Genomic DNA, 441,388 nt, shown 5'->3' with positions numbered 1-441,388 from the left:
GACGTTGGCGCCGGGGCGAAGGTCGGCCGAACGGGCCACGGGGTGCCAGAGGGGCACGTCGTGAGGAGGAGCGTCAGTGATCATGGGGTGTGGATTTCACAAGGCCGCGGGGCGACCATAATTGTCGTCTCCGCCTCGACCAGACCCTCATTCATCATGAAGAAAATCCTCGTCCTCAACGGCCCCAACCTCAACCTGCTCGGCACGCGCGAGCCCGAGCAATATGGACGCGACACGCTGGCCGATGTCGAGCGCCTGTGCAAGGACACGGGCGCCAAGCTCGGCGTGGAGATCGAATGCCGCCAGTCGAACCACGAGGGCGTGCTGGTCGACTGGATCCAGGAAGCCGGGCGCGAAGTGGCCGCCGGCAACATGCTCGGCGTGGTGATGAACCCGGGGGCCTACACCCACACCTCGATCGCGCTGCACGATGCCATCAAGGGCGCGAGCGTGCCGTTGATCGAACTGCACATCTCGAACGTGCATGCGCGGGAGGAGTTCCGCCACAAGTCGTACATCTCGCCCGCGGCGAAAGGGATCATCGTCGGGCTGGGCGTGAAGGGCTACGCGCTGGCGATTGCCGCGCTGGTGCCCTAGATTGCAGTTCGGGGTGGTGCGCAGGGCATCGGGCATCGGGCACTCCCCTCCGCGAATGTCCCCCGGGCTTCGCCCTCCTCCTTTATTTCGCTGCGGGGAGCACCCGACGCCCTGCGCACCTGGACACGCTCTGGGTGAACCGCTGATCAACAGCCGCTCTGAAGCGCTCACGCTGATGGTGGGCTCTGTTTCGCGAAATAAAGGAGGAGGCGAAGCCGGGGGACATTCGCGAAACAGAGCCCACCGTCGGCGTGAGTGCCACCCCGAACCAGCAGTGTCAGTACATCTGCTTGGGCGCCGTGGCCTTCCAGCTGCGGCTGATGCGCCCGGCGCTGTCGATGCTCTCCAGGTGCACATCGAAACCCCAGAGCCGCGCGACGTGCTTGAGCACTTCTTCCGCCCCGTCGTGCAGCGGCAGGTTGTTGCGCTGCGTGTGCCGCAGCGTCAATGAGCGGTCGCCGCGCGTGGCCACGTTCCACACCTGGATGTCGGGTTCGCGGCTGCTGATGTCGTACTGGCGTGACAGCGATTCGCGCAGCGACTGGTAGCCGCTGTCGTCGTGGATGGCAGAGACCTCGAGCTCGGATTCGCTCTGGAAATCGCGGATCGAGAAGAGCCGGAAATCGCGCATCGTCTTGGGGCTCAGGAACTGGCCGATGAAGCTCTCGTCCTTGAAGTTGCGCATCGCGTAGTCCAGCGTCTTGACCCAGTCGGTGCCGGCGAAGTCGGGAAACCAGCGGCGGTCTTCCTCGGTGGGCTTCTCGCAGATGCGGCGCAGCTCGGTGAACATCGCGAAACCCAGCGCATAGGGATTGATGCCGCTGTAGGCGCGGTGGCCCACCGGCGGCTGGAAGATCACGCCCGTGTGCGAGCTGAGCCATTCCATCATGAAGCCGTCGGCCAGCTGGCCACGCTCGTACATCGTGTTGAGCAGCGTGTAGTGCCAGAAGGTGGCCCAGCCTTCGTTCATCACCTGCGTTTGCCGCTGCGGATAGAAGTACTGCGCGATCTTGCGCACGATGCGCACCACCTCGCGCTGCCAGGGTTCCAGGAGCGCCGCGTTCTTCTCGATGAAATAGAGCAGGTTCTCCTGCGGCTCCGAGGGAAAGCGGCGCGTGGCGTCGGACTCGGCCGCCTGCTCGGCGCGCTTGGGCAGCGTGCGCCAGAGGTCGTTCACCTGCTGCTGCATGTGGCGCTCGCGGTCCGCGCGCTGCACGCTCTCTTGCGCGAGCGAACGCTTCTGCGGACGGCGATAGCGGTCGACGCCGTAGTTCATCAGCGCATGGCAGGAGTCGAGCAGTTCCTCGACCGCATCCAGGCCGTGCCGCTCCTCGCACTCGGCGATGTAGTGGCGCGCGTAGACCAGGTAGTCGATGATGGACGACGCATCGGTCCACATCCGGAAGAGGTAGTTGCCCTTGAAGAAGCTGTTGTGGCCGTAGGCCGCATGCGCGATCACCAGGGCCTGCATGGCCATGGTGTTTTCTTCCATGAGGTAGGCGATGCACGGGTCGGAGTTGATCACGATCTCGTAGGCCAGCCCCATGTGCCCGCGCTTGTAGTTCTTCTCGGTCGCGATGAACTGTTTGCCGTACGACCAGTGGCGGTAGATCATCGGCATGCCCACGCTGGCGTAGGCATCCATCATCTGCTCGGCGGTGATCACCTCCAGCTGGTTGGGGTAGGTGTCCAGGCCGAAGCCCTTGGCCGTCTTGGCGATCTCTGCGTGATAGGTCGCGATCAGCTCGAAGGTCCAGTCCGAAGGGCTGGGCAGGCGCTCCAGCTTCGGGCCCGGGGCGGGGCGGTCGGTGGTGGTGGCGGAGGTGTTCATGCGGTGACCCCTTCCTTCTTGAACAGGTCGCGGAACACGGGATAGATGTCTTGTGCGTCGGAGACCTTGCGCATCGCGAAGTTGGGCTGCACGCCTTCGAGCTGCGCGTATTCCTGCCACAGGTTCTGCTCGGTCTCGGCCACCTGCACGTAGGCGTAGTAGCGCACCACGGGCAGGATGTCGTTGACCAGCAGCTCGCGGCAGCGGCCGCTGTCCTGGTGCCAGTTGTCGCCGTCGCTGGCCTGCGCGCCGTAGACGTTCCACTCGCCGCTGGGATAGCGCGCCTTGATGATCTCGTCCATCAGCACCAGCGCGCTGGAGACCACGGTGCCGCCGGTCTCGGTGGCGTGGAAGAACTCTTCTTCCGTCACTTCCTGCGCCTGCGTGTGATGGCGAAGGAACACGAGGTCGATGGTCTCGTAGTGCCGCGTGAGGAACATGTAGAGCAGCATGAAGAAGCGCTTGGCCATGTCCTTGCGCGCCTCGTCCATCGAGCCCGACACGTCCATGAGGCAGAACATCACGGCCTTGGCGCTGGGCACCGGGGTCTTCACGCGGTTGCGGTAGCGCAGGTCGATCGGGTCGATATAGGGCACGTGCCGCATGGTGCGGCGCAGCTCGGCAATGAGCTCTTCGGTCTCGCGGATCTCTTTCTGGATGAGCGCCGTCGTGGCCTGCGGGTGCGCCTTCAGGTGCACGAGATGCGCTTCGAGGCGCTTGAGCTCCTTGCGCGGTTCGCCGCCCAGCGCGATGCGGCGCGCCAGCGCCCCGCGCATCGAGCGCACCACGTGCAGGTTGTTGGGCGAGCCGTCGCTCGTGAAGCCGGCGCGGTGGCTCTTCCACTCGGGCACGTCGGCGATCTGGGTGCGGATGAGATGCGGCAGTGCGAGGTCGTCGAAGAAGACGCGCATGAATTCCTCGCGCGTGAGGCGAAAGACGAAGTCGTCCTCGCCTTCGCCGCCGTCGCCTGCTTCACCACTTCCAGAGCCGCCACCGGCCTGGCCTTCGGGGCGGGCGATGCGGTCGCCTTTCAGGTACTCCTGGTTGCCCGGATGCACGTACTCGCGGTCGCCGCCGCGCGCATGCCCGAACACCGGTTCGGACACATCGTGGCGCGGCAGGGTCACGTCTTCGCCTTGCTCCAGTTCGCGGATGTTGCGGCCGCTGACGGCGCGCCGCACCGCCTCCTGGATCTGCCCCTTGTAGCGCCGGAGAAAGCGCTCGCGGTTGCCAATGGACTTGTTCTTGCCCGATAGCCGGCGGTCGATGATCTGCTGCAGGATGGCCACGATGGTGTCAAAGCTCCTTGCAAAGAAGAGGACGATTCAAGTGCCGTCGTTATGAACTCTTGCGCACGCGCAGGTACCACTCGCAGAGCAGGCGGACCTGCTTGGCGGTGTAGCCCTTCTCGACCATGCGGGTGACGAAGTCTTCATGCTTCTTCTGTTCGTCGGCGCTGCTCTTGGTGTTGAAGCTGATCACCGGCAGTAGCTCCTCGGTGTTGGAGAACATCTTCTTCTCGATCACCGCGCGCAGCTTTTCGTAGCTGGTCCATGCCGGGTTGCGTCCCGCGTTGCCGGCCCGTGCGCGCAGCACGAAGTTGACGATCTCGTTGCGGAAGTCCTTCGGGTTGCCGATGCCCGCCGGCCGCTCGATCTTCTCGAGCTCGCCATTGAGCGAGGCCCGGTCGAACACTTCGCCGGTGTCCACGTCGCGGAACTCCTGGTCCTGGATCCAGTAGTCCGCGTAGGTGACGTAGCGGTCGAAGATGTTCTGGCCGTACTCGCTGTAGCTCTCCAGGTACGCGGTCTGGATTTCCTTGCCGATGAACTCGGCATAGCGCGGCGCCAGGAGTTCCTTGATGTAGCTGATGTACTTCTGCTCGACCTCGGGCGCGAACTGCTCGCGCTCGATCTGTTGCTCGAGCACGTACATCAGGTGCACCGGGTTCGCGGCGACTTCGGAGCTGTCGAAGTTGAAGACCTTGGAGATGATCTTGAAGGCGAAGCGCGTGGAAACGCCGCTCATGCCTTCGTCCACGCCCGCGTAGTCGCGGTACTCCTGGATCGACTTGGCCTTCGGGTCTGTGTCCTTCAGGCTCTCGCCGTCGTACACCTGCATCTTGCTGAAGGTGCTCGAGTTCTCGGGCTCCTTCAGGCGCGTGAGCACCGAGAGCTGCGCCATCATGCGCAAGGTGCCGGGTGCGCAGGGCGCCTGGGCGAGCGAGGAATTGCGAACCAGCTTCTCGTAGATCTTGATTTCTTCCGAGGCGCGCAGGCAGTAGGGCACCTTGACGATGTAGATCCGGTCCAGGAACGCCTCGTTGTTCTTGTTGTTGCGAAAGGCCTTCCACTCGCTCTCGTTGCTGTGGGCGAGCACGATGCCGTCGAAGGGGATGGCGCCGAAGCCTTCCGTGCCCTTGAAGTTGCTCTCCTGCGTGGCCGTGAGCAGCGGATGCAGCACCTTGATGGGCGCCTTGAACATTTCCACGAACTCCAGGAGGCCCTGGTTGGCCAGGCACAGGCCCCCGGAGTAAGCGTAGGCGTCGGGGTCGTCCTGGGCATAGGTCTCCAGCTTGCGGATGTCGACCTTGCCGACCAGCGAGGAGATGTCCTGGTTGTTCTCGTCGCCGGGCTCGGTCTTGGCGACCGCGATCTGCCTGAGCACCGAGGGGAAGCGCTTGACCACCTTGAACTGGCGGATGTCGCCGCCGTATTCCTCCAGGCGCTTGACGGCCCAGGGAGAGAGAATTCGATTCAGGTAACGGCGCGGGATGCCGTATTCCTTTTCAAGGATCTCGCCGTCTTCCAGGGTGTCGAAGAGCCCGAGGGGCGATTCGTTCACCGGCGAGCCGTGGATCGCATAGAAGGGCACGTGCTCCATGAGCTGCTTCAGGCGCTCCGCAATCGAGCTCTTGCCGCCGCCGACCGGCCCCAAGAGGTAAAGGATTTGCTTCTTTTCTTCCAGGCCCTGGGCGGCATGGCGGAAATAGGACACCACCTGTTCGATGGCGTCCTCCATGCCGTAGAACTCCTTGAACGCCGGATAGATCTTGATGACCTTGTTGGCGAAGATGCGCGAAAGCCGGGGGTCGTTGCGCGTATCGACCAGTTCGGGCTCGCCAATGGCCTTGAGCATCCGCTCGGAGGCGGTGGCGTAGGCGGTGGGATCGCGCTTGCAGATATCCAGGTATTCCTGCAGGGAGATCACCTCCTCGCGGGTGCGCTCGTAACGGGCGGCAAAGTTGCTGATCACATCCATGGTCACGCCTCCATCAGGTCGGTGGGGCTTTTGGCCCCGAGGCCTGCAGCAAAGGCAATGCGCGCCATTTAAAAGGTGCCCGCCCCGCTGCATGCGGTGGAAAACTCCCCTACAACATTCTGCTAACAATCAGGATAAAGCAAACATTGAACCTGGCAAATCTTTTATTTATTGCGAACCCTGCCGGTACGTAAAGTTCCTGAAAAAAGCCGGAACTAGTTTTCAAATTTCAGTTAAATTAAAAGGCTCGCCTCGCGTAATTCTCTCCGGGTGAAATACCTATATCGAACGGTATTGGTGTTTTCCCGAGAACACAACGCCTATTGAGCATCGCAGCTCAATAAAAACATACGCTCCCCTGCAATAACGCGCGATCTGTCGTTTGGTTTATTGCACATCCAAAAATTATCTAAAAGCAATCCTCACGCCACGTTGAGATCGGCGTCTGGCGCATGTACGCGTGGGAAAGCAGCGCGGATGCCGGTCGGCGCGTGCCGCAACGGTGCAGGGCGCACCGACTGGGTGATCCGCAGCGGTTTCTCGGCTCCGGATGCACCAGTGCGAAGAGCCAGGCGTCCAAGCGCAGCGCCGATCGTCGTCGGCCGGGCGGAGGAGGGCCGCTTGTTACAGGCGAAGAAAAGCCCCGAGGCCCTGCTGCATCCGATGCACGCAGAGGCTCGGGGCCTCGAACATTCCCGCACGCCTTTGGTGCCCGGCGGGAGGGCCTCTCAGCTCAGCTGAAAAATTCCTTGGCCTTGTCGAACCAGCCCTTGTCGGTCGGGCTGTGCTTGTCGCCGCCCTTCTTGAGCGACTCGTCCAGTTCCTTGAGCAGCTTGCGCTGGTGCTCGGTGAGCTTGACCGGCGTCTCGACGCGCACGTGGCAGTACAGGTCGCCCGGATAGCTCGAACGCACGCCCTTGATGCCCTTGCCGCGGAGGCGAAACTGCTTGCCGCTTTGCGTGCCATCGGGAATGTCGATCGCCGCCGCGCCCTTGAGCGTGGGCACGTTGATCTCGCCGCCGAGCGCCGCCGTGGTCACGCTGACCGGCACCACGCAGTGCAGGTCGTCGCCGTCGCGCTCGAAGAGTTCGTGCTTCTTGAGGCGAATCTCGATGTAGAGATCGCCCGGAGGCCCGCCGTTGGTGCCCGGCTCGCCATTGCCGGTGCTGCGGATGCGCATGCCGTCGTCGATGCCGGCAGGGATCTTCACCTCGAGCGTCTTGTTGTTCTTGATCTTGCCCTGGCCATGGCACACCGTGCAGGGCTCGGGAATGATCTTGCCGCTGCCGTGGCAGGTGGGGCAGGTCTGCTGCACGCTGAAGAAGCCCTGGCGCATCTGCACCGCGCCCGCGCCGTGGCAGGTGGTGCAGGTGATCGGCTTGGTGCCGGGCTTGGCGCCCGAGCCCTTGCAGGTGTCGCAGTTGTCCCAGCTGGGAATGCGGATCTGGGCTTCCTTGCCTTCGGCCGCTTCCTCGAGCGTGACTTCCATCGCATAGCTCAGGTCGCTGCCGCGGAACACCTGGCGCCCGCCGCCCTGGCGGCCGCCGCGCGCACCGCCGAACACGTCGCCGAAGATGTCGCCGAAGGCTTCCGCGAAGCCGCCGAAGCCTTCCGCACCCGGGCCGCCGCGCATGTTGGGGTCGACGCCGGCGTGGCCGTACTGGTCGTAGGCCGCGCGCTTCTGGCCGTCCGACAGCATCTCGTAGGCCTCCTTCACCTCCTTGAACTTGGCCTCGGCGTCCTTGCTGGTGTCGCCGTGGTTGCGGTCGGGGTGGTGCTTCATCGCAAGCTTGCGATAAGACTTCTTGATTTCTTCCTCGCTCGCGTTCTTGGGGACGCCGAGGGTTTCGTAGTAGTCGCGTTTGGTGGCCATGGCAGGTCGATCAGGGGGCTCGGGAGACGGCGGGAATTCGGGTGACTTGAAGCGAGAAAGGCTGGAGCACCCCGCAGGGTGATCCAGCCTTGGTCAAGCGACTGTGGATCAGCCCTTCTTGACTTCCTTGACTTCGGCGTCGACCACGTTGTCGTCGGCCTGCGCGTGCGCAGCAGCTTCCGCGCCAGCCGGGCCGCTGGCTGCCGAGGCACCTGCCGCGGCTTGCGATTCCGCGTACATCTTCTCGCCCAGCTTCTGGCTTGCCGTCATCAGCGTGTTGGTCTTTTCCTCGATCACGGCCTTGTCTTCACCCTTGAGGGCTTCCTCGACGTCCTTGATCGCGGCTTCGATCGCATCCTTCTCGGCGGCTTCCAGGCTCGCACCATGTTCGCCCAGCGACTTCTTCACGCTGTGCACCATGGCTTCGCCCTGGTTGCGGGCCTGCACGATTTCGAGCTTCTTCTTGTCGTCTTCGGCGTTGAGCTCGGCGTCCTTCACCATCTTCTGGATCTCGTCCTCGGAAAGGCCCGAGTTCGCCTTGATGGTGATCTTGTTTTCCTTGCCGGTGCCCTTGTCCTTCGCGCCGACGTGCAGGATGCCGTTGGCGTCGATGTCGAAGCTCACCTCGATCTGCGGCGTGCCGCGCGATGCTGGCGGAATGCCTTCCAGGTTGAATTCGCCGAGCGCCTTGTTGCCCGAAGCGATTTCACGCTCGCCCTGGAACACCTTGATGGTCACGGCCGGCTGGTTGTCCTCGGCCGTCGAGAAGGTCTGTGCGAACTTCGTCGGGATCGTGGTGTTCTTCGTGATCATCTTGGTCATCACGCCGCCCATGGTCTCGATGCCGAGCGACAGCGGGGTCACGTCCAGCAGCAGCACGTCCTTGCGGTCGCCCGAGAGCACCTGGCCTTGAATGGCGGCGCCGACAGCCACGGCTTCGTCGGGGTTCACGTCCTTGCGCGGTTCCTTGCCGAAGAAGGCCTTCACCTTTTCCTGCACCTTGGGCATGCGGGTCATGCCGCCGACCAGGATCACGTCGTTGATGTCGCTCACGCTGATGCCGGCGTCCTTGATGGCCAGGCGGCAGGGCGCGATGGTGCGCTCGACCAGCTCGTCCACCAGGCTCTCCAGCTTGGCGCGGGTGAGCTTGATGTTCAGGTGCTTCGGACCCGAGGCATCGGCCGTGATGTAGGGCAGGTTGATGTCGGTCTGTGCGCTGTTCGACAGTTCGATCTTGGCCTTTTCAGCCGCTTCCTTCAGGCGTTGCAGGGCGAGCACGTCCTTGCTCAGGTCGACGCCCTGGTCCTTTTTGAACTCGCCGATGATGTAGTCGATGATGCGCTGGTCGAAGTCTTCGCCACCGAGGAACGTGTCGCCGTTGGTCGACAGCACTTCGAACTGCTTTTCGCCGTCGACGTCCGCGATTTCGATGATCGACACGTCGAAGGTGCCGCCGCCCAGGTCATACACGGCGATCTTGCGGTCGGCCTTGTCCTGCTTGTCCAGGCCGAAGGCGAGGGCCGCAGCGGTGGGCTCGTTGATGATGCGCTTGACGTCCAGGCCCGCGATGCGGCCGGCGTCCTTGGTGGCCTGGCGCTGGGCGTCGTTGAAGTAGGCCGGCACCGTGATCACGGCTTCGGTGATGGTTTCGCCCAGGTAGTCTTCGGCGGTCTTCTTCATCTTGCGCAGGATGTCGGCGCTGACTTGCTGGGGCGCCATCTTCTTGCCGCGCACTTCGACCCATGCGTCGCCGTTGTCGGCCTTGGCGATGGTGTAGGGCATCAGGTCGATGTCCTTCTGCACTTCCTTTTCCTCGAACTTGCGGCCGATCAAACGCTTGATCGCGTACAGCGTGTTCTTGGGGTTGGTCACGGCCTGGCGCTTGGCCGAGGCACCGACCAGCACTTCACCGTCTTCCTGGTACGCGACGATCGACGGCGTGGTGCGCGCACCTTCCGAGTTCTCGATCACACGCGTGGTGTTGCCTTCCATGATCGACACGCACGAGTTGGTGGTGCCGAGGTCGATGCCGATGATCTTTGCCATGTTCTGTACTCCTGAAAGCCTGAAAAATATGTTGTTATGAACTTGTGGATAACCCGGCGTGATTCAAGGGAAGACGCGGGGATTTCCTGTGGGAATCTTGTGTGCCGATGGACCGGTTATTTCGGCGCGCTGACCGTGACCAGCGCCGGGCGCAGCACGCGCTCGTTGATGGTGTAGCCCTTCTGGAGCACGCTCACCACGGTGTTGGGTTCCTGCCCGGGCGCGGGCACCACCGAGATGGCCTGGTGCTGGTGCGGATCGAACTTCGTGCCGGCGGCCGGGGCCACTTCGATCACCTTGTTGCGTTCGAGCGCGCTCTTCAACTGCCGCAGCGTGGCTTCGGCGCCTTCGCGGATCTGCTCCGGCGTGGCGTCCTTGATGGCCAGGCCTGCTTCCAGGCTGTCGGTCACCGGCAGCAGGCTCTCTGCAAAGGCCTCGACCGCGAATTTGCGGGCCTTGGTGATTTCGTCGTCGGCGCGGCGGCGGGCGTTTTGAACGTCGGCCTGGGCGCGCAGGTATTGATCGGCCAATTCGGCATTCTTGGCCTGCAGGGCAACAAGCTCGCCTTGGGCGGCAGCCAATGCATCTGCTTCATTGGCGGCCTGCGCGGCCTCCAGTTCTTCGGGACTGGGCTCGCCTTGCAGCATTTGCGAATTCTGTGCGGATTGTTGCGGGTCAGACATTTTTCAAAGAACGGCGTGCGCCGAGAAAACAAACGATAGCCAGCCACTTGGGGCTGGCCAGAGGCATTTCAAGCGAAAAAATGCGGCCAAATGGGCCGCTGCATGGGGTTTTGAGGCTGTTTTTTCGCGAAACACCGCGGAACCGGCTTTGCCGGGCCGCCGGTGTTGCCCCCGGCAGGGGGTTGGCGAAGCGACACGCAGTGCGCGCAGCCTGGGGGCGAGCCTTGGATCAGTGCGCGTCGAGCAGTTCGACGTCGAACTTCAGCGTGGCGTTCGGGGGGATCACGCCGCCGGCGCCGCGGGCGCCATAGCCCAGCGATGCGGGAATGACCAGCGTGCGCTTGCCGCCGATCTTCATGCCGGCGACGCCTTCGTCCCAGCCCTTGATGACCTGGCCCGCGCCCAGCGAGAACGCGAACGGGTCGTTGCGGTCGCGGCTCGAATCGAACTTGGCGCCTTGCACGCCGTCGTTGTAGAGCCAGCCGGTGTAGTGCACATGCACGTGCTGGCCAGCCTTGGCTTCGGCACCGGTGCCGACTTCGGTGTCTTCGTATTGGAGGCCGGAGGGGGTGGTAGGCATGGGAAAACGCTCCTTGCGTCGATGAATGGTGAATTGGATCGAAGGCGCGAAGTTTACCGATGCCGGCTGGCGGCGCGCTCAGCTCGTCGTATCGGCGGGCGGCGCGGGGGGCGGAGGAGGTGGCGAGGAGGGGGCCGGAGGCGCAACGGGCGCGGCTGGCGCAGTGGCCGCGGGTGCAGCCGGCACGGCCGCCTTCTTGAGTTGGCCCAGTTGCCATTTGCCGGCAAAGGCCTGCAGGTCGGAAAGCCGCTTGAGCAGGTCCTGCCCGCTCAAGGTGAGGCAGTAACCGTCGCTGCCGTGGCTCACGAGGCCGGCCTCGCGCAGCTCCTTGATGCGGGTGTTCAGGGTGTTGGGAGTGATGCCGCCCACGCTGTCCTGCAGCAGGCGGAAGGTCTGGGCATGGCCGTCGCGAAGGGCCCAGAGCACGCGCAGCGCATAGCGGGCTTCGAGCAGTGCGAGCAACTGGCTGACGGCTGCGTTTTCCTTGGTACTCATCGACATCATCTCCTCGAAGCTGGGCGGGCTGCGGGCCTGTGGGTGGCCGATGCCGCGCGCTCTTGTTTGTGATTGGTTATGGACCGTCCTGCGGGCCGGCGACTATAGCGCAAACGATGTGGATGCTACTAGTTTTATAGCTGTAAGGGCACGCTGCATGCGGGCTGTGAGACAAAGCCTCACAAATTCGTGTAGTCGGCCATGGCTTCGCCCAGACGGATCGCGCGGGTGGGCGACCAGTCGGGGTTGAACGCCAGCGCGGGCGCCGGGAACAGCATGACGACGGTGGAGCCGAGCAAGAAACGGCCCATCTCGTCGCCCTTCTTGATGTCGATCTGCTGGTCGTTGTAGTTCCACTCGCGCAACTCGCCCACGCGCGGCGGATTGACCACGCCGTGCCACACGGTGGCCATGCTGCCGACGATGGTGGCGCCCACGAGCACCAGCACGAAGGGCCCGCGCGCCGATTCGAAGACGCACACCACGCGCTCGTTGCGCGCAAAGAGCCCCGGCACGCCGCGCGCGGTGGTGGGGTTCACCGAGAACAGGTCGCCGGGCACGTGGATCATGCGCACGAGGCGCCCGTCGCAGGGCATGTGGATGCGGTGGTAGTCCTTCGGGCTCAGGTAGAGCGTCGCGAAGCTGCCGTGCGCGAATTTCGCGGCCAGCGCTGCGTCGCCGCCGACCAGCGCGGTGGTCGTGTAGTTGTGGCCCTTGGCCTGGAAGATCTGGTCGCCCTCGATCGCGCCGAACTGGCTGATCGCGCCGTCCACGGGGCACACCAGGTCGGCCTGCGCGAGCGGGCGCATGCCGGGCTTGAGCGCGCGCGTGAAGAACTGGTTAAAGCTTTTGTAGTGCTCGATGTCCGACTCGAGCGCCTCGCCCATGTCCACGCCGTACTTGGCGACGAAGCGGCGAATGATCCATGTCGTGACGGCACCGCGTTCCTTCCCCGCGACCCAGCCGGCGAAATTGGTCAGGGCCTGCTTGGGGAACAGGTATTGGGGCAGAACTGCGGAGCGGTCGGACACGTTGGGGGAAGCCTCGAATGCGGATCGGAGGGGCATTCTATAAAGCGCCTCCCTCGCAGGGCGTAGGAGGCTTCCCTCGGTTTTGCGTTGGCGAGCGCCGGTCGGCGAACTACTCCGCCTTGATCCCCGCAGCCTTGATCACCTGCGCCCACTTCTCCACTTCGGCCTTCTGGAACGCCGCGATCTGCGCGGTCGACAGGTCGGTGGGCTCCATGCCGAAGCCCTTGAGCTTGTCCTGCATCTCGGGCGTCGCGAGGATCTTGCGGATCTCGGTGTGCAGACGATCGACAACCGGCGCCGGCGTGCCCGCGGGCACGAAGATCGCCTGCCACGACACCACCTCGAAATCCTTCAGCCCCTGCACGCCCGACTCGGCCACCGTCGGCACGTCGGGCATCGAGGCCAGGCGCTGGGCCGAGGTGACGGCGATGGCGCGCAGCTTGCCGCTCTGGATGTGCGGGCCCGCCACCACCGTGGTGTCGAACATCATGTCGACCTGGCCGCCGATCGCGTCCTGGATCGCCGGGCCGCTGCCCTTGTACGGGATGTGCGTGAACTTCACGCCCGACTTGAAGGCCAGCAACTCCAGCGCCAGGTGCTGCGAGGTGCCCGTGCCGGCCGAGGCCGACGAGAGCCCGCCCGGCTTGGCCTTGCTCGCATCGAGCACGTCCTTCAACGTCTTGTACGGGCTCGCCTGGTTCACCACCAGCACCACCGGGTTGGTGCCGATCAGCGTGACCGGCGCGAACGATTTCTGCGGGTCGTAGCCGATCTTGGGATACAGGCTCACGTTGATCGCATGCGAGCTGATCGTGCCGCCCACCAGCGTGAAGCCATCGGGCGCCGCGCGCGCGCCGACCTCCGAGCCCACGCTGCCGCCGGCGCCGCCCTTGTTGTCGATGATCACGCTGGTGCCCAGCACGGTGCCCAGCTTCTGGCCGATCAGCCGGCCCAGCACGTCGGTGGTGCCGCCCGCGGGAAAGGGCACGAGGTAGGTGATGGCCTTGCCCGTCGGCCAGGTGTTGCTGCTCTGCGCGAACGCGGGCAGGGCCGTTGCAAGCGAGGAGGCGATCGAGGTGGCGAGGGCGCCTCGGATCAGTGTGCGGCGTTGCATGTCTCTGGTCTCCGAGGGCCGGGTCATGGCTTGATGTTGAGCTTGGTGATCAGCTGCTTGAAGTACACGTTGTCCTTGGCCAGCGTCTCCTTGAACACGGCGCCGTCGGTGTAGACGTAGCCCAGGTTCTGCTTGTCCATCACCTCGTGCATGAGCGGCTCGGCGGCCGTCTTGGCGGTGATCTCGCGCAGCTTGGCCATCACTTCGGGCGGCGTGTTCTTCGGCGCGCCGATGCCGCGCCAGGTGCCGATCGACAGGTCGATGCCGCGCTCCTTGGCGGTGGGCACCTTCTCGAAGCCCTTCACGCGCTTGTCGGCCATCACCATCAGCACCTTGAGCTTGCCGCCCTGCACGTGCGTCGTCACTTCGGCCGGGCTCACCGCCACGGCTTCGATGTGGCCGCCCAGGAGCGCGAGCACCGCGGGCGCCGCGCCCTGGAACGGGATGTGGCCGAACTTGGTGCCGGTCTTGTCTTCCAGCGCGGCGGCCGCAAGGTGCCAGATCGAGCCGTTGCCCGAGTTGCCCACGCGGATGCCTTCGGGCGATTTCTTCGCGGCGGCAAGGAACTCCTCGATGGTGTTCCACGGCGCATCGGCCTTCACGGTGATCGCGGCCGGGTCGGCGTTGAGCTGCGCGATCGGCTGGAAGTCGTCGTAGTTGAACTTGGCCAGGCCCAGGTGCGGCAGCGTGAGCAGCTCGACCGTGAGCACCGCGAGCTTGTAGCCGTCGGGCTTGGCGTTGATCACCTCGGTCCAGCCGATGGCGCCGCCCGCGCCGGGGCGGTTGACGATCACGATGCTCTGCGAGATGTGCTTGCGGCTGGCTTCCGAGAAAGCGCGCGCGAGGCCGTCGGTGCCGCCGCCCGGCTGGTAGGGCACCAGCAGCTCGATCGAGCGGTTCGGGAAGTCGTTGGCCGCCTGCGCCGCGGCCGTCGAGGCGAGGCCGAGCGAGAGGGTGGCCGTGGCCGAGAGGGCCGCGAGGCCGCGAATGAGTGTGCTTCTTTTCATGATGTCTCTTGTCTCCGTTGTTGATCCGATCCACGAACGACCCCGCAGCGAGGGCCGTCTCTCCAAAAAAATGTCAGGGCATGTACTGCCCGCCATTCACCTCGATGACCTGGCCCGTCACATAGCCCGAGAGCTGCTCCGACGCCAGGTAAAGAAACGCACCGACGCATTCCTCGGGCTCGCCGATGCGCCCCATCGGAATGCTCGCCCTGAAGTTCTCCAGCATCGCGGGCGTCGAGAAGCGGTCCTGGAAGGGCGTCTGGATCACGCCCGGCGCCACCGCGTTGACGCGGATGCGGTCGCCCACCAGTTCCTTGGCGAGGCCGTGCGTGGCCGTGCTCACGAAGCCCTTGGAGCCCGCGTACAGGTACGCGGCCGGCCCGCCGCCGGTGCGCGCCGCGACCGAGGTCACGTTGATGATGTTGCCCCCGCCCTGCGTGCGCATCAGGGGAACCACCTCCCGGCAGAACGCGAGCACCGAGCGCGCGTTGATGTGCATCACCTCGTCGAACAGCGCGTCGTCGAACTCGGCAATGGGCACGCGCTTGACCAGGCTGCCCGCGTTGTTCACCAGCACGTCGATGCGGCCGAACTCCGCCTGGGTCTGCTTCACGCAGTCGCGGATCGCGCCGGTGTCGCGCACGTCGGCCTTCACCGCGAACGCGGTGCCGCCGGCGGCGCGGATCGTCGCGACGACCTGGCTGGCCGCGTCGGCCGAGCTGTTGTAGTGCACCGCCACGCGCATGCCGCGCGCGGCGAAGGCGATGGCCACCGCCGCACCGATGCCGGTGCTGGCACCGGTGACGAGCGCGGTCTTGTCCTTGAGGTCTTCCATGAGGGGTTCCGTTGATGAAATCGAAAGAAGGTCAGCGCGGTGCGATGGACGCCACGCTGGGCGAGCGGTACTTCAGCACCCACTTGATGGTGAGCGGCGTGCTGAAGCTGAAGGCCGGCGCGCTGCAGCGGATGCTGGTCTTGAGCGCGCCGGTGGGCGTGTTGTAGTCCGCGTTGGCGCTCACGTCGACCGGTGCGCAGTCCTGCAGGCCTTCGACCTCGAAGCCCTGCACGTCGCCGTTGGCGTAGCTGAATTTGTTGTTGCCCAGCGCGGTCACGCCGTCCGAATACGAGCCGAATTCCATCTCGACCTTGCCGATGTCCAGCGTGCCCGCGGGCGTGTAGGTATCGACGCGGGTGATCCGGCCCGGCTCGAAGGTGTAGGCCGTCGAGGAGGTGATGCGCGCGTCCTTGAACGGATTGCCGCCGCTGCCGGTGCCGGCCACGCGGTCCATCGCGTCCTGTTCGTAGTTCACCACCAGCACCTGGCCCGCGTCGAGCACCTTCAGGTTCTTCTGGTAGGACGCCGGAATCAGCACCTGCGGCGTGCCCGCATTCACGAAAGTGAATTGCGGCTGCAGCTGCGGCCAGCGCGTATCGGCCACGCCCGAGAGCATGTTGTACGAGTAGGGCACCGCGAAGTACGGGTTGGTGCGGTGGTAGGTGGCCGCGCCGTTCACCACCGGCAGGCTGATCACGCGCAGGCCGTCGCGGTAGGTGACCAGGCCCCGGTCGTAGGTGGCGGGCTGGCCGTCGAAGCCGGCGAATTTGGTGAGCGTCGCGCGCGGCAGCTTGTCCAGGTAGGCCAGGAAGGTCTGCGTCGACACCGGCGGCTTCTGCGCATAGCCCGCGCTCTTCCAGAGGTTGTTGGTGTAGATGAGCTGGTGCGACAGGCTCAGGTTCTCGCCCAGGATGCGCGCGATGCCGCGGTAGCTGTCCACGCGCCGGCCCTTGTTCCACATGTTGAGCGAACCGGCCTCGGCGTCGTACCAGAACTCCACGTACTTGGCCGTGATGCGCGTGGCGAAGGCGTAGGCGATGTCTTTCTCTTCGGCGGTGAGCACGTTCTCGTGCTCGGCCGCCGAGAGCACTTCGGCGAAGGCCGTGTCCGCGTAGCCCGCGAGGCTGCGGCCGAAGTCCACGCCGTTGCCGGCCGGGTTGAGCCTGGCCTTGATCACGTCCACCGACTGGCGCAGCCACCCCTTGAGCGAGGCTTCGTCCTCGGGCGAGACCGTCATGCCCGTCTCGATCAGGCGCTGCATGATCTCGCCGATCAAGAGGATGCTGTAGCGGTCGAAGCGCCCGCTGCCATCGGTCTCGTCGGAGAAGCCGAAGGCCGAGAAGGTCTTGTAGTGGTTGATCATCTTCTGCAGCAGCGCCTCGCTGGCCTCGGGGCCTTCCCAGCCCATGAGGTAGCGCAGGCGCGCGATGCTGAAGGCCACGCCGTAGTAGTTGGTGGGCAGGTTGATCAGCGAATAGTCGGCCGGGTTGACGAAGGCGCGCCAGTCCAGCCTGGTCTTGAGCTTGTCCAGCGTGCCCGCGCTGATCGCGGGGCTCGCGCCGTCCAGGAGGCCCGCCTTCTTGAGCTTCCACAGGGCCGACATGTAGTAGTAGATGCCCCAGCTGTCGTTGGTCGAATCGATGGTGATGTCCGCGATCTCGCGGTAGCCGTCCAGGTAGGTCTGGTACTTCGGGTCCGAGGGCGGGGTGTTCAGCAGCAGGTACGAGAAACCGATGGCGACCTTGCCCGGAAGAAACTTGTCGCCGCTCGTGGGCGCGAACACTTCCTGTCCCTGGATCACGGTCTTGATGCCCTGCGCGCGCACCTGCTCGAACAAGCGGTCGATGGTGGGCAGCAGGTTGTCTCGCACGATGTCGTCCATCGGCTTGTTCGACAGCTTGGGCTGGGCGGCGAGCACTTCGGGGTCCACGGGCGTCTCGGCCGGGGGCGCCGGCGGCGGAGCCGGTGGATTGACCGCGATCGGCGGAAAGAACGTGCCACCGTTGTCGCTCCCACCGCCGCATGCGGTGAGCAGGGCGGCGCCCGCGATCAGGCTCAATACCAGCTTGGGTTTCTGCATCCTCTATCTCCTTCTGTTGTAGAAAAAAACCAGGCCCGGCTCCTCCGCCGTGCCATCCGGATCAGGTTGCCGCCGTCACCCCCTCCTCAGGTCACGGGTGCGGGGTTGAAGAGCACGAGCGCGTTGTGCAGCTTCCAGTGCTCCGCCCAGGTCTTCTTCCTGCCGCTGGCCACCTCGAGCATCAGCCGGAACAGCTCCCAGCCCACGTCCTCGATGGTGGCGTCGCCATCGGCGATGCAGCCCGCGTTCACGTCCATCAGGTCGTGCCAGCGGCGCGCGAGGTCGCTGCGCGTGGCGACCTTGATGACCGGCACTTCGGCCAGGCCGTAGGGCGTGCCGCGGCCGGTCGTGAAGATGTGCAGGTTGATGCCGGCGGCCAGCTGCAGCGTGCCGCAGATGAAATCGCTGGCCGGCGTGGCGGCGTAGATCAGGCCCTTCTGTTTCGCCTTTTCGCCCGGCGAGAGCACGCCAGAGATCGGCGCCGAGCCCGACTTCACGATCGAGCCCATCGCCTTCTCCACGATGTTCGAGAGCCCGCCCTTCTTGTTGCCCGGCGTGGTGTTGGCGCTGCGGTCCACGCGCCCCTTCTGCAGGTAGGCGTCGTACCAGGCCATCTCGCGGATCATGGCCTCGGCCACCTCGGGCGAGGACGCGCGCGAGGTGAGCTGGTCGATGCCGTCGCGCACCTCGGTGGTTTCCGAGAACATCACGGTGGCGCCCGCGCGCACCAGGAGGTCGGTGGCAAAGCCCACCGCCGGGTTCGCGGTGACGCCGGAAAAAGCATCGCTGCCGCCGCACTGCACGCCCACCACCAGTTCGCTCGCGGGCACGGTCTCGCGCCGGCGTGCGTTCAGCCGCGCGAGGTGCACCTCGGCCTGGCGCATGACCGAATCGATCATCGACATGAAGCCGACATGCGCGTCGTCCTGCAGGCACACCACGTCGAGCGCCGCATCGGCCGCACCGGATGCGGCGCCTTCGCCGCGCTGGTCCGCAATCGGAATGGTGCCGGGCGGCAGCAGGCGCTCGGGCTGCAGCTTCTCGCAGCCCAGGCTCACCACCATCACCTCGCCGCCGAAGTTGGGGTTCAGGCTGATGTTGCGCAGCGTGCGGATCGGGATGATCGCGTCGGGCGCGTCGATGGCGACGCCGCAGCCGTAGCTGTGCGCCAGCGCCACCACGTCGTCGACGTTCGGAAATTTCGGCAGCAGTTCTGCCTTGATGCGCTGCACCGCGAATTCGGTGACGCCGGCCACGCACTGCACGGTCTGCGTGATGGCCAGGATGTTGCGCGAGCCCACCGAGCCGTCCGCGTTGCGGTAGCCCTCGAAGGTGTAGCCCTCCAGCGGCGGCATGGCCGGCGGCTTCACGGTCGCGAGGGGCAGGCCTTCCAGCTCGGGTGCCGTGGGCATGCGCATCACGCGCTCGTGCACCCAGCTGCCGCGCGCGAGTGCCTTCTGCGCGTAGCCGATCACCACGTTGTAGCGAACGATGGCATCGCCCTCGGCCAGGTCGACGAGCGCGACCTTGTGGCCTTGCGGCACGTTGTCCACCAGCACGAGGCCGTCGGCGAACGTGGCGCCCGTCTTCAGGCCGCCATCGTTCGCGACGATGGCGACGTTGTCGGCCGCGTGGATGCGGATGCAGAGCGGGGGGCGGGTGTTCGTCTCGGCCATCGTGGGGCCCTTTCCTTTTTGCTTCTTGCTTCTTTGCTTACTTCACGACCATGAAGAGGCCGGGCAGCCAGGTCGAGAACGCGGGCACGAAGGTGACCACGCCGAGCGCGAAGATCAACGCGCCGTAGAACGGCCAGATCGTCTTCATCACCGTGCCCACCGAGACGCCGCCGATCGCGCAGCCCACGAATTGCGTGGTGCCCACCGGCGGCGTGTTCAGGCCGAGCGCGCAGTTGATCAGCATCACCACGCCGAACTGCACCGAGCTCATGCCGTAGTGCTGCGCGATCGGCAGGAAGATCGGCGTGCACAGGAGGATCGTCGCGGCCATGTCCAGGAAGGTGCCCAGAACGAACAGGATGATGTTGATGAGCAGGAAGATCATCCACGGCGTGGTGGTCACCTGCGACAGCATCTGGCCCGTGAGTTCGGCCACGCCGTAGAGGCTGATGAGGTAGCCGAAGGTGCTGGAGATGCCGATCAAAAGCAGGATCACCCCGGTGGTGCGCACCGCCTTCGATGCGGCCTTGATGAAGTGCTCCCACTTCAGCGTGCGGTACACGAAGATCGTGAGCCCCAGCGCATAGAGCACAGCCACCGCCGCCGATTCGGTCGCCGTGAAGATGCCCGACAGGATGCCGCCGAGGATCAGCACCACGATGAAGAGGCCCGGCAGCGCCGCCGCGAACGAACGCGCCACGATGTCCCAGCCCGGGAACTTGCCGGCCGGGTAGCCGCGCTTCACGGCCACCAGGTAGGCGGCCGCGAGGTTGCTGAGGGTGAGCACGGCCGCCGGCAGCAGCGCCGCCAGGATGAGCGCCGCGATCGACACCTTGCCGCCTGCCGCGAGCGAATAGATGATCAGGTTGTGGCTGGTCGGCATCAGCGCGCCGACCAGTGCCGCGTGGGTCGTCACGTTGACCGCGTAGTCGGCGTGATAGCCCTCCTTCTTCATCATCGGGATCATCACGGCGCCCATGGCCGAGACGTCCGCCACGGGCGAGCCCGAGACGCCGCCAAAGAGCGTGCAGGCCACCACGTTCGACATGCCCAGGCCCCCGCGCACATGGCCCACCAGGTTGCGCGCGAAGTTGACGATGCGGTCGGCGATGCCGCCGTAGAGCATCAGCTCGCCGGCGAAGATGAAGAACGGAATCGCCAGGAACGAGAAGATGCCCATGCCCGAGGTCATCTGCTGGAAGCCCACCGCGAGCGGCAGGCCTTCATACAGCAGCGTGGCCAGGGCCGACAGGCCGATCGAGAAAGCGACCGGCACGCCCAGCAGCAGGAAGGCCGTGAACGAGAGGCAAAGAATGAGGAGAGGGATCGTCATGGTGGCTCAGGCCCAGGCAGGTTCGACTTCGCGGCCTTGTGCCAGCGCGATGATGTGTTCGATGGAGAACATCACGATGAGGACGCCGGCCACCGAGGCGGGCACGTATTTCCAGCCCTCGGAAATCCAGAGCGTGGGCAGGCGGTAGTCCCACACCGATTCGGCGAGCGAGGCGCAGTTCCAGGCCATGGCCAGGCCGAACAGCAGGATGAGCGCGTGGATCAGGTATTCCATCTTCAGGCGCAGCCAGTCGGGCGCGAGCACGAGGAACGATTCCAGGCCGATGTGGCCCGCATCGCGCACGCCGACCGCCACGCCGAACATCGTGACGTAGATCACCAGCAGCAGGGCGAGGCTTTCAGCCCAGGTCGGCGTGTTGTTGAGCACGTAGCGGCCGAACACCTGCCAGCTCACGGCGCAGATCACTGCGACGAGACCGAGGATGCCCAACCACATGCAGGCACGGGCGAGGGTGCGGCAAAGTTTGGTGTACATGAGAGTTCTTCTTTGTCTTTCTCCCTCCCCTTCCGGGGGAGGGCAGGGGTGGGGGCAAGCGGCGTCTCTGTGCCAGCGCCGTCGTGCCCCCATCCCGACCTTCCCCCAGCGGGGGAAGGAGCCAATTCAACCGACCGACTTGCTTACTTCGTGTCCTGCACGCGCTTGACCAGGTCTTTCAGCTTCGCGTCGGTGATGAACTTGTCGTACACCGGCTTCATCGCGGCCTGGAACGGGGCCTTGTCGACTTCGATGATCTCGGCGCCGCCGGCCTTCACGATGGCGAGCGACTTGATCTCGCGCTCTTCCCATTGCTTGCGCATGTAGGGCACCGACTCCTTGGCGGCCTGGCGGATCCAGCCTTGTTCCTCGGTGGAGAGCTTGTCCCACGCGCGCTTGGAGAACAGCAGCATCTCGGGCGCCATCGAGTGCTCGGTCTTGCTGTAGTACTTGGCCACTTCGAAGGCGCGGGCGCTTTCATACGTGGGGTAGTTGTTCTCGGCGGCGTCGATCAGGCCGGTCTTCAGGCCCGTGTAGACCTCGCCCATGGGCATCGGCGTGGCGTTGGCGCCCATGGCCTCGAGCATCGACACCCACAGGTCGGACTGCTGCACGCGGACCTTCAGGCCCTTCATGTCGGCGAACGTGCGCACCGGCTTCTTGGCCGTGAACATCGAGCGCGCGCCGCTGTCGTAGTAGGCCAGGCCGATGAAGCCCTGCTTCTCGCACGACTTGAGGATCTCCTCGCCGATCGGGCCGTCCAGCACCTTGTGCAGGTGATCGACCGAACGGAACAGGAAGGGCATGGTCGGCACCTGCGTCTCGGCGCAGATGTTGTTCATGGGCGCGATGTTCACGCGCACCATCTGCAGCGCGCCGATCTTGGTCTGCTCGATGGTGTCCTTCTCGCTGCCCAGCGAGCTGTTGTTGAACACCTTGATGGTGTGCTTGCCACCCGACAGCGCCTTGAGCCGTTCGCTCATGAACTTGACTGCCGTCACGGTCGGGTAGTCGTCGGGGTGGATGTCGGCCGAGCGGAACTCGGTGGCACTGGCAGCCAGGGTGGACAGCGCGGCTGCGGCGCCGACGGCCAGTGTGATCAGGGTCTTGTGGAATTTCATTTGTCTCTTCCTCTGCTTGGTGGTTGTCGAAAACTTGAAAAGAAAAGCTCAGCCGCCGAAGACCGGCTCGGGCATGCCCGCCACGTCGGGCCACAGCGCAAACACGCCACCGGCCAGCGGCTGGTCCGAGAGATCGATGCCGCCGGGGCGGATCGAGGTGACGAACAGCATGTCGAGCCCTGCGCCGCCGAAGGCGCACATCGCGGGCTTCTTCACCGGCACTTCGAGCGAGCGGTCCAGGCGGCCGTCGGGCGTGAAGCGGTGCACCAGGCCCGCGTCGTTGCCGCAGATCCAGTAGCAGCCATCGACGTCGATCGCCGCGCCGTCGGGGCGGCCGGGCAGGGGCTTCATGTCCACGAACAGGCGCCGGTTGCTGGGCGTGCCGGTGTCGGTGTCGTAGTCGAAGGCCCAGATCGCCTGCACGCTCGGGTGCGAATCCGAGAGGTACATCGTGCGGCCGTCGGGGCTGAAGGCCAGGCCGTTGGGCACGATGAGATCGTCGAGTTGCAGGGTGGCGGTGTCGCTGTCTTTGCCGTAGCTGTACAGGCGGCCCACGCGCGCGCCCGCGGCCATGTCCAGCAGCATCGTTCCGGCCCAGAAGCGGCCCTGGCGGTCGCAGCGGCCGTCGTTGAAGCGCATGGCCGGTGCCGCGTGCTCGACGTGCGCGAGCGACGTGGCCGCCAGCGTGCCGTCGGCCTGCGGTTGCAGCGAGAAGAGGCCGCTCTCCATGCCCGCGATCCAGGCGCCGGGCGCATCGGCGCGCGGCGCGATGCAGGCGATCATTTCATCCGCATGCCACTGCGCGTGGCCTTCGCTCGCATGCCAGCGGTTCAGCGCGCGCGCGGGAATGTCCACCCAGTACAGCGCCTGCTCCGCGGCATGCCACACCGGGCTTTCGCCGGTGCCGTTGCGTGCGTCGAGAACGAGCTCAGCCTGCATCGCCGAAAGGTCCTTGCGCGGTGAACGCGCCGCCCTGGTAGATGGCGTTGGGGTCGGTCGGCGCAACGGGCGGCTGCGCCTCGACCTTGTCGCGGAACACCTCCGAGCTGTCCTGCGGCGCGAAGCCCAGGTGTGCGGCGGCGCTGTTGTCCCACCACACGTCGCGGTTGTCCGACATGCCGTAGACGATGGTGTGCTTCACGTCGGGCGTGAAGAGCGACTTCTCGATCAGCGTGGTCAGGTCGCGGTAGCTCAGCCACGTGCTCATCATCCGGCGGTTGAGCGGCTCGGGGAACGACGAGCCGATGCGGATGCTCACCGTCTCGATGCCCCAGCGGTCGAAGTAGAACTGCGCCATGTCCTCGCCGAAGGACTTCGAGAGGCCGTAGTACCCGTCGGGCCGGCGTGCCGCGTGCGCATCGATGTGCTCGGTCTGCTTGTAGAAGCCGATCACGTGGTTGGAGCTGGCGAACACCACGCGCTTGATACCGTGGCGGCGCGCCGCTTCGTAGACGTTGAAGATGCCCTTGATGTTGGCTTCGAGAATCTCCTCGAACGGCCGCTCGACCGACACGCCGCCCAGGTGCACGATCGCGTCGCAGCCTTCCAGCAGCGCATGCACCGCGGCCTTGTCCGACAGGTCGCAAGGCACCACCTCTTCGCTCGCATCGGCGGCCGGGGCCAGCGATGCGATGTCCGAGAGGCGCAGCACGTTCGCACAGGGCTTGAGCCGCTCGCGCAGCACCTTGCCCAGGCCCCCGGCCGCGCCGGTCAAGAGCAGCCGGTTGAGTTTCTTGTTCGAAGCTTCCATCGTCACTCGTCCATTCACAGTTTGGTGATGCGTTCCGGCAGGTCGCGGCCGTGGTATTTCTTGTAGATGGCGTTCAACTTGCCGTTCTTCTGGTTCGTCACGACCCAGGCGTTGACCCATTCCTTGAGCTTGGGCTGTTCCTTGTTGAAGGCGATGCCCAGGTCGAAGTCCTTCTGCGAGAACTTCAGCTCCAGGTTCTTCGCGGGCGCCTGCTTGATCATTTCGCTCAGGTTCGAGGGCGTGCTGGAGAACAGGTCGATCTGGCCCGTGACCATCGAGGTGATGAGCGTGGCATCGTCTTCGTAGCGCACGATCTCGGCGCCCTTGGCCTGCTGCGTGGTGAGCGTGTCGTTCACGGTGGCGCGCGTCAGGCCGATGCGCTTGCCGTTCAGGTCGGCGTAGTCGGCCACCTTGATGCTCTTGGGGCCGCCCACGATGATGCTGATGACGGCGTAGGGCGTGGAGAAGTCCACCACCTTTTCGCGCTCGGGCGTGATCGACAGGTCGGCAATCACCAGGTCGGCGCGTTGCGCCTGCAGCGTGGGCACGCGGGCGGCGTTGGTGATCGAGACGATCTCCAGCTTCACGCCCAGGTCCTTGGCCAGCTGCGTGGCGGTGTCCACGTCGGAGCCGGTGGGCTGCAGGTTGGCGTCGGCAAAGCTGAAGAGCGGCGTGCCCATCGCGATGGCCACGCGCACCTTGCCGGCCTTCTTGATGTCGTCCAGCTGGTCGGCGAGGGCGGCCTGCGCAACGCCGGCCACGAGGGCCAGCGCGATGCATGTGCGGGTGAAGGTGGTGCCGAGTTTCATGGATATCTCCTGGTGTAAGTTGGTATGGGAGTAACGAGAAAAGACCCGGGCTGCCTGCTTACAGCCCGTTGTTCAGGAAGGCATGCAGCTCCGGCGTCTTGGGCGCGTCGAGCATTTCGCCGGGGCCGGTTTCCCACACGGTGCCCTGGTGCATGTAGATGATCCGGTCGGCCACGCGCTTGGCGAAGGCCATCTCGTGCGTCACCAGCAGCATGGTCATGCCGCCGGCCGCGAGGTCTTCCATCACGCGCAGCACTTCGCCGGTCAATTGCGGGTCGAGCGCGGAGGTGACCTCGTCGAACAGCATGACCTTGGGCGACATCGCGAGCGAGCGCGCAATGGCCACGCGCTGCTGCTGGCCGCCGGAGAGTTGCTCGGGGTAGGCGTCGGCCTTGGCCTTGAGGCCCACCTGGTCGAGCACGCGGATCGCCACGTCGGCCGCTTCGCCGCGCGACTGCTTCTTCACGTGGCGCAGCGCCAGCATGATGTTCTCCTGCACCGTGAGGTGGGGGAACAGGTTGTAGCTCTGGAACACGATGCCCACTTCGAGCCGCAGTTGCTTCAGGTCGACGTTGGGGCTGTCCACGCGGATGCCGCAGACCTCGATGGTGCCCTTGTCGATCACTTCGAGCCGGTCGATGCAGCGCAGCGCGGTGCTCTTGCCCGAGCCGCTGGCGCCGATGATCGCGATCATCTCGCCCTTGGCGACTTCGAAGGACACGCCCTTCAGGACCTGGTTGGCTCCGAAGCTTTTGTAGACGTGATCGAGCTTAACGATTGGCGACATTGAGTTTCTTCTCCATCGCTTCGCTCCAACGCGACAGCGGATAGCACAAGGCGAAATAGAAAGCACCGACCAGGAAGAAGACCAGGAAGGGCTGGAAGATAGTGTTGTTGATGATCTGGCCGGCGCGCGTGAGCTCCACGAAGCCGATCACCGAAGCGAGCGAAGTCATCTTGATGATTTGCACCAGGAAGCCGACCGTGGGCGGCAGCGACAGGCGCACGGCCTGCGGAATGATCACCAGGCGCAGCGTCTGCCAGCGCGAGAACGCCAGGCACTCGGAGGCTTCCCACTGCGGCTTGGGCATCGCCTCGATGCAGCCTCGCCAGATGTCGCCGAGGTAGGCGCTCACGTAGATCATCATCGCCAGGCCGGCCGCCACCAGCGAGGGCAGCGAGAGGCCGTACACCGAGAGCCCGAAGTACACGATGAACAGCAGGATCAGCAGCGGAATGCCCTGGATGCATTCGATGTAGATCACCGCGAACCAACGCAGCCAGGCGCGCGGCGAGATGCGCGCGAGCATCAGCCCGAAGCCGCCGATGGCGCCCAGCACGAAGGCCAGGGCCGAGAGCAGCAGCGTCCAGCCGATCGACTGCACCAGGTACATGAGGTGCGTGAAGGTGAAGTGGCCAAGGCTCATGCCGCGCCCCCGTGGATCGCGACGGCGGCTGCCGACGCTGCGGGCTGCACCTTGCCTGCCTGCGCGGCCGCGCGGCGCACCACGCGGCGGCGGCGGAACAGGTATTCGCCGAGCGCCCAGGTCACCAGCTTGATGAACAGCGACAGCACCAGGTACAGCGCCGCGACCACGATGTAGGTCTCCAGCGAGCGGAAGGTGTCCGACTGCACGGTGTTGGCAATGGCCGTGAGCTCTTCGGCCGAGATCTGCGAGGCCATCGCCGAGGCCTGCATCATCAACAGGAACTGGCTCGTGAGGGCGGGGTACACCTTCTCGATGGACGGCTGCAGCATCACGTGCCAGCCGATGCGCCACTTCGACAGGCCCAGGCATTCGGCCGCCTCGATCTGCCCCTTGGGCACCGACTCGAGGCCGGCGCGGATGATCTCCGCGGCGTAGGCCGCGATGTTGATCACCATCGCCAGCACCGCGGCAGCGAAGGTCGGCATGCGCACGCCGAAGCTCGCCAGGCCGAAGTACAGGAGGAAGATCTGCACCAGGAAGGGCGTGTTGCGCACGATCTCGATGTAGACCGTGCAGGCACGGGCCAGGGGCTTGATCTTGCTGCGCTTGGCGAACGCGACCAGTGTTCCGACGCAAACGCCAACAACGACCGCCAAAGCGGTCATCTTGAGCGTGAGCCATGCGCCGTTGATGAAAACGGGCCAGTACGATGCCAGCGGGGCGAAGTCGAGGGAATACTTCATGTGAGTGCCGAAGAGACCGCAAATGCCCTCAAGAGGCTTGCGAAGCGGCTTCAGGAGATGTCAGAGTGATAAGTTATCGGTTGTCGTACAACTAATTGGAGATTATCATCGTGGCCATGGTTCAGACGACTGCGGGTAATCCCTTGGAAGTAGATGCGCCGGCAGAAACGGCTTCTGCCGGAGGCCCCGCGGCCTTCGTGGGGCGGCCGCGCCAGCGTTCCCGCGGCCTGGCGCACGGGCTGGTCGAAGACCTGGGCGAGAAGATCCGCAGCCAGTCGCTGCGCCCGGGCGACAAGCTCCCCACCGAGTCGGCCATCATGCAGGCCTACGGCGTGAGCCGCACGGTGGTGCGCGAGGCGCTCTCCAAGCTGCAGGCCGGCGGGCTGGTCGAGACGCTGCACGGCGTGGGCACCTTCGTGCTGCAGCCGCGGGCGGGTGGGGTGTTTCGCCTCGATCCCGGCGAAATCGCCGCCTCGGTCGACGTGCTCGCGGTGCTGGAGCTGCGCATCAGCCTGGAGACCGAATCCGCGGGCCTGGCCGCAAGCCGCCGCACCGAAGAGCAGCTGGTTGCGATGCGCCAGGCGCTGGACGACTTCGAGCACAACGTGACGATCGCCGGCGACACCGTGGCGCCCGATTTCCGCTTTCACCTGCAGATCGCGCAGTCGACCGGCAACCCGTATTTCGCCGACATCATGCGGCATCTGGGCACCACGATCATTCCGCGCACGCGCATCAGCGCCATCCGCATCCAGGACGGCGGCGCTTACCTCAGCCGCGTCAACCGCGAGCACGAAGAGATCTATGCGGCCATCGCGCGCCGCGATCCCGAATCGGCGCGCGCCGCCATGCGCATCCACCTGACCAACAGCCGCGAGCGCCTGCGGATGGCGCAGGAAGCCGCGCAGAAGGCGAAGGCCGATGCAGCAGGCGCGCCGGGCAAGACGGCCGCCGCCGCTTCGTCCGACAACTCCCCCTCGCGCTGAATTTTTTGGGTCCAAGTCTGGACAAGTTGTTTTTCTAGTTGTACGATGACTGATAACTCGCTCGGGCAGCCGGGCGAAGCCATGAGGCACATCGAATAACTGGAGGCATCCGCATGACCATCAACCGACGCGGCGCACTCGGCGCCGCCCTGGCCACGACCCTGGCCGCCAGCTTGCCGGTACGCGCATTCGCGCAAAGCGGTGGCGCAAACTGGCCGTCCAAGCCGATCAAGATCATCGTTCCGTACCCGCCGGGCGGCTCGTCCGACATCATTGCGCGCTCCATCAGCCAGCCGCTGTCCGAAGCGCTGGGGCAGTCGGTCATCATCGACAACCGCGCGGGCGCCAACGGCAACCTGGGCGCCGATCTCCTGGCCAAGGCGCCGGCCGACGGCTACACGCTGATGCTGTGCGACCTGGGCGCGCTGGCCATCAGCCCGTCGCTGTACCCCAAGCTGCCGTTCGATCCGTCCAAGGACCTGCGCAGCGTGGGCATGCTGGCCTACTCGCCCCACCTCCTGGTGGTGCACCCCTCGGTGCAGGCGAGCACGCTCAAGGAACTGGTCGAGCTCTCGAAGAAAAGCGATCTCAACTTCGCCGTCACCGCCAGCGGCAGCACCGCGCACCTGGCCGGCATCGAGCTGCAGCGCAAGGTCGGCGCCAAGTGGGAATACGTGCCCTACAAGGGCGGCGTGCAGGCCGTGCTGGACACCGTCTCGGGCCAGACCCAGGTGCTGATGAACGGCATGCTGGCCACCTACCCGCAGGTGCAGGCCGGCAAGCTCAAGCTGATCGCCGTGTCCAAGGCCACGCGCATGCCGCTGATCGGCAGCGTGCCGACCATCGCGGAGCAGGGCGCGCCCGGCTACGAGTCGGGCACCTGGCAGGGCGTGGTCGCCGGACGCGGCGTGCCCGATGCGGTGATCGCGCGCCTGAACCGCGAACTGACCCGAATCATCCGCACCCCCGACATCCGCGCGCGCCTGGCAGGCCAGGGCGCCGAGGTCGTGACCATGACCGCGCCCGAGCAGGACCAATTCTTCGCCAAGGAGCGCGCGCGCTGGGCGCAAGTGATCAAAGAGGCCAGCGTCAAGCTCGACTAGTCATGTTCGCCCCCCGGCTTTTCACTCGCTTCGCTCCGTGTAGTTCGCCACCCCCCAAGGGGGAGGCGCGGCTCGCCTTGGGGCGGCCCGGCGGCGGCCGCCTTCCCGCTCTCTGAATTCTTTTCCCCTTATCTATTTCTTGGAATTCCCGATGAACCCGCAAGAACTCAAGACCATCATGGGCTCCGGCCTGCTCTCGTTCCCGTTGACCGACTTCGACAGCAACGGCGACTTCAACAAGAAGGGCTACATCGAGCGTCTCGAATGGCTGGCGCCCTACGGCGCGAGCGCGCTGTTCGCCGCGGGCGGCACCGGCGAGTTCTTCTCGCTGACCGGCGACGAGTACCCCGGCATCATCCAGACCGCCGTGGACACCTGCCGCGGCAAGGTGCCCATCATTGCCGGCGCCGGCGGCCCGACGCGCTTTGCCATCCAGTGCGCGCAAGCCGCCGAGAAGGCCGGCGCGCACGGCATCCTGCTGCTGCCGCACTACCTCACCGAGGCCGGCCAGGAAGGCCTGGCCGCGCACGTGGAAGCCGTGTGCAAGAGCGTGAAGTTCGGCGTGATCGTCTACAACCGCGCGTCGAGCCGCCTGAAGCCCGACACGCTCGCCGGCCTGGCCGAACGCAACCCGAACCTGGTCGGCTTCAAGGACGGCGTGGGCGACATCGAGGCGATGGTCGCGATCTACCAGAAGATGGGCGACCGCTTCGCGTATCTCGGCGGCCTGCCGACCGCCGAGGTCTACGCCGCGGCCTACAAGGCCATGGGCACGCCGGTGTATTCGTCGGCCGTCTTCAACTTCATCCCCAAGACGGCGATGGACTTCTATCACGCGGTGGCCAACGACGACCTCGCCACGCAGCACCGCCTGCTGAAGAACTTCTTCATGCCCTACCTGGACCTGCGCAACCGCACGCCGGGCTACGCCGTGAGCATCGTGAAGGCCGGCGCCAAGATCGTCGGCCACGACGCGGGCCCGGTGCGCGCACCGCTCACCGACCTCAAGCCTGCCGAAATGGAAGAGCTCAGGGCGCTGATCGCCACGCTCGGCCCGCAGTAAGCGCCGCGCCTTTTCTCGCAGTCGACAAGCATCAACATAACAACGGAGTCAACGACATGCTCATCAAGAAACTCTTCCTCATCGCCGCTTCGGCCGCCGTGTTCTCGGGCTGTGCGATGGTGCCCGCCGGCGGCGGCGCGTCGGACCAGCCCGCGGTGGCCGCGGCCGCCGAGCGCCTGCGCATCGCGATGATCGACCCGACGGCCGCTGCCCTGGGCGCCCTCGTGGCCGACGACCTGAGCTACGGCCACTCGGGCGGCAAGGTCGACACCAAGGCCAGCTTCATCAGCGACCTGCTCGATGGCAAGTCGGACTTCGTGACCCTCACGATCACCGAGCAGACCATCAAGGTGGTCGATGCCAACACCGCCATCGTGCGCCACTCGCTCGCGGCCGACACCAACGATTCGGGCAAGCCCGGCAAGGTCGCGCTGAAGATCCTGGGCGTCTGGCAGAAGCAGGGCGGCAACTGGAAGCTGCTCGCGCGCCAGGCCGTTCGCGTCAACCCCTGATCTGGAGCACGGATGCACAGACGAGCGCTTCTTGCGGCGGGCCTCGTGCTCGCCGCCTCCGCGATGCTGCCTTTGCACGCCTGGGCGCAAGCCGACGCATGGCCGCAGCAGAAACCCGTGACCATCATCGTGCCGTTTCCCGCCGGCGGTTCCACCGACATGGTGGCGCGCGCACTGGCGCTGCAACTGCAGACCAAGCTGGGCGGCAGCTTCGTCGTGGACAACCGCCCCGGCGCCACGGGCACCATCGGCACCGGCTTCGTCAAGCGTGCGGCGCCTGACGGCTACACGCTGCTGGTGTCGTCGCTCGGGGCCTTCGTCGTCACGCCGCACCTGCAGAAGAGCGTGCCCTACGACGCCACCAAGGACTTCGACTACATCAGCGTGCCCGTGCAGGCGCCCAACGTGCTCGTCGCCAATGTCGCGCGCCCCGAGCACACGGTGGCCGACGTGCTCGCGCTCTTGCGCAAGACGCCGGGCAAGGTCTCGTTCGCGAGCTCGGGCAACGGCTCTTCGGACCATCTGTCGGCCGAACTCTTCTGGCAGCAGACCAAGACCGAAGGCGTGCATGTGCCCTACAAGGGCGGTGCGCCCGCGGTGAACGACCTGCTGGGCAACCAGGTCGACTTCTCGTTCCAGAACGTGAACGCCGTGCTGCCGCACATCCGCGCGGGCAAGCTGCGCGCGATTGCCGTCAGCGGCGACAAGCGCTCGCCCGTGCTGCCCGACGTGCCCACGCTGGCCGAGGCCGGCGTGAAGGGGGCCGAGGTCTATTCGTGGCAAGGCGTGGCCGCGCCGAAGGGCCTGCCGCCTGCCCTGAAGAAGAAGCTGAGCGACGCGGTGATCGCGGCGATGCAGGACCCCGAGACGAAGAAGCGCATGCTCGACCAGGGCCTGGAAATCGTCGCCAGCACGCCCGAAGACTTCACCGCCTTCCAGTTGCGCGAATGGACGCGATGGAAGACATTGATCGACACCCGCCACATCACCGCAGACTGAATGGTCCTCCCCCAGGCTTCGCGCACTTCGTGTCGCAACGCCACCCCCCTCGCCGGGGGCGACACCAGCGGCCCGGCAAAGCCGGTTCCGCGGTGTTCCCCGAAGGGACCGGCGCAGTTTTGGATTGATTAGAGAGATGACACTTCCAGATTCCACTTCTCCCATCTCCGGCGCGCCCGTCGTCACCGGGATGCGCGTGGTGCCCGTCGCGGGCCACGACAGCATGCTCATGAACCTGAGCGGCGCGCACGGCCCGTTCTTCACGCGCAACCTCTTGATCCTGACCGACAGCGCCGGCCACACCGGCGTGGGCGAAGTGCCGGGCGGCGAGAAGATCCGCCAGACGCTCGAAGACGCGCGCGACCTCATCGTGGGCCAGCCCATCGGCCGCCACAACGCGGTGCTCAACAGCCTGCGCAGCGCCTTCGCCGGCCGCGACAGCGGCGGGCGCGGCCAGCAGACCTTCGACCTGCGCGTGACCATCCATGCGGTCACGGCCGTGGAGGCCGCGCTGCTCGACCTGCTGGGCCAGTTCCTCGAAGTGCCCGTGGCCGCATTGCTGGGCGAAGGCCAGCAGCGCGATGCGGTGCAGATGCTCGGGTACCTCTTCTACGTGGGCGACCGCAAGAAGACCGACCTGGCCTACGAGACCGACCCCGGCGCCGACAACGACTGGTTTCGCCTGCGCCACGAAGAGGCGATGACCCCCGAAGCCATCGTGCGCCTGGCCGAGGCCACGCATGCGCGCTACGGCTTCACCGACTTCAAGTTGAAGGGCGGCGTGCTGCGCGGCGAGGAAGAAGTCGAGGCGATCCGCGCGCTGCACGAGCGCTTTCCGAAGGCGCGCGTCACGCTCGACCCCAACGGCGGCTGGCTGCTGGCCGATGCGATCCGCCTGTGCCGCGACCTGCACGGCGTGATGGCCTATGCCGAAGACCCGTGCGGCGCCGAAGGCGTGTTCTCGGGCCGCGAGGTGATGGCTGAATTTCGCCGCGCCACGGGCCTGCCCACCGCCACCAACATGGTCGCCACCGACTGGCGCGAGATGGTGCACAGCCTCTCGCTGCAGTCGGTCGACATTCCGCTGGCCGATCCGCACTTCTGGACCATGCAGGGCTCGGTGCGCGTCGCGCAGCTGTGCCAGGCGTGGGGTCTCACCTGGGGCTCGCATTCGAACAATCACTTCGACGTGTCGCTCGCGATGTTCACGCACGTGGCCGCTGCCGCACCCGGCAAGGTCACGGCCATCGACACGCACTGGATCTGGCAGGACGGCCAGCGCCTGACGAAGGCGCCGCTGCAGATCGAAGAGGGCTTCGTGAAGGTGCCGGCGCGCGGCGGCCTGGGCATCGAGCTCGACATGGCCGAGGTCGAGAAGGCGCACCAGCTGTACCTGAAGCACGGCCTGGGCGCGCGCAACGACGCGCAGGCGATGCAATACCTGATCCCCAACTGGACCTTCGACAACAAGCGGCCCTGCATGGTCCGCTGAGCGCCCGGCGCCCTTGTGCGCCAACGGTTGAGACACCCAAGGAGACTGCATGATGAACAACACCATGGATCGCCGCCGCCTGCTCCAGGCGGCTGCCGGCTCGGCACTCGGCGCAGTGGCCGCAGCTGCCGGCGCGCAATCGTTCCCCTACAAGCCGCAGCAGCGCTACCCCGACCCGGCAGTGCTGATCCTCGACCCGAGCTTCGCCAAGTACCGCCTCTACAGCAGCACGCTGGAGCAGGTCGGCACGGGCATGCGCTGGGCCGAAGGCCCGGTGTACCTGCCGCGCGAGGGCTACCTGGTGTGCAGCGACATCCCGAACAACCGGTTGATGCGCTACGAGGAAAAGACCGGTGAGTTCAAGGTCCACAAGTCGAACGTGAACCACTGCAACGGCAACACGCGCGACCGCCAGGGGCGCCTGGTGAGCTGCGAGCATTCGCTGACGCGGCGCGTGGTGCGCACCGAGCACGACGGGCGCATGACCGTGCTGGCCGACCGCTTCCAGGGCAAGCGGCTGAATTCGCCGAACGATGTGGTGGTGAAGTCGGACGACACCGTCTGGTTCACCGATCCGCTCTTCGGCATCTCGGGCACCTGGGAGGGTGAGCGGGCCGCGCCCGAGCAGGCGACGACCAACGTGTACCGCCTCACGCCCGACGGCCAGCTTTCGGCGGTGATCACCGACCTGGTCAACCCCAATGGCCTGGCCTTCTCGCCGGACGAGAAGAAGCTCTACGTCATCGAATGGAAGGGCACGCCCAACCGCAGCCTCTGGAGCTACGACGTGGCGGCCGACGGCAGCGTGTCGAACAAGGCCAAGCTGATCGACGGCGCCGGCGCGGCCGCGCTCGACGGCTTTCGCGTCGACCGCGACGGCAACCTCTGGATGGGCTGGGGCTGGAACGGCGCGCTGGCCTCAGAGCCCACCGATGCCGGCAACGGCATGAAGGTCTATCAGCCGCAGGCGAAGTCCGAAGACCTGGATGGCGTCAAGATCTTCAACGCGCTGGGCAAACCCATCGGTTTCATCCGCCTGCCCGAACGCTGCGCCAACCTCACGTTCGGCGGCCCCAAGAACAATCGCCTCTACATGGCGGCCAGCCATTCGCTGTACGCCCTCTACGTGGAGTCCGAAGGCGCCACCTAGCCTTTGGGCTTTTCAAACCTCATCACTGCAACAGGCAAACGAAGGACATCGACGATGACTGAATTCAACAACCTCATCAATGGCGAATGGCTGGCCGGCAAGAGCTACAGCCCCAACGTCAACCCCAGCAACCTGGCCGACGTGCTGGGCCAGTACACGCAGGGCGACGCGGCGCATGTCGATGCGGCCGTGGCCGCCGCCACCGCAGCCTTCCCGGCCTGGGCCACGGGCAGCATCCAGGCGCGCTCCGATGCGCTGGACAAGATCGGCACCGAGATCCTCGCGCGCAAGGAAGAGCTGGGCACGCTGCTCGCACGCGAAGAGGGCAAGACCCGCGCCGAAGGCATCGGCGAGGCCACGCGCGCGGGCCAGATCTTCAAGTTCTTCGCGGGTGAATGCCTCCGCCTGTCGGGCGAGTTGCTGCCTTCGGTGCGCCCCAACATCGGCGTGGAGATCACGCGCGAGCCGGTCGGCGTGGTCGGCCTCATCACGCCGTGGAACTTTCCCATCGCCATTCCCGCCTGGAAGATCGCGCCCGCGCTGGCCTTCGGCAACTGCGTGGTGCTCAAGCCCGCGGACCTCGTGCCGGGCAGCGCCTGGGCGCTCTCCGAAATCATCAGCCGCTCGGGCATTCCGGCGGGCGTGTTCAACCTCGTGATGGGCCGCGGCAGCGTCATCGGCGAGGCGCTGGTCAACCACCCCGGCATCCATGCGATCAGCTTCACCGGCTCGGTGGGCGTGGGCCGCAACATCGCGATCCAGTGCGTCACCAACCACAAGAAGGTGCAGCTGGAGATGGGCGGCAAGAACCCGCAAGTCGTCCTGGATGACGCCGACCTCGCGCAGGCCGTGGAGCTCAGCGTGCAGAGCGCGTTCTACTCGACCGGCCAGCGCTGCACCGCATCGAGCCGCCTGATCGTCACCGAAGGCATCTACCCGAAGTTCATCGAGGCGATGAAGGTGCGCATGGCCAGGATCAAGGTCGGCGACGCGCTCGCGCAGGGCACGGACGTGGGCCCGGTCTCCTCGAAGTCGCAGCTCAACCAGGACATGGAATACATCGCCATCGGCAAGGGCGAGGGCGCCACGCTGGCGGCTGGTGGCGAGTTGCTGAAGCTGGAGACCGACGGCTACTACATGTCGCCCGCGCTGTTCAGTGAGTCGGCCGCGACGATGCGCATCAACAAGGAAGAAATCTTCGGCCCGGTCGCCAGCGTGATCCGCGTGAAGAACTACGAAGAGGCGCTGGCCACGGCCAACGACACCGAGTTCGGTCTCTCGGCCGGCATCGCCACGACTTCGCTCAAGTACGCGACGCACTTCAAGCGCCACAGCCAGGCCGGCATGGTGATGGTCAACCTGCCGACCGCGGGTGTGGACTACCACGTGCCGTTCGGCGGCCGCAAGGGTTCGAGCTACGGCCCGCGCGAGCAGGGCAAGTACGCGCAGGAGTTCTTCACCACGGTGAAGACGGCCTACACGTTGGCTTGACTGCTGGCCTGATCTTCCTCAGGCTGGCGGCAGCGAGCTGGGTGGCGCACGGCGGCGACGGCGCATCGCCCACTCGATCAGCTCGAAGATCCCTTCGCTGATCAGCGCCATCGCCGCGGCCGGCAGTGCGCCGGCCAGCAGCAGCTCGCGGTCGTTCAGCGCCAGGCCAGTCACGATGCGTTCGCCGAATCCGCCCGCGCCGATGAATGCGGCAATCGTCGCCGTGCCGATGGCAATGGCAGTCGCCGTGCGCACGCCCGCCAGCAAAGTGGGCAGCGCCAGCGGCAGCAGCACGAGCTGAAGGCTCTGCGGCGGCGTCATGCCGAGCGCGGTGCCGGCCAGTCGCAGCCCGTTCGGCACTTCGGCCAGGCCGGTCACCGTGTTGCGCATGATCGGCAGCAGCGAGTAGAGCGTGAGCGCGATCAGCGCGGGCAGCGCACCGATCGCGCCGAGCATCGAGATCAGCACCGCCAGCAGCGCGAGCGAGGGCACGGTCTGCATCAGGCTCGCGATGCCCAGCACCACGGCGCGCAGCCGCACATGCGAGAACACGAGGATCGCGATCGGCACGCCGATCAGGATGGCGATGCCGACCGACAGCGCCACCAGCAGCAGGTGCTGTCGCGCCAGCGTCCAGAGGTCGGGGCCGAAGAGCTTGGCGGTGAAGCCGCGCCGCGCTTCCTGCGGTTGCGCCTTGCCACCGCCGGCATTGGAAAGAAAGTCGCGCGCGATGACATCGAAAGGCACGCTCTGCAGTTCGGCGCGCGCATTCATCGCGATCATCGCGTGCTCGTCGACCTTGCCTTCGAGCGTCTGCAGCGCGGCCCAGGCCTTGGGCAGGCGCGCCGGCAGGTCCAGCTTGTAGAGCACCACCGCGTCGTAGCGCGGAAAGAACTTCCTGTCGTCCTCGAGCACGCGCAGGCCCAGGTGGTCGATCTTCGCGTCGGTGGTGTAGATGTCGATCGCATCGATCTGCCTGGCCGCCATGGCCTCGTAGGCCAGGCCATGGTCCAGGCCGGTGGGCGTCTGCGTGAAGCCGTAGCGCGCGGCCAGGCCCTTCCAGCCGTCGGCGCGGCCGAGGAATTCGTTCGAGAGGCCCAGCTTGAGTTCGGGGTGCTTCGCCAGATCGCTCAGCGTGCGCAGTCCGAGCCGTTCTGCGTCGGCGGCGCGCACCGCCAGCGCATAGCCGTCGTTGAAGCCCAGCGGAATGGCTACGCCCAGGCCCATCGGCGCGAGCGCCGCGTTCATCGCCTCGCGCGTGTCCGCGGGCGAGCCCTTGAGAATTTCGAGTGCGATGGTGCCGGTGTACTCGGCGTAGAGATCGATGGCCCCCGAGCGCAGCGCCTCGTAGACGATGGCCGTGTTGCCCAGGCCCTGCCGCACGACGGGCGGCGATGCAGTGTGCGGCGCTGCCGTCTGCGCGAGCAACTCGGCCAGGATGTACGACTCGGTGAAGCGCTTGGAGCCGACGCGCAGCGCGTCGTCCGCGGCCTCTGCAGGGGCGGCGGCAAGCCAGGCCATCGAGACCAACAGGGCGGCGCGCCAGAAGCTGCGGAGCAGGTGCATCGGGGGCAGTGTATAGACACCGCCGGGGTTGGCGTACCCGCCAATCTCCTACACGGCGTGGTGCGCGGAGCCGATGCAAGCGGGCGGCGGCGGGGCTCATAGTCGATCGCCATGAAGTCCAAGCCCTCGAAGAAGAAATCCTCTCCCGCCCTCAAGAATGGGTTGCCCGGCCCCGAGGTCCATGGCCTGCGTGAACTCCCCGGCCTGCAGGTCGACGGCTACAGCCTGCAGCTGCGCGACAAGGACGGCTTCGTCGGCGACCAGGCCAGCCAGACCGCCTTCCGGGAACTGCTCGAACGCTGGCGCAAGCGCCGTCGCAAGGAAGGCCGCGACCCGCTGGGCCTTTCGCATTCGCGCAATCTCAGCAAGAAAGAACTCGACCACGCGCTGCAGGCGAAGAGGGCGTCCGAAGCCGCCGACGTGATGCATGGCGCCATCGAGGAATTCGCCGAGGAACTGGCCTTCGTCATCCAGCGCTTCACCCGCCAGCCTTCATGGCAGCAGGTGCAACGCATCGTCATCGGCGGCGGCTTTCCCGAAAGCGACGTGGGCGAGCGCGCGATCCTGCAGGCTGGCGCCATCCTCGAGGAGATGGGCGTGCATGTGCAGCTGGGCCGGCTCTCGCACAACGTGGACGACGGTGGCCTGATCGGCTGGGTGCACCTCGCGCCGCCGGCCATGCTCAAGGGGCACGACGCCATTCTTGCGGTGGACATCGGCGGCACGAACATCCGCTGCGGCATCGTCAAGACGCGCCATCGCAAGGCGCGCGATTTCTCGCGCGCGAAGGTGGTGCGGCGGGTGAAGTGGCGCCATGCCGACGACGGACCGAACCGCGGCAGCATCGTCGAGCACATCGCCCAGATGCTGGAGGACATGGTGCTCTACAGCGAGCGCAAGAAGATCCGGCTCGCGCCCTTCATCGGCATCGGCTGCCCGGGGCTGATCCGCCAGGACGGATCGATCTCGCGCGGCGCGCAGAACCTGCCGGGCGACTGGGAGAGCCATGCCTTCCACCTGCCCAGCGAGGTGTGGCGCCGCATGCCGATGATCGGCTCGGGGCCCACGCTGGTGCTGATGCACAACGATGCCGTGGTGCAGGGCCTGAGCGAACTGCCCTTCATGCGCGAAGTGAAGCACTGGGGCGTGCTGACCATCGGCACGGGACTGGGCAATGCGAGCTTCACGAACCTGGCTTGATAGGCCGGGCTACAGGTCTTCGGGCCGCAAGCCTTCGATGCCCACATGGGCCGAGGCGCTGGCGACATTGCCCGCCGCATCGGCAGCACGCACCTCGATGTTCGCGGCACCGGTCTTGGCGGGCGTCCATGCGCAGACGTAGGGCGTGGCGCGCAGCGTGCACGCGGTCTTGCCGTCGATGATGAATTTCAGCTCCGAGACGCCGACGTTGTCGGATGCCGTGGCCGTGAGCCGCATCGGCATGCCGGTCGCGGCGGAAGCCGGCGCGGCCAACGCAACGGCCGGTGCCGTGGTGTCGGCCGGCGGATTGACGATCACGTTCGCGAAGGCAACCGCCGAGTTGCCGGCCGCGTCCAGCGCGATCACGCGGATCGTCTGCATGCCCTGCGCGGTCGGCGTCCAGGTGCAGGTGTACGGCGCTTCGGTGAACGTGCAGATCGGCAGGCTGTTGGCACCGACCACCTTGAGGCCGAAGACGCCCACGTTGTCCACCGCCACCGGCGCAAGGGTCGTCGGCTGGCCCACCGTGGCCATGGCCGGTGCGGCCAGCGAGACGGTCGGCCTGTAGGCATCGGGCATGCCCAGCGGCAGGTCGATGGTGAAGGCCGCCTTTCCCTGCACCGCCTTCTGCTCGAACGCATCGAAGATGGTGAACCACGTCGCGCCCGGTGCGCGGCCCGGCACCTCCGCCTTCACGAGCAGGTTGGCCTTGCCCACCGCAAAGCAGCTGAAGCCGCAGCGCCAGTCGAATGCGAAGAGCCCGTTGGCATCGGCCACGCCTTGCGCGAGCGGCTCCAGCGGCTTCTGCGCGCCGGGGTCGCGCCACACCGAGACCTGCGCGCCCGCGAGTGCGGCACCGGTTTCGCGATCGGCGACGCGCACCTGGGTGGCGGTGGTCGCGGCCATGTACCTGGAGCTGCCCAGCTTGGGCCAGTCGCTCCAGTCGGTGTTGATGTTGGCCTTGGTGCCTTCGGTGAAGCGGATCATCTCCAGCGTGGCGACACGGTTGGCGGCGGGGTCGAAGCGCTCTTCGAACACGGTCCCCAGCAGCGGATCGAGGCGCCATTGCTGGCGCTGCCACCAGTAGCGGTCGGTGAGCTTGGCCAGGTCGAGGTCGGCCTTGGGCGCCACCTCGGTGGTGTCGGTCACGGCGATGGCGTTGTAGTACTCGCCGGAGCCCGCGCCGAACACGTGCTCCAGCTCGTGCAGCAGCGTCTTCAACTGGCGGCCGAGATAGTCTTTCTCGGTGGATTCGGAGGCGGCCGGTGCGATCGTGCGCGAGAGGCGCAGCGGGTCGTGGATCGCGATCCAGTTGAGGTTCCAGGTCACGCCCTTGGGCGGGAAGGTGGTGCTCGTGGTGAGCCCGCCGTGGCTGTAGCCGCGTTGCGACTTCGAGATGCACAGCACGATCTCGCGCTCGGCCACGCCGTTGAAGCCGCACTGCGGCGCCGACGCGGGCGAGACGATCTGCAGGTCCCTGGCCGGATCGAACGCGAAGCTGCGCACGGTCTCGCGCATGAACACGGTGTTGATGTCGGCCACGTACTGCGCGAGCCGGCGGCCTGCTTCGGGCGCGCCGATGCCGGCGGCCAGTTGCGGATCGACGAAGAGCTTCAGGCGATGAACGCTCGGCGTTGCGCGGCCGACCTCGTCCATCGTGGCCCAGGTCGCGGAACTGAAAGAAAGCAGCAGCCCTGCAAAAGCAAAAGGCATGGCTGCGCCCAGCCGGCGCACGGGCGCCAGCAGCGAATAAACGGATCGCATCGATTTTTTCCCCCTTGCACAGGGGAGCCCAACAGTGATCAAAGGGGAACTGCTTCAGGCGACCCGACGGACCCGAACTGCAAGAAGCGCCATCTCCCCGCCCGTGACCACCTTTGCCGGTCACGCTCCTGCGTCACATCGAGTTCGCCGAGGGCGATACGCCCTGATGGGCGCCGATGCTTCTGGAGTGCGGGGACTGGTTGCGAATTTACGAAGGCAAGAGCGGACCGCTCATTCCCGAGAACGAAACTGCGATAACCAGGAAGGCCTCGATTTTAAATTTCGACCCCGTAGGAAGGGGTCTTTCCCGCGCGCAGTCGGTGCCTATTATTTGGGCACTAAATCACGGGGCGGAGGACGGATTGCGCTGCGCCATCACATCGCTGGGTGGCGTGCCGCCGGCGAGTGCCTTGTAGACCGTGACCAAGTTCACGGACAGGCGGCTCGTGCTCTGCGCGTGGTCGCGGCGGGCCTGCAACAGCGCACGGCGCGCGTCGAGTTCGACGCCGAAATCGGTGAGCCCATTGGCATAGCGTGCATGCGCGAGCGTGAGCGCATCGCGGCTCTGGCGCTCGCGTTCGACGAGTTCGGCATGGCGCTGGCGCTCGGCGCTGTAGGCGTTGAGCGCGGCGTCGATCTCGTGCCAGGCCTTGAGCACCGTCTGCTGGAAGGCCACGGCGGCCTCCTGTTGCTGCAACTCGCGCAGGTCGATCGTGCTGCGGCGGCGGCCGTTGTCGAACACCGGCAGGCTGAGCGACGGGCCGACATGCCATTGCCGGCTGCCCCAATCGCCGAAGCGCTCGCTGCCGACCGATTCGTAGCCGAAGCCCGCGCCCAGCGTGATGCGTGGATAGAGATCGGCCACGGCCACGCCGACGCGCGCGGTGGCGGCGCGCAGTTGCGCCTCTGCCGCGGCGATGTCCGGGCGGCGCCGGGCGAGCTCCGAAGGCAGGCCGAGCGCGAGGTCGGGCAGCGGTGGTGCGTCGCCCGTGCTGTCGGCCGCCTCCGCAAGCTCGGTGTTCAGCGCGCCGGGCGGCGCGCCGATCAGCAGCGTGATGCGGTTCATCGCATCGGCCTCCTGCTGCAGCAGCGAAGGAATGCGCGCGCGCAGTTCGGCCAGCAGCGTGCGCTGTCGCACCGGGTCGAGGTCGGTGACGAGTCCGCCATCGGCGCGCGCCTGCACGAGCTCGAGCGATTCGGCGGCGGCCGCGATGTCGGCGCGCGCAATGCGCAGTTCGCGCTGCGTGCCGCGCAGCTCGAAGTAGCTGCGCGCGAGTTCGGCCTGCACGCTGAGCTCGGCCTGCCGAAGCATCGCGGCCGAGGCGGCCGCATCGGCGTCGGCCGCTTCCACCGCACGCCGCACACGGCCCCAGAGATCGATTTCCCACGAGGCGTCGAAGCCGGCCTGGTAGAGGTCGTAGGGCTCGCTGAGCGTGCGGATCAGCTGTTCCTTGTTGGCGACGGAAGAGCCCAGCGCATCGATCATCCGCGTGGCCGCGCCGCTCTCGCTTTGCCGCTGCCGCGTGACGCCCGCGCTGGCATTGACCTGCGGACCGCGCTGGGCGGCCGCGGTGGCGCGCTGCACGCGGCTCTGCGCGAAGCGCAGCGCGGCGGTCTGCAGGTCGGGGTTGGCAGCGAGCACCATCGCCTGCAGCCGGTCGAGCACGGGGTCGTTGAATGCCTTCCAGTCGCCGGGCGCGATGGAGGCCGTGGCCGGCCCGGCGCTGCGTTCCGCGCCGAGCAACGCGGGCGAGCCGCCGTGCCAGGCCGACCAATCGGTGGGCGCGCGCAGTTCCGAAGGCTGGTGGTCGGGCCCCACGGCGCAACCGCCGATGAGGAGCGCCAGCGCGGCGGCGGCCACCGCGTTGCATGTGAAATGGAGAGTGAGAGGCATGAAGGGCTCCCGTATCAGACAAGACGATTGCGAAAGAGCCAGGCCGCCAGCGGCAGCGTGACGACCGCGATGATCGAGAGTGGGATCAGGTTGTGCCACACCGTGGCGAGCCCCACGCCCTCCAGGTACACGCGCTGCACCAGGTCGATGGCGAAGCGCAGCGGATTGGCCATGGTGATCACCTGCAGCAAGTGCGGCATGTTGCGCACCGGCGTGGTCAGGCCCGACAGCAGCATCATCGGCATCAGCAGCACGAAGGTGTAGAGCATGGCCTGCTGCATGTTGGCCGACACCGCAGAGATCGACAGGCCGATGCCCACGCTCGCGACCGTGAAGAAGACGAGCCCGGTGTAGAGCGTCACCAGCGAGCCCGCCATCGGAATGCCGAACCAGAACATCGCCACCACGAGGATCAGCGACGACTGCGCGAGGCCCACCAGCACGGGCGGCAGCGCCTTGCCGATCATGATTTCGAGCGGCGACATCGGCGTCACCAGCAACTGGTCGAAGGTGCCTTGCTCGCGCTCGCGCGCCACCGAGAGCGCGGTGAGCAGCAGCGTCTGCAGCATGCTGAGCGCGGCGATCATGCCGGGCAGGAGGTTCCAGCGCGTCTCCAGGTTCGGGTTGAACCAGGCGCGCGATTCGATGACCAGCGGCGCGGGCGGTGCGCCCGCGCGCGTGCGCAACTCGGCGTTGTAGCGCTCGACCACCGCGCCCACGTAGCCGGCTGCCGAGCCCGCCGTGTTGGAGTTGCGCGCATCCAGGATCAGCTGGATGGCCGCGGGCTGCCCCGCGCCGAGCTGCCGCTCGAAGTCGGGCGCGATCTGGATCACGAGCAGGGCCTTCTCGGTGTCGATCACCTCGCGGATGTCGGCCTGCGTGCGCAGCGTGGCCACGCGGTGGAACACGCCCGTGCTGTCCAGGTGCGCGATGAGCTCGGTCGCCGCGCCGGTGCGGCTCTGGTCGAGCAGCGCATAGGGCACGTTCGCCAGGTCGTAGGTGGCGCCGTAGCCGAAGACCAGGCTCTGCAGCAGCGCGGGCGCGAACAGGATGGCGCGCGTGGCCGGGTCCTTCAGGATCGCGAGCAGTTCCTTCTTGCAGAGGTTGGCGATGCGCAGCAGGAAATCGATCATGTTCCGTTTCCCTTGCGTCTCAATCGAGGCTCTTGCGCGTGACGGCGCGCGCGAGCAGCAGCAGGCCGATGGCGTAGCACAGCAGGATGGCGCAGTTGCGCCAGATGAGCGGCCAGACGTCGCCCGCGAGGAACAGCGTCTTGATGAGGTCCATGAAGTAGGTGGCCGGCAGCACATGGCCGATGACGCGCACGGCCGTGGGCACGTTGCGCAGGTCGAACAGGAAGCCCGACAGCATCATCGAGGGCATGAAGGTCGCGATCAGCGCGATCTGGCTCGCGAGGAACTGGTTGCGCGTGACCGAGGAGATCACCAGGCCCAGGCTCACCGCCACGATGAGGTAGAGCATCGAGCTGAACACCACCACGAACAGCGAGCCGTACATCGGCACCGCGAACAGGAAGCGCGCGGCCAGGAGGCAGAGCGCCAGGCCCAGCATGCCGACGCCGAAATACGGAATGATCTTGGCCAGCAATATCTCCACCGGACGCACCGGCGTGACGAACAGCGCCTCGAGCGTGCCGCGCTCCCATTCGCGCGCCATCACCAGCGCGGTGAGGAAGGCGCCGACCAGCGTCATGATGAGCACGATCAGCCCCGGCACGAGGTACCAGGTGCTGGTGTTCGCGGCGTTGAACCACATGCGCTGCTCGACGGTGACGCGACCCACGGGCGGTGCATCCGCCCCCGAGGTGCTGCCCAGGCGATCGGCCTGCCGCACGGCCGCCTGGCCGAGGGCGCCGCTCACGTAGGCCTGGATGATGGTCGCGCGGCCCGCATCCGCGCCATGCACGATCAGCTGCACGCGCGCGTTGCCCGCGGCCAGCGCGCGCGAGAAATCGCTCGGAATGCGCACGATGCCGTCGACCTTGCGCTCGCGCATGAGTTCCTCGGCGTCGTGCATGGAGCCCAGCAGCACCGGCGCGATGGTGGGCGAGAGCTGCAGGCCCGCGATGGCTTCGTGCGCGGTCGGCGAGGCGTCCTCCATCACCACGGCCACGGGCGCGTTCTTCACGTCGAGCGACATGCCGTAGCCGAAGATCAGGATCAGCACCATCGGCAGCAGGATGCCGATCGCGAGGTTGCTGCGGTCGCGCAGCAACTGGCGAAATTCCTTGCGCGTGAGGGAGACGAGGCGTGACCAGAAGCCGCTCATCGGAAAATCTCCGCGCTGCGCGCTGCGGTGCGCGCTTGCCTGGGGCGGCCCGGCGCGGCGCTCATGCCGTCGCTCCTTCGGGTTGCGTCGCCGCAGCTTCCTTGCCCTTGCGCCGTGCCTTCTCGACGATGCCGATGAAGGCCTGCTCCATGTCGATGCGCTGGCCCCCGTCTTCTTCGCCCTCGAGTGCCTGCGTGCGCACTTCCTGCGGCGTGCCGATGGCGAGCACCTTGCCTGCGTCCTGGATCACGATGCGGTCGCAGTACTCGGCCTCTTCCATGAAGTGCGTGGTGATGACGACGGTGGTGCCGCCCTCGGCCAGCGCGGTGATGCGGCGCCAGAATTCGCGGCGCGCGAGCGGGTCGGCGCCGCTCGTGGGCTCGTCCAGGAACAGGATCTCGGGCTCGTGCAAGAGGCCGGTCGCCATGGCCAGGCGCTGCCGGTAGCCGCCGGGCAACTGGCCGCTGGGCGTGTCGATCTCGCGTTCCAGGTCGAACTGGCGCAGCACCGTGTCCATGCGGTCGCGCAGCCGCTGCCCGCGCAGACCGTAGGCACCGCCGAAGAACGAGAGGTTCTCGCGCACCGAGAGGTTGCCGTAGAGCGCGAACTTCTGCGAGACGTAGCCGATGCGCCGGCGGGCCTGCGCGCGCGCATGGCGCAGGTCCACGCCGGCCACGCGCAACTGGCCGCCGCTCGCGGGCAGGAGGCCGCAGAGCATGCGAAAGGTGGTGGTCTTGCCTGCGCCGTTGGGGCCGAGGAGGCCGAAGATCTCGCCGCGCCGCACCGAGAAGCTGGTGCTGGCCACGGCGACGAAATCGCCGAAGCGGCGCACGAGGTCCTTCACTTCGATGACGACTTCGCCGGGGTCGCCCTTGGCGGGGGTGGCCGTTGCGACCGACGCGCTGCTCGGCGCCGATGTCTGCTGCGTGCGCAGCAGCGTCATGAAGCCGTCTTCGAGCCGGGGCGGCACCGGCTCTGCGTGTGCGCCGGCCAGCAGCGTGGCAAGCGCCGCATCGTCCGTGTCCGGGCGACGGATGAAGTGCACCTGGCCGCCTTGCGGCACGGCATCGACGATGTCCTGCTGCGCATCGAGCAGGCGGGCCTGCATCAGGCGCGGCGGCTCGCCTTGCGGCGGCGCGGCGATGAAGCACAGGCCCTCTGCATGGTCGCGGATCTCGGCCGGCGTGCCTTCCGCCAGCAGCTTGCCCTCGCGCAGCACGAACACGTGGCTGCAGCGTTCGGCTTCGTCCAGGTAGGCGGTGCTGACGATCACCGAGAGCTTCTCGTCGTCCACCAGCTGCTGCACGATCTGCCAGAGCTCGCGCCGCGAGAGCGGATCGACGCCCACGGTCGGCTCGTCCAGCAGCAGCAGGTCGGGCGAGCGCACCAGCGTGCAGGCCAGGCCCAGCTTCTGCTTCATGCCGCCCGAGAGCTTGCCCGCGGGGCGGTCGGTGAAGCGGCCGAGGTCGGTCATCTCCATCAGCCGGGCGTAGCGCTCGCGGCGCTTGTCCTTCGACACGCCGTGCAGGTCGGCGTAGAGGTCCAGGTTCTCCTGCACGCTCAGGTCGTCGTAGAGGCCGAAGCGCTGCGGCATGTAGCTGATGCGGTCCTGCACGGCCTGCGGGTCGGCCGACACGTCGATGCCGAGCACGCGCAGTTCGCCTTCGTCGGCGCGCATGAGGCCGGCCATCAACCTGAGCAGCGTGGTCTTGCCGGCGCCATCGGGGCCGACCAGTGCGGTGAGCGTGCCGGCGGGCACCGACAGCGATACGCCGGCCAGCGCATGCACGGGTTGCCTCGACGACTTGAGCGTGAAGCGCTTGTGCAGGGAGCGTCCGGCCACCGCCGGCCCGGTGCTGGACATCAGGGCTTGCCGGTGGGGGAGACGAGTTGCAGCCGCACGGTGGCCGGCATGCCCAGGCGGAGGCGGTCCTCTTTGTCGTCGACCATCACGCGGATCTCGTAGAGGAGGCTGCTGCGCAACTCCTCGGTCTGCACGGTCTTGGGCGTGAACTCGGCCACCGACGCGATGTAGCCGACCTTGCCGGCGATGGCCTCGCCGGGCTGGCTGTCGGTGGTCACGCTGGCGGCCTGGCCGGGCTTCACGCGGCCGAGGTCGGCCTCGGCCACATAGGCGCGCACCCACTTGGGATCGGTGATCGCGAGCGTGAAGGCCGGGCGCTGCGGCGAGGCCATGTCGCCGGGTTCGAGCAGGCGGGCGCGCACCACGGCATCGATGGGCGCCTTCAGCTCGGCTTCGGTGAGCTGGTGGTTCATGAGCGCGAGATCGGCGCGCGCCGATTCGAGCTGGGCCTGCGACTGCGCGATGTCTTCCTTGCGCGGGCCGGTGACGACGAGCTGCTGCGCCTTGCGCGCGTTGTCGAGTTGCGCGAGCGCGACCTTGCGCCTGGCCTGCGCGCTGTCCAGGTCCTGCTGGCTCACCGCGCGGCCGGCGGTCGTCTGGCTGATGCCCTGCAGGCGCGCGAGCTGCTGCTGGGCGAGGTCGGCATCGGCCTGCGCGGCGGCCACCTGCGCGCCGGCCTGGGCCACTTCTTCAGGGCGGCTGCCGGTCTTCAAGCGCAGCAGGGCCTGCTCCTGCACGCCGATGCGCGCCTGCGACTGCGCCACGCGCAGCACGAGCGTGCGGGTGTCCAGCTTGCCGAGCAGTTGCCCGGCCCGGACGTGGTCGCCTTCGCGCACCGCAAGTTCGGCCACGCGGTCGTTGGCGTTGAAGGCCAGCGAGACCTGGCGCACGTCGACGTTGCCGTAGAGCACGAGCTGGTCGGAGGGCGTGGCCGAGCGGTTGAAGTACCACCAGCCGCCGGCCGCGGCGACCAGGGCGATGACGGCGACGGCGACGAGAGGTTTCTTGTTCATGGTCGAGCTTCCTGCCGGTTCCCGGATGGGCATGCGGCCGGATGTTATCAAATTGAAATTTGAATTTGAAGTATTTTTTCGATTCGATTAACCTCGGCCCATGGCCACCCGCTCTTCCAGTCCTCCTGCGCGCGCGCAGCGCACCGACGGCAACACCACCCGCCTGCACATCCTCGAAACCGCGGGCCAGCTGTTCGCCGAACGCGGCTTCGCCGAAGCCACGAGCAAGGAAATCTGCACGCGCGCCGGCACCAACATGGCCGCGATCAACTACCACTTCAACGGCCGCGACGGGCTCTACGAGGCCGTGCTGATCGAGGCGCACCGCCAGTTGGTGAGCGTCGACGAACTGGTCAGCCTGGCCAGCGTGCCGACCGATCCGCGCCTGAAGCTGCGCGCCTTTCTCACGCACCTGGTCGAACTGGGCAGCCAGCCCAAGGCGCCGTGGGGCTTTCGCGTGGTGCTGCGCGAAGCCCTGTCGCCGTCGCCGGCGATGCCCGTGATGATCAAGCGGGCGGTGCTGCCCAAGGCCAAGCTGCTGCGCGGGCTGATCGGCGGGATCATGGCGTTGCCCGACGACCATCCCTCGGTGCAGCGCGCGCTGCTGTTCACGGTGCTGCCATGCATCGTGATGATGGTCGCGCCCAAGGACCTGGGCAACAAGGTGCTGCCGGCGCTGAAGGACACGAAGGCGCTGGCCGATGACCTGATGCGCTACGTGCTCGCCGGCGTCGATGCCGTGGCGAAGGAAGCGAAGGCGGCCGCGCCGCCGGCTACAGCTGGAAAGCGACGGTAAGCAGCAGTCCCTCGGCCACGTCGCGCACGAGGCCCGGGCGCCGCGCGCGATAGGGCTCGCCGGCCGACGCCGTGGTGTCGATCCACTCGGCGAGCCAGTCGATCTCGTGCGGGCCGTAGAACACCACGGCCGCCTCGTGGTTCAGCAGCAGGCTGCGCAGGTCCAGGTTGATCGAGCCGCACATCGCAAGCTCGTGGTCGAGCACCACCGCCTTGGCGTGCGCCATGAAGGGCAGCATGCGAAAGCTCACGCCCGCGCGCGCCAGGTCGCGCATGGCGCGGGCGCGCACGAAGTCGGCCAGGCGGTGGTTCGATTGCGCGGGCATCGCGATCGTCACCTGCACGCCGCGGCGCGCTGCGAGCCGCAGCGCATCGCGCAGGCCGTCGCCGGGCACGAAGTAGGGCGTGATCGCGAGGATGCGGTGCTCGGCGCGAAAGCACGCATCGATGAGGAGGGCGTGCGCGGTGTCCTCGGTCTGGTCGGGGCCGCTCGGCAGGAACTGGGCCATCGCGGTGCCGGGGCCTTCGAGCACGTCGTCGCAGGTGATGGCGCGCGCCTTGCGCGAGCGCACCGAGCTCCAGTCGTGGTCGAACTGGCGGGCCGCGGCGGCGGCCACATTGCCGCGCAGGTCGAACGAGAGATCGCGCCACGCCTCGGGGTGCTTGGCGTTGCCCGTGAAGTACTCGCCCGCGAGGTTGCGTCCGCCCGACCAGAGCCAGCCGTCGTCGGCGATGGTGAACTTGCGGTGGTTGCGCAGGTTGCGCGGCCCGGTGCGGCGCAGGCTGAAGAAGGGGCGGAACACCGCCACCTCGCCGCCCGCCGCGCGCAACAGGTCGAAGTGGTGGCGCGGCAGCGACAGTGCGCCGAAGCCGTCGAGCAGCACGCGCACCTTGATGCCCTCGCGCGAGCGCTGCGCGAGCCGCGCGATCACCGCATGGCCGAGCGCGTCGTCGCCGATGATGAAGGTGCACACGTCGATGCGTTCGCGCGCGCCGTCGATCACCTGCCACAGCGCCTCGCGCGCGGCCTCGCCGTCGGCATGCAGGCGCACCGCGCAGCGCCCGGGCGGCGCGAGGCCGAAGCTCTCGATCAGGTCGGCGGCCCAGTGCCCCGGCGGCACCGAGCGCGGCGGCCGCGGCGAGCCGGCCGGGCGCAGCTTGCGCTGGCCGAACAGGAGGTACATCGGAAGGATCAGGTAGGGCATCAGCACCAGCCCCATCACCCAGGCGATGGCGGTGGTGGGGGCGCGCTGCTCGCGGCGCGCGCGCGTGCTCAATACGTAGACAAGCAGCGCAAAAGTGACGACGAGGAAATGCTGCGAGGCAGAGGGCAGCCAGTCGAACCCTGTATTCGGCATGGGGGCAATGATGCCTCAGCGCGCCCGCACCCGATCAGCGTTGCAGGAAGGCGGGCACGCCGCGGCCCTCGGAGGCGAGGAACTTCATCATCGGATCGACGACCGCATGCACCGCGGGCCGGTCGCGAACGCGGTCCCGCCAGGCCACCAGACGCGGCGTGGCATCGGTCATGCCGGCGCCCTTGCGGTCGGCGAAGACGTGGGCCATGTAGAAGGCGATGTCCGCGAAGGAGTACGGGCCCGCAAGGTACTCGCGCGTGGCCAGCAGGCCTTCCATTTCTTCATAGAAGCGCGCGCAGCCGGCGCACGCGGCGACGGCCGGGGCGCTCTGCATGTCGTGCTGCAGGCCGAAGAGCTTGATGACGTTCGGAAAGAACACCTCGTCGGCCTTCTGCTCCAGCTGCCGCGCCCGGGCCCGGTCGGCAATGCCTTCGGGCCACAGGGCAGGGGCGGGGTAGCGGTCTTCGAGGTACTCGAAGATCTGCGTCGAGTCGAACAGCCCGACCTCGCCGTCGATCAGCACCGGCACCTGCTGCTTGACGGGGTTGATGCGCAGCACGTCGGGGTGCTTGGGCTCGTAGGCGTCGTCCTTGGTGAACGGCACCATCGTGAGCTCGAATGGAATGCCTTTTTCAAGCGCGGCGATCTGCACCTTCGCGCCGAACATGCTGAGGGGGCCGGAGAGGATCTTTGTCGTGGTCGTCATGCCCCCGACTTCACCAGAAATGGCGCGTCAGGTCGAGCCCCAGACCTCCTGCGCGGTCTCGACCACCAGGCGCAGCTTGTTGCGCTGCGCTTCCACCGCGATGTTGTTGCCGTGCACGGTGCTGGAGAAGCCGCACTGCGGCGAGAGCGCCAGCTGCTCGAGCGGCGCGTACTTGGCGGCCTCCTCGATGCGGCGCTTGAGCTCGTCCTTGTCTTCCATCTGGCCGAACTTGGTGGTCACGAGGCCCAGCACCACCGTCTTGCCCTTGGGCAGGTAGCGCAGCGGCTTGAAGTCGCCCGAGCGGGCGTCGTCGTATTCCATGAAGTAGGCGTCCAGGTCCATCTCCTTCAGGAGCGCCTCGGCCACCGGCTCGTAGTTGCCGGCCGCGGCGTGCGTGCTCTTGAAGTTGCCGCGGCACAGGTGCATCGCGAGCAGCATGCCCGGCGGCTTTTGCGCGACCACCTTGTTGATGAAGGCCGCGTAGCGATGCGGCAGCTCGTTCGGGTCGTCGCCGCGCTTGCGGGCGGCTTCGCGCATGTGCTCGTCGCACAGGTAGGCCAGGTTGGTGTCGTCCATCTGCACGTAGGTGCAGCCGGCCGCGGCCAGCGAGCGCAGTTCGTCGCCGTAGGCCTTGGCCACGTCGTCGTAGAACACCGGGTCGAGCTCGGGGTACGCGTCCTTGCTGATGCCGGCGCGGCCGCCGCGAAAGTGCAGCATCGTCGGCGAGGGGATGGTCACCTTGGGCGTGCGGCCCGCGGAGACCTGGCTCTTGAGGTACTGGAAATCGGCGAGCTGGATGTCCTTGATGTGGCGCACCTTGTCGATCACGCGCATCGCGGGCGGCGCCAGTTCCTCGGTGCCGTCGGGCTTGCGGATGGTGACCGGAATGTCGGTCTTCACGCCGCCGAGCTGGTCCAGGAAGTCGATGTGAAAGTAGGTGCGGCGGAACTCGCCGTCGGTGATGCTTTTCAGGCCGATGTCTTCCTGGAAGCGGACGATCTCGGTGATGGCCTTGTCTTCGACCGTGCGCAATTGCTCGGGCGTGATCTCGCCCTGGGCCTTCTGCTCGCGCGCTTCGAGCAGGTACTTGGGGCGCAGGAAACTGCCGACGTGGTCGTAGCGGGCGGGCAGGGCGGCGTGCTGGGACATGGGGTGAACTCCGTCGTGGCTGATAACGAACGGAGCATCCTAGCGCCTTGAACGATGGCTTGTTTGTATACGCAATGATCGGTGTTTACCCTCGAACAAGGCGCTTTGAACTGGATATTTCCTGATTTCTGTATACATTGGGTATTCATGAAAACGCCCACGACCTCCTTTCCACTGAACGCCTGGTATGCCGCCGCCTACGACGTCGAAGTGCGTCACGCGCTGCTGCCGCGCACCATCTGCAACCAGAAGCTGGTGATGTTCCGCCGCACCGACGGCCAGGTCGCCGCGCTCGAAGACGCCTGCTGGCACCGGCTGATGCCGCTCTCGCTCGGCCGCCTCGAAGGCGACGAGCTGGTCTGCGGCTATCACGGCCTGGTCTACAACAGCCAGGGCCGCTGCACCCACATGCCGAGCCAGGAAACGCTCAACCCCTCGGCGTGCGTGCGCAACTTTCCGGTGGTCGAGAAGCACCGCTTCGTCTGGATCTGGCCCGGCGACCCGGCCAAGGCCGACCCCGCGCTCGTGCCCGACATGCACTGGAACGACGACCCCGCCTGGGCCGGCGACGGCAAGATGATCCGGGTCAATTGCGACTACCGGCTCGTGGTCGACAACCTCATGGACCTGACGCACGAGACCTTCGTGCACGGCTCTTCCATCGGCAACCGCGAGGTGGCCGAGGCGCCGTTCGTCGCCACGCACGGCGACCGCTCGGCCACCGTCACGCGCTGGATGGAAGACATCGACGCACCGCCGTTCTGGGGCGGCCAGATCCGCCACGCACGCGGCTACACGGGCAAGGTCGACCGCTGGCAGATCATTCGTTTCGAAGGCCCGTGCACGGTGAACATCGACGTGGGCGTGGCCGAGGCGGGCAGCGGCGCGGTGCCGAACGGCGACAACGCCGGCGACCGCAGCAAGGGCGTCAACGGCTACGTGCTCAACACCATCACGCCCGAGACCGACAAGACGTGCCTGTACTTCTGGGCCTTCGCACGCAACTACTGCATCGGCGAACAGCGCCTCACGCACGAGCTGCGCGAGGGCGTGGCCGGCATCTTCCGCGAAGACGAACTCGTGCTCGAAGCGCAGCAGAAGGCGATGGACGAACACCCCGACCACCAGTTCTACAACCTCAACATCGACGCCGGTTCGATGTGGGCGCGCCGGCTGATCGATCGCATGGTCGAGAAGGAAAAGCCCGCGCGCGCCGCGATCCCGATCCGTCCCGTCGAAGAGAAGCAGGCCGCATGAAGGCCACGGTGGTTTCCCCCATCGAGCCCGGCGACACCGGCAGCTCGCAGGCCGTGAAAGCGCAGTTGCGACTGCGCGAAATGATCCTCGCGGGCGAACTGCCTGGCGGCGCGCGCATTGCCGAAGTCGCCATCTCCGAACAGCTCGGCGTCTCGCGCACCCCGGTGCGCAGCGCGCTGATGCGGCTCGAACAGGAAGGCCTGCTCGAAGCCCTGCCCAATGGCGGCTACGCGGTGCGTACTTTTTCCGAGCGCGACGTGGCCGACGCCATCGAGCTGCGCGGCACGCTCGAAGGGCTGGTCGCCCGGCTCGCGGCCGAACGCGGCGCGGCGCCGGTCGTGCTGCGCGAAGCCCGCGCGTGTCTCGCGCGCATCGACGAATTGCTGCGCGAGCCCGCACTCGACGACGCGGCGTTCTCGCGCTACGTGACGCACAACGAGAAATTCCATGCGCTGCTGTGCGAGATGGCCGGCAGCCCGGTCATCGCGCAGCAGCTCGAACGCGTGGTCAACCTGCCGTTCGCCTCGCCCTCGGGCTTCGTCATCGTGCAGGCCAATTCGCCGGCCGCGCGCGACATGCTCGTGATCGCGCAGGACCAGCACCTGCAGGTGCTCGACGCCATCGAATCCGGCGAGGGCTCGCGCGCCGAGGCGCTGATGCGCGAGCACAGCCGCATCGCGCGGCGCAACCTGCGCGAGGCGCTGCACGGCACGCCGACCGCCGAGCAGCGCGCGCTCCCCGGCGTGCAGCTGATCCGCCGCCGCGGCTGATCGACTTCTCTTTTTTCTTGTTGGTGTTCCCCGATGAAAAGCGATCTTCAATGGATGCAGGCGCAGGTGGTTGCGCTGCGCGACGTGACCCCCACGGTGCGCGAGTTCGAGCTCCGGCCCGAGTCGGGCTTTGCCGCGCCGCATGAACCCGGCGCCCACCTGCAGGTGCAGGTGATGACGGCGCAGGGCAGGCTGCAGACGCGTTCGTACTCGCTGGTCGGCGAGGGCGATGGCCAGTGCTGGCGCATCGCGGTCAAGCGCCTGGACGACGGCCGGGGCGGCTCGCTGGCCATGTGGCAACTGGCACCCGGCGACCGCCTGCAGGTGAGCGCGCCGCAGAACCACTTTCCGCTCGACCTCTCCGCGCCCGGCTATCTGCTGGTGGCAGGCGGCATCGGCATCACGCCGCTGGTGTTGATGGCGCAGCGCCTGGGCGCGCATGCGCAGCGCAGCGGTGTGCCGGTGAAGATGCTCTATGGCGCGCGCCACGCCGGCGAGTTCGGTTACCTCGCGCACCTGCAAGAAGCGCTGGGCGAAGGCGTCGTCGCGCATGAAGGCGCGGCCCCCATCGACTTCGCCGCCGCCATCGCCGAACTGCCGCCCGGCGGCCAGCTCTACACCTGCGGCCCGGTGCCCATGCTCGAAGCCGTCAAGCGCGCCTGGGAAGCGGCCGGCCGCGCCCCGGCCGACCTGCGCTTCGAAACCTTCGGCAGCAGCGGCCGGCTGGCGACGCAGGCCTTCACGGTGCGCATTCCCCGGCACGACCTGGCGATCACTGTGCCGGCCGACTGCACCCTGCTCGAAGCGCTCGACGCGGCCGGCGTGCAGACCCTCTGGGACTGCAAGCGCGGCGAGTGCGGCCTGTGCGTCATGGACGTGCTCGCGGTCGAGGGCGAAGTCGATCACCGCGACGTGTTCCTGAGCGCGCACGAAAAGCAATCGGCCACCCGCATCTGCGCCTGCGTGTCACGCGCCGTGGGTACGCTCACGCTCGATTCCGCCTACCGCGCCGACAGCTGAAGCGCCTTGCGCGATCATCGCGCAGTTCATTTGTTGATCGCGCAACAAAGGCCCGCCGGAGGGGCCGGCTAGGTGATTGCCTGCTCCGCCGAATGTTGCAAAGTGTTGAAAATAGCCCGGTTTCGCATTCCGTCCCTCCAAGGAAAACCTCATGCAAAGACGTCATCTCATCCAGACCGCGAGCCTCTCGGCAATTGCGCTCTCCGCCGCACTCGCGGCGCCCTTCGCCAGCGCCCAGGACAACAACAAGTTCAAGATCGGCCTGATCCTCCCGATGACGGGCCAGTCGGCCTCCACCGGCCGCCAGATCGAAGCCGCTGCGCGCCTGTACATGGCGCAGAACGGCGACACCGTGGCCGGCAAGAAGGTCGAGCTGATCGTCAAGGACGACACCGGCCTGCCCGACGTGACCAAGCGCCTCGCGCAGGAGCTGGTGGTGAACGACAAGGTCAACGTGCTGGCAGGCTTCGGCCTGACGCCGCTGGCGCTGGCCGTGGCGCCGATCGCCACCCAGTCGAAGACGCCTGAAGTGGTGATGGCCGCGGCCACCTCCAGCATCACCGAAGCTTCGCCCTACATCATCCGTTCGAGCTTCACGCTGCCGCAGGTGTCGGTCGCCATGGGTGACTGGGCGCCGAAGAACGGCGTGAAGTCGGTGGTCACGCTGGTGGCCGACTACGGCCCCGGCAACGACGCCGAGAAGTTCTTCAGCGAGCGCTTCCAGCTCAACGGCGGCAAGGTGATCGAAAAACTCCGCGTGCCGCTGCGCAACCCCGACTTCGCGCCGTTCCTGCAGAAGGTGCGCGATGCCAAGCCCGATGCGCTGTTCGTCTTCGTGCCCTCGGGCGCGGGCGCGGCGGTGATGAAGCAGTTCCTGGAACGCGGCATGGACAAGGCCGGCATCCGCATGATCGCCACCGGCGACGTGACCGATGACGACCAGCTGAACGACATGGGCGACGGCGCGCTGGGCGTGGTCACCTCGCACCACTACTCGGCCGCGCACCCTTCGGCCGCGAACAAGAAGTTCGTCGAGGCCTTCCAGAAGGCCAACCCGAAGATGCGCCCCAACTTCATGGCCGTCGGCGGCTATGACGGCATGCGCGTGATCTACGAAGCGCTCAAGACCACCAAGGGCCAGGGCGGCGGCGAGGCGCTGCTGGCGGCCATGAAGGGCCAGGTCTTCGAGAGCCCGCGCGGCCAGGTGCTGATCGATGCGCAAACGCGCGACATCGTGCAGGACGTGTACCTGCGCAAGGTCGAGAAGAAGGACGGGCAGCTCTACAACGTCGAGTTCGATGTCATCAAGGGCGTGAAGGACCCCGGTAAAGCCAAGTAAGGCTCCAGGCCGTTCGGACAACCCCGTCCGTTCGGCCTGAGCTTGTCGGAGGCTCAGCTCGAACGGCTGTCAGAAATCTCATGCTCACCATTCTTTTCGACGGCATCGCCTACGGCATGCTGCTCTTCGTTCTCGCCGTCGGGCTGGCCGTGACGCTCGGGTTGATGAATTTCATCAACCTCGCGCACGGCGCCTTCGCCATGGCGGGGGGCTACCTCACCGTGTTCGCGATGCAGAAGCTCGGCATGCCGTTCCTGGCCTGCCTGCCGTTCGCGTTCATCGTCGTTGCACTCGCCGGGGCATTGCTCGAACGCACGCTCTACCGGCCGATGTACGGCAAGCCGCACCTGGACCAAGTGCTCTTTTCCATCGGCCTCGCGTTCATGGCGGTGGCCGCCATCGACTACTTCGTGGGCTCGTCGCAGCAGAACGTGCAACTGCCCGAGTGGCTGCGCGGCCGCACCGAGATCGGCGACGGCGCGCTGCTGCTGGGCATGGGGCACTACCGGCTCTTCATCATCGGCGTGTGCGCGGTGCTCACCGTCGTGCTGCAGCTCATCCTCTCGAAGACGCGCTTCGGCAGCCGGCTGCGCGCCGCGGTCGACGACCCGCGCGTGGCCGCGGGCCTGGGCATCAACGTGAACATCGTGTTCCTGCTGACCTTCGCCGTCGGCTCTGGCCTCGCGGGGCTGGGCGGCGCGCTGGGTGCGGAGATCCTCGGGCTCGATCCGACCTTTCCGCTCAAGTACATGATCTATTTCCTGATCGTGGTGTCGGTCGGCGGCACCTCGTCGATCACCGGGCCGCTCGCGGCCGCGCTGCTGCTGGGCATTGCCGACGTGGCGGGCAAGTACTTCATTCCGAAGATGGGCGCGTTCACCGTCTACCTGCTGATGATCATGATCCTGATGTGGCGGCCGCAAGGGCTGTTCACGCGCAAGGGAGGGCGTTGAGATGAGCGCGCCTTCTTCTTCTCCATTGACCTATGAATCAGCCCTGCTGCGCACCGCGCGCTGGCGGCCCTGGGAGTTCGTGGTCTGGGCCGTGGCCTTCGCGCTGCCGCTGGTGGTGCCCTCGCATTCGCTGCTGGTCAACGAGATCGCCATCGTCGCGCTGTTCGCGATGTCGCTCGACCTGATCCTCGGCTACGCCGGCATCGTCTCGCTGGGCCATGCCGCCTTCTTCGGCTTCGGCGCGTATGCGGCGGCGCTGTTCGCCAAGCTCGTGATGCCGGACCCGACCGTCGGGCTGGTGTTCGCGACCGTGCTCTCGGCGCTGCTCGGCCTCGTGGCCAGCGTGACGATCCTGCGCGGCAGCGACCTCACTCGGCTGATGGTCACGCTCGGCACCGCGCTCCTCTTGCTCGAACTGGCCAACAAGCTCGACTGGCTCACCGGCGGCGCCGACGGCCTGCAGGGCGTGGTGATGGGACCGGTGCTGGGCCTCTTCGAGTTCGACCTGTACGGCCGCACGGCCGCCTGGTATTCGCTCGCGGTGATGCTGGTGCTGTTCCTGGTGATGCGCCGGCTGGTGCATTCGCCGTTCGGCGCGACGTTGAAGGCAATCCGCGACAACCGGCTGCGCGCGATGGCCATCGGCATTCCGGTGGTGTCGCGGCTCGCGGTCATCTACACCGTGGCGGCCGGCATCGCCGGTGCGGCAGGCGCGCTGCTCGCGCAGACCACCGGCTTCGCCTCGCTCGACGTGCTGGCCTTCGACCGCTCGGCCGACGTGCTGCTGATGCTGGTGATCGGCGGCGTGGGCTGGCTCTATGGCGGCGTCGCGGGCGCCATCGTCTTCAAGCTGCTGCAGAACTGGCTCTCGGCCGTGACGCCGCAGTACTGGATGTTCTGGATCGGCCTCATCCTCGTGCTGCTGGTGCTCGTGGGGCGCGACCGCCTGCTCAAGCCGTGGACGTGGTTCGGCATGGGCAAGAAGAAAGGCGGTGCGGCATGACCACCACCACCGCCGAGACCGTGCTTTCGACGCAAGGACTGGTGATGCGCTTCGGCGGCATCACGGCCACCAACAACGTCACGATGGAATTGAAGCGCGGCGCGCGCCATGCGCTGATCGGCCCGAACGGCGCGGGCAAGACCACGCTGATCAACCTGCTGACGGGCGTGCTCACGCCGACCGAAGGCCGCATCGCGCTGCTGGGCGAAGACATCACCACGCTCGCGCCGCACAAGCGCGTGGCGCGCGGGCTGGTGCGCACCTTCCAGATCAACCAGCTGTTCGACTCGATGACGCCGCTGGAGACGCTGGCGCTCGTGGTGTCGCAGCAAAAGGGCATCGCCGCGCAATGGTGGCGGCCGCTCGGCGGCACCAAGGGCATCGCGGAGCGGGCAGGGCAACTGCTGGAGCAGTTCCACCTGGCGGACGTTGCAAAGCAGCAGACGAAATTCATGGCCTACGGCAAGCGCCGCCTGCTGGAGATCGCCATCGCGCTCGCCTGCGAGCCGCGCGTGCTGCTGCTCGACGAGCCCGTGGCGGGCGTACCTGCCGGCGAGCGCGAAGAGCTGCTGCAGACCGTGGCCGCGCTGCCGGCCGATGTGTCGGTGCTGCTGATCGAGCACGACATGGACCTGGTGTTCAGCTTTGCCGACCGCATGACGGTGCTGGTCAACGGCACGCTCCTGACCGAGGGCGACCCCGAGACCATCGCCAACGATCCGAAGGTCAAGGAGGTCTATCTGGGTCATGGCACTGGAACGGAGAACGCCCATGTCTGAGCTGCTGCGCATCGACAACCTGAGCGCTGGCTACGGCGAGGCCGTGGTACTGCACGACGTGGCGTTCGCGCTCGGCGAAGGCCAGACGCTCGCGCTGCTGGGCCGCAACGGCACGGGCAAGACGACGCTGATCAACACGCTGGCAGGGGCCACGCGCCAGCACGGCGGCACCATCGCGCTCGGTGGGCAGGCCCTGCACAAGCTCGCGCCGCACCAGCGCGCGGCGGCCGGCATCGGCTGGGTGCCGCAGGAGCGCAACATCTTCAAGTCGCTCACGGTGCACGAGAACCTCACCGCGGTGGAGCGGCCGGGCAGGCTCGGAGGGACTTCCAATCCCTGGAACCCGCAGCGCGTGTACGAGATGTTCCCGCGCCTTGCGGAGCGCAAGACGAATCTGGGCACGCAGCTCTCGGGCGGCGAGCAGCAGATGCTGGCCGTGGGCCGCGCGCTGGTGCTGAACCCCAAGCTGCTGCTGCTGGACGAGCCGCTCGAAGGCCTCGCGCCGATCATCGTGGAAGAGCTCTTGCGCGCCATCCGCCGCATCACGCAGGACGAAGGGCTGGCCGCGATCATCGTGGAGCAGCACCCGCAGGCGATCCTCGCGATCTCCGACCACGCGGTGGTGCTCGACCACGGCACCATCGTGCACACCGACAGCGCGGCGGCACTGCGCAGCCAGCCGCAGGTGCTCGAGAGGCTGCTGGGCGTGGCGCGGTAGCGGTAGCGGCACGGCGAACAACAAGGAGACAGACAGATGGCGACCCCGAAGACAGTGTTTTGCGGGGGCGCCATGCTGGCGGCCGCCGCGTTGCTCGCCGCGTGCGGCACCCCCACCGGGCCGCGGAGCCTTACGCTCGGCGGAGACCCGGCCACATCGTGCGCGGCCCTCGTTGCGCCGATCGCCTCCGCTGCGATCGGCCTGCCGAGCGGCGCCGCGACCATCGACTCGGCGACCCTCGTGGCCGCATCCCCGCTGGCGGTCGCCGAGCGCGGGCCCAGCCCCGCGGCGCGCATCACGCCGGTGACGCCCGCGCACTGCAGGGTGCTGGGCCGCATCGCGCCGCTCGACGCGAGCGCGCCGCCGATCCTGTTCCAGGTCAACCTCCCGCTCGCATGGAACGGGCGCAGCGTGCAGTACGGCGGCGGTGGCTTCAATGGCGTGCTGATCACCGGCTTGTCGCTGGTGCCCGCCGGCCGCTTCGACCAGCCGACGCCGCTCGCACAGGGCTACGTGACCTACGGCACCGACTCCGGCCACCAGAACGTGCAGGGCCAGCCGCCGCAGGCGTTTGCGCTCAACGACGAGGCGCTTGCGAACTTTGCGCACGCGTCGTACAAGAAGGTACGCGACGCGGCCGTGGCACTGATGCAGCGCGCCTACGGCCAGGCGCCGCAGAAGCTGTACTTCATGGGCAGCTCCGAAGGCGGGCGCGAGGCGCTCACGATGGCGCAGCGCTATCCGCAGGATTTCGACGGCATCTTCAGCCGCGTGCCGGTGATCAACTGGACCGGGCTGCAGCACGCGGGCACGCGCAACGGCATCGCCACCTTCGGCGAGGGGTGGCTGCGGCCCGCGCAGGTGCAGCTGGTGCACAACGCGGTGCTCGCGTCATGCGATGCCGCGGACGGCGTGGCGGACCGCATCGTGTCGAACCCGGTGGCGTGCCTGCAGCGCTTCGATCCGGCCAGCCTGCGCTGCGCGGCGGGCACGAGCGGCGACAACTGCCTGAACGATGCACAGGTGCAGGCGGTGCGCATGCTGCGCTCGCCGTGGCGTGCGCCCGTGCCCTTGGCCAACGGCGTGACCGAGTACCCGGGCTGGGGCATCGGCGGCGAGGGCACGCCGGCGTTCGCCTCGATGGGCGGCTGGAACGCATGGTGGACAGGCACCGCCGCGCCGACGGTGCCGCCGCAGCCGAGCAACGGCATCGCGTGGTTCTACGGCAGCGGGGCGCTGCAGTATTTCTATGCGCGCAATCCATCGCTCGATGTGCGCAGCTACCGCGCGGAAGATTTCGCGGCGCGCATCGCGACCGTGTCGCAGCTGATGGATTCGACCAACCCCGACCTCGCCGCCTTCAACGCGCGCGGCGGCAAGCTCTTGATGCTGGAGCACATGGCCGACTACGCGCAGAGCCCGTTCGCCGGCATCCGCTACCACGAGTCGGTGGTGGCGCGCATGGGGCGCGACAACGTGGACCGCTTCATGCGTCTCTACACTGCGCCCGGCGTGGACCATGTGGGCAGCGGCGCGCCCGCGAATGTCGACATGCTCGGCGCGCTGGCCGACTGGGTCGAGCGCGGCCGTGCGCCGGCTGGTCTGCAACTCGCCGAGCAGGAGGTGCAGCCGCCGTTCAAGACCATCCGCGCACGTCCGCTGTGCGAGTGGCCGCTGTGGCCGCGCTACGTGAGCGGCGATGCGTCGCAGGCGGCGAGCTTCCAGTGCGCCAGGTAGCGCGAGCCTAGATCGCGCAGCCGTCGGGGCCGCACGCGGCGGGCGTTGCTGCGGATTGCGGCGGCGCGGCCAGCGTGGCGAGTTGTGCCTTCCATTCGTCCGCGCGACCGAGCCAGGGACCGATGTCGATGCGGCCTGCGAGGCCGTCGGGTTGCGTCAGCACGAAGGTCGGGAAACCCTGGCCGCCCGAGCGCTGCAGCAACTGGCGGCTTGCGGCGATGTGCTGCGAGGTCGCGTCGCCGGACAGGCGCGCGACGGCCGATGCGAAAGCCTCGGCATCGAAGCCAAGTTCGACAGCCACTGCGGCGAGCACATCCGCATCGGCGATGCGCCGGCCTTCGACGTAGTGGGCGCGCTGCAGGCGATGGACCATGTCGAGCCCTCCGCCTTCGCGCAGCACCTCGGCCGCGAGCACCGCGGTGGTCGGCGGTTCGGAGTCCATCACCGCGCCCGTATCCCGCAGCAGTCCCTCGAAGTAGGCCTCGCCGAACGGCTGGCCCGTGAGTTCGGCGATGCGCCGGTCATGCGGCATCACGTACTCGCGCCACTGCGGCGAGATCGCGCGGCGGTTGGCGCCGGTCATCATGCCGCCGCCGTGGAATTCGACCTTCAGGCCCGGCACACCGCGCGCCGCATCGATCAGCGGCGCGGCGGCGTAGCACCAGCCGCACAGCGGATCGAAGACGTAGTGCAGTGTGGCGGTGCCGCCATCGTTCACTGCGGCCATTTCATTTCTCCCTTGATGACCTTGGCACCGAGTTCCAGCAACGAGGTGCCTTCCAGCTTCGGGTAGTGCTTCTTCATCGCGGCGATGAGCGCGGTGGAGTCCTTGGCTTTCGCGGCTTCGGTCTCGAAGGCCTGCAGGTAGCTGCGCGTGAACTTCACCGAAGCCGGCGAGTGGGGCGCGCTGCCATCGGCATTCGGCAAGTAGTGGCCCGGCACCACGGTCTTGGGATGCAGCGCTTCGATGCGGCCCAGCGTCCTCGCCCAGTCGCGGCGCGAGGCGGGCGTTTGTGTATCGGCGGTCCACACGTGGCTGTTGGCCCACACCGGGATGCCGCCGACCACGGCCTTCAGCGACGGAATCCACGCGACGGTGTGGTCGGGCGTGGGGCCGTCGAGCCCGACGATCTGGATCTTGCGGCCTTCGAGCGTGAGGCTGTCGCCCACCAGCGGCTCGGGCACGACCACCGCCTTGGGCGCGTTGTCCTTCAGGATCGGGCCCCAGTGCGCGAGCTTGCCGTCCTTGGAGGCCTGGATCGCGGCCACGGTCTGCGGCGTGGCGACGATCTTCGCGTCGGGGAAGGCCGCCTGGATCACGTCGAGGCCGAAGTAGAAGTCGGGGTCGCTGTGGCTGATGTAGACGGTGGTGAGCTTCTTGCCGCTGGCCTTGATCTTCTGCACCAGCGCCTGCGCGTCGTTGCGCTGGAACTGGGCGTCGATCAGCACCGCATCGGTCTGGCCGGTGATGAGTTCGGACGACACCGGGAACATCGATTGGGCGCCGGGGTTGTAGACGTCCAGCTTGAGCGGCTGCGCGGCGTGGGCGGCCAGCGGTGCGAGGGCCAGTGTGGCGGAAAGGGCTGCGGCGGAAATAAGGACTCTGCGGAACATGGCGATGGCTTTCGGTCGGTGGAGTGATGCGTGACAGCGTGAACAGACCGAATGTTAGGTTGCAGGAAACGAAACAAAAACCACCGCCACGGCAATGGATCGTTTCTGTTATCGGACGAATCAGGTGTCTTCTGCGCGGTCGGTGGCGCACCTTTCGAGGTGCGCGACCAGCAGCTGCGCCGACGCCGACAGCGCCGCTTCCCCGCGAAAGCAGATCGCGAACCGCCGGCGCGCCCAGGCGTCCGTGAGCGGCATCAGGCGCAGGCCGAAGGCATCGGCAAAAGGCCGCGCGACTTCCGCCGGCACCACGCTGATCGCGAGCCCGGCGCGCACCACGCGCAGCGCCGCGTCGAAGTTGGTCACCAGCACGCGGTACACGAGCGGCTTTCCCGCGACGGCCGCCTCGCGCGCCAGCATCAGCTGCACGGCGCTCAGCGCGGGCATGCCGACGAACTCGTGGCCGAGCACTTGCTCGAAGCGCACTTGCGCGTGGCGGGCCACGGGGTGCGTCGGGTGCGCGACGATGGCCAGGTGGTCCGAGCGGTAGTCGCGCCGCTCCAGCCCTTGCAGGTCGGCGGCGTCCCAGCACAGGCCGATGGAGGCGCTGCCCTCGCGGATGCCGCGCACGATCTCGGGGCTCACGCGCTCTTCCATGTCCACGCGGATGTCGCGGTGCGCGGGGTTCTTCAGGAAATTGGCCACGTCCTCGGCCAGCGACTCGGCCATGACGGAGGCCGAGGCCAGGATGCGCACATGCCCGCGCGCGCCACCGGCGTAGGAGGCCATGTCGCGCTCGATGCGGTTCGCACTGCCGAGCATGGCGCGCGCATGTTCCAGCAAGGTCTCGCCGGCCGGGGTCGGCACCACGCCACGGCGCTTGCGCAGCAGGAGCGGCGTGCCGACGGTGTCCTCCAGCTGTGCGAGGCGCTTGCTGATCGCCGAGCCGACGATGCTGGCCTGCTCGCCGGCGCGCGCGATGCTGCGGGTTTCGCAGACGGCGACGAACAGGCGCAGCGTGGTGAGGTCGAGATCTCTCATGGTGTTGTGATGTTCCGTTTTGGAATCAGATGGCTTCCAAAATATACCTTCTGGACCGAATCGGAACTTCTAACATCGACGCCTTACCCCCAACGACAGAGACAACGACTTGATTCACGCCTTCCTGCCGCCCCGCGCGGTCGTCCGCGAAGTGGGGCTGCGCGACGGGCTCCAGAGCATCGCCCGCGTCCTGCCCACCGCACGCAAGCTCGAATGGATCCGCGACGCGCACGCGGCCGGTCAGCGCGAGATCGAGGTCGGCTCCTTCGTGCCGGCGCACCTCTTGCCGCAGCTGGCCGACACGGCCGAACTGCTGGCCTACGCGAAGACGCTGCCGGGGCTTTTTGCCTCGGTGCTCGTGCCCAACCTCAGGGGCGCGGAGCGCGCCATCGCGGGCGAGGCCGACCTGATGATGGTGCCGCTGTCGGCGAGCCACGCGCACAGCCTCGCCAACCTGCGCAAGACGCCCGACGAGGTGGTGGCCGAGGTCGGCCGCATGCGCGCCGCGCGCGATGCAGCGGGCTCCAGGACGCTGATCGACGGCGGCGTGGGGACCGCGTTCGGCTGCACGATCCAGGGCCATGTCGCGCCCGACGAAGTGCTGCGCCTGATGCAGGCGCTGCTCGATGCGGGCGCCGACCGCGTGAGCTTGGCCGATACGGTGGGCTACGCCGATCCGGCGATGGTGCGCAGCCTGTTCGAGCGCGCGTTGCGCATCGCCGGCGACCGGCTCTGGTGCGGCCATTTCCACGACACGCGCGGCCTCGGGCTCGCGAATGCATATGCGGCGCTGGAGGTCGGCATCACGCGATTCGATGCGTGCCTCGCGGGCATCGGCGGCTGCCCGCATGCGCCGGGCGCCAGTGGCAATGTCGACACCGAAGACCTGGTCTTCATGCTGGAGAGCATGGGTGTCTCGACCGGCGTCGATCTTCCGAAATTGCTGGACCTGCGCCAGCGCGTGGCCAACTGGCTCGATGGCGAGACGCTGCAGGGCACGGTGTGGCGCGCGGGCTTTCCGAAGACCTTCGTGCCGGCCGCTGCGGCCGAAGAGGTGGCCGCATGAACGCTGCAGCAACCGAGCCAAAGCGCCTGCCGCTCGCGGGCATCCGCGTGGTCGAGTTCACGCACATGGTCATGGGGCCGACCTGCGGCATGGTGCTGGCCGACCTGGGCGCGGAAGTCATCAAGGTCGAGCCGATCGAGGGCGACCGCACGCGGCACCTGCTGGGCGCGGGCGCGGGCTTTTTCCCCATGTTCAACCGCAACAAGAAGAGCATCGCGCTCGACCTGCGCCATCCGCAGGGGCTGGAGGCGGCGCTGCGCCTGTGCGCCACCGCCGACGTGGTGGCGCAGAACTTCCGGCCCGGCACGATGGACAAGTACGGCCTGGGCTACGCCGCGCTCGGCAAGCTCAATCCGCGCCTGGTGTATGTGAACCACACGGGCTTCCTGCCCGGCCCGTACGAGCACCGCACAGCGCTCGACGAGGTGGTGCAGATGATGGGCGGGCTGGCCTACATGACCGGCCGCCCGGGCGATCCGCTGCGCGCGGGCACGAGCGTGAACGACATCATGGGCGGCATGTTCGGCGCCATCGGCGCCATCGCCGCGCTGATGCAGCGCGCAGAAACCGGCAAGGGGCAGGAGGTGCAGTCGGCCCTCTTCGAGAACAACGTGTTCCTGGTCGGCCAGCACATGCTGCAGTACGCGATCACGGGGCAGGCGGCCGCGCCGATGCCCGAGCGCATCTCGGCCTGGGCGCTGTACGACGTGTTCACCGTGAAGGACGGCGAGCAGATCTTCCTGGCCGCGGTGAGCGACGCGCAGTGGACGGTGTTCTGCGACGCGCTGGGCTTCGGCGACCTGAAGGCCGACCCGGCCCTGCGAACCAACAACGACCGCGTACGCCTGCGCCCCACGCTGCTGGCGGACCTGCGCGTGCGCCTGGCCGACCGTTCGGCGGCCGAACTCTCTGCGATCTTCGAGGCGCGGGGCCTGCCGTTCGCGCCGATCACGCGGCCCGAGGACCTGTACGCCGATCCGCACCTGAAGGCCACCGGGGGCCTGGCGGACATCCGCCTGCCGGACGGCGAGCGCGCAGGGCAGATGGCGCAGACGACGCTGTTCCCGATCACGCTCGGCGGCGAGCGCCTTGGCGTGCGCCTGCATCCGCCGACGCTCGGCGAGCACACGCGCGAACTGCTGGCCGAACTGGGCTACGACGACGCGCAGGTGGATGCGATGCATGCCGACGCGGCCGTGAGCTGAGGCCGGCGATTCTTCAAAACATAAAGAGAGACAAGACCATGACCACGAACATTCTTCCGATGACGCGCCGCGCGATGCTGGGCTTGGGCGCTGGCGCCGCTGCGCTGGCGGCCTGTCCGGCATTGGCGCAGGGCTCCGACAAACCGATCCGCTTCATCCTGCCGATCAGCGCGGGCTCCGGCGTGGACAACATCGTGCGTGCCGCCTCGATGGCGCTGGGCAAGGCCTTCGGCCAGCCCGTGGTGATCGAGAACATGCCGGGCGCGGGCGGCATCACCGGCACCGCGGCCATCGTCAAGGCGGCGCCCGACGGGCTCACGCTGGGCATGGTGTCCAACAACCACGTCATCAACCCGAGCGTGTTCAAGAAGATGCCGTTCGACGCGATCGCCGACGTCACGCCCATCAGCGTGGTCGGCGCGACGCCGCTGGTGCTGATGGTGAACCCGAAGCTGCCCGCCAGGAACGTGAAGGAGCTGGTGGCGCTCTTGCGCGCGAAGCCCGAGGGCTACAACTACGCCTCGTCGGGCAACGGCACCATCATTCACCTCGCGGGCGAGATGTTCATGGACGAGGCCGGCGTGAAGGCGCGGCACATTCCATATAAAGGCACCGGCCCGATGGTGACCGACATGATGGCGGGGCAGGTGGAGATCGGCGTGGTCGCGCTGCCCGCCGTGCAGCAACACATCAAGAGCGGCGCGCTGCGCGCCATCGGCATCTGCGGACCGGCGCGCTCGCCGGCCGCGCCGGACATTCCGACCATCGCGGAGCAGGGCCTGCCGAACTACGCGGTCGAAGGCTGGTTCGCGGTGATCGGCCCGCCGAAGATGCAGGCGGCCGACATCAAGCGCGTGCACGATGCGGTGGTGGCCGCCTACACCAGCGCCGAGGTGCACGAGGCGATGGACAGGCAGGGCAACGTCATCAAGCCCACCTCGGCCGAAGAGGCCGCGAGCTACTTCCGCACCGAGGCCGCGCGCTATGCGGCGCTCGTGAAGAAGGCGAACGTGGTGCTGGAGTGATGGGCCCGGCTGAGGTCAGGCCGGGCTCGTGAGCTTGAGCCCCAGGATGCCCGCCACGATCAGCCCCACGCAGGCCAGCCGCGCCGCGTTGGCCGGCTCGTGGAACAGCACGATGCCCAGGATCACCGTGCCCACGGCGCCGATGCCGGTCCACACCGCGTAGGCCGTGCCCACGGGCAGCGAGCGCATCGCCCAGCCCAGCAGCACGACGCTCAGCACCATCGAGATGGCGGTGCCGACCGAGGGCCATAACTTCGTGAATCCTTCGGTGTACTTGAGGCCGATGGCCCATCCCACTTCAAGCAGACCAGCCACCAGCAATACGACCCAGGCCATGCGCGCTCCTCGATGAAAAGAAAAAAGGGTTTCAGTTCTCCGGCCGCACGGCGCGGTAGAGGGCGCGTACGAAATCGGACTGGGTGATCATGCCGGTGAGGCGCTTTTCACCATCGATGATGGGGATATGGTGGTGGCCGCCTTCGGAAAAAAGCGGCACGAGATCGACCACGGGCCGCTCGGCGCTGGCCACGCGCACCTGGCGCGTCATGATCTGGCCGACCACCTCGGGCTTGTTCGAGACCACGGTGCGCGTGGCGCGGATCAGGTCGCGCAGCCGCCCCGCGATGCCTTCGTGGTGCTGCAGGTCGAGCTGGCGAAAGAAATCGGCCTGCGTGACGATGCCCACCACGCGGCGCGTGCGGTCGGTCACCGGCAGCGCCTTGATGCGCTTGTCGTGCATCAGCGCCCAGGCCTCCTGCAGGGGCGTGCCGAACTCCACGGACACCGGGTCGGGCGACATGATGTCGCCGCAGTCGAGCGTGCCCAGGCGCCGCTTGTACGACTCGAGCTCGGTCTGCTGGATCAGCGATTCGAGGTCGTCGCGGCTGATGTCCAGCACCTGGTTGTAGCGGGCGAGCACCGCGTCGATGTCGGCCTGGCTGAAGCGGGCGTCCGCGCGCGGCGGCTGTGCCACTTGCACATGCGGATAGCGCCGACCGGTGAGCGAGTTGTAGACCACGCCGGCCAGCACCAGCAGCAGCGAGTTGGTGAAGAACGGAAAGAGCGCCGACGAGAAATGCGTGGTGTGCGTGAGCACCGCGAGCAGCGCCGCCGCGCCGCCCGGTGGATGCAGGCAGCGCGCGAAGAACATCACGCCGATGGCGCCGGCCACCGCGATGGCGGCGGCGAGGGCGGGATCGGGAATGAAGCTCACGCTCGCGATGCCGACCACGGCCGACAACGTGTTGCCACCGATCACCGACCAGGGCTGCGCGAGCGGGCTCGCGGGCACCGCGAACACCAGCACGGCGCTCGCGCCCAGCGGCGCGATCAGCCAGACGGCGCTGCCCAACACGCCGGCAAGTGGGCCGGCCAGCCAGCGGCACAGCACCGCGGTGACGAAGAGACCGATGGCGGCGCCGCACACGGCGCGCAGGCGCTCGCGCATGTCGACGGTGGTGCGGCCCGGCAACCAGGCGCGCGCATGGGCGAGGACCGCGGAGAGCCGCATCGCGCCGTTCCTTTCAGGTTTCGTGGGCGAGGCTGCGCCCGATCTCGGGCCAGCGGCCGTGCAGCCAGACCCAGGCGACCAGGCCGATGCCCAGCATCAGCGTGGAGGTGAGGGCGAGCGCCAGCGTGGAGTGCATCACCAGCGGCGCGATCGCGCCGGCAACGACGCCATTGGCCGTCGAGCCGATCACCGCCTGCAGCGAGGAGGCCATGCCGCGGCGCTCGGGGTGCAGGTCGAGCACCAGCAGCGTGACCACCGGCACCATCAGCGCCCAGCCGAAGGCGAACACCGCCAGCGGCCACAGCGCCCAGGCCACGTGCGCGTCGAAGAAGAAATTGGCCACCACGTTGACCACCGAAGTCACCAGCATGATGAGGAAGCCGTCGCGGATCTGCCGCTTGGGCGTCACCTTGCCGGCCATGCGGCCGCTGGCGCGCGCGCCGAGCATGATGCCGCCGATGGTCAGAAGGAAGAACCAGAAGAACTGCTGCGGCTGCAGCGCGAGGTGGTCGCCCAGGAAGGCGGGCGCGGCCAGCACGTAGAGGAACATGCCGTTGAAGGGCACGCCGCTTGCGAGCGCAAGCAGCAGGAAGCGCGGGTCCGAGCACAGGTCCCAGTAGCCGCGCAGGAGGTGCCGCACGTGGAACGACTGGCGGTGCGAGGGATGCAGCGTCTCGGGCAGCAGCTTGTAGTTGGCCACGAACAGCACCACGCCCACCGCCACCAGGAACCAGAACACCGCGTGCCAGCCCGCATGCACGAACAGGAAGCCGCCGATGATCGGCGCGATGGCCGGCGCCACGCCGAAATAGATCGTGACCTGGCTCATCACCCGCTGCGCCTCGGCGGGCGGGAACATGTCGCGGATCACCGCGCGCGAGACCACGATGCCCGCACCGGTCGACAGGCCCTGCAGCCCGCGGAACAGCACCAGCTGCGTGATGTTCTGCGACAGCGCGCAGCCCAGCGAGGCGATGGTGAATACGGCAAGGCCCCACAGCACCACGGGCCGGCGGCCGAAGCTGTCCGACAGCGCGCCGTGGAACAGGTTCATGAACGCGAAGCCGAAGAGGTAGGCCGAGAGCGTCTGCTGCATCTCGGCGGGCGTGGCGCCGATGGATTGCGCGATGCCCGAGAAAGCCGGGATGTAGGTGTCGATGGAGAACGGCCCGAGCATGCCGAGCACCGCCAGCAGGACGGCCAGCGCCCAACGCGGGGCCTGCCAGAGTTTGTCGGCGTCGGGATTCATGGCTTGGATGGGGGAAGAAGAGCGGCAAGAACGGCACACGAGGGGCGCGCACCGAAAGTGTGCGAGCGTAGCAGACACCCGGGCGGTTGCCGAGGCTGTCCGCCCACTAAACTGCGCGCCTGCATGCACTGAAGAAGAAGGGACGAGGAATGGCTCAGGAGTTTCTGTCGATCACCCGTGGAGAGCTGTGGCTGCGCGGCGGCGAAGGCGCGCCGGTGCAGATCGAATCGCCGTTCGCGCGCGAACTGATCCAGCGCGAGGCCAACAGCCGCCGCACCACCTCCTGGAAGCACGCCGAGCGCGAAGAGTCCAAGGGCATGCTCTCGGGCGCGGCGCTCTGGGGCCGTGGCGGGCCGGGCGGCGCGATGGCGCCGGCGCGCTTCCAGCACGTCTGCCGCGGCGGGCCGCGCACCATCTATTACGTGCTGAGCGTGGGGCGCAGCATCGGCCTGTTCCGCTACGAGTTGGATGAGAAGCGCGAGATCCGGCTCTTCCACCGCCAGCACACGCCGATCCTGGGCATGGCCTACGTGCCCGAGACCCGCCACCTGGTACTGGCCGTGGGACAACCTGACGGCACCGCGCAGCTGGAGGTGTTCGACGAAGAGGGCAACGCCAAGGGCGCGATCACCGGCGGCGACAGCCTGGACGCCGCGCCGGCCGCGATGCCGGGCTCGGCCTCGACGCTGGTCTACCAGTCGTGCGGCGTGGCGCGGCATCCCGAGAGCGGCGTCGTCGTCGCGATGGCGCATTCGACGGTGAACTGGCTCGACTACAAGAGCGCCGAGATGGACAGCCTGCTCGACGACCCCGAATGGGACTACATCGTCCCGCGCATCGCGGCCGACGGCACGCTCTACGCGATCCGCCGGCCGGTGGAAAAGCCGGCGCACGAGCGCGCCGGCGGCGCAATCAAGGACACGCTGATGATGCCGCTGCGCCTGGGCAAGGCGGTCTTCGGCTATCTCAATTTCTTCTCGATGATCTACGGCAAGGAGCCGCTGCGCTCGGCCGGCGGCCCGCGCACGCCCGAGCTCGACCAGGACCTGGGCAAGCTGTGGCTGCACGGCCGGATGATCGAGCTGTCGAAGGTGCGCGACGACCCGCAGTACGCGGGCAACCTGGTGCCCGGCTCGTGGCAGCTGATCGCGCAGGAAGGCCGCCGCGCGAGCCCGCGCGTGGTCGCCTCGCATGTGGCGCACTTCGATCTCGCACCCGACGGCGCGGTGCTCTACAGCAACGGCTACGACATCTTCTCGTGGTCGCGCGGCGAGCAGCGCAAGCTGGACCGAGAAGCGCTGGTGGAGGGGCTCGCGGCGCTCTGAAACGGCGCATTGGCCAAAGAAAAAGGCCCGGAACCGCGAGTGCGGTTCCGGGCCTTTTTCGAGCCTGTCCGGCACCGGTGCCGGACGGAGCCCCTGGCTCAGAGCGTGTCGATGAAGCTGCGCAGCTTGTCCGAACGCGACGGGTGCTTGAGCTTGCGCAGCGCCTTGGCTTCGATCTGGCGGATGCGCTCACGGGTCACGTCGAACTGCTTGCCGACTTCTTCCAGCGTGTGGTCCGTCGACATCTCGATGCCGAAGCGCATGCGCAGCACCTTGGCTTCGCGCGGCGTGAGCGAGTCGAGGATGTCCTTGACCACGTCGCGAAGACCCGCCTGCATCGCGGCCTCGATGGGCGCCGTGTTGCTGCTGTCCTCGATGAAGTCGCCCAGGTGCGAATCGTCGTCGTCGCCGATGGGGGTTTCCATCGAGATCGGCTCTTTCGCGATCTTCATGATCTTGCGGATCTTGTCTTCCGGGATCTCCATCTTGGCGGCCAGGATGCCGGCGTCGGGCTCGAAGCCGAACTCCTGCAGATGCTGGCGCGAGATGCGGTTCATCTTGTTGATCGTCTCGATCATGTGCACCGGGATGCGGATGGTGCGCGCCTGGTCGGCGATCGAGCGGGTGATCGCCTGGCGAATCCACCACGTCGCATACGTCGAGAATTTGTAGCCGCGACGGTATTCGAACTTGTCCACCGCCTTCATCAGGCCGATGTTGCCTTCCTGGATCAAGTCGAGGAACTGCAGGCCGCGGTTGGTGTACTTCTTGGCGATGGAGATCACGAGACGCAGGTTGGCCTCGATCATTTCCTTCTTGGCATCGCGCGAAGACGATTCGCCTTCGTTCATGCGCTTGTTGATGTCCTTCAGCTGCGTGAGCGGCACCACCACGCGCGACTGGATGTCGGTCAGGCGCTGCTGCAGTTCCTGCACCGGCGGAATGTTGCGCGCGAGCACGGCGCTCCAGGGCTTGCCGGCAGCGGCCTGCTTCTCGACCCACTTCAGGTTCAAGAGGTTCGAGGCGATGCGGTTGCCGTTCTTGTCGTAGCCGCTGAAGTCGCGGATGAACTCGTCCTGCGGGAAGCCGCACTTGTCCACGATGATGCGGCGCAGTTCGCGTTCCTTCTTGCGAACGTCGTCCACCTGCGTGCGCACCAGGTCGCACAGCTTCTCGATGGTCTTGGCCGTGAAGCGGATGGTCATCAGCTCTTCGGACAGGGACTCCTGGGCCTTGACGTACGCGGGCGTGCCGTAGCCTTCCTTGTCGTAGATCTTGTGGACCTTCTCGAACATGCCGGCGATGCGGTCGAAACGCTCGAGCGCGTCGCGCTTGAGTTCCTCCAGCTTCTTGGTGAGGGCCTTGGAGCCGCCCTTGCCGTCGTCGTCGTCTTCCTCGTCGAATTCGTCGAAGTCTTCCTCGGCCACGTAGTCGTCGGCCTCGTTGGGGTTCGAGAAGCCGTCCACGATGGTGGAGATGACGACCTTGCCTTCGCGGATTTCAGCGGCCAGGCGCAGGATCTCGGCGATGGTGGCGGGGGAGGCCGAGATGGCCTCCATCATGGCCATCAGGCCGCCTTCGATGCGCTTGGCGATTTCGATTTCGCCTTCGCGCGTCAGCAGCTCGACCGTGCCCATTTCGCGCATGTACATGCGGACCGGGTCGGTGGTGCGGCCGAATTCGCTGTCCACCGTGGAGAGCGCAGCTTCGGCTTCTTCCTCGGCTTCTTCCACCGTGGTGGCGGTGGGCGCGGTGTTGTTCAAGAGCAGGGTTTCGGCGTCGGGCGTCTGCTCGTACACCGCCACGCCCATGTCGTTCAACATGGTGACCACGACTTCCATGGTCTCGGCGTCGACCAGCTTGTCGGGCAAGTGGTCGGAGATTTCGCCGTGCGTGAGGTAGCCGCGGGTCTTGCCCAGCGTGATCAGGGTCTTCAGGCGCGAGCGGCGCTTGGCCAGATCTTCTTCGGAGAGCACGGTCTCGTCCAGGCCGAACTCCTTCATCAAGGCGCGTTCCTTCGCCTTGCTGATCTTCATGCGCAGCGGCTTGACCTTTTCTTCGGTGGTCGTGGCGACCGCCGGCTCGTCGCCGGCCAAGTCTTCCTCGATGTCCGACAGGTCGACGTCGCTCTCGGGGGCGTCGTTGCCGGCCTTGGGCTTGCGGCCGCGCTTGGCGCCGGTGGCAGGTGCGGCAGCACCGGCGGCCTTGGGCGGGCGGCCGACTTTCTTGGCAGCGGGAGCGGCGACTTTCTTGGGATCGTCGAGGGTGGTCGTTTTCGTGGGCACGGTTTTCACTTTCGTTGCGGGCGCCGATTTGGACGCGGCGGCACCCGTCTTAGATGCCGGCGTCTTGCCGGCTTTCAACGGTTTCTCTGCGACAGGCTTTTTGGCGACGCTTTTAGCGAGTGAAATAGCAGGCTTCTTTGAACTGGGCATACGACCTCGTTACGACAAGAATGGACAAGCGGAAATCACAGGCGCACTGCCATTCAGGCAGCGCCACCACGGCCCGCGCACAGGCACGGACATAAAACAATTGGGAAAGAGGAATTAATTCCTCAGCAGACAAGATGTCGGGCGAACATTTGGTGTGCAGTCCTTGCGGTTATTGACCCTTTCCGCCGGAATTTACCGTTGGAGTGCGTTGCGCTAGGGGTCGGCCCGGAGGTGCTGCTGTCGCTCTTGTCTGATTTCGCCAGTTGCGAAGCCCTACATTATAGCGTACTGCACAAATTTCAAGCAGTTTCTGAGCCGCGCGGACTCAGGCGGTTGCGCAATTCCAACCGCCGCGCCTCGAGCGCCTTGTAGCGCTCCAGGGCTTTCGGGTCTTTTCCGACCGCGGCGATGGCCTCGCTCTGCTGGGCCTTGAGGCGGTCGTCCAGCATGAAGTCGAGCACACTGGAAAGCTCCTTGGCGGCGTCGGAAAGATGCTGTTCTTCCTCGCCCTCGGGGACCTGGGCAGCGTCGGCGATGTTCATGAGGCGCTCGGCCAGCGCCTCGAAATCCAGCCCCCGCATGCCTTCGCGCAGCGCCGCCCAGGGTTGCACGCCGTGCTCGTGCAACTGGCTGTCGAGCCAGGTGAAGAGCGCTCCGTGCGTGCCGGGCAGGTCGCACAGCATGAGATGGAGTTCGTGCGAAAGCGCATCCCACTGCGCCATGTTCGAGAGCAGCAGCCGCACCGCCACGTCGGGCCGGCTCGGGGGCTTGCCGCGTCCGCGCAAGGGCTCGATGGGCTCTTCGAACTTGCCGCCCCAGCGCTTGCCCTTGACGAATTTGCGCGGCTTGCTATCGGTTTCATAGCGCGGCGCTTCGTATTCCATGGGCGGCGGCATGTCCGGATAGTCCCCGCCGTCGCCGCTGGATTCGCTGTAGCGCGGTGAAGGCGGGGCGGCCACTTTGCGCGGACCGGGCGTGGAGGCCCAGAGGTCCGAAAGGGCCGCTGCATCGAGCTGCACCAGCGTGGCGATCTCGCTCAGCAGTTGCCGCTTGAGGGCGCCATCGGGCATCGCGCTCCAGAGCGGGCGCACGTTGCTGGTCATGTGGGCGCGGCCTTCGGCGGTGGTCAGGTCGCAGCCTTCGCGGGCGGCCTCGAGCATGAAGCGCGACAGCGGCGTGGCCTCGGTCACGAAGCGGGCGAAGGCCTCGGCGCCGTGTTCGCGGATGAAGCTGTCGGGGTCGTGCTCGGCCGGCAGGAACAGGAATTTGATGCTGCGCACATCGGTGGCATAGGGCAGGGCGCCGTCCAGGGCCTTGCGCGCGGCGCGGCGGCCGGCGGCGTCGCCGTCGAAGCTGAAGACCACCGATTCGGTGAAGCGGAAGAGCTTCTGCACATGCTCCGTCGTGCAGGCGGTGCCGAGCGTGGCCACCGCGTTCGGAAAGCCGAGCTGGGCGAGGGCGACCACGTCCATGTAGCCCTCGGTGACCAGCGCATAGCCGCGGTCGCGGAAGGCGGCGCGCGCCTCGTAGAGGCCGTAGAGCTCGCGGCCCTTGCTGAACACGGGCGTTTCGGGCGAGTTCAGGTACTTGGGCTTTTCGTCGCCGAGCACGCGCCCGCCGAAGCCGATGCACTCGCCCTTGACGTTGCGGATGGGGAACATCACGCGGTCGCGGAAGCGGTCGTAGCGCTTGGCTTCGCTCGCCTCGAGCTGGCCGTCCTCGGTGTTGACGATCACCAGGCCGCTCTCGGCGAGCAGCGGATCGTCGTAATCGGGGAACACGCTGGCCAGCGCGCGCCAGCCCGCGGGCGCATAGCCGATGCCGAACTGCTTGGCCACTTCGCCGGAGACGCCCCGGCCCTTGAGGTATTCGATGGCGCCGGGCGCCTGCCGCAGCGACTTGCGGTACGAATCGCCGGCCTTCTCGAGCACGTCGGTCAGCGTGGCCTGCTTCTGGCGCTGGCTGGCGGCGCGGGCGCGCTCGGCGGGGGAGGCGTCGTCCTCGGGCACCTGCAGGCCGTATTGGCCGGCCAGGTCGTGCACCGCTTCGACGAAGCCCATGCCCGCGTGCTCCATGAGAAAGCCGATGGCGTTGCCATGCATCCCGCAGCCGAAGCAGTGATAGAACTGCTTGGTCGGGCTGACGGAAAAAGAGGGGGATTTCTCACCGTGGAAGGGGCACAGCCCCATGAAATTGGCGCCGGCCTTCTTGAGTTGCACATAGCGGCCGACGATCTCGACCACATCGGCGCGCGCGATGAGTTCCTGGATGAATGAAGCGGGGATGGTCATGTAGGCGAAGAGCGGCAAATCATACGCAAGCGGCCGGCCTCCGGTGGCGGGACGGCATACTGAATGCGATCCCGGATTCCCAACGCATGACGACGCCCAACCCATTGCAACACGCCGCGCCGCTGCTGCGGCACCCGCTCCGATTCATCTGGGACGCGCTGAAGGCCTTTCGCGCCAACCAGGGGCTGCTGCTCGCGGGGGCGGTGGCGTACTACGCGCTGCTGTCCATCGTGCCGCTCCTGATCGTGAGCGTGATCGCGATCTCGCATTTCATCGACCAGGCGGAGCTGCTGCGCACCATCGGCCGGTATCTCGAATGGCTGCTGCCGGGGCAATCGAAGGCGATCGTGGCCGAGCTGTCGAGCTTTCTCGACCACCGCGACGTGATGGGGCCGGTGCTGCTGGTGACGATGATCTTCTTCAGCTCGCTGGCCTTCAGCATCCTGGAGAGCGCGATGGCGGTGATCTTTCACCACCGCAAGGCCGACCACAAGCGCCATTTCCTGGTCTCGGTGGCCATGCCGTACGTCTACATCCTGTGCCTGTGCGTGGGGTTGCTGCTGGTCACGCTGGTGTCGGGCGCCTTGCAGCTGGTGGGGCAGGAAAGCGTCGACCTCCTGGGGCGCAGCTGGTCGCTTTCGGGCATTTCGGGCCTGTTGCTCTACCTGCTGGGGCTGGGTGGGGAGATCTTCATGCTGACCTCGCTCTACCTCGTGATGCCGGCCGGCCGGATGTCGCTGCGCCACGCGCTGCTGGGCGGCGTGACCGCCGCGCTGCTGTGGGAGGCGACGCGCCGGGTGCTGATCTGGTACTTCTCGACGCTGTCGCAGGTCAACGTGGTCTACGGCTCGCTCACCACGGCGATCGTGGTGCTGCTGAGCCTGGAGATCGCCGCCACGCTCGTGCTGCTGGGCGCGCAGGTGATCGCCCAGTACGAGCGGCTGGACCGCACCGGCAGCACGGCGATGCCGCCTGCCGAGTCCGGTGCGACAGGTGTCAGCGCGGGGGGAGTCGAATCGCTCCGTCCAGACGAATCACCTCGCCGTTGAGCATGTCGTTCTCGATGATGTGCTTGGCAAGCTTGGCGTAGTCCTCGGGCGTACCCAGGCGGGACGGGAAGGGAACGCTGGCGGCCAGCGCGTCCTGCACCTCCTGCGGCATGCCGAAGAGCATGGGCGTGCCGAAGATGCCGGGGGCGATGGTCATGTTGCGGATGCCGTTGCGCGCCAGGTCGCGGGCGATGGGCAGGGTCATGCCGACCACGCCGCCCTTGGAGGCACTGTAGGCGGCCTGGCCGATCTGGCCGTCGTAGGCCGCGACCGAGGCGGTGGAGATCAGCACGCCGCGTTCGCCGGTGGCTTCGGGCTCGTTCTTGCTCATCGCGTCGGCCGCGAGGCGAATCATGTTGAAGCTGCCGATCAGGTTGACCGTGACGGTCTTGCTGAACACGGCCAGCGCGTGCGGGCCGTTCTTGCCCACGGTCTTCTCGGCCGGCGCGATGCCTGCGCAGTTGACCAGGCCGACCAGCTTGCCGAGCTTGGTTGCTGCGGCAACGACCGCCTGGCCGTCGGCTTCCTGGCTCACGTCGCACTTGACGAACACGCCGCCGATTTCCTTGGCGACGGCCTCGCCCTTTTCAGCCTGCATGTCGGCGATCACCACCTTGCCGCCGTTGGCGGCCAGCATGCGCGCCGCGCCTTCGCCGAGGCCCGAAGCGCCCCCCGTCACGATAAAAACCTTGCCGTCGATCTGCATGGAGAGTCTCCTGAAATGAGACCGGCATTATCGAAGACGCCTGGCAGGCCAAAAAAAAGGCCTCATCCGAAGATGAGGCCCCTGAATTGGATCCGTGAGGACCCAAGGAGACAACTGGTGGTGGTCGGTGCTTAGCGCTTGCGCGAAGCGGTGGCCGTCTTGGCGGCGGCGACGGCTTGCGTCGACACGGCGTTGAAATTGGCTTCGGCGACGTCGGAGGCTTGCTTGACAGCCTTCTGGACCGATTCGAATGCGTTGTTGGCGGCAGCCACTGCGCTCTTGAGCACGGCAACGGCGGTTTCCGAACCGGCGGGTGCGTTCTTGGAAGCGCTGTCGACCAGGCCGACGAAGGTTTGCTGGGCTTCAGCAGCCTTGGCTTCGAAAGCCTTGGAGAATTCGGCGCCGGTGCCTTGGGCGATGTCGTACAGGTGACGGCTGTAGGCGGCGGTCTTTTCGGCCAGGGGCTGGAACAGGCTGGCTTGCAGCGTCAGCAGTTCTTGCGCGTCCTTGACGTTCAGGGCGGCTTGGGCGGTGCCGGCGGCTTCGGCCAGGGCAGCCTTCGAAGCGGTCACGTTCAGTTCGACGAGCTTCTCGACGCCTTCGAAAGCCTTGGTGGTCAGGCCGAACAGAGTTTCGAGGTTTGCTTTTTGGGCGGCGAGGATTTGGTCAGCGGTCAGGGCCATTTGGGATCTCCAGAAGGATGGTGGTCGATTCACGTTGCGCTGCGCCTCGTCGTCTTTGTTGCGGTGCAGCATGGCCTCAAGTATAGGCAGCTGAGTTTTGCGATCAAGGGGTTTTTGCTGCTGTGCAGCAATCTAGAGGCCGCTTTCTAAAACGGGCCCGCATCGCAGAATGCCGGACATGCGCGCCTTCTATTCCGGCCAGTTCGTGTTGCCCCTGCCGCCGGGGCATCGCTTTCCCATGTCGCGCTACGCCTTGCTGCGCGACCGCCTCGAGGAGCACCTGCCCGCCGTCGAGATGGACCAGGCTCCCCGCGCCAGCGATGGCGAACTCGCACTGGCCCACACCCCGCAGTGGATCGCCGCCATCAGCGACGGCAGCGTGAGCCCGCAGGCGATGCGCGAGATCGGTTTCCCCTGGAGCGAGGCGATGGTCGAGCGCTCGCGCCGCTCCACCGGCGCGACCATCGCGGCCTGTCGCGCTGCATTCGCCGGCGGCATCGCGGCGAACATGGCCGGCGGCACGCACCACGCGTATGCCGACAAGGGCGGCGGATTCTGCGTCTTCAACGACGCGGCCGTGGCTGCCCGGCTGATGCAGGCGGAGCACGGCCGCAGCGGCCGGCAACTCAAGGTCGCGGTGGTCGACCTCGACGTGCACCAGGGCAATGGCACTGCCAGCATCTTTCGCAACGACCCGAGCGTCTTCACGCTTTCCCTGCACGGCCAGAAGAATTTTCCGTTCCGCAAGGAGGCCAGTGACCTGGACGTCGAGCTGCCCGACGGCTGCGGCGACGCCGACTACCTCACCGCGCTGGAACACGCCCTGGATGAACTCGATCGCCGCTTCTCCCCCGGCCTCGTGATCTACCTTGCCGGAGCCGACCCCTTCGAGCGCGACCGCCTCGGCCGCCTGAAACTCAGCTTCGACGGCCTGGAGGCGCGAGACCGCCGCGTGTTCGACTGGACCTGGCAGCGTCGCATCCCCGTGGCCTTCGCCATGGCCGGCGGCTACGCCAGCGACATCGCGGAGACCGTGCAGGTGCAACTGGGCACCTTCCGCGTGGCCTTCGACTACTGGCGCCGCTGGCAGAATGCCGCGCGATGAGCTCCTCCGCCGCCAAACCCACGCCGAATTCCCGCAGCAGTTATCGCGCGTTCCGCAGCATCCCGACGCGCTGGGCCGACAACGACATGTACGGCCACGTCAACAACGTCGTCTACTACAGCTGGTTCGATACGGCGGTGAATGCTCTCCTCATCGAACGCGGCGCGCTCGACATCCACCAGGGCCGGACCATCGGCTTCGTGGTCGAGACCCAGTGCAACTACTTCGCGCCGATCGCGTTCCCCCAGACGGTCGAGGCAGGCATCCGCGTCGCCCAGGCAGGGCGCTCCAGCGTGCGCTATGAAATCGCGCTGTTCGCCGAAGGCGTCGACACCGCGGCCGCGCAAGGCCACTTCGTGCACGTCTACGTGGACCGCGAGACGCAGCGGCCGGTGCCCTTGCCCGACGCGCTCCAGCGCGTGGTCGACGAACTGAAGGCCTGATTCACGAAAGCCGCAAAAAAACGGCGCCCGAGGGCGCCGTTGTCTTTTGTCGTACGGCCGATCGACCGACCGGGCCGCAGTGCCTTACATGGCCTTCTTCATGGCCTTGACTTCGGCCTTGCCCTGGGCTTCGTCAGCCTTGGCCTGCTTCTGGCAGGCATCCTTGGCGGCGCCGTTCTGGTCGTCGCACTTTTCCTTCGCGACTTCATAGGTGGCCTTCACCTTTTCCTCGGCAACCTTGCGTGCGTTGCTGTCGCTGGGCTTGTACTGCTGCTCCAGTTCGGCCTTGGCCACGTCTTCCTTGCCCTTGGCTTCCTTCTGGCAGACGTCCTTGGCGTTGTCCTTCATCGTGTCGCACTGGGTCTTGGCGACCTTGTAATCGGCCTCGATCTTTTCCTTCGCGACCTTGTGTTCGTCACCGGTCATCGCGCTGGCTTGCGTGGCGACGAAACAGGTGGAAGCGAGAGCGAGCATGAGCAGGTGTTTTTTCATTGGAGTTTTCCTTCGAGGTTGTTGAAATGCTGATAGGAGGTGAGCGGGTGTCCAGGCGATCGGCCCGGGTCAGTACTTTTCGAACCAGAGCGCATCCGGCGAACGGCCGTCGCGCGATTCCCAGTCCTTGACCTGTTTCTCGGCTTCATCGCGGCTGATGCCGTGGCGTTCCTGGATGCGGCCGAGCAGTTGGTCGCGCTTGCCGGCGATGACGTCGAAGTCGTCGTCGGTCAACTTGCCCCATTGCTCCTTGGCCTTGCCCTTGAGCTGTTTCCAGTTGCCTTCGATGGTGTCCTTGTTCATTGCGAATCTCCTTGAGAGGTTGATTCGGCGGGCCGTATCGCCGCCGTGAAATCAATGTCCCGTGATGGATTCGCCCTGCCGGTAGGACGTGCTGGGCAGCCCCCGTAGGCAGAGGCCGACGCTGCCCGTGATAATCGAGCGGACGCCGAAAAGTTTGAGACACCGCGCACCGACGACGACCATGATCATCCACAGCCTGCTCGACACCGACCTCTACAAGTTCACGATGATGCAGGTCGTCCTGCATCACTTCCCGGGCGCCCGGGTCGAGTACCGCTTCAAGTGCCGCAACCCCGGCGTCGACCTGGCGCAGTTCGCGGGCCAGATCCGAGACGAGGTGCGCAGCCTCTGTTCGCTGCAGTTCCGCGATGCCGAGCTGGCCTACCTGCGGTCCATGCGCTTCATCAAGAGCGACTTCGTCGACTTCCTCGGGCTCTTCAGGCTCAACGAGAAGTACATCAACATCATTCCCCAGCCCTCGGGCGAGCTCGAGATCCGCATCCAGGGGCCGTGGCTGCACACCATCCTGTTCGAGATCCCGGTGCTGGCCATCGTCAACGAGGTCTACTTCCGCAACACGCAGAAGAAGCCCGACATCGAGGAAGGCCGCCGCCGCCTGGAGACCAAGATCGCCCAGCTGCAGGACGCCGGCCTCGCGGACCTGAAGATCGCCGACTACGGCACGCGCCGCCGCTTCTCCAAGGACTGGCACGAAGAGGTGCTGCGCACCCTGAACTCGCGCCTGGGTGCCGTCACGCCGCCGCCGATGCAAGCCAAGCCCGGCGCGCGGCTGCCGCAACTGGCGGGCACCAGCAACGTGCTGTACGCCATGAAACTGGGCCTGATCCCGCTGGGCACCATGGCGCACGAATACCTGCAGGCCTGCCAGGCGCTCGGCCCGCGGCTGCGCGACAGCCAGATCTTCGGCTTCGAGAGCTGGGCGCGCGAATACCGCGGCGACCTGGGCATCGCGCTGTCCGACGTGTATGGCATGAGCGCGTTCCTTCGCGACTTCGACCTGTATTTCTGCAAGCTCTTCGACGGCGCCCGCCACGACAGCGGCGATCCGTTCCAGTGGGGCGAGCGCATGCTGGCGCACTACCTGGCGAACCGGGTCGATCCGCTCACCAAGACGCTGATCTTCAGCGACGGCCTCACGGTGCCGCGCACCATCGAGCTCTACCAGCAGTTCCGCGGCCGCTGCCAACTGGCCTTCGGCATCGGCACCAACCTCACCAACGACCTGGGCTACGAGCCGCTGCAGATCGTCATCAAGATGATCCACTGCAACGGACAGCCGGTGGCCAAGCTGTCGGACACGCCCTCCAAGAACATGTGCGAGGACGAAAAATACCTGGCCTACCTGCGCCAGGTGTTCGAGATCGAGCAGCCGGCCGCCTGACCTCGGTCTGGTACGGTACGGCACCCATGAAAAAGACACTCCGACTGACCGCAACGGCAGCGCTGCCCATGCTCTTTCCAGCCCTGGCCCGCGCCGCCGATTTCGACGGCGCCGTGCTCTCCCCGCTCTGGGGCGTGCCGTTCGCCGGCATCCTGCTGTCGATCGCGCTCTTGCCGCTGCTCGCGCCGGCCTTCTGGCACCACCACTACGGCAAGATTTCCGCCGCCTGGGCGCTGGCCTTCCTGCTGCCCTTTGCCGCCACCTACGGCGCGGGGCTCGCGGGCACGCAGCTGGTGCATGCGCTGGTGGCCGAGTACATCCCGTTCATCATCCTGCTCACGGCGCTCTTCACCGTGGCGGGGGGCATCCACATCCGCGGTAACTTGCATGGGGCGCCGGGGCTCAACACCGCGATCCTGGCGATCGGTGCGGTGCTCGCGAGCGTCATGGGCACCACGGGGGCCTCGATGCTGCTGATCCGCCCGCTGATCCGGGCGAACGACAACCGCGTGCACAAGGTGCATGTGATCGTGTTCTTCATCTTCATCGTCTCCAACGCGGGCGGCTCGCTCACGCCATTGGGCGATCCGCCGCTGTTTCTGGGCTTCCTCAAGGGCGTGAGCTTCTTCTGGACGATGCAGAACATCCTGCCCGACACACTGTTCATCGTGGGTGTGCTGCTGGCGCTGTTCTATGCCATCGACCGCCACTACTACCGCAAGGAAGGCGTGCTGCCGGTCGACCCGACCCCCGACACGCCGCGCATCGGCTTCGACGGCGCCGCCAACTTCTGGCTGCTGGGCGGCGTGGTCGCGCTGGTGCTGCTCAGCGGCTTCTGGAAATCGCCGGTGAAGTTCGACGTGTTCGGCACCGAGGTCGGCCTGCCGGGGCTCGTGCGCGACGTGGGGCTGCTGCTGATCGCACTGGTCTCCTACAAGCTCACCGCGCCCAAGGTGCACGCCGACAACCAGTTCGAATGGGAGCCGATGGCCGAGGTGGCCAAGCTCTTCGCGGGCATCTTCCTCACCATCATCCCGGTGATCGCGATGCTCAAGGCCGGCACGCAAGGCCCGTTCGGCGCCATCGTCTCGGCCGTGACGCGCGCCGACGGCCAGCCCGACCCCGCGATGTACTTCTGGGCCACCGGCGTGCTGAGCTCGTTCCTGGACAACGCGCCGACCTACCTCGTGTTCTTCAACACCGCGGGCGGCGATCCGGTGGCGCTCATGACCACCTACGCGAGCACGCTCGCCGCCATCTCGGCCGGCGCCGTCTTCATGGGCGCCAACACCTACATCGGCAACGCGCCGAACCTCATGGTCAAGGCCATCGCCGAGAGCCGCGGCGTGCGCATGCCCAGCTTCTTCGGCTACATGGCGTGGTCCGTGGCCATCCTGGTTCCGCTGTTCGTCATTTCCACCTTCATCTTTTTCCGCTGAGTGCACACATCATGAGCAAGCCCAAGATCCTGGTCGCGCGCGCGATTTTTCCCGAGACCATCGAACGCCTGTCGCAGCATTTCGAGGTCGAGTCGAACCAGTCCGACGAGAGCTGGAGCAAGGACCAGCTGATCGCCAGGCTCAAGGGCAAGCAGGGCGCCTTCACCACCGGCAGCGAGCGCATCGATGCGGCCGTGCTCGACGCGAATCCCGACCTGAAGATCTGCGCCAACATGGCCGTGGGCTACAACAACTTCGATGTCGATGCGATGGCCGCGCACGGCGTGCTCGGCACCAACGCGCCCGACGTGCTGACCGAGACCACCGCCGACTTCGGCTTCGCGCTGCTCATGGCGACCGCGCGCCGCATCACCGAGAGCGAGCATTTCCTGCGGGCCGGCAAGTGGGAGAAGTGGAGCTACGACATGTTCGCGGGCTCCGACATCCACGGCGCCACGCTCGGCATCATCGGCATGGGCCGCATCGGGCAGGGCATTGCCAGGCGCGGCGCGCACGGCTTCGGCATGAAGGTGATCTATCACAACCGCTCGCGCCTCGACGCAACGCTCGAAGCCGACTGCAAGGCCAGCTACGTGAGCAAGGAAGAGCTGCTCAAGACCGCCGATCACGTCGTGCTGGTCGTGCCTTACTCGCCCGCTTCGCACCACACCATCGGCGCCGCGGAGATCGCGCTGATGAAGCCGACCGCCACGCTGGTGAACATCGCGCGCGGCGGCATCGTGGACGACGCGGCGCTGGCCGTGGCGCTGCGCGAGAAGCGCATCGCGGCGGCGGGCCTCGATGTGTTCGAGGGCGAGCCCAAGGTCCACCCCGACCTCTTGACCGTGCCCAACGTGGTGCTCACGCCGCACATCGCGAGCGCCACCGTGCCCACGCGCCGCGCGATGGCCGATCTCGCGGCCGACAACCTCATCGCGTACTTCAGCGGCAAGGGGCCGCTCTCGCCCGTCACGCCCGTTCCACCGGCCGGCAAATAAGCCAACGACGAGCGGCGAGGCAGCGACCCCACTTTGGAACCCACTGAATTGATTCTTCTCGCGCTGGCGGCGCTCGCGGTCGTCCAGCTCGTGCTGGTGATCTGGCTGCTCGCGCGGCGGCAACCCAAGCCCGACCAGGGCGAAGTGCTGGGCCTGCTGGCTGCCATGGGCTCGGCCAACGAGCGCACCGAACGCGAACTGCGCAACGACATCGGCGAAAGCGCGCGTGGCACGCGGCAGGAAACCGCGCAGGCCTTCGCCACCTTCCAGCAGTCGCTGGTGCAGCAGGGCGCCGAAGCCACGCGCACGCAGAACGCGCAGCTCGACGCTTTCTCGCTGCAGCTCGCATCGCTGCAGAAATCGCTGGCCGACACGCTCAACACCCAGCTGCAGGGCTTGAGCGAATCGAATGCCCGGCGCCTGGCCGAAGTGCGCGCGACGATGGAAACGCAGCTCGCACAGCTGCAGCAGAGCAACGCCGCCAAGCTCGACGAAATGCGCAAGACCGTCGACGAGAAGCTGCAGAGCACGCTCGAGGCACGCCTGGGCGAGAGCTTCAAGCAGGTGGCCGACCGGCTCGAGCAGGTGCACAAGGGCCTGGGCGAGATGCAGACGCTCGCAGTCGGCGTCGGGAGCCTGCAGCGCGTGCTGACCAACGTGAAGACGCGCGGCGTGTTCGGCGAAGTGCAGCTGGAGGCGCTGCTCGAGCAGGTGCTCACGCCCGAGCAGTACGCCAAGCAGATCGAGACCAAGCCGCGCAGCGGCCAGCGCGTCGATTTCGCGATCCGCTTTCCGGGGCGTGGCGACGACGGTGCGCCGGTCTGGCTGCCCATCGATGCCAAGTTCCCGCGCGACGACTACGAGCGCCTGATCGACGCGCACGAGCGCGCCGACGCGCCCGCCGCGGAACTCGCGGCCAAGGCGCTCGAAGCACGCATCCGCCTGGAGGCCCGCTCGATCGCCGAGAACTACCTCGCCGCGCCGCACACCACCGATTTCGCGATCTTGTTCCTGCCGGTCGAGAGCCTCTACGCCGAGGTGCTGCGCCGTCCCGGCCTGATGGACGCCATCCAGCGCCAGCACCGCGTGACGCTGGCCGGCCCGACCACCTTGCTCGCCATGCTCAACAGCCTGCACATGGGCTTTCGCACGCTCGCGCTGGAGCAGCAGGCCTCCGAGGTGTGGAAGGTGCTGGGCGCGGTCAAGACCGAATTCGAGCGCTACGGCGAGTGGGTCGCGCGCATCAAGGAGCAGGTGGCCAAGGCCTCCGACACCCTCGACAAGGCCGACACCCGCGCCAGGCAGATGCGCCTGGCGCTGCGCAAGGTCGAGGCGCTGCCCGAGGCACAGGCGCAGGTGCTGCTGCCCCCCAGCGCCGACAGCGAGGACGAAGGCACGCCGTGAAAGGTTCTGAACTGCTGCGCGTGATCGGGGCCCAGGTGTGCCTGCACGCCACCATGGCCGGCATGCGGCTCGCGACGCCGCTGCTGGCGCTTCAACAGGGCTACAGCGCGGCGGCGGTCGGCGTGCTGATCGCGCTGTTCGCGCTGACCCAGGTGTTCCTGGCGCTGCCTGCCGGGCGCTTTGCCGACCGGCACGGCTTCAAGCGGCCGCTCTGGCTGTCGGTGATCGCGGCCTCGGGCGGCGCGGCACTGGTGCTGGTCTTTCCGACCTTTCCGGCGATGTGCGTCGCGGCGCTGCTGACCGGCGGCGCCACCGGTGCCACGGTCATCGCCTTGCAGCGGCACGTCGGCCGCTCGGCCACCAACGCGACGCAGCTCAAGCGGGTGTTCAGCTGGCTGGCCATCGCGCCCGCGGTGGCCAATTTCGTCGGGCCCTTCCTGGCCGGCATGCTGATCGATCACGCGGGCCGCGCGCCCGCGGACATGCTGGCGTTTCGCGTCTGTTTCGCGGCGATGGCCTTCCTGCCCGTCCTCTGCTGGATGCTTGCGCGCGGCGCGCACGAGCCGCCGCGTGCCGCACCGATACCCGGCGCCGTGCCGACGCGCGCCTGGGACCTGCTGCGGGAACCCATGTTCCGCCGCCTGCTGTTCGTCAACTGGCTGCAGTCGTCCAGCTGGGACGTGCATGCCTTCGTGCTGCCCGTGCTGGGCCACGACCGCGGCATCAGCGCCTCGGTGATCGGCTCGATCCTCGGCGCCTTCGCCATCGCGGCCGCCGCGATCCGCGTGGTGCTGCCGCTCATCGCCTCGCGCGCCTCGGAGCGCAGCGTGATCCTGAGCTCCACCATCGTCACTGCGGCGATGTTCGCGGTCTACCCGCTGCTGGATTCGGCCCTGACCATGGGCATGTGCTCCGTGGTGCTCGGCTTCGCGCTCGGCGCGGTGCAGCCGATGGTGATGAGCATGCTGCACCAGATCACGCCGCACGCGCGGCACGGCGAGGCGCTGGGGCTGCGGCTGATGACCATCAATGCCTCGAGCGTGGCGATGCCGATGCTGTTCGGCTCTCTGGGCGCGTTGATCGGCATCGCGGGGGTGTTCTGGGTCGTGGGCGGCGTGCTGGCGCTGGGCGCGCGGGCGACCTGGGGCCTGAAGCTCTGAGCCGCTTTCAGGCTAATCCATGTTCCAGATAAGAGTAATTCTCATCTGATTGACTTTTAACTGACTCGAAGTCAGTATCGGCGCCTTCTTCAACGACCTCGAAGGCGTCCATGGACTCCCCGCATCCGGCCCGGACCGATCCGCGCCGCCGCATCGCGCTCGTGGCGGCGGTGTATCTCGGCAGCTTCATTGCCACGCTCGACGTGAGCATCGTCAACGTCGCGTTGCCCACGCTGCAGCGCGCGCTCGCCACCGACCTGGCGGGCCTGCAATGGGTGATCGACATCTATGCGCTGTGCCTCTCGGCCTTCATCCTGTCGGCGGGCCCGGTCGGCGACCGCTACGGCCGCAAGCGCGCCTGGCTCGCCGGTGTGGTCGTGTTCACGCTGGGCTCGGCGATGTGCGCGATGGCCGGCAATCTTTCCACGCTGCTGGCGGGGCGCGCGGTGCAGGGCGTGGCCGGCGCGCTGATGATTCCCGGCGCGTTGTCGCTGCTGGCGCACGCGTTTCCGGAGCCCGCCAGCCGGGCGCGGGTGATCGGCGGCTGGTCGTCGTTCACGGCGCTGTCGCTGATCCTCGGGCCGATGCTGGGCGGGCTGCTGGTGGACCATGCGGGCTGGCAGAGCATCTTCCTCATCAACCTGCCGATCGGGCTGCTGACCGCGGGACTCGGGCTCTGGGGCATCCGCGAGAGCTCGCATCCCGAGCACGCGGCGCTCGATCCGCTCGGGCAGGTGCTCAGCGTGCTGTGGCTCGGCGCGCTGACCTATGGGCTGATCGCGGCCGGCGAATACGGCTGGGGTTCCGGCCGCGCCGCGGCTGCGCTGGTCGCCGCAGCCATCGGTCTTGCGCTGTTCCTGATCGTGGAGGCGCGCGTGGCGCGGCCGCTGCTGCCGCTCGCGCTGTTTCGCGATGCGCGCTTCTCGGCCACCAATTTCGCTTCGTTCGTGCTCGGCTTCTCGTCGTATGCGAGCCTGTTCTTCTTCTCGCTCTTCCTGCAACAGGTGCAGGGCTGGTCGCCCAGCGACACCGGCTGGCGGCTGGTGCCCCAGTTCGTTGCAACGGGCCTCATCGCCTCGCAGTTCGGCCGGTTGGCGCGGCGCTTCGATGTGCACACGCTGATGGTCGCGGGCTACGCGCTCATCGGCGCCTCGATGCTGCTGCTGGCGCTGTTCTCGGCCGACACGCCCTATGTGCTGCTGGCGCTGCTGTTCGTGTTCCTCGGCGCGGGGACGGGCCTGGCGGTGCCGTCCACGAGCATGGCGGTGATGGCCTCCGTGCCCGCGCAGCGCTCGGGCATGGCCTCGGCCACGATGAACGCGCTGCGCCAGGCCGGCATGCTGATCGGCATCGCGCTCCTCGGCACGCTGATGAGCACGCGGGCGACCGCGCTGCTGGCCACCGCGCTCGAACAGGCAGGGCTTCGCGATGCGCAACAGGCGGCCGTCGCGGCCGTTTCGCGGCATGACCTTGCCGCGCTGGCCCCGCTCGATGCGGGCACGGCGCACACCCTCGTGGCCGGCGCGCTCGCGGGCGGCTTCCATGCCGCCATGGTCTGCGCCGGTGTGGCCGGGTTGCTGGCGGCGGGGCTGCTGGTGCGCGTCAGGCCGCGCACCGCCGCGTTGCCGGCGCGCGCCTGAGGCTGCGCATCGCCATGCCCGCCGCACCCGTGCCCATGCGCTCCCGCGCGCGGCTTCGATCGATACTCACCAAGGAGCTTTCCATGATCCGACACGAACTCAGCCAGTGGCCGCTGGTCATCAGCATCTCATCCGGCCTGCAGACGCTGGAGAGCATGGACGCCTTCACCGAGGACTGGAACCGCTGGCTCGATCGCGGCGAGCCCTTCGTCTCGCTGCGCGTGTTCGCCGATGCGGACGCGCTGGTCCATCCCGAAGGCAGCGCCCAGCGCGCGAAACAGTGGCTGCAGGCGCGGGGCGAAGACATCCGCCGCCACATGATGGGCATGGCGAGCGTGGTGCCCGCCGCGCAATACGAGAAAATCAGCAAGATGAATGTCCAGAAGCTCTTCGGCGTGCCGGCCAGCACCTTCGTCGCCACCGACGACGCGTTGACCTGGCTCGGCGAAAGCGTGCTGGCCCCGCGCGGCCTGCGGCTCGATGCGGCGGCCGTCCGTGCGGCCATCGGCGCCGTGCGCGCCACCCCCTCTCTTTCCTGACTGAACTTTCCGAGTTCCTCGAGATTTGCCATGACACGAAGCGACCCGGCCATCGATCCCACCCCGGCAGGCGAGGCCGAACCGGCCACGCCGGTCGCAGCGCGCCGCCGCACCAAGGCGCCCGAGACGCGTGCCGTCGCGCTGATGGACGCCGCCGAGCGCCTCTTCATCTCCAAGGGCATCGCCACCACCAGCATCGACGACATCGCGGCCGGCGCGCAGGTGGCCAAGGGCACGTTCTACCTGTACTTTCCATCGAAGGAGGCGATGCTGGGCGCGCTGCAGCAGCGCTTCGTCGATACCTTCTGCGAGCGCCTGCAGAACGCCATGGACCGCCATCGCCCCGACGACCATCACGCGCGCCTGAAGGCCTGGGTGGAGACGGGCCTGGAAATCTACCTGGACAACGTCGCCCTGCACGACGTGGTGTTCCACGAGTACCGGCCCGAAGACCGGCGCATGCGCAACGACAACGCGGTCATCACGCAGCTGGTCGGCCTGTTGAAGCGGGGCGATGCGGCGGGGGTGTGGGAGGTCGAGGATGCGACGCTCACGGGCGTGATCCTCTTCAATGCGCTGCACGGCGTGGCCGACGACGCGGTGGCCGTGGGCCCGGCCGGCGACCCCGTGGCTGCTCTTGCCGACCGCCACCGCCGCGCCCGCGCGCTCACACGGTTCTTCGAGCAGGCGCTGCACCCGGACGTCGTCGATCCCGACATCTGAAGGATGTTGACCATGTTCCTTCGTGGAACACCGGGGAACCGGCTTTGCCGGGCCTCAGGCGCCGCGCCCCGCAGGGGGAGGCAGAAGCTACACGAGGTGCGCGCAGCCTGGGGGCGGGCTACAACTTGTAGAAGCGCTTGATGTAGTCCCACGCGTCTTCGGGCGCGTCGACGTATTCGAAGAGCTTCACGTCGCCCGGCGAGATGACGCCTTCGTCGACCAGGAAGTCGAAGTCGATCATCCGCTTCCAGTAGTCCGAGCCGAACAGCACGATCGGCACCGGCTTGGACTTCTTGGTCTGCACCAGCGTGATGACTTCGAACAGTTCGTCGAGCGTGCCGAAGCCGCCCGGGAACGCCACCAGCGCCTTCGCACGCATCATGAAATGCATCTTGCGGATCGCGAAGTAGTGGAACTTGAAGCTCAGCGCGGGCGTGACGTAGGGGTTGGCTTCTTCTTCCATCGGCAGCGCGATCGCCAGGCCCACCGAGATGCCGCCGCCCTCGTGCGCGCCGCGGTTGGCCGCCTGCATGATGCCGGGGCCGCCGCCGGTGCAGACGAAGAGCTTGTCCTCGGGCTCCTTGCCGTTGCTGTACTGCGCAACCAGCTTGCCGAAGGCGCGGGCCTTCTCGTAGTAATGCGAGTTGCGCGCCAGGCGCCGCCAGCGCTCGGCGGCCACCGCATCGCCCGCGGAATCGGCCTGCGCGATCATTGCGGCGGAGTCTTCCTCGCTGCGAAAGCGGGCGCTGCCGAAGACCACCACCGTGTTCTCGATGCCATGCGCGCGCTGCTCGATGTCGGGCTTCATCAGCTCCAGCTGCATGCGGATGCCGCGCGTCTCGCGGCGCAGCAGGAATTCGGGGTCGGCGAAGGCGATGCGCGAGGGATCGGGGTCCAGCGGGAGGCCCTTGTCGGAATGCGCGCGGAGCGTGGCCCAGGCATCGGCCAGGCGTTTGTCGTGAAGATCGTGCGTGTTGTTCATGAAGGACTCGGACAGGAAGACCCGATGGATTGTGCAGCGTTGCAATCGCCGTGCCCAAGAAACGAAAAAGGCCCCTTGCGGAGCCTTTCTTCGGGGAGGGTTGCCGACCGGAAGGCCGGGAACACTCAAACGCGCTTACGGTATTCGCCGGTGCGGGTGTCGATTTCGATCTTGTCGCCTTGCGAGACGAAGAGCGGAACCGGCACTTCGAAGCCGGTGGCGATCTTGGCGGGCTTCAGGACCTTGCCCGAGGTGTCGCCCTTGACGGCCGGCTCGGTCCAGGTGATTTCGCGCTCCACGCTGGTGGGCAGTTCGACCGAGATGGCCTTGCCGTCGTAGAACACCACTTCGACGGCCATGCCGTCTTCCAGGTAGTTCAGTGCGTCGCCCATGTTCTCGGCTTCGACTTCGTACTGGTTGTAGTCGGCGTCCATGCAGACGTACATCGGGTCGGCGAAGTAGGAGTAGGTGCAATCCTTCTTCTCGAGCACGATCTGGTCGATCTTGTCGTCGGCCTTGAAGACCACTTCGGTGTTGAAGTTGGCGATCAGGCTCTTCATCTTCATGCGCACGGTGGCGGAATTGCGGCCGCCGCGGCTGTATTCGGTCTTGAGGACGACCATCGGGTCCTTGCCGTGCATGATGACGTTGCCGGCGCGGATTTCTTGAGCGATTTTCATAACAGGTTCTCTGGATGTTGGCCGCTCGGTGCACGGGGCCTTCTCTTGACATCCGGCGACGTTCGAAACGCGCTTGCCGGTGTGTCGGGCCCCGCGGTACATGTCCCGCGGCAGGTTTGGCGGAGAGCATCTCGGGTCCTGACGACCCGGGCCGAAATCCGCAAAGCCCGCTATTTTAGCTTTTTTGGGCGATCAGATGCCGCAGTTGGGTGACCAGATCGTCCTGGGCGCGCAGCGTTTCGCGCGCCGCCCGCACGGTTTCGCGCCACGGGCCCTGCGTTTCCAGGGGGGGCAGGGGGCTCGCGTCGAACCCGTTCCAGACGTGGTGAAAACGCCTCAGCGAGGCCGGGGCGCCGAGCCGGTCGAGCCAGGCATTGAGCTTGGCGTGGTGGGCGTCGTCGTCCTGCGGGTAGATCTGCCAGATGAGCGGCGCGCCGGCCCAGAGCGCGCGCACGAGCGAATCCTCGCCCCGCACGAAATTCAGGTCGCAGGCCCAGAGCAGGTGGTCGAAATCAGCCTGCGTGAGATAGGGGAGGTACGAAATCGATAGCGCGCCGTGCCCATGGGCGGCGCGGTTCCGGGCGCCTTCGGTCGCAAGATGTGCTTTCACCGCATGCGTGGCGCGGCCCGCGGTCACCAGCAATCGCGTGGGTTCCGGGCCGTCGGCCAGTTGGGTCAACAGATCCGCCAGCGCAGGGGGTTCATAGCAGAAGAGGGAGACAAGGCGCTCGCCTTCCGTCCATGGAATCTGCTGCGCCGCCAGCCATTGCACGCGGTCGAAACGTGCTTGCCGTTCCAGCAGATCGGGTTCCCGCAGCAGCCCGCCGGTCGCGGTCGTGAAGCCCGGATAGAAAAAGCGCTTGGTCAACCCGGCACCCGGCCCCTTGAACACCGGCGAGGGCAGGCCGTGCAGGCGCTCGACGTACGGTTCGGCCGACAGGTATTCGAGGTTGATCCAGGATCGGGGACTGCCGGTTTCCGGTGCCCCGGCGAACCGTGCGATCAGGTCCGGCGCGGGCTCGCAGCCGAAGGCCTCGACCAGCACATCCGGCGCCGGCCCGGCCGCGGCCTGCTGCACCGCGGCCTGGTCGAGCCAGTCGATCACCTGCACGCCGTCGCAGCCCGCGGGCGCCATCCAGTGCAGCGCCGTCGCATCGTCGATCCACAGCCGCACGCGTTCGCCGAGCGCCGCCAGTTGAGAGGCCAGCCGCCAGCACACGCCCAGGTCGCCGTGGTTGTCGATGACCTTGCAGAAGATGTCCCATTGCATGCGCGTGCCCATGGCCGCGAGTGTGCCCGTCTTCAGCGTCTGTTCGGCGCCTGGCTTGCTATGCTGGCCGCCACAACAACCGCTGGAGAGAGAAAGACCATGAGGATGCAGACCCGTTCGCAGTTTCCCCATCGTTGCGCGAAGACCGTGCTCGCCCTGTCGCTGGCCCTGTGCGGCATCGCCGGCACGACCGGTGCGTCGGCCCAGACGAGCACCGCGCCGGCTTCGCTCACGCCGCAGCAGCAGCGCTTCCACGACATCTACAAGGAGTTGATCGAGATCAACACCACCCACTCGACGGGTGACAACACGCTGGCGGCGCGCGCCATGGAAAAGCGCCTGGTCGAAGCGGGCTTCGCGCCCGGCGACATCCAGATCTTCGAACCCTTCCCGAAGAAGGGCAACCTGGTGCTGCGCTTCAAGGGCAACGGCAGCAAGAAGCCGCTGCTGCTGCTGGCCCACATCGACGTGGTCGAGGCCCGGCGCGAAGACTGGAAGACCGACCCCTTCAAGCTGCAGGAAACCGGCGGCTACTTCACCGCGCGCGGCTCCATCGACGACAAGGCCATGGCCTCGGCGCTGGTGTCGGTGCTCGGGCAACTCAAGCAGGAAGGCTTCAAGCCCAGCCGCGACATCATCCTGGCGCTCACCGCCGACGAGGAGCGCGGCGATGCGCTGAGCAACGGCGCCTTCTGGCTCATCAGCAACAAGCCCGAGCTGCTGCAGGCCGAGTTCGGCATCAACGAGGGCGGCGGCGGCGAACTGCGCGGCGGCAAGCCGAACCTGCACCGCATGCAGGTGGCCGAGAAGATGTACACGACCTACATGCTGGAGGCGCGCGACGTGGGCGGCCACAGCTCGGTGCCGACGAAGAACAACCCGATCTACGCGCTCTCCGCGGGGCTGGAGCGGCTGGGCAGCTACGCCTTCCCGATCAAGCTCGCCGATGTCACCAGGACCTACTTCGCGCGCAGCGCACCCTTCGCCACCGGGCAACTGGCCGACGACATGCGCGCCATCGGCAGCGGCAACCCCGATGCGGGCGTGCTCGAGCGCATGACGGCCAACCCGGCCTACAACGCCCAGCTGCGCACCACCTGCGTGGCGACGATGGTGCAGGCCGGCCATGCCGAGAACGCGCTGCCGCAATCGGCCAAGGCCACGGTCAACTGCCGCATCCTGCCGCACGACGACCCCGATGAGGTCGAGCGCCTGCTGACCCAGGCCGTGGGCAACGACAAGATCGTGGTGCGCAACATGGGCAAGCCGCTGCGCAGTCCGGCCTCGCCGCTGAACGGCGACCTGGTGAAGACGGTGGAATCGCTCACCCAGCAGATGTGGCCCGGCGTGCCCGTGGTGCCCGCGATGAGCACCGGCGCCACCGACAGCCGGTTCATGCGCAATGCCGGCATTCCGATGTACGGCGTGACCGGCATGTTCCTGGAGCCGGCCGATGCGCGCGCGCACGGGCTGGACGAACGCATCGAGATCCAGCGCCTGTACGACGGGCGCGAGTTCCTGTACCGGCTGGTGTCGGAAGTCGCGAAGTAATCAGGCAGGGGGCAAGCGAAGGGCAGGCATTGCGCCTGCCCCTGTGCTCCCGCTCAGGGCGTGAAGGTATCGCCCAGCACGATGCCTTCGCGCCGCGGGTCCGCACCACCGGTGAGCACCGACTTGCCGCCGACGTTCGTGCGGATGATGGTGCTGATGCCGCTGGACTGCGGCCCGAAGGCGACCTCGTGGCCGAGTGCGCGCAGGCCGGTGATCAACGGATCGTTGTTGCCTGAGTTCGAGGTGTCGATGGCCGGGTGCTCGCCGCCCACGTTGGTGAACGAGTTTTTGGAGCCGGATTTCGTCGGGGAGTTGGAGGCGCCGAAGTCGACCAGCGACGTGGCCTGCTGGGCATCCAGGCCCCAGTCCAGCGCACCGACCAGCGTTTTCACCACGTACTGGATGATCGTGCTGCCGCCTGGCGAGCCAGTGCCCATCACGAACTCGCCCATGCTGCCGTCGCCGTTCTTCCTGAACACCATCGTGGGCGCCATCGTGCTGCGCGGGCGCTTGCCTGGGGCGACGCGATTGGCGACCTTGATGCTCGGGTCCACGGTGTCGTTCGGGTTGGCCGAGAAGTCGGTCAGCTGGTTGTTCAGCATGAAGCCCTGCGTCATGTGGAACGAGCCGAGCGTGCTTTCGACCGTGGTCGTCATCGTCACGACGTTGCCCTCCTTGTCGACCACCGTGAAGTGCGTGGTGCCGCGCTCCTCGGTCTTGTCGATGCCCAGCGGCACGCTGCCCAGGTCGCCCGCCGTTGCCAGGCCCATGCTCTTGGAGGGGCTGATGAGGTCGTAGCGCTTGCGCAGGTAGGACTTGTTGAGCATGGTGTCGGCCGAGCCGCTCGGCAGCGGGACGAAGTCGGTGTCGGCCACGTACCTGTCGCGGTCGGCGTAGGCCAGGCGCTCGGCCTCGCTCACCATGTGCACGCCCAGTGCCGTCGGCTTGCCGCCCTCGATGTCGATGGCAGTAGGCTTTTGCTGGCCCATGTCGAAGTTCTCCAGGATGCCCAGCGTCTGCAGCACCGCGATGCCGCCCGAGGACGGCGGCGACATGCTGCAGACGTAGTAGTCGCGGTAGGTGCCGCAGACCGGGTCGCGGCGCTTGGCCACGTAGTTGGTCATGTCGGCCATGGTCGTCTTGCCCGGGGTGATGGCAGAGCCATCGACGGCTGCCGTGACGGCGATCTTGTCGACGATGGCCTGCGCGATCGGGCCGGTGTAGAAGGCGTTGGCGCCCTCCGTGGCGAGGGTGGTCAGCGTCTTGGCATAGGCTGGGTTCTTGAGCTTCGTGCCCAGCGCCTTGGGCGTGCCGTCGGCGTTGAAGAAATAGGCCGTGGCCTCGGCGTCGCGCTTCAGCTCGGCGTCCGAGATGGAGATCGCGGCGGCCATGCGGCCACCGATCGAGAAGCCGTCCGATGCCAGCGTGATGCCATAGCTGAACAGGTCCTTCCACGGCAGCTTGCCGTGGTCCTTGTAGGCGATGTCGAGCATGCGAACCGCACCCGGCGTGCCGATGGAGCGACCGCTCGCGCGCAGCGGCGAGGGCTTGGGTGTGGTCTTGTCGCTGACGTCGTCGATGTAGCGCAGGTAGTTCTCGGTCGCCGCGGCCGGCGCCATCTCGCGCCCGTCGTAGGCCTGTACCTTCTTCGTCTTCGCGTCGTAGTGAAGCATGAATGCCCCGCCGCCCAGGCCGCTCGATTGCGGCTCGACCAGCCCGAGAACGGCTTGCACCGCCACCGCCGCGTCGACCGCGCTGCCGCCGGCCTTGAGCACGTCGCAACCCGCGCGCGTGGCCAGCGGATGGTTGGCCACCACCATGTAACTCTTCGCGTAGACCAGCTTGTGGCCGAGCACGTAGCCTGAGGCCGGTTCGGGCGCGGCGGGGTCGCCCGGATTGCCGGAGCCCACCACGACAGGCGTGCCGCTGCCGCCAATCAGGCAGCCCTTGGCGGCTTCGGCTTCGGCCGCGGCGCTGTTGGCCGCGTTGATGGCGGCGATTGCCGCGATCAGCGCAGCGTCGTTGTTCTGCCCACCACCACCGCCGCCGCAGCCGGCCACGGTGAATGCAAGCGCCAGGGGCGGGAGCGCCCGCCAGGCGCGCGCATGGATCTTCTTCGTCATGGAAATCTTCCCGAGTAGTTTTGGTGAAATGACACGGGCGCTCCTCGCGCCCGTCTTCATCATCAGCACATTTCATTCCAGGCACCTCGGGGTTTGCGCGCAGGCCTGCGACGCGGGTTCCGCGTGCACGCCACAATAGCCGCCATGTCAGACGTGCATTCCGATCAACTGCTCAGCGAGGTCGCGGCGCTGCCGCAACTGCCGGGCGTGTACCGCTACTTCGACGCCGCCGGCGCGGTGCTCTACGTGGGCAAGGCGCGCAACCTCAAGAAGCGGGTCGCCAACTACTTCCAGAAGAGCCACGGCGGCACCCGCATCGGCCACATGATCTCGAAGATCGTGCGCATGGAGACCACCGTGGTGCGCTCCGAGGCCGAGGCGCTGCTGCTCGAGAACAACCTCATCAAGACGCTCAAGCCGCGCTACAACATCCTGTTTCGCGACGACAAGAGCTATCCCTACCTGAAGATCGCGTCGCACGCGTTTCCGCGGCTGGCCTACTACCGCGGGTCGGTCGACAAGAAGCACCGCTACTTCGGGCCGTACCCGAGCGCCTGGGCGGTGAAGGAGTCGATCCAGCTGCTGCAGAAGGTGTTCAAGCTGCGCACCTGCGAGGACACCGTGTATGCCAACCGCACGCGGCCTTGCCTCCTGTACCAGATCAAGCGCTGCACCGGTCCCTGCGTGGACTACATCACGCCCGAGGCCTATGCGCAGGACGTGGCCAGCGCCGAGGCCTTCCTGATGGGCGACACGCAGCTCGTGCTCTCCAGGCTCGAGACGCGCATGACCACGCACGCCGAGAAGCTCGAGTTCGAGCAGGCGGCCGAGCTGCGCAACCAGATGTCGGCGATCTCGCGCGTGCTGCACCAGCAGTCGATCGAGATCGCCTCGGACAAGGACGTGGACATCCTCGCGGTCAAGGTGCAGGGCGGCAAGGCCTGCGTCAACCTCGCGATGGTGCGCGGCGGCCGCCACCTGGGCGACCGGCCCTACTTCCCCGTGCACGTGGAAGACGCGGCGCAGATCCACCACGGCGAGATGGACGATGTGGAAGAGGGCGCCGCGCCGGTGGCGGCCGACCCCATCGAAGTGCAGGTGCTCGAAGCCTTCATCGCCCAGCACTACATCGACGTGCCGGTGCCGGCCACGCTGGTGCTGAGCCACCTGGTGAGCCGCGAGCTGATCGAGGCGGTCTCGCTGCAGGCCGGCGGGCGTGTGACTGCAGTGTTCCAGCCGCGCGAGCAGCGCCGCCACTGGCTGGAGATGGCCGAGACGAATGCCGGGCTGCAGCTGGCCCGACTGCTGGCCGAAGAAGGCTCGCAGCAGGCGCGCACCCGCGCGCTGGTCGAGGCGCTGGAGCTCGCGTGCGACGACCTGGACAACTTCCGCGTCGAGTGCTTCGACATCTCGCACACCGCGGGCGAGGCCACGCAGGCCTCGTGCGTGGTGTTCGAGCACCACACGATGCAGAACAAGGAATACCGCCGCTACAACATCGAGGGCATCACCCCCGGCGACGACTACGCCGCGATGCGCCAGGTGCTGCATCGCCGCTACGGCAAGCTGGCCGAGGCGATGGCGGCCGAGACCCAGGCGCTGCCGCCCGGCGACGCCGAAAGTGAAAACGTCGAGGGCGTCGAGAGCAGCGAAGCAGCGCCCAAGACTCGCACTGCACGCATGCCCGAGCTGGTGCTGGTCGACGGCGGCAAAGGGCAGGTGTCGATGGCGCGCGAGGTGTTCAGCGAACTGGGCCTGCCGCTCTCGCTGATCGTCGGCGTCGAGAAGGGCGAGGGCCGCAAGGTGGGCCTTGAAGAGCTCGTGTTCGCCGACGGACGCGAGAAGGTCTACCTCGGCAAGGATTCCGCGGCGCTGATGCTGGTGGCGCAGATCCGCGACGAGGCGCACCGCTTCGCCATCACCGGCATGCGGGCCAAGCGCGCGAAGGTGCGGGTGGGTGGCAGCCAGCTGGAAGACATTCCGGGCATCGGCCCGAAGCGCCGGGCGCGCCTGCTGCAGCGCTTCGGCGGCATCCGCGGCGTGGCGGCGGCGAGCATGGAGGACATCGCCTCGGTCGAGGGCATCGCCGCCGAACTGGCCGAGGAGATCTACAAGGCGCTGCACTGAGGCAAACACCGAGAGACGAAGCAGCCTGCGGGGTCATCCCGCCATGACACAATCAAGCGATGTTCTGGACCCTACCGACCATCATGACCTGGACGCGCATCGTCGCGATCCCCTTGATCGTCGGGGTGTTCTATCTGCCGATCGCCGAGCCGATGCGCAACCTGATCGCCACGGTCATGTTCATCGTCTTCGCCGCCACCGACTGGCTCGACGGCTACCTGGCGCGCAAGCTCAACCAGACCTCGGCCTTCGGCGCCTTCCTCGATCCGGTGGCCGACAAGTTCCTCGTGTGCGCCGCGCTGCTGGTGCTGGTGCACCTGCAGCGCGCCGATGTGTTCGTGGCGCTCATCATCATCGGGCGCGAGATCGCCATCTCGGCGCTGCGCGAATGGATGGCGCGCATCGGCGCCGGCAAGAGCGTCGCGGTCCACATGATCGGCAAGGTCAAGACGACCGTGCAGATGGTCGCGATTCCCTTCCTGCTGTATGACGGGCACCTCTTCAAGGTGATCGACACCGGCCTCTGGGGCCAGTGGCTGATCTGGATCTCGGCGGTGCTCACCGTCTGGTCGATGGTGTATTACCTGCAGAAGGCCATTCCGGAGATCCGGGCCCACTCCAAATGACGGTGGCGGCCACCGTACCTGGCCCGGGCGGCTCGGGATGGCTGCGGGCCATGCCGGCGGTCTTCGTGCTGATCTGGAGCACGGGCTTCATCGTTGCGCGCTACGGCATGCCGTATGCGCCGCCCCTCAAGTTCCTCGCTGTGCGCTATGCACTGTCGCTCGTGTGCTTCGGCGTGTGGGTCGCGCTCGCGAAGGTCGCGTGGCCGAAGGGGCGCGCGCAGTGGGGGCACCTCGCAATCACGGGCGTCTTGATGCAGGCGGGCTATCTGGGCGGTGTCTGGGCCGCGGTGCATGCGGGGATGGGCGCGGGGCTCGTAGCGCTGCTCGTCGGCGTCCAGCCGGTGCTCACCGCGATCTGGCTTTCGTTGAACGGCGGGCGCATTTCGAAGCGGCAGTGGGCCGGCCTCGTGCTGGGCTTCGCGGGCCTCGTGCTCGTGGTCTCGCGCAAGTTCGGGCAGGGCGCCGAGGTCAACGCGTTGACGATGGCGCTCGCGGTCTTCGCGCTGCTTTCGATCACGGCGGGCACGCTGTACCAGAAGCGCTTCGTCGCGCCCTGCGACGTGCGCAGCGCGAGCGCCGTGCAGATGGCCGCGGCGCTGCTGGTGACCTTGCCCTTCGCGGCCATGGAGTCGCAGGGCATCGAGTGGAATGCGCACTCCACCGGCGCGATGGCCTGGTCGGTGCTGGCGCTGTCGCTGGGCGGCAGCTCGCTGCTCTACATGCTGATCCAGCGCGGCACGGCCACGGCCGTCACGAGCCTGCTTTACCTGGTGCCGCCTTGCACGGCGGTGATGGCGTGGCTGCTGTTCGCCGAGCCGATCACGCTGGTGACGCTGCTGGGCATCGGGCTCACCGCGATCGGTGTGAGCCTGGTGGTGCGCAGCGAGCGCTGAGCTTCAGCGCGCCCCCGTCTTCGCCGGCTTCCACGGCTCGCCGCGAAACTGCTCGGCCAGGTGATCGAGCAGGAGGCGCACACGGCGCGGCGTCTTCGGCCGCCAGGGCGCGACCCAGTGGATGTCGGCATCGGGCATCACGTACTGCGGAAGCACCCGCACCAGCTCGCCGGTGGCCAGCTGCGGGGCAATGTCCCAGAGGCTGCGCAGCATGATGCCGTGGCCCGCCATGCACCAGTCGCGCACCATCTCCCCTGAATTGCTTGCGAGCGGCCCTTGCACGCGAACGCGCGCGGTGCTGCTGTCGCGCGCATGGCGCAGCGTCCAGAGCGCAAACTGGCGCTGGTTGACTTCGCCGTTCTCGCGCGCGACGAGGCACGCGTGCGAGGTCAGCGCATCGACCGTGGCCGGCATGCCGTGCTGCGCGATGTACGAGGGCGCGGCGGCCAGCACGCGCTGGTTGCGCGCGATGCGGCGCGTGACCCAGTCGGCCGCGCGGTGCTGCTGCACGGCCCACAGCCAGAGCGCGCCGTCGTAGCCTTCGGCGCCGAGATCGGGCAGTTGCTCGGTCAGCAGCAGCTCGATCTGCAGGGCAGGGTGCCGGGCCTGGAAGGCCGCCAGCGTCGGCCCGAGCCAGCGCCTGCCGAAACCGAAGGTGGCGGCAAGGCGGATCGTGCCGACCAGTTCGTTCTGCCGTTCGCCAAGCTCGCTTTCGAGTGCCGCAAAACCTTCGAGCAGCGCACGGGCATGCAGGCACACCGCCTCACCCTCGGCCGTGACGCTGAGCCGGCGCGTGGTGCGGTCGAACAGCCGCTGCCCGAGCCGCCCTTCGAGCGCACCGAGCCGCTTGGTGATGACGGAGGGCACGACATCGAGCGTGGCGGCCGCGCCGGCGAGGCTGCCCTGGTCGCGAATCGCCAGCACCAGTTCGAGATCGCTGCGTTCCAGCGAGGATGGATTCATGCCAAGATGGAAAGTATGAATTGGCTGATTGTTGCTTGATGATCGCGAAGGCGCAACGCACAATTGTTCCGTGACTGCCTCCTTCCTCACCTTTCCCACCTTCGACATCGAGCGCAACGGCGTGCGCATCCATGGCCGCATCGGCGGCAAGGGCGCACCGCTGCTGCTGCTGCACGGCCATCCGCAGACGCATGCGATCTGGCATCGCGTGGCGCCGCAACTGGCCGAGCAGTTCACCGTGGTCGCGGTGGACCTGCGCGGCTACGGCGACTCGGGCCGGCCGGCGGCCGATGCCGATCACAGGGCCTACAGCAAGCGCGAGATGGCGCTCGATGCGCTCGCCGCCATGCGGCACCACGGCTTCGAGCGCTTCGGCGTGCTGGCGCACGACCGCGGTGCGCGTGTGGCGCACAGGCTCGCGGCGGACCATCCCGCGGCGGTCGAGCGCATGCTGCTGCTGGACATCGCGCCCACGCTCGCGATGTACGAGAACACCTCGGAGGCCTTCGCCAAAGCCTACTGGCACTGGTTCTTTTTGATCCAGCCGCCGCCGTTGCCCGAGGCGCTGATTGCATCCGACCCTGTGCGCTACGTGCGCAGCGTGATGGGTGGGCGGCACGCGGGGCTCGCGCCATTCGCGCCCGAGGTGCTGGCCGAGTACGAGCGTTGCGCCGGCATCCCGGGCACGGCCGAATCCATCTGCGAGGACTATCGCGCCTCTGCCACCATCGATCTCGTGCACGACCGGGCCGACCTTGCCGCCGGACCCAAGCTCGCGCATCCGCTGCGCGTGCTGTGGGGCGAGCATGGCGCGGTGGGCAAATGCTTCGACGTGCTCGCGCTGTGGCGCGCGTGCGCCGATGACGTGTCGGGCCGCGCGCTGCCGTGCGGCCACTATGTTCCCGAAGAGGCCCCGGCCGAATTGCTCGCCGAGGCGCTCGCATTCTTTTCATCTCTCCAACCATCTCTCCCGCAGACAGGAGCCACCCCATGAGCACCCACAGAATCGCAGTCATCGCCGGCGACGGCATCGGCAAGGAAACCATGCCCGAGGGCCTGCGCGTCGTCGATGCGGCGGCGCGCAAGTTCGGCATCGACCTGAAGTTCGACCACTTCGATTTCTCCAGCTGGGACTACTGCGAGAAGCACGGCAAGATGCTGCCCGACAACTGGAAGGACCAGATCGGCGGCCACGATGCGATCTTTTTCGGTGCGGTCGGCTGGCCCGAGAAGATTCCCGATCACATCTCGCTCTGGGGCTCGCTGCTCCTGTTTCGCCGCGAGTTCGACCAGTACATCAACCTGCGTCCCGCGCGCCTCATGCCCGGCATCGTCGCGCCCGTGGTGCGCCGCGACGGCACGCCGCGCGAGCCCGGCGAGATCGACATGTACATCGTGCGCGAGAACACCGAAGGCGAGTACTCCAGCATCGGCGGGCGCATGTACGAAGGCACGCCGCGCGAGATCGTGGTGCAGGAAACCGTGATGTCCCGCATCGGCGTGGACCGCGTGCTCAAGTTCGCGTTCGAGCTCGCGCAGTCGCGGCCGAAGAAGCACCTGACGAGTGCCACCAAGTCGAACGGCATCTCGATCACCATGCCCTACTGGGACGAGCGCGTGGCCGAGATGGCGAAGAACTACGCGGGCGTGAAGCTGGACAAGTTCCACATCGACATCCTCACCGCGCACTTCGTGCAGCGCCCCGATTTCTTCGACGTGGTGGTGGCGAGCAATCTCTTCGGCGACATCCTCTCGGACCTCGGCCCGGCCTGCACCGGCACCATCGGCATCGCGCCGAGCGCCAACCTGAACCCCGAGCGCACCACGCCGTCGCTGTTCGAACCGGTGCACGGTTCGGCGCCCGACATCGCCGGCAAAGGCATCGCGAACCCGATCGGGCAGATCTGGTGCGGCGCGATGATGCTCGAATTCCTGGGCCACAAGAATGCGCACGACGCGATCCTCTCGACCATCGAGAAGGTGCTCGCGCCCCAAAGCGGAGCACCGCGCACGCCGGATATCGGTGGCACGGCAAGTACCAGCGACCTCGGAAAGGCGATCGCAGAAGCGCTTTGAAAAGTACTTCACGAAACGTCCCGGAAAGTGCGCAACGAAACGCCCCTAAAATCGCGCGCTCCGCTGTTCTGCATGGCCTCGTGTCTTATTGACACCCTGCAGGGCAGTGGTTGTAATCCTCGCTGGCAGTGCGCTGCCGAGGCGTCAGGCCTGCCAAGCTCTTGAGTCGCACCCACCCGCGGCCAGGTCGCAGCTGACGAAAGCCGACCAACTTTTTCTCTACAAGGGGCCCTTGTGAACAAGACCGAACTGATTGAGCACATCGCAAAGAACGCCGATATTTCCAAAGCAGCCGCCACCCGTGCGCTCGAATCCACCATCGGCGCCATTCGTACCACGCTCAAAAAGGGCGGCTCCGTCTCGCTCGTCGGTTTCGGCACTTTCGCAGTAGGCAAACGGGCCGCCCGCACCGGCCGGAATCCCCGCACCGGCGACGCGATTAAAATCAAGGCAGCCAAGATTCCGAAGTTCCGTCCGGGCAAGGCGCTGAAAGACGCGCTCAACTAGGACGTAGACTCGGAGAGTATTCCGGTGGGGTGCTTAGCTCAGTTGGTAGAGCGGCGCCCTTACAAGGCGTAGGTCGGGGGTTCGAGCCCCTCAGCACCCACCACCACCCAGATGCAAAGGCGAACACCAGTTCGCCTTTTTTATTGCCGTCCGACATCCGTCGAAAAAGAGTGTTCAAGCATGTTTGATTTCTTCCGCAAGTACAACAAGATCGTCATGATTTTCTTGTTCTTGCTGATCATTCCCTCGTTCGTGCTCTTCGGTGTGGAGCGTTACCAGGGCTCCGGCCGCGACGAGAAGGTTGCCCACATCGAAGGCGGCGACATCACCAAGCCCGAGTGGGATGCGCAGCACCGTGTCGAGACGGACCGCATTCGCCAGCAGTCGCCGAACGTCGATCCGACGGTGCTCGACTCGGACGCCTTGCGCTATGCCACGCTGGAGCGCATGGTGCGCGACCGCGTGCTGGCTGCAGCCGCCGCCAAGGCGAACATGACCGTCTCCGAAGACCGCCTCGCGCGGATCTTTGCGCAGGACCCGGGCCTTGCGTCCTTCCGCACGCCCGACGGCAAGTTCGACCGCGAGACCTTCCTGCGCGTGACGGGCCGCACGCCCGAACAGTACGAAGCCTCGGTGCGCGCCGACATGTCCACCCAGCAGGTGCTGCTCGGCGTATCGGGCACGGCCCTCACGCCGCCCGCACTGGTGGCGGCCACGGTCAATGCCTTCTATGACCGCCGCGAAATCCAGGTGGCACGTTTCGCGCCCGAGAACTTCGCCTCGAAGGTGACCGTGAGCGACGCCGACATCGAGGCCTATTACAAGGACCACACCTCGCAGTTCCAGGCGCCCGAGCAGGCCAGCATCGAATACCTCGTGCTCGATCTGGACGCGGCCAAGAAGAACATCGCCGTGAGCGAGGCCGATCTCAAGACCTACTACGAACAGAACGCTGCGCGCTTCGGCACGAAGGAAGAGCGCCGTGCGAGCCACATCCTGATCACCGCGCCGGCCAGCATGTCGGCTGGCGATCGCGAAAAGGCCAAGGCCAAGGCCGAGCAACTGCTCGCCGACGTGAAGAAGGCGCCGAACACCTTCGCCGACGTGGCGCGCAAGAACTCGCAGGACCCGGGCTCGGCCGAGAAGGGCGGAGACCTCGACTTCGTCACCAAGGGCGCGATGGTCAAGCCGTTCGAAGACGCGATGTTCGCGCTCAAGAAGGGCGAGATCAGCGGCCTCGTCGAAACCGAGTTCGGCTATCACATCATTCTCCTGACCGACATCAAGCCGGCCGTGGTGCCGCCCTTCGAGCAGGTGCGTGCCACCATCGAGAACGAAGTGCGCGCCGCACAGGCCACGCAGGAATTCGCGAAGGCCGCCGAGACCTTCACCGATGCCGTGTACCAGCAACCCGACAGCCTCAAGCCGGCCGCGGAAAAGCTCAAGCTCACGATCCAGACCGCGACCAATGTCCCGCGCATCCCCGCGCCGGGTGCCAAGGGCCCGCTGGCCAGCCGCAACTTCCTGAGCGCGCTGTACGCCAGCGACTCGCTCGAGCGCAAGCAGAACACCGAGGCGATCGAGGTCGGCTCCAGCCAGCTCGCCTCGGGCCGCGTGACGCAGTACACGCCCGCGCATCCGATTCCGCTGGCCGAGGTCAAGGACAAGATCCGCGCACAACTCATCACCGAGCGTGCCGCGGTGCTGGCCAGGACCGAAGGCGAAGCCAAGCTCGCGGCCTGGACCACCAAGGCGGACGGCGCGACCTTCGCTGCTCCCGTCACGGTCTCGCGCATCGATGCGCAGTCGCAGCCCGTTCCGGTGATCGATGCCGCGCTGCGGGCCGACGCCGCCAAGCTGCCTTCGCTGGTGGGCGTGGACCTGGGCACGCAGGGCTATGCGGTGGTTCGCGTGACCAAGGTGGTCCCGCGCACGCCGCCGCCGCCCGAGCAGGCACAGCAGGAAAGCGCGCAGGTCGGCCAGTCGGTGACCGCGGCCGAAGCCGCGGCCTACTACAACCTGCTGAAGGAACGCTTCAAGGCCGAGATCCTCGTGCCGAAGCCGGCGGACACGCTGCCTGTTGCATCGGCGCGCTGACAAGGCGCCCTGCAGGACAGCAGCCGGGGTCGATGACCCGGGCTTTTTTTGGTCGCCCGTGGGACAAGCGCCGCTCCCGCTTCTTGCCAGAATCCGGCGCATGGGAACCCTCTACCTCGTGCGCCACGGGCAAGCCAGTTTTGGCGCTGCCGACTATGACAACCTGAGCGAACTCGGGCACCGGCAGTCCGTGCGCCTGGGCGAGTACTGGCGCGAGCGTGGCATGAAGTTCGATGCCGTCATCACCGGCACCTTGAAGCGGCATCGCCAGACCTGGGAAGGCATTGCCAAGGGCCTGGGACTGGAACGCGACGACGTGCTGCCGTGGCCCGGGCTCAACGAGTACGACAGCGAGGCGGTCATCGCCACGATCCACGAAGGCAAGCTCGAGAAGCCCGACTCGCCCGAGATGTACCGCCATCACTTCCGTCTGTTGCGCGAAGGCCTGGGCGCCTGGATGCAGGGCAAGACGGCGCCGGTCGGCATGCCGAGCTATGTCGACTTTCTTGCCGGCGTGACGACGGCGCTCGACCATGTGCGCGACAGGCACCATGGCGCGAAGGTGCTGGTGGTCTCGAGCGGCGGGCCGATCAGCACGGCGGTCGGCCACGTGCTGGGCACGAGCGCGGAGACGACCATCGAGCTCAACCTGCGCATCCGCAACACCTCGGTGACGGAGTTCGCATTCACGCCGAAGCGCCACATGCTGGTGACGTACAACACGCTGCCGCATCTGGACGGTCCGGCGTACGAGGACTGGGTCACCTACTCCTGAGATTCCTGATTCGCACTGCGCCGCGTCAGGCCTGCCAGACGCCGTAGCCGGCCTTGCGCAATGCGATGCCGAGGTCGACCTCCATCAGGCGCGCATCGTCATAGGGCATCGGGTTGTAGCGCTCGTAGAGCGCCGGCAGCAGGCGCAAGCCGAACGCCTGCACGAAGCTGTTGGCCTGGATGCCGGCCTTGTGCTTGTCGAAGCGGATGTCGGGGTCCAGCCCGGTCATGCCCACATAGACGAAGGGCTTGCCGAGCTGGTAGTCGGGGTTGGCGCGCCTGAAGCGGCTGCTGTTCCACACGCGATCGTCGAGTTCGACCACATAGACGTGGTGCTTGGCGCGTGGCTTGCGGGGCATGGGGTTCGCGGCCTGGCCGCTGCGCGGCTTCGGCAAGGCCGCGCGGGTATCAGCTCTTGCGCTTGATCAGGCCGTAGAGGATCAGCAGCACGATCGCGCCCAGCACGGAGGCGATGAAACCGGCGCCCTGGCCCGCGGTGTACCAGCCCATGGCCTGGCCGACGTAGGTGACGATCAGCGAACCTGCAATGCCGATCAGCGTGGTGACGATGAAGCCGGCGGAATCGTCTCCCGGCTTGACGGCGCGTGCCACCAGACCCACGACGAACCCGATCAGAATAGTCCAGACGATGCTCATGAAGAAATTCCTTTGGTGGTGAAGTGGAAGTGGCGAAAAGCCGCGCCCGTCTGCGCGGGCCGCGTCGATGATAGCGGAGCCATGTGAGCGGTCGCACCGGCTGTTCGCATCGGTGCGGACGAACGAGGATTTTTGCCGCAACGGCGGCGGCGAGGGCGCTGCGGCGTCCTACAGCGCGGGGTGGCATGCGGGGCTATACCGGATGCATGCTTGAAAAACTACCCGAAGCCGTCGGCCGCGCATTGCACGGCGTGCGCGCCGGCCTGGACAACATCGTCTTCAACACGCTCGGCCTGCGCGAAGGCATGGCGTCGGTGGCGCTCACCAGCGTGGCCTTCGCCGACCATGCACCGATGCCGCCGCGCTACACGGCCGATGGAGAGGGTGTCTCGCCGCCCTTGCAATGGACGGGGCTGCCTTCGGGCGTCGCATCGCTGGTGCTGATCGTCGAAGATGCCGACTCGCCCACGCCGAATCCGCTGGTGCATGCCATCGTGGTGGGCCTGGGGCCCGAAGACGACAGGTTGGTGGAGGCCGCCATTCCCAGCGGCGACCAGGAGGGCGCCGGCTTGCACGTCGGGCGCAATTCCAGCCTGCAGGCGACCTGGCTGCCGCCGGACCCGCCGCCCGGCCACGGCGTGCATCGCTACGCCTTCCAGCTGTTCGCGCTCGACAGTGTTCCCGTGTTTTCCGAAGAGCCGGGTCGCGACGAGGTATTCGGCGAATTGCGCGACCACGCCGTGGCCAGCGGTCTTCTGATCGGCACGTGCGAGCGATCCGATGGCTCGATCAAGACAGAGGAGAACGTCGGGGCTTCTGGCCCTCTGGCGGCAGGCTGAATGTGAATTTCAAACCACGTCGCAGCCTGTTGAAGCCGAAAGGGCGATTTTTGACGCTACAATTGCGGGCTCTGCGGTGGCTGTAGCTCAGCTGGTAGAGTCCCAGATTGTGATTCTGGTCGTCGTGGGTTCGAGTCCCATCAGCCACCCCAAAAAATATCTCCCTGCCGCTATTGCGCAATAGCATTCAGGGATTCCAACGCCGGGTTTACCCGGCGTTGTCATTTCCGGCGCACTGCTCGCTGCAAGCAGTTGTCCGCTGACTTTCCTCCCCTGTTCTCCCTCGATATACACCGCCAAAGCGATGCGTTTTGCGTTGCGCGCTGTTGCATTGATCCATTGGGCATCCATTTTTTCTGCAGCCGATGCACTTGTGGCAAATGCAAATTGAATTAAAATCCACCCGTTTTCAATTTTCAGGAGTCCAACAATGGCTTCGACACTCGCCGATATCAATTCCCAGATCAAGAAGCACGACGAGCAGATTGCGCAATTGCGCAAGCAGGCCGAAGACCTGCGCAACCAGGAACGCTCGGGCGTGATCGAGGAGTTGCGCAAGAAGATTGCGGAATTCGGTTTGACCGCTTCCGACCTGAAACTGGGCGGCCGCGGTCCGGCTGCCAAGCGCGCCGCAGGTGCTGCAGCACCCAAGGCAGCCGCCAAATACCGTGGCCCGACGGGCGAAACCTGGTCGGGTGGCCGTGGCCGCAAGCCGCGCTGGGTCACCGAAGCATTGGCTGCCGGCAAGTCGCTTTCCGATTACGAGATCAAGTAAGCGCTGCGAATCGCCGAACTTTTATCAATAAAAAAGCCCGCGCATGCGGGCTTTTTTATTGGGCGCCGAAGCGCGCCTCGCTCAGTTCACCATCACGAGTTTTCCTTTGACGCCGCGCGAGCCCATGTGCGCATAGGCGGCCTTCAATTCGGCCATCGGCATCGTGCTGTCGATCACCGGCTTGATCTTTCCCTGGCCGTACCACTGCGCCAATTCGGCCATCATCTGCGCATTGGCCTTGGGTTCGCGCCTGGCGAAATCGCCCCAGAACACACCCACGAGCGAAGCGCCTTTCAACAGGGTCAGATTCAATGGCAGCGATGGAATGGGACCCGACGCAAAACCCACCACCAAATAGCGGCCGCGCCAGCCAATGGAACGAAAAGCGGGCTCTGCAAAATCGCCACCCACGGGGTCGTAAATGACATCCGGGCCCTTGCCGTCGGTTGCGGCCTTCACGGCATCGCGAAAGCCGTTGGGCAATGCGTGCGTCGTGTAGTTGATCGTGGCGTCGGCGCCAATGGAACGGCAGAGTTCGCATTTCTCGTCGGTGGAGGCGGCTGCAATCACCTTCGCTCCGGCGGCTTTTGCAATCTGGATGGCTGCGGTTCCCACGCCGCCAGCTGCGCCCAGCACCAGCACGGTTTCGCCGGCCTTGAGCTGCGCGCGGTCCATCAGCGCGTGCCACGAGGTGGCGTAGATCATGATGAACGCGGCCGCGTCGACATGGCCGAAGCCCTCGGGCAGCGGCATGCACAGCGCCGCGGGGGCCAGCGTGTGCGTTCCGAAGCCACCGGTGCCCGAGAGGCACGCCACGTTCTGGCCCACCTTCAGGTGCGTCACGCCTTCGCCGACGGCCTGGATGACGCCCGCGTATTCCGAGCCGGGAACGAAGGGCAGGGGCGGCTTCATCTGGTACTTGTTCTGCACGATCAGCAGGTCGGGGAAATTCAGGCTCGCCGCCTTGATCTCGATCAGCACCTGCCCCGGGCCCGGCGTGGGTGTCGGCAGTTCTTTCCAGGTGAGTGCGTCGACGCCAACGGGGTTTTCGCAAAGCCATGCGTGCATGCTCGGGTCTCCTTCGGATGGGTAATGTTGAGGCAATGACTGCGGGCATGATAGGTGTCGCGGCGGGGCGCCCTTGTCCCTGCTGCGACGCACCCGACGCCTACAATCCGGTGCATCGAAAAGCACCATGAAGATACTTATTTCCAATGACGATGGCTTCCAGGCGCCGGGCATCGTCGCACTGCACGACGCGCTCAAGGACATTGCCGAAGTCGAGGTGGTCGCACCCGAACACAACAACAGCGCCAAGTCGAACGCACTGACCCTGGCCGCCCCGCTCTACGTGCACAAGGCGCACAACGGTTTCCGCTATGTGACGGGCACGCCGGCCGATTGCGTGCACATCGCGCTCAAGGGCCTGCTGGACTACCGGCCCGACCTTGTGGTCTCGGGCATCAACAACGGCGCCAACATGGGCGACGACACCATCTATTCAGGCACCGTCGGCGCGGCCATGGAGGCTTACCTCTTCGGCATCCCGGCCATTGCTTTCTCGCAGATCGAAAAGGGCTGGGCCCACGTGGATGCGGCCGCGCAGGTGGCACGGCGACTGGTGCAGCAGATCGAGCGCGAGAAGATGTTCGGCGGCCCCGCCTTCCTGCTCAATGTGAACGTGCCGAACCGCCCCTTCGACGAGCTGAAGCCGGTGAAGGTCTGCCGGCTCGGCCGCCGCCATGCGGCGGAGAAAGTGATCACGCAGGACAGTCCGCGCGGCGAGACGATGTACTGGATCGCCGGCGCCGGCGGCGCCAAGGACAGCGGCGAGGGCACCGACTTCCACGCCACCGCTGCCGGCCACATCGCGCTCACGCCGCTGCAGATCGACCTGACCGACCACGCCAACCTGGGCCAATGGCGCGAGACGGTGGCCCGTCTCGGCAATTGACATGGCCACGCAACGGCCCAGTTTTCCGGTTCGACTGACACCCACCGCTTCGGCCGCCACGCGCGGGCGCTTGCCCGCCGTGCCGGCCAAGCCCATGGTTCCGTCCACGCCCTCGATGGCTTCCGATGCCGTGCGCAACCGCATGGTGCAAAAGCTCGCGGCGCAGGGCGTCTCCGATCCGCGCGTGCTGCGTGCGATGGGGGCCGTCGAGCGGCATCGTTTCGTCGACAGTGCGCTGGTCAACCAGGCGTACGAAGACACGAGCCTGCCGATCGGCCTCGGGCAGACCATCTCCAAGCCCAGCGTCGTGGCCCGCATGATCGAACTGCTGCTCGCAGCGCCCGCATTGGCCGGCAAGCCGCAGGAGCGCCTGGGCCGCGTGCTGGAGATCGGCACCGGCTGCGGCTACCAGGCCGCAGTGCTGAACCACGTGGCGACCGAGGTCTACAGCATCGAGCGCCTGCGCGGCCTGCACGAGCGTGCGCGGGCCAATCTGCGGCACTTCCGGCTGGCCACGGTGCACTTGATGCTGGGCGACGGAATGGTCGGCTATGCCAAGGGCGCGCCCTACGCAGGCATCATCGCGGCCGCCGGCGGCGAAGCCGTTCCAGAGGCCTGGATCGAACAACTCGCGGTCGGCGGACGCATCGTCGCGCCGACCCATTCGGCCAGGGGCGGACAGGCCCTCGTCGTCATCGACAAGACCGCCCGTGGACTGGAGCGCCTCATTCTTGAGGCGGTTCACTTTGTCCCCCTAAAATCGGGCATCGCTTGAAGGAATAACAAATGCAGGGTTTTGGCAATCGGAGTTTGTTCGCGGGCATCACGTTGGCCGTTGTGCTCGTGATCGCGGGCTGCTCCGCACCGCGCGGGCCGGCGCCCGTCGAGGACCGCGGCACCATGACGCGGGCGCCTGGTGCCACGCCAGGTGGTTCTCCCATCACCGTCGATGCCAACGGCAAGCCGCTTGCGGGCATCGAGAACTACGGCAAGCCGGGCTACTACGCGGTGCGCCCCGGCGACACCATCCGCCGCATCGGCAGCGAGACCGGACAGCGCTGGCAGGACATCGCCCGCTGGAACAACCTGGACAACCCCGACCTGATCGAAGTGGGCCAGGTGCTGCGCGTGATCCCGCCATCGGGTTCGGGCACGGCCGTTGCAATCGCTCCCGCAGCTTCGGGTTCGGAAGGCGCAGTCGCCAAGCCGGTGACGCCGCCTTCGGTGGTGGCGCCGGTTCCGGCGAGCGGTGCGAGCGCACCGGTCAAGCCGGCGGCGCCCGTCACGGCGTCTCCCGCAAGTCCCGGCAGCGGGAGCTCGGGCGACGAAGATCTCGGCTGGATCTGGCCCGCGAGCGGCTCGCTGATCGCCGGCTTCGACGAAGCCAAGAACAAGGGCTACGACATCAGCGGCAAGGCGGGCGACCCCGTGCTGGCCGCGGCCGACGGGCGCGTGGTGTATGCCGGCGCAGGCCTGCGCGGCTACGGCAACCTGATCATCCTGAAGCACAACAACACCTACCTCACGGCGTATGCGCACAACCAGACGCTGCTCGTGAAGGAAGACCAGTCGGTTCAGAAGGGCCAGAAGATCGCCGAAATGGGCAACAGCGACGCCGATCGCGTGAAGCTGCATTTCGAGATCCGCCGCCAGGGCAAGCCCGTCGACCCGTCGCGCTACCTGCCCGGCCGGTGATGCCATGGCTGCCTCCCGCCCCCGTCGCACGCTGCCCGTGCGCGGGCTGGCGGGCCGAGGCGGCCGGTCTGCTGGCGACAAGGACATCTCGCCCGACGAGGCGGTCCCCGCCGACCCCCTAGCGCTCAACGCGGCGCTGCCGCGCGGCCCCATGGCCGATCTGATCGGCGGCGAAGGCGCAGACGCGCTGACCATCTACCTGCGTCAGGTCCGGCGCACCGAACTGTTCACCCCCGACGAGGAATTCCAGACGGCGTGCGCCGCGCGGTCCGGCGATTTCGCGGCTCGGCAATCGATGATCGAGCACAACCTCCGGCTCGTGGTCAACATCGCCAAAGGCTACCTGGGCCGAGGCGTGCCGCTGTCGGATCTCATCGAAGAGGGCAATCTCGGGCTGATGCATGCCATCACCAAGTTCGAGCCCGAGCGCGGCTTTCGTTTCTCCACGTATGCAACCTGGTGGATCCGCCAGTCGGTCGAACGCGCGGTCATGACGCAGGCGCGCGCCATTCGCCTGCCGGTGCACGTGGTGCGCGAACTGCAGCAGGTGCTGCGGGCCCGTCGCACGCTCGAAGGGGATGCGGAGTTTGTTGCGCGCCGTCCCGACGGCGTGCGCGTGGAAGACATCGCCGCGCTGCTCGGCCGCGACGTGCAGGAGGTGGCCGACCTGCTGGCGCTTTCCGAAGCGCCGCGCTCGCTCGATGCCGGCGATGCACGCGGGGACGAGGGCTTCACGCTCGCCGACACGGTGGCGTCCGACGACGAGCAGGGCAATCCGAGCGGCGTGACGCAGGCGCACGAGGTGGAGCGCCTGCTCGACCAGTGGGTCCACGCGCTCGATGCGCGCGAGCGCGAGGTGCTGGAAGGCCGCTACGGCCTGCATGACCGCGAGCCTGAGACGCTCGAGGTGCTGAGCGTGCGCCTGGGCCTCACGCGGGAGCGCGTCAGGCAGATCCAGAACGAGGCGCTCGCCAAGATGCGGCGGCAGCTGGCCCGCTCTGGCATCGGGCGGGACGCGCTGTTCTAGCGGGGCGAAAAAGCGGGGCGGCCGCACTGAGACAATCGGGGGATGACGGAATCCATCGAAGAAAAGAAAGTCCCCACGAATCCCGGCGAAGAATGGCTGAAGGTCGAGTCGCTCGACCTCGACGCGCAGGGCGTTTCCCACAAGGCCGACGGCATGGTCGTGTTCATCGAAGGCGCATTGCCTTTCGAGGAAGTGCAGTTCAACGTCCATCGCCGCAAGAACAACTGGGAGCAGGGCACGGTCACCACCATCCGGCGCGAATCGTCGCAGCGGGTGCGCCCGGGCTGCCCGCATTTCGGCCTGCACACCGGCGCGTGCGGCGGCTGCAAGATGCAGCACCTGGACGCCGCCGCGCAAGTGGCCGTGAAGCAGCGCGCGATGGAGGACAACCTGTGGCACCTGGGCAAGGTGCGCCCCGACAACGTGCTGCGCCCGCTCGAAGGGCCGGCATGGCACTACCGCTACCGCGCGCGCCTGTCGGTGCGCCATGTGGTCAAGAAGGGCACGGTGCTGATCGGCTTTCACGAGCGCAAGAGCCGCTACCTGGCCGACATGCAGGTGTGCCCCGTGCTGCCCAGGCAGGTCAGCGACATGCTGATGCCCCTGCGCGCGTTGATCGGCTCGATGGACGCCCGCGAGACCTGCCCGCAGATCGAACTGGCCTGCGGCGACGCGCCGGGCTCCACGGCGCTCGGTGCCATTGCCTTGGTGCTGCGGCATCTGCAGCCCCTGTCGGGCGCCGATATCGACCGGCTGAAGGCGTTTGCTGCAAAGAACGAAGGCGTGCAATGGTGGCTGCAGGCCAAGGGGCCGGAGACGGTGAAGCTGCTGGAAGAAGGCGGCACGCCGCTGGCGTACCGCCTGCCCGAATTCGGCGTGACGATGCCGTTCAAGCCGACCGACTTCACGCAGGTCAATCCGCACATCAACCGCGCGCTGGTGGGCAAGGCGCTTCGCCTGCTCGACGTGCAGTCCGACGAGCGTGTCATCGACTGGTTCTGCGGGCTGGGCAATTTCACCCTGCCGCTGGCGAGCCGGGCGCGCGAGGTGCTGGGCATCGAAGGCAGCGACACGCTGGTGGCGCGCGCGACCGACAACTTCAAGAAGAACCAGCCTGCGACGAGTGCGCGTCGAGCGCTTTCGGCGACGCAATTCGTGGCACGCAATCTGTTCGAGATGACGCCGGCCATGCTGGTGGCCGATGGCAGTGCCGACAAGTGGCTGGTCGATCCGCCGCGCGAAGGCGCTTTCGCGCTGGCCAAGGCGATGGCTGATCTTCATCAGCAACCTGAACTGCGCACCGACGGCTGGACGCAGCCCAAGCGCATCGTCTACGTGAGTTGCAACCCGTCGACGCTGGCGCGCGATGCAGGTCTGCTGGTGCATCAGGCGGGGTACCGATGCACGTTCGCGGGAGTGGTCAACATGTTCCCGCACACGGCGCACGTCGAGTCGATCGCCGTCTTCGACCTGGAATGAAAAAGGGCCCCTCGGGGCCCCTTTGTTTTCGAGCGCTGTTTTCGCTCGCTCAGTCGCGTTCGCCGCCGAAGATGCCCAAGAGCGCCAGCAGGCTCTGGAACACATTGAACAGGTCCAGGTACAGGGCCAGCGTGGCGGTGATGTAGTTGGTTTCGCCGCCGTCCATGATCTGCTTGAGGTCATAGAGCATGTAGGCCGAGAAGATGCCGATGGCCGCCACCGAGATGACCAGCATGCCCGTGGTCGAGCCGACGAACACGTTGATGATCGCGCCGAACATCAGCACCATCGCGCCGACGAACAGGAACTTGCCCATGCCCGACAGGTCTCGCTTGATGAAGGTGGCCAGAGAGGCCATCACGAAGAACACGCCGGCCGTGCCACCGAAGGCCGTCATGACGAGTTCGGAGCCGTTCTTGAAGCCGAGCACCATCGCGATCAGGCGCGAGAGCATGAGGCCCATGAAGAAGGTGAAGGCCAGCAGCACCGGTACGCCGGCAGCCGAGTTCTTGGTCTTCTCGATGGCGAACATGAAACCGAATGCGCCGCCGAGGAAGACGATCAGGCCGAGTCCGCCGGTGAGCGAGCGCGTGAGGCCGGTGCTCACGCCGAGCCAGGCGCCCAGCACGGTGGGCAGCATGCTCAGTGCCAACAGCCAGTAGGTGTTGCGCAGGACGCGTTGGCGCTCCGCCTGCGGCAACGTCTGGCCGTAGCCAGTGGAAGTGTCGAGGGTGGTGACGCGGTCGTTCATGGCCGAAGCTCCTGTGGTTGCTGCTACGCAGTTGGGCGCATTCTAGGTGTCTGCAAGAGGAGGGCTCCTGAAAGACCGTATCGGGGTTGTTCTTAAGCGGCCCGGGCGTTTCGAGGCGAGTGGCCGTTATGCTGTCGGGTTTTTACGCAACCTGAGCTCAACATGAAGACCAAATCATTCCTCGAACTCGCCGACGTCAAGGTCATCGCCGCAGCGGCCGAAGCCGAGGCCCTCAAGAACAACTGGGCCGTGACCATCGCGATCTCGGACGATGCCGGCAACCTGCTCTGGCTTCAACGCCTTGACGGCGCTGCGGCCGTGTCCTCGCACATCGCCCCCGCTAAGGCACACACGGCGGCCCTGGGCCGGCGCGAGAGCAAGGTCTATGAAGACATCATCAATGGCGGCCGCACGGCGTTCCTGACGGCGCCTGCGTTCAAGGGCCTGCTCGAAGGCGGCGTGCCGATCGTGAAGGATGGCCAAGTCATCGGCGCGGTCGGCGTGAGCGGCGTGAAATCGAACGAAGACGCGCAGATTGCCAAGGCTGGCATCGCTGCGATCGGCCTCTGAGTCTTCCTCTCTCTGCACAAAGCAAAACGCCGACTTCGAGGTCGGCGTTTTCTTTGGAGCGTTCAGCGTGAAAAAAAGCTTGGCTAGTCGGCGAACCGTTGGCTAGCAAAAAACGACCCTTCGGAGATGAATCTCCTTGAGTCGCCCCACGATGAAACTTGCGCGAAGGGCGGGCTGGGTGACTTATTTGGTCAGGATCAGCTTGCCGAGTTTGGTGGCTTGAAGCCGGTAGAGCGAACCGTTGTGCATGATGCCCACGGTCTTGCTTCCCTTGAGAAGCTCCGTGCTTTCGACCATCGGCACCGGACGCGATGCCTGGATCGACGCATGACCGCCACCCGATTGGTCGAGCGAAGGATGGTTCAGAACAGTGAAGGCGTTCGGTGTGGCTGGCATTTGGAGTTCCCGTATCGAAGCGATGAGTGAATGATAATGATTCTCAACAAGAAGTCAATCGCGAAGATTGATTTTTTTCACACGCTTCGAATTCAGATCACTTCGCGTCGGGTTCTGTGATGAAACCGATCTTGCGCACGCCCGCTTCCCGCGCTTCCGACATGGCCTTGGCCACACGCTCATAGCGCACGGCCTTGTCGCCGCGGATATGCAACTCGGGTTGCGGCTCCTTGGCTGCTTCGGCGGCGAGGCGGTTGGGCAATTCGCTATCGTCGATCTTCGTTTCGTTCCAGTAGTAGCTTCCATCGGCCGTGACGCTGAACAGGATGTTCTGCGGCTTGGGCTGCTCGGGCTCGCTGCTGGCGCGAGGAAGGTCGATGTTGACCGCGTGCTTCATCACCGGCACGGTGATGATGAAGATGATCAGGAGCACCAGCATGACGTCGACCAGCGGCGTCATGTTGATCTCGTTCATCACCTCATCGGGTTCGTCTTGTGTTCCGAAGGCCATGGTGCTCAGCCCTTCTTGAGCGGAACCACGATGGCATCGCCGCTACCGCTTTGCACGCGGGCGCCGGTGACAAAGTAGGCGTGCAGATCGTGGGCAAAGCTGTTGAGCTTGGTCAGCACGAACTTGTTGCCGCGAACCAATGCGTTGTAGCCGAGCACGGCGGGAATCGCCACTGCCAGGCCCAACGCCGTCATGATCAGCGCCTCGCCGATCGGGCCTGCCACCTTGTCGATGGTGGCCTGGCCGGCCGAGCCGATGCTCATCAGCGCGTGATAGATGCCCCACACCGTGCCGAACAGGCCGATGAAAGGTGCCGTGGAACCCACCGACGCCAGGATGGCGAGGCCGGTTTGAAGGCGAGCGGTGAACGCGTCGATGCCATTGCGCAGCGCGCGCGTGATCCAGTCGCTCACGTCGAGCGCATCGTGCAGGTGAGCCTTGGTGTTGCGGTGGTGTGCCGCCGCTTCGCGGCCTTCGAGCGCCAGCGCGCGGAAGGGGTTGCTGTCGTCCTTGCCGAGCTTGTTCAACGCGGTGGCGAAGTCTTCGCTGTGCCAGAAGTCCTGCGAATGCTTTGCAAGGCGCTTGTACTTGATGACGTCGAGCGCCTTGACGACGATCACGATCCACGATGCCAGCGACATGCCGATCAATAGCACCGCGACGGCCTTGGTGACGAAATCGCCCTGATTCCAGACGTTCATCAAGCCGAATTGGGAGTCCATAGAAGTGCCTTCTTGTTACTTGGGTTGATCAAAAATAATGGACGCTGGAAGCATGAAAAGCGTGTCTTCGCTCGCGTTGGGGTGTTGCGACACGGTCAGTGAGGACAGTGCGACAGCATCACGGGCTGCCTTGTCCAGCCGGTCGTAGCCGCTGGATTTCTGGATCTCGGTGCGTCTCACGGTGCCATTTCGAGTGAAATAGACCGCGATGACCACGGTGCCGTATTCGCCGAGCCGGTCGCTCAGGGTAGGGCGTCGAGGGGCGGGTTTACGCAGCCACTGCGCTTGCGCGGCGGTGATCTCGACGACCTTGGGCGCAGCGGGTGGTGCGGGCGGCGGCGAGGGTGGTGCCGGAGGGGCGGGTTCTGGTGCCGGAGGAGCGGGCGGTGGCGGTGGTTCCGTGGTTCCGATCGGAGCGGAGGGCGCGGGTGTCGGCTTGGGCTCGCGAATGGCCTGCGGCCGCGGAGGAGGCGGCGACTTGGTCGCCTTCGGCGGTGGGGGCGGCGGGGGTGGCGGGTCCACCTTGGGCTTCGGTGGCTCGACGAACTGGCTCATTATTTCAATCGGAATCACCACTTCGGCGGCCCGCCGCAGCAGGCCGCTTTGCAAGGCCCAGAGCGCCGCCGCGTGAAACAGGACAACACCGCTCGCAATGACGACGTTGCGCGAGAGGCCAAAAACCGAGGGAGGGGGGGCAAAGCGGTCAGACACGATCAACCATTCGAGTGCGGGGACGGCAAAACGTGCCCCGATTGCAGCAAAACCGCTACGACGTTACTTGCGAAAAATCCACCAGACCGAGCCTGCAACCAGGATCAGGCTGCCGCCGAGTGCCGAGACGAGTTCCATGCCTTGCTTTCCGTGATGGAGCTGGCAAGCTGGATCGCCCTCGGACCCGATTCGCGATTCAGTGCGGCGACCGGGTGCGAAGCGCTGCACTGCGCGACGATATCGCGCGCACAACCTTCACATTGGCCACACTGGGTGGCCACGCCCAGCTCGAATTGGACTTCGTCGAATGTCATGCCGGCTCGCACATGACGTGCGATTTCACGGTCGGAAACTCGGCGGCAGACGCAAACGATCATGGCTGTGAAAGCGGCAGTTGGCTGGCTGTTGGTCGCCTCATTATAAATAAGAATCCGTCGCATTTGCAATAACTATGGTGTTACTGGGCTTTGCGAGGATTTCGGCAAGCCGCTACACCTCCGACCAGAGCCGCAAAAGGTTGTGATAGTGGCCCGTGAGCGCCACCGTCTCTTCGCATTCGCCGAGCCGGGCGCGCAATTTATGGATGTTCTGGTCGAGTTCGAACAGCATGCTGCGTTGCTGGTCGTTGCGCACCATGCTCTGAAGCCAGAAGAACGAGCAAACACGCGCCCCGCGCGTCACGGGGTGAACGCGATGCAGGCTGCTCGCCGGATAAAGAATGAGATCGCCAGCCGGCAGCTTGACCTCGTGCGACCCGTAGGTATCGATCACCTCGAGTTCCCCGCCGTCGTAGTCCTCCGGGTCGCACAGGAACAGCGTGCATGACAGGTCCGTGCGCAGTTGCTGACCGCTTCCTGGCAGCGCGCGGACCGCACCGTCGACGTGAACGCCATAGTGCTCGCCCCCCTCGTAGCGGTTGAAGAGCGGCGGGACGAAGCGCGAGGGCAGCGCTGCTGAAAAGAAAAGCGAATGACGCGCCAGCGCAGCCAGTACCGTGTTGGCGAGTTCGCGGCCGACGGGCGACGACTCCGGCAATTGCCGATTGCGTTTGACCTGCGCGCCCTGTTCGCCCACGGTTTCGCGGCCATCGATCCAGTTCGTGGCATCCAGCGCCACGCGCATTTCGCGCACCTGGTCGGGACTCAGAACGTCGGGCACATGCAGCATCATTTTTCAGGCACTCCGCAAAGAGAAAAGCCCCGGCGAGAGGCCGGGGCTCGAGTTTCGCACCGTGCCGGGAGAGCCCGGCAGCAAGGATCAGAACGCGAAGTTCGCGGTGATCTTTGCCGAACGGGGCGTCCCCGGCGTGTAGCGGTAGCCGCTCTTGTTGATGGCTGCTGCGTACTGCTTGTCGAACAGGTTGGAGATGTTCAGCTGGACATCGACGTTCTTGTTGATGCGGTAGGACGCCATGGCGTCGAACACCCAATACGAGTCGATGTACAGCGGCGTGCCCACCGCGCCGTCGGTACCGCGATGCAGCTTGCCGTTGTAGCGCGCGCCGCCGCCGATGGTCAGGCCGAACGGAAACTGGTAGGTGGTCCAGGCCGTGAAGGCGTTCTTCGGGGTGTAGACCAGCACGTTCGTGCCGTCGGCCGTGACGTTCGGGCCGTTCTGGACCTTCGTGTCCATCGTCGTGAACCCGGCCGTCACGCCCCAGCGCTCGGTGATGCTGCCCGCCAGGCCCAACTCGATGCCCTGAACGCGCTTCTTGCCGCTCTGGTAGAAGGCCGCCGTGTTGGTCGGGTCCTGCACCACTTCGTTGCTCACGTCCGTGCGATAGATCGCGCCGGTCAGCGACAGCTTGTCGTTCATCACGTCCCACTTCGTGCCGACTTCGAAGGTCTTGGCCTTCTGCGGCAGGAAGTCGGTGCGCGCGGCGCTGTTGCCCGAGCCGGCGGCCGACAGCGAGAAGTTCGCGCCGCCCGGCGGTTGGGCCGACGTGCCATAGGCCGCGTAGATGCTGCCGTTCTTCGCGGGCTTGTAGACCACGCCGATCTTGCCGGTGAACAGGTTGTCCGAGAGCTTGAGCGACGAAGGCACGAGCGTGCCGACCGGCAGGCCCGGATTGGTCGTCGCGGTCGACAGCGTCGAGCCCTGGAACGAGGTGTTGTAGTGGTCGAAGCGCAGGCCGCCCGTGATCTGCCACTGCTCGTTGAGCTTGACCGTGTCGAAGGCATAGAGGCCGACGGTGTTGGTCACGCCCTTGCTGTCGGCGCCGCTCTGGATGCGGCTGTAGCCGTTGACATAGGGGTTGGGCGCGTAGAGGTTCGCGGCCGGCCAGGCGCCGTTCTGCACGACCTTGCCGTTGAACGTGGCGCCGGGAGCGAAGTAGCCCAGGTTCGTCTGCTCTTCCCGAATGAGTTCGACGCCCGCGCTGAGCGAGTGGCTCACGCCGCCGGTGTCGAACTTGGCGGTCACGTTCGTCTGGTTGACGAAGATCGTGTTTTCCTGGTTCTTGTTGGTCGGCGAGTTGCGTGTGACCGACCAGGTGGAGGGCAGGCCGGGAACCGGCGTATCGAGGAACGCCGTGCCAGTCGCTGGCCGCGCACCGGTGGCCGTGAGGCCGCCGAGCATGAACGACGTCAGCATGTAGTCCTGCTTCGTCTTGGCGTAGCGCGTGGTGTTGCGCAGCGTGACGTCGGGCGTGAAGTCGTGCTCGACGCGCGCGGTGAACATGTCCGCCGTCACCTTGTTGAAGTCGTAGGCCGTGCCGTAGAAATTCTTGGGATCGACCGGCGCGGCGTAGTTCAGGAAGCTGCGGCGACGTGCGCCGAGTGCCGTCGGATCGGGGTTCGAGTAGCTGGGCAGGCCGATGGTCGGCACGCCGCCGTCGGGGACGTTGTCCTGGTCCACGTGCAGGTAGTCGAAGTAGAAGCGCGTGGGCGAATTCAGGCCAAGCGCGATGGACGGTGCGATGGCCGTGTGCTTGTTCTTGACGAAGTCGCGGCCCACAACGCCCGCGTCTTCCACCACGGCGTTCAGGCGGAATGCGGCGCCGATGCCGTTGTCGCTGCTGAGGGACTTGTTCCAGTCGATGCTGCCGCGCTTGTAGTCGGCGCTGCCGAAACCGATCGAGCCCACGAAGCTGTCTTCGAGCTTCGGCTTCTTGGTGACGAGGTTGATGTAGCCGGTGGGCGAGGTGCGGCCCACGTCGGTGCCCGACGGGCCCTTCACGACTTCGACCTGCTCGATGTTGAACACGTCGCGCGAGATCGAGCCGAGGTCGCGAATACCGTCGACGAAAATGCTGCTCGAACTGTCGAAGCCGCGCATGAAGACGGCGTCGCCGGTGTTCGTGTTGCCGTTCTCCCCGAGGAAGAAGGTGCCCACGCCGGGCGTGTTGCGCAGCGCTTCGGTCAGCGTCGTAGCGCCCTGTTCGCGGATGACCTGTTCCTTGATCACCTGGACGGTTTGCGGCGTGTTCAGCAGCGGCGCGGTGAATTTGGGATTGGCCGAGGTGTCGGCCTTGTAGTCGGCTGCAGGAGTGTCCTGCACGCGGATTTCAGGCAGCGAGGCGCCGGCTTGGGCGAATGCGGCGGGGGCCGCAATGGCCATCAGCGTGGCGGCAGCAGCGCCGGAGAGGCGGGGAACGGCGCGCGCGACGGCGTGTTTGCGGCTTTTGATATAGGCCATGTAGTTATCTCCGAAAGGGGCGGCAGGGAGAACTCGACTGGCGATGTCCGGGTGCTCTAGCGACGCAGGCGGACTGGCTGGGTGAGTTGATTTGCAGCGGATGCAAAGCGGTGCGAATGATAGTGTTTCGCAATAACTTTGGACTCACTGCCATGGCGTTTAACTTAAAAGTTCGCAGTTTTGTTGTTCCCGAGCAACTGCAGGAACCGTCCCGGCGGCCTGGAAAACGGCCTCAGTAGACGTCGCGGCGATAGCGTCCCGACGCCAACAGGTCGCTCCAAAGCGATTCACCGGCAATCTGCCGCAGTGCCGCGTCCACCCCCGACGCCATGCCTTGGAGGCTCCCGCACACGTAGACCGCCGCGCCGTTGTGCAGCCACGCGCGCAACGCATCGGCCGATTGCAGCAGCCGATGCTGCACGTAGAGACGTTCGGGTTGGTCGCGCGAAAACACCATGTCGAGCCGCCCCAGCACTCCGCTGGCCTGCCAGGCTTCGATCTCCTCGCGGCACAGGAAGTCGTGGGCCGCCTGCCGCTCGCCGAACACCAGCCAGTTGTCGCACCGACCTGCCGCCGCGCGGGCGCGCAGATGGGCGCGCAGGCCAGCCAGCCCGGTGCCGTTGCCGATGAGGATGAGCGGCCGTGTCTCGTTGCCGTCGAGGCGGAAGGTGCGATGTGCTTGCAGGCGCAGTGCGACGGTGTCGCCGACCGCGAGCGTCGAGGTGAGCAGGCCCGACGCGGTGCCAAGGGTGCCGTCGGGATGCTGCTCCTGCCGCACCAGCAACTGCAATTGGCCGTCAGTAGGCAGCGAAGCGATCGAGTAGTCGCGCGGCCGTGCCGGATCGCTCGCAACGGCGATCTGCACCAGGTCGCCGGAAGCCCATGGGGGTATCGCACCCGCTTGCGGCACCAGGCCCAACTGGAAGACTGGCGCACCGGCACTGCCGGCGTTGAGCAGCTCACGCCTGGCAAGCCGCCATGGCGCGAATGCGCCGGCCGGATCTTCATGGTCGATGGCAGCGTCGCCCCACCGGACCTGCCAGGCGGCCAGCGCGACCGGATCGCTGTTGTCGACCTCCATGCATTCGAAGTCGCGGCTCGCGCCCGCCGCATGCAGCCACGCGTCGAGCGCGCGGCCGAAGCCGCAAAAGTTCTTGTACTGGCGGTCGCCCAGTGCCAGCACGGCATAGCGAAGCGAAGGCAGGGTGACAGGCGAGCCCATCACGCGTTCGGCGAACACGCTGGCGCTGTCGGGCGCATCGCCTTCACCGTACGTGCTGGCCACGAAGAGCGCCCGGCTCGCGGAACCGAGCGTGGCGGCGTCCAGGGCGTTGAGCTCCATCACGCGCACCGACGTGCCCGCCGCACGCAGCTGCCGCGCCGTCTGCCAGGCGATCGTCTCTGCCTGGCCGGTCTGGCTTGCGAACAGCACAAGGGTGGGGGCGGTGTCGCCGTTGGCCGAGAGCGACGCCGCCTCGCGGACGGCCGCCGTGCGCCGCCGCCGCTGGCGCGCATAGACGGCAAGACAGAGCGCCGTGTAGGCCGCCGCCGTGGCACCCGCACCCAGGGCGCGCAACATCGCCTCGCTCATGCGCTGGCCTGCGCGAGCCAGGCGCGCGTGGCGCGTGGAGTGCGCAGCCCTGGCGACGCATCGTCGTGGCTGACGAACAGGGCCGCCACGTCGTGCTGCTCCGCGAAGGACACGCCATCGTCCGGTCCCAACACGGTCAGCACGGTGGCCAGCGCGTCGGCCTGCATGCATTGCGCGTGCAGCACCGTGACGCTCGCCAACGCGTGCGCGACCGGTTCGCCGCTGCGCGGATCGATGGTGTGCGACCAGCGGCGTCCCTCGTGCTCACGGCGATGCCAGCGGTCGCCCGACGTGGCGATGGCCATGTCGGCCAATGCAATGCGCTGCGCGGCGGGCGATTCGCCGTCGATCAGCACCTGCCACGGTTGGCTGTCGGGGCGACGACCGATGCCGCGCAGTTCTCCGCCGATTTCGAGCAGCAGGTCGGTGAGGCCGAGTCCGCGCAAAGCCTCGATCCCGTGGTCGACGGCGAAGCCCTTGGCGATGCCCGAGAGGTCGAGCGCGATGCCGCCCGTCTGCAGCAGGGCGCCACATGCCTCATCGAATTCCAGCCGCTGCCAGCCGGTACGCGCGCGCGCCGCGGCAAGAACTTCGGGTGCGGGCAGGCCGCTCGGATCTGCATCAGGACCGAATCCCCAGCAAGCGACCAGCGGACCGACAGTCGGATCGATCGCGCCTGCGCTGGCGCGCGCCCAGTGAAAGGCGCAGGCCATCACTTCGGTGAACTCCTTGGGCAACACATGACGCGAGCCCGCGGGCGCGCGGTTGAAACGGCTGATGTCCGACGCCGGCTCCCAGTGGCTCATCTGCGCGACGACCCGCGCAAGCGCAGCTTCTACCGCTTCGCGCACCTGCTCCAGCGGAAGCATCCGCGGGTTGTCGAAGCGCAGCGACCAGGTCGTGCCCATCGTCTGCCCGCCCAACTGCTGCAGGGTGGCCGGGTCGGCGCGGCGCGGTACGGCCGCGTTGGCGTAGCCGCCTGCGCGCCAGGTGCTGAAGGAAATTCCCAAGGGTGCGCGCTGGTGTCAGGGCATCACTTCAAGGGTGGCCGCATAGCTCAGGCGGCGTTCCTTGGCTTGCGGCACGGTGGTCTTGTTGTCCTTGGTGCTGGCGTCGAGCCAGTACATGCCGGCGGTCGGCCAGGTCACGCTGAACTGGCCCTTGTCGTCAGTCTTGAGCTTGATCTCCTCGAGCTTGTCGCGGTACTGCGTGTTGCCGGCGGTCACGGTCACTTCGAGGTTCTTCGCGGGCTGACCGTCCAGGTTCAGCGTGAAGCTGGCTTTCTCGCCCTTGACCAGGTCGGTCGGGCTGCCGGCCACGACGAGCTCCAACCCCTGGCCGATCGGCTTGAGCGCCGAGGGCTTGCCGACCGTCACGAAGGTCTCGATGCGGCCCGACGACTGGGTGATGGTGACGTCCTGCGCATCGGCCGGAATTTCCTTTCCGATCGTCTCGGCCGTGCCGCGTGCGCGCTTGTTCTGGCCGGTGGCCTTGTCCTTCCAGCTCGCGAAAGCGCCCGCGTTGACCACGGCGATGCGGTACGTGCCCGGCTGCGCGACGCTCACGTCGAACACGTTGCGCAGCTTGAGCTTGGCTTCGCTCTCGGGCTTGACGGCGCTGCCGTCGGGCGCGGTGATCTGCAGGCCGTCGAGCCGCAGCGGCGCGTGGTTCGCAACGAACAGGTCGTTCGAGACGGCGGCATCGACGGACACCGTGTCGGCCTTGGAGAAGACGGTGGAGGAGGGCAGCAGCCAGGCGTTGTGCGCCATGGACACGGAAGCGATGGCCGACAGGGCGATGGCCAGGCTGGTGGCGCGCAGGGTGGAGCGGGTCATGAGAGGTCCTTGATGGATGAAGCTTGTGAAGAGAGGCGGTCCGTCGTCGATCAGGGCTTGAGTTCGAGCTTGATCTCGCCGAGCTCTTCCTTGCCGGTCGCGGCGGGCTGCGCTGCAGCGGTGGGCGGCCACTGGAACGGAATGCTCACGACCTCGCGGCCGCCGACTTCACGGGCCGCTTCGACCACCAGCTTGTAGGCGCCGGGTGCGAGCTTGGGCATCGGCGCCGATCCCTCGGTGAAGCTCAGCTGGTGCTTGCCGACGGGCTTGGTGGCGCCGGTCACGCCATCGACAGGCACCGCGAGTTCGCGGCCGCCGCGGCGCCACCACTGGCGCATGTCCTTGAGCCACTTCGTGCCTTCGCCTTCGGGGTTGTTCGTCTTGGTGCGCACGTCGTACCAGACGGCCAGCGTGCCCGCGACCGTGTTGTCGGCACGCTCGATCCAGGTCGCCACGTAGGGGCGGTGGTACTCCGAAGCGTTCAACCGCGGGATCTCGATGTTGACGGCCAGACTCGCCGCGAAGGCCGGGGTTGCGAGCAACGCCGACATGGCGATCGGCGCGAGTGAATAGCGAACGTGCACGGGAAACCTCTTTTCCTGAATCAATCGGTCAATCAATGAATGAACAACAGCGCGAGCAGCACCGGCACGACCAGCCCCATGCCCACCATCGGCCAAGTGAACGGCCGGTTGCCCGCGTGCATCTTGAGAATGAACAGCCCGGTGACCGAGAAGACCAGCGCGGCGCCCGCGAAGATGTCGATGAACCAGCTCCAGGCGGCGCCGGTGTTGCGGCCCTTGTGCAGGTCGTTGAGGTAGGAGAGCCAGCCGCGGTCGGTGCGCTCGTATTCGATCTCGCCGTCGGCCAGGCTCAGGCGCAGCCAGGCGTCGCCGCCGGGGCGGGGGAGCGAGAGATAGATTTCGTCGTCGGACCATTCGGCATCGCGGCCGGAGGTGTCGACATCCCAGTTCTTCCGGACCCAGCCTTGCAGCCCGGAGGGCAGGGGGGCCTTGCCTTTTTGCGCCTTGGCGGCGGGCAGTTGTTGTTCGAGTCGGGCGCGCAACGGCTCATCGATCGTGCCGTTCAACTTCGTGATCGCCGGCTTGGCCTCGATCTGCCCCGCGTGATTGAGGGTGAAGCCGGTGACGCTGAACAGGATCATGCCGATGAGGCAGATCGCAGAGCTCACCCAATGCCATTCGTGCAGGGTCTTGAGCCAGTAGGAACGGCGGCGGTTGTCGGGGCGGGTGGCAGTCATCGAAGGCGCGGATTCTATCTGCGCAGATGAGAATGACTGTTATTTGATGGCCGTTAAGTTACGTAAAGCAATAAAAAACGGGACCGAAGTCCCGTTGTTTGAAGCCGAAAGGCCGCGCTTATTCGAGTTCGCCCATTTGCGATTGCAGGTAGTTCTGCAGGCCGACGCGGTCGATCAGGTCGATCTGGGTTTCCAGGAAGTCGATGTGCTCTTCCGTGTCGTCCAGGATTTCCTGCAGCAGATCGCGCGAGACATAGTCGCGCACCGATTCGCAATGCGCGATGCCGTCCTTGATGGTGGCTTGCGCGCCGGTTTCGGCGCCGAGGTCGCAGCGCAGCAGCTCGGGCACGTCTTCGCCGATGTTCAGCTTGCCGAGGTCCTGCAGGTTGGGCAGGCCGTCGAGCATGAAGATGCGGTCCATCAGCTTGTCGGCGTGCTTCATTTCGCCGATCGATTCTTCGTATTCCTTCTTGGCCAGCTTGTCCAGACCCCAGTGCTTGAGCATGCGGTAGTGCAGGAAGTACTGGTTGATTGCGGTGAGCTCGTTCTTGAGCTGCGCCTGCAGATGTTCGATGACCTTGGGGTCGCCCTTCATGGTTTTTCCTTGTTCTGAAAGCGTGATTGTCGGAGGGGCGGATGCGTGCTTGCAAGCAATCCCATGCTGCGCCGGTCTGCATGCGTGTGATGGTGATACACGTTCGTATTGAAGCGCGGAAAAACCCATCGTCACCTCATCGCAAACATAGCGAGCTTCGATACTTTTAATAGTCCATGACTATTGATAATATAAGATTGGTAGCTATACTCATGGTTCGCCTTTTTCATCAGCCACCTAGGAATCACCAATGTCCCTGATCAACACCCAAGTCCAACCGTTCAAGACCCAGGCCTACCTCAACGGCAAATTCATCGACGTGTCCGACGAGACGCTCAAGGGCAAGTGGTCCGTGCTGATCTTCATGCCGGCGGCCTTCACTTTCAACTGCCCGACCGAAGTTGAAGACGCGGCCGACAACTACCCCGAGTTCCAGAAGCTGGGTGCCGAGGTCTACATCGTGACCACCGACACTCACTTCTCGCACAAGGTCTGGCACGACACGTCGCCAGCGGTCGGCAAGGCCAAGTTCCCCCTGGTAGGCGATCCGACCCACACGCTGACCAACGCTTTCGGCGTGCACATCCCTGAAGAAGGCCTGGCACTGCGCGGCACCTTCGTGATCAACCCCGAGGGCATCATCAAGACCGCCGAAGTGCACTCCAACGAAATCGCCCGCGATGTCAAGGAGACCCTGCGTAAGCTCAAGGCAGCGGTCTATACCGCCGCCCACCCGAACGAAGTCTGCCCGGCCAAGTGGAACGAAGGCGACAAGACCATCGCACCGTCGTTTGACCTCGTCGGCAAGATCTAAGCGCTCCCGTGCGAAAGCCCGGGCGCTCACGAAGCCCCGGGCTTTTTTGTTTCCCGTTGATAGTTTTCAGATATCGAAAGTGAGTCCGTCATGCTCGACGCCAGCACCAAAGCCCAATTGAAGAGTTACCTCGAACGCGCCACGCAACCGATCGAAATCGTTGCCTCGCTCGACGACAGCAAGGCCTCGGGCGAGATGTTGTCGCTGCTGAAGGACGTCGCGGAGTCCTCGCCGCTGGTCAAGCTGACCGAAAGCCGCGACGACAGCCACCGCAAGCCCTCTTTCTCGGTCAACCGCCCGAGCGAGAACCACGGCCCGCGCTTCGCCGGCCTGCCGATGGGCCATGAATTCACCTCGCTCATCCTTGCGCTGCTGCAGATCGGCGGCTACCCGCCCAAGGTCGAGCAGGCCGTGCTCGACCAGATCAAGGCACTCGACGGCGACTTCGAGTTCGAGATCTACGTCTCGCTCACCTGCCACAACTGCCCCGACGTGGTCCAGGCACTGAACCTGATGGCGGTGCAGAACCCGCGCATCCGCACCACGATGATCGAAGGCGGCACCTTCCAGGATGAGGTCAAGGAGCGCCAGATCATGGCCGTGCCGACCGTGTTCCTCAACGGCACCGAGTTCGGCCAGGGCCGCATGAGCCTGGAAGAAATCCTCGCCAAGATCGACACCAGCGGCGTCGAGCGCGAAGCAAAGAAGATCGCCGCCAAGGACCCGTTCGACGTGCTGATCGTCGGTGGCGGCCCCGCTGGCGCGGCAGCCGCCGTGTACGCCGCGCGCAAGGGCATCCGCACCGGCGTGGCATCGGAGCGCTTCGGCGGCCAGGTGCTCGACACGCTGGGCATCGAGAACTTCATCTCGATCAAGGAAACCGAAGGTCCGAAGTTCGCCCATGCGCTCGAAGAGCACGTGCGCGACTACGACGTCGACATCATGAATCTGCAGCGTGCCAAGGCGCTGGTGCCGGGCACCGGCCTCATCGAGGTGCAACTCGAAAGCGGCGCCTCGCTCAAGAGCAAGTCGATCATCATTTCGACCGGCGCGCGCTGGCGCAACATCAACGTGCCCGGCGAGCACGAGTTCAAGAACAAGGGCGTGGCCTACTGCCCGCACTGCGACGGCCCGCTGTTCAAGGGCAAGCGCGTTGCGGTGATCGGCGGCGGCAACTCGGGCGTCGAAGCGGCAATCGACCTGGCCGGCATCGTCGGCCATGTCACGCTGATCGAGTTCGACACGGCTCTCCGCGCCGACGCCGTGCTGCAACGCAAGCTGCACAGCCTGAAGAACGTCGACGTGTTCACCAACGCGCAGACCACCGAGATCACCGGCGACCAGAAGGTCAACGGCCTGGTCTACAAGGACCGCGCGTCGGGCGAGCTGAAGAAGGTGGAGCTCGAGGGCGTGTTCATCCAGATCGGCCTCGTGCCCAACACCGACTGGCTCAAGGGCGTGGTCGAGCTCACGAAGCACGGCGAGATCGTCGTCGATGCCCGCGGCCAGACCTCGGTGCCGGGCGTGTTCGCTGCGGGCGACGTGACGACCGTGCCGTTCAAGCAGATCATCATCGCGGCCGGCGACGGTGCGAAAGCGGCGCTCGGTGCGTTCGACCACCTGATCCGGACCTCGGCGCCGACCGAGGAGGCCGCGGCAGAGAAGGCGACCCTCACGGCCTGATCGTAGACAAAGCGGGCTCCGTGCCCGCTGGTCTGCACAAAGGGGCTATCAGATTGATGGCCCCTTTTTTGTGCTCAGTAGTTCAACCGCTCAGGCCGCAGCTCCTGCAGGATCGTGGTCGCGATTTCCTCGATCGACTTGGTGGTGGTCGAGAGCCAGCGGATGCCGGCGCGCCGCATCATGGCCTCGGCCTCGCTCACCTCGTGGCGGCAGTTCTCCAGGCTCGCGTAGCGCGAATCGGGCCGGCGCTCATTGCGAATCTCGCTCAGGCGCTCGGGCTGGATCGTCAGGCCGAAGATCTTCTTGCGATGCGGCATCAGCGCCGGCGGCAGCTGGCGGCGGTCGAAATCCTCGGGAATCAGCGGGTAGTTGGCCGCCTTCAGGCCGTGCTGCATCGCCAGGTAGAGCGAGGTGGGCGTCTTGCCGCTGCGGCTCACGCCGACCAGGATGACGTCGGCGCCCTGCAGGTCGCGATTGCTCTGGCCATCGTCGTGCGCCAGGCTGAAATCGATGGCCGCGATGCGGGCGTTGTATTCCTTGCTCTTGCTCACGTCGCTGAAGCGGCCGATGCGGTGGTTCGACTTCACCGCCAGCTCGATTTCCAGCGGCCGCACGAAGGTGCCGAACATGTCCAGCAGCATGCCCTTGCAGCCGGTTTCGATCACTTCCAGCACGTCCATGTTGGCCAGCGTGGTGAAGACGATGGGCCGCACGCCTTCGAGTTCGGCCGTGTGGTTGATCTGCCGCACCGCCTGGTGCGCCTTGTCGACCGTGTCGGTGAAAGGGAGCCGCACGTGGCGCGGCTTCATCTCGAACTGGGCCAGCACGGCGTTGCCGAAAGTCTCGGCGGTGATGCCGGTGCCGTCGGAAATGAAGAAAACAGTGCGTGTATGCATGGTGTTGCTCTTGCGGCCTTGTCCTGCGGCGCGGGCAACCTTGCCACGCCTACAATCCGGTCCATTATCGGGAATCCGCTTTCCCAACCCCCCATTCTTTCCATGCACGCCGCGCCCGCACCCAAAGCAACGACAACGATCGTGCCGTGCCGCCTGCATGCAGCACCGGTTTCAACTTCTGGAGCTTTCCCATGTCTGCACTTTTCGACGCGACCGCCTTGGTCGTACCGTTTGAAAACCTGAGAATGACCGACGTCGAGGCGGTTGGCGGCAAGAACGCCAGCCTCGGCGAGATGATCTCGCAGCTGCCTCAGGGCGTGCGGGTGCCCACCGGTTTCGCGACCACGGCCCACGCATTTCGCCAGTTCCTGGCCCACGACGGCCTGGCCGACAAGATCAGCAAGCGGCTGGCCGCGCTGGACACCGAAGACGTGCGCGCGCTGGCCACGGCCGGCGCCGAGATCCGCGCCATGGTCGAATCCCAGCCTTTCCCGGCCGACCTGCAGAAAGCCATCGGCGAGGCCTTCGCCACGCTGAGCGCCGGCAACCCTGAAGCTTCGTTCGCCGTGCGTTCCTCGGCCACGGCCGAAGATTTGCCCGATGCTTCCTTCGCGGGCCAGCAGGAAACCTTCCTGAACGTGGTCGGCATCGAGGACGTGCTGCACAAGATGAAGGAGGTGTTCGCCTCCCTCTACAACGACCGCGCCATCAGCTACCGCGTGCACAAGGGCTTCGAGCACGACGTGGTCGCGCTCTCGGCCGGCGTGCAGCGCATGGTGCGCTCCGACCTCGGCGCCGCCGGCGTGATGTTCACCATCGATACCGAATCGGGCTTCGACCAGGTCGTTTTCATCACCTCGAGCTACGGCCTGGGCGAGACGGTGGTGCAGGGCGCCGTGAACCCCGACGAGTTCTACGTGCACAAGCCGACGCTGCGCGCCGGCAAGCGCGCCGTGATCCGCCGCAACCTCGGCTCCAAGCTGATCCAGATGGAGTTCGCGACGCCCGAAGAGAAAAAGGCCAGCGGCAAGCTGGTGAAGACCACCGACGTGAAGGCCGAGCAGCGCAACCGCTACTCGCTGAGCGATGCCGACGTCGAGCAGCTGGCCAAGTACGCGCTGGTGATCGAAGAGCACTACGGCCGCCCGATGGACATCGAGTGGGGCAAGGACGGCACCGACGGCCTTCTCTACATCCTGCAGGCGCGTCCCGAAACGGTGAAGAGCCAGCAGCAGGGCAAGGCCGAGCAGCGCTATAAGCTGCTGGGCAAGGGCGCCGTGCTGGCCGAAGGCCGTGCCATCGGCCAGAAGATCGGTACCGGCCCCGTGCGCCTGGTGCACAACATCAGCGAGATGGACAAGGTCCAGGCGGGCGACGTGCTCGTCACCGACATGACCGATCCCAACTGGGAACCGGTGATGAAGCGCGCCGCCGCCATCGTCACCAACCGCGGCGGGCGTACCTGCCACGCGGCCATCATCGCGCGCGAACTGGGCATTCCGGCCGTGGTGGGCTGCGGCGACGCGACCGACCTTCTCAAGGACGGCACGCTGGTCACCGTGAGCTGCGCCGAGGGCGACACCGGCTTCATCTACGACGGCCTGCTCGAAACCGAAGTGACAGAAGTGCAGCGCGGCGTGATGCCCGAGATCGACATCAAGCTGATGATGAACGTCGGCAACCCGCAGTTGGCCTTCGACTTCGCGCAACTGCCGAACCACGGCGTGGGCCTGGCGCGCCTCGAGTTCATCATCAACAACAACATCGGCGTGCACCCGAAGGCGATCCTCGACTATCCGAACGTCGACAACGACCTGAAGAAGGCCGTCGAATCGGTGGCTCGCGGCCACGCCTCGCCCCGTGCGTTCTACGTCGACAAGGTGGCCGAAGGCATCGCGACCATCGCGGCCGCGTTCTGGCCCAAGCAGGTGATCGTGCGCCTGTCGGACTTCAAGTCGAACGAGTACCGCAAGCTGATCGGCGGCAGCCGCTACGAGCCGGAAGAAGAGAACCCGATGCTGGGCTTCCGCGGCGCGGCGCGCTACCTGAGCGCCGATTTCGGCGAAGCCTTCGCCATGGAATGCGAGGCGCTCAAGCGCGTGCGCAACGACATGGGCCTGGTCAACGTGCAGATCATGGTGCCCTTCGTGCGCACCCTGGGCCAGGCCGAGCGCGTGACCACGCTGCTGGGCGAGCAGGGCCTGAAGCGCGGCGAGAACGATCTGAAGCTGATCATGATGTGCGAGGTGCCGAGCAACGCGATCCTGCCGGAAGAGTTCCTGAAGTTCTTCGACGGCTTCTCGATCGGCTCGAACGACCTGACCCAGCTCACGCTGGGCCTGGACCGCGATTCGGGGCTCGAGCTGTTGGCCGCCGACTTCGACGAGCGCGACCCGGCCATCAAGGCGCTCCTGAGCCGCGTCATCAAGGCCTGCAAGGCCGAAGGCAAGTACGTCGGCATCTGCGGCCAGGGGCCCAGCGACCATCCGGACTTCGCGCTCTGGCTGGCGGAAGAGGGGATCGAGTCGATCTCGCTCAACCCCGACAGCGTGATCGACACCTGGCAGCAACTGGCCAAGCGCTGAAGTCGCAGGCGACGGATTGCGGAAATCCCCATGGGGGGATTCCCGCGAGCCGTAGGTGTTCTGGAAACAAATTGCGTATTTGATGCCAGACTTGCAAGATTCACGGGCGCATCCCGGAAGGGAAGACCAGCATGATTCTTGTGAAGACGCCAATGGGCCAGCAGGCCCTGAAGGACCGCTCGGTCCCGCTGACGCCGCGCCAGCGCTCGGCGTTCATCCTGTTCGACGGCAAGCGTTCGGTCGACGAGGTGCTGGCCAACGGCATGGGCATCGTCCGGGAGGACATCGACCACATGGTCGCACTGGGTCTTCTTGAGCCGGTGGCGGGCAGTGCGCCGCCGCCTGCAGAGGCTCCGAAGCCGGCCGCGCCGGCCGCTCCTTCGGCTGGGGCGAGTTCTTCTTCGGGCGCTCCGGGCGCTTCCGGCCGCAGCAAGCAGCAGCGCTACAAGGACGCCTACCCCATCGCCACCCAGCTCACCGGCAGCCTGGGGCTGATGGGGTTCCGGCTCAACCTGCAGGTCGAGGGCACGACGAGCTACGAAGACCTGCTGGCCCTTGCGCCCAAGATCCGCGCCGCGGTCGGCCCCGAGAAGGCCGCCGCCCTGGACAAGGCCCTCAACGACTGAAGTGCCTTGCCGGATTGCCGATTCCAGGGCTATAATCGCCGGCTTTGCCTTGCCACACTGCGCCCGACGCTGCAGGTGGCTTTTCCTCTTCCTCGGAAGAATCCACAAGGAGTGCCATGCGTCACTACGAAATCATTTTGCTGATCCACCCGGATCAGAGCGAGCAAGTTCCAGCCATGCTGGAGCGCTACAAGGGCCTGATCGCGGCCGGCGGTGGCAAGGTCCATCGCGTTGAAGACTGGGGCCGCCGCCAACTGGCTTACCAGATCAACAAGCTCAACAAGGCGCACTACCTGTGTGTCAACATCGAAGCCGAGCAAACCGTGATGGGTGAACTGGAACACGCGTTCAAGTTCAACGATGCCGTGCTGCGCCACCTCACCGTTCAGAAGAAGAAGGCCGACACCGGTCCTTCGTCGATGATGAAGACGGTCGAGCGCGAAGAAGCCCGCAAGGCCCAGCAGGCCGAATACGCCGCCAACAACAACTGATGGCGTGACTGCTGCCGCTCTGGCAACCGGTGTCAATCAGCTGCTGCTGACCGCCTCGGTTGCCGAACTCGGAGCCTTGCGATACACGCCCGCCGGCCTGCCCGCCATCGACCTCAGACTCGAACACGAGTCCACGCTCGATGAAGCAGGCAAACCCCGGCAGGTGAAGACGGCCCTCAAGGCCGTTGCCTTCGGCGCCATCGCCGAACGGCTCGCAAGACAGTCGATGGGAAGTCTCTGGCGTTTTCAGGGTTTTCTCGCGACACCGGGCAATGGCAAGCATCCGGTCCTGCACATCCAGGATTTTCAGCAAGATTAATTTTCGACAAGAGGTCCCCAAATGGCCACGTTCAAGAAATTCAACAAAGACAAGCGCCCGAAGCGCAACACCCAGTCGCTGCTGTTCAAGCGCAAGCGCTTCTGCCGTTTCACCGTCGCTGGCGTCGAGGAAATCGACTACAAGGACATCGACACGCTGCGTGACTTCATCAGCGAAAACGGCAAGATCATTCCCGCACGCCTGACCGGCACGCGCGCGATCTACCAACGCCAGCTCAACACCGCCATCAAGCGCGCCCGCTTCCTGGCCATGGTCCCGTACAGCGACCAACACCGCGTCTAAGGAGCCGACACCATGCAAGTCATTCTTCTGGACAAGGTCGTCAACCTCGGCACCCTCGGCGAAATCGTCAAGGTCAAGGACGGTTACGCACGCAATTTCCTGATTCCGTCGGGCCGCGCCCGCCGCGCCACCGCTGCCAACAAGGCCGAATTCGAAGCCAAGCGCGTCGAACTCGAAAAGGCTGCGGCCGCCAAGCTGGCCGAGATGCAAGCCCAAGGCGAAAAGCTCGGCGGCACGACCGTCAAGCTGACGCAAAAGGCCGGCGTCGACGGCCGCCTGTTCGGCTCGGTCACCAACGGCGACATCGCCGAAGAACTGGGCAAGCAAGGCTACAAGGTTGCCAAGGCGCAAGTGCGCCTGCCCAACGGTCCGATCAAGGTCGTTGGCGACAGCACCGTGAGCGTTGCGCTGCACACCGACGTGGTCGTCGAGATCACCGTGACGGTCTACGGCGAAACCGCCTGATCGTTCGCGGCGCCTCGTGCGCTGCCGCAAAAGCCGCCTTCGGGCGGCTTTTGTTTTTGTGCCGTCGAGTTTTCCAATGCGCTGCACTGGAAGATCACTGTTTATTCACAACCTTGTCCACAGGCGCAGCGCCGTGCGCGGCTTAGCATGCAGGGTTGCAAGGGAAGTCCATGTCCGCCGTTTTCTCCTACACCGACGGTAATTCGTCGGCCGACCGCCAGATCGCCCAACTGCGCGTTCCGCCGCACTCCATCGAGGCCGAATCGAGCGTGCTCGGTGGCCTGCTGCTCGACAACGGCGCCTGGGACCGCATGGGCGACCTGCTGGTCGACGGCGACTTCTACCGCCACGAGCACAAGCTGATCTATGCCGCCGTCGGCGGCCTGATCAATGCCAGCAAGCCGGCCGACGTCATCACCGTCTTCGAGCGGCTGCAGAGCCTGGGCAAGGCCGACGAGATCGGCGGGCTGGTCTACCTGAACTCGCTCGCGCAGTACGTGCCCAGCGCGAGCAACATCCGGCGCTATGCGGAGATCGTGCGCGAGCGCTCGATCCTGCGAAAGCTCGTCTCGGCCAGCGACGAGATCGCGACCAACGCCTTCAATCCGCAGGGCAAGCCGGTCGACAAGATCCTGGACGAGGCCGAGCAGAAGATCTTCAACATCGGCGAAGAAGGCTCGCGGATGAAGCAGGGTTTCCAGAGCATGGATGCCCTGGTGGTCGAACTGCTCGACCGTGTGACCGAGATGGCCGAGAACCCGAACGACATCACGGGTGTGCGCACGGGCTTCCATGACTTCGACAAGATGACCTCGGGCCTGCAGCCGGGCGACATGATCGTGCTGGCCGCGCGCCCCTCGATGGGCAAGACCTCGCTGGCGATCAACATCGCCGAGCACGTGGCGCTCAACGAAGGATTGCCCGTTGCCGTGTTCTCGATGGAAATGGGCGCCTCCCAGCTGGCGGTGCGTATCGTCGGCTCGATCGGCCGCATCGACCAGGGGCACCTGCGCACCGGCAAGCTCAGCGACGAAGAGTGGCCGCGCCTGACCGAGGCCATCGAGAAGCTGCGCACCGTGTCGCTGCACATCGACGAGACGCCGGGCCTCTCGACCAGCGAACTGCGCGCCAATGCACGCCGGCTCGCGCGCCAGTACGGGCGCCTGGGCCTGATCGTGGTCGACTACCTGCAGCTCATGTCGACCAGCACGAGCGGTGACGAGAACCGCGCAACGGCCGTGGGCGAAATCTCCCGGGGCCTGAAGATGCTCGCCAAGGAACTCAAGTGTCCGGTGATCGCGCTTTCGCAGCTCAGCCGCGGTGTGGAAAGCCGCACCGACAAGCGTCCCATGATGAGCGACTTGCGCGAATCCGGCGCCATCGAGCAGGACGCGGACATCATCATGTTCATCTACCGCGACGATTACTACGACAAGAACAGCAAGGAGCCGGGCGTGGCGGAGGTGATCATCAGCAAGCACCGGAATGGGCCGACGGGCACCATCAAGCTGGCCTTCCTGAAGCCGATCACCAAGTTCGAGAACCTGGAAGGCTACAGCCACAGCGACCAGTACTGAGGCGGGGCGAACCGGGCGAGGTCAAAGGGCCGAAGGACCCTGGGCCTTCGACGGCCATTGCTGCGGTTCCGGCGGCGCCGTCTCCACCTGCCGGGCCTTCACCTGGCGCAGCAGGTCGGCCAGCGTCTTGCCCGGTTCGTCGCGAAAGCGCTCGGGCAGCACCTGGACCGCGTCCATGCGATCGACGCGAAACCCGCGGAAGTCGTTGCGCAACTCGCACCAGGTCGAGAGCGTCCAGACCTTCCCCCAGTAGAAACAGCCGAGCGGCCGCACCGTGCGCTCGCTGGCGTCTCCCGACACGTCGCGATAGTTCAGGCGCAGCTTCTGGCGCGCCTGCACGGCCTCGCGCAGGGCCTGCAGCCGGGCGCCCATGACGTCGTCCAACCCCAGCGCGGGCGCATAGAGCGCCAGCGCCTCCGCCGAAACGCGTGCGGCCGGCGGCAGCACCGAGAGGATCTTGCCCAGCCCCGCTTCGATGTCGCGCGCCAGCGCCGGGTCGACCCAGCTCTGCGCGAGCCGCGCCGCGGCCACGAGCGCCGAGGCCTCGTCCTGCGTGAACATCAGCGGCGGCAGCTCGAAGCCCACGCCCAGCCGGTAGCCCACGCCGGCTTCGCCTTCGATCGGCACGCCCTGGTGCTGCAGGTCGGCCACGTCGCGGTACACCGTGCGCTCCGACACCTCCAGGCGCTGCGCGAGAAACGCGGCCGTGGTGAGCCGGCGCCCGCGGATGAGCTGCACGAGCTGGAAGAGGCGGTCGGCGCGGCGCATCAGTGCGTTCCGGAGAGCTTCTTGGCGAAGTCCTCGACGAAGTAGCGCTTGCCGCGCTGCACGACCGTGTGGCCCTCGGCTTCGAGCCTGGCCATTTGCGCCTCGATGCCGCCGGGGTACTTGGGGTTGAGTTCGCCGCCGATCTTGAGGGTGCGCCAGTAGGGCGTCCGGTCTTCCACCGGCAACGACTCCTCGGTGGCGTGCGCAACCATGTGCGCAAAGATCGCCGTGGTCACGGTGCAACCGATGGTGGCGCGGTGGCGCACCGCGATGTCCTCGCCGATGCCCAGCACCGTGGCGAGCCGGCCTTCGGGCACGCCGCGCATCGCCTCCTGGACCTCGCGCGGGGAGGGCGTGGCGATGGTGCCCTCGCCGTGGCGCTTGCGCATGGGCGCAGGGATCTCCTTGACGTTCGGCAGGTGAGGGTAGCTGGCCAGCCTGTCGCGCCAGCTTTTCTTCATGCTCATGCAACTCCGATGTGGATCGCCACCTTGTCCGGCCCCTCGTAGGCTTCGAAATCGCTGCGGTAGCGGCGCGCGATTTCCGGGTGCGCCTCGAAATACTGCCAGATGCGCTGCCAGGTGGCGATCACCATCTGCGGCATTGCGCCCTGGCCGGTGAAGACCAGGTAGTCGCCTGCTTCGACGGCCACGCTGTCTGCACCGTCCGAGACGGCCACGCCGACGGTGATGTCGAACGGGCCATGGGCGTCGGCCTCGTAGGTGGAATAGACGCCGAAGATGCGCATGTCGCCCGCGCGGTGGGGCGTCGATTCGTAGGTCTGCTCGCCGAAGAAGCGGCCCCACAGCGCGCCGATGCGGGCCGTAGCGGGATCGTTTTCTTCGCGGTTGGTGGTGCGGACCGTGAGGCCGGCGACCTGGAAGGCGTCGTGGTGTTGGCGGGCGGGTTCCATGGGTTCTTCTCCTGCGTCTGCGATGTTCGGATGGCTGCTCAAAGGGCGAGCGTTTTCAGGTCTGCCTTCATGGTCCGGGCGATCAATGCCATGTCCGCGTCGGTGACATCGAACATGCCGAAGCGGAACTTGTAGCCCCACTGCTTCGGGGTCTCGATGAAGGCAAGGCGCTCGATCAGCGGCGCGATCGGCGCTTCGTGCGATGCCGCATAGCTCACGTCGCGCCGCCAAGGCACGAAGCCGCCGCCCATGTCGAATTCATACGGTTCGCCGGGCAGCACGATGCCGATCGATACGAAGCTCTGCAGCTTGTCCGTGCCGCTGAACACCGTGGCCGGCGAATAGTAGGCCACGCGGTCGCCCGCAGCGACCCGCTTGAGCGGACCCAGCTTGCCGTGGCCGACCTGCATGAAGCCGAGCGGCTTGTGGTCGCGGCCGCGCCGCGCATGGTCGGCGCTCGCGACGGCGATCCAGTTGCGCTGTGCCATGGTGCTTCAGGCGAGGGCGTGCAGGCCGACTTCGTTGCCTTCGGTGTCGCGCAGGTGGGCGATGAAACCCATGCCCGGCGGCAGCGCGGACTTGGGCGCCACGATCTGTCCACCGGCGGCTTCGACGCGCGACAGCACGGCATCGATGCTGGGCATGCAATCGAGGTAGATGCGGGTGCTGCTGCCTGCGCGGGCAGCGGCACTTGCGCCGGCCTGCAAGGCGCCGCCGACGCCCGGGGCGTCATACGGAAAAATAGCCAGCGCCTCGCCGCCGAGACTTTCGCGGCGCAGCTTGCGCGCGAGCACGGTTTCATAGAAGACCTGGGCACGGTCCAGGTCGCTGACCGGAATCTCGAACCAGGTGATTGCGTTCTGCATGGGAGCTCTCTTTCGTTGGGTTGGAAGGAGCCTCGATGGTGCGAGCCGCCTCCTGACAACGTCTTGTCAGGAGCCTGTCATCGCGGGCGAAAAAAAGCCCGCGATGCCCCTGGGAGCATGCGCGGGCTCGATGCCAGCGATCCGGCTTTTAGAGCACGTCGCTCGCGAAGTCGGCCAGGCGCGAGCGTTCGCCGCGCGCCAGCGTGATGTGGCCACCGTGCGGCCAGCCCTTGAACTTGTCGACCGCGAAGGTGAGGCCCGAGGAGCCTTCCGTGAGGTACGGCGTGTCGATCTGCGCCAGGTTGCCCATGCAGATGATCTTGGTGCCCGGGCCGGCCCGGGTGATCAGCGTCTTCATCTGCTTGGGCGTCAGGTTCTGCGCCTCGTCGATGATCACGTACTTGTTCAGGAAGGTGCGTCCGCGCATGAAGTTCATGCTCTTGACCTTGATGCGGCTGCGGATCAGCTCGTTGGTGGCCGCGCGGCCCCACTCGCCCGCACCGCCGCCGTCGCCCTTGGCCAGGAACTCGAGGTTGTCGTCCAGCGCGCCCATCCAGGGGCCCATCTTTTCTTCCTCGGTGCCGGGCAGGAAGCCGATGTCCTCGCCCACGCTCACGGTCGCGCGGGTCATGATGATCTCGGTGTAGCGGCGGTCGTCCAGCACCTGCGTGAGGCCCGAGGCCAGCGCCATCAGGGTCTTGCCGGTGCCGGCGGTGCCGGTCAGCGTGACGAAGTCGATCTCGGGGTCCATCAGCAGGTTCATCGCGAAGTTCTGCTCGCGGTTGCGCGTGTTCACACCCCACACCGCGTTCTTGCCCGAGCTGTAGTCCTTGAGCGTCTTGAGCACCGCGGTCTTGTCGCGGATCTCGGTGACGCGCGCGTACATGCTCGGCTCGCCGGGCGCCTCGAAGAAGACGAACTGGTTGATGTAGAGGTTCGGCACGATCGGACCGCTGATCCGGTAGAACGTGTTGCTGCCGCTCTGCCAGCTCTCGACTGTCTTGCTCTGGCGGGTCCAGAAGTCGGGCGGGAGCGCCAGCGAACCTGCGTAGAGCAGGTCGCCGTCTTCCAGCGTCTTGTCGTTCTGGTAGTCGTCGGCGGCCAGGCCCAGCGCGCGCGCCTTGACGCGCATGTTGATGTCCTTGGACACCAGCACCACTTCCTGCTTCGGCTTGCCCGGGCGGTCCTTGGCGTACTCGTCGCGCAGCGCATGCACGACGCCCAGGATCTGGTTGTCGGCCTTGCCCTGGGGCAGGCTGATCGGCAGCGAGTAGTCCAGCGGCGCGGTCTGGAAGAAGAGGCGTCCGCCGGCCTCACGATGGCCGGTGGTGTCCAGCTTCAGGCCCTTGTCGATGTCCGCGTCCTGCGCGCCGGCCAGGGCGTCGAGCGTGCGGCTGGTCTGGCGGCCGTTGCGGGCGACTTCGGTGGTGCCCTTCTTGTGGCCGTCGAGCTCTTCCAGCACGATCATCGGCAGGAAGATGTCGTGCTCCTCGAAGCGGAACAGGCACATCGGGTCGTGCAGCAGCACGTTCGTGTCGAGCACGAACAGCTTGGCCGGACCGGTGGATTTGCTGCGCTTGGGGCGCGCCGGGACTTGCGGCGCCGTCGCTGCGGGAGCGGGGGCATAGGCCGGAGCGGGGGGCGTGGGGACCCGGGTCTCGACCTGGATGGCGGCAGGCTGCTGCTGGGGGGCGGGCGCTGGCGCAGGCCGGGTCTTGGCCCGGCGCGACGGGCGCGCGGTTTCGCCGCCGCCTGCCGCCTCGGAGCCCAGGTTGTCGAACAACTCCAGCGGCTGCGGCCCGTTCGGGGCCGTTTCGTCAGCGCGCTGGTCGCCGGAGCGGCGCGACCCCCTGTGCGAGGACCGGGCGGGCGCATCGATTGCGTCCGGCGAGAGCAATGCGGCGCGTTTCGTGGGGGCGGGGGGCAATGGCATGTGGGAGGTCGCTCGCAGGAAAGTGGAAACCAGAAAACGAAAAAGCCGCCTGAAGACCAAGGCGGCTTTGTTCGGGGGATGCGGTCGTGGAGCTCAACGGCATGAGGCCATTATGCACACCGCAGATGACGCGCCAGAGGCTCTTTGCTGCTTTTACGTGTCACGTTGGGCATTCCCCACGTGATGGCGCAAAAGCGAACCCCTGGGGATCGCGTCCTGCAGCGTCAGGCGGCCTTCTTGAGCGCCTTGACTGCTTTGAGCACGTCGTCGACGTGACCCGGAACCTTGAGCCCGCGCCATTCGGCCTTCAGGATGCCGTCGGCGCCGATCAGGAAGGTGCTGCGTTCGATGCCCTTGACCTTCTTGCCGTACATGATCTTGTTCTTGACCACGCCGAACATGTGGCACATTTTTTCTTCGGTGTCGGCGATCAGTTCGAAGGGCAATTCGAGCTTGGCCTTGAACTCGTCGTGCGACTTCATGTTGTCACGCGAAACGCCGAAAACGGTGGCACCGGCTTTTTCGAAGTCCTTGTAGCGGTCGCGAAACTGCATGGCTTCGGTGGTGCAACCCGGGGTGTTATCTTTCGGGTAAAAATACATGACCAGCACGTGGCCGAGATGCGAGGTATTCGAGACCTTGAGGCCGCCCGTGGCGTTGGCGTCGAATTCAGGAATGGGTTTGTTGACAACGATCGCCATGAAACTTGTTTTCTCCGTTAGATTCCGTGGATCGAGTTCTTCGGGGCAGACTCGACGCGCGGAGGATTGGTCGTTGCTAACTTTGGGGTAGCTGGCCTGTTCGCAACCCGCTATTTTACCCCGAAAATACCCCTCTCAGTCAGACGACGGGCTCTCCACCAGCAGGGCGGCGATCACATGCCGGCCTTCGCCGGCCAGGATGTTGTAGGTCCGGCAGGCCGCCGGGGTGTCCATGGTCTCGACGCCGGTGCGCTGCGCCATCAGGGGCTGGAGCCATGCGGGCTGCGGGAATCGGATGCGGGTTCCGCTGCCGAAAATGATCAATTCGGCCCCCAACGACGCGAGTTGCGCGAAGTGTTCCGGCCCCAATTCGTCGAAACGGGTGCAATTCCACTCGAAACGCTCCCCGCGGGAGCCGACCACCACGCTGCCCTGGACCTTTTCGTTGTTGATCGCGACCCAGCCGGGGCCATGCGCGGTGAGGGATTGGGCGTCGGATTTGTCGGGTTGGAGCTTCATCGGTGCACTGGGAACTGTGGTCAAATTATAGGTTTTCCCCAGTGGCACGAGGCCTGTCAGGGCCTTTTGACCTTCGAGTAAACCCGCCCGGGAGGGCCCTTTGAAGCAGCTCAAGAAATCGGCCAAGCTGGCCAACGTTCTCTACGACATCCGCGGCCCGATCATGGACGCCGCCAAGCAGATGGAAGAGGACGGCCAGAAGATCATCAAGCTCAATATCGGCAACCTCGCCGTGTTCGGCTTCGATGCGCCCGAGGAAATCCAGCAGGACATGATCCGCAACCTGCCCAATTCGGCGGGCTACTCGGACAGCAAGGGCGTCTTCGCCGCGCGCAAGGCGGTGATGCACGAGACCCAGAAGCAGGGCATTGCCGGCGTCACGCTGGACGACATCTACCTGGGCAACGGCGCCAGCGAGCTGATCGCCATGTCCACGAACGCGCTCCTGGACGACGGCGACGAACTGCTGCTGCCGGCCCCCGACTACCCGCTGTGGACCGCCTCCACGAGCCTGTCGGGCGGCACCCCGGTGCATTACCTGTGCGACGAGGCCAACGGCTGGATGCCCAACCTGGACGACATCCGCGCCAAGATCACGTCCCGCACCAAGGGCATCGTGGTCATCAACCCGAACAACCCCACCGGCGCGCTCTATTCCGACGAACTGCTCAAGAGCATCGTGGCCATCGCGCGCGAACACGGCCTGGTGATCTTCGCCGACGAGGTCTACGACAAGGTGCTGTACGACGGCGTCAAGCACACCGCCATCGCCAGCTTGTCGACCGACGTGCTCACGCTCACCTTCAATTCGCTCTCCAAGAGCTACCGCTCGTGCGGCTACCGCGCCGGCTGGGTCGTGGTCTCGGGCGACAAGCGCGCCGCGCAGGACTACATCGAGGGCCTGAACATGCTCTCGAACATGCGCCTTTGCGCCAACGTGCCGGGCCAGTGGGCCATCCAGACGGCCCTGGGCGGCTACCAGAGCATCAACGACCTGGTCTGCGACGGCGGGCGCCTGCGCCGCCAGCGCGACCTGGCCTACGAGCTGATCACCGCCATTCCGGGCGTGACCTGCGTCAAGCCGAGCGCCGCGCTCTACATGTTCCCCAGGCTCGACCCGGAGGTCTATCCGATCGCGGACGACCGCCAGTTCTTCCTCGAGCTGCTCAAGGAAACCCGCGTGATGCTGGTGCAGGGCACCGGCTTCAACTGGGCCACGCCGGACCATTTCCGCATCGTGTTCCTGCCCCACGAAGACGACCTGCGCGAGGCCATCAACCGCATCGCGAAGTTCCTGGAGCAGTACCGCCTGCGCCGCAAGACGACGTCATGAAAACCGCTGGCCACGGCGCGCGCCGTGGCCGCGCCGGCGATGACTGAAGCCCGCCCCATTCAAACCATCCACGCCATGAGCGCGACTCTCCCAATGAAACCCATCCAAGTAGGCCTGCTCGGCGCAGGCACGGTCGGCAGCGGCACCTTCAAGGTGCTGCAGCGCAACCAGGAAGAAATCAAGCGCCGCGCCGGCCGCGGCATCGAGATCACCATGGTGGCCGACCTGGACACTGCCCGCGCCCGCAGCGTGATTGGCGAAGGGGCCGGCGAAGGCGTCAAGGTGGTGGCCGATGCGCGCGAGATCATCGCCAACCCCGAGATCGACATCGTCATCGAGCTGATCGGCGGCTACGGCGTCGCCAGGCAACTGGTGCTCGAAGCGATCGCCGCCGGCAAGCACGTGGTCACGGCCAACAAGGCGCTGCTCGCGGTGCACGGCACCGAGATCTTCGCGGCCGCGCATGCCAAGGGCGTGATGGTGGCCTTCGAGGCGGCCGTCGCCGGCGGCATCCCGATCATCAAGGCGCTGCGCGAGGGCCTCACGGCCAACAGCATCCAGTGGCTGGCCGGCATCATCAACGGCACCACGAATTTCATCCTCTCCGAGATGCGCGACAAGGGCCTCGATTTCGCCACCGTGCTGAAGGAAGCCCAGCGCCTGGGCTACGCCGAAGCCGACCCGACCTTCGACATCGAGGGCGTCGACGCCGGCCACAAGGTCACGCTGATGAGCGCCATCGCGTTCGGCATCCCCGTTCAGTTCGACAAGGCCCACATCGAGGGCATCACCAAGCTCGCCGCGCAGGACATCAGGTACGCCGAGCAGCTGGGCTACCGCATCAAGCTCCTGGGCATCACCAAGCGCACGGCCAAGGGCATCGAGCTGCGCGTGCATCCATCGCTCGTGCCGTCCAAGCGCCTGCTGGCCAACGTCGAAGGCGCGATGAACGCGGTGGTCGTGCACGGCGACGCCGTGGGCACCACGCTCTACTACGGCAAGGGCGCCGGCAGCGAGCCGACCGCCAGCGCGGTGATCGCCGACCTGGTCGACATCACCCGCCTGCACACTGCCGACGCCGCGCACCGCGTGCCGCACCTGGCCTTCCACCCCGATGCGATGAGCGACCTGAAGGTGCTGCCGATGGCCGAGGTCGTCACCAGCTATTACCTGCGCCTGCGCGTGGCCGACCAGGCCGGCGTGCTCGCCAAGGTGACGGGCCTGCTGGCCACCGCCGGCATCAGCATCGACGCCGTGCTGCAGCGCGAAGCCGACGAAGTGGGCGGCGAGGGCTCCACGCAGACCGACCTCATCATCCTCACGCACGACGCGCGCGAAGGCACCGTCAACGACGTGCTGGCCGAGCTGCAGGCACTGCCGACCGTGCTGGAGCCGATCGTGCGCATCCGCAAGGAAGAGCTGTCCTGATCGTCATGGAACGCCGGTGTGCCCACGCTGATCGCCACCTTCGCGCTGGTCGGGCTGCTCCGCTTCGCGCATGTGGAGCTTCCGCGCTGGCACCTTGCGTTCTGGTTCGCGGTGCTGGTCACGCTGGCGCTGTTCGCCAGCCTCGGCTGGTGGCAGCTCGCGCTCAACGCGGCGGGCAGCTTCCTGGCGGCCTGGGCGTACTTCGGCGCGCTCGATGCGACGGACAATGTCGAGTACCGGGCATTGCACTACGTCGTTCTTTTCTTCGGCATGCTGGCGTTGATCGGCTCTCGCTTCTGGCTTGACATCCGCCACTATGGAATCGGTCTCTAGGAATATCCTGTGAACTACTTGAGCACCCGCGGTCACCCCGACCGCAAGCGCTTCTGCGAAATCCTCCTCGAGGGGCTCGCGCCCGATGGCGGCCTGTATCTGCCGGAAACCTACCCGCAGATCGACACCGCCACGCTCGCCAAGTGGCGCGAGCTGCCCTACGCCGAACTGGCCTTCGAGATCCTCTCGCTCTACATCGACGACATCGCGCCGGCCGACCTGAAGGCGATCTGCGCGAAGACCTACACCGCCGAGGTGTTCGGCACCGACGAGATCGTGCCGCTGCGCGAGCTCGAAGACGGCGTGTACATCGAAGCCCTGTCCAACGGCCCCACGCTGGCCTTCAAGGACATGGCGATGCAGCTGCTGGGCAACCTGTTCGAGTACGAACTGACCCGCCGCGGCGCCGAGCTCAACATCCTGGGCGCCACCAGCGGCGACACCGGGAGTGCCGCCGAATACGCCATGCGCGGCAAGAAGGGCGTGCGCGTGTTCATGACCTCGCCGGACGGCCGCATGAGCCCGTTCCAGCAGGCGCAGATGTTCAGCCTGCAGGACGAGAACATCCACAACATCGCCATCACCGGCGTGTTCGACGATTGCCAGGACATCGTGAAGGCGGTGTCCAACGACCTGGGCTTCAAGCGCAAGTACCGCATCGGCACAGTCAACTCGATCAACTGGGCGCGGCTGCTGGCGCAGGTCGTCTATTACTTCGCCGGCTACTTCCAGGCCACGGCCAGCAACGACAAGCCGGTGAGCTTCGCCGTGCCCTCGGGCAACTTCGGCAATGTCTGCGCCGGCCATGTGGCGCGCATGATGGGCCTGCCGATCCAGACACTGGTGGTCGCCACCAACGAGAACGACGTGCTCGATGAGTTCTTCCGCACCGGCATCTACCGCGTGCGCGGCGCGGCCGACACGCACGAGACCTCCAGTCCCTCGATGGACATCAGCAAGGCCAGCAACTTCGAGCGCTTCGTGTTCGACCTGGTGGGCCGCGACGCCGGCAAGCTGCGCAAGCTGTTCGTCGAAGACCTGGGCCTGGAAGGCCGCTTCGACCTGAGCGCCGACCCTGCTTTCAAGCAGGCCGCCGAACGCTTCGGCTTCCAGAGCAGCCGCAGCACGCATGCCGATCGCCTCGCCACCATCCGCGACACCGAGAAGCGCTTCGCCACGCTGGTCGATCCGCACACGGCCGATGGCCTGAAGGCCGCGCGCGAATTCCTCGTGCCCGGCGTGCCGATGGTGGTGCTCGAGACGGCGCTGCCGATCAAGTTCGCCGCCACGATCGTCGAGGCCCTGGGCCACGAGCCCGACCGGCCCGCGAAGTTCGAAGGCATCGAGGCGCTGCCCAAGCGCGTGGTCAAGCTGCCGGCGGACGCCGAGGCCGTGAAGGCCTACATCGCCCAGAACTGTGACTGATCGCAGCGGGGCCTGGGCATGAAGGTCGTCGGTTTCGCCGGCTATTCGGGCGCGGGCAAGACCACGCTCCTGGAGCGGCTGATCCCGGCGCTCAAGCGGCTCGAAAAGCGCGTCTCGGTGGTCAAGCACGCGCACCACAAGTTCGACATCGACCATCCCGGCAAGGACACTTACCGCCACCGCGAGGCCGGCGCCTTCGAGGTGGTCGTCGCTTCCGACAAGCGACTGGCGGTGATGCGCGAATTCGAGATCCCGGTCGAACTGGACGTGCACCAGCTGCTGGCCGAGGTGCACCCGGCCGCCGACTGGGTGCTGGTCGAGGGCTTCCGGCACAGCGACGTGCTGAAGATCGAAATCTGGCGCCGACCCGAGGGCGGCGAGCCATCGCGGCCGGTGCTCTACATCGACGATCCCTTCGTCACCGCCGTCGCCACGGACGACCCGGCCAGCCTGCCTTCGGCGACCGAGCGGCCGGTCTTCGACCTCAACGACGCCGAGGCCATCGCGCAGTGGCTCATCGCCAATGGCGAGCGCTTCGAGTACAACCCGGAACACCATGGCTGACACACCCGTTCCGTTCTCCGCGTCCAACGCGCGGCCTCCGCTGATGCCCCTGGACGAGGCCGTCGCGCAATTGCTGGCCAAGGCCGTGCCGAGGCTTCCCGACGAGAGCGTCGTCACTTTCGATGCCGATGGTCGCGTGCTCGCGCAGGACGTCGTCTCCGGCCTCACCGTGCCGCCGCGCGACAACAGCGCGATGGACGGCTATGCGGTGCGCGCAGCCGACTGCGCCACGCCCGGCGCCGTGCTCCAGGTGACGCAGCGCATTCCCGCGGGCACCGTCGGCACGCCGCTGGCGGCCGGCACCGCGGCGCGCATCTTCACCGGCGCGCAGATTCCCGAGGGCGCCGATGCCGTCGTGATGCAGGAAGACACCAGCGCCACGCCGCAGGAAGGCGGCCTGGGCTCGGTGCGCATCGCGATCGTTCCGGCGGCCGGCCAATGGGTCCGCCGCGCGGGCGAGGACGTGGCCTCGGGCGACATCGTGCTGAAGAAGGGCGAACGCCTCACGCCCGCCGCACTGGGCCTTGCGGCCAGCGTCGGCTTCCACAAGCTGCAGGTCGCCCGCAAGCCGCGCGTGGCGATGCTCTCCACCGGCGACGAACTGGTGATGCCCGGCGAGGTCGCACCCGATGCGATGAAGCCCGGCGCGATCTACAACTCCAACCGCTTCTTCATGCGCGCCCTGCTGCACCGGCTGGGCTGCGAGGTGAACGACCTGGGCATCGTGCCCGACAACCGCGAGACCACCATCGCGGCACTGCGCGACGCGGCCGAGGCGAGCGACCTGATCATCACGACCGGCGGTGTCTCCGTCGGGGAAGAAGACCACATCCGCGCCGCGCTGCAGACGCTCGGCGAGCTGCAGCTGTGGTCGCTGTCGATGAAGCCCGGCAAGCCCTTCGCCTACGGCTCCATCGCGCGCAGCAGCGGGCAGGGCGTGTGCCACGTGACGGGGCTGCCCGGCAATCCGGTGTCGAGCTTCCTCACCTTCCTGATGCTCGTGCGGCCTTTCCTGCTGACGCTGCAGGGCGCCGACCGCGTGACGCCCGAGGCCGTGCAGATGCGCGCCGATTTCGACTGGCCGCGTGCCGACAAGCGCCGCGAGTTCCTGCGCGCACGGCGCAACGCCGCGGGCGGGCTCGACCTGTTCGCCAACCAGAGTTCAGGCGTGCTGACCTCGATGGTCTGGGGCGACGGCGTGGTCGACAACCCCTCGGGCCAGACGATCAAGTCGGGCGACACCGTGAACTTCATTCCCTTCGCCTCGCTGCTCGCCTGACATACCCATGAAGGTCCAGATCCGTTACTTCGCCTCGGTGCGCGAGGCGCTTTCCAGCAGCAACGAAACCGTCGACACCCGCGCCGAAACGCTCGCCGCGCTGCGCGACGAACTGATCGCGCGCGGCGGAGCGCACGCCACGGCCCTTGCGCGCGGCAGGGCGGTGCGCATGGCGCTCGACCAGGTCATGAGCGACGAGGCCGCAGCCCTGCACGAAGGCTGCGAGGTCGCGTTCTTCCCGCCGGTTACGGGCGGCTGAGCCGCGCGTCCAGCGCCACCAGGCGCTCGCGCAGGTCCTCGGAGGCGCGCGTCATCGGCGAGCGCAACTCGTCGCGCATCGCGCCGCCATGGGCCAGCAGCGCCTTCAAGGGGCCGGGGTTCGATTCGGCGAACAGCATCTCGATCAGCGGCTGAAGCGGCTGCCATTCGGCGCGCGCTTCGGCCACGCGGTTGTCGGCCAGGAGGCGCAGCACCTGCACGAAGCGCTTCGTCTGCACATGCCCGCTCGCTGCGATGGCGCCCACGCCGCCTTCGGCCACCGTCGAGAAGATCTGGTGGTCTTCGCCCGACAGCACCTGCAGCCGGCCGTCGGCGATCAGGGCGCGCGTCTTGGCCATGTCGCCGCCGCAGTCCTTGATGCCCTGGATGCGCGGGTGCGCGGCGAGTGCGAGCAGCGTCTCGCGCGAGAGGGTGGCACCGGTGCGGTAGGGGATGTCGTAGATCAGCACCGGCACCGCGCTGGCATCGGCGATCGCGCGGAACCATTCGAGGAGGCCCGCCTGCGACGGGCGGATGTAGTGCGGCGCGGGCACCAGCAGGCCCGCGAGCGGCCGTTCCGAGAGCTTGCGCACCCAGGCCGTCGTCTTGCCCAGGTGATAGCCCGAGAGGCCCATGACGACCGGCAGGCCACCGGCAGCAGCCAGTACCGTGTCCAGCGATGCCAGCTGCTCCGCCTCGTCGAGCGCGGCGGCTTCGCCGGTCGAGCCGCAGACCACGAAGCCGGCCACGCCGTCGGCGGCAAGGCGCCGGGTCAGCGCGGTGAGGGCGGCATGGTCGAGCGCGCCGTCGCGGAACGGGGTGACGAGTGGAATCCAGAGGCCCGAGAAATCGGGGGTGGGGGAGGAGGGCTGTTGTTGTGGCACGCAGGTTTCCTTTCAGGAATCAACCGATGGAAAGAACCACCGTCCGATGCGCGCACAACCATGCAGGGTCAAAGCCTTGGGCAGGTTCCGTCGCTCATCCGACGACGGAACCGCAGCTCCGGTCAGACGAGCTTTGGTTTTTTGGCTTTGCTGCCCTGGCGCGCGCAACGGCTCTCGGGGTGCGAAAGCACCGTGGAGAGCGTGGCGAGGCAAGGCATCGTCGCAGTCTAGCGCGATGCCACAATCCGGACATGAGCGTTGCGCGTGTTTCGATCCAGACGGGTGATTTCGACTTAAGCCACGAGGTCGCCACGTTGCGCGCCGGCGACAAGCGCGTGGGCGCCGTCTGCAGCTTCATCGGCACCGTGAGGGACCGCAACGACGGCAGCACCGTCGCCTCGATGGAGCTGGAGCACTACCCGGGCATGACCGAGAAGGCCATCGAAGCCATGATCGACGAGGCCCACAGGCGCTTCGACATCCTGGGCGCTCGCGTGATCCACCGCGTCGGTCTTCTGCAGCCGCTCGACCAGATCATGATGGTGGCGGTGGTCTCGGCCCACCGCGGCCAGAGCTTCGAGGCCTGCGAGTTCCTGATGGATTACCTGAAGACCCAGGCCCCGTTCTGGAAAAAAGAACAGACGCCCGAAGGCGCCCGCTGGGTCGATGCGCGCGTCAGCGACGACGCGGCCTTGGCGCGCTGGGGCATCAGCGCCCCGAACGCTTAAAGCGGCTTGAAGCCGCTGGCCTGGATGATCCGTTCCCAGGTCTGCGTGTACGTGCGCACGCGGCCCGCGAACTGGCCCTGCGACTCGTAGCCGACCGTCAGCCCCATCGTCGTGAGCTTCTGCTTCACGTCGGGCATCGCCAGCACTTTCTGCAGCGCATCGCCGTACTTGTCGATGATCGGCTGCGGCGTGCCCACCGGCGCGAAGATGCCGTAGTAGGGCAGGTCTTCCAGGTTCGCGAAGCCCAGCTCGGTGAAGGTCGGCACGTTCGGAATCACCGCCTGGCGCTTGGCGCCGATGGAGGCCACGATGCGCACCTTGCCTGCCTTGTGGTTCTCGATGAAGTCCGGCACCGACGCGATGCCCGCGGTGATCTGGTTGCCCAGCATGTCGGCCGTCATCGGGGCGCTGCCGCGGTAGGGCGCGGGCTGCACGTCGATCTTGTACTTGTCCGAGATCATCTTCACGAGGAATTCAGGAATCGACGCAGGCGCGGGGATGCCGATGGTCTCCTTGCCGCCCTTGGCCGTGCGAACCCATTTCACGTACTCGTCGATGCTCTTGGCGGGCGTGCCGCCCGAGACGGCCAGCACGTTGGCGAAGGTGGCGAAGCCGGCCACGGGCACGAAGTCGGTGGCGGGGTTGAAGCCCGGGTTCTTCACCACCTGCGGCAGGATCGAGATGGTGTGGTCGTGCGAGAGGAACAGCGTGTGGCCGTCGGCGGGCGACGATTTCAGCACCGTCGCGGCGATCTGCCCGCCCGCGCCGGCGCGGTTCTCGACCACCACCGGCACGCCCAGCACGTCCTTGAGCTTTTCGCCCAGGGTGCGCGCGATGGCGTCGGTGCCTGCGCCGGCGGGAAAGCCGACCAGGATGCGGATCGGCGTGCCGCTCTGGGCCTGCGCGAGGCCGGACAGGCCCATGGCGGCCGCAAAGAGACCCACGCTGAGCGCGCGGCGCACCGGCTGGACGCGCTGCATTGAAAAAACCATGATCGACTCCATTCGAGAGAAAGAGAGAAATGCCTACGGCAAGAAGGTGCAGGGCACCGTGCAATACCCGTGCCCACGGCGCGGGCCCGATCTACAACCTTGAATCGTGCCCGAACGGCCCTATTTTGGATGCAGGAATACCACCATGCGACAAGACAAACTCACCACCAAATTTCAGGAAGCGCTGAGCGACGCGCAGACGCTGGCGCTCGGCAACGACAACGCCTACATCGAGCCGGCGCACCTGCTGGTCGCGATGCTGCGCCAGGACGACGGCCCGCGCGCCCTGCTGGAGCGTGCCGGCGTCAATGTGCCGGGTCTCGTGCAGGCGGCCGACGCCGCCATCAAGAAGCTGCCGCAGGTGCAGGGCCACGACATCGTGCAGGTCGGCCCCGACCTGGGCAAGCTGCTGCAGGCCACCGAGAAGGAGGCCATCAAGCGCAATGACCAGTTCATTGCCGGCGAACTCTTCCTCCTGGCCGTGGCCGACAGCAAGTCCGACATCGGCAGGATCGCCAAGGAAAACGGCCTGAGCCGCAAGTCGCTCGAATCGGCCATCGACGCCGTGCGCGGCGGGCAGGGCGTGAACAGCGCCGATGCCGAAGGCCAGCGCGAGGCGCTGAAGAAATACACCATGGACCTGACCGAGCGCGCGCGCCTGGGCAAGCTCGACCCCGTCATCGGCCGCGACGAGGAAATCCGCCGTGCCATCCAGGTGCTGCAGCGCCGTACCAAGAACAACCCCGTGCTCATCGGCGAACCCGGCGTGGGCAAGACCGCCATCGTCGAGGGCCTCGCGCAGCGCATCGTCGCGGGCGAGGTGCCCGATTCGCTCAAGGGCAAGCGCGTGCTGTCGCTCGACATGGCCTCGCTGCTGGCCGGCGCCAAGTTCCGCGGTGAATTCGAAGAACGCCTGAAGACCGTGCTCAACGAACTCGCGAAGGACGAAGGCCAGACCATCGTCTTCATCGACGAGCTGCACACCATGGTCGGCGCCGGCAAGGCCGAGGGCGCGATGGACGCGGGCAACATGCTCAAGCCCGCGCTCGCGCGCGGCGAGCTGCACTGCGTGGGCGCCACCACGCTGGACGAGTACCGCAAGTACATCGAGAAGGACGCCGCGCTGGAGCGCCGCTTCCAGAAGATCATCGTGGGCGAGCCCAGCGTCGAGGCCACCATCGCCATCCTGCGCGGCCTGCAGGAAAAGTACGAAGTGCACCACGGCGTGCAGATCACCGACCCGGCCATCGTGGCCGCGGCCGAGCTCTCCGACCGCTACATCACCGACCGCTTCCTGCCCGACAAGGCCATCGACCTGATCGACGAGGCCGCGGCCAAGATCAAGATCGAGATGGACTCCAAGCCCGAGGTCATGGACCGCCTGGACCGCCGCCTCATCCAGCTGCAGATCGAGCGCGAAGCCGTGCGCCGCGAGAAGGACGAGGCCTCGCAGAAGCGCTTCAACCTCATCGAGGACGAGATCGCCAAGCTGCAGAAGGAAATCGCCGACTACGACGAGATCTGGCAGGCCGAGAAGGCCCAGGCCCAGGGCAGCGCGCACATCCGCGAAGAAATCGAGAAGCTCAAGACCGAGATCAAGGAGTGGGAGCGCAAGGGCGACTTCAACAAGCTCGCCGAGCTCCAGTACGGCCAGCTGCCCGCGCTCGAGAAGCGCCTGAAGGAGGCCGAGGCCAGCGAGGCGAGCAAGGGCAAGTCCAGCGCGCCCACGCTGCTGCGCACGCAGGTCGGCGCGGAAGAAATCGCCGAGGTCGTGGCGCGCGCCACCGGCATCCCGGTCGCCAAGCTCATGCAGGGCGAGCGCGACAAGCTGCTCGTGATGGAAGACAAGCTGCACGAGCGCGTGGTCGGCCAGGACGAGGCCATCGGTGCGGTCGCCAATGCGATCCGCCGCTCGCGCTCGGGCCTGTCCGATCCGAACCGCCCCACGGGCTCGTTCCTGTTCCTCGGCCCCACGGGCGTGGGCAAGACCGAGCTGTGCAAGGCGCTCGCGGGCTTCCTGTTCGACAGCGAAGACCACCTGATCCGCATCGACATGAGCGAGTTCATGGAGAAGCATTCGGTCGCGCGCCTGATCGGCGCGCCGCCGGGCTACGTGGGCTACGAAGAGGGCGGCTATCTCACCGAGGCCGTGCGCCGCAAGCCCTACAGCGTGGTGCTGCTGGACGAGGTCGAGAAGGCGCACCCCGACGTCTTCAACGTGCTGCTGCAGGTGCTGGACGATGGGCGCCTGACCGACGGCCAGGGCCGCACCGTGGACTTCAAGAACACCGTGATCGTGATGACGAGCAACATCGGCTCGCCCATCATCCAGGCCATGGTGGGCAAGCCATCCGAAGAGATCAAGGAAGCGGTGTGGGACGAGCTGAAGAACTACTTCCGCCCCGAGTTCCTGAACCGCATCGATGAGACCGTCGTGTTCCACGCCCTGGACGCGAAGAACATCGAATCGATCGCCGCGATCCAGCTGAAGGTGCTGAAAGCCCGTCTGGCGAAGATGGACCTGGGCCTGGAGGTGTCGCCCGCGGCGCTGGCCGAGATCGCCAAGGTCGGCTTCGACCCGGTGTTCGGTGCACGTCCGTTGAAGCGTGCGATCCAGCAGCGCATCGAGAACCCGCTCTCTCGACTGCTGCTGGACGGCAGCTTCGGGCCGAAGGACACGATCGAGGTCGCGACCGACCCGATCCAGTCGCCCGGCCAGTTCTCGTTCCGAAAGGGCGGGGAACCAACGGTGGCGGCTTCGGCCTAAAGTCGGATGATGAACTTCATTCTTCGCGTCATTCTTCTGCTCCTGGGGCTGGTGTTCGCGGCCAGCCTGGCTGTCGCGGTCATGCTGCTGGCGGCTGTGTGGGGTGTGCGCTACGCCTGGGGCCGTCTCACGGGCAAGCCCGTGACGCCATGGATGGCTTCGATGGGCGGGCGCTTCAACCCCCGCTCGGGCTTCGACCGGTTTCGCAATGCGGCAAATCCGGCCGAACCCACCGCCGCCGATGTCACCAACGCGCGTGCGCGCGGTGAATCGGTGGTGCGCCCCGAGCGCATCCGCGGCAACGCCAGCGACGTGACCGACGTTGCGCCGAAGCCGGTCTCGCGCGGCTGACCCTTCGCCGTCGTCGCACGCGTTTGAAGGCACACTCGCCTTCATGCTCCGCCCACCCCTCCTGATCGATCCCGACGAAGTCGAGATCAGCGCCATCCGGGCGCAGGGCGCGGGCGGACAGAACGTCAACAAGGTCTCGAGCGCGATCCACCTGCGCTACGACATTCCCGCAAGCTCATTGCCCGCCGACGTGAAGGAGCGGCTGCTCGCGCTGCGCGACAGCCGCATCACGCAGGAGGGCGTCTTCGTGCTCAAGGCGCAGCAGCACCGCACGCAGGAGATGAACCGCGCCGACGCGCTCGCGCGCCTGCAGGCGGTGATCGACACCGTGGCCACGCCGCCGCGCGTGCGGCGCGCCACCAAGCCGACCTATGGTTCCAAGCAGCGCCGGCTCGAAGGCAAGAGCCAGCGCGCGCAGATCAAGAACTTGCGGGGACCTGTGCGGGACTGACCGGGCTGCCGCCGCGCAGCCGCCTGATCTGCAGCGCCACGCCCGCGATGTACAGCACGAACAGCACGCCGGTGATCGCCTTCAGCTCGGGCGCCTCGGCATCCGCCAGCAGCGGCGCGCCCAGCGGAAGCCGCGTCAGCGTCTCGGTGAAGGCCGGGATCCAGTGAAAGAGAAAGCTGGCCGAATAGGCGACGGCCTCGATGTAGCGCGAGTTCTTCCCGAGGCGGCCCCGGCCGGCCAGCGCACCCGCGGCGAGCGCGAGCAGCGTCACGATGCCCAGCACATGCGGCTTGCCGAAGCCGCCGTGCTGGAAGATGCCGAAGCCGGTCAGGCAGGTGAGGACGGTGGTCCAGACGAAGACCTGGCCCCATCCGGTGCGCAGGGTGATTTCCTTGTAGCGCAGCAGGGCGACGATCCCCGCGAAGACGGCGATCAGGCTGATCGCGGTGTGAACACTGCCCAGGGACGTGAGTCCCAGCCATCCTGTCGCTGCCATGCGGATCTCCTCGTTGTCGTGGTGCGGCATTCTGGCGCGTGGTCATCCATTTGTGTGAATTGCGACGAATTGAGTGCCAAAGGCCCTGCTTTACGGGAATGAAACATGTCCCAAGCAAAATCGTGGTCATGAGAAGGTTCATCTCGCGCATCCTGCTGCCCGCATTTCTCCTGGTTCCGGCCGCTGCGCTGCTGGCCGGCTGCGGCCCCGAGGCCGGTGCCACGAGCGCGAGCGCGGCCGCGGCCCCCGAACTCAAGTGGGACGAACTCATCCCCAAGAGCTGGGACCCGACCAAGCGCTACCGCAACATCAGCCTGGAGGCGCTGCGCGACAACGACCCGCGCGCAATCCAGATGCTCGACGAGATGCGCGCCGTCTGGGACAACGCGCCGGTCAACGTGGCGCTCGACGGTACGGCCGTCAAGCTTTCGGGCTTTGTAGTGCCGCTGGACAACACGCAGAACGGCATCCAGGAATTTCTGTTGGTGCCGTATTTCGGCGCCTGCATCCACACCCCGCCGCCCCCCGCCAACCAGATCGTGCACGTGATCGCAACGCAGGCCTTCAAGGGCCTGCACGCGATGGACACGGTCAAGGTCAGCGGCGTCCTGAAGGCCGCGCGCTATGCCTCGGCGGACATGGGCGTGAGCGGGTACGAGATCAAGTCGGCGGCGGTGGAGCGCTTCGTGGCGACGCAGCCGAACTGAGCGCTTTCGCTCAAGTCATGCGCTGCGTCAGGAAATCCAGAAACGAAGTGATCCGCGCCGACAGCTGCGTGTTGCGGTAGTACACCGCGTTCACCGGCTGGCGCACGTCCACCGTTTCCTTGGCCAGCACCTGCACCAGCGCGCCGCTTGCGCGGTCGGCGGCGGTCATGAAATCGGCGAGGCACACGATGCCCGCGCCGGCCAGCGCGAGCTGGCGCAGCGTCTCGCCGCTCGACGCGGCGAGCGTGGGCGCGATGGGCCATTCGTCGCCGTGCACCCCACGCAGCGGCCAGCGGTTGAGCGACTCGGGTTGCGTGAAGCCCAGCAGCGCGTGATCGGTCAGCTCGGCGGCGGTGCGCGGCTTGCCGTGCGCCTCGAGATACGCCGGGCTCGCGAGCACGCGCAGCCGGTGCGTGCCGAGCGGCCGCGCGTGCAGCGTGGAATCGCGCAGCGGCCCGATGCGGATCGCGATGTCGGTGCGGCGCTCCAGCAGGTCGATGGGCAGGTCGTCGGTGTCCAGCTCCAGGCTGATCTGCGGGTAGAGCCTGCGGAATTCGGGCACCAGCGGCACGATGGCGTGCAGCATGAAGGGCGAGGCCGCGTTCACGCGCAGCCGCCCGGCCGGTTGCTCGCGGCGCGCGGCCATCTGCTCTTCGGCGTCGTCAATGGCATCGAGGATCGCGCGGGTGCGCTGCAAAAAGGCCGCGCCTTCCTCGGTGAGTTCCAGGCGCCGCGTGGTGCGGCGCATGAGCGTGGTGTCCAGCTTCTGCTCGAGCCGGCTGAGCGCGCGGCTGATGCCCGAGACCGTGTGCCCGAGTTGCTCGGCCGCGGCGGTGATCGAGCCGGTGTCCACCACCGTGCGGAACGCGACGAGTTCTTCGATGGTGGTTTTCATGGGGCCGCTGCGCGTGTCTTCAGCCTGCGGTTTCGGCCTCTGCGGGCACGTCGATGCGCGGCATCAGCGCGGCGAGCGCCTCGCCGTCGGTGCGGTAGCTGAAGAGCATCGGCCCCGGCGCAAGAAGGCCCGCGCGTTCGAGCACCTGCATGGCCGGCAGCTTCATGCCGCTCAGGTGCAGGCGCACGCCCTTGGATTCCATCATCCGCCGGATCGAGCCGAACACCTCGGCGCCGGTGATGTCGATGCGGTTGATGGGCTGCGCGAACAGGCACACGTCGGTGAGTTCGGGGCGCTCGGCCAGCGCCACGGTGAGCGCGCGTTCCAGCGTGGAGGCCGAGGCGAAGTCCAGTTCGGCGTCCATGCGCAGCGCATAGAGCTGCGGCGCGAGCGGCGGCAGCTTCCAGAGGTTGCGGTCGCGCAGGCTCCCGTCGGGGTGCAGGCCCACCTCGATGATGCGCGGATGCAGGTGGCGGTACATGTAGTGCGCCATGCTCGCGAGCAGGCCGCCGAGCACGCCCCAGTAGATGCTGGGCGCGGTCGCGATGGTCAGCACGAAGGTGCCGAAGGCGATGCCCGCCTCGATGCGCGAGATGCGCCACAGCGCCGTGAAACTCGCGGGCTTCACGAGGCCCAGGATGGCCGTGACCACCACGGCCGCGAGCACCGCCTGCGGCACGTGGTAGAGCAGCGGCATCAGCCACAGCAGCGCACCGGCCACCACCACCACGCTGAAGAGCGTGGCCCACCCGGTCTGCGCGCCCGCATAGAGCGTGATGGCCGAGCGCGAGAATGACGAGCTGGTCGGAAACGCGCCCGAGAAACCCGAGGCCAGCTTGGCCAGGCCCTGGCCGATCAGGTCCTGGTTTTCGTTCCACAGCGTGCCGGCGCGCGCGTTGTCGACCTTGGCGCTGGAGGCGGTCTCCAGGAAGCTCACCAGCGTGATCATCAATGCGGGCAGCACCAGCGCGCTGAACGTACCCAGGGGGAGCAGGCCGGGCCAGTAGAACGAGGGCAGTCCCGAGGGCAGGCTACCGACCACGGCGCCGCCACGCAGCGCGTAGTCGATGCCCCAGCTGATCGCCGCAGCGCCCGCCACCAGTGCCATCGTCGTCGGAAAGCGCGGCACGAACCGCTTGCCCAGCCACAGCACCGCGACGCTGCCGAGACCAAAGGCGATGGCCACGAGATCGGGCAGCGGCCCGCCCTGCAGCACCTGCGGAATCGTGCGCCCGGTGAAGCCCAGCAGCGAAGGCAATTGCGAGATCGCGATCAGCACCGCCGCGCCCTGCGTGAAGCCGATCAGCACCGGCGAATTGACCAGCCGCAGCAGCCAGCCGAAGCGCCCCGCGCCCAGCACGATCTGGATGGCGCCGGACATCAGCGTGAGCCACACCGCCATCGCCACCCATTCGTCGCTGCCCGCCACCGCGAGCGGCGCGAGCGAGGCGCCGACCAGGAGGCTGGTGAGCGCCGTGGGCCCGACCGACAGCCGCTGCGACGAGCTGAACATCACCGCGATCAGCGCGGGAAACAGCGCCGCGTACACGCCGGTCACCAGCGGCATGCCCGCGAGCGCGGCATACGCCACGCCTTGCGGAATGACCATCAGCGCCACGGTGATGCCGGCCATCGCCTCGCTTCGCAGCAGCGCCCCGGAAGGGCGCGGCCATGCAAGACAGGGAACCCAGCGCGCGAGGCGCTGGCGCAGGGACGAGGGGGGGGCAGCCGGGGTCATGGAGTCGTTACGCGCGCACGGGGAGAAACAGGCAAGCACATGCGCGGTGCGCCGCGCGGAGGCCATGCGGGGGCGCTGTCAGGTCAGATCAGCGATGTGGCGTTCTTCAGGACGTAGTCGCAGGCCTTTTCCTTCACCTTCGACGACAGGATCTTCATGTTGAGCGTCTTGCCGTCGCCGCCCTTCAGCAAACCCTTCGCGCCGCTTTCGAAGTTTTTTTCCTGCTGCTTCTGGCCGGTGATCTTGGCCAGCAGCTTGTCTTTCACCGAGGCCGCATCGCCGCCGAGGTAGTTGTTCTTCACGCAGTACTGCAGCACGCCGGCGGCACTGCCGATGGTGCTGGAGCCGATCGAGGGCATCTTGAAGCCGAGGTTGCCGAGGGCGGAACCGGAGGAGCTGCCGCCTTGCGAGCTGGCGGCCGCGCCGGCCTTTTCCTTCAGTTGGTCGAGCAGGTCGTTGGCCTGTGCCGAGGCGCCTGCGGCGAGCAGGGCGAGGGCAATGAGCGTGGAGCGGGCATGCATGGTGGTCTCCTTGGAAAGCATGGGGGAGCACGAGGGAGAAGCGCCCACCAGCATACCGGAGAGGCCCCGTCATTTCCGGGGACATGGCCCCCGAAGCTCCCCCTAGTTCTTGCGCGGCGCGCGTTTCTCCAGCAACGGTGCGCTCGTGCCCTGCACGCCCACCAGCCCCAGCACCGTGACCAGCGAGTTCTGCGCGCCCTTCCATCCGTCGGTCACGTCGATCCACTCCGACAGCGCATGGAAGCCCCCGGTCTTGCCGCCGGCGCCGACGATGATGGCCGGGATGCCCAGCGACATCGGCACGTTGGCGTCGGTGCTCGCGCCCGTCAGCAGGGTCTTGTGGCCGAAGGCGCTGTTGGCGCGCGTGGCGGCCTCCACGATCACCGTGTCCGACTGCGTGCGGCCGCCCGGACGGTCGCCGATCAGCTTGCGGCTCGCGCTCAGGGTCGTCACGTTCCACCGCTTGTTTTCTTCCTCGACCGCTTCGTCGATGGCCGCGAGGATCTTCTTCTCGGTCTCCAGCAGCGGCGCCATTTCGTCCGAGCGGATGTCGATCGCCATGCGCGCATCCGGCGCGATGGTGTTGACCGACGTGCCGCCGCCCACGGTGCCGACGGTGAACGTGGTTTTCGGGAACGTCGGCGTGCGGACTTCGGCGATCTTGGCGATCGCGCGGCCCATGCCGTGGATGGCGCTGGGCACCTGCCCGAAGGCGCCGAAGCTGTGGCCGCCGGGGCCCTTGAAGGTGACCTCGTAGCGGTGGCTGCCCGTGCCCAGCATCAGCACCGTGCCGTCGGGTGCCGGCTCGAGGCCGACCATGCCGTCGATGTCCAGGTTGTCGCGAAAGACCGCCTTGATGCCGCGCAGGTTGCCCAGTTCTTCCTCGCCGACGTTGCCGACGATCAGGAGGTCGCCCACGGTCTGGATCTTGTTGTCGTTGAGCACCTTGAGCCACGACAGCAAGACGGCGAGGCCGCGCGTGTCGTCCGAGATGCCGGGCGCGTAGAGCTTGCCGTCGCGCTCCTTCACCTTCACGTCGGTGCCGGCGGGGAACACGGTGTCCAGGTGCGCGGAGATCAGCAACTTGGGGCCATTGCCCGTGCCTTTGCGCAGGCCCACGACGTTGCCTTCGGCGTCGATCTTCGCGTCCGCGAGGCCCAGGGCCTTCATGCGCGCGAGGAAGGCTTCTGCGCGCTTCTGTTCCTTGAACGGGGGCGCTTCGATCTCGGTCAGCATCTTCAGATCCTCGACCGAACGCTCGTGGTCGGCCTTGACCGCATCGAGCAGCTTCTGGATCGCGGGTGCTGCCATCAGCTGCGTGTAGGCCTTGTCGATCTCGGGCCGCACCTGCGCGGGCGTGGCCGCGACGGCGGCGTTCTGGGCCTGGGCGAGCCCGGCGGTGCAGGCCAGGGCGAGGGCGATCGGGGCAAGGCGGAATGACGCGGAGCGAGGCATGGCGGTGGGTTGTCCTTGAAGGTGAAGAGGGCGCAGCCGGCGCGGCGCCGTCAGCAATTCTTGGGGGCAAGTCAGGCGCCTGCTCTGGTTTAATCTTTGGCCTTGTCAGTTTTTCTTACGAACACGCCCATGCGCCGCCATATTCCGAGCACCCGAGCGCTGCTGATCTTCGATGCGGTGGCCCGCCATCACGGCGTGGGCAAGGCGGCCGAGGAGCTGTGCCTCACGCACAGCGCCGTGAGCCAGCAGCTGCGGCTCCTGGAATCGCAGATCGGCGTGCGGCTGGTGCAACGCACCGCGCGCGGCACCGAGCTCACCGATGCCGGGCGCCGCTACCACGGCCAGATCGCGGGCGACCTGATGCGGCTGCAGAACCACACGCTCGAAGCGATGGCGCAGCGCGTCGACGGCCTGCGCCTCATCGTCGGCGCGGTGCCCGTGCTCGCCGAGGGCTGGCTCACGCCGCTGCTGCCGCAGTTCATCGCGCTGCATCCGGGCTGCAGCCTGCACCTGCAGGTTTTTCCGACCGATCTCTACATGGCCGACATGCCCTTCGACGTGGGCGTGCAGTACGACGACGCGGTGTGGCCCGGCGCCGGTGCGCGGCCGCTGATGGGCGAGTTCTGCGTGGCGGTGTGCGCCCCGCGCGCGAAGGGACGGGCCGCGATGGCGCGCGGCGATTTTCGCGCCGCGCCCCTGCTCCAGCTGCGCACGCGCATGGGCGCGTGGGAGGAATGGTTCGCGCAGACGCCGCACGCGCGGCCGCCCGAGAACCTCGTGGCGGGGCATCGCTTCGATCTCTTTTCTTCGCTGGTCGCGGCGGTGCGCGCCGACCTCGGCGTGGGGCTGGTGCCGGCGTACTACGTCGAGCGTGAACTGCGTTCGGGCGAACTGTTGCTCGCCTGCGCGCATCGCGCGCCATCGAGCCGCGGCTACAGCGTGTTCATGGCGCCGAACCGCACGGCCGATCCGTTGGCGGAGGCTTTCGTCGAGTGGCTTTGCGCGGCGGGTGCATCGTCGCAGCTGCCGGCGACCTAGTGTGCTGTCCCGCAAACAGCGGCGTACGAAGTCGCGCCTTTCACGCCAGGGCGGCGTTGCAGATCCTCGCGATACCTGCAGGCATCGCTGCATTTGCGCCTTGCCCTGACGCGAAACGCATCGATTTCGTCTGCGCAGCTGTTTGCCCGACGACAGACTAGGCGCGGCGAAAGAGCAGTACCGAGTTCGTGCCGCCGAAGGCGAAGGAATTGCTCATCGCCGCTTCGAGCGCCGGTGCGGCGCTGTCGCCCTGCATCACCAGGTTCATGCGGCAGGCCGGATCGATCTCGCCGCAGTTCGCATTGGGCGGCAGCTGCCGCCGATGCAGCGCGAGCACCGTGATGAGCGCCTCGATGGCGCCCGCCGCGCCCAGCATGTGGCCGTGCAGCGCCTTGGTGGAGCTCACGCGCAGGCTCTCGAAATCGTCGCCCCACACCTGGGCCAGCGCATTGCGCTCGACCACGTCGCCGATGCGCGTGGCCGTGCCGTGCGCGTTGCAGTAGCCCACCTCGCGCGGCTGCAGGCCGGCTTGCCGCAGCGCCTGGCGCAACGCGCGCGCCTGGCCGGGGGCATCGGGCTTGGTGAGATGGGTGGCATCGCTGGAGAGGCCCCAGCCGGCCAGCGTGGCGTAGCTGCGCGCGCCGCGGCGGCGCGCGCGCTCGGCGGATTCGAGCACCAGGAAGGCCGCGCCTTCGCCGAGCGCGAAGCCGCTGCGGTCGCTCGCGAACGGCCGCACCGCGCCGGCCGCTTCGCCGGGCTGGAAGGTGGCCAGCGTCTGCATCGCCTGCCAGGCCAGCACCACGCCCGGCACGATCAGCGCTTCGCTGCCGCCGGCAATGGCGATGTCGACCTCGCCGCGCTGGATGGCCTTGGCGGCTTCGGCGATGGCCACGGACGACGACGCGCAGGCCACGGAATAGGTGAGCACCGGGCCGAGCACGCCGTTGCGCATCGCCACGTGGGCCGCGGGCGCGTTGGGCATGAAGGCCGGAATGGTGAGCGGCGACACGCGCCCGTTGCCGCGGTAGGCCGCTTCGAGCGCCGCGGCGCCGCCCATGCCGCAGCCGGCGTACACGCCCACGCGTTCGGGGTCGGCATCGGCGATGGAAAGGCTCGCGTCGCGCCACGCGAGGTCGGCCGCGGCCACCGCGAGCTGGCTCACGCGGTCGACGCCGGCCAGTTGGAGCTTGGTGAACCAGCGGGTCTCGTCGAAGGCCACCGTGGCGGCGGCGGCCGGCTTGGGCAATTCGGGAAAGACGGGGTGGATGGCCGATCGGGCCTGCAGCAGCGCCTCGAACAGCGCGCCGGGCTCGTCGCCGTGGGGCGCCATGACGCCCAGCCCGGTGACGGCAACCTCGTGGTGGCTCACGCGACCTTCGCGGCCCGGACCTTGTCGACCAGCTGCGCGAGCTCGGCCAGGGTGTCGATGCTCGCGTCCTCGTCGGGCATGGTGATGCCGAAGTGGTCTTCAATGGCAAAGAGGAATTCGGCCAGCGCCAGCGAATCGAGACCGCCGGTTTCGCGCATCGAGGCGTTGGGGTCGAGCTTGGACGGTTCGATGCCGTACTTCTCGTGAATCAGGTCCTGCAATTCCTTCAGCGAACTCATCGTGCGATGCCTGTTGTCTTGTGCCGCCGTTGATCGATTGCAGCCCTTGCGGGGTGCGCCATTGGATCGATCCCTTCCTCGCTCGGCCTGTGTTGGTCAGTGATGGCCAATGATATCCGCTCCTACCGGAGGGGAATCCCCTCGCAAACGCTTGTTCGGCCGCCAGCGCAGCGAGGGCCACGCGAACGCCATGCCCAGCAGCGCGCCCGCCACCACGTCCAGCACCACGTGCTGCTTCACGGCCAGCGTCGAGTAGGCGATGGCCAGGAACCAGGCCCCGTTGACGATGCGCAGCACGGCGGGCGTGCCCGCCTGCCGCAGCAGGTGCTCGATCCAGAGGGCGGTGAAGATCGCGACGGCCACGTGCATCGAGGGGCAGGCGTTGCCCGCCGCGTCCACGCCCTGCAGCATCGCGAAACCGGGGTAGCCGGAGACATCGATGGGAAGCGGCGGTATCTGCGTCGGCCAGAAGTAGAAGAGTGCCAGCCCGGTGAGGCACAGCGCGCCGATCCACAACCCGTAGACCACCAGCTCGCGGAAGGTGAGCTGCAGCCCGGGCGCGATGCCCACGTAGACCCAGAGCGAGAGGTACGCGCCCAGCGTGTAGGGCTGGAACGGGATGAGGTGGTCCAGCGCCGTGAGCGGCATCACCGCGACCGGGAAGGCGGGGTTCCTCAGCAGGTGGAAGTAGCCGATGAAGAACAGCCAGGTGAAGACCGTGGTCCCGACCGCCTTCAGCAGGAAATGGCGGCGAATGCGCAGGCCGATGTCGGCGGTCCAGGTCTGCGGTCGGGGAGGCGATGCCATGGGCAGGTCGGTGAAGGGTCCGTGGTTTTTCGGGCCCGCCGATCTTGCCAGAGCGTCGTGAAGGCCTCGCGCGCCGAAGGGTTCGGGCGGCCGTCCAGGCAGGTCAGGCCGGTCAGGCAGGGACAGCCGATCGCTTCTTGTGCTGGAACGACGTCGGCGAGCGTCCCGTGGCCGCCTTGAACATCGCGCAGAAGGCGCTGTCGGTGGCATAGCCGCTGGCCGCCGCCACCTGGCTCACCGCCATGCCGCGCGCGAGCAGCGGCAGCGCATGCGCCATCACCGCCTGCTGGCGCCACTGCAGCCAGCTCATGCCCAGCTGGTCCCGAAAAAGCCGCGCCACCGTGCGCTCGCTGGCGCCGATGGTGGCCGCGCGCTCGGCCAGCGTGGAGCGGTCGGCCGGGTTGCGCAGCAGCGCCTCGCACAGCTGGCGCAGGCGCTTGTCGGTGGGCAGCGGCACGTCGATGCGGATCTGCGTGGCGCGCTCGATCTCGTCCACCAGGAGCGGCGCGATCATGCGTTCGCGCTGCGGCGCCTGCGGATCGGTGGGCGGCAGGCCGTCGGGCGTGGTGTCGAGAGCGAGCATCAGGGCGCGCATCAGCGGGCTGATCTCGAGCACCTCGCATTTCTCCCAGGCCGGCGCGAGCCAGGCGTGCAGGTAGATGGTGCGCAGCTCGGCATCCTCGATGAGCATGATGCTGTGCGGCATGTTGGCCGGCACCCAGAGCGCGCGCGAGGGCGGCACGATGTAGCTGCCGTCCTGGGTGCTCAGGCGGATCACGCCGCGCGTGGAGAAGGTCAGCTGCGGCCACGGATGCTGGTGCAGCTCCACGAAGGTGTCGGCGCTCAGGAAATGCTCCTTGGCACGCAGCGGGCGCACCGCGTCGGGCGCGTAGAGGTGCGGCGTGAGCGAGGCGACGCTGGTGACCGGGGAGGGATGGAAAACGGAGGAAGAGGCGCGTGGCATGGTTTCGACAAATGTTGTCGCTGTATCGCCATTCTGCCGCGCCCCGGGGGCATAGCATCGGAGCCTGCCCCGGTTTTTTGTAGCAATCCATGTCTTCCCACGTGACCACCCCACCCCTCTCGTCCCCGGCCAACTCATTGCGTTCCGACGCGAAGCTCATCGGCCTCGTCGGCCTGGCCCACGCGATCAGCCACTTCAGCCAGCTCATCCTGGCGCCCCTGTTCCCGTGGCTCAAGGACGCGTTCGACGTGAGCTACACCGAGCTGGGCGCGGTGCTCACGGTGTTCTTCGTGGTCTCGTGCATCGTGCAGGCCGCCTCCGGCTTCATCGTGGACAAGCTGGGCCCGCGTCCGGTGCTGTTCGTGGGCCTCGGCGCGCTCGGGCTGGCCGCCTTCGGCTACGCGATGGCGCAAAGCTACTGGATGCTCCTCGCGTGCGCGGTGGTCGGCGGCATCGGCAACGGCGTGTTCCACCCGGTCGACTACACCCTCTTCAACCGCAAGGTCGCGCCCACGCGCCTGGGCCACGCCTACAGCGTGCACGGCATCACCGGGAGCCTCGGCTGGGCGCTCGCGCCGGCCTTCGTGGTGCCGATCGCCATCGCGTTCTCGTGGCGCGTGGCGCTGGCTTCGGCCGGCGTGCTGGCCATCGTGGTGCTGCTGGTGCTGTGGATCTACCGCAGCGTGCTGTCGCTCGACGTGGCGGCCGTGCACAAGGCCACGGGGCAGGGCGAGCCCGCGCCGATCGGCGGCGAGTTCGACTTCCTGCGCATCCCGGCCGTGTGGATGTGCTTCGGGTTCTTCTTCTTCTATGCCGCGGTGATCAGCGTGGTGCAGACCTTCGCGCCGGTGGCCGCGGGCCATCTGCACGCGGTGCCCGTGGCGCTGGTGGCGGTGTGCCTCACGGTCTACATGGTGGCGAGCGCGGCCGGCATGGTGGTGGGCGGTTTCCTCGCCTCGGACCCGTCGCGCTGCGAGCGCATCGTGGGCGCGGGCTTCGGCATCGCGGCCGCGCTGGCGCTGGTGCTGGCCTTTGCGCAGTTCCCGCCGGTGCTCGTGCCGGTGCTGTTCGGCGCGATGGGTTTCGTCTCCGGCGTGGCCGGGCCGTCGCGCGACCTGCTGGTCAAGCGCTCGACGCCGCCGAACGCCACCGGCCGCGTCTACGGCGTGGTGTACGCGGGCCTCGATATCGGCCAGGCGCTCGCGCCGCTGGTCTTCGGCCGCCTGATGGACCATGGCCAGTACACGAGCGTGATCGTCGGCCTGGCGCTGGTGCAGGGCGTGCTGATCGCGAGCGCCTTCAACGTCACGCGGGTGCGCCGCACGGCGCTGGTGCCGGCCTCGGCCTGATCCCTCTCGAACGCCGTCTGCCGAGGCGGGCGGGCGCGCTGCAGCGGCTCCTATCATCGGCCGCATGCAAGCTTTGTATGTCCATGTGATCGTCGGCGCCGTGCTGGCGGGTTTCGTGCAGGGCCTGTCGGGCTTTGCCTTCGGACTGGTCGCGATGTCGGTCTGGGCCTGGACCCTGGAGCCGCAACTGGCCGCGGTGCTTGCGCTGTTCGGCGCGCTGACGGGGCAGGTGATAGCGGCCGTCACGGTGCGCCGCGCATTCGACAAATCCTTGCTCTGGCCCTTCGTGCTCGGCGGCCTCGTCGGCGTGCCGTTCGGGGTCTGGCTGCTGCCGCATCTGGACCTCGTGGTCTTCAAGGTGTGCCTGGGCGTGCTGCTGGTGCTGTGGTGCCCGGCGATGCTGATGTCGCAACACCTGCCGAAGATCACTTTCGGCGGCCGCGTGGCCGATGGCATCGTCGGCGCCATCGGCGGGGCGATGGCGGGCATCGGCGGCTTCTCGGGGACGATCCCCACGCTCTGGTGCACGTTGCGCGGCTTCCCGCGCGACACGCAACGCGCGGTAATCCAGAACTTCAATCTCTCGATGCTGATGGTGGCGTTTGCGATCCACCTGTTCAGCGGGGGCGTCGCGGCGTCGATGGCGCCGCTCCTGGGGCTCGTGGCGCTGGCTGTCGCGGTGCCGGTGCTGCTGGGGGCGCGGCTTTATATCGGGATCAGCGAAGCGGCGTTTCGCAAGCTCGTGCTGGGGTTGTTGACGTTGTCGGGGGTGGCGATGTTGGGGTCGGCGGTGCCGGCGTTGTTGCAGCGGGGTTGAAGCAACAAAACGCGCCGCATGAAATATTGTCGATGTTGAAGAAAAATGAATGCTTCAATATGGCGAAAAGACCTTTTGCAAAGCTTTGCCTATTTGAATCAGGGTGCTCGTGTAATGGGAGGTAAAAGAATGCAGAATGCATCTTCAATGTCATGGATTGTCGGTGTTGAATCCTTCAATGCCAATGGGTAGGCTTTAATGGTTTTTCTGTTTGCTATGAAGTTCATCATATGTGGAGCATTGTTGTTGGAGTAGACCATGACACCATCCAACCCGTCTCGAACCCCATCTTCGGGGCTTCTGAAGGATTTCAGCAAATAGTTCAGGCGTTGAAGCGAAGCCTCTTTTCTTTGAATGAATACTTCGCGAATTAAATCATTTGTAATTTGACGAGGGCGCTTTTTCATGTACAAAATTGAACCTCCATCTCTCCAGTGGACGCCGCATTCTGTATCGACACGCCTAGAATTTATGAAATTCGCAATGACTTTGCTCACGTTGAGATGATCGGAGGCCTCCTCCAGATTGATCCAGACGACGAGTCGATCCTCTCTGTATCCAGCAAACGAGTTCAATGCATATCCGTAAAGCAGGCAATGTGCGGCAAGAAGCAAAACAATTTTCTTGATGGATGGGCGAGTCGGTGCAAAAGATATGCTCATAAAATATCCCTGTTGGAATGACCTTTATTTTTCTTTGGTTTGTCGGGGGGTATGCCGAGTTCGAGATTTAGCGCGACAAAGTCCATCTGCTCCAACCCTGGATCGATCAGGTCTTTCTTTGCCTGTTCATAATACGCGACGGGAATGAAGTACTTCAGATAATCCGGGCTGCCTTCGTTTTTGACGACCATCTCGCCATTTTTCCCCTTGATTTTTACCGGAGGTCTGAAGATCTTCGAGAAAGGGGAAAATCTGATCTGGTCGTGCTGATTTCCTCCCAGGAGAATCAAATTGTCGTTTCCGCTTTTTGCGTAAACAAAACCGACATGATGTCCATGCCCCGTCTTGCTTGTGACCATGGCAATGGCACCATATATTGGTGTATCCAGTTCGATGTACAGAGGGTTTCGAATGGTTGGGGCAACGGGGTCGGATTTTTTCTCTTTTGGACCGCTTACCTCATAAAAACCGTGCGCGCGTCCCGTGGCGGCTTTGTGGTCATAAAAATTCGTGTTGTCGATCGGATAATTGGCTTGCGACAATACCCAGTTCGCAAAGGCCGCGCACCATGCCGTATCGGCCATGGATCTGGAGCCATCTCCGATTTCGGTGTGGTAATTGATTTCTCTTTGAATAGCGCCTTCTTCCTTCCCGTGTCTGAGCTTGGCCTCTGCGACGGCAATAGGCATCCAAGGCGCCCGACCTGGCAAAGGGTTGATCAGCGCTAAAACCTTCCCCGTTCCCTCTTTGGATCGCTCGGAATCCGATGACTGGGTGCCGGAAAAAACAGGGAGTACAGGAGCAGCGGAAGGGCGTGATCGTCTTTTCGGGATCGCTGTGGGCGAATTGGTCGGGGCCGCCTCCGGCATCGCGGTTGCTGGAACCGTAGGCGCGTCGTTTGATTTTTTCTTTCCAGGGCCGGTGATCAACAGCACTTCGCCAGGATAAATGTTGTCACTCCCCAAGCTATTTTCGACTTTTATGGCAGTGACGCTCGTGCGATACAGATTTGCAATTTTTCCCAGATTGTCTCCGGGTTGAACCACGTGGTGTGTCGACTTTTTCTTTCCCGGCATGGAGCTATTCATTTTCTCTGAACCGGTGACCCCTTTCCATTTCGCGAATTTCGCCAGAAGATTGAAATCCTTGCCAACGCTTCCTTGAATTTCCCCGACTTTTTCAATCTTCTTGGTTTTCAAATTCATCACCTTGACCTGTACGGCTGTCTTATCCGCAGGATGAATCACTGGCGGGAAACGCCCCGTCGCATCGGATTTGACCTTCTCTTCTTTGTTTCCCGTTTGTAGAATGATTTCTGTATCAGGCAAAGGCTGACTGCCGTTGGTGGCGTTGATTGTGCTTACTACCGTCCACGTTTCCTTGCGGGTTTCAGCGCTCGCGTGATACCCCTCGATTTCCGAAATGCTGTCAATGATTTTTTCAATTTCGGCATCGCTGCATTCGTTGATTTTTTTATCGGCTGGTACTCCGCTCGTCCTGAGCAGGTCAGCGATATATTTTTCTGTGTCGTTCTCGTGACTGGGCGCGTAGCTCGGGATGGCTCCAGGAATGGTTTTTTGTCCGTGCCTGCGTTTCAAGTTGGCTTTCAACTCTGCACGCCCCGCGTCTTCGTCTGGAAAAATAAGAAACGTTCTCCCCGATCTGGTGCTGGCAAAGCCGATATAGCCTTTGGCTTTCTTCGGGGCAGGCGCTCCATCTACCAGCAGGGCCGTCAAATCTCCGGGGTTGTTGATTCGCCATGGCAGTGTTCCCCCGTGCCGGAGCAGATGCCGCCCGTCGTCGCAGATAAATTCTGCGACTTCGATGTTGGGATGGTAGGTTGCAGATATCAGTTTTGGCATGCTCGAATTTCGCGGTCAAATCAGCCCGTTAAGATAGTTTTCCACCGAGGATTCCAAAAGAAAATGATTTGCGCCGAATTCAATCGCTGATCGGGCGTATTTCGAGTCCTCGACGCCCGTCGCGCTATCGTCCTGAGTCTCGTCGTCCATTTCTTCGATTCCTGTTGCGGGAGCATCGAGATAACGATGGGTTTCTCGGATGGTCGGCGCGGAATGCCAGGCCCAGGCCTCCTCGCCTACGATCAGCGTTGCTTCATCGGGCGTTTCGAACGTAATTCTTGGAAGCCGCCCGTTGTCCGGAATAACGCCCTCGGCCTTGACGGCCTGCCGCTCGTCCAGAATCTTGTAGGGCAGCCCCGTCATTCCCAAGCGCTTGAAGACGTCGTCGCTGCCAAGCGGCGCGAAGCGCACGCTGTATTTGTCGTCATGGCTGACGCCCTTCATCCGAAGCAGCTTGTCCATGTTCATCGGCCCAACCAGCGAATGCGAAGCCGCATGCTCCCGCCACACCCCGCTGGTCCCATGCTCGATCCCCGCTGCATTCCACCGCGTGTAGCTGCTCCCCCCGTTGACGACGATCTCCTCCTTCGCGGTGATGCTGATCCTGTGGGCCTCCAGCTTGATGTCCAGCTTGGCCATCAGCTGGATGCTGTCCTGCAGCGCGACGATGTCGATCCCCGCGGTTGCAGCCGTGAGGCGGATGGCCTTGTAGGCGAAGAGGCGCACGGCGTCCTTGACGCTCACCAGCAAGCTCTTGCCAGCGCCGATGCTGGTGTGCCCGCCGCTGCTGAGCGCGTTGTGCGCGATGCTCGCGATGTGCGTGGAGGCCGCGGCCGTGCTGTGAATGCCCGCCGCGCTGGCGAGCACCAGGTGCGGCTCCTGGAGTTCGGGAAAGGCACCGTCTTGCCCGGTGCCTGTCTTGCCTTTGATGGCGTCGTTCTGCGCCTTGAGATCCAGCGTGACGGCATCCTGGTCGCCCGCTTCGTGCGCCTTCGCCGCCTGTGCGGTCTGGCTCAGCCGTTCGTGCAGGTCGCGCGCGGCCGTCAGGCGCGCGGCGGTCTCTCCCAGGTCGGTGATGTGCGCCTGCGCGTTGGGTCTTGCCTCGGTGGTGACCAGCAGGCCCCTGGCGGCGCGGACGGCCCCGTGCCCGTCGGTGCGCAGCTCCACGCCCTGGCCCCGGTCATCCTTGCGGCCCGCGGTGTCCTCGATGCGCCCGATGTGCCCGAGGCTCAGGCTGCTGCTCAGGTGGTCGCTCTTGAGCTGCGCCTGGATCTTGCCGGGATGGTCGTCCAGTTCGAGGTGGTTGCCACGTGCACCGGGACTGCTGCCATCCGCACTCAGCTCGCGGCTGCGAAAGCCCGACAGGTTCTTCTGCCCGGGCAGTTGCCTGGGCGGCATGTTCAGCCGGTTGTAGACGCGGCCGGTGACGATCGGCCGGTCGGGGTCGCCGCTCTCGAAGTCGACGATCACCTCCTGCCCGATGCGTGGCACGTGCATGCCACCGAACTGCGTGCCGGCCCAGGGGGAGGCCACGCGGATCCAGCAGGAGGCGTTTTCGTCCTTCGTGCAGCAGCGGTTCCAGTGGAAGCTGACCTTGATGCGGCCGTATTCGTCGGTCCAGATTTCCTGGCCCTCCGGACCGGTGACGATCGCCGTCTGCGGGCCCGTGGTGCGGGGCTTGGGTTGCGTCTGCGGCGAGCGAAAGATCTTGCTGGCGGGCTGGACCTCGAAGTCGGTATGGCAGACGTAGTCTTCCTCGGCGCCGGCCGGCGCGCTCGCCTGGCCGCTTTCGTGCAAGCGCAGCGTGCTGGCGACGACGAGGTAGTCGAGGTTCGCCGCGTCCTGCGGGTAGTTGACCAGCGAGAAGGTGCAGCCCGTCACCACCGCGCGCAGGTTGCCGCTTCCCCGGCCCCGGCTGCCGGGCGCGCCGGCGGCTTCCATGCGGGTGCGCGCCAGGTCGCGGCCTTCGTCGGGGTCGCTGTAGTCGCCCGGCCACTTGTACATTTCCTGCGCGTTGTTGCCCGTGTTGCGCGGCATGCTGGACGTCTGTCGGAGCCTGGCGCGAGGCTTCGTGAAGTCGAAATCGTCGGTGACCCATCGGCCCGATTCCAGGTTCTCGATGCTCTGGAAATGGCTGCAGTGCTCCTCGTCGATCCTGTGGCCCGGCGGGTAATAGCCGATGGCGTGGTACGCCTGGCTCTGGAACGCCTGGTGAGCCCCCGCGTCGTCCACCAGCACCAGCCGGTGCGCACCCTCCCTGTGCTCGAAGAAGTAGTAGATGCCGAACTCCTGCATCAGCCGCGTGATGAATTCGAAATCGGTCTCGCCGTACTGGACCTGGAACACCCGCTGGGGGTAGCGGTGGGTGACGCGCTTTTCCGTCGGAAAGCCGTAGTCGGCGAGCACTTCTTCGACGATCTCCAGCGGTGTCCTGTTCTGGAAGATCCTGTGGTCGCTGGTGAGGGTCGCCAGGATCAGCCAGGGCCGCAGGACGATTTCGTAGATGCCCCGGCGGTTCTCGTGCTGCACGAAGCGCGCGCTGGTGACCAGGCCGTTGATCTCGCGGGTGCCGGCGCCCGTGCGCGCCGTGGGGCCGGAGCCCTTGCCGTCCAGCGCGATGCGGATGCCGAACTCCTTGCCCACGAGCTGCTTGACCGGCACGTTGGCCGTGACGTAGCCGGTGAGCATCGGGCTGTCGGGGGTCTGCAGGCGGACGGTGTATTCGAAGAGCTCGCCCAGCGCCTCGGTGCCGTCCAGCGATTTGAATTCCAGCGCGGGACTGCCCAGCAGGCTCGGCATGGCGGGGCTGCCGACGGAGATGGTTCGGGAGGCAATGAAGAGGGAAGAAGACACGCAGTGGACCTTGGCGAGTGAGCGTCCAAAAAGTCTGAGGCCTGCGGGTCCAGCACCATTGCAAACAATGGTCGCCCGGTGTCCATCGACGGACAAACCCGGGCGGAGTGCGAAGTAATTTGCAGAGCGAGGCGGGCGCCCCGCGCGCTACCGCGGCAACGCCAGCGCGAACGGCAGGCTCGCCACCCCCAGCACCGTCGACAACGTCACCAGCCCCGCCACATACGGCCCGTTGTAGCCCATGCGGGCCGCGAGCACGTAGGCGCTCGACGCCGTGGGCACGGCAGAAAAGGCCATCAGCACCGACGCCTGCACGCCATCCAGGCGCAGCGCGCGCGCCAGCCCCCATGCGACCAGCGGAAGGACCAGGTGCCGTATCGCCAGCACCGACACCGCCAGCACCTTGCCCCGCCCGAGCGTTGCGAACTGCATGCCCGCGCCCGCGGCCAGGAGGCCCAGCGCGAGCGAGGCCGCGCCGATGCGCGTGAGCGTCGGCGTGAGCCAATTGGGCACCGTGAAGCCCAGCACGTTCGCCAGCAGTCCCGCGACCGTGGCCACGATCAGCGGGTTGCGCACCAGTTGCCGCACGAACCCGGTCTGCGCATGGCGCGTCATCGGCCACACGGCCGCGATGTTGAACATCGGCACGCACACGCCGATCAGCACCGCGATGAGCAAGAGGCCCTCGGGCCCCGCGAGCCGCTCGGCCAGTGCGAGGCAGATGAAGGAGTTGAAGCGGAACGCGACCTGCGCGCTCGCGGCATGGTCGCGCCGGTCGATGTGCGGGCCGATGCCCGGCACGAAGGGCAGGGCGTAGGCCAGCGCGATGCCGCACAGGCCGATGCCCACGCCCGCCGTCAGCAGGCTCGATGTCGCACCAAAATCGAGCGGGCTGCGCACGATCGAATGGAACAGCAGCACCGGAAATAGAAAGTAGTAGACGAGGCTCTCGACCTGGTCCCACACGCGGCGGTCCAGGGCGGTGTAGCGGCACAGGAGCCAGCCGATGGCGATGAGGGAAAAGTCGGGGAAGAGCAGCTGAGCGTAGTTCACCGTTTCGAGCATAAACCGCACGGACCATGGGTAATCCAGAGCATGGGGTGGACCCTGGAGCCGCTAGCATCCGGGCTTCGCTTTTTTTCGACATCCGTTAGGCGGAGTCAATCAAATCAAGGAGTTATTCGATGCAACGTCGTCAATGGAGCGCCCTGATGGGGGCAGTCGCGCTGGCCGCAGTCGCGGGCCAGAGCTTTGCACAGGGCTATCCCACCAAGCCGGTCGAACTGAGCGTTCCGTTCGCACCCGGCGGCACGACGGACATCGTGGCGCGCGTGATCTCCGATCCGCTGGGCAAGATCCTGGGCCAGCCGGTGGTGGTGATCAACCGCGCCGGTGGCGGCGGCATCGTGGGCGCGGCTGAAACCGCGCGCGCCACGCCCGACGGCTACAAGCTGGGCGTGGCCACCGTATCGAGCACGGCGGCCAACCCGGCCATCAACCCGAAGACGCCGTACGACCCGATCAACGACTTCACGCCGATCACCAACATCGCGGCCACGCCGAACATCATCGCGGTGAACCCGAGCTTCCCGGCCAAGAACTACGCCGAGTTCGTCGCCGAGCTGAAGAAGAACCCCGGCAAGTACTCGTACGCCTCGTCGGGCACGGGCGGCATCGGCCACCTGCTGATGGAGCTCTACAAGAGCCTCACCAACACCTTCGTCACGCACATCCCCTACCGCGGCGCGGGCCCGGCGCTGAACGACGTGGTGGCCGGCCAGGTGCCGATCATGTTCGACAACATTCCCTCGGCCATGCCCTTCATCACCAGCGGCCGGCTGATCCCGATCGTGGTGTCGGCACCGCAGCGCCTTGCCGCGCTGCCCAACGTGCCGACCTTCAAGGAAGTGGGCCTGGAGCCGGTCAACCGCATGGCGTACTACGGCATCCTCGGCCCCAAGGGCCTGCCCAAGGAAGTGGTCGACAAGGTCGCCGCCGGCGTGAAGAAGGCGGTGGAAGATCCGGCCGTGAAAAAGCGCATCGAGGACACGGGCTCGCTGATCGTGGCCAACACGCCCGAGCAGTTCGCAGCGCAGATCAAGGCCGAGTACGAGGTCTACAAGCAGGTCGTGAAGAAGCAGAATCTGAAGCTCGACTGATCCGCTTCTTCTCCGCAAAAGCCGTCCGCACCCCGGGCGGCTTTTTCTTTTTGTTATCTTGCACCGCATGACCGAGGCCGCCGCCGCACCCACCCCCGAAATCGACGAGTTCATCGATGCCCTCTGGCTCGAAGACGGCCTCTCGAAGAACACGCTGGCCGCCTACCGCCGCGACCTCGCGCTGTTCTCGCAGTGGCTCGGGAAACAGCGCAGCGGCGTCGCGCTGAACAGCGCCCAGGAGTCCGACGTGCAGGCCTACATGGGCGTGCGCCTCTCGACCAAGGGCAAGGCCACTTCGGCCAACCGGCGGCTCACGGTGTTCAAGCGCTACTACCGATGGGCGCTGCGCGAGCGCCGCATCACGGCGGACCCGACGATCCGGCTCGCGCCTGCGCGGCAGATGCCGCGGGCCATCAAGACGCTGTCGGAAAAACAGGTCGACGACCTCCTGGCCGCGCCCGACGTCGAATCGCCGCTGGGCCTTCGCGATCGCGCGATGCTCGAGATGATGTATGCCAGTGGCCTTCGCGTGAGCGAGCTGGTCGCGCTCAAGGTCATCGACATGAGCCTGAACGACGGCGTGCTGCGCGTGCTCGGCAAGGGCAACAAGGAGCGCCTCGTGCCCTTCGGCGGCGAGGCGCGGCGCTGGATCGAGCGCTACCTGGACGAGTCGCGCCCCGCCATCCTCGACGGCCAGCAGACGCCCGACCTCTTCGTGACCGCGCGCGGCGCGGGCATGACGCGCGTGATGTTCTGGATCATCGTGAAGAAGCAGGCCACGGCCGCCGGCATCCATGTGCCGTTGTCGCCGCACACGCTGCGGCATGCCTTCGCCACGCATCTCTTGAACCACGGGGTGGACCTGCGCGCGGTCCAGTTGCTGCTGGGCCATGCCGACATTTCGACGACCACCATCTACACGCACGTGGCGCGCGAGCGCCTGAAGCAATTGCACGCGGCGCACCATCCGCGCGGCTGAATCCGCGACCGAACCCGCGGCCGAACCCGCGGCCGTTCAGGCCTTGCGCTTGCGTGCCTCGATGGCCGGCACCAGCGTGTCGAAGAAGGCGCTGACCATGCGCATCTCGCGCCGCTCGGCCAGGCACAGCACGTGCGCGTAGGTGAAGATCTCGGTGTCGCTGAAGCCGACCATGCGCAGATCCGGGCTCGGCACGAACTCCACGCTCGACACCGCCGCGATGCCCAGGCCCTGCGCCACGGCTTCGCGGATCACTTCGCGGCTGCTGATCTCCATCACCACATCGACCTCGACCTTCGCCTTGGCAAGTGCGAGTTCGAGCGCCTTGCGCGTGGTCGATCCTTCTTCCCGCATGATGAGTCGCTCGCCCTGCAGCTCGGCGAGCCGGATGTTGCGCCGCCGCGCGAAGCGGTGCGTTGACGGCACGAACATCACGACCGGATGCTGGCTGAACGGCACCGACAGAAAGCGGTCGTCGCGCACCATCTGCGCGAGCACGCCGACGTCGGCGCTGTAGTCCACGAGGTTGTCCAGCACGTCCTGCGAATTGCCGGTGCTCACCGTCACCTTCACGCCGGGGTAGCGCAGGCTGAAGTCAACCAGCATCTTGGTCACGTGGTAGGGGCCCACGGCCGCCACGCGCAGGTGGCCGGTGCGCAGCGTGCCCGCATCGCCTAGCAGCGCCACCGCATCGCCTTCGAGGCTGAAGATCTGCTGCGCAAGCTGCATCAGCTGCTCGCCGATTTCGGTGAGCTGCACGCGCCGGCCGCGCCGGTGGAAGAGCTCGACCTGGTACGCATCTTCCAGGAACCGCACCTGCGTGGTGATGGTCGGCTGGCTCACATGCAGATGTTCGGCGGCCTTGGTGAAGCTGCCCTCGCGGGCCACGGCATAGAAGGAACGCAGCTGTGTGAGGCGCATGGGGAAGACCCTTTGTATCTATAGATTCAGTATATAGATCATCGAAAAAATTTGAATTTGTTCGATACGAGCCTCGGTGATTTACTCCGCTTCAAGACGAACCAGGCGAGCGACAGACCCACGCCGGACGTCCCGAAATCCTCTTCGTGTCATGACCACGACACGAAGTACTGGAAGACTCGAAACGGGCGCTTTTGCCCTTCGAAATGACCAGGAGGAATTCATGCAACACAGACCACTGGAGACAACCATGATGAAGCGCAGAAAGTTGCTGTTCGGCACTGCAGCCGTCACAGCGTCCGCCTTCGTGCCGATGGCACGGGCACAGCAGGTTCTCACTGTCGGGCTGATCCCATCCGAGGATTCGCGCGCCATGATCGCCAACAGCCAGGCCATGATGGACATGCTGTCCAAGGCCCTGGGATTCGCGGTCAAGCCCTTCGTGGCGGCCGACTACAACGGCGTGATCGAGGCGCTGCGTTCCAAGCGCCTGGACGTGGCCTACCTCGGTCCGTTCTCGTACGTGCTGGGCGCCACGGTGGCCGACATCGAGGCCTTCGCGGTCGCCGAAACCAAGAAGGCCGGACGCACCTTCTATTACAGCCAGATCGTTGCCCACAAGGACAGCGGCATCAAGACGGTGAAGGACCTGAAGGGCAAGACCTTCGCCTTCGTGGATCCCAGCTCCACGTCGGGGCACCTGTTCCCCAAGGCCGGGTTGATGAAGGTGGGCTTCAACCCCGACAAGGACTTCGGCCGCGTGATCTTCTCGGGCTCGCACGACTCCAGCGCCATCGCGGTGCAGAACAAGAAGGTGGATGCAGCGGCGATTGCCGACCGCATCCTCGATGCCGCCGTTTCCAAGGGCCTGGTCAAGCGCGAAGACCTCGTGGAGGTGTGGAAGTCCGACCCCATTCCCGAGTCGCCGACCGTCTGGCGCAGGGACCTGCCCGCCGACCTCAAGGCGCGCGTGCAGGCCGCCTTCCTGCAGGTGAAGGACATCCCCTGGTCCGACCAGGGCGAGCTCAACGGTTTCCACCCGACCAACGACGCGGCCTACAACATCATCCGCGACACGGCCAAGGTGCTGAACCTCGACCTGAGGAAGATGAAATGATCGAGATCAGAGGCCTGTGCAAGCGCTACGGCGACTTCACCGCGCTGCACCGCGTCGACCTCACGGTCGCCAAGGGCGAGTTCGTCGTCATCCTCGGCGCGTCGGGTGCGGGCAAGTCCACCTTGCTGCGCTGCATCAACCATCTTGCGGAGCCGACCGAGGGCGAGATCCACGTCGATGGCGAGCGTTCGCGGGGCGACCGCAGCGGCCTTCGCAAGGTGCGCCGCGACGTGGCGATGATCTTCCAGCACTACAACGTGGTGCCGCGCCTGTCGGTGCTCAAGAACGTGCTGACCGGACGCCTCGGCTCCATGCCGGCCATCGCCTCGTGGTTCCAGGTCTTCCCCGCCAAGGACATCGCCATCGCCCGCGAGTGCCTGCGCCGCGTGGAGCTGGACCACAAGGCGGACCTGCGCACCGACACGCTCTCGGGCGGCCAGAAGCAGCGCGTGGGCATCGCCCGTGCGCTGGCGCAGCAGCCCAAGGTGATCCTGGCCGACGAGCCCGTTGCCAGCCTCGATCCGAAGACCTCGCGCAAGGTGCTGAATTACCTGAAGCAGGCCAGCAGCGAAGCCGGCATCACCGTCATCTGCAACCTGCACCAGGTGGACTACGCCCGCGAATTCGCGCAGCGCGTGATCGGTGTCGCGGCCGGTCGCGTCGTGTTCGAAGGCCGGCCCGACGAGCTCACCGAAGAGGTGCTGCAGCGCATCTACCCGGGTGGCCTGGAAGACGGCCCGATAGAGACCCCCGCGCCCGCCGCGTTGCCCGCCGTCGCCGCAACGCCGGCCACGCGCCCCGCCCAGCAACTCGCCATGGAGCAATCATGATCGCCATCGGACGCTACAACCTGCTGGTCGCCAAGAGCGGCGGCAATCCGGGCTGGTGGAAGTACGCCCTCGCGGCGCTGGCCCTGCTGTCGGTGATGTGGTGGGCCGCCATCGGCAGCCAGGTCAGCGTCAGCGAACTGGTCAAGGGCATGCCGTGGATCGCCGACTTCCTCGGCCGCATGCTGCCGCCCAACTGGGAGTTCATGCAGCGCCTGGTGAACCCCGCCATCGAGACGGTGCAGATCGCGCTCTGGGGCACGCTGCTGTCGGTCATTCTCGCGGTGCCGCTGTGCTTCTTCGCGGCGCGCAACATCTCGCCGAACCTCGCGGTGTTCCATGCAATGCGGCAGGTGCTGAACATCACGCGCGGCATCAACGAGATCATCCTCGCGCTGATCTTCGTGGCTGCCGTGGGCCTGGGGCCGTTCCCCGGCGTGCTGGCCCTGGCGCTGCATGGCGCGGGCATGCTCGGAAAGTTCTTCGCCGAGTCCATCGAGGAGATCGACCAGGGGCCGCTGGAGGCACTTCGCGCCACCGGTGCCGGGCCCATACAGACCATCATCTTCGGCGTCATCCCGCAGGTCGTGACCGCGTGGATCGGCGTCATCGTCTACCGCTTCGAGACCAACCTGCGCCAGGCCACCGTGCTGGGCATGGTGGGCGCGGGCGGCATCGGCTTCGAACTGGTGGGCAGCATGAAGCTGTTCCAGTACCAGGACACCGCGACCTGCATCCTGGTGATCGTCGTCATGGTGATGACGGCCGATTACCTGTCGACCAAGTTGCGCGCATGGATTCAACAAGGAGCGCATCAATGACAAGCAGCAAGCCGGCCATTCCGGATGTCTCGGTGAACGGCCGAACCTACAGGGCGCCGTCGCAGCCCGTGGTCGTGGTGTGCGTGGACGGCTGCGAGCCGGACTACATCACGCAGGCGATCCAGGCCGGTGTGGCGCCGTTCATGAAGAAGATGCTGGCCGCGGGCGGTTCGGGCACCTCGCTGGTGGGCGACTGCGTGGTGCCCAGCTTCACGAACCCGAACAACCTCTCGATCGTGACCGGTGCGCCCCCTTCGGTGCACGGCATCTGCGGCAACTACTTCCTGGACACCGCGCAGGGCAAGGAAGTGATGATGAACGACCCCGCCTACCTGCGCGCCGAGACGCTGCTGGCGGTGTTCTCCAAGGCCGGCGCGAAGGTCGCGGTGGTCACGGCCAAGGACAAACTGCGCACGCTCCTGGGCCACCGCATGGAAGGCATCTGCTTCTCAGCCGAGAAGGCCGACCAGGCGACGCACGCCAACGGCGGCATCGACGACGTGCTGGCGCTGGTCGGCAAGCCCGTGCCCTCGGTCTACAGCGCGGAGCTGAGCGAGTTCGTCTTCGCGGCCGGCGTGAAGCTGATGCAGACGCAGCGGCCCGACCTCATGTACCTCTCGACCACCGACTACGTGCAGCACAAGTGCGCGCCCGGCACGGCCGGTGCCAACGACTTCTACGCCATGATGGACGGCTACCTCGCGCAGCTCGACGCGCTGGGCGCGACCATCGCGCTCACCGCCGACCACGGCATGAGCCCCAAGACCGATGCGGCCGGCAACCCGCGCATCGTGTTCCTGCAGGAGGTGCTCGATGCGCGCCTGGGCGCGGGTCGCGGCCGCGTGATCCTGCCGATCACCGACCCGTACGTGGTGCATCACGGCGCACTGGGCTCCTTTGCGACCGTGTATCTCGAAGCGGGTGTCGATGCGCCCGCGCTGGTCGAAGCGCTGAGGGAAACCGATGGCATCGAACAGGTGCTGACGCGCGAAGACGCCGCACGGCGCTTCGAGCTGCCGCCCGATCGCATCGGCGACCTGGTGGTGGTCTCCGATCACCTGGCTGTGATCGGTACGCGTGCCTCGGAGCACGACCTCAGCGGCCTCACGGTCCCGCTGCGTTCTCACGGCGGGCTCTCCGAGCAGAAGGTGCCGCTGTTGTTCAACCGGCGACTGCAGGGGCTCGATCCGAAGCGGCGGCTGCGCAACTTCGACATCTTCGACCTGGCACTGAATCACGCGAACCCTGCGGCATCGGCCGCCACCTGACGAGAACTCCATGAGCGCCAACTATCACAACCCCGTACAGAGCGTGTACGGGGCAGGGGCCCTGTCGTCCCTGCCGAAACTGCTCGAAGGCCGGCGCGCCGCGCTGGTGACCTTTCCGGAGGCCCGCGCCATCGGTCTGCTGGACCGTCTGGAGTCGGTGCTCAAGGGCGCGCTGGCCTGCACCATCGACCAGACGCGGCCCAACCCCGACGTGGCCGAACTGGCCGGCCTCTACGAATGGTTCTGGCGGGAGCACGCGGATGTGGAGGTGCTCATCGCGGTCGGCGGCGGCAGCGCCATCGACACTGCGAAGGCGCTCATGGTCGCGAACGACGCGGCGAGTTTTTCCGATCTCGTGGCGGGCCTTGCCGGCGAGCGGCCTTTCGTTCCCACGCGCAGCAAGATGCTGATCGCCGTGCCCACCACCGCCGGCACCGGCAGCGAAGTCACGCCCTGGGCCACGGTGTGGGACCGCGATCGGCAGAAGAAGTATTCGCTGCACCTGCCCGAGACCTGGCCGCGCTATGCGGTGGTCGACCCCGAGTTGATGCTGTCGCTGCCCGCGGCCGTCACGCTGCAGAGCGGGCTCGATGCGCTGTCGCATGCGCTGGAGGCGATCTGGAACGTCAATGCGAATCCGCTGTCCGACACCTTCGCCGTCTCGGCCGTGCGCGACACGCTGGAGGTGCTGCCGCAGCTCATGGGCCAGCTCGACAACGTGGCGCTGCGCGGCCGCATGGCGCTGGCGGCGCTGAAGGCCGGCATGGCGTTCTCCAACACCAAGACGGCGCTCGCGCATTCCATTTCGTATGAGATGACGCTGCGCTACGGCCTGCCGCACGGCATCGCCTGCTCGTTCCTGCTGCCGATGGTGCTGGAGCGGGCCATCGGCCGGCGCGCCGACCGCGACGCCGTGCTGCTGGAAGCCCTGGGCATGCCGCTCGCGGAGGCGCCGGGGCAACTGGCGGCCTTCATCGAATCGCTGGGCGTGAAGACCCGCTTCGCCGACTACGGCGTGGGCGACGACGAAGCCCGCGAGATGCTGCGGCACGCCCAGGGCGGCGCGCGCGGCAGGAACTTCATCGGCAACGACCTCGCGGAGAACCAGGCATGAGCCTTTCGACACCCCACCGGGACAGCGCGGGCTTTCGCGCCGAAGCCCTTCGCATCGGCGGCGAGCGCGTGCGGCGCGAGCGCACGCTCGATGTGTTCAACCCGTACACCAACGAGCGCGTGGGCACCGTGCCGCTCGCTTCGGTGGACGATGTGCGCGAGGCCTTCCGCATCGGCCATGCATACCGCTCCACGCTGTCGCGCTATGAACGCGCGAGCATCCTGCAGCGGGCCTGCGCGCTGCTGCGTGCGCGCGCCGACGAGGCGGCCGCTGTCATCACCATGGAGTCGGGCCTGTGCAGGAAAGACGCGCTGTACGAAATCGGCCGCGTCGCCGACGTGCTGACCTTCGGCGCGACCGAGGCGCTGCGCGACGATGGGCAGGTGTTCTCGTGCGACCTCACGGCGCACGGCAAGAAGCGCAAGGTCATCACGCTGCGCGAGCCGCTGCTGGGCGTGATCACCGCGATCACGCCGTTCAATCATCCGATGAACCAGGTCGCGCACAAGGTGGTGCCGAGCATCGCGACCAACAACCGCATGGTGCTCAAGCCCTCGGAGAAAGTGCCGCTCTCGGCGTTCTACCTGGCCGACATCCTCTACGAAGCGGGGCTGCCGCCCGAGATGTTCCAGGTGGTCACGGGCGATCCGCGCGAGATTGCCGATGAGCTGATCACGAATGCGCAGGTGGACCTGGTCACCTTCACGGGCGGCGTGGCCATCGGCAAGTACATCGCGTCCAAGGCCGGCTACCGGCGCATCGTGCTGGAGCTGGGCGGCAACGATCCGCTGATCGTGATGGAAGACGCCGATCTCGACCGCGCCTCCGACCTCGCGGTGCAGGGCTCGTACAAGAATTCGGGGCAGCGTTGCACGGCGGTGAAGCGGATGCTGGTGCACAAGGCGGTGGTGGGCGAATTCACCGAGCGCGTGGTCGAGAAGACGAAGCGCTGGAAGCACGGCGATCCGGCCGATGCGAACAACGACATGGGCACCGTCATCGACGAGGCCGCAGCCCGCCGCTTCGAGCTGCTGGTGGACGAGGCCGTGGCGCAGGGCGCGCGCCTTCTCGTGGGCAACCGGCGCGAAGGCGCGCTCTATTCGCCGACCGTGCTCGACCGGGTGCGGCCCGAGATGACGGTGGTGCGCGAAGAGACCTTCGGCCCCGTCTCGCCGATCATCAGTTTCGGCAGCATCGAGGAGGCGATCGAGATCTCGAACGGCACGGCCTACGGTCTGTCGTCGGGCATCTGTACCGACCGCATGGACTACGCCACCCGCTTCGCCAACGAGCTGAAGGTGGGCACGGTGAACGTGTGGGAGGTGCCGGGCTACCGCATCGAGCTCACGCCCTTCGGCGGCATCAAGGACTCGGGGCTGGGCTACAAGGAAGGGGTGCAGGAGGCGATCAAGTCGTTCACCAACGGCAAGACCTTCACGATGCCCTGGGGCTGAGCGGCCCGGGTGCTTACGATGCGGGGATGACGCCGATCATTCCCGGAATGCCGCGCATCGGATGCGCGGGCTGGAGCCTGCCGCGTGCCTTGTGGCCGGCGTTTCCCGCCGAAGGCTCGCACCTCGCGCGCTATGCGCAGCGCTTCGATGCGGTCGAGATCGATACCTCGTTCTACCGGCCGCACCGGCGCGAGACCTACGAGCGATGGGCGGCCAGCACACCCGAGGGCTTCCGCTTCGCGGTCAAGCTGCCGAAAACCGCCACGCATGAACTGCGGCTGGCCGGTGCGATGCCGGCTTTCGATGAATTTCTTGCGCAGGTGGCGGGGCTGGGCGACAGGCTCGGGTGCCTTGTCGTGCAACTGCCGCCGAGCCTTGCCTTCGACGCGCCGGTGGTCCGGCGTTTTCTCGCCGATGTGCGCAAGAGGCACGCCGGTCCTGTGGCACTGGAGCCAAGACATCGCAGTTGGTTCTTGCCCGCGGCCGAATCGCTGCTGTCGCGCTTCCAGGTCGGGCGCGTGCTGGCCGATCCGGTGCTGTTCGATGAGGCCGCAGCGCCCGGCGGATGGCCGGGGCTCGTCTATCTGCGGCTGCATGGATCGCCGCGCCGCTACTGGTCGGCCTACGACGATGCGCTGCTCGAACGGCTCGCATCGCGTCTGCGCCTGGCGCGCGAGGAGGGCGCCGCGTGCTGGTGCATCCTGGACAACACGGCGGGCGGAGAAGCGGTCGGCAACGCGATGACCCTGGCGCGGCTGCTTCAGAATCGCTGATTCATTCGAGGAGACAAGACCATGAACTTCCACAGACTCTGTGCCGGCATTGCGCTGGCTGCCGCCGCAGGACTCGCCGCGGCGCAAGGCTTTCCCACCGCCAAGCCGATCCGCCTGATCGTCGGCTACCCGCCCGGCGGCGGCATCGACTTCGCGGCGCGCACGGTGCAGGTGCCGCTGCAGGAGGCGCTCAAGCAGCAGCTGGTGGTCGACTACAAGCCGGGCGCGAGCGGCATGATCGCCGCCACCGAGCTCACGCGGCAGCCGGCCGATGGCTATACGCTGCTGCTGGCGAACACGGGGCCTTTCGCGATCGCGCCGTACCTGCAGAGCAAGCCGCCCTACGACCCCGTCAAGCAGTTCACCTACATCGGCCAGATCAGCCAGGGCAGCTACATCGCGGTGACGCGGCCCGACCATCCGGCCAAGGACCTGAAGGAGTTCGTCGCCTGGGCCAAGGGGCAGCCGGGCAAGGTCAATTTCGCCTCGGGCGGCAACGGCACCTCGACGCACCTGAACGGCGAGCTGATGAACCAGGTGACGGGCCTGGACATGACCCACGTGCCCTACAAGGGCAGCGCGCCCGCGGTGCAGGACCTGCTCGGCGGCCAGACGCAGATCCTCATCGACGCGGGCAGCGTGCTGCTGCCGCAGGTCAAGGGCGGCAAGCTCAAGGCGCTGGCGGTGACCGGGCCGGTGCGCGATCCGCAACTGCCCGACGTGCCGACGGTGAAGGAGCTGGGTCTCGCGGGCATGGAGTCGGTCGGCTTCCAGGGGTTGGTGGGGCCGGCCAACATGCCCAAGGACGTGGTCGACCGGCTCTCCGGCGAACTGGCGCGTGCCTTGGCGCAGCCCGCGATCAAGGCCAAGTTCGCAGCCGCCGGGGCCGAGGTGCATTCGCTCGGCCCGGTCGAGTTCGCGGCTTTCGTCAAGGCCGACAATGAGAAGTGGTCCCGGCTCATTCGCGAGCGCAAGCTGCAACTCGACTGACTTTCCATTCCATGATCCCCATGTCTTTTTCGTTCAAGCCTTCGTGGCTGATCGCCGCCGCGCTCTGTGCTGCTGCCGGCGCACAGGCCCAAGCCATTCCCAAGACCGTGCGCCTCATCGTGGCGTACCCCGCAGGCGGTGTCAGCGACGTGGTCGCGCGTGCGCTCGGCGACAGGCTCGCCGCGCAACTGGGCGCGACGGTCATCGTGGACAACCGCGCCGGCGCGAGCGGCGCCATCGGCATGGACGCCGTGGCCAAGGCCGCGCCCGATGGCGCGACGCTCGGCTTCTCGGCCATCAGCCCGCTGGTGCTGAGCCCGCACCTGGGCAAGCTGCCCTTCGACGCGCTCAAGGACATCGCGCCGGTGGCGAGCGTGATGTATTCGCCGGTGCTGCTGATCGCCACGCCCGCCAGCAAGGCCAAGGATTTCCGCGCGCTCGTCGCCGATGCCAAGGCGCAGCCCGGCGCGGTGCGCTGGGCCACCTCGGGGCCGGCGTCGCTCGGCCACATCGTGCTCGAGCAGGTGAGGGCGGCGACGGGCGTGGAGATCACGCATGTGCCCTACAAGGGCGGCGGCCAGCAGCTCAACGATGCGCTGGGCGGGCAGTTCGAGATTCTCTCGACCAACGCGAGCCCGACGCTCACCTCGCACATCCAGTCGGGCAAGCTGCGGCCGCTGGCGGTGGGCGCGCCGGCGCGGCTGGAGAGCCTGCCGCAGGTGCCCACGCTGGGCGAGCTGGGCTACAACGCGGCGAACATCAACTCGGTGTTCGGCGTCTTCGCGCCCGCGGCCACGCCGCCCGCATTGATCGCCAGGTACAACGTCGAGATCAACAAGGCGCTGGCCAGCCCCGAGCTGCGCGCCAAGCTCACGGCCACCGACAACGTGCCCACCGGTGGCACCTCTGCAGCCTTCGCCAAGGAGATCGCCTCGGAGTTCGAGAGCAACGGGCGCATCGTGAAGGCCGCGAACATCAAGGCCGATTGACCAATGACCCTGCGGCTTGCGGTTCGAATTTCCCTACCTTATAGTAGGTAGATGACCAACGCCATTGCCATTCCTGCCGCGCTTGCTGCCGGCAGCACCCGGGACCAGATCCTCGGGGTGGCGCGCAGCCTGATCGAAACGCGCTCGTACCTGGGCTTCAGCTTCCAGGACGTGGCCGACGCGGTCGGCATCCGCAAGGCGAGCCTGTACCACCACTTTCCGACCAAGGAAGCGCTGGGCATCGCGGTGATCCGGCAGGCCACCCAGTACTTCAAGGACTGGGACGCGGCCCGCGAGCGAAAGCCCAAGGACGCGCTCGACTCGTATTTCCGCATGTACCGCAACACGCTGAGGGCCGGCTCGGGCATGTGCCCCGCCGGCTCGCTGGCGCCGGGGTGGGATTGCATCAACGACGAGTTGCGCCAGGCCGTGCAGGAACTGCGCCACACGCAGGTGCTGTGGCTCACCGGCGTGCTGGGCGCGCTGGCACCGGCGGAGGCGCGAAAGAAGGGCGCCGCCCCGGTCGCTTCGCAGGCCAGCTATGTGTTCTCGGTGTGCCAGGGCGCGCTGCTCGCCTCGCGCATGACGGGGCGCGTCGAAGACTTCGACGAAGCCATCGCGCAACTCAGGAGTTCATTGCCCGGCTGACGGCCGGGCGGCATCGCAGGCACGCATCGGCGTGCTTATTTTTTGACCCGATAGACTACCGATTGGATGGTAGGTTTTGCCTCAAGGAGCATCTTCATGAAAGCCGTCATTTCCGCCTACGCCCGCTCGCCGTTCCACTTCGCCAGGAAGGGTGCGCTCGCCGAGGTGCGCCCCGACACGCTGGCCGCCGGCGTGGTGAAGGGCCTGCTGCAGCGCACCGACCTGGACCCCGCGCTGCTCGAAGACATCATCCTGGGCTGCGCCTACCCCGAGGCTTCGCAGGGCAACAACGTCGCGCGCATCGTCGGCCTGCTGGCCGGCCTGCCGCACGAAGTGGGCGGCATGACGGTGAACCGCTTCTGCGGCTCGTCGATGCAGGCCGTGCACATCGCCGCGGCGCAGATCGAGGCGGGCATGGGCGAGACCTTCCTGTGCGTTGGCGTGGAGTCGATGACGATGGTGCCGCAGGGCGGCTTCAACTTCTCGCCCAGCCCCGAGCTGCTGGCCAACACCGATGCATACATCTCGATGGGCGAGACCGCCGAGAACGTCGCGCAGCGCTGGAACGTGAGCCGCGCCGACCAGGAGGCCTTCGCGGTCGAATCGCACCGCAAGGCTGCCGCCGCGCGTGCCGAAGGGCGCCTCGCGGGCGAGATCGTGCCGGTGCGCCTGGCCTCGGGCGACGTGGTCGATGCGGACGGCTGCATCCGCCCTGCGACCTCGGCCGAAGCGCTGGCGAATCTCAAGCCCGCGTTCCGCCCCGACGGCGTGGTGACGGCCGGCACCTCGTCGCCGCTCACCGACGGCGCGGCCGTCGTGCTCGTGACCAGCGACGCCTTCGCCGCGAAGCACGGCCTGCAGATGCTCGCGCGCATCAAGTCGTTCGCGACCGTGGGCGTGGACCCGGCCATCATGGGCATCGGCCCGATCCCCGCAACGCGCAAGGCACTGGCACGCGCGGGGCTGACCGCGGCGGACCTCGACGTGATCGAGATCAACGAGGCCTTCTCGTCGCAGGCGCTCGCTTGCATTCGCGATCTGGGCCTCGATCCGGCGAAGATCAACCTCGATGGCGGTGGCCTGTCCATCGGCCATCCGCTGGGGGCGACCGGTGCGCGCATCACGGGCAAGGCAGCGTCGCTGCTGGTACGCGAAAAGGGCCGTTATGCGCTGGCCACGCAGTGCATCGGCGGCGGACAGGGTATCGCGACCATCCTGGAGCGCGTCTGACGAAAAGTTCGAGAATGCGCGAACGCACGACAAGGAGACCTCATGGACGCACCCACTGACACCGGCGCGAAGCGCGCGCTGTACCTGGAAGACCTGTCGGTCGGCGACCGCTTCCAGAGCGGCGAGCACACGCTGGACGTGGCGCAGATCAAGGCCTTCGCGCTGCAGTTCGATCCGCAGCCCTTCCACACCGACGAAGAGGCGGCCAAGCACACCTTCTTCGGCGGGCTCGCGGCGAGCGGCTGGCACACGGCGGCGCTCACGATGAAGCTGCTGGTGGAAAGCGGCGTGCCGCTGGCCGACGGCATCATCGGCTCGGGCGGCGAGCTGCAGTGGCCCAAGCCGACGCGGCCCGGCGACGTGCTGCACGTCGTGAGCGAGGTGCTCGACATCACGCCCTCGCGCTCCAAGCCCGGCCGCGCGATGGTGACCATGCGCTGCCAGACGCGCAACCAGCGCGGCGAGGTGCTCCAGTACTTCACGCCGAAGCTGGTGGTGCACAGCCGGCCTGCGCCGGGCTGACCCCCAAGGGCCAGGACCTCAGACCACGCGCAGGCCCAGCTCTTCGACCAGCGACGCGGCTTGCCGGTGCGAGATGGTCGCGCCCTTGAACTGCGCGGCGTTCGCCAGGCGCAGGCCGCCCAGGTCGACATCGCGCAGGTCGGCCCCTTCGAAGCGCGCGAGCTTCAGGTGCGCGTTGCGCAGGCTCCCGCCCTCGAACACGGCCTCGCGAAAATCGCAGCCCGAGAGGTCGGCTTCGGAGAAATCGAGCTGCGCGAGCGTGTGCTTCCGGAACGACAGGCTGCGCAGGTGCGCATCGATCAGCAGCGAGTCCTTGAAGACGATGCCCAATGCAGAAACCTCGGCGAAATGCGCGCCCGTGAGCTTCACACCGGTGAACAGCGCCGAAGCCAGCTTGGCGCGCGTCCACTGCGTGTTGTTGAGATCGCAGTCCTGGAAGCGCGCATTCGTGAGGTCCGCGAGGCCGAAGTCGGCCTGGCGTGCGCGGCATCCGGCCCAGCGGGTTTCCGACAGCAGCGCCCGCTCGAACGATGCTTCGGCGAACTGGCACAGCGTGAATTGCGCGCCGCGCAGGTCGAGCCGGGAAAGGTCTGCTTCGTCGAAGTTGCAGCGCTCGAAATGCGGGGGCGTGTCGCGGCCTTGCAGGCAGGCGAGCAGGTCGGCGCGCGACCAGGTCTGGTCGGAAATGACGGAGGCGGTGGGGGTCATGTCGATGTGTCGGAGCCGGCTGCCAGCATGCGCAGCTCTTCGGCGGTGAAGCCGGCGCGTTCGCGGGCTTCGAGATTGAATGGCGGCCTGATCCGCGGTGCGTCGTAGCGCGCCACGAGCGCCGGGTAGTTGGCTTCGGCATCGAGCCCCGCGCGCTCGCAGAGCCAGCGGTACCAGTGGTTGCCGATGGCGACATGGCCCACCTCGTCACGCAGGATGATGTCCAGGATCTCCACCGCGCGCAGCGCATCGGGCGTGTTGACGCGCCTGAGCTTGGCCTGGATCAGCGGCGTGGCGTCCAGGCCGCGCGCCTCCAGCGTGCGAGGCACCAGCGCCATGCGGGCGAGCACGTCGTCCTTGGTTTTCTCGCACATGTTCCACAGGCCGTCGTGGCCGGGGAAATCGCCGTAACGGTAGCCCATGCCCTGCAGGTGCGCATGCAGCAGCGTGAAGTGCAGCGCCTCCTCGTCGGCCACGCGCAGCCAGTCGCGGTAGTAGGCCTCGGGCATGCCGTCGTAGCGCCAGGCCGCATCGAGCGCGAGGTTGATCGCGTTGAACTCGATGTGGCAGATCGAATGGATGAGCGAGGCGCGGCCTTCGGGCGTGAAGGGCGAGCGCTTCTGCACCGCGGTGGCGGACACGCGCACCGGCCGCTCGGGGCGGCCGGGCACGCCCAGGTCGTCGCCCTCGGTGCGGATGGGGTCGGTTGCTATGGAATCGGTAGCGGCCAGTAACGCGGTGGCGTGCGTTGCCGCCACTTTTTGTTCAGGATCGGTCAGTCGCAGCGCGGCCAGCGCGCTCAATCGGGGGTGCATCCCTACAATTCTAGTTTTTGCCCCCGGAGACTCTTGCGATGGCCCTCTACGAACTCGACGGCGTTGCGCCGCAACTTGGCGCCGGCGCCTGGGTCGCCGACAGCGCGGAGGTGATCGGCAATGTGAAGCTGGGCGAGAACGCAAGCATCTGGTTCGGCGCCGTGCTGCGCGGGGACAACGAGACGATGACCATCGGCCGCAACAGCAACGTGCAGGACATGTCGATGCTGCATTCGGACCCCGGCAGCCCGCTCACCGTGGGCGAGAACGTCACCATCGGCCACCAGGTCATGCTGCACGGCTGCACCATCGGCGACAACTCGCTCATCGGCATCCAGGCGGTGGTCTTGAATAACGCGAAGATCGGCCGCAATTCGATCGTTGGCGCCGGCAGCGTGGTGACCGAGGGCAAGGAGTTTCCCGACAACTCCCTCATCTTCGGCTCGCCCGCCAAGGTGATGCGCACGATCAGCGACGAAGACGCTGCCCGGCTGCGTCACGGCTCCGAGCATTACGTCGAAAACGCCATTCGCTACGCGAAGGGCCTCAAGAAAATCGCCTGACTCCCGCGCAGGCCCAACAGACAGAAAGAAGAATCCGTTTTGAGCGAGTTGCACAAATTCCTGTTCGATGGCCTGCCGGTGCGCGGCATGATCGTGCGCCTGACAGATGCGTGGCAGGAGATCCTTGCGCGGCGCGCCTCCAACACCGCGACCGGCCCGTATCCAACGCCCGTGGCCGAGCTGCTGGGCGAGATGACGGCCGCGGCCACGCTGATGCAGTCGAACATCAAGTTCAACGGCGCGCTGATCCTGCAGATCTTCGGCGACGGTCCCGTCAAGGTGGCCGTGGCCGAGGCCAAGCCCGACCTGAGCCTGCGCGCCACCGCCAAGGTGATCGGCGACCTGCCGGCCGATGCGCGCCTGCCGGACATGGTCAACGTGAGCAACAAGGGCCGCTGCGCGATCACGCTCGACCCGAAGGACAAGCTCCCGGGCGCCACGCCGTACCAGGGCGTCGTGCCGCTCTTCGGCGACGAAGGCGAGAAGCTGGGCAAGTTGAGCGACGTGCTGGAGCACTACATGCTGCAGAGCGAACAGCTGGACACCACGCTGGTGCTCGCGGCCGACGACAAGGTCGCGGCGGGCCTGCTGATCCAGCGCCTGCCGGTGAAGGGCGAGGGCAACCTCGAAGGCACGTCCGGTACTTCCGACAAGGACCGCGACCAGGCCAACGAAGACCAGATCGGCCTGAACGAGGACTACAACCGCATCTCGATCCTGGCCTCGAGCCTCAAGCGCGACGAACTGCTCACGCTGGACATCGAGACCATTCTTCGCCGCCTGTTCTGGGAAGAGAAGCTGCTGCGCTTCGAGCCGCAGGCCGGCCCGCTCGGTCCGCATTTCGCGTGCACCTGCGGCCGCGAGCGCGTGGCGCAGATGATCCGCGGGCTCGGCGTCGAAGAAGCCGAGGAGATCCTCGCCGAGCGCGGCGACATCGAGGTGGGCTGCGACTTCTGCGGCAAGCAGTACCGCTTCGACGCGATCGATGCGGCGCAGATCTTCAGGCCGCCGACGGACCAGATTCCGGGCAGCCCGATCGTCCAATAAGGTCCAGCAAGGCCTGCCGCGCCGGCCCGCCCCGTTCAGGCGGCCTGGCGCATCACTTTCACCATCGCGGCCAGGCGTTCGTTCGCGAAGCCTGCGCCCAGCGATCGGTCGAACAACCCCATCAGGAAATCCGGAAAGCTCGCATCGAGCCCGGCCTCGCGTGCCTGCTTCACGAAGAGCCGGCCCGAGCCCGCGCAGGTGGCCATCGAGCTCTCGGGCTCGCCGTACCGGTTCGCGTGGATGGCCTGGCCCTCGGCGTCGATCATTTCGCCGAGCACCGGCGAAATCGCGCCGATCATCCGGGAGAACGCGTCCACCTGCAGCCCTTCGGATTCGCAGATGCGCACGCCGTGGAAGAACCCGCTCATCGCGCCGAACATGCACGAGAGCGTGGCCAGGTCCCAGGCGGCCGCGTTGCCGATGGGCTCGCCCATGTACTGGATGTTCCCGGCGATGGCTTGGAGCACTGGCCGGCAGGCGGCAAGGGCGCGTTCTTCGCCGGAGATGAAAAGGGGCGTGTCGGGCCGGCCGATCTGGCCGGGGGTGGCGAGCAGGGCGCCATCGAGACAGGCCACGCCGCTCAAGGCGGCCCAGTCGTCGCGCGCGTCCTGCGGGGTGCCGGTGCTCAGTTGCACCAGCACCTTGCCGCGCAGTGCGTCGGCCACGCCGGGCGTGGCGAGAATCGCGCGCCAGGCCGTGTAGTCGGCCACGCAGACCAGCACGACGGGGCTGGCCTGGACCGCGGCGAGCGCGTCGGCTGCGAGCACCGTGCCCTGGTTCAGCACGGGCTTCGCGCGTTCGGCGGTGCGGTTCCACACCGTCAGCGTGAATTTCGATTGAAGGGCACGCGCGAGTGCAATGCCCATGGGGCCGAGGCCGATGAGGGAAACGTCGGTCATGTCGTGTGTTCCTTGGGTGTGGGTTTCAGCCCGCGGCCGGCGTGAGGTTCTGCCCCAGTCCGCCGTCGACCGTGAGCCGCGCGCCTGTCGTGAAGGTCGCCTCGAACGCGAAGAAGAGCACCGCGCGCGCCACCTCGGCGGCCGTGCCGTGGCGCCGCATCGGCGTGATCTGGTCGCCGATGCGAATGAACTCCGCGCGCTCCTGGGCCGTCGCATCGGCGATGCCGAGCGTGGGCGTGTCGATGAAGCCGGGGCTCACCACGTTGACGCGGACGCCGCGCGTCACCAGCTCGGCCGCGAAGCCCGAGGCGAACGAGCGCAGGGCGGCCTTCGTGCCGCTGTAGACGCTCATGCCGTGCATGCCTCCCTCGTCGGCGATGGACGAGGTGAAGACGATCGCGCTGCCCTGCGGCATCAGCGGCGCAAGGCGCTGCACGGTGAAGAACGGGCCCTTGGTGTTGATCGCGAAGGCGCGGTCGTAGCCTGCTTCGGTCACCTGCGCGAAGGGCTCCAGCGTCGCGATGCCCGCGTTGATGTGCAGCAGGTCGATGTGGCCGAAGCGCTCGCGTGCCGTGGCGGCGAGGGCGTCGATGTCGGCGAGCGAGGCCGTGTCGGACGCCAGCACATGCGCGCCCTGACCGAGCGTGCGGCGCGCCGCTTCGAGGTTCTCGGGATTGCGCCCGGTCACCAGCACCTGGGCGCCGCCTTCGAGCAGCGCCTGCGCCGTGGCCAGGCCCATGCCGATGGTGCCGCCGGTGATGACGGCCTTCTTGCCCGCGTAGGGTTTGTTCATGATGGTTCGCATGCCTTGAAACGAGTGGAGTTCATGGCTGCGAATGATCGGGATTGCCGCGCGAACGGTCGCGCACGTTCGGCCGCGCCCGAGCACAAACGGACGATGACATGCGGCGCGGTCGCGGCAGATAATCTTCAGGATGAGCGACACCGACCTGGCACTGACGGCCGACAGCTTCGTGATGCCCGCGCCCTCCGGCCTGCGCGTGGACATGCGCCAGACCCCGGCCGGCGTGGTCGGCTACGAGGCATTGCCCGATCACCGCATCAAGCTGCACGCGGGCGCGCCGGTGCCGGGCGCCTGCCGGCTGCACAAGTTCCTCTACACGCGCGGCGACCTGGACATCCTGCCGGCCGGCGCGACCGACGTCTGGCACGAGGAAGCGCCCAGTACCTCGATCGTCGTGCGCATGGCGCCCTCGCTGCTGCAGCGCACCGCCGACGAGATGGGCCTGCCGGCCGAACGGGCGCGGCTCGGCGAGCGCCACCAGTTCCGCGACGCGCAGATCGAGCACATCGCCCTCGCACTCGATGCCGAGCGGCGCGCGGGTTTTCCGAACGGCACGCTGTACACCGACAGCCTGGGCACCGCGCTGGCCGTGCACCTGGTCGCCGGGCAGAAGATCGAGGCGGCGCCCGTGCAAGGGCTGACGCGGCTGCAACTGCGCCGTGTGACGGAATACATCGAGGCACACCTGGACGGTGATCTGTCGCTCTCGGCGCTGGCGGATATCGCAGGCCTGAGCGCCTCGCACCTGAAGACACAGTTCAAGCGCTCCACCGGCCTGCCGGTGCACGAGTACGTGGTGCATCGGCGCGTGGACCGCGCGCGTGGCCTGCTGCTGCGCAGCGCGATGCCGGCGAGCCTGGTGGCGCTGGAGAGCGGCTTCTCGCACCAGAGCCACATGGCGCGGTGCATGCGCCGCGTGCTCGGCGTGACGCCGGGCGAGGTGCGGCGCGCGGGGTAGTTCTGCTGGCTCCGGCTAGCGGGCTTCGTCGTCGAAGCCGCTGAATTCGATGTCGGGGGCGCTCGTGTTGTGCCTGGAGAAGAGGCTGCGGCCGAAGCGCACCTGGGTGGCGTTAATGGTCTTCACTTCGGGCAGCGTGCTGGCCTGCGATGCGGCATTCGGCGATTCCTGCCAGCGCACTTCGCTCATGTCGGCGTTGTCGGGCGCGACGTACATCGAGCGCAGCACGGCGAAGGGTTGCGCGCCCGCAGTGGGTCTGGAGAGCGTCACGTCCAGCGCGGTGCGCTTGCGGCTGATCTCGTCCACTCGCGCCACGGCGCTGCCGCCGTTCGTGAAGCGCAGGTGGATCGCCAGCGGCTTGGGCACCACGCGGATCGACGCGATGTTCACCACCGGCCGCCCGGCCTGCTCGACCGGGCCGAGCAGGAACGACGAGCCGTACACCCCGTCGCCGAAGCGCGCCTCGGGCAGCGGCTTCAGGCGCCAGTAGCCGTCGGAGGGGTAGAGCACGATCGCTTCGAGCGCCTTGCCGTTCTCCTTCTTGAACACCTGCAGCAAGTGGAAGCCGCGGTCGCTGCGCGCACCCACCTGCACCGGCACGCGCTGCGGCCGCCAGAAGGTCGGCAGCGTCATGCCGACGATGCGCCACTCGGCGTTGTCCAGCAGCACCACGGTTCGCTTCCTGAAGCGGTGCGCCGGGTCGGTGGGGTGGGCGCCGCCGTCGAAATTGCAGCCTGAAAAATCAGGCGCGGTGACGTCGTTGCCGATCTTCTGGAGGTAGTCGGGCTGCAGCGCCTCGATGCGCATGTGGCGGATGCCCTCGCCGCGCAGCACCATGGAGACGTTGTCTTCCTCGGCGCAGGCGGTGGGGGTGGTGCCGTTCTCGATGGTGGCGGCGACGGGGGCCGCGAGCGCGGGGCCGGCCGACAGCAGCGCGGCGATGAAGAGGGTCGGGAGAGAGGCGGTGCGGGGGGCTGGGTGCAGGGGCATCAGGTCTCCGGGGAAGAACGGCGGCGTGTGCTTATTCGCGCCGCCCGATCAGGTCTGTGAAAAGCCGATGTTCGCATTCCGGGTCGGAGCACTTCTCGCAAGGCCATGTCCACGCGGCGGGTTTTGTGTCGGCCCTGCCGCCGCGTGCACGCGCGCGGCCTTCGCTGCCGGCGATCGAATTGATGGCGTTCCAGGCGTTGGCCAGCCGTTCGCCGCCGGTGCCGTGCACCACGGCATAGGAGACCCCCGCGCCGGAAAGTGCGGCGCGCACGAGCGTGTCGGTCGGCTGGCGGGCGTGGGGACCATCGCGCAGGTGGTCGCCGACCCAGGGGATGTCCAGCGCGGTGAGCAGCGTGATGGCAAAGCGCCGCTGGGCCGCGAGGGCGTCGGCGTAGAGCGAGCGGTCGTCGAAGAGCTGTTCGCTGTAGACCGCGGTCATGAGCGCGGTGGTGTCGGCGATCACCACGCCCGTCGCGGCGGCGGCGTCGATGCGGCGCGTCTGTTCGTCGGCGATGGCCTGCTGCTCGTCGGGGCGCGGCGTGCGGCCTTCGCGATCGCACCATTCGCGCAGGTACTCGCCCACCAGCGTCGTCGGAACGCCGCGCTCCTGCAGGCGCTGCGCGATGGCGCGCGCGAGCTCGGTCTTGCCGGTGCTCTCGGCGCCGAGCACCGCGATGACGCAGCCGGTCGGCAGCATCGGCGTCATGCGCGCTCCGCCGCGGGCAGGCGCTGCCGCCATGCCAGGTAGCCGGCCACGCTGAGCACCGCGAACACGGCGTAGAGGCCGACGGTGAGCCACAGCCCCTTGTGGATGAACAGGCCCACGCTCACGACGTTCACGGCCAGCCAGACGAGCCAGTTCTCGATGAACTTGCGCCCGAGCAGGAACTGGCCCACGAGGCTCAGGCCCGTGGAGAAACCGTCCCACCACGGCACGTCGGTGTCGGTGAAGCGGCGAAGGAAGAGGGCGACCGCGGGCCAGGCGATGGCGCAGGCCGCGAGGGTGAGCGTGATGCCGCGCTGCGAGAGCCGGCTGACGTGCAACGCACTGCCGTCGCTGCGATGGCCGCGCAGCCACTGCGACCAGCCCCACAGCGCGACGAAGGCGAAGAACACCTGCAGCGACGCATCGCCGTAGATGCGCGCCTTGGCAAAGACCACGACGTAGAGCAGCGAACTGGCGATGGCCAGCGGCCAGCCCCAGTGGATCTCGCGCATGTTGCAGCCGACCATGGCGAGCGCGAGGATGGCGGCCACGAGTTCGAGCCAGCTGACGGGAGAGCCCCAGAGCGCAAAGGCGGGGGTCGAGAGAAGCTCGGGCATCAGGTTCACCCCCAGGCTGCACGCACTTCGTGTCGCTTCGCCAACCCCCTTCCGGGGGCAGTACCGGCGGCCCGGCAAAGCCGGTTCCGCGGTACTTCTCGAAGGGGCGCAGTCCGGTTGACCGAGGTGTCGCGAAAGCTCGGGATCATCCTGGTCAGTGCGCGATTTGCACGAACACTTCGTTCGGCTTGACCATGCCCAGTTCCGCGCGGGCGCGTTCCTCGACCATCTCGAGGCCGTCCTTGAGGTCGTTGACCTCCGAGGCGAGGCGCTCGTTGGTGATCGTGGCCTTGGCGTTGGATTCCTTCTGGTCGGTCAGCTTGGTCTGCAATTGCGCGACGTCGCGCACGCTGCCGCGCCCGTTCCACAGCTGCCACTGAAGGACGGCCAGCAGGAGCAGCAGGACGATGGGAGGAACGAAGCGCGCGCGCATGAGCGTCTGTCTACGCCACCCGCACGCCGAAGCCGCCGCGCTGCCGTTCCAGAAGGAGCGGCGAAGTGCGCGGCCTGGCGAGCCGGGTGGCTGGCATCACTTGAGGTTGTAGAACGCGCCGCGACCCGGGTAGCTGGCGATGTCGCCGAGGTCTTCTTCGATGCGCAGCAGCTGGTTGTACTTGGCGATGCGGTCCGAACGCGAGAGCGAGCCGGTCTTGATCTGGCCGGCGTTGGTGCCCACGGCGATGTCGGCGATGGTGCTGTCCTCGGTTTCGCCCGAACGGTGCGAGATGACAGCGGTGTAGCCCGCGCGCTTGGCCATCTCGATGGCGGCGAAGGTCTCGGTGAGCGTGCCGATCTGGTTGATCTTGATCAGGATCGAGTTGGCGATGCCCTTGTCGATGCCCTCCTGCAGGATCTTGGTGTTGGTGACGAACAGGTCGTCGCCCACCAGCTGCACGCGCTTGCCCAGGCGCTCGGTCAGGTGCTTCCAGCCGTCCCAGTCGCCTTCGTGCATGCCGTCTTCGATGCTGATGATCGGGTACTTGTCGACCCAGTTGGCGAGCATGTCGGTCCAGCTCTCGGCCGAGAGCGAGAGGTTCTCGCCCGACAGCACGTACTTGCCGTCCTTGTAGAACTCGCTGGCTGCGCAGTCCAGGCCCAGGGCGATCTGTTCGCCCGCGGTGTAGCCGGCCTTGTCGATGGCTTCCAGGATCAGCTGGATCGCTGCCTCATGGCTCTCGACGCTGGGGGCGAAGCCGCCTTCGTCGCCGACCGCCGTGCTGATGCCGCGGTCGCCCAGGATCTTCTTCAAGGCATGGAACACTTCGGCGCCGTAGCGCACAGCCTCGCGGAAGCTCTTGGCGCCCACGGGGATGATCATGAATTCCTGCAGGTCCAGGCTGTTGTTGGCGTGCGCGCCGCCGTTGATGACGTTCATCATCGGCACCGGCAGCTGCATGCCGCCCATGCCGCCGAAGTAGCGGTACAGCGGCAGGCCCGACTCTTCGGCCGCGGCGCGGGCCACGGCCATCGAGACGGCCAGGGTGGCGTTGGCGCCCAGGCGCGCCTTGTTGTCGGTGCCGTCCAGGTCGATCATCGTGCGATCGAGAAAAGCCTGTTCGCTGGCATCCAGGCCGAGCACGGCTTCGGAGATTTCGGTGTTGATGTTCTCCACCGCCTTGAGCACGCCCTTGCCGAGATAGCGGCTCTTGTCGCCGTCGCGCAGCTCGATGGCCTCGCGCGAGCCGGTCGATGCGCCCGAGGGCACGGCCGCGCGGCCCATGGTGCCCGACTCCAGCAGCACGTCGCACTCGACGGTGGGGTTGCCTCGGCTGTCGAGAATTTCGCGGCCGACGATGTCAACGATTGCACTCATCTTTTCTTCTTTCTCAAATTGAACGGATCACACACCTTCGACAACGATCATGCGCATGATCGCGGCGCCCTGGCGCGCCGTGCGCGCCTTGCCGTATTCGGGCGATTCACTGAATTTCTTCGCGGCTTCGACGCTCGGGAACTTGAGGATCACGACGCGCGTCGGCGCCCAGTCGCCCTCGAGCACTTCGACCTTGCCGCCGCGCACGCACACCTCGGCGCCGTGCACTTTCATGGCTTCGGTGGACCACTTCTTGTAGTCCTCGTATTGCGCCGGGTTGGTCACGGCGATGTCGGAGACGATGTAGGCGCTGCTCATTGCTGAAAGATGTCCTCGAGGAAAGCGTTTTTCTTGGTGACCCGGTCGAGCGCCAGGAGCGTCTCGAGCAGGGCCTTCATGTGCTTGAGCGGCACGGCGTTGGGGCCGTCGCTCAGCGCCTTGGCGGGATCGGGGTGCGTCTCCATGAAGAGGCCGGCCACGCCCACGGCGACGGCCGCGCGCGAGAGTACCGGCACCATCTCGCGCTGGCCGCCCGAGGTCGTGCCCTGGCCGCCGGGAAGCTGCACCGAGTGGGTGGCGTCGAACACCACGGGCGCTTTGGTCTCGCGCATGATCGCGAGCGAGCGCATGTCCGAGACGAGGTTGTTGTAGCCGAAGCTGGCGCCGCGTTCGCAGGCCATGAAGCTGTCTTCGTCCAGGCCCGCTTCTTTCGCAGCGGCGCGCGCCTTGTCGATCACGTTCTTCATGTCGTGCGGCGCGAGGAACTGGCCCTTCTTGATGTTGACCGGCTTGCCCGACTGCGCCGCGGCATGGATGAAGTCGGTCTGGCGGCACAGGAACGCGGGCGTCTGCAGCACGTCGACCACCTTGGCGGCCTCGGCGATGTCTTCGGTGGTGTGCACGTCGGTCAGCACGGGCAGGCCGAGTTCGCGCTTGACCTTGGCCAGAATTTCAAGGCCCTTGTCGCGGCCCGGGCCGCGAAAGCTGGTGCCCGAGGAGCGGTTGGCCTTGTCGAAGCTGCTCTTGAAGATGAACGGGATGCCCAGCGCCGAGGTGATTTCCTTCAGCGTGCCGGCGGTGTCCATCTGCAGCTGTTCGGATTCGATCACGCAGGGGCCGGCGATCAGGAAGAAGGGCTGGTCCAGCCCGACGTCGAATCCGCAGAGTTTCACTTGAGTGCCTCCGTGCTGCGCACTGCGGCATTCACCTTGGGAACGGCCCAGCGGCTCATGCAACGGCCTTCAGCGTCTTGGTGCTTCCGGCACCCTGGTCCTTGTGTTCGAGCGCCGCCTTGATGAAGGCGTTGAAGAGCGGGTGGCCGCCCCACGGCGTCGACTTGAACTCGGGGTGGAACTGCACGCCCATGAACCAGGGGTGCACGTCCTGCGGCAGTTCGACGATTTCGGTCAGGTGCTCGCGCTGCGTGAGCGCGGAGATCACGAGACCGGCTGCGCGCAGTTCGTCCAGGTAGTTGACGTTGGCTTCGTAGCGGTGGCGATGGCGCTCGGTGACCACGTCGCCGTAGATGCTGTGGGCGAGCGTTCCGGGCGTGACGTCGGAGCTCTGCGCGCCCAGGCGCATGGTGCCGCCCAGGTCGGACTTCGCGTCGCGCGTCTTCACGGTGCCGTCTGCGTCCTTCCACTCGGTGATCAGCGCGATCACGGGGGTGGGCGTCTCCGGGTCGAACTCGGTGCTGTTGGCGTTCTTCAGGCCCGCCACGTGGCGGGCGTATTCGATGGTGGCCACCTGCATGCCCAGGCAGATGCCCAGGTAAGGCACCTTGCCTTCGCGGGCGAAGCGGGCGGCGGAGATCTTGCCCTCCACGCCGCGCTGGCCGAAGCCGCCGGGCACCAGGATCGCATCGTATTTCGCCAGGCGCGAGACGTCCTGCGCGGAGATGGTTTCAGAGTCGATGTAGTCGATCTTCACGCGCGCATGGTTCTTCATGCCGGCGTGGCGCAGCGCCTCGTTGAGCGACTTGTAGCTGTCCGACAGGTCGACGTACTTGCCGACCATGGCGATCGAGACTTCCTGCTGCGGATGCTCGACTTCGTAGACCAGGTCGTCCCAGCGCTGCAGCTTGGCCGGCGGGGTGTTGATGCGCAGCTTGTCGCAGATGAGGCCGTCCAGGCCCTGCTCGTGCAGCATGCGGGGCACCTTGTAGATGGTGTCCACGTCCCACATCGAGATGACGCCCCATTCGGGCACGTTGGAGAAGAGGGAGATCTTGGCGCGCTCGTCGTCGGGAATTGGGCGGTCGGCGCGGCACAGGAGGGCGTCGGCCTGGATGCCGATGGCGCGCAGTTCCTTGGCGGTGTGCTGGGTGGGCTTGGTCTTGAGCTCGCCGGCGGCGGCGATCCAGGGCACGTAGGACAGGTGCACGAAAGCCGAGTTGTTCGGGCCCATGCGCAGGCTCATCTGGCGGACGGCCTCCAGGAAGGGCAGCGATTCGATGTCGCCCACGGTGCCGCCGATCTCGACGATGGCCACGTCCACCTCGTGCGCCGTGCCGATGCCGGCGCCGCGCTTGATGTATTCCTGGATCTCGTTGGTGATGTGCGGGATCACCTGCACCGTCTTGCCCAGGTAGTCGCCGCGGCGCTCCTTCTCGAGGACGGTCTTGTAGATCTGGCCGGTCGTGAAGTTGTTGGCCTTGCGCATCCGCGTGTTGATGAAGCGCTCGTAGTGGCCGAGGTCCAGGTCGGTTTCTGCGCCGTCATCGGTGACGAACACCTCGCCATGCTGGAAGGGCGACATCGTGCCGGGGTCGACATTGATGTACGGATCGAGCTTGATGAGGGTGACTTGGAGGCCGCGCGATTCGAGGATCGCGGCGAGCGAGGCGGAGGCGATTCCCTTGCCAAGGGAAGATACGACACCACCGGTGACGAAGACAAATTTGGTCATGCCAGTTCCGGACGTTTGTGAATCCGGGCAGTGGGAAATTGCGATTATAGGTGTGCCCTTTGCGACACCTTTCGCTGAGGGCTTGTTGCCATTTGTTCGATGGCCTATGAGCAACAATACGGCCCATGCAAGATCTCGCCGGAAAACACATTGTCCTGGGCCTCACGGGCGGCATCGCCTGCTACAAGTCGGCCGAGTTGTGTCGGCTGTTCGTGAAGGCCGGAGCGACCGTCCAGGTGGTGATGACCGAGGCGGCCGGGCAGTTCATCACCCCGGTGACGATGCAGGCGCTCTCCGGGCGCACGGTCTACACCTCGCAGTGGGACGCCCGCGAGCCCAACAACATGCCGCACATCAACCTGAGCCGCGAGGCCGATGCGATCGTGCTGGCGCCGTGCAGCGCCGACTTCATCGCCCGCCTGGTGCAGGGCCGCTCCGACGACCTGCTGAGCCTGATGTGCCTGGCCCGGCCGATGGACCGCATTCCGCTCCTGATCGCCCCGGCCATGAACCGCGAGATGTGGGCCCACCCGGCCACCCAGCGCAACCTGATGCAAGTGTCGGCCGACGGCGCGACCGTGCTGGGCGTGGGCAGCGGCTGGCAGGCCTGCGGGGAAACCGGCGACGGGCGCATGCTCGAGCCGGCGCAATTGCTCGAGGACATCACCGCCTTCTTCCAGCCCAAGCTGCTGGCGGGGCAGAAGGTGCTGGTCACCGCGGGCCCGACCTTCGAGGCGCTCGATCCGATCCGCGGCATCACCAACCATTCGTCCGGAAAAATGGGTTTTGCCATCGCGCGGGCTGCCCGCGAGGCGGGCGCCGAGGTCACGCTGGTGGCCGGCCCGGTGCACCTGCCGACGCCGCGCGGCGTGACCCGCGTCGATGTGCTGTCCGCTCAGGACATGCTCGAAGCCACCACCCGCGCTGCACAGAGCGCTAGCATTTTTGTAGCAACAGCCGCCGTCGCCGACTGGCGCCCGGCCACGCACAGCGACCAGAAGATCAAGAAGGACGGCAGCGGCAAGACGCCCGTGCTGAACTTCGTGGAGAACGCCGACATCCTTCTCACCGTCGCCAAGAGCGAACGGGCGCAGGCGAAGAAGCTGTTCTGCGTCGGCTTCGCGGCCGAGAGCGAGAACCTCGTCGAGCACGCCAAGGCCAAGCGCGAACGCAAGGGCATTCCGCTCCTGGTCGGCAACATCGGACCGCTGACCTTCGGGCAGGACGACAACGCATTGCTGCTCGTGGACGCCCAGGGCGTGCGCGAGCTTCCCCGTGCATCCAAGCTCACGCTGGCGCGTGAGCTGATGACCGAGATCGCCGCGCGACTTCCCGACTGGAGGGTCTGATGAATACCGAATCCAACACGCCGCCCAATGGCGACTTCGCCCGCTATGTCGAGCAGCTTGCGGCACGGGCCGCGCAGCCCAAGCGTGCGGCACAGCCGGGCGAGCCGGGGCTCGACGTCGGCATGACGCCATCGCCCGGCCAGCAGGGCCCGGTCACGGCCGCGATGCAGCGCGCCGACCTTCCGAACGGCGAGGCGCACAAGCGGGAGTCGGGCTCGTTCGACCCGATGGTGCTCAAGGTGCTGGGCGCCGTGGGAGCGCTGGTATTCCTGGTGCTGTGGTCGATCGGCGTGCCGTTCTTCGTGCTGGTGGCGGGGGGCGTCGCGGCCGTGTGGTTCGGCAAGACTTTTTTCAAGGGTTTGAAGCTGACGCCTGGCGTGGCCAAGTGGCAGCAGGTGCTCGAAGAGGCCGCCCGCAAGCAAAGAGAACAACAGCAACACAAGCAAGGCAGCAAGTAAGTGAAAGTCGACGTCCGTATCCTCGATCCACGCATGGTGGATCAATTGCCCGCCTATGCCACCCCCGGAAGCGCCGGCCTCGACCTGCGGGCTTGCCTCGACGCCCCGATCACGCTGGAGCCCAACGGCTGGCAGCTGGTGGGCACCGGCATCGCGATCCACCTGGCGGACCCGGCCTATGCGGCGCTGATCCTGCCGCGCTCGGGCCTGGGCCACAAGCACGGCATCGTGCTGGGCAACCTTGTCGGACTGATCGACAGCGACTACCAGGGCGAACTCAAGATCAGTGCCTGGAACCGCAGCGACACGCCCTTCGTGCTGCAGCCGATGGAGCGGCTCGCGCAACTGGTGATCGTGCCCGTGGTGCAGGCGCAGTTCCGGGTGGTCACGGAATTTGCGGCGTCCCAGCGCGGCGAAGGCGGCTACGGTTCCACCGGCAAGCACTGACTCAGCACCGAAAGCTGAAGCGAGCCTGAGTAACTGCCAGGTAAGCGAGGGGTAAAGAACGGAACCGCCGTCGCGGCGCTGCGCTCGAAAGTTTCAGCATGTGTCTTGCGTCATCGCGGCGAAAGCTGTGGCGTTATTCACAGGCAGCGCACTTTTCTCGCGCAGTTCTATTCGAGGAGCCTTTCAACATGAAGATCTCAATGCGCTTCGTATCCGTCACCGCCTCCGTGCTGGCCCTGGCCACGCTCACGGCGTGTGTTGCACCCATGCCGGTCTACCAGACCTCGCGCTATCCCTATCAGGCGCCGCCGCAGGCCATCCAGTACCGCGAGGCGGCTTACGTCGAATACGGCCACGTGGCCAATATCGAGGTGCTGCGCAGCGAAACTGGTGGCACCGGCACCTCTGGCGGCGGTGCAGTCGCAGGTGGCCTCATCGGCGGCGTGGTCGGCGACCAGTTCGGGCGCGGCCAGGGCCGTGCGGCCGCCACCGCGCTGGGCATCGTGGGCGGTGCCCTGCTGGGCAACACCATCGAGGCCCAGCAGAACGGGCCGCGCGCCTATGAAAGCTATCGCGTGTCGGTGCAGACCGACCGCGGCGGCTACCGCGCCTTCGACGTGCAAAGCCCGGGCGACCTGCGCATCGGCGACCGCGTGCGCATCGACAACGGCCAGATTTCGCGCATGTGAGCTGCGTCCCAGCAGGCACAAAAAAGCCGGGCACTGCCCGGCTTTTTTCGTCTGCAGTCCTCAGTGCAGCATCTGGTTGCCCGGGGCCATCGGCGGCACCTTGAAGAAGGCCGTTCCCGCCGTGCCGCGGCCGACTTCTTCTTCCGTCGCCTCGCGCACCGAGCGCACGGTGATGTCCAGCCGTATCGCGATGCCGGCCAGCGGATGGTTGCCGTCGAGCACCAGGTGGTCGGGATAGATTTCGGCGACCGTGTAGAGCGCATCCCGCGGGATGGCGTCGCTCACGCCCTTCGGCAGCGCGGAGCCGTCGAAGGTCATGCCTTCTTCGGTGCCCTCGGGAAACAGCGACCGAGGCTCGAGAAAGAGCATCTGGTCGTTGAAGTCGCCGAAGCCCTGTTCGGGCTCGACCTGCAGTTGCACCCGGGCGCCAGGCTCATGGCCTTGCAGGGCCGCCTCGATGACGTCGAAGAGATCGTCGCCGCCCACCATGAATTCCACCGGCTCGTCGAGCACGTCCAGCACGTCGCCGAGCGTGTCTTTCATCGTCCAGGTCAAGCCGACCACGCATTGTTCAGAGATTTCCATTGCAGAATTCTCCCATGGAGATTACACAACCGCTGCCGTTGCTCGGCGGCCTGAGCGCCGCGCAGTTCATGCGGCGGTACTGGCAGAAAAAGCCGCTGCTGGTCCGCCAGGCCATTCCCGCCATGGTGCCACCGATCGACCGAAGCGCCTTGTTTGCGCTGGCCGAGCGTGAAGAGGTGGAATCGCGCCTCATCCGCCACGGCAAGGCCGGCTGGTCGCTCAAGCACGGCCCCCTCTCGCGGCGTGCCCTGCCACCGCTCAAGCAACCCGCCTGGACCCTGCTGGTGCAGGGCGTCGACCTGCACCACGAGGGCGTGCACGAGTTGCTGCGGCAGTTCCGCTTCCTGCCCGATGCGCGCCTGGACGACCTGATGATCAGCTATGCGAGCGACACCGGCGGTGTAGGCGCGCATTTCGACAGCTACGACGTGTTCCTGCTGCAGGCCCAGGGCCGCCGCCGCTGGTCCATCGGCAAGCAGGGCGACCTCAGCCTGCAGCCCGGCGTGCCGCTCAAGATCCTGGAGAACTTCGAGCCGGAGGAAACCTTCGTGCTGGAGCCCGGCGACATGCTCTACCTGCCCCCGAAGTACGCCCATGAAGGCGTCGCGGTGGGCGACGACTGCATGACCTTTTCCATCGGCCTGCGCTCGTCGGCCGTGGGCGAGCTCGGCGCCGATCTGCTGGCCCGCATGGCGCAGGCCTATTCGGAAGACCTCGAAGGCGCCGGCCCGGCGGAACTGGCGCGCTACCGCGACCCGTCCCAGCCTGCGGTCGACGCGCCGGCCGCGATGCCCGCCGCGCTGCAGGATTTCGCGCGCAAGGCCGTCCAGGCCGCGCTGCGCGACCCGGACGCCATCGACCGGGCGCTGGGCGAATCGCTGACCGAGCCCAAGGCCAACATCTGGTTCGACGAGGGCGGCGAGGTGCCCGATGCGATGCAGCACGTGGCGCTCGATCGCCGCACGCGCATGCTCTACGACACGCGCCACATCTACATCAACGGCGAGAGCTTTCGTGCAGGCGGTGCCGATGCCACACTGATGCGAAAGCTGGCCGACCAGCGCGCGCTCGGTCCGCGCGAACTGGCCCGGGCCAGCGAAGGGGCGCTGGCAATGTTGGGCGAGTGGTGCGAGGCGGGCTGGCTCCATGCAGGATGACGCTGTCCAGCCGCTGCCCGAAGGCCGCTTCGACGGCCGCGAAGCGTTCGGCGAAATCGTGCGCAATGCACTGTCGGCTGCAGCGCGAGAAGGCTGGAAGGAGATCGTCTTCAGCGATCCCGATTTCGCCGACTGGCCCCTGGGCGAACGCGCCAGCATCGAGGCGCTAGAGGCCTGGTCGGCCAGCGGCCGGCGCTTCGTGCTGCTGGCACAGCGCTTCGACGTGATCGAACGCGGCCACGCGCGCTTCGTGCCGTGGCGGCGCATGTGGGACCACATCATCGAATGCCGTGCCACCGGCAAGGCGGCCGGTACCGAGACCGAGATGCGCGAGGTGCCCAGCGCGATCTGGACGCCCAACTGGTTCGCGCACCGCATCGACCCCGAGCGCAGCCGCGGCGTCTGCGGCGTCGATCCGCGCGCCCGCCGCGAGCTGCGCGAAGCCATCGACGAGCGCTGGCGCCTGGGACGGCCGGCATTTCCGGCATCGACACTCGGCTTGTAAGCCAATGCCGCGAATGCGGCCGCGAGACACATTCAGGCGGAGATGCGGGTCTAGAATTTTTTCGTTCCAGACATTCTTTGCCAAAGGAGTTCTCATGAAGAAGTCGTCGTCCGTTCTGATTGCCTCGTTGATCGCCGCTGCCGCACTCGTTGCCTGCGGCAAGAAAGAGGACGCCGCCCCCGCGGTCGTGACGCCTCCGCCCGCTCCCGTGACGGAGCCTGCAGCACCGCCCGCCGCCGCGCCAGCGCCTTCGGCCGATCCCGCTGCAACGAGCCCTTCGCCCGGCGCTTCGTCGGCGCTGGACGCTGCGAATGCCGCGACAGAGGCTGCCAAGAAGAACGAAGCACCCAAGCAATAAGCCGGGTCCTTCACAAAGCAGAAAGCCGCCCCAGGGCGGCTTTTCTACGGGGACCGTCTGTAGGTCAGGTGGCGGTCAGACATCCAGCCAGGGCGAGCCCTCGGCGGCCGTGGCGGTAAGCATTTCCGCCTCATGGCCACCCAGTGCCTCGGCCATCAGGCGCCGCACGATGTCGGGCCGGTTGTTCTGCTCGCTCAGGTGCGCCGCGACCACGTGGCGCAGGCCGTCGTGGCGCACCGCGCGCGCGATGTCCGCTGCCGCCGCGTTCGACAGGTGCCCGTAGTTGCCGCCCACGCGCATCTTGAGGAAGGGCGGGTAGGCCGAGCTGGCCAGCAGGTCGCTGTCGTGGTTGAACTCGAGCAGCAGCGCATGCACGCCGCTCAGGCGATTCAGGACGTGTGCCGTCGCGTGCCCCAGGTCGGTCAGCACGCCGAGCGTGCGTGCGCCGTCGGTGCAGCGCAGCTGCAGCGGCTCGCGCGCATCGTGCGGCACGGTGAAGGGCTGCACGCTGATGTCGCCGACGGCGAATTCCGCATCGTCGCGCGCCAGGTTCAGCCTGCCTTCGAAATCACGTCCGCCCGTGGCGAGCCAGGTGCCTTCGCTCATCCAGACGGGAATGCGGTTGCGCCGCGAGAGCGTGTGAGCGCAGCCGATGTGGTCGCCGTGCTCGTGGGTGATGAAGATGGCGTCGATATCGCCGGCGGCGAGGCCCGCCTGGGCCAGCCGCTGATCGAGTTGCCGGATGCCGAAGCCGCAGTCGACCAGGAGCCGGGAGGTGCGGCCGCCGCTGGTCGCTTCGACCAGCGCGGCGTTGCCCGTGCTGCCGCTGCCGAGGCTTCGGAAGCGGAGCATGCGGGTTACTTCAGGTCGTCGGCAATGACCTTGACGATGCGCTGCGCGTTGGCGGAAGACTCCGGCGCGCCAGCTTCATTGAGCACCGAGACGGTGGTCGATTCGCCCTGGCTCTTCACGAGGATGCGGAACTTGATCGGCTTTTCGTCCTTGGACGAGCTGCTGAACAGCTTGCCGAAGAAGCCTTCTTCCTTCCTCTCGGGGTTCGGCGTCACGTAGCGCACGAAATAGACGCCGGCGCTGCGGTCGCGGTCTTCCACGGTGAAGCCGGTGCGGTCCAGGGCCAGGCCGACGCGGCGCCATGCGCGATCGAACCCTTCGCTGATCTGCACCACGGGCTGGTTGCCCACGCTGGCGATGGTGGCGGTCTTGGCGGGTGCCGAGGTGGCGGCCAGGATCTTCGACTGCTCTTGCGAGACGCCCAGCTTGACCATCAGGCGGCGCAGGAACTCGGTCTCCAGCTCAGGGTCGCTCGGCCGCGGCTGCCAGACGGTCTGGTCCTGGCGCGAGTTGTTGTAGACCTCCTGCATGCCGCGGTGGCTGATGAAGATCTCGGTGCCGTTCGTCGTGCGTTCGATGCGGGTGCGGAAGCGGTCGAGTTCGCCGGTCGAGTAGACCGAGTCGACCAGCTTGCCCAGCGTGCCGCGGATGATGTCCTGCGGCAGCTTGGCGCGGTTCTCGGCCCAGTCGGTTTCCATGATGCCCAGGTTGCGCTGCTCGGTGGTCAGCAGGAAGCCGCTTTCCTGCCAGAAGTCCTTCACCGGGTCCCACAGCTGGTCGGGCGTGCGGTTGACGACGATCCAGCGCTGCGTGCCCGCGCGCTCCATGCGCACGTCGCCGATGTTGGAGACGGCGGTGGGAACACCCGGTGCGTTCGCGACGCCGGCCTGGTATGCGTTGGCGGTGACTGCGCCGCCGGGCACCGCGTAGCGGTTGTCGCGCGAGAGCTGCGACAGGTCGGGCGGGACTTCGAGCGTCGGGGCCTTGCCGGCGCTCTTGTAGTCGATCTTGTCGCTCTCGAGCACGGAGCAGGCGGCGAGGCTGGCAACGAGAGTAGCCAGCAGTGCATATCGCGAAAGTTGCGAAAGGTTCTTCAACGTCGTCTTCCTTGTTGGAATGGTTCGGTCAATCTGTGGGCCGCAGTGCCCGCCATCTCTGAGCACAGTTCGGGCAAAAGGTTGCTTAACCTTGTTGCGGCCAGGGAAAAAGCGGATCGCAGGCGTGTGTTGGGGGTGGGGCTCAGTTCTTGAGCAGGCCGGTGGCGCGCAGGGCGCCTTCGACCGCCGGACGGCTCGCTTCGCCGAGTTCGGTGAGCGGCAGCCGCAAGGCGCCGCCGCACAGGCCGAGCCGGGCCATGGCCCACTTGAGCGGAATCGGATTGGGTTCGACGAACAGGTTGCGGTGCAGCGGCATGAGCTCGAACTGGATCTGCATGGCGCGCTTCACGTCGCCGGCAAGCGCCGCCACGCACAGTTCATGCATCTTGCGCGGCGCGATGTTGGCCGTGACGCTGATGTTGCCCTGGCCGCCGCAGAGCATGAGCGCGACGGCGGTCGGGTCGTCGCCCGAATAGACGGCAAAGCGCTTGGGCAGGTCGCGAATGAGCCACTGGGCGCGTTCGATGTTGCCGGTGGCTTCCTTGATGCCGATGATGCCGGGCACCTGTGCCAGGCGCAGCACGGTGTCGTGCGCCATATCGGCAACGGTGCGGCCGGGCACGTTGTACAGCACGATGGGCAGGTCGCCCACGGCCTCGGCGATCGCCTTGAAGTGCTGGTACTGGCCTTCTTGCGTCGGCTTGTTGTAGTAGGGCACGACCTGCAGCTGCGAATCGGCGCCCACGCCCTTGGCGAACTTGGCCAGCTCGATCGCTTCTTTCGTCGAATTGGCGCCGCAGCCGGCCATCACGGGCACGCGGCCCTTGGCTTGCTCGACCGAGACGCGGATGATTTCGCAGTGCTCTTCCACGTCGACCGTCGGCGATTCGCCGGTGGTGCCGACCACGCCAAGGCAGTCGGTGCCTTCGTCGATGTGCCAGTCGATGAGTCGCCGCAGGGCGGGGTAGTCGACACTGCCGTCGTCGTGCATCGGCGTGACGAGCGCGACGATGCTGCCTGTCAGTTGCTCCAAGGGGGAATCTCTTTGTCGGTGGACGAAAGCGCCGATTCTACTTACTCCGGGGGCCGCCAAGTCGGCCGGCCCTGTCCCCTCAGTTTCCCTTCAGGAGGGCGCGCAGGGGCTGGCCGGCCACGGGTGCCGGCGGGCGGATGGCGGCAATACGCTGCACGAAGCGGGCCGGTTCGGCAAGGAACCCGTCTTCGTAGGCCACCACGCGCAGATCCCGGCAGGCGGCCAGCAACTCGCCGGGCCGCAGCAGGAAGTCGGCCCGCGATGGCTTGCCCACCGTCTCGTTGCCCGCGGCGAAGGTCTCGTAGAGCAGCACGCCGCCGGGGGCCACGGCAGCCACGATGTCGGTCATGCGGGCGCGCCACAGGTAGTTGGTGACGACCACCGCGCCGAAAGTCTGGCCGGTGAAGGGCCAAGGGCCGGACTCGATATCGGCGGTGACGGTCCGGCCGAAGGCGCCTGCTGCCTCGATGGCTTCCGGCGACCGGTCGACGCCCGTGACCGAATGCCCGCGTCCGGCAAACCACTGCATATGCCGGCCCGAGCCGCAGGCCACGTCCAGCACGGTCGCGTCGCCGGCCAGCAGGTGCGACCAGCGCACGATCCATTCCGAAGGCGCACCCGAGCCGTGCGACGGCGCTGCATCTTTCATGGCAGATCGACCCGCCTCAGAAACACGACCACACCTGGTCGACCAGCGTCACGAGAAATTCCGGATGCGTATAGAGCATGAAGACGCCCCCCAGCGCCGCCAGCACGGCCGCGAGCCAGCCGGCGTGTGCGAGGTGATGGCGCATCTGCGGGGTCATGGTCCGATTGTCCGCAATCAGCCCGGCACCGCCGCCGGCCCGGACTCGCGGGCGATGGCGTGCTCCTTGACCGGCAGGTTGATCAGTGCCGCGAACACGCCCAGCGCGATCGCGATGTACCAGACGATGTCGTAGCTGCCGGTGGTGTCGTACAGGTAGCCGCCCAGCCACACGCCCAGGAACGAGCCGACCTGGTGGCTCAGGAACACGAAGCCGCTCAACATCGACAGGTGCGCCACCCCGAAGATGCCCGCCACGATCGCGTTGGTCGCGGGCACGGTCGAGAGCCAGAGGAAGCCCATCGCCGCCGAGAACACGTAGACGCTGACCGGCGAGATCGGCACGATCAGGAACAGCGCGATCGACACCGCCCGCGCGAAGTAGATCGCCGCGAGGATCTTGCGCTTGGCCAGCGTCTGCCCCAGCAGCCCGACCGTGTAGGTGCCGAACACATTGAAGAGCCCGATCAGCGCCAGCGCGTAGCCGGCCACGTCGGCCGACAGGCTCCGGTCGCGCAGGTAGGTCGGCATGTGGATGCCGATGAAGGCCAGTTGGAAGCCGCAGACGAAATAGCCCGCCATCAGGAGGCCGAAGCTGGGGTAGCGGAAGGCTTCGCCCACCGCCTGCAGCACCGATTGGTCGCGGTGTCCGGCCAGTGCCTCGCGCTGCGGCTCGCGCAGGCCGAAGGCCAGGGGCACGATCACCAGCACCAGCACGGCCAGCACCGCCAGCGCGGTCTGCCAGCCCAGGTGGCCGATCAGGCGCCCCTCGATGGGCGCCATCAGGAACTGGCCGAACGAGCCGGCCGCCGCCGCCACGCCCATCGCCCAGGAGCGCCGCTCGGCCGGAATCTGCCGCCCGATCACGCCGTAGATCACCGCATAGGTGGTGCCCGCCTGCGCCGCGCCGATCAGGACGCCCGCGCTCAGCGTGAACAGCAGTGGCGTCGGCGAATGCGCCATGCCCAGCAGCCCCAGCCCGTAGAAGATCGCACCGCCGATCAGCACCCGGAACGCGCCGAAGCGGTCGGCCAGCATGCCCGCGAACACGCCGAAGATGCCCCACGAGAGGTTCTGGATCGCCAGCGCGAAGGAAAAGGTCTGCCGGCTCCAGTCCTGCGTCTGCGTGATCGGCTGCAGCCAGAGGCCGAAGCCGTGGCGGATGCCCATCGAGAGCGTGACGATCATGGCGCCGCAGAACAGCACCTGCCTAATGGAGAGGGTGGGCGAGAGGGCGGGCGTGGGAGCTTGCATGGCGTCGAATGTAGCCACTTGCGTGCTGCGGCAGGCGGGCGGGCGGCCAAAGGCATTGATGATTTATCGGGGCCGTTTCAATGCGCATCCGGCATCAAAGCGCCTGCTGTATGGGTATCCAGTTGTTTGGCGGCGACTGACTACAATCCGCCCCCATGGCGACTTCCCCCAAGACCTCCTCAGATTCCGCTTCCGGCTACTCGGAAGGCTCCATCCGCGTGCTCAAGGGCCTCGAGCCCGTCAAGCAGCGCCCGGGCATGTACACCCGGACCGACAACCCCCTGCACGTCATCCAGGAAGTGCTGGACAATGCCGCCGACGAGGCGCTGGCCGGCTACGGCAAGAAGATCAAGGTCACGCTGCACGCCGACAACTCGGTGAGCATCGAAGACGACGGCCGCGGCATTCCGTTCGGCCTGCACCCCGAAGAAAAGGCCCCCGTGATCGAGCTGGTCTACACCCGGCTGCACGCGGGCGGCAAGTTCGACAAGGGCTCGGGCGGCGCCTACAGCTTCTCGGGCGGCCTGCACGGCGTGGGCGTGTCGGTGACCAATGCGCTGTCCAAGCGCCTGGAGGTCAGCACCCATCGCGAAGGCTCCATCGCCAGGCTGGCTTTCAGCGGCGGCGACGTGATCGAGGCGCTCCAGATCCGCAAGCTCGAGGCCGGCGAGCGCAAGCAGGGCACCACGGTGCGCGCCTGGCCCGACGCCAAGTACTTCGAGACCGCCGCGCTTCCCATGGGCGAGCTCACCCACCTCTTGCGCAGCAAGGCCGTGCTGATGCCCGGCGTGAGCGTCACGCTCACCGTCGAGAAGACCAAGGACACGCAGCAGTGGCTCTACAAGGGGGGCCTGAGCGACTACCTCATGCAGACGCTCAACGGCGACCCGGTGATCCCCCTCTTCGAAGGCAGCGGCCACGCCGACAAGAACGCCGACAACTTCGCCGAAGGCGAGGGCGCCGACTGGTGCGTGGCCTTCACCGAAGACGGCCAGCCGGTGCGCGAGAGCTACGTCAACCTGATTCCCACCAGCGCCGGCGGCACGCACGAGAGCGGCCTGCGCGACGGCCTCTTCACCGCCGTGAAGGGCTTCATCGAGCTGCACTCGCTGCTGCCCAAGGGCGTGAAGCTCCTGCCCGAGGACGTGTTCGCGCGTGCTTCGTATGTGCTCAGCGCCAAGGTGCTCGATCCGCAGTTCCAGGGCCAGATCAAGGAACGGCTGAATTCGCGCGACGCGGTGCGGCTGGTGTCCAGCTTCGTGCGTCCGGCACTGGAGCTCTGGCTCAACCAGCACGTCGACTACGGCAAGCGGCTGGCCGAACTGGCCATCAAGGCCGCGCAGACCCGCCAGCGCGCCGGCCAGAAGGTCGAGAAGCGCAAGGGCTCCGGCGTGGCCGTGCTGCCCGGCAAGCTGACCGACTGCGAGAGCAAGGACATCAGCCACAACGAAGTCTTCCTGGTCGAGGGCGATTCCGCCGGCGGCAGCGCCAAGATGGGCCGCGACAAGGAAAGCCAGGCCATCCTGCCGCTGCGCGGCAAGGTGCTCAACACCTGGGAAGTGGAGCGCGACCGGCTCTTCGCCAACACCGAAATCCATGACATCTCGGTGGCCGTGGGCGTCGATCCGCACGGCCCCAGCGACACGCCCGACATGAGCGGCCTGCGCTACGGAAAGATCTGCATCCTCTCCGATGCCGACGTGGACGGCTCGCACATCCAGGTGCTGCTGCTCACGCTGTTCTTCCGCCACTTTCCGAAACTCATCGAAACCGGCCACGTGTATGTCGCCAAGCCGCCGCTGTTCCGGGTCGATGCGCCCGCGCGCGGCAAGAAGCCGGCCTCCAAGGTCTACGCGCTGGACGAGGGCGAACTGACCGCCACGCTGGACAAACTGCGCAAGGACGGCGTGCGCGAAGGCGCCTGGAGCATCAGCCGCTTCAAGGGCCTGGGCGAGATGAGCGCGGAACAATTGTGGGAAACCACGCTCAATCCGGATACCCGGCGCCTGATGAAGGTGCAGCTGGGACGCTTCGACTTCACATCCACCCAGGGCGAGATCACCAAGCTCATGGGCAAGGGCGAAGCGGCCGCCCGGCGCGAGTTGATGGAACTGCGCGCCGACGACGTCGACATCGATGTTTGACCCCCGTGACCCTTCCAGATCTCATGCGTGCGTTGCTGTTGGCCTTGCTGCTGTGCTTGCAGCAGGGGCTGGCGCACGCCGCTGATATCTACGGGTACATCGACAGCAAGGGCGTCGCGCACTTCGCCTCCGAGAAGATCGACGAGCGCTACCAGATCTTCTTTCGCGGCGGCCAGAGTTTCGACACGGCGCAGGGCATCTCGCCGCTCGGGCGCAACGGGCGCAAGCTGGACGGCAGGGTGCCGCCCGCGTCGCAGACCCTGCTCGCGCTGTTCGAAGCCTCGCCCAGCTACAAGACCGCCAAGTCGGCGCTGCGCGATGCATCGAACAAGCATTCGATCGACTACGAACTGCTGCAGGCGCTGATCGCCACCGAATCGGGCTTCGACGCGCAGGCCGTCTCGCCCAAGGGCGCGATGGGCCTCATGCAACTCATGCCCGCGACCGCGCAGCGCTACGGCGTCGCGGCGGACAAGCGCACCACCATCGAGAAGAAACTGTTCGACCCGCGCATCAACATCGCAACGGGGTCGCGGTATCTCCGCGACCTGATCGCGATGTTCCCCGGACAGATCGAACTGGCGCTGGCCGCCTACAACGCGGGCGAGGGCGCGGTGCAGCGCGCGGGCAACAAGATCCCGAACTACAAGGAAACGCAGAACTACGTGCAGACCGTGCTGCAGCTGTACGCCTACCTCAAGCCCTCGGTGGCGACGGGTGGCGGCGGCGCGCGGGGCGGCAAGACGCCGGGCCGCATCCGCATGGAGCTGGTGGTGCCCAAGGGCGGGGCGCTGGGCCGTGGCAACATGCCGCCCGATTCGCCCGGCGGCATGCCCGCGATGCCCGACATTCCCGAGCAACCGCAGGTGCCGGCCAGCGCGGTCGAGCCGCCCGTGTCCTGAAGGAGCCCGCCATGCACCGTCGAAGCTTCGTCCTCGCGACCGCCGCCTGCGCGGTGACCGGCGCCGCGCGCGCCCAGCATGCGGCCACGCACGACACGCTGCCGGCAGCGCCTTCGTCGAAAGAACCCTACGCGCGCCTGCAGGGCGGCGTGCCGCACCACATGACGCCCGAGCAGGAATCGCAGCGCGTCACCGACAGCCCCGCGCCGGCCGGTCCGCAGGGCCGCTGGATGGCGCGCGCGGCCTTGCCGATCCCGCGCAGCGAAATGGCCTGGGCGACTGCCGCCATGGGCCGCATGCACGTCGTCGGCGGCTACGGCGAAGGCGCGGTCAACCGCGACTACCACCACATCTACGACCCGAAAGCCGACCGCTGGCTCGACGGCGCGCCGCTGCCGCGCGGTGCCAACCACGTCGCGGTGACGGCCGAAGAGGGCAGGGTCTACGCGCTCGGCGGCTTCGTCGAGCAGAACCGCCGCTCGGACACCCATGCCTACGTCTACGACATCGCCGCCAACCGCTGGACCGCGATTGCGCCGCTGCCGCGTCCGCGCGGGGCGGCGGCTGCGGTGATGCTCGGCGGCTCGCTGCACCTGATCGGCGGCGCCTCGGAGCCCGCGGCCGAGCGCGCGAGCGTCGGCTGGCACGAGGTCTACGACCCGAAGGCCGACCGCTGGACGGCGCGCAAGCCGCTGCCCGGGGCGCGCGACCATGTGGGCTGCGTCTCGCACGGCAACCAGATCCACGTGATCGGCGGGCGCTTCAACACCTTCGAATACAACACCGACCTGCACCACGTCTACCTGCCCACGCGCGACACCTGGGAGCTGCGTTCGCCGCTTCCCACCGCGCGCTCGGGCCATGGCCTTGTGGTGTACCGGGGCCGCTTCTTCGCCATGGGCGGGGAGGGCGGCTTCCTGGTGGGTGGCGTGCCGCGCCAGGCCAAGGTGTTCGGCCAGATGGAAAGCTACGATCCCGTGGACGACACCTGGCAGCGCCATGCCCCGATGACCACGCCGCGCCATGCCGTCGGTGCCGCGGTGATCGGCGACTTCATCTACGTGGCCGGCGGCGGCGCGGTGCTCGGCGGTGCCGTGCAGTCCGCGGTGCACGAGGCCTTCACCCTGGAAGGATGACGCTCACCCCCAGTCTTCGCGCACTTCGTGTCGCTTCGCCAACCCCCTTGCAGGGGGCAACACCAGTGGCCCGGCAAAGCCGGTTCCACGGTGTTTCTGAAATTGGATACGGCCACGTGCAGGATTGAGTTGCCATCGGTTTTCTTTTTTACTTTCCTTTCTTCTTCATGGACGACTCCCAACCCCCGCTCGACCTTGCAGGTCCCACCGACGGCGACACCACCCTCACGCTGGCCGACTACGCACAGACCGCCTACCTCGAATACGCGCTCAGCGTGGTCAAGGGCCGCGCGCTGCCCGATGTGTCCGACGGCCAGAAGCCGGTGCAGCGGCGCATCCTGTACTCGATGTCGCGCATGGGCCTGGGGTTCGGCGGGACCAACGGCACCGTGGGCGCCAAGCCCGTCAAGAGCGCGCGCGTGGTCGGCGACGTGCTCGGCCGCTTCCATCCGCACAGCGACCAGGCCGCCTACGACGCGCTGGTGCGCATGGCGCAAGACTTCTCGCAGCGCTATCCGCTGGTCGACGGCCAGGGCAACTTCGGCAGCCGCGACGGCGACGGCGCCGCGGCCATGCGCTACACCGAGGCGCGTCTCGCCCGCATCACCAGCCTCTTGCTCGACGAGATCGACGAAGGCACGGTCGATTTCATTCCCAACTACGACGGCAGCACCGAGGAGCCGCGCCTGCTGCCCGCGCGGCTGCCGTTCACGCTGCTCAATGGCGCAAGCGGCATCGCGGTCGGCCTGGCCACCGAAATCCCCAGCCACAACCTGCGCGAAATCGCCGACGCCTGCGTGGCGCTCATCAAGTCGAACGGCAAGCTGAGCGAAGAAGAACTCCTGGCGATCGTGCCCGGCCCCGACTACCCGGGCGGCGCGCAGATCATCAGCGGCGCGAGCGACATCGCCGATGCCTACCGCACCGGCCGCGGCTCGCTCAAGGTGCGCGCGCGCTGGAAGATCGAAGACCTCGCGCGCGGCCAGTGGCAGCTCGTGGTCAACGAGCTGCCGCCCGGCGTGAGCACGCAGAAGGTGCTCGAGGAGATCGAGGAAATCACCAACCCGAAGGTCAAGGCCGGCAAGAAGGCGCTCTCGGCCGACCAGACGCAACTGAAGGCCGCGATGCTCTCGGTGCTCGACGTGGTGCGCGACGAATCGAGCAAGGACGCCGCCGTGCGCCTGGTGTTCGAGCCCAAGACCTCGCGCATCAGCCAGGAAGAGTTCATCACCACGCTGCTCGCGCAGACCTCGCTGGAGACCTCCTCGTCGATCAACCTCACGATGGTGGGCATCGACGGCAAGCCCACGCAGAAGTCGCTGCGCCAGATGCTCACCGAGTGGATCGCCTTCCGCGAGATCACCGTCGAGAAGCGCTCGCGGCATCGCCTGAACAAGGTGCTCGAGCGCATCCACATCCTGGAAGGCCGGCAGCTGGTGCTGCTGAACATCGACGAGGTGATTGCGATCATCCGCACCGCGGAAGATCCGAAGGCGGCGCTCATCGCGCGCTTCAACCTCAGCGATGTGCAGGCGGAAGACATCCTTGAAATCCGGCTGCGCCAACTTGCGCGGCTCGAGGGCATCAAGATCCAGCAGCAGCTCGACGAGTTGCGCACGGAGCAGAAGAAGCTCGAAGACATCCTGGGCAGCCCCGCCACGCTGCGCCGCCTGCTGATCAAGGAAATCGAGTCCGATGCCAAGACCTTCGAAGACCCGCGCCGCACGCTCATTCAAGCCGAAAAGCGCGCCGTGGCCGAAGTGAAGGTGGTGGACGAACCCGTCACCGTGATCGTGTCGCAGAAGGGCTGGGTGCGCGCGCAGAAGGGCTGGGCGAGCGAGAAGGCGGCCAATGGAAACAATGGTTCCTCGACCCCCGAGTACAGCTTCAAGTCCGGCGATGCGCTCTATGGCGCCTTCGAATGCCGCAGCGTCGACACGCTGCTGGTCTTCGGCTCTTCCAAGGACAAATCGGTGCGCGTCTACACCGTGCCCGTGGCGTCGCTCCCCGGCGCGCGCGGCGACGGGCAACCGGTCACCACGCTGGTCGAGCTCGACGCCGGCACGCACGTCACGCACTTCTTCGCGGGCCCGGTGGGCGCGAGCGTGCTGCTGGCCAATACCGGCGGCTACGGCTTCATCGCCACGGTCGAGAACATGATGTCGCGCCAGCGCGGCGGCAAGGCCTTCATCGACGTGGGCGAGGGCGAACAGCTCTGCCGTCCTTCGCTGGTGGGCGGCGCGAGCGGCGCCGAGCCGATGCCGGCCGCCACGCATGTGGCCTGCGCCTCGACCGGCGGCCGCATCCTCACCTTCGACATCGCCGAGCTCAAGAGCCTGCCCAAGGGCGGCCGCGGCCTCACGCTGATCGACCTGGAGCCCAAGGACACCCTCGCGGGTGCCGCGGCCTACACGCGCAGCGTGAAGATCGAGGGCATCGGCCGCGGCGGCAAGGAGCGCGACGAGACGCTGGAGATCCGCACCCTCAACAACGCGCGCGGCACCCGTGCGCGCAAGGGCAAGGCGGCCGACCTGGGCTTCAAGCCGGCCAGCATCGTGCGGGTGCTGTGATGGGCGGCATCGACATCAGCGTCATCGGCCTGTTCATCGCCGTGGTGACCGGCCTTGCCAGCTTCCTGGTGGGCCGGCACTTCCGGATGAAGCGCGCCGCCAAGCGGCGCGAGAAGGACCGCGCCGCGGCGCAGGCCATCGAGACCCGGCAGGTGCGCCGGGCGCGCGAGCGGCGCGAGCGTTGAGGCGCAAGTGGCCGCGACCCTCCTGCTGACCCATCGCGGCGGCAAGACGAGAACCGTCCGGCCGGGCTTCTCGTGGTTCGCGTTTCTTCTTCCCATGCTGTGGGCGATTTCCGAAGGGCTGTGGCGCCCCTTCGGCTTTGCCCTTCTAGGTGGCGCGTTCACGAAATTCTCGATCGACGCCTATCGCTCTTCGGGCGCGGCCCTGGTGGCGATCGCCGGCTTGCTCGGGTACGCCGTGCTCATGTTCCTGTTCGGATGGTTCGGCAAGAAGTGGCTCGTTGCCGATCTGCTGAAGCACGGCTACGTCGAACAATCGCTCCCTGTCGCCGAACCGACGACGAACCGACTGGCAGAAAGCGGGCCAGGCTAGCGCAGCCCCTGCCACCACCGCGTGTTCGTCCGCGCCTGCCCTACCGTCACCACCTCTCCGATCACCGGCGTCGCCAGTTCGATCTTCCTGGCTTCGGTGAGGGCCGCGATGCGGTCCAGCGGGTCGTGCCAGGTGTGGAAGGACAGGTCGAAGGTGCTGTTGTGCACCGAGAAGAACACCTTGCCGCGCAGGTCCTCGAAGGCCTGCACGCTCTGCTCGGGCGTCATGTGCACGCCGGGCCAGTAGGCGTCGTAGGCGCCGTTTTCCATCAGCGCCAGGTCGAAGCCGCCCAAGCGCTCGCCGATCTGCTTGAAGCCGGGGAAGTAGCCCGAGTCGCCGCTGTAGAAGATGCGCTGCTCGCCGCTCTGCACCACCCATGAGGCCCACAGCGTGCGGCCGCGATCCGAGAGCGTGCGGCCCGAGAAATGCTGCGCCGGCGTGGCGGTGAGCTTCACGCCGTCGTGCTCGGCGTCCTGCCACCAGTCCAGCTCGGTCACGCGTTCCGCGGGCACGCCCATCACCACCAGCCGCGAGCGCACGCCCAGCGGCACGAAGTAGCGCTTCACGCTTTTCGAGAGGTATTCGATGGTCGCCACGTCCAGATGGTCGTAGTGGTCGTGCGAGAGGATCACGCCCTCGATGGGCGGCAGTTGCGCGAGCGTGAGCGGCGGCTTGTGAAAGCGCTTCGGGCCGGCCCACTGCACGGGCGATGCGCGCTCGCTGAACACCGGGTCGATCAGCCAGTACTTGCCGCGCAGCTTGAGCAGGTGCGACGAGTGGCCCAGGCGCACCACGTGGTTGGCCTTGGCGTCGAGCGCGTCCAGGTCCTTCGCGCTGATTTCACGCACCGGGATCGCATCGACCGGCACCGTGTCGACCTTGCTGCCGACGATGAAGCGCGACCAGATGCGCCAGGCGCTGGCCGAGGGCTTCTCGTCGGGGTTGGCCATGTTCTGGAAGACGCCGTCCCGGAACTGCGGCGAGTTCTCGTAGCGCGCCTCACCGCCTCCGGCGGCACTGCAGCCCGCGACGAAGGCGCAGCCGGCCGCGGCGAGCGCCGTGCCCCGGCGCAGGAGTTGGGGCAGGTAGGACCCCTGCGAAGCCGAGTCGTCAGTCATTGGAAGCACCTCTGGACGTGTGTTTGTTGGGTGGCGCGAGACTATCCCGGGCGCATGTTTCAATGGTTTCAGCCACAGAAACATTCGGCTGGCAGGGGAATATCCGGCGTGGGGCGCCGGGCCTGTCCCTATGCCGTGCGTTCTATGGCACGCCGCGCCCAGCCCCGGCACACTCGGGCCCTTCACGGGCCATGAGAAGGCGATACACATGAGCGGCAACCGCTATCCCATCATCTACGTGCGTGGCTACGCCATGACCGAATCCGAGCGCGACGAGACCGCGGCCGATCCGTTCTGCGGCTTCAACGTCGGCTCCACGGTCTACCGCGCCACCGTCAAGAAGGACGCGCCCGCGCAGAAGTTCGTCTTCGAGTCGCCGGTGGTGCGCCTCCTGGCCGACTTCCAGTACCAGAGCGTCTACCAGAACGGCCTGGACATCCTGGACGACGACTGGAAGCCCTCGCCCGACGAGACCGGCAAGGACGTGGACGGCATCCCTTCGGCCTCGGTCATCATCTACCGCTACTACGACACCGGCTCGGAACTCCTGGGCGATGGCAAGTCGCGCAACATCAAGTTCTACGCGCAGGGTTTGAGCAAGCTGATCCTGCGGGTGCGCGATCTCGTGGCGCAGCGCGAAGGCGCGGCCGCCGCAGCCGACTTCCGCTGCTACCTGGTGGCGCATTCGATGGGCGGGCTGGTGGTGCGCGCCTTCCTGCAGAACCCGGCGCTGGGCGACCCCGCGGCGCGCGCCTGCGTGGACAAGGTGTTCACCTATGCCACGCCGCACAACGGCATCGACATGGGCGGCGTCAACATCCCGGCCTGGCTCACGGCCAACGAGATGAACACCTTCAACCGCGAGAAGATGTCCGAGTTCCTCGCGACGCCGGCCATCGACGGCCGCATGGACTACCTGCCGGCCACGGCCTTTCCGGCCGAGCGCTTCTTCTGCATGGTCGGCTCCAACCGCGGCGACTACGAAACCGCCAAGGGGCTCTCGCGCATGTTCGCGGGCCACGGCAGCGACGGGCTGGTGCGCATCGAGAACGCCTCGCTCTGGTCCATCGACGCGAACAAGAAGACACAGCCCGTGGCCACCGCCTACGCCTTTCGTTCTCACTCGGGCTACTTCGGCATCGTCAACTCCGAGGAGGCCTACCAGAACCTCGTGCGCTTTCTCTTCGGCGACGTGCGGGTGGACCTCTGGTTCGACGTCGACGGCGTGACGCTGCCGCCCGACCTGCCCAAGGACGCCGACGTCGATGCGCTCTACCAGGTCGAGCTCCTGGCCGCGCCCCGCGGCAAGCGCTGGTACCTCAGTCGTCGCGTGGCCGAGGAAGACTCGCCCGCCTGCCGCACGCACAAGGAGCTGACCGATCCGAAGAAACCCGAGCGCCGCTCGATCTATCTCTCGACCGTGTTCCTGGCCAACAAGGCCCGCGTCAACCAGGACCGCCCGACGCTCGCCTACGCCATGACGCTGGGCGTGCGCGTGCCCGACTACCAGGTGAACAAGAAGTTCTGGCTCGACGGGCACTACGAAGGCAGCTCGCTCTTTCGCGACACGCTCATCATCGAGATCGCGCCGCCCACGCCCGACGATGCGGCGCAGAACTGGAACGTCAAATACGGCTGGCAGACCGACACCGCAGGGCAGGCGTCGCTGCCGATGAGCCCGAGGCAACTGGCCGGCGGCAAGCAGCAGTTCATCGTGCCGCTCTCCAGCCTGGGCGCGGGACCGGGTGCGCCCGGCATCACCGGCAAGGTGCGGCTGGAGGTGAGCGCCTGGAGCTGAGGCCGCGGCCCGGGGGGGCGTGGCCCCGCAAGCCCCACAATCGCACCTCACATGCATTACCTCCTCTTCATCGGCGCGTTCGTCTTCTTCGCCTTCATGGCGCCGCTCAAGCTCACGATCGCGGTCTGTGCGCTGGTGCTGTTCGTGACGGTGGTGGTGAAGATATCGGCGCAGGTGGTGGCGGGCGTGTCGCCGACGCTGGGCGAGTCGTTCAAGTCGGTGTTCTATGCCTCGCTGTTCGTGGCGCTGGCCCTGCTGGCCTACATGAGCTTCTTCGCCGCGGCAGGCATTCACCACGTGAACGGCACGCCGGCGCTGCTGGCGATGGTGGCGCTGTTCGTGGCCTACACGCTGGGCTTCCAGATCGGCATCGGCACCTCGTTCGGTGCCAGCGCCGTCGTCGCACTCATCTCCACGCTCTTGTCCGGCGCCATCCTCTGGTCGGTCAAGGGCCTTGCCTTCTAGCGCCATGAAAACTGCGGTCCTGGTCATCGACGTGCAGCGCGGTCTTTGCGACGACCCACCGCGGCCCCACGAGGCACAGGAAGTGATCCAGCGCATCAACGCGCTCACCGAACGTGCCCGCGCCGCCGGCGCGCCGGTGGCCTTCATCCAGCACGAGAACGCGGTCGACCTGGAATTCGATTCCGAACGCTGGCAGCTCGCCGATGCACTGGACATCGATGCGGCCGACACGAAAATCCGCAAGACCACGCCCGATTCCTTCCTGCGCACGCCGCTCGACGCATGGCTCATGGGGCAGGGCGTGCGACGCGTGGTGGTCTGCGGCTATTCGTCGGAGTTCTGCGTGGACACCACCGCCCGCCGCGCCGCAGCGCTCGGCTACGAGGTGGTGCTCGCGGCCGATGCGCACACCTCGCACGACAAGCCGCATGCCACCGGCGCCTTCATCCGCGCGCACCACAACGCGACGCTCTCGGACATCACGAGCTTCGGCGTGCGCATCGGCGCAGTCGCGAGCGCGGAGATCGCGTTCACCGGGGATTGAACCCGGCGTCCTTCGCAGGCCCTGCGTGGACGGCGCGCCCCATCACATCGACAAGCGCCTCGCACACCTGCGCGAGGTTCGATGCGTTGATGCCCGCGATGCAGACGCGGCCGGACGACACGACATACACACCGTGCCTGCTGCGCAGCTGGTCGATCTGCGCATCCGACAGCCCCGAATAGCTGAACATCCCGCGCTGCTGCAGGAGAAACGAGAGATCGGCGTCCGGCAGTTCTCTCGTGAGCAGGGCATGCAACGAAGCGCGCACGCCCAGCATCCGCTGGCGCATGCCGTCCAGCTCGGCACGCCATTGCGCATGCAGTGGCGCGTCCTGCAGCACGGTGGCCACAAGCGCCGCGCCATGCGCAGGCGGACACGAATAGCTGCGGCGGACCACCACCTTGAGCTGTCCCAGGACCTTGGCCGCTTCGAGGCCGGGCGCATGAATGCTCAGCGCGCCGACGCGCTCTCCGTACAGCGAGAAGTTCTTCGAATACGAGCTCGCCACGAGGCACGGGATTTCACGCCGCACGCACTCGCGCACGGCCCATGCGTCGTCGTCCAGGCTTTCGGCGAAGCCCTGGTAGGCCATGTCGAAGAAGGGGAGCAATGCGCGCTGCGCCATCGCGTCCAGCAGCCGGGCCCATTCTTCGCGTGACGGGTCGATGCCCGTCGGGTTGTGGCAGCAGGGGTGGAGCAGCACGACGGTTTCGGCGGGCAGGGCGTTCAGGGCCGCCAGGGTGCCGTCGATGTCGAAGCGCCCCTTCGGCGTGCGGTACGGACAGTGCGACACCTCGAAGCCCGCGGCCTGGAAGATCGCCTGGTGGTTGACCCATGTCGGGTCGGGCATGCAGACCCTGGGGCTGGCGTTCGTGCTCGCGAGAAACTCGGCACCGACGCGCAGCGCGCCCGTTCCGCCGGCCGCCTGTATCGTGACCACCCGGTCCTGCAGGTCTGCCGTTGCGCCACCGAACACGAGTTCGCGAACCGCGTTGCGATAGCCCTGCAGGCCCTCGGTGGGAAGGTAGATGCTGGGCGCCGTTTCATCGATGCGCTCGCGTGCCGCGCGCACCGAGGCCAGCACGGGCACGCGGCCGTCCTCGCCGCAGTAGATGCCGATGCCGAGATTCGCCTTGCGCGTGCGTACATCCGCGCGGTAGGCATCGAACAGACCCAGGATCGGGTCCTCGACGTAGTCGGGAAGGTTGTTGAACATCGAGGAGGCTCCTGTGGTGCGAGCGAGTTTTGCTTGCAGCACCCGAACGCTCAACCTCCGTGGCGCCGGAAATGGGAACCGATCGTCCGGAACGCGCGTTGCAGCGCTAGGGCATGCGCCCGGTGGCAAGTGCATGGGCCCAATCGGGCCGCCCGTTCTCCAGCGCCAGTTTCGCCATCGCGGTGTGATCGTACGGAACGGCCACCAGCCTGGCGCTCCAGCCGCCGTCGCGCTGCTCGACGATGGCATAGCGCGCATGGGGCGAGCCGGTTTCGACGGCGTGCGGATAGGGGTGGATGTCGTCATAGGCCGGCAGGCCGACGCTGCCGGGGTTGACGATCAGTTGCCCGCCGGACGCACGCGCCACGCGCGGCACATGCGTATGCCCGCAGGCGACCAGCGCCGCATCGACATCGCTGGTCCGTGCATCGATCTCGGCCTGCGTGGCTGCGCGGAACTCGTCGGGCGCCACGGTCTCCAGGAAGTATTCGAGATCGCTCGCCGGCGTGCCATGACACAGCAGCACATCTGCGCTGAGGCGGTGTGTGTGCGTCAGCGATGCGATCCAGGCAAATTCCTTCACGCCGAGTCGTGCGTGCGCGAACGCATCGGACGCGCCGCGCCTGTCCGCAGGCACGGTGAGCAATTGGCGCTCATGGTTTCCGGCAAGCTGTACCCAGTCCTGCGCCATCAGGAACTGCGCGGTCTCCAGCGGCATCAACGGACCCGAGAGGCTGTCGCCCAGGTTGACGATGGCGTCCACGCCGCGGCGTTCGATGTCCTCGACCACGGCTTCGAGTGCGGGGAGATTTCCGTGAATGTCGGAGACGAGGGCGATGCGCATCGGCAGACTCTAATCCGCCCCCGGCCGCCACACCCGCGCCAGCGCCGCCAGCTTTCCGCGAAACCCCAGCCGGTCGTTCGACAGCGCATCGATGAAGTCCGACAGCCGCTGCGACTTCACCATCGTGTAGATCGTGAGCCACGTCGTCGCCACGAACACCACGCCGAACCAGATCGCCTTGCGCCACAGCGGCGCGTCGGCTTCGGCCAGCAGGTTCATGCCGAGAAAGCCGGTGGTGATGGTGCCGATCAACCCGAACAGCGTGACCACCGTGAGCCGCACCACGGTGCTGGCCTGCCGGCGCAGGCTGTCGGCATCCAGGTAGGTGTTCATGTCGGCGATGCGCGACTTGACCTCGTCGTACAGCGGATCGAGCCCCAGGTGCGCGGCGCACATGTGCGAGAGCGCGCGCACCTGCGCCTGCTCGGAGATCTCGTGGAACCAGTAGCGGTGCGTGAAGCGCAGGAACCGCTCGAAGCTCGAACGGATCGCGCGCTTGAACTGCTTCACGCTCGGCGTGCTGCGGATGTCCAGCTTCTTGAGCGCCTCGACCAGTTGGTCCGAGAACATCAGGAGCGACGCCTTCTGGAAATGCGCGATGAGGAACAGCAGGAAGTGCTGGTGCCTGAACTGCGCGAGCACGCCGCGGTCGCGGCAGCAGAAGAAATCGGAGTGCGCATCGCCCACCACGACGAGCGCGTGGCCGTTGCAGAGGTACCGCGTGTTGGGCGCTGCGCCGGCGTCGACCCAGAAACGGTCGTAGCAGTACTTGTGCTCGAAGTCCGCGAGGTGGTGGTCGGCGTAGGGCAGGTGGGCATCGGTGGCGCCCGCGCCCGTCACCAGCGCGAGCCGCACGAAGTCGTCGCGCGTGAGGCGGCGCGGATCGTCCATCGAGAGGTACGCCATCACCGGCATGCGGTAGTACTCGATCTGGCGGTAGCGCAGCGCGCCGGGTTCGTCGGAATGGTCGCTCACCAGCGGCTGCATCAGGTAGGCCCAGTGCGACGAGATGCGCGGCGCGCGGTGCTGCGCCACGTGCGAGAGAAAGCTCTCGCGCTGCTGCGCATCGGAGCTCGCGAGCACGCGGCCGTCGGCGCCCAGCCACTCGACGCTCGCCATGCAATGCAGCGCCGAGCCGTCGGGCTCCCAGCCCGAGGGGTAGGCGCGGCCGAAACGATAGAGGATGTCCTGCGCCTGCGCGAGGCTCACGTGGTTCACGCCGACTTCGAGGTTGAGCAACACCACGTCGATGTCGAAGAAGAAGTAGAGATCGCAGTGCACCACATCGAGCGTGATGGGCGCATCGCCGGGCTGCGACACCACGCGCACGGACGCGATGTCGTGGCGGCGGAAGATGCGCATCGGCGAATCGCCATCGCTTCCGGATGCCGAATCGTCGCCCTTGGTGCGCGAGCGGCCTTCGCCATAAAGGAAGCGCTGCACATAGGGCAGGAAGCTCACGAACTCGTTGTAGTGCCGCTCGTGGAAGCGGCTGCTGTCGCCGGTGTATTCGTCGACCTCTTCGCGCCAGGGAGACGCATCGCCCATGTCGCGCAGCACCTGCCAGGGGCCGTGGTGCGTGTGCCTGGCATCGGGCGAGGGCATCAGCCGCAGCGGCCAGAGCAGCGCCTGCCTGAAATGCTGGACGACGGGAGCGCCCGGGGCTCCCGGGACTCCCAGGGCTCCGGATGGGAGCGCATTCGCCTCTGTGGGCAGGGTGGCCGCGGGTGGGTTCAGCATCGCGCCAGTGTAGGCAGAAGGTAGGTCAAAACGCCCACCTAGGGGAATCCCTAGTCAGGTCTGAAACCGGTTTCATATAAGCTGCAAGCATTGCTTTTCGAGGCACGTGCACGGCCTTCGTGCACGCCGCACCATGAACTACCAGTTTCAATTCGACGCCGTCTTCGCTGCCTGGCCCCTGCTGCTCAAGGGCACGTGGATCACGGTCCAGCTCTCGCTCATCGCGACGGTGCTGGGCCTCGTGGTCGCGATCTTCTGCGCCTGGGGCAAGACCTCGGGGCCGGGGTGGCTGCGCTTCATCGTCAATGCCTACATCGAGGTGATCCGCAACACGCCGTTCCTCGTGCAGCTGTTCTTTTTCTTCTTCGCGCTGCCGGCCATCGGGCTGCGCTGGTCGCCGCAGACGGCCGCGCTGGTGGCCATGGTGGTGAACCTGGGCGCCTATGCCACGGAGATCATCCGCGCGGGCATCGAGTCGATTCCCAAGGGGCAGATCGAGGCGGGCCGGGCGCTCAACCTGAAGCCCTGGGAAATCTTCCGCTTCGTCATCATCAAGCCCGCGCTGAAGGCCATCTACCCGGCGCTCACGAGCCAGTTCATCCTCCTGATGCTGAGCTCCGCCGTGGTGTCGGTGATCTCGGCCGACGACCTGACCTCGGTGGCCGCCAACCTGCAGTCGCAGACCTTCCGCAGCTTCGAGATCTACATCGTGGTGGCCGCCATCTATCTGGCGCTGGCGCTGGCCTTCTCGGCGATGTTCAAGCTGATCTACAAGCGCACACTCAACTACCCGGACCGCCGGTAGTCGCACCGAACGGAGCAACACAACATGCGTACCTTCGGCTTTCCCGAATTCCTTTTCATCCTCGAAGCGGCCCAGTGGACGCTGGCGCTGTCGCTCATCGCCTTCATCGGCGGCGCGGCGCTGGGGCTCGTCGTCGCGCTCATGCGCACGTCCGAATCGACCTGGGCGCGCGGCGTGTCGACGACGTTCATCCAGATCTTCCAGGGCACGCCGCTCCTGCTGCAACTGTTCCTCATCTTCTTCGGCGCACCGGTGCTGGGGCTGGACATCAACCCGTGGATCGCCGCGGGCGTGGCGCTCATCCTCAACAGCGCGGCCTTCCTCGGGGAGATCTGGCGCGGCTGCATCGAAGCCATTCCGCGCGGCCAGTGGGAAGCGGCCGAGGCGCTGAGCCTCAAGTACGTGGCCCGCATGCGCGACGTGGTGCTGCCGCAGGCCTTCAAGATCGCGCTGGCGCCCACAGTGGGCTATCTGGTGCAGATCATCAAGGGCACGTCGCTCGCGGCCATCATCGGCTTCACCGAGATCACCCGCGCGGGGCAGATCATCAACAACGCCACCTTCCAGCCGCTCGTCGTGTTCTCGGTGGTGGCGGCCATCTACTTCGTGATCTGCTGGCCGCTCTCGCTGCTCGCAGCGCGCATGGAGCGCAAGCGCGCCCAGGCGCTCGCACGCTGACCCTTTTGTTTTTCCCGTCGCTTCCTTCCTTTATCCAGGAGACACATCCCATGACCCGTACCACCACCCGCCGCGCAGCGCTCGCAGCCCTCGGCCTCGGCGCCGCATTGACCGTGTTCGCACCTTTCGCCTCGGCGCAAAGCGTGGCCGACATCAAGAAGAAGGGCGAGATCACCATCGGCATGCTGGTCGACTTTCCGCCCTACGGCACCACCGATGCGAAGAACCAGCCCGACGGCTACGACGCCGACGTGGCCAAGCTGCTGGCCAAGGACTGGGGCGTGAAGGCCAACATCGTGCCGGTCACGGGCCCGAACCGCATTCCCTTCCTCTTGACCAACAAGGTCGACCTCTTGGTCGCCTCGCTGGCCGTGACGCCCGAGCGCGCCAAGCAGGTGCAGTTCTCGCAGCCCTATGCGGCCGCGACCATCGTGCTGTACGGCGCGACCAAGACCCCCATCAAGGCCGCAGGCGACCTGAAGGGCCTGCGCGTGGGCGTGGCCCGCGCTTCGACGCAAGACGTGGCCGTGACCAAGGCCGCACCCGAAGGCACCGAGATCCGCCGCTTCGACGACGACGCCTCGGCCATGCAGGCGCTGATCTCGGGCCAGGTCGATGCGATCGGCTGCTCGGTCACCGTGGCCGCGCAGATTGCCAAGCGCGTGCCCGCTGGCACCTACGAAAACAAGTTCACGCTGGTGCAGCAATCGATGGGCATCGCGATGCGTCCGGGCCAGGAAGAGCTGACCAAGGCAGTGAACGAATTCGTTGCGAAGAACACCGCCAACGGCGAGCTGAACAAGCTCTATCAAAAGTGGCTGCAGGCCGACCTGCCGAAGATGCAATAAGCGAAAGCGCTTGAAGGAATCCCTGGCATGACGACGGAATCGATCATCCGCATGGAAGCGGTCAACAAGTGGTACGGTGAATTCCAGGTGTTGACCGGCATCGACCTGTCGGTGCGCCAGGGCGAGCGCATCGTGATCTGCGGGCCCTCGGGCTCGGGCAAGTCGACGCTCATTCGCTGCATCAACCGGCTGGAGACGGTGCAGAAGGGCCGCATCGTGGTCGACGGCATCGACCTCACGGCCGGTGGCAAGAACGTGGACGCGGTGCGTGCCGAAGTCGGCATGGTGTTCCAGCAGTTCAACCTGTTCCCCCACCTCACCATCCTGGAGAACTGCACGCTCGCGCCGATGCGCTCGCGCGGCATGACGAAGGCCGAGGCCGAGGAGGTGGCGATGAAGTACCTCACGCGCGTGCGCATTCCCGAGCAGGCCAGGAAGTACCCGAGCCAGCTCTCGGGCGGCCAGCAGCAGCGCGTGGCGATTGCGCGCGCGCTCTGCATGTCGCCCAAGATCATGCTGTTCGACGAGCCCACTTCGGCGCTCGACCCCGAGATGGTCAAGGAAGTGCTCGACACCATGATCGGCCTGGCCGAAGACGGCATGACCATGCTGTGCGTGACGCACGAGATGGGCTTTGCCCGCAGCGTGGCCGACCGCGTGATCTTCATGGCCGAAGGCAAGATCGTCGAACAGGCGCCGCCCGAAGAATTCTTCGGCAACCCGAAGGACGAGCGCACGCGCCAGTTCCTCGGCCAGATCCTCAGTTCCCACCAGGCGCATTGATGTCCTTCGAGGTCTTGATTTCCTTGTCGTCCTTCGGCGCGGCCGAGGTGGGGCGGCACGGCCAGCTCTGGTGCTCGCAGCTTGCGCGCGCCGCGGGCGCCGATTCGGTCGAAGTGCGCGGCGAAATGCTGCGCGATGCGGATGCGGAACTGCCGGCGTTGAACGGGCTCGCGTCCGTCTACTCCAGTCACGAAGGCCTGTGGGCCGAGGGCGGCTGGCTCGACAGCGCGGCGCTCAAGCGCGGCATCGCTGCTGCAACCCGCGTCGGCGCGAAGCGGCTGAAGATGGCCATCGGCGATTTCCAGGCGTCTTCGCACGGCTCGCTCTGGGGCCTGAAGGTGGAACTCTCGCAGACCCGCGTCGAGCTGCTCATCGAGAACGACCAGACCGTGCGCGCCGGCACGCTCGCCGCGTTGCAGACCTTCTTCGACGTGGCCGACCGCGCGGGCGTCTCGCTCGGCATGACCTTCGACATGGGCAACTGGCACTGGCTCGGCGAATGCCCGCTGCAGGCCGCGCAGGCACTGGGCAGCCGCGTGCGCTACGTGCATTGCAAGGGCGCGCAACGCCTGCCGCACAAGTGGGTGGCGGTGCCGCTGGGCGACTCGGTCGCGCCATGGCGCGCGGTGCTGCGTGCACTGCCGGCCGATGTGCCGCACGCCATCGAATACCCTCTGGTGGGCGACGACCTGCTGGCCGTCACGCGCACGCAAATCGACTTCATCCGCGCCGCACGGGCGTAGAACCACACACATGACAGAACCCACCGCCTTCGATGTCGCCCTGTTCGGCGAAGCGATGATGCTGCTCGTGGCCGACCGGCCCGGCCCGCTGGAGAACGCAGAGGCGTTCCACAAGCGCACCGCCGGCGCCGAGACCAACGTGGCCATCGGCCTTTCGCGCCTGGGCCTGAAGGTGGGCTGGGCCAGCCGCCTGGGCACCGATTCGATGGCACGCGCGCTGCTCGCGACCATGAAGGGCGAGGGCATCGACTGCTCGCACGTGATCTGCGATGCGACGCAGCGCACCGGCTTCCAGTTCAAGGGCCGCGTCACCGACGGCAGCGACCCGCCGGTCGAATACCACCGCAAGGGCTCGGCCGCGAGCCAGATGGGCCCGGCCGACGTGGACGAAGCGTGGCTGCGCTCGGCGCGCCACCTGCACGCCACCGGCGTGTTCGCCGCCATTTCCGACACCAGCCTTCAGGCCGCGCTCAAGACCATGGACGTGATGCGCGCGGCCGGCCGCACCATCTCGTTCGACACCAACCTGCGCCCGACGCTGTGGTCGTCCACCGAGACGATGCGCCACTGGATCAACGAACTCGCCTCGCGTGCCGACTGGGTGCTGCCGGGCATCGAAGAGGGCCTGCTGCTCACCGGCCACAGCGAGCCCGAAGCGGTGGCGCGCTTCTACCGCGAGCGCGGTGCGAAGCTGGTGGTGGTGAAGCTCGGCGCCGAGGGCGCCTACTACGACAGCGACGTGGCCGGCACCGGCCGCGTCGACGGCTTCCCGGTGAAGGAAGTGATCGACACCGTAGGCGCTGGCGACGGCTTCGCTGCCGGCGTGGTGAGCGCCTTGCTCGAAGGCAAGAGCGTGCCCGAGGCGGTGCGCCGCGGCGCCTGGATCGGCGCGCGCGCGGTGCAGGTGCTGGGCGATACCGAAGGCCTGCCGACGCGTGCGCAACTCGAAGAAGCGGGGCTCTGACATGACGAAAAAGAACGTGCTCGTTTTCCGGCCCCTGCCCGAAGACCAACTGGCGCGCCTGCAACCGGCCCACAACGTGATCGTTGCCGATCCGCGCAAGGAGCCCGAGGCTTTTGCGGCCGCGCTCGCTACCGCGAACGGTTTGATCGGTTCGAGCCATACGGTCGATGCCGCGCTGCTCGATGCGGCGCCGCAGCTCCAGGTGATTTCCAGCGTGTCGGTTGGCGTCGACAACTACCCGCTCGCCGAACTGCACCAGCGCGGCATCGTGCTGTGCCACACGCCCGACGTGCTCACCGAGACCGTGGCCGACACGGTGTTCGCGATCCTCATGGCCACGCAGCGCCGCGTCGTCGAACTCTCGAACCTCGTGCGCGAAGGCCGCTGGACGAAGAACATCGGCGAAGAACTCTTCGGCACCGACGTGCACGGCAAGACGCTGGGCATCCTGGGTTTCGGCCGCATCGGCCAGGCCGTGGCACGGCGCGCGGCGCTGGGCTTCGGCATGCCGGTGCTGTACCACGCGCGCCGCCCGGTCGACTTGGCGACGCAGGCGCCCGGGTTGCAGGGCCGCGCGGCCCACACACCGCTGGACGACCTGCTCGCGCGCGCCGACATCGTGCTCGCGATGCTGCCGCTGACCGATGCCACGCGCGGCATGATCGACGCCGCTTTCTTCGCGCGCATGAAGCCGGGTGCCACGTTCATCAACGGCGGCCGCGGCGCCACCGTGAATGAAGAAGCGCTGCTGCACGCGCTGGACCACGGCACGCTGCGTGCCGCCGGCCTCGACGTGTTCGCCAAGGAGCCGCTGCCCGCCGATTCGCCGCTGCGCACGCACCCGCGCGTGACGCCGCTGCCGCACATCGGCTCGGCCACGCACGAGACGCGGCACGCGATGGCCGAGCTCGCGACGACCAACCTGCTGCAGGTGCTGGCCGGCGAGCAGCCGACAGCGCCCTACGACACGACCGCCGCATGACTGCGATCCGGCTCTTCTCCCTCCCCCTCTGGGGGAGGGCCGGGGTGGGGGCAAGCGGCGCATCCATCGAGCGCTCTGCCTGCCCCCATCCCAGCCTTCCCCCAGTGGGGGAAGGAGCAAGACCATGAAGCCCACGGGCCGCGCCACCATCGCCGATGTCGCCGAAGCTGCCGGCGTTTCCAAAGCCACCGTCTCGCGCTTCCTCAACCATCGCGAGCGATTGTTGAGCCCCGACATCGCCGCGCGCGTCGAGGTGGCGATTGCGGCGCTGGCCTATTCGCCCAGCCCGATGGCGCAGGCGCTGAGCCACGGCCGCTCGCGGCTCATCGGCTTGATCGTGGCCGACATCACCAACCCGTATTCGGTGGCCGTGCTGCGCGGCGCCGAGAAGGCCTGCCAGGATGCCGGCTACCTCGTGATGCTGTTCAACCTCGGCAACGAGAGCGAACGCGAGCGCGAGGCCATCGATGCGCTGGCGGGCTACCAGGTCGACGGCTTCATCCTCAACACGCTCGGGCGTGGCAGCAACGTGGTCGATGCGGTCACGCTGCATGGCAAGCCCGCGGTGCTGGTGGACCGCCGGCACACGGGCATGCACACCGACTTCGTCTCGCTGGACAACCACGCGGCGATGCGGGCCACCTGCGGGCATCTGCTGGAAGGCGGCTACCGCGAACTGCTCTACGTCACCGAGCCGCAGAAGGGCGTGAGTTCGCGGCGCGAGCGCACGGCCGCCTTCGGCGCCTGCGTGACGGCGCACGAGCCGCGCGTGGCGGGCGAAGTGTTCGAATCGGTCGAGGGTGAAAACGATGCGCTGGACGCCGCACTGACCGCCTTGCGCAAGCGCGCCAAGCGCGGCCGCCGCGCCGCGGTGGTCGCGGGCAATGCCGTGGTCACTTTGCGCGTGGCACAGGCGATGGCGCGGCTCGACCTGCAGTTCGGCGCCGACCTGGGTTTCGTCGGCTTCGACGATCCCGAATGGGCCTCGCTGATCGGCCCGGGCCTCAGCACCGTGGCACAGCCCACCGACGCCATCGGCCGCACGGCCGCTACATGCCTGATCGAGCGGCTGCGAGGGCTGGACTCGGCGCCGCGCCAGCTGCTGCTTCCTGGAGAGCTGATGGTGCGAGGCTCGTCGCAGGCGCTCTAGCATCCTCCACCGCGCGGTCGAAAGTGATCGGCCCGCGCATCCAGTCGGCCGCGCGCTCGGCGATCATGATCGTGGGCGCATTGGTGTTGCCGCCGACGAGCGTCGGCATCACCGAGGCATCGACCACGCGCAGGTTCTCGATGCCGTGCACGCGCAGTTTCGGATCGACCACCGCCATCGCATCCACGCCCATCTTGCAGGTGCCCACCGGGTGGTAGATGGTGTCGGCGCGCGCGCGGATGTGGCGCGTGAGTTCTTCGTCGGTGTGGGCATCGGCCGTGTAGACCTCGCGGTGCCGGTACTTCTCCAGGGCCGGCGCGCGCAGGATCTCTCGCATCTTCTTCACGCCCTGCAGCAGCAGCGCCATGTCCTCGGCGTCGGAGAGAAACCGCGGGTCGATGCGCGGCGCGGACAGCGGGTTCGCGTCGTTCAGGCGCACGTCGCCGCGGCCCTTGGGGCGCAGCACGCACACGTGGCACGAAAAGCCGAAGCCCGCGTGCAGCTTGCGCGCATGGTCGTCGGTGATCGCGATCACGAAGTGCAACTGCAGGTCGGGCCGGCGCAGTTCGGGCGAGGACTTGATGAAGGCGCCGCCTTCGGCAAAGGGCGTCGCGACGAGGCCCTTGCCGCTCTTGCGCCATTCGAAGATGGCCTTCATCAGCTTCAGGCCGGCTTTCACGCCGATGCCGAAGAGATCGGTGTCCTTCGAGGTGTAGGCGAGGATGAAGTCGGTGTGGTCCTGCAGGTTCTGGCCGACGCCCGGCAGCGCGTGCCGCACGGCGATGCCGTGGCGGCCCAGCTCGGCGGGGTCTCCGATGCCCGAGAGCATCAGCAGTTGCGGCGAGTTGAAGGCGCCGCCGCACAGCGCCACTTCGCGATGCGCGCGAATGACTTCGGTGCCGCCGTTGCGCCGCACTTCGACGCCGACCGCGCGCCGGTCTTCCAGCACCACGCGCAGGGCCTGCGTGCCCGTCAGCACCGTGAGGTTGGGGCGGCTCATCACCGGATGCAGGTAGGCCGCGGCCGCCGAGCAGCGCTCGCCGTTCTTCGCGCCGCCGTGGAACTGCGTGACCTGGTAGAGGCCCGCGCCTTCCTGCTCGGGACCGTTGAAATCGTCGTTGCGAGGAATGCCGCACGCTGCAGCCGCCCGCACGAAGTCTTCGGTGATCGGGCGCGGGCTCTGCTGCTCGGAGACCTGCAGCGGTCCTGTGGCGCCGTGCAGCGCGCTCTCGCCGCGCTCGTTGCCCTCGGCGCGCTTGAAGTACGGCAGCACCTCGTCGAAGGACCAGCCCGCGCAGCCGGCGCGTGCCCAGTCGTCGTAGTCGTCGCGGTGGCCGCGCACGTAGAGCATGGCGTTGATGGCGCTCGATCCGCCGAGGCACCGCCCGCGCGGCTGGTAGCCGCGGCGCCCGTTCAGGCCGGGCTGGGGCACGGTCTGGTAGGCGTGGTTGTTGATGCGCGGGCGGCCCGGCAGCATCGCCACCGTGGCGGCCGGCGCCCGCACCAGGATGCCGCGGCCGTCGCCGCCGGCCTCGATCAGGCAGACCGTCACGGCCGGGTCTTCGCTGAGGCGGGAGGCCAGCGTGGCGCCGCCGGAGCCTCCGCCCACGATCACGTAGTCGAATTCCATGGCATGTCTCCGTAGTTGTTGTGTCTTGCCGCGGGAGCTCGAACTGTACGATGGCGCGGAAGGACCGGCACCCATCCCGCCGGCGCCAGGAGAAGTCACGATGCCAGAGCCCGGTGTGCGTTCCCGCTACGAAGCCGCAGTGAATGCGCTCGCCCGGGCCGCATCGCAGATGCTCGCCGCCGGGACGGGCGAAGAGCAGGTCGCCCGCTGGGTGGTGGCCGAGCGCAATCGCCTCAAGGAGGCCTACCGCGACCTGACGCCGCCCGACCTGCTGGCGCGCATCGAGGCCAGGACGATGCAGGCATACGGCAACGTCCTCGGGCCTTCGGTGGACCAGCTGCGGGCCGCGGGAAAGTCGTGGACCGAGATCATCGATTCCGCCGCCCGGGCCGGAGCGCACAGCTGGCGCTGACGAATCGGCGTTCCGTGACACGGTGGCGTGCCGCTTCCCGGGGCCGCCAATGCGCTTCGGTCGCCGTTGAGAGTCAACGCCAGCGCGACCGGATTGCCGACGCTCGCGGAACTCGCGCGAAGACCTGAATTGACGTCACTCGTCAGGAACGAGTTCATCGGCCAGCGGCCCGGGGTTGATGTGAAACGGGCGACCCTCGGGCATGCGGTGCTTGCGAACATCCGGACCGCCTCGAAGACCGGGGCTGGCGCTGCTCACGAAGCTGATCACGCAAGCGGTTTCCTTGTCCGCCGGAGAGGGATGAATGGATTGCATGAATTCGCCGGGGTTCACTGCGGCACGAAACCGCTGGCCTTGATGACGGAGCCCCACGCCTGGGCGTAGGCATGCTCTCTGGCGCCGAGTTGCTGCGGGTTCATGTACTCCACGGTCAAGCCCTGCGCCATCAGTCGTTCACGGATCGAAGATATGGCCAGGACCTTTCTCACCGCGTCGGACAGCCGGTCGACGACCGCCTTGGGTGTGCCTGCGGGTACGTAGATCCCGTAGAAAGGAGCGGCCTGGAATCCGCTCACTCCCAATTCGGAAAAGGTCGGCACGTCGGGAAACATGAAGTGCCGCGCCGTGCCTGCGAAAGCCACGATCCTGATCTTGCCGGCCTTCTGAGGTTCGACAAAATCATTCACGCTCCCCATTCCCGCGGAGATCTGGTTGCCCAGCATGTCACTGACCATCGGTGCTGCGCCGCGGTAGGGCACGGGCACGAGATCCAGGCCGTTCTTCTCGCCTATGGCCTTGACCATGAACTCGGGCAAAGAGGACGGCGCGGGAACGCCGACGGCACCGGTTTTCTCCTTGCGCATCCAGGCGATGTAGTCGTCGAAGTTCCGGAGGTGCGATCCCGCGCTCAGGGCCAGCGCCATGGTCACGCCCGCGACGCCTGCGACGGGCGCGAAGTCTTTCTCGGTGTTGAATCCGGGGTTCTTCATGACCAACGGGATGATGGCGACGGTGTGGTCGTTGGTGAGAAACAGCACGGTGCCATCGGTCGGCGCTGCCTTCAGCACCTGCGCGGCTATTTGTCCGCCCGCGCCGGGGCGGTTTTCCACCAGCACGGGCGCCCCCAACTCGTCCTTGAGCTTGTCGGCGAGAAAGCGCGCGACGATGTCGGTGCCTCCGCCGGCGGGAAAACCCACGAGTATCCGGACGGGCTTGGCGTTTTCCGCCGAAGCGAACGACATGGCCGTGATGGCGCTGATCGCCAACAGGCCACGCCCGATCCGGGCCACCGAGTTCAACAGACGCAATGCCATGAGATGACTTTCTGAAAGGGTAGGGAAAAAAGAAGAGGACGTGCCGATGCGGGCCTTGTGGCCGTGCATTCACGGCAGATCGAAGACGCGGTTGCGGTTGAGCAACTGGTGCGGATCGATGGCGCGCTTGATGGCCTGCATCAGTGCGATTTCTTCCGGGTTGCGGCTCAGGCCGAGGTAAGGCTTCTTGGTGATTCCGATGCCATGCTCGGCGGACACCGAACCGCCCAGCTCGCCGATGGAGCGGTGCACCAGGTCGCAGATCTGCAACTTCAGTTCGGGCCGGTCCTGGGGATACCCGGCAACCAGATGAAGATTCCCGTCGCCCAGGTGGCCATACGTCTGCGTGCGCGTGACGCCGAGTTGATCGAGCTGGCCGTGAATGCGGTTCACCCAGTTCTCCATGCTCGCGATCGGAAGGCTGACGTCGAATGCCGCATAAGGCTTCACTGCCGCCGCCGCCTCGCCGGACGCCTCTCGGACGGCCCAGAACGCCGAGGCTTCGGCGATGGAGGTGGCCAGCACCGCATCGGTATGCGGAACGTCCGCCAGAAAATCGCCGAGGACATTCGCGAATGCCTCATCGTCGACATCCGGGTCCTGGCCCATTGCTTCCACGAGAACCAGGTGCGTGCCAAGGACCGGAAAAGCCGGGCGGCCGATCGACAGTTCGCGCGTGACGATGTCATAGAAGTCACGCCACATGACTTCGAAGCTCGTGAGCTTCGGGCCGAGCCTGTGGCGGCAGTGCCTGAGCAGCGCCACGACCTGCGAAAAATCCTGCACGCTCACGATGGCCGTCTGCGTTGAACGCGGCAGCGGCTGCAGCGCGAAAACTGCCCGCGTGATGACCCCGAGCGTGCCTTCGCTGCCAATGAAGAGGTGCTTCAGGTCGTATCCCGCGTTGTCCTTCGTTGCCTTGTTGAGGTTCGTGACGATCTGGCCATCGGGGAGCACCACCTCCAGTCCGAGCACCGACTGCCTGGTCATGCCATAGCGCAGCACGCGGTTGCCGCCGGCGTTGGTGGCAATGATCCCGCCCACATGGCATGAGCCCTTGCTGCCGATATCGATCGGGAACAGCAGGCCCCGCGCCGCGGCCGCCTCCTGTGCTTCCTGCAGCTTGACGCCGGCCTGCACCGTCATGGTCTGGTTGGTTTCATCGATCTCCTCGATCTGATTCAGCCGTTCGAGAGAAAGCACAACCTCCCCGGGTTGCGGGACGCATGCGCCCACCAGTCCGGTCATGCCGCCCTGTATCGCCACGGGCAGGCGCAAGCTGCCGACAGCGGCTATCGCCAGCGCAACGTGCTGCGGCGTCCGGGGCCGGAGCACGGCGAGCGGACAGCCTCTGCCTCCGCTCCAGTCTTCACGGTAGCGGTCTTCCGCATCGTGGCCGGAAATGAAGAGTGCCGCGTCGTCCAGGCAAGCCAGGGCTGCTTGCAGGTCTTCGGCGCGGGTGTCATCGGGCGCGGTGGCGTGGTCGATGCCGAGGGCGCTGTCCGTCACGAAGTCGGCTTCGTGATCGGCAGGGGAAGGGGGAATGATTGGCATGGTTTCCGTTTCGGATCGATGGCTGCGCAGACGACCGTCTCCGCGCGCATGGGGCCGGCCTTCTTTCACGATTCCTGAGAGCCGTCCGTACCGCGGAGCTCAGGGGTCGCAAGGACGGGTTCGTCGGCCAGCAATTTCTGGGTGATGTGGAACAGGCGCCCCTCGAACAGCGGCATGGCTTCTGCCATCTTGCGTTTCAGCATCTGGCGAACCGGATGGGCGAACGCGTGGTCCATGGCATCGACCGTGTCGTAGACCGACTCGAACGTCATGTGCAGCATCGGACCGTTGTCCTCGACTGCCTGCGCACGCATCACCCGCACCGACCTCACGCCGGGAAAGCGCTTCATCAGAGGCACGACTTCGCTTGCGATGAAGGCATCGAAGCGGTCGATGTCCTCCGGCTTCACAGTGCCTTCCAGGCACGCGGTTCTCACGATCATCGGGACCGCCTCAAAGACCGAGGCCGCCGAGCGACTTGCCGCCGTCGACGAAGAGGGTCTGTCCTGTGATGAAACTGGTGCGCGGCGATGCAAGAAACGCGATGGCGTTGGCGATCTCCTCGGGAGCAGCGGGCCGTCCGGAGGGTTCGAGCGCGCTCGCGGCCGCGTGCTGCTCGGGCGTCATCGCACGCGTCATGCCCGTGTCGGTGAAGCCCGGAGCAATCGAGTTGACGGCGATCTGCCGGCGGCGCAGTTCCATGGCCATGGCCCGGGTCAAGCCCACCACCGCCGCCTTCGACGCGACGTAGTGCGCAAAACCGGCGGCGCCCAGCGCCGCGCGTGAAGACACGGTCACGACCCGGCCGCCGGGCTTCATCCGGCGCACGGCTTCCTGGCAGGAGATGAAGACACCGAGCACGTTCACTTCCAAAACGGCGCGAAGGTCTTCGTCGGTAATGTCGTCGAAGGCGCGGGACGGCCCGATGCCCGCGGCGCAGATCATGACGTCGACGCGCGTCTCGGCGTTGATCAGTGCCGAGATTTTCGATCGATCGCACACGTCGACAGCATGGCCGACGGCTTCATGTCCTGCCTGCGCGAGCGCTGCCACGAGGGCGTCCACTTGCGCAGCATTGCGATCGATCACCACGACGCGGAATCCGTCTTCGGCCAGACGCAGCACCGTGGCGCGGCCGATGCCGGAGGCGCCGCCGGTCACGAAAGCGGTTTCCTTGTCGGCGAGGGAGGGAGGGATGGTTTGCATGATTTCTACCTTTCAGTGAGGGATGGCTGCGTAGACGACCATCTCTACGCGCATGCCGGGAACAACCAGCGCACGAACGACGACGCTGGAACGGTTTGGATAGGGCGGGACAAAAAATTCCCTGTAGACGGCATCGACGGCGGGCATGTCGAGCGCGTCGGTCAGGTAGATCAGCACCTGTGCCACGTCGCTCATCCGGCCTCCTGCGGCAAGCACGGCGCGCCGGATGTTCTCCAGCGTGAGCCGTGCCTGCTGCTCGACCGGGCCGGTGTCGACAGAGCCGTCCGGGCGCACGGCGGCATGGGTGGTGAACAGCAGTCCGCCTGCCTTCACTGCCCACGAGAAGGGTTGTGCCATGGCGGGAAGGCCGACATCGATCGCTTCTTTCATGGCCGGCCTTCTTTCACGATTCCTGCGAGCCGCCCATACCACGGCGCCCCGGGGTCGCAAAGGCTGGTGTGGGTCGAGAAATGGTCGAGGCCGGACTCGATGTGCAACTGGCTCGGGCCCGGCTGCCGTGCCAACAGGGCCGCCATGCGGCGGTTCGAACGAATGACCCTGGCGCTGTCGGATTCGCCGTGGCTGAGCCACATCGGAATGTTGTTTTCCGTCGTCCAGTACAGGGGACTCATCACGGCGTCATCGGCATCGTCGGCCAGCACCATGGTGTAGATGCGCTCCTCCATGCTCATGGGCGCAGGCCCGGGGTGATGCAAGTCCATGATCCCGCTCACGGGGAGGCAGGCACGGATGGCGCCCGGCGGAATGCCTGCTTGCGCCGCATCCCCGCGACGCAAGGTCACCAACGCCGCCAGATGGGCGCCGGCCGAATGTCCCGCCAGATGGATTCGGTCGCCCCGCCCCCCGAAATCGGCGGCATGTTCGATCACGTGGGCCACCGCGGCGAGACTGTCTTCAAAGGCCGCCGGCAGCCTGTGTTCCGGCGCCAGCCGGTAACCGGGTGCCACCAAAGCCATGCCGAGCCCGACGACGGCCCGCGCCATGAAGGCGACGTATTCCTTGTAGCCGTTGGTCCAGCCACCGCCGTGCCAGAAGATCAGGATCGGCGCATTGCGCGCGCCTTCAGCGCGATAGACGTCGTAGCGCTGCTGCGGGTGGGGGCCGAAGGCGCAGTCCCGCGTCACGGCGATGCCTGGCAGCGGCAACGGGTCCTTCGCCCAACCCAGCACGGTGTCTTCGTAGATTTGCGCGGCCTCGAAGGGGAGGGGCTGCTGTTTGGGCAAGAGAGGGATGCAGTGCGCGTTGGCGTTCATGTTTTCATTCGCTTGTTCTTGTCGCGTCGTATGGATGGCTGGCTGGCCCGCTCGGCACGAATCTCGTGGCGATGCCTTCAGCCGTGCGGAATCGGGATGCGTCGATCCTGGTGATCGAGGGGTCAATCGGCCTTGATGCCGAATTCGGCGACAAGCTTCCCGTAGCGCGCGTAGTCGCCAGCCACGAGCGTGGCAAGCCGGGCGGGATCGCCACCGACAGGCGTCAGTGCGATGGTGTCCATGCGGGCAATCACGTCGGGCATCCTCAGGATTTCGTTGACGTGCCGGTTGAGCAACTGAACCACGTCCGGGGCCATTCCCTTGGGCCCCATCAGCGCTTGCCACGCCCCCACCTCGGCCCCCTTGTAGCCTTGCTCCGCCAGCGTGGGTACATCAGGCAGGAATGGCGAGCGTTTCGGATCCGCGACGCCAAGGGCAATCAGCTTGCCCGACTGGATGTGCGGCGCCACCGGACCGAGCGTCGAGTACATCATCGGCACCTGCCCGCCGACCAGGTCGGCGACTGCCGGCGCGCTGCCCCGATACGGAATCTGCGTGATCCTGACGCCGGCGGACTTGTCGAACAGTTCCCCGAGGATGTGCATCGGCGAGCCGTTGCCCGGACTTGCATAGGCCATGACCTTTCCGTCCTTGATCCTGGTCACCAGTTCCTTGACGTTGGAAACGCCGGTCGAGACCGTCGCCACGACGAACAGCGACTGGCTTCCGAGTTGGACGATCGACGTCAGCTCGGCGGCCGGATCGATGGATGCGCCGCTCACCCCCTTCAGAACATGCGGCGTGATGGCGATCGTGTTGGGCGCCAGCAGCAGGGTGTAGCCGTCGGCACGGGCCCTGGCGACGTATCCGGTTCCGATGGTGCCTGCGCCGCCGGTGCGGTTCTCGATGACGACCGGCTGTCCGAGGCGCAAGGAGAGCTTGCTTCCGATCGCGCGGGCAAGCACGTCGGTGTCGCCGCCCGCGGGATAGGCCACGACGATGGTGATGGGCTTGCTCGGATAGGTTTGCGCCTGGGCCAAGGGCGTAGAGATGGCTGCGCCGATGAGGGGCAACGACAGGACAACTGAGAGCGCCTTGCGGCGGTTGGGCAAGAAGGTCATGGGATGTCTTTGGGGATGACTGAAAAAGAAGGAGGGAACAAGGCACGCGGGTCGAAGGCGTTCAGAACGCATGGCGCACGCCGATGTTTTGCGCCCGGTTGCCCAGGCCTTGCTCGGTGGCGTTGCCGACGCGGTAGAAGCCGCTGGCGGCGCCGGCCAGCGCGTTGTTGCGGATGCGCGCGATCGACGCATAGAAACTGGTTCGCTTGGACAAAAAGTACGTGTAGCCCAGCGCGACCTGACGGGCATCGTTGTTGGCGAAAGTCCTGTCGTTCTTTCCGATGCATGACGCCATGAACCGGCTTGCGCCGTACGGCACGGAAATGCCGACCATCACGTCCCGCGAGTCGGCGTTCACGAGGCCGAACACTGCGGCGCCTTTGTTCACGACATAGTTGAAATGCGCCGTCACCGCGCCGATGTCGTACTTCGCGCCGAAAAAAGTCATCTTGGCGGGCACCGACATCGCATCCTTGACGTTGTGGTACCCCAGCTTGAGATACACCGGCCCGGACACGTAGCCGATGGCGGCGCCCACCTGGCGATTTCGGCTGATGCTGTTGGTTGCCTCGCCAAACCCGTAGGCAAGATCCGCCGTCAGGCCGGACTGTCCCGTGTAGCTGTAGCGCACGGTGTTGTTCATGCGATTGCTGCCTCCCGCACCGCCCGCGCTGATCAGATTGGGGGAGTTGCCGGCAAGCCCCGTGGCGAAAGGATCTGTCTCGGTCTGGATGAAGGCGACCGGCGTGTACTGCCGCCCGAGCGCGACAGTCCCGAAATCGCCTTGCAGTCCCACGATCGATTGCCGCCCGAATCCGAGGCCGCCTTGCCCCAGGGTGCCGGTGTCGGCGTTGATCCCCATCTCCAGGACGTAGAACGCCGCCAATCCATCGCCGAGGCCTTCGGTCCCACGAAAGCCGAGCCTCGAGCCCGAGGCGACCCCGCTCGTCAGCTTGTCGATGCTGGCGCCCCCGGGACCGCCCCCTTCGTGAACGAAGCCGATGTCGATCAGACCGTAGACGGTGCCGGTGCTCTGCGACCAGGCGGAGCCAGCCGTCATGCCAAGCAGGAAGAGAAGCCAGCAGGTTCTGATTTTCATGGTGCGCAGACAGGGGGATGAAAACGTCCATCACCGCTCGCAGGCCAGGCAACGCCGCCCTCGGAGCAAGGCCTCCGAATGCGATAATTTCTTGTTTGCGAAAACTTCGTGATTTCATTAAATATAGGATATTTAATGAAATATATGGCTACGCACAAAACCGTATTTACTTCATGAATCAATCTGCTATGCAAGACGCGGCGATGGATGCCGGGTCCCGCACGGAGCGCGCCTACCAGCGCTTGCGACAGGAAATCCTCGTGGGTGACCTGGCGCCCAACGAGCGGTTGCGGGTCGCCGATCTCGAGGAGCGTTTTGAACTGGGGCTGACGCCCATCCGTGAAGCGCTCGCGCGCCTGGCCAGCGAAGGGCTGGTTTCCATGGAGGCCCGCCGAGGCGCGCGGGTGCTGGAGACCTCACCGGCGGAATTGGCAGACTTGATGAAGACCCGCAGGGAGATCGAGCGCCTGTGCCTGACCGAATCGATTCTTCGCGGCGATTCGCGCTGGGAAGCGGAAGTGATCGCCGCGCTGTATCTGCTCGGGCGCGCGCCTCTTCCCGAACCGGGTGAGAAGTCCGAGATGGCGCTGGAGTGGGAAGCGAATCACCGGCGTTTTCACTTCGCCCTGGTCAACGCCTGCGGTTCGGAATGGCTGCTGCGGTTCTGGAACCAACTCGTAGACCATTCCCAGCGCTACAGGAAGATCCGATTCGAAGGTCCTCTGGTCGCAAAGGAAGTGCAGGCGGAGCACCAGGCGATCGTCGACGCGGTCTTGCGCAGGGATGTCGCCGCTGCGGTCGCGCTGATGGACGGCCATCTGCGGGACACGGAAGAAGCAGCGCTCGCCGCGCTTCGGCAGGCAAGGTAACTGTTCCCGGGGCCGAAGTTCGACCGGGCTTTGCCTCCAACCCTGCAGATGCGATCGCGCTCCGGGCCAGCAGGGGCCGGACATTCCTTGTTCGATACGACGCCCTGTCTTGTGCGCCGTTGTCCTGCACTGCAATCGGGCATTGGCATGCGCAATGCACGCCGACGCCGCCCCACAACAGGTCATCACCATGTTGAAAGGGCACCCATGCCAGACACCGACGACCTTGCTCATTTCGAGCGATTCATGAAGCAGCGCGAAGAGGCCGCGCAAGCCTATGTGTGCGGCGATGCCGCGCCCCTGGGTGCGTTGCTCGCCCGCACCTCCGACGCCACCTTCTTCGGGCCCGGCGGCGGCCATGTGCACGGCACCGGGGAAGTCGCCACGCGCTACACGCGTGACGCCGCATCCTTCGGCAAGGGCAGCGAAAGCAGCTTCGAGATTTTCCAGATGGCCGCGAGCGACGGCATGGCCTATTGGGTCGGCATCCAGCACGCCAGGGTGAACATGGAAGGCAAGCGCGAGCCGGTGCCCATGGACCTGCGCATCACCGAGGTCTTCCGGCGCGAGGGCAGCGACTGGAAGCTGGTGCACCGCCACGCCGACGGCATGGCGAAGGAAGCGCCGAAGAAGAAGTAGGCACGAGAACGCCGGCGATTCCGCTGGTAGTGCCCCGCCCGGGACATGGCGTTTTCCCGCGGGTGCCTCGCACCGGTGCGCGACGCGCACCACGGTGTCATTGGGAGACCGCAAGGGGGACTATTTTTTAGTTCGCCCGTTGCGAAAAACGGTGCTTGGTGCGTTCACCTCGCACTCCTAGCATTCGCCTCGCTGGCCCTGGTTGTCGTCATGGCAACCCCGCCGGCACCCACAGCCGAATGCCTTCACTCCCTCGCACCGCAAAGGAATCCGCCATGGCCAACCTCCGGGACCCCGGTCGCCGAAGTCTTCTGAAGACCTCCCTCATCGCCGGTGGACTCTCCGCCGGTGGCCTGCTCAGCGTCGATGCGTTCGCGCAGGGCAAGGCGCGCATCAACATGCAACTGGGCTGGATCGTCGGGGGCAACCAGATCGGCGAGGTGGTCGCCAAGCGACTGGGCTTCTACGAGCAGGAGGGCATCGACTTCGCGATCCAGCCCGGTGGTCCGAACATCGACGGCGTGGCCATCATCGCCTCGGGCCGCTACGAGGTGGGGCAGGTGTCGTCGAGCCCGTCGATCATGCTGGCCGTGTCGCAGGGACTGCCGATCAAGTGTTTCGCGGTGGGTGCGCAGAAGCATCCGTACACCTACTTCTCGCTCGCAAAGAACCCGGTGCGCAAGCCCGCCGACCTGGTGGGCAAGCGCGTGGGCATTCCGTCGACGGCAGCCATCCTGCTGCGCGCCTTGCTGGCGAAGAACAAGATCGCCGAGAAGGACGTGAAGGTCATCTCCATCGGCGCCGACATGTCGCCGCTGCTGACGGGGCAGGTCGACGTGGTCACGGGCTGGCTCACCAACACCACGGCCATCAAGGTGCTGGGCCCCGACATCGCCGCGCTGACGCAGTGGGACGCGGGCGTGCGCCTCTATGCGCTGCCGTACTACGCATCGACCAAGACGCTGGAGACCCAGCCCAAGGTCATCGAGGCTTTCCTGCGAGCCACCGCCAAGGGCTGGCACCACGTGCGCGCCAACCGCGACCAGGCGGTGGACCTGCTGGTCAAGGAGTACCCGAACCTCAAGCGCGAAGACGAACGCGTGGCGGTCGACGTGATGCTCGAATACGCGTTCGGCGGCGCCGCGCAGACGCAGGGCTGGGGCGCGATGGACCCGGCCGTGTGGCAGGAACAGATCTCTACGTATTCGGAGCTGGGCCAGTTCACCGCGCGCACGCCGAAGGTCGAGGACGTGATCTCGCTCGATGCGCTCAAGGCCACTGCGGCCGCACGTGCGATGAAGGGCTGACGCGATGGCCGCCGTTCTGAACGTGCCGCCCGTTTCCGCCCCGGCGATCGCTTGCCGCGACATCGGCGTGCGCTTCTTCACCGAGCGCCGCGACGTCACCGCGATCAAGAGCCTCGATCTCGATGTGGCGCAGGGCGAATTCCTCACCTTGCTCGGGCCTTCGGGCTGCGGCAAGTCGACCTTCCTGCGCGTGGTGGCCGACCTGCTGCAGCCAAGCCGCGGCAGCATCGAGGTGCTGTCTTCCACGCCGCAGGCCGCGCGCAAGAACCGCGACATCGGCTTCGTCTTCCAGGACGCCGCGCTGCTGCCCTGGCGCACCGCGTTGCAGAACGTCGAGCTGCCGTTGCAGGTGGGCGGCGGGGCCAGCCGCAAGGGCCGCCGCTCGCCGCAGGAGCTGCTCGAACTGGTGGGCCTGAAGGACCGCGCGGGTGCCTTCCCGCACGAGATGTCGGGTGGCCAGCGCCAGCGCGTGTCGATTGCGCGCGCACTGGCCAGCGACCCGAAGATCCTGCTGATGGACGAGCCCTTCGGCGCGCTCGACGAGATCACGCGCGACCGGCTCAACGAAGAAATCCTGCGCGTGTGGCGCGACACGGGCGTGACGATTCTCTTTGTCACCCACAGCATCCACGAGGCCGCCTTTCTCGGCCAGCGCGTGCTGATGCTGGCGGCCAACCCGGGCCGCGTGCGCGAGATCGTGCCGGTCGAGCTGCCCGCCGAACGCACGCTGGAAATGCGCGAGTCCCCCGAATTCGTTCGCCTCACGAGCCATCTGCGGCGCGTGCTGGAAACCTGCTGAGGCCGATGCCATGAATACCCGTTCCATCGAAGCGCCGGTGCCTGTTGCAGGCATGGGCGCCGCCTCGGCCGATCCCGAGTACATCGCCTGGGCCGCGGCCCGCCAGCGACGGCTGTGGCGCCGCCGCATCCTGCCGGCGCTCGGCATCGGCGGCCTGGTCTTCCTGTGGTGGGCGGTGATCGTCGTGTTCGACGTCAAGCCCTTCATCGCACCCACGCCCTGGGCCGTGCTGGAGACGCTCTACGCCAAGCGCGACGTGCTGCTGGACAACCTGCTGCCCACCGCGATGGAGGCGGCCGGTGGCTTCGTGCTGGGCAACCTCGCGGCCATCGCCGTTGCGACGGTGTTCGTGCACAACAAGACGCTGCAGGACATCTTCTTTCCGGTGGTGCTGATGTTCAACGCCGTGCCGCTGGTTGCCAAGGCCCCGGTGCTCGTGCTGATCATGGGCAACGGCATGGAGCCCAAGATCACCATCGCGGCGCTGGTGTGCTTCTTTCCGACGCTGGTGAACATGGTGCGCGGGCTGGAGTCGGTCAACCCGCAGGCGATGGAGCTGATGCGGGTGCTGTCGGCGAGCAAGACGGAAATCTTCTTTCGCCTGCGTTTGCTGAACGCGCTGCCGTACCTGTTCTCGGCCCTGCGCATTGCCGCGTCGATGTGCGTGATCGGTGCAGTGGTGGGCGAGTGGGTGGGTGCCACGGTGGGCATCGGCGCCATGATCTTGCAGGCCACCTTCAACTTCGATTCGCCGCTGCTCTACGCCGCGATCGTCATGAGCGCCACGCTCTCGGGCCTGTTCTTCCTGCTCGTGACGCTGGCCGAACGCTGGGTCATCCGCTGGCAGCCGGAAGGCGTGCCGTGATCCATCCGGCGCATTGCAGATACACAACCAGACAAATCAACAGGAGAGTTCTATGAGCCGTATTGGCGACTGGATGCAGGAGCCCGCGCACGACGTGCGCGTGGCAGCCGAATCGGACGTGGTGGTGGTCGGTGGCGGCCCCGCGGGGCAGGCCGCGGCGCTGGCCGCCGCGCGCAACGGCGCGAGCGTGACGCTGCTGGAGCGCTACAACCACCTGGGCGGCCTGGCCTCGGGCGGCATGGTGCTGGTGCTGGACGACATGTGGGACAGCCACCAGCAGGAGATTTCGGTGCGCGGCATCTGCCTGGAAATGATCGAGCGTATGTCGGCGCTGGGCCTGGCCGAATACCCGCGCCAGCAGGACTGGGGCACGCTGCCCGACTCGGTGCGCCGCTGGAAGCGCTGGGGCACCTACGACTTTCACAGCAAGGAGAAGCCGCACCCGATCTGCTTCGCCGCCGCCTTCGACCCCGATGCGTGGAAGCGCACCTCGCTGGAGATGGTGCAGCAGGCCGGCATCGAGCTGCGCCTGCACTCGTGGTTCTCGCGCACGCTGGTGGAGGACGGCAGGGTCAAGGGCGTGGTCTGCGAGACCAAGGGCGGGCGCGAAGCCATCCTCGGCAAGGTGGTGATCGACACCACCGGCGACCTCGACGTGGCCGCCTCGGCCGGCGCGCCGCACATCAGCGGCAGCTACATCGTGACGACCGTGTTCCGCCTTGGCGGCGTGGACACCGACGAAGCCGAACGCTTCGAGCGCGAGGAGCCCGTGGCCTGGCAGGCGCTGGACCGCGAGATCAAGCACCTGCTCGGTGGTGCCTGGGACGCCTGGTGGCTCAAGACGCCGCTGCCGGGCGTGGTGTGGTGCAACTGCCCGCACATGCCGGGGCTCGACGGCCTGAAGGTGACCGACTTGACGCGTGCCGAAGTGCAGGGCCGCGCCACCATCCACAAGGTGATCGAGTACGTGCGCGCCAGGTTGCCCGGCTTTGCGAAGTGCGTGCTGATCGACATGGCGCCGCAGACCGGCATCCGCCAGACCCGCCTGCTCGAAGGCGAGTACGTGATGACCAAGGAAGACGTGGCCCAGCGCACCCGTTTCGACGACAGCGTGGCGCGCGGCCGCGACTACTACTACCCGTTGCGCACGCTGCTGCCGCGCAGCGTGGAGAACCTGCTGGTGGCCGGTCGCCATTACTCGGCCACTTCGGCCGCGCAGAAGATCTCGCGCGAGATCCCTCCCTGCATGGCGATGGGCGAGGCCACGGGCACGGCGGCGGCGCTGGCATTGAACGCGGGCGTGTCGGTGCGCAACGTCGATGTCGCCAAGCTGCAGAAGACGCTGCGTGCGCAGGGCGCCGATCCGGGCGACCAGAAGGGCCCGAATGCCGATGTGCCCACCATCGCCCGTTCGTTCGCGAAGGAGGCCGCATGAGCGCTGCCAATGCATTGCCCCTGGACGGCATCCGCGTCATCGACTTCACGCAGGTCATGATGGGCCCGGTCTGCACGCAGATGCTGGCCGACCATGGCGCCGACGTGATCAAGATCGAGCGCAAGGGCGCGGGCGACCTGAGCCGCTCGACCTTCGCACCGGTGGCGGGCGAAGACAACCCGATCTTCTGCAGCCTGAACCGCAACAAGCGCAGCGTGGAGATCGACCTGCGCGATGCGCAGCAGATGGAACTGGTGAAGGCGCTCATTGCCGGCGCCGACGTGGTCACCAACAACTTTCGCGCCGGCGTGATGGAACGGCTGGGCCTGGGCTATGAAGACTGCAAGCGCCTGAACCCGCGCATCGTCTACGCGGTGGGCACCGGCTTCGGCGAGACCGGCCCCTATGCGCACAAGGGCGGGCAGGACGTGCTCGCGCAGGCGCTCACCGGCGTGATGGCGCGCCGCGCCGATGCCTCGGTGCCGGTGTCGATCTACCCGACCGCGCTGGCCGACTACACCGCGGGCATGCACATGGTGCAGGGCATCCTGCTGGCGCTGCTGCAGCGCGAGCGCACGGGCGAGGGCCAGAAGATTGCCGTGTCGCTCTACAACTCCATGCTCTCCATGCAGATGCAGGAGGCGGCGATGGTCATGATGGAAGACTCGGAGGTCAACTGGGCCGCGATGCCGCTCTCCGGGGTGTTCGACACGCAGAACGGGCCGCTGGTGCTGGTGGGCGCGTTCAAGGCCAATCCGCTGCGGGACATCTGCACGGCGCTGGGGCTCGAAGACCTGTCGCTGGATGCGCGCTTCTCCGGCATGGCGGTGCAGTTCACCAACAAGGCCGAGCTGCACGGAATCTTTCGCGAGCGCTTTGCCAGCAACACGCGCGAGCACTGGCTCGCCCGCCTCGAAGCGCAGGACCTGCTCTCCGCCCCGGTGCGCGACATGCGCGAGGCGCTGGTCGATCCGCAGACGCTGCACAACGCGATGATTCTGGAGAGCGGTTCGTCATCGAGCCGCAAGCTGAAGTTCATCGCCAGCCCGATCCAGATGTCGGGCGCGAAGGCCGGCCTGCGGCGTGACCCGCCGAAGCTGGGGCAACACACCGACGAAGTGCTGGCCGAGGCGCGCGCGCTGATCGAGGAGGCCGGCGCATGAGCGTTCTTTTCGAGGTCGTCGATCACGTCGCCACGGTCACCATCGACCGCCCCGAGGTGCTCAATGCGGTGGACCTGCCGACCGAGGCCGCGCTGCAGCGCATCTGGACCGAGATCGAGTCGCGCGACGACATCCGCGCGGTGGTGCTGACCGGCGCGGGCGAGCGCTCGTTCTGCGCGGGCGCGGACCTGAAGAACACCTCGAACCTCAAGGGCGTCGAGTACTGGGCCGCGGCGCGCCCCGGCGGCTTCGGCGGCATCGCGCTGCGCGAGACGCTCGACGTGCCGGTGATCGCGCGCGTCAACGGTTTCGCGCTCGGTGGCGGCTTCGAGATGGTGCTGGGCTGCGACATCGTGGTGGCCTGCGACGAGGCGAGCTTCGGCCTGCCCGAGCCGCTGGTGGGCCGCCTGCCGCTCGATGGCGGCATGCTGCTGCTGCAGCGGCAGATTCCCTACCGCCAGGCCATGGGGATGATGCTGACCGGCCAGCGCGTGAAGGCGCAGCGCGCGCTGGAGATGGGCCTGGTCAACGAGGTGGTGCCGCGTGCCGAACTCGATGCGGCCGTCGACCGCTGGGTGCAACAGATGCTGGCCTGCGCGCCGCTCTCGCTCAAGGCCATCAAGCAGGTGGTGCGCCGCACCGGCACGCTGTCGCCGGCCGAGGCGCACCGCATGCGGCTGCCGGCGCTGGTGGCCGCCCTGCAGTCCGAAGACGCGAACGAAGGCGTGCTGGCGTTCCAGCAGAAGCGCAAGCCGCAGTGGCTGGGCCGCTAGGCGCCCGCCTCTTCATGCCATGGCCTACGTCATTACCGGCGCCTGCATCGACGTCAAGGACGGCGCCTGCGTCAAGTGCTGTCCGGTGGACTGCATCTACGAAGGCGAGCGCACTCTGTACATTCACCCGGATGAATGCATCGACTGCGGCGTTTGCGTGTCCGCCTGCCCCACGCAGGCCATCTACGAAGACCTTCGGCTGCCGCCCGAAATGGCGCACTTCACCGCCATCAACCGCGAGTTCTTCGCGGCGAACGTCAGCGGGCTCGGCTCGCCCGGCGGCGCCGATGCGAAGCGCGTGGCCTGCGACCATCCGGCCATTGCTGCGATGCCGCGCCCGGCCGGTTGAGCGGCTGCCAGAGGGGAGGGCCGGCTGATGCATGCCAGCATCCTCAAATACTTCATCGAGGTCGCGAGCTGCGGCTCGGTGCGCAAGGCCTCCGAGCGGCTCTACGTGGCCGCAAGCGCGGTCAACCGGCAGATCCACAAGCTCGAAGACGAACTGGGCGTGGAGCTGTTCGACCGCATGCCCAACGGCCTGCGCCTCAATGCGGCCGGCGAGCGGCTGCTCAAGCACGCGCAGGAAACGCTGCACCAGTACCAGGTGATGCGCACCGAGCTCGATGCGCTCAAGGGAGAACGCACCGGCCACGTGAAGGTGGCCGCGATGGATTCGTTCTTCGAGGAGCTGCTGCCCTCGGCGGTGGAAGACTTTTTGCAGGTGTTCCCGGCCGTCACGTACACCATCACCGCCGTGCAGCCGATGGACGTCGCGCAGATGGTGATGTCGGGCCAGGTCGATGTGGGCATGACCTTCGTGAGCCGGCTGCCCGGCGGCGTGGCGGCGGTGGCGCTCGCGAACCTGCCGATCGGCGTCGTGATGCCGCCGGGGCATCCGCTGGCGGGCCACACCAGCGTGTCGCTGAAGGAGTGCGCGCGCTATCCGTTCCTGCGCTCGAGCTCGCATCCGGTGATCAGCGCAGCGCTGTCGCCCGAGTTTGCCGCGTTCTGGGACGACATGGAGCCGGCCGCCACCTGCAATTCGACGCCGATGCTCAAGCGGCTGATCATGGCCGGCAAGGGCATTTCGTGCTTCTCGAAGATCGCCTTCATCGAAGACCTCAAGCGCGGCGACCTGATCTGGCGGCCCTTCGAGCTGCCCGCGCTCGACCAGCTGCAGGTGGGCATCGTGGTGCCGTCGCAGCGCGTGCTGCCGCACGTGACGCAGAACTTCGTCGGCCGCATGGCGCGGCGGCTGACGCAGCTCGAACTGGCGGCTGCTGCCGTGTAGGCAGCGGCTCGATCACCAGCCGTGAAAGCGGCCCCACGTCTGCAGCGCGCCGTCTTCGCCCAGCGCCTGGTACTCGGGAAACTGCGCGCCGGTGGCGCACGCGTGGTTGGGCAGGATGCGCAGGCGCGTGCCGATCGGAAAGCGCGTTGCAATGTCGGTATCGGGCGCGCCCTCGCGCGAGAGGATGCCGTGCTCCTGGTTCGCGCCGCCAAGCACATAGCCGTCGAGCACCGCGCCGTCCAGGCCGCAGACCTGCCCGTAGCCATAGTCGCGCTTCTGCTTCTGTGTGCCGCGGTCGCGGCTCATCGCCATCCAGCCCGCATCGACGATGGCCCAGCCCTTCTCGACCTGGTGGCCGATCACGGTGGTGAGCACGCTCAGCGCGATGTCGTCCGCGCTGCACACGCCGACGTTGCGCATCACGAGGTCGAAGAACACGTAGACGCCGGCCCGCACTTCGGTCACGCCATCGAGGCACTCGGCCATCAGCGCCGTGGGCGTGGAGCCCACGCTGACCACGGGGCAGGGCAGGCCGGCATCGCGAAGCCTTTGCGCTGCGCGCACGCAGCCGCTGCGCTCCTGTTCGGCCATGGCCTTGAGGGCTTCCGGCGTGTCCAGGTCGTAGCTGGAACCTGCGTGCGTCATCACGCCACCGAGGCGCATGCCGCCGTCGTGCAGCACGTGGGCGACTTCGAGCAGCACGTCGTCGTCCGGTCGGATGCCGGAGCGGTGGCCGTCGGTGTCGACTTCGATCAGCACCTCGAAGGCCTCGCCGTTCGCGCGGCCGAACTCGGCAATGGCGCGCGCCGAGGCCACGCCGTCCGTGATGATCGAAAGCGCGCAGCCGCGGCGGCGCAGCGCGAGCGCATGCGGCAGCCGGTGCGCCGCCATGCCCACGGCATAGAGGATGTCGGTGAAGCCCGCGGCGAAGAACTGCTCGGCCTCCTTCAGCGTGGAGACGGTGATGCCCTGCGCGCCCGCATCGCGCTGCGCACGCGCCACGTCGATGCACTTGCTGGTCTTCACGTGCGGGCGGAAGCGCACGCCGAGCGCATTCATGCGCGCTTGCATACGCGCGATGTTGTGCAGCATGCGCGGCCGCTCGACGATGGCGGCGGGTGTGTCGATGGTGGCGAGGGTGGCGAGGGTGGCGAGGGTGAGGGTGTTCATGGGAGTCGTCGGTTCAGGTGATCGAAGCGAAGGATCGGAGCCACGGCAAGGCGGGTGCGAGCGCCGGGGCCTGCCGCTCGGGCGGCGGCGCGCCATGGGGCAAGGCCAGGCCCACGCGGTTGTGCCAGAAGGTGCGCAGGCCCACGGCCGATGTGCCGAACATGTCGTAGCCCGAGCCGGCGACGAAGGCGGCTTCGCTCGCGTGCACGCCCAGCCGGTCGAGCGCCATGCGGTAGGGGCGTGCATCGGGCTTGTAGAAGCCGGCTTCTTCCGAGGTGACGACCACGTCCCACTCGATGCCGAGCAACGCCGCCGCGCGATGGCCGAGCCGGCGCGAGCAGTTGGTGACCACCGCGAGCTTGCAGTGCGGCCTGAGCGCCTGCAACAGTTCGCGTGCGCCGTCCCATGCGGGCAGGTCGTCCCAGTGCGCTTCGAGTGCGTCGGGCGCGGTGGCCGCCATGCCGGTGTTGCGAGCGGCGTCTTGCACCAGTTGCTCGTAAGGCACGTAGGCGCCGCAGCCGTAGGTCAGCCGCAGGTAATCGGCGCGCCAGGCGCGGCCCTTTTCTTCGGAGCCGGCGGCGGCGTTCCACACGGTCCAGGAATCGAGCAGGGCGGTGAGCAGGTCGAAGAGCACGGCGCGCGGGTAGGCGTCGGCGGGGGAAACAGGCGCTTGCATGGTCACTGACTGTACGTTTCAAAGCCGTCGTTGTGCTTCAATGTGAACTCATCAATCGTTAAGCACAGGTTAATGATCCAGATCGAAGACATGCAACTGGCGGCGGCCCTGCTGCGAGAGCCGTCGCTCAGCGCCGCGGCGCGTTCGCTCGACGTCACGCCGCCCGCGCTGTCGATGCGGCTGCGCAAGCTGGAGGCCACGCTCGGCCTTTCGCTCGCCACCCGCACCGCGCGGCGGCTGAGCCTCACGGCCGAGGGCGAGCGCTTCGCGCGCGAGGCCGCGGCGCTGCTCGGGCAGATCGAGGGGCTGCGCGAATCGATGCAGCGCGACGACCGCCGGCTCACCGGCACGCTGCGCATCGCGGCACCCTTCGGCTACGGCCGGCAGTACGTGGCGCCGATGCTCGCGCGCTTCGCGCGGCTGCATCCGGGCCTGCGCATCCAGTTCGATCTGCGCGAGACGCCGTGGCCCGACCGGCACGATGCCGACGCGATCATCCACATCGGCACGGTGCGCGATTCGTCGTGGATCGCGCGCACGCTGAGCGCCAACGCGCGCTGGCTGTGCGCGAGCCCGGAGTACCTGCGCGCGCGCGGCACGCCCCGCGTTCCGCGCGACGTGATGGCGCACGACTGCATCGTCATCCGCGAGAACGACGAAGACGTCACGCTGTGGCATGTGCGCCGGGCGGCAAGACCCAAGGCGCTCCGGCGCGCGGGCGCGCGCGAAACGCTGCGCATCGCGCCGGCCTTCGTCACCAACGACGGCAGCGTGGCCCGGCACTGGGCCGAGCAGGGCATGGGGCTGGTGCTGCGCTCGGAGTGGGATGCGGCGGACGCGATCGCGCGAGGCTCGCTGGTGCGGGTGCTGAAAGATTGGGAGTTCGACAGCGCACCGGTCGTGTTGCTGGTGCCGACCCGCAAGGGGCGCACGGCGCGCGTGCAGGCGTTGATCGAGTTCCTGGAGGCGAGCTTCGGCAACTCGCCCTAGGTCACTGGACCCGGTCGCCGTCTCGCACCGATTCGACGGCGCCGTTGTAGAAGCGAACGATCCCGAGGAAATTGCCCTGGCCGCGGTGGTAGGTCCAGTCTTCCATCGGGATGCACTGCTGGCTGATGATCTGCCGCGTGCCGCCGCCGCGGGTGCCCGGCGCGAGGATCACTTCGACCTGGGGGCGCGGGACGCAGACGATGTCCTTCAGGACCGGCTCGCCGCATTTGTTGAGGACGGAGAACTTCGATTCGCCGACGCCTGCGAGAAAGCCGCCGCAACTGAGCGATTGCGCAGAAGCGCCGCCCGGGTGCACGGCGGCGAACAGAAGCGCAGTCGAGGCGAAGGTGCGCAGGAGGGTGTGCATGGCTTTCGAAGGCTCGAAAAAAAGCCCCGGCCAGCGGGGCATTTTCTGGTGGATCAACCGACTTCGGCGATCAACTCGATCTCGACGCAGGCGCCCATCGGCACTTGCGCCACGCCGAAAGCGCTGCGCGCATGCGCGCCCTTTTCGGGGCCGAAGACTTCGGCGAAGAATTCGCTCGCGCCGTTGGTCACCAGGTGCTGTTCGGTGAAGGTGCCCACCGAGTTGACGAGGCTCATCACCTTGACGATGCGCGTGACCTTGTTCAGGTCGCCCACGGCCGCGTGCAGCGTGCCCAGGAGGTCGATGGCGATGGCGCGTGCGGCCTGCTTGCCTTCCTCGGTGGTGATGTTCACGCCGAGCTGGCCGGCCCAGACCTTGCCGTCCTTCTTGGCGATGTGGCCCGACAGGAACACGAGGTTGCCGGTCCGCACGAAAGGCACGTAGGCGGCGGCGGGGGCCGAGACGGGGGGCAGGGTGATGCCGAGGCTGGAAAGTTTGTCGTAAACGCTCATGGAGACTCCTTGTCTTGGGGTGTCGATTGTGTCTGGCTTTGCGAGGCCAGCTGGATCACTTCCCCCACCGGCTGCACGGTCACCCCGACGCTCAGCGTGTGCCTGGCGCCGCCATGCAGTACGCCGCGCATCGGCGACACGTCGGAGTAGTCGCGGCCGATGGCCAGCGTCACGTAGTCCTCGCCCGGTTGGCGGCCGTTGGTGGGGTCGAAGTCGGCCCAGCCGCCGGCGCTTTCGGGGCCATCTTTCTCTTCGTCGCCCGCTTCGGTGCCCGCTTTGTTGCCGTGGCCGGGCAGGTACACCGAGACCCACGCATGCGAAGCGTCGGCGCCCACCAGGCGCGGCTGGCCCGGCGGCGGCTGCGTGAGCAGGTAGCCGCTCACGTAGCGCGCGGGCAGGCCCAGCGTGCGAAAGCACGCGATCATGATGTGCGCGAAGTCCTGGCACACGCCCTTGCGCTGGGCCAGCGCCTCGACGGCGGGGGTGTTGATCTCGGTGCTGTCGGCGTCGTAGTCGAAGTCGCGGTACATGCGCTCGGTGAGGTCCATCGCCACGTCGAAGGTGGGGCGCCCCGGCACGAAGCTCGCGCGCGCATAGGCGGCGAAGTCGTCGTGGCGCGGCACGTAGGGCGAGGGAAAGACGAACTCGGAGGCTGCGTCGAAGGTGGCGTCCTTGCGAAAGCGGAAGCGCTCGCGCACGGCCTCCCAGGGCAGCTCGCGCGCCACCGCGCTCGAGAGCACCGGCACCGAGGTCTCGACCACGCTCTCGGCGGTGACCACCAGCCGGTCGTGCGTGGCTTCGAGCGCGAAGAAGGCGCGGGTGTTGCCGTAGACGTCGGGCAGCTCGCTGCGCTGCGCGGGCGGCGGATCGATCGCGAGCTGGTGGCTCACCAGCCGCTGCGAACCGGTGGCCAGCGGCTTCAGGTGAGCCAGGTGCTGCGCCGTCTCGACGGGCGGTGCGTACTCGTAGCGGGTTTCGTGGGTGACGTGCAGCAGCATGGGAAGACCGGCCGGTTGTTTATTTCGACTCGGCGCCAAAGTGCGAGGCGTAGATCTTCGCGTAGGTGCCGTCGGCCTTGATGTCCGCCAGGCCCTTGTCGATCCTGGCGAGCAGTTCGGCGTTGCCCTTCTTCACCGCGATGCCGTATTGCTCGGCCGGAAAGCCCGCATCGCTCACCGTCTTGAAGCCGCCGCCGGCGTTGTTGGCCAGGTAGTGCGCCACCACGCCGTTGTCGGCCACCACCGCCTGCACGCCGCCGGCTTCGAGTTCCTTCAGCGCGAGCGGGGTGGATTCGAAGCGCTTGATGGCGGTGCTCGACTTGCCCAGCAGCTTGCCCACGACCTCGTCGCCGGTCGTGCCGTTCTGCACGCCGACCTTCAGGCTCTTGAGGTCTTCGAACTTCGCGACGGGCGAATCGCTCTTGACCGCGATGAGCTGCCTGGCTTCGAAGTAGGGCTGCGAGAAGTCCATGGTCTGGCGGCGCTCGCCGGTGATGGTGATCGATGACACCAGGAGGTCGCGGTCGCCCTGGTCGAGCGAATTGAAGATGCCTTCCCACGGCGTGTTGACGAACTTCACCTGGATGCCGGCCTTCTGCGCGACGGCCTTCACCACGTCGATGTCGAAGCCCACCACATCGCCCTTTTCGTTCTGCGATTCGAAGGGCGCGTAGGCGGCGTCGGTGCCGACGACCAGCACGCGGGCCGCGGCAGGTGGCGGCGGTGCGGAGGCGGCGGCGGGCGCAGCGGCTTCCTGCTTGCCGCAGCCAGCGAGTGCAAGACCGACCACGAGGCTGGCGGCGATGAGGGTGAGACGGCGGTTGACGAGCATGTTCTGCCTCCTTGATTTCATTGTGGAACGCCGCAGAACCGGCGTTGCCGGGCTGCTGGCGTTGCCCCCGGGCGAGGGGAGTGCGAAGCGACACGAAGTGCGCAAGGCATGGGCAAGCGCCTGTTCACGCGCCGACGGAGCGCAGCGATTCCGAGGTGAGCGTGAAGTAGCGCGTGCCGATGGCGTCCGACACATGGTAGGCCGCCGTCTCGCAGTTGGCGAGCAACTGCACCAGCGCGGGGTAGTTCGCCTCGGGGCCGGTAGCGCAAAGGTGTTCGAGCGTCCAGGTGGACGGATCGGGCAGTTCGTACGACAGCGCAGTGAGCTTGCCCGGTGCGCTGCCGGCGAGCCGCGCGATGCGCCCGCGCAGCGTTTGCGTGACCCAGGCGAGCGAGCGCGGGTTCTCCGCATCGAGCACCAGCAGGTCGACCAGCGTGGCCACGTCGCGGCGCTGCTGGTAGCGCGCGTGGAAGGTGATGGTGCTGTCGAACAGCGCCACCATCGCCTCGAAGCCGCTGACCTCGTGCACGGCGCCGTTGTCGAAGCCGGCCTCCAGCGCGTTCGACAGGAAGCCCAGGCGCTCGATGTGGCGGCCGATGGAGAGCAGGCGCCAGGCGTCGTCGCGCGTCATGCGGTCGGTCTGCGCGCCGGTCATCGCGGCCAGCGCGGTGCTGGCCGATTCGAGCGCGCGCAGCGCGGCGCTGGCGGCAAAGCTGCCTTCGCCGGCCTGCTCGGCCGCGCGGCGAAGAAAGTCGGCCTCGGCCCGCACGATCTGGTTCCAGTTGTCCTGCGAGAGCCGCTCGCGCACCGCTGCAGCCGCTTCGCGGATGCAGCGCAGGCTATAGCCGACGCTGCCGCCCTTGTCGACGTCGCCGAGCTCGGCCACCAGCGCGCGTTCGAACACCCGGCGCGACTGCGGCGCGCTCGGCGCCTCGGCCGGCACCAGCGCATTGCGCACGGCCATGCGGTGCAGCCATTCGAGCAGCGGGCGCGAGGACTGGTCTTCGCCGCCCAGGAGGTTGAGCGTGAGGCGCGCCAGGCGCACCGCGTTCTCGGCGCGCTCGGTGTAGCGGCCGAGCCAGAACATGTTTTCCGCCGCGCGGCTGGTGACCGGCGCGCGGTGCCGCGCGAGCGAGGCCGGCGTGGCATGGGGCTGCAGCAGCGTGGTGCGATCGACCTCGCCGTGCGTCTGCACCCACACGTCGGCGCTGCTGCCGCCGCGCTGCATCGAGGCGATCTGCGCATTGGCGCCCGCAAGCCGGGCGAGGCCGCCAGGCAGCACGCGCCATGACTGCGCGCCGTCGCTCACCGCGAACACGCGCAGGAGCACCGCGCGCGGCGCGATGTGGCCGGGGCCGAGGTCGCTCGCCCACGTGGGCATCTGCGACAGCGGCAGGTAGCTCTGCACGGTGTGGGCATCGCCCTCGCGCACGATGCGGCCGGCCCACTCGTCGAGTTCGCGCCGACTGAGCTGGCTGCCGAGCACCGCATCGAAACTCGTCTGGCCGTCGGAGCCGGGGTAGGTGGGCTTGATGGCGCAGTCGCCAAGCTGCGGCAGCACCGCTTCGAGCGCGGCGCGCTCGCCGCACCACCAGGTGGGGAGGGCCGGGAGCTTGAGCTTCTCGCCGATCAGGCGGCGCGCGAGGCCGGGCAGGAAGCCGAGCAGCGCGGGCGATTCGAGAAATGCAGAGCCCGGCATGTTGGCCACCAGCACGTTGCCGGCGCGAATCGCCTGCAGGAGGCCGGGCACGCCGAGCGTGGAATCGGGGCGCAGCTCCAGCGGGTCGAGGAACTGGTCGTCCAGCCGCTTGATGAGGCCGTGCACCGGGCGCAGGCCCTGCAGCGTCTTCAGGTACAGGCGCTGGTCGCGCACCGTGAGGTCGCTGCCCTCGACCAGCGTCACGCCGAGATACCGCGCGAGGTAGGCGTGCTCGAAGTAGGTCTCGTTGTACGGGCCGGGCGTGAGGAGGGCGATGTGGGGCGGCACGCCGGCCGGGCACATGCGCTGCAGGCCGTCCATCATGGCGCTGTAGGTGGCGGCCAGGCGCTGAACGTGCAGCGCCTCGAAGGCCTGCGGGAACTGCCGCGTGATGGCCAGGCGGTTTTCGAGCAGGTAGCCCAGGCCCGAGGGCGCCTGGGTGCGCTGCGACACCACCCACCAGTTGCCGTCGGGACCGCGCGCGAGGTCGAAGGCCGCGATGTGCAGCCAGGTGTCGCCCGGCGGCTTCACGCCGTGCAGCGCGCGCAGGTAGCCCGGATGGCCGCGCACCAGCGCCGGCGGCAGGAGGCCTTCGCTCAGCAGTTGCTGCGGGCCGTACACGTCGGCCATCACGCGGTCGAGCACGCGCACGCGCTGCAGCACGCCGGCCTCGATCTGGCTCCAGCTCTCGGGCGAGACGATCAGCGGGAACAGGTCCAGCGACCAGGGCCGCTGCGGGCCGTTGGCGTCGGCGTAGACGTTGTAGGTGACGCCGTTGTCGCGGATCTGCCGCTCCAGGCTGACCGCGCGGCGCGGCAGGTCGTTGAACCCGCCGGGGCCGAGCTGGTCGAAGAAGGCATTCCAGGCGGGGGTGAGCGGCGGCTTGTCGTTGGACGACGCCTGCTGCTGCGTTTGCGATTGCGATTGCGACTGGGATTGAGAAGACTGCGATTGGGACTGCAACTGCGTGGCCGCCGGCCGCTCTGCCGCCGCGTCGTACAGCAGCGGGGCCGGCCCAGTCGCGGGCGCCGCACCACCGGGGGCGGGCCTTGCGGGGGCCGCGGTGGCCTGGCCACGCAACTCGTCGAAGTGGCCGGGCAGCGCGGCCGGTGCGAGCGCCGACGCCAGGGCCGCTGGAAACTCCAGGGCCTGGGCGTCGAACAGGGATTCGTTCAAAGGTTCCACAGGGGGTGGATTGTCACACCGCCGTCACGGGCCGGCCGCTCCGGACATGTGCTAAATGCCCGCTGTCAGCCATTCGCTGGCCGGCGGACGCCGCCGGGCCGCCCGAAGGCGGTCCGCGCCTCCCCCTTGGGGGGTGGCGAAGCACACGCAGTGGCAAGCCGGGGGCCAACTACCGCCGCAGATCGAGGGTGAACGGGAATTCGCGGCTGCCCGGCAGCTCGATGGTGGCCGGCGGCGTGCGCATCAGGCCGGGCGTGTGACCCATGCGCGTGAAGCGCGAATGGCGGCGGCTCTCGGCCTCGTAGGCGTTGACCGGGAAGCTGTCGTAGTTGCGTCCGCCCGGATGCGCCACGAAGTACTGGCAGCCGCCCAGCGAGCGCTTCATCCAGGTGTCGACCAGGTCGAAGGTCAGCGGCGCATGAGCGCCGATGCTCGGGTGCAGCGCCGAAGGCGGGTTCCATGCCTTGTAGCGCACGCCCGCGACGAATTCGCCGGTGACGCCCGTGGGCTGCAGCGGCAGCACCTTGCCGTTGACGGTGACGACATGACGGCTCTCGTTCAGACCCGTCACGCGCACCTCGATGCGCTCCAGCGACGAATCGACATAGCGCACCGTGCCTCCGGCCGAGCCTTCCTCGCCCATCACGTGCCACGGTTCCAGCGCGTTGCGCAGCGACAGCTCCACGCCCATCGCCTGCATCTGGCCCACGAGCGGGAAGCGGAATTCGAAATGCGGCGCGAACCAGTCGGCATCGAACGCGAAGCCGGCCTGGCGCATCTCGCTGATCACATCGTCGAAGTCCATCTTCACGAAGGTCGGCAGCAGGAAGCGGTCGTGCAGCTCGGTGCCCCAGCGCGTGACGGGCGCCTTGTAGGGCTCGTCCCAGAAGCGCGCGACCAGCGCACGGATCAAGAGCTGCTGCGCAATGCTCATGCGCGCGTGCGGCGGCATCTCGAAGGCGCGCAGCTCCAGCAGGCCCAGGCGGCCGGTGCTGGAATCGGGCGAGTAGAGCTTGTCGATGCAGAACTCGCTGCGGTGCGTGTTGCCCGACACGTCGATCAGGATGTTGCGCAGCGTGCGGTCCACCAGCCACGCGGGCATGTTGGCGCCGTAGATCTCGCGGTTCTTCGCGATTTCCTGCAGGGCGATTTCCAGCTCGTAGACCTGGTCGTTGCGCGCTTCGTCCACGCGCGGCGCCTGGCTGGTCGGGCCGATGAACATGCCCGAGAAAAGATAGCTCAGCGACGGATGGTTGTGCCAGTAGAGCAGGAGGCTCGCGAGCAGTTCGGGCCGGCGCAGGAACGGGCTGTCCGCCGGCGTGGCGCCGCCCATCACGAAGTGGTTGCCGCCGCCGGTGCCGGTGTGGCGGCCGTCGGTCATGAACTTCTCGGCCGACAGGCGCGTCTCGAACGCGGCGTTGTAGAGGAACTCGGTGTGCGCGACCAGTTCCTTCCAGTTGTGGGCCGGGTGGATGTTGACTTCGATCACGCCCGGGTCGGGCGTGACGGCCAGCATCTTCAGGCGCGGATCGCGCGGTGGCGGATAGCCTTCCATCACGATGCGCACGCCCAGTTCGCGCGCGGTGGTTTCGACGGCGGCGACGAGGTCCAGGTAGTCCTCCAGGCGCGCAAGCGGCGGCATGAAGACGTAGAGCACGCCCGAGGCGCTGCCCTTCTTCTCGGCCGACGGGCCGTTGGCGCGGCGCGGGTCGCGCACCTCGACGCACAGCGCGGTGCGCGTGACCCAGTGGGCCGATTCGCCGCGCAGGGGCTGGCGGGTGGCGGGCGTGGCGGTGGCATCGCCGGCCGCTGCTGCCGCTGCTGCTGCGTCGCCGGCCGCTGCCGCTGCATCGCCGCTGGCCGCATCGCCGGGGCTCTGCATGCGCAGCGACGCGGGCACCACGGGCGGTGTGCCGAAGGTGTAGGGCACGTCGCCGATGCCTCCTGCGCCGGCTGCGCCCGTGCTGTAGCGCGCGCGGTAGTCGGCCGCGCTCGGCAGCGCGCCGCGCGGCGCGGTCGGGTCGCGTTCGATCAAGTAGGGGTAGTCGCCCTTGCTGGCCCAGGGCTGCGAGTCGAGCGGCAGGCGGTAGCCCATCGGCGAGTCGCCCGGAATGAGATAGAGCCGGTCGTCGCGCAGGAACCAGGGGCCGGTCTTCCAGCCGGGGCCGGCGAGCGCGGGTGCATCGCCGTCCGCATTGCCCGGCTCGATGGGCAGCATGTAGCCGATCACCGCGTCCAGCTTCTGCGTGAACACGCGGCGCAGGCGCACGCGTTCGAGTTCGTCGTCCAGCTTCGATTCGAAGGGGTCGACATTCACCGGCAGGCGGCGTTCGCGCCAGAGGTAGTAGTAGGTGTCTTCGTAGCCGGGCTGGATGTAGCGCTCGGTCAGGCCGAGCTTGTGGGACAGCACGGTGGTGAAGCGGCGCGCGTCCTCGCTCGTGTAGTGCGTGGGAAAGCGTTCGTCGGCGAAGAGCTCGGGGTCGTGCCAGAGCGTCTGGCCATCGGCGCGCCAGAAGATCGAGAGCGCCCAGCGCGGCAGTTGCTCGCCCGGGTACCACTTGCCCTGGCCGAAATGCAGGAACCCGCCGTTGCCGTATTCGGCGCGCAGCTTCTGCACGAGTTCGGTCGCGTAGCCGCGCTTGGTGGGGCCGAGCGCGTCGGTGTTCCACTCGGGCGCGTCGCGGTCGCTGGTGGCCACGTAGGTGGGCTCGCCGCCCATCGTGAGGCGCACGTCGCCGGCCTTCAGGCGCGCATCGACCGCGTCGCCCAGGGCCAGCACTTCGGACCATTGCTCTTCGGTGTAGGGCTTGGTGACGCGCGGCGATTCGTAGATGCGCGTGACCTTCATCTCGTGGCCGAACTCGACCTCCGATTCGTCCACGCCGCCCTCGATGGGCGCCGCGCTCGACGGCGTGGGCGTGCAGGCCAGCGGAATGTGGCCCTCGCCGGCCATGAGGCCCGAGGTGGCGTCCAGGCCGATCCAGCCTGCGCCCGGCAGGAACACCTCGCACCAGGCGTGCAGGTCGGTGAAGTCGACCGTGGTGCCGCTCGGGCCGTCGAGCGATTTCACGTCGGGCGTGAGCTGGATGAGGTAGCCCGAGACAAAGCGCGCGGCCAGGCCCATGTGGCGCAAGAGCTGCACCAGCAGCCAGCCCGAGTCGCGGCACGAGCCGCTGCCGCTGGCCAGCGTTTCTTCCGGCGTCTGCACGCCGGGCTCCATGCGGATGAGGTAGTTGACGTCCTGCTGCACCTGCTGGTTGATGCCCACCAGGAAGTCGATGGTGCGCTGCTCCTTGCGGTCGACCTTCTCGAGGTAGGCCTCCAGCAGCGGCGTGACCGGGTCGGCCACGAGGTAGGGCGCCAGTTCCTCGGCCTGCGACTCGGTGTACTTGAACGGAAAGTTCTCGGCCTGCGGCTCGAGGAAGAAATCGAAGGGGTTGTAGACCGCCATCTCGACCACGAGGTCGACGGTGACCTTGAATTCGCGCGTCTTCTCGGGGAACACCAGCCGCGCCTGGTAGTTGGCGAACGGGTCCTGCATCCAGTTGACGAAGTGCTCGGCCGGCTCGACCGTCAGCGAGTACGAGATCACGTTGCTGCGGCAATGCGGCGCGGGCCGCAGGCGCACGACCTGCGGGCCCAACTGCACCAGGCGGTCGTATTTGTAGTGGGTGACGTGGTGGAGTGCGGCGTGAATGGACATGCGTTTTTGTGTGCAGTACTGCGAGATTGCATCGAAAAGATGTCTCTTGTGAGACGCATACTAGCCCAGAAGCCAAGCAATTAACGCGCCATCGAGCGTGGGTTCGGGGAGGGTTTGCATCATGTGTTGGAGAGTTGTCGGATGACGCCGTCCAAGGCGTCGGGCACGGCTGCGGCCGGGTCGTGGGCGTTTGCCGCGATGGGCGGATCGCTGCTGGGCGCGGCTCTGCAGTTGCATCAGCCGGCGCTGTGGAAGGCGGGCGTCTACGCGGCCTTGCTGTTCGCAGGCGTGGCGGGTCTGCGGTGGCGCAGGGCCTTCGGGCGGCGGCGTCTGATTGCGGCGCTGGTGTGCGGCGCCATGGCCGGCGCGGGGCTCGCGGGCTGGCGGGCCGTGGCCTACGCAGGCGATGCGCTCGATCCGTCGCTCGAAGGTCGTGACCTGCGGGTGACCGGCGTGGTCTCGCAGATGCCGCAGCGCAACGAGACTGGAACGCGGTTTCATCTCGATGTCGAATCCGCGCGTTGGGCCGATGCGCGCAACGATGCGCCGCCTGTGGTGCCTTCGCGCATCGCGCTCGGTTGGTACGGAGAGAACACCGGGCTGTGGGGCCGTGCGACGGAGGGGCGTGCGGCTTCGTCCGTCGCCGTCGGCGCAGTGCATGCCGGCGACCGATGGCAACTCACGGTGCGGCTCAGGGCGCCGCACGGCAATCTCAATCCGCATGGCTTCGACAGCGAACTGTGGCTGTGGGAGCAGGGCGTGCATGCCAACGGCTACGTTCGCACCGGCGCACGCGATGCGGCACCGGTATACGTGGCGGGCACATGGTGGCATCCCATCGAGCGGGCACGCGAAGCGGTGCGCGACGCCGTGTTCGAGCGCGTGGCCGACCGCCGGCAGGCCGGCGTGATCGCCGCGCTGCTCACCGGCGACCAGGGCGCCATCGACCGGGCCGGCTGGGATGTGTTCAGGGCCACGGGCGTGGCGCACCTGATGTCGATCTCGGGTCTCCACATCACGATGTTCGCGTGGCTCGCCGCGCACATCGTGGGCGCGCTGTGGCGACGCAGCGGCCGGTTGATGCTGCGCCTGCCCGCGCCCCAGGCCGCGCTGATCGGCGGCGTGCTGCTGGCCACGCTCTACGCGCTTTTCAGCGGCTGGGGCGTGCCCTCGCAGCGCACCGTCTGGATGCTCGCCACCGTCGCATTGCTGCGCCTGACCGGCCGGCGCTGGCCGTGGCCGCACGTCTGGCTGCTGACGGCCGCGGTGGTGGTGGCGATCGATCCGTGGGCCTTGATGCAGGCGGGCTTCTGGCTCAGCTTCGTCGCGGTGGGCGTGCTCTTCGCCACCGATCCGACGGAAGCGGGCGAGAGGAAAGCAGGCGCCGCGAGCCGGCTGCTCCTGTTCTTTCGCGAGCAATGGGTGATCACGCTCGCGCTCACGCCGCTGAGCCTGCTGCTGTTCCAGCAGGTGTCCCTGGTGGGGCTGCTGGCCAATGCCATCGCGATTCCATGGGTCACGCTCGTGGTCACGCCGCTGGTCATGCTGGGCGCGATCGCGCCGCCGCTGTGGGACGTCGCGGCCTGGGCCGTGCAGGCGCTCGCGGTCCTGCTGCAATGGTTCGCGGGGCTGCCTTTCGCCACGCTGTCGATGGCCGCGCCGCCGTGGTGGATGGCAGCTTGCGGCGTGGCGGGCGGCGCGCTGCTCGCCATGCCGTTGCCGCGCTCGATGCGCGCGCTCGGCCTGCCGCTGCTGCTGCCCGTGCTGCTCTGGCAGATGCCGCGGCCCGCCGCCGGCGAGTTCGAACTGCTCGCGGCCGACATCGGGCAGGGCAGCGCGGTGCTGGTACGCACGGCAACGCACAGCCTGCTCTTCGATGCGGGTCCGCGCTACAGCCTCGAAAGCGACGCGGGCCATCGCGTGCTCGTGCCGCTGCTGCGCGCCTTCGGCGAGCGGCTCGACATGCTGGTGCTGAGCCACCGCGACATCGACCACACCGGCGGCGCGCCCGCGGTGCTCGCGATGCAGCCGCAAGCGGTGCTGCTCAGTTCGATCGAGGCCACGCATCCGCTGCGCGCGCAGCGCCCCGGCGAGGCGGGTGAGGTGTGCGAGGCCGGCCGGCAATGGGGGCAATGGGACTGGGACGGTGTGCATTTCGAAGTGCTGCATCCGCTTGCATCGGACTACACGGCCTTGGCGAAGCCGAACGCGGTCTCGTGCGTGCTGCGTATCGGCAATGGCCGCGCCACCGTGCTGCTGGCCGGCGACATCGAGCGCGACCAGGAGCGCGCGCTCGTGCAGCGCGGCGCACCGCTTGCGGCCGACGTGCTGCTGGTGCCGCACCATGGCAGCAAGACCTCTTCGAGCGAGGCGCTGCTCGATGCGGTGCATCCGCGCATCGCGCTGGTCCAGGCGGGCTACCGCAACCGGTTCGGACATCCGGCGAAAGAGGTGGTCGCGCGCTACACGGAGCGCGGCGTGCGGGTGGTGGAAAGCGTGCGCTGCGGCGCCGCGCAATGGACCAGCGTGCATCCCGCCGAGGTGACTTGCGAGCGCGAGCGCCACGCCCGCTACTGGCAACACCGCGTGCCCTGAAGCGCTGCCGGGTTTTCCCTCAAAAAGTTTCGCTGGCAGTAACTTTCCCGGGTTTTCTTGACCGGTGCTGGCGCGCGTCCTTCAATGACGCTGCAATCAAGGTTCCGTTGATTGAAACAAAGAGACAAACCGATGGCAGCCCGACCTCGTTCCGTTGCATCCGTCCTGGCCAACAGCGCCACCGAGCCGACCTCGTCGGTCGAGCGGGCCTGCCGCATCCTGCGGGCGCTCTCCGACCCCGGCATCGCGCGCCTCACCGACATCGCCCTGGCCACGGGCCTGGACAAGACCACCGTGCTGCGCGTGGTCGAGGTGCTGATGCGCGACGGCTTCGTGGTGCGCGATGCGCAGACCAAGCGCTACAGCCTGGGCGCCGAGTTGCTCGTGCTCGGCGCGGCGGCGCTCGCGCGCTTCGATCCGCGCCCGCTGGTGCGCCCGAGCCTGCTGCGGCTGACCGGCACTTTCGAGGACAGCGTGATCCTCTCGATCCCGAGCGGCATCGAGTCGCTGTGCGTCGACGTCGAGGAGGGCCGTTTTCCGATCCGCGCCAACTACCTCTCGGTGGGCAGCCGCCGCCCGCTCGGCGTGGGCGCCGGCAGCCTCGCGCTGCTCGCATGGATGCCTGAGGCCGAACGGCAGGCCGCGCTCGCGGTGATCGCGCCGCAGCTGCAGCGCTATCCGCGCATCACGCCCGAGCTGCTCGAGACCCGTGCCCTCGAAGCGCGCGAGCGCGGCTACGCGGTGCTGCTGGACGTGGTGGTCGAGCGCATGGGCGGCATCGCCGCGCCGATCCTGGGTGCCGACGGACGGCCGGTGGCGGCGATCAGCATCGCGGCGCTCAACGACCGCATCACTTCGCGCGAGGCCGAGCTGGCCAAGGCGCTCAAGCGCGAGTGCGCCACCTGCGAAGTGCTCTGGAGCGGTGCCGCGCACCAGAGCTCGCTGGCCACGCGCAGCGCCGGCCATCGAACGCGGGTGCACTGAGCATGACCCCTGCAAACGCTTTTCTCGTCGGCGCGGGCAACACCGCCTTCGGCCGTCACGAAGGCCGGGGTGCCATCGACCTCATGGCCGAGGCCGCGCAGCGGGCGCTCGACGCGGCGAGCCTGCAGCGCGCCGACATCGACGGCGTGCTCTGCGGCTACGCCACGACGCTGCCGCACCTGATGATTTCCACGCTCTTCTGCGAGCGCTTCTCGCTGCGGCCCGCCTATGCGCACAGCCTGCAGCTGGGCGGCGCCACGGGCTCGGCGATGCTGATGCTGGCGCGCGAGCTGGTGCGCGCCGGGCGTTGCCGCAACGTGCTGGTGGTGGCCGGCGAAAACCGGCTCAGCGGCCAGTCGCGCGACAGCGCCATCCAGACGCTCGCGCAGGTCGGCGATGCCGATTTCGAAGTGCCCAACGGCGCCTCGGTGCCGGCCTACTACGGGCTGCTCGCCTCGCGCTACATGCACGGGACCGGCACGCGCGAAGCCGACCTGGCCGAGCTGGCCGTGCTGATGCGCACGAATGCGGCGGGCCACCCCGATGCGCACCTGAAGACGCCGATCTCGGTGGACGACGTGCTCGCCTCCAAGCCGATCGCCGCGCCGCTCAAGCTGATGGACTGCTGCCCCATTTCCGACGGCGCGATGGCGCTCGTGGTGTCCTCGTCTTCGCGCGAAGGCGAGTGCGTGACGATGGCCGGCGCCGGGCAGGCGCACCGCCACCAGCACCTGAGCGCCATGGCCGACGTCATGCAATGCGGTGCGGCCGAAGCGGCGCAGCGCGCGTTCGGCGAGGCGGGGCTCTCTGCGCAAGACATCGACTGCCTCGGCATCTACGACTCCTTCACCATCACGCTGGCGATGCTGCTCGAAGAGATCGGCTTCGCGCCGCGCGGTGGCGCCGCCGCGCGCGTGCGCAACGGCGACTTCCGCGCAGACGGGCCGCTGCCGCTCAACACGCACGGCGGCCTGCTGTCGTTCGGCCACTGCGGCGTCGCGGGCGGCATGGCGCACACGGTCGAGGTCTTTCGCCAGATGACGGGGCAGGCGGGCGAGCGACAGCTGCGCCGTCCGCGCCACGCGTTCGTGCATGCGGACGGCGGCGTGATGTCCTCGCACGTGAGCCTCGTGCTTTCGCGCGGAGGTGCGGCATGAGCGCGCTCGCCGCACCCTTCGTCGAAGGCCTCGCGCGCCACGAGTTGCGCTACCAGTCGTGCACCGCCTGCGGCCACGCCCAGACGCTGGCCCGCTACGCCTGCGCCGCGTGCGGCAGCGCGCAGCTCGAATGGAAGACCGCCAGCGGCCGCGCGACCGTGCATTCGGCCACCGTCGTCTCGCGCGCGCCCTCCGACGAATTCCGCGCGCTCGCGCCGTACACGCTGGTGCTCGCCACGCTGGACGAAGGGCCACGCCTCATGGCGCACGCCGAGCCCGGCATGCGCATCGGCGACCGGGTTGCCGCCGGCTTCTTCACGCACGCAGGCCGCGTGCTCGTGCGCTTTGCGCGCGCGCCGGACTGGCCGAACTGAGCTGCGGCGCGCACCCCTCATCACAACCACAAGCAGGAGACAACCGCATGCATTCGATCCGATCCTTCGTCCGGCGGCAGTTGCCGGGCACGCTGGCTGGCCTGGGTGTGGCCGTGTGTCTCGCGGCCGCTCCCACGGCCCACGCACAGGGCTACCCGAACAAACCGGTCAAGCTGGTGGTGCCTTACCCGCCGGGCGGCCCGACGGACATCGTGGCGCGCGTGGTGGCGCAGAAGCTCTCGGAGCAGACCGGCCAGCAATTCATCATCGACAACCGGCCCGGCGCGGGCGGCAACACCGGCGCCGAGCTGGTGGCGCGCAGCGCGCCCGACGGCTACACGCTGGTGGTCGCGACCACGGCGCATGCGATCAACCCTTCGCTCTTCAAGAACCTCGGCTACAGGCTCACGAAAGACCTCGCGCCGGTGTCGCTGCTCACCAGCGGCCCGCTCGTGATCGTGGCCAACCCCGGGCTGCCCGCAAGGAACGTGGCCGAGCTCATCGCGCTGGCCAAGGCGAAACCCGGCGGGCTGAATTTCGCGTCGTCGGGCAACGGCCAATCGACGCATCTTGCGGCGGAGCTGTTCGCCTCGATGGCCGGCGTGAAGATGACCCACGTGCCGTACAAGGGCAGCGCCCCCGCGCTGACCGACGTGATGGGCAACCAGGCGCAGCTGATGTTCGACACCATGCTCTCGGCCATGCCGCAGGTGAAGGGCGGCAAGCTCAAGGCACTGGCCGTGACGAGCGCCAGGCGCTCGCCAGCGGCGCCCGAGCTGCCGACCGTGGCCGAGTCCGGCCTGCCGGGCTACGAAGCCATTGCATGGAACGGCCTGCTCGCGCCGGCCGGCACGCCGCCCGAGGTGATCGCGCGCCTGAACGCCGAGTTGAAGAAGGCGCTGGCGCTGCCCGAGGTGAAGGACAAGTTCGAGGCCCAGGGGTTCGCTGCGACATGGAACACGCCCGAGGCCTTCGGCGGCTTCCTGGACGCCGAAGTCCAGAAGTGGGCGCAGGTGGTGAAGGTGTCGGGCGCCACGCTGGACTGAACCCATGATCGATCCGGTTCAACTCAAGGCCTGGCCCTTCGCCGACATCGTCCACAGCTACACGGCGGACGACACGATGCGCTACGCCCTCGCGCTGGGCCTGGGCCGCGACCCGGTGGACGCGGCGCAACTGAAGTTCGTCAACGACACCGCCGCCGGCACGCCGCTCGCGCTGCCGACGATGGCGGTGGTGCTGGGCTTTCCCGGTTCGTGGATGCAGGATGCGGCCACCGGCATCGACTTCGCGCAGATCGTGCACGGCGAGGAGCGCGTGGTGTGGCACCGGCCGTTGCCCGCGGCCGGCACCGTGGTGGCGCGCCACCGCGTGACGCGCGTCGTCGACAAGGGGCCGGGGCGTGGCGCCACGGTCACCTACGACAAGGCGCTGTTCGACCACGCGAGCGGCGAGGCGCTCGCTACCGTCACGCACACGACCTTCGCGCGCGGCAACGGCGGCTTCGCGACCGAGGCGCAGCCGGGTGATGCGGCGCCTGAAGCGCCCGCGCTCGTGCCGCAGCGCGCGCCGGACATCGTGGTCGACATTCCGACGTTGCCGCAGCAGGCCTTGCTCTACCGGCTGTGCGCCGACCGCAACCCGTTGCACTCCGATCCCGAAGTCGCACGCGCTGCGGGCTTCGAGCGGCCGATCCTGCACGGCCTGTGCACCTGGGGCATCGCGGGCCATGCGGTGCTGGCGCATGCGTGCGGCAACGAGCCCGCGCGGCTGCAGAGCCTGTTCGCGCGCTTCTCGGCACCGGTCTTTCCGGGCGAGACGCTGCGCATCGAAATGCATCGCGACGGCGCAGACCTGTACTTCCGGGCCCGGGTGCCCGCGCGCGATCGCACCGTGCTCGACCACGGGCATGCGCGCATCGCCGACTGAATCAACAGGGAGACCTTCGATGACACAGCAGATCACACGCCGCCATTGCATTGCCGGCGGTGCCGCCGCGGCGGCCGCGCTGGCCTTTCCCTCGCTCGCGCAGCAGCCGTACCCGAGCCGGCCGGTGCGCTTCATCGTGCCGTTCCCCGCCGGCGGCCCGGTCGACACGACGGGGCGCGCCGTGGCGCAGAAGCTCTCGGAGCTCTGGGGCCAGCAGGCCATCATCGACAACCGCGCGGGCGCGGGCGGCATCGTCGGCGCGGACATCGCTTCCAGGTCGGTGGCCGATGGCTACAACCTCTTCGTGTGCAGCATCCATCACGCGGTGCTGCCCAGCCTGAAGCCCAAGCTGCCCTACGACATCGAGCGCGACTTCGTGCCGCTGAGCTTCGGCGCGCGGTTCCCGGTGGTGCTGGTGGCGCACCCGTCGCTGCCGGCGCGCAACGTGGCCGAGCTGATCGCGCTCGACAGGAAGGCGCCGGGCACGCTGAGTTTCGGTTCGTCGGGCAACGGCGGCGGCACGCACCTGGCGGGTGAGCTCTTCAACATGCAGGCGGGCACGAAGCTGCAGCACGTGCCGTACAAGGGCAGCGCGCCCGCGATGACCGACCTGCTGGGCGGGCAGGTGCAGCTGATGTTCGCCGACGCGCCCACGGCGCTCCCGCAGATCAAGGGCGGCAAGGTGCGCGCCATCGCGGTGGCGAGCGCGCGCCGCACGGTGCTGCTGCCCGATGTGCCGACGGTGGCCGAATCGGGCGTGGCGGGGCTGTCGGGCCTGTCCGGGTATGAGGCCTATTCGTGGGCTGCCTTCATGGCGCCGGCCGGCACGCCGAAGGACATCGTGCAGCGCCTGAGCGCCGACATCGGCCGCGCGCTGAACGACCCGCAGGTCAGCCTGCGGCTGCACGAGGTCGGCGCGGAGGCCGCACCGAGCACGCCCGAGGCGTTCGCGAAAACGCTGCATGCCGAGATCGCGAAGTGGACGCAGGTGGTGCGCACGGCCAACATCCGGATGGACTGACGATGAGCCTGGAAGAACCATCGAACGGCGCGCGCCTTCTCTCGCGGCGCGAAGGTGCCGTGCTGGTGCTGACCATCAGCAACCCGGCGGCGCGCAATGCGATGCACCCGTCGCTCTACCGCACCGCCACCGCGCTGCTGCGCGAGGCGGCGGCAGACCGCACGGTGCGCGCCATCGTGCTGGTGGGCGAGGGCGAGCACTTCTGCGGCGGCGGCGACGTCAAGCGCCTGGCCGACCAGCGCGGCCGTCCGCGCGAGGAACAGCTCGGCCACCTGGATGCGCTGCACGACTGGGTGATGGCGATGCAGGACGCACCGCAGCCCGTGATCGCCGCGGTCGAGGGCGCGGCGGCCGGCGGCGGTTTCTCGCTGTGCCTGGGGTGCGACCTCATCGTCGCGGCCGAGGACGCGAAGTTCGTCATGTCGTACGTGAAGCTGGCGCTCTCGCCCGATGGCGGCGGCTCCGATTCGCTGGCGCGCGCGCTGCCGCCGCAGGCCGCGCTGGAACTGCTGCTCGATGGTGGCGTCTGCAGCGCGCAGCGCCTGCATGCCTGGGGCGTGGTGAACCGTGTCGTGCCGCACGGCGAGGCGTTCGCCACGGCACTCGCGTGGGCGCAGCGACTGGCCGCCGGGCCTTTCGATGCGCAGGCGCGCATCAAGCAACTGGTGCACGCTGCGCGCGGGCGCACACGCCGCGACCAACTCGATGCCGAACGCGATGCCTTCGTCGACAACCTCTACGGCGACGAGTGCGGCGCGGGCATCGAAGCCTTCCTGTCGGCCCGCCGGCCACCGAAATCCTGAATGAAAGCGTCCATGTCAGACCTGCTCGAATCCGCACTGAACCCCAAGTCCGTCGCCGTCATCGGCGCCTCGGAGAACATCCACAAGATCGGCGGTCGGCCGATCTACTACATGCAGAAGCACGGCTTTGCCGGAAAGATCTACCCGATCAATCCGGCGCGTGAAGAGGTGCAGGGCTTGAAGAGCTACGCATCGATCGCCGCGCTGCCCGAGGCGCCCGACCTGGCGCTCGTGATCGTGGGCGGCGAGAAGGCCGTGGCCGCGGTGGACGAGTGCGCGGCGCGCGGCGTGAAGTCGGCGGTGGTCATCGCCTCGGGCTTCGGCGAGGCGGGCGAGGAAGGCCGCGAGGTGCAGAAGGCCATGGCCGACCGCGCACGCGCCGCCGGCATGCGCCTGTACGGCCCCAACACGCAGGGACTGGCCAACTTCGGCAATGGCGCCATCGCGGGGTTCTCGACCATGTTCGTCGAGGTGCCGCCGGCCGATGGTCCCATCGGCGTGGTGAGCCAGAGCGGCGGCATGAGCGCCATGGCCTATGGCCTCTTGCGCGGCCGTGGCCTGGGCGTGCGGCACGTGCACGCCACGGGCAACGAGGCCGACGTGACGGTGTCCGACCTCGCCTGGGCCGTGGCGCACGACCCGGACGTGAAGCTGCTGCTGCTGTACCTGGAGAACATCGCCAACCCCGGGATGCTGGCGCGCACCGCGGCCTACGCCCGTGAGCGCGACCTGCCGATCATCGCGGTGAAGGCCGGGCGCTCCGAGAGCGGGCAGAAGGCCGCGTCGTCGCACACCGGCTCGCTGGCCAACGAGGACCGGGCGGTCGATGCGTTTTTTCGCCACCACGGCATCTGGCGGGTGCGTGATCCGCATGCGCAGGCGCTGGCGGCCGAGGCGTATCTGAAGGGCTGGCGGCCCGAAGGCAGGCGGCTGGTGGTCATCAGCAATTCGGGTGCGAGTTGCGTGATGGGCGCGGATGCGTCGGAAGAATTCGGCCTGCCGCTGGCGGAGTTGTCGGCCGCGACGCGGCAGGACGTGGCGTCACGGCTGCCCGGCTTCGCGACCGCGACGAACCCGATCGACATCACCGCGGCGCTGCTGTCGAACAGCGGCCTCTTCGGCGACGTGCTGCCTGCCGTGGCGCAAGACCCGGCGGCCGATCTGTTCTTCATCAACATCCCGGTCGCGGGAGCGGGCTACGACGTCGAGGCCTTCGCGAACGACACTGCCAGGTTCGAGGCCGCCACTGGCAAGCCCGTGGTGGTCGCGGCCTGGCAGGCGTCGGTGGCCGCGCCGTTCAAGGCCCGCGGCATCCCGACGTATGTCAATGAAACGGAAGCGCTCGGCGTGCTCGCGCAACTGGCCTCGCACACCGCGCTGATGCGCCAGGTGCACGCACCGTGGCCGGAGGTGCCGCCGCCTTCGCTGCCAGAGGGGCGCGGGCGTTTCCTCAACGAGGCGCAGAGCCTGTCGCTGCTGGCCGCGCACGGCATTCCCGTGGTGGCGCATCGCCTTTGCCGCAGTGCGGCCGAGGCGCGCGATGCCTGGGGCGCGGTGGGCGGCCCGGCAGTGGTGAAGGCCTGTTCGGCCGACGTGCCGCACAAGTCGGAGCACGGGCTGGTGGCGCTGTACGTCGACAGCGCCGATGCAGCCGCGGCGTTGTTCGATGCCCAGTGGGCCAGGCTGGCGGACCTCGGCGCGGCGCAGGAGGGCGTGGTCGTCGCAGCCATGCACAAGGGGCGGCACGAATTCATGGTGGGCGCGCGCCACGACCCGGTCTTCGGGCCGGTCGTGGTGGTGGGCGATGGCGGCAAGTACGTGGAAGCGCTGCAGGACATCGCGGTGCTGATCCCGCCTTTCGACGCTGCCGGCGTGCATGCGGCGCTCAAGGGATTGCGCATCGCGCCCCTGCTGGAGGGCGTGCGGGGAGAACCGCCGCTGGACGTGGCGGCGCTCTGCGCGGTGGTCGTGGCGGTGGGCCGGCTGATCGCCGCGGCGCCGGGCGGCATCGCCTCCATCGACGTCAATCCGGTGATGGTCGGCGCCAGGGGCGAAGGCGCCATGGTCGTCGATGCGCTGGTCGAGCGGCACTGACGGGGTAATCGCCAAAACTGTGAACTAATTGTTAAACCAAAGGGAGATGGCGGGTTGCTTCGTCGCGAATCGCGGCGCCTGATGCGTTATATCGTTCCGAAACAACATGAGGAGGCGGCATGTTTCACAAGAACAGGCGTCGGCACCAACCCATCGGCAGGCGGGCGCCATGATGTCCGCGGCCGTGCCTGCCATCACCAGCGCCGGGGCAGCTCCCGCCTCTGCCGCGAAACTCCAGATGCACCGCGAGGGAGCCGTGCTGGTGCTGACCATCAGCAACCCCGCGGCGCGCAACACCGTCAATCCGTCGATCTACCGCGCCGCCGCGAAGGCGATACGTGCCGCTGCGGGCTTTCGCACCGTCCGCGCGATCGTGCTGACCGGGGAGGGCGAGCATTTCTGCGTCGGCGGCGACCTGCGGCGGCTCGTGCGGCAGCGCAAGCTCCCGCAATCGGAGCAGCTGGCCCATTCCGACGCGCTGAACGAATGGGTCATGGCGATGCAGGAAGCACCCCAGCCCGTCATCGCCGCCGTGGAGGGCACGGCGGCGGGCAGCGGCTTTTCGCTTTGCCTGGCGTGCGACCTGGTCGTGGCGGCCGAGGATGCGGAATTCGTGATGTCCAACGTCAACTTCGGCCTGTCGATCGACGGCGGTGGCACCGATTCGCTGGTGCGCTCGCTGCCGCCGCAGGCCGTGATCGAGATCCTGCTGGGCGGCTCGGTCCAGCATGCCCGGCGGCTGCATGACTGGGGCGTGGTGAACAGGATCGTGCCGCGCGGCACGGCCTACGCCGTCGCGCTCGCCTGGGCGCAGAAGCTCGCGCAAGGCCCGTTCGACGTGCAGGCCCGCATCAAGGAGCTGGTTTATTCGGCGCGCGGCCGCAGCCGCCGGGAGCAACTCGAGGCCGAGCGCGGCGTGCTGGTCGAAAGCCTCTACAGCGACGAAAGCGGCAAGCGCATCAAGGAATTTCTCACGGCCCGCACGAAGGGATAGCGCGGCAACGGCCATTTCCCGGTCTTTCGGCTTCGCATAAGGGGTTCTACTGGCCCTGAACTTGCTAAGCTATGGCTCAAGGAGATTGGTCGTTCCATGCACAAATTCGATGAGATGTATGAGCAGTTGCCCTATGCGGGGGCTGCAATCCGACAGCACTACAAGCGCTACGACCAATGGCTTGCGAAGCAACCCGGTGAGGTGATGCGATCGCGGCGCGAAGAGGCGGAACTGATCTTCCGCCGGGTCGGCATCACCTTCGCGGTGTATGGCGCCAAGGACGAGGACGGCTCGGGCACCGAGCGGCTCATTCCATTCGACCTGCTGCCCCGCATCATTCCCGCCCACGAGTGGGACAGCATGGAAAAGGGGCTGGTGCAGCGCGTGACGGCGCTCAACCGCTTCCTGCATGACGTCTACCACGACCAGGAAATCATCAAGGCCGGCATCATTCCGGCCGAGCAGATCCTGAACAACGCGCAGTTCCGCCCCGAGATGATGGGCGTCACGGTGCCGCACAACGTCTATTCGAACATCTCGGGCATCGACATCGTCCGCGCCCCCGATGCCGACGGCAACGGCGAGTACTACGTGCTCGAAGACAACCTGCGGGTGCCCAGCGGCGTGAGCTACATGCTGGAGAACCGCAAGATGATGATGCGGCTCTTCCCCGAGCTCTTCAACCAGAACCGCATCGCGCCGGTCGCCCACTACCCCGACCTGCTGCTGGAAACCCTGCGCGCGAGCGCACCCCCGGCCACGGCCGAGCCCACGGTGGTGGTGCTCACGCCCGGCATGTACAACAGCGCCTACTTCGAGCACGCCTTCCTCGCGCAGCAGATGGGCATCGAGCTGGTCGAGGGGCAGGACCTGTTCGTCAAGGACGACTTCGTCTACATGCGCACCACGCGCGGCCCCCGGCGCGTGGACGTCATCTACCGCCGCGTGGACGACGACTTCCTGGACCCCGACGTGTTCCGCTCCACCTCCACGCTCGGCACGGCCGGCCTCATGCGCGCCTACCGCGCGGGCAACGTGGTGATCTGCAATGCGGTGGGCACCGGCGTGGCCGACGACAAGTCGATCTACCCCTACGTGCCCAAGATGATCGAGTTCTACCTCGGCGAGAAGCCGATCCTGAAGAACGTGCCCACCTACATGTGCCGCAACAAGGACGAGCTGCAGTACACGCTGGACAACATGAAGGACCTGGTCGTGAAGGAGGTGCACGGCGCCGGCGGCTACGGCATGCTGATCGGCCCGGCTGCCACGCACGCCGAGATCGAGGACTTCAAGAAGGCCGTGATCGCCAAGCCCGACGGCTACATCGCGCAGCCCACGCTGAGCCTGTCGACCTCGCCGACTTTTGTCGACGCCGGCATCGCGCCGCGCCACATCGACCTGCGTCCCTTCGTGCTCTCGGGCAAGGAAGTGCAGATGGTGCCGGGCGGCCTCACGCGCGTGGCGCTCAAAGAGGGTTCGCTGGTGGTCAACTCGTCGCAAGGCGGCGGCACCAAGGACACCTGGATTCTGGAGGCCGAGCGCGCGCCCAAGGCGCCCTCGCAGTCCCAGTCGCAAAGCCAAACCCAAACGTCATCGGTCTGAGTGCAAGCAAGAAGGAATTAGGAGAACACACGATGCTTTCACGCACCGCAGATCACCTCTACTGGATGTCCCGCTACACCGAGCGCGCCGAGAACACCGCGCGCATGCTGGACGTCAACTACCAGACCTCGCTCCTGCCGCAGTCGGCCGAAGTGGCCAAGTACGGCTGGCAGGGCGTGCTGTCCATCAGCGAACTGCTGCCGCTGTACAACAAGAAGTACGAGCAGATCACGCCGCACGACGTGATGGAGTTCATGGTCAAGGACGAGAGCAATGCCTCCTCGATCGTCTCCTGCCTGAAGGCCGCGCGCGAGAACGCGCGTGCCGTGCGCGGCGCGCTCACCACCGAGGCCTGGGAAACGCAGAACACCACCTGGCTCGAAGTCAACCGCATGCTGCGTGCGGGCGATTTCGAGCGCGACCCGGGCCAGTTCTTCGAATGGGTCAAGTTCCGCTCGCACCTCTCGCGCGGCGTGACGCTGGGCACGATGCTGCAGGACGAGGCGTTCTACTTCTCGCGCCTGGGCACTTTTCTCGAACGCGCCGACAACACCGCGCGGCTGGTGGACGTGAAGTTCCACGCGCTGAACAGCGAGTTCTTCGGTGCCGCCACCGAGGAAGACCAGGAGTACGACTTCTATCACTGGAGCGCGATCCTGCGCAGCGTCTCGGCCTTCGAGGTCTACCGCAAGGTGTACCGCGACGTGATCAAGCCCGAGCGCGTGGCCGAGCTCTTGATTCTTCGCGCCGACATGCCGCGTTCGCTGCACGCGAGCCTGGCCGAGGTGGTCAACAACCTCGCGAAGGTGCAGAACGAGCAGAGCGCCGAAACCCAGCGCCGCGCCGGCAAGCTCCTGGCCGACCTGCAGTACGCGCGGGTCGACGAGATCCTGGCGACCGGGCTGCATGCCTACCTCACGCAGTTCCTCGACCGGGTGAACGAACTGGGTGGGCGGATCAGCCAGGACTTCCTCGTCCCGGCGCATTGAGCAAGGCGCGCCGTCCACGCGGCGCGCACTTCGTGTTTTCGCCTTCCCGCTGGCGGGGCGGCATCCGCGGCCCGGCAAAGCCTGTTCCGCGTATCCTGGCCTGAGCCCCCGGTTCCCTGTCAGCGCGAGAACGACTCGACGGCCACCGGGATCTTCGGCGCCTGCCACCGGTAGGCATCGCCCAGCACATTGCGCTCGGGCATCTGCCCGTTCCACTGGAGCTTGAGCAGGTCCATCAGCGTCCACCCTGCCCAGTCCGCGCGAAAGGGCTGCTGTTGCGCGGCACCGTCCGGCAGCGGTTCGCGGTTGCGCCAGACGACGGCCGGGATGCGGTAGCCCGACGCGGTCGACGGGCTGTGGCCCGCGCGGTCGCTGCCGTGGCCGACCTCCTGGCCGTGATCCGAGAGGTACATCCACGCGCGGTATTCGTCCGGCTTGCCCGCGCTGCGCGTCTGCTGCAGCAGCTCGGACACCACGAAGTCGTGATACAGCAGCGCCGCGTCGTACTCCTGGCGAAAGCGCCGCACCCAGGCGGAGCGGCCGTCCTTCACGAGGCCGGTCTCGACCGCATCGACGTCGTCGTCGAACGGGTTGGCATTCTCGGGAAAGCGCAGGCTGTAGTGCGGGTGCGCGCCCATCAGGTGGACCACGATGAGCTTGCGGTCGGTGCTCGTGTCGGCAAAGGCCTCCTGCACGCAGTCCAGGATCTCGCCGTCCAGCGAGGCGCTGGCGCGGCCCGGCGTCCGGTTGACCATGTCCACCACGTCGGCCAGGCGCGCGTGCTGCTGCTCGATGGCCAGGTCGTCGTGGTTGCTGATCCACCAGACCTTGTAGCCGGCAGCGCGTGCCAGGGCCAGCAGGTGCGGCGGGTTCTCACTCTCCGGCAGACCGAAGTGGAACATGTTGCGCAGCGCGGGCAGGGTGCTCGCATCCACCGACCACGCGTTCTTCAGCACCGCCATCTGGTCGCCGGCCTGCGCCTTGTGCGCCTGCAGGCGCGGCGTGGTCGGGCGGCCGTAGCCGTAGAGCGCCATGTTGTCGCGGTTGATGCTGTCGGTGATGACCAGCACCACCGTGGAAGGGCCGGCCTGCAACGCCACGGGCGCGATGGCCCGGGCCTGCGCCATCGCGCGGTCGCGCACCTTCTCCTGGTCGGCCCAGGCGGCGCGCAGCGTGTGCACCGACTGCGACCAGCCGGCCCAGAAGATCGCGGGATGCAACCGGCGCCACGGCTTGCTCGCATAGGCCACGCAGGCGATCAGCAGCACGACGAGCACCAGCGACCGCGTCCAGAACGGTGACCGCGATGCGCGCACGGAAGATTCAGTCGCATCGAAGGCCGCGCCGCGCCGCGCGAACATGCCCACGAGCACGCCGGCCACAGCGAGCGCCCCCGACCAGACGACGGCCGAGCGCCAATGCATCCACAGGTATTCCGTGCTTTCGCGCGCATTGGTGTTGGCCGCCGCGCCGAGCACCATCGCGCCGTCGGGCGCGGCCTGGTAGGTGTCGAGCAGGTACGCGCGCACCGCGCCGTCCAGCGCGAAGCCCATGGCCCAGAGCCACACGAGCACCGTGCGCAAGCGCCGCATGCGCGCGCTGCGCAACGGCCACGCGAGCCACAGCACCATCGGCGCTGCGAGCACCGCGAGCTGGGCGATGCGGCGGCCGTCGTGGCCCAGCGCGATCAGTGCGAAGAGCGTGGCACCGACCACGCCGCAGGCGAGCAGGGCGCTCTTGCGGGAGGCGTTTCGGGGAACGGGTGCGTCGGGGGGAAAAGAAGTCAAGCGGGCAACGCGGCGAGTCGGGGGCGTGCGCATTCTGCGTCGGCGCATGCGCTGCGAGGCCCAGTGTCCCGATGGTCGCGGGGGCTATGCAGGCGCTTCGGGATATCCCGCGGAACTTATCGCGCCGCACGGCCCCAGATGGGCTCGCCCGGCAAGGCACGTCCCCGCCGGACATTCCCGAAGCCCCTAGAAAGGAAACCTCCCTCCATGTCCAGATTCAGCCGGCTGCCCGCGCTCCTGCTCGCCTTCGTCCTCTCGTGGATGGCCCTGCCTTCCGCGTCGGCCGCACCCCAGAAACAGATGGTCAGCGTCGCGGTCAACACACTGAACATGCGCACCGGCCCCGGCCAGCGCTACGAGACGCACTGGACCGTGAGCAAGGGCTACCCGTTCCGCGTCATCGGCAGGAAGGGCGATTGGTTGCGCGTCAGCGACTTCGAGAACGACAAGGCCTGGATCTTCCGGCCGATGACCCACAAGACGCCGCACCACGTGGTGAAGGCGAAGGTGGCCGTGCTGCGCAAGTCGCCGAGCGCGCGCAGCCCGGTCGTGAAGCGGGCGGTCTACGGCGATGTGCTCAGAACCCTCGAGCGCCGGGGCGACTGGGTCAAGGTCACGCACGAAACCGGGGGCACCGGCTGGGTCGCGCGGCGCCTGGTCTGGGGCTGGTAGCCCGAAAAAAACCTCAGGTCGCCGTGGCCTGACGCACCGCGCGCTCCCAGCGCGCCATCGATTCCCCGGCCTGCGCGCGGCCCATCGTCGGCAGGAAGCGCCGCTCCACCTTCCACAGTTTGGAGAGCTGGCGTGCATCGGCATAGACGCCGGTCGACAGGCCCGCGAGGTACGCGGCGCCGAGCGCGGTGGTCTCGATGACTTCGGGCCGCACCACCGGAATGCCCAGCAGGTCGGCCTGGAACTGCATCAGCAGGTCGTTGACGCTCGCGCCGCCGTCCACGCGCAGTTCGGCCACCGGCTTGCCGCCGGCTGCCACCGCGTCGCGGCTCATGGCCTGCAGCAGCGCGGCGCTCTGGTAGGCGATGCTTTCCAGCGCGGCGCGCGCGATGTGCGCGACGGTCGTGCCGCGCGTGAGCCCGGTGATCGTGCCGCGCGCATCGGCGTCCCAGTAGGGCGCGCCGAGGCCGGTGAAGGCCGGCACCATCATCACGCCGCCCGCGTCGGGCACGCTCTCGGCGAGCGACTGCACCTCGGCGCTGCCCTTGATCGCCTTGAGCCCGTCGCGCAGCCACTGCACCACCGCGCCGCCGACGAACACGCTGCCTTCCATCGCGTACTGCGGCGTGGTGTCGGTCTGCGCGGCGCTGGTCACGAGCAGGCCGTTGTGCGAAGGCTGGAACGCGCCGCCCGTGTGCATCAGCAAAAAACAGCCGGTGCCGTAGGTGTTCTTGGCCATGCCGGCCTCGAAGCAGGCCTGGCCGAAGAGGGCGCTCTGCTGGTCGCCCGCCACGCCGCCGATGGGCAGGGTGTGGCCCAGCAGTTCGGCATCGGTGTCGGCGAAGTGCGAGCTCGACGGCTGCACCGTCGGCAGCAGCGCGGCCGGAATCTTCAGTGCGGCGAGCAGCTCGGCGTCCCATTCGTTCCTGTGCACGTTGAACAGCATCGTGCGCGAGGCGTTGCTCACGTCCGTCACGTGCACCTTGCCGCCGGTGAGCTGCCACATGAGCCAGCTGTCGACGGTGCCGAAGGCCAGCTCGCCGCGCTCGGCCTGGGCGCGCGCGCCGGGCACGTTGTCCAGCAGCCAGCGCAGCTTGGTGCCGGAGAAGTACGCGTCGATCACGAGGCCGGTCTTCTCGCGGATGGTGTCCGTCATGCCTTCCTCGCGCAGCTGCGCGCACAGCGGCTCGGCGCGGCGGTCCTGCCAGACGATGGCGTGATGAACAGGCTGGCCGGTCTTGCGGTTCCACAGCACGGTGGTCTCGCGCTGGTTGGTGATGCCGATGGCGTGGATGTCGGCGGGCTTGAGCTTCGCCTTCACGAGCACGTCGCGCGCGGTGGCGAGCTGGCTGCGCCAGATTTCCATCGGGTCGTGCTCGACCCAGCCGGGCTGCGGGTAGATCTGCGTGAGCTCCTTCTGCGCGATGGCGACGATGCGGCCCTCGCGGTCGAACACGATGCTGCGGGAGCTGGAGGTGCCTTGGTCGAGGGCGAGCAGGTAGGTGGTCGTCATTCGGAATCCGTTCCTTGTTTCAGTGGCCGCGTGCGATCTCGAGGCGCACCTGCGCGGCATGCAGCAGGTCGGCGAACGGCGCGGGCGGCGCAGCGTCGGTGAAGAGGCGATCGATCTGCGAGAGCGTGCCCAGCTGGATCATCGCCGGCCGGTTGAACTTGCTCGCGTCCGCCGCGAGCCACACCTCGCGCGCCTGCGCAATGATGGTCTGCGCCACCTTCACCTCGCGCAGGTCGAAGTCGCGCAGCGACCCGTCGGCCTCGATGCTCGAGACGCCGATGAGCGCGATGTCCACCTTGAACTGGCGGATGAAATCGATGGTGGCCTCGCCCACGATGGCGCGGTCGCGCGCGCGCACCGAGCCGCCGGCCACGATCACCTCGCACGAGGCGTTGCCGCTCAGGATGGTCGCCACGTTCAGGTTGTTGGTGATCACGCGCAGGCCCGTGTGGCGCATCAGCGCCTTGGCGATGGCCTCGGTGGTGGTGCCGATGTTCAGGATCAGCGAGCAGTCGTTGGGCACCAGCTCGGCCACGCGCTGCGCGATGCGCGCCTTGCCTTCGGCGTGCAGGGTTTCGCGCTGCTGGTAGCCGATGTTCTCGGTGGTCGAGCTGGGTACGCGCACGCCGCCGTGAAAGCGCGTGAGCAATCCCTCGTCGGCCAGCCGCTGCACGTCGCGCCGCACGGTCTGCAGGGTCACGCCCAGCATGTCGGCCAGTTGCTCGACGGTGACGGAGCCGCGCGTGCGCACGGTGTCCAGGAGGTTGATCTGGCGCGGGTTGGAATTCACAGGGGCGTCGTGGAAAGCAGGAAGACTGCAGGGAGGGTACAGGCCGGGTCACTTTAAAGCGAACCAAAACGAACCCGACTAAGGGAAAACTCGGAGGAAAATCGCGCCAAAAGGAATCCAAATGAAAAAAACCGAAAATACAATGGCGCCCTCCAGTGACCAAAGTCACGATTCAACGGGCCCCATTCCTGTGAGCGATTTCTCCCCTGACTCGCCTCTGCCAACGACCGAATGCGATGTGCTGATCGTCGGCGGCGGCATCAACGGCTGCGGCATCGCACGCGACCTTGCCGGCCGCGGCTGGCGCGTCGTGCTGTGCGAAAAGGACGACCTCGCCTCGCACACGTCTTCTTCTTCCACCAAGCTGATCCACGGCGGCCTGCGCTACCTGGAGTACTACGAGTTCTCGCTCGTGCGCAAGGCGCTGCAGGAGCGCGAGGTGCTGCTCAAGAGCGCGCCGCACATCATGTGGCCGCTGCGCTTCGTGATGCCGCACGACCCCTCGATGCGGCCGGCCTGGATGATCCGCATCGGCCTGTTCATGTACGACCATCTCGCCAAGCGCGAAGTGCTGCCGGGCTCGCGCAGCGTCGACCTGCGCAAGCACGCGGCCGGCAAGCCATTGAAGGACCAATACAAGCGCGGCTTCGTGTATTCCGACGGATGGGTCGACGACGCGCGCCTGGTGGTGCTGAACGCGCTCGATGCGCAGGCGCGCGGCGCCCAGGTGCTCACGCGCACTCGCTGCACCCATGCGCGTCGCGATGCCGATGGCTGGACGGCCACGCTCGAAGGCCCGCAGGGAACGCGCACCGTGCGTGCGCGCGCCGTGGTGAATGCCGCGGGCCCGTGGGCCGAATCGTTCCTGCGCGGCGTGGCGCAATCGGCCAAGGGCGAATCGCTGGCCACCAAGAGCCTGCGCCTGGTGAAGGGCAGCCACATCATCGTGCCGCGCCTGTTCGAGCACGACCATGCCTACATCTTCCAGAACCCCGACAAGCGGATCATCTTCGCGATCCCCTACCAGGACGAGTTCACGCTGATCGGCACCACCGACATCGAGCTGAACGGCGACGACCCCGGCGCCGCGCGCATCGCACAGGAAGAGATCGACTACCTCTGCACGCAGGCCAGCCGCTATTTCGAGAAGGCCATCGTGCCGGCCGACGTGGTGTGGACCTACTCGGGCGTGCGCCCGCTGCTGGACGACGCCTCGGGCGACCCTTCGGCCGTCACGCGCGACTACATGCTCGAGTCGAACACCACCGCCGCGCCGCTGCTGTCGGTGTGGGGCGGCAAGATCACCACCTTCCGCAAGCTCGCGGAGGACGCGGCCGACGAGGTCGGCAAGATGCTGGGCCAGTCGAACGCGCAGCGTCCCGCCTGGACCGATGGCGCGTTCCTCGCCGGTGGCGACCTGTCGGCATGGATCGGCGCCGCGCGGCGGCCCGACGACGATTTCGAACGTTTCGTGTCGGCCGTGCAGGCGAAATACCCATGGCTCTACGGCAAGCTCACGCGCCGCCTGGCGCGCGCCTACGGCGCCCGGGTGTCGCAACTGCTGGGCGATGCGAAATCGCTGGCCGACCTGGGCCCCGCCGTGGCGCCCGACCTGCACGAGCGCGAACTGCGCTTCCTGCAGACCCATGAATGGGCCGTGAGCTCGGACGACGTGCTCTGGCGCCGCTCCAAGCTGGGCCTGCACTACACGCCGGCCGAGCGCGAGCAGGTCGCGGCCTGGCTGCAGGCCAACGCGAAGAACAACAAAGCGGAAGTGGAGGTGAGCTGATGCAGCTGACTCTGGAGCGCGTCACCAAGAAGGTCGGCGCGCAGACATGGCTCTACGAACAGAGCATCGTGCCCAAGAGCGGCGCGGTGACCGTGCTGCTGGGCGCCACGCAGGCCGGCAAGACCAGCCTGATGCGCCTGATGGCGGGGCTCGATACGCCGACGACGGGCAAGGTGCTGGTCGACGGAAAGGACGTGACCGGCATGCCGGTGCGCGAGCGCAACGTCGCCATGGTCTACCAGCAGTTCATCAACTACCCGTCGCTGAAGGTGTCCGACAACATCGCCTCGCCGCTCAAGCTGCGCGGCGAGAAGAACATCGATGCGCGCGTGAAGGCGCTGGCCGACAAGCTGCACATCGGCATGTTCCTGGACCGCCTGCCGGCCGAGCTCTCGGGCGGGCAGCAGCAGCGCGTGGCGCTGGCGCGTGCGCTGGCCAAGAACGCACCGCTGATGCTGCTCGACGAGCCGCTGGTGAACCTGGACTACAAGCTGCGCGAGGGCCTGCGCGAGGAGCTCACGCAGCTCTTCGCCACCGGCGACTCCACGGTGATCTACGCGACCACCGAACCCGGCGAGGCATTGCTGCTCGGTGGCTACACGGCCGTGATGGACGCGGGCGAACTGCTGCAATACGGCCCGACCGCCGAGGTGTTTCATGCGCCGCAGTCGCTGCGCGTGGCGCGCGCCTTCAGCGATCCGCCGATGAACCTTCTGGCCGGCACCGCAACGGCCGGCCAGGTGCAACTGGCGGGTGGTCCGGCGCTGGCGCTGGCGTTGCCCGAAAGTGTTTCGGGCGCGGTCACCGTCGGGCTGCGCGCGAGTGCATTGAACGTGGGCGCGGGCGAGGGCGACATCGCCTTGCCCGGCAAGGTGGAGCTGGCCGAGATCTCGGGCTCCGACACCTTCGTGCACGTCGATACGCCAGTGGGCGAACTGGTGGCGCAGCTCACCGGCGTGCACCGCTTCGAGCTGGGCGCTTCGATCACGCTGTACTTCAGCGCTCGCCAAGCCTATGTGTTCGATGCCAGCGAAAAGCTGGCGCTCGCGCCCGCATGGCGCAAAGGAAACTGAGATGGCACGCATCGATCTCGACCTGGCCCACGCCTACCGCCCCAACCCCACGCAAGACAGCGACTATGCGCTGCTGCCGCTGAAGATGAGTTTTCGCGACGGCGGCGCGTATGCCTTGCTCGGCCCTTCGGGCTGCGGCAAGACGACCATGCTCAACATCATCTCGGGCCTGCTGGTGCCGTCGCATGGCTCGGTGACCTTCGACGGCCGCGACATGACGCGCGCCACGCCGCAGGAGCGCAATATTGCGCAGGTGTTCCAGTTCCCGGTGATCTACGACACCATGACCGTGGCCGAGAACCTCGCGTTCCCGCTGCGCAACCGCAAGGTGCCCGAAGACCAGATCAAGAAGCGCGTGGGCGAGATCGCCGAGATGCTGGACATGAGCGGCCAGCTCAACCAGCGCGCGGCGGGCCTGGCGGCCGACGCCAAGCAGAAGATCTCGCTGGGCCGGGGCCTGGTGCGCAGCGACGTGTCGGCCGTGCTCTTCGACGAGCCGCTCACGGTGATCGACCCGCACCTGAAGTGGCAGCTGCGCCGCAAGTTGAAGCAGATCCATCGCGAGCTGAAGCTCACGCTCATCTACGTGACGCACGACCAGGTCGAGGCGCTCACCTTCGCCGAAGAGGTGGTGGTCATGACGCGCGGCAAGGCCGTGCAGGTGGGCAGCGCCGAGGCGCTGTTCGAGCGGCCCGCCCACACCTTCGTCGGCCACTTCATCGGTTCGCCGGGCATGAACTTCCTGTCGGCGAAAAGCGCGAACGGCGCGCTCGAAGTGGCGGGCACGCCGCTCGTGCCGACACGCGAACTGCCGCAGGGGCCGCTGAAGATCGGCATCCGCCCCGAGTACCTGCGCCTGTCGAACGCCGGTGCCGCGGGCGCCGTGCCCGCGGTGGTCAAGCAGGTGCAGGACGTCGGCACGCACGCGATGCTGAGCGCGCAGGTCGACGGCAGCGTGATCAAGGTGCGGCTGCACTCCGACGAGCAGCCGCCCGCAGTGGGAGACACGGTGTGGCTGCGGGTGCTCGATGCCCACACCTGCTATTACAAGGACGAGGAACTGGTCGCATGAACGCAACCAACAAGCCGATCAATCAAAAAGCCTGGTGGCTCGTGCTGCCGGTGCTGATCTGCGTGGCCTTCTCGGCCATCGTGCCGCTGATGACGGTGGTCAACTACTCGGTGCAGGACATCATCTCGCCCGAGCGCCGCGTGTTCGTGGGCACCGAGTGGTTCGCTTCGGTGATGCGCGACGACGAGCTGCACCAGGCGCTGTGGCGCCAGCTGGGCTTCTCGCTGTCGGTGCTGCTGGTAGAGATTCCGCTGGGCATCGGCCTGGCGCTCTCGATGCCGGCCAAGGGCTGGAAGTCGTCGGCGGTGCTGGTGGTGGTGGCGCTCTCGCTCCTGATTCCCTGGAACGTGGTGGGCACCATCTGGCAGATCTACGGCCGCGCCGACATTGGCCTCCTGGGCCATGCGCTGCAGGTCATGGGCATCGACTACAACTACACGGGCAGCGCGACCGACGCCTGGCTCACGGTGCTGGTGATGGACGTGTGGCACTGGACGCCGCTGGTGGCGTTGCTCTGCTATGCGGGCCTGCGCTCGATTCCCGACGCGTACTACCAGGCTGCGCGCATCGACGGCGCGAGCAAGTTCGCGGTGTTCCGCTACATCCAGCTGCCCAAGATGCGCGGCGTGCTGATGATCGCGGTGCTGCTGCGCTTCATGGACAGTTTCATGATCTACACGGAGCCCTTCGTGCTGACGGGCGGCGGGCCGGGCAACGCGACCACGTTCCTGAGCCAGTACCTCACGCAGAAGGCGGTGGGTCAGTTCGACCTCGGGCCGGCGGCGGCGTTCTCGCTCATTTATTTCCTGATCATTCTCTTGTTCTGCTTCGTGCTCTACAACTGGATGCAGCGGGTGGGTACGCAGGAAGTGGAGGTGGAGAAATGAATCCGTCGCCGAGCCGCCTCGAGGCGGATGCGCCCCCTCGGGGGGAAGGCGCGCAGCGCCAAGGGGGCCAACATGTCTGAGAAGAGATTCCACAAGCGCAGCATCTTCTTGCTGCTGTACATCCTGTTCGCGCTGTTGCCCATCTACTGGATGATCAACATGAGCTTCAAGACGAACGAGGAAATTCTCTCGAGCTTCTCGTTCTTCCCGCAGCAGCTCACCTGGGCCAACTACGCGCGCATCTTCACCGACGAGTCGTGGTACTCGGGCTACATCAACAGCCTGATCTACGTGGCGATCAACACGGTGATCTCGCTCGCCGTGGCGCTGCCGGCGGCCTACGCGTTCTCGCGCTATTCGTTCCTTGGCGACAAGCACGTGTTCTTCTGGCTGCTGACCAACCGCATGACGCCGCCCGCGGTGTTCCTGCTGCCGTTCTTCCAGCTCTACAGCACCGTGGGCCTCATGGACACGCACCTGGGCGTGGCGCTCGCGCACCTCTTGTTCAACGTGCCGCTGGCGGTGTGGATCCTGGAAGGCTTCATGAGCGGCATTCCGCGCGAGATCGACGAGACGGCGTACATCGACGGCTATTCGTTCCCGCGCTTCTTCCTCACCATCTTCCTGCCGCTCATCAAGGCGGGCGTGGGCGTGGCGGCGTTCTTCTGCTTCATGTTCAGCTGGGTCGAGCTGCTGCTGGCGCGCACGCTCACCAGCGTGAATGCCAAGCCCATCGTCGCGACGATGACGCGCACGGTGAGCGCCTCGGGCATGGACTGGGCGACGCTGGCTGCGGCGGGCGTGCTCACCATCGTTCCGGGCGCGATCGTGATCTGGTTCGTGCGTCACTACATCGCGAAGGGTTTCGCGATGGGCCGCGTTTAAGGAGGTCGAAAGATGTTCGACTGGATGGTCTGGACCACCCCGGTGGCCGTGTTCTTCATCTGCATCGCGCTCATGCTGGTCGGCATGACGGTGTGGGAGTTCAAGTCGCCCACGGTCATGCGGCGCGGCTGGCTGCCCATTGCCACGACGCGCGGCGACCGGCTCTTCATCGGCCTGCTGTCCGCGGCCTACGTGAACCTGATCTTCATCGGCCTGGCCGGCAAGTTCCAGGAGTGGATGAGCCTGGAGGCCGAGCCCTCGATCTGGATCAGCTTCGTGCTGTCGATGTTCGTGCTGGCCCTTGTGATGCGCAAAGGCTAGGCCTACCGATTTTCGAGACGCGTCCGGCTCTCCGCCTCCCCGGAGCCGCGATGGAAAAACCGGGGAAGCACAACCGAGGAGACACATTCATGAAGATGCGCTACACGGCATTGGCACTGGCAGCGGCGATGTTCGCCGCGCACGGTGCTGCGTCGGCCGGCGAGGCCGAGGCGAAGAAATGGATCGACAGCGAATTCCAGCCGTCGACCCTGTCCAAGGACAAGCAGATGGAAGAGATGAAGTGGTTCATCGACGCCGCCAAGAAGCTGCAGGCCAAGGGCGTGAAGGAGGTGTCGGTCGTTTCCGAAACGCTGACCACCCATGAGTACGAATCCAAGACGCTGGCCAAGGCCTTCGAGGAAATCACCGGCATCAAGGTCAAGCACGACCTGATCCAGGAAGGCGACGTGGTCGAGAAGCTGCAGACCTCGATGCAGTCGGGCAAGTCGATCTACGACGGCTGGGTGTCCGACTCCGACCTGATCGGCACGCACTACCGCTACGGCAAGATCATGTCGCTGACCGAGTACATGGGCGGCGCGGGCAAGGAGTTCACCAACCCGGGGCTCGACCTCAAGGACTTCATCGGCACCAGCTTCACCACCGCGCCCGACGGCCAGCTCTACCAGTTGCCCGACCAGCAGTTCGCCAACCTGTACTGGTTCCGCGCCGACCTGTTCGCGCGCAAGGACCTGCAGGACAAGTTCAAGGCCAAGTACGGCTACAACCTGGGCGTGCCGCTCAACTGGAGCGCCTACGAGGACATCGCCGAGTTCTTCAGCGTCGACGTGAAGACCATCGACGGCAAGCCGATCTACGGCCACATGGACTACGGCAAGAAGGACCCGTCGCTCGGCTGGCGCTTCACCGATGCGTGGCTCTCCATGGCCGGCGCGGCCGACAAGGGCATCCCCAACGGCATGCCGATCGACGAGTGGGGCATCCGCGTGGCTGCTGACAAGTGCACGCCCACGGGCGCTTCGGTCTCGCGCGGTGGCGCCACCAACTCGCCGGCCGCCGTGTACGCGCTCACCAAGTACATCGACTGGATGAAGAAGTACGCGCCCAAGGAAGCCATGGGCATGACCTTCGGCGAATCCGGCCCGGTGCCCGCGCAGGGCCAGATCGCCCAGCAGATCTTCTGGTACACGGCCTTCACGGCCGACATGACCAAGAAGGGTCTGCCCGTGGTGAACGACGACGGCTCGCCCAAGTGGCGCATGGCCCCCGGCCCGAACGGTCCGTACTGGAAGCAGGGCATGCAGAACGGCTACCAGGACGTGGGCTCGTGGACCTTCTTCAAGGGCCATGACGCCAACAAGACGGCCGCCGCCTGGCTCTACGCGCAGTTCATCACCGCCAAGACGACGTCGCTGAAGAAGTCGATCACCGGCCTGACCTTCATTCGCGACAGCGATATCCGCTCGGACTACTTCACGCAGAACGCCAACAAGTACGGCGGCCTGATCGAGTTCTACCGCAGCCCCGCGCGCGTGGCATGGACCCCGACCGGCACCAACGTGCCCGACTATCCGAAGCTCGCGCAGCTCTGGTGGAAGAACGTGGCCGAGGCCGTGACGGGCGAGAAGACCCCGCAGAAGGCGATGGACAACCTGGCCGACGAGATGGACAACGTGATGGCGCGCCTGGAGCGCGCCGGCATGGCCCATTGCGCGCCCAAGCTCAATGCCAAGGGCGATCCGGCCAAGTACCTGAGCGACGATCACGCGCCGTGGAAGAAGCTGGCCAACGAAAAGCCCAAGGGCGAGACCATCGACTACAACAAGCTGCTGGGCGCCTGGAAGGAAGGCAAGGTGCGCTGAGCGCCTGCACCAACCGCTCGTTCGCACAGTCGGGAGGGGCCGCGCCGGAAGGGGCGGCCCCTTTTTTGCTATTGGGGACAGCCCCGGTCGTGGGATCGGCGCGACGGCATGACCAATGGCAGATGCGTTCTGCCGATGCTTGGCTTACATTCGACGGCCCTCGAAACCGCCCACCCAGTGACCTCCAGTTCTCCCAGCTCCGCCAGCCCCCCCGGCCTTGCCGCACGCCCCAAGCGCGTCCTGGTGATCCACTACTCCCAATCCGGGCAGCTCGACAGCGTTGCCGAGCAGATCGTTGCGCCGCTGCGGGCCGATCCGTCGATCCAGGTGCACGAGGAAACCCTGCGTCCGCTGGCGCCGTTCCCGTTCCCCTGGCCGTTCATCACCTTCTTCGACGCGTTCCCGGAATCGGCCCACCTGAAGCCGCCGCCGCTCGCGCCGCTCTCGCTCACGGGCGATGAGGATTTCGACCTCGTCATCCTTCCCTATCAGGTGTGGTTTCTCGCGCCTTCGCAGCCGGTCACCGCGTTCCTGAAGCACCCGCTGGCCAGGCGCCTGCTCGCGGGCAAGCCGGTGATCACGGTCATCGCCTGCCGCAACATGTGGCTGCTGGCCCATGAAAAGCTCAAGGGCATGCTCGACGACGCGGGCGCGCGCCTCGTCGACAACGTGGTGCTGACCGACCCCGGCCCCACGCTCGCCACCTTCTTCACCACGCCGGCATGGCTGATCTGGGGCCGCAAGCGCGGCTTCTGGGGCATGCCCGATGCGGGGCTGAGCACTGCGCAAATTCGTAGCTCGGGCCGTTTCGGCCGTGCGCTGCGCGATGCGCTGCACGGCGACCTGGAGCGCGGCACCGGGCCGCTGCTGGCGGGCCTGGGCGCGGTGCGCGCCAATGCACGCCTGCTCATCAGCGAGAAGGCCGGCACGCGCAGCTTCTTCCTCTGGGGCAAGCTCATCATGGCGGCCGGCGGACCCGGCGCCTGGCAGCGCAAGCCCCTGCTGCTGCTCTATGTTGTGTTCCTGCTTGCGCTCATTGTCACGGTCGTGCCCGTGAGCTTGACGCTGCAGGCGCTTCTGCGACCTTTGTTCAAGGGGTGGCTGACTAAAATGACAGCCCAATTCGAGTGCCCGTCGGGCTCCGCCACGGACCGCTCCCACCTCTATGACGACTGATGTCTTCCTGACCCGCACCGCCGCCTTCCTGCCCTTTTCCCCGGTCAGCAATGAAGACATCGAAGAAGTCCTCGGCCGCATCGCCGGCAAGGCGTCGCGTGCGCGGCGGCTGATTCTTCGCAGCAACGGCATCCAGTCGCGCCACTACGCGATCGACCGCGCCACCGGCCGGCTGGCCATGACCAACGCGCAGCTCACCGCCTCGGCCATCCGCGCGCTGGGCGACGACATCGGCCCGGTCGATTGCCTGGCCACCGGCACCTCGCTCCCCGACCAGCTCATGCCCAACCATGCGGTGATGGTGCACGGCGAGCTCGGCTGGCCGCGGCTGGAAGTGGTGGCCTGCGCGGGCATCTGCCTGGCCGGCACCACGGCGCTCAAGCACGCGTGGCTCTCGGTGCGCGCGGGCGATGCGCGCCGCGCGGTGGCCACGGGCTCGGAGCTCGCATCGGCGGTCATGCGCGGTTCCAATTTCGAGGCCGAGCTCGAACACAAGCTCGAAGCGCTCGAGGCCCGGCCCGAACTCGCCTTCGAGAAAGACTTCCTGCGCTGGATGCTGTCCGACGGTGCCGGCGCCGTGCTGCTGGAGCGCGCGCCGCGCGGGCCGCTGTCGCTGCGCGTCGAATGGATCGATCTCTCGTCGGCCGCGCACGAACTGCCGGTGTGCATGTATGCCGGCGCCGACAAGAACGCCGAAGGCGGCCTGGACGGCTGGGCCCGCACCGCGCCCGCCGACTGGCACCGCGACTCGACCTTCGCCGTCAAGCAGGACGTGCGCCTGCTCAACGACAACATCGTGCGCGCCACGCTCGGCGAGCCGCTCGCGGCCATCATCGAGAAGCGCGGGCTCAGGTCGGCGGACATCGACTGGTTCCTGCCGCACCTGTCGTCGAACTATTTCGTCGAGCCCGTGAGCCGCTGCCTCGAAGCGATGGGCTTCGCGATTCCGCGCGAGCGCTGGTTCAGCAACCTCGCGCGCAAGGGCAATACCGGCTCGGCATCGCCTTACATCATGCTGGACGAGCTGTTCCGCTCCGGGCGCATCCAGCCCGGCCAGAAGCTCCTGATGTTCGTGCCCGAAAGCGGCCGCTTCTCCAGCGGCTTCATCTATATGGAAGCGGTGTAGCCATGGACCTGGACGCAGTTCCGCAGGAGGGCAATGCGACCCTGGACGGCCATTCCAAGCTGATGTACGCGCGCGATGCGCAGGGCCGGGTCGTCACCACCACCTCGCGTGGCTGGGAGGCGGAAGAGATCGTCACCAGCCATGCCGTCGACGTGCTCGTCGAGCAGGCGAAAGAAGCGAAAGAGCGGGCGAAGGCCGGGCTCGCATCGCCGCTCGAATACTGGATGTACGAGCGCCGCATGGACGTGGCGCTGCTCTCGCAGACCAGTGGCTTCTGGCAATGGCGCGTGCGCCGGCACCTGCAGCCGCGGCATTTCGCGGCGCTCTCCCAGGCGCAGCTTGCGCGCTACGCCCACGCGCTGGGCCTTCCGATTCCCACCTTGCAAGGCCTGCCGTGAACTTCCAGCACCAACAGGCGGCGCATTGCGAAAGCGGCGTCATCTCCAGCCTGATGCGCCACCACGGCGCGCCGATGACCGAGAGCATGGCGCTGGGCCTGTCGTCGGCGTTGTCCTTCGCGTACCTGCCGTTCATCAAGCTGTCGGGCCTGCCGCTCATCTCGTACCGCATGCCGCCCAAGGCGATCATCAAGGGCCTTCTGGCACCGATGGCCGCGCGCTTCAGCTTCGAGACCTTCAGGAGCCCCGAGGCCGGGCAGCAGCGGCTCGATGCGCTGCTGGCCGATGGCCAGCTGGTGGGCCTGCAGACCTCGGTCTACTGGCTGCCGTACTTTCCGCCGAACATGCGCTTTCACTTCAACGCGCACAACCTCTTGGTCTACGGCAAGGACGGCGACGACTACCTCATCAGCGACCCGGTGTTCGAGGAACCCGTGCGTTGCGCGAGCGCCGACCTCTCGCGCGCGCGCTTCGCCAAGGGCGTGCTCGCACCCAAGGGGCTCATGTACTACCCGCAGGCCATCGAGCGCAAGACGGTCGACGCCGCCTCGGTGACCAAGGCCATCCGCAAGACCGTGCGCAACATGCTCGCGCCCATTCCCATCGTCGGCGTGCGCGGCATGCGCACGCTGGCCAACCGGATGCAGCGGCTCTCGGCCACCGATCCGCGCAGCGTCGATTTCATCGGCCACCTGGTGCGCATGCAGGAAGAAATCGGCACGGGCGGGGCGGGCTTCCGCTTCATCTACGCGGGCTTCCTGCAAGAGGCGGCGCATCTGCTGGATAAGCCGCAACTGCAGCAGATGTCGGAGCGACTCATCGCCATCGGCGACGGCTGGCGCGCCTTCGCGCTCAAGGCGGCGCGCATGGTCAAGGGGCGCGAGCCCGTCGATCCGGCCGCGCTGGCCGGCAAGCTGCGCGAACAGGCGCAGCAGGAAGAGCGCTTCTTCCGCGATCTCAAGGCTGCCGTCGCCTGAACCGATGCTCGCGCTGAAGAATCTCGGTCACCGCTATCCGCACGCCGAGGCGCCCGCGCTGGCCGATGTCTCGCTCGCCGTGCCACGCGGCTGTGTGCTGGGGTTGCTCGGACCGAACGGCGCGGGCAAGACCACGCTGATCTCGCACCTCTCGGGCGCGCTCGCCGTGCAGTCGGGCGAGATCCGCATCGACGGCCAGCCGCTGCACGAGGTGCGCGCCAAGGCGCCCACGCGCATTGCGGTCGCGCCGCAGGAGCAGGCCTTCTATCCGATGCTCACGGTGGCCGAGAACCTCGCGTGCTTCGCCGCCGCGAGCCGGCTCGCGGGTGCGCGCAGGAAGTCGCGCATCGACGCCTGCGTGCACTTCTCGCAGCTGGAGTCGTTCACGCGCGTGCGCGCCGACCGGCTCTCGGGCGGGCTCAAGCGGCGCCTGAACCTCGCGATCGCTTTGCTGCCCGAACCCGAGCTCATGCTGTTCGACGAGCCCACCGTCGGCGTCGATCCGCAGTCGCGCGCGTTCATCCTGGATGCCATCAAGAGCCTGGCGCAAGCGGGCGCGGCGGTGATCTACGCCTCGCACTACATGGAGGAGATCGAGGCCATTGCCGACCGCGTGGTCATCCTGGACCATGGCCGCGTGCTGCGCGAAGGGTCTCTGGACGATCTGCTGTCCAGGAGTGCGATGCTGCTGACCCTGGCGGCCGACGGGCTCGACGTGCACATGCTGTCGCGCTTCGGCACGGTGGAGCAGGGCGCGGCGCAATGGCGCATCCACCTGAACCCCGGCAGCGGGCCCGGCCCGGTGCTGGCGGCGCTCGAGGCATCGGGCATCCAGGTGCGCCACGCCGAGTTCGGCCGCCACGACCTCGAACAACTTTTCATGACCCTCACCCACCGTTCGCTGCGCGACTGACCGAACCCATGCTGCTGGCGCTCATCAAGAAGGAACTGCTCGCCCTCGTGCGCGACATGCACGGCCTTGCCGTGTTGTTCCTCATGCCGATGGTCTTCATCGTGCTGATGTCGCTCACGCTGAAGGACATCTACCGCCCGCCGCTGGCCGAGCTGACCTATGCCGTCGATGCGCGCGACACCGCGACGCCGGCCAAGTGGCTGCTGCAGATCTGGCAGCGCGGCCACGGCGCGCCGCAGCCGCTCGGTGCAGGCTGGCAGGAGCGCCTTCGCAGCGGCTCGCTCAAGTACGTGATCGTGCTGGAGCCGGGCCTCTCGGAAGAACTGGAGTCGGCCGCGCTCTCGACCAAGGCGCACATCCGGCTGCTGGCCGAACCGGGCATCGACGCGAACCTCTTCAATGCGCTGCGCGCGGAACTCATCGGTGCATCGGGCGAACTGAAGGCGCGCCTCGCGCTGGCCGTGCCCGGCACCGCCAGCCCGGCGCCCGACGCGTCCATCCAGGCGATGGTGCAGGCCGAGCGCTTTTCCACCGCAGGCCCGCGGCCCACCTCGGTGCAGCAGAACGTGCCGGCGTGGCTGATCTTCGGCATGTTCTTCGTGGTGGCCTCGCTGTCCAGCCTGTTCGTGCAGGAGCGCCATTCGGGCGCGCTCGGGCGGCTGCAGAGCCTGGGCGTGTCGCGCACGATGCTGCTGGCGTCCAAGGCCTTGCCCTACCTGGGCGTGAACGCGTTGCAGGCGCTCCTGATGCTGGCGGCCGGCATCTGGCTCATGCCGCTCATCGGTGGCGATGCGCTGTCGCTCGCGGGCATCCACTGGGGCGCCTTGCTGCTCTCGCTCGCGGCCGTGAGCTTCGCCGCGGTGAGCCTGTCGCTCGCACTGGCCTGCTTCGTGCGTACCCACGCGCAGGCCGCCACGCTCGGGCCGATGGTCAACGTGCTGATGGCGGCGGCGGGCGGCATCATGGTGCCCAAGTTCGTCATGCCGGGATTCATGCAGCGGCTGGTCGAGGTCTCGCCGATGAACTGGGGGCTCGAGGCGCTCCTCACCGTGCTGTTGCGCGGCGGCGGCGTGGCCGATGCATTGCCGCAGATCGGCCGGCTGGTCGCGTTCGCGGCGGCCATGTTCCTTCTTGCAGTCTTTCTGTTTCGCAGGCGCACACCGTGAGTACCGCTACCCCAGTCACCCCTGTCACCCCTGAATTCATCGCCAGCCTCAAGACGATGGTGCTCGAAGCCATCGAGAGAGAGGCACCCCCCGGCGGCCTGGGCGACGACGAGCCGCTGTTCGGCCCCCAGGCGCGGCTGGACCTCGATTCGCTCGATGCCCTGCAGGTGTCGATGACCATCCAGCAGCGCTTTGGCGTGCGCATGCCCGACAGCAAGGAAACGCGCCGCGCGCTGACCTCCATCGCCCACCTTGCGCAACACCTTGCACAACATCCCGCGGAGCGCCCCGCGCAGGCGGGAGGGGCATGAGCGACGGCGTCTACCTGGCCGCCACCGGCCTGGCCTGCGTGCTCGGCAACGGCATGCCCCGCGCGCTGGATGCGTTGCGGCGCGGCGGCGTGGCGCCGACGCCCGTTGCCATCGCCCGGGGCGTCGGCTGGCCGGTCTACAAGCTGCCCTCGCAAGAGGGCAACTGGCTGGAGCGCGTGCGGCGCACCGTGTGCAACGTGGTCGCGCAGACCGGCGACTGGGGCGACCGCACGGCGCCGCTCTTCGTCGCGTCGTCGTCGCTGGACATCGGCTACATGGAGTCCGAGAAGCCGGACCTGCGCCTGGGCGGCGACCTGCAGGACTTTGCCGGCATCGTTGCCGCGGCGCTCGACTGGCAAGGCCCGGTCTTCACCATTTCCACGGCCTGCACCTCGGCGCTCAACGCCGTGCTGGCGGCCGCCGACCTGATCCGAAGCGGCGGCGCCGAAGAGGCGCTGGTGCTCGGTGCCGAGCTGGACAACCGGTTCACCGCCGCGGGCTTTCGCGCGATGCAACTGCTCGCCTCGGGCAGCGCCCAGCCCTTCGGTGCAGAGCGAAGGGGGCTGGTGCTCGGCGAGGCCGTGGCCGCGCTGCGCCTGCGCGCGCGGCCGGCGCGCTGGTGCATCACGGGTGGTGCGAACGTGGTCGACGGGCGCAACCCCTCGGGCACCGAGGCCAGCGCCGTGCGCGCGATGTGCCAGGCGGCGCTCGCGCAGAGCGGCCTGCGGCCCGAAGACATCGACCTCATCAAGGTGCAGGCCGCGGGCAGCCCGGTCAACGATGCCATCGAGGTGGAGGCGCTGAAGGACGTGTTCGGACAGCTGCCGCCGCTGGTGTCGCTGAAGTCCTCGCTCGGCCACACGCTGGGTGCCGCGGGCGCCGCCGAGCTGGCCCTGCTGGTCGGCTGCATCGAGGGCGGGGCCTGGCCGTCGACCGACTATCCGCTGGACGACACGCTGGGCATTTCGCTGAGCACCGAGGCGCCCGCGAGGCTGCGCAACATCCTGCTCAACGTGGTCGGCTTCGGCGGCGGGCATGCCTCGCTGCTGCTGAGGGACTGCCACGCATGAGCGCCTTGCCCAGGGAGATCGCCATGAATGCCGGGATCGCAACCGTCTGGCGCACCGTCGCCCACTTCGTCGTTCATCCGCCGCCCGCGGACTGGCGCGACGAACTGGCAAGGCGCCTGGGCCGCAAGCCGCGCCGCGTCGGCGTGTGGACCGAACTGGCGATGTACGGCGCGCGCCGCTGCCTCGATGCAACGGACGAGGCCGCGTTGCCCCCGGGTGCGCGTCTGCGCGTGGCCAGCAAGCGCGGCGCCTGGGGCGCCACGCATGCCGGGCTGGAGCAGCTCGACGCCGGGCTGCCGATGCCGTTCACCTTCATGCAGAGCCAGCCGGCGTTGATGCTCGCCGAGGTCGGCCGCTGCCTCCAATGGCAGGGCGACGCGAGCTTCATGCTGTGCCGCGATCCCGAACGGCTGCTGCAACTGGCCAAGCTGGGCACTCCCCGCGACGGCCTGCTGTTCGGCATCGTCGAGGAGGAGCGCAACGACGAACTGCCGCGCTCGGAGTGGTGGCGCCTCGTGCCCGCCTGATCCGGCCCCTTCCAGAAGCACCGCGGAACCGGCGTTGCCGGGCCGCAGGTGTTGTCCCCGGCAGGGGGAAGGCGAAGCGACACGAAGTGCGCGCAGCCTGGAGGAGAACTCCTATTCCCACCATGCTTCCATCTGGATGCCGAAGGTCGTCGCGTGCCTGCGGCCATCGGCGCCGAAGCTGGAGGCGTTGGCATCGCCCGCGGCCTTGTTCCAACTGGCGCGGGTTGCGTAGATGCGGAACTCCGGCCGGGTCCAGAAATCGGTGTTCGGCGAGAACGCCACCGCGATCGTGCCCTTGTTCAGCGTCTGCCGGGGTTGGTCGTCGGTGCTGCGGCGCGTGGTGGAGACCTCCGCCAGCAGCTTGGTGTACTTGGCGATGCCGTAGGAGAGGCGCCCGCCCAGCGAGAAGTCCTTGGTCTCCGGGCCGTTGTCCGGGCGCGTGGTCTGGTAGCCGATGAGGCCCTGGCCGCCGAAGCGCCCGAACTGGAAATCCATCGAATCCAGGATGCGCCGCTGCTTGGCGCCCGACTGGGGCGTGATCACCGTGCGCTCCACCAGCGGTGCGAACAGCAGCGTGTTCTCCAGCCCGAAGCCCGGGGGCAAGAGGAGGCCCGTGGTGGTGGTGCTGTTGTCCAGGTTGTAGAACTTGCCGCTGAGCGAGGCATGACCGCTGGAGGCCTGCAGGATCACGATGTTGTTCAGGCCCGGCAGGAGGTTCTTCTGGATGTGCATGAGCCCCAGCGCCCCGCCGTCGCGGCCCTTGGCGAAGTCGCCCGAGACGAGGCCGCCGGTCACCGTGAGCTTGCCGCCCGGGTTGGTGGGGATGTCGCGCCACTGCAGGTTGATGCGCTTGGCGTTGTTGGGGTTGCCGCTCTTGTTGTCCACCGAGTCGGCGGTGTGCACGGCCACGTTCAGGCGGCCCATGCCCCACAGCGGGATGTCGTCGATGCCGGCGCCGTAGTTGTCGCCGTCCTCCACCACCCACTTGTCCACGATGTGCACGTCCTGGATGCGGTGGTAGCGCTGGCCGGCCCAGAGCGACGCGGCATTGCCGAAGATGCCGCTGAGCGAGAAGTAGGCCTGCGCGGTGCCGCTCTTGCCGTTGTAGATGGTGGGCATGTAGAACACGCCCCACTTGATGCCCTCGCCCAGGTCGAACTTCTTGCCGATGCCGAACTCCAGGTAGTTGTCGCCCTCGTTGCCCAGGCGGTACTTCTGCAGGTCGCCGCCCAGGGAGTAGCCGCCCTTGAGGTTGCCCTTGCCGGTGCTGTAGAAGCCGCCGCGGCCGTAGCCCCAGAACTCCAGGCCGGTGGCGTCGTTGATCTTCTTGACGAACTCCTTGGTGGGGTCCTTGGCTTCGGCCTGGGGCGGCTCGTCGGTCTGTTCGGCCTGGGCATGGGCCTGGCCATAGAGGCCGGCCAGCAGCAGCACGGCGGTGGCGAGTTGGGTCAGTCTGGTGTTCACAGGGGGTGTCTCCTTGGTTGGGTTTGGTTGTGGAGGGAGGGGTCGGCTGCGTCGGATAAAAGCAGGCCCACACCGGCCGCTGGCGGCAGTGACGGATACAGGCGCAACAAAGGGGAAAGGGGCGCGCTACCGCTTCATCGGGCGACGCGATCGGTGTTCGTCAAAGGTCCATGGATCGACTCCTTTTCCTGGCGTGCGGTAAATGGAAACGAGAGAGAAAAAAAGAGAAAAAAGGGCGTGCGTGTCCTCCGCGAAAGACCGTGGTCTTTCGCGTTGGCGGCGTCAGGAATGGAGCGCTACGCGGCTCGGCGGCGAAGCACGAGGGGCGCTATGAGCGGCGGTACGCGCGTCGCATCGCGACGGGTGAGCGAGCAGGTCGTCGGCATGCTGTATCTCCTCAGTTTCTTGCTGCTTCTCATCGGCAGCGTCTGGTGGTGTTCGTGTGCGCGGAGGGGCGTTTCCCGAGGGAGCCTGTGCGTGACGGCCGCAGTGTAGGGGCGTGGTTTCGCGATGCGGAGTGTGATTTCCCGCACGCAACACAGCGTTATCAACGCAACAACAACTCAGCCCGCCCGGCGGCGCGAGCAAGCCCCGTTCCGCAGCTCAGCGTGCGGCGATGGAATGCTGCAGGTTGGTGCGCGCGCGGGCTTCGAGCAGCGCGTGCATCCGGGGCGTGGCGTAGATCGCCTGGCGGTCCAGAAAGCGCTGCAGGATCGCGCGCCGGCGCGGCAGGCGCACTGCGTCGGGCACGAAGGCGTATTCGGCGTGGACCTGGCGCTCGTACTCGGCAAAACGCGCCGTCTCGGCGCCGAGGATGGAAAGGTCGATGTCGATCAGCAGCTCGGCGTCGCGGCCTTCGGGCACCGCGTCGTGGCGCGTGGCCATGACGAGCACATGAATACGTTCGGCTGCTTCTTCGTTCGCGCCCGCGGCCCGCATGGCTTCGCGCGACCAGTCGGCGCTGCGCGCTTCGTTGTCGTGCGCATGCACGTCGTAGATGGCGTCGTGGAACCAGAGCGCGAGCGCCACTTCGCCGGGGCGCTCGGCCAGCGCCTTCTCGCGCTCGAACCAGACGAGGCATTCGCCCAGGTGCTGCATCGTGTGGTAGTGGCGCTGCGGCTCGCCGTAGCGGCGCTGCAGTTCGAGGCACAGCGCCTGGTCGGGCGCCGCCGCGATGCCCAGGGCGCCCCAGGCCTCGGTCCAGTTCGCGAGCAGCGCCTCGGGTGTCATGGGGCTATTGCTCCATGGCGGCCTTGACCTCCTGGCCGAGGTCGAGCACCGACATCGCGTAGTAGCTGCTCCAGTTGTAGCGCGTGATCACGTAGAAGTTGCGCGTGCCGGCCACGTAGGTCGGCGGTGCGTCGGCGCCGTTCTGCAGTTCGACCAGCGCGAGCAGGCCCTTGTGGCGCAGGCCCTCGCCTTCGGGCACCGCACCGGCGGCCACGAAGCTGTCGGCGCTGAAGCTGGGGAGGATGTCGGGCGCGAGCAGCAGCGCCTTCTGCAGGCGCGCTTCCTCGAAATGCACAGGGTAGGTCGCAGGCATGCCGGCCTTCCATCCGAAGGCCTTGAAATAACTCGCGACCGAGCCGATCACGTCGGCGGTGTTGTTGACCAGGTCGATGCGGCTGTCGCCGTCGAAATCGACCGCGTACTTGGCCATGCTGCTGGGCATGAATTGCGGCATGCCCATGGCGCCGGCGTAGCTGCCGAGGGGGACCAGCGGATCTTCGGCGGTGCGGCTTTCGGTGCTCAGGAAGCTCTCGAGTTCGCCGCGAAAGAAAGCCTCGCGCTCGGCCGCGCGCGGGTGGCCCTGCGGGAAGTCGAACGACAGCGTGGCCAGCGCATCGATCACCCGGAAGTTGCCCATGTTGCGGCCATAGATGGTCTCCACGCCGATGATGCCGACGACGATTTCGGGCGGCACGCCGTACACCTGCTCGGCGCGCGCCAGCGTGGCCGCGTTGTCGCGCCAGAAGCGCACGCCGGCCGCGATGCGCACCGGGTCGATGAAGCGGCTGCGGTAGGTCTGCCAGTTCTTCACCGTGCCCACCGGGCCGGGCAGCATCAGCCGCGGCACGTTGGGCAGGAAGCGGGCGCTGCCGATGGTGGCGCGCACCCATTCGCGGTCCAGGCCCCGGCGCGCGGCCACGTCGTCGGCGAACTGCATCGCGTCGTCGCGCGTGGCGTAGGGGATGGTGCCGCGCACGGGGCTCGCGGCGCCGTTGCGGCCGTTGGCGGATTTCTGGGCCGAAGCTCCCGTGGACCATGTACAGCACGCGGCGAGAAGAACGAGGGCGGCGGCGGTGCGGGAGGGCGTGGGGAGAAAAAATCGCATCGGCCGATTGTGCCGCCCGCCCGCGCGGCGCTGCCGGCGGGACACATGTGGTTTCAGCCGCGCGGATTCGCCGTGGGCCAGGCCAGTCGGCGGAACTCCGCGCGCAGGGCCGACAGGGTCTGCGGCGCGGCCTGGGCGTAGCGCTGGGCTTCCAGCTTCAGCAGCCAGTCGCGAACGGGTTGCGCGGCGGGGCCGAAGCGCGCATCGGCCTGCGCTGCGATCTGGCGCGGCGGCGCGGTCTCGGGCACGGCGAGGCCGGCTTTCGCCAGGCGCGCGCGGGCCTGGCCGAGCAGGCGCAGCCATGGGTCGTGCCGGCTGCGTTCCCAGAGCGTCCAGCCCGCGCCGGCGAGGCTCGCGGCGATGACCAGGTAGAGCAGCACATAGGCGAGGTCTTCCAGGCTCGGCGCTTCGAAGCCGATGTTCTTGAGCAGGTTGAGCTGGCGGCTCTGCGTGTAGTTGAGCACCCACTGGTTCCAGCCGTTGTTCATCGCCTCCCAGGCGGCGCGCATGTTCTGCACCAGCGTCGGGCTCATCGCGCTGAAGGCGCCGGCGAAGAGGCCCGGCTGCGGCACGAGCCGCTGCTGCTGGCCGATGCGGCCCGGCGCGACCGAACCGGTCGGGTCCACGCGCACCCAGCCCGCGCCTTCTTGCCAGACCTCGGCCCAGGCGTGCGCATCGCGCTGGCGAATGATCCAGTAGTTGTCGATGCTGTTGAGTTCGCCGCCCTGGTAGCCCGTCACGATGCGCGCGGGGATGCCCAGGTTGCGCATCAGCACGACGAAGGCCGAGGCGATGTGCTCGCAGAAGCCCTCCTTGCGGTCGAACCAGAATTCGTCGGCCGTGTCGTTGCCGTAGAGGCCGGGCTCCAGCGTGTAGGTGTAGCCGCCGGTGCGCAGGCGCTGCAGCACGGCCTGCACGAGGGCGGGCGCGGCGGCGCTGGCCAGGGCCGGATCGTTGCGCATCTCCGTGGCGAGCGCGGCGGTGCGCGGGTTCGTTCCGGGCGGCAACTGCAGGTACGCCTGCAACTGTCCGCCCGCACGGCGCACCGGGCCGCTCTGGAACCGCGGGTAGCTCTCGGCGCGGTAGCGCAGCAGGTCGGTGACCGGGCGGTTCGAGATCCATTGCAGATCGGGCGTGCCCACGACCTCGAGGCCGGGCGCTTCGGGCGCTTTCGGCGCCGCGTCGAGCGTCAGCAGCCAGGGGCGGTTGTTGGGTTCGAGCGTGACCTCGTAGCGCACGGGCTCGCCCGTCACGCGCAGGTTGGCGAGGCCTTGCCCGCCGCGTCCCCACGGCGGCAGCGCCGTCCATTCGCGGCCGTCGAACTGGCCGAGCACCGGGCCGCGAAAATAGAGCTGGCTTTGCGGCGGCGCCCGGTTGTCGTCGAACTTGACGCGGGCGGCGATGCTGTCGTCCAGCGCCAGCTCGGCGATGGTGCCGACGCGCATCGTGTTCGACAGGCCCATGCGGCCGGCCATCGCATCGCCCGGCGTGCCCCACAGCGGCGCGAAGCGCGGGAACAGCAGGAACAGCGCCAGCATGATCGGCGCGCCGGCCAGCGCCATCCAGCCCGCCGTGCGCGCGGCCTGCATCAGCGGCGGCCGGCCGACGGGCATGTGCGCGTTGACCAGTGCCGTGAGCAGGCCCAGCAGCGCGAGCAGCATCGTGAAGGCAGTCAAGAGCGACTGCGAATAGAAGAAATTCGTGAGCATCGCGAAGAAGCCCAGGAAGAAGACGACGAAGGCGTCTCGTCGCGCGCGCAGCTCCAGGGTCTTGAGCGCCAGCAGGATCACGATCAGCGTGACGCCCGCGTCGCGTCCGAGCAAGGTGCGATGGGTCGCGTAGGTGCCTGCGAGCGCCAGCGCGAGCAGCGCGATGCGCCACCATCGGCTGGGAAGCGGACGGGCCTCGACGGCGAGCGAGCCGCGCCACAGCAGCACCAGCGCGGTCAGCGCCGTGCACCACCAGGGCAGGTTCTCGACCTGCGGCAGAACGATCAGCGCGATCACCGCCAGCAGGAAGAGGGTGTCCCGGGCGTCCCGCGGAAGGGCCGCGAGCTTGAGCATCAGCTTGTTCATGCGGTGCGTCTCAACATAAGGCGAGCGCCTCCAGGCAGGCCCGCTTGTGGGCCTCGCCCTGGGATGGCTTCACCACCCGGCCTGCGATCCGGAGCCCGTAGTCCACGCCCAGCCGGTCCGCCATCAGCACCCAGGCACAGAGCCGCGACAGGCGGGCCTCGGTGTCGGCAAGCCCGGCGGCCTGCGCATCGAGCCAGAGCTCTTCGCGCTGCGTGTGCTGCGTGTCGCGGCTCACGAGGTCCTCCGACCCGGCCGCCTGCGCGCGCGCGGCTTTCTTCCAGACCACGAGCTTCAGCGGATCGCCGCGCCGGTACGCGCGCACGCCGTCGTACTCGCCGGCGCCTTGCGCGCGCTGTGCAGCGGAAATGGCGGCCGGCCCCGACAGGGGCTCGCCGGGCGGCAATGGTGGCGGGTGCGCCTCGGGCGTTGGATACACCAGCATCTGCGCCGCGGGGCGCCAGACCGTCCACACGCGAAACGTTCCCAGCGGAAACCGCGTCTCGGCGGTCAGCGGCGGCACCGGGTGCAGGCCCCGCCGCTCGGGCTGGAACGCGATCTCGACCGTGGACATGCCCTCGGCCGGCACGTCGGTCCAGGCCCACTGCCCGCTGCCGCGCACCGCCATCCCGATGCCGTAGCGCACGCTGCGCCGCTCGTTGTGCAGCACGACCCGGAAGACGGCCGCGGCCCCGGCGTAATGCGCCTCGGGCGGCATCATGCGCATCGCGAGGCCGCGCAGCGTGGCATGGCACACGTGCATGCCGACTGCGACGCTGCCGGCCAGCAAAAAGGTCAGCAGGTAGCCGAGGTTCAACTGGTAGTTGATCGACGCGACCAGCAGCACCAGCAGCGTGGCCGCCAACGTCCAGCCGGCCCGCGTAGGCACGATGTAGACGTTGCGCTGGGTGAGCGCCAGCGTGTCCGATGGCGGCCGCCGGGACAGGAACCAGCCATCGATGCGCGAGCGCAGGGCGCCGACCGGGTTCACGGCAGCGGAACCGCCGCGATCATCGCGCGCACCTGCTCGACGGCGCCGCGGCCCGCGTCGCCCACGGGCGTGAGGCGGTGCGCGATCGTCTGCGGCAGCACGGCCTGCACATCGTCGGGCGCGACGTAGTTGCGGTTGGCCAGCAGCGCCTGCGCCTTGGCGGCGCGCAGCACCGCGATGCCCGCGCGCGGCGACAGGCCCTGCAGGAACCAGCGGCCCGAGCGGGTGGCCGCGATCAGGTCCTGCACGTAGTTCAGCAGCGGCTCGGAGGCATGCACCTGCTGCACGCGCTGCTGGATGGCGGTGAGTTCGCCGGCAGTCAGCATGGCGGGCAGGCTCGCGAGCATCTCGCGCCGGTCGACGCCCGAGAGCAGCAGCCGCTCGGCCGCGCGGTCGGGGTAGCCGAGCGAGATGCGCATGAGGAACCGGTCCAGTTGCGACTCGGGCAGCGCGAAGGTGCCAAGTTGATCCTGCGGGTTCTGCGTGGCGATCACGAAGAAGGGCGTGGGCAGCGGACGGGTCTCGCCTTCGATGGTGACCTGCTTTTCTTCCATCGCCTCCAGGAGGGCGCTCTGGGTCTTGGGGCTCGCGCGGTTGATCTCGTCGGCCAGCAGCACCTGGGCAAAGATCGGCCCCGGGTGGAACACGAAAGCCTGCTGGCCCCGGTCGTAGATCGCCACGCCCGAGAGATCGCCTGGCATCAGGTCCGCGGTGAACTGGACCCGCGAAAACTGCAAACCGAATGTGTGCGAAAGCGCGTGGGCGAGGGTGGTCTTGCCGACCCCCGGCACATCCTCGATCAGCAGGTGGCCGCCTGCGAGCAGGCAGGCCACGCAGTCGCGCACCTGCGCCTCTTTGCCGACGATCACCGTGTTAAGCTGACTCAGCAAAGTGGCAAGCTTCGCAGCAACGTCCATATTTGTATCCATATGCAAACGATACCGTAAGACCTTGCGGCCCCATGCCGCGTGAGGTCTAGACGCGACAAGAGACATGGGCAAGACAGGCTACTTCACACACCGCGACTTCTGGAAGCACGACATGGGCCGGGGCCATCCCGAGTGCCCCGAGCGACTGGATGCCATCGAAGACCGGCTGCTGCTGACCGGCGTCAGCGATGCATTGGAGCACTGCGAAGTGCCGCTGGCCACCCTGGAGCAACTCACCCGGGCCCACAGCGTGGAGCACGTCGAGCTCCTCGAAGAGCTCCACATGCGCCTGGTGGCCGACGAGCCCGCCGGCGGCCCCGACCACGCGCAGCTCGACCCCGACACCTCCCTGAACCGCTTCACGCTGCTGGCCGCACGCCGCGGCGCGGGCGCCGCCATCGCCGCGACCGACGCGGTGATCGCCGGCGACATCGAGAACGCCTTCTGTTCGGTGCGCCCGCCCGGCCACCACGCCTGCCGCGAGCGGGCGATGGGCTTCTGCTTCTTCAACAACATCGCGATCGCGGCACGCCATGCGCTCGAGGTGCACGGCTTCGACCGCGTGGCCATCGTCGATTTCGACGTGCACCACGGCAACGGCACCGAGAACATCCTCTCGAACGATCCGCGCGTGCTGATGGTCGGCTTCTTCCAGCATCCGTTCTACCCGTACAGCGGCACCGAGCATCCGGCGCCGAACATGCTGAACCTGCCGATCCCGGCCTACACCCGCGGCATGGACGTGCGCGAACTCATCGAAGCCGCCTGGATGCCGCGGCTCGAGGAATTCCGTCCGCAGATGGTCTTCATCAGCGCGGGCTTCGACGCTCACCGCGAAGACGACCTGGGCCAGCTCGGCCTCACCGAGAACGACTTCGCCTGGATCACGGGCCGCATACACGACGTCGCCAAACGCCATGCGCGCGGCCGCATCGTCTCGATGCTCGAGGGCGGCTACAACCTCGATGCGCTCGCGCGCAGCGTGGAAGCGCACATCCGCGTTCTCGCGGACCTGTAACGAGAGTGGGCGCGGCACGGCGCCCCGTTTTCTGAACCGATGAATTTCAACGATTTCCTACAACGCGTGAATGCGGTCGATGCGCGCGGCATCGGCATCGAACTGACTGCGCTGGTGGCCTGCGTGGCGCTGGCCTGGGCCATCTGCAAATGGTTCGGGCGCGACCAGCCCAAGGACTCCATCTGGTTCGGCGAAAGCACCTTCGACGGCGTGCTGTTCCCGCTGCTGTCGCTGGTGTTCACCGATCTCGCGCGGCGCGTGGTGATCGATTTCCAGCCGGTGCTGGTGCTGCGCATCGCGGTGTCGGTGTTCCTGTCGCTGGTGGTCATCCGGCTGTTCGCGCGGGTGCTGCGGGCGGTGTTTCCCACCTCCAACCTGGTGCGGCTGATCGAGCGCACGATCTCGTGGCTCGCCTGGATCGCGGCCGTGCTCTGGATCGTCGGGCTCCTGCCGCCCGTGCTGGCCGAGCTGGACAACATCACGCTGGCCTTCGGCAAGACGCGCGTGAGCGTGCAGACGATCTTCCAGGGCGTGCTCTCGGCCGGGCTGGTGCTGGTGATCGCGCTGTGGATCGCCTCGACCATCGAGAAGCGCATCCTGCGCGAGGCCGTCACCGACCTCTCGATGCGCAAGGTGGCGTCGAACGCGGTGCGCGCTTTCCTGCTGCTGATCGGCTTGTTGTTCGCGCTGTCGGCGGTGGGCGTGGACCTCACCGCGCTCTCGGTGCTGGGCGGCGCGCTCGGCGTGGGCCTGGGCTTCGGCTTGCAGAAGCTCGCCGCCAACTACGTGAGCGGCTTCGTGATCCTGCTGGAACGCTCGATCCGCATCGGCGACAACGTGAAGGTCGACACTTTCGAGGGCCGCATCACCGACATCAAGACGCGCTACACGCTCATCCGCGCGGGCAACGGGCGCGAGGCGATCGTGCCGAACGAATCGCTGATCACCAGCCGGGTGGAAAACCTCTCGCTGGCCGACCGCAAGTTCAACATCACGACCAACATCGTGGTGGGCTACGAGAGCGACGTGGCGCAGGTGCAGGCCATCCTGTGCACGGCGGCGAAGTCGCAGGCGCGCGTGATGACCGACCCGGAGCCGGTGGCTTATCTCGTGAACTTCGCGCCCGACGGCCTGGAGTTCAGCCTGCACTTCTGGGTGGCCGACCCGGACAAGGGCAAGGACAACCTGCGCTCGGCCATCAACATCGCCATCCTTCAGGGACTGCGTGGAGCGGGCATCGACATTCCCTATCCGCAGCGGGTGGTGCGGGTGGAGTCGCTGCCTGCCGCCGCCGCAGAGCCCGAGAAAAAGTGACCGCCGAGTGACCGCCGAGTGAGCGACGGGTCGCCCCTGACCGGGCACCCGGCCGCGTCATGGCTGTCGCGGGATCGCCCGCCGTAGGCCGCTTCCCGCATTCCAGAGCCCGTTCCCGCCGGCCCGCCGCCAGGGCCGCGGCACGCCCCAACCGCCTGATTTCCACGCACGACGCCCGAGCATCGCTCGGCTGCGCCGCGCCGACGCGCGTCTCCGACAGACCGATCGAAAGAATTTGACAAGCTGCTCCATCAAGAAGTAACCTAACAAAGTGATTTTGGTAGGTTACTTTGAATTTTTCTTCAGGAGTCAGTCATGAGCGTTGTTGCCAACCGATCCATCGACGTCGATGGTGTGGATGTGTTCTACCGGGAGGCTGGCGATCGCAGCCTTCCGACCTTGCTGCTGCTGCACGGGTTTCCCAGCTCGAGCCACATGTTTCGTGACCTCATCCCGTTGCTGGCGGATCGCTTTCACGTGGTGGCGCCCGATCTGCCGGGCTTCGGGCAATCCGCGATGCCATCGCGCGAAGCGTTCGCCTACACCTTCGACCACCTGGCGGAGGTGATCGACGGATTCACCGAGGAGCTGAAGCTCGATCGTTTCTCGGTCTATGTGTTCGACTACGGCGCGCCCGTCGGATTCCGGCTGGCCTTGCGGCATCCGGAGCGGGTGACCGCGATCATTTCGCAGAACGGCAATGCGTATGAAGAGGGCTTGAGCGAAGGGTGGAATCCCATCCGCGCGTACTGGAAGGACGCCTCGCAGGCCAACCGCGACGCGCTGCGTGCATTCCTGTCGCCGGAGACGACGAAGTGGCAGTACACGCATGGCGTGTCGGACGAAACGGCGGTCTCTCCGGACGGCTACACGCTCGACACCTTCTACCTGGCGCGGCCGGGCTCGGCCGAGATCCAGCTGGACCTCTTCGGCAACTACCAGAGCAACGTGCAGCTTTATCCGGCATTCCAGAAATACATGCGCACGTACCGCCCGCGCGTGCTGGCCGTGTGGGGGACGAACGATCCGTTCTTCCTTCCGGCCGGCGCTGAAGCGTTCAAGAAGGATGTGCCGGACGCGCAGGTCGTGTTCTTCGACACGGGGCACTTCGCGCTGGAAACGCACGCCACGGAAATCGCCGCGGTGATTCGAGATTTCCTGGGCTGAAGTACGCGTTGCATGGACGGGGAAACGAGATGAAGAATTCAGTGGCCATCGTGTCTGGCGCCAGCCAGGGAATCGGCGAAGCAACAGCGGTTCGCCTCGCGCGTGACTTCGGCCAGCTGGTGCTGGTCGCAAGGAGCGAAGAGAAGCTCCATGCCACCGCCGCAAAGGTGAAGGCCGCGGGCGCGCAGAGCCTCGTGCTTCCCGCGGACTTGAGCATCCCGGCAACCGCGGAAGAAGTCGTCGCACGCACTGTCGAAGCGTTCGGCCGCATCGACGCCGTGGTGAACATCGCAGGCGCGGTGCCGCAGGTCGATCTGCTCGACATGACCGATGCGCAGTGGGACGACGGCATGAGCCTGAAGCTGCACGGCGCGCGGCGCCTGACGGTCAGGGCGTGGGAGCACCTGAAGGCGAGCAAGGGCTCGGTGATCCTCACGTCGGGCAACTCGGCCCTGTTTCCGAAGGCGTCGTACGCGGCCGTCGGTACTGTCAACGCGGCGATCGTGGCGCTGGCGAAGGCGTTTGCAGACCTCGGGATTCGCGACGGCGTGACCGTCAACAGCGTTCTTCCCGGACCGGTGATGACGGGGCGGCGGCGCTCGTACCTGGAGCACTGGGCGCCGGCACACGACATGACGGTCGAGGAGGCGTTCGCGAAGTTTCCGAAAGAAGCAGGCATCGCCCGGTATGGCGAGGCGGAAGAGATCGCGAACCTCATCGCGTTCCTTGTTTCTCCAGCGGCCAAGTGGATGATGGGCACCGCGGTGCGCATGGACGGCGGCGAAGTCAAGTCGGTCTAGCTGCGCCACTTTTTTCTCTGGACAACCCAACTTTTGAATGAATGAAGATGACGAAATCTGTCGCGATCGTTACGGGCGCAAGCTCAGGCATTGGCAGGGCAACGGCGCTGCGCCTGGCGCGCGATTTCTCCTGTGTCGTGCTCGCCGCGAGAAGCGGTGAGCGGCTCGATGAGGTGGCGGCCGCGGTGAAGTCCGCCGGCGCACAGGCGCTGGTCGTCGAAGGCGATTTAGGGCAGCCGAAGAGCGCGGACACGGTGGTCGAACGCGCGCTCGAAGCCTTCGGGCGCATCGATGCGCTGGTGAATGTCGCAGGCGCCGTTCCCGGGCTGGACGTCTTCGAGATGAACGACGAACAGTGGGACGGCGCGATGGCATTGAAATTCCACGGCGCGCGGCGGCTGACGTTGCGCGCGTGGGAGGCCCTCAAGGCCGCCGGCGGATCGGTCGTCTTCATCTCCGGCAACGCGGCCGAGACTCCGAAGGCGGGCGCCGCGGCAGTGGGCGCGATCAACGCCGCCATCGAAGCACTGGCCAAGGCGTTCGCCGACCGCGGGATTGCGGACGGCGTGCAGGTCAACAGCGTGTCGCCCGGCGCGGTCATGACCGGCCGGCGAATGGCCATGATCGAGAAGGCGGCTGCCGCGCGGAATGTCAGCGTGGACGACGCGAAGCAGCTCTTCCTGGCACAGGCGGGGATCGCGCGATTCGGCGAGCCGGAAGAGATCGCCGATCTCATCGCCTTCGTCGTCTCGCCTCCCGCGCGCTGGATGACCGGCACCGTCCTTCGCATTGACGGTGGCGAAGTCAAATCGGTCTAGAGAGAGCGAAGCGCCCCGACGATCACGCCGGTCACTTCGTCCGGCGCCGACACGCTCGGGGTATGGTCGATGGCGGCGAGCCGCTGGGTCGCGCCCATCCGGTTGGCCATGAAGACCTGGGTGTCTTTCGGGATCATCCGGTCGTCCTCCGCAATCAGGAACCAGCTGGGCTTGGACTTCCAGAGCGGGCGCCCCACGGGGACGGTGATGCAGGGCGGGGCGATGGGGCGCTGGACCGCGGCCAGCACCTGCAGGCTCTGCGCCGAGGCGTTCTGCGCAAACGCCGCGGCGAAGGCGTCCTCGGGCAGCCAGATCCATCCGTCGGCGTCCGGTGCGAGTTGGGGCGCGAGGGCATGCGGTGGCGCGCGATAGAAGACGTCGGCCACCGTCTCGCCTTCATCGGGCGCCAGCGCAGCGATGTAGACGAGACCCGCGACCTTGTCGCTCTCGATCGCCCCGATCACTGCGCCGCCATAGGCATGCGCGACCAGCAGCACTTGGCCTTCGATGCGGGCAAGGCTTCGGGTGAGCGCCTTTGCATCGTCTTCCAGGCTTGTCAGAGGCAGTGGCGCCGCGATCGACTTGATTCCCGCGTGCGCGAGGGATTCGATCACCGGGGCCCAACTCGATCCGTCTGCCCATGCGCCGTGCACCAGTACCACTGTCGTTTGATTGGCCATGTTCCGTTCCTTTGCGTGTGTCGAGACAAGCTGTCTGCCGGCTGATGTGCGTATCGAGAGTAACTTGTCTAAATTGGTTTGAATGGTTATTCTGTATGAGGGCGGCATGCGCTGCAAGCGCTGTCGTCGCAAAGGGCCGAATAAAATCGCCTCCCTTGCAGGAGGCCTCCGCGAACGTCGCGGATCACTGCGAACACGCAGTACCAAGGAGAGTTGATGAAGGAGAAGCGGCCTCCGGCCATGTTCCTGGCGGATTCACTGGCAATCGATTTCCTGAACTCCATCGGCTTCCCCGTGGACACCCAGGTGGAGTGGCTGGAATCCGGAGAGGACTTCGTGAGCTGGCTTCAGGAAGCCGGATTGGTCAGCCCCGAAGAACTGAAGGAAGTCTGCGAAGGCGCCGGCCCGGGTGAGCTGGACGCCGTGGCCGCGCAGGCGCGTGCCTTGCGCGAATGGTTCAGGGGATTCGTGCACCAGCACAAGGGCGCACGGCTCACGCGCAAGGCCTTGAAGGACCTGGACCCGTTGAACCGGCTGCTGGCCCGCGACGAGGAGTTCGATCAGGTCGAAGTGCGTGCCAGGCATTCCTCCGATGCGGACGAGCCCTCCGAGCTGACCTGGGTGCGCCACCGGCGCTGGCGTTCGCCCGAAGCGCTTTTGTTGCCGGTCGCCAAGGCCATGGCCGAGTTGCTGGCCACCGCGAACTTCCTGCAGGTCAAGGCCTGCGAAGGCCCGGCCTGCACGCTGATGTTCCTCGACACGACGCGCGGTCATATCCGCAGGTGGTGCAGCATGGCTGTGTGCGGCAATCGCGCCAAGCAGGCCGCGCATCGCTTGCGGGCGAGTGGCGACAAGAGGTAAGCGGCTGCCGGCGAGCGCTCGGCGCTGTCTTATAATCACGGAAAAGCACGACCGTTCTTTTTCGTCGTCCCCGATGCCCATCGAAACGAAAACAGAGGGTGCAAAGGTCGCGTCCTAGAATGACCGGTTGCCCTCGAGGCCCCCTTTTTGCAATCCAATGGAGTCAAGTCAATGAAGGTTCTTGTACCTGTCAAACGGGTCGTCGATTACAACGTGAAGGTGCGCGTGAAGAGCGACGGCACCGGGGTGGACATTGCCAACGTCAAGATGAGCATGAACCCCTTCGACGAGATCGCTGTGGAAGAAGCGGTTCGCTTGAAAGAGAAGGGCGTGGTCACCGAAGTGATCGCCGTCTCGTGCGGCGATGCCAAGTGCCAGGAAACCCTGCGCACCGCGATGGCCATCGGCGCCGACCGCGGCATCCTGGTGGAGACCACCGAAGAGCTGCAGCCTCTTGCTGTCGCCAAGCTCCTGAAGGCGCTGGTCGACAAGGAACAGCCCCAACTGATCATCCTCGGCAAGCAAGCCATCGACGATGACGCCAATCAAACGGGCCAGATGCTGGCTGCCTTGGCCGATCTGCCGCAAGCCACCTTCGCCTCCAAGGTCGACTTGGCGGCCGACAAGGTCACCGTTGCACGCGAAGTGGACGGCGGCATGGAAACGCTGACCCTCACGCTGCCGGCCGTCATCACGACCGACCTGCGCCTGAACGAGCCGCGCTACGTGACGCTGCCCAACATCATGAAGGCCAAGAAGAAGCAGCTGGACATCTTCAAGCCCGAAGACCTGGGCGTGGACGTCAAGCCCCGCCTGAAGACCCTGAAGGTCAGCGAGCCTCCCAAGCGCGGCGCCGGCATCAAGGTGCCTGACGTGGCAACGCTGGTGGACAAACTGAAGAACGAAGCGAAGGTGATCTGAACATGACCGCACTTGTTATTGCCGAACACGACCACGCCAGCATCAAGCCGGCAACTTTGAACACCGTGACCGCAGCGCTGGCTTGCGGCGGTGAAGTGCATGTGCTGGTGGCTGGTGCCAACGCCGCTGAAGCGGCCAAGGCTGCCGCCCAGATCGTGGGCGTCACCAAGGTCATCGCGGCCGACAGCCCGAGCCTGGCCGAGAACCTCGCCGAGAACGTGGCCGCTCAAGTCCTGGCGATTGCCAGCAACTACAGCCACATCCTGTTCCCCTCCACCGCCAACGGCAAGAACGTCGCCCCGCGCGTGGCCGCCAAGCTGGACGTGGCGCAGATCTCGGACATCACCAAGGTGGACAGCCCCGACACCTTCGAGCGCCCGATCTACGCCGGCAACGCGATCGCCACCGTGCAGAGCAGCGATGCCACCAAGGTGATCACGGTCCGCACGACCGGCTTCGATGCCGCGGCCGCCACCGGTGGCACCGCGACGGTCGAAACCGCTGAAGGCGTGGCAGACAGCGGCAAGTCGAGCTTCGTGGGCCGTGAAGTCACGAAGAGCGAACGCCCCGAGCTGACCGCGGCCAAGATCATCGTCTCGGGTGGCCGTGCCTTGGGCAGCGCCGAGAAGTTCACCGAAGTGATGGCGCCCCTGGCCGACAAGCTCAACGCGGGCCTGGGCGCCAGCCGCGCAGCCGTCGATGCGGGCTACGCCCCCAACGACTGGCAAGTGGGCCAGACCGGCAAGATCGTCGCGCCGCAGCTGTACATCGCAGCCGGCATCTCGGGCGCGATCCAGCATCTGGCCGGCATGAAGGATTCCAAGGTGATCGTGGCGATCAACAAGGACGAAGAAGCCCCGATCTTCTCGGTGGCCGACTACGGCCTGGTGGCCGACCTGTTCGTGGCCGTGCCCGAGCTGGTGAAGGCGCTCTGATCGCATTGCTGCATTGAGCCGAAGGGCATCGTTCGCGATGCCCTTTTCGTATCCGCTGTATCTGGAGACAAGACATGAGCTACACCGCCCCCCTCAAGGACATGCTGTTCGACATCGAGCACCTGGCCAACATCGGCGAGATCGCCAAGCTGCCGGGCTTCGAAGACGCGGGCCTCGAAACCGCACAGGCCGTGCTTGAGGAGTGCGCCCGCTTCAACCAGGACGTGGTCGCGCCGTTGAACATCGAAGGCGACCGCAATCCTTCGTCGTTCAAGGGCGGTGAAGTCGCCACCACGCCGGGCTTCAAGGATGCTTTCGCGCAGTACGTCTCGGGCGGCTGGCAGGGCCTGCAGCATCCGTCGGACTTCGGCGGCCAGGGCCTGCCCAAGACCATCGGCGCGGCCTGCGGCGAGATGCTCAACTCGGCCAACATGAGCTTCGCGCTGTGCCCGCTCCTGAGCGACGGCGCCATCGAGGCGCTGCTCACGGCCGGCTCCGACGAGCTGAAGGCGGTGTACCTCGAAAAACTCGTGAGCGGCCAGTGGACCGGCACGATGAATCTCACCGAGCCGCAAGCCGGCAGCGACCTGGCCATGGTGCGCAGCCGCGCCGAGCCGCAGCCCGACGGCACCTACAAGGTGTTCGGCACCAAGATCTTCATCACCTACGGTGAGCACGACATGGCCGAGAACATCGTGCACCTCGTGCTGGCCCGCGTGACCGGTGCGCCCGAGGGCGTGAAGGGCATCAGCCTGTTCGTGGTGCCGAAATTCATGGTCGGCAAGGACGGCGCGCTCGGCGAGCGCAACGACGTGCACTGCGTGAGCATCGAGCACAAGATGGGCATCAAGGCCTCGCCGACCGCCGTGCTGCAGTACGGCGACCACGGCGGCGCCGTGGGCTACCTCGTCGGGCAGGAGAACCGGGGCCTGGAGTACATGTTCATCATGATGAACTCGGCCCGCTATGCGGTGGGCATGCAGGGCATCGCGATCGCGGAGCGCGCCTACCAGCACGCCGTGGCCTACGCGAAAGACCGCGTGCAGAGCCGCCCGGTCGATGGCTCGATCAACGCGAGCGCGCCGATCATTCACCACCCCGACGTCAAGCGCATGCTGATGACGATGCGCGCCTACACCGAAGGCTGCCGCGCGATGGCCAGCGTGGCCGCAGCCGCCTACGACGCCTCGCATCACCACCCCGATGCGGATGCGCGCAAGCAGAACCAGGCCTTCTACGAATTCATGGTGCCGCTGGTCAAGGGCTACAGCACCGAGATGAGCCTGGAGGTGACCTCGCTGGGCGTGCAGGTGCACGGCGGCATGGGCTTCATCGAGGAGACGGGCGCGGCGCAGTACTACCGCGACGCCAAGATCCTCACGATCTACGAAGGCACCACCGCGATCCAGGCCAACGACCTCGTGGGCCGCAAGACCGCGCGCGACGGCGGCCAGACGGCCAAGGCCATCGCTGCGCAGATCGAGAAGACCGAGGCCGAACTCGCCAAGAGCGACAGCGCCGCCGCGAAGGCCGTGCACAAGTGCCTGAAGGCCGCGCGCGAAGCCTTCATCGAAGTGGTCGATTTCGTCGCGGGCCAGACCAAGGCATCGCCCAACGCGGTGTTCTCGGGCAGCGTGCCCTACCTGATGCTCGCGGGCAACCTGGTGGCCGGCTGGCAGCTCGCGCGCTCGCTGATCATTGCGGAAGACCTCGCCTCGCGTAGCTTCGACACCGACTTCATGCTGGCCAAGATCACGACCGCGCGCTTCTACGCCGAGCACATCCTGAACAAGGTGCCGGGCATCCGCGACAGCATCGTGGACGGCGCCGAGAGCGTCACGGCGCTCGCGCTCGACGCGTTCTGAGCCACACGGCCCGTGTCGCCCACCTGACCGGCGGCACGGCCTCCTTCTCTTATAAAACCGAACCCCTTCCCGGAGACAACATGTCCAAGCTGCCCCCCGTCCTGGCGAACCTGCCGCTGCCGATCATCGGCTCGCCGCTGTTCATCATCAGCAACCCCAAGCTCGTGATCGCGCAATGCAAGGCCGGCGTGGTCGGCTCGATGCCTGCGCTCAACGCGCGCCCCGCGGCGCAGCTGGAAGAGTGGCTGATCGAGATCACCGAAGAACTCGCGGCCTACAACAAGGCCAACCCCGACAAGCCCGCCGCGCCCTTCGCCATCAACCAGATCGTGCACAAGAGCAACGACCGCCTGGACCACGACATGGAGATGGTCGTGAAGTACAAGGTGCCGATCGTCATCACCTCGCTGGGCGCGCGCACCGACGTGAACGACGCGGTGCACAGCTATGGCGGCGTGACGCTGCACGACATCATCAACAACAAGTTCGCGCAGAAGGCGATCGAGAAGGGCGCCGACGGCATCATCGCCGTGGCGGCCGGTGCCGGTGGCCACGCGGGCGTGAAGAGCCCGTTCGCGCTGGTGCAGGAAATCCGCCAGTGGTTCGACGGGCCCATTGCGCTGTCGGGCTCCATCGCCTCCGGCGGTGCGGTGCTCGCGGCACAGGCCATGGGCGCCGACTTTGCCTACATCGGCACCGCCTTCATCGCGACCGAAGAGGCGCGTGCGAGCGACGAATACAAGCAGGCGATCGTGGATGGCAACTCCGACGACATCGTCTATTCGAATCTCTTCACCGGCGTGCACGGCAACTACCTGGCGCCCAGCATCGTCGCGGCCGGCATGGACCCGGCGAACCTGCCCGAAGGCGATCTCAAGACCATGAACTTCGCGAGCGGCGACGGCAGCAAGGCCAAGGCCTGGAAAGACATCTGGGGCTCGGGCCAGGGCATCGGCGCCGTGACCGAAGTGGCCAGCGCGGCGGCCTTCATCGACAAGCTCAAGCGCGAATACCAGGAAGCAAGGCAACGGCTGGCGCTCTGAGCGCCGACCGACCGTGGCCTCAGCCATCGCGTCCTCGCCCTTGCCATTGCAGGCAGGGCGCATGCCGTTGCTCGATGCCGCGAAGGGCATCGCCTGCGCGGTGATCGTCGGGCATCACCTCTCGCGCTACGGGCCGATGCCCGCGGGCGCCTACGGGCTCGCGCCCGAATTCTTCGGCTGGCTGGCCGAAGACGGCCGGCTCGCGGTGCAGGTGTTCCTCGTGATCGCGGGCTTTCTTGCGGCGGCGAGCCTGGCGCCGGACGGCCTCTTGCGCGTGGACCGTCCCATCGCGCGCATCCTGCAGCGCTATGGGCGGCTGGTGATGCCGTACCTGGCCGCGCTCACCGTCTGCGTGCTGGTGGCCGCACTGGTGCGCCCGTGGCTGGATGAAGACGTGGTGCCGGCATCGCCGAGCATCGGCCAGTTGTTCGCGCATGGCTTGCTGCTGCAGGACCTGCTGGGCTACGAGTCGCTGTCCACGGGCGTCTGGTACGTGGCGATCGATTTCCAGCTCTTCGCGCTGGCGCTGATGCTCGTGGGTCTTCCGGCCATGCTGAGCCCGCCGACCCCTGGCACCGTCAATCCGTCGTCGCGGTGGATGCCCGTGCTGCTGGTGCTCGCGCTGGCCGTGACCTCGCTGGTGCTCTTCAATCGCAACGCCAGCCTGGACGACACCGCGCTCTATTTCTTCGGCGCCTACGGGCTCGGCATGCTGGTGTTCTGGATCGGCCGCGCGACGCGCGCGAGCACCTGGCAGGGCGCCGTGGCGCTGCTGGTGCTGGTCGGGGCGGGGGCGCTGGCGATCGAATGGCGCAGCCGCATCGCGACGGCGCTGGTGACGGCGCTGCTGATCGCCCTCGCGCAGCACCATCATTGGCTGTCGCCCGCGAAGTGGCCGGTGGCTGCGGTGCCGCTGCAGCGCCTGGGGCGCATGTCGTACTCGCTGTTCCTCATTCACTTTCCGGTGCTGCTGGCCATGAACGCCCTGGTCGCGAACCTCGCGCCGCACGGGCCGTGGCTCGACCTGCTGGGCATGGTCGCGACCTTCGGTCTTTCGGTGGCTGCGGCGGCGCTGCTCTATCGGTGGGTGGAGTCGCGCCCGGCGTCGTGGCGCGGCGTGTTCACGCTGTTCGCCGCATTGCTGGTCAGCGGGATAGTCGTTTCGCATTAACTCGCACTGACTCGCGCCAGCGAGCAGGTGCCAGCCCCACCCCGGTCGCGGGTGAGAGGCCGATTTCTTCCCTTTGGACAGTTGCGCTCGGGCGTCGCAGCGTGCAGGCTGCGGGGGCTTTCGTCTTCGGTATGATTGTGGAAATTTCAGTAAATACTGAAAATACGCAAAATTAAGGAATGACCCAGCACACGCCGCCTCCCCGACTGCCGTTGCAGGCATCTGCGTCGCCTGACGTCGGCAGCGTGGTGCAGGGCGCCGCCGCGCTCTTCTGGATTCCGCAGGCGGCATTGCTCGCGATGGCGGTGCAGGGGTTGGCTTCGGGACAGGGCCTGGCGGCGGTGCAACTGCCGGCGCTCGGCATCCTGCTCTTCGGCGTGCTGCGCGCGCTGTGCGAGGCCTGGGGCGCGCGCCGGACCTTCACCCGCGCAAGAGCGCAATTGACGGCACTGCGCGCGCAGGCCGCTTCCGCGCTCGCAAGCGGATCACCGCTCGACCGCAGCCGCTCCGCCTCGGGCCACGCCGCCAGCGTGCTCGCCGAGCAGGCCGAAGCACTCGTGCCGTACCTCGTGCGCTACCAGCCCGCGCGCTGGCGCGTGATGGTCGTGCCCGTTCTCATCGTCCTCGTGGTCGCGAGCCTCTCGTGGATCGCCGCGCTGGTGCTCCTGGTCGCGGCCCCGCTGATCCCGCTTTTCATGGCCATCGTCGGCTGGCGCGCCAAGGCCGCGAGCGAGGCGCAGATGGTCGAGATGGGCGGCATGAACGCCTTCCTGCTCGATCGTCTTCGGGGCCTCGCCACGCTGCGCGCGCTCGGCGCGGTAGATGCAACTGCCGTGCGTTTGAACGAGTCCGCCCAGTCGCTGCGGCAGCGAACCATGGCGGTGCTTCGCATCGCCTTCCTCTCGTCGGCGCTGCTCGAATTGTTCTCGGCGCTCGGCGTCGCGATGGTGGCGGCGTATGTGGGCTTCCATCTGCTCGGCACGCTGGGCTTCGGCGCCTGGGGCCGGCAGCTGAGCCTGGGCGAGGGCCTGTTCGTGCTGCTGCTCGCGCCGGCTTTCTTCGAGCCGCTGCGGGAGCTCTCGGCCGTCTGGCACGACCGCGCGGCGGGCGAGGCGGCGCTGCAATCGCTCGAACAGCTTCAGCGCAGCGCGTTGCCGCTGCCCGGCGCGAACACGCCGGTGCGTACAGCGACGGGAGCCGCTGGCGCCGCGCCCGCCGTCGCGGTCCACGGCCTGCGCTTTGCCTGGCCCGGCGAGCAAGACCTCTTCGACGGCCGCGACCTTCGTATCGCAGCCGGCGAGCACGTCGCCATCACCGGCGCGAGCGGTTCGGGCAAGACGGCCTTGCTGTCGCTCCTTGCCGGGTTGCTGCCCGCGACCGGCGGCGAGATCTCCATCGGCGGCGTGCCGCTGTCCGACCGCACCGTGAGCGCCCTGCGGCAGCGCATGGCATGGATGGGCCAGAAGCCGCACGTGTTCGCCGGTTCGATCGGGGCCAACGTGGCGCTGGGGCGCGAGGACATCGGCACGCCGCAGGTCATGGCCGCGATGCGTTTCGCGTCGCTCGACACCGTGGCGCAGGCCCATCCCGCCGTGGCGCTGGGCGAGGGCGGCAGCGGCCTGTCGGGCGGGGAGGCGGTGCGGCTCGCACTGGCACGCATCGCCGTCCATCCGCATGCGGACCTGCTGCTGGTCGACGAGCCCACCGCGCACCTGGACACCGAAACCGCCGGGCGCGTCGCCGACGCTTTGGTGGTGCTGGCCCGAGGCAAGACGCTGATCGTCGCAACGCACGACCCCGTGCTGGCGGCGCGCATGCACCGCACGATCAGCCTCGACGCACAGGCGATGGAGCGCGCCGCATGACCACACGCTCCACGAACGACTGGCACGACCTGCGCCTCGTGCTGCGCCCCTTCCTCGCCTCGCAGCCGCGCCCCTTGCTGTGGGGCGGCCTGCTGGCGGCCGTCACGGTGCTCGCGGGCATGGCGCTGCTGGGCTTGTCGGGCTGGTTCATCACCGCGACCGCGCTGGCCGGACTGCACGCGGCGACCGCATTCACCTTCGACGTGTTCGCGCCCTCGGCCGGCATCCGCCTGCTGGCGCTCGGCCGCACGGCGTCGCGCTATGGCGAACGGGTCGTCACGCACGATGCGACCTTCGCCGTGCTCGCCTCGCTGCGCGTGCAACTGTTCCGCGGCTGGGCGCGGCCCGAAGCAGCGCACACGCTGCTGATGCGGCCTGCGCGCCTGCTGTTTCGCCTCACGGCCGACATCGACGCGCTCGAATCGCTCTACCTGCGGCTGCTGGTGCCCGCCGCCGCGGCCTTGGGTGCCGCGCTGCTGGCCGGCGTGGTGCTGGGTTTCATGCATGTCGGCATGGGCGCGGCGCTGATGCTCTGGCTCGTCGCTGTCGGCTGGAGCATTGCATTGATCGTCGCGCGGCGCGCACGGCGGCCGGCGGTGCAGCGCGCCCATGCCATCGAGGCGTTGCGCGCCCGCGCGGTCGACCTCGTGGCCGGCCAGACCGACCTGGTCATGGCCGGCCGCATCGACGCGCAACGCGAAGCACTCATGAACGCCGACCGGCATCTGGCCAAGGCCGACCTCGCGTTGAATCGGCTCGAAGCCGCAGCCGGCATCGCCCACGGCAGCGCGGGCACCCTGACCCTCGTCGGCGTGCTGCTCGCGGTGGGCGCGCTGGTGGGCGAGGGCGCGATTGGCGCACCCGCGGCGACGCTCGCGCTGCTGGTGGCGCTCACGGCGACCGAGCCTTTCGTGGCCTTGCGGCGCGGTGCGCTCGATGCGGGACGGACGTGGCTCGCAGTGCGCCGCCTCGCGCCGCGCATGACGATGGAGGAAGACGCGGCGGCAGCCAGCAGCGAAGAACCTTCCGTCGCATTGCGCTTGAGCCATGTCACGTTAGTGCACCCCGGCAGTCCCGTCGAAGTTCTGAACGACGTTTCGTTGACCGTGGCCTCGGGCGAGCGCGTTGCACTGATCGGCGCAAGCGGCGCCGGCAAGTCCACATTGCTCCACGTGATCGCCGGCGAAATCACCCCGCAGTCCGGCAGCACGAGCGCACAGCCGCCATGCCTGCTCACCCAGCGCACCGAACTTTTCCAGGACAGCCTGCGCGACAACCTCCGGCTCGCCGACCCCGAGGCCACCGACGAACGGCTCTGGTCCGCGCTGCAAGCAGCCGGCCTCGACGTTGACATCCGCGCCCTGAAGACAGGCCTCGACACGCGCCTGGGCGAAGGCGGCCTCGGCCTCTCGGGCGGCCAGTCGCGCCGCCTCGCACTGGCCCGCCTGCTGCTGCGCCCCGTGCCGCTCTGGCTGCTCGACGAACCCACCGAAGCGCTCGATGCCGCCGTCGCGCACGACGTGCTGCAGCGCCTCGCCCGCCACGCCGACGGCCGCACGCTCGTGATCGCCACGCACCTGCGCCGCGAGGCCGCGCTCGCCGACCGCCTCGTGTGCATGCAGCAAGGCCGCATCGTCGCCGACCTGCGCCGCGGCAGCCCTGCTTTCGACACCGCACTGCGCACCCTGCGCCCCGATTGATCCCACAGAAAAAGACAGAAGAGAACACAAAGGAAGACCCCATGGACCTGGACATCGTTGCGCTCTCGCGCCTGCAGTTCGCCGTCACGGCGCTGTATCACTTTCTCTTCGTGCCGCTCACGCTCGGCCTGTCGATCCTGCTGGCCATCATGGAGACGGTCTACGTGATGACGGGCCGTGTGATCTGGCGCGACATGACGAAATTCTGGGGCGTGCTCTTCGGCATCAACTTCGCGATGGGCGTCGCCACCGGCGTGGTGATGGAGTTCCAGTTCGGCATGAACTGGAGCTACTACAGCCACTACGTGGGCGACATCTTCGGCGCGCCGCTGGCCATCGAGGGGCTCATGGCCTTCTTCATGGAAGCGACCTTCGTGGGCCTTTTCTTCTTCGGCTGGGACAAGCTCTCCAAGGTCGGCCACCTCGTTGCCACCTGGGCCGTGGCCATCGGCTCCAACTTCTCGGCGCTGTGGATCCTCATTGCCAACGGCTGGATGCAGAACCCCGTGGGCGCGGCCTTCAACCCGCAGACCATGCGCATGGAGGTGACCGACTTCCTGGCGGTGCTCACCAACCCGGTCGCCCAGGCCAAGTTCGTGCACACCGTCTCGGCGGGCTATGTGTGCGCCTCGGTGTTCGTGCTCGGCGTGTCGGCCTGGTATGTGCTCAAGGGCCGTCACCTCGAACTGGCCAAGCGCTCGATGACCGTGGCCGCCTCCTTCGGCCTGGCCTCCGCGCTGTCGGTGGCGGTGCTCGGCGACGAAAGCGGCTACCTCTCGGGCGAACACCAGAAGATGAAGCTGGCCGCCATCGAGGCGATGTGGGAGACGCAGCCCGCGCCGGCCGCCTTCACCGTCATCGGCTTCCCCGACCAGGAATCGCGCGAGACGCACTACGCCATCCACATCCCCGGCGTGATGGGCCTCATCGGCACGCGTTCGCTGGACACGGTGATGCCCGGCATCGACGAGCTCGTCAAGCGCGCCGAGGCACGCATCCGCGAAGGCCTGAAGGCCTACGACGCCTTGCAGAAGATCCGCGAGGCCGGCGGCACCGGCAAGGTGACGCAGGGCGTGCGCGGCGACTTCGAGGACAACGGCATCAACATGGGCTATGCGCTGCTGCTCAAGCGCTACGTGGACGACCCGCGCACCGCGACGGACGAGCAGATCACCAAGGCCGCATGGGACACCGTGCCGCAGGTGGCGCCGCTGTTCTGGCTGTTCCGCGTGATGGTGGGCATCGGCATGCTGCTGATCCTGTTGACCGGCACCTTCTTCGTGCTGTCGGCGCGCCGACAGCTGGACAAGCACCGGTGGCTCCTCAAGGCCGCGGTGTTCGCGATTCCGCTGCCGTGGATCGCCATCGAATCCGGCTGGCTGGTGGCCGAGTTCGGCCGCCAGCCCTGGGTGATCGAGGGCGTGCTGCCCACGGCCGTGGCCGTGTCGAACCTGGGCGTGAAGACGCTCCTGCTCACGCTCGCGGGCTTCATCGCGATCTACACCACGCTGCTGGTCATCGAGTTGAAGCTGATGCTCAAGGCCATCCGCAAGGGACCTGAAGCCGAGCACGCGCCCGACGAGGGCGATGCGCGCTCGCACATTCCGCCTGCGCACGCCGCCGCCATTCCTACCGCTTCTTCCACCACCGGGAGCGCCGCATGATCCTCCACACACTCCTGGACTACGACACCCTGCGCTTCATCTGGTGGCTGCTGATCGGCGTGCTGCTGGTCGGCTTCGCGGTCACCGACGGGTTCGACCTGGGCAGCGGCATGCTGCTGCCGTTCGCGGCGCGCAACGACATCGAGCGCCGCGTCGTCATCAACAGCGTGGGCCCCGTGTGGGAAGGCAACCAGGTGTGGCTGATCCTGGGCGGCGGCGCGATCTTCGCGGCCTGGCCGCAGCTGTACGCGGTGTCGTTCTCGGGTTTTTATCTCGCGATGTTCGTGATCCTCACCGCGCTGATCCTGCGGCCCGTGGCCTTCAAGTTCCGCAGCAAGCGCGAGTCGCCGCAATGGCGCGCGCGCTGGGACGGGGTGCTGTTCTTCAGCGGCTTCGTGCCCTCGCTGGTCTTCGGCGTGGCCATGGGCAACGTGCTGCAGGGCGTGCCGTTCCGCTTCGGCGTGGACATGCACATCTTCTACGACGGGGGCTTCTTCGGCTTGCTGAATCCATTCGCGATCCTGTGCGGTTTCGTGTCGGTCGCGATGCTCGTGATGCACGGCGCGGCATGGCTGCTGCTCAAGACGGCCGGGCCGGTGGCCGAGCGCGCGCGCACCTACGGCATGGTGGCCGCGGTGCTCACCATCGCGCTCTATGCGCTGGCCGGCGTACTGCTCGCTACGAGCATCGGCGGCTACCGCATCAGCAGCGTGGTCGATGCCGTGGGGCCGTCGAACCCGATGCTGAAAACCGTCGAGCTGCATGCGGGCGCATGGACGGCCAACTACGCGGCGCACCCTTGGACGCTGGCCGCACCCATCGCCGGTTTCGTCGGCGCGCTGGGCGCGTTGCTCGGGCTGGCGTTGCGCCGGCCGGTGCTCGCGCTGCTCACGGCGGCGCTCGGCATCGCCGGCATCATCCTGAGCGTGGGCGCCTCGATGTTCCCGTTCATCCTGCCTTCGTCGATCGATCCGCGCGCGAGCCTCACGGTGTGGGATTCGTCCTCCAGCCACCTCACGCTCTTCATCATGCTGGTGGTCACGGGCATCTTCATTCCGATCATCGTGGCCTACACCACCTGGGTCTACCACGTGCTGTGGGGCAAGGTCGACGAGAAAGCCATCCGCGAAGACAGCGGTCACGCCTACTGAACAAGGGAGGAACAGAACATGTGGTACTTCGCCTGGATCCTCGGCCTGCCGCTGGCAGCCGCTTTCGCCGTACTCAATGCCATGTGGTACGAACTCATGGACGACGACGCGATCCGCAGGGAGAAGCTGGAACTGCCCGAATCGCCGGAGGGGCAGGAGAGGCTGTGATTTTTTCAGGGCTCTCGTTCAGGGCGCGTGCACAGGCCACCGGGTACTCCCCTCCGCGAATGTCCCCCGGCCTTCGCCCTCCTCCTTTATTTCGCTGCGGGGAGCACCCGATGCCCTGCGCACTTGGGCACGCTGCTGGTGTATCGCTGATCAACGACTGCTCTGAAAACGAGCACGCCGATGGGGTGCCTTGCGCAGCGAAATCAAGGAGGAGGGCGAAGCCCGGGGGACATTCGCGGAGCAAGGTACCCCGTCGGCGTGATCGCCGCCCTGAACAACAGAGCCCGCAGCGTTATCTGGCCGCAGGCTTTTTCTTCTTCGCCGAACCGCCCGTGATGCGGTCCTTCAGCGTCAACACCTTCGTGACCGTCGCGCCCATCCCCATGAGCTGCATCGCAGTCTCGGGTGCGAGCCGCTGCACATCGTCGAACCACTTCATCAAGCGATCGATCAGGTCGTGCATCTCCCGCATGCGCTCCTGCGCATGGCGCTCGGCATCGCTCGTGGGCGATTCGAGCAGCGCGTTGCGCAGCATCGAGAGCGTGGGCTCGATCTCGCGGCGGCGGCGCTCCTCGGCCAGCACGCGGAAGATTTCCCACACGTCCGACGGCGCCTCGAAGTATTCGCGCCGGTCGCCCGCCTGGTGCCGCAGCCGCACCAGCCGCCAGGCCTGCAACTCCTTCAGGCCCATGCTCACGTTGGAGCGCGAGAACTCCAGCAGCTCGGCGATCTCGTCGGCGTTGAGCGCGCGCTGCGAGAGAAAGATCAGCGCGTAGATCTGTCCCACGGTGCGGTTGATGCCCCACTTGCTGCCCATCTCGCCGAAGTGGGCGACGAACTGCCGGTTGAGGGGAGGGAGGTCGGGTGCGGTGGCCATGCGCGAATTGTCGCGCGGGATTGCTGGAGTTCCGGTAGCTTCTGAAAACTCAATCTGTTCGCTCGGGCTGCGCGTCGGGCAGGGCACGTCGCCGGTACGACCCCGGCGCACCGCCCGTCCAGGTCTTGAAGGCCCGCTGGAAGGCCGCGCTGTCCGCGAACCCCAGCTCCTCGGCCAGCGCCGCGAGCGGCACGGTGCTGGTGTTGAGCCGCACGATGGCCAGGTCGCGCCGCAGCTGGTCCTTCAGCGACTGGAACGACGTGCCCTCCGTCGCCAGGTGCCGCTGCAGCGTGCTGACCGACATGTGCAGGCTGCCCGCCGTGGTCGCCAGGTCGGCCCACGCGGGCCGGTTCTGCTGCAGCACCGCGCGCACCTTCGCGCTCACGGCCTGCTCGGCCAGCCGGGGCAGGATCACGTTGGCGGGCGACGCCGCGAGAAAGACCTGCATCGCCTGCGCGTCGCGGTGCACCGGCGTGGCGAGCGCGCTGCTGTCGAACCACACGGCCGACAGCGGCTGGCCGAACTGCAGCGGGCCGGGAAACACCTTGGCGTAGCCGTCGGCATAGGGCGGCAGCTCGAAGCCGAAATCGAAACGCCGTGCCACCAGCCGGCCGCCGTGCAGCCATGCAAAGAGCCGCCAGTACACCCGCAGCATCAGCTCGTGCAGGAAGTTCTGGTGCGTCGCCTGCGGGTTGTTCAACCGGATGCCGAAACCGGCGAGCTGGCCTTCCCGCAGCGGCACCAGCGTGAGGTCGTCCTGCAGCAGGCTGAAGGTGTGGGCCACGCGGCGCAGCGCCACTTCGAAGGTCGGCGCGCCCAGCGTGGAGCGCAGCATCAGCGCGAAGCTGCCGCAGCGAAGGCGCCGCGTGAGGAAGCCCAGCGTCTCGTCGTCCATGCGCTGCATCAGCAGCGCGAAGAGGGCCACGTACTGCTCGCCCGTGACGCGCGCGCCCACCTCCTGCAGCAGCGAGGGTGCGATGCCCGCATCTTCCAGCGCCGTGTCGATGCACACCGCCGCCTCGGCCCCGCGCGCGCGAACGCCCGAGAGCATGCCCTGCACGAAGGCAATCGGAATGGTGATGGGCGGTTGCAGCATGTGTCGGTGGATTGACGTTTTCTGCCATGCGATCGAAGCGAACTGCAATCGCCGGGCCGTGCGGGGATTTCTACCATGCCACTGCACAAGAACCAGACGGAGACAAACCCATGTACATGACCCAAGGCCTGCACCGCGCCGTGCAGCAACGCCCCGACGCCATCGCGGTGCGCTTTGCCGGCCGCGCCCGCAGCTTTCGCGACTTTGCCGAGCGCGTCGCGCGCCTGGCCGGCGCGCTCCAGGGGCTGGGCATGCAGGCGGGCGACCGCGTTGCCATGCTGTCGCTCAACTCCGACCGCTACCTGGAGTACCAGATGGCGGTGCCCTGGGGCGGCGGCGTGCTCAACCCCTGCAACATCCGCTGGTCGCCCGCCGAGATCCTCTACTCGCTGGAAGACTCGGGCTCGACCATCCTCCTGGTCGACGAGACCTTCCGCGGCGTGGTCGAGCAGATGCGCACCCAATCGAAGAGCCTGCGCGAGGTGGTCTATTGCGGCGACGGCCCCGTGCCGGCCGGCATGCACAGCTACGAGGGGCTGATCGACGCCGCCTCGCCGGTGCCCGACGCCGTGCGCCGCGGCGAAGACCTGGCCGGCATCTTCTACACCGGCGGCACCACCGGCTTTCCCAAGGGCGTGATGCTCAGCCACATCAACATCTGCAGCTCGGCGCTGGCGGCGCAGGCCGAGGGCCTGGCACCGGACGGCGGCTGCTACCTGCATGCGGCGCCCATGTTCCACCTGGCCGACATGGGCCTGGCCACGCCGCACTGGTTTGCCGGCAATACGCACGCGATCCTGCCGATGTTCACGCCCGAGGGCGTGCTCGACGCCATCGAGCGCGACCGCGTGACCAGCCTGCTGCTGGTGCCCACCATGATCCAGATGCTGGTGGACCATCCCGCCATGCGCAAGCCGCGCGACCTGAGCAGCCTGAAGGGCATCACCTACGGTGCGTCGCCGATTTCCGAGGCCGTGCTGAACCGCGCCATGGAAGCCTTCCCGGGCGTGGACTTCGTGCAGGCCTACGGCATGACCGAGCTGTCGCCCATCGCCACGCTGCATCCGGCCTTCTTCCACACGGCCGAGGGCCGCAAGACCGGCAAGCTGCGCTCGGCGGGCCGTGCCAGCGTGTGCATGGAAGTGCGCATCGTCGATGGCGACGGCACCGAGGTGCCGCGCGGCACCGTGGGCGAAGTGGCGGTGCGCGGCCCCAACGTGATGCAGGGCTACTGGAACAAGCCCGAGCAGACCGCCGCGGCGCTGCGGAACGGCTGGATGCACACCGGCGACGGCGCCTACATGGACGCGGATGGCTTCATCTTCGTGGTCGACCGCATGAAGGACATGATCATCAGCGGGGGCGAGAACGTGTACTCCGCCGAGGTCGAGAACGCCATCAACCAGCACCCCGCGGTGGCGGCGTGCGCGGTCATCGGCATCCCCAGCGAGGAGTGGGGCGAGTCCGTGCATGCGGTGCTGGTGCTCAAGCCCGGGCAGGGCATCCAGCCCGAGGATCTGATTGCACACTGCAAGACCCTGATCGCCAACTACAAGTGCCCGCGCAGCGTGGCCGTGGTCGAGGCGCTGCCGCTGTCGGGCGCCGGTAAGGTGCTCAAGACGAAGCTGCGCGAGCCCTTCTGGCAGGACCGGCAACGCAGCGTGGCCTGACATTTTTCAACACCGGATTTCAAGGAGACCTTCATGAGTCAAGACGTCTATGTGGTCGGGGTCGGCATGATCCCCTTCACCAAGCCGGGCGCGAACCAGCCCTATCCCCAGATGGCCGCGCACGCGACGAACGCCGCGCTCAAGGACGCCGGCATCGGCTACGAGCTGATCCAGCAGGCCTACGTGGGCTACGTGTACGGCGACTCCACCGCCGGCCAGCGCGCGCTGTACGAGGTGGGCATGACCGGCATCCCGGTCGTCAACGTCAACAACAACTGCTCCACCGGCTCGACCGCGCTCTTCCTCGCGCGCCAGGCCGTGGCCAGCGGCGCGGCCGACTGCGTGCTCGCGCTGGGCTTCGAGCACATGAGCCCCGGCGCGCTGGGCGCGGTGTTCAACGACCGCCCGAGCCCGTTCGACAACTTCGAGAGCATCACCGACGAGCTGGTCGGCAACGAGCAGGTGCCGCTCGCGCTGCGCTACTTCGGCGGCGCGGGTCTCGCGCACATGCAGCAGTACGGCACGCAGATGTCCACCTTCGCCAAGATCCGCGCGAAGGCCAGCCGCCATGCATCGAACAACCCGGTCGCGCTGTTCCGCACCGTCGTCACCGAGGACGAGGTGATGGCCGCGCCCGTCATGTGGCCCGGCGTGATGACCCGGCTCATGGCCTGCCCGCCCACCTGCGGCGCGGCCGCGGCCATCGTGTGCTCGCCGCGCTTCGCCGAGCGCCACGGCCTGGACCGCAGCGTGCGCATCAAGGCGCAGGCCATGACCACCGACCGCGCCGTGACCTTCGAGAGCCGCGACATGCGCGAGGTGGTCGGCTTCAGCATGGCGCAGGAGGCTGCGCAGAAGGTGTACGACGCGGCCGGCGTCGGCCCGCAGGACATCGACGTGGTCGAGCTGCACGACTGCTTTGCGCACAACGAGCTCATCAGCTACGAGGCGCTGGGCCTGTGTCCGGTCGGCGGCGCGGAGAAATTCGTGGTCGATGGCGACAACACCTATGGCGGCAGGGTGGTGACCAACCCGTCGGGCGGGCTGCTGTCCAAGGGGCATCCGCTCGGGGCGACCGGGCTTGCGCAGTGCACGGAGCTGGTCCAGCAGCTGCGCGGCACCGCGGACAAGCGGCAGGTCGAAGGCGCGCGCATGGCGCTGCAGCACAACCTCGGGTTGGGCGGCGCCTGCGTGGTCACGCTCTACGAACGCGTCTGAGGCCCCCGGCATGATCGACAAGAAATGGATCGGGCACGAGCTGCCCGCCTCGGTGCTCCCCATCGAGCGCACGCGGCTGCAGTTCTTCGCCAAGGCCATCGGCGAGACCGACCCGGTCTACACCGATGCCGCCGCCGCACGTGACGCCGGCTACGCGGACCTGCCCGCGCCACCCACGTTCCTCTTCGCGGCCGAGCTGGACTCGGGCGCATCGAACCAGCTGCTCGACGACCTGCAGATCCCGCTGTCCAAGCTCCTGCACGGCGAGCAGAGCTTCAGCTACCACCTGCCGGCGTGCGTGGGCGACACGGTGACGGTGCGCTCCACCATCAGCGACATCTACGACAAGAAGAACGGCGCGCTCGAATTCGTCGTGAAGACCTCGCGCGCCACCAACCAGCGCGACGAGCTCGTGGCCGAGTTGCGCACGGTGATCGTGTGCCGTCACTGAAGGGAGAACGCGCAATGACCAACGCCACCTACGACAGCATCCAGATCGGCGACGAGTTGCCCGCACTGCAACTCCCCCCGGTCAACCGCAGCGCGCTCGCGCTCTTCGCGGGCGCCTCGGGCGACCACAACCCGATCCACATCGACACCGATTTCGCGCGCAAGGCCGGCATGCCCGACGTGTTCGCGCAGGGCATGCTGGGCATGGCCTGGCTCGGGCGGCTCCTCACGCAGTGGGCACCGCAGTCGCAGTTGCGCCGATTCGACGTGCGCTTCCAGGGCATCACGCACCTGGGCCATGCGGTGCGGTGCACCGGCCGCGTGGTCGAGAAGCTCGAGCACAACGGCGAGCGCTGCGTGCGCGTCGAGGTGCTGAGCGCCAACCAGTACGGCCAGGCCCGCATCGCCGGCGAGGCACTGGTGGCGCTCGCCTGAACGATTTCAAAGAAACAAAGAAACAACGAAAGAAAAAACAACATGGCACTCAAGCTCGAAGGCAAGGTCGCCCTCATCACCGGCTCGGGCCGCGGCATCGGCCGCGCGATCGCGCTCAAGCTCGCCTCGGAAGGCGCGCGCATCGTGGTCAACGACCTCGATGCCGAGCCCGCCGAAGAAACCGTCCAGGCCATCCGCGCGGCGGGCGGGCAGGCCGTGGCCTGCACCGGCAGCGTGTCGGCACCGGACTTCGCCGAGCGCTTCATCGGCACCGCGGTGAACGAATACAAGGGCCTGGACATCATCGTGAACAACGCGGGCTACACCTGGGACAGCGTCGTCCAGAAGATGACCGACGAGCAGTGGTACGCGATGATCGACGTGCACCTGACGGCGCCGTTCCGCATCCTGCGCGCGGCGCAGCCGGTGATCCGCGCGCTCGCCAAGGCCGAGGGCGAGGCGGGGCAGCGCGTGGTGCGCAAGGTGGTCAACATCTCGTCGGTGGCCGGCCTCTTCGGCAATGCCGGCCAGACCAACTACTCGACCGCCAAGGCCGGCATCGTCGGCATGACGCAGACGCTCGCGAAGGAGTGGGGGCGCATGAACGTCACGGTCAACTGCGTGGCCTTCGGCTTCATCCAGACCCGGCTGACCGCGAGCACCGCCGAGGCGGCCACGGCCCACATCGAGGGCCGCGAGATCAAGGTCGGCGTGAACCCCGGGCTGCTCGCGATGATGGAGCAGTCGATTCCGCTCGGCCGGGGCGGCACACCCGAGGAAGCGGCCGGCGCGGTGTACCTGCTGTGTGCGCCCGAGTCGGACTACGTGAGCGGCCAGACGCTGATGTGTACCGGCGGCCTGACAGGCATCTGACATGAACGCCGTCGAAGGCATTGCCTGGAGCGTGCAGGACGACATCGGCCGCATCGTGCTGCAGCGGCCCGGGAGCGCGAACGCGCTGACATCGGCGAGCGCCCGGGCCCTGGTCCGCGCCATCGACGCGGTGCTCGAACAGAAGCCGCGCGCCATCCTGCTGACCGGGGAGGGCAAGGCCTTCTGCGCGGGCGGCGACATCGACGAGTTCGTGGCGGCCGGCGAGCGATTGCCGGAACTGGTGAACGAGATTCTCGATGGGCTTCATCCCGCGTTGCTGCGTCTCGCGACGGGCCCGGCGCCGCTGGTGGTTGCCGTGAACGGGCCGGCCGGCGGCGCGGGCGTGGGGCTCGCGCTGTGCGGCGACTTCGTGCTCGCGGCGGAGTCGATGAAGCTGCGCACGGGGTATGCGGCGATCGGCCTCTCGCCCGATGCGGGCGCCTCGTACTTCCTCTCGCGCCGCGTGGGACCGGTGCGGGCGCAGCAATGGCTGATGCTCAGCGAGCCTATCGACAGCCAGCGTTGCCTGGCGACGGGCGCGGTCGATGCGGTGTATCCGGATGCCGGGCTCGCAGCGGCGAGCGAAGCGCTTGTGGCGCGGCTGGCCGCCGGTGCGAGCGCGTCGTTCGCGGGCATCAAGGCCCTGTGCGGCGGCGCGCCGGGCCGGCCGATCGAGGAACACTTCGCGATGGAGCAGAAGCTCTTGCACGAGCGTGCGGGCAGTGCGGATGCGCGCGAAGGCGTGGCCGCCTTCGTCGAAAGGCGCGCGCCGCGCTTCACCGGCCGCTGAGGCGCGGCGCCACCGCGGCGCATGCAAGAATTGCCGTGGCCCTTTTGCCTTGCGCCCAGACCACGGAGTCCTCTTGAGTCTTGTCTCCACGACCTCGCTCCGGTACTTTGCCGAAGTCGTTCGCGCCGGCTCGATCAGGGCGGCGTCCGAGAACCTGTATGTCGCGGCCTCCGCCATCAGCCGGCAGCTGTCCATGCTGGAAGAATCGCTGGGCGCGCCCTTGCTGGAGCGGCGCCAGGGGCGCGGCAAGGTCAAGCTCACCGCGGCCGGCGAGATCCTGATGCGCTATCACAAGAACGTCGTCAAGGAGTCCGGGCGGCTGCACTCCGAGATCGAGGCGCTGCAGGGTCTCAAGCGAGGCCATGTCAACTTCGGCATGCCCGAATCGCTCACGCGCGACTTCATGCCGCAGTTCTTCGCCGGCTTCTCCAAGCGCTATCCGGGCATCTCGTTCAGCGTGAAGGTCAGCGGCAGCCCCACGCTGGCCGAGATGCTGCTGGAAGACGACCTGGACGCGTGCTTCACCTTCGGCGACATCGCGTTCCAGGACATGTCGGTGGTCTATTCGCGGCTCTTGCCGCTGTACGTGCTGGTGCCCAACGGCCATCCACTGGAAGGCAGCAAGTCGCTGCGGCTTTCCAGCTGCGCCGAGTACGGGCTGTCCTGGCTCGATTCGTCGCTGTGGGCCAGGCAGCAGTACGACGAGATGCTCGCCAAGGCGAAGATCCGCCCGCGCATCGCGCTGGAGACCAACTCCTACGAGCTCATGCGCAACGTGGCGGCCGAAGGCATGTGCCTCACCTTCACGACCGTGCCGCTGGAAGACCCGTTCGGGCGTCCCAGGGCCGGCTCCTACGTGCCGCTGAAAGACCCGCGGGCCCGGCCGCAGCGCCTGGCCCTGAGCGTGCACAAGGGGCGCAGCCTGCCGATTCCGGTGGCCGCTTTCCTGTCGGAGCTCACCGCCGCACTCGAGTCGGCCGAACAGTTGGCCGAACCACGGGCCCCGCGCGGCCGGCCCGCCAAGTGAGGCACGCGCCGCACGGCCGTCCGGTCAACCGGCGGCCAGCTCCGCGGGCGTCTTGTACTTCTGCACCGCCGCGAACCGGCGCACCAGGTAGTCGCCCGACTTGATGGGCGCGTGCCGGGGTTCGCCATCGGCGGGCGCGAACTCGGGCAGGCACGCCACGGGCGTGTCGTAGTCCAGGTTGAAGAAGGTGGGAATCGAGTAGCGCTCCCTGCCCGTGCGGTTCGCCACGCGGTGCGGGTTGGACACGTACACATCGTTGGTCCACACCTTCACCAGATCGCCCAGGTTGACGACCAGCGTGCCTTCGACATAGGGCGCGGCCACCCACTCGCCACCGCGCGTGCACAGCTCCAGCCCGCCGATGGGGTCTTGCGCCAGCACGGTCAGCATGCCGTAGTCGGTGTGCGCGGCGGCGCCCAGCTCCAGGTTGGTGAACGACTCCTGCGGCGGGTAGTGAAAGAGCCGCGACTGCACCATCGGCTTGGTGGCGTACTGCAGGAAGAAGCCTTCGTCCTGGCCGACGGCCGAGGCGAAGATCTTCAGCAGGCTGCGCCCCAGCGCGATGGTGGCGCTGAAGTACGCCATGGCCGCGGGTTCGAGCCAGGGCTTGTCCGCGGGCCAGCGGTTGGGGCCGTGCAGCGGCAGGCCGTTCGCCACATCGGGGTCGGTGAGCGGCAGGTCCATGCCCAGTTCATAGCTCTCCTTCAAGTCCGGCTTGTGGCCCGGGTGCTGCGTGACGCCCATGGGCATGAAGCCGCGGCGAAAGCGCTCGTCGATGCGGTCCTTCAGGCGCTCTTGCATCGGCAGCGACATGTAGCGGCGGGTGGCGTCGAACACCGCGTCGATCACGGCCTGCGGCACGCCGTGGTTCTTCACGTAGAAAAAGCCGGTGTTGGTGCAGGCGGCCTTGAACTGCTCGACCACCGGCCCGATCGGCCCGCCGGCCAGCCACGGGCCCAGGTCGAGAATCGGCATCTCCTCTGCGGAGGCCCTGCGGGGTGCCTCCAGCTTCTGTTCTTCCTGGGTCATTGCGTTGCTCCTTCGTATGGGTTGGGTTGTTGCTTCATGTGCCGCGGGACAGGTCGGTGAACGCCTCGGCCCAGAACACCACGCGCCGCGCAATCGCCTTCACCAGGCCGTGCAGCACGATGCCGATCGCCGAGAGCACGATGAGGATCGCGAACATGCCCGCCGCATCCATCGAGAAATTGCGCTGCAGGATGAGGTAGCCCAGGCCGGCCTGCGCGCCCACGAACTCGCCCACGATCGCGCCGATCACGGCCAGCACGATGCCGATGTCCAGTCCCGCGAACACATACGGCAGCGCATGCGGCAACCGCACCATGCGGAACACGTGCCAGGGGGAGGCCGTGAATGCGCGCATCAGGTCGATCTGGTCCCTGGGCGCCGAGCGAAGCCCCACGATCGTGTTGGCGAGCACCGGAAAGAAAACGATGGTCGCGGTGATCACCACCTTCGAGGTGGTGTCGAAGCCGAACCACAGCACGAACAGCGGCGCCACGGCCACCTTGGGCACGGTCTGGAACGCGACGACGTAGGGGTAGAGCACCAGTTCGAGCAGCGCGCTCTGGCCGATCAGCGCGCCCAGCAGGAACCCCGCGAACGCGCCGAGCGCGAAGCCCGCGAGGATCTCGTAGAGCGTCACCCACAGGTGCGGCCACACCTCGCCCGACTGGAAGACCTCGTAGATCGAACGGGCCACGCCCACGGGCCCGGGGAAGATCAGGTGCGACACGCCCAGCGCGCTCACCACGAGTTGCCAGGCGGCCACCACGGCCACGAAGACCGCCACGATCAGCGCCTTGCGCCGCGCGGGAGTGAGCCACGGGGCGGGCGGTTCGAAGTCGATGTTCTCGATGTTCTCGATACTTTCGGCGGTCGCGGTGTTCATCCGTCGAGCCCTCCACTGGCGTTCAGGTTGCTGCGGATGTCGCGCACGTGGCTGCCGAATCTCTCGGTGTTGATGAGCTCCAGCGTGCGGGCGGATGGCAGGTCGACGTCGATGACCTTCGTGACGCGCCCGGGCCGTGGCGACATGACGATCACGCGGTCGCCGAGGAACACGGCCTCCGGAATGCTGTGCGTCACCAGCATGATCGTGGCGCCGGTGCGTTCGCGCAGCTTGAGCAGTTCCACGTTCATGGTCTCGCGCGTCATGGCATCGAGCGCGCCGAAGGGCTCGTCCATCAGCAGCAGCATCGGGTCGTTGACCAGCGCGCGCGCAATGCCCACGCGCTGCTGCATGCCGCCGGAGAGTTCGCCGGGGTACTTGGTCTCGAAGCCTTCGAGGCCCACGAGGTGCAGGTAGTGCAGGGCGCGTTCGCGCGCGACCTTGGGGTCGCGTCCCTGGATTTGCGCGGGCACCAGCACGTTGCCCAGGATGTTGCGCCACGGCAGCAGCACGGGCGACTGGAACACCACGCCGATGTCGCGGCTCGGCCCGCTGTGGCGCCGCCCGCCGAGCTCGACCGTGCCGCGGCTCGCGCGCTCCAGGCCCGCCAGGATGCGCAGCAGCGTGCTCTTGCCGCAGCCGCTCGGGCCGACCACGGTGACGAACTCGCCGCGCGCGACGCTGAAGCTCACGTCGTGCAGCGCGATCACATCCGCGCCGTCCTTCGAGCGGAAGGTCTTGTGCAGGCCTTGAAAGCGGAATGCCGGCACGGCACCCGATGCCTCGTGCAGCGTCGTTCGCTTTACGGGGAATTGGACCAGCGCGCTCATGCCGCCGCCTGTTGCTCGCCGCGGGCGAGGGCGACCCACGCATCGACGGCGCGGACCGCGGCCGAACGCTGCTCGGGCGTGATGAAGGCGGCCTCGAAGCTGTTGAGCGCTAGGCTCGCCAGGTCGTCGCGCCCGAGGCCCAACGCCTCCTGGCATGCGAGGTAGTTGTCGTTGACGTAGCCGCCGAAGTAGGAGGGGTCGTCGGAGTTGACGGTCACGCACAGGCCCGCGTCCATGAGCCTGCGCAGCGGATGCGCGGCCATCGAGGGCACCAGCCGCAGCTTCAGGTTGGACAGCGGGCACACCGTGAGCGGAATGCGCCGTTGCACCAGCTGCGCGACGAGCGCGGGGTCGTCCAGGCAGGCATTGCCATGGTCCAGGCGCTGAACCTGCAGCAGTTCGACTGCTTCGCGCACATACGCGGCCGGGCCTTCCTCGCCCGCATGCGCCACCACCTTGAAGCCGCGCTCGCGGCAGCGGCGGAAGAACTCGGTGAACTTCGAGGGCGGGTTGCCCACCTCCGCACCGCCGAGGCCGAAGCCCAGCAGCCGGTCGTACCAGGGGTGCAGTTCCTCCAGCAGCGCGAGCGCCTCGTCCTCGCTGCGGTGGCGCTGCACGACGACGATCAGGCCCGAGCTGATGCCGTCCTCGGCCTGCGCGGCGTCCATCGCGCCGAACACGCCCTCCATCACCGCGGCCAGCGGCACGCCGCGGCTGGTGTGGCCTTGCACGCCGAGGAACATCTCCGCATGCAGCACGCGATCGGCATGGGCGCGGCGCAGGTAGTCGCGCGTCACGTCGTGGAAGTCCTCGGGCTGAACGAGCACGCGGCAGCCGTCGTAGTACAGGTTCAAAAAGTCCTGCAGGTCGGTGAAGCGGTAGGCCTCGCGCAACTCGTCCTCCGTCTGCCAGCGGATGGCCACGCCATTGCGCCGGGCCAGTTGCAGGAAGAGCGCGGGCTCGATCGAGCCTTCGATGTGCATGTGCAGTTCGGCCTTGGGCAGGCCCGCCACGAATTGCGCGGGTGTCATGTCACAGCCCCTTGCAGGCCTTGGCGGCCTCGACAATGGCGTTGCGGTCGAAGCGGTTGATGGCTTCGACGAAGCCGGGCTTCAGGTAGAGCATCGACTCGGCCGGCAGCGTGCGCTTGATCAGGCCGTCCTTGAGCATCACGTCCTGCATGCGGCCGTAGGCGGCCGGGCTCATTGCGCCGATCAGCGTGCCGCCGTTCATGGCCTGTGCGTCGGCCATGGTCTGGAGTTGCGTCTGCAGAAGCGCAAGGTCCCATCTGGCCAGCGTGGCCTCGTCGGCGCCCGTGGGTTTGGTGCTGGCGAAATTCTTCCAGTGGAGCTGGCGGGCGCACTCTGGATTGGTCTGCGCGAACAGCGTCGCCTTGGCCGCGCCGCGCGCGATGGCCTCGACCATCGCCGGGTCGGCGTCGATGGTCTTCTGCATGGTGGCGAAGGTGAAGTCGGGCAGCGAGCGCCACGTCGGATCGAACAGCACGCGCATGTTCGCGCCCGCATTCTGGAAGCCGGTGAGCGCGGAGCCCCAGAACATCAGCGCCTGCACGCGGCCCGCGCGCATCGCCTCCAGCGCCGGCGCGCCGGCACCGGTGGCGATGATCTGCACCTCGGTGTCGGGGTTGATGCCGTTGGCGCGCAGGTACCCCTTGAGCAGCGGCATGCCGCCCGTGCCCAGGCTGAAGATGCCGATCTTCTTGCCCTTGAGGTCCGCCACCGTCTTCACGGGGCTGTCCTGCGGCACGCCGATGCCCCAGTCGATCACGCCGGTGCCCATGACCCCGCGCACGGCGACGTTGTTCTCGGTGTTGGCCTGGATGAGGCCCGTGGAGTTGACCTGCGCGAAATCGACGCCGCCGGCCACCATCTGCTGGATGCCTTGCAGCGAGCCGCCGGTGGTGACGATCTTCACGTCGTAGCCCTCGGCCTTCCAGTAACCCAGGGCGATGGGCAGCGTCAGCCAGGGGTAGGTGACGTTGACCACCTGCGTGCCCAGCGCGATGGTCACGGGCTTGAGCGGCTTGGTCTGGGCCCCTGCCATGCAGGCCGACAGCAGGAGCCCCAAGGTGGCAAGTCCCGCGGCAAGGCGGGCGAAGGCGGATTTCAGGTGGAGGGACATGGACGATCCTGTGGTGCTCGGATCGCTGCGAGAGTAGTCCCGGAAACCAATCGCTTTGGATCAATATTCCGTCAATATTGTTCTGATTTTTCGCACATTGTCGGAACGGGTCCGCCCGCCGTTCCGGTGCATGCAGCGCCGCGTGGCGCAGCCGTTCAGCCGCCCGGCACGCGCGCCGCGCCCAGCATCTCGTGCGTGTCGTGCGCCATCACCGCAAGGAACGCCAAGAGGCCGATGTAGTAAACGCTGTACGTCACGCGCGTCTCGGTGGAGACGGCGTAGTACTGCTGGTTGGCCGGGTCCTTCGGGTCGTACTTCCAGGCCCGCATCACCTGCGGCGCGGCAAGCACCGCGACCAGGATCAGCATCGGGCTCGGCCGCCAGAAAAACAGGGCCGCGAGTACCGGCACGCCCACCAGCCACACGCGCGGCGTGAGCACCGCGGTGATGCGCCCGCCATCGAAGGGCGAGAGCGGAATCAGGTTGAAGAGGTTGATGAAGAAGCCCGCGTAGGCCAGCGCCAGCAGCAGGCGGCTGTCGGATTCGCGCGCCACGAAATAGCAGGCCAGCGCCGCGAGGCTGCCCAGCAGCGGGCCGCCGAAGCCGACCCAGGCTTCGGTCTCCACGTCGTGCGGCTGGTCCTTCAGCTCGATCCATGCGCCCACGAACGGAATGAACGTGGGCAGCCCGACATCGAGGCCGCGCTGTTTCGCCGCGAGGTAGTGGCCCATCTCGTGAATGAGGATGAGCGCCACGAAGCCCGCCGCATAGCGCCAGCCGAACACGAAGGCATAGGCCACCACCGACAGCAGCATCGTGCCGCCCGAGAGCAGCAGCTTGCCCAGCTTGCCCGCGCTCAGCAGGACCAGCAGCAGCTTGACCATGGCCCGCTCTTCAGGCCTCGGGGTTCTTCTTCTTGAAGATCTTCGCCACGCCCCAGATGGCAGCGCCGCCGGCCACGACCGCGATCTTCGCGAACTTGGCCAGGAACGCCAGCGCGAGCGCGAACAGGCCCAGCTTCTTCACGGCAACGCCGGCCACCAGCGCGGCCAGGCCGTAGGCGGCGACCTTGTCGGTGGACGAATTGAAGTCCGCGTACTTCTTGCCGTCGTCGTACTGCAGCGCGCCCAGGAGCTTGGCGGCGTCGGGCTTGTAGGTGTCCAGGTCCTTCGCGTTGGTGATGAGGTTCAGGCTCAGGTAGCCCTCGCGGCCCAGCGCATAGGTGTTGTAGTTGACGCCTTGCCTGTCACCCGTGTCGCCCTTCTTCTTGGAGAGGGCCGACCACACCAGGCGGTGCGTCTGCGCCTCGTACTGCGGCTTCTGCGCCCAGCCCGTGACCTCGATGCCCGGGATGCCGCGCTTGGCGCGCTCCTCGTTCGCGGCCTCGGTGCCTTCCTTCAGGCTCTTGAGCAGGTCGTCGGCGTTCCAGTCCTTCGCGTCGTCGTCCTTGATGTAGCCGTCTTTCACGAACTTGACGACGGCCATCCAGTCGGCGTCGTCGGCGGGAAAGATCGCGCCGATGAAGGTGTCGTCGGTCCGGTTGCCCATGCTGTGCATGAGCTGCGCGGCCGCGGGCGTGGGCACCCAGATGTAGCCGGCCGGCAGCTGCAGGTGGGCCTGGTCGCGCAGCGTGATGTCGGCGGGGCCGGCCTTCTGCACGGCCTTGGCGGCCTTGAAGGCGGCTTCCTGTTCGGCTTCGAGCGAGTTCGCTGTGGAAGCGGCCGTGGCCGGGCTCGTGGAAGTGGCAGGGGATGCGGCGTTGCCGGTGTTGGTGGCCGCCAGGGCGCACGCGAGCAGCAAGCCGGCCGTCAGGCGGGCAGTATGAATACGCAAGTTCTCTCTCCTCGGTTGTTGTCGGTTTTTGTGAGACGCGAGGAGTTTATCGGCGCACTTGCCGAGGCCCAACAGTGCGTTTTCAGGGCCAGGGCGTGGGCGGCGGAATTTCGCACACCGGCTCGACATCGATGCTCTTGAAGTCCGCCGGCGAGACGATCTCCAGGTACTCCATGTCGGGCGAGTAGTCGAACAGGAAGTGCCGGATGCCCGGCCGCTGGTGCACCACGTCGCCGGCCTCGACCAGGGTTTCCTTGTCCTCGTACATGAAGCGGGCCCAGCCCTTGACCATGATGACGATCTGGAAGTCCGCCTCGTGGCGGTGCCAGCCGGTGCCCGTTTCCGGTGCCATGTTGGCCTTGACCAGATGCGCGATCACCTTGCCGTTGGTGGCCTCGGCCACGCCCAGGTCGCGGTACAGGAAGAAATCGCGCAGCCCCCCCGGAACGAACTCCGTGTCACCGGGCTTGACGTGCGAGAACTGGGTGGCGGTACGGTCCAGCATGGGGCGCTCCTTCGCAGGTGGTTGTGTTGCGCCGCAGCACGCATAAAGCGTTCCTGTTCGTGGGAGCTTTTGTTTGTGGCCAGGCATTCGTGACTTTCTCCCGGTCCACTTGACGCTCCCGCACCCCCTTCCCATACTCAACCGCATGGTTCACCCCGCCGCTCCTGCCGAAGCCGCGACGCTCGATGCCGTCTTCGCCGCGCTGTCCGACCCGACGCGCCGCACCGTGCTCGAAACCCTGGGCGAGCGCAGCCTCAGCATCACCGAGCTTTCCGGGCCGCACGGCATGTCGCTCACCGGCTTCATGAAGCACCTGCGCGTGCTGGAGAACGCAGGCCTCATCTCCCGCACGAAAGAGGGCCGCATCGTGCGCTGCGAGCTGTCGCCCCGGCCGCTGCAAGAGGCGGCCGTGTGGCTCACGCGCTACGAGAAATTCTGGACCGGGCGCCTCGATGCACTGGCGCGCTTTCTCTACCACCAGGAGGAGACCGAATGGCAAAACCTGCCGACCGAAAAACAGAAAAAACAGAAAAAGAGCGCCCCTCGCTCACCCTCCGCCGGCACTACCGCGTCGCGCCCGAAAAGCTCTGGCGCGCGTGGACCGACCCGCAAGCGCTGAGGCTCTGGTTCGGCCCCGCCGAAATCGTCTCGGTGCCGCTCGTGGACATCGACCTGCGCGTGGGCGGGCGCTTTCGCGTGACGATGCTCGCCGACGACGGCCAGACGCACGACGTGAGCGGCACCTACCTGGAGATCGTGCCGAACCGCAGGCTCGTCTTCAGCTGGGCCTGGCGCAGCACGCCCGAGCGCGAATCGCGCGTCACCCTGCAGATCGAGCCCGATGGCGATGGCTGCGAACTCGTGCTGATGCACGAGCAGTTCTTCGACCAGGCCGCGCGCGACAGCCACAACCACGGCTGGAGCGGCGCCCTCGTGAAGCTCGAACAATGGCTGGGCGGCGCGACGGCATGAGCGCACCGGTCGCCGACACCGTCGATGCGATCTACCGCGCCGAGTCGCGCCGCATCTTCGCCACGCTGGTGCGCCTGCTCGGCGACTTCGACCTCGCAGAAGAAGCGCTGCACGATGCCTTCCGCAGCGCCCTGGAGCAATGGCCGCGCGATGGCGTGCCCGCGAACCCGCGCGCCTGGCTGGTGTCGGCGGGGCGCTTCAAGTCCATCGACGGCATCCGCCGGCAGGCGCGCTTCACCGCGTGGGACGACGCGGCCGAGCACACCGCGGCCCTCGCCGATCCCGCCCCGGCATGGGACGACGCCACCGAAGACCTCGAAGACGACCGCCTGCGCCTGGTCTTCACCTGCTGCCACCCCGCGCTCGCGCCCGATGCGCAGGTGGCACTCACGCTGCGCGAGGTCTGCGGCCTCGCCACCGAGGAAATCGCCCGCGCCTTCCTCGTGCCCGCGCCCACCGTCGCGCAGCGCATCGTGCGCGCCAAGGCCCGCATCCGCGATGCGCGCATTCCGTACCAGGTGCCTTCGCTGGCCGAGCTGCCCGAGCGGCTCGACGCGGTGCTGTGCGTGGTCTACCTCGTGTTCAACGAAGGCTATGCGGCCTCGTCGGGCGAGAGCGTCACGCGGGCCGATCTCTCGGCCGAGGCGATCCGGCTGGGCCGGCTGCTGGCCGACCTGCTGCCCGACCCCGAGGCGCTCGGCCTGCTCGCGCTGATGCTGCTGCACGACTCGCGCCGCGCAGCGCGCACCTCGACCGAGGGCGAGCTCGTGCTGCTCGATGCGCAGGACCGCCGCCTCTGGCATCGCGCGCAGATCGAAGAGGGCGCCGCGCTGGTCGAGCGCGCGCTGCTGTCGCGCCGCTTCGGCCCCTACGCGCTGCAGGCCGCCATCGCCGCCGTGCATGCCGAAGCGAAGGAGGCCGCCGCCACCGATTGGCCGCAGATCGTCGGCCTCTACGACGTGCTGCTGCGCCTGGACCCCTCGCCCGTGGCCGAACTCAACCGCGCCGCCGCCATCGCCATGCGCGACGGGCCCGCGGCGGGGCTGGCGTTGATCGATGCGCTGCTCGCGCGCGGCGAGCTGGCCGACTACCACCTGGCCCACGGCGCCCGCGCCGAGCTGTGCCGGCGCCTCGGGCGCATCGGCGAGGCACGCGCCGCCTACGAGCGCGCGCTGTCGCTGGCGCGGCAGCTGCCCGAGCGGCAGTTCCTGGAGCGGCAACTGACCCTGCTGCACCTCAAGTAGATTTTTCCGACGCAAGTTGTGCCGGGCCTGTCGATTTCCGCGCTCGCCAATCGACCAGTGGTGTCCACATTCCCTCTTCAAGGAGATACCGCCATGAAATACCTCTGCCTCGTTCACTACGACGAAGCGGTGATCGACACGATGCCGCCCGAAGAACTCAAGGCCCTGGGCGAGGAGTCCAGCGCCTACGACCGCGCGCTCGAGCGGGCCGGCCACTACATCGCCTCGAACGCGCTCGAACCGGTGAAGACCGCCAAGGTCGTGCAGGTGCGGGGCGGCAAGCGCTCCCACGTCGATGGCCCTTACGCCGAGGCGCGCGAGCAGCTGGGCGGCTTCATCCTCATCGAGGCGCGCGACCTCAATGCCGCGATCCAGCTGGCGGGGCGCATTCCCATGGCGCGCTACGGCGCCATCGAGATCCGGCCTGTGGAAACCCTCGAAAGGAGAGCGGCATGAGGTACCTCTGCATCATCTACGGCACCGACGGCGAGACGGCGCACTTCTCTCCCCGCGACATGGACCACTACGTGAACGAACACCTCGACTACGACCAGGCCCTTCAGGCCCGCGGCAAGCTCGTCGCCTCCGAGGCGCTGCAGCCCGCCGAGACGGCGACCGTCGTGCGCATGCGCCGCAACAAGCTCTCGGTCACCGACGGCCCCTTCGCCGAAACCAGCGAATACCTGGGCGGCTTCTATCTGGTCGAGGCGGACAGCGACGAAGAAGCGCTCGAACTCGCGGCCGGCATTCCGTCCGCGCGCTTGAGCAGCGTCGAAGTGCGGCGCGTGAAGGGCAGCACGCGCGGCGCGGAGCGAACGCCGTGAGCGGCGCGCCGCCCGCGACGCCGCCTGCCCGCGCCACGGTGCGCGAATGGACCGGCCTGGCCGTCATCGCGCTGCCGTGCATGCTCTATTCGATGGACCTCACGGTGCTGAACCTCGCGATCCCCTCGATCAGCGAGGAGCTCAAGCCCACCGCCTCGCAGCTGCTGTGGATCGTCGACATCTACGGCTTCTTCGTGGCGGGCCTGCTGGTCACCATGGGCACGCTGGGCGACCGCATCGGGCGGCGCCGGCTGCTCTTGATCGGCGCGGCCGCGTTCGGCATCGCCTCGGTGCTGGCGGCGTTTTCCACCAGCGCGAACATGCTCATCGCCACGCGCGCGCTGCTCGGCGTGGCGGGCGCGACGCTCGCGCCGTCGACGCTCTCGCTGATCCGCAACATGTTCCTCGACCCGGCGCAGCGCACCGTGGCCATCGGCGTGTGGATCTCCAGCTATTCGGCCGGCGCCGTCATCGGCCCGGTGCTGGGCGGGGTGCTGCTGCAGTTCTTTCCGTGGGGCTCGGTGTTTCTCATCGGCGTGCCGGTGATGGTGCTGCTGCTGGTGCTCGGGCCGCTCCTGTTGCCCGAGTACCGCGACCCCGGCGCGGGGCGGCTCGACCTGGCCAGCGTGGCGCTGTCGCTGGGCGCGGTGCTGGCGGTCATCTACGGCATCAAGCAGATCGCCGAACACGGCCCGGACCTCGTGCCGGCGCTCTCGATCGCGGTGGGCGCGGCGCTCGGCTGGGTGTTTGCGCGGCGGCAGAAGCGCCTGGCCCATCCGATGATCGACCTGCAGCTGTTTCGCCTGCCGGCCTTCACCGTTTCGCTCGCGGCCTACATGCTCGCGTGCTTCGTGATGTTCGGGCTTTTTCTCTACAACGCCCAGTACCTGCAGCTGGTGCTGGGCATGTCGCCGCTGCACGCGGGGCTGTGGAGCGTGCCGGGCGCGGGCGCTTTCATCGTGGGGTCGATGGTCGTGTCCGCGCTCGTGCGGCGCATGCGCCCGGCCTACGTGATGGGCGGCGGGCTGGCCGTGGCGGCAGTGGGGTTCGCGATGCTCGTCGCGCTGCCCGCGTCCGCCGCGCAAGGCGGACTGGCGTGGCTGGTGGCCAGCGCGGTCATCTCGTCGCTCGGCCTCGCGCCGGTGTTCACGCTGGCCACCGACGTGGTCGTGGGCAGCGCGCCGCCCGAGCGGGCCGGCGTGGCCTCGGCCATTTCGGAGACCAGCTCCGAATTCGGCGGCGCGCTGGGCATCGCGATCCTCGGCAGCATCGGCGCGGCGATCTATCGCAGCGCGATGGCCGATGCGGTGCCCGCGGGGTTGGCGGGCGCGGCTGAAGTGGAGGCGGCGCGCAGCACGCTGGGCGGCGCGGTGGCGCTGGCCGGGCAACTCACGGGCAGCGCGGGCGCCGAACTGCTCGATGCGGGCCGCGCCGCGCTGCTGCACGGCCTGCGCCTCGTGGCCGGCATCTGCGCCGCGGTGCTGCTCATCGTGGCCGGCCTCGTCGCCTTCCGGCTGCGCGGGGCCGGCGAGGCCAATGCCCCTCAGACACCGGGTGCCGCCGCATTGCCGGAGCGCTGACGAACACCCATACTGGGGCTTCCACGACGAGACCACCGGAGCCTCCCATGAGCAACGAACTGCGCAAGAAGCTGCACGACCTGGCCGAACTCTGCGAGAACACCACCGATCCGCAGACCAAGGCCATCATCGAGGCGATCCGGCTGCAGACGGCCGTGCTGAACGAGCGGCTGTTCTCCATCGAGCTGCAGGTGGGCGCGCTCACCAAGCGCCTGGAAGGCGCCTCCGAAAGCACGGCCTCCTGAGGGGGCCGCCGCTTTGTAGGGATAATCCCGGCCATGAGCGGCAACACTTTCGGAACACTTTTCGCGGTCACCAATTTCGGCGAATCGCACGGCCCGGCCATCGGCTGCGTCATCGACGGCTGCCCCCCGGGCATGGCATTGAGCGAGGCGGACATCCAGGGCGACCTGGACCGCCGCCGCCCCGGCACCAGCCGCCACGTCACCCAGCGCAACGAGGCCGACGCGGTGCAGATCCTCTCCGGCGTGTACGAGGGCAAGACCACCGGCACCCCCATCGCCCTCCTGATCCAGAACACCGACCAGCGCAGCAAGGACTACGGGCAGATCGCCCAGCAGTTCCGCCCCGGCCACGCCGACTTCACCTACTGGAAGAAATACGGCATCCGCGATCCGCGCGGTGGCGGGCGCTCCTCGGCGCGGCTCACGGCGCCCATGGTGGCGGCCGGCGCGGTCGCCAAGAAGTGGCTCGCTGAAAAGCACGGCATGGTGTTCCGCGGCTGCATGACGCAGATCGGCGAAATCGCCATCCCCTTCGAGAACTGGGATCACGTTCCCCACAACCCCTTCTTCGCCCCCATCGCCGACGTGAGCGAACTGGAGGCCTACATGGACCGCCTGCGCAAGGCTGGCGATTCGTGCGGCGCGCGCATCCGCGTCACGGCAACCAACGTGCCCATGGGCCTGGGCGAGCCGCTCTTCGACAAGCTCGATGCCGAAATCGCCTACGCGATGATGGGCATCAACGCGGTGAAGGCGGTGGAAATCGGCGCCGGCTGGGACAGCGTCACCCAGCGCGGCACCACGCACGGCGACTCGATCACGCCGACCGGCTTCGTCACCAACAATGCGGGCGGCATCCTGGGCGGCATCAGCTCGGGGCAGGACCTGGAGGTGAGCATCGCGATCAAGCCCACCAGCTCGATCATCAGCCCGCGCCAGTCGATCGATATCCACAACAACCCCGTCGAGGTGGTCACCAAGGGCCGCCACGACCCGTGCGTGGGCATCCGCGCGACCCCCATCGCCGAGGCCATGCTCGCGCTGGTGGTGATGGAGCACGTGCTGCGCAACCGCGCCCAGTGCGGCGACGTGCAGACCGACGCCCAGAAGTCCGAGGCCGCGTCGGCCGCGTCCCCGCAGGCGTCTTTCCTCTAGTGCCTACCCCGCCACCAGTGGCCGCCGGACGCGGCCACCTGCTGGCGTTCGCTGGTCTGTCGGCCAGCTATTTCGCGCACATCGGTTTCTTCAACCCCTACCTGCCGCTGTGGCTGAAAGACCTGGGGCTGCCGATCTTCACGATCAGCCTCCTGGCCTCGGTGCAGTCGGTCACGCGCGTGTTCGCGCCCTATGCCTGGGGCGCGCTCAGCGATCACACCGGCCACCGCGTGATGCTGCTGCGCTTCAGCGCGGCGGTGGCGCTGGCCAGCTCCTTCGGCCTCTGGTGGCACGGCGGCGCGTGGTGGCTCGCGCTGGTGCTGCTGGTGATGTTCACCCACACCAGCTCGATGATGTCGCTCACCGAAGCGGCCATGGCGCAGCTGGTGGCAGGTGACTGGGGGCGTTACGGGCGCATACGCCTGTGCGGCTCGGCGGGCTTCCTCGTTACCGTGTTCGTCGCGGGCGAGTGGTTCGAGCGCTTCGGCATGAAGCACTTTCCGGCCTGGGCCGCCGGCACGCTGGCCATCGTGCTCATCGCCACGATGAGGCTCCCCGACGTGCGCGAGCCCGTGGCCGCGCACGACGCAGTCAAAGAACCCATCGGCCCCGTGCTGCGCAACCCGGTGGTGCGCTGGTTCTTCGCGGCGCTGTTCTTCCAGGTGATGTCGCACTTCTCGGTGTACGCGTTCTTCTCGCTGTACCTGGATTCGATCGGCTACGGCAAGAGCACCATCGGCCTCCTGTGGGCGCTGTCGGTGGTGGCCGAGATCGTCTGGTTCTACCTGCAGGGCCGGCTCATCGGCCTCCTGCCGATGCCGCGCTGGATGCTGGTGTGCGGCATCGCCGCCGTCGCGCGGCTCGGGCTCACGGCGGGCCTGGGCGGCTTCATCGCCGCGCTGGTCGTGGCGCAATGGCTGCACGCGCTCAGCTTCGCGGCGCACCACACGACCTGCATCGCCGTGGTGTCGCGCCGCTTTCCGGGGCGCCTGCGCGGGCGCGGGCAGGCGCTCTTCACCGTGATCGGCTATGGCTTCGGCGGCGTGCTGGGCGTGCTGCTGGGCGGGGCGGTGGCGCAGGAGTTCGGCTACCGCGCGATGTTCACTGCGGCCGCGCTGCTGGCGGTGGTGGGCAGCCTCTGCGCGTGGCGCGTGGTGCGGCTGGAGCAGGCGGAGCGCTCGGCGCCGGCCTGAGCCGCAGGGTCGCGCGACCCCGGGCTCGCGCACCTTCGGCAGGACTGCCATCGCACGCATGGCTTGGGGTGTGCATTGCTTTGCACAAGGCGCCCCGCAATTGCCAATAACGTCTCAAACATTACTTTTGAGGCGAAAAATTCCAAAATACAACACGCTTATTTTTGAACGTGAAGTCGTTGGCATTTTTGAATATTTGATGCGCCTCAATTGTCGCGGATATTACTTTCCAAGCGAATCAATCCCAATCTCGGGTCGCGGAACTTCTATATTCCAACCCGGACCCGAGCTCCGATCAATTCGGTGAAACAACTCGGCGCAATTTGACGAATTTCAAATTCGCGAAAATCCAATTCCTGGCAGGCAGTCAATCGATATTCCGGTTAATTCCGGTGTAGCGAGAGTTCTCTCCGCGTTTTTTACGTGACGAGATAGATGTCCGCTATTTCTATTCTTTCATTGAATATTTACCGTGACTCTCAAAAAATTCAAGCAACGCCGGACTGTGCCGCGCCTTTTCACCTCGCTGTTCATTACCTCGGTGGCCGGGATATTCATGCCGCTGGCGCACGCGGTCGATTGGCAGGGCTCGGCCAGCACCGACTGGGGCAACGCCGGGAACTGGAGCTCCGCGTCGGTTCCTTCAACGAACGACACAGTGCGCGTGGACGGTGCCATGGTTCAACCCGTGCTCAGTGGACCCGTTGCCGCAAACAGCGGGGACGTCGAAGTAAAAAGCGGCGCGCTCACCGTCTCGGCCGGCGAATTGACCACCCCATTCGTGGCCGTCGGATTCAAGCAGGGCGAAGCGGGTGCATTGAACATCGTCGATGGCGGGAAAGTAAAAGCAACCAACACCATATTGTCTGCCGCTGTCGGGGGGAGACCGGGATATCCAAGCGGAACCGGTGCGGTCCTTGTCGACGGTGTCGGTTCGACCTGGACCAACAATGGCGCAATTGCGGTTGGCTTTTATAGCGACGGTTCGTTGACCATAAAAAATGGCGGATCCGTCACGACGACGGGGAGCGCTAAGTACGCTAAAGATGTAGCTGCGATTATCGGGGCCGGGGACTCCTCCGGCAAAGTCGTTATCGACGGAAGCGGTTCGACGTGGGCCAACGCCGGCGTGCTTTCTGTGGGTGGCCTCGGCGTGGGCGCGTTGACGATCGGCAATGGCGGCCAGCTAACCAACACAAATGCCTCCATAGGGACTTTTGCCGGCGGCAACGGCTCGGCAAGCGTCGATGGAAAGAACTCGGGCTGGACGAGCGATGGCACCTTGTTGGTGGGCCGCAGCGGCTCCGGCTCGCTGACGATCAGCAATGGCGGTGTCGTGACCAGCGTGGGCACCGACAGCATGTTGGGCGGTGGCATCGGACAGGAGGCTGGCGCCACCGGCACGGTTCTGGTGGAAGGGCCGGGCTCCGCGTGGGAGGCCAAAGGGCAGTTGGCGGTCGGTGCCGCCGGTCAAGGCACTCTGACCATTCGCGATGGCGGGCGAGTTTCCAGCGCAGACGGGCTCATCGGAGCAAATGACGGCGGCAAAGGCATAGTCACCGTCGACGGAAAAGGCTCGCGCTGGACAAGCCAGGGATTTTTGAATGCAGGCAGCCGCGGCACCGGTACCTTGAAAGTCGGCAATGGCGGTCAGGTCGTCAATACAGGTTATGCGTTAGTAGGGGGGGGGACCGGCAGCACGGGCGCAGTCATCGTCGATGGCGCTGGCTCGACCTGGGAAAGCGGCGACAGCATGGGCATCGGCGCGCGTGGGAATGGTTCGCTGACGATCGAAAATGGAGGGCTTGTAAAGAGCACGGCTTCCGTGCCCGGCAATGTTGCTGCCGGCATCGGTTTGTTCTTGGGCGTAACCGGTTCGGTCCTGGTCGAGGGGCCCGGGTCCGCGTGGGAGGTCGAAGGCGCTCTGGCAACTGGCCGGTTAGGTGAAGGCACGCTGACCATTCGCGATGGAGGGAGAGTCTCCAGCAATTCGGGCAACGTCGCCAACGGTCCGAAATCGAAGGGCACCGTTGTCGTTGACGGCAAAGGCTCGTCGTGGGCGAACAGCAGTTCCGTGCTCGTGGGCGGCTTCGGATCCGGTTCGCTGGCGATCACCAATGGCGGCGTCGTGACCAGTGTCGGCTCCAAGAGCACGGTGGGCGGTGGCATCGGGCTGGACGTCGGCGCCACCGGCACGGTTCTGGTGGAAGGGGCGGGGTCCGCGTGGGAGGCCAAGGAGGAGTTCATGGTCGGTCGCGCCGGTCAAGGCACTCTGACCATTCGAGATGGCGGGCGAGTTTCCAGCGATGTCGGCGGCCTCGCGGCGAAGGCGAACTCCAAAGGCGCGGTCATCGTCGACGGCAAAGACTCGGTGTGGACAAACAGCCGCCTCTTGATCGTGGGCCAGGGGGGCGATGGCTCCGTCACGCTTCGCAATGGCGGTTCGGCCAAGGCTTCGGGCGTGGGTATCGCCCTCGAAGCGGGCTCCAGTGGCACGGTCAACATCGGCGCGGCAGCGGACCAGGCCGCAACCGGCGCCGGTACGCTCGACACGCCTTTCGTCGAGTTCGGCGACGGCAGCGGCAAGCTGGTGTTCAACCACACGGAAACCGACTACCGCTTCGCTCCGGAGATCCTTGGCGCGGGCAGTCTCCAGGTGCACGCGGGCACCACGCAACTGGGCGATGGCAACAGCTATTCGGGCGGCACGTCGATCCATGGCGGCACGCTGGTCGGCTCTGCCAGCAGCTTTGGCAGCGGAGGCATCGCCAACGACGCATCGCTGATCATCGACCAGCCAGGCGACGCAGCCTTCGCCAACACGCTGTCGGGCACCGGCAGCTTCACCAAGCGCGGCGCGGGACAGCTCTCCTTCAACGGCGATGGCTCGGGCTTCACCGGTGTCACCGGCGTCGATGCAGGCACGCTGTCGGTGAATGGCTCGCTGGCCAATTCGCGCGTCACCGTCGCCAGCAGCGCGACCCTGAAGGGCCACGGCACCGTAGGCTCGACGAGCATCCTGCCGGGCGGCACCATCGCTCCCGGCAACTCGATCGGCACGCTGAACGTCAACGGCAACTACGCGCAGGCGGCCGGCGCCACCTACCAGGCTGAAGTCAATCCGCTCACGCGCGACAGCGCCGACCGCATCGTCGCCAGCGGCACCGCCGCCATCGCCGAGGGCGCCATCCTGAACGTGGTGAAGACCGCGCCGGGCAACTACCAGCTGGGCACCAGGTACAACGTGCTGACGGCGCAGGGCGGGGTGAAGGGCACCTACAAGGTCACCGGCGACACCCACCTGTCGGCGTTCATCAGCCTTCACCCTGTCTACGCCGCCAACGACGTGTTCCTGGAATTGGCTCAGTCCAAGCCCCTGGTCGCGGCCGCCAAAACGCCCAACCAGGTGGCCACGGCAGCTGCCGTCCAGGCGCTGCCGGCACACAGCACGCTGACCACGGCGGTGCTCAACCAGGAGACCGACGACGCAGCCCGCGCCGCCTTCGACCAGATCTCGGGCGACATGCATTCGTCGGTCAAGGGCGCCATGATCGAAGACAGCCGCTTCGTGCGCGGCGCTGCCAACGACCGTCTGCGCGATGCGTTCTGTACCGTAGGCACCAACGCTGCTGCTTCGGGCACGGGCGCGGCATCGGGCACCTCCGGTTGCGCCGCCAGGTCGGACAACGCCAGCCCCTGGGTCAACGTGTTCGGTTCGTGGGGCCACGGCGCCAGCGACGGCAACGCAGCCCGCCTGGACCGGTCGATCGGCGGCTTCATGGCCGGCGTGGACATCCCCGTCGCCGGCGACTGGCGCCTGGGCGTGCTGGCAGGTGCGAGCCACTCCTCGTTCAAGGTCGATGCGCGCAACGCCTCGGCCAAGAGCGACGACTACCACCTGGGCTTCTACGGCGGCACGCAGTGGGGCGACCTGTCGATGCGCCTGGGCACGGCCTACACCTGGCACGACGTCAGCTCGGCACGCCGCGTGGCCTTCTCCGGCTTCAACGACAACCTGAGCGCCGACTACAACGCAGCCACCGCGCAGGCCTTCGGTGAACTGGGCTACCGCATGAAGGCAGGCGACGTGAACCTCGAGCCTTTTGCCAACCTGAGCTACGTCAACCTGCACACCGGCAAGTTCGCCGAGCGTGGCGGCGTTGCGGCCTTGAACAGCAGGAGCTCGACCAACGACTCGACCTCCACCACCCTGGGCGTGCGCGCGGCCACCGACTTCACGGTCGGCGGCACGCCGCTCACGGCCAAGGCCACGCTGGGCTGGCAGCACGCGTTCGGCAACACGACGCCGACCTCGAGCTTCAATCTCGCGGGTGGCGCGGCGTTCGACGTTGCGGGCGTCCCCATTGCCCGCGATGCCGCACTGCTGGAAGTCGGCCTCGACTTCAAGGTCGCGCCGCTGACGACGCTGAGCGTTTCCTACGCCGGCAAGTACACAGGCAAGGCCACCGACCAGAGCATTCGCGCCAACCTCGCGATGAAGTTCTGACGACGACACGCAAGGCGTGAACGCAAGAGGCCGCGAAAGCGGCCTCTTTTTTTGCCCGCTCGCGCAAGCCCGCGGCGCTGCTGTTTCTTCCCGCGCTTCGTCCGGCCCTTCGCGCCGCATTTTTTTTCAACGTTTCGAAGCGTGCGCCTGAAATCCGGGCTTGAATTCCTGAATGAAATTAAATTGGCAATTGCCTTGAATGTCTCAAGCATCACCTTTGCGGCCTGGTGATGCCTAAAAGAAATACCGCTCCTGTTTATTTGTGACGTCGTTGGCATTGTGGTCGATTGTCCTTCTTGTAATGTCTTAAACATTACTTTCCAGGGCATTTTATTCGGCCTGGGATTCAAATAAATCCTAAAGTCAATGCTGGACCGAGATGCCGCCCCTGCGGGCGAACGTCTCTTTCGCGCCGTTCGATGAAATTCGAATGTGCGTGCGTCCATTCGTGGCAAATAAACCAGCATGCATGGCATTCGACCTTCGGTTGTTGTATGCCGACATAAGCTCGTTCTTGTTTATTAAAGAATGAGGGGTTTTTTGTTTTTTTGAAAACCGGATCGAAAACCGGCCGTGACCTCAAAGAATTCCGGGCCGCAACGGACCGGTTTTCCAAGGGCACGCCGCTTTTTGAAAAAGTCGAACTCTTGGGTTAAATAATGAATCGAATTTATCGTCTTGCATGGAATTACTCCGCCCAGTTGTGGGTGGCTGTGTGCGAGAGTGCCAAAGGATACGGCAAAAAATCAATTGTGCATGCTGTTCGAATTTTTTCGATTGCCGCTATTGCCAACGGCGTTGGAGTATTCGAAAGCGCGCGTGCCGAAAGTCCTGGTTCTTGGGGAGGAGGAATTCAGTTGTGCAGCGGCACTGATAAGACAGGAAAGTTCAATGGCTTTGGAGTTGCTGGCGATACTTCTGTGTCAGGTTGTCGTATTGATAATCCTCGATTGATTTTCAGTATTTCAAACAATGCCGATCAGATGGGCGCTCGTTCGCCTGATAAAAGTATCTCAATCGCCCGCGTCTCCGGACTGAACAATGGCGTGTTGTTCGTGAATGGAAAAGGCGGAGTTTTTATAAACCATGACCTCGCAGGAGACGATGTAAATGGACCAACTTCCATCGGAGGAACAGGTGCTGTCGAATTCAACGGACAAAAGCTCATCGGTGTAAATCCTGGTGATATTTCTGAAGTCAGCAAAGATGCGATTAACGGATCTCAATTGAACGAATTCAATCAACGCCTGACCGCCGCCGTTAAATCCGCATCGGATGTGGCAGCCCAAGCAAGCACCAAGGCCGACAACGCGGCCGCAGCTGCTGCCGCAGCAGGAACCCGGAACAACGCCGCGACAAGCACGGCGGATGCCGTCAAATCGACAGCCGACAAAGCGGTGAGCACCGCTCAGGCCGCCAGATCAGCGGCTGATAACGCGACAGGCACCGCCCAAAGCGCGCAATCCGCAGCAGATAAAGCGGCGAGCGTCGCCAATACCGCCCAGTCGTCGGCCGACAAAGCCACGACCAGTGCCAATACCGCCCAGACGACGGCTGACAAAGCGGCAACCGCCGCCAACAACGCCAATTCGGCAGCCGCCAATGCGGCAACCGCTGCCGATGCGGCCAAGTCGGTTGCCAACGCCGCAAAGAGCGAGTCGACCGCGGCGTCTTCCAGGGCCGACAAGGCAGTCACCACCGCCGACACCGCCCGATCGGCGGCCGACAAAGCCACGACCAGTGCCAATACCGCCCAGACGACGGCTGACAAAGCGGCAACCACCGCCAACAACGCCAATTCGACAGCCGCCAGTGCGGCAACCGCTGCCGATTCGGCCAAGTCGGTTGCCGACGCCGCAAAGGCCGAGTCGACCACGGCAGCCTCCAAGGCCGACAAGGCGGTGACTGCCGCCAACAACGCCAGTTCGGCGGCCGACAAGGCGGCGAGCACCGCAGATACGGCCAAATCGGTTGCCGACGCCGCGAAGACCGAGTCGTCCACGGCCGCCTCCAAGGCCGACAAGGCAACCGCCACCGCCGACACAGCCAAATCGGCAGCCGACAAGGCGACGACCACTGCCGACACCGCCAAATCGACAGCCGACAAGGCGACGACCACCGCCGACACCGCCAAATCGGCAGCCGACAAGGCCAGCACCACGGCTGATTCAGCCAAGTCGGTGGCCGATGCCGCAAGGAGCGAGTCGACGGCGGCAGCTTCCAAGGCCGACAAGGCAACCACCACCGCCGACACCGCCAAGTCGACGGCCGACGACGCGAAAACCCAGGCCGGCAAGGCCGAAGCAGGCGCCGCAACGGCGGGCACCAAGGCGGACGCGGCCACCAAGACGGCCGACGCCGCAAAGCTTCAGGCGGGTGAAGCAAAGAAGTCGGTGGCTGCCCTGGACGATCGCGTGACGATCAGCACCGTCGACATTGCCAGCGTCAAGGGCGACGTGACAAACGTGCGCTCGGTGGCCGACGCAGCGAAAGCCGAGTCCGCCCGGAACACGATGGACATCGTCGTCGCCCAGGACTCCATCCGCAGCGTGGGCAACGACGTCACGGCGCTGACGCGGCAGGTCGAAAGCGGCGACGTCGGCCTGGCCCGCCAGAATGCGCCCGGCGCCGCAATCACCGTGGCCAGGGACCGCGACGGCAAGGTCATCGACGTGGCGGGCACGCAGGGCGCGCGCCGGATCACCGGAGTGGCGGACGGCGTCATTGCCCCGGGAAGTTCGGACGCCATCAACGGCGGGCAGGTCAACGTCATCAAGGAGCGGGTCGAGCAGATGCAGTTGCGCAATGCGACGGTCGCCGTCGATGGGCGCCCGGATGGCAGCGATGCTGCGGTGGTGCAGGCCGGCACTGGCGGCGTGGCGATCGGACCGAAGGCATATGCCCAGGGCCAAGGTGCGGTGGCACTGGGTGCCGATTCGGTGGCGCTGGCGAACGGCAGCGTGGCCCTCGGCACCAACTCGCTGGCCGATCGCGCCAACACCGTCTCCGTGGGATCGCAGGGCGCCGAGCGCCAGATCACCAACGTGGCGCCCGCCACCGAAGCGACGGATGCCGTGAACCTGCAGCAGGCGACTTCCATCTCGCGCCAGACGTCCAGTCAGGCCTTGCGGCAAGCCAACGCGTACACCGATTCGAAGATCAGGGAACTGCGGCGCGATGCGAACAGCGGGACGGCGGCTGCGATGGCCATGGCGGGTCTGCCGGTGTCGTCAGTGCCAGGGCGGCCCATGGCTTCGGCGGCGATCTCGACTTACCAGGGGCAATCCGCCATCGCCGCAGGGGTCTCGTTGACGTCCGCCGACAACCGCTGGACCTACAAGTTCAGCGGCGCAGCCACCGCCCGGGGCGACGTGGGTGCGACGGCAGGCGTCGGCTTCCAGTGGTAGTGGCGATGCTTTCGATGGCGATCAACTGATCGCTTGAAATCGCACAAAAAAAGCACCGCTCGAGGCGGTGCTTTTTTCGTCGTGCGCACTTTGCGAGGTGCGCGAGGTGCGCGATCCGGTGCGCTATTTCTTCCCGCGCTTCACAGGCTTGGTCACCGCGGTCTTCGCATTGCGCCCCTTGCCTTCCTTGCCACCGCCGTTCTCCTTCTCGAACCGCACGAAGTATTCCGACGCCAGCTTTCGCAGCGACCGCCCGATGTTCGCGTAGTCGTATTCGTTGAGGTTCGCCAGCGACACCCGTCCCGACGCGTGCTTGCCCCCGAAGCCGCGCCCCGGCAGCAGCACGATGCTGGTCTCTTCGGCGATGCGAAAGAGCGCTTCGTTGGGCTGCAGCTTCGCCGCGATCCATTGGCCGAAGCGCTCGCCGTGCATCTGCGTGGCAATGTCCTGCAGGTCGAGCAGGTGGTAGTAGTTGACCGAGTTCGGGTCCTCCTGCATCGGCAGGCCCAGCTCGCGGTAGAGCGCCTCTTTGCGCCGCAGCACGATGCGCTTCATCGACTGCTTGTAGGCCTGCGGCTCGTCCATGAGGCAAAAGAGCGAGAACATCACCATCTGCGCCTGCACCGGCGTCGAAAGGCCGGCCGTGTGGTTCAGCGCCACGGTGCGGCTGTCGGCCACCAGGCGGTCGATGAACTTCAGCTTGCGCGGCTCGGTGGTGATGGAGCTGTAGCGCGCGTCCAGCTCCTTTTTCTTCGCCTCGGGCAGGGCCGCGATCTTGCGGTCGATGATGTTGTCCTCGTGCGTGGCCACCACGCCCATGCGCCAGCCGGTCACGCCGAAATACTTGGAGAACGAATACACGAGGATCGTGTTCTGCGGCGCGATCGCGAACAGCGAGAGAAAGTTGTCCGCGAAGGTGCCGTACACGTCGTCCGTGAGGATGATGAGGTCGGGCCGCTGCTTCACGATGTCGGCGATGTAGCCCAGCACCTCGTCGCTCAACTTCACCGAGGGCGGGTTGCTCGGGTTGCAGAGGAAAAAGGCCTTGACCTTCGGATCGAGCAGCTTCTGCAACTCCTTCTTGCTGAACTGCCAGTTGTTTTCGGGCGGCGCGTCGATCAGCGTCTCGATCAGCTGGTAGTCGTTGAGGTGCGGAATCTCGATGTAGGGCGTGAAGATCGGCATGCCCAGCGCAATGGTGTCGCCGGGCGCGAGCACGTGGTTCTCGCGGAGGCTGTTGAAGAGATAGGTCATGGCGGCGGTGCCGCCTTCCACCGCGTACATGTCGAAGGTGCCCACGAAGGGGTGGGTGCCGATCATCTCCTGGTGGATGTACTTGCCCACGATGATCTCCGAGAGCCGCAGCATGCGGTCGGGCACCGGGTAGTTGCAGCCCAGGATGGCCACGCACATCTCGTAGAGGAAGTCGCCCGCCGCGAGGCCCAGCTGGTCGCGCACGTACGACACCGCCGCCTCGATGAAGCGCGTGCCCGGCTCGCCCGCACGGGCCTTGGCGAAGATCTCGAAGCGCGCCTCGATGCCCTCGCGCTGCGGAAAGCCGCCCACGTGCTCCATGTAGATGTAGGAGCGCTCGGCCTCGGTCATCGCGAACTGGCCGAACTGGAAGAAGCCGTGCCGCGGCGTGGTGGCCAGGAAGTTCGGGTTGCCGCGCCCCGCGTTGAGCATGAGTCGGTCGCTCTGGCTGGCGACCTGGATCAGTGCGTCCTTCAGTTCGAACGGGCTCAGGCCCGCCAGTTTCTTCACGTCGCTGAAATCCATTGGATGCTCCTTCTGGTTGTGGAAAAGAGAGAAAAAGAGAGAGAAAAAGAGAGAAAAACAGAGCCGGGCGGCGCGCTCAGACGAGCGCGACGATCAGCGGCCCGAGCAGCGTGAGGAACACGTTGGCCAGCGCATAGGTGATGGCGAAGGGCACGGTGGGAATGGCGTTCTCCGCCTTGCCCAGCACCTCGCCGAAAGCCGGGTTGGCGCTGCGCGAGCCGCTCAGCGCGCCCGCGAACACGGCCGTGTTGGCGTAGCGCAGCACGTACTTGCCGAACAGCATGGTCAAGAGCATCGGCACGATGGTCACGACCACGCCCACGCCGAAGATCGTGAGGCCCAGTTGCTTGACGGTCTCCACCGCCTGCAGGCCCGAAGACAGGCCCACCACCACCACGAAGCCGGCAAGGCCCAGGTCCTTGAGCAGTTGCACCGCGGCCGGCGGCAGCGCGCCGAAGGTCTGGCGCCGGGCGCGGTACCAGCCGAAGAGAAGGCCCGCGAGCAATGCGCCGCCGCCCGAACCGAGCGTGAGCGGGATGTTGCCGAGCTTCACGCTCAGGAGGCCGACGAGAAGGCCCACCACGAGGCCCGCGCCCAGGTACACGAAGTCGGTCTTCGCGCTCGGCACGATCACGTCGCCGACCAGAGCCGCCACGCGTTTCACGTCCTGCTCGGCACCGAAGATCGACACCAGGTCGCCGGCCTGCACCACGGTGTCCGGCTGCATCGGCAGCGCCTTGCCCATGCGGCTCAAACCCGTCACGAAGATGCCGTGGCGCACGCCGCCGGCGGTGGCCTGGCGGATCTGGTCCACCGTCTTGCCGTCGAACTCCTTGTTGGTGAGCACGATCTCGCGCTTCTCCAGCGTGAGCTCCATGCCGTCGACCGCGAAGACTTCCTTGCCCAGCAGCGGCGCGCTGGCCACCACCGCATCGCGCCGGCCGACCGCGAGCACCGTGTCGCCCTGGCGCAGCGCGAGCGCGGGGCTCACCTCGATGAACTTGCCATCGCGCTTCACGCGCTCGATGGTGATGGTGGTCGCGGGGTTCGCGTTCTCGATGTCGGCCACCGTGCGCTGCGGGTCGGTGGCGAGCTCGTAGATGCGCCCCACCAGCGAAGGCGCCGCCGCTTCCTGGTCGGCGCCGAGCACCTTCACGCCGGCCTGCTGCGCCGTCTCGGCCGCGATGGCGTCGTCGCGGATCGTGCGGCCCATGAATTTGGGCAGGATGTTGACGCACACGATGATCGCGCCGAAGGAGCCGAACACGTAGGTCACCGCATAGCCGATGGCCACGTTGGCCTGCAGCCGCGCGGTCTCGGCCGCGGCGAGCCCGAGCTTGCCGATGGCATCGCCCGCCGTGCCGATGATGGCCGACTGCGTGAGCCCGCCCGCCGCCACGCCGGCCGCGAGGCCCTTGTCCAGGCCGCACAGCTTGGCCATGACCACCACCGTCGCAAGCCCCGTGGCCGCCATCACGGCGGCCAGGATGATCTCCTTGACCGACTGTTTGCCCAGCGAGCTGAAGAACTGCGGCCCGCTCTCGAAGCCCACCGCGTAGATGAAGAGCGCGAACAGCACCGCCTTCACGCCCGGGTCGACTTGCACGCCGACCTGGCTCACGACCACCGCGACCAGCAGCGAGCCGGCCACGCCGCCGAGCTGGAACTTGCCGAACTTGATCTTGCCGATCCAGTAGCCGACCGCCAGCGAGAGAAAGAGCGCCATCTCGGGCGACTTCTTGAAGAGGTCATGGAGCCATTCCATAGGTCAAAGTCCTTTCAGGTTATTTCGCTGCATGCACCAGTCCTGCGAGGGCCACGATCAGCGGCCCCATCAACGGCAGCACCACGTTCGAGATGGCGTAGGTGATCGTGTAGCCCAGCAGCGGCGTGGCATTGCCCGCCGCGTTCTGCACCGCGCTCAACGCCGGCGTGCTGCACTGCTGGCCCGCGATGGCGCCCAGCAGCACGGGCGCCTCCAGCTTGAGCAACCGCCGCCCGACGAAGAGCGAGATGCACGCCGGCACCACCGCCACGGCCACGCCCACCAGCGGCAGCGCGATGCCGAATTTCTTCACGAGCGCGATCGCCTGCGGCCCCGAGGCCAGGCCCACGCAGGCAATGAAGGTGGCCAGGCCCAGGTCCTTCATCAGCGCGAGCGCATCGGGCGGCACGCTCAGACGGTGCGGGTTCTTGGACTGGTACCAGCCGAAGGCCAGCCCCGTGACCAGCGCACCGCCGCCCGTGCCGAGCGAGAACGGAATGCCGCCCAGCTTGACGCTGAAGCCGCCGATGAACACGCCCAGAAGAATGCCCATCGCCGCGTAGCTGATGTTGCTGTGCGTCGATGCGATGACGCGGTCGCCCACCAGCGGCAGCGTGCGCGCCACGTCGGCGGCGGGGCCATAGAGCTTGAGCACGTCGCCGCGCTGCAACTTCACCTCGTGCAGCAGCGGCATGACGTGGCCGTCGCGCGCGAGGCCCACGATCTGCAGGGCGGGCGGCAGTTGCGCATCGAGCTCGCCCAGGCCCCGGCCGAACCATTCGCGCCGGTTGACCACGACCCCGGTGGTCTCCACGACCGCATCGAAGGCGGTGGTGTCCGCGAACTCGCGGCCCAGGAGCTCGGCCACGTTCACCAGCATGCTGCGTCGGCCGATGGCCAGCACCTGGTCGTAGGCCTGCAGGCGCAGCGCGGGCTCGACATTCAGTTTCTGCCCGCGCCGCACGACGCGCTCGATGCTCGCGTGGCCGCCCAGGATCGACATCAGTTCGCCCACCGTGCGCCCGCGGCCCACCGTCACCAGGAACACGCGGCCGACCATCTCGGGCGTGGCGCTGGCCGCAGCGGGGTTCTCGTCGCCGCCGCCCATGGTCTTCCAGAGCCTGTCGGCCTCGGCGCGCAGGTCCACGCGCAGGAGCAGCGGAAAGACCTGGCTCGTGGCGACCACGATGGCGATGAGGCCGAACACGTAGGTGATGGAGTAGGCCGTCACCACGTTGGCCTGCAGCTGCTGGATGTCCGCGAGCGGCAGCGCGAGCTTGGAGATGGCGTCGGTGGCCGTGCCCACCACCGCCGATTCGGTCGCCGCGCCGGCCATCAGGCCCGCGGCGGTGCCCTGGTCGAGCGAGAGAAAGACGGTGGCGCACAGCACCAGCGCCAGAACGGTGACCACTTCGACCAGGCAAAGGAGCCCGAGACGCAAGCCCTTGGCGTCGAGATTTGCAAAGAATTGTGGCCCGCCCGCATAACCCAGGGCAAAGATGAAAAGCATGAAGAACACATTCTTTACGCTCGCGTCGAGCTGGATGCCGAGTTGCCCAACCACCAGCGCGGCAATCAAGGTGCCGCAAATTCCGCCGAGCTGAATAGGGCCGAAGCGGATCTGGCCGACCGCGTAGCCAATGGCGAGCACGAGAAAAAGCGCTATTTCCGGTTGGCTTCGCAGGATGCCGGCCGCGCCCTCCATCACCGGCGATTCTCCTTGCGGGACAACGCTTTCTTCATGCTTGAAGGCATTGGGTCGTTAATAAATGGAGAAATTGAATTGGAGATTAATGGTGACGATAAATCAACATTGAAAATATTTGTGAAAATTTAAATGGCGCGCGATTGGACGCCTTTGAATTTCTAAAACAATAGGCCTATCCCTATAAGGCCGATTAGCCGATTTGCCCTACATTCGCAAATCCGGAGGCAATGAATGAAATTCGGCGGCTGGCAGTCCGGTCTGCGGGTTTCCGATAACTACAGGCACTTGATTTAGTCGCCGCGCTGAAACATAGTTGCCCCCGTTCCGCAAGCCAAAAACCCATCGCCTACCCAAGGAGACACACCCATGTTCAGTTCGCGCAGCCGCCGTCGCCCGACCCTGGCCCTCGCCATCCTTTCCGCTGCGGCCCTCGCGGCAGCTACGGCGTCCACGGCCTTCGCGGCCGGCGAGCCGGTCATCGGCCTGGTCACCAAGACCGAGACCAACCCCTTCTTCGTGAAGATGAAAGAGGGCGCGCAGGAAGAAGCCAAGAAGCTCGGCGCCAAGCTGCTGTCGGGCGCGGGCAAGGCCGACGGCGACAACGCGGGCCAGATCACCGCGATGGAAAACATGATCGCGGCCGGCGCCAAGACCATCCTCATCACGCCGAGCGACGCCAAGGCCATCGTGCCGGCGATCAAGAAGGCGCGCGACAAGGGAATCATGGTGATCGCGCTGGACAGCCCGGCCGATCCACCGGACGCGACCGACGCGCTCTTCGCCACCAACAACTACACCGCGGGCGTCTTGATCGGCGAATACGCCAAGGCCGCGATGGCCGGCAAGACGCCCAAGATCATCGCGCTCGACCTGCTGCCGGGCCACCCGGTGGGGGCGCAGCGCCACAACGGCTTCATGAAGGGCTTCGGGCTCGCGGCGAACGATGCCAAGTCGAACGAGCTGTCCAAGGCGCCCGAGATCGTCTGCATGGCCGACAGCTTCGGCGACCAGGCCAAGGCGCAGACGGTGATGGAAAACTGCCTCCAGAAGGCGCCCGACGTGAACCTGGTCTACACGATCAACGAGCCCGCCGCGGCCGGTGCCTACACCGCGCTCAAGCGCGCGGGCAAGGAGAAGGGCGTGATGATCGTCTCGGTCGATGGCGGCTGCCAGGGCATCAAGGACACCAACGCCGGCGTCATCGCCGCGACCTCGCAGCAGTACCCGCTGAAGATGGCCGCCATGGGCGTGGCCGCGGGCGTCGAATTCGCCAAGACCGGCAAGAAGGCCTCGGGCTACGTGGACACCGGCGTGACGCTGATCGCCGGCAAGAGCGTGGCGGGCGTGGAGAGCAAGGACACCAAGACCGGCGCCGAGCTGTGCTGGGGCAAGAAGTAAGCACAGAAGAACGAGACCGCAGGGAGCACACAACAATGACGAAATCTCCGACGCACCACATCCCGTGGGGCGCCCTCGGGCCGTGGCTGGCCCTCCTGGGCGCATGCATCTTCTTCGCGACGCAGTCCGACCGGTTCCTCACCGGCGAGAACCTGTCGCTGGTCCTTCAGCAGGTGATGGTGGTGGGCGTGATCGCCATCGGCCAGACGCTGATCATCCTCACGGCCGGCATCGACCTGTCGTGCGGCATGGTGATGGCGCTGGGCGGCATCGTCATGAGCAAGTTCGCCACCGAGCTCGGGCTGCCGGTGCCGGTGGCCATTCTTTGCGGCGTGGGGGTGACGACGCTCTTCGGCCTCGTCAACGGCCTCCTGGTCACGCGCATCAAGCTGCCGCCCTTCATCGTGACGCTGGGCACGCTGAACATCGCGTTCGCGATCACGCAGCTCTATTCGTCGTCGCAGACCATCACCGATTTGCCCGCGAGCCTCACGGGGCTGGGCACCACCTTCGCCATCGGCGGCACCGAGGTCGCCTGGGGCGCGGTGCTGATGGTGCTGCTGTACCTGCTCGCGTGGTTCGTGCTGCGCGAGACGGGCGCGGGCCGCCACATCTACGCCGTGGGCAACAACGCCGAGGCCACGCGCCTGGTGGGCATTCCGACGCAGCGCGTGCTGCTGGGCGTGTACGTGGCGGCGGGCGCGCTCTACGGCATCGCCTCGCTGCTGTCGGTGGCGCGCACCGGCGTGGGCGATCCGAACGCGGGGCAGACCGAGAACCTGGACGCCATCACGGCCGTGGTGCTCGGCGGCACCAGCCTCTTCGGCGGCCGCGGCATCGTGCTGGGCTCGCTGATCGGCGTGCTGATCGTGGGCGTGTTCCGCAACGGGCTCACGTTGATGGGCGTGTCCTCGATCTACCAGGTGCTGGTGACGGGCGTGCTCGTGATCCTCGCGGTGGCGGCCGACCAACTCTCGCGCAAGGGAGCACGCTGATGAACACCGTGGCAAACCCCAAGATCGTCATGCAGGCCAAGGGCCTGGTGAAGCGCTACGGCCAGGTCACCGCGCTGGACGGTGTCGATTTCGAACTGCGCGAAGGAGAAATCCTCGCGGTGATCGGCGACAACGGCGCGGGCAAATCGTCGCTCATCAAGGCGCTCTCGGGCGCGGTGGTGCCCGACCAGGGCGAGATCCTGCTCGATGGCGCGCCGGTGCACTTTCGCAATCCGCTCGATGCGCGGCGCGCGGGCATCGAGACGGTCTATCAGGACCTGGCCGTCGCGCCCGCGATGACGATCTACGAAAACCTTTTCCTCGGCCGCGAACTGCGCCGCCCCGGGTTCCTGGGCAACGTGCTGCGCATGCTCGACAAGAAGAAGATGCTGCAGGAAAGCGCCGCCCGCATGGCGGACCTGAAGGTCGGCATCCAGTCGATGACGCAGGCGGTCGAGACGCTCTCGGGCGGCCAGCGCCAGTGCGTGGCGGTGGCGCGCAGCGCGGCCTTCGCGCGGCACGTGGTCATCATGGACGAGCCCACCGCCGCGCTCGGCGTGAAGGAGGGCAACATGGTGCTCGAACTCATCCGCCGCGTGCGCGACAAGGGCCTGCCCGTGGTGCTCATCAGCCACAACATGCCGCATGTGTTCGAGGTGGCCGACCGCATCCACGTGGCACGGCTGGGCAAGCGCGCTGCGGTGCTGAACCCGAAGAAGATCAGCATGAGCGACACCGTGGCCCTGATGACCGGCGCCATGACGGCCGACCAGTTGCCCGCGGAGGCGCATGCCTGATGCGGAAGTTTCTGTGCGCCCGCCCGACCTGTTGCGCCCGCGCGGCTCCAACCAGGTGGGCATGCGCCAGTTCAACGAGCGCGTGGTGCTGCAGGCGCTGCGCGTGCACACGAGCCTGCCCAAGGCCGACCTCGCGCGGCTCACGGGGCTGAGCGCGCAGACCATCGGGCTCATCACCGCGCGGCTCGAAGAAGACCAGCTCATCGTCAAGCAGAGCCGGGTACGCGGTCGCATTGGGCAGCCCTCGGTGCCGCTGGCGCTGAACCCGGACGGCGCCTTCGCCATCGGCATCAAGGTGGGGCGGCGCGGCGCGGAGTGGCTCTTGATCGACTTCACCGCGCAGGTGCGCGAGCGCCATGCGATGAGCTACGACTTTCCCGATGCAGAGGCGCTGCTGCCGGCGATTGCCGAGCACATCCATCGCCTGCGCGACGGGCTCGGTGCGCTCGCCGCGCGCAATGTGGGCGTGGGGCTGGCCGCGCCGTTCCTGCTCGGCGGCTGGCACCGCACGCTGGGCCTGTCCAGGGCGCAGTCGGACGAGTGGAACCAGATGGACCTGCTGGCCGAGGTGCGCGCGCGCACCGAGGTGCCGGTGAGCTTCGCGCGCGACACCGTGGCCGCCTGCGTGGCCGAGCTGGTGGGCGGGCGCGGGCACGACCTGAAGAGCTTTCTCTACATCTTCGTGGACACCTTCGTGGGCGGCGGGCTGGTCATCGATTCGCATCTGCACGCGGGCGCGAACGGCAATGCCGGCGCGCTGGCTTCGTTGCCGATGCAGCCGGTGCGCCCCGGCGGCGCGCTGCCGCCGCAGGTGATGGCCGAGGCCTCGCTGTGGGAGCTGGAGCAGCGCCTGCAGGGCGAGGGGCTCGACCCCGCGGCGGCTTATGACGACCGTGCGTTGCAGCCGCCTTATGCAGCGGCCACGCAGGCCTGGCTCGGCTCGGCGTCGTTGGCATTGGCGCATGCCATCGTCAGCAGCACCGCGGTGCTGGACCTGGCCGACGTGGTGATGGATGGATCGATGTCGCGCGCCTTGCTGCAGGCGTTGCTCGAGCAGACGCGCGCCGCTCTGGCGCAGTGCAACTGGGAAGGCCTGTGGCCGCCGCAGTTGCACGGGGGCAGGGTGGGGGCGCAGGCGTGCGCGCTAGGTGGGGCGATGCTGCCGCTGCATGCGAACTTCGCGCCGGATCACGACGTGTTTCTGAAGGCGGGTTGAGAGGCCACCGACGTCGCAACGCACCTCTTGCGCTCCCCTGGTGGCCGACCATTCTTCGGGCGAAGGCCGGTTTGCAAACTGCCTGGGGACGGCGATCGGCCGCTTGCGATCGCGTCCCCAGGAAAACCGCTCAGTTGCCGCAAGTGCCTGGCTTCGCCAGGCCGAGTTTGGCGATGTCGGCCTTGCCTTGCTCTTCCGGAATCTGCTCCAGGTCGGCGCCGCCCACGAATGCGCCCATCTTGATGAACTGCCGGATGAAGTAGTTCTTGCCGGCGTCCATGAACAGTTCCATGGAATTGGGCGAGAACTCCGATTCCGTTTCGATCTTGTTCTTCTTGCCGCCATCCACCTGCGTGTAGAAGAACACGTCGGAGGCGCTCTCGCCCAGGCACTTGCCGTTGACCAGGATGTCCTTCTTCAAAGACTTCCCGGCGAAGCTGTTGCGGTAGACATAAAGGCCGGATTTCCCGGCGGCCGGGGCACTGAACTGCTTGGCCTTGTCGCTCTCCTCCTTGCTGGCCATGTTGACCGAAGCGCATCCTGTCATCAGCAACGCCGACAGGACAACGATGGTGCTCTTGTGATTGATCTTCATTTTTGTGGTCTTGGTTTGTTCACAGAAGACCGAGTGCTCCCTGCACCCGGCCGCTCGCGGCAGGGTGTCGCGAGCGGCGTCATTATGCTTTTTGTTTCAAGGGGTATCCGAGGCGAGACGTCGGGCTCTCGCGACATCCTTGTGCGGATGTCTGTCCATCGCATGGATCGGGCCGATCACGGCAACTTCGCAGCAACCGGCTGCGGCGTCAGCGTGCCGAGCGCGTTGCAGTCGATGTCTGCGCGCGGCCGCTCGCCGCTGCGCTTACGAGCTCGCCGATGCGTGCAGATCGCGCGGCAGCCGCAGCGTGCTCGCGCGAGAGCCCTCGGGGCAGGGGCCGTCGGAATAGACCGCCTCGCCCTCGGGCATGACGCACTTGTTCACCTGGACGACGGCGGGCGCGGCCTTGGGCTGCGCCGCCGCCTCGGCGTTCGCATTTGCCGGCGGCGTGCGATGGAACACCGGCATGGCCGGCGCCACCGACGAATGCGTCACGGCATCCGGCAGCGCGAGGCGGCCGGCCGATTCGGTCGCTTCGACATAGGCCGGCATGACCGCGGGCGGCAAGGCGGGCGCGCGCGCCGCGCTCTCGTGCACCAGGTCTTTCAGCGTTACATAGAAAAGAGACATTGCCACCAGCGCCACCGCCAGGCAAGGCGCCCAGTACCGCTGGGATCCGGCGCCGGGCATCGCCGTCCGCGAACTCAGCGCCGCGGCCATGGCAGGCCTCCGCTCTGCAGCGCGCCCGCGAGCTTCGCGATGCCACCCGTGCCGCTCGCGGCCCGCCCGATCAGCGCGCCGCCCGCCGCGCCCGCGGCGATGCGCAGCAGGAACGAGCGGCTGCGGCCCGCCGCCAGCAACAGCAGTACGCCGGCGCCGAGCACGACGAGGTGCTCGCCGGGGTAGTCGGCGCGTGCGGCATCCACTTGCTTGATCTTGTCGATCGTCTGTTCGAGGCCCATGGCTGAAGCTCCTTGTTCGTGTTCAGCCGTTCATACCGGCCGGAACCCGGCGCCGCTGTAGGCCTGCGCCATGCACCGCGACGGAATCCGTCTCGAAAATGCCGTGGAGAAGACCGCGCCGGGGGCGATCACGCGGCGCCGGTCGAAAGCTCGAAGACCCCAGGGTGAGGGACTTTCGATAATGCAAATCCATTTGTAGAGAACCGCAACAAAATGAGTGCCGCAGATTTCCTCTTCGCCCCCGAGGTGCAGAAGCTCTTGATGGTCGCCTACGCGGCGCCCGACCAGCCCTTTTCTCCCAGCGACCTGGCCCAGCGATCGAAGCTTCCACCCGACGACGTGGCGCGCACGCTGGAGCACCTGGTCGGCAGCGGCATCCTCAAGCGCCACAAGCCCAAGGCAGAGGAGGCCGAGACCGTCTCGATCGACCGCGCGTTCATCTTTCATGACGAGCTGCGCAGCATCGCGCTGAAGTCGTTCGCCGCCGCCGAGCCGGTGCGCGCGATGCTGCGAGGCAAGTTCAAGGATTCGGTGGTGCGCGCCTTCATCCTGGGCGAGGACAAGGACGGCACGCTGGAGCTGCTCGTCGTGCACGGCCAGTCGATGCCCGACGAAGCCGCCATGACGGCCGCCTGCCAGAAGCTGTCGAAGAGCATCCACCGTCATCTGAAGATGCACGTCATCTCGAACGCGCGGTTCAACGGCCTCGCGCCGCGCGATGCGCTCCTGCCGAAGCCCTCGGCACTCGAGATCATCAAGCTCGGGGACACGAAGGCCCCATTGCCCGTCGAGAAGATCGGGCTCCTGCAGAGCGCGAAGAAGAAGCTGGCGACGTTGTCCCGCTCGTCGGCGTGAACGCGCGCCGGTCGGGCAGCTGCCGGTTATCTGCGCTTGTCTCTCGCAGCCGCGAGGCTGCGGGCTTCGGCGATCGGCGGCTGCACGGCCTCGAAGGTCTTGTCGCCCGGGCCGATCACGCGGGCCTGCGCTCCGCACCCCGTTCCTGGGGAAGGTCGAAGCCCAGCCTCCTGGCAACCAGGGACCAGTCGCTCCCCGCAAGGCCGGCGGCTGTCAAGGTGTCTCGCCAGTCCACCTGGGAGACCGGGACTTCTTTCAACAGCCTGTCGATCCGGGCGCCGGACAGAACGAGCAGGGCGGCTTGCACCCTGTCGCGCGCAGTCGACCACTCGCTGTTGCAGGGGGGCTCTTTCATTTCTGAAAGCGCTGCAAGCGCCACCGGGGCGTCTTGCACAGAGAAAAGCTCGCGCACCTTGGCTTCGATCGGTCGAGAGACTTTTTCCATGTTCCGGCCGGGCTAGGGCTTGCTCTTGCTCTTGTCCCGTGCGGCCAGCAGGCTGCGGGCTTCCGCCAGCAGCGGCTTCACGGTCTCGAAGGTCTTCGCGCTCGGGTTGATCACGCTCACCCAGTACATCTTTGCGTACATGGGATGCGGCATCAACCGGTCGATCGCGGTGAAGTCGGTGTTCGCCTGTTCCTGCTCGCCGAAGAGCGCGCGAAAGCGCTCCTTGCCGACGTCGATGTTGAGCCGGAAGACGCCGGGGCGGTTCAGGTTCGAGGCGCTGTCGAACGCGCTGTCCTTCGTCACGATGGTGGCGAAGGGAAACTTGTTGTCCGCACCATGAAAGAAGAAGGTGTTGTCGTCGGCGACCTGGAAATGGCCGCCGCCGAGCGAGTCGATGATGTGCTGGGTGATGTCGTCTTCGGTCATGGAGATGCTTCGTGTGCTCAGGCTCAGGCTCAGGGCTTCCAGCGGCGCAAACCCAGCTCGTCCGCGAGCGCCTGGTAGGTCTTGATGCGGGCCTGCACGTAGTCGTCGAGCGCGGCGCCGGTGAGCGCGAAAGGATAAAGGCTGTGGCGCTCGCGCAGCGCCGCGTAGCCGGGTGCGGCCGTGGCTTCGGCGAATGCGGCGCTCCAGGCGCGCACGGCGGCCTCGGGCACGTTCGCGCTCAGGTACAGGCCGCGCACGGTCGGCCAGACGATGTCCACGCCTTGCTCGCGCGCGGTCGGCACGCCGGTGAGCGCGCCGCCCAGCCGCGCTTCCGACAGCACGGCCAGGAGGCGCACCGCCGCGCCGCCCGCGATGGCCTGCAGTGCCTCGGCCGCGTCGCCGGGGAACACGTCGACGTGCTTGCCCTGCAGCGCACCCAGTGCATCGCCGCCGCCCTCGAAGGAAACGAAGCGCATCGCCTTGTGGTCGCGGCCCGCGGCGCGCACCAGCAGCGCGGCCTTCACCCAGTCCTGGCTGCCGACAGTACCGCCCGCGCCGAAGGCCGTGCGCGAAGGGTCTTGCCGGAGAGCCGCGACAAGATCCTGCAGGCGCCTGTAGGGCGAGTCGCGGTGCACGGCGATCACGCCGTAGTCGGTGCCCAGCGTGGCGATCCAGCGCACGGCCGAGGGCGGGTGCGGGCCGAAGCGGCCCTGTGCCAGGTTGAGCAGCGAGCCGCTGGAGAACGCGACCAGCGTGCCCTCGCCGCCGAGCTGGCCGGTGGCGATGCGGTCGAAGGCGACGGCGCCGATGCCGCCCGGCAGGTAGCGCTGGCCGAGGGGCGGGCGCGAAGGGCGCACCGCCTGCAGCGCATCGCGCGCGAGGGTGCAGGTGAGTTCGAAGCCGCCGCCGGCCTTGGCGGGGATCACGCAGTCGGCCGCGGCCAGCGAGGGGTCGCCGGACTGCGCCATGGCGATGCCGGGAACGAACAGTGCAGAGAGCGCGCAGAGCGCATGGCGGCGGGTGGAAGAGGGCATCTGCATGGGGTTGTGCGCCGCTAGCTGGCCGCCGGCCGGGGCCACCAGATGATCGCATGCAGCCCCGTGCCGGCCTCGCGCGCCTCGAGCCGCAGCTCGCCCCGGTGCCGCTGCGCGATCGAACGCGCAATGGCCAGCCCGAGGCCGAAGCCGCCCTTGCCCGCACGCGCGCCGCGGCGAAAGCGCTGGCCCAAGGCGAAGCGCTCTTCTTCGCCGAGGCCGGGGCCGTCGTCCTCGACGTTGAGGCTCCACCCCGCGGCATCGCCCGCGGCGAAGAGGGTGATCGTGCCTTCGGCGGGTGTGTAGGTGATCGCGTTTGTCACGAGGTTGCCGAGCGCCTCGCGCAGCAGACCCCGGTCCGCGACCGCTAGGAATTCCGGCGTGGGCGCATGGATGCCCAGGTCGATGCGCTTGGCGCGCGCGAGCGGCAGCAGGTCCACCGCCACTTCGCGCAGCAGCGCCGCCAGGTCGAACTCCGCAGGCTCCACGGCCACCGTGTCGCTGCGGCCCAGCGCGAGCAGTTGCTGCGCGCTGCGCGTGGCGCGGCCGATCTCGGTGCCCAGCGCGTCGAGCGCGGCGCGCACCTGCGCCGGGTCTTCCTCGCGCCTGGCGTAGTCGGCCTGCATCTGCAGGGTGGTGAGGTGCGTGCGCAGCTGGTGCGAGGCGTCGTCCAGGAACTGGCGCTGCTGGGTCACCAGGTCCTGCGTGCGCGACATCTGCTGGTTGACCGCATCCACCAGCGGGCGCACCTCGGCCGGCAGGTCGGTCTCGGGGATGCGCGTGAGGTCGTCGGGCGTGCGCGCCTGCACGTCGCGCGCGAGCCGGGACAGCGGCCGCAGTGCGGCGGCGAGCGCGAGGGCGGTGCCGCACAGCAGCAGCGCGAGCACCAGCCCGTCGCGCAGCGCCGCGCTGCGCACGAAGCGCGCGCTGAACTCCTGCCGCGAGCGCGTGCTCTCGCCCACCTGGACCAGCACGCTGCGCCCCGTGCTGCCGGCCGGCGCGCGGTCCAGGTCTCGCCGGTAGGCTGCGAGCCGCACGGCCTCGCCAAAGTAAGTGGCGTCGTAGAAAGCCGGCACGCCCATCTTCAATTCGGCCGGCGGCGCGGGCAGGTCGGCGCTGCCCAGTTCGACCAATCCGTCGGAGGTCGCCACGCGAAAGAACACCTGGCCGCTGGCCGTGAGCTCGAAGAACTCGAACATCGAGTACGGCAACTCGACCGAGAGGCCGCCCGAGGCCGTCGAGATGTTGGCGTCGATGGATTTCAGCGCACCCAGCAGCGAGCGGTCGTAGGCCGCGTTGGCGGCGGCGAGCGCGTCGTGCCGCGTCATCCACAGCTCCAGGCCCGTCACCAGCAGCAGGGCGGGGAACAGCAGCAGCGCGAGCCGCTGCCAGAGGCTCGCGCGGCGCAGGAAGCTTCGCATCACGCGCACTCAGTCGGCTTCCAGCACGTAGCCAAGACCACGCAGCGTGACGATGCGCACGCCGGTGCCGTCCAGGCGCTTGCGCAGGCGATAGACGAAGACCTCCACCGCTTCGGGGTGCACCTCTTCGTCATCGGGAAACACGCGTTCGAGAATCTGCTGCTTGGACAACGGCTCGCCGCTGCGCTGCACCAGCACGCGCAGCACCGCGTGCTCCCGCGGCGAGAGCGCGAGCGCTTCGCCGTTCAGCACGAACTGGCGGCGCGCGCCGTCGTACACCAGCGGCCCGCACGCCAGGCGCGGATGCTCCACGCCGCGCGCACGCCGCACCAGCGCATGCAGCCGCGCTTCGAGCTCGGCCAGCGCGAAGGGCTTGGCGAGAAAGTCGTCGGCACCCGCGTTGAGCGAGGCGACCCGCTCGTTCAGCGAATCGCGCGCGGTGAGGATCAGCGCCGGCAGCCGCTGGTCGCGTTCGCGCAGCCGCTGCAGCACCGTGTGGCCGTCCATGCCGGGCAGGCCCAGGTCGAGCACCAGGGCATCGTGGTCGCGCTGCTGCAGCGCGCGGTCGGCCAGGCGCCCGTCATCCACCCATTCGACCTGGATGCCCGCATGCTCCAGCGCCTTGCAGAGCCAGGTGCCCAGGGTGTGTTCGTCTTCGGCCAGGAGGATGCGCATGGCGCCGATGCTAGTGGTGCCCCGTCTTTTTGCGAAACACCGCGGAACCGGCTCTGCCGGGCCGCAGGAGTTGCCCCGCTGCAAGGGGCGAAGCGACACGAAGTGCGCGAAGACTGGGGGTATGCCAGTCAATCCGGCTTGATGTTTGCCCTTGCGATCACCTTCTGCCAGCGCGCCTGCTCGGCCGCGATGAACTGCGCGAACTGCTCGGGCGTGCCGCCGATGGCCTCGGCCGCATCGGCCGTGAGCCGCTGCATCGAGTCGGGCGACTTCACCGCCTTCATCGTCTCGGCCGAGAGCTTGGCCAGGTTCGCGGGCTCGATGTTGGCCGGCGCGAGCATGCCGTACCACTGGGTCATCTCGAAACCCGGGAAGCCTTGCTCCGCGACCGTCGGCACGTCCGGCAATTGCGCCAGGCGCTTGGCCGAGCCGGTCGCGATGCAGCGCACCTTGCCCGCCTTGATGAACGGAATGATCGCCGCCGCGCCGATGGCCGAGGCGTCGAGCCGGCCCGAGAGCAGGTCGGTCACCATCGGCCCGGTGCCGCGGTAGGGCACGTGCAGCATGAACACGTCGGCGGTCATCTTCAGGTACTCGAAAGCGAGGTGGCCGGCGCTGCCGTTGCCCGCGGAGCCGTAGTTCAGTTTGCCGGGTTTCGACTTGGCGTAGGCGATGAACTCCTTGAGGTTCTTCGCGGGTACGTCGGGGTGCACCACGTAGAGGCTGGGCACCTTGGCCAAGAGGCTGACAGGCTTGAAATCCTTGTTCGCGTCGTAGGGCAGCTTGGCGAAGATGTAGGGGTTCACGGCCAGCGTGCCGATGTGGCCGAGGACCAGCGTGTGCTGGTCGGTGCTGCGCGCCACTTCGCTCATCGCGATGTTGCCGGCGGCGCCGGGCTTGTTGTCCACGAAGACGCTCTGGCCGAGCGTGCGCGAGAGTTCCGCAGCGGTGGAGCGCGCGACGATTTCCGAACTGCCGCCCGGCGCGAAGGGCACGACGAAGCGCACCGATTTGCTGGGCCATGCGGACTGGGCCGAAGCCAGGGTGGGAAGCAGGCCGCCCAGGGCGAGTGCGCTGCCGCCCTGCAGCCATTGGCGGCGCGTGGGCAGGTCGTTCAGGAAATGGTCGGACATGGTGCTTGTCTCCGTCGCTTTTGTAAGAAAGCCCGCATCGTGCCCGGCCGATGCTGTCGGAATGCTGTCAGTCGCGGGAGGTCCAGTAATCCTGGCCGAATTCACGGGCGAGCCGCGCGATGAGCGCCTCGGCGCGCGCGAGCACGCCCGCTGCCTGCGCCCGCACGGGTTCGTGGGTGAAGCGCAGGTTGTGGTGCGTCGCGCCCGAGTCGGGGTCGCTTTCGTGCATGTACAGCGTGCCTTCGCAGAGGTGCAGCTCGAACGCCCAGCCCTGCTCGTAGTAGGAGAAGACTTCGCCGGCCTCCTGGGTGTCGAGCGATTCGATGAAGAGCCGGCCCTCGATGAAGTGGTCGTGCCACGGAAAGCTCAGCACGAACCCGTCGGGCGCATGGACCACCGGCCGGTTCCAGAAGTACGCGCCGCGGCGCGGGTCCTTGCCGTGCCGGGCGGCCTTGTCGAGCACGTCGCGGTAGTGCCGGCACAACGCGTCTTCCTTGCCGACCGCGTCTGCCGAGAGCACGAAGTGCCGCTCCACGAGCGAGATGGCGGGCTGCACCAGCGGATCGCGCAGGGCCTCCCATTGCTCGGCCGAAATGCCGTTTTCCGGGCCGTAGTAGAAGCTCGGCGAGATCGCGAAGCCGATGTCGACCTGCACGCCGTCCACCGGTTCGGACTGCCGCGTCCAGTCGGGAAGGGCGCGCGCCGGGATGTTCATGTCAGATCAAATTGCGCATCGCCTGCGCCGTCTCGCGCAGCACCGGCAGCACGCGCGCCACCGCGTCTTCGGAGCTCTCGTGCCCCATCGGCATCGTGATGTTGAGCGCGCCCACCAGCGTGCCGTGCCGGTCGCGCAGCGGCACCGCGATGCCGCGCGAGTTCAGGTCCAGCTGCTGCTCCGACAGCGCCCAGCCCTGCGCCCGGATGCGGGCCAGTTCGAGCTTCATGCGCTCCATGCTCGCGATGGTGTGCGAGGTGAACACGGTGAGCTCGCGCGTGGCCAGCCACGCGTTCAACTCGGCGTCGCTGCGCAGCGCGAGCATCAGCATGCCCGAGGCCGTGACCTGCGCCGGCACGCGCGCGCCCAGCACGTAGCCCGTGCTCATGCTGCGGTTGGGGCCGTTGCGGGCGATGTAGACGACCTCGTCGCCGTCCATCACGCTCAGGTACGCAATTTCGTTGGTGCCGGCCGCCACGCGCTGCAGAAAGGGCTGCACCACGCGCGGCAGGCGTGCCGATTCCAGGTACGAGCGGCCCAGCCGCAGCACGCGCGGCGTGAGCCAGAACAGCTTGCCGTCGCTCGCCACGTAGCCCATGTGCTGCAGCGTCAAGAGGTAGCGCCGCGCGGCGGTGCGCGTCATGTCCGTGCGCTGGCCGGCCTGGCTGGCCGTCAGGCGCGGGTTGGCGTCGTCGAAGGCTTCGATGATGCTCACGCCGCGCTCCAGGCCGGCGATCCAGTCGCGCTTGTCCAGGCCGGGGGGCGCGGGCGGCTCGTTGTTGCTGTCCTTGGTGGGCTTGGTGGACATGGTCATGGTCGGGAGTGTGCCTCCGGCCTTCGGCCGGGAAGCTGCATTCTTGGCAGGTAAAAACCCTTGATTTGATCGATTGTCGAATTTTAATGATCGATCATCGATCGTTTTGTTAACTTCGGCGCTGCAAAGGTCAACTGATAGGTCTATAAAGCTCGGCATCCGACCCCCAAAGCGCGATTGACGAACGGAACCCAGCACATGAGCCATTCCATCAGCGGCAGCACCCAGGCTTACCTGATCCCGGGCGATCCGGTGCGCAATGTGCGGCTGCCGCGCATGTTCAACGCCACCTTCGAGCGCTTGGGCATCGACGCCGTGCTGCTGCCGATGCAGGTGCCGGTGCGCGACTTCGCGGTGTTCTTCAAGTCGGCCTTTCTCGCGCGCAACGTGCGCGGCATGGTGATCGCGCCGCCGCACAAGCCGCTGGTGGTCGACCTGCTCGATGGCTGCGGCCTCTTCGGCCGCGTGGCGGGCTCGGTCAACGTGGTGCGCCGCACCGAAGGCGACCAGCTCGAGGGCGACCTGTTCGACGGCGAAGGCCTCATCGGCGCGCTCGACCACTGCAACATTCCTTTTCGCGGCAAGCGCGTGCTGATCCTGGGCGCGGGCGTGAGCGCCGCGGCCATCGGCGTGGCGCTGGCCGAGGGCGGCACGGTGAACGGCGCGGAGCACATCGCCTTGCATGACACGGCCGCCGGCAAGGCGGCGGGCGTGGCGGCCAAGCTCGATGCCTTCTTCGACGCGACCGTGGTCGCGGCCGAGAGCAACGCGCCCGAGGGCTACGACCTCGTGATCAACGCCACGCCGCTCGGCCTGGTGGAGGGCGACGCGCTGCCGCTGGACGTGTCGCGCATGGAAAGCCACGCGGCGCTCTTCGACATCCTCCTGCGCAACCAGCCCACGCCGCTGGTGCGTGCGGCGCGTGCGCGAGGCCTCAATGCGCAGGCCGGCTTCGAAATGCTGATCCAGCAGATGCCGCACTACCTGCGCTACTTCGGCCACCTCGATGCGGCCGAGGCGCTGCAGGCGGATGCGAACTTCCTGCGCGAGATCGTCTATCCGCCGGCGATGCACGCCGAGATCGCGAACCCCCTGCGCTATCACTCGCCCAGCGTCGCCTGAGCCTTACTTTTTCAACGAAACGGCTTTCATGATTTCCGGCAAGACAACGCTCATCGCGCACCTGGGCTACCCGACCGAGGCCTTCAAGGCGCCGATGATCTACAACCCCTGGTTCGACCAGCAGGGCATCGACGCGGTGGTGGTGCCGATGGGCGTGAAGCCCGAGGACTACGCGGCCACCTTGCCGCAGGTGTTCAGGTTCTCGAACCTGCGCGGCGCGCTGGTCACGATGCCGCACAAGGTCACGACGATGGCGCTGGTGGACGAAGTCACGCCCACGGCGCGCGTGGCGGGCGCCTGCAACGCGATCCTCAAGCGCCCCGACGGCACGCTGCTGGGCGACCAGTTCGACGGCGCGGGCTTCGTGCGCGGCGTGGAGCGCAAGGGGCGGCGCTTCAAGGGCACGCGGGTGCTGGTGTCGGGCACGGGCGGCGTGGGCTCGGCCATTGCGGCGTCGATCGCGGCCGCGGGCGCGGCCGAGCTGATGCTGTTCGACATGAGCGATGCATCCGCACAGGCGCTGGCCGCACGGCTGCGCGAGCACTACCCGCAGATGAAGGTCGCCACGGGCTCGAAGGACCCGGCCGGCTATGACGTGGTCGTCAACGCCACGCCGCTCGGCATGAAGGACAGCGACCCGCTGCCCTTCGACGTGGACCGCATCGACCCGCAAACCTTCGTCGGCGAAGTCGTCATGAAGACCGAATACACGCCGCTGCTGCAGGCCGCCAAAGCCAAGGGCTGCGCGGTGCAGGTGGGCACCGACATGCTGTTCGAGATGATCCCCGCGTACCTCGAATTCTTCGGCTTCGGCACCGCGTCCCCGGAAGAACTGCGCGCCGTTGCGCAGCTGAAATATTGATGAAAACCAAGGCCATCGCATGAGCATTTTTGAAGGCTTTCTCTCCACTTCCGAAACGCTGGACGCCTTCAGCGATCGCGCGTTCGTCGACGCGATGCTGCGCTTCGAAGCCGCGCTCGCGCGCGCGCAGGCCGCCGAGGGGCTGATCCCCGAGAGCGCCGCGCACTCGATCGTCGGCAGCTGCAAGGTCGAGCTGTTCGATGTCGCCAAGATCGTGCGCGAGAGCGGCCGCGCGGGCAGCGTCGCCATTCCGCTGGTCAAGGCGTTGCGCGAGGCCGTGGGCCTTTTCAATGCCGAGGCCGCACCGTTCGTGCACTTCGGCAGCACCAGCCAGGACGTGATCGACAGCGCGATGGCGCTGGTCACGCGCGAGGCGGTCACGCTCATCGCGGCGGATCTCTCCAAGGCGGTCAGCGCGCTGCTGCGCCTGGCCGTGCAGCACGCCGAGACGCCGATGCTCGCGCGCACGCTGATGCAGCCGGCCTCGGTCACCAGCTTCGGCTTCAAGTGCGCGGGCTGGGCCGCGCCGCTGGTGCGCAGCCGCATCCGCCTGCACAACGCCGCGAAGCACGCATTGAAGCTGCAACTGGGCGGCGCGGTCGGCACCCTCGCGCAGATGAAGGGGCTGGGCGCCGCGGTGCGCCAGCGCATGGCCAAGGAACTGGGCCTCGGCGACCCCGGCGCGACGTGGCACACGCAGCGCGACGAATGGGTCGCGCTCGGCTGCGAGCTCGCGTTGATCACGGGCAGCCTCGGCAAGGTCGCCGTCGACATCTCGCTGCTCGGCCAGTACGAAGTCGCGGAGGTCACCGAGCCGAGCGAGCCGGGTCGGGGCGGCTCGTCGGCCATGCCGCACAAACGCAACCCCGTGGCGTCGATGGTCGCCATTGCCGCCGCGCACCGCGCGCCACAGCGCGTGGCCGCATTGCTCGGCGCGATGCCGCAGCAGCACGAGCGCGCCCTCGGCGCGTGGCAGGCCGAGCTGGCCGAATGGCCGCAGCTCCTGATGTCGGCGCACGGCAGCGTGCGCGCGATGGCGGGTGCATTGCCGGGCCTGCAGGTCGATGCCGCGCGCATGCGTGCCAACATCGAGCGCCTGCGCGCCGAACTGCCGCGCGACGCCGCCGACGAATGGTTCGACCCCGGGCTCGCCATCAATGCCGGCCATGTCGCGCTCGCCGAAGTGAAAGCGCTGCAAGCCAGACTCTCAGACAAGGAACTCTTTCAATGACCGCCCCCGAAACCCCCAGCAGCAACGGCTACGAAGACGGCTTGCTCAACCGCCGCCGCATCCTCGGCGATGCCTGGGTCGACAAGTCGCTCGCCAACCGCAACGGCTTCAACGCCGAGTTCCAGGAACTGATCACGCGCCACGCGTGGAACGACATCTGGGGCCGGCCGGCCCTCGGCGACAAGACGCGTCGCTACATGGTGCTGTCGATGATGCTGGGCATCCACGCCTACGAGGAATTCGCGATGCACGTGCGCGCCGCGCTCGACGGCCCGCCCGAATCGCGCCTGACGCCCGAGGACATCAAGGAAGTGATCATGATGGCCGCCATCTACTGCGGCGTGCCGGTGGCCAACCATGCATTCGGCATCGCCACCAGCATCCTGCGCGAGAAGGGGCTGTTGCCCTCCGCACCGGCAGCGCAGTGACCGCGCCGGTCGCCCGCAAGGGCCGCCTGGACGTCACGTTCACGCTGATGCTGCCGCTGCTTCTCGCGGCGCAGCCCGTGGCCACCGACAGCTACCTGCCGGCGCTCCCCGCCATCGCGAATGAGCTCGGCTCGGCCAGCACCAGCCTCACGCTGTTCGTGCTGGCCTTCGGCTTTGCGCAGTTGCTGTGCGGCCCGCTCGCCGATCGCTTCGGCCGGCGGCCGGTGCTGCTCGCGGGGCTCGCCTGCTACGCGATCGCCGCGTTCGGCGGCGCGTTCGCGGGCAGCGTGGCGGTGCTCGCGGGCTGGCGCACGCTGCAGGGCTTTTCGATGGCTGCGATCCTCGTGTGCGCGCGTGCGGCGGTGCGCGATCTCTATCCGGCGCACGAAGGCCCGCACGTGATGGCGCGCGGGCTCACGGGGCTGGGCGTGGTCGGGCTGGCGGCGCCGCTGCTCGGCGCATGGCTGGTGCAGGGCGCGGGATGGCGCTGGGTGATGGTGGCGATGGCGGTCTACGCCTCGCTGCTGTTCGCGATGTGCTGGCGCTCGTTCGGCGAAACGCGCAAGCCGCTCACCGGTGAATCGTCCGCACCGCGCGGCAGCACGCGCGCGGTGTTCGCGAGCCGCTCGTTCCGCGCCTGGGCCTCGGTGGCGGCGACCACCTACGGCGGGCTCTTCTGCTTCCTGCTGCTCTCGCCGATGGTCTACATCGGCTACCTCGGCTGGTCGCCCGCGTGGTACGGGTGGATCCCGGCCGGCGGCTCGCTGGTCTACATCTTCAGCACCACGCTGTGCCGCAGCCTGCTGCGCCGCCATGGGCCGGTGCGCACCGTGCGGCTGGGCGCGACGCTCAGCATGACGGGCGCGGTCATCCAGGCGCTGGGCTGCTGGCTCATGCCGCTCAGTGCGGTGCCGCTGCTGGTGGGGCACGCCGTGTATTGCCTTGGCCACGGCATCCACCAGCCCTGCGGGCAGGCCGGCGCCGTGGGCGACCTGCCGCATCTTGCAGGGCGGGCCGTGTCGTGGTCCGGCTTCGGCATGATGATGGTCGCGTTCTGCGTGGGGCAGGTCGCCGCGCTGTTCGTCGACAACGATTTTTCCAATGGCGCCTGGCCCATGGTCGTGCCGATGCTGGCGGCCGGCACCGTGCTGCTGGCCATTGCGTTCCTCTGGCTCCCGCGTCTTCAACATCCCAAGCCTCCGTAAAAAGATCCGTACAAAGGAAACACACCATGACCATCCGCCTGAATGTCGTTCGCGAAGGCGAAGGCCCCTTCGTCGTGCTCAGCCATGCGCTGGGCTGCAACCTGCGCATGTGGGACGGCGTGGCCGCGCAGCTGGCGCGCGCGCACACGGTGATCCGCTACGACCACCGCAACCACGGCGGCTCCGAGGTGGTGCCGGGCGCGCTGCGCGTGCAGACGCTGGCGCAGGACGCGGCCGAGCTCATCCAGCGCGAGGCGGGCGGCGAGCCGGTGCACTTCGTCGGCCTCTCGATGGGCGGCATGACCGCAGAGGCGCTGGCGGTGCGCCACCCCGAGCTGCTGAAGACCGTGGTGATCGCGAACTCATCCGCCCATTACCCGGACCAGGCGCCGTGGCGCGCGCGCGCCGAGACGGTCAACGCCAAGGGCGTGGCCGCCATCGCACCGGGCGCCGTCTCGCGCTGGCTCACGCCTTCGTATGCCGGCACGCCCGAAGGCGCGGCCGCGGCGAAGTCGCTGCACGACGTGCTGGTCTCCACCGATGCGCAGGGCTACATCGAGAGCTGCAACGCGGTCGCGGCCATCGATTTCCGCGAGAGCAACCACCGCATCGCCGTGCCCACGCTGGTGATCGGCGGCCTGCAGGACGAGGCCACGCCGATGGCGATGTCCGAGGCCATGGCCGCCGCCATTCCCGGCGCGCGCCTGGCCACCATCGACGCCGCGCACCTGAGCGCAGTGGAGCGGCCGGCCGAGTTCGCACAGCTGCTGATCGATTTCTGGCGCAGTCTTTGAGCGCCATCGGGAGGCCCCCAACCTAGGTGTATCCCGTATTCCGTGCGATTAATGGACGTTTGCGTTCGATAATCGCTCGGCCGTTGCCCGAATAGATTGTGGCGCGGGGCCAGGCTTCCTAAAGTCCACCCCCATGCATCGCTCCATCGCTACGGTCTCGCTCAGCGGCACCCTTCGCCAGAAGCTCGAAGCCATTGCGGCGGCCGGGTTCGACGGCATCGAGCTGTTCGAGGCCGACTTCATCAACTTCAAGGGCACGGCCACCGAGTTGCGCGGCATCGCCGCCGACCTGGGCCTGTCGATCGACCTCTACCAGCCGTTTCGCGATTTCGAAGGCATGCCCGAGGCGCAGTTCCTTCGCAGCCTGGAGCGCGCCGAACGCAAGTTCGACCTGATGCAGGAGATGGGCGCGCCGATGGTGCTGTGCTGCTCGAACACGTCGCCGCTGTCGGTGAACGATCCGTCGCTCGCCGCTGCGCAACTGCACGAACTGGCCGAGCGCGCCGCCCGCCGCAACCTGCGCGTGGGCTTCGAGGCGCTGGCCTGGGGCCGGCACACCTCGCTCTACAGGCAGGCCTGGAACCTCGTGAAGCAGGCAGACCACACGCACCTCGGGCTCGTCCTGGACAGCTTCCACACGCTGTCGCTGAAGGACGATCCTGCGGGCATCGCCGACATTCCGGGCGAGAAGATCTTCTTCCTGCAGATGGCCGATGCGCCGCTGCTCGCGATGGATGTGCTGCAGTGGGCACGCCACCATCGCTCGTTTCCGGGGCAGGGCGATTTCGACGTGACCGGCTTCTTCGCGCAGGTGCTGCGTGCGGGCTACACGGGGCCGCTGTCGCTGGAGATCTTCAACGACATCTTCCGCGAGACGCCGAACCGCCGCACCGCCGTCGATGCGATGCGCTCGCTGCTGTACCTGGAAAGCGAAGCGCGCCAGCGGCTCGCTCCCGTGCAGCCGCAGCGCGTGCAGCTCTTCAACCCGCCGCCGGTGGCGGCGCTCTCGGGCTTTTCGTTCATCGAGTTCGCGGCCAACGAAGCCTCGGCGCTCACGCTGGACACGCTGGTGCGCCAGCTGGGCTTTCGCCGCATCGGCCGGCACCGCTCCAAGGCCGTGACGCTGTACCGCCAGGGCGAGATCAACCTCATCGTGAATGCGCAGCCCGACTCGTTCGCCCGCAGCCGCTTCGAGGCGCACGGCACCTCGGTGTGCGCGCTGGGCGTGCGCTGCGCCGATCCGCTCGCGGCGGTGGAGCGCGCGACCGCGATGCGCTCCCGGCGCCATGACAGCCCGGTCGGCCCCGACGAGCTGCGCGTGCCGGCGGTCGTGGCACCGGGCGGCAACCTGATCCATTTCGTGCCCGAGGCGCTGGGTGCCAGCGGCCTGTACGAAGCGGACTTCATCCTCCAGGACGACGAGGCGCCCCAGGCCAACGACGCCGGCCTCAAGCAGATCGACCACGTCGCCCTCGGGCTCGCGCTCGACCAGCTGGACACCTGGGTGCTCTTCACGCGCGCCGTGCTCGGCCTGGAGCCCGGCGAGAGCCTGGAGCTGGCCGACCCCTTCGGCCTCATCCGCAGCCGCGGCGTTGCCAATGCAGAACGCAGCGTGCGCCTGGTGCTCAACGTGTCGCTGAGCCAGCGCACCCGTACCGCGCGCACCCTCAGCGTGACCGGCGGCGGCGCGGTGCACCACATCGCGCTGCGCTGCGACGACATCTTCGAGGCGGCCGCGAAGCTGCGCGCCAATGGCACGCGCTTCGTGCCGATTTCGGACAACTACCACGACGACCTGGCCACGCGCATCGACCTCGCACCCGAGCTGCTTGCGCGCATGCGCGCGGCGGGCGTGCTGTTCGACCGTTCGCCGGCCGGCGACTACCTGCACATCTATACCGAGAGTTTCGAGGGGGGCCTTTTCTTCGAGGTCGCGCAGCGCATCGGCGCCTACGACGCCTACGGCGCACTCAACGCACCGGCGCGCATGGCTTCGCAGGCGCAGGACTGATTTTTTGCATTCATCACTGGAGACAAACCATGGCCAACACCACAGCCAAAGAGCCGCAAGGCAGGCACCAGTCGAAGAAGGCCGCGGCAAGCGGCTGGATCGGCTCGGCGCTGGAGTACTACGACTTCTTCATCTACGCCACCGCGGCGGCGCTGATCTTTCCGCAGATCTTCTTTCCGAAGGGCGACCCCAAGACCGCCATCATCGCGTCGCTCGCGACCTACGGCGTGGGCTACGTCGCGCGCCCCATCGGCGCCTTCGTGCTCGGCCACTGGGGCGACACGCATGGGCGCAAGCAGGTGCTGGTGCTGTGCATGTTCCTCATGGGTTTCTCGACCGTGGCCGTGGGCCTCTTGCCCACCTATGACCAGGTCGGCCTGCTGGCCCCGGCGCTGCTGGTGCTGCTGCGTTTGATCCAGGGCTTTGCGGTGGCGGGCGAGATCTCGGGCGCGAGCTCGATGATCCTGGAGCACGCGCCGTTCGGTCGCCGCGGCTTCTTCGCGAGCTTCACGCTGCAGGGCGTGCAGGCCGGCCAGATCCTGGCGGCTGCGGTCTTCCTGCCGCTCGCGCACTACATGCCCGAGGAGGCCTTCAACTCGTGGGGCTGGCGCATTCCGTTCCTCCTGAGCTTCCTGGTGATCGTGGCCGGCTACATCATCCGCCGCGAGGTCGACGAGACCCCCGCTTTCGCCGAAGTCGACAAGAAGGGCGAAGTGGCCAGGTCGCCCATCGTGCAGGCCTTCACCGACAGCTGGGCCGACATGCTGCGCGTGGTGTGCATGGCGCTCATGAACGTGATTCCGGTGGTGGCCACCGTGTTCGGCGCCGCGTATGCGGTGCAGGCGGCCTACGGCATCGGCTTCCAGAAAGACGTGTACCTGTGGATCCCGGTGCTGGGCAACATCCTCGCGGTGCTGGTGATTCCGTTCGTGGGCAACCTGTCGGACCGCATCGGCCGCAAGCCCCCGATCATCGTGGGCGCGCTGGCCTCGGGGCTGCTGTCGTTCGTGTACCTGTATGCCATCAGCATCAAGAACGTGCCGCTCGCGATCTGCATGTCGCTCCTGATGTGGGGCATCGTGTACCAGGGCTACAACGCGACCTTCCCGAGCTTCTACCCGGAGCTGTTCCGCACCCGCAACCGCGTCTCGGCCATGGCCATCTCGCAGAACATCGGCACCACCTTCACCGCGCTCCTGCCCGCGCTGTTCGCCGCCGTGGCGCCTCCGGGCTCGACCAACGTGTGGCTCACCGTGGGCGCTATCACCTTCTCGGTGACCATCCTCGCGGCGCTCGCGGCCATGAGCGCACGGGAGACCTACCGCGTGCACATGCGCGACCTGGGCAACCCCGATGCCGTGCCGGTGGAGAAGGGCGAATACGACCGCTTGCGCGAGCAGACGCTGTCCGACGCCCGGCTGGCCAAGGCTGTGGCCTGACCCGTCACACGGAAAACCTTTCGCGCACCAAGGGTTGTGGGGCCATGAAGAATGGCGCCCATGACCACCTCCTCATCCCACCTCAAGATCGATTTCGTCTCCGATGTGTCCTGCCCCTGGTGCGCCGTTGGCCTGAGTTCGCTCGAGGCGGCGCTGAAGAGGGTGGCACCGGAGGTCACCGCCGAACTGCACTTCCAGCCCTTCGAGCTGAACCCGCAGATGCCGCCCGAAGGGCAGGACACCTTCGAGCACCTGAACCAGAAATATGGTTCTTCGCGGGAGCAACAGGCCCAGTCTCGCGAGATGATCCGGCAGCGCGGCGCGGCCGTCGGCTTCGAGTTCAGCGCCGAGGGCCGGCCCCGGGTCTACAACACCTTCAACGCACACCGGCTGCTGCACTGGGCCGAACTGGAGAGCCCGGCCAAGCAGGCGGCGCTCAAGAAGCTGCTGCTCAAGGCCTACTTCACCGACAGCCAGAACCCCTCGGACCCCGAGGTGCTGGTGCACGCGGCGACCGAAGCGGGGCTCGATGCGGCGCGGGCCCGCGAGATATTGAACAGCGACGAATACGCCGCCGAGACCCGCGAGCGCGAGCGCATGTACACCGACGCCGGCATCCACTCGGTGCCCGCGATCATCATCAACGACCAGCACCTGATCTCCGGCGGCCAGCCGGTCGAGGTGTTCGAGCGGGCGTTGAAGCAGATCGCGGGCGCGGAGCCGAGCCAGGTCGTGAGCGCCTGACGAGGCCTTCGGCTTTCGTTTCGGCTTGAAACGAAGCTGACCGCCAGCTTTACCTCGCGGGCGGCGAGCGGCCGTCAACCGCATCGGCCCGGCGCGGGTTGATCGGTTCATGATGAGTCCCATGCTGCATCTTGGCCGTCTCTGCATGGTGTCGGCCGCCATGGCCCTGGCGGCTTGCACGACGGGATCGTTGCGATCCGATGCGCCCCCGCTGTCCGTGTCCAGCACCGCGACCGACAGCCCGGCCGCGCAGTTGCAATGGCTCGATCGCGTGACCTGGGGCGCGAACGCGAGCAGCCAGGCCGAACTTGCGGAGACCGGCCTTGCGCGATGGATGGGCCGTCAATTGAAGCCGCAGCCCCAACCCTTGCCCCCCGCCGCACAGGCGCAGATCGACGCGATGACGATCTCGCGCATCCCCATCGACCAGCTCGTGATCGGCCTGGAGGCCCAGCGCAAGGCCGCCGATGCACTGCCCGACGAAGAACAGAAGAAGGCCGCGCGCCAGGCCTACCAGCAGGCGCTGACCCGGCTCGCGCGCGAGGCGCAACAGCGCTTCGTGCTGCGGGCGCTCTACTCGCCCAACCAGCTGCAGGAGCAGATGACCTGGTTCTGGATGAACCACTTCAACGTCAACCTGCGCAAGGACAACATCCGCGCGCTCGTCGGCGACTACGAAGAGAACGCGATCCGCCCGCATGCGCTCGGCAGGTTCCGCGACCTGCTCGGTGCCACGCTGCACCACCCCGCGATGCTGCGCTACCTGGACAACGCGCAGAACGCCGCCAACCGCATCAACGAGAACTACGCGCGCGAGCTGATGGAGCTGCACACGCTGGGCGTGGGCGGCGGCTACTCGCAGGTCGACGTGCAGGAGCTGGCCCGCGTGCTCACCGGCGTGGGCGTGAGCCAGCAGCCGGTCGATGCGGTGCCGAACATCCGTCCCGCGGTGCGCGCGGACTACGTGCGCAAGGGGCTCTTCGAGTTCAACCCGAACCGGCACGACTACGGCCCGAAGACATTGCTGGGCCAGCCGATACAGGCGCGCGGCCTCGCCGAAGCCGACGAGGCGCTCGATCGCCTTGCGCGCGCTCCCGCCACCGCGCGCTTCATCTCGCGAAAGCTCGCGGTGTACTTCGTCGCCGACGAGCCACCGCCCGCGCTGGTCGACCGCATGGCGTCGGCCTTCACACGCAGTGATGGCGACATCGCGGTGACGCTGAGGGCGCTGTTCGAATCGCCCGAATTCGCCGCTTCGCTCGGCCGCAAGTTCCGCGACCCGGTGCACTACGTGATGGCCGGCGTGCGGCTCGCCTACGAGGACCGCGTGGTGCTCGACGTGAACCCGATGCTCAACTGGATCAACCGCATGGGCGAGCCGCTGTATGGGCACGAGACGCCCGATGGCTATCCGCTCAACGAGGCCGCGTGGGCCAGCGCGGGTCAGATGAACACGCGCTTCGAGATCGCGCGGGCCATCGGGGCGAACGGGGCGGTGCTGTTCCGCAGCGATGACAAGGCGCCGCTGGAGAAGCCCGCGTTTCCACAGCTGGCCGAATCGAACGCGGTGCGCGCGAAGCAAGGCAGCTTGAGCGAAGACACGCGCGAGGCGCTCGCGCAGGCGAAGAACGTGCAGGAATGGAACACCTTCCTGCTCGCGTCGCCCGAACTGATGCGCCGATGAGCAGAAGGAAAAACACATGCAACGCAGAGAACTCCTGAAGCTGATCGCCGCCGCACCGCTCGCGGGCGCCGCAGGCCAATTGATCGCCGCACCCGCCGCCGAAGGCGCCAGGCTGCTCGTCGTGTTCCTGCGCGGCGCCTATGACTGCGCCAACCTGCTGGTGCCGACCGCCAGCGATTTCTACTACGCCTCGCGCCCCAACATCGCCATCGCGCGACCGGGCCAGCCCGGTGGCGCATTGCCGCTCGACGGCAACTGGGGCCTGCACCCTGCGCTCGCGCAGAGCGTGATGCCGCTCTTCCAGCAGAAGCAGGCCTCGTTCATCGCCTTCGCGGGCACCGACGACCTCACGCGCAGCCACTTCGAAACGCAGGACGGCATCGAGCTCGGCCAGGCGCTGGACAAGCGCCGCGACTACCGTTCGGGCTTTCTCAACCGCCTGGCGGGCGTGCTCGGCGGCGGGCCCATCACCGACGTGTCGCCCATCGCCTTCACCGACCAGCTGCCCATCGCGCTGCGCGGCGATGCGAAGGCCGCCAACATGGCGCTCGCGGGCAATGCGCGTTCGGGCATCGACGCGCGGCAGAGCCGGATCATCGCCTCCATGTACCGCAACACGCCGCTCGCGCAGCCCGTGGCCGAGGGCTTCCAGGTGCGCGACGAAGTCATGCGCGCGGTGCAGGCCGAGATGGACGCGGCCAGCCGCAACGCGATGACCGCCAAGGGCTTCGAGCTCGTCGCGCGCCGCATGGCCGTGTTGATGCGCGACCGCTTCGACCTGGGCTTCGTCGACGTCGGCGGCTGGGACACGCACGTGGGGCAGGGCGCCGCCACCGGCTACCTGGCCAACCGTTTCGAAGAGCTGGGCCGCGGCGTCGCCGGCTTCGCAGAGGAGATGGGCGAAGACGCGTGGCGCCAGACCGTGGTGGTCGTCATCAGCGAGTTCGGCCGGACCTTCCGAGAGAACGGCAACCGCGGGACGGACCATGGGCACGGCACCGTGTACTGGGTGCTGGGCGGCGGGCTCTCGGCGGAGGCCGGCGGGCGTATCGTCGGCGAGCAGCAGGCGCTCACGCAGGCCACGCTGTTCCAGAACCGCGACTACCCGGTGCTCAATGAATACCGGGCGGTGTTCGGTGGGTTGTTCAGCCGGATGTATGGGCTGTCGCCCGCGCAACTCGGGCGCGTGTTCGAGGGGGTGGCGCCGCGGGATCTGCAGCTGGTCTAGCGGGCGACGCAGACGGTCGTCGGCTCCGGGCGTCCCGAAGCGGGCCCGCCGCTGACATCCGCCGCATGCCCAGGCAGTCGCGCACCGCTACTGGGCCTGTGGGTCGAAGTACGCGTCCCAGGTTTCATTCGATGCGCTGAAGCGCTGCGCGCGCTCGAAAGCAGCCAACGCCTTGTCTCGAGTGCCGCACGCCATCAACGCGACACCCAGGTTGAAGTGTGTGTTCCTGTCGATCGAGCCGAGCTGCACGGCCCTTTGGAGCACATCGACTGCCTCCCTGTATCTCGCCTGGTCGCAGAGCACTGCGCCCATGCAGGTGAGTGCGGACACGTTCTCCGGTGCCTTCTTCAACGCCTCGGCCAGCAGAGCCTCCGCAGCCGCCGCGTTGTGCGCCCATTTGTCTGCATCGGCAAAGCCTTCCAGAACCAGTGCCCGGCTTGCGGCGAAAGGGTTCATGGGTTCAGCGGGGCTCCGAAGGCGTTCGCAGCCCTCGTCCGACGACCGCCACTCGCGCGCCAAGCGCCTCGTAGTGGCGAACCAGATAGTCCTTCGCCTCGACGCTGACGTTGTCGACCAGCAGCGGCAAGGGCAACCGATGCTTGAGCTTCAGCAGGCTCGCGCCTGCCAGGTGCCTGTAGTTCGGATGCGCCTTGAGCGCGGTCAGCACCTGCAGGGGCTGCGCGCCCAGGTCCGTCAGATGCACCGTGTAGAAAAGCACCTTCGAGGGAGCGTCGTCCGGCGGCTCTGGCGCCTCGACCTCGATGCGTTCCATCAGCGTCCGGAGATTCGGGAACAGGGGTTGCGGCGACCAACGGCCGCTCCCATGCCAATCCCAGAGCACCGGCACTTCGGGCTGGCCGATATCGCCGATCAACGGATCGCCCTCGGCGTTCTGCAGCACCACCCAGTGCGGCTGCCACTGGCCCGTCTCCACGGCGTCGCTCCACACCAGATGCGCCGGCGTGCTCGCCGCCTGGTCCAGGATGAAACGGTAGCCCTCCATGCCCGCCAGGAGGCCTGGCACATCGACAGCGCCCGCGCCGGTGAGCTCGCCGCGCCAGCCCTCGCGCCAACCCGGCTCGTCCAGCACGAGGGACTGCGTTCCCATGCTGCGGCACCAGGCGAACCAGTCGTGGATCGGCGGGGGCAAGGGGGGCAGGGCGAACCGGGCTGCCAGCGAGGCCTGGATGTCTGCCCGGCTGGGCCAGTTGTCGCGTGTCAGTGCCATTGAATGGGTGAAGATTTCTGCGGCTTGCTTCGGGTATCGGCGGGATGTTGCCATAGGGGCGAGCGCCAGGGAGCGTGGCCTCTCATCCCGTGCGCACCTCAGTAGGTCACCGTCACCGTGATGGTGTTGCTGTAGCCGCCCGGCGCAACGTACTGCCCGATCGGAATGCGCCCATACACGGTGTAGCTGCGCGGCACCGAGGTGCCGCCAACCGATGCGAGCGCGCTGTAGCTGTCGGTGACCGTTCCGGTGCCCCACACGGTGGTGCGCGCATTGGTGGTGTAGAGGTTGTAGCCCAGCGGCGTGCTGGCCGGGCCTGTCAGTTGCCGGTTGGCGATGGTGCCGCCCGTGCCCGCGCTCAGGCCGATCGAGTAAGACAGGGTCACCAGAATCCCCAGGCCGGTGACCGTGCCGACGACGTTGATGGTGGTGGTGTTGTCCTTGGGCGTGAGGCTGGCCGGGTCGTAGTTTCCGAACGCGAGCGGCAGGGGCACGGTGACCGTCGCGCCGCAGCTGAACAGCCCCACGCCCGTGCATGCGGCATCCGCATCGTGCGCGCCCAGCAGGGCAGCGAGGCCAAGGGCCAGCGCCGATGCATTGCGTGCGGTGCGTGCGCTGTGTGCGCTGCGCGCACCGTGTGCACCGTGTGTAGTTCGTGCAGTGCGCTTCATGGCCGCGGCGATGCAATGGGCTCGCATCGGTAAGGCCCCATCGAGGGCAGTGCGCCGGAGCGCTCGATCTCGCCGAGCGTGAAGCGGCAATGCCCCTTCGTCCACCGGGCCTCGAAGCTCTCGCGGGGCTGCGGGTCGTCGATCGAGAGCTGGCCGTTGAAGCCCGAGACCAGCGACGTGCCGCGTGCCGGCCGCAGCACGTCGATGCCCGCGGGCAGCGGGCTGCCGTCGGGCAGCAGCACCGTGGCGCTCGCCAGCGTCCCGTGCGAGATGTCGAAGCTGGCGGCGGCCACGCCCTTGTAGCGCGGCACCACGCGCAGGACGTCGCTGCGCACCTGCGCCTGGATCGGCAGGTCGCCGTTGTCGATGCTGATGTGGTTGGGCTCGTAGGCGCGCAGCCCCGAGACCACGGCGCGCCCCTGGCTGTCGGTGGTGGTCCAGGGCAGGTTCTCGCGGTACACCTGCACGCCCGGGGCGCCGGGCACCGTCACCAGCGCGAACGCATCGTCGGACTGGCGGGTGGCGAAGGTCATGCCGCCTGCGTAGCCCACGGCGCCGCTGGCGCGCACGCGCAATGCGCTCTGGCCCTGTGCGTGCGCCGCCTCGGCGGAGAGCAGGCCGTAGCGGCCGCGGTAGTCTGCGCCGGCCTCGCTGCGCGCGTTCTCGCCATCGGCTGCGCGCAGCCGGTACCCCCAGCCGGTGTCGCTGGGCGGCTGCTGGCTCATCTCGGCGACGGCCGAATGCCTTCCGGGGTTCTGCTGCTGCAACGAGAGCGAGGCGTTGCGGCCTTCGCCGAGCGCAAAGCTCAGGCTCACGCCCACCGACGTCGTGGAGCGCCTGCCCTCCTGGCGCGTGTGGGCCACGTAGGTTCCAAGCCACGCGCTGCCGCCCACGCCGATCGACCAGCTCGCCGTGGTCACGCCCACGCGTTCGCCGGTGTTGTAGTGCAGGCGGGTGTGGCTGGCGCCCAGCGTGCCGTAGCGGCCCAGCGAGCGGCCCGCGAACAGCTGGCTCTGGGCATCGACGTGCACGGGGCTGTCCTGCCAGGCGATCTGCGTGAAGCCGCGGCTCGCCACCTGCCGGCTGGCCGAGAAATTCCATTCGTCGCTGGTGCGCGTGTAGGCGGCGCGCCAGAGCCGGCCGCTGCCGCCATCGCGGCTGCGGCTGGCGGCGCCATGCAACGCGAACTCGCCCACCGTGCCCCACACCCAGGCAAGGCCCGCGCCGGCCGTCTGGCTGCGCGCGCCGGCCTCGCCGCGCACCTCGACGGTGGCGCTGTCGCTGAGGCCCCGCCGCCAACTGCCGGCCACGAAGGGCGGCCCGTAGTCGAAGCTGCGCTCGCCGTAGCGAAGGCGCGTCCAGCCGGCTTCCACCGAGTAGTCGGACAGGCCCGCGCGCAGCAGGTTCGAGCTCACGTAGTAGGGCGTGGTCACGGTGCGCTGCACGCCCAGCGCGTCGGTGACCGCGAAGCGCATCTCGCCCGCGCCGGTGAGCACCGGCACATCGGTGATCGCGAACGGCCCGGAATCGACGCGGCGCTGGTAGCGCAGCGTGTCGTTCACGTACACCTCCACCGCCGAGGGCACGGCCGCGCCGCCGCTCAGCGTGGGCGTCGGGTAGCTGATGTAGCCCGGCTGCAAGCCGAAGCGCGTGCCGAACTGCACGCCGCCGAAGCGAAAGGGCGTGGACCACGCCGAGGCCTGCGTGATCGCATCGCCGACCGTGAGGCGCGTCAGGCGGTCGGGGTCGTCGCGGCGGAAATAGCTGTCCAGCCGCGTGGCGCCATGCCCCCCCGAGGCGGAGCGCCCGGCGACCAGGCCCGTGCCCGCGAGCCCCCATTCGCCCGAGGCCGCGGCGTCGAAGTAGCCCGAGCCGCGCGTGCCCTCGCGGTCGTGCTGCAGCACTAGGTCGTAGTTGAGGAAGGCACCGAAGGCCGAGGCCGACAGCGGCGGGCGATCGCTCGCGGGCCGCTGCGCGTGCACGGTGCCGGGCGTGAACGCATCGGCCGGCACCGTCAGCAGCACGCTCTGCGCGCTCTCGTCCAGTTGCAGCCGCGCGCCCGGCAATGCGCGCAGGTCGTAGTAGTTGGTCTCTCCGCGCCGGAGGGCCGGCGTGGACGGCCGCACCAGGCGCCAGGCGGCCAGGTCGGCTTCGGTGGCCAGCAGTTGTGCGCCGCGCCGAAGCAGCGGACGCGGCGCCTGCTGCGCCTGCCCGTTGATGTGCACGTCCAGGATCGCCGGCTGTGCACCGTCCAGGGCCTGGGCACCTTCTTCGGCAGGCAGGGCTTGCGCGCAGGCAACGTGCAGCCCCAGCCAGCCGCAGCACGCCCAGACGCTAGCGCGACGCGGCAGGCGCACGGGGCACGAGCACGGTGGCGGTGACGGTGGACGCGGGCTCGGGTGCATCGGTGGTGGCCTCGATGTGCAGGCGGGTATCGGGTGGCAGGGCCGGGAGCTCCAGCGCGATGCCGGCCGACTGCCCGGCCAGTGCGTAGTGCGAGAGGTTCTTTCGCAGCAGTTCGCCGCCGCCCTCGCGGCGCACCACCAGCTGCGTGACCTGGATGTGCTCGCTGCCCTGGTTGTCGAGCATGAGGCTGTACCCACGCCCGCCCGCGCCGCCCGCTCCGCCCGCATCCTTTGCGCCACCCGCATCCTTCGCCTGCAGTCGCCACTGCAGCGCCTGCCGCAACTGCAGCGGCGGCACGAAGACCGGCACGCCGATGCGCAGCAGCGTCTGCAGTTTCGCGCCCCCGGCACCTTCGGTTGCAAGCGCCTGGTCGCGCGGCAGCTGGCGCAGGAACACGCGGTAGCTGCGCTCCGCAGCCTCGGCCGGCACCTGCAGCCCCAGGCGCACGATCTGCCGCCCGCCCGGCGGCAGCCGGAAGATGGCGGGGTTGACCAGCACCTCGCGCGTGGGTTGGTAGACATCGCGCCCGTCCTCCTGCGACCAGGCCAGCACCTCGGCCTGCACCGCGACCTCCGCCTCGTCGCCGTTGCCCATGGTGAGCGAGGCGACCGGCCTTTGCGGCGTCAGCACGATGCGCAGCGGCGCCACGCTCAGGCTGGCGGCCGGCGCGCCGGTGGGCCACAGCACGCAAGGCAGCAGCGCGGACCACAGCACAAAGGTGCGGCGCATGCCGCGGGTGGCTGCCATCGATCTGCGGTCAATCCGGAATCAATAGGTCAGCGTGAGCGTGATGGTGTCGGCGTAGTCGGTCGCTGCGGCGGCCGTGTACTGCGCGGTGGGAATCTGTCCGTACACGGTCTGTGTCTGGGGCAGCCCGGTACCGGTGTAGCCGGTGGCCGAGGTGCTGTTGTCCCAGTTGGTGGAGTGCGTGCTTTCCTTGAAGAGGCCGTACGACAGCTTGTTGTTGCCGGCGGCCGCCGTCGGGCTGGTCATGGCGCGCGTGGTGATCGTCGCGCCCGCGCTGGTGCCCGCGTTCAGCCCGAGCGAGTAGGGCGTGCCGAACGTGCAGGTGACGCTGAAGGTGGTGGTGCCGCTCAGCGCCGTGGCGGCTGCGGGGTCGTAGTTTCCGAAGGCCAGCGTGGCCGGCGTCGTCATCAGGCAGGCCTTGAGCACCGTGGCCGTCACCTGGAAGGTGGTGGTCGCGGTGGCCGCGTTGGCGGGCTGCACGATCGCAAGCGGAGCGAGCAGCGCGCTGGCGGGCAACACGATGCGGGCTGCGGCAAGAAGAAGAGGGCGGAGCGTGTGGCGCATCGGGTGGGACCTTTCATCGGAAGACAGTCCCGTTTTAACCACTCCCGCGCCGATGCGACGTAGGAACATCCCGGTCGTCAACCTGCCGCGACAGTACCTTTGCGCTCATGTGCTCGAGGAAGAATGATTTGGGCCTATCCCAATCGCCACAGGCGGCCGTTCGGTGCATCCCGTTGCGATGGTCGGTGCTTGCGGCCTGGCTTGCCGCCCATCCGCAACCGCATGCTCGACAGGAGAAGCCATGCAGCTCGAAAGAGACAAAGAGGTCGAGGAGGTCGCTCGAAGCATGCTGGCGAATGAGGCGCTTGAGCGGGTCGATCGCAACGTCTTCCGGATGTCTCCTTTCGAGGATTGGGGATGTCTTTTGTGGGCCCAAATTCGACATTCGATGCGCCTCGACCGACGTCCGCTTTACAGCGGAAGCGGGCCGTCGAAGCGCCATGCGCGACCCTAAACTAAAGGCTATGACCTCATCAGTTTTTTCCGCGACCCGCTCCGTCTTCCTTTCAAATCAGAGGTTCGCGGCGCTGCTCGATTTTGCCGTCACAGTCGGCAACTCGAAGGCGGCCAATGCGGAAGAATCTGAGTTCGTGGCGCGCTTGGTGAGCAGTACCTCTGATATGTACCTTGGCTTCGATTTGTCGATCGAAGACTACTTTCCGGCAGCGACCCAGCAAGACTTCTGGAGACGAGTTTTCCTAGAGGTGGCAGCGCAGATCCGGAACGGTTCAATAGGCAACACGGATCCTCCAACAGAGTGGCGCTCCAAGGCTGCTGATGACGCCGAGGCAATTGCTGGGATATTGACGACTCGACCGCTCTCAGCGTGAAGCGGTCATAACCGTTGAATCGGCGACTGACCGGTTGTGGCCGACTGCAGCCGGTCGCTCCTCTTCAAAGCAGTCGTTCAACGCATGCTCATCTCATTCAAGAAGATGGCGCCTCATGCAAGTCAATCCAATACCGCCCTCGTGAAAAGCTCCCGCATCTGCGCCTCGTCTTCGCACATGGCATGGAAGGCGACAGCGAATTTTTCCACCGCTTCCCTGTTCTTCGAATAAGCGCAAAACATACCTGCCTCTGGATCGAATCGAATGTCGGCTTCAATCGCGGGCATTTTTTCGGCTATGAAAACTGCGGCCAGCGAGGCCCAGTCGTAGCCGCTGCCTTCGAAGCCTTCGTCGGCGCGCTCTGCGAATATCGCGTCCTTGTAGCCTCCGACGCTCAGCGTGACCGAGGTGTTGTCCTCATGGTGATGAATCCAAAAGGGTTCGATCTGTGGCTCAAATTTCATTTCCATCAATCCTTAAGGCAAGGGGATCTGGCCGATTCCAGGAGTCGAGCGGATCAATCTGAATCGACTTGCTTTGCGTCGCGCTGCGGAGCAACGGCCAGAAGTTTCATGCAGACGACCCAGGGGAGCGCAATGCCATGGCGAACCAGATTGCCATTGCCGGCTGTCCATGTCGATCGAGTTCCAATTTTCCGCTCAGATCAGCATTGCGCTCACGCCGCGCTGCACCGCAGGCGCAATGCCCTGGCAGAAAAAGTGGAGGCTGTCCTCCGGTCCGAGAGTGGCGCGGCCGCGCACCTTGGCCATCGCGCAGACGCCCACCTCGGCTTTCGCCGCTCCAATCACGAGCACGAAGGGGTTCTCATGGTCACCGCGCAGGTACCGCCCGCCGAACGCGCGACGCGCTGACTCGAACACATAGGCCGACGTCATGAAGTGCAGGTCATCGGGCAACGGCGCCTTGCGTTGAAAAAAGTCGTCAAGAAGTTGATCGACCCACACCATCGACGCGCTGCTGTAGTCCAGCTTCGAGCCATCGATGGGCGAGCCTGCAGCCGAGAACGCCGCAACGAAGTCGGCGGCCTGTGAGGCCATGCGTTCTTCAACGGACGCGGGCATGTCGGCAGCGGCCTGTGACTTGCGCCAAGGCGCTGCTGTTTCCGCGCTCGGCCAAGGAATCGACACCCAAGGGCTGACGGGATCGGCGACCAGCGAATCCACCACGCCACGCAGCAACTTGCGCGCGAGCGCGTTGCTGCCGGGCGCATCGCGCTCGCCGGTGAGGAAGGCCTCGCCATAAGGCTTCCAGCCGTCGAAGCGCGCGGCGGCGCTGGCGGCCACTGGCTCGAGCCATTGCAGCACCTGCGCATGCGACGCATAGCCCAGCGCGGCCGCACCGGTGGCCAGGTGCGTGGCCCGCGCAATCAGCACGGCTGCGGCATCGGGGTCGGTTTCGTCGAGGAGCGACGCAACCATCGCGGCCACCGTGTCTTGCGCGTTGGCGGCGCCATCGACCGAGAAGTCGCGTTCGAGCAGTTTTTTCCATGACGCCAGTTCGCCGTCGGGAAGATCGATGCAGGTGAGGAAGATGGCGGGCCGCTCCTCGCGCCTGGCGGCGCCCAACTCGCGCATGAAGGCCTGCCGATAGGGTGCGGCGAGCGACACGGCGAACTTCTCCAACGCCGAGGCGCGCTCCAGCCGGGCAAGAATCTCCGCCGAAGCGGCCTCGCTCTTGGCGGCCTTTTCCGCAGCCTCCTGCGCGAGCTCGGTGCGGGCTTCCGCCAGGCCTTCTTTGGCCGAGTCGACCCACTCTTTCAAGAACTTGAACACTGCGATTTCTCCATAGACGACAGAGTACTTGACCATAGCGCAGCGCCACGGCGCCGGGCGAGGAAAACCTCAGGGAGATCATTCCCAACCGGGCTCAAAGCAATCACAAAGAAGACCACCATCATCGGAGACAGCGATGTCATGCCGGCGCACTGGAAGGGCAACGGCGCTTCGGCGAGGGCAAGATCGCGCCCGCCCAGCATCTGGTATCGGTATCGGCCGACTGTATCCGCCCACGGCCACGCGGCTTGAGGCCGCCCGATACGGCATGCCATCAGGGTCGTCTAGCATCCCGCCACGCAGACAAAAATTGAAAGTTGCACATGAGTATTCAATCCGCTCGCAGCAAGAACTCCCGCACGCCGAAAGACATGACGACGCCAACCCTCGCGGCCGGGCGCGCAATGCCCGAAATGCGCATGCAGATCGCATTCAACGCAGAGGGCAAATAGCCATGCATGAAATCATCTGCCCCCACTGCAGCAAGGCATTCAAGATCGACGAGGCCGGCTACGCGGACATCCTGAAGCAAGTGCGCGACGGCGATTTCGAGAAGCAGTTGCACGAGCGGCTCGAACTGGCCGAGCGGGACAAGCGCAACGCCGTCGAACTCGCGCAGACCAGGGCCGCCGGCGAATTGCAGAAAGCCGCCGCGGCCAAAGACGGCGAAATCCAGGAGCTCAAGGCGCGGCTCGAAGCCGGCGATGTCGCACGCAAGCTCGCCGTGAGCGAAGCCTTGGGCACCGTGGAGAAAGAGCGCGATGCACTCGCCAACGAACTGGCGCAGGCCCGGCAGGACAAGCGCGCCGCGACCGAGCTGGCCGAGGCCAGGCACGTGAGCGAACTGCAGCGGGGCGCCGCCGCGAAGGAAGCGGAGATCCAGGGCCTCAAAGCCCAGCTCGATGCCATCGAGGTGGCGCAGAAGCTCGCGATCACCGAGGCCGTCGGCGTGGTCGAGAAGGAGCGGGACCAGTTCAAGAGCGGCCTCGAACGGGCGGAACTCGAAAAGCAACTGGCCGAGAAATCGCTCAAGGACAAGTACGAGACGCAGATCAAGGACCGTGACGACGCGATCGAGCGCCTGCGCGACATGAAGGCGCGCCTGTCCACCAAGATGGTGGGCGAAACGCTGGAGCAGCACTGCGAGACGGAGTTCAACCGCATCCGGTCGATGGCGTTTCCCCGGGCCTATTTCGAGAAGGACAACGACGCGCGCACCGGCAGCAAGGGCGACTACATCTTTCGCGATGCGGACGAGGCCGGCACCGAGATCGTCTCGATCATGTTCGAGATGAAGAACGAGAGCGATCGCACCGCGACGAAAAACAGGAACGAAGACTTCCTGAAGGAGCTCGACAAGGACCGCGCGGAAAAGGGCTGCGAGTACGCGGTGCTGGTGTCGCTGCTGGAGCCCGAGAACGAGCTCTACAACACCGGCATCGTGGACGTGTTCCACCGCTATCCGAAGATGTACGTCGTGCGGCCGCAGTTCTTTCTGCCCATCATCACGCTGCTGCGCAATGCGGCGATGAACTCGCTCAAGTACAAATCGGAGCTGGCGCTGGTGAAAGCGCAGAACATCGACATCACGAAGTTCGAGACCGAGCTGGAAACCTTCAAGGCCGCGTTCGCCAGGAACTACGACCTCGCCTCCGGGCACTTCCAGAAGGCCATTGCAGAGATCGACAAATCGATCGACCACCTGCAGAAGACGAAAGAGGCGCTGCTCGGCACCGACCGCAACCTGCGGCTTGCGAACGACAAGGCGCAGGACGTGACGATCAAGAAGCTCACGCGCGGCAACCCGACGATGGCGGCCAAGTTCGTGGAGCTCAAGAACCAGGGGCCCACCGATGCGGAGTGACGCAGGGCCCACATTCTTGAAGGCGCTTTCAACGCGCTCCAGACAACGCTACGCGCGAAACCAGATCTTCCACGTCACATAGAGCGCGTAGCCAAGGCCGAGCACCATCCAGGCCAGGAAGAATGTGTTGGCCCAGTACTCGCCGGCATTTGCCGCCAGGGTGTAGACCTGCATCCTGCAAGCCTTGCCGATGCATGGCACCTGGCCTTGAAAAAGCGCGCGCAGCAAGGCGAACAAGAGGTAGCAGCCCACACCTGCGGCCACGAGGAATCCCACCGGCCCGACGAATCCTTCGACGCGTTCATCGTTCTCATCGCGATACCCCTTGCGCAGCAGGTTCTGCCCGAGCTTGTACCAGGCGAATCCGAGCAGGAGCATCAGCGTGTAGTAAAGGGCGGAGAACATGTCGTCGAGTCGTCGGGATGTGTGAGTGGCGAGAGAGGGCGCGCCGCGATCCGGCCAAGCCTGAAACTGCGCGAGGCGCGAGTGCCTGGAAGGCCCAAGGCAAAAGCCTAACGCAAGACGCGCATGGGGTAGCCCGAACAGGGGATGTTGACGCGGGTTCCGTGCGCGGCCACCATGCACGCGATGGGAGGTCTGCCCTGCTCTGCAACCGGTGACCAAGGTCGCCGCCCGGAGCTTTCAAGGAGATCCCATGGCTGCAGCCGACAAGGTGTTCGCGGGCTCGATCCCGAAGTTCTACGACACGCTGATGGTCCCCCTGATCTTCGAGGCCTACGCCGCCGACATGGCCGAGCTTGCCGCGGCATCGTCGCCCGGCGCGGTGCTGGAGACGGCGGCCGGCAGCGGCGTGGTCACGCGGGCGCTCGCGCCAAGGCTGGGCGCCCACGCGCGCTACGTGGTGACCGACCTCAACCAGCCCATGCTCGACTACGCCGCCTCGCGGCAAGGCGCCGACAGCCGCATCGAATGGCAGCAGGCGGATGCGCTCCACCTGCCGTTCGACGATGCCTCGTTCGACGTCGTCTGCTGCCAGTTCGGCGCGATGTTCTTTCCCGACCGCGCCGCCGGCTACGCCCAGGCGCGCCGCGTGCTGAAGCCGGGCGGGCGCTTTGTCTTCAGCGTGTGGGACCGCATCGAAGACAACGCCTTTGCCGACGACGTGACGCACGCGGTCGCCACGGTGTTTCCGAATGATCCGCCGCGCTTTCTTGCGCGCACGCCGCACGGCTATCACGACGTTGCGCTGATCCGCGAGGACTTGCGACGCGCGGGGTTCGCCAGCATCGAGATCGCGACGCGCGAGAAGGTGAGTCGCGCGCCCTCGGCAGGTGCCGTCGCCACCGCCTACTGCCAGGGCACGCCGCTGCGCAACGAGATCGAAGCGCGCGACGCCAGCCTGCTTCAGCTTGCCACCGACCGCGCGGCCGAGGTGCTTGCCAGCCGCCATGGCGAAGGCCCGGTGGCCGGCAAGATCCAGGCGCATGTGATCGTGGCGACGGGATAGCCAGGCAGCCCGCCGGCCGCGCTTGTCTCACCGCGCGTTGTGCGCGTTGTGCGCGTTGTGCGCGGTAGGGCGCGCGGCCTGGCTCTGCTGGAACAGATCGCTTGCCCGACGCGTCAGGTCGGCTGCGAGCCAGTGCAGGTTGGCCAGCTGCCGAGGGCCATCGCCGCTGCACCAGTCGATGTCTTCTCCGTGGCATGTCCACATGAGCGCTTCGAGTTGTGCGAGGGTGCTTTCGAGGAGGTCCGTCGGGTCTTCGTCGGTGCCGGCGGGGGAGGATGCGGGCGTGCGATGCCCGGCTATAGTCTTGGTAGCCATTTGGGGTGCGTTCCTTTAAAGATTTGCACGTCACTTGGTTAGACGGCTGGGGTGTTTGTGCACCCCGGCCGTCGCCTTTTGATACCTCGCTTTTGCATCGGTGCTTGCGCACCGACAACCCGCCGCGAGGCGAAGCGGCCTTCGATTCATCAGGGTGCCGTGGGTGCGATGCCTTCCATGTCCCCTTGGTGGGGTGTTGGGTCAGAGGGGCATTCACTTTAGGGACGCGCGGCGCGATGCGGCCGCCTCGGCGCGCGAGGATGTCTCGATTCGCGCCAACAAATGCCGCTTATGCAGTGCGGAACCTTTTCCGGATTCTTTCGCAATGCGCGCAAGGCCCGCGCCGATCGCGTGATGAGCGCACCGCCGCTCATCCACTGCAATTTAGTGTCGTGAAACCGCACCCGGATACACAGGCATACCAAGCACGCAGCCGGCGTGGCGTTCGCCCCCAAGAATCGCCTTCGTCATCCACACACACCCTGAAAGTTCTCATGACGAAGACACTGAACATCCGAACGATGGCCGCAGCATTGCTGCTCGCCGGCAGCACCATGGCCCCGCACTTCGCATTCGCGCAGCAGCCCTCCGGCATCGGCCGCACCCAATCGCTCAAGCACGACCTGGTCGACCCCGGCCGCGAGGTGATCCAGGTGCGCGTCGACTTCGCGCAGGGCGCGGCCTTCGGCTTCCACTCGCATCCGGGCGAAGAGATCGCCTACGTGCTCGAAGGCACGGTGCAGTACCAGTTCGAGGGCCAGCCGCCCGTCACGCTCAAGGTCGGCGATTCGCTGTTCATTCCGGCGGGCGCGGTCCACTCGGCAAAGAACGTGGGCAGCGGCCACGCGGCAGAGCTTGCGACCTACCTGGTCCAGAAGGGCAAGCCGCTCGTCGTGAGCAAGTGAGCTTCTGAACGCGCTTCTGCGCATCGCCCGCTGGGCGCCGGCAACGCGGGCGGATACAGTCCGGGCAGTTGCCCGCACCGCCCCAACCCAGAAGCGAGGGATGAAGACCATGAAGTCGTTTCCACGGAAGCTCGTCGCCCGCTTGGTCATCGCGCTCGAGATCGCCATCGCAATATCGAGCGCAGGCGCAACGGCGGCGCATGCCCGCACCGACGGGCCCGCCGTGCCGCCGCAGGTGAGCACCGTGGCAACCGGCGGCGAGTGGAACACGGCCAAGTCCGGCGGCGCGCTTCGCGTGGTCATCGTCCAGGAGGGCTTCGAGCACGTGCATTCGAAGCTCTGGCTCGAATGGATCGCCATCGGCGAACGCGACGAGCGCCGGCTGGCTGCAAGGGTGCTGGTGAAGGAGCTGTCCAACGGCTTCTCGTCCGTGAGGCTGGACGATCGGCGCGAAGCGTTCAGCGGATCGCAGATCCGGCTGCGCACGGCGAACCCCTATTCGACGGAGGACAACCAGGACGTCACCATCGAGGCCGGAAAACCCGGCCAGTACAAGATCGTCTTGCAGCCGGCCCGTTGAGGCTGCCGGCGGGGTTGCGGGGCACCGTCGAGAATCCCCGCATGCCTCACGCCGTTTCCCTTCTTCGCGCCGCACGCCTCGCGCGAAGCGCCAAGCCCTTTCTTGCCCGCGGTGGTTTCAAGCGCGAGCGCTGTGCGGGCTGCCGGCTGCTGCCGAGCCACTGCATGTGCGCCTTGCGCCCGTCGGTGGCCACGCGCGCGGGCGTGTGCCTGCTCATGGCCGACATCGAGCCGCTCAAGCCGACCAACACGGGCTGGCTGATCGCCGATGTGGTGGCCGATACCTTTGCCTTCGGCTGGGCGCGCACGGAGACCGATCCCGCGCTGCTGACGCTGTTGAGCGATCCGCAGTGGCAACCGTATGTGGTGTTTCCGGGGCAGTACGCGGCGCCCGAGCGGGTGGTGCGCACTGTGCCGTCATCGCTCGAATCGCCCCTCGGCCCGCCCCTCGGATCGCCGCTCGAATCATCGGACGGTGCGATCGCCAAACGCCCGCTCTTCATCCTGCTCGATGGCACCTGGGGCGAGGCGCGCAAGATGTTCAGCAGAAGCCCCTACCTCGATGCGCTGCCGGTGCTGAGCCTGGAGCCCGAGCAGATATCCCAATACAAGCTGCGCCGCTCCGGCCGCGGCGATCACTTCTGCACCAGCGAGGTGGCGGCCCTGTGCATGCGTCTCGCGGGCGAACACCTCGCCGAGCAAACGCTGGAGGCGTATCTCGCGGTGTTCACGCACCACTACCTGCGCGCGAAGAACCAGCAGCCCATCGTGTGGGATGGCGAGGCGCACCAGCGTCTGCGCGAGGTTCAGCGCGAGGTCCAGCACGAGGCTCTGCGCGAGGTGCAGCGCCAGGAGAAGGCCGCTGCTACGGCGCCTGCCGCCCCATGAAGAACTCGACCGCGCGCCCCACCACCCACGGCACGATGACGTGGTCGCCATCGAAGGGCTGCAGCGTCAGGTCGTGGCCGCTTTCCAGCAGCCGCCGCGCATGCGGGTGCGCGCTGGTCTCGATGGGCAACTGGCTGTCCGCGCGGCCATGCGCGAGAAACACGCGCGGCTTGCCCGTCTGCGTGAAGGCGTTCATGAAGCCGGCCGACAGCCCGATCACGTGGCTGGCCACGTCGCCATTGGTCACGCCGAGCGACAGGGCGTAGCTGCCGCCGTCGGAGAAGCCGGCGAACGCCAGGCGCGCCGCGTCGATGCGGAAATGCTCCGCCACCCGCGACAACGCGCCGTCGAGCCGCTCCAGGTCGGGCCCATGCCCGCCGACCACGATGTCCCACGTCGGGTACATCGACTGCGGCGCCAGCAGCAGGAAGCGCTGCGCCCGCGCGTGCGCCACGAAGTGCGGCAGCACCCGGTTGGCCTCGCCGCCCGCGCCGTGGAACATCACGAGGAGCGGCACCGGCGCGTCGGCAGGCAAGCCCTCGGGCACCACCAGCACCGCCTCACGCCCTTCGGCGAACGAGAGGCCATGACGCCCCGGCGGCAGTTGCGGCGAAACGGGCAGGGCGCCCGGCCGGAAGGCGAGGCGGCCGGTAAGCGCGCCGCCGAGCAGGCTGGCGTCGATCATTCGTTCGCCTCCGGCTGCACGCTGGACTGCGACGACGCGCACGCGATGCCGCGGAACACCGCGCACTGCGCGAACGACTGCGTCGACAGCGGCAGGTCCTTCCGGCGGCAGTACTTGCTCGTGAGCTTGAGCAGCTCCTTGATGTCGCGGCCGCTCGCGCCGGCATAGTCCACCACCAGCCTGTCGATCACCGCGCCCGGCAGCGCCAGGCCCAGCTGTGCCGACAGCGTCGACCAGAGCCGGCGCGCATCGTCGGGGCCCGGCGGCTGGTAGTCGATGACGGCGATGCAGCGCGAGAGGATGGCCTCGTCGATGTCGCCCACGCGGTTGGTCGTCATGAAGAGCAGGCCGCTGAAGTATTCGAGCGTGCGCAAAAACTCCGCCACGATCGCGTTGTGCTGCAGGTCGTTGTCGCGCCGGCGGATGTACACGTCGGCCTCGTCCAGCAGCAGCACGCAGTCCCACCGCGCGGCGCGCTGCAGGATCTTGGTGAGGCTCGCCTCCACCGAGCTGGCCGTCACGCCCAGCTGCCCCGAGTGCACGCGGTACAGCGGCTTGCCGACCACCTCCGCATACACCTCGGCCGTGAGCGTCTTGCCCAGGCCCGGCGCGCCCTTGCACAGGATGGTGGTGCCGCCCGATTTGCCGGGCACCACGTCTTCCACCAGGAAGCAGCGGTCGGCCGTGAGGATGTCGATCAGGTCGCGGTGCGCCTGCGGCAGCACCAGCCGCTCGCGCAGGCCGGGCTGGTATTTGTAGTCCTGCACGTGCTGCGCGTGGACCCAGATGTTGCGGTGCCAATCGAGGTGGAACAGGTGCAGGTAGCAGTGCTGCGGAATGCGGTCGAAGCCGCTGGCGATGCCGCTCTCGCGCCAGTAGTGCGGATCGGCGGCCAGGTCGAAGCGGCGCTGCAGCAGCTCTTCGTCGTTCACGCAGCGTGCCGCCGCGCCTTCGGGCAGGCGGTGGTGCGCCATGTTCGCGCGCGGGCCTTCGCCCGCAGTCCACGCGCTGCCGCCGATGGTGAACTGCGCGCCGAACTGCGGCTGCAGCCGCGAGAAGGCGGCCACCTGCTTGTCGTACTCGCGCTTGAACTCGGGGCATTCCTTGTGAAAGCCGTGGTCCGCGAAGAGCCCGGCCAGCGTGCGGCCCGGCAGGTCTTCGGCATGGAAGCTCAGGCCCCAGGTCATGCCCGCGAAACGCAGGCGCGGCTCCGAAGGCGGCTCGCGGTTGGCCGCCTGCAGCGTGTTGGCCAGGAGGCCCACGAGCACGTAGGACTCGCCATCCGTCGGCTTTACGAGGCGCACCGTGTGCACCAGCCAGGGCAGCAGCACGCCGTCCTTGCCGCGCTGGTAGAGCCAGCCGTCGACCAGGTCGCGCTGCAGCCATTCGATCAACGCCGGCACCATCAACTCCAGGCTGGCGATGGGCCGCGCCTGCGGCTCGCCGTTGAGGTTGTCCAGCGCGAGCAGCTGAAACACCAGGTCGCGCGCGCCGGTGCCCATGCCCAGTTGAAAAAGCAGGTTGAGCGCGTGCCCGTCGAAATGGCGGCTGGAGACGATGCGCACACCGCTGCCGCCGCCATGCCCGCCCAGCTGAAGGCCCAGCGGCGACTGCGCGCCGACCTCGCCCTGCAGCGCGGCGGCCAGCATCTCCGGTATCTCGAGTTCCACGGTGTCTCCTCGTGTCGTCTTCGATGCTAGCCAGGGGGGAGGGGGTTGGCGCTTGACCTGGGTCAAGACTGGGAGATGCCAGCGCGGTGAATGCGGTGGCACCGTGTTCCAAGAGTGCGATTCGACCGCGCGTTGACTCATTGCTGCCTGGGGGTGCATCGCAGGGCAGAATCGGCGCAACGCTGGCAGATCACTCAGATCCGTCGATCGTCCTGCCCTCTCCGCTGATGAAACCTTGCTCAGATCAACACGAGGCCTTGAAATTGGAAGAAGCACAGCTGGCGTATTTCCTCGATCGCTATTCGAGGATGACCGACGAAGAGCTTTCGTATCTTCTCGTCACTCGTGGCGACAGCCTTTCGGAGGAGGCGGGTCACGCGCTTCGCACCGTTCTTGGCAGCCGTGATCCGGGCCGCTTTCAGAACGAATTGAAGGCAACGACCGCTGACGTAGGCGCGCAGGTTCAATACGCTGACGAGGAGATCAGAAAGAAGAAAAGGACCGCGCGGCACACGCGAACGGCGATTCGCTTCGCATCCTTGGCGCTGCTGGTCATCGGCCTGTTCACACTGCTGCTTGGGCGAACCGAGGGAGGCGTCGCACTCTGTGTCGCAGCCGTCGCGATATTTCTGTACTTCGAGTTTGACCGGTTGATCCGGCGCTTCATCGCTGCGCTCTTCGATCCGAACTCCCGGTGAAGCGGCCTCAAGCGGCTTGAAGTACCGGTTTCCGCTCCAACGACTCTTTTGAACAAGCTCGAATGAAGATCGTCGTCTACAACGCATGGCGCCAATACGCACTGTCCCGGGCGGAGGTCGAGATCATTCACGCGACGTTGCCGCGCTTGGCATGGGCGCGGGTCGCGCAGTTCCATCTGGCCCATTCGCATGATCGAGGTTGCGAGATGCTCGAGTTCGATGCCCGCAGCGGCATCGCGTACTTCATCGCCCCCATCGAGAACAAGACGCCTGTGCTGCGAGACGAAGCCATCCATGAACTCCTGGTTGGCCTGGCACGCGTCAAGGCGCGGTCTCGTTTCTTCACGCCATTGAAAGACGCGGAGCGTTCGCTGTACAGCGCGTTCGCCGACGAGTGGATGCAGCGATGCATCCACGCCATCGAGAAAAAGCCAGGCCGCGCAAGTGCGCCCTGACGCAGCCCCTCAGCTCTTCGCCCCCAACGCACTCAACACCGCCGCCGTCATCGCCCGCACCCCCGTCGTGATCGACGGCTCGGGCACCGGCGCGAAGTACGGCGAGTGATTGAACGGCAGCGGCTTGCCCCCAGGCTTCTGCGAATCCGCAACCTCTTTCGGATCGTTCACCCCGAGGAAGAAGAACATCGTCGGCACGCCCTCTATCGCGAACTCCGAGAAGTCTTCGCTCGCCGTGATCGGCGGCACCTGCACGACCTTCGAATCGCCCAGTTGCGCCTTCAGCGCCGCCACCGTGCGCTGCACCAGCGCCTGGTCGTTGATGACGGCCGCGTTGCCCTTGGACGGGTCCAGGCCGATCACCGGCTCGGGCGCGCCGGCCATCGCGGCCGTGGCCTTCGCGGTGCGGCGCACGCCCTCGATGAGCCCGTCGCGCACCTTCGGGTCGTAGCTGCGGATGGTGCCGCGCAGCAGCGCCTCGTCGGGGATGATGTTGCCGGCCGTGCCCGCCTGGATCGCACCGACCGTGACGACGCCGAATTCGCTCGGGTCCTTCTCGCGGCTCACCACGGCCTGCACGTCGGTCACGAAGTGCGCGGCCATCATGATCGGATCGATCGCCCGGTGCGGCGCGGAGCCGTGTCCGCCGCGGCCCTTGAAGACGATCTCCATGCTGTCCGATGCCGAGGTGATCGGCCCCGCGCGGTAGCCGACGTAGCCATAAGGCGATGCCGACGTATGCAGCGCGAAGGCGAAATCGGGCTTGGGAAAGCGCTTGTAGAGCCCCTCCGTGAGCATGCCCTTGGCACCGTCGCCTGCCTCCTCGGCGGGCTGCGCGATGAACACCAGCGTGCCCTTCCACTGGTCCTTGAGTGCGAGCAGCGTGCGCGCCGTGCCCGCCCAGCTGGCCATGTGGATGTCGTGGCCGCAGCTGTGCGCGACGAAGGTCTCCTTGCCCTGCCACAGGGCCTTGGCCTTGCTCGCGTAGGGCAGGCCGGTCTTCTCTTCCATCGGCAGCGCGTCGAGCTCGGTTCGCACCATCACGGTCGGGCCGGCGCCGTTGCGGTAGACCGCGACCACGCCCGTGCGGTTCACATGCTCGGTCACCTCGAAGCCGAGCGCGCGCATCTCGGCAGCCAGCTTGGCGGCGGTGCGCACCTCCTGGAATCCGAGCTCGGGATGCGCGTGGATGTCCTTGTAGAGCGCATCGAGTTGCGGGTACATCTCGCGCACCAGCGGTTCGATGCGCTGCGCGGAGGGCGTCGCGTTCTGCGCCATGGCCACCGGCACGGCCGCGCAGAAGAGGGACAGGCAGGACAGCGAGAGGGAAAGCTGGCGAAGAGAAAACATGAGAGGGCGTGTCTCCGGGAAGGGGTGTCGAACGGGGTGGCCGCGCGGCGCGTCGGTGCGAGCCTTTGTGTGCTGTTGCATGGCGAGCGCGAATCTAGGGAAAGTTTTGCCAGGCGTCCAATGCATTGTTCTATGCGCTGCAATAATTCGAATGCATGAATAAGCCACTTTCCACCATGACGTTCGTGCAGCTGCGGCACTTCCTGTCGGTGGCCGAGACGGGCTCTTTCACCCGCTCGGCCAAGGCGCTGTCGATCACCCAGCCGGCCTTGAGCCGCAGCATCCACGCGCTGGAGGGGGGCTTCCAGCGCGCGCTGTTCGACCGGGTGGGGCGGCGCAGCGAGCTCACGCACTTCGGGCGCGACATGCTCGAGCGCGTGCGCCACCTGGTCTGCGATGCGGACGATCTCGTGGCTGCCGCGCGGGGCCAGGGCAGCAACACCTTGCGGGTGGGGCTTGGCGCCGGTCCCGGCGCGTTGCTGGCAACGCCGCTGCTGGAGCGCATGGCCTACCTGGACGCACCGGTGCGCATCGACATCCTGCGCGGCGACACCGACCGCCTCCTGCAGGCGCTGCGGCAACGGGCGCTGGACGCAGTGGTGGTCGAGTTCCGCGCCGTGACGCCCAGCGTCGATCTGCGGATCGAACCGCTCGTGGAGATGCGCGGCGCGTTCATGTGCCGCCGCGGCCACCCGCTGGCCAGGAAGCGCGGGCCATTGAGTTTCCAGGACCTGCTGGCCTATCCGCTGACCTCGACCAGCCTCGGGCGCGATGTCATGCGCGCGATGGTCGATGCCTACGGCCCCGAGGCGCATCCCGACCAGTGCGTGACCTTGCGCTGCTCGGAGATATCGAACCTGGTGGAGCTCACACGCAACACGGATGCGGTTCTGCTGGCCGTGCGCGCGGTCGCGCCGGACCTGGTGGCGCTGCCGGTGCACCCGCCGCTGAGCGCCGCGCGCTTCGGGCTGGTCACGCTGGCCGGCCGGAGCGAAGCGCCGACGCTGCCGTTGTTGCGGGAGGTGATTGCCGAGCGGATGCGGAGCGACGAAAAGGCGCTTCCGAGGCGATCGCGAACGGCAGCCTGAAGGCGGGGCCTCCGCTCAGGCCTGCGCCACCCAGCCCCTGAAAGCCATGCCCGCATAGAACAAGCGGACGTTCGCAAAGCCCGCTTCCACCAGCAATTCTTCTTCCCGCTCCGGGCTGAGCAGCGGCAGCGTCGAGCCGATGGCGGATGCCGCCTTGCGCGCGTTCTGCGCATCGACGCCTGACGCCACCGCGAAGGCGACATAGCGCGAGAGCCACACCTCTCGCTCCTCTGGGGCTTGAGGAAAACTCAGATGCGCCATGACGAACGGCGCACCGGGTTTCAGGCGACGGTGGATTTCCATCAACGTCGACTTTCTTTCTTCGACGGGCACGAAGTGCATCGTCAGCAGGCAGGTCGCGGCATCGAACGGGCCGGTGGGGGCCGTGTCGGTATAGCCATGGTGCAACTGGACCCGCTCGGCCAGCGCACCGAGCGTTGCCGCCGCCAGGTCGAGCATGGGTTGCGACGGATCGACGCCGACGAAGCGCCATTGCGAGTGCGCTTGCGCCAACGCCTTCAACTCCATGCCGCCGCCGGCGCCGATGACCAGCACGTTCGCTGATTCGGGCGCGTGCTCTGCGACCAGCAGCGCGGCCATCGTTTGCAGATCATGAAGGCCGGGGACGATGCGGGCGGTTTTCTCTGCGTAGTCGTTGAGGGCCGAGGCGTTGCTGAAAGCGGTGTTGGGTTCGGACATGCGGGCAGTTTATGTGCCGGTCGGCGTCAGCACGAAAGCGCCTCCCGCAGCAGATGCCCGCCCCCCCCGGATCGCATGGATCTCCACCCCCGCACTCGCGCCGTCGCGCCTGGACCGCAGGCGCGAGAGAAGTTCAGGGCACGTCAACCGGCGCCGGCGTACCGCTCGCCGAAGGCCTGCTCTGCCAATCGTCGATGTAGCCCCTGGCCTTGGCTTCGAGTTGGACGATCATTTCAGCCGGATCGGAAATGGTGGCCGCCAGGACCAGCCGGCACCGATGGTCGCCGTCCCGGTGCAGGTCGGCGTGGCCGGAGATGCACTCGCCCTCCCGGACCACCGTCAACCGGATCACGATGTCCCAGGCGCGGTAGTTGATCCTGTGTTCTTCGCTCTGAATAGCCATGCAGTGCCGCCGTGACGAACCTGAGGTTGCGGCCGAGATTCATATCAAGCTGCCGGCTTCAGATGGAAAAATAATCACCCCCGGGTGAATCTATTCTCAAAGGGACCCCGTCGCAACGGAACAGCCTTACAGGCCAGAGGCGAGGCCCGCGAAGAGACGGACAACTGTCCGCAAGAAATTCCGGCAAGCGGCAATGCGCGGCCAGGGAAGGGTTTCTCCCCGGGCGTGCCACGTCCCGGGGCCTATGCTGGCTGCAGCCATCCGACGGACGGCAAAAGGGACTTCTTGGACACAGACCTGGGACTTGAATGCGGCCCGCTGCTGCCGGTCGGCTGGGCTTTCGAGCTTCGCCTGAGCCGGAACGCGGACGGCGATTTCGGCGGCATCGGCCTGCTGCAGCGCCACGGCGTGGACATGTGCCATCTCACCCTGGCCAGCCTCGCGAACGACCGCACCGAGGCCCTGCGGCGCGTGAGGTCGCGCGTCGAGTCGTGGATGACCGAATGGCAAGCCCGGTGAATCTCCAACGCTTTCCTGTCGCGCCCTGAGTCTCCCCGCCGATGAGGTACTGTGCAGGCCTGTGAACAATGCAACAGGCGGGCGATGAACCAACTCCTGGCCATGCGGGCTTTCGTGCGGGTCGTGGAAACCGGCTCCTTCAGCCGGACCTCCGACCAATTGGCGCTTCCGCGCTCGACCGTCAGCAAGCTGATTACCGATCTTGAAAAGCACCTGGGCATCAAATTGATGCAGCGGACCACGCGCGCGGTGGCGCCCACGTCCGACGGGCTGGCGTATTACGAACACGCTATGCGCTGGATTGCCGAAATGGATTCGGTGGAAAGCGCGGTGCGGGGCAACAAGCTCGAACCCAGTGGGCATTTGAGAATCGATGCGCCGGCCGCATTCGCGAGTGGCCTGCTGATTCCCGCATTGGCGGAATTTCATGGCAAATATCCCGATATCACCATTGCATTGGGAATCAGCGATCGTCCATTGAATATCGTGGAAGAGGGCGTGGATTGCGTCATCCGCGCTGGCAAGCTCGACGATATGGCGATGATCGGGCGAAAGGTGACCGAGCTGAATTACGTGACCTGCGCGTCGCCGGCCTATCTGGCCCGCAAGGGAATTCCGTCTTCTCCCGGCGATTTGCAATTGAATCACGCCGCAGCGTGTTATTTCTTTGCGGCCACCGGAAAGTCGGAACTATTGATTTTCGAGCGCGGCGCCGAGCGGTTCGAAATCGGGAATTGCGTATTCTCGACCAACGAAGGCAATGGCCTGAGGGAGATGCTGCTCGCCGGCCTGGGCGTCGGGCAGCATTTCAGGCGCATCGTCCAGCCTTCTATCGATGCCGGCGAATTGGTGCCGGTTCTGGAAGATTGGTCCAGGCCCGCCATGCCTTTCCATATTCTTTATCCGCCCAACCGGCACCAGAACGCCAGGTTGAAGGTATTCGTCGATTGGGTGATTCAAAAGTTCGGAAGCGATTTGCCTGTCACGGAATAATTGCAGTCACGCGAATTTCGATGCGCATGGCTGGATGCCCGAGAGCCTCGACACCCAATTCCGTCCAGATGGGCGCATGGTCCGGCATGTATTGGCGATAGAGCTTGGCCATCGTCTCATTGACCTCTGCAGGAAATCCACCCACGTGGTACGAATTGACGTGAACGACATCCGCCCAGCTGGCGCCAGCGGTCGCGAGCGTTCGCTCGACATTCTTGAATGCCTGCGCAATTTCATCTTCGAGCGATTCGGGGAATTGCAGGTCGTCATTCCAGCCGCCCTGGCCTGACGTTTCCACGCGATTGTCTATTTTGACGGCTTGCGAATAATGCAGGCTGTCCAGGAATTTGTTTCCATAGCCGGGAGTGACGAAGAATTCGGGTTTGCTCACTTTTATTTCCAATATCAATGGCATCAATCAGATGCCAATAATATGGGGGTGAGAAAAGAATAAACAGCCCGAATTCTTGCCATGACTGTCCATGTGTATGGACAGTCCGGGCCATCACCACTTCACGCGAACACCCAGCGAGCCGTTGATCGAGCTCTTGACCTTGGCATCGCCGCCCGAGGACCACAGCTTGCCGATTTCGCCGTAGAGGCTGGTCGTCTGGCCGAGCGCCAGCGTGAAGCCGCCGGCCAGCTCGGTGCTCGTGCCGCCGGTGGGCGCTGCGATGTCGGTGCGCGTCGCGCCGTTGAGGAAGCGCGCCACGTCGGTGCCGCTGGAGGTCTTGTAGACGTTGAAGCGGCCGTAAGGCTGCAGCGCGCCCATGGCGGTGTCGACCTGGCCCTTGACGCGAACGCCGGCGCGCGCGATCCAGCCGCTGTCGGCATCGGGCTGCACGACCGCGCCGAGGATGGCGGCGTCGCTCAGGTCCATGTGCTGGTGGATCAGTTGCAGTTGCGGTTCGATGCTCCAGCCGCTGGCGCCGAGTGCAAAGGCTTGGCCGACTTCAATGGACCCCAGCAAGCTGTTGCCCTTGCCACCGACGCCGCCGCCGAACATCGGCTCGACCGTGTAGCGATGACGGCCCGACTGCACCACGACGTCGGCGTACAGGCCGCTGTCGGCGGTGTAGGTGCCGTAGACGCCCACGTACTGGCTGCGCAGGTCGTTGCGGCCGGTGCGCAGGTTGCTCACGCCGCTGGCGAAGCCGTTGACGGTCGCATCGCCATCGAGCTGGCCGACATAGAGGCCGGCGCGCCAGTTCGGCGTGGCCAGGAGGTCGGTGCCGGCCTGGAAGCCCGTGAGGCGTCCCTTGCTCGTCGGCGACACGGTGCCGCCTTGCTGGATGTCGATGTCGGTCGAGAGCACGCGCGCCCAGGCGCGGCGGTCCGATCCGGTCGGGGTCGATGCCGTGCCCTTCACATCGTCATCGCCCACGCGCTTGCGCAGGTCGCCGAGCATCGCGAGATTGCCTTGGCGCAGCTGGCTCGGCAGCGCCGCGTAGAGCGAGGCTTCGGCGCGGTAGGTGATGACCGGAATGCCGGGCACGCCCGGCGTCGTTGGTGGCGTGACGGCGTTGGTGGTCGAGCGCAGGAACCAGTTCTCGCCCGCGCCGGTCGCATCGGCCGCGTACAGGCGGTATTCGTAGGCGCCGGCATCCACGTGGCCGCCGGCCAGCGCGAACGCATCTTTCGTCGTCTGCGCGGTGGTCGTCGCGCCGTTCTGTGCGGTGATCACTTCGATGCCGTTGCCACTCGTGAGCGCGCCCAGGCCGCCCAGGTTGGTGACCTGCACGCTGGTCTTGCCGGTGGCCGCGCCGCCGTCGATCACGAGCCGGTCCGAGGGGCCGGAGGCGTTCAGCGCGGTGCCGATCTTCAGCACACCGTTGTTGCCGACGTAGTTGCCGTTGACCGTCAACGTCGTGCCCGCGGTAGCGCCCACGAGCGAGACGGTGCCGCTGTTGGCCAGCGATGCGACCGCCTGGCTGAAGCCCGCGAGATCGAGCGTCGCGCCGGCTGCCACGTTGTGCGCCGACGCTGCGCTGAAGGCGTTGGCCGCGCCAGCGCGCAGCGTGCCCTGCGCCACATTCGTGGAGCCGCCGTAGGTGTTGGTCCCCGAGAGCGTGAGCGTGCCGCCGCCGGTCTTGGCAAGGCTCCCCGCGCCCGTGATGCCGCTGGACACCGCGAGGTTGGCATCGGCCTGGAAGGTGCCGCCGCCGGCGCCGAGCACCACGGTGCGCGCCGTCGCGAAATCGGCCGAGTTGCGCAGCGTGCCGCCGTCGAAATCGAGCGCGCCGGCTGCGTCGCCGAGGTTGGCGTCGCTGGACACCGACAGCACGCCGCCGTTCAGGAACGTGCCGCCCGTGTAGCTGTTGGCGCCGCCGAGCACGAGGGTGCCGCCGTTCACGGTCAGCGTGTTGCCGGCGAGGGTGCTGTCCAGCTGCACGGTGCCCGAGTTCATGACCACGGCGTTCATGCCGCCGATGGCGAAGGCCGCGCCGTGCACGAAGCTGCCCGCGCCGAGGTTGAAGTTGAGCGTGTCGGCACCGTCGCCGGAAATGCTGCCGTTGATCGCGCCGCCCGCGATGTTGAGCGTGTCGGTGCCGCCGCCCAGCAGCACGGCGCCGTTGAGCGTGCCGGCGGTGGTGATGGTCGCGTTGCCGTTGATTTCGTCGACGCCGTCGCGGTTGGCGTCGCCATCGCGCAGCGCGACGCCGGAGGCGCCGGCGTTGACGACGGCGCCCGCGCCGATGTTGACCGTGCCGCCGGCGGCGGCGGAGGTGTGGATCGCCGCGCCGAATCCGGCACCGCCGCCGACGGTGCCCCCGCTCACGTCCACCGCGTAGGTGCCGGCCTTGCTCGACGCGAAGATGCCATCCCCGTTGGCGCCGGTGGTGGCGACGGTGCCGCCCGTCATCTGCACCTGCGCCAGGCCCTTGCCGGTGGTGGTCGCCGCCAGTGCGCTCGACCCCACGGAGAAGATGGAACCGCCGTTCATGGCAATGCGTGCCGTACCCGTGTGGTTGGGGCCGGAGATCGACGCGATCGCGCCGGAACTGGACGCTTGTACCGAGCCCGCGTTGATCACGATGGTTGCGTTCCCGGTCCCGTTGGTGCCGGCCGTCTGCGCGCCGATCCCGCCGCCCCCGCTGATATTCACGATCTGCCCGCCGTTCAACGTCACCTGGGCATTGGCGCCCGAGGCGCCACCGTTTGCATTGACGGCGTTGGTGGCCGCGCCGGTCGAGATGATCGTTCCGTCGTCGATGTTGATGGCGGCAAACCCGCCGACCGCTTGGTTGACGACCGACACCGCCGTGCCGCTGGAGGTGATCGAGTTGACGTTCGTCACATTGACGGTCAGCTCGGGGGCTATCGGGCCGATGAGCGTTTGCAGCAGGACGCCTGTGCCTCTGACGACCATGGCCGCCTCGTCCAGGGTGAGCGTCAATCCGTTGGATGCGGCGTACGTGATTCCGAGGGGATAGCCCACGGCCGCGCAGGTGAGGGTGTCCTGCCCCGGGGCCTCCGCTCCGCACTCGTTGGCGGCACTTGCCATCTGCGGCGCCGCGGCGAGCAGGGCGACCGCAAGCGCCGTGGCCGACGATGCAAACAGGGGACGGGCGGCGGCTCGGCGTGGGACGTTCGAGCGTGGCTGCGCGGCGCGCGCGGTCCGCCTGTTTTCATTGAAGGTGGGCATGAAAATGTATTGACTTGTGACAAGAGATACGAAATCGTACAACTTGTCGCATGTCAAGGCGATGAGACATTTCCCCGAATTTGTCGCTGTTGGCAGGGCGAGACAGCGCCGATTGCTCCGCGGCGGCCAAGTTCTTACAACTTCCCGGCGCGAAGCCGCCATCCGCCGCAGCTAAAGTCCCGTCACCCGGTTGCGGACGGTCCGCGACCCTTTCCCGCCCCAGGGCTCCCCGGTTTTCCCGCTCGCCTTTCGCTCTTCCGCTCCTCCGCTCTTTCCGCACCTCCATGTCCAACCTCATCGTGCACGGCGGCACGCCGCTTCGCGGCCGCATCACCCCCTCCGCCAACAAGAACGCCGTGCTGCCGGTGCTCTGCGCCACCTTGCTCACCAACGAGCCGCTGCGATTGCTCGGCGTGCCCGACATCACCGACGTGCGCAAGATCCTGGACATCTTCCGCACCCTCGGAAGCGACGTGCAGATGGACCACGCCACCGGCACGCTCGCGCTGCACCACCGCGAGACCGCGTTCGACGCCGCGCTGCATCGCCTGCCCGAGGAGATGCGTTCGTCGATCATGCTGGTGCCGCCGCTGCTCGCGCGCTTTGGCGTGGCGCGGCTGGAAGACAACGTCAAGGGCTGCACGCTGGGCGTGCGCGAGATCGATCCGCACGTGGAGGTGTTCCAGCGCTTCGGCGGCAAGGTGGAGCGCACCGAGGGGTCGCTGCTGGTGCGCAGCGCCGGGCGCCTCGTGCCCACCGACCACTGGCTGGACTACGCCTCGGTCACCACCACCGAGAACTTCGTGCTGTGCGCGGCCGCGGCCGACGGCACCTCCACGCTCACCAACGCCGCCTCGGAGCCGCACGTGCAGGAGTTCTGCCGCTTCATGGCGATGATCGGCGTGCGCATCGAGGGCATCGGCACCTCGCGCGTGACGGTGCATGGCGGCAGCGCACTCACGGGCGGCGAGTTCCGCTTCGACGAAGACTTCCACGAGATCACGACGTTCCTCGCGCTCGGCGCCATCACAAACGGCGACGTGATCGTGCGCAACAGCGCGCCCTCGAACTTTCCGCTGCTGGACCGCACCTTCGCCAAATTCGGCGTGCGCATCGAGCATGCGGACGGCTGGTCGCGCGCCATCCGCACCGGTCCGCTGAAGGTGCAGACGCCGTTCACGAGCAACGTGCTCACCAAGGTCGAGGCGGCGCCGTGGCCCTACTTTCCGGTGGACCTGCTGCCCATCTTCATTGCGCTGGGCGTGCGCGCCGAGGGCAACGCGATGTTCTGGAACAAGGTGTACGACGGCGCACTGGGCTGGACGGGCGAGCTCTCCAAGTTCGGCGCGCACGTGTTCTCGTCGGACCCGCACCGGCTCATCACCTTCGGCGGCAATCCGCTGACGCCGGCGGTGGTCGAGAGCCCGTACATCATCCGCGTGGCGATCGCGCTCTTCATGGTGGCCGCGAGCATCGAAGGGCGTTCGGAAATCCGCAACGCGACGCCGATCCGCCGCGCGCATCCGCGCTTCGTGGAGAACCTGCGCAGCCTGGGCGTGCAGGTGGAGTGGACGAGCGAAGAGTGAGCCGGGGAGAGGGCGCGAGGCGGCTTGCACGCTGCCATTGCTGCCGCATGGGTTTCAACAACAAGCATCGAGGGAGGGAGAGATTGTGATCGTTTCGGTATCGAACAAGCCCAAGTGGCTGCTCAGCCAGGTCGGGCAGCTGGTGTTGATGGTCGGGCTGGCCTCGCTGGTCTTCAACTACGCGTACCGGTTCCTGGTGGACCGGACGATCAATTCGCCGCTGTTCTATGCGGCGACGATCGGGCTGGGGCTCGTGCTTGTCGTGCTGCTTCGCCGCGACTATCTCTTCGCGTCGAAGTTCGAGTTCACCCCGGAGCGCATCGTCGTGCGCACGGCGCTGGGTTTTGCCAAGACCTTCGACGCCCAGCAATTCAAGTTCGTGCCGAACCTGCACAAGACGATCAGCCTCTCCGAGTCGAAGGCGACGCTGTCGTTCTACGTGCAGAACCGCGCGACGGGGCGCAACGTGCGCAACTACGCCTGGACGGGGTTCTCCGCGGAAGACTTTCGCGCCGCGTGCCGCCTGTATGGCTACAAGGACGAGACGGATTTCAAGCTGAAGGATTTCGGCGCGCCGCGCTGAGCGCGGCTTGCATCGGGGCGCGCAAGCGTCCGACATCGCGCGCGGCCCGAAGCGGTCACGCTGGCGTCCCTGGATCGATGAATCAAGGAGAACGCCGACATGAATGCCCACTTGGCCCGTCGTGACCGCTTCGATATCGACGGCTGCGGCGTCTCCACCATCGTGGCCGGCGACCGCCGCAACCCGGCGGTCTTGCTCCTGCATGGCTTCCCGAATTCCGCGCGCACGTTCGAGCGCCTCGCCACGCACCTGTCGGACACATGCTTCGTGATCGCGCCCGACATGCCCGGTTCCGGCGCGACCGATCTCATCGCCGAGCCCAGTTTTACGCGCTTCGCCGACCTCGTCGAAGGCCTGCTCGAAAAGCTCGGCGTCGCGAGCGTGTTTCTCTACGTGCACGACTACGGCGCGCCCGTCGCGCTCGACCTGGCGATGCGCGATCCGCGCCGCGTGCGCGGCCTGATCGTGCAGAACGCCAACGCGCACGCCACCGGCTGGGGGCCGGCGTGGAAGGACACCATCGACTACTGGCATGCGCCTTCGAAAGAGAACGAGAAGGCCGCCACCGCCCATCTCACTTTCGAGGGCGTGTGCTACCAGTACATCGGCGACATCCCGGAGGACATCGCCGCACGCATCTCCCCGGACGACTGGGACGAGGACTGGCGCATGTTGAGCCGCCCCGGTCACCTGGACGTGCAGCGCGCGCTGGTGAAGGACTACGGCAACTACGCCGCGCGCTTCGATGACATCAGCCGGTACCTGCGCGAGCACCAACCGCCAGCGCTCATGCTCTGGGGCCGGCACGACAGCTTCTTCGACTGCGCCGAAATCGTCTCGTGGCTGCAGGACCTGCCGCGCATGGAAGCGCATGTGCTCGACGGACCGCACCTGTTGCTGGAGACACATGGCGAACGCTGCGCGGCGCTGATCGCAGATTTCGTGACGCGAACTTGATCCCCGGTGACGGCACCGTCCTACGCTTTTCGTCGGCCATCGCGACGCCGTCGTCGCGCGTGCCTGCAGAGACTGGGCCATTCGCAGACTTCCACGGGGCCATGCACATGAAGAGCGAACCGAAGGTGGGCGACAAGGTCGCCTGGAGCACCTCCCAGGGAAAGACCACGGGCGTGGTGACCCGCAAGGTGACGGGCACCGCGAGCGTGAAGGGGCACACCGCCAAGGCGACGAAGGCCCATCCCGAGTTCGAGGTCAAGAGCGGCAAGTCGGGCAAGAAGGCGATCCACAAGGCAGGTGCGCTTCAGAAAAATGGCTAGCGCACGCACTCCCGCCACGGCCGATGCGGACGTTGTGCGCGCGTTCAAGCGCGCGGTCAACATGTCGCCGCGGCAGCTGGGCGACTGGCTCGACACCGACGACTCCCGCGCCGTCGGCTTCAAGGGCGCAGAGGGCGGCGAGTCGGTCGGCCATCGCTCGGGGCGGCGCATCGTGCGCCTGCTCGCGAAGGCCCGCGGCGAGTTCACCGCCGGCGACATCGCGCACATGCGCAAGGTGGTCGGCTACGTCAAGCGCCACCTGGCCCAGCGGCCCGAGGGCGACGTGACCGAGACGCCGTGGCGCTACTCGTTGATGAACTGGGGGCATGATCCCAAGCATGCGTCGGGCAAGTGAGCCGCGTGATCGCCGTGCCTTGCGATGACCCCGCGGGCGCAGCGCCGCCCGGCTTGGCGGGACAATCGCGGCATCCGATCAAGAAGGAGCACCCGAATGGCCACGCTGCAGCAGATTCTCGGCACCGAACTTCCCCTCATCCAGGCGCCGATGGCCGGCATCCAGGTCAGCGCGATGGCCATCGCGGTGAGCAACGCAGGCGGGCTCGGCTCGCTGCCCTGCGCGATGCTGAGCCCCGACGTGATGCGCAGCGAACTCGCGGCCATCCGCGCGGGCACCGACAGGCCCTACAACGTCAACTTCTTCTGCCACACGCCGCCCGTGCCGAGCACCGAGCGCGAGGCCACGTGGCGCGCTGCGCTGGCGCCGTACTACGCCGAATTCGGCATCGATGCGGCGAGCATTCCCACTGGCCCGGGGCGCAATCCCTTCAGCGCCGAGGTGGCCGATCTGCTGGCCGAGTTCAAGCCGCCGGTGGTGAGCTTTCATTTCGGTTTGCCGCCCGCGGAACTGCTCGCGCGGGTGCATGGCTGGGGCGCGAAGGTGCTGGCTTCTGCCACCACGGTCGAAGAGGCGCTGTGGCTCGAAGCGCATGGCGCCGATGCGGTGATTGCGCAGGGGCTCGAGGCAGGCGGCCATCGCGGGCACTTCCTCTCGCACGACTTGACCAAGCAGCTCGGCACCTTCGCCTTGCTGCCGCAGTTGGTGCGCGCGGTGAAGGTGCCGGTGATCGCGGCCGGCGGCATCGCCGATGCGAGCGGCGTGGCCGCGGCCATGGCCCTGGGCGCCGCGGGCGTGCAGGTGGGCACCGCCTACATGCTGACGCCCGAGGCCACGACCAGCGCGATCCACCGCGCGGCGCTCAAGAGCGAAGCCGCCCGCCACACCGCGCTCACCAATCTCTTCACCGGCCGGCCGGCGCGCGGCATCGTCAATCGCGTGATGCGCGAGCTGGGGCCCATCGGCGCCGCGGCGCCCGAGTTTCCGCTCGCCACTTCGGGCATCGCGCCGCTGCGCGCCAAGGCCGAGGCGAAGGGCAGCGGCGACTTCTCCCCGCTCTGGTCGGGGCAGAACGCCGCCGGCTGCCGCGAGGTGTCGTCGGCCGAAGTCACGCGCGCGCTCGCGCAAGGTTTTCACGCATCCCTCTGAACCACTTCATGACCCAGCTCCATCTCCCCCTCAAGTTTCTCGAACACAGCGCACAGGCCAGCGTCCGCGAGCCCTGGCTGCTGGTGCTGATGCACGGCGTCGGCAGCAACGAGCAGGACCTGTTCGGCCTCGCGCGGCTGATGCCGCCGCAGTTCCACGTGCTGAGCCTGCGCGCGCCGTATGTGCTGTCGCCCGATGCCTATGCATGGTTCGAGTTCGAGGTGCTGCCCAACGGCGAGCGCCACATCGACGAAGAGCAGGAACGCGAGAGCCGCTTCCTGGTCGGCGAGATGATCGACTCGGCCGCGCAGCAACTGGGCGTGCCGCCCGAGCGCATCGTGGTGGGGGGCTTCAGCCAGGGCGGGATCATGGCGCTGTCGCTCCTGCTCACGCAGCCCGCGAAGCTGCGCGCCGCGCTGGTGTGGCACAGCCGGCTGCTGGCGCAGGTGGTGCCGCACATCGCGCCCGCCGAGGCCTTCGAGGGCAAGGCGCTGTGGGTGAGCCACGGCAGCGCCGACAACGTGATTCCACCGGGTGCGGCGCAGGCCACGCGTGAGCTTGCGCGCACGCTGCCGCTGGCGCTGTCGGGCTCCGACTTTCCGGGCGCGCACGAGATCCGTCCGGCCGAGCTGCAGGGCACGCTCGCGTGGCTGCAGTCGCTCAGCGCGCCGGCCTGAAACTTCGCGCGGACGGGCACCTCGGCTCGCAACGCGTCACAAGGCGTTACGAGCTTGTGGCGTGACGGCGCGCCGATTGATGCAACATCGGCCGACCTGTTGCATCACACAGCCTTCAGCAAAAAGGAACGTGCCGCCATGACCGACAACCCATCCTCGGACTCCCCAGGCTCCCGGGACGCCCCCGAATTCAGACCCCGCCGCGAGACGCCGATCGGCATGCTCGTCGTCATCGGCCTCGTGGTGCTGGCGGCCGCGTTCTTCGGCTGGCGCTGGTACCAGCAGCAACAGCAAAAGCCCCCCGAGCCCGCGCCGGTGGCCGCCGCGCCGAACGACGGCCCCGCGCCGGCGCCCGCCGCGGAGCCCACGGGCCCGCAGAACCCCGTCGATGCGCTCGCGCCGCCCGATGCCGCGCTGCCGGCGCTGGCGGAATCCGATTCGCGCGTGATGAAGGCGTTGAGCGAGCTCCTCGGCGGCAAGAACGCCTCGGCCTACCTGCGCCCGGACGGCATCGTGCGGCGCTTCGTGGCCACGGTCGACAACCTCGCGCGCGAGCAGGCGCCCGCCAGCGCCTGGCCGGTGCAGCCCACGGGGCAGCGCTTCATCACCGACGGGCCGCAGCAGGGCGGCACGCAGACCATCGCCGCGAACAATGCGGCGCGCTACAACGGCATCGTGCTGCTCGCCGAGACGGTCGATCCGGCCAAGGCGGCGACGGTGTACGCCAAGCTCTATCCGCTGTTCCAGAAGGCGTATGAAGAGCTGGGCTTTCCGGGCCGCTACTTCAACGACCGGCTCATCGCGGTGATCGATCACCTGCTGCAGGCGCCCGAGCCCGGCGGCCCGGTGCAGGTGCGGCTGGTCGAGGTGAAGGGCGACGTGCCTTCGCAGCGGCCGTGGGTGCGCTACGAGTACGTCGACGCGAAGCTGGAGGCGATGTCCTCGGGCCAGAAGATCATGGTGCGCATGGGGCCGGAGAACGAGCGCAAGGTGAAGGCCAGCCTGCGCGGTTTCCGCCAGCAGATTGCCACGGGCGAACTGGCCAAGAAGAAGCAGCCCTGAAGCAGAGGGCAAGAGAGGGGCCGTGAGCCCCGATCCGGCGCGCCGTGTAGGCGCGGGCCGATTGCGCGCGGCGCCGGGGCCGGGGACTATCTGTTCTCAAATTTCGAGGACAAGCATATGAACCCGATGAGCGTCGACCTCTACCAGAGTGCCACCGATCCGGAGAAATTCCTCGCGCTGCCTGCGGGCGTCGATCCCGCGGAGCTCATGGGCCCGATGACCTTCGACCGCGACTACGCGCAGGTCAAGCGGTACCAGGAGGCTTTCGAATTCAATCCGTCCGAGACCTACGCGGGCGTGAATGCCGCGAAGATCGCGGCGGACATCCTCACCGTGAAGTGGTCGATGTACCGTCGCGAAGGCTGACCGGCAGGAACTGTAGAAAGCGCCGCGGCGCCCGCGCGTTCAGCCTCGGGCCCCTTCGGTTTCCTCGTACTCGCCCACCGGCACGCAGCTGCAGAACAGGTTGCGGTCGCCGTAGACGTTGTCCACGCGGCCGATCGGCGGCCAGTACTTGGCCTTCTTGAGTTCGGCCAGCGGGAAGGCGCCGAGTTCGCGCGCGTACGGGTGGTCCCATTCGGTGCCCAGCAGGCTGGCCGCGGTGTGCGGTGCGTGCTTGAGCGGGTTGTCTTCCTGGGGCCACACGCCTTCCTCGATGCGGCGGATCTCGCCGCGGATCGCGATCATCGCGTCGATGAAGCGGTCCAGTTCGGCCAGCGGTTCGCTCTCGGTCGGCTCGACCATCAGCGTGCCGGGCACGGGGAAGCTCAGCGTGGGGGCGTGGAAGCCGTAGTCGATGAGGCGCTTGGCAACGTCCTCGGCGGTGACGCCGCTCGTGTCCTTCAACGGGCGCAGGTCGAGGATGCACTCGTGCGCGACGTGCCCGTTGGGGCTCGCGTACAGCGTGGGGTAGTGGTCCTTCAGGCGCGCGCTGATGTAGTTGGCGCTGAGGATGGCGGTTTCGGTCGCGGCCTGCAGGCCCTTGGCGCCCATCATGCGGCAGTACATCCAGCTGATAGGCAGCACGGCCGCGTTGCCCAGCGGCGCGGCCGACACGGCGCCCACGCCGTTCGATGCGACGCCGGCCGTCGCATGGCCCGGCAGGTAGGGCACCAGGTCTTCGACCACGCACACCGGACCCACGCCCGGCCCGCCGCCGCCGTGCGGGATGCAGAAAGTCTTGTGCAGGTTCAGGTGGCTCACGTCGCCGCCGAATTCGCCCGGCGCGGCCACGCCGACCAGCGCGTTCATGTTGGCGCCGTCGACGTACACGCGGCCGCCGTGTTCGTGCACGAGCTCGCAGAGCTCTTTCACGCGCGTCTCGAACACGCCGTGCGTGCTGGGGTAGGTGATCATCACCGCGGCCAGCTTGTCGCTGTGCTTCTCGCAGGCGCGCTTCAAGTCATCCATGTCGACGTTGCCTTGCGCGTCGCAGGCCGTCACCACCACCTGCAGGCCGACCATTTGCGCGCTCGCGGGGTTGGTGCCGTGCGCCGACGAGGGAATCAGGCAGATGTTGCGGTGGCCCTGGCCCTTGGCTTCGTGGAACGACCTGATGGCCAGGAGGCCCGCGTACTCGCCCTGCGAGCCCGCGTTGGGCTGCAGGCTGATGCCCGCGTAGCCGGTCGCCTCGCAGAGCCACGCGCGCAGTTGCGCGTCGAGCTGCGCGTAGCCCAGCTGCTGTTCGGCGGGCGCGAAGGGGTGGATGTTCGCGAACTCGGGCCAAGTGATGGGGATCATCTCGCTGGTCGCGTTGAGCTTCATGGTGCAGCTGCCCAGAGGGATCATGCTGCGGTCCAGCGCAAGGTCCTTGTCCGAGAGGCTGCGGATGTAGCGCAGCATCGCGGTCTCGCTCTTGTGGGTGTTGAACACCGGGTGCGTGAGGAAGGCGCTCGCGCGGCGCAGGTCTTCGGGAATGAGCGGCGTCGTGTGGGCGGCCAGGTCGTCGAAGCGCGGCATCGGCGTGCCGCTGGGCCCGAACAGGGCCCAGAGCGTTTCGATGTCGGCGCGCGTGGTGGTCTCGTCCAGCGAGATGCCCAGGTGCTGCTGCAGCCGCTGGCGCAGGTTGACGCCGCCGGCTTGCGCGCGCTCGATGATCGCGGCGGTGTCGTCGCCGGTGCGGATCGTGAGCGAGTCGAACGCGGTGGTGTTGACCGGCTCGCGGCCCATCTGCGACAGGCCCTTCGAGAGGATGGCCGTGAGCGCCGCCACGCGCTGCGCGATGCGCGTGAGCCCATCGGGCCCGTGGTACACGGCGTACATGCTGGCCACCACGGCCGGCAGCACCTGCGCGGTACAGATGTTGGAGGTGGCCTTCTCGCGGCGGATGTGCTGCTCGCGCGTCTGCAGCGCGAGGCGGTAGGCGGGCTGGCCGTGGCTGTCGACGCTCACGCCCACGAGGCGCCCCGGCAGCGAGCGCTTGAACGAATCGCGGCAGGCCAGGTACGCGGCGTGCGGGCCGCCGTTGCACAGCGGCATGCCGAAGCGCTGCGTAGTGCCGCAGACGATGTCGGCGTCCCATTCGCCGGGCGGCGCGAGCAGCGTGAGCGCGAGCAGGTCGGCCGCCACGCAGAAGGCGGCGTCGCATTGATGGGCGTGGCCCGCGAGCGGGCGCAGGTCGTGCACGTGGCCGGTGGTGGCGGGGTACTGCGCGAGCACGCCGAAGAATTCGCAGCTGGCCATCAGGTGCGGCAGCGTCTCGGAGACGGTGCTCACCTTGACCTGGATGCCCAGCGGCGCGGCGCGCGTCCTGATGACCTCGATGGTCTGCGGATGGCAGTCGCCCGACACCAGGAACACGTTGCTCTTGCTCTTGACGCTGCGCTTGGCCAGCGTCATCGCCTCGGCCGCGGCCGTGGCTTCGTCCAGCATCGACGCATTGGCGATGGCCATGCCCGTGAGGTCGCACACCATCGTCTGGAAGTTGAGCAGAGCCTCCATGCGGCCCTGCGAAATCTCGGCCTGGTAGGGCGTGTAGGCGGTGTACCAGGCGGGGTTCTCCAGCACGTTGCGCAGGATGACGCCCGGCGTGTGCGTGCCGTAGTAGCCCTGGCCGATGAAGTTCCTGAACACCTTGTTCTTGGACGCCATCGCCTTCAGCTCGGCCAGTGCATCGGCCTCGGTCACCGGGGCCGGCAGGCGCATCGGCTTTGCACGGCGGATGGCCGCGGGCACGATGCCGTCGATGAGCTCCGCCCGCGTTGCCGAGCCGATCACCGGCAGCATGCGCGCCTCGTCCGCCGCATCGATGCCGATGTGGCGGGCGAGGAATTCTTCGGCGTTCTCTAGTTCTTGCAAAGAGGGAAGGGCGGGAATCGGCATGGCGGTGATATCGGCGTAAAAAAAGAAGAGAGGCTCAGCGGTCGCCGCCGGGCCGCCCCAAGGCGGGCCGCGCCTTCCCCATGGGGAAGGGCGAGGCACACGAAGTGGCAAGCCGAGGGGCAAGCATTTTCAGGATTCGGCGGCGAACTTGTCGTAGGTGGCAGCGTCGAGCAGCGCGTCGAGTTGCGCGGGCTCGCTCAGCTTGACCTTGAAGAACCAGCCGGTGGCCAGCGGGTCGGTGTTGGCGAGCGAAGGGTCGGCGCGCAGCGCTTCGTTCACTTCGGTGATCTCGCCCGAGACGGGCATGAACACGTCGGCCGCGGCCTTCACCGATTCGACGACACCGGCGACTTCGCCCTGCGCGAAGGTCTTGCCGACTTCGGGCAGGTCGACGAACACGACGTCGCCCAGCGCGTCCTGCGCGTGCACGGTGATGCCGACGGTGGCGGCGCCGCCTTCGGCCGAGACCCACTCGTGGTCCTTGGTGTACTTGATGCTCATGGGGAAACTCCTCGTGGAAAAAATGATGATCGGGGGAATCGAGGCCCGGAGCCTAGCCGCGGTAGTAGCGAGTCGGCACAAAGGGCATGGTCGAGACTTCCATCGGCACCGGCTTGCCGCGCACGATGGCCTGCACGCGCGTGCCGGGCTCCGAGAAAGCGGTGGCCACGTAGCCCATCGCGACGCAGCGGTCGGCGCTCGGGCCGAGCAGGCCGCTCGTGACGATGCCGATGTCCTGCCCTTCGAAGGATTGCAGCACCGTGCCGTCGCGCACCGGAATGCGCTCCAGCGCCACGAGGCCGACGCGCTTGCGCTTCAAGGTGTCGTGGTCGGTGTGGCCCGCGGCGCCGACGGCCGCGGCCGTGAGTTGGGCAAGGATCTTGGCCGCGCCCGGAAAGCCGCCTTCGCGCGCGCCGCCCGTGCGGCGCACCTTCTGCATCGCCCAGTTGAGCGAAGCCTCGACCGGCGTGGTGGTGGTGTCGATGTCGTTGCCGTAGAGGCACAGGCCCGCTTCGAGCCGCAGCGAGTTGCGGGCGCCGAGGCCAATGGGCTTGACCTCGGGCTGGGCCAGCAGCAGGCGGGCGAGGGCGTCGGCGTCCTTGCCGGCCACGGAAATTTCGAAGCCGTCTTCGCCCGTGTAGCCGCTGCGGGTGACGAAGGCGGCGATGCCGCCGATCTGCACCGCACCGCCCGTCATGAACACGAAGCGCTCGATGCCGGGCGACAGGCGCGCCAGCGTGGCCGCGGCCTGCGGGCCTTGCAGCGCGAGGAGGGCGTGGTCGGGCAGCGGCTGCACCTCGCAGCGCGCGCCGATCTTCTGCTGGATGTGCGCGATGTCGTCGACCTTGCAGGCGCCGTTCACGATCACGAAGAGCGAGCCGTGGCCTTCGTTGAAGAACATCAGGTCGTCCAGGATGCCGCCCTCGTCGTTCAGCAGGAGGCCGTAGCGCTGCTTGCCGGCGGGCAGGTCGATCACGTCGACGGGCATCAGGGTTTCGAAGGCAGCGGCTGCGTCGGGGCCGACGAGGCGCAGCTGGCCCATGTGGGAAATATCGAAGAGGCCTGCCGCATCGCGCGTGTGCTTGTGCTCGGCCATGAGGCCCGCGGGGTACTGCACGGGCATGGAATAGCCCGCGAAGGGCACCATGCGGGCGCCGAGCTCCACGTGGAGGTCGTGCAGCGGCGTCTTGAGAAGTTGGGTGCCTGGGGCACCTGGGATACCTGCGGTATCGGAAGCGGAAGAAGCAGCCACGGGGCACTCCAAAGGGGCAGTCGAAATCCATGGCTGCAACGCCATGGGCCACCCCTGCTGTCCGCTTTACCTGAGAGATTCGCCCCACGATCGGGGTTTGCTCCTTCGGTGGGCCGGTGCAATGCATGCCTGCAACGGCCTCTCTCCAGCAAGGAAACGCCGGTGTGCACCGGCGTCTTGTCAGTCCTTTTGCCTGAGCGTTCGGGGGTTCCCTGCGCCTTCGGCGGCCCCGTCGCGCGGGGCTCTCTCCTGACCCCGCCGAGTGTAGTGGATCGAGCGGGCCCAGAACGCGTGGGGTCAGTGCACGATTTCGGCTGGCGGCAGCAGCCGCTCGATGCGCTCGCGCAGCGATTCGGCCCGCTCCACACCCGCCGTCTTCTCGATCTCGCTGAGCATCAGCGCGGCGATGGTCAGCATCGCCTCGCGGTCGCGGGCCTCGCGCAGGGCGTCGCGCATCTGCAGGGCGAACTTGGGATCGCGGCGCACGAACATGCGCTCGCAGATGTCGAACAGGAACATCCGCGTGGTGGCCAGCGAGCGCTTGCCGTCGAAGTTGTCGGCGGTGGCGGTGAGCTGGATCGGTTCCGCCGCGGGCATCGGCGTGGGCGGCGCGGCGGGGGCAGCAGCCGCTGCAGTTGCCATCGCCTGGGCCTTGGCCGCGGCCACCGCCTGCGCATCCTGCAGATACCCCTTGCTCACCAGCGCCTGGATCGCCTGCTCCGCCTCGATGCGGTTCGCGAACAGCGGGCTGAAGTCGGTCAGCGAGCGCCGGCCGTCGGCCATCAGCAGCAGCGCGCGTTCACGCTGGCTGAGCGTGCGCTGCCCCGCCTGGAGTTCGTCGCGTGCCTTGTCGGTCTTGGTGGGAAACATGGCGGCCACAGCTTTCGAAAGATCGAAGGCTGCAGCATCGTTGCAGGCGGTGACATCTTCATGAACCTGTTTGACTTACAGGAAGAATCACCGCCGCCGCGCTGTCGGACGCTCGAATCTTCAGGCGCCGGTGCTTTCCTTGCGGATGAGCCACTTGTCGCCCACGCGCTGCAGCTCCAGGGTCTTGCGGTCGGTGCTCTTGAGCTTGTCGGCGCTGTAGAGCTGCTTGAAGCGCGCGCTCGCGGTCTGGCCGCTGACGCTGATGACCAGGTCGTCCACCGTCACGCTGATCGCCGACTTGTTCGCGATGCGGGTGCGCCGCTCGGCTTCCCAGCGCTTCCTGTCCTGCTTCCTGGCGGGCGTGAAGTCGGGGGCGTAGGCCGCGAGGTAGCGATCCACGTCGCGCGCGGACCAGGCCGCGGCCCAGGCGCGCACGGCGGTTTCGACTTCGGCGATGCCGGCGGAGGGTGCTGCTGCAGCAGCGGCCGCAGGCGTCGGCGTGGGGGCGGGAGCTGCAGCCGCTGCAGGTGCCGATGCGGCCGATGCGGGTGGCGATGCGGAAGGCGCAGCGGCCAGTGCGGCCGTGGACAGCAGCCCTGCGGCGAGCAGGCAGATGACGAGTCGGTTCATGGAGCGGTTCCCTCGGGTGTCGGTTGTTGGCGTGGCGCCGATTCTGGCAGCGAACGGTTGCAGGAGCAGAACCCTGCGCATGGCCCCGCTACTTGAACCCGAGCGCCCGCGGCAGCCAGGTGCTCAGCGCCGGCACGAAGGTGAGGATCATCAGCACCGCGCCGTGCGCCCACAGGAACGGCACCAGCTCCTTCACCAGTGCCGACATCGGCACCTTCGACACGTTGCAGGTCACGAACAAGAGCCCGCCCACCGGCGGCGTGATCATGCCGAGCGTGAGGTTGAAGATCACGATCATCGCGAAGTGCACCGGGTCCACGCCCAGCTTGATCGCCACGGGCGCCAGGATCGGCGCCAGCACCATCACCCCCGGCAGCGGCTCGATGAAGATGCCGAACAGCAAGAGGAACACGTTGACGATGATGAGGAACATCCACGGCGAGAGGTTCATGCTGATGAGCCATTCGGCCATCTGCTGCGGAATGCCCTCGATGGTCAGCACCCACGCGAACGAGGCCGACAGGCCGATGATGATCAGCACCGAGGCCGACAGCAGGGCCGAGCGCGAGAGGATGTCGGGCAGCATCTTCCACTCGAGCGTGCGGTAGACGAACTTGCCGCACACCAGCGCGTAGAACACCGCCACCACCGAGGCCTCGGTCGGCGTGAACCAGCCGGCACGCATGCCGCCCAGGATGACCACCGGCAAGAGGATCGCGGGAATCGCCTTCCAGGTGGTGACGAGGATCTCGCGCAGCGGCGGCGTCTGCCCGTCGCCCTTGTAGTTGCGCTTCTTGGAGACGTGGAAGTTCACCACGCACATCGCCACCGCGATCAGGATGCCCGGAAAAATGCCGGCCGCGAACAGCGTGCCCACCGACACGCTCTCGTCCTGCAGCGCGTAGATGATCATGATGATCGAGGGCGGAATGATCGGCCCCACGATGGCCGTGGAGGCCGTGAGCGCCGCCGCGTACGAGCGGTCGTAGCCGGCCTTGTCCATCATCTTGATGAGCATCGACCCCGGCCCGGCCGCATCGGCCAGCGCCGAGCCCGAGATGCCCGAGAAGAAGGTGAGCGACACCACGTTGGTGTAGCCCAGGCCCCCGCGCCGGTGGCCCACGAACTGGCCCGCGAAGCGCAAGAGCACCTCGGTGAGCGAGCCGCCGCTCATGAGCTCGGCCGCCAGGATGAAGAAGGGCACGGCCATCAGCGGAAAGCTGTCGATGCCGGTGAAGGTTTCCTTCAGGAGCACCATCAGCGGATAGTTCTCCGCAAGGATGAGCGTGGTGACGGTGGACAGCCCGAGCGCAAAGGCCACGGGCACGCCGATGGCCAGGAAAATGCAGGCCGAGACGATGAGAACGATGCTGGCATCCATGGTCGTTCTCCTTACAGCGACGCCGAGGCGTTGGCATCGAAGTGGGCGTCGGAGGCGAACTCGCGCCGCAGCACGTAGCCCCGCACCACCAGCAGCCAGTGCACGATCAGGAGCAGCCCGCCGAACAGCATCGCGCTGTAGATGTAGGCAAAGGGAATCTGCGTCACGGCCGTGAGCTGGAACATCGTGCGCTGCATGTACAGCCACCCGTACCAGACCATGAAGCCGAAGAAGGCAAAGAGCAGCGCGGCGACGAAGGCGCGCACCGCGATGGCGCCCGCGCGCGGCAGCGCGTCCTGCAGGTTCTCCACCGCGATGTGGCCGCCGTAGCGCAGCACCGGACCGGCCCCGAGGAACGTGAGCCAGATCATCATGTGGCGCGACACCTCTTCGGCCCACTCGAGCGAATTGCTCGTGGTGTAGCGCATGACGACGTTGGTGAAGATGATGACCGACATGGCGGCCAGCAGAAGAATCAGCGCCCAGCGGTTGGCGGCGAGAAAGTAGCGCTCGAAGGCTTGCACGTTTGTTGTTCTCGGTTCTAACAGGAAGCAAAGCAAAAAAACCGTTCGGGCTGAGCTTGTCGAAGCCTTGCGCGGCGCTTCGACAGGCTCAGCGTGAACGGTTGGGGTGGGTTCAGCGTGAACGGTTGCGGTCTGGTCGTGCAGGCTTACTGGACGTCCGTGATCTTCTTGATGTTGTCCGCGCCGAACTCCTTGGCGTAGCCCGCATAGGCCGGCTTCAGCGCCTCGCGGAAGGCGGCGCCGTCCACGACCTTGGTGACCTTCATGCCGTCCTTCTCGAGCTGGGCGATGCCGTTGTTCTCGTCGTCGTTGACCTTCTTGCGCTGGGCCACGGCCGCCTTCTTGGCGGCATCGACGAAGACCTTCTTGTCGGCATCCGAGAGCTTGTTCCACACCTTCGGTGAGAGCAGCAGCAGCGCGGGCGAATACACGTGGCCGGTGAGCGAGAGGTGCTTTTGCACCTGCGAGAACTTGGACGCCAGGATCACCGGAATCGGGTTCTCCTGCCCGTCGACCGTGCCCTGCTGCAGCGCGCCGAAGAGTTCGGGGAAGGCCATGGGCGTGGGCAGGATGCCGAAGGTGCGGTAGCCGTCCATGTGCACCTTGTTCTCCATGGTGCGCATCTTCAGGCCCGCCGCGTCGCTGGGCTTGACGATGTCGCGCTTGCTGTTGGTCATGTGACGGAAGCCGTTCTCCGTCCAGGCCAGCGCGATGATGCCCTTGCTCGGGAACTTGGTGAGGATGTCCTGGCCGATGGGGCCGTCCATCACTTTGCGGGCGTGCTCGTAGTCGCGAAAGAGAAAGGGGATGTCGACGATCTTGACCTCGGGCACGAAGTTGCCCACGGGGCCGGTGGAGGTGTTCACCAGGTCCTGCGTGCCCAGCTGGATCGCCTCGATCTGCTCGCGTTCGCCGCCCAGCGCCGAGTTGGCGAAGTGCTGGCACTTGAAGCGGCCTTGCGTGCCCTTCTCGACCTCGTCGCAGAACACCGTGGAACCTACGCCGTAGTGCGACTCCTTGGAAGTCGCGTAGCCGATCTTCAGGATCGTCGGTTGCTGTGCAAGGGCGGACGTGCCCAGGGCGAGCGAAAGGCAGGCGGCGGCGATGTGGCCGAGTTTCATGGTGTCTCCGGGGGGAATGTAGTCAGGTCAGGAATGCGTCAGGCGCATTCGACTATGCCGCAACCGGGGGCTTCGCCATGTCGGGAGTTTCACGGACGCCGCCCGTGAAAGTGGCCCCGGCGGATCACCAGAGCTTGGCGCAGCTCCCGCTCAACACCACGTCGGCACTCGGGGCCGAAGGCGTCGCAGCACGCTCGCGCGTGACGACGAGGCGCGACACCTTCGAGAGCAATTTCTCGGAGGTGTCGGGCAGTGCCGACACTTGCGTTCCGCTGGCCGGAACCGTGCCCATGGCGAAAGGCGCCCCGTCGGCGGGCAGGGCCCACAGCACCAGGCGCTCGTCGCTGGCCAATGCCGGTGCGAGGGGGGCGGTGCCCAGCACCTTGAGCGTGAGCGTCTTGCCATGGCGCAGCGAACTCACGAGCAACCGGCCCTGGCCTTGCGCATCGGTCAGCACGCCCACATAGCTTTGCGGCAGCCGCTCGCCCGAACGCATGGCGAGCTGGTCGCTCGTGATGAAGAGGCCGGGCGCGGAAAGGAAGAGGGCGCTCGCGGCGATCACGCCGGCCGCGATGCCGCCGAGGCCGAAGCCTGCGGGGCGCAGCCAAGCCGGCCAGCGCGAGGTGGGGGCCTTGGGTTCCGCGAGCGGACGCGTGCGCGCCTCGATCGCGTGCCACAGGTTGGCCGAGGGCCGGCGCGCCGGCACCGACAGCGCCAGTTGCCCCAGCCGCTGTTCCCACTGCGCCACCAGCGCGCGCACGTCGGTGCGGTCGCGCTGCAGGCGCTCGAAGCGTTGTCTCGCGCCTCCCGTCAGCGTGCCCAGCACGTAGGCCGATGCGAGCGCATCGAGCAATTTGGTGTCGGTGTATCTCATGGCGTGACCCCCTGCGCGCTCAGGCAGGCGCGCAGCTTGTCCAGGCCGCGGCGTATCCACGCCTTGACCGAACCCAGCGGTGCATTCATTTGCGCGGCCACCTCGGTGTGCGACAGGCCCTGGTAGTAGGCGAGCGCCAGGCTCTGGCGAAAGCTGCCGTCCAGCGCCGCCATGCAGCCCTCGATGCGCAGCGCCTGCATGGCCTGCTCGAAGAGTTGCAGCGCGCCCGGGGCGGTGTCGGTGCCCTGCGGCACTTCGATGTCGTCCTCGGCGTCGAAATGCTGCTGTGGCTGCTGCGGCTGCTCGTGCGCACTGCGCCGTGTGCGCGAACGCAGCGCATCCAGCGCCTTGTTGCGCACGATCGCGATCAGCCAGGTGATCGGCTGGATCTCCTGCCCCTCGACGCTGGAGCGGTAGCTGGCCGCGTTCTTCCAGATGCTCACATAGGCCTCTTGCAGCACGTCTTCGGCCGCCTGTTCGTTGCCCAGCAAACGAACCGCGACACCGAACAGATGCAGGTGCGTGCGTTCGTAGATCTGGGCAAAGGCGCTGTGGTCCCCGCGCGCCGCTGCGGCGATCAGGTCCTGCAGGGTGATCAGAATATTTCTATTCATGCGGGCGAGTATTGCATCCGTTGTGGCGCGGCTGTCGTTTCTGGAAGGAGCCCCGGGCGCTTGCCCGATCTCTCCAAGCCGGTCATTCTGGCCGGCGTTCATTTTCTTTCTCGACCTGGAAATGCCAATGACATCGAACACCCGAATCCTTTCTTCCGCCTCGCTCCTCGCCTCGGTCCTCGCCGGCGCAGCCTTGCTCGCCGCCTGCGCATCGCCGCGGCCGGGCACGCCGGCCACCGAACTGCCCGCGGCCCTCAAGGCGCCCGATGGCGAGCGCGCGGCCTTCACCTGGCATGCGGTGGGCGTGCAGATCTACGAATGCCGCGCGGGCGACAAGGGCGCGCTGGCCTGGCAGTTCGTCGCGCCCGAGGCCGAGCTCTACGCGCCCGGCGGCGAGCGCGCCGGAACCCACGGCGCCGGCCCGCACTGGGCCGCGCTGGACGGCAGCAAGACCATCGGCACGCTGAAGGCCCGCGCCAACGGCCAGCGCGAGGCGGACATCCCGTGGCTGCTGCTCTCGGCCAGGTCGGCGGGCGGCAGCGGCAAGCTGGCCGGCGTCACCAGCGTGCAGCGCATCAACACCGTGGGCGGCAACGCGCCGGCCAAGGGGTGCGAGGTGGCCGCCGACAGTGGCAAGCGAATCAGGCAAGGCTACAGCGCCGACTATGTTTTTCTCGTCGCCCGGTAAGCCCTGAAAACGGACGCTGCGGACCCGAGGGCCGCAGCGTCGTTCCGGCGACGGTTGGACCTCAGCTCTTCTTGCCGCCGCTCGCCTTGAAGGTTTCCACCGAGGCCTTCAGGTCCTTGTACTCGCCGCAGCTCATGTTGCAGGCCTGGCCCAGTGCGGCCAGGCGCTGCTCGGCCTTGGGCAGGTCGCCCATCGAGATGTACAGCTCGCCCGAGTATTCGAGCGCGCCGAGGTGCCTGGGGTTGATCTTCAATGCGGCGTCGTAGTACTTCTCCGAAGCCGCCCACTTGCCCGCGCCCGACTTGCGCAGCGTGTAGCCCATGAGGTTGTTCCAGTCGGCGTTGCCGGTGTCGTTGACGCGCTCGAGCTCGCTGACGGCGGCGGTCCACTTGCTGTCGGCGATCAGTGCGCGGGCGGCGGCGAGGTTGCTGGCCGGCGCGGCCTTGGCGGCCGGGGCGGGTGCTGGCGTCATGTCCGCGGCGAGTGCGTGGCCGGCGGCCAGGGCCAGGGTTGCTGCGATGGCGATGCGGGTGAGCATGGTGTTCATGGCGAAAGATCCTCTCGAAGGGTCGTTGAATGGGTTGGCGGACGGCGACGTTTGTTTCATCGCCGTCCTGCCTTCACTTACGCCGCGGGTTTCCGAACGGACGCATCATTGCGAAAAAAATTGCTCCGGGGTGGTGATCACGCCGGCCCACCAACAGCATGCTCGTTTTCAGAGCGGTCGTTAAGCAGCGATACCAGCGGCACGTGCCCTGAACGAATCACCCGGGCAAATGAAAAAGCCCTCCGAAGAGGGCTTCAAGAAACGGCGCGGTGGCGTTACATGCCCACGTAGTTCGGCCCGCCACCGCCCTCGGGCGTGACCCACACGATGTTCTGCGTCGGGTCCTTGATGTCGCAGGTCTTGCAGTGCACGCAGTTCTGCGCGTTGATCTGCAGGCGCTGCTTGCCGTCCTCGGTGCCCACGAATTCGTAGACGCCGGCCGGGCAGTAGCGGCTCTCGGGGCCGGCGAACTTCGCGAGGTTGATGTTGACCGGCACCGTCGCATCCTTGAGCGTCAGGTGAGCCGGTTGCTGCTCTTCATGGTTCGTGTTGCTGATGAACACACTGGAGAGCCGGTCGAAGGTGAGCTTGCCGTCCGGCTTCGGATAGACGATGGGCTTGCACTCGGCCGCGGGCTTCAGGTACAGGTGGTCGGGCTTGGTGCGGCGCAGCGTCCAGGGGATGTTGCCCTTCAGGAGCCACTGCTCGATGCCGTTCATGAGGGTGGCAATGCCCAGGCCCTTCTTGAACCAGGCCTTGAAGTTGCGCGCCTTCTTCAGCTCGGCGTGGAGCCAGCTCTTCTCGAACGCGGCAGGGTAGGCCGTGAGCTCGTCGTGCTGGCGGCCGGCCTGCACCGCGTCGAAGGCGGCCTCGGCGGCCAGCATGCCGGTCTTGATGGCGGCGTGGCTGCCCTTGATGCGGCTCACGTTCAGGTAGCCGGCCTCGCAGCCCACCAGCGCACCGCCCGGGAACACCGTCTTGGGCAGCGACTGCAGGCCGCCCGCCGTGATGGCGCGCGCGCCGTAGCCGATGCGCTTGGCCGGCTTGATGCCCTGGGCCTCGTCGCCTTCCAGGTACCAGCGGATGTTGGGGTGCAGCTTCCAGCGCTGCATTTCCTCGAAGGGGCTCAGGTACGGGTTGCTGTAGTCCAGGCCGGTGATGAAGCCCATCGTGACCTTGTTGTCCTCCATGTGATAGAGGAACGCGCCGCCGTAGGTATCGCTCTTCATCGGCCAGCCGGCCGTGTGCAGCACGAAGCCGGGCTGGTGGCGCTTGGGGTCGATTTCCCACACTTCCTTCACGCCCAGGCCGTAGGTCTGCGGGTCGCGGCCTTCGTCGAGCTTGTACTTCGCGATGAGTTGGCGACCCAGGTGGCCGCGCGCGCCTTCGGCAAACACCGTGTACTTGCCCAGGAGCTCCATGCCGAGCTGGAAGTTCTCGGTCGGCTCGCCGTCCTTGCCCACACCCATGTTGCCGGTGGCCACGCCGCGCACCGCGCCGTTCTCGTTGTAGAGCACTTCGGCCGCCGGGAAGCCCGGGAAGATCTCGACGCCCAGGTTCTCGGCCTGCTGCGCCAGCCACTTGGTGAAGGCGCCCAGGCTGATGATGTAGTTGCCGTGGTTCTGGAAGCACGCCGGCAGGAACGCGTTGGGGGTGCGCAGGCCCGACTTCTCGCCGAGGAACACCATCGCGTCGTCGGCCACGGGCTGGTTCAGCGGGGCGCCCAGTTCCTTCCAGTCGGGCAAGAGTTCGTTGAGCGCGCGCGGGTCCATGATGGCGCCCGAGAGGATGTGCGCGCCGGGCTCGGAGCCCTTTTCGAGCACCACGACGGAGATTTCCTTCTCGTGCTGGGCCGCCAGCTGCTTCAGGCGGATCGCGGTCGAGAGGCCCGCCGGGCCGCCACCGACCACGACCACGTCGTATTCCATGGCTTCGCGAGGGCCGAACTGGGCAAGGATTTCGTCGTGGGTCATGTGGGTCTGGTCGATAATGTTTTGAGGCTCGGACGCTACGAGGGCGCGAAACATTTTAGGGGGAGCGCAACCCGTCGCCTCCGCGACTCACCAGGACCCGTTTTCCATGGCTTACAGCATCGATCTTTCGGGCCGCGTGGCCTTCGTCACCGGCGCCTCCAGCGGCCTGGGTGCCCAGTTCGCAAAAACGCTGGCACGCGCCGGCGCCGCGGTGGTCCTGGCCAGCCGCCGGGTCGAAAAACTCAAGGAGCTGCGCGCCCGCATCGAAGGCGAGGGCGGCGACGCCCACGTGGTCGAGCTGGACGTGACAGACCACGGCAGCATCAAGGCGGCCGTGGCGCGCGCCGAGACCGAGGTCGGCCCCATCGACATCCTGGTCAACAACTCGGGCGTCAACATCCGCAACAAGCTGCAGGACGTGACGCCCGACGACTACGACTTCATCTTCGACACCAACCTGAAGGGCGCCTTCTTCGTCGCGCAGGAAGTGGGCAAGCGCATGCTGGCGCGCGCCGATGGCTCGGCGCCGGGCACCTACATCGGCGGGCGCATCATCAACATCGCCTCGGTGGCCGCGCTCAAGGCGGTGCCCAACATCGGCGCCTACGGCATGAGCAAGGCCGCGGTGGTGCAGATGACCAAGGCCATGGCGCTGGAGTGGGGCCGCTTCGGCATCAACGTGAACGCGCTGTGCCCGGGCTACATCGCCACCGAACTCAACGAAGAACTCTGGACCACCGAGGCCGGCGCCAAGCTGATGAGCATCCTGCCGCGCAAGCGCGTGGGCAAGGCCGAAGACCTCGATGGCCTGATCGTGCTGCTGGCCAGCGGCCAGAGCCATTTCGTGAACGGCGCCGTCATCGCGGCCGACGACGGGTTCGCAGTCTGAATTCACGGACGTCGATCGGCATCGCCGCCGGCCTGGGCGCAGGCGCGCTCTGGGGCCTGGTGTTCGTGGCGCCGCGCATGGTCGGCCACTTCGGCATGGTCGACATCACGGCCGCGCGCTTCGCGGTGTTCGGCGCGATCTCGGGGCTCGCAGTGTTCGCGCGGCCTGCCGCCGTGCGCTGGCCGAATGGCCATCAGGCGCTCGCGGCGCTCGGGCTCAGCGTGCTGGGCTTCAGCGGCTACTACCTGCTGCTGGCCTTCGGCATCGCGGCGGCCGGCACCGAGGTGCCCAGCCTCATCATCGGCACGATTCCCGTCTGGATGATGCTGCTCGGCCGGCCCGCGGGGCTGCGCCTGCGTGCGCTGCTGCCGGGGTTGCTGCTAACGGGCGCGGGCATCGCGCTGATGATCTGGGGCGCGTGGTCGGCGCAGCATGGCGTGGGCGGCGGGGGCGCGCGCTTCGGCTGGGGCATCGCGCTCGCGCTGTGTTCGATGGTGAGCTGGACGATCTACGGCCTGCTCAACGCGAAATGGTTGCAGTGCCACACCGACCTGAACGCGACCGACTGGGCCAACTGGCTCGGCATCGCGACCGGCCTCGGGGCCTTGCTGCTCTGGGTGGCGGCGGGGAGCAGCATGGTCACGCTGCAGTCGCGGCCCGACGGCATGCTTTTCATCTGGATCGCGCTGGCAGGCGGCTTCGGTTCGTCGTGGCTGGCGACCATCCTCTGGAACGTCGCCAGCCAGCGCCTCTCGGCCAGCCTGTGCGGCCAACTGATCGTGAGCGAGACGCTGTTCGCCTTGCTCTATTCCTTCGTCTGGGACGGCCGCTGGCCAGGGGCCACCGAGTGGGTGGCGGCGCTGCTGTTCGTGCTGGGCATCCTCGCATCCATCAAGGCACACCGATGAGAATCGAAATCCCCGAAAAGAAGAAGCTCGTGTATGAAATGTCGATCCCCATCCGCTGGGGCGACATGGACGCCATGGGCCACCTGAACAACGGCACCTACTTCCGCTACCTGGAAACCGCGCGCATCGACTGGATGCGTTCGATCGGCTTCGAGCCCGAACCGGGCGGGGAGGGCATGGTGATCGTCAATGCCTTCTGCAATTTCTACCGGCAGATCGAATACCCGGGCAACGTGCTGCTGAAGATGTACGTGAGCGACCCCGGCCGCACCACCTTCGAGAGCTGGGGCACGATGGCCCGCGAAGAAGCGCCCGACGTGATCTGCGCGGCGGGCGGAGCGACGACGATCTGGGTGGATTTCCCGAAGCAGAAGGCGCTGGCATTGCCCGACTGGCTGCGCACGCTGGTGAGCGAGTAACGCACGATGAAACACAACCTGTCGGCGCTCGCCGCGTTCGCGCTGCTGGCCGCCGCGAGCCATGCCCAGACGACGAAGGTCGAGCAGAACGCATGCCCGGCCGATGCGCCGTTCCTCAGCGCCGATGCGGTGAAGAAAGCCGGCGTCGAACTCCCGGTGTTCAAGCGCTACTGCTACACCGACAAGTCCGGCAGCTACGCGCTGCTGCTCTCCGAGAAGCAGGACCTGCCCTTTACCAAGGAGACGCTGTCCTCCGCCATCCAGGCCACGCTCTTCAAGGTGGGAGGCGACAACGCGCTGACGCGGCAATGGTCGATCCGCGACTTCGCGGGCAAGGACGATGCCGGCATCAACTTCAGGTCGAAGCTCTCCGAGTTCGCCGATCTCGATGGGGATGGGCTCATCGATCCGATCCTGGTCTACCGCTTCTTCGCCCCGAGCGACAAGGACAACTTCGACAGCGACGACTTCTCGGGCGCCATCAAGATCGTCACGTTCCACCAGGGCCGCAAGGTGGTGATCCACGCCATCACCGGCGGGCTGGACGGCGATCGCAGCACCAGGGCCAATGCGGATTTCTTCGCCTTGCCCAAGCCCGTGCGCGAGCACCTGGCCAGGAAGATGGCCGGCATGTACAAGGCCGGCCAGTTCGGCTTCGACAACTCCGACGACTTCATGCCGAAGAAGGCGCGAGCGCGCTAATGTGAGGTTCCGCAAATGGCTGCGCGCAGCCATCCGCGGGACGGCACGCTAGGCCGGCCGCAACACGATGCGCGCCTCGAACCCCTGCGCCGCCCCAGCCGGCGGCGACGCCAGTTCGAGCTTCGCGTTGTGCTTCTCGACGATCGTGCCCACGATCGACAGGCCCAGGCCGTAGCCCGCGCGGTCCGAGCCGTGCCGCACGTGGCGTTGCTGCAGCGTCTTCAACTGCGCTGCGTTCACGCCCGCACCGAAGTCCCTCACCACCAGCGTGCACGGCGTGGCCACCTCGATCACTACACGCCCGCCACCGCCATAGCGCAGCGCGTTCTCCACGAGGTTGCGCAGCGCGATCGCCAGTGCATCGACATCGCCGAACGCCACCGGCGCCGCACTGTCGGGCACCTTGAGCTTCAGGCGCTCGTTGTTCAGCGGGTCTTGCCAGAACTCCTGCGCCACGGTGCCCGCGAGCTGGACCAGGTCGACCCGCGCGCGCGTGAGCGAGGCACCCGATTCCGCGCGCGACAGCTGCAGCAGCTTCTCGGTGCGATGGCTCAGCATCTGCAGCGCCTGCAGCGCGCCCTGCACGTCCTCGCGTTTCAGGTCATGGTCCAGCGCGGTCTGCAGCCGCAGGCGCGCGGCGGCAAGGGGCGTGCGCAGTTCGTGGGCCGCATTGGCAGCGAGCGCGCGTTCCACGTCCAGCGATTGCGCGAGCCGCTCCAGGAGGCTGTTGACGTGGTCGCCCACCGAGCGCAGCTCCTGCGGCAGGCCGGGCAGGGTGATCGGCCGCAGGTCGGCGCCGCTGCGCTTCTCGATCTCGCCGGCCAGTTGCTGCAGCACGCGCAGCTCGGTGCGCGCCACGTTGCGCAGCACCAGCGCGAGCAGCGGCAGCACCGCGCCCAGCGGAATGATCAGGCCGAACAACGTGCGGTTGAGCGCGCGGCGCCGCTCGTCGAGCGGATCGGCCACCTGGAAGTACAGGCCCAGCGTCGGATGCCGCACGGTGTAGATGCGCCAGGTCTGGTTGTTCGCGAAGCCCGCGGCCAGCGGAACATCGAAGGCATCGACGGGTGCTTCGGCCGAGCGCAGCAGCACGTGCTCGTGGATGTCGACCACCTGGTACATCACCGCGTCTTCGGAGAAGAGTTGCTTGGGTGCCACCAGCGGCGTGCTCGGAACGGCCTCGCCCTTGTGCTGCAACTTGTCCAGCTCCTGCACGGCCATGTCGAACATGCGGTGCGACACCTCGACCAGCTCGTTGTCGAAGTTGTGGTTGATCTCGCGGTCCACATACCAGACGACGGCGAACACGCACAGGAGCCACACGCCGCCCACCCACAGGATGAGGGTGCGCGTGAGGCGCCCGGCCAGCGAGTCGCGACCATTCGCGCGGCGGGCGGTGCTCATTGGTGCACCCCTGGCGCTGCGCGCCTTTTTGCCAAGCGGGAGCGAGCTTGCTCGGGGCGGCCCGGCGCGGCGCTCATTGGTGCACCCTTGGCGCTGCGCGCCTTTCTGCCGGGCGGGAGCGAGCTTGCTCGGGGCGGCCCGGCGCGGCGCTCATTCTTCGTCGTCCGCCGAGAACGACAGCCGGTAACCCAGGCCGCGCA

Annotated in this window: 431 protein-coding genes, 2 tRNA genes, 3 pseudogenes and 2 riboswitches (2 of these 438 cut by a window edge); of the genes and pseudogenes, 237 read left to right on the top strand and 199 right to left on the bottom strand. The window is 67.1% G+C overall.

Annotation, left to right across the window (positions count from 1 at the left end; genetic code table 11):
• Positions 1–84, bottom strand: the 5' end (the start) of a protein-coding gene (locus BM133_RS13565; RefSeq protein ID WP_093434373.1) for a Rieske 2Fe-2S domain-containing protein. It extends 600 nt beyond the left edge of the window; 84 of the gene's 684 nt are visible here — the first part of the coding sequence; its start codon is at positions 82–84; the stop codon falls past the left edge of the window.
• A 72-nt stretch (positions 85–156) separates the two neighbouring features.
• Here BM133_RS13565 and aroQ point away from each other — a divergent pair, with 72 nt between their 5' ends.
• Positions 157–597: a type II 3-dehydroquinate dehydratase gene (gene aroQ / locus BM133_RS13560; RefSeq protein ID WP_093434371.1), complete on the top strand. Its 441-nt coding sequence runs from the start codon at positions 157–159 to the stop codon at positions 595–597.
• A gap of 277 nt (positions 598–874) precedes the next feature.
• Here aroQ and BM133_RS13555 read toward each other — a convergent pair whose 3' ends face one another.
• The 23 genes from BM133_RS13555 to BM133_RS13445 form a co-directional block, all read right to left on the bottom strand.
• Complete coding sequence (locus BM133_RS13555; RefSeq protein WP_093434370.1) at positions 875–2,428, bottom strand: SpoVR family protein; 1,554 nt, start codon at positions 2,426–2,428, stop codon at positions 875–877.
• A complete protein-coding gene (locus BM133_RS13550) occupies positions 2,425–3,717 on the bottom strand; it encodes a YeaH/YhbH family protein (protein WP_093434368.1) in 1,293 nt (430 codons plus the stop codon). Before BM133_RS13550 ends, BM133_RS13555 begins: the two co-directional genes overlap by 4 nt.
• 49 nt (positions 3,718–3,766) lie before the next feature.
• The gene (locus BM133_RS13545; RefSeq protein WP_093434367.1) at positions 3,767–5,689 is read right to left on the bottom strand and encodes a PrkA family serine protein kinase; all 1,923 of its coding nucleotides are present in this window, start codon (positions 5,687–5,689) and stop codon (positions 3,767–3,769) included.
• A gap of 733 nt (positions 5,690–6,422) precedes the next feature.
• Positions 6,423–7,562, bottom strand: coding sequence for a molecular chaperone DnaJ (dnaJ, locus tag BM133_RS13540; RefSeq protein ID WP_093434365.1), 1,140 nt, complete (start codon positions 7,560–7,562; stop codon positions 6,423–6,425).
• A gap of 108 nt (positions 7,563–7,670) precedes the next feature.
• Positions 7,671–9,608 carry a molecular chaperone DnaK gene (gene dnaK, locus BM133_RS13535; RefSeq protein ID WP_093434364.1) on the bottom strand — a complete coding sequence of 646 codons (1,938 nt, stop codon included), beginning with the start codon at positions 9,606–9,608 and terminating at the stop codon, positions 7,671–7,673.
• Positions 9,609–9,724: 116 nt separating this feature from the next.
• Positions 9,725–10,291, bottom strand: a complete 567-nt coding sequence (gene grpE / locus BM133_RS13530; RefSeq protein ID WP_093434362.1) for a nucleotide exchange factor GrpE — start codon at positions 10,289–10,291, stop codon at positions 9,725–9,727.
• A gap of 229 nt (positions 10,292–10,520) precedes the next feature.
• Entirely contained in the window at positions 10,521–10,871 is a 351-nt protein-coding gene (locus BM133_RS13525) for an FKBP-type peptidyl-prolyl cis-trans isomerase (protein ID WP_093434361.1), read from the bottom strand.
• 78 nt (positions 10,872–10,949) lie between these two features.
• On the bottom strand, positions 10,950–11,366 hold the full coding sequence (locus BM133_RS13520; protein ID WP_093435318.1) for a winged helix-turn-helix transcriptional regulator: 417 nt from the start codon (positions 11,364–11,366) through the stop codon (positions 10,950–10,952).
• A 179-nt stretch (positions 11,367–11,545) separates the two neighbouring features.
• Positions 11,546–12,397 (bottom strand): archaetidylserine decarboxylase, encoded by an 852-nt coding sequence (gene asd / locus BM133_RS13515; RefSeq protein ID WP_093434359.1) that lies wholly within the window; start codon positions 12,395–12,397, stop codon positions 11,546–11,548.
• 109 nt (positions 12,398–12,506) lie between these two features.
• A complete protein-coding gene (locus BM133_RS13510) occupies positions 12,507–13,511 on the bottom strand; it encodes a Bug family tripartite tricarboxylate transporter substrate binding protein (protein WP_093434358.1) in 1,005 nt (334 codons plus the stop codon).
• 23 nt (positions 13,512–13,534) lie between these two features.
• Complete coding sequence (locus BM133_RS13505; protein ID WP_093434356.1) at positions 13,535–14,518, bottom strand: tripartite tricarboxylate transporter substrate binding protein; 984 nt, start codon at positions 14,516–14,518, stop codon at positions 13,535–13,537.
• 73 nt (positions 14,519–14,591) lie between these two features.
• Complete coding sequence (locus tag BM133_RS13500) at positions 14,592–15,353, bottom strand: SDR family NAD(P)-dependent oxidoreductase (protein WP_093434355.1); 762 nt, start codon at positions 15,351–15,353, stop codon at positions 14,592–14,594.
• Positions 15,354–15,384: 31 nt separating this feature from the next.
• Positions 15,385–17,433: a hypothetical protein gene (locus BM133_RS13495; RefSeq protein WP_093434353.1), complete on the bottom strand. Its 2,049-nt coding sequence runs from the start codon at positions 17,431–17,433 to the stop codon at positions 15,385–15,387.
• 86 nt (positions 17,434–17,519) lie between these two features.
• Complete coding sequence (garD, locus tag BM133_RS13490; RefSeq protein WP_093434352.1) at positions 17,520–19,109, bottom strand: galactarate dehydratase; 1,590 nt, start codon at positions 19,107–19,109, stop codon at positions 17,520–17,522.
• 37 nt (positions 19,110–19,146) lie between these two features.
• Complete coding sequence (locus BM133_RS13485; RefSeq protein ID WP_093434350.1) at positions 19,147–20,442, bottom strand: TRAP transporter large permease; 1,296 nt, start codon at positions 20,440–20,442, stop codon at positions 19,147–19,149.
• 6 nt (positions 20,443–20,448) lie between these two features.
• Positions 20,449–20,937 (bottom strand): TRAP transporter small permease, encoded by a 489-nt coding sequence (locus BM133_RS13480; protein WP_093434349.1) that lies wholly within the window; start codon positions 20,935–20,937, stop codon positions 20,449–20,451.
• 143 nt (positions 20,938–21,080) lie between these two features.
• Positions 21,081–22,058 carry a TRAP transporter substrate-binding protein gene (locus tag BM133_RS13475; RefSeq protein ID WP_093434347.1) on the bottom strand — a complete coding sequence of 326 codons (978 nt, stop codon included), beginning with the start codon at positions 22,056–22,058 and terminating at the stop codon, positions 21,081–21,083.
• A gap of 48 nt (positions 22,059–22,106) precedes the next feature.
• Positions 22,107–22,997, bottom strand: a complete 891-nt coding sequence (locus BM133_RS13470) for an SMP-30/gluconolactonase/LRE family protein (protein WP_093434346.1) — start codon at positions 22,995–22,997, stop codon at positions 22,107–22,109.
• Positions 22,987–23,808 (bottom strand): NAD-dependent epimerase/dehydratase family protein, encoded by an 822-nt coding sequence (locus BM133_RS13465; RefSeq protein ID WP_093434344.1) that lies wholly within the window; start codon positions 23,806–23,808, stop codon positions 22,987–22,989. Before BM133_RS13465 ends, BM133_RS13470 begins: the two co-directional genes overlap by 11 nt.
• A 14-nt stretch (positions 23,809–23,822) precedes the next feature.
• A complete protein-coding gene (locus BM133_RS13460; protein WP_093434343.1) occupies positions 23,823–24,617 on the bottom strand; it encodes a transporter substrate-binding domain-containing protein in 795 nt (264 codons plus the stop codon).
• A gap of 58 nt (positions 24,618–24,675) precedes the next feature.
• Positions 24,676–25,404 carry an amino acid ABC transporter ATP-binding protein gene (locus tag BM133_RS13455; protein WP_093434341.1) on the bottom strand — a complete coding sequence of 243 codons (729 nt, stop codon included), beginning with the start codon at positions 25,402–25,404 and terminating at the stop codon, positions 24,676–24,678.
• A complete protein-coding gene (locus tag BM133_RS13450; protein WP_093434340.1) occupies positions 25,388–26,044 on the bottom strand; it encodes an amino acid ABC transporter permease in 657 nt (218 codons plus the stop codon). The genes BM133_RS13455 and BM133_RS13450 overlap by 17 nt, the downstream gene beginning before the upstream one ends.
• Positions 26,041–26,790: an amino acid ABC transporter permease gene (locus BM133_RS13445; protein ID WP_093434338.1), complete on the bottom strand. Its 750-nt coding sequence runs from the start codon at positions 26,788–26,790 to the stop codon at positions 26,041–26,043. Before BM133_RS13445 ends, BM133_RS13450 begins: the two co-directional genes overlap by 4 nt.
• Before the next feature lie 116 nt (positions 26,791–26,906).
• On the opposite strand from BM133_RS13445, the gene BM133_RS13440 reads away from it, so the two are divergent.
• The 8 genes from BM133_RS13440 to BM133_RS13405 all read left to right on the top strand — a co-directional run bounded on the left by BM133_RS13440 (position 26,907) and on the right by BM133_RS13405 (position 35,586).
• Positions 26,907–27,776 carry a FadR/GntR family transcriptional regulator gene (locus BM133_RS13440; RefSeq protein ID WP_093435316.1) on the top strand — a complete coding sequence of 290 codons (870 nt, stop codon included), beginning with the start codon at positions 26,907–26,909 and terminating at the stop codon, positions 27,774–27,776.
• 113 nt (positions 27,777–27,889) lie between these two features.
• On the top strand, positions 27,890–28,879 hold the full coding sequence (locus BM133_RS13435) for a Bug family tripartite tricarboxylate transporter substrate binding protein (RefSeq protein ID WP_093434337.1): 990 nt from the start codon (positions 27,890–27,892) through the stop codon (positions 28,877–28,879).
• 151 nt (positions 28,880–29,030) lie between these two features.
• Positions 29,031–29,942, top strand: a complete 912-nt coding sequence (gene kdgD / locus BM133_RS13430; RefSeq protein ID WP_093434335.1) for a 5-dehydro-4-deoxyglucarate dehydratase — start codon at positions 29,031–29,033, stop codon at positions 29,940–29,942.
• A 56-nt stretch (positions 29,943–29,998) separates the two neighbouring features.
• Positions 29,999–30,454 (top strand): nuclear transport factor 2 family protein, encoded by a 456-nt coding sequence (locus BM133_RS13425; protein ID WP_093434333.1) that lies wholly within the window; start codon positions 29,999–30,001, stop codon positions 30,452–30,454.
• 12 nt (positions 30,455–30,466) lie between these two features.
• Complete coding sequence (locus tag BM133_RS13420) at positions 30,467–31,453, top strand: Bug family tripartite tricarboxylate transporter substrate binding protein (protein ID WP_093434331.1); 987 nt, start codon at positions 30,467–30,469, stop codon at positions 31,451–31,453.
• Between the two features lie 136 nt (positions 31,454–31,589).
• Positions 31,590–32,945 carry a glucarate dehydratase gene (gene gudD, locus BM133_RS13415; protein ID WP_093434329.1) on the top strand — a complete coding sequence of 452 codons (1,356 nt, stop codon included), beginning with the start codon at positions 31,590–31,592 and terminating at the stop codon, positions 32,943–32,945.
• Positions 32,946–32,997: 52 nt separating this feature from the next.
• Positions 32,998–34,095 (top strand): SMP-30/gluconolactonase/LRE family protein, encoded by a 1,098-nt coding sequence (locus BM133_RS13410; RefSeq protein WP_093435314.1) that lies wholly within the window; start codon positions 32,998–33,000, stop codon positions 34,093–34,095.
• A 54-nt stretch (positions 34,096–34,149) separates the two neighbouring features.
• Positions 34,150–35,586 carry an aldehyde dehydrogenase family protein gene (locus BM133_RS13405; protein ID WP_093434328.1) on the top strand — a complete coding sequence of 479 codons (1,437 nt, stop codon included), beginning with the start codon at positions 34,150–34,152 and terminating at the stop codon, positions 35,584–35,586.
• A gap of 18 nt (positions 35,587–35,604) precedes the next feature.
• Here the strand turns inward: BM133_RS13405 and BM133_RS13400 are convergent, their stop codons facing one another.
• Entirely contained in the window at positions 35,605–37,152 is a 1,548-nt protein-coding gene (locus tag BM133_RS13400; protein WP_093434326.1) for an ABC transporter permease/substrate-binding protein, read from the bottom strand.
• A gap of 111 nt (positions 37,153–37,263) precedes the next feature.
• On the opposite strand from BM133_RS13400, the gene BM133_RS13395 reads away from it, so the two are divergent.
• Positions 37,264–38,352: an ROK family protein gene (locus tag BM133_RS13395; protein WP_093434325.1), complete on the top strand. Its 1,089-nt coding sequence runs from the start codon at positions 37,264–37,266 to the stop codon at positions 38,350–38,352.
• A 9-nt stretch (positions 38,353–38,361) separates the two neighbouring features.
• Here the strand turns inward: BM133_RS13395 and BM133_RS13390 are convergent, their stop codons facing one another.
• The 6 genes from BM133_RS13390 to BM133_RS13365 form a co-directional block, all read right to left on the bottom strand.
• A complete protein-coding gene (locus BM133_RS13390; RefSeq protein WP_177224793.1) occupies positions 38,362–40,116 on the bottom strand; it encodes an Ig-like domain-containing protein in 1,755 nt (584 codons plus the stop codon).
• A gap of 343 nt (positions 40,117–40,459) precedes the next feature.
• The gene (locus BM133_RS13385) at positions 40,460–42,010 is read right to left on the bottom strand and encodes an efflux transporter outer membrane subunit (RefSeq protein WP_093434323.1); all 1,551 of its coding nucleotides are present in this window, start codon (positions 42,008–42,010) and stop codon (positions 40,460–40,462) included.
• Positions 42,011–42,024: 14 nt separating this feature from the next.
• On the bottom strand, positions 42,025–43,143 hold the full coding sequence (locus BM133_RS13380; RefSeq protein WP_093434322.1) for an ABC transporter permease: 1,119 nt from the start codon (positions 43,141–43,143) through the stop codon (positions 42,025–42,027).
• Between the two features lie 19 nt (positions 43,144–43,162).
• Positions 43,163–44,299: an ABC transporter permease gene (locus tag BM133_RS13375; protein WP_093434320.1), complete on the bottom strand. Its 1,137-nt coding sequence runs from the start codon at positions 44,297–44,299 to the stop codon at positions 43,163–43,165.
• A 61-nt stretch (positions 44,300–44,360) separates the two neighbouring features.
• On the bottom strand, positions 44,361–46,163 hold the full coding sequence (locus tag BM133_RS13370; protein ID WP_093434319.1) for an ATP-binding cassette domain-containing protein: 1,803 nt from the start codon (positions 46,161–46,163) through the stop codon (positions 44,361–44,363).
• A complete protein-coding gene (locus BM133_RS13365) occupies positions 46,163–47,176 on the bottom strand; it encodes an HlyD family secretion protein (protein ID WP_093435312.1) in 1,014 nt (337 codons plus the stop codon). Before BM133_RS13365 ends, BM133_RS13370 begins: the two co-directional genes overlap by 1 nt.
• 100 nt (positions 47,177–47,276) lie before the next feature.
• Here BM133_RS13365 and BM133_RS13360 point away from each other — a divergent pair, with 100 nt between their 5' ends.
• Positions 47,277–47,972 (top strand): TetR/AcrR family transcriptional regulator, encoded by a 696-nt coding sequence (locus BM133_RS13360; protein ID WP_093434317.1) that lies wholly within the window; start codon positions 47,277–47,279, stop codon positions 47,970–47,972.
• Here BM133_RS13360 and BM133_RS13355 read toward each other — a convergent pair.
• The 3 genes from BM133_RS13355 to BM133_RS13345 are packed head-to-tail and all read right to left on the bottom strand — an operon-like array spanning position 47,950 to position 51,184.
• The gene (locus BM133_RS13355; RefSeq protein WP_093434316.1) at positions 47,950–49,329 is read right to left on the bottom strand and encodes a phospholipase D-like domain-containing protein; all 1,380 of its coding nucleotides are present in this window, start codon (positions 49,327–49,329) and stop codon (positions 47,950–47,952) included. The genes BM133_RS13360 and BM133_RS13355 overlap by 23 nt on opposite strands.
• 34 nt (positions 49,330–49,363) lie before the next feature.
• Complete coding sequence (locus tag BM133_RS13350) at positions 49,364–50,035, bottom strand: glutathione S-transferase family protein (protein WP_093434314.1); 672 nt, start codon at positions 50,033–50,035, stop codon at positions 49,364–49,366.
• Between the two features lie 27 nt (positions 50,036–50,062).
• Entirely contained in the window at positions 50,063–51,184 is a 1,122-nt protein-coding gene (locus BM133_RS13345) for a 5-methyltetrahydropteroyltriglutamate--homocysteine S-methyltransferase (protein WP_093434313.1), read from the bottom strand.
• A 147-nt stretch (positions 51,185–51,331) separates the two neighbouring features.
• Here BM133_RS13345 and BM133_RS13340 point away from each other — a divergent pair, with 147 nt between their 5' ends.
• From BM133_RS13340 to BM133_RS13300, 9 genes are all read left to right on the top strand, one after another.
• Complete coding sequence (locus BM133_RS13340) at positions 51,332–52,441, top strand: aromatic ring-hydroxylating dioxygenase subunit alpha (RefSeq protein ID WP_093434311.1); 1,110 nt, start codon at positions 51,332–51,334, stop codon at positions 52,439–52,441.
• Positions 52,438–53,211 carry a GntR family transcriptional regulator gene (locus tag BM133_RS13335; protein WP_093434310.1) on the top strand — a complete coding sequence of 258 codons (774 nt, stop codon included), beginning with the start codon at positions 52,438–52,440 and terminating at the stop codon, positions 53,209–53,211. Before BM133_RS13340 ends, BM133_RS13335 begins: the two co-directional genes overlap by 4 nt.
• 33 nt (positions 53,212–53,244) lie before the next feature.
• Positions 53,245–54,231: a PDR/VanB family oxidoreductase gene (locus BM133_RS13330; RefSeq protein WP_093434308.1), complete on the top strand. Its 987-nt coding sequence runs from the start codon at positions 53,245–53,247 to the stop codon at positions 54,229–54,231.
• 151 nt (positions 54,232–54,382) lie between these two features.
• A complete protein-coding gene (locus tag BM133_RS13325) occupies positions 54,383–55,570 on the top strand; it encodes an ABC transporter substrate-binding protein (RefSeq protein WP_093434307.1) in 1,188 nt (395 codons plus the stop codon).
• An 80-nt stretch (positions 55,571–55,650) separates the two neighbouring features.
• On the top strand, positions 55,651–56,523 hold the full coding sequence (locus BM133_RS13320; RefSeq protein ID WP_093434305.1) for a branched-chain amino acid ABC transporter permease: 873 nt from the start codon (positions 55,651–55,653) through the stop codon (positions 56,521–56,523).
• A gap of 1 nt (position 56,524) precedes the next feature.
• Positions 56,525–57,526: a branched-chain amino acid ABC transporter permease gene (locus BM133_RS13315; RefSeq protein ID WP_093434304.1), complete on the top strand. Its 1,002-nt coding sequence runs from the start codon at positions 56,525–56,527 to the stop codon at positions 57,524–57,526.
• On the top strand, positions 57,523–58,305 hold the full coding sequence (locus BM133_RS13310; RefSeq protein WP_093434302.1) for an ABC transporter ATP-binding protein: 783 nt from the start codon (positions 57,523–57,525) through the stop codon (positions 58,303–58,305). The genes BM133_RS13315 and BM133_RS13310 overlap by 4 nt, the downstream gene beginning before the upstream one ends.
• Positions 58,298–59,023 (top strand): ABC transporter ATP-binding protein, encoded by a 726-nt coding sequence (locus tag BM133_RS13305; protein ID WP_093434301.1) that lies wholly within the window; start codon positions 58,298–58,300, stop codon positions 59,021–59,023. The genes BM133_RS13310 and BM133_RS13305 overlap by 8 nt, the downstream gene beginning before the upstream one ends.
• A 36-nt stretch (positions 59,024–59,059) precedes the next feature.
• Positions 59,060–60,760: a tannase/feruloyl esterase family alpha/beta hydrolase gene (locus BM133_RS13300; RefSeq protein WP_093434299.1), complete on the top strand. Its 1,701-nt coding sequence runs from the start codon at positions 59,060–59,062 to the stop codon at positions 60,758–60,760.
• Between the two features lie 7 nt (positions 60,761–60,767).
• Here BM133_RS13300 and BM133_RS13295 read toward each other — a convergent pair whose 3' ends face one another.
• From BM133_RS13295 to BM133_RS13285, 3 genes and pseudogenes are all read right to left on the bottom strand, one after another.
• Positions 60,768–61,487 (bottom strand): DsbA family protein, encoded by a 720-nt coding sequence (locus BM133_RS13295; RefSeq protein ID WP_093434298.1) that lies wholly within the window; start codon positions 61,485–61,487, stop codon positions 60,768–60,770.
• Positions 61,481–62,374: pseudogene (locus BM133_RS13290) on the bottom strand (MBL fold metallo-hydrolase); the annotation flags it as partial. The gene BM133_RS13295 and the pseudogene BM133_RS13290, both read right to left, overlap by 7 nt.
• 120 nt (positions 62,375–62,494) lie before the next feature.
• Entirely contained in the window at positions 62,495–63,412 is a 918-nt protein-coding gene (locus BM133_RS13285) for a LysR family transcriptional regulator (protein WP_093434295.1), read from the bottom strand.
• 109 nt (positions 63,413–63,521) lie between these two features.
• Here BM133_RS13285 and BM133_RS13280 point away from each other — a divergent pair, with 109 nt between their 5' ends.
• The 3 genes from BM133_RS13280 to BM133_RS13270 are packed head-to-tail and all read left to right on the top strand — an operon-like array spanning position 63,522 to position 66,708.
• Positions 63,522–64,478 carry a hydroxymethylglutaryl-CoA lyase gene (locus BM133_RS13280; RefSeq protein WP_093434293.1) on the top strand — a complete coding sequence of 319 codons (957 nt, stop codon included), beginning with the start codon at positions 63,522–63,524 and terminating at the stop codon, positions 64,476–64,478.
• Complete coding sequence (locus BM133_RS13275; protein WP_093434292.1) at positions 64,475–65,683, top strand: CaiB/BaiF CoA transferase family protein; 1,209 nt, start codon at positions 64,475–64,477, stop codon at positions 65,681–65,683. The genes BM133_RS13280 and BM133_RS13275 overlap by 4 nt, the downstream gene beginning before the upstream one ends.
• A gap of 38 nt (positions 65,684–65,721) precedes the next feature.
• Positions 65,722–66,708, top strand: coding sequence for a tripartite tricarboxylate transporter substrate binding protein (locus tag BM133_RS13270; RefSeq protein WP_093434290.1), 987 nt, complete (start codon positions 65,722–65,724; stop codon positions 66,706–66,708).
• 15 nt (positions 66,709–66,723) lie between these two features.
• Here BM133_RS13270 and sugE read toward each other — a convergent pair whose 3' ends face one another.
• Genes sugE through BM133_RS13255 form a run of 3 tightly spaced genes read right to left on the bottom strand, consistent with a single transcriptional unit; the run spans position 66,724 to position 69,467 of the window.
• The gene (sugE, locus tag BM133_RS13265; protein ID WP_093434289.1) at positions 66,724–67,044 is read right to left on the bottom strand and encodes a quaternary ammonium compound efflux SMR transporter SugE; all 321 of its coding nucleotides are present in this window, start codon (positions 67,042–67,044) and stop codon (positions 66,724–66,726) included.
• Positions 67,045–67,075: 31 nt separating this feature from the next.
• Positions 67,076–68,218, bottom strand: coding sequence for an HPP family protein (locus tag BM133_RS13260; RefSeq protein WP_093434287.1), 1,143 nt, complete (start codon positions 68,216–68,218; stop codon positions 67,076–67,078).
• Between the two features lie 13 nt (positions 68,219–68,231).
• Positions 68,232–69,467 carry a multidrug effflux MFS transporter gene (locus BM133_RS13255; RefSeq protein WP_093434286.1) on the bottom strand — a complete coding sequence of 412 codons (1,236 nt, stop codon included), beginning with the start codon at positions 69,465–69,467 and terminating at the stop codon, positions 68,232–68,234.
• A 149-nt stretch (positions 69,468–69,616) separates the two neighbouring features.
• Here BM133_RS13255 and BM133_RS13250 point away from each other — a divergent pair, with 149 nt between their 5' ends.
• A complete protein-coding gene (locus BM133_RS13250) occupies positions 69,617–70,792 on the top strand; it encodes a hypothetical protein (RefSeq protein WP_093434284.1) in 1,176 nt (391 codons plus the stop codon).
• Between the two features lie 98 nt (positions 70,793–70,890).
• On the opposite strand, the gene rpoD is transcribed toward BM133_RS13250, so the two are convergent.
• Together rpoD and dnaG are read right to left on the bottom strand one after the other, a co-directional pair.
• Complete coding sequence (gene rpoD, locus BM133_RS13245; RefSeq protein WP_093434283.1) at positions 70,891–73,227, bottom strand: RNA polymerase sigma factor RpoD; 2,337 nt, start codon at positions 73,225–73,227, stop codon at positions 70,891–70,893.
• A gap of 299 nt (positions 73,228–73,526) precedes the next feature.
• Positions 73,527–75,518 (bottom strand): DNA primase, encoded by a 1,992-nt coding sequence (gene dnaG, locus BM133_RS13240; RefSeq protein ID WP_093435310.1) that lies wholly within the window; start codon positions 75,516–75,518, stop codon positions 73,527–73,529.
• An 86-nt stretch (positions 75,519–75,604) separates the two neighbouring features.
• On the opposite strand from dnaG, the gene BM133_RS13235 reads away from it, so the two are divergent.
• Positions 75,605–76,567 (top strand): YihY/virulence factor BrkB family protein, encoded by a 963-nt coding sequence (locus tag BM133_RS13235; RefSeq protein WP_093434281.1) that lies wholly within the window; start codon positions 75,605–75,607, stop codon positions 76,565–76,567.
• Here BM133_RS13235 and BM133_RS13230 read toward each other — a convergent pair.
• Positions 76,515–77,273 carry a 3-hydroxyacyl-CoA dehydrogenase gene (locus tag BM133_RS13230; protein ID WP_093434280.1) on the bottom strand — a complete coding sequence of 253 codons (759 nt, stop codon included), beginning with the start codon at positions 77,271–77,273 and terminating at the stop codon, positions 76,515–76,517. The genes BM133_RS13235 and BM133_RS13230 overlap by 53 nt on opposite strands.
• A 131-nt stretch (positions 77,274–77,404) precedes the next feature.
• On the bottom strand, positions 77,405–77,956 hold the full coding sequence (locus BM133_RS13225; protein ID WP_093434278.1) for a phasin family protein: 552 nt from the start codon (positions 77,954–77,956) through the stop codon (positions 77,405–77,407).
• Between the two features lie 178 nt (positions 77,957–78,134).
• Here BM133_RS13225 and BM133_RS13220 point away from each other — a divergent pair, with 178 nt between their 5' ends.
• On the top strand, positions 78,135–79,061 hold the full coding sequence (locus BM133_RS13220) for a histone deacetylase family protein (protein ID WP_177224792.1): 927 nt from the start codon (positions 78,135–78,137) through the stop codon (positions 79,059–79,061).
• Positions 79,058–79,504: an acyl-CoA thioesterase gene (locus BM133_RS13215; protein ID WP_093434275.1), complete on the top strand. Its 447-nt coding sequence runs from the start codon at positions 79,058–79,060 to the stop codon at positions 79,502–79,504. The genes BM133_RS13220 and BM133_RS13215 overlap by 4 nt, the downstream gene beginning before the upstream one ends.
• 84 nt (positions 79,505–79,588) lie before the next feature.
• Here BM133_RS13215 and BM133_RS13210 read toward each other — a convergent pair whose 3' ends face one another.
• Positions 79,589–79,996, bottom strand: coding sequence for a hypothetical protein (locus BM133_RS13210; protein ID WP_093434274.1), 408 nt, complete (start codon positions 79,994–79,996; stop codon positions 79,589–79,591).
• Positions 79,997–80,065: 69 nt separating this feature from the next.
• Positions 80,066–80,299, bottom strand: coding sequence for a CsbD family protein (locus BM133_RS13205; RefSeq protein ID WP_093434272.1), 234 nt, complete (start codon positions 80,297–80,299; stop codon positions 80,066–80,068).
• A gap of 181 nt (positions 80,300–80,480) precedes the next feature.
• Here BM133_RS13205 and pncB point away from each other — a divergent pair, with 181 nt between their 5' ends.
• The 8 genes from pncB to BM133_RS13165 all read left to right on the top strand — a co-directional run bounded on the left by pncB (position 80,481) and on the right by BM133_RS13165 (position 89,604).
• A complete protein-coding gene (gene pncB / locus BM133_RS13200) occupies positions 80,481–81,701 on the top strand; it encodes a nicotinate phosphoribosyltransferase (protein ID WP_093434271.1) in 1,221 nt (406 codons plus the stop codon).
• Positions 81,702–81,727: 26 nt separating this feature from the next.
• Positions 81,728–83,140: a sodium:proton antiporter gene (locus tag BM133_RS13195; protein WP_093434269.1), complete on the top strand. Its 1,413-nt coding sequence runs from the start codon at positions 81,728–81,730 to the stop codon at positions 83,138–83,140.
• Between the two features lie 11 nt (positions 83,141–83,151).
• A complete protein-coding gene (locus tag BM133_RS13190) occupies positions 83,152–84,138 on the top strand; it encodes a 2-hydroxyacid dehydrogenase (protein ID WP_093434268.1) in 987 nt (328 codons plus the stop codon).
• 48 nt (positions 84,139–84,186) lie between these two features.
• Positions 84,187–85,542: a DNA recombination protein RmuC gene (locus BM133_RS13185; RefSeq protein WP_256219162.1), complete on the top strand. Its 1,356-nt coding sequence runs from the start codon at positions 84,187–84,189 to the stop codon at positions 85,540–85,542.
• Positions 85,539–86,702 (top strand): MFS transporter, encoded by a 1,164-nt coding sequence (locus tag BM133_RS13180; RefSeq protein ID WP_093434264.1) that lies wholly within the window; start codon positions 85,539–85,541, stop codon positions 86,700–86,702. Before BM133_RS13185 ends, BM133_RS13180 begins: the two co-directional genes overlap by 4 nt.
• 110 nt (positions 86,703–86,812) lie before the next feature.
• A complete protein-coding gene (locus BM133_RS13175; protein ID WP_093434263.1) occupies positions 86,813–88,342 on the top strand; it encodes an MFS transporter in 1,530 nt (509 codons plus the stop codon).
• An 83-nt stretch (positions 88,343–88,425) separates the two neighbouring features.
• Complete coding sequence (locus tag BM133_RS13170; protein WP_093434261.1) at positions 88,426–88,881, top strand: hypothetical protein; 456 nt, start codon at positions 88,426–88,428, stop codon at positions 88,879–88,881.
• A gap of 30 nt (positions 88,882–88,911) precedes the next feature.
• Complete coding sequence (locus BM133_RS13165; protein ID WP_093434260.1) at positions 88,912–89,604, top strand: TetR/AcrR family transcriptional regulator; 693 nt, start codon at positions 88,912–88,914, stop codon at positions 89,602–89,604.
• 118 nt (positions 89,605–89,722) lie between these two features.
• Here BM133_RS13165 and BM133_RS13160 read toward each other — a convergent pair whose 3' ends face one another.
• The 3 genes from BM133_RS13160 to earP form a co-directional block, all read right to left on the bottom strand.
• On the bottom strand, positions 89,723–90,586 hold the full coding sequence (locus BM133_RS13160) for an LOG family protein (protein WP_093434258.1): 864 nt from the start codon (positions 90,584–90,586) through the stop codon (positions 89,723–89,725).
• A 125-nt stretch (positions 90,587–90,711) separates the two neighbouring features.
• A complete protein-coding gene (gene efp / locus BM133_RS13155) occupies positions 90,712–91,266 on the bottom strand; it encodes an elongation factor P (protein WP_007830687.1) in 555 nt (184 codons plus the stop codon).
• Between the two features lie 175 nt (positions 91,267–91,441).
• Positions 91,442–92,548, bottom strand: coding sequence for an elongation factor P maturation arginine rhamnosyltransferase EarP (gene earP, locus BM133_RS13150; RefSeq protein WP_093434257.1), 1,107 nt, complete (start codon positions 92,546–92,548; stop codon positions 91,442–91,444).
• A gap of 87 nt (positions 92,549–92,635) precedes the next feature.
• Here earP and BM133_RS13145 point away from each other — a divergent pair, with 87 nt between their 5' ends.
• Positions 92,636–94,087 carry a M20/M25/M40 family metallo-hydrolase gene (locus BM133_RS13145; RefSeq protein ID WP_093434255.1) on the top strand — a complete coding sequence of 484 codons (1,452 nt, stop codon included), beginning with the start codon at positions 92,636–92,638 and terminating at the stop codon, positions 94,085–94,087.
• A 53-nt stretch (positions 94,088–94,140) separates the two neighbouring features.
• Here BM133_RS13145 and ggt read toward each other — a convergent pair whose 3' ends face one another.
• Positions 94,141–96,210, bottom strand: a complete 2,070-nt coding sequence (gene ggt / locus BM133_RS13140; protein WP_093434254.1) for a gamma-glutamyltransferase — start codon at positions 96,208–96,210, stop codon at positions 94,141–94,143.
• A gap of 144 nt (positions 96,211–96,354) precedes the next feature.
• Between ggt and uvrC the strand changes: the two genes are divergently transcribed.
• Genes uvrC through BM133_RS13125 form a run of 3 tightly spaced genes read left to right on the top strand, consistent with a single transcriptional unit; the run spans position 96,355 to position 99,856 of the window.
• A complete protein-coding gene (gene uvrC / locus BM133_RS13135) occupies positions 96,355–98,337 on the top strand; it encodes an excinuclease ABC subunit UvrC (protein WP_093434252.1) in 1,983 nt (660 codons plus the stop codon).
• A gap of 59 nt (positions 98,338–98,396) precedes the next feature.
• Positions 98,397–98,963 (top strand): CDP-diacylglycerol--glycerol-3-phosphate 3-phosphatidyltransferase, encoded by a 567-nt coding sequence (gene pgsA / locus BM133_RS13130; protein WP_093434251.1) that lies wholly within the window; start codon positions 98,397–98,399, stop codon positions 98,961–98,963.
• Complete coding sequence (locus BM133_RS13125) at positions 98,960–99,856, top strand: DMT family transporter (RefSeq protein ID WP_093434249.1); 897 nt, start codon at positions 98,960–98,962, stop codon at positions 99,854–99,856. The genes pgsA and BM133_RS13125 overlap by 4 nt, the downstream gene beginning before the upstream one ends.
• Before the next feature lie 3 nt (positions 99,857–99,859).
• Here the strand turns inward: BM133_RS13125 and BM133_RS13120 are convergent, their stop codons facing one another.
• Positions 99,860–100,819 (bottom strand): LysR substrate-binding domain-containing protein, encoded by a 960-nt coding sequence (locus BM133_RS13120; protein ID WP_093434248.1) that lies wholly within the window; start codon positions 100,817–100,819, stop codon positions 99,860–99,862.
• Between the two features lie 70 nt (positions 100,820–100,889).
• Here BM133_RS13120 and BM133_RS13115 point away from each other — a divergent pair, with 70 nt between their 5' ends.
• The 6 genes from BM133_RS13115 (at position 100,890) to BM133_RS13090 (ending at position 106,274) form a co-directional block, all read left to right on the top strand.
• On the top strand, positions 100,890–101,813 hold the full coding sequence (locus BM133_RS13115) for an alpha/beta fold hydrolase (protein ID WP_093434246.1): 924 nt from the start codon (positions 100,890–100,892) through the stop codon (positions 101,811–101,813).
• Entirely contained in the window at positions 101,810–102,895 is a 1,086-nt protein-coding gene (locus BM133_RS13110) for a tartrate dehydrogenase (RefSeq protein WP_093434245.1), read from the top strand. Before BM133_RS13115 ends, BM133_RS13110 begins: the two co-directional genes overlap by 4 nt.
• A gap of 234 nt (positions 102,896–103,129) precedes the next feature.
• Positions 103,130–103,402 carry an HU family DNA-binding protein gene (locus tag BM133_RS13105; RefSeq protein ID WP_007830705.1) on the top strand — a complete coding sequence of 91 codons (273 nt, stop codon included), beginning with the start codon at positions 103,130–103,132 and terminating at the stop codon, positions 103,400–103,402.
• Positions 103,403–103,429: 27 nt separating this feature from the next.
• Positions 103,430–103,505, top strand: a tRNA-Val gene (locus BM133_RS13100).
• A 77-nt stretch (positions 103,506–103,582) separates the two neighbouring features.
• On the top strand, positions 103,583–105,499 hold the full coding sequence (locus BM133_RS13095) for a peptidyl-prolyl cis-trans isomerase (RefSeq protein WP_093434243.1): 1,917 nt from the start codon (positions 103,583–103,585) through the stop codon (positions 105,497–105,499).
• Positions 105,500–105,599: 100 nt separating this feature from the next.
• The gene (locus BM133_RS13090) at positions 105,600–106,274 is read left to right on the top strand and encodes a histidine phosphatase family protein (RefSeq protein ID WP_093434242.1); all 675 of its coding nucleotides are present in this window, start codon (positions 105,600–105,602) and stop codon (positions 106,272–106,274) included.
• A 25-nt stretch (positions 106,275–106,299) separates the two neighbouring features.
• On the opposite strand, the gene BM133_RS13085 is transcribed toward BM133_RS13090, so the two are convergent.
• Both BM133_RS13085 and BM133_RS13080 read right to left on the bottom strand, forming a co-directional pair.
• Positions 106,300–106,632, bottom strand: coding sequence for a hypothetical protein (locus tag BM133_RS13085; protein WP_093435308.1), 333 nt, complete (start codon positions 106,630–106,632; stop codon positions 106,300–106,302).
• Between the two features lie 49 nt (positions 106,633–106,681).
• A complete protein-coding gene (locus tag BM133_RS13080) occupies positions 106,682–106,930 on the bottom strand; it encodes a GlsB/YeaQ/YmgE family stress response membrane protein (protein ID WP_013540415.1) in 249 nt (82 codons plus the stop codon).
• Positions 106,931–107,136: 206 nt separating this feature from the next.
• On the opposite strand from BM133_RS13080, the gene BM133_RS13075 reads away from it, so the two are divergent.
• From BM133_RS13075 to BM133_RS13065, 3 genes are all read left to right on the top strand, one after another.
• Positions 107,137–107,769, top strand: a complete 633-nt coding sequence (locus BM133_RS13075) for a YbhB/YbcL family Raf kinase inhibitor-like protein (RefSeq protein WP_093434240.1) — start codon at positions 107,137–107,139, stop codon at positions 107,767–107,769.
• A 76-nt stretch (positions 107,770–107,845) separates the two neighbouring features.
• Positions 107,846–107,921 (top strand) — tRNA-His (locus BM133_RS13070).
• A 278-nt stretch (positions 107,922–108,199) separates the two neighbouring features.
• Positions 108,200–108,544: an H-NS histone family protein gene (locus BM133_RS13065; RefSeq protein WP_093434239.1), complete on the top strand. Its 345-nt coding sequence runs from the start codon at positions 108,200–108,202 to the stop codon at positions 108,542–108,544.
• Positions 108,545–108,625: 81 nt separating this feature from the next.
• On the opposite strand, the gene BM133_RS13060 is transcribed toward BM133_RS13065, so the two are convergent.
• Positions 108,626–109,612, bottom strand: coding sequence for an NADPH:quinone oxidoreductase family protein (locus BM133_RS13060; RefSeq protein ID WP_093434238.1), 987 nt, complete (start codon positions 109,610–109,612; stop codon positions 108,626–108,628).
• A gap of 127 nt (positions 109,613–109,739) precedes the next feature.
• Here BM133_RS13060 and surE point away from each other — a divergent pair, with 127 nt between their 5' ends.
• The 5 genes from surE to rlmD are packed head-to-tail and all read left to right on the top strand — an operon-like array spanning position 109,740 to position 114,699.
• On the top strand, positions 109,740–110,498 hold the full coding sequence (surE, locus tag BM133_RS13055) for a 5'/3'-nucleotidase SurE (RefSeq protein ID WP_093434237.1): 759 nt from the start codon (positions 109,740–109,742) through the stop codon (positions 110,496–110,498).
• A gap of 1 nt (position 110,499) precedes the next feature.
• Entirely contained in the window at positions 110,500–111,273 is a 774-nt protein-coding gene (locus BM133_RS13050) for a protein-L-isoaspartate(D-aspartate) O-methyltransferase (RefSeq protein ID WP_093434235.1), read from the top strand.
• A gap of 11 nt (positions 111,274–111,284) precedes the next feature.
• Positions 111,285–112,193, top strand: coding sequence for a peptidoglycan DD-metalloendopeptidase family protein (locus tag BM133_RS13045; RefSeq protein ID WP_093434234.1), 909 nt, complete (start codon positions 111,285–111,287; stop codon positions 112,191–112,193).
• A 4-nt stretch (positions 112,194–112,197) separates the two neighbouring features.
• The gene (locus tag BM133_RS13040; protein WP_093434232.1) at positions 112,198–113,220 is read left to right on the top strand and encodes a sigma-70 family RNA polymerase sigma factor; all 1,023 of its coding nucleotides are present in this window, start codon (positions 112,198–112,200) and stop codon (positions 113,218–113,220) included.
• A gap of 42 nt (positions 113,221–113,262) precedes the next feature.
• Positions 113,263–114,699, top strand: a complete 1,437-nt coding sequence (rlmD, locus tag BM133_RS13035; RefSeq protein ID WP_093434230.1) for a 23S rRNA (uracil(1939)-C(5))-methyltransferase RlmD — start codon at positions 113,263–113,265, stop codon at positions 114,697–114,699.
• 49 nt (positions 114,700–114,748) lie between these two features.
• On the opposite strand, the gene BM133_RS13030 is transcribed toward rlmD, so the two are convergent.
• Entirely contained in the window at positions 114,749–115,450 is a 702-nt protein-coding gene (locus tag BM133_RS13030) for a Bax inhibitor-1/YccA family protein (RefSeq protein ID WP_093434229.1), read from the bottom strand.
• 162 nt (positions 115,451–115,612) lie between these two features.
• Here BM133_RS13030 and BM133_RS13025 point away from each other — a divergent pair, with 162 nt between their 5' ends.
• The gene (locus tag BM133_RS13025) at positions 115,613–116,020 is read left to right on the top strand and encodes a GlcG/HbpS family heme-binding protein (RefSeq protein WP_093434227.1); all 408 of its coding nucleotides are present in this window, start codon (positions 115,613–115,615) and stop codon (positions 116,018–116,020) included.
• Positions 116,021–116,203: 183 nt separating this feature from the next.
• Here BM133_RS13025 and hemP read toward each other — a convergent pair whose 3' ends face one another.
• The 13 genes from hemP to bfr all read right to left on the bottom strand — a co-directional run bounded on the left by hemP (position 116,204) and on the right by bfr (position 127,278).
• On the bottom strand, positions 116,204–116,416 hold the full coding sequence (gene hemP, locus BM133_RS13020; RefSeq protein WP_013540500.1) for a hemin uptake protein HemP: 213 nt from the start codon (positions 116,414–116,416) through the stop codon (positions 116,204–116,206).
• A gap of 97 nt (positions 116,417–116,513) precedes the next feature.
• Entirely contained in the window at positions 116,514–116,927 is a 414-nt protein-coding gene (locus BM133_RS13015) for an ExbD/TolR family protein (protein ID WP_093434226.1), read from the bottom strand.
• Positions 116,928–116,932: 5 nt separating this feature from the next.
• On the bottom strand, positions 116,933–117,649 hold the full coding sequence (locus tag BM133_RS13010) for a MotA/TolQ/ExbB proton channel family protein (RefSeq protein ID WP_042578501.1): 717 nt from the start codon (positions 117,647–117,649) through the stop codon (positions 116,933–116,935).
• Positions 117,650–117,664: 15 nt separating this feature from the next.
• On the bottom strand, positions 117,665–118,360 hold the full coding sequence (locus BM133_RS35700) for an energy transducer TonB (protein ID WP_305728061.1): 696 nt from the start codon (positions 118,358–118,360) through the stop codon (positions 117,665–117,667).
• A gap of 104 nt (positions 118,361–118,464) precedes the next feature.
• Positions 118,465–118,737, bottom strand: a complete 273-nt coding sequence (locus tag BM133_RS13000; protein WP_093434223.1) for a (2Fe-2S)-binding protein — start codon at positions 118,735–118,737, stop codon at positions 118,465–118,467.
• Between the two features lie 112 nt (positions 118,738–118,849).
• Positions 118,850–119,530 carry a Fe2+-dependent dioxygenase gene (locus tag BM133_RS12995; RefSeq protein WP_093434222.1) on the bottom strand — a complete coding sequence of 227 codons (681 nt, stop codon included), beginning with the start codon at positions 119,528–119,530 and terminating at the stop codon, positions 118,850–118,852.
• Positions 119,531–119,617: 87 nt separating this feature from the next.
• Entirely contained in the window at positions 119,618–121,996 is a 2,379-nt protein-coding gene (locus BM133_RS12990) for a catecholate siderophore receptor Fiu (protein ID WP_093434220.1), read from the bottom strand.
• 232 nt (positions 121,997–122,228) lie between these two features.
• Complete coding sequence (locus BM133_RS12985; RefSeq protein ID WP_093434218.1) at positions 122,229–123,587, bottom strand: sulfite reductase subunit alpha; 1,359 nt, start codon at positions 123,585–123,587, stop codon at positions 122,229–122,231.
• Complete coding sequence (locus BM133_RS12980; protein ID WP_093434217.1) at positions 123,584–124,597, bottom strand: FAD:protein FMN transferase; 1,014 nt, start codon at positions 124,595–124,597, stop codon at positions 123,584–123,586. The genes BM133_RS12985 and BM133_RS12980 overlap by 4 nt, the downstream gene beginning before the upstream one ends.
• A 15-nt stretch (positions 124,598–124,612) precedes the next feature.
• Positions 124,613–125,422: a DUF4198 domain-containing protein gene (locus tag BM133_RS12975; RefSeq protein ID WP_093434216.1), complete on the bottom strand. Its 810-nt coding sequence runs from the start codon at positions 125,420–125,422 to the stop codon at positions 124,613–124,615.
• A gap of 50 nt (positions 125,423–125,472) precedes the next feature.
• On the bottom strand, positions 125,473–125,973 hold the full coding sequence (locus BM133_RS12970; RefSeq protein ID WP_218158381.1) for a DUF2271 domain-containing protein: 501 nt from the start codon (positions 125,971–125,973) through the stop codon (positions 125,473–125,475).
• A 65-nt stretch (positions 125,974–126,038) separates the two neighbouring features.
• On the bottom strand, positions 126,039–126,683 hold the full coding sequence (locus BM133_RS12965) for a PepSY-associated TM helix domain-containing protein (RefSeq protein WP_093434215.1): 645 nt from the start codon (positions 126,681–126,683) through the stop codon (positions 126,039–126,041).
• A gap of 118 nt (positions 126,684–126,801) precedes the next feature.
• Entirely contained in the window at positions 126,802–127,278 is a 477-nt protein-coding gene (bfr, locus tag BM133_RS12960; protein ID WP_056583098.1) for a bacterioferritin, read from the bottom strand.
• 250 nt (positions 127,279–127,528) lie between these two features.
• Between bfr and ahpC the strand changes: the two genes are divergently transcribed.
• Both ahpC and ahpF read left to right on the top strand, forming a co-directional pair.
• Complete coding sequence (ahpC, locus tag BM133_RS12955) at positions 127,529–128,092, top strand: alkyl hydroperoxide reductase subunit C (RefSeq protein ID WP_007830764.1); 564 nt, start codon at positions 127,529–127,531, stop codon at positions 128,090–128,092.
• Between the two features lie 90 nt (positions 128,093–128,182).
• Positions 128,183–129,775 carry an alkyl hydroperoxide reductase subunit F gene (ahpF, locus tag BM133_RS12950; RefSeq protein WP_093434214.1) on the top strand — a complete coding sequence of 531 codons (1,593 nt, stop codon included), beginning with the start codon at positions 128,183–128,185 and terminating at the stop codon, positions 129,773–129,775.
• 74 nt (positions 129,776–129,849) lie between these two features.
• On the opposite strand, the gene BM133_RS12945 is transcribed toward ahpF, so the two are convergent.
• Positions 129,850–130,671: a posphoenolpyruvate synthetase regulatory kinase/phosphorylase PpsR gene (locus BM133_RS12945; protein ID WP_093434213.1), complete on the bottom strand. Its 822-nt coding sequence runs from the start codon at positions 130,669–130,671 to the stop codon at positions 129,850–129,852.
• A gap of 191 nt (positions 130,672–130,862) precedes the next feature.
• Here BM133_RS12945 and ppsA point away from each other — a divergent pair, with 191 nt between their 5' ends.
• From ppsA to dnaB, 7 genes are all read left to right on the top strand, one after another.
• Positions 130,863–133,256: a phosphoenolpyruvate synthase gene (gene ppsA, locus BM133_RS12940; protein ID WP_093434211.1), complete on the top strand. Its 2,394-nt coding sequence runs from the start codon at positions 130,863–130,865 to the stop codon at positions 133,254–133,256.
• Positions 133,257–133,387: 131 nt separating this feature from the next.
• Complete coding sequence (locus BM133_RS12935) at positions 133,388–133,882, top strand: hypothetical protein (RefSeq protein ID WP_093434210.1); 495 nt, start codon at positions 133,388–133,390, stop codon at positions 133,880–133,882.
• A gap of 116 nt (positions 133,883–133,998) precedes the next feature.
• Positions 133,999–134,373 (top strand): 30S ribosomal protein S6, encoded by a 375-nt coding sequence (gene rpsF, locus BM133_RS12930; RefSeq protein WP_093434209.1) that lies wholly within the window; start codon positions 133,999–134,001, stop codon positions 134,371–134,373.
• A 4-nt stretch (positions 134,374–134,377) separates the two neighbouring features.
• Complete coding sequence (gene priB, locus BM133_RS12925; RefSeq protein WP_013540524.1) at positions 134,378–134,692, top strand: primosomal replication protein N; 315 nt, start codon at positions 134,378–134,380, stop codon at positions 134,690–134,692.
• A 21-nt stretch (positions 134,693–134,713) separates the two neighbouring features.
• Entirely contained in the window at positions 134,714–134,995 is a 282-nt protein-coding gene (gene rpsR / locus BM133_RS12920) for a 30S ribosomal protein S18 (RefSeq protein ID WP_007830781.1), read from the top strand.
• Positions 134,996–135,007: 12 nt separating this feature from the next.
• Positions 135,008–135,460, top strand: a complete 453-nt coding sequence (gene rplI / locus BM133_RS12915; RefSeq protein ID WP_093434207.1) for a 50S ribosomal protein L9 — start codon at positions 135,008–135,010, stop codon at positions 135,458–135,460.
• A 170-nt stretch (positions 135,461–135,630) separates the two neighbouring features.
• Entirely contained in the window at positions 135,631–137,037 is a 1,407-nt protein-coding gene (dnaB, locus tag BM133_RS12910; protein ID WP_093434206.1) for a replicative DNA helicase, read from the top strand.
• 21 nt (positions 137,038–137,058) lie between these two features.
• Here dnaB and BM133_RS12905 read toward each other — a convergent pair whose 3' ends face one another.
• The 8 genes from BM133_RS12905 to BM133_RS12870 form a co-directional block, all read right to left on the bottom strand.
• Entirely contained in the window at positions 137,059–137,805 is a 747-nt protein-coding gene (locus tag BM133_RS12905) for a helix-turn-helix transcriptional regulator (protein ID WP_093434204.1), read from the bottom strand.
• Positions 137,805–138,272 carry an MGMT family protein gene (locus tag BM133_RS12900; RefSeq protein WP_256219160.1) on the bottom strand — a complete coding sequence of 156 codons (468 nt, stop codon included), beginning with the start codon at positions 138,270–138,272 and terminating at the stop codon, positions 137,805–137,807. The genes BM133_RS12905 and BM133_RS12900 overlap by 1 nt, the downstream gene beginning before the upstream one ends.
• Positions 138,269–138,718, bottom strand: coding sequence for a GyrI-like domain-containing protein (locus BM133_RS12895; RefSeq protein ID WP_093434201.1), 450 nt, complete (start codon positions 138,716–138,718; stop codon positions 138,269–138,271). The genes BM133_RS12900 and BM133_RS12895 overlap by 4 nt, the downstream gene beginning before the upstream one ends.
• Positions 138,719–138,756: 38 nt before the next feature.
• Positions 138,757–139,206 carry an EVE domain-containing protein gene (locus BM133_RS12890; protein WP_093434200.1) on the bottom strand — a complete coding sequence of 150 codons (450 nt, stop codon included), beginning with the start codon at positions 139,204–139,206 and terminating at the stop codon, positions 138,757–138,759.
• Positions 139,207–139,212: 6 nt separating this feature from the next.
• Complete coding sequence (locus tag BM133_RS12885) at positions 139,213–139,584, bottom strand: VOC family protein (protein WP_093434198.1); 372 nt, start codon at positions 139,582–139,584, stop codon at positions 139,213–139,215.
• A 148-nt stretch (positions 139,585–139,732) separates the two neighbouring features.
• The gene (locus tag BM133_RS12880) at positions 139,733–141,517 is read right to left on the bottom strand and encodes a PhoH family protein (protein WP_093434197.1); all 1,785 of its coding nucleotides are present in this window, start codon (positions 141,515–141,517) and stop codon (positions 139,733–139,735) included.
• Positions 141,518–141,741: 224 nt separating this feature from the next.
• Positions 141,742–142,218: a peroxiredoxin gene (locus tag BM133_RS12875; RefSeq protein ID WP_007830801.1), complete on the bottom strand. Its 477-nt coding sequence runs from the start codon at positions 142,216–142,218 to the stop codon at positions 141,742–141,744.
• A gap of 135 nt (positions 142,219–142,353) precedes the next feature.
• The gene (locus tag BM133_RS12870) at positions 142,354–142,737 is read right to left on the bottom strand and encodes an Mth938-like domain-containing protein (protein WP_093434195.1); all 384 of its coding nucleotides are present in this window, start codon (positions 142,735–142,737) and stop codon (positions 142,354–142,356) included.
• Positions 142,738–142,837: 100 nt separating this feature from the next.
• On the opposite strand from BM133_RS12870, the gene BM133_RS12865 reads away from it, so the two are divergent.
• The 7 genes from BM133_RS12865 to BM133_RS12835 all read left to right on the top strand — a co-directional run bounded on the left by BM133_RS12865 (position 142,838) and on the right by BM133_RS12835 (position 149,358).
• On the top strand, positions 142,838–144,070 hold the full coding sequence (locus BM133_RS12865) for a pyridoxal phosphate-dependent aminotransferase (protein ID WP_093434194.1): 1,233 nt from the start codon (positions 142,838–142,840) through the stop codon (positions 144,068–144,070).
• A 93-nt stretch (positions 144,071–144,163) separates the two neighbouring features.
• A complete protein-coding gene (locus BM133_RS12860; protein WP_093434192.1) occupies positions 144,164–145,498 on the top strand; it encodes a homoserine dehydrogenase in 1,335 nt (444 codons plus the stop codon).
• A gap of 18 nt (positions 145,499–145,516) precedes the next feature.
• Entirely contained in the window at positions 145,517–145,831 is a 315-nt protein-coding gene (locus tag BM133_RS12855) for a response regulator (RefSeq protein WP_093434191.1), read from the top strand.
• A gap of 9 nt (positions 145,832–145,840) precedes the next feature.
• On the top strand, positions 145,841–147,256 hold the full coding sequence (thrC, locus tag BM133_RS12850) for a threonine synthase (protein ID WP_093434189.1): 1,416 nt from the start codon (positions 145,841–145,843) through the stop codon (positions 147,254–147,256).
• 18 nt (positions 147,257–147,274) lie between these two features.
• Complete coding sequence (gene mobB / locus BM133_RS12845; RefSeq protein ID WP_093434188.1) at positions 147,275–147,820, top strand: molybdopterin-guanine dinucleotide biosynthesis protein B; 546 nt, start codon at positions 147,275–147,277, stop codon at positions 147,818–147,820.
• Positions 147,813–149,099: a molybdopterin molybdotransferase MoeA gene (gene glp, locus BM133_RS12840; RefSeq protein WP_093434186.1), complete on the top strand. Its 1,287-nt coding sequence runs from the start codon at positions 147,813–147,815 to the stop codon at positions 149,097–149,099. Before mobB ends, glp begins: the two co-directional genes overlap by 8 nt.
• A 7-nt stretch (positions 149,100–149,106) precedes the next feature.
• Positions 149,107–149,358 (top strand): MoaD/ThiS family protein, encoded by a 252-nt coding sequence (locus BM133_RS12835; RefSeq protein WP_093434185.1) that lies wholly within the window; start codon positions 149,107–149,109, stop codon positions 149,356–149,358.
• On the opposite strand, the gene dapA (BM133_RS12830) is transcribed toward BM133_RS12835, so the two are convergent.
• Positions 149,345–150,241, bottom strand: a complete 897-nt coding sequence (dapA, locus tag BM133_RS12830) for a 4-hydroxy-tetrahydrodipicolinate synthase (RefSeq protein ID WP_093434183.1) — start codon at positions 150,239–150,241, stop codon at positions 149,345–149,347. The genes BM133_RS12835 and dapA (BM133_RS12830) overlap by 14 nt on opposite strands.
• A gap of 251 nt (positions 150,242–150,492) precedes the next feature.
• Between dapA (BM133_RS12830) and BM133_RS12825 the strand changes: the two genes are divergently transcribed.
• Positions 150,493–150,969, top strand: coding sequence for a molybdenum cofactor biosynthesis protein MoaE (locus tag BM133_RS12825; protein ID WP_093434182.1), 477 nt, complete (start codon positions 150,493–150,495; stop codon positions 150,967–150,969).
• On the opposite strand, the gene BM133_RS12820 is transcribed toward BM133_RS12825, so the two are convergent.
• Positions 150,966–151,961, bottom strand: a complete 996-nt coding sequence (locus BM133_RS12820; protein ID WP_093435304.1) for a Bug family tripartite tricarboxylate transporter substrate binding protein — start codon at positions 151,959–151,961, stop codon at positions 150,966–150,968. The genes BM133_RS12825 and BM133_RS12820 overlap by 4 nt on opposite strands.
• Positions 151,962–152,106: 145 nt before the next feature.
• Between BM133_RS12820 and clpB the strand changes: the two genes are divergently transcribed.
• Genes clpB through arfB form a run of 3 tightly spaced genes read left to right on the top strand, consistent with a single transcriptional unit; the run spans position 152,107 to position 155,530 of the window.
• A complete protein-coding gene (gene clpB, locus BM133_RS12815; RefSeq protein ID WP_093434180.1) occupies positions 152,107–154,728 on the top strand; it encodes an ATP-dependent chaperone ClpB in 2,622 nt (873 codons plus the stop codon).
• Between the two features lie 9 nt (positions 154,729–154,737).
• Complete coding sequence (locus tag BM133_RS12810; RefSeq protein ID WP_256219159.1) at positions 154,738–155,079, top strand: hypothetical protein; 342 nt, start codon at positions 154,738–154,740, stop codon at positions 155,077–155,079.
• Between the two features lie 43 nt (positions 155,080–155,122).
• Positions 155,123–155,530: an alternative ribosome rescue aminoacyl-tRNA hydrolase ArfB gene (gene arfB, locus BM133_RS12805; protein ID WP_093434177.1), complete on the top strand. Its 408-nt coding sequence runs from the start codon at positions 155,123–155,125 to the stop codon at positions 155,528–155,530.
• Here arfB and BM133_RS12800 read toward each other — a convergent pair.
• Positions 155,499–156,026 (bottom strand): hypothetical protein, encoded by a 528-nt coding sequence (locus BM133_RS12800; protein WP_093435303.1) that lies wholly within the window; start codon positions 156,024–156,026, stop codon positions 155,499–155,501. The two genes, arfB and BM133_RS12800, sit on opposite strands and share 32 nt — an antisense overlap.
• A gap of 128 nt (positions 156,027–156,154) precedes the next feature.
• Between BM133_RS12800 and BM133_RS12795 the strand changes: the two genes are divergently transcribed.
• Positions 156,155–156,733: a DUF3299 domain-containing protein gene (locus BM133_RS12795; protein WP_093434176.1), complete on the top strand. Its 579-nt coding sequence runs from the start codon at positions 156,155–156,157 to the stop codon at positions 156,731–156,733.
• A 10-nt stretch (positions 156,734–156,743) separates the two neighbouring features.
• Here the strand turns inward: BM133_RS12795 and BM133_RS12790 are convergent, their stop codons facing one another.
• The 4 genes from BM133_RS12790 to BM133_RS12775 all read right to left on the bottom strand — a co-directional run bounded on the left by BM133_RS12790 (position 156,744) and on the right by BM133_RS12775 (position 161,342).
• Positions 156,744–157,628 (bottom strand): LysR family transcriptional regulator, encoded by an 885-nt coding sequence (locus BM133_RS12790; protein WP_093434174.1) that lies wholly within the window; start codon positions 157,626–157,628, stop codon positions 156,744–156,746.
• Between the two features lie 19 nt (positions 157,629–157,647).
• On the bottom strand, positions 157,648–159,366 hold the full coding sequence (locus BM133_RS12785) for a SulP family inorganic anion transporter (protein WP_093434173.1): 1,719 nt from the start codon (positions 159,364–159,366) through the stop codon (positions 157,648–157,650).
• A gap of 83 nt (positions 159,367–159,449) precedes the next feature.
• Complete coding sequence (locus tag BM133_RS12780) at positions 159,450–159,887, bottom strand: DUF2501 domain-containing protein (protein WP_093435301.1); 438 nt, start codon at positions 159,885–159,887, stop codon at positions 159,450–159,452.
• 102 nt (positions 159,888–159,989) lie between these two features.
• Entirely contained in the window at positions 159,990–161,342 is a 1,353-nt protein-coding gene (locus tag BM133_RS12775; RefSeq protein ID WP_093434171.1) for a M20/M25/M40 family metallo-hydrolase, read from the bottom strand.
• Between the two features lie 129 nt (positions 161,343–161,471).
• Here BM133_RS12775 and BM133_RS12770 point away from each other — a divergent pair, with 129 nt between their 5' ends.
• Complete coding sequence (locus tag BM133_RS12770; RefSeq protein WP_093434170.1) at positions 161,472–162,380, top strand: LysR substrate-binding domain-containing protein; 909 nt, start codon at positions 161,472–161,474, stop codon at positions 162,378–162,380.
• A gap of 157 nt (positions 162,381–162,537) precedes the next feature.
• Here the strand turns inward: BM133_RS12770 and BM133_RS12765 are convergent, their stop codons facing one another.
• The 4 genes from BM133_RS12765 to BM133_RS12750 form a co-directional block, all read right to left on the bottom strand.
• A complete protein-coding gene (locus tag BM133_RS12765) occupies positions 162,538–163,749 on the bottom strand; it encodes a beta-ketoacyl-[acyl-carrier-protein] synthase family protein (protein WP_093434168.1) in 1,212 nt (403 codons plus the stop codon).
• The gene (locus BM133_RS12760) at positions 163,746–163,988 is read right to left on the bottom strand and encodes an acyl carrier protein (RefSeq protein WP_093434167.1); all 243 of its coding nucleotides are present in this window, start codon (positions 163,986–163,988) and stop codon (positions 163,746–163,748) included. Before BM133_RS12760 ends, BM133_RS12765 begins: the two co-directional genes overlap by 4 nt.
• A 96-nt stretch (positions 163,989–164,084) precedes the next feature.
• Positions 164,085–164,795: a phosphatase PAP2 family protein gene (locus BM133_RS12755; RefSeq protein WP_093434165.1), complete on the bottom strand. Its 711-nt coding sequence runs from the start codon at positions 164,793–164,795 to the stop codon at positions 164,085–164,087.
• Between the two features lie 112 nt (positions 164,796–164,907).
• Positions 164,908–165,759: an AraC family transcriptional regulator gene (locus BM133_RS12750; protein WP_093434164.1), complete on the bottom strand. Its 852-nt coding sequence runs from the start codon at positions 165,757–165,759 to the stop codon at positions 164,908–164,910.
• 89 nt (positions 165,760–165,848) lie between these two features.
• Here BM133_RS12750 and BM133_RS12745 point away from each other — a divergent pair, with 89 nt between their 5' ends.
• Positions 165,849–167,108: an MFS transporter gene (locus tag BM133_RS12745; protein WP_093434162.1), complete on the top strand. Its 1,260-nt coding sequence runs from the start codon at positions 165,849–165,851 to the stop codon at positions 167,106–167,108.
• A gap of 64 nt (positions 167,109–167,172) precedes the next feature.
• Positions 167,173–167,925, top strand: a complete 753-nt coding sequence (locus BM133_RS12740) for a sulfite exporter TauE/SafE family protein (protein ID WP_093434161.1) — start codon at positions 167,173–167,175, stop codon at positions 167,923–167,925.
• A gap of 98 nt (positions 167,926–168,023) precedes the next feature.
• Here BM133_RS12740 and BM133_RS34600 read toward each other — a convergent pair whose 3' ends face one another.
• The 4 genes from BM133_RS34600 to BM133_RS12725 all read right to left on the bottom strand — a co-directional run bounded on the left by BM133_RS34600 (position 168,024) and on the right by BM133_RS12725 (position 174,367).
• On the bottom strand, positions 168,024–168,587 hold the full coding sequence (locus tag BM133_RS34600; RefSeq protein ID WP_143100128.1) for a hypothetical protein: 564 nt from the start codon (positions 168,585–168,587) through the stop codon (positions 168,024–168,026).
• Positions 168,584–170,449: a LysM peptidoglycan-binding domain-containing protein gene (locus tag BM133_RS12735; RefSeq protein WP_093434159.1), complete on the bottom strand. Its 1,866-nt coding sequence runs from the start codon at positions 170,447–170,449 to the stop codon at positions 168,584–168,586. Before BM133_RS12735 ends, BM133_RS34600 begins: the two co-directional genes overlap by 4 nt.
• 15 nt (positions 170,450–170,464) lie before the next feature.
• Positions 170,465–173,302, bottom strand: a complete 2,838-nt coding sequence (locus tag BM133_RS12730) for a type VI secretion system Vgr family protein (RefSeq protein ID WP_256219158.1) — start codon at positions 173,300–173,302, stop codon at positions 170,465–170,467.
• A gap of 147 nt (positions 173,303–173,449) precedes the next feature.
• On the bottom strand, positions 173,450–174,367 hold the full coding sequence (locus tag BM133_RS12725) for an AEC family transporter (protein ID WP_093434158.1): 918 nt from the start codon (positions 174,365–174,367) through the stop codon (positions 173,450–173,452).
• A 119-nt stretch (positions 174,368–174,486) separates the two neighbouring features.
• Here BM133_RS12725 and BM133_RS12720 point away from each other — a divergent pair, with 119 nt between their 5' ends.
• Both BM133_RS12720 and xerD read left to right on the top strand, forming a co-directional pair.
• Positions 174,487–175,461 carry a tripartite tricarboxylate transporter substrate binding protein BugE gene (locus BM133_RS12720; protein WP_093434156.1) on the top strand — a complete coding sequence of 325 codons (975 nt, stop codon included), beginning with the start codon at positions 174,487–174,489 and terminating at the stop codon, positions 175,459–175,461.
• Between the two features lie 67 nt (positions 175,462–175,528).
• Positions 175,529–176,440: a site-specific tyrosine recombinase XerD gene (gene xerD, locus BM133_RS12715; protein WP_093434155.1), complete on the top strand. Its 912-nt coding sequence runs from the start codon at positions 175,529–175,531 to the stop codon at positions 176,438–176,440.
• Between the two features lie 36 nt (positions 176,441–176,476).
• Here the strand turns inward: xerD and BM133_RS12710 are convergent, their stop codons facing one another.
• On the bottom strand, positions 176,477–177,361 hold the full coding sequence (locus BM133_RS12710; protein WP_093434153.1) for a LysR substrate-binding domain-containing protein: 885 nt from the start codon (positions 177,359–177,361) through the stop codon (positions 176,477–176,479).
• Between the two features lie 253 nt (positions 177,362–177,614).
• Between BM133_RS12710 and phnD the strand changes: the two genes are divergently transcribed.
• The 12 genes from phnD to BM133_RS12650 all read left to right on the top strand — a co-directional run bounded on the left by phnD (position 177,615) and on the right by BM133_RS12650 (position 189,114).
• Positions 177,615–178,478: a phosphonate ABC transporter substrate-binding protein gene (gene phnD / locus BM133_RS12705; protein WP_177224842.1), complete on the top strand. Its 864-nt coding sequence runs from the start codon at positions 177,615–177,617 to the stop codon at positions 178,476–178,478.
• Positions 178,475–179,308 carry a phosphonate ABC transporter ATP-binding protein gene (phnC, locus tag BM133_RS12700; protein WP_093434151.1) on the top strand — a complete coding sequence of 278 codons (834 nt, stop codon included), beginning with the start codon at positions 178,475–178,477 and terminating at the stop codon, positions 179,306–179,308. Before phnD ends, phnC begins: the two co-directional genes overlap by 4 nt.
• On the top strand, positions 179,305–180,126 hold the full coding sequence (gene phnE / locus BM133_RS12695) for a phosphonate ABC transporter, permease protein PhnE (protein ID WP_093434149.1): 822 nt from the start codon (positions 179,305–179,307) through the stop codon (positions 180,124–180,126). The genes phnC and phnE overlap by 4 nt, the downstream gene beginning before the upstream one ends.
• Positions 180,123–181,394, top strand: a complete 1,272-nt coding sequence (phnA, locus tag BM133_RS12690; protein ID WP_093434148.1) for a phosphonoacetate hydrolase — start codon at positions 180,123–180,125, stop codon at positions 181,392–181,394. The genes phnE and phnA overlap by 4 nt, the downstream gene beginning before the upstream one ends.
• 10 nt (positions 181,395–181,404) lie before the next feature.
• On the top strand, positions 181,405–182,508 hold the full coding sequence (psrA, locus tag BM133_RS12685) for an iron-containing alcohol dehydrogenase PsrA (protein WP_093434146.1): 1,104 nt from the start codon (positions 181,405–181,407) through the stop codon (positions 182,506–182,508).
• A complete protein-coding gene (gene phnY / locus BM133_RS12680; RefSeq protein ID WP_093434144.1) occupies positions 182,505–183,962 on the top strand; it encodes a phosphonoacetaldehyde dehydrogenase in 1,458 nt (485 codons plus the stop codon). The genes psrA and phnY overlap by 4 nt, the downstream gene beginning before the upstream one ends.
• Positions 183,963–183,988: 26 nt before the next feature.
• Positions 183,989–184,735 (top strand): DUF72 domain-containing protein, encoded by a 747-nt coding sequence (locus tag BM133_RS12675; protein ID WP_093434143.1) that lies wholly within the window; start codon positions 183,989–183,991, stop codon positions 184,733–184,735.
• A gap of 21 nt (positions 184,736–184,756) precedes the next feature.
• Entirely contained in the window at positions 184,757–185,725 is a 969-nt protein-coding gene (locus BM133_RS12670; protein ID WP_093434141.1) for a Bug family tripartite tricarboxylate transporter substrate binding protein, read from the top strand.
• 20 nt (positions 185,726–185,745) lie between these two features.
• Entirely contained in the window at positions 185,746–186,714 is a 969-nt protein-coding gene (locus tag BM133_RS12665; RefSeq protein ID WP_093435298.1) for a Bug family tripartite tricarboxylate transporter substrate binding protein, read from the top strand.
• A 51-nt stretch (positions 186,715–186,765) separates the two neighbouring features.
• Positions 186,766–187,362 (top strand): TetR/AcrR family transcriptional regulator, encoded by a 597-nt coding sequence (locus BM133_RS12660; protein ID WP_093434140.1) that lies wholly within the window; start codon positions 186,766–186,768, stop codon positions 187,360–187,362.
• A gap of 96 nt (positions 187,363–187,458) precedes the next feature.
• Positions 187,459–188,592 (top strand): thiolase family protein, encoded by a 1,134-nt coding sequence (locus BM133_RS12655; RefSeq protein WP_093434138.1) that lies wholly within the window; start codon positions 187,459–187,461, stop codon positions 188,590–188,592.
• 42 nt (positions 188,593–188,634) lie between these two features.
• Positions 188,635–189,114 carry a MaoC family dehydratase gene (locus BM133_RS12650; RefSeq protein WP_093434136.1) on the top strand — a complete coding sequence of 160 codons (480 nt, stop codon included), beginning with the start codon at positions 188,635–188,637 and terminating at the stop codon, positions 189,112–189,114.
• 18 nt (positions 189,115–189,132) lie between these two features.
• Here BM133_RS12650 and BM133_RS12645 read toward each other — a convergent pair whose 3' ends face one another.
• Positions 189,133–189,822 carry a pentapeptide repeat-containing protein gene (locus BM133_RS12645; protein ID WP_093434135.1) on the bottom strand — a complete coding sequence of 230 codons (690 nt, stop codon included), beginning with the start codon at positions 189,820–189,822 and terminating at the stop codon, positions 189,133–189,135.
• The gene (locus tag BM133_RS12640; RefSeq protein ID WP_093434133.1) at positions 189,819–190,637 is read right to left on the bottom strand and encodes a ferritin-like domain-containing protein; all 819 of its coding nucleotides are present in this window, start codon (positions 190,635–190,637) and stop codon (positions 189,819–189,821) included. The genes BM133_RS12645 and BM133_RS12640 overlap by 4 nt, the downstream gene beginning before the upstream one ends.
• A gap of 38 nt (positions 190,638–190,675) precedes the next feature.
• On the opposite strand from BM133_RS12640, the gene BM133_RS12635 reads away from it, so the two are divergent.
• Positions 190,676–191,200: a gamma carbonic anhydrase family protein gene (locus BM133_RS12635; RefSeq protein WP_093434132.1), complete on the top strand. Its 525-nt coding sequence runs from the start codon at positions 190,676–190,678 to the stop codon at positions 191,198–191,200.
• Positions 191,201–191,239: 39 nt separating this feature from the next.
• A complete protein-coding gene (locus BM133_RS12630) occupies positions 191,240–192,247 on the top strand; it encodes an Hsp33 family molecular chaperone HslO (protein ID WP_093434130.1) in 1,008 nt (335 codons plus the stop codon).
• A gap of 35 nt (positions 192,248–192,282) precedes the next feature.
• Here BM133_RS12630 and BM133_RS12625 read toward each other — a convergent pair whose 3' ends face one another.
• Positions 192,283–193,146, bottom strand: coding sequence for an NAD(P)-dependent oxidoreductase (locus tag BM133_RS12625; RefSeq protein WP_093434128.1), 864 nt, complete (start codon positions 193,144–193,146; stop codon positions 192,283–192,285).
• A 25-nt stretch (positions 193,147–193,171) separates the two neighbouring features.
• Positions 193,172–193,939 carry an SDR family oxidoreductase gene (locus BM133_RS12620; protein WP_093435296.1) on the bottom strand — a complete coding sequence of 256 codons (768 nt, stop codon included), beginning with the start codon at positions 193,937–193,939 and terminating at the stop codon, positions 193,172–193,174.
• 142 nt (positions 193,940–194,081) lie between these two features.
• On the opposite strand from BM133_RS12620, the gene BM133_RS12615 reads away from it, so the two are divergent.
• Positions 194,082–194,909: an AraC family transcriptional regulator gene (locus BM133_RS12615; protein ID WP_093434127.1), complete on the top strand. Its 828-nt coding sequence runs from the start codon at positions 194,082–194,084 to the stop codon at positions 194,907–194,909.
• A 15-nt stretch (positions 194,910–194,924) separates the two neighbouring features.
• Here the strand turns inward: BM133_RS12615 and BM133_RS12610 are convergent, their stop codons facing one another.
• The 8 genes from BM133_RS12610 to BM133_RS12575 form a co-directional block, all read right to left on the bottom strand.
• On the bottom strand, positions 194,925–195,899 hold the full coding sequence (locus BM133_RS12610; RefSeq protein ID WP_093434125.1) for a hypothetical protein: 975 nt from the start codon (positions 195,897–195,899) through the stop codon (positions 194,925–194,927).
• Between the two features lie 31 nt (positions 195,900–195,930).
• Positions 195,931–196,605: an AAA family ATPase gene (locus BM133_RS12605; RefSeq protein WP_093435294.1), complete on the bottom strand. Its 675-nt coding sequence runs from the start codon at positions 196,603–196,605 to the stop codon at positions 195,931–195,933.
• Positions 196,602–197,222: a nicotinamide riboside transporter PnuC gene (pnuC, locus tag BM133_RS12600; protein ID WP_093435293.1), complete on the bottom strand. Its 621-nt coding sequence runs from the start codon at positions 197,220–197,222 to the stop codon at positions 196,602–196,604. The genes BM133_RS12605 and pnuC overlap by 4 nt, the downstream gene beginning before the upstream one ends.
• A 154-nt stretch (positions 197,223–197,376) precedes the next feature.
• Positions 197,377–197,655, bottom strand: coding sequence for a cell division protein FtsB (ftsB, locus tag BM133_RS12595; RefSeq protein ID WP_093434123.1), 279 nt, complete (start codon positions 197,653–197,655; stop codon positions 197,377–197,379).
• 96 nt (positions 197,656–197,751) lie between these two features.
• On the bottom strand, positions 197,752–199,035 hold the full coding sequence (eno, locus tag BM133_RS12590) for a phosphopyruvate hydratase (protein ID WP_013540608.1): 1,284 nt from the start codon (positions 199,033–199,035) through the stop codon (positions 197,752–197,754).
• 27 nt (positions 199,036–199,062) lie between these two features.
• Complete coding sequence (locus BM133_RS12585; protein ID WP_093434122.1) at positions 199,063–199,353, bottom strand: DUF1330 domain-containing protein; 291 nt, start codon at positions 199,351–199,353, stop codon at positions 199,063–199,065.
• Positions 199,350–200,207 (bottom strand): 3-deoxy-8-phosphooctulonate synthase, encoded by an 858-nt coding sequence (kdsA, locus tag BM133_RS12580; protein WP_093434120.1) that lies wholly within the window; start codon positions 200,205–200,207, stop codon positions 199,350–199,352. The genes BM133_RS12585 and kdsA overlap by 4 nt, the downstream gene beginning before the upstream one ends.
• Before the next feature lie 55 nt (positions 200,208–200,262).
• Positions 200,263–201,942, bottom strand: a complete 1,680-nt coding sequence (locus tag BM133_RS12575; protein WP_093434118.1) for a CTP synthase — start codon at positions 201,940–201,942, stop codon at positions 200,263–200,265.
• A 125-nt stretch (positions 201,943–202,067) separates the two neighbouring features.
• Here BM133_RS12575 and coaBC point away from each other — a divergent pair, with 125 nt between their 5' ends.
• The 4 genes from coaBC (at position 202,068) to BM133_RS12555 (ending at position 204,885) form a co-directional block, all read left to right on the top strand.
• Positions 202,068–203,291 (top strand): bifunctional phosphopantothenoylcysteine decarboxylase/phosphopantothenate--cysteine ligase CoaBC, encoded by a 1,224-nt coding sequence (coaBC, locus tag BM133_RS12570; protein WP_093434117.1) that lies wholly within the window; start codon positions 202,068–202,070, stop codon positions 203,289–203,291.
• Positions 203,291–203,749 (top strand): ABC-2 transporter permease, encoded by a 459-nt coding sequence (locus BM133_RS12565; RefSeq protein ID WP_093434115.1) that lies wholly within the window; start codon positions 203,291–203,293, stop codon positions 203,747–203,749. Before coaBC ends, BM133_RS12565 begins: the two co-directional genes overlap by 1 nt.
• Positions 203,750–204,196 (top strand): dUTP diphosphatase, encoded by a 447-nt coding sequence (dut, locus tag BM133_RS12560; protein WP_012748537.1) that lies wholly within the window; start codon positions 203,750–203,752, stop codon positions 204,194–204,196.
• Positions 204,197–204,384: 188 nt separating this feature from the next.
• Complete coding sequence (locus BM133_RS12555; protein WP_093434114.1) at positions 204,385–204,885, top strand: outer membrane lipoprotein; 501 nt, start codon at positions 204,385–204,387, stop codon at positions 204,883–204,885.
• Positions 204,886–204,945: 60 nt separating this feature from the next.
• Here BM133_RS12555 and BM133_RS12550 read toward each other — a convergent pair whose 3' ends face one another.
• Positions 204,946–205,470 carry an FKBP-type peptidyl-prolyl cis-trans isomerase gene (locus BM133_RS12550; RefSeq protein ID WP_093434112.1) on the bottom strand — a complete coding sequence of 175 codons (525 nt, stop codon included), beginning with the start codon at positions 205,468–205,470 and terminating at the stop codon, positions 204,946–204,948.
• Positions 205,471–205,484: 14 nt separating this feature from the next.
• On the opposite strand from BM133_RS12550, the gene BM133_RS12545 reads away from it, so the two are divergent.
• The 3 genes from BM133_RS12545 to BM133_RS12535 all read left to right on the top strand — a co-directional run bounded on the left by BM133_RS12545 (position 205,485) and on the right by BM133_RS12535 (position 207,490).
• A complete protein-coding gene (locus tag BM133_RS12545) occupies positions 205,485–206,627 on the top strand; it encodes a JmjC domain-containing protein (protein ID WP_093434111.1) in 1,143 nt (380 codons plus the stop codon).
• Complete coding sequence (locus BM133_RS12540) at positions 206,617–207,132, top strand: hypothetical protein (RefSeq protein WP_093434109.1); 516 nt, start codon at positions 206,617–206,619, stop codon at positions 207,130–207,132. The genes BM133_RS12545 and BM133_RS12540 overlap by 11 nt, the downstream gene beginning before the upstream one ends.
• A 94-nt stretch (positions 207,133–207,226) precedes the next feature.
• The gene (locus BM133_RS12535) at positions 207,227–207,490 is read left to right on the top strand and encodes a hypothetical protein (RefSeq protein ID WP_093434108.1); all 264 of its coding nucleotides are present in this window, start codon (positions 207,227–207,229) and stop codon (positions 207,488–207,490) included.
• A gap of 75 nt (positions 207,491–207,565) precedes the next feature.
• On the opposite strand, the gene BM133_RS12530 is transcribed toward BM133_RS12535, so the two are convergent.
• From BM133_RS12530 to BM133_RS12510, 6 genes are all read right to left on the bottom strand, one after another.
• A complete protein-coding gene (locus BM133_RS12530) occupies positions 207,566–208,342 on the bottom strand; it encodes an MBL fold metallo-hydrolase (RefSeq protein ID WP_093434106.1) in 777 nt (258 codons plus the stop codon).
• 5 nt (positions 208,343–208,347) lie between these two features.
• A complete protein-coding gene (gene bamC, locus BM133_RS12525) occupies positions 208,348–209,439 on the bottom strand; it encodes an outer membrane protein assembly factor BamC (RefSeq protein WP_093434105.1) in 1,092 nt (363 codons plus the stop codon).
• Between the two features lie 142 nt (positions 209,440–209,581).
• Entirely contained in the window at positions 209,582–210,508 is a 927-nt protein-coding gene (gene dapA, locus BM133_RS12520; RefSeq protein WP_371286337.1) for a 4-hydroxy-tetrahydrodipicolinate synthase, read from the bottom strand.
• 43 nt (positions 210,509–210,551) lie between these two features.
• Positions 210,552–211,121 (bottom strand): class I SAM-dependent methyltransferase, encoded by a 570-nt coding sequence (locus tag BM133_RS12515; RefSeq protein ID WP_093434102.1) that lies wholly within the window; start codon positions 211,119–211,121, stop codon positions 210,552–210,554.
• A gap of 16 nt (positions 211,122–211,137) precedes the next feature.
• A complete protein-coding gene (locus tag BM133_RS35145; RefSeq protein ID WP_177224791.1) occupies positions 211,138–211,278 on the bottom strand; it encodes a hypothetical protein in 141 nt (46 codons plus the stop codon).
• Positions 211,279–211,295: 17 nt separating this feature from the next.
• A complete protein-coding gene (locus BM133_RS12510; RefSeq protein ID WP_093434100.1) occupies positions 211,296–212,531 on the bottom strand; it encodes an MFS transporter in 1,236 nt (411 codons plus the stop codon).
• A gap of 155 nt (positions 212,532–212,686) precedes the next feature.
• Here BM133_RS12510 and BM133_RS12505 point away from each other — a divergent pair, with 155 nt between their 5' ends.
• The 6 genes from BM133_RS12505 to BM133_RS12480 all read left to right on the top strand — a co-directional run bounded on the left by BM133_RS12505 (position 212,687) and on the right by BM133_RS12480 (position 219,838).
• Positions 212,687–214,675, top strand: coding sequence for a DNA topoisomerase IV subunit B (locus BM133_RS12505; RefSeq protein WP_093434099.1), 1,989 nt, complete (start codon positions 212,687–212,689; stop codon positions 214,673–214,675).
• A 23-nt stretch (positions 214,676–214,698) separates the two neighbouring features.
• On the top strand, positions 214,699–215,577 hold the full coding sequence (locus BM133_RS12500) for a lytic transglycosylase domain-containing protein (protein ID WP_093434097.1): 879 nt from the start codon (positions 214,699–214,701) through the stop codon (positions 215,575–215,577).
• Between the two features lie 11 nt (positions 215,578–215,588).
• The gene (locus BM133_RS12495) at positions 215,589–216,713 is read left to right on the top strand and encodes a Kelch repeat-containing protein (protein WP_093434096.1); all 1,125 of its coding nucleotides are present in this window, start codon (positions 215,589–215,591) and stop codon (positions 216,711–216,713) included.
• Positions 216,714–216,880: 167 nt separating this feature from the next.
• Positions 216,881–219,283 carry a DNA topoisomerase IV subunit A gene (gene parC / locus BM133_RS12490; RefSeq protein WP_093434094.1) on the top strand — a complete coding sequence of 801 codons (2,403 nt, stop codon included), beginning with the start codon at positions 216,881–216,883 and terminating at the stop codon, positions 219,281–219,283.
• Positions 219,283–219,468, top strand: a complete 186-nt coding sequence (locus BM133_RS12485; RefSeq protein ID WP_093434093.1) for a hypothetical protein — start codon at positions 219,283–219,285, stop codon at positions 219,466–219,468. The genes parC and BM133_RS12485 overlap by 1 nt, the downstream gene beginning before the upstream one ends.
• A gap of 7 nt (positions 219,469–219,475) precedes the next feature.
• Entirely contained in the window at positions 219,476–219,838 is a 363-nt protein-coding gene (locus tag BM133_RS12480; protein ID WP_143100127.1) for a hypothetical protein, read from the top strand.
• On the opposite strand, the gene BM133_RS12475 is transcribed toward BM133_RS12480, so the two are convergent.
• Positions 219,835–220,956, bottom strand: coding sequence for an MBL fold metallo-hydrolase (locus BM133_RS12475; RefSeq protein WP_093434090.1), 1,122 nt, complete (start codon positions 220,954–220,956; stop codon positions 219,835–219,837). The genes BM133_RS12480 and BM133_RS12475 overlap by 4 nt on opposite strands.
• Positions 220,957–221,164: 208 nt before the next feature.
• On the opposite strand from BM133_RS12475, the gene BM133_RS12470 reads away from it, so the two are divergent.
• The 3 genes from BM133_RS12470 to BM133_RS12460 are packed head-to-tail and all read left to right on the top strand — an operon-like array spanning position 221,165 to position 223,763.
• Positions 221,165–222,754, top strand: a complete 1,590-nt coding sequence (locus tag BM133_RS12470; RefSeq protein WP_093434088.1) for an esterase/lipase family protein — start codon at positions 221,165–221,167, stop codon at positions 222,752–222,754.
• 51 nt (positions 222,755–222,805) lie between these two features.
• Positions 222,806–223,219 carry a hypothetical protein gene (locus BM133_RS12465; RefSeq protein WP_093434087.1) on the top strand — a complete coding sequence of 138 codons (414 nt, stop codon included), beginning with the start codon at positions 222,806–222,808 and terminating at the stop codon, positions 223,217–223,219.
• Positions 223,220–223,223: 4 nt separating this feature from the next.
• Entirely contained in the window at positions 223,224–223,763 is a 540-nt protein-coding gene (locus BM133_RS12460) for a cysteine hydrolase family protein (RefSeq protein ID WP_093434086.1), read from the top strand.
• Here the strand turns inward: BM133_RS12460 and BM133_RS12455 are convergent.
• From BM133_RS12455 to BM133_RS12445, 3 genes are all read right to left on the bottom strand, one after another.
• Positions 223,750–224,979, bottom strand: a complete 1,230-nt coding sequence (locus BM133_RS12455) for an amino acid aminotransferase (RefSeq protein ID WP_093434085.1) — start codon at positions 224,977–224,979, stop codon at positions 223,750–223,752. The genes BM133_RS12460 and BM133_RS12455 overlap by 14 nt on opposite strands.
• A 106-nt stretch (positions 224,980–225,085) precedes the next feature.
• Positions 225,086–225,823, bottom strand: a complete 738-nt coding sequence (locus BM133_RS12450; RefSeq protein ID WP_093434084.1) for a metallophosphoesterase family protein — start codon at positions 225,821–225,823, stop codon at positions 225,086–225,088.
• A gap of 9 nt (positions 225,824–225,832) precedes the next feature.
• Complete coding sequence (locus BM133_RS12445) at positions 225,833–227,563, bottom strand: CorA family divalent cation transporter (protein ID WP_218158359.1); 1,731 nt, start codon at positions 227,561–227,563, stop codon at positions 225,833–225,835.
• Between the two features lie 133 nt (positions 227,564–227,696).
• Here BM133_RS12445 and BM133_RS12440 point away from each other — a divergent pair, with 133 nt between their 5' ends.
• The 8 genes from BM133_RS12440 (at position 227,697) to BM133_RS12405 (ending at position 234,516) form a co-directional block, all read left to right on the top strand.
• A complete protein-coding gene (locus tag BM133_RS12440) occupies positions 227,697–228,368 on the top strand; it encodes an amino acid ABC transporter permease (RefSeq protein ID WP_013540636.1) in 672 nt (223 codons plus the stop codon).
• 24 nt (positions 228,369–228,392) lie between these two features.
• Positions 228,393–229,046, top strand: coding sequence for an amino acid ABC transporter permease (locus tag BM133_RS12435; protein WP_093434082.1), 654 nt, complete (start codon positions 228,393–228,395; stop codon positions 229,044–229,046).
• 50 nt (positions 229,047–229,096) lie between these two features.
• Complete coding sequence (locus BM133_RS12430) at positions 229,097–229,894, top strand: transporter substrate-binding domain-containing protein (protein WP_093434081.1); 798 nt, start codon at positions 229,097–229,099, stop codon at positions 229,892–229,894.
• A gap of 27 nt (positions 229,895–229,921) precedes the next feature.
• Complete coding sequence (locus BM133_RS12425) at positions 229,922–230,677, top strand: amino acid ABC transporter ATP-binding protein (protein ID WP_093434079.1); 756 nt, start codon at positions 229,922–229,924, stop codon at positions 230,675–230,677.
• Positions 230,677–231,420: a sugar phosphate isomerase/epimerase family protein gene (locus BM133_RS12420; protein ID WP_093434078.1), complete on the top strand. Its 744-nt coding sequence runs from the start codon at positions 230,677–230,679 to the stop codon at positions 231,418–231,420. Before BM133_RS12425 ends, BM133_RS12420 begins: the two co-directional genes overlap by 1 nt.
• 10 nt (positions 231,421–231,430) lie before the next feature.
• Positions 231,431–232,384, top strand: coding sequence for a sugar kinase (locus tag BM133_RS12415; RefSeq protein WP_093434076.1), 954 nt, complete (start codon positions 231,431–231,433; stop codon positions 232,382–232,384).
• Position 232,385: 1 nt separating this feature from the next.
• Positions 232,386–233,366, top strand: a complete 981-nt coding sequence (locus tag BM133_RS12410; protein ID WP_093434075.1) for a 2-hydroxyacid dehydrogenase — start codon at positions 232,386–232,388, stop codon at positions 233,364–233,366.
• 124 nt (positions 233,367–233,490) lie between these two features.
• Positions 233,491–234,516 (top strand): LacI family DNA-binding transcriptional regulator, encoded by a 1,026-nt coding sequence (locus BM133_RS12405; protein ID WP_093434073.1) that lies wholly within the window; start codon positions 233,491–233,493, stop codon positions 234,514–234,516.
• Here the strand turns inward: BM133_RS12405 and BM133_RS12400 are convergent.
• Positions 234,416–236,146 carry a GMC family oxidoreductase gene (locus BM133_RS12400; protein WP_093434072.1) on the bottom strand — a complete coding sequence of 577 codons (1,731 nt, stop codon included), beginning with the start codon at positions 236,144–236,146 and terminating at the stop codon, positions 234,416–234,418. The genes BM133_RS12405 and BM133_RS12400 overlap by 101 nt on opposite strands.
• A 100-nt stretch (positions 236,147–236,246) precedes the next feature.
• Between BM133_RS12400 and BM133_RS12395 the strand changes: the two genes are divergently transcribed.
• Positions 236,247–236,558 carry a hemagglutinin gene (locus BM133_RS12395; protein WP_093434070.1) on the top strand — a complete coding sequence of 104 codons (312 nt, stop codon included), beginning with the start codon at positions 236,247–236,249 and terminating at the stop codon, positions 236,556–236,558.
• A gap of 135 nt (positions 236,559–236,693) precedes the next feature.
• On the opposite strand, the gene BM133_RS34590 is transcribed toward BM133_RS12395, so the two are convergent.
• The 9 genes from BM133_RS34590 to BM133_RS12355 form a co-directional block, all read right to left on the bottom strand.
• On the bottom strand, positions 236,694–236,873 hold the full coding sequence (locus BM133_RS34590; RefSeq protein WP_143100126.1) for a hypothetical protein: 180 nt from the start codon (positions 236,871–236,873) through the stop codon (positions 236,694–236,696).
• Between the two features lie 14 nt (positions 236,874–236,887).
• Positions 236,888–237,871, bottom strand: coding sequence for a Bug family tripartite tricarboxylate transporter substrate binding protein (locus BM133_RS12390; RefSeq protein ID WP_177224790.1), 984 nt, complete (start codon positions 237,869–237,871; stop codon positions 236,888–236,890).
• 69 nt (positions 237,872–237,940) lie between these two features.
• A complete protein-coding gene (locus tag BM133_RS12385) occupies positions 237,941–239,425 on the bottom strand; it encodes an FAD-binding oxidoreductase (protein WP_093434068.1) in 1,485 nt (494 codons plus the stop codon).
• A 65-nt stretch (positions 239,426–239,490) separates the two neighbouring features.
• Positions 239,491–239,868, bottom strand: coding sequence for an EthD domain-containing protein (locus BM133_RS12380; RefSeq protein ID WP_093434067.1), 378 nt, complete (start codon positions 239,866–239,868; stop codon positions 239,491–239,493).
• Between the two features lie 10 nt (positions 239,869–239,878).
• Positions 239,879–240,631, bottom strand: coding sequence for an SDR family NAD(P)-dependent oxidoreductase (locus BM133_RS12375; RefSeq protein WP_093434065.1), 753 nt, complete (start codon positions 240,629–240,631; stop codon positions 239,879–239,881).
• 12 nt (positions 240,632–240,643) lie between these two features.
• Positions 240,644–241,021 carry a RidA family protein gene (locus tag BM133_RS12370; protein ID WP_093434063.1) on the bottom strand — a complete coding sequence of 126 codons (378 nt, stop codon included), beginning with the start codon at positions 241,019–241,021 and terminating at the stop codon, positions 240,644–240,646.
• Positions 241,018–241,905 (bottom strand): alpha/beta hydrolase, encoded by an 888-nt coding sequence (locus BM133_RS12365; RefSeq protein ID WP_093434062.1) that lies wholly within the window; start codon positions 241,903–241,905, stop codon positions 241,018–241,020. The genes BM133_RS12370 and BM133_RS12365 overlap by 4 nt, the downstream gene beginning before the upstream one ends.
• 122 nt (positions 241,906–242,027) lie before the next feature.
• Positions 242,028–243,026: a Bug family tripartite tricarboxylate transporter substrate binding protein gene (locus tag BM133_RS12360; RefSeq protein ID WP_093434060.1), complete on the bottom strand. Its 999-nt coding sequence runs from the start codon at positions 243,024–243,026 to the stop codon at positions 242,028–242,030.
• A 61-nt stretch (positions 243,027–243,087) separates the two neighbouring features.
• Positions 243,088–244,125 (bottom strand): porin, encoded by a 1,038-nt coding sequence (locus BM133_RS12355; RefSeq protein WP_093434059.1) that lies wholly within the window; start codon positions 244,123–244,125, stop codon positions 243,088–243,090.
• Positions 244,126–244,298: 173 nt separating this feature from the next.
• Here BM133_RS12355 and BM133_RS12350 point away from each other — a divergent pair, with 173 nt between their 5' ends.
• From BM133_RS12350 to BM133_RS12305, 10 genes are all read left to right on the top strand, one after another.
• On the top strand, positions 244,299–244,994 hold the full coding sequence (locus tag BM133_RS12350; protein WP_093434057.1) for a GntR family transcriptional regulator: 696 nt from the start codon (positions 244,299–244,301) through the stop codon (positions 244,992–244,994).
• A 207-nt stretch (positions 244,995–245,201) separates the two neighbouring features.
• A complete protein-coding gene (locus BM133_RS12345) occupies positions 245,202–245,633 on the top strand; it encodes a YybH family protein (protein ID WP_143100125.1) in 432 nt (143 codons plus the stop codon).
• A gap of 275 nt (positions 245,634–245,908) precedes the next feature.
• Positions 245,909–246,940 carry an ABC transporter substrate-binding protein gene (locus BM133_RS12340; protein WP_093434054.1) on the top strand — a complete coding sequence of 344 codons (1,032 nt, stop codon included), beginning with the start codon at positions 245,909–245,911 and terminating at the stop codon, positions 246,938–246,940.
• 4 nt (positions 246,941–246,944) lie between these two features.
• Entirely contained in the window at positions 246,945–247,739 is a 795-nt protein-coding gene (locus tag BM133_RS12335; protein ID WP_093434053.1) for an ABC transporter ATP-binding protein, read from the top strand.
• Positions 247,740–247,749: 10 nt separating this feature from the next.
• Positions 247,750–248,604, top strand: a complete 855-nt coding sequence (locus BM133_RS12330; protein ID WP_177224789.1) for an ABC transporter permease — start codon at positions 247,750–247,752, stop codon at positions 248,602–248,604.
• A 52-nt stretch (positions 248,605–248,656) separates the two neighbouring features.
• Positions 248,657–250,039: an FAD-dependent oxidoreductase gene (locus BM133_RS12325; RefSeq protein WP_093434050.1), complete on the top strand. Its 1,383-nt coding sequence runs from the start codon at positions 248,657–248,659 to the stop codon at positions 250,037–250,039.
• On the top strand, positions 250,036–251,202 hold the full coding sequence (locus tag BM133_RS12320) for a CaiB/BaiF CoA transferase family protein (RefSeq protein ID WP_093434048.1): 1,167 nt from the start codon (positions 250,036–250,038) through the stop codon (positions 251,200–251,202). Before BM133_RS12325 ends, BM133_RS12320 begins: the two co-directional genes overlap by 4 nt.
• A complete protein-coding gene (locus BM133_RS12315; RefSeq protein WP_093434047.1) occupies positions 251,199–251,975 on the top strand; it encodes an enoyl-CoA hydratase-related protein in 777 nt (258 codons plus the stop codon). Before BM133_RS12320 ends, BM133_RS12315 begins: the two co-directional genes overlap by 4 nt.
• 19 nt (positions 251,976–251,994) lie before the next feature.
• The gene (fdxA, locus tag BM133_RS12310; RefSeq protein WP_093434045.1) at positions 251,995–252,324 is read left to right on the top strand and encodes a ferredoxin; all 330 of its coding nucleotides are present in this window, start codon (positions 251,995–251,997) and stop codon (positions 252,322–252,324) included.
• Positions 252,325–252,351: 27 nt separating this feature from the next.
• Positions 252,352–253,266: a LysR family transcriptional regulator gene (locus BM133_RS12305; protein ID WP_093434044.1), complete on the top strand. Its 915-nt coding sequence runs from the start codon at positions 252,352–252,354 to the stop codon at positions 253,264–253,266.
• Between the two features lie 12 nt (positions 253,267–253,278).
• On the opposite strand, the gene BM133_RS12300 is transcribed toward BM133_RS12305, so the two are convergent.
• Positions 253,279–254,436, bottom strand: coding sequence for a DSD1 family PLP-dependent enzyme (locus BM133_RS12300; RefSeq protein WP_093434042.1), 1,158 nt, complete (start codon positions 254,434–254,436; stop codon positions 253,279–253,281).
• Between the two features lie 13 nt (positions 254,437–254,449).
• Positions 254,450–255,112, bottom strand: a complete 663-nt coding sequence (locus tag BM133_RS12295) for an HAD family hydrolase (RefSeq protein WP_093434041.1) — start codon at positions 255,110–255,112, stop codon at positions 254,450–254,452.
• A 72-nt stretch (positions 255,113–255,184) separates the two neighbouring features.
• Between BM133_RS12295 and BM133_RS12290 the strand changes: the two genes are divergently transcribed.
• Complete coding sequence (locus tag BM133_RS12290; protein ID WP_093434039.1) at positions 255,185–256,102, top strand: LysR family transcriptional regulator; 918 nt, start codon at positions 255,185–255,187, stop codon at positions 256,100–256,102.
• A gap of 1 nt (position 256,103) precedes the next feature.
• Here BM133_RS12290 and BM133_RS12285 read toward each other — a convergent pair whose 3' ends face one another.
• The 6 genes from BM133_RS12285 to BM133_RS12260 all read right to left on the bottom strand — a co-directional run bounded on the left by BM133_RS12285 (position 256,104) and on the right by BM133_RS12260 (position 265,398).
• Positions 256,104–256,469: a DUF2845 domain-containing protein gene (locus tag BM133_RS12285; RefSeq protein WP_256219157.1), complete on the bottom strand. Its 366-nt coding sequence runs from the start codon at positions 256,467–256,469 to the stop codon at positions 256,104–256,106.
• 53 nt (positions 256,470–256,522) lie between these two features.
• Entirely contained in the window at positions 256,523–256,981 is a 459-nt protein-coding gene (locus tag BM133_RS12280; RefSeq protein ID WP_093434036.1) for a RidA family protein, read from the bottom strand.
• Positions 256,978–257,979 carry a transglutaminase family protein gene (locus BM133_RS12275; protein ID WP_093434035.1) on the bottom strand — a complete coding sequence of 334 codons (1,002 nt, stop codon included), beginning with the start codon at positions 257,977–257,979 and terminating at the stop codon, positions 256,978–256,980. Before BM133_RS12275 ends, BM133_RS12280 begins: the two co-directional genes overlap by 4 nt.
• Before the next feature lie 19 nt (positions 257,980–257,998).
• Positions 257,999–258,811, bottom strand: coding sequence for a basic amino acid ABC transporter substrate-binding protein (locus tag BM133_RS12270; protein ID WP_093434033.1), 813 nt, complete (start codon positions 258,809–258,811; stop codon positions 257,999–258,001).
• A 124-nt stretch (positions 258,812–258,935) separates the two neighbouring features.
• Complete coding sequence (locus tag BM133_RS12265) at positions 258,936–261,695, bottom strand: circularly permuted type 2 ATP-grasp protein (RefSeq protein ID WP_093434032.1); 2,760 nt, start codon at positions 261,693–261,695, stop codon at positions 258,936–258,938.
• Between the two features lie 169 nt (positions 261,696–261,864).
• A complete protein-coding gene (locus BM133_RS12260) occupies positions 261,865–265,398 on the bottom strand; it encodes a transglutaminase family protein (protein ID WP_093434030.1) in 3,534 nt (1,177 codons plus the stop codon).
• A gap of 141 nt (positions 265,399–265,539) precedes the next feature.
• Here BM133_RS12260 and BM133_RS12255 point away from each other — a divergent pair, with 141 nt between their 5' ends.
• From BM133_RS12255 to BM133_RS12200, 12 genes are all read left to right on the top strand, one after another.
• On the top strand, positions 265,540–267,993 hold the full coding sequence (locus tag BM133_RS12255; protein WP_093434028.1) for a DNA internalization-related competence protein ComEC/Rec2: 2,454 nt from the start codon (positions 265,540–265,542) through the stop codon (positions 267,991–267,993).
• Positions 267,994–268,125: 132 nt separating this feature from the next.
• Positions 268,126–268,977: an IclR family transcriptional regulator gene (locus BM133_RS12250; protein ID WP_093434027.1), complete on the top strand. Its 852-nt coding sequence runs from the start codon at positions 268,126–268,128 to the stop codon at positions 268,975–268,977.
• A 2-nt stretch (positions 268,978–268,979) separates the two neighbouring features.
• Entirely contained in the window at positions 268,980–270,134 is a 1,155-nt protein-coding gene (locus BM133_RS12245; RefSeq protein WP_093434025.1) for a thiolase family protein, read from the top strand.
• Positions 270,131–270,508: a Zn-ribbon domain-containing OB-fold protein gene (locus BM133_RS12240; protein WP_093434024.1), complete on the top strand. Its 378-nt coding sequence runs from the start codon at positions 270,131–270,133 to the stop codon at positions 270,506–270,508. The genes BM133_RS12245 and BM133_RS12240 overlap by 4 nt, the downstream gene beginning before the upstream one ends.
• Positions 270,509–270,555: 47 nt before the next feature.
• Positions 270,556–271,554, top strand: a complete 999-nt coding sequence (locus BM133_RS12235; RefSeq protein WP_093434022.1) for a tripartite tricarboxylate transporter substrate binding protein — start codon at positions 270,556–270,558, stop codon at positions 271,552–271,554.
• Between the two features lie 4 nt (positions 271,555–271,558).
• Complete coding sequence (locus BM133_RS12230; protein WP_093434021.1) at positions 271,559–272,437, top strand: MaoC/PaaZ C-terminal domain-containing protein; 879 nt, start codon at positions 271,559–271,561, stop codon at positions 272,435–272,437.
• On the top strand, positions 272,418–273,458 hold the full coding sequence (locus tag BM133_RS12225; RefSeq protein ID WP_371286322.1) for a tripartite tricarboxylate transporter substrate binding protein: 1,041 nt from the start codon (positions 272,418–272,420) through the stop codon (positions 273,456–273,458). Before BM133_RS12230 ends, BM133_RS12225 begins: the two co-directional genes overlap by 20 nt.
• A gap of 2 nt (positions 273,459–273,460) precedes the next feature.
• On the top strand, positions 273,461–274,261 hold the full coding sequence (locus tag BM133_RS12220; protein ID WP_093434018.1) for an oxepin-CoA hydrolase, alternative type: 801 nt from the start codon (positions 273,461–273,463) through the stop codon (positions 274,259–274,261).
• Positions 274,262–274,273: 12 nt separating this feature from the next.
• A complete protein-coding gene (locus BM133_RS12215) occupies positions 274,274–276,355 on the top strand; it encodes an acetate--CoA ligase family protein (protein ID WP_093435288.1) in 2,082 nt (693 codons plus the stop codon).
• A 169-nt stretch (positions 276,356–276,524) separates the two neighbouring features.
• Positions 276,525–277,349, top strand: a complete 825-nt coding sequence (locus BM133_RS12210) for an oxepin-CoA hydrolase, alternative type (protein WP_093434016.1) — start codon at positions 276,525–276,527, stop codon at positions 277,347–277,349.
• Between the two features lie 96 nt (positions 277,350–277,445).
• The gene (locus BM133_RS12205) at positions 277,446–278,954 is read left to right on the top strand and encodes a circularly permuted type 2 ATP-grasp protein (RefSeq protein WP_093434015.1); all 1,509 of its coding nucleotides are present in this window, start codon (positions 277,446–277,448) and stop codon (positions 278,952–278,954) included.
• 32 nt (positions 278,955–278,986) lie between these two features.
• The gene (locus tag BM133_RS12200; protein WP_093434013.1) at positions 278,987–279,943 is read left to right on the top strand and encodes an alpha-E domain-containing protein; all 957 of its coding nucleotides are present in this window, start codon (positions 278,987–278,989) and stop codon (positions 279,941–279,943) included.
• Positions 279,944–280,062: 119 nt separating this feature from the next.
• On the opposite strand, the gene BM133_RS12195 is transcribed toward BM133_RS12200, so the two are convergent.
• The gene (locus BM133_RS12195) at positions 280,063–281,730 is read right to left on the bottom strand and encodes a sulfatase-like hydrolase/transferase (protein ID WP_256219156.1); all 1,668 of its coding nucleotides are present in this window, start codon (positions 281,728–281,730) and stop codon (positions 280,063–280,065) included.
• Between the two features lie 207 nt (positions 281,731–281,937).
• Between BM133_RS12195 and BM133_RS12190 the strand changes: the two genes are divergently transcribed.
• On the top strand, positions 281,938–282,402 hold the full coding sequence (locus BM133_RS12190; protein WP_093434012.1) for an SH3 domain-containing protein: 465 nt from the start codon (positions 281,938–281,940) through the stop codon (positions 282,400–282,402).
• A gap of 13 nt (positions 282,403–282,415) precedes the next feature.
• Here the strand turns inward: BM133_RS12190 and glpK are convergent, their stop codons facing one another.
• Together glpK and BM133_RS12180 are read right to left on the bottom strand one after the other, a co-directional pair.
• Positions 282,416–283,915, bottom strand: a complete 1,500-nt coding sequence (glpK, locus tag BM133_RS12185) for a glycerol kinase GlpK (protein ID WP_093434010.1) — start codon at positions 283,913–283,915, stop codon at positions 282,416–282,418.
• A 19-nt stretch (positions 283,916–283,934) separates the two neighbouring features.
• A complete protein-coding gene (locus BM133_RS12180) occupies positions 283,935–284,705 on the bottom strand; it encodes a DeoR/GlpR family DNA-binding transcription regulator (protein ID WP_093434009.1) in 771 nt (256 codons plus the stop codon).
• Between the two features lie 121 nt (positions 284,706–284,826).
• Between BM133_RS12180 and glpD the strand changes: the two genes are divergently transcribed.
• The 16 genes from glpD to BM133_RS12100 all read left to right on the top strand — a co-directional run bounded on the left by glpD (position 284,827) and on the right by BM133_RS12100 (position 300,219).
• Positions 284,827–286,494 (top strand): glycerol-3-phosphate dehydrogenase, encoded by a 1,668-nt coding sequence (glpD, locus tag BM133_RS12175; RefSeq protein WP_093434007.1) that lies wholly within the window; start codon positions 284,827–284,829, stop codon positions 286,492–286,494.
• Positions 286,494–287,567 (top strand): ABC transporter ATP-binding protein, encoded by a 1,074-nt coding sequence (locus BM133_RS12170; protein WP_093434006.1) that lies wholly within the window; start codon positions 286,494–286,496, stop codon positions 287,565–287,567. Before glpD ends, BM133_RS12170 begins: the two co-directional genes overlap by 1 nt.
• Before the next feature lies 1 nt (position 287,568).
• Positions 287,569–288,639, top strand: coding sequence for an ABC transporter ATP-binding protein (locus tag BM133_RS12165; RefSeq protein ID WP_093434004.1), 1,071 nt, complete (start codon positions 287,569–287,571; stop codon positions 288,637–288,639).
• The gene (locus BM133_RS12160) at positions 288,636–289,526 is read left to right on the top strand and encodes a carbohydrate ABC transporter permease (protein WP_093434003.1); all 891 of its coding nucleotides are present in this window, start codon (positions 288,636–288,638) and stop codon (positions 289,524–289,526) included. Before BM133_RS12165 ends, BM133_RS12160 begins: the two co-directional genes overlap by 4 nt.
• Positions 289,527–289,598: 72 nt before the next feature.
• Positions 289,599–290,411 (top strand): carbohydrate ABC transporter permease, encoded by an 813-nt coding sequence (locus BM133_RS12155; RefSeq protein ID WP_093435286.1) that lies wholly within the window; start codon positions 289,599–289,601, stop codon positions 290,409–290,411.
• A 12-nt stretch (positions 290,412–290,423) separates the two neighbouring features.
• Positions 290,424–290,732, top strand: a complete 309-nt coding sequence (locus BM133_RS12150; protein ID WP_093434001.1) for a DUF2160 domain-containing protein — start codon at positions 290,424–290,426, stop codon at positions 290,730–290,732.
• A gap of 89 nt (positions 290,733–290,821) precedes the next feature.
• The gene (locus BM133_RS12145; RefSeq protein WP_093434000.1) at positions 290,822–292,555 is read left to right on the top strand and encodes an ABC transporter substrate-binding protein; all 1,734 of its coding nucleotides are present in this window, start codon (positions 290,822–290,824) and stop codon (positions 292,553–292,555) included.
• A 135-nt stretch (positions 292,556–292,690) separates the two neighbouring features.
• Positions 292,691–293,731, top strand: a complete 1,041-nt coding sequence (locus tag BM133_RS12140; protein ID WP_093433998.1) for a hypothetical protein — start codon at positions 292,691–292,693, stop codon at positions 293,729–293,731.
• A complete protein-coding gene (locus BM133_RS12135; RefSeq protein ID WP_093433997.1) occupies positions 293,721–294,857 on the top strand; it encodes a beta-ketoacyl-ACP synthase III in 1,137 nt (378 codons plus the stop codon). The genes BM133_RS12140 and BM133_RS12135 overlap by 11 nt, the downstream gene beginning before the upstream one ends.
• A 2-nt stretch (positions 294,858–294,859) precedes the next feature.
• Positions 294,860–295,255: a DarG family dialkylresorcinol biosynthesis protein gene (locus BM133_RS12130; protein ID WP_093433995.1), complete on the top strand. Its 396-nt coding sequence runs from the start codon at positions 294,860–294,862 to the stop codon at positions 295,253–295,255.
• Entirely contained in the window at positions 295,252–296,232 is a 981-nt protein-coding gene (locus tag BM133_RS12125) for a BtrH-related acyltransferase DarH (protein ID WP_093433994.1), read from the top strand. The genes BM133_RS12130 and BM133_RS12125 overlap by 4 nt, the downstream gene beginning before the upstream one ends.
• Positions 296,233–296,236: 4 nt before the next feature.
• Positions 296,237–297,145: an ABC transporter ATP-binding protein gene (locus BM133_RS12120; protein WP_093433992.1), complete on the top strand. Its 909-nt coding sequence runs from the start codon at positions 296,237–296,239 to the stop codon at positions 297,143–297,145.
• An 8-nt stretch (positions 297,146–297,153) separates the two neighbouring features.
• Complete coding sequence (locus tag BM133_RS12115) at positions 297,154–298,311, top strand: ABC transporter permease (protein WP_093433991.1); 1,158 nt, start codon at positions 297,154–297,156, stop codon at positions 298,309–298,311.
• On the top strand, positions 298,308–298,622 hold the full coding sequence (locus BM133_RS12110; RefSeq protein WP_256219155.1) for an acyl carrier protein: 315 nt from the start codon (positions 298,308–298,310) through the stop codon (positions 298,620–298,622). The genes BM133_RS12115 and BM133_RS12110 overlap by 4 nt, the downstream gene beginning before the upstream one ends.
• Positions 298,619–299,692 (top strand): beta-ketoacyl synthase N-terminal-like domain-containing protein, encoded by a 1,074-nt coding sequence (locus BM133_RS12105; protein WP_093433988.1) that lies wholly within the window; start codon positions 298,619–298,621, stop codon positions 299,690–299,692. The genes BM133_RS12110 and BM133_RS12105 overlap by 4 nt, the downstream gene beginning before the upstream one ends.
• A complete protein-coding gene (locus tag BM133_RS12100; RefSeq protein ID WP_256219154.1) occupies positions 299,689–300,219 on the top strand; it encodes a hypothetical protein in 531 nt (176 codons plus the stop codon). The genes BM133_RS12105 and BM133_RS12100 overlap by 4 nt, the downstream gene beginning before the upstream one ends.
• A 111-nt stretch (positions 300,220–300,330) precedes the next feature.
• On the opposite strand, the gene BM133_RS12095 is transcribed toward BM133_RS12100, so the two are convergent.
• The 6 genes from BM133_RS12095 to BM133_RS12065 all read right to left on the bottom strand — a co-directional run bounded on the left by BM133_RS12095 (position 300,331) and on the right by BM133_RS12065 (position 307,998).
• Entirely contained in the window at positions 300,331–301,683 is a 1,353-nt protein-coding gene (locus BM133_RS12095) for a carbohydrate porin (RefSeq protein WP_093433985.1), read from the bottom strand.
• 603 nt (positions 301,684–302,286) lie between these two features.
• Positions 302,287–302,913, bottom strand: coding sequence for an HD domain-containing protein (locus BM133_RS12085; RefSeq protein ID WP_093433982.1), 627 nt, complete (start codon positions 302,911–302,913; stop codon positions 302,287–302,289).
• Between the two features lie 4 nt (positions 302,914–302,917).
• A complete protein-coding gene (mltB, locus tag BM133_RS12080) occupies positions 302,918–304,018 on the bottom strand; it encodes a lytic murein transglycosylase B (RefSeq protein WP_093433980.1) in 1,101 nt (366 codons plus the stop codon).
• Positions 304,019–304,071: 53 nt separating this feature from the next.
• The gene (locus BM133_RS12075) at positions 304,072–306,093 is read right to left on the bottom strand and encodes a transglutaminase TgpA family protein (protein ID WP_093433979.1); all 2,022 of its coding nucleotides are present in this window, start codon (positions 306,091–306,093) and stop codon (positions 304,072–304,074) included.
• 10 nt (positions 306,094–306,103) lie between these two features.
• Positions 306,104–307,081: a DUF58 domain-containing protein gene (locus BM133_RS12070; protein ID WP_093433977.1), complete on the bottom strand. Its 978-nt coding sequence runs from the start codon at positions 307,079–307,081 to the stop codon at positions 306,104–306,106.
• A complete protein-coding gene (locus BM133_RS12065; RefSeq protein ID WP_093433976.1) occupies positions 307,078–307,998 on the bottom strand; it encodes an AAA family ATPase in 921 nt (306 codons plus the stop codon). Before BM133_RS12065 ends, BM133_RS12070 begins: the two co-directional genes overlap by 4 nt.
• A 76-nt stretch (positions 307,999–308,074) precedes the next feature.
• Between BM133_RS12065 and BM133_RS12060 the strand changes: the two genes are divergently transcribed.
• The 5 genes from BM133_RS12060 to BM133_RS12040 all read left to right on the top strand — a co-directional run bounded on the left by BM133_RS12060 (position 308,075) and on the right by BM133_RS12040 (position 313,127).
• A complete protein-coding gene (locus BM133_RS12060) occupies positions 308,075–309,028 on the top strand; it encodes a histone deacetylase family protein (RefSeq protein ID WP_093433974.1) in 954 nt (317 codons plus the stop codon).
• Positions 309,029–309,067: 39 nt separating this feature from the next.
• The gene (locus tag BM133_RS12055) at positions 309,068–310,342 is read left to right on the top strand and encodes a mechanosensitive ion channel family protein (RefSeq protein WP_093433973.1); all 1,275 of its coding nucleotides are present in this window, start codon (positions 309,068–309,070) and stop codon (positions 310,340–310,342) included.
• Between the two features lie 315 nt (positions 310,343–310,657).
• Positions 310,658–311,509: an alpha/beta fold hydrolase gene (locus tag BM133_RS12050; RefSeq protein WP_093433971.1), complete on the top strand. Its 852-nt coding sequence runs from the start codon at positions 310,658–310,660 to the stop codon at positions 311,507–311,509.
• A gap of 29 nt (positions 311,510–311,538) precedes the next feature.
• Positions 311,539–312,309 (top strand): SDR family oxidoreductase, encoded by a 771-nt coding sequence (locus BM133_RS12045; protein ID WP_093433970.1) that lies wholly within the window; start codon positions 311,539–311,541, stop codon positions 312,307–312,309.
• 47 nt (positions 312,310–312,356) lie between these two features.
• On the top strand, positions 312,357–313,127 hold the full coding sequence (locus tag BM133_RS12040; RefSeq protein ID WP_093435285.1) for an SDR family oxidoreductase: 771 nt from the start codon (positions 312,357–312,359) through the stop codon (positions 313,125–313,127).
• Here the strand turns inward: BM133_RS12040 and BM133_RS12035 are convergent.
• Positions 313,124–313,807: an alpha/beta fold hydrolase gene (locus BM133_RS12035; protein WP_093433968.1), complete on the bottom strand. Its 684-nt coding sequence runs from the start codon at positions 313,805–313,807 to the stop codon at positions 313,124–313,126. The two genes, BM133_RS12040 and BM133_RS12035, sit on opposite strands and share 4 nt — an antisense overlap.
• A 216-nt stretch (positions 313,808–314,023) precedes the next feature.
• On the opposite strand from BM133_RS12035, the gene BM133_RS12030 reads away from it, so the two are divergent.
• From BM133_RS12030 to cydX, 11 genes are all read left to right on the top strand, one after another.
• On the top strand, positions 314,024–314,668 hold the full coding sequence (locus BM133_RS12030; RefSeq protein WP_093433967.1) for a CGNR zinc finger domain-containing protein: 645 nt from the start codon (positions 314,024–314,026) through the stop codon (positions 314,666–314,668).
• 171 nt (positions 314,669–314,839) lie between these two features.
• Positions 314,840–315,589, top strand: coding sequence for an electron transfer flavoprotein subunit beta/FixA family protein (locus tag BM133_RS12025; RefSeq protein WP_093433965.1), 750 nt, complete (start codon positions 314,840–314,842; stop codon positions 315,587–315,589).
• Between the two features lie 2 nt (positions 315,590–315,591).
• Complete coding sequence (locus BM133_RS12020; protein ID WP_093433964.1) at positions 315,592–316,524, top strand: electron transfer flavoprotein subunit alpha/FixB family protein; 933 nt, start codon at positions 315,592–315,594, stop codon at positions 316,522–316,524.
• 74 nt (positions 316,525–316,598) lie between these two features.
• Positions 316,599–318,389, top strand: coding sequence for an acyl-CoA dehydrogenase (locus BM133_RS12015; RefSeq protein ID WP_093433962.1), 1,791 nt, complete (start codon positions 316,599–316,601; stop codon positions 318,387–318,389).
• An 80-nt stretch (positions 318,390–318,469) separates the two neighbouring features.
• A complete protein-coding gene (locus tag BM133_RS12010) occupies positions 318,470–319,432 on the top strand; it encodes an NAD(P)H-dependent flavin oxidoreductase (RefSeq protein ID WP_093433961.1) in 963 nt (320 codons plus the stop codon).
• Positions 319,433–319,493: 61 nt separating this feature from the next.
• Positions 319,494–320,603, top strand: coding sequence for an acyltransferase family protein (locus tag BM133_RS12005; RefSeq protein WP_093433959.1), 1,110 nt, complete (start codon positions 319,494–319,496; stop codon positions 320,601–320,603).
• Positions 320,604–320,782: 179 nt separating this feature from the next.
• Positions 320,783–322,468 carry a thiol reductant ABC exporter subunit CydD gene (gene cydD, locus BM133_RS12000; protein WP_093433958.1) on the top strand — a complete coding sequence of 562 codons (1,686 nt, stop codon included), beginning with the start codon at positions 320,783–320,785 and terminating at the stop codon, positions 322,466–322,468.
• The gene (gene cydC, locus BM133_RS11995) at positions 322,465–324,168 is read left to right on the top strand and encodes a thiol reductant ABC exporter subunit CydC (protein ID WP_093433956.1); all 1,704 of its coding nucleotides are present in this window, start codon (positions 322,465–322,467) and stop codon (positions 324,166–324,168) included. The genes cydD and cydC overlap by 4 nt, the downstream gene beginning before the upstream one ends.
• A 41-nt stretch (positions 324,169–324,209) precedes the next feature.
• Positions 324,210–325,832 (top strand): cytochrome ubiquinol oxidase subunit I, encoded by a 1,623-nt coding sequence (locus tag BM133_RS11990; RefSeq protein ID WP_093435283.1) that lies wholly within the window; start codon positions 324,210–324,212, stop codon positions 325,830–325,832.
• Positions 325,829–326,983, top strand: coding sequence for a cytochrome d ubiquinol oxidase subunit II (cydB, locus tag BM133_RS11985; protein ID WP_093433955.1), 1,155 nt, complete (start codon positions 325,829–325,831; stop codon positions 326,981–326,983). Before BM133_RS11990 ends, cydB begins: the two co-directional genes overlap by 4 nt.
• An 18-nt stretch (positions 326,984–327,001) precedes the next feature.
• Positions 327,002–327,151 (top strand): cytochrome bd-I oxidase subunit CydX, encoded by a 150-nt coding sequence (cydX, locus tag BM133_RS11980; protein WP_093433953.1) that lies wholly within the window; start codon positions 327,002–327,004, stop codon positions 327,149–327,151.
• 292 nt (positions 327,152–327,443) lie between these two features.
• Here cydX and BM133_RS11975 read toward each other — a convergent pair whose 3' ends face one another.
• Both BM133_RS11975 and BM133_RS11970 read right to left on the bottom strand, forming a co-directional pair.
• Positions 327,444–328,028, bottom strand: coding sequence for a GbsR/MarR family transcriptional regulator (locus tag BM133_RS11975; RefSeq protein WP_093433952.1), 585 nt, complete (start codon positions 328,026–328,028; stop codon positions 327,444–327,446).
• 49 nt (positions 328,029–328,077) lie between these two features.
• Positions 328,078–329,124, bottom strand: coding sequence for an AraC family transcriptional regulator (locus tag BM133_RS11970; RefSeq protein WP_093433950.1), 1,047 nt, complete (start codon positions 329,122–329,124; stop codon positions 328,078–328,080).
• 110 nt (positions 329,125–329,234) lie between these two features.
• On the opposite strand from BM133_RS11970, the gene BM133_RS11965 reads away from it, so the two are divergent.
• From BM133_RS11965 to BM133_RS11935, 7 genes are all read left to right on the top strand, one after another.
• Positions 329,235–330,794, top strand: a complete 1,560-nt coding sequence (locus tag BM133_RS11965) for a long-chain-fatty-acid--CoA ligase (protein ID WP_093433949.1) — start codon at positions 329,235–329,237, stop codon at positions 330,792–330,794.
• Between the two features lie 33 nt (positions 330,795–330,827).
• Positions 330,828–332,012: a lipid-transfer protein gene (locus BM133_RS11960; protein WP_093433947.1), complete on the top strand. Its 1,185-nt coding sequence runs from the start codon at positions 330,828–330,830 to the stop codon at positions 332,010–332,012.
• Between the two features lie 10 nt (positions 332,013–332,022).
• Positions 332,023–332,463: a MaoC family dehydratase N-terminal domain-containing protein gene (locus tag BM133_RS11955; RefSeq protein ID WP_093433946.1), complete on the top strand. Its 441-nt coding sequence runs from the start codon at positions 332,023–332,025 to the stop codon at positions 332,461–332,463.
• A 14-nt stretch (positions 332,464–332,477) separates the two neighbouring features.
• Complete coding sequence (locus BM133_RS11950) at positions 332,478–332,897, top strand: MaoC family dehydratase (RefSeq protein ID WP_093433944.1); 420 nt, start codon at positions 332,478–332,480, stop codon at positions 332,895–332,897.
• A gap of 42 nt (positions 332,898–332,939) precedes the next feature.
• Entirely contained in the window at positions 332,940–333,770 is an 831-nt protein-coding gene (locus BM133_RS11945) for an SDR family NAD(P)-dependent oxidoreductase (RefSeq protein WP_093433942.1), read from the top strand.
• A 1-nt stretch (position 333,771) separates the two neighbouring features.
• On the top strand, positions 333,772–334,560 hold the full coding sequence (locus BM133_RS11940; protein WP_093433941.1) for an enoyl-CoA hydratase/isomerase family protein: 789 nt from the start codon (positions 333,772–333,774) through the stop codon (positions 334,558–334,560).
• A gap of 73 nt (positions 334,561–334,633) precedes the next feature.
• Complete coding sequence (locus BM133_RS11935; RefSeq protein WP_177224787.1) at positions 334,634–335,587, top strand: LysR family transcriptional regulator; 954 nt, start codon at positions 334,634–334,636, stop codon at positions 335,585–335,587.
• Between the two features lie 24 nt (positions 335,588–335,611).
• Here BM133_RS11935 and BM133_RS11930 read toward each other — a convergent pair whose 3' ends face one another.
• From BM133_RS11930 to BM133_RS11895, 8 genes are all read right to left on the bottom strand, one after another.
• On the bottom strand, positions 335,612–336,616 hold the full coding sequence (locus tag BM133_RS11930; protein ID WP_093433938.1) for an isopenicillin N synthase family dioxygenase: 1,005 nt from the start codon (positions 336,614–336,616) through the stop codon (positions 335,612–335,614).
• 34 nt (positions 336,617–336,650) lie between these two features.
• Entirely contained in the window at positions 336,651–337,499 is an 849-nt protein-coding gene (locus tag BM133_RS11925) for an ABC transporter permease (protein ID WP_093433936.1), read from the bottom strand.
• Complete coding sequence (locus tag BM133_RS11920; protein WP_093433935.1) at positions 337,496–338,329, bottom strand: ABC transporter ATP-binding protein; 834 nt, start codon at positions 338,327–338,329, stop codon at positions 337,496–337,498. Before BM133_RS11920 ends, BM133_RS11925 begins: the two co-directional genes overlap by 4 nt.
• Positions 338,326–339,360, bottom strand: coding sequence for an adenosine deaminase (locus BM133_RS11915; RefSeq protein ID WP_093433933.1), 1,035 nt, complete (start codon positions 339,358–339,360; stop codon positions 338,326–338,328). Before BM133_RS11915 ends, BM133_RS11920 begins: the two co-directional genes overlap by 4 nt.
• Position 339,361: 1 nt before the next feature.
• Complete coding sequence (locus BM133_RS11910; RefSeq protein ID WP_256219153.1) at positions 339,362–340,471, bottom strand: ABC transporter substrate-binding protein; 1,110 nt, start codon at positions 340,469–340,471, stop codon at positions 339,362–339,364.
• A gap of 155 nt (positions 340,472–340,626) precedes the next feature.
• Positions 340,627–341,355: a site-2 protease family protein gene (locus tag BM133_RS11905; RefSeq protein ID WP_093433932.1), complete on the bottom strand. Its 729-nt coding sequence runs from the start codon at positions 341,353–341,355 to the stop codon at positions 340,627–340,629.
• 10 nt (positions 341,356–341,365) lie between these two features.
• Positions 341,366–342,271: a DUF2167 domain-containing protein gene (locus tag BM133_RS11900; protein WP_371286336.1), complete on the bottom strand. Its 906-nt coding sequence runs from the start codon at positions 342,269–342,271 to the stop codon at positions 341,366–341,368.
• Between the two features lie 115 nt (positions 342,272–342,386).
• The gene (locus BM133_RS11895; RefSeq protein WP_093433929.1) at positions 342,387–342,809 is read right to left on the bottom strand and encodes a cupin domain-containing protein; all 423 of its coding nucleotides are present in this window, start codon (positions 342,807–342,809) and stop codon (positions 342,387–342,389) included.
• A gap of 145 nt (positions 342,810–342,954) precedes the next feature.
• On the opposite strand from BM133_RS11895, the pseudogene BM133_RS35745 reads away from it, so the two are divergent.
• The 12 genes and pseudogenes from BM133_RS35745 to BM133_RS34585 all read left to right on the top strand — a co-directional run.
• Positions 342,955–343,155: pseudogene (locus BM133_RS35745) on the top strand (ArsR/SmtB family transcription factor); the annotation flags it as partial.
• A 146-nt stretch (positions 343,156–343,301) separates the two neighbouring features.
• A complete protein-coding gene (locus BM133_RS11885; protein ID WP_093433926.1) occupies positions 343,302–343,781 on the top strand; it encodes an SRPBCC family protein in 480 nt (159 codons plus the stop codon).
• Complete coding sequence (locus tag BM133_RS11880) at positions 343,778–345,025, top strand: RNA polymerase sigma factor (RefSeq protein WP_093433924.1); 1,248 nt, start codon at positions 343,778–343,780, stop codon at positions 345,023–345,025. The genes BM133_RS11885 and BM133_RS11880 overlap by 4 nt, the downstream gene beginning before the upstream one ends.
• A 93-nt stretch (positions 345,026–345,118) precedes the next feature.
• Positions 345,119–345,481, top strand: a complete 363-nt coding sequence (locus BM133_RS11875) for a YciI family protein (RefSeq protein WP_093433923.1) — start codon at positions 345,119–345,121, stop codon at positions 345,479–345,481.
• The gene (locus tag BM133_RS11870; RefSeq protein WP_093433921.1) at positions 345,478–345,849 is read left to right on the top strand and encodes a YciI family protein; all 372 of its coding nucleotides are present in this window, start codon (positions 345,478–345,480) and stop codon (positions 345,847–345,849) included. The genes BM133_RS11875 and BM133_RS11870 overlap by 4 nt, the downstream gene beginning before the upstream one ends.
• A gap of 80 nt (positions 345,850–345,929) precedes the next feature.
• A complete protein-coding gene (locus tag BM133_RS11865; protein WP_371286335.1) occupies positions 345,930–347,429 on the top strand; it encodes an MFS transporter in 1,500 nt (499 codons plus the stop codon).
• Positions 347,430–347,476: 47 nt separating this feature from the next.
• Positions 347,477–347,674 (top strand): hypothetical protein, encoded by a 198-nt coding sequence (locus BM133_RS11860; RefSeq protein WP_093433918.1) that lies wholly within the window; start codon positions 347,477–347,479, stop codon positions 347,672–347,674.
• 33 nt (positions 347,675–347,707) lie between these two features.
• A complete protein-coding gene (gene aroC / locus BM133_RS11855; protein ID WP_093433917.1) occupies positions 347,708–348,829 on the top strand; it encodes a chorismate synthase in 1,122 nt (373 codons plus the stop codon).
• A 17-nt stretch (positions 348,830–348,846) separates the two neighbouring features.
• The gene (locus BM133_RS11850) at positions 348,847–350,022 is read left to right on the top strand and encodes an MFS transporter (RefSeq protein ID WP_256219152.1); all 1,176 of its coding nucleotides are present in this window, start codon (positions 348,847–348,849) and stop codon (positions 350,020–350,022) included.
• Between the two features lie 472 nt (positions 350,023–350,494).
• Positions 350,495–354,529: an autotransporter domain-containing protein gene (locus BM133_RS11845; protein WP_143100124.1), complete on the top strand. Its 4,035-nt coding sequence runs from the start codon at positions 350,495–350,497 to the stop codon at positions 354,527–354,529.
• Positions 354,530–355,188: 659 nt separating this feature from the next.
• A pseudogene (locus BM133_RS35740) lies at positions 355,189–355,269 on the top strand (ESPR-type extended signal peptide-containing protein); the annotation flags it as partial.
• 210 nt (positions 355,270–355,479) lie between these two features.
• On the top strand, positions 355,480–357,936 hold the full coding sequence (locus BM133_RS34585; RefSeq protein WP_256219151.1) for a YadA family autotransporter adhesin: 2,457 nt from the start codon (positions 355,480–355,482) through the stop codon (positions 357,934–357,936).
• A gap of 123 nt (positions 357,937–358,059) precedes the next feature.
• Here BM133_RS34585 and BM133_RS11820 read toward each other — a convergent pair whose 3' ends face one another.
• The 3 genes from BM133_RS11820 to aspT (BM133_RS11810) all read right to left on the bottom strand — a co-directional run bounded on the left by BM133_RS11820 (position 358,060) and on the right by aspT (BM133_RS11810) (position 363,185).
• A complete protein-coding gene (locus BM133_RS11820) occupies positions 358,060–359,715 on the bottom strand; it encodes a bifunctional aspartate transaminase/aspartate 4-decarboxylase (protein ID WP_093433906.1) in 1,656 nt (551 codons plus the stop codon).
• A 76-nt stretch (positions 359,716–359,791) separates the two neighbouring features.
• Complete coding sequence (gene aspT / locus BM133_RS11815; RefSeq protein WP_093433905.1) at positions 359,792–361,480, bottom strand: aspartate-alanine antiporter; 1,689 nt, start codon at positions 361,478–361,480, stop codon at positions 359,792–359,794.
• Positions 361,481–361,499: 19 nt separating this feature from the next.
• Complete coding sequence (aspT, locus tag BM133_RS11810; RefSeq protein ID WP_093433903.1) at positions 361,500–363,185, bottom strand: aspartate-alanine antiporter; 1,686 nt, start codon at positions 363,183–363,185, stop codon at positions 361,500–361,502.
• 369 nt (positions 363,186–363,554) lie between these two features.
• Here aspT (BM133_RS11810) and BM133_RS11805 point away from each other — a divergent pair, with 369 nt between their 5' ends.
• From BM133_RS11805 to BM133_RS11790, 4 genes are read left to right on the top strand one after another with little or no spacing between them, the layout of a single operon-like run.
• A complete protein-coding gene (locus tag BM133_RS11805) occupies positions 363,555–364,586 on the top strand; it encodes a sugar ABC transporter substrate-binding protein (protein WP_093433902.1) in 1,032 nt (343 codons plus the stop codon).
• Between the two features lie 35 nt (positions 364,587–364,621).
• Positions 364,622–365,581: an ABC transporter permease gene (locus BM133_RS11800; protein WP_093433900.1), complete on the top strand. Its 960-nt coding sequence runs from the start codon at positions 364,622–364,624 to the stop codon at positions 365,579–365,581.
• Complete coding sequence (locus BM133_RS11795; RefSeq protein WP_093433899.1) at positions 365,581–366,378, top strand: ATP-binding cassette domain-containing protein; 798 nt, start codon at positions 365,581–365,583, stop codon at positions 366,376–366,378. Before BM133_RS11800 ends, BM133_RS11795 begins: the two co-directional genes overlap by 1 nt.
• Positions 366,371–367,594, top strand: a complete 1,224-nt coding sequence (locus BM133_RS11790; RefSeq protein WP_093433897.1) for an ROK family transcriptional regulator — start codon at positions 366,371–366,373, stop codon at positions 367,592–367,594. Before BM133_RS11795 ends, BM133_RS11790 begins: the two co-directional genes overlap by 8 nt.
• A 130-nt stretch (positions 367,595–367,724) precedes the next feature.
• On the opposite strand, the gene BM133_RS11785 is transcribed toward BM133_RS11790, so the two are convergent.
• The 3 genes from BM133_RS11785 to BM133_RS11775 form a co-directional block, all read right to left on the bottom strand.
• The gene (locus BM133_RS11785) at positions 367,725–368,189 is read right to left on the bottom strand and encodes a DUF2846 domain-containing protein (protein ID WP_093433896.1); all 465 of its coding nucleotides are present in this window, start codon (positions 368,187–368,189) and stop codon (positions 367,725–367,727) included.
• A gap of 264 nt (positions 368,190–368,453) precedes the next feature.
• Positions 368,454–368,909, bottom strand: a complete 456-nt coding sequence (locus tag BM133_RS11780; protein ID WP_093433894.1) for a hypothetical protein — start codon at positions 368,907–368,909, stop codon at positions 368,454–368,456.
• Positions 368,894–369,151: a hypothetical protein gene (locus BM133_RS11775; RefSeq protein WP_093433893.1), complete on the bottom strand. Its 258-nt coding sequence runs from the start codon at positions 369,149–369,151 to the stop codon at positions 368,894–368,896. The genes BM133_RS11780 and BM133_RS11775 overlap by 16 nt, the downstream gene beginning before the upstream one ends.
• A gap of 213 nt (positions 369,152–369,364) precedes the next feature.
• On the opposite strand from BM133_RS11775, the gene BM133_RS11770 reads away from it, so the two are divergent.
• Complete coding sequence (locus tag BM133_RS11770) at positions 369,365–370,006, top strand: hypothetical protein (protein WP_093433891.1); 642 nt, start codon at positions 369,365–369,367, stop codon at positions 370,004–370,006.
• Positions 370,007–370,121: 115 nt separating this feature from the next.
• Here BM133_RS11770 and BM133_RS11765 read toward each other — a convergent pair whose 3' ends face one another.
• The 8 genes from BM133_RS11765 to BM133_RS11730 all read right to left on the bottom strand — a co-directional run bounded on the left by BM133_RS11765 (position 370,122) and on the right by BM133_RS11730 (position 376,663).
• Positions 370,122–370,451, bottom strand: a complete 330-nt coding sequence (locus BM133_RS11765) for a hypothetical protein (protein WP_143100122.1) — start codon at positions 370,449–370,451, stop codon at positions 370,122–370,124.
• A gap of 12 nt (positions 370,452–370,463) precedes the next feature.
• Positions 370,464–370,877 (bottom strand): DUF6194 family protein, encoded by a 414-nt coding sequence (locus BM133_RS11760; protein ID WP_093433888.1) that lies wholly within the window; start codon positions 370,875–370,877, stop codon positions 370,464–370,466.
• 29 nt (positions 370,878–370,906) lie between these two features.
• Positions 370,907–371,917: a Bug family tripartite tricarboxylate transporter substrate binding protein gene (locus BM133_RS11755; protein WP_093435280.1), complete on the bottom strand. Its 1,011-nt coding sequence runs from the start codon at positions 371,915–371,917 to the stop codon at positions 370,907–370,909.
• 14 nt (positions 371,918–371,931) lie between these two features.
• On the bottom strand, positions 371,932–373,332 hold the full coding sequence (locus BM133_RS11750; protein WP_093435278.1) for a sensor histidine kinase: 1,401 nt from the start codon (positions 373,330–373,332) through the stop codon (positions 371,932–371,934).
• 9 nt (positions 373,333–373,341) lie between these two features.
• Complete coding sequence (locus BM133_RS11745) at positions 373,342–374,007, bottom strand: response regulator (RefSeq protein ID WP_093433886.1); 666 nt, start codon at positions 374,005–374,007, stop codon at positions 373,342–373,344.
• 128 nt (positions 374,008–374,135) lie between these two features.
• Entirely contained in the window at positions 374,136–375,140 is a 1,005-nt protein-coding gene (locus BM133_RS11740) for a Bug family tripartite tricarboxylate transporter substrate binding protein (RefSeq protein WP_093433885.1), read from the bottom strand.
• Positions 375,141–375,207: 67 nt separating this feature from the next.
• Complete coding sequence (locus BM133_RS11735; RefSeq protein WP_093433883.1) at positions 375,208–375,855, bottom strand: hypothetical protein; 648 nt, start codon at positions 375,853–375,855, stop codon at positions 375,208–375,210.
• Position 375,856: 1 nt separating this feature from the next.
• On the bottom strand, positions 375,857–376,663 hold the full coding sequence (locus tag BM133_RS11730) for an IclR family transcriptional regulator domain-containing protein (protein WP_093435276.1): 807 nt from the start codon (positions 376,661–376,663) through the stop codon (positions 375,857–375,859).
• 204 nt (positions 376,664–376,867) lie between these two features.
• Between BM133_RS11730 and BM133_RS11725 the strand changes: the two genes are divergently transcribed.
• The 11 genes from BM133_RS11725 (at position 376,868) to BM133_RS11675 (ending at position 389,417) form a co-directional block, all read left to right on the top strand.
• Complete coding sequence (locus BM133_RS11725; protein WP_093433882.1) at positions 376,868–377,791, top strand: shikimate dehydrogenase family protein; 924 nt, start codon at positions 376,868–376,870, stop codon at positions 377,789–377,791.
• Positions 377,792–377,819: 28 nt separating this feature from the next.
• Entirely contained in the window at positions 377,820–378,653 is an 834-nt protein-coding gene (locus BM133_RS11720; protein ID WP_093433880.1) for a shikimate dehydrogenase family protein, read from the top strand.
• Positions 378,654–378,672: 19 nt separating this feature from the next.
• Entirely contained in the window at positions 378,673–379,884 is a 1,212-nt protein-coding gene (gene pcaB / locus BM133_RS11715; RefSeq protein ID WP_093433878.1) for a 3-carboxy-cis,cis-muconate cycloisomerase, read from the top strand.
• The gene (locus tag BM133_RS11710; RefSeq protein ID WP_093433876.1) at positions 379,881–380,312 is read left to right on the top strand and encodes a carboxymuconolactone decarboxylase family protein; all 432 of its coding nucleotides are present in this window, start codon (positions 379,881–379,883) and stop codon (positions 380,310–380,312) included. The genes pcaB and BM133_RS11710 overlap by 4 nt, the downstream gene beginning before the upstream one ends.
• A complete protein-coding gene (locus BM133_RS11705; protein ID WP_371286321.1) occupies positions 380,309–381,517 on the top strand; it encodes an MFS transporter in 1,209 nt (402 codons plus the stop codon). The genes BM133_RS11710 and BM133_RS11705 overlap by 4 nt, the downstream gene beginning before the upstream one ends.
• Before the next feature lie 26 nt (positions 381,518–381,543).
• Positions 381,544–382,311 carry an alpha/beta fold hydrolase gene (locus tag BM133_RS11700; RefSeq protein ID WP_093433874.1) on the top strand — a complete coding sequence of 256 codons (768 nt, stop codon included), beginning with the start codon at positions 381,544–381,546 and terminating at the stop codon, positions 382,309–382,311.
• Positions 382,312–382,444: 133 nt separating this feature from the next.
• Positions 382,445–384,322: a bifunctional sugar phosphate isomerase/epimerase/4-hydroxyphenylpyruvate dioxygenase family protein gene (locus BM133_RS11695; RefSeq protein WP_093433872.1), complete on the top strand. Its 1,878-nt coding sequence runs from the start codon at positions 382,445–382,447 to the stop codon at positions 384,320–384,322.
• A gap of 29 nt (positions 384,323–384,351) precedes the next feature.
• A complete protein-coding gene (locus tag BM133_RS11690) occupies positions 384,352–385,761 on the top strand; it encodes an MFS transporter (RefSeq protein ID WP_093433870.1) in 1,410 nt (469 codons plus the stop codon).
• A gap of 60 nt (positions 385,762–385,821) precedes the next feature.
• Positions 385,822–386,505 carry a DsbA family oxidoreductase gene (locus BM133_RS11685; RefSeq protein ID WP_371286320.1) on the top strand — a complete coding sequence of 228 codons (684 nt, stop codon included), beginning with the start codon at positions 385,822–385,824 and terminating at the stop codon, positions 386,503–386,505.
• A 121-nt stretch (positions 386,506–386,626) separates the two neighbouring features.
• Positions 386,627–388,189 (top strand): DUF1800 domain-containing protein, encoded by a 1,563-nt coding sequence (locus BM133_RS11680; RefSeq protein ID WP_256219149.1) that lies wholly within the window; start codon positions 386,627–386,629, stop codon positions 388,187–388,189.
• Positions 388,190–388,205: 16 nt separating this feature from the next.
• Positions 388,206–389,417 carry a DUF1501 domain-containing protein gene (locus tag BM133_RS11675; RefSeq protein ID WP_093433864.1) on the top strand — a complete coding sequence of 404 codons (1,212 nt, stop codon included), beginning with the start codon at positions 388,206–388,208 and terminating at the stop codon, positions 389,415–389,417.
• Between the two features lie 87 nt (positions 389,418–389,504).
• Here the strand turns inward: BM133_RS11675 and BM133_RS11670 are convergent, their stop codons facing one another.
• From BM133_RS11670 to BM133_RS11645, 6 genes are all read right to left on the bottom strand, one after another.
• Positions 389,505–389,873, bottom strand: a complete 369-nt coding sequence (locus BM133_RS11670) for a BTAD domain-containing putative transcriptional regulator (protein ID WP_093433862.1) — start codon at positions 389,871–389,873, stop codon at positions 389,505–389,507.
• 4 nt (positions 389,874–389,877) lie between these two features.
• A complete protein-coding gene (locus BM133_RS11665) occupies positions 389,878–390,645 on the bottom strand; it encodes a hypothetical protein (RefSeq protein ID WP_093433860.1) in 768 nt (255 codons plus the stop codon).
• A 98-nt stretch (positions 390,646–390,743) separates the two neighbouring features.
• The gene (locus BM133_RS11660; RefSeq protein WP_093433858.1) at positions 390,744–391,316 is read right to left on the bottom strand and encodes a spore coat protein U domain-containing protein; all 573 of its coding nucleotides are present in this window, start codon (positions 391,314–391,316) and stop codon (positions 390,744–390,746) included.
• Positions 391,313–393,673, bottom strand: a complete 2,361-nt coding sequence (locus tag BM133_RS11655; protein ID WP_177224786.1) for a fimbria/pilus outer membrane usher protein — start codon at positions 393,671–393,673, stop codon at positions 391,313–391,315. The genes BM133_RS11660 and BM133_RS11655 overlap by 4 nt, the downstream gene beginning before the upstream one ends.
• A complete protein-coding gene (locus BM133_RS11650) occupies positions 393,651–394,469 on the bottom strand; it encodes a fimbrial biogenesis chaperone (RefSeq protein ID WP_093433855.1) in 819 nt (272 codons plus the stop codon). Before BM133_RS11650 ends, BM133_RS11655 begins: the two co-directional genes overlap by 23 nt.
• Positions 394,470–394,490: 21 nt before the next feature.
• Complete coding sequence (locus BM133_RS11645; RefSeq protein ID WP_093433853.1) at positions 394,491–395,033, bottom strand: Csu type fimbrial protein; 543 nt, start codon at positions 395,031–395,033, stop codon at positions 394,491–394,493.
• Between the two features lie 241 nt (positions 395,034–395,274).
• Here BM133_RS11645 and BM133_RS34580 point away from each other — a divergent pair, with 241 nt between their 5' ends.
• A complete protein-coding gene (locus tag BM133_RS34580; protein WP_143100121.1) occupies positions 395,275–395,487 on the top strand; it encodes a hypothetical protein in 213 nt (70 codons plus the stop codon).
• 10 nt (positions 395,488–395,497) lie between these two features.
• A complete protein-coding gene (locus BM133_RS11640; protein WP_143100120.1) occupies positions 395,498–395,863 on the top strand; it encodes a hypothetical protein in 366 nt (121 codons plus the stop codon).
• Between the two features lie 122 nt (positions 395,864–395,985).
• Here the strand turns inward: BM133_RS11640 and BM133_RS11635 are convergent, their stop codons facing one another.
• A complete protein-coding gene (locus BM133_RS11635) occupies positions 395,986–396,327 on the bottom strand; it encodes an immunity 51 family protein (protein ID WP_256219148.1) in 342 nt (113 codons plus the stop codon).
• Between the two features lie 195 nt (positions 396,328–396,522).
• Positions 396,523–397,692 carry a DUF1266 domain-containing protein gene (locus BM133_RS11630; RefSeq protein ID WP_093433848.1) on the bottom strand — a complete coding sequence of 390 codons (1,170 nt, stop codon included), beginning with the start codon at positions 397,690–397,692 and terminating at the stop codon, positions 396,523–396,525.
• A gap of 418 nt (positions 397,693–398,110) precedes the next feature.
• On the opposite strand from BM133_RS11630, the gene BM133_RS11625 reads away from it, so the two are divergent.
• A complete protein-coding gene (locus tag BM133_RS11625) occupies positions 398,111–399,520 on the top strand; it encodes a DUF2130 domain-containing protein (RefSeq protein WP_093433847.1) in 1,410 nt (469 codons plus the stop codon).
• Positions 399,521–399,568: 48 nt separating this feature from the next.
• On the opposite strand, the gene BM133_RS11620 is transcribed toward BM133_RS11625, so the two are convergent.
• Complete coding sequence (locus BM133_RS11620) at positions 399,569–399,925, bottom strand: hypothetical protein (RefSeq protein WP_093433845.1); 357 nt, start codon at positions 399,923–399,925, stop codon at positions 399,569–399,571.
• 250 nt (positions 399,926–400,175) lie between these two features.
• On the opposite strand from BM133_RS11620, the gene BM133_RS11615 reads away from it, so the two are divergent.
• A complete protein-coding gene (locus BM133_RS11615) occupies positions 400,176–400,988 on the top strand; it encodes a class I SAM-dependent methyltransferase (RefSeq protein ID WP_093433844.1) in 813 nt (270 codons plus the stop codon).
• A gap of 27 nt (positions 400,989–401,015) precedes the next feature.
• On the opposite strand, the gene BM133_RS11610 is transcribed toward BM133_RS11615, so the two are convergent.
• Positions 401,016–401,303, bottom strand: coding sequence for a hypothetical protein (locus BM133_RS11610; RefSeq protein ID WP_093433842.1), 288 nt, complete (start codon positions 401,301–401,303; stop codon positions 401,016–401,018).
• Positions 401,304–401,797: 494 nt separating this feature from the next.
• Between BM133_RS11610 and BM133_RS11605 the strand changes: the two genes are divergently transcribed.
• The 3 genes from BM133_RS11605 to BM133_RS11595 all read left to right on the top strand — a co-directional run bounded on the left by BM133_RS11605 (position 401,798) and on the right by BM133_RS11595 (position 403,675).
• Entirely contained in the window at positions 401,798–402,208 is a 411-nt protein-coding gene (locus BM133_RS11605; protein WP_093433840.1) for a cupin domain-containing protein, read from the top strand.
• A gap of 109 nt (positions 402,209–402,317) precedes the next feature.
• Positions 402,318–402,788: a hypothetical protein gene (locus tag BM133_RS11600; RefSeq protein ID WP_143100119.1), complete on the top strand. Its 471-nt coding sequence runs from the start codon at positions 402,318–402,320 to the stop codon at positions 402,786–402,788.
• A gap of 41 nt (positions 402,789–402,829) precedes the next feature.
• A complete protein-coding gene (locus BM133_RS11595) occupies positions 402,830–403,675 on the top strand; it encodes a tRNA-uridine aminocarboxypropyltransferase (protein ID WP_093433836.1) in 846 nt (281 codons plus the stop codon).
• On the opposite strand, the gene BM133_RS11590 is transcribed toward BM133_RS11595, so the two are convergent.
• Positions 403,653–404,360, bottom strand: coding sequence for an alpha/beta hydrolase (locus BM133_RS11590; RefSeq protein ID WP_093433834.1), 708 nt, complete (start codon positions 404,358–404,360; stop codon positions 403,653–403,655). The genes BM133_RS11595 and BM133_RS11590 overlap by 23 nt on opposite strands.
• On the bottom strand, positions 404,357–406,030 hold the full coding sequence (locus BM133_RS11585) for an ATP-binding protein (protein WP_177224785.1): 1,674 nt from the start codon (positions 406,028–406,030) through the stop codon (positions 404,357–404,359). The genes BM133_RS11590 and BM133_RS11585 overlap by 4 nt, the downstream gene beginning before the upstream one ends.
• Positions 406,031–406,293: 263 nt before the next feature.
• Here BM133_RS11585 and BM133_RS11580 point away from each other — a divergent pair, with 263 nt between their 5' ends.
• Positions 406,294–406,728, top strand: a complete 435-nt coding sequence (locus BM133_RS11580; RefSeq protein WP_218158358.1) for a hypothetical protein — start codon at positions 406,294–406,296, stop codon at positions 406,726–406,728.
• A 62-nt stretch (positions 406,729–406,790) separates the two neighbouring features.
• The gene (locus BM133_RS11575) at positions 406,791–407,183 is read left to right on the top strand and encodes a hypothetical protein (RefSeq protein WP_093433830.1); all 393 of its coding nucleotides are present in this window, start codon (positions 406,791–406,793) and stop codon (positions 407,181–407,183) included.
• A gap of 9 nt (positions 407,184–407,192) precedes the next feature.
• On the opposite strand, the gene BM133_RS11570 is transcribed toward BM133_RS11575, so the two are convergent.
• Positions 407,193–408,533: an amidohydrolase gene (locus tag BM133_RS11570; RefSeq protein WP_093433828.1), complete on the bottom strand. Its 1,341-nt coding sequence runs from the start codon at positions 408,531–408,533 to the stop codon at positions 407,193–407,195.
• 155 nt (positions 408,534–408,688) lie between these two features.
• Between BM133_RS11570 and BM133_RS11565 the strand changes: the two genes are divergently transcribed.
• The gene (locus tag BM133_RS11565; RefSeq protein ID WP_256219147.1) at positions 408,689–409,621 is read left to right on the top strand and encodes a LysR family transcriptional regulator; all 933 of its coding nucleotides are present in this window, start codon (positions 408,689–408,691) and stop codon (positions 409,619–409,621) included.
• Positions 409,622–409,636: 15 nt separating this feature from the next.
• Here BM133_RS11565 and BM133_RS11560 read toward each other — a convergent pair whose 3' ends face one another.
• On the bottom strand, positions 409,637–410,221 hold the full coding sequence (locus BM133_RS11560; RefSeq protein WP_256219146.1) for a class I SAM-dependent methyltransferase: 585 nt from the start codon (positions 410,219–410,221) through the stop codon (positions 409,637–409,639).
• Positions 410,222–410,453: 232 nt separating this feature from the next.
• Positions 410,454–410,723: a hypothetical protein gene (locus BM133_RS11555; RefSeq protein ID WP_093433822.1), complete on the bottom strand. Its 270-nt coding sequence runs from the start codon at positions 410,721–410,723 to the stop codon at positions 410,454–410,456.
• 285 nt (positions 410,724–411,008) lie between these two features.
• Between BM133_RS11555 and BM133_RS11550 the strand changes: the two genes are divergently transcribed.
• Positions 411,009–411,242, top strand: a complete 234-nt coding sequence (locus BM133_RS11550) for a hypothetical protein (protein ID WP_093433820.1) — start codon at positions 411,009–411,011, stop codon at positions 411,240–411,242.
• 84 nt (positions 411,243–411,326) lie between these two features.
• Complete coding sequence (locus tag BM133_RS11545) at positions 411,327–412,235, top strand: LysR family transcriptional regulator (protein ID WP_093433818.1); 909 nt, start codon at positions 411,327–411,329, stop codon at positions 412,233–412,235.
• Here BM133_RS11545 and BM133_RS11540 read toward each other — a convergent pair.
• Together BM133_RS11540 and BM133_RS11535 are read right to left on the bottom strand one after the other, a co-directional pair.
• The gene (locus tag BM133_RS11540; protein ID WP_093435271.1) at positions 412,225–412,626 is read right to left on the bottom strand and encodes a RidA family protein; all 402 of its coding nucleotides are present in this window, start codon (positions 412,624–412,626) and stop codon (positions 412,225–412,227) included. The genes BM133_RS11545 and BM133_RS11540 overlap by 11 nt on opposite strands.
• Before the next feature lie 114 nt (positions 412,627–412,740).
• The gene (locus BM133_RS11535; RefSeq protein WP_256219145.1) at positions 412,741–415,740 is read right to left on the bottom strand and encodes an autotransporter family protein; all 3,000 of its coding nucleotides are present in this window, start codon (positions 415,738–415,740) and stop codon (positions 412,741–412,743) included.
• 425 nt (positions 415,741–416,165) lie between these two features.
• Between BM133_RS11535 and BM133_RS11530 the strand changes: the two genes are divergently transcribed.
• The 9 genes from BM133_RS11530 (at position 416,166) to BM133_RS11490 (ending at position 422,936) form a co-directional block, all read left to right on the top strand.
• Positions 416,166–417,467: a UDP-N-acetylglucosamine 1-carboxyvinyltransferase gene (locus BM133_RS11530; RefSeq protein ID WP_093433814.1), complete on the top strand. Its 1,302-nt coding sequence runs from the start codon at positions 416,166–416,168 to the stop codon at positions 417,465–417,467.
• Positions 417,468–417,552: 85 nt separating this feature from the next.
• Positions 417,553–418,050 (top strand): hypothetical protein, encoded by a 498-nt coding sequence (locus BM133_RS11525; RefSeq protein ID WP_256219144.1) that lies wholly within the window; start codon positions 417,553–417,555, stop codon positions 418,048–418,050.
• Positions 418,051–418,149: 99 nt separating this feature from the next.
• Entirely contained in the window at positions 418,150–419,007 is an 858-nt protein-coding gene (locus BM133_RS11520; protein ID WP_093433812.1) for an alpha/beta fold hydrolase, read from the top strand.
• Positions 419,008–419,114: 107 nt separating this feature from the next.
• Positions 419,115–419,327 (top strand): hypervirulence associated TUDOR domain-containing protein, encoded by a 213-nt coding sequence (locus tag BM133_RS11515; protein ID WP_093435267.1) that lies wholly within the window; start codon positions 419,115–419,117, stop codon positions 419,325–419,327.
• Positions 419,320–419,682 (top strand): DUF3140 domain-containing protein, encoded by a 363-nt coding sequence (locus BM133_RS11510; RefSeq protein ID WP_093433810.1) that lies wholly within the window; start codon positions 419,320–419,322, stop codon positions 419,680–419,682. The genes BM133_RS11515 and BM133_RS11510 overlap by 8 nt, the downstream gene beginning before the upstream one ends.
• A gap of 96 nt (positions 419,683–419,778) precedes the next feature.
• Positions 419,779–420,831 (top strand): NAD(P)H-dependent flavin oxidoreductase, encoded by a 1,053-nt coding sequence (locus BM133_RS11505; RefSeq protein ID WP_093433808.1) that lies wholly within the window; start codon positions 419,779–419,781, stop codon positions 420,829–420,831.
• A gap of 8 nt (positions 420,832–420,839) precedes the next feature.
• Complete coding sequence (locus tag BM133_RS11500) at positions 420,840–421,508, top strand: alpha/beta hydrolase (protein WP_093433806.1); 669 nt, start codon at positions 420,840–420,842, stop codon at positions 421,506–421,508.
• A 138-nt stretch (positions 421,509–421,646) separates the two neighbouring features.
• Positions 421,647–422,570 carry a DUF3014 domain-containing protein gene (locus BM133_RS11495; RefSeq protein WP_093433804.1) on the top strand — a complete coding sequence of 308 codons (924 nt, stop codon included), beginning with the start codon at positions 421,647–421,649 and terminating at the stop codon, positions 422,568–422,570.
• Between the two features lie 117 nt (positions 422,571–422,687).
• A complete protein-coding gene (locus tag BM133_RS11490) occupies positions 422,688–422,936 on the top strand; it encodes a hypothetical protein (protein ID WP_093433802.1) in 249 nt (82 codons plus the stop codon).
• Positions 422,937–422,975: 39 nt separating this feature from the next.
• Here the strand turns inward: BM133_RS11490 and gcvP are convergent, their stop codons facing one another.
• The 10 genes from gcvP to BM133_RS11440 all read right to left on the bottom strand — a co-directional run bounded on the left by gcvP (position 422,976) and on the right by BM133_RS11440 (position 433,658).
• A complete protein-coding gene (gene gcvP, locus BM133_RS11485) occupies positions 422,976–425,891 on the bottom strand; it encodes an aminomethyl-transferring glycine dehydrogenase (protein ID WP_093433800.1) in 2,916 nt (971 codons plus the stop codon).
• Between the two features lie 129 nt (positions 425,892–426,020).
• On the bottom strand, positions 426,021–426,392 hold the full coding sequence (gcvH, locus tag BM133_RS11480; RefSeq protein WP_093433797.1) for a glycine cleavage system protein GcvH: 372 nt from the start codon (positions 426,390–426,392) through the stop codon (positions 426,021–426,023).
• Between the two features lie 52 nt (positions 426,393–426,444).
• Positions 426,445–427,644, bottom strand: coding sequence for a glycine cleavage system aminomethyltransferase GcvT (gene gcvT / locus BM133_RS11475; RefSeq protein ID WP_371286319.1), 1,200 nt, complete (start codon positions 427,642–427,644; stop codon positions 426,445–426,447).
• A gap of 47 nt (positions 427,645–427,691) precedes the next feature.
• A riboswitch (glycine riboswitch) is annotated at positions 427,692–427,803 on the bottom strand.
• Between the two features lie 20 nt (positions 427,804–427,823).
• Positions 427,824–427,898: riboswitch (glycine riboswitch) on the bottom strand.
• A gap of 43 nt (positions 427,899–427,941) precedes the next feature.
• Positions 427,942–428,514 (bottom strand): hypothetical protein, encoded by a 573-nt coding sequence (locus BM133_RS11470; RefSeq protein ID WP_093433795.1) that lies wholly within the window; start codon positions 428,512–428,514, stop codon positions 427,942–427,944.
• Between the two features lie 120 nt (positions 428,515–428,634).
• The gene (locus BM133_RS11465; RefSeq protein WP_256219140.1) at positions 428,635–429,144 is read right to left on the bottom strand and encodes a L,D-transpeptidase Cds6 family protein; all 510 of its coding nucleotides are present in this window, start codon (positions 429,142–429,144) and stop codon (positions 428,635–428,637) included.
• 88 nt (positions 429,145–429,232) lie between these two features.
• The gene (locus tag BM133_RS11460; protein ID WP_093433791.1) at positions 429,233–430,525 is read right to left on the bottom strand and encodes a TRAP transporter large permease; all 1,293 of its coding nucleotides are present in this window, start codon (positions 430,523–430,525) and stop codon (positions 429,233–429,235) included.
• A gap of 11 nt (positions 430,526–430,536) precedes the next feature.
• Complete coding sequence (locus BM133_RS11455) at positions 430,537–431,049, bottom strand: TRAP transporter small permease (protein ID WP_093433789.1); 513 nt, start codon at positions 431,047–431,049, stop codon at positions 430,537–430,539.
• A 146-nt stretch (positions 431,050–431,195) separates the two neighbouring features.
• Entirely contained in the window at positions 431,196–432,170 is a 975-nt protein-coding gene (locus BM133_RS11450) for a TRAP transporter substrate-binding protein (RefSeq protein ID WP_093433787.1), read from the bottom strand.
• A 124-nt stretch (positions 432,171–432,294) separates the two neighbouring features.
• Positions 432,295–433,044 (bottom strand): anti-sigma factor, encoded by a 750-nt coding sequence (locus BM133_RS11445; protein ID WP_093433785.1) that lies wholly within the window; start codon positions 433,042–433,044, stop codon positions 432,295–432,297.
• The gene (locus BM133_RS11440; protein WP_093433783.1) at positions 433,041–433,658 is read right to left on the bottom strand and encodes an RNA polymerase sigma factor; all 618 of its coding nucleotides are present in this window, start codon (positions 433,656–433,658) and stop codon (positions 433,041–433,043) included. The genes BM133_RS11445 and BM133_RS11440 overlap by 4 nt, the downstream gene beginning before the upstream one ends.
• A 127-nt stretch (positions 433,659–433,785) precedes the next feature.
• Between BM133_RS11440 and BM133_RS11435 the strand changes: the two genes are divergently transcribed.
• Positions 433,786–434,346 (top strand): DUF3455 domain-containing protein, encoded by a 561-nt coding sequence (locus BM133_RS11435; protein WP_093433781.1) that lies wholly within the window; start codon positions 433,786–433,788, stop codon positions 434,344–434,346.
• 61 nt (positions 434,347–434,407) lie between these two features.
• Here BM133_RS11435 and BM133_RS11430 read toward each other — a convergent pair whose 3' ends face one another.
• Positions 434,408–434,893: a tetratricopeptide repeat protein gene (locus BM133_RS11430; RefSeq protein WP_093433779.1), complete on the bottom strand. Its 486-nt coding sequence runs from the start codon at positions 434,891–434,893 to the stop codon at positions 434,408–434,410.
• Between the two features lie 275 nt (positions 434,894–435,168).
• Positions 435,169–436,866: an electron transfer flavoprotein-ubiquinone oxidoreductase gene (locus BM133_RS11425; protein ID WP_093433777.1), complete on the bottom strand. Its 1,698-nt coding sequence runs from the start codon at positions 436,864–436,866 to the stop codon at positions 435,169–435,171.
• Positions 436,867–436,972: 106 nt separating this feature from the next.
• On the opposite strand from BM133_RS11425, the gene BM133_RS11420 reads away from it, so the two are divergent.
• From BM133_RS11420 to BM133_RS11405, 4 genes are all read left to right on the top strand, one after another.
• Positions 436,973–437,755, top strand: coding sequence for an SDR family oxidoreductase (locus BM133_RS11420; protein ID WP_093433775.1), 783 nt, complete (start codon positions 436,973–436,975; stop codon positions 437,753–437,755).
• A 77-nt stretch (positions 437,756–437,832) separates the two neighbouring features.
• Entirely contained in the window at positions 437,833–438,663 is an 831-nt protein-coding gene (locus tag BM133_RS11415) for a DMT family transporter (RefSeq protein ID WP_256219139.1), read from the top strand.
• Entirely contained in the window at positions 438,660–439,082 is a 423-nt protein-coding gene (locus BM133_RS11410) for an acyl-CoA thioesterase (RefSeq protein WP_093433771.1), read from the top strand. The genes BM133_RS11415 and BM133_RS11410 overlap by 4 nt, the downstream gene beginning before the upstream one ends.
• A 6-nt stretch (positions 439,083–439,088) precedes the next feature.
• Positions 439,089–439,784, top strand: a complete 696-nt coding sequence (locus tag BM133_RS11405; protein ID WP_093433769.1) for a M949_RS01915 family surface polysaccharide biosynthesis protein — start codon at positions 439,089–439,091, stop codon at positions 439,782–439,784.
• 48 nt (positions 439,785–439,832) lie between these two features.
• Here the strand turns inward: BM133_RS11405 and BM133_RS11400 are convergent, their stop codons facing one another.
• Positions 439,833–441,188: a sensor histidine kinase gene (locus tag BM133_RS11400; protein ID WP_093433767.1), complete on the bottom strand. Its 1,356-nt coding sequence runs from the start codon at positions 441,186–441,188 to the stop codon at positions 439,833–439,835.
• Positions 441,189–441,338: 150 nt separating this feature from the next.
• A protein-coding gene (locus BM133_RS11395) for a winged helix-turn-helix domain-containing protein (protein ID WP_093433765.1) crosses the window boundary here: on the bottom strand, positions 441,339–441,388 show its 3' portion. 625 nt of this gene lie beyond the right edge of the window; the window shows 50 of its 675 coding nt (coding positions 626–675); the start codon falls outside the window, past its right edge; it ends in the stop codon at positions 441,339–441,341.

The sequence above is a fragment of the Variovorax sp. 770b2 genome (assembly GCF_900115685.1).
Classification (GTDB): Bacteria; Pseudomonadota; Gammaproteobacteria; order Burkholderiales; family Burkholderiaceae_C; genus Variovorax.
The sequence above is the reverse complement of the archived record's forward strand: the minus strand, read 5'-3'. Positions and strand labels throughout refer to the sequence as shown.

What these genes read in the sequence shown, in the direction of transcription:
- BM133_RS12215 (WP_093435288.1), top strand. Translation starts at nt 274,274, where the DNA reads ATGTCAGACCTGCTCGAATCCGCACTGAACCCCAAGTCCGTCGCCGTC.
- glpD (WP_093434007.1), top strand. Translation starts at nt 284,827, where the DNA reads ATGAAAAAAACCGAAAATACAATGGCGCCCTCCAGTGACCAAAGTCAC.
- BM133_RS12405 (WP_093434073.1), top strand. Translation starts at nt 233,491, where the DNA reads ATGAAGCCCACGGGCCGCGCCACCATCGCCGATGTCGCCGAAGCTGCC.
- BM133_RS13510 (WP_093434358.1), bottom strand. Translation starts at nt 13,511, where the DNA reads ATGCAACGCCGCACACTGATCCGAGGCGCCCTCGCCACCTCGATCGCC.
- BM133_RS12400 (WP_093434072.1), bottom strand. Translation starts at nt 236,146, where the DNA reads ATGGAATTCGACTACGTGATCGTGGGCGGAGGCTCCGGCGGCGCCACG.
- BM133_RS12275 (WP_093434035.1), bottom strand. Translation starts at nt 257,979, where the DNA reads ATGCTGCTGCACGTCACCCACGAAACCCGCTACGAGTACGCACCGCCC.
- BM133_RS13320 (WP_093434305.1), top strand. Translation starts at nt 55,651, where the DNA reads ATGCTCACCATTCTTTTCGACGGCATCGCCTACGGCATGCTGCTCTTC.
- BM133_RS11975 (WP_093433952.1), bottom strand. Translation starts at nt 328,028, where the DNA reads ATGGCCACCGCACCCGACCTCCCTCCCCTCAACCGGCAGTTCGTCGCC.
- BM133_RS12160 (WP_093434003.1), top strand. Translation starts at nt 288,636, where the DNA reads ATGAACGCAACCAACAAGCCGATCAATCAAAAAGCCTGGTGGCTCGTG.
- arfB (WP_093434177.1), top strand. Translation starts at nt 155,123, where the DNA reads ATGCTCCGCCCACCCCTCCTGATCGATCCCGACGAAGTCGAGATCAGC.
- BM133_RS12345 (WP_143100125.1), top strand. Translation starts at nt 245,202, where the DNA reads ATGCCAGACACCGACGACCTTGCTCATTTCGAGCGATTCATGAAGCAG.
- efp (WP_007830687.1), bottom strand. Translation starts at nt 91,266, where the DNA reads ATGAAAATCGCTCAAGAAATCCGCGCCGGCAACGTCATCATGCACGGC.
- aspT (WP_093433905.1), bottom strand. Translation starts at nt 361,480, where the DNA reads ATGGAATGGCTCCATGACCTCTTCAAGAAGTCGCCCGAGATGGCGCTC.
- BM133_RS12105 (WP_093433988.1), top strand. Translation starts at nt 298,619, where the DNA reads ATGAGCGACGGCGTCTACCTGGCCGCCACCGGCCTGGCCTGCGTGCTC.
- BM133_RS13030 (WP_093434229.1), bottom strand. Translation starts at nt 115,450, where the DNA reads ATGAACGACCGCGTCACCACCCTCGACACTTCCACTGGCTACGGCCAG.
- BM133_RS11465 (WP_256219140.1), bottom strand. Translation starts at nt 429,144, where the DNA reads ATGAACCGACTCGTCATCTGCCTGCTCGCCGCAGGGCTGCTGTCCACG.
- BM133_RS12040 (WP_093435285.1), top strand. Translation starts at nt 312,357, where the DNA reads ATGACGAAATCTGTCGCGATCGTTACGGGCGCAAGCTCAGGCATTGGC.
- BM133_RS13425 (WP_093434333.1), top strand. Translation starts at nt 29,999, where the DNA reads ATGCTCATCAAGAAACTCTTCCTCATCGCCGCTTCGGCCGCCGTGTTC.
- garD (WP_093434352.1), bottom strand. Translation starts at nt 19,109, where the DNA reads ATGGCCGAGACGAACACCCGCCCCCCGCTCTGCATCCGCATCCACGCG.
- BM133_RS12670 (WP_093434141.1), top strand. Translation starts at nt 184,757, where the DNA reads ATGAACTTCCACAGACTCTGTGCCGGCATTGCGCTGGCTGCCGCCGCA.
- pnuC (WP_093435293.1), bottom strand. Translation starts at nt 197,222, where the DNA reads ATGCCCGAGCTTCTCTCGACCCCCGCCTTTGCGCTCTGGGGCTCTCCC.
- BM133_RS12210 (WP_093434016.1), top strand. Translation starts at nt 276,525, where the DNA reads ATGATGTCCGCGGCCGTGCCTGCCATCACCAGCGCCGGGGCAGCTCCC.
- phnD (WP_177224842.1), top strand. Translation starts at nt 177,615, where the DNA reads ATGAAGCGCAGAAAGTTGCTGTTCGGCACTGCAGCCGTCACAGCGTCC.
- BM133_RS11950 (WP_093433944.1), top strand. Translation starts at nt 332,478, where the DNA reads ATGACCAACGCCACCTACGACAGCATCCAGATCGGCGACGAGTTGCCC.
- BM133_RS12655 (WP_093434138.1), top strand. Translation starts at nt 187,459, where the DNA reads ATGAAAGCCGTCATTTCCGCCTACGCCCGCTCGCCGTTCCACTTCGCC.
- BM133_RS12235 (WP_093434022.1), top strand. Translation starts at nt 270,556, where the DNA reads ATGCATTCGATCCGATCCTTCGTCCGGCGGCAGTTGCCGGGCACGCTG.
- BM133_RS34600 (WP_143100128.1), bottom strand. Translation starts at nt 168,587, where the DNA reads ATGAGCATATCTTTTGCACCGACTCGCCCATCCATCAAGAAAATTGTT.
- BM133_RS12880 (WP_093434197.1), bottom strand. Translation starts at nt 141,517, where the DNA reads ATGCCATTGCCCCCCGCCCCCACGAAACGCGCCGCATTGCTCTCGCCG.
- BM133_RS11700 (WP_093433874.1), top strand. Translation starts at nt 381,544, where the DNA reads ATGACCATCCGCCTGAATGTCGTTCGCGAAGGCGAAGGCCCCTTCGTC.
- BM133_RS13475 (WP_093434347.1), bottom strand. Translation starts at nt 22,058, where the DNA reads ATGAAATTCCACAAGACCCTGATCACACTGGCCGTCGGCGCCGCAGCC.
- BM133_RS11435 (WP_093433781.1), top strand. Translation starts at nt 433,786, where the DNA reads ATGACATCGAACACCCGAATCCTTTCTTCCGCCTCGCTCCTCGCCTCG.
- psrA (WP_093434146.1), top strand. Translation starts at nt 181,405, where the DNA reads ATGAGCGCCAACTATCACAACCCCGTACAGAGCGTGTACGGGGCAGGG.
- BM133_RS13375 (WP_093434320.1), bottom strand. Translation starts at nt 44,299, where the DNA reads ATGAGCGGCTTCTGGTCACGCCTCGTCTCCCTCACGCGCAAGGAATTT.
- BM133_RS12270 (WP_093434033.1), bottom strand. Translation starts at nt 258,811, where the DNA reads ATGCTCGTCAACCGCCGTCTCACCCTCATCGCCGCCAGCCTCGTGGTC.
- BM133_RS12360 (WP_093434060.1), bottom strand. Translation starts at nt 243,026, where the DNA reads ATGACCTTCTTGCCCAACCGCCGCAAGGCGCTCTCAGTTGTCCTGTCG.
- BM133_RS12745 (WP_093434162.1), top strand. Translation starts at nt 165,849, where the DNA reads ATGTCTTCCCACGTGACCACCCCACCCCTCTCGTCCCCGGCCAACTCA.
- BM133_RS12720 (WP_093434156.1), top strand. Translation starts at nt 174,487, where the DNA reads ATGCAACGTCGTCAATGGAGCGCCCTGATGGGGGCAGTCGCGCTGGCC.
- clpB (WP_093434180.1), top strand. Translation starts at nt 152,107, where the DNA reads ATGCGACAAGACAAACTCACCACCAAATTTCAGGAAGCGCTGAGCGAC.
- BM133_RS12030 (WP_093433967.1), top strand. Translation starts at nt 314,024, where the DNA reads ATGAAGGAGAAGCGGCCTCCGGCCATGTTCCTGGCGGATTCACTGGCA.
- BM133_RS11760 (WP_093433888.1), bottom strand. Translation starts at nt 370,877, where the DNA reads ATGACCGAAGACGACATCACCCAGCACATCATCGACTCGCTCGGCGGC.
- BM133_RS12900 (WP_256219160.1), bottom strand. Translation starts at nt 138,272, where the DNA reads ATGAGCATGAAGAAAAGCTGGCGCGACAGGCTGGCCAGCTACCCTCAC.
- BM133_RS11440 (WP_093433783.1), bottom strand. Translation starts at nt 433,658, where the DNA reads ATGAATAGAAATATTCTGATCACCCTGCAGGACCTGATCGCCGCAGCG.
- BM133_RS13010 (WP_042578501.1), bottom strand. Translation starts at nt 117,649, where the DNA reads ATGGACTCCCAATTCGGCTTGATGAACGTCTGGAATCAGGGCGATTTC.
- BM133_RS13160 (WP_093434258.1), bottom strand. Translation starts at nt 90,586, where the DNA reads ATGAACAACACGCACGATCTTCACGACAAACGCCTGGCCGATGCCTGG.
- BM133_RS11450 (WP_093433787.1), bottom strand. Translation starts at nt 432,170, where the DNA reads ATGAAACTCGGCCACATCGCCGCCGCCTGCCTTTCGCTCGCCCTGGGC.
- BM133_RS12220 (WP_093434018.1), top strand. Translation starts at nt 273,461, where the DNA reads ATGAGCCTGGAAGAACCATCGAACGGCGCGCGCCTTCTCTCGCGGCGC.
- BM133_RS12935 (WP_093434210.1), top strand. Translation starts at nt 133,388, where the DNA reads ATGATTCTTGTGAAGACGCCAATGGGCCAGCAGGCCCTGAAGGACCGC.
- BM133_RS13255 (WP_093434286.1), bottom strand. Translation starts at nt 69,467, where the DNA reads ATGAATCCCGACGCCGACAAACTCTGGCAGGCCCCGCGTTGGGCGCTG.
- BM133_RS11625 (WP_093433847.1), top strand. Translation starts at nt 398,111, where the DNA reads ATGCATGAAATCATCTGCCCCCACTGCAGCAAGGCATTCAAGATCGAC.
- BM133_RS11670 (WP_093433862.1), bottom strand. Translation starts at nt 389,873, where the DNA reads ATGAACCCTTTCGCCGCAAGCCGGGCACTGGTTCTGGAAGGCTTTGCC.
- cydC (WP_093433956.1), top strand. Translation starts at nt 322,465, where the DNA reads ATGACCACACGCTCCACGAACGACTGGCACGACCTGCGCCTCGTGCTG.
- BM133_RS12625 (WP_093434128.1), bottom strand. Translation starts at nt 193,146, where the DNA reads ATGACCGACGTTTCCCTCATCGGCCTCGGCCCCATGGGCATTGCACTC.
- BM133_RS13220 (WP_177224792.1), top strand. Translation starts at nt 78,135, where the DNA reads ATGCGCGCCTTCTATTCCGGCCAGTTCGTGTTGCCCCTGCCGCCGGGG.
- BM133_RS13050 (WP_093434235.1), top strand. Translation starts at nt 110,500, where the DNA reads ATGGCCACGCAACGGCCCAGTTTTCCGGTTCGACTGACACCCACCGCT.
- BM133_RS12120 (WP_093433992.1), top strand. Translation starts at nt 296,237, where the DNA reads ATGCTCGCGCTGAAGAATCTCGGTCACCGCTATCCGCACGCCGAGGCG.
- BM133_RS12140 (WP_093433998.1), top strand. Translation starts at nt 292,691, where the DNA reads ATGCTTGGCTTACATTCGACGGCCCTCGAAACCGCCCACCCAGTGACC.
- BM133_RS13025 (WP_093434227.1), top strand. Translation starts at nt 115,613, where the DNA reads ATGAAGACCAAATCATTCCTCGAACTCGCCGACGTCAAGGTCATCGCC.
- BM133_RS11510 (WP_093433810.1), top strand. Translation starts at nt 419,320, where the DNA reads ATGGCTAGCGCACGCACTCCCGCCACGGCCGATGCGGACGTTGTGCGC.
- BM133_RS11425 (WP_093433777.1), bottom strand. Translation starts at nt 436,866, where the DNA reads ATGACCCACGACGAAATCCTTGCCCAGTTCGGCCCTCGCGAAGCCATG.
- BM133_RS12435 (WP_093434082.1), top strand. Translation starts at nt 228,393, where the DNA reads ATGCGTACCTTCGGCTTTCCCGAATTCCTTTTCATCCTCGAAGCGGCC.
- BM133_RS11710 (WP_093433876.1), top strand. Translation starts at nt 379,881, where the DNA reads ATGACCGCCCCCGAAACCCCCAGCAGCAACGGCTACGAAGACGGCTTG.
- BM133_RS12245 (WP_093434025.1), top strand. Translation starts at nt 268,980, where the DNA reads ATGACCCCTGCAAACGCTTTTCTCGTCGGCGCGGGCAACACCGCCTTC.
- BM133_RS11400 (WP_093433767.1), bottom strand. Translation starts at nt 441,188, where the DNA reads ATGAGCACCGCCCGCCGCGCGAATGGTCGCGACTCGCTGGCCGGGCGC.
- rpsR (WP_007830781.1), top strand. Translation starts at nt 134,714, where the DNA reads ATGGCCACGTTCAAGAAATTCAACAAAGACAAGCGCCCGAAGCGCAAC.
- BM133_RS13385 (WP_093434323.1), bottom strand. Translation starts at nt 42,010, where the DNA reads ATGCCTCTCACTCTCCATTTCACATGCAACGCGGTGGCCGCCGCCGCG.
- BM133_RS13435 (WP_093434337.1), top strand. Translation starts at nt 27,890, where the DNA reads ATGACCATCAACCGACGCGGCGCACTCGGCGCCGCCCTGGCCACGACC.
- BM133_RS12785 (WP_093434173.1), bottom strand. Translation starts at nt 159,366, where the DNA reads ATGACCCCGGCTGCCCCCCCCTCGTCCCTGCGCCAGCGCCTCGCGCGC.
- BM133_RS12825 (WP_093434182.1), top strand. Translation starts at nt 150,493, where the DNA reads ATGAGCGTTGCGCGTGTTTCGATCCAGACGGGTGATTTCGACTTAAGC.
- BM133_RS12660 (WP_093434140.1), top strand. Translation starts at nt 186,766, where the DNA reads ATGACCAACGCCATTGCCATTCCTGCCGCGCTTGCTGCCGGCAGCACC.
- BM133_RS13355 (WP_093434316.1), bottom strand. Translation starts at nt 49,329, where the DNA reads ATGCCGAATACAGGGTTCGACTGGCTGCCCTCTGCCTCGCAGCATTTC.
- BM133_RS13195 (WP_093434269.1), top strand. Translation starts at nt 81,728, where the DNA reads ATGAAAAAGACACTCCGACTGACCGCAACGGCAGCGCTGCCCATGCTC.
- BM133_RS11820 (WP_093433906.1), bottom strand. Translation starts at nt 359,715, where the DNA reads ATGGATTTCAGCGACGTGAAGAAACTGGCGGGCCTGAGCCCGTTCGAA.
- BM133_RS11685 (WP_371286320.1), top strand. Translation starts at nt 385,822, where the DNA reads ATGACCACCTCCTCATCCCACCTCAAGATCGATTTCGTCTCCGATGTG.
- BM133_RS12640 (WP_093434133.1), bottom strand. Translation starts at nt 190,637, where the DNA reads ATGCACCCCCGATTGAGCGCGCTGGCCGCGCTGCGACTGACCGATCCT.
- BM133_RS12385 (WP_093434068.1), bottom strand. Translation starts at nt 239,425, where the DNA reads ATGCCAATCATTCCCCCTTCCCCTGCCGATCACGAAGCCGACTTCGTG.
- BM133_RS11720 (WP_093433880.1), top strand. Translation starts at nt 377,820, where the DNA reads ATGATTTCCGGCAAGACAACGCTCATCGCGCACCTGGGCTACCCGACC.
- BM133_RS11790 (WP_093433897.1), top strand. Translation starts at nt 366,371, where the DNA reads ATGCCTGATGCGGAAGTTTCTGTGCGCCCGCCCGACCTGTTGCGCCCG.
- rlmD (WP_093434230.1), top strand. Translation starts at nt 113,263, where the DNA reads ATGACGGAATCCATCGAAGAAAAGAAAGTCCCCACGAATCCCGGCGAA.
- parC (WP_093434094.1), top strand. Translation starts at nt 216,881, where the DNA reads ATGGACGACTCCCAACCCCCGCTCGACCTTGCAGGTCCCACCGACGGC.
- BM133_RS11595 (WP_093433836.1), top strand. Translation starts at nt 402,830, where the DNA reads ATGCCTCACGCCGTTTCCCTTCTTCGCGCCGCACGCCTCGCGCGAAGC.
- BM133_RS12005 (WP_093433959.1), top strand. Translation starts at nt 319,494, where the DNA reads ATGCCGTTGCTCGATGCCGCGAAGGGCATCGCCTGCGCGGTGATCGTC.
- phnA (WP_093434148.1), top strand. Translation starts at nt 180,123, where the DNA reads ATGACAAGCAGCAAGCCGGCCATTCCGGATGTCTCGGTGAACGGCCGA.
- BM133_RS13260 (WP_093434287.1), bottom strand. Translation starts at nt 68,218, where the DNA reads ATGCGGCTCTCCGCGGTCCTCGCCCATGCGCGCGCCTGGTTGCCGGGC.
- BM133_RS11665 (WP_093433860.1), bottom strand. Translation starts at nt 390,645, where the DNA reads ATGGCACTGACACGCGACAACTGGCCCAGCCGGGCAGACATCCAGGCC.
- glpK (WP_093434010.1), bottom strand. Translation starts at nt 283,915, where the DNA reads ATGACGACCACCTACCTGCTCGCCCTCGACCAAGGCACCTCCAGCTCC.
- eno (WP_013540608.1), bottom strand. Translation starts at nt 199,035, where the DNA reads ATGAGTGCAATCGTTGACATCGTCGGCCGCGAAATTCTCGACAGCCGA.
- BM133_RS13410 (WP_093435314.1), top strand. Translation starts at nt 32,998, where the DNA reads ATGAACAACACCATGGATCGCCGCCGCCTGCTCCAGGCGGCTGCCGGC.
- BM133_RS13350 (WP_093434314.1), bottom strand. Translation starts at nt 50,035, where the DNA reads ATGACGACCACGACAAAGATCCTCTCCGGCCCCCTCAGCATGTTCGGC.
- BM133_RS12015 (WP_093433962.1), top strand. Translation starts at nt 316,599, where the DNA reads ATGAGCTACACCGCCCCCCTCAAGGACATGCTGTTCGACATCGAGCAC.
- dnaB (WP_093434206.1), top strand. Translation starts at nt 135,631, where the DNA reads ATGTCCGCCGTTTTCTCCTACACCGACGGTAATTCGTCGGCCGACCGC.
- BM133_RS12800 (WP_093435303.1), bottom strand. Translation starts at nt 156,026, where the DNA reads ATGGCAGCGACAGGATGGCTGGGACTCACGTCCCTGGGCAGTGTTCAC.
- BM133_RS11645 (WP_093433853.1), bottom strand. Translation starts at nt 395,033, where the DNA reads ATGCGCCACACGCTCCGCCCTCTTCTTCTTGCCGCAGCCCGCATCGTG.
- BM133_RS12335 (WP_093434053.1), top strand. Translation starts at nt 246,945, where the DNA reads ATGGCCGCCGTTCTGAACGTGCCGCCCGTTTCCGCCCCGGCGATCGCT.
- BM133_RS12250 (WP_093434027.1), top strand. Translation starts at nt 268,126, where the DNA reads ATGGCAGCCCGACCTCGTTCCGTTGCATCCGTCCTGGCCAACAGCGCC.
- BM133_RS13250 (WP_093434284.1), top strand. Translation starts at nt 69,617, where the DNA reads ATGGCTCAGGAGTTTCTGTCGATCACCCGTGGAGAGCTGTGGCTGCGC.
- coaBC (WP_093434117.1), top strand. Translation starts at nt 202,068, where the DNA reads ATGCAAGATCTCGCCGGAAAACACATTGTCCTGGGCCTCACGGGCGGC.
- BM133_RS12755 (WP_093434165.1), bottom strand. Translation starts at nt 164,795, where the DNA reads ATGGCATCGCCTCCCCGACCGCAGACCTGGACCGCCGACATCGGCCTG.
- earP (WP_093434257.1), bottom strand. Translation starts at nt 92,548, where the DNA reads ATGGGCACGCGCATGCAATGGGACATCTTCTGCAAGGTCATCGACAAC.
- pgsA (WP_093434251.1), top strand. Translation starts at nt 98,397, where the DNA reads ATGTTCTGGACCCTACCGACCATCATGACCTGGACGCGCATCGTCGCG.
- BM133_RS12350 (WP_093434057.1), top strand. Translation starts at nt 244,299, where the DNA reads ATGAATCAATCTGCTATGCAAGACGCGGCGATGGATGCCGGGTCCCGC.
- BM133_RS12905 (WP_093434204.1), bottom strand. Translation starts at nt 137,805, where the DNA reads ATGCGCCGCGCCGACCGCCTCTTCCAGCTCGTGCAGCTCATCCGCGGG.
- BM133_RS12440 (WP_013540636.1), top strand. Translation starts at nt 227,697, where the DNA reads ATGAACTACCAGTTTCAATTCGACGCCGTCTTCGCTGCCTGGCCCCTG.
- BM133_RS12415 (WP_093434076.1), top strand. Translation starts at nt 231,431, where the DNA reads ATGACAGAACCCACCGCCTTCGATGTCGCCCTGTTCGGCGAAGCGATG.
- BM133_RS13310 (WP_093434302.1), top strand. Translation starts at nt 57,523, where the DNA reads ATGACCACCACCACCGCCGAGACCGTGCTTTCGACGCAAGGACTGGTG.
- BM133_RS13370 (WP_093434319.1), bottom strand. Translation starts at nt 46,163, where the DNA reads ATGTCCAGCACCGGGCCGGCGGTGGCCGGACGCTCCCTGCACAAGCGC.
- BM133_RS12575 (WP_093434118.1), bottom strand. Translation starts at nt 201,942, where the DNA reads ATGACCAAATTTGTCTTCGTCACCGGTGGTGTCGTATCTTCCCTTGGC.
- BM133_RS13120 (WP_093434248.1), bottom strand. Translation starts at nt 100,819, where the DNA reads ATGAATCCATCCTCGCTGGAACGCAGCGATCTCGAACTGGTGCTGGCG.
- BM133_RS12985 (WP_093434218.1), bottom strand. Translation starts at nt 123,587, where the DNA reads ATGAGCGAGGCGATGTTGCGCGCCCTGGGTGCGGGTGCCACGGCGGCG.
- BM133_RS12320 (WP_093434048.1), top strand. Translation starts at nt 250,036, where the DNA reads ATGAGCGCTGCCAATGCATTGCCCCTGGACGGCATCCGCGTCATCGAC.
- BM133_RS12500 (WP_093434097.1), top strand. Translation starts at nt 214,699, where the DNA reads ATGCGTGCGTTGCTGTTGGCCTTGCTGCTGTGCTTGCAGCAGGGGCTG.
- BM133_RS11750 (WP_093435278.1), bottom strand. Translation starts at nt 373,332, where the DNA reads ATGCGAAGCTTCCTGCGCCGCGCGAGCCTCTGGCAGCGGCTCGCGCTG.
- BM133_RS11620 (WP_093433845.1), bottom strand. Translation starts at nt 399,925, where the DNA reads ATGTTCTCCGCCCTTTACTACACGCTGATGCTCCTGCTCGGATTCGCC.
- BM133_RS13330 (WP_093434308.1), top strand. Translation starts at nt 53,245, where the DNA reads ATGAAAAGCGATCTTCAATGGATGCAGGCGCAGGTGGTTGCGCTGCGC.
- BM133_RS12770 (WP_093434170.1), top strand. Translation starts at nt 161,472, where the DNA reads ATGCGCCGCCATATTCCGAGCACCCGAGCGCTGCTGATCTTCGATGCG.
- BM133_RS13395 (WP_093434325.1), top strand. Translation starts at nt 37,264, where the DNA reads ATGAAGTCCAAGCCCTCGAAGAAGAAATCCTCTCCCGCCCTCAAGAAT.
- BM133_RS12725 (WP_093434158.1), bottom strand. Translation starts at nt 174,367, where the DNA reads ATGCTCGAAACGGTGAACTACGCTCAGCTGCTCTTCCCCGACTTTTCC.
- glp (WP_093434186.1), top strand. Translation starts at nt 147,813, where the DNA reads ATGGCTGACACACCCGTTCCGTTCTCCGCGTCCAACGCGCGGCCTCCG.
- BM133_RS12945 (WP_093434213.1), bottom strand. Translation starts at nt 130,671, where the DNA reads ATGCATACACGCACTGTTTTCTTCATTTCCGACGGCACCGGCATCACC.
- BM133_RS11860 (WP_093433918.1), top strand. Translation starts at nt 347,477, where the DNA reads ATGAGCAACGAACTGCGCAAGAAGCTGCACGACCTGGCCGAACTCTGC.
- BM133_RS13170 (WP_093434261.1), top strand. Translation starts at nt 88,426, where the DNA reads ATGATCCGACACGAACTCAGCCAGTGGCCGCTGGTCATCAGCATCTCA.
- BM133_RS12650 (WP_093434136.1), top strand. Translation starts at nt 188,635, where the DNA reads ATGGACGCACCCACTGACACCGGCGCGAAGCGCGCGCTGTACCTGGAA.
- BM133_RS12325 (WP_093434050.1), top strand. Translation starts at nt 248,657, where the DNA reads ATGAGCCGTATTGGCGACTGGATGCAGGAGCCCGCGCACGACGTGCGC.
- BM133_RS12135 (WP_093433997.1), top strand. Translation starts at nt 293,721, where the DNA reads ATGACGACTGATGTCTTCCTGACCCGCACCGCCGCCTTCCTGCCCTTT.
- BM133_RS12165 (WP_093434004.1), top strand. Translation starts at nt 287,569, where the DNA reads ATGGCACGCATCGATCTCGACCTGGCCCACGCCTACCGCCCCAACCCC.
- aroQ (WP_093434371.1), top strand. Translation starts at nt 157, where the DNA reads ATGAAGAAAATCCTCGTCCTCAACGGCCCCAACCTCAACCTGCTCGGC.
- BM133_RS12330 (WP_177224789.1), top strand. Translation starts at nt 247,750, where the DNA reads ATGAATACCCGTTCCATCGAAGCGCCGGTGCCTGTTGCAGGCATGGGC.
- BM133_RS12455 (WP_093434085.1), bottom strand. Translation starts at nt 224,979, where the DNA reads ATGTTCAACAACCTTCCCGACTACGTCGAGGACCCGATCCTGGGTCTG.
- BM133_RS11420 (WP_093433775.1), top strand. Translation starts at nt 436,973, where the DNA reads ATGGCTTACAGCATCGATCTTTCGGGCCGCGTGGCCTTCGTCACCGGC.
- BM133_RS13495 (WP_093434353.1), bottom strand. Translation starts at nt 17,433, where the DNA reads ATGCAGAAACCCAAGCTGGTATTGAGCCTGATCGCGGGCGCCGCCCTG.
- BM133_RS11410 (WP_093433771.1), top strand. Translation starts at nt 438,660, where the DNA reads ATGAGAATCGAAATCCCCGAAAAGAAGAAGCTCGTGTATGAAATGTCG.
- BM133_RS11910 (WP_256219153.1), bottom strand. Translation starts at nt 340,471, where the DNA reads ATGTCCCTCCACCTGAAATCCGCCTTCGCCCGCCTTGCCGCGGGACTT.
- BM133_RS12410 (WP_093434075.1), top strand. Translation starts at nt 232,386, where the DNA reads ATGACGAAAAAGAACGTGCTCGTTTTCCGGCCCCTGCCCGAAGACCAA.
- BM133_RS12665 (WP_093435298.1), top strand. Translation starts at nt 185,746, where the DNA reads ATGTCTTTTTCGTTCAAGCCTTCGTGGCTGATCGCCGCCGCGCTCTGT.
- BM133_RS11990 (WP_093435283.1), top strand. Translation starts at nt 324,210, where the DNA reads ATGGACCTGGACATCGTTGCGCTCTCGCGCCTGCAGTTCGCCGTCACG.
- BM133_RS12060 (WP_093433974.1), top strand. Translation starts at nt 308,075, where the DNA reads ATGGGCAAGACAGGCTACTTCACACACCGCGACTTCTGGAAGCACGAC.
- ppsA (WP_093434211.1), top strand. Translation starts at nt 130,863, where the DNA reads ATGTCTGCACTTTTCGACGCGACCGCCTTGGTCGTACCGTTTGAAAAC.
- BM133_RS12055 (WP_093433973.1), top strand. Translation starts at nt 309,068, where the DNA reads ATGAATTTCAACGATTTCCTACAACGCGTGAATGCGGTCGATGCGCGC.
- BM133_RS11930 (WP_093433938.1), bottom strand. Translation starts at nt 336,616, where the DNA reads ATGACCCAGGAAGAACAGAAGCTGGAGGCACCCCGCAGGGCCTCCGCA.
- mltB (WP_093433980.1), bottom strand. Translation starts at nt 304,018, where the DNA reads ATGCGATTTTTTCTCCCCACGCCCTCCCGCACCGCCGCCGCCCTCGTT.
- BM133_RS11590 (WP_093433834.1), bottom strand. Translation starts at nt 404,360, where the DNA reads ATGATCGACGCCAGCCTGCTCGGCGGCGCGCTTACCGGCCGCCTCGCC.
- mobB (WP_093434188.1), top strand. Translation starts at nt 147,275, where the DNA reads ATGAAGGTCGTCGGTTTCGCCGGCTATTCGGGCGCGGGCAAGACCACG.
- dnaG (WP_093435310.1), bottom strand. Translation starts at nt 75,518, where the DNA reads ATGACCATCCCCGCTTCATTCATCCAGGAACTCATCGCGCGCGCCGAT.
- BM133_RS12740 (WP_093434161.1), top strand. Translation starts at nt 167,173, where the DNA reads ATGCAAGCTTTGTATGTCCATGTGATCGTCGGCGCCGTGCTGGCGGGT.
- BM133_RS11530 (WP_093433814.1), top strand. Translation starts at nt 416,166, where the DNA reads ATGTCCAACCTCATCGTGCACGGCGGCACGCCGCTTCGCGGCCGCATC.
- cydX (WP_093433953.1), top strand. Translation starts at nt 327,002, where the DNA reads ATGTGGTACTTCGCCTGGATCCTCGGCCTGCCGCTGGCAGCCGCTTTC.
- BM133_RS13230 (WP_093434280.1), bottom strand. Translation starts at nt 77,273, where the DNA reads ATGCAGATCGACGGCAAGGTTTTTATCGTGACGGGGGGCGCTTCGGGC.
- BM133_RS13525 (WP_093434361.1), bottom strand. Translation starts at nt 10,871, where the DNA reads ATGCCTACCACCCCCTCCGGCCTCCAATACGAAGACACCGAAGTCGGC.
- BM133_RS13015 (WP_093434226.1), bottom strand. Translation starts at nt 116,927, where the DNA reads ATGGCCTTCGGAACACAAGACGAACCCGATGAGGTGATGAACGAGATC.
- BM133_RS11495 (WP_093433804.1), top strand. Translation starts at nt 421,647, where the DNA reads ATGACCGACAACCCATCCTCGGACTCCCCAGGCTCCCGGGACGCCCCC.
- phnE (WP_093434149.1), top strand. Translation starts at nt 179,305, where the DNA reads ATGATCGCCATCGGACGCTACAACCTGCTGGTCGCCAAGAGCGGCGGC.
- BM133_RS12255 (WP_093434028.1), top strand. Translation starts at nt 265,540, where the DNA reads ATGACGCCGTCCAAGGCGTCGGGCACGGCTGCGGCCGGGTCGTGGGCG.
- BM133_RS11785 (WP_093433896.1), bottom strand. Translation starts at nt 368,189, where the DNA reads ATGAAGATCAATCACAAGAGCACCATCGTTGTCCTGTCGGCGTTGCTG.
- BM133_RS13480 (WP_093434349.1), bottom strand. Translation starts at nt 20,937, where the DNA reads ATGTACACCAAACTTTGCCGCACCCTCGCCCGTGCCTGCATGTGGTTG.
- BM133_RS11635 (WP_256219148.1), bottom strand. Translation starts at nt 396,327, where the DNA reads ATGAAATTTGAGCCACAGATCGAACCCTTTTGGATTCATCACCATGAG.
- BM133_RS11660 (WP_093433858.1), bottom strand. Translation starts at nt 391,316, where the DNA reads ATGAAGCGCACTGCACGAACTACACACGGTGCACACGGTGCGCGCAGC.
- BM133_RS12450 (WP_093434084.1), bottom strand. Translation starts at nt 225,823, where the DNA reads ATGCGCATCGCCCTCGTCTCCGACATTCACGGAAATCTCCCCGCACTC.
- BM133_RS11545 (WP_093433818.1), top strand. Translation starts at nt 411,327, where the DNA reads ATGAACCAACTCCTGGCCATGCGGGCTTTCGTGCGGGTCGTGGAAACC.
- BM133_RS12635 (WP_093434132.1), top strand. Translation starts at nt 190,676, where the DNA reads ATGGCCCTCTACGAACTCGACGGCGTTGCGCCGCAACTTGGCGCCGGC.
- BM133_RS13110 (WP_093434245.1), top strand. Translation starts at nt 101,810, where the DNA reads ATGAGCACCCACAGAATCGCAGTCATCGCCGGCGACGGCATCGGCAAG.
- BM133_RS11650 (WP_093433855.1), bottom strand. Translation starts at nt 394,469, where the DNA reads ATGGCAGCCACCCGCGGCATGCGCCGCACCTTTGTGCTGTGGTCCGCG.
- BM133_RS11745 (WP_093433886.1), bottom strand. Translation starts at nt 374,007, where the DNA reads ATGCGCATCCTCCTGGCCGAAGACGAACACACCCTGGGCACCTGGCTC.
- BM133_RS13090 (WP_093434242.1), top strand. Translation starts at nt 105,600, where the DNA reads ATGGGAACCCTCTACCTCGTGCGCCACGGGCAAGCCAGTTTTGGCGCT.
- BM133_RS12365 (WP_093434062.1), bottom strand. Translation starts at nt 241,905, where the DNA reads ATGAACGCCAACGCGCACTGCATCCCTCTCTTGCCCAAACAGCAGCCC.
- BM133_RS13505 (WP_093434356.1), bottom strand. Translation starts at nt 14,518, where the DNA reads ATGAAAAGAAGCACACTCATTCGCGGCCTCGCGGCCCTCTCGGCCACG.
- BM133_RS11905 (WP_093433932.1), bottom strand. Translation starts at nt 341,355, where the DNA reads ATGGTCAAGCTGCTGCTGGTCCTGCTGAGCGCGGGCAAGCTGGGCAAG.
- cydB (WP_093433955.1), top strand. Translation starts at nt 325,829, where the DNA reads ATGATCCTCCACACACTCCTGGACTACGACACCCTGCGCTTCATCTGG.
- BM133_RS12470 (WP_093434088.1), top strand. Translation starts at nt 221,165, where the DNA reads ATGAGCGGCAACCGCTATCCCATCATCTACGTGCGTGGCTACGCCATG.
- BM133_RS12300 (WP_093434042.1), bottom strand. Translation starts at nt 254,436, where the DNA reads ATGAACACCCTCACCCTCGCCACCCTCGCCACCCTCGCCACCATCGAC.
- BM133_RS12645 (WP_093434135.1), bottom strand. Translation starts at nt 189,822, where the DNA reads ATGACCCCCACCGCCTCCGTCATTTCCGACCAGACCTGGTCGCGCGCC.
- kdgD (WP_093434335.1), top strand. Translation starts at nt 29,031, where the DNA reads ATGAACCCGCAAGAACTCAAGACCATCATGGGCTCCGGCCTGCTCTCG.
- BM133_RS11405 (WP_093433769.1), top strand. Translation starts at nt 439,089, where the DNA reads ATGAAACACAACCTGTCGGCGCTCGCCGCGTTCGCGCTGCTGGCCGCC.
- BM133_RS13210 (WP_093434274.1), bottom strand. Translation starts at nt 79,996, where the DNA reads ATGAAAAAACACCTGCTCATGCTCGCTCTCGCTTCCACCTGTTTCGTC.
- BM133_RS13500 (WP_093434355.1), bottom strand. Translation starts at nt 15,353, where the DNA reads ATGGAAGACCTCAAGGACAAGACCGCGCTCGTCACCGGTGCCAGCACC.
- gudD (WP_093434329.1), top strand. Translation starts at nt 31,590, where the DNA reads ATGACACTTCCAGATTCCACTTCTCCCATCTCCGGCGCGCCCGTCGTC.
- BM133_RS13380 (WP_093434322.1), bottom strand. Translation starts at nt 43,143, where the DNA reads ATGATCGATTTCCTGCTGCGCATCGCCAACCTCTGCAAGAAGGAACTG.
- BM133_RS13270 (WP_093434290.1), top strand. Translation starts at nt 65,722, where the DNA reads ATGACCACGAACATTCTTCCGATGACGCGCCGCGCGATGCTGGGCTTG.
- BM133_RS12565 (WP_093434115.1), top strand. Translation starts at nt 203,291, where the DNA reads ATGAATACCGAATCCAACACGCCGCCCAATGGCGACTTCGCCCGCTAT.
- BM133_RS12280 (WP_093434036.1), bottom strand. Translation starts at nt 256,981, where the DNA reads ATGAGCGTTTACGACAAACTTTCCAGCCTCGGCATCACCCTGCCCCCC.
- rplI (WP_093434207.1), top strand. Translation starts at nt 135,008, where the DNA reads ATGCAAGTCATTCTTCTGGACAAGGTCGTCAACCTCGGCACCCTCGGC.
- BM133_RS12380 (WP_093434067.1), bottom strand. Translation starts at nt 239,868, where the DNA reads ATGATCGTGAGAACCGCGTGCCTGGAAGGCACTGTGAAGCCGGAGGAC.
- BM133_RS12875 (WP_007830801.1), bottom strand. Translation starts at nt 142,218, where the DNA reads ATGGCGATCGTTGTCAACAAACCCATTCCTGAATTCGACGCCAACGCC.
- BM133_RS12485 (WP_093434093.1), top strand. Translation starts at nt 219,283, where the DNA reads ATGGGCGGCATCGACATCAGCGTCATCGGCCTGTTCATCGCCGTGGTG.
- BM133_RS12065 (WP_093433976.1), bottom strand. Translation starts at nt 307,998, where the DNA reads ATGGACGTTGCTGCGAAGCTTGCCACTTTGCTGAGTCAGCTTAACACG.
- BM133_RS12260 (WP_093434030.1), bottom strand. Translation starts at nt 265,398, where the DNA reads ATGTCCATTCACGCCGCACTCCACCACGTCACCCACTACAAATACGAC.
- BM133_RS12355 (WP_093434059.1), bottom strand. Translation starts at nt 244,125, where the DNA reads ATGAAAATCAGAACCTGCTGGCTTCTCTTCCTGCTTGGCATGACGGCT.
- BM133_RS12150 (WP_093434001.1), top strand. Translation starts at nt 290,424, where the DNA reads ATGTTCGACTGGATGGTCTGGACCACCCCGGTGGCCGTGTTCTTCATC.
- BM133_RS11600 (WP_143100119.1), top strand. Translation starts at nt 402,318, where the DNA reads ATGAAGTCGTTTCCACGGAAGCTCGTCGCCCGCTTGGTCATCGCGCTC.
- BM133_RS13045 (WP_093434234.1), top strand. Translation starts at nt 111,285, where the DNA reads ATGCAGGGTTTTGGCAATCGGAGTTTGTTCGCGGGCATCACGTTGGCC.
- BM133_RS12530 (WP_093434106.1), bottom strand. Translation starts at nt 208,342, where the DNA reads ATGCTCCGCTTCCGAAGCCTCGGCAGCGGCAGCACGGGCAACGCCGCG.
- BM133_RS11490 (WP_093433802.1), top strand. Translation starts at nt 422,688, where the DNA reads ATGAACCCGATGAGCGTCGACCTCTACCAGAGTGCCACCGATCCGGAG.
- BM133_RS11415 (WP_256219139.1), top strand. Translation starts at nt 437,833, where the DNA reads ATGGTCGGCCACTTCGGCATGGTCGACATCACGGCCGCGCGCTTCGCG.
- BM133_RS12795 (WP_093434176.1), top strand. Translation starts at nt 156,155, where the DNA reads ATGAGAAGGTTCATCTCGCGCATCCTGCTGCCCGCATTTCTCCTGGTT.
- BM133_RS12025 (WP_093433965.1), top strand. Translation starts at nt 314,840, where the DNA reads ATGAAGGTTCTTGTACCTGTCAAACGGGTCGTCGATTACAACGTGAAG.
- BM133_RS11895 (WP_093433929.1), bottom strand. Translation starts at nt 342,809, where the DNA reads ATGCTGGACCGTACCGCCACCCAGTTCTCGCACGTCAAGCCCGGTGAC.
- BM133_RS11460 (WP_093433791.1), bottom strand. Translation starts at nt 430,525, where the DNA reads ATGGATGCCAGCATCGTTCTCATCGTCTCGGCCTGCATTTTCCTGGCC.
- gcvH (WP_093433797.1), bottom strand. Translation starts at nt 426,392, where the DNA reads ATGAGCATCAAGTACACCAAGGACCACGAGTGGGTCTCGGCCGAAGGC.
- BM133_RS12315 (WP_093434047.1), top strand. Translation starts at nt 251,199, where the DNA reads ATGAGCGTTCTTTTCGAGGTCGTCGATCACGTCGCCACGGTCACCATC.
- BM133_RS12990 (WP_093434220.1), bottom strand. Translation starts at nt 121,996, where the DNA reads ATGGCCTATATCAAAAGCCGCAAACACGCCGTCGCGCGCGCCGTTCCC.
- BM133_RS12860 (WP_093434192.1), top strand. Translation starts at nt 144,164, where the DNA reads ATGAAACCCATCCAAGTAGGCCTGCTCGGCGCAGGCACGGTCGGCAGC.
- BM133_RS13450 (WP_093434340.1), bottom strand. Translation starts at nt 26,044, where the DNA reads ATGAGCCTTGGCCACTTCACCTTCACGCACCTCATGTACCTGGTGCAG.
- BM133_RS12445 (WP_218158359.1), bottom strand. Translation starts at nt 227,563, where the DNA reads ATGCTGAACCCACCCGCGGCCACCCTGCCCACAGAGGCGAATGCGCTC.
- BM133_RS12285 (WP_256219157.1), bottom strand. Translation starts at nt 256,469, where the DNA reads ATGCACACCCTCCTGCGCACCTTCGCCTCGACTGCGCTTCTGTTCGCC.
- BM133_RS12170 (WP_093434006.1), top strand. Translation starts at nt 286,494, where the DNA reads ATGCAGCTGACTCTGGAGCGCGTCACCAAGAAGGTCGGCGCGCAGACA.
- BM133_RS13075 (WP_093434240.1), top strand. Translation starts at nt 107,137, where the DNA reads ATGCTTGAAAAACTACCCGAAGCCGTCGGCCGCGCATTGCACGGCGTG.
- BM133_RS11870 (WP_093433921.1), top strand. Translation starts at nt 345,478, where the DNA reads ATGAGGTACCTCTGCATCATCTACGGCACCGACGGCGAGACGGCGCAC.
- BM133_RS13465 (WP_093434344.1), bottom strand. Translation starts at nt 23,808, where the DNA reads ATGGAAGCTTCGAACAAGAAACTCAACCGGCTGCTCTTGACCGGCGCG.
- BM133_RS13040 (WP_093434232.1), top strand. Translation starts at nt 112,198, where the DNA reads ATGGCTGCCTCCCGCCCCCGTCGCACGCTGCCCGTGCGCGGGCTGGCG.
- BM133_RS11795 (WP_093433899.1), top strand. Translation starts at nt 365,581, where the DNA reads ATGAACACCGTGGCAAACCCCAAGATCGTCATGCAGGCCAAGGGCCTG.
- grpE (WP_093434362.1), bottom strand. Translation starts at nt 10,291, where the DNA reads ATGTCTGACCCGCAACAATCCGCACAGAATTCGCAAATGCTGCAAGGC.
- BM133_RS11610 (WP_093433842.1), bottom strand. Translation starts at nt 401,303, where the DNA reads ATGGCTACCAAGACTATAGCCGGGCATCGCACGCCCGCATCCTCCCCC.
- fdxA (WP_093434045.1), top strand. Translation starts at nt 251,995, where the DNA reads ATGGCCTACGTCATTACCGGCGCCTGCATCGACGTCAAGGACGGCGCC.
- BM133_RS12045 (WP_093433970.1), top strand. Translation starts at nt 311,539, where the DNA reads ATGAAGAATTCAGTGGCCATCGTGTCTGGCGCCAGCCAGGGAATCGGC.
- uvrC (WP_093434252.1), top strand. Translation starts at nt 96,355, where the DNA reads ATGTCAGACGTGCATTCCGATCAACTGCTCAGCGAGGTCGCGGCGCTG.
- BM133_RS12750 (WP_093434164.1), bottom strand. Translation starts at nt 165,759, where the DNA reads ATGCCACGCGCCTCTTCCTCCGTTTTCCATCCCTCCCCGGTCACCAGC.
- BM133_RS12035 (WP_093433968.1), bottom strand. Translation starts at nt 313,807, where the DNA reads ATGGCCAATCAAACGACAGTGGTACTGGTGCACGGCGCATGGGCAGAC.
- BM133_RS13365 (WP_093435312.1), bottom strand. Translation starts at nt 47,176, where the DNA reads ATGAACAAGAAACCTCTCGTCGCCGTCGCCGTCATCGCCCTGGTCGCC.
- BM133_RS13360 (WP_093434317.1), top strand. Translation starts at nt 47,277, where the DNA reads ATGGCCACCCGCTCTTCCAGTCCTCCTGCGCGCGCGCAGCGCACCGAC.
- BM133_RS12460 (WP_093434086.1), top strand. Translation starts at nt 223,224, where the DNA reads ATGAAAACTGCGGTCCTGGTCATCGACGTGCAGCGCGGTCTTTGCGAC.
- BM133_RS13175 (WP_093434263.1), top strand. Translation starts at nt 86,813, where the DNA reads ATGGACTCCCCGCATCCGGCCCGGACCGATCCGCGCCGCCGCATCGCG.
- BM133_RS11575 (WP_093433830.1), top strand. Translation starts at nt 406,791, where the DNA reads ATGAAGATCGTCGTCTACAACGCATGGCGCCAATACGCACTGTCCCGG.
- BM133_RS12290 (WP_093434039.1), top strand. Translation starts at nt 255,185, where the DNA reads ATGATCCAGATCGAAGACATGCAACTGGCGGCGGCCCTGCTGCGAGAG.
- BM133_RS11535 (WP_256219145.1), bottom strand. Translation starts at nt 415,740, where the DNA reads ATGGCAAGTGCCGCCAACGAGTGCGGAGCGGAGGCCCCGGGGCAGGAC.
- ahpC (WP_007830764.1), top strand. Translation starts at nt 127,529, where the DNA reads ATGTCCCTGATCAACACCCAAGTCCAACCGTTCAAGACCCAGGCCTAC.
- BM133_RS11865 (WP_371286335.1), top strand. Translation starts at nt 345,930, where the DNA reads ATGCTCTATTCGATGGACCTCACGGTGCTGAACCTCGCGATCCCCTCG.
- BM133_RS12885 (WP_093434198.1), bottom strand. Translation starts at nt 139,584, where the DNA reads ATGCAGAACGCAATCACCTGGTTCGAGATTCCGGTCAGCGACCTGGAC.
- BM133_RS13145 (WP_093434255.1), top strand. Translation starts at nt 92,636, where the DNA reads ATGAGGATGCAGACCCGTTCGCAGTTTCCCCATCGTTGCGCGAAGACC.
- BM133_RS12550 (WP_093434112.1), bottom strand. Translation starts at nt 205,470, where the DNA reads ATGGAAATCTCTGAACAATGCGTGGTCGGCTTGACCTGGACGATGAAA.
- BM133_RS13305 (WP_093434301.1), top strand. Translation starts at nt 58,298, where the DNA reads ATGTCTGAGCTGCTGCGCATCGACAACCTGAGCGCTGGCTACGGCGAG.
- BM133_RS12495 (WP_093434096.1), top strand. Translation starts at nt 215,589, where the DNA reads ATGCACCGTCGAAGCTTCGTCCTCGCGACCGCCGCCTGCGCGGTGACC.
- BM133_RS12895 (WP_093434201.1), bottom strand. Translation starts at nt 138,718, where the DNA reads ATGGAACCCGCCCGCCAACACCACGACGCCTTCCAGGTCGCCGGCCTC.
- BM133_RS12515 (WP_093434102.1), bottom strand. Translation starts at nt 211,121, where the DNA reads ATGAAAGATGCAGCGCCGTCGCACGGCTCGGGTGCGCCTTCGGAATGG.
- BM133_RS34590 (WP_143100126.1), bottom strand. Translation starts at nt 236,873, where the DNA reads ATGCAATCCATTCATCCCTCTCCGGCGGACAAGGAAACCGCTTGCGTG.
- BM133_RS12145 (WP_093434000.1), top strand. Translation starts at nt 290,822, where the DNA reads ATGAAGATGCGCTACACGGCATTGGCACTGGCAGCGGCGATGTTCGCC.
- BM133_RS12340 (WP_093434054.1), top strand. Translation starts at nt 245,909, where the DNA reads ATGGCCAACCTCCGGGACCCCGGTCGCCGAAGTCTTCTGAAGACCTCC.
- BM133_RS11565 (WP_256219147.1), top strand. Translation starts at nt 408,689, where the DNA reads ATGAATAAGCCACTTTCCACCATGACGTTCGTGCAGCTGCGGCACTTC.
- aspT (WP_093433903.1), bottom strand. Translation starts at nt 363,185, where the DNA reads ATGGAGGGCGCGGCCGGCATCCTGCGAAGCCAACCGGAAATAGCGCTT.
- BM133_RS11875 (WP_093433923.1), top strand. Translation starts at nt 345,119, where the DNA reads ATGAAATACCTCTGCCTCGTTCACTACGACGAAGCGGTGATCGACACG.
- BM133_RS13420 (WP_093434331.1), top strand. Translation starts at nt 30,467, where the DNA reads ATGCACAGACGAGCGCTTCTTGCGGCGGGCCTCGTGCTCGCCGCCTCC.
- BM133_RS13335 (WP_093434310.1), top strand. Translation starts at nt 52,438, where the DNA reads ATGAAGGCCACGGTGGTTTCCCCCATCGAGCCCGGCGACACCGGCAGC.
- BM133_RS13215 (WP_093434275.1), top strand. Translation starts at nt 79,058, where the DNA reads ATGAGCTCCTCCGCCGCCAAACCCACGCCGAATTCCCGCAGCAGTTAT.
- BM133_RS13440 (WP_093435316.1), top strand. Translation starts at nt 26,907, where the DNA reads ATGGTTCAGACGACTGCGGGTAATCCCTTGGAAGTAGATGCGCCGGCA.
- BM133_RS12240 (WP_093434024.1), top strand. Translation starts at nt 270,131, where the DNA reads ATGAGCGCGCTCGCCGCACCCTTCGTCGAAGGCCTCGCGCGCCACGAG.
- BM133_RS11885 (WP_093433926.1), top strand. Translation starts at nt 343,302, where the DNA reads ATGGCAAAACCTGCCGACCGAAAAACAGAAAAAACAGAAAAAGAGCGC.
- BM133_RS13555 (WP_093434370.1), bottom strand. Translation starts at nt 2,428, where the DNA reads ATGAACACCTCCGCCACCACCACCGACCGCCCCGCCCCGGGCCCGAAG.
- BM133_RS12390 (WP_177224790.1), bottom strand. Translation starts at nt 237,871, where the DNA reads ATGGCATTGCGTCTGTTGAACTCGGTGGCCCGGATCGGGCGTGGCCTG.
- BM133_RS35145 (WP_177224791.1), bottom strand. Translation starts at nt 211,278, where the DNA reads ATGACCCCGCAGATGCGCCATCACCTCGCACACGCCGGCTGGCTCGCG.
- BM133_RS12585 (WP_093434122.1), bottom strand. Translation starts at nt 199,353, where the DNA reads ATGAGCAGCGCCTACATCGTCTCCGACATCGCCGTGACCAACCCGGCG.
- BM133_RS13060 (WP_093434238.1), bottom strand. Translation starts at nt 109,612, where the DNA reads ATGCACGCATGGCTTTGCGAAAACCCCGTTGGCGTCGACGCACTCACC.
- BM133_RS12475 (WP_093434090.1), bottom strand. Translation starts at nt 220,956, where the DNA reads ATGACTGACGACTCGGCTTCGCAGGGGTCCTACCTGCCCCAACTCCTG.
- BM133_RS11940 (WP_093433941.1), top strand. Translation starts at nt 333,772, where the DNA reads ATGAACGCCGTCGAAGGCATTGCCTGGAGCGTGCAGGACGACATCGGC.
- pcaB (WP_093433878.1), top strand. Translation starts at nt 378,673, where the DNA reads ATGAGCATTTTTGAAGGCTTTCTCTCCACTTCCGAAACGCTGGACGCC.
- BM133_RS11965 (WP_093433949.1), top strand. Translation starts at nt 329,235, where the DNA reads ATGTACATGACCCAAGGCCTGCACCGCGCCGTGCAGCAACGCCCCGAC.
- BM133_RS12965 (WP_093434215.1), bottom strand. Translation starts at nt 126,683, where the DNA reads ATGACTGCCACCCGCCCCGACAACCGCCGCCGTTCCTACTGGCTCAAG.
- BM133_RS12540 (WP_093434109.1), top strand. Translation starts at nt 206,617, where the DNA reads ATGCAGGATGACGCTGTCCAGCCGCTGCCCGAAGGCCGCTTCGACGGC.
- BM133_RS12605 (WP_093435294.1), bottom strand. Translation starts at nt 196,605, where the DNA reads ATGACGCCGATGCTGCCGACCGGCTGCGTCATCGCGGTGCTCGGCGCC.
- BM133_RS13300 (WP_093434299.1), top strand. Translation starts at nt 59,060, where the DNA reads ATGGCGACCCCGAAGACAGTGTTTTGCGGGGGCGCCATGCTGGCGGCC.
- BM133_RS12375 (WP_093434065.1), bottom strand. Translation starts at nt 240,631, where the DNA reads ATGCAAACCATCCCTCCCTCCCTCGCCGACAAGGAAACCGCTTTCGTG.
- BM133_RS11500 (WP_093433806.1), top strand. Translation starts at nt 420,840, where the DNA reads ATGACCCAGCTCCATCTCCCCCTCAAGTTTCTCGAACACAGCGCACAG.
- BM133_RS12870 (WP_093434195.1), bottom strand. Translation starts at nt 142,737, where the DNA reads ATGAAGCTCCAACCCGACAAATCCGACGCCCAATCCCTCACCGCGCAT.
- BM133_RS13470 (WP_093434346.1), bottom strand. Translation starts at nt 22,997, where the DNA reads ATGCAGGCTGAGCTCGTTCTCGACGCACGCAACGGCACCGGCGAAAGC.
- BM133_RS13065 (WP_093434239.1), top strand. Translation starts at nt 108,200, where the DNA reads ATGGCTTCGACACTCGCCGATATCAATTCCCAGATCAAGAAGCACGAC.
- ahpF (WP_093434214.1), top strand. Translation starts at nt 128,183, where the DNA reads ATGCTCGACGCCAGCACCAAAGCCCAATTGAAGAGTTACCTCGAACGC.
- ftsB (WP_093434123.1), bottom strand. Translation starts at nt 197,655, where the DNA reads ATGCGCGCGCGCTTCGTTCCTCCCATCGTCCTGCTGCTCCTGCTGGCC.
- BM133_RS11515 (WP_093435267.1), top strand. Translation starts at nt 419,115, where the DNA reads ATGAAGAGCGAACCGAAGGTGGGCGACAAGGTCGCCTGGAGCACCTCC.
- BM133_RS12710 (WP_093434153.1), bottom strand. Translation starts at nt 177,361, where the DNA reads ATGCGCCTCACACAGCTGCGTTCCTTCTATGCCGTGGCCCGCGAGGGC.
- BM133_RS11430 (WP_093433779.1), bottom strand. Translation starts at nt 434,893, where the DNA reads ATGAACACCATGCTCACCCGCATCGCCATCGCAGCAACCCTGGCCCTG.
- BM133_RS13485 (WP_093434350.1), bottom strand. Translation starts at nt 20,442, where the DNA reads ATGACGATCCCTCTCCTCATTCTTTGCCTCTCGTTCACGGCCTTCCTG.
- BM133_RS13345 (WP_093434313.1), bottom strand. Translation starts at nt 51,184, where the DNA reads ATGTCCCAGCACGCCGCCCTGCCCGCCCGCTACGACCACGTCGGCAGT.
- BM133_RS11960 (WP_093433947.1), top strand. Translation starts at nt 330,828, where the DNA reads ATGAGTCAAGACGTCTATGTGGTCGGGGTCGGCATGATCCCCTTCACC.
- BM133_RS12760 (WP_093434167.1), bottom strand. Translation starts at nt 163,988, where the DNA reads ATGAGTTCGCTGAAGGAATTGCAGGACCTGATTCACGAGAAGTACGGC.
- BM133_RS12675 (WP_093434143.1), top strand. Translation starts at nt 183,989, where the DNA reads ATGACGCCGATCATTCCCGGAATGCCGCGCATCGGATGCGCGGGCTGG.
- BM133_RS13520 (WP_093435318.1), bottom strand. Translation starts at nt 11,366, where the DNA reads ATGAGTACCAAGGAAAACGCAGCCGTCAGCCAGTTGCTCGCACTGCTC.
- BM133_RS11735 (WP_093433883.1), bottom strand. Translation starts at nt 375,855, where the DNA reads ATGAACATCCCGGCGCGCGCCCTTCCCGACTGGACGCGGCAGTCCGAA.
- BM133_RS12975 (WP_093434216.1), bottom strand. Translation starts at nt 125,422, where the DNA reads ATGACCCGCTCCACCCTGCGCGCCACCAGCCTGGCCATCGCCCTGTCG.
- BM133_RS11955 (WP_093433946.1), top strand. Translation starts at nt 332,023, where the DNA reads ATGATCGACAAGAAATGGATCGGGCACGAGCTGCCCGCCTCGGTGCTC.
- BM133_RS12505 (WP_093434099.1), top strand. Translation starts at nt 212,687, where the DNA reads ATGGCGACTTCCCCCAAGACCTCCTCAGATTCCGCTTCCGGCTACTCG.
- BM133_RS11690 (WP_093433870.1), top strand. Translation starts at nt 384,352, where the DNA reads ATGGCCAACACCACAGCCAAAGAGCCGCAAGGCAGGCACCAGTCGAAG.
- gcvP (WP_093433800.1), bottom strand. Translation starts at nt 425,891, where the DNA reads ATGCCGATTCCCGCCCTTCCCTCTTTGCAAGAACTAGAGAACGCCGAA.
- BM133_RS13165 (WP_093434260.1), top strand. Translation starts at nt 88,912, where the DNA reads ATGACACGAAGCGACCCGGCCATCGATCCCACCCCGGCAGGCGAGGCC.
- BM133_RS12155 (WP_093435286.1), top strand. Translation starts at nt 289,599, where the DNA reads ATGTCTGAGAAGAGATTCCACAAGCGCAGCATCTTCTTGCTGCTGTAC.
- BM133_RS11680 (WP_256219149.1), top strand. Translation starts at nt 386,627, where the DNA reads ATGCTGCATCTTGGCCGTCTCTGCATGGTGTCGGCCGCCATGGCCCTG.
- BM133_RS12100 (WP_256219154.1), top strand. Translation starts at nt 299,689, where the DNA reads ATGAGCGCCTTGCCCAGGGAGATCGCCATGAATGCCGGGATCGCAACC.
- BM133_RS13400 (WP_093434326.1), bottom strand. Translation starts at nt 37,152, where the DNA reads ATGCACCTGCTCCGCAGCTTCTGGCGCGCCGCCCTGTTGGTCTCGATG.
- BM133_RS12790 (WP_093434174.1), bottom strand. Translation starts at nt 157,628, where the DNA reads ATGAAAACCACCATCGAAGAACTCGTCGCGTTCCGCACGGTGGTGGAC.
- BM133_RS13545 (WP_093434367.1), bottom strand. Translation starts at nt 5,689, where the DNA reads ATGGATGTGATCAGCAACTTTGCCGCCCGTTACGAGCGCACCCGCGAG.
- BM133_RS12545 (WP_093434111.1), top strand. Translation starts at nt 205,485, where the DNA reads ATGGAGATTACACAACCGCTGCCGTTGCTCGGCGGCCTGAGCGCCGCG.
- BM133_RS12115 (WP_093433991.1), top strand. Translation starts at nt 297,154, where the DNA reads ATGCTGCTGGCGCTCATCAAGAAGGAACTGCTCGCCCTCGTGCGCGAC.
- BM133_RS12305 (WP_093434044.1), top strand. Translation starts at nt 252,352, where the DNA reads ATGCATGCCAGCATCCTCAAATACTTCATCGAGGTCGCGAGCTGCGGC.
- sugE (WP_093434289.1), bottom strand. Translation starts at nt 67,044, where the DNA reads ATGGCCTGGGTCGTATTGCTGGTGGCTGGTCTGCTTGAAGTGGGATGG.
- BM133_RS12200 (WP_093434013.1), top strand. Translation starts at nt 278,987, where the DNA reads ATGCTTTCACGCACCGCAGATCACCTCTACTGGATGTCCCGCTACACC.
- BM133_RS11675 (WP_093433864.1), top strand. Translation starts at nt 388,206, where the DNA reads ATGCAACGCAGAGAACTCCTGAAGCTGATCGCCGCCGCACCGCTCGCG.
- BM133_RS12890 (WP_093434200.1), bottom strand. Translation starts at nt 139,206, where the DNA reads ATGGCACAGCGCAACTGGATCGCCGTCGCGAGCGCCGACCATGCGCGG.
- BM133_RS11740 (WP_093433885.1), bottom strand. Translation starts at nt 375,140, where the DNA reads ATGTCCGACCATTTCCTGAACGACCTGCCCACGCGCCGCCAATGGCTG.
- BM133_RS12465 (WP_093434087.1), top strand. Translation starts at nt 222,806, where the DNA reads ATGCATTACCTCCTCTTCATCGGCGCGTTCGTCTTCTTCGCCTTCATG.
- BM133_RS11920 (WP_093433935.1), bottom strand. Translation starts at nt 338,329, where the DNA reads ATGAGCGCGCTGGTCCAATTCCCCGTAAAGCGAACGACGCTGCACGAG.
- BM133_RS12230 (WP_093434021.1), top strand. Translation starts at nt 271,559, where the DNA reads ATGATCGATCCGGTTCAACTCAAGGCCTGGCCCTTCGCCGACATCGTC.
- BM133_RS11470 (WP_093433795.1), bottom strand. Translation starts at nt 428,514, where the DNA reads ATGTTTCCCACCAAGACCGACAAGGCACGCGACGAACTCCAGGCGGGG.
- cydD (WP_093433958.1), top strand. Translation starts at nt 320,783, where the DNA reads ATGACCCAGCACACGCCGCCTCCCCGACTGCCGTTGCAGGCATCTGCG.
- BM133_RS13315 (WP_093434304.1), top strand. Translation starts at nt 56,525, where the DNA reads ATGAGCGCGCCTTCTTCTTCTCCATTGACCTATGAATCAGCCCTGCTG.
- BM133_RS11725 (WP_093433882.1), top strand. Translation starts at nt 376,868, where the DNA reads ATGAGCCATTCCATCAGCGGCAGCACCCAGGCTTACCTGATCCCGGGC.
- BM133_RS13080 (WP_013540415.1), bottom strand. Translation starts at nt 106,930, where the DNA reads ATGAGCATCGTCTGGACTATTCTGATCGGGTTCGTCGTGGGTCTGGTG.
- rpsF (WP_093434209.1), top strand. Translation starts at nt 133,999, where the DNA reads ATGCGTCACTACGAAATCATTTTGCTGATCCACCCGGATCAGAGCGAG.
- BM133_RS34580 (WP_143100121.1), top strand. Translation starts at nt 395,275, where the DNA reads ATGCAGCTCGAAAGAGACAAAGAGGTCGAGGAGGTCGCTCGAAGCATG.
- BM133_RS11915 (WP_093433933.1), bottom strand. Translation starts at nt 339,360, where the DNA reads ATGACACCCGCGCAATTCGTGGCGGGCCTGCCCAAGGCCGAACTGCAC.
- dnaK (WP_093434364.1), bottom strand. Translation starts at nt 9,608, where the DNA reads ATGGCAAAGATCATCGGCATCGACCTCGGCACCACCAACTCGTGCGTG.
- BM133_RS12510 (WP_093434100.1), bottom strand. Translation starts at nt 212,531, where the DNA reads ATGCAAGCTCCCACGCCCGCCCTCTCGCCCACCCTCTCCATTAGGCAG.
- BM133_RS13445 (WP_093434338.1), bottom strand. Translation starts at nt 26,790, where the DNA reads ATGAAGTATTCCCTCGACTTCGCCCCGCTGGCATCGTACTGGCCCGTT.
- BM133_RS12820 (WP_093435304.1), bottom strand. Translation starts at nt 151,961, where the DNA reads ATGGTTTTTTCAATGCAGCGCGTCCAGCCGGTGCGCCGCGCGCTCAGC.
- BM133_RS12190 (WP_093434012.1), top strand. Translation starts at nt 281,938, where the DNA reads ATGTCCAGATTCAGCCGGCTGCCCGCGCTCCTGCTCGCCTTCGTCCTC.
- BM133_RS11945 (WP_093433942.1), top strand. Translation starts at nt 332,940, where the DNA reads ATGGCACTCAAGCTCGAAGGCAAGGTCGCCCTCATCACCGGCTCGGGC.
- BM133_RS12085 (WP_093433982.1), bottom strand. Translation starts at nt 302,913, where the DNA reads ATGACACCCGAGGCGCTGCTCGCGAACTGGACCGAGGCCTGGGGCGCC.
- BM133_RS12370 (WP_093434063.1), bottom strand. Translation starts at nt 241,021, where the DNA reads ATGAAAGAAGCGATCGATGTCGGCCTTCCCGCCATGGCACAACCCTTC.
- BM133_RS12205 (WP_093434015.1), top strand. Translation starts at nt 277,446, where the DNA reads ATGCACAAATTCGATGAGATGTATGAGCAGTTGCCCTATGCGGGGGCT.
- BM133_RS11520 (WP_093433812.1), top strand. Translation starts at nt 418,150, where the DNA reads ATGAATGCCCACTTGGCCCGTCGTGACCGCTTCGATATCGACGGCTGC.
- dnaJ (WP_093434365.1), bottom strand. Translation starts at nt 7,562, where the DNA reads ATGGCCACCAAACGCGACTACTACGAAACCCTCGGCGTCCCCAAGAAC.
- BM133_RS13205 (WP_093434272.1), bottom strand. Translation starts at nt 80,299, where the DNA reads ATGAACAAGGACACCATCGAAGGCAACTGGAAACAGCTCAAGGGCAAG.
- BM133_RS12430 (WP_093434081.1), top strand. Translation starts at nt 229,097, where the DNA reads ATGACCCGTACCACCACCCGCCGCGCAGCGCTCGCAGCCCTCGGCCTC.
- BM133_RS12075 (WP_093433979.1), bottom strand. Translation starts at nt 306,093, where the DNA reads ATGAACAAGCTGATGCTCAAGCTCGCGGCCCTTCCGCGGGACGCCCGG.
- BM133_RS12020 (WP_093433964.1), top strand. Translation starts at nt 315,592, where the DNA reads ATGACCGCACTTGTTATTGCCGAACACGACCACGCCAGCATCAAGCCG.
- BM133_RS11800 (WP_093433900.1), top strand. Translation starts at nt 364,622, where the DNA reads ATGACGAAATCTCCGACGCACCACATCCCGTGGGGCGCCCTCGGGCCG.
- BM133_RS11640 (WP_143100120.1), top strand. Translation starts at nt 395,498, where the DNA reads ATGACCTCATCAGTTTTTTCCGCGACCCGCTCCGTCTTCCTTTCAAAT.
- BM133_RS11505 (WP_093433808.1), top strand. Translation starts at nt 419,779, where the DNA reads ATGGCCACGCTGCAGCAGATTCTCGGCACCGAACTTCCCCTCATCCAG.
- BM133_RS13235 (WP_093434281.1), top strand. Translation starts at nt 75,605, where the DNA reads ATGACGACGCCCAACCCATTGCAACACGCCGCGCCGCTGCTGCGGCAC.
- BM133_RS13125 (WP_093434249.1), top strand. Translation starts at nt 98,960, where the DNA reads ATGACGGTGGCGGCCACCGTACCTGGCCCGGGCGGCTCGGGATGGCTG.
- BM133_RS11555 (WP_093433822.1), bottom strand. Translation starts at nt 410,723, where the DNA reads ATGGCTATTCAGAGCGAAGAACACAGGATCAACTACCGCGCCTGGGAC.
- BM133_RS12395 (WP_093434070.1), top strand. Translation starts at nt 236,247, where the DNA reads ATGCCAGAGCCCGGTGTGCGTTCCCGCTACGAAGCCGCAGTGAATGCG.
- BM133_RS13085 (WP_093435308.1), bottom strand. Translation starts at nt 106,632, where the DNA reads ATGCCCCGCAAGCCACGCGCCAAGCACCACGTCTATGTGGTCGAACTC.
- BM133_RS12610 (WP_093434125.1), bottom strand. Translation starts at nt 195,899, where the DNA reads ATGCCCCTGCACCCAGCCCCCCGCACCGCCTCTCTCCCGACCCTCTTC.
- BM133_RS12835 (WP_093434185.1), top strand. Translation starts at nt 149,107, where the DNA reads ATGAAGGTCCAGATCCGTTACTTCGCCTCGGTGCGCGAGGCGCTTTCC.
- BM133_RS11560 (WP_256219146.1), bottom strand. Translation starts at nt 410,221, where the DNA reads ATGGCCGCGCTGCTGGTCGCAGAGCACGCGCCCGAATCAGCGAACGTG.
- BM133_RS11730 (WP_093435276.1), bottom strand. Translation starts at nt 376,663, where the DNA reads ATGTCCACCAAGCCCACCAAGGACAGCAACAACGAGCCGCCCGCGCCC.
- BM133_RS13455 (WP_093434341.1), bottom strand. Translation starts at nt 25,404, where the DNA reads ATGTCGCCAATCGTTAAGCTCGATCACGTCTACAAAAGCTTCGGAGCC.
- BM133_RS13000 (WP_093434223.1), bottom strand. Translation starts at nt 118,737, where the DNA reads ATGATCGTTTGCGTCTGCCGCCGAGTTTCCGACCGTGAAATCGCACGT.
- phnY (WP_093434144.1), top strand. Translation starts at nt 182,505, where the DNA reads ATGAGCCTTTCGACACCCCACCGGGACAGCGCGGGCTTTCGCGCCGAA.
- BM133_RS11570 (WP_093433828.1), bottom strand. Translation starts at nt 408,533, where the DNA reads ATGTTTTCTCTTCGCCAGCTTTCCCTCTCGCTGTCCTGCCTGTCCCTC.
- BM133_RS12010 (WP_093433961.1), top strand. Translation starts at nt 318,470, where the DNA reads ATGTCCAAGCTGCCCCCCGTCCTGGCGAACCTGCCGCTGCCGATCATC.
- BM133_RS12780 (WP_093435301.1), bottom strand. Translation starts at nt 159,887, where the DNA reads ATGCATGCCCGCTCCACGCTCATTGCCCTCGCCCTGCTCGCCGCAGGC.
- BM133_RS12050 (WP_093433971.1), top strand. Translation starts at nt 310,658, where the DNA reads ATGAGCGTTGTTGCCAACCGATCCATCGACGTCGATGGTGTGGATGTG.
- BM133_RS12555 (WP_093434114.1), top strand. Translation starts at nt 204,385, where the DNA reads ATGAAGATCTCAATGCGCTTCGTATCCGTCACCGCCTCCGTGCTGGCC.
- BM133_RS11805 (WP_093433902.1), top strand. Translation starts at nt 363,555, where the DNA reads ATGTTCAGTTCGCGCAGCCGCCGTCGCCCGACCCTGGCCCTCGCCATC.
- BM133_RS12295 (WP_093434041.1), bottom strand. Translation starts at nt 255,112, where the DNA reads ATGCAAGCGCCTGTTTCCCCCGCCGACGCCTACCCGCGCGCCGTGCTC.
- BM133_RS11605 (WP_093433840.1), top strand. Translation starts at nt 401,798, where the DNA reads ATGACGAAGACACTGAACATCCGAACGATGGCCGCAGCATTGCTGCTC.
- BM133_RS12420 (WP_093434078.1), top strand. Translation starts at nt 230,677, where the DNA reads ATGTCCTTCGAGGTCTTGATTTCCTTGTCGTCCTTCGGCGCGGCCGAG.
- BM133_RS12535 (WP_093434108.1), top strand. Translation starts at nt 207,227, where the DNA reads ATGAAGAAGTCGTCGTCCGTTCTGATTGCCTCGTTGATCGCCGCTGCC.
- BM133_RS12225 (WP_371286322.1), top strand. Translation starts at nt 272,418, where the DNA reads ATGCGCGCATCGCCGACTGAATCAACAGGGAGACCTTCGATGACACAG.
- BM133_RS13295 (WP_093434298.1), bottom strand. Translation starts at nt 61,487, where the DNA reads ATGGCCGCAGTGAACGATGGCGGCACCGCCACACTGCACTACGTCTTC.
- BM133_RS13340 (WP_093434311.1), top strand. Translation starts at nt 51,332, where the DNA reads ATGAAAACGCCCACGACCTCCTTTCCACTGAACGCCTGGTATGCCGCC.
- BM133_RS11770 (WP_093433891.1), top strand. Translation starts at nt 369,365, where the DNA reads ATGAGTGCCGCAGATTTCCTCTTCGCCCCCGAGGTGCAGAAGCTCTTG.
- BM133_RS11925 (WP_093433936.1), bottom strand. Translation starts at nt 337,499, where the DNA reads ATGAACACCGCGACCGCCGAAAGTATCGAGAACATCGAGAACATCGAC.
- pncB (WP_093434271.1), top strand. Translation starts at nt 80,481, where the DNA reads ATGATCATCCACAGCCTGCTCGACACCGACCTCTACAAGTTCACGATG.
- surE (WP_093434237.1), top strand. Translation starts at nt 109,740, where the DNA reads ATGAAGATACTTATTTCCAATGACGATGGCTTCCAGGCGCCGGGCATC.
- BM133_RS13095 (WP_093434243.1), top strand. Translation starts at nt 103,583, where the DNA reads ATGTTTGATTTCTTCCGCAAGTACAACAAGATCGTCATGATTTTCTTG.
- BM133_RS13460 (WP_093434343.1), bottom strand. Translation starts at nt 24,617, where the DNA reads ATGAAACTCGGCACCACCTTCACCCGCACATGCATCGCGCTGGCCCTC.
- BM133_RS12425 (WP_093434079.1), top strand. Translation starts at nt 229,922, where the DNA reads ATGACGACGGAATCGATCATCCGCATGGAAGCGGTCAACAAGTGGTAC.
- BM133_RS13275 (WP_093434292.1), top strand. Translation starts at nt 64,475, where the DNA reads ATGAACGCTGCAGCAACCGAGCCAAAGCGCCTGCCGCTCGCGGGCATC.
- BM133_RS11630 (WP_093433848.1), bottom strand. Translation starts at nt 397,692, where the DNA reads ATGGTCAAGTACTCTGTCGTCTATGGAGAAATCGCAGTGTTCAAGTTC.
- BM133_RS12970 (WP_218158381.1), bottom strand. Translation starts at nt 125,973, where the DNA reads ATGTCGGCGTTGCTCGCAACCCCGGCCTTCGCGGCGAGTCTGGCCGTC.
- BM133_RS11445 (WP_093433785.1), bottom strand. Translation starts at nt 433,044, where the DNA reads ATGAGATACACCGACACCAAATTGCTCGATGCGCTCGCATCGGCCTAC.
- aroC (WP_093433917.1), top strand. Translation starts at nt 347,708, where the DNA reads ATGAGCGGCAACACTTTCGGAACACTTTTCGCGGTCACCAATTTCGGC.
- BM133_RS13285 (WP_093434295.1), bottom strand. Translation starts at nt 63,412, where the DNA reads ATGAGAGATCTCGACCTCACCACGCTGCGCCTGTTCGTCGCCGTCTGC.
- ggt (WP_093434254.1), bottom strand. Translation starts at nt 96,210, where the DNA reads ATGACGAAGAAGATCCATGCGCGCGCCTGGCGGGCGCTCCCGCCCCTG.
- BM133_RS13405 (WP_093434328.1), top strand. Translation starts at nt 34,150, where the DNA reads ATGACTGAATTCAACAACCTCATCAATGGCGAATGGCTGGCCGGCAAG.
- BM133_RS13390 (WP_177224793.1), bottom strand. Translation starts at nt 40,116, where the DNA reads ATGCGATCCGTTTATTCGCTGCTGGCGCCCGTGCGCCGGCTGGGCGCA.
- BM133_RS12620 (WP_093435296.1), bottom strand. Translation starts at nt 193,939, where the DNA reads ATGAACAAACCCTACGCGGGCAAGAAGGCCGTCATCACCGGCGGCACC.
- BM133_RS12775 (WP_093434171.1), bottom strand. Translation starts at nt 161,342, where the DNA reads ATGCCTCGCTCCGCGTCATTCCGCCTTGCCCCGATCGCCCTCGCCCTG.
- hemP (WP_013540500.1), bottom strand. Translation starts at nt 116,416, where the DNA reads ATGCCAGCCACACCGAACGCCTTCACTGTTCTGAACCATCCTTCGCTC.
- BM133_RS11765 (WP_143100122.1), bottom strand. Translation starts at nt 370,451, where the DNA reads ATGGAAAAAGTCTCTCGACCGATCGAAGCCAAGGTGCGCGAGCTTTTC.
- BM133_RS12995 (WP_093434222.1), bottom strand. Translation starts at nt 119,530, where the DNA reads ATGATGCTGCATGTGCCCGACGTTCTGAGTCCCGACCAGGTGCGCGAA.
- BM133_RS11880 (WP_093433924.1), top strand. Translation starts at nt 343,778, where the DNA reads ATGAGCGCACCGGTCGCCGACACCGTCGATGCGATCTACCGCGCCGAG.
- bfr (WP_056583098.1), bottom strand. Translation starts at nt 127,278, where the DNA reads ATGAAGGGCGACCCCAAGGTCATCGAACATCTGCAGGCGCAGCTCAAG.
- BM133_RS11780 (WP_093433894.1), bottom strand. Translation starts at nt 368,909, where the DNA reads ATGGCCGCGGCGCTGAGTTCGCGGACGGCGATGCCCGGCGCCGGATCC.
- BM133_RS12810 (WP_256219159.1), top strand. Translation starts at nt 154,738, where the DNA reads ATGAACTTCATTCTTCGCGTCATTCTTCTGCTCCTGGGGCTGGTGTTC.
- BM133_RS12615 (WP_093434127.1), top strand. Translation starts at nt 194,082, where the DNA reads ATGAGCGACACCGACCTGGCACTGACGGCCGACAGCTTCGTGATGCCC.
- BM133_RS11970 (WP_093433950.1), bottom strand. Translation starts at nt 329,124, where the DNA reads ATGCTGCAACCGCCCATCACCATTCCGATTGCCTTCGTGCAGGGCATG.
- BM133_RS11615 (WP_093433844.1), top strand. Translation starts at nt 400,176, where the DNA reads ATGGCTGCAGCCGACAAGGTGTTCGCGGGCTCGATCCCGAAGTTCTAC.
- BM133_RS11775 (WP_093433893.1), bottom strand. Translation starts at nt 369,151, where the DNA reads ATGGGCCTCGAACAGACGATCGACAAGATCAAGCAAGTGGATGCCGCA.
- phnC (WP_093434151.1), top strand. Translation starts at nt 178,475, where the DNA reads ATGATCGAGATCAGAGGCCTGTGCAAGCGCTACGGCGACTTCACCGCG.
- BM133_RS11695 (WP_093433872.1), top strand. Translation starts at nt 382,445, where the DNA reads ATGCATCGCTCCATCGCTACGGTCTCGCTCAGCGGCACCCTTCGCCAG.
- BM133_RS13225 (WP_093434278.1), bottom strand. Translation starts at nt 77,956, where the DNA reads ATGGCCCTGACCGCTGACCAAATCCTCGCCGCCCAAAAAGCAAACCTC.
- xerD (WP_093434155.1), top strand. Translation starts at nt 175,529, where the DNA reads ATGACCGAGGCCGCCGCCGCACCCACCCCCGAAATCGACGAGTTCATC.
- BM133_RS12735 (WP_093434159.1), bottom strand. Translation starts at nt 170,449, where the DNA reads ATGCCAAAACTGATATCTGCAACCTACCATCCCAACATCGAAGTCGCA.
- BM133_RS12130 (WP_093433995.1), top strand. Translation starts at nt 294,860, where the DNA reads ATGGACCTGGACGCAGTTCCGCAGGAGGGCAATGCGACCCTGGACGGC.
- BM133_RS13325 (WP_093434307.1), top strand. Translation starts at nt 54,383, where the DNA reads ATGCAAAGACGTCATCTCATCCAGACCGCGAGCCTCTCGGCAATTGCG.
- rpoD (WP_093434283.1), bottom strand. Translation starts at nt 73,227, where the DNA reads ATGCCCAGTTCAAAGAAGCCTGCTATTTCACTCGCTAAAAGCGTCGCC.
- BM133_RS11755 (WP_093435280.1), bottom strand. Translation starts at nt 371,917, where the DNA reads ATGCAGATGCCCTCTTCCACCCGCCGCCATGCGCTCTGCGCGCTCTCT.
- BM133_RS13190 (WP_093434268.1), top strand. Translation starts at nt 83,152, where the DNA reads ATGAGCAAGCCCAAGATCCTGGTCGCGCGCGCGATTTTTCCCGAGACC.